This window comes from Hymenobacter sp. UYP22 (genome assembly GCF_040547285.1).
Taxonomy (GTDB): domain Bacteria; phylum Bacteroidota; class Bacteroidia; order Cytophagales; family Hymenobacteraceae; genus Hymenobacter.
Genome location: NZ_JBEPPK010000003.1, coordinates 1 through 461,373 on the forward strand (window position 1 = coordinate 1; position 461,373 = coordinate 461,373).

At 59.8% G+C, this 461,373-nt stretch carries 398 protein-coding genes, 4 tRNA genes and 2 pseudogenes (1 of these 404 only partly in view); 230 read left to right on the plus strand and 174 right to left on the minus strand.

Annotated elements, in window-relative coordinates; all coding sequences use genetic code 11:
• The first annotated feature begins 197 nt into the window (after positions 1-197).
• A complete protein-coding gene (locus tag ABIB60_RS06185; RefSeq protein WP_354578489.1) occupies positions 198-1,037 on the plus strand; it encodes an aminotransferase class IV in 840 nt (279 codons plus the stop codon).
• Between the two features lie 37 nt (positions 1,038-1,074).
• Here ABIB60_RS06185 and ABIB60_RS06190 read toward each other — a convergent pair whose 3' ends face one another.
• The 3 genes from ABIB60_RS06190 to ABIB60_RS06200 form a co-directional block, all read right to left on the minus strand.
• Positions 1,075-1,263 (minus strand): hypothetical protein, encoded by a 189-nt coding sequence (locus ABIB60_RS06190; RefSeq protein WP_354578491.1) that lies wholly within the window; start codon positions 1,261-1,263, stop codon positions 1,075-1,077.
• A gap of 106 nt (positions 1,264-1,369) precedes the next feature.
• On the minus strand, positions 1,370-1,564 hold the full coding sequence (locus ABIB60_RS06195) for a hypothetical protein (RefSeq protein WP_354578493.1): 195 nt from the start codon (positions 1,562-1,564) through the stop codon (positions 1,370-1,372).
• 231 nt (positions 1,565-1,795) lie between these two features.
• Entirely contained in the window at positions 1,796-2,590 is a 795-nt protein-coding gene (locus tag ABIB60_RS06200) for a thymidylate synthase (protein ID WP_354578495.1), read from the minus strand.
• 104 nt (positions 2,591-2,694) lie between these two features.
• Between ABIB60_RS06200 and ABIB60_RS06205 the strand changes: the two genes are divergently transcribed.
• Positions 2,695-3,360, plus strand: a complete 666-nt coding sequence (locus ABIB60_RS06205; protein ID WP_354578497.1) for a hypothetical protein — start codon at positions 2,695-2,697, stop codon at positions 3,358-3,360.
• A 61-nt stretch (positions 3,361-3,421) separates the two neighbouring features.
• On the opposite strand, the gene ABIB60_RS06210 is transcribed toward ABIB60_RS06205, so the two are convergent.
• Positions 3,422-4,609, minus strand: coding sequence for a carboxylesterase family protein (locus ABIB60_RS06210; protein WP_354578498.1), 1,188 nt, complete (start codon positions 4,607-4,609; stop codon positions 3,422-3,424).
• 164 nt (positions 4,610-4,773) lie between these two features.
• Positions 4,774-5,001: a hypothetical protein gene (locus ABIB60_RS06215; protein WP_354578500.1), complete on the minus strand. Its 228-nt coding sequence runs from the start codon at positions 4,999-5,001 to the stop codon at positions 4,774-4,776.
• A 183-nt stretch (positions 5,002-5,184) separates the two neighbouring features.
• On the opposite strand from ABIB60_RS06215, the gene ABIB60_RS06220 reads away from it, so the two are divergent.
• From ABIB60_RS06220 to ABIB60_RS06315, 20 genes are all read left to right on the plus strand, one after another.
• The gene (locus ABIB60_RS06220; RefSeq protein WP_354578501.1) at positions 5,185-7,485 is read left to right on the plus strand and encodes an efflux RND transporter permease subunit; all 2,301 of its coding nucleotides are present in this window, start codon (positions 5,185-5,187) and stop codon (positions 7,483-7,485) included.
• A gap of 106 nt (positions 7,486-7,591) precedes the next feature.
• The gene (locus ABIB60_RS06225) at positions 7,592-8,167 is read left to right on the plus strand and encodes a hypothetical protein (RefSeq protein WP_354578502.1); all 576 of its coding nucleotides are present in this window, start codon (positions 7,592-7,594) and stop codon (positions 8,165-8,167) included.
• A 200-nt stretch (positions 8,168-8,367) separates the two neighbouring features.
• Positions 8,368-8,718, plus strand: a complete 351-nt coding sequence (locus ABIB60_RS06230) for a zinc ribbon domain-containing protein (RefSeq protein WP_354578503.1) — start codon at positions 8,368-8,370, stop codon at positions 8,716-8,718.
• Positions 8,719-8,775: 57 nt separating this feature from the next.
• On the plus strand, positions 8,776-10,179 hold the full coding sequence (locus ABIB60_RS06235; RefSeq protein ID WP_354578505.1) for an SWIM zinc finger family protein: 1,404 nt from the start codon (positions 8,776-8,778) through the stop codon (positions 10,177-10,179).
• Positions 10,180-10,182: 3 nt separating this feature from the next.
• Positions 10,183-11,772, plus strand: coding sequence for a DUF5691 domain-containing protein (locus tag ABIB60_RS06240; protein ID WP_354578507.1), 1,590 nt, complete (start codon positions 10,183-10,185; stop codon positions 11,770-11,772).
• A 285-nt stretch (positions 11,773-12,057) separates the two neighbouring features.
• Positions 12,058-13,158 (plus strand): ATP-binding protein, encoded by a 1,101-nt coding sequence (locus ABIB60_RS06245; RefSeq protein WP_354578509.1) that lies wholly within the window; start codon positions 12,058-12,060, stop codon positions 13,156-13,158.
• 43 nt (positions 13,159-13,201) lie between these two features.
• Complete coding sequence (locus ABIB60_RS06250) at positions 13,202-14,014, plus strand: hypothetical protein (RefSeq protein ID WP_354578510.1); 813 nt, start codon at positions 13,202-13,204, stop codon at positions 14,012-14,014.
• 12 nt (positions 14,015-14,026) lie between these two features.
• The gene (locus tag ABIB60_RS06255; RefSeq protein WP_354578512.1) at positions 14,027-16,321 is read left to right on the plus strand and encodes a DUF5682 family protein; all 2,295 of its coding nucleotides are present in this window, start codon (positions 14,027-14,029) and stop codon (positions 16,319-16,321) included.
• A gap of 22 nt (positions 16,322-16,343) precedes the next feature.
• A complete protein-coding gene (locus ABIB60_RS06260; protein WP_354578513.1) occupies positions 16,344-16,910 on the plus strand; it encodes a hypothetical protein in 567 nt (188 codons plus the stop codon).
• A 105-nt stretch (positions 16,911-17,015) separates the two neighbouring features.
• On the plus strand, positions 17,016-17,705 hold the full coding sequence (locus ABIB60_RS06265) for a 2'-5' RNA ligase family protein (RefSeq protein WP_354578515.1): 690 nt from the start codon (positions 17,016-17,018) through the stop codon (positions 17,703-17,705).
• Positions 17,706-17,738: 33 nt separating this feature from the next.
• Positions 17,739-18,098, plus strand: coding sequence for an Imm51 family immunity protein (locus tag ABIB60_RS06270; RefSeq protein WP_354578517.1), 360 nt, complete (start codon positions 17,739-17,741; stop codon positions 18,096-18,098).
• 64 nt (positions 18,099-18,162) lie between these two features.
• On the plus strand, positions 18,163-19,173 hold the full coding sequence (locus ABIB60_RS06275) for a PDDEXK nuclease domain-containing protein (RefSeq protein WP_354578519.1): 1,011 nt from the start codon (positions 18,163-18,165) through the stop codon (positions 19,171-19,173).
• 8 nt (positions 19,174-19,181) lie between these two features.
• Complete coding sequence (locus ABIB60_RS06280; RefSeq protein WP_354578521.1) at positions 19,182-20,294, plus strand: VWA domain-containing protein; 1,113 nt, start codon at positions 19,182-19,184, stop codon at positions 20,292-20,294.
• Positions 20,295-20,539: 245 nt separating this feature from the next.
• Positions 20,540-21,217: a response regulator gene (locus ABIB60_RS06285; protein WP_354578523.1), complete on the plus strand. Its 678-nt coding sequence runs from the start codon at positions 20,540-20,542 to the stop codon at positions 21,215-21,217.
• A gap of 265 nt (positions 21,218-21,482) precedes the next feature.
• Entirely contained in the window at positions 21,483-22,850 is a 1,368-nt protein-coding gene (locus ABIB60_RS06290) for an ATP-binding protein (RefSeq protein ID WP_354578525.1), read from the plus strand.
• 245 nt (positions 22,851-23,095) lie between these two features.
• Positions 23,096-23,371 carry a hypothetical protein gene (locus ABIB60_RS06295; RefSeq protein ID WP_354578526.1) on the plus strand — a complete coding sequence of 92 codons (276 nt, stop codon included), beginning with the start codon at positions 23,096-23,098 and terminating at the stop codon, positions 23,369-23,371.
• Between the two features lie 51 nt (positions 23,372-23,422).
• Positions 23,423-23,752, plus strand: coding sequence for a four-helix bundle copper-binding protein (locus ABIB60_RS06300; protein ID WP_354578527.1), 330 nt, complete (start codon positions 23,423-23,425; stop codon positions 23,750-23,752).
• Positions 23,753-23,854: 102 nt separating this feature from the next.
• Positions 23,855-25,003, plus strand: coding sequence for an efflux RND transporter periplasmic adaptor subunit (locus ABIB60_RS06305; RefSeq protein WP_354578529.1), 1,149 nt, complete (start codon positions 23,855-23,857; stop codon positions 25,001-25,003).
• A gap of 222 nt (positions 25,004-25,225) precedes the next feature.
• Positions 25,226-28,393, plus strand: coding sequence for an efflux RND transporter permease subunit (locus ABIB60_RS06310; RefSeq protein WP_354578530.1), 3,168 nt, complete (start codon positions 25,226-25,228; stop codon positions 28,391-28,393).
• Between the two features lie 62 nt (positions 28,394-28,455).
• The gene (locus tag ABIB60_RS06315) at positions 28,456-29,946 is read left to right on the plus strand and encodes an efflux transporter outer membrane subunit (RefSeq protein WP_354578532.1); all 1,491 of its coding nucleotides are present in this window, start codon (positions 28,456-28,458) and stop codon (positions 29,944-29,946) included.
• Positions 29,947-30,155: 209 nt separating this feature from the next.
• Here the strand turns inward: ABIB60_RS06315 and ABIB60_RS06320 are convergent, their stop codons facing one another.
• A complete protein-coding gene (locus ABIB60_RS06320; RefSeq protein ID WP_354578534.1) occupies positions 30,156-32,588 on the minus strand; it encodes a zinc-dependent metalloprotease in 2,433 nt (810 codons plus the stop codon).
• A 404-nt stretch (positions 32,589-32,992) separates the two neighbouring features.
• Between ABIB60_RS06320 and ABIB60_RS06325 the strand changes: the two genes are divergently transcribed.
• The 3 genes from ABIB60_RS06325 to ABIB60_RS06335 all read left to right on the plus strand — a co-directional run bounded on the left by ABIB60_RS06325 (position 32,993) and on the right by ABIB60_RS06335 (position 36,359).
• On the plus strand, positions 32,993-34,783 hold the full coding sequence (locus ABIB60_RS06325; RefSeq protein ID WP_354578535.1) for a S41 family peptidase: 1,791 nt from the start codon (positions 32,993-32,995) through the stop codon (positions 34,781-34,783).
• Between the two features lie 121 nt (positions 34,784-34,904).
• On the plus strand, positions 34,905-35,768 hold the full coding sequence (locus ABIB60_RS06330; RefSeq protein ID WP_354578537.1) for an aldo/keto reductase: 864 nt from the start codon (positions 34,905-34,907) through the stop codon (positions 35,766-35,768).
• 159 nt (positions 35,769-35,927) lie between these two features.
• Positions 35,928-36,359: a DUF1810 domain-containing protein gene (locus ABIB60_RS06335; protein WP_354578539.1), complete on the plus strand. Its 432-nt coding sequence runs from the start codon at positions 35,928-35,930 to the stop codon at positions 36,357-36,359.
• Positions 36,360-36,463: 104 nt separating this feature from the next.
• On the opposite strand, the gene mgrA is transcribed toward ABIB60_RS06335, so the two are convergent.
• Positions 36,464-37,456, minus strand: coding sequence for an L-glyceraldehyde 3-phosphate reductase (gene mgrA, locus ABIB60_RS06340; RefSeq protein ID WP_354578540.1), 993 nt, complete (start codon positions 37,454-37,456; stop codon positions 36,464-36,466).
• Positions 37,457-37,600: 144 nt separating this feature from the next.
• Here mgrA and ABIB60_RS06345 point away from each other — a divergent pair, with 144 nt between their 5' ends.
• Positions 37,601-37,972: a VOC family protein gene (locus ABIB60_RS06345; RefSeq protein ID WP_354578542.1), complete on the plus strand. Its 372-nt coding sequence runs from the start codon at positions 37,601-37,603 to the stop codon at positions 37,970-37,972.
• A 169-nt stretch (positions 37,973-38,141) separates the two neighbouring features.
• Positions 38,142-38,630, plus strand: coding sequence for a cupin domain-containing protein (locus ABIB60_RS06350; RefSeq protein ID WP_354578544.1), 489 nt, complete (start codon positions 38,142-38,144; stop codon positions 38,628-38,630).
• Positions 38,631-38,979: 349 nt separating this feature from the next.
• Here the strand turns inward: ABIB60_RS06350 and ABIB60_RS06355 are convergent, their stop codons facing one another.
• From ABIB60_RS06355 to ABIB60_RS06365, 3 genes are all read right to left on the minus strand, one after another.
• Entirely contained in the window at positions 38,980-41,337 is a 2,358-nt protein-coding gene (locus ABIB60_RS06355; RefSeq protein ID WP_354578546.1) for an ABC transporter permease, read from the minus strand.
• A gap of 22 nt (positions 41,338-41,359) precedes the next feature.
• Positions 41,360-42,043 (minus strand): ABC transporter ATP-binding protein, encoded by a 684-nt coding sequence (locus ABIB60_RS06360; protein ID WP_354578548.1) that lies wholly within the window; start codon positions 42,041-42,043, stop codon positions 41,360-41,362.
• Between the two features lie 194 nt (positions 42,044-42,237).
• Positions 42,238-43,497 (minus strand): efflux RND transporter periplasmic adaptor subunit, encoded by a 1,260-nt coding sequence (locus ABIB60_RS06365; RefSeq protein ID WP_354578549.1) that lies wholly within the window; start codon positions 43,495-43,497, stop codon positions 42,238-42,240.
• 305 nt (positions 43,498-43,802) lie between these two features.
• On the opposite strand from ABIB60_RS06365, the gene ABIB60_RS06370 reads away from it, so the two are divergent.
• The 5 genes and pseudogenes from ABIB60_RS06370 to ABIB60_RS06385 all read left to right on the plus strand — a co-directional run bounded on the left by ABIB60_RS06370 (position 43,803) and on the right by ABIB60_RS06385 (position 49,435).
• On the plus strand, positions 43,803-45,176 hold the full coding sequence (locus ABIB60_RS06370; RefSeq protein ID WP_354578551.1) for a sigma-54-dependent transcriptional regulator: 1,374 nt from the start codon (positions 43,803-43,805) through the stop codon (positions 45,174-45,176).
• A complete protein-coding gene (locus tag ABIB60_RS06375) occupies positions 45,166-46,521 on the plus strand; it encodes a sensor histidine kinase (protein WP_354578552.1) in 1,356 nt (451 codons plus the stop codon). The genes ABIB60_RS06370 and ABIB60_RS06375 overlap by 11 nt, the downstream gene beginning before the upstream one ends.
• A 317-nt stretch (positions 46,522-46,838) precedes the next feature.
• Positions 46,839-47,111 (plus strand): annotated as a pseudogene (locus ABIB60_RS22415) (DUF7710 domain-containing protein).
• Positions 47,092-47,361, plus strand: a complete 270-nt coding sequence (locus tag ABIB60_RS06380; RefSeq protein WP_354578554.1) for a hypothetical protein — start codon at positions 47,092-47,094, stop codon at positions 47,359-47,361. The pseudogene ABIB60_RS22415 and the gene ABIB60_RS06380 overlap by 20 nt, the downstream one beginning before the upstream one ends.
• A gap of 91 nt (positions 47,362-47,452) precedes the next feature.
• Positions 47,453-49,435 carry an AAA domain-containing protein gene (locus ABIB60_RS06385; RefSeq protein ID WP_354578555.1) on the plus strand — a complete coding sequence of 661 codons (1,983 nt, stop codon included), beginning with the start codon at positions 47,453-47,455 and terminating at the stop codon, positions 49,433-49,435.
• Positions 49,436-49,566: 131 nt separating this feature from the next.
• Here ABIB60_RS06385 and ABIB60_RS06390 read toward each other — a convergent pair whose 3' ends face one another.
• Positions 49,567-50,328 (minus strand): hypothetical protein, encoded by a 762-nt coding sequence (locus ABIB60_RS06390; protein WP_354578557.1) that lies wholly within the window; start codon positions 50,326-50,328, stop codon positions 49,567-49,569.
• Between the two features lie 42 nt (positions 50,329-50,370).
• Entirely contained in the window at positions 50,371-51,831 is a 1,461-nt protein-coding gene (locus ABIB60_RS06395) for an ArnT family glycosyltransferase (protein WP_354578558.1), read from the minus strand.
• Positions 51,832-52,201: 370 nt separating this feature from the next.
• On the opposite strand from ABIB60_RS06395, the gene ABIB60_RS06400 reads away from it, so the two are divergent.
• On the plus strand, positions 52,202-52,717 hold the full coding sequence (locus ABIB60_RS06400) for an FKBP-type peptidyl-prolyl cis-trans isomerase (RefSeq protein WP_354578560.1): 516 nt from the start codon (positions 52,202-52,204) through the stop codon (positions 52,715-52,717).
• Between the two features lie 166 nt (positions 52,718-52,883).
• Here the strand turns inward: ABIB60_RS06400 and ABIB60_RS06405 are convergent, their stop codons facing one another.
• The 3 genes from ABIB60_RS06405 to ABIB60_RS06415 form a co-directional block, all read right to left on the minus strand.
• Positions 52,884-53,945 (minus strand): aldo/keto reductase, encoded by a 1,062-nt coding sequence (locus ABIB60_RS06405; RefSeq protein ID WP_354578561.1) that lies wholly within the window; start codon positions 53,943-53,945, stop codon positions 52,884-52,886.
• Positions 53,946-54,072: 127 nt separating this feature from the next.
• On the minus strand, positions 54,073-54,984 hold the full coding sequence (locus ABIB60_RS06410; protein WP_354578563.1) for a helix-turn-helix domain-containing protein: 912 nt from the start codon (positions 54,982-54,984) through the stop codon (positions 54,073-54,075).
• Between the two features lie 328 nt (positions 54,985-55,312).
• Positions 55,313-56,308, minus strand: coding sequence for an aldo/keto reductase (locus ABIB60_RS06415; protein WP_354578564.1), 996 nt, complete (start codon positions 56,306-56,308; stop codon positions 55,313-55,315).
• 187 nt (positions 56,309-56,495) lie between these two features.
• On the opposite strand from ABIB60_RS06415, the gene ABIB60_RS06420 reads away from it, so the two are divergent.
• Together ABIB60_RS06420 and ABIB60_RS06425 are read left to right on the plus strand one after the other, a co-directional pair.
• A complete protein-coding gene (locus tag ABIB60_RS06420) occupies positions 56,496-56,930 on the plus strand; it encodes a lipocalin-like domain-containing protein (RefSeq protein ID WP_354578565.1) in 435 nt (144 codons plus the stop codon).
• 43 nt (positions 56,931-56,973) lie between these two features.
• Positions 56,974-57,330: a hypothetical protein gene (locus ABIB60_RS06425; RefSeq protein ID WP_354578567.1), complete on the plus strand. Its 357-nt coding sequence runs from the start codon at positions 56,974-56,976 to the stop codon at positions 57,328-57,330.
• 5 nt (positions 57,331-57,335) lie between these two features.
• Here ABIB60_RS06425 and ABIB60_RS06430 read toward each other — a convergent pair whose 3' ends face one another.
• Complete coding sequence (locus ABIB60_RS06430; RefSeq protein WP_354578568.1) at positions 57,336-57,938, minus strand: acyl carrier protein phosphodiesterase; 603 nt, start codon at positions 57,936-57,938, stop codon at positions 57,336-57,338.
• A 150-nt stretch (positions 57,939-58,088) separates the two neighbouring features.
• Here ABIB60_RS06430 and ABIB60_RS06435 point away from each other — a divergent pair, with 150 nt between their 5' ends.
• The 3 genes from ABIB60_RS06435 (at position 58,089) to ABIB60_RS06445 (ending at position 62,509) form a co-directional block, all read left to right on the plus strand.
• A complete protein-coding gene (locus ABIB60_RS06435) occupies positions 58,089-58,601 on the plus strand; it encodes a pyridoxamine 5'-phosphate oxidase family protein (protein ID WP_315996300.1) in 513 nt (170 codons plus the stop codon).
• 81 nt (positions 58,602-58,682) lie between these two features.
• Positions 58,683-59,375 (plus strand): spheroidene monooxygenase, encoded by a 693-nt coding sequence (locus ABIB60_RS06440; protein WP_354578570.1) that lies wholly within the window; start codon positions 58,683-58,685, stop codon positions 59,373-59,375.
• A gap of 170 nt (positions 59,376-59,545) precedes the next feature.
• Positions 59,546-62,509, plus strand: a complete 2,964-nt coding sequence (locus ABIB60_RS06445) for a leucine--tRNA ligase (RefSeq protein WP_354578572.1) — start codon at positions 59,546-59,548, stop codon at positions 62,507-62,509.
• Positions 62,510-62,634: 125 nt separating this feature from the next.
• Here the strand turns inward: ABIB60_RS06445 and ABIB60_RS06450 are convergent, their stop codons facing one another.
• From ABIB60_RS06450 to ABIB60_RS06465, 4 genes are all read right to left on the minus strand, one after another.
• The gene (locus tag ABIB60_RS06450) at positions 62,635-63,372 is read right to left on the minus strand and encodes an SDR family oxidoreductase (protein WP_354578573.1); all 738 of its coding nucleotides are present in this window, start codon (positions 63,370-63,372) and stop codon (positions 62,635-62,637) included.
• Positions 63,373-63,449: 77 nt separating this feature from the next.
• Entirely contained in the window at positions 63,450-64,340 is an 891-nt protein-coding gene (locus tag ABIB60_RS06455; protein WP_354578575.1) for an AraC family transcriptional regulator, read from the minus strand.
• 149 nt (positions 64,341-64,489) lie between these two features.
• Positions 64,490-64,849, minus strand: coding sequence for an MmcQ/YjbR family DNA-binding protein (locus ABIB60_RS06460; protein WP_354578576.1), 360 nt, complete (start codon positions 64,847-64,849; stop codon positions 64,490-64,492).
• An 86-nt stretch (positions 64,850-64,935) separates the two neighbouring features.
• Positions 64,936-65,109 carry a DUF6728 family protein gene (locus tag ABIB60_RS06465; RefSeq protein ID WP_354578577.1) on the minus strand — a complete coding sequence of 58 codons (174 nt, stop codon included), beginning with the start codon at positions 65,107-65,109 and terminating at the stop codon, positions 64,936-64,938.
• Positions 65,110-65,252: 143 nt separating this feature from the next.
• On the opposite strand from ABIB60_RS06465, the gene ABIB60_RS06470 reads away from it, so the two are divergent.
• On the plus strand, positions 65,253-65,714 hold the full coding sequence (locus ABIB60_RS06470; RefSeq protein WP_354578579.1) for a nuclear transport factor 2 family protein: 462 nt from the start codon (positions 65,253-65,255) through the stop codon (positions 65,712-65,714).
• A gap of 79 nt (positions 65,715-65,793) precedes the next feature.
• Here ABIB60_RS06470 and ABIB60_RS06475 read toward each other — a convergent pair whose 3' ends face one another.
• The 6 genes from ABIB60_RS06475 to ABIB60_RS06500 form a co-directional block, all read right to left on the minus strand.
• Positions 65,794-66,831, minus strand: coding sequence for a hemin-degrading factor (locus tag ABIB60_RS06475; RefSeq protein WP_354578580.1), 1,038 nt, complete (start codon positions 66,829-66,831; stop codon positions 65,794-65,796).
• A gap of 49 nt (positions 66,832-66,880) precedes the next feature.
• The gene (locus tag ABIB60_RS06480; protein ID WP_354578582.1) at positions 66,881-67,666 is read right to left on the minus strand and encodes a heme ABC transporter ATP-binding protein; all 786 of its coding nucleotides are present in this window, start codon (positions 67,664-67,666) and stop codon (positions 66,881-66,883) included.
• A gap of 58 nt (positions 67,667-67,724) precedes the next feature.
• Positions 67,725-68,870, minus strand: a complete 1,146-nt coding sequence (locus tag ABIB60_RS06485) for a FecCD family ABC transporter permease (RefSeq protein WP_354578583.1) — start codon at positions 68,868-68,870, stop codon at positions 67,725-67,727.
• An 11-nt stretch (positions 68,871-68,881) separates the two neighbouring features.
• Positions 68,882-69,715 (minus strand): heme/hemin ABC transporter substrate-binding protein, encoded by an 834-nt coding sequence (locus tag ABIB60_RS06490; RefSeq protein ID WP_354578584.1) that lies wholly within the window; start codon positions 69,713-69,715, stop codon positions 68,882-68,884.
• Between the two features lie 215 nt (positions 69,716-69,930).
• The gene (locus ABIB60_RS06495) at positions 69,931-70,569 is read right to left on the minus strand and encodes an HmuY family protein (RefSeq protein WP_354578586.1); all 639 of its coding nucleotides are present in this window, start codon (positions 70,567-70,569) and stop codon (positions 69,931-69,933) included.
• 48 nt (positions 70,570-70,617) lie between these two features.
• Positions 70,618-72,762 (minus strand): TonB-dependent receptor plug domain-containing protein, encoded by a 2,145-nt coding sequence (locus tag ABIB60_RS06500; RefSeq protein WP_354578587.1) that lies wholly within the window; start codon positions 72,760-72,762, stop codon positions 70,618-70,620.
• Positions 72,763-72,987: 225 nt separating this feature from the next.
• Between ABIB60_RS06500 and ABIB60_RS06505 the strand changes: the two genes are divergently transcribed.
• Positions 72,988-73,515 (plus strand): hypothetical protein, encoded by a 528-nt coding sequence (locus ABIB60_RS06505; RefSeq protein ID WP_354578588.1) that lies wholly within the window; start codon positions 72,988-72,990, stop codon positions 73,513-73,515.
• Positions 73,516-73,532: 17 nt separating this feature from the next.
• Here ABIB60_RS06505 and ABIB60_RS06510 read toward each other — a convergent pair whose 3' ends face one another.
• From ABIB60_RS06510 to ispG, 4 genes are all read right to left on the minus strand, one after another.
• Positions 73,533-74,195 (minus strand): Rossmann-fold NAD(P)-binding domain-containing protein, encoded by a 663-nt coding sequence (locus ABIB60_RS06510; RefSeq protein WP_354578590.1) that lies wholly within the window; start codon positions 74,193-74,195, stop codon positions 73,533-73,535.
• Between the two features lie 598 nt (positions 74,196-74,793).
• The gene (locus ABIB60_RS06515) at positions 74,794-75,093 is read right to left on the minus strand and encodes a hypothetical protein (protein ID WP_354578591.1); all 300 of its coding nucleotides are present in this window, start codon (positions 75,091-75,093) and stop codon (positions 74,794-74,796) included.
• 4 nt (positions 75,094-75,097) lie between these two features.
• Positions 75,098-75,538, minus strand: coding sequence for a WapI family immunity protein (locus ABIB60_RS06520; protein WP_354578592.1), 441 nt, complete (start codon positions 75,536-75,538; stop codon positions 75,098-75,100).
• A gap of 12 nt (positions 75,539-75,550) precedes the next feature.
• Positions 75,551-77,617: a (E)-4-hydroxy-3-methylbut-2-enyl-diphosphate synthase gene (gene ispG / locus ABIB60_RS06525; RefSeq protein ID WP_354578593.1), complete on the minus strand. Its 2,067-nt coding sequence runs from the start codon at positions 77,615-77,617 to the stop codon at positions 75,551-75,553.
• 142 nt (positions 77,618-77,759) lie between these two features.
• Here ispG and ABIB60_RS06530 point away from each other — a divergent pair, with 142 nt between their 5' ends.
• Positions 77,760-78,248: a TlpA disulfide reductase family protein gene (locus tag ABIB60_RS06530; RefSeq protein ID WP_354578595.1), complete on the plus strand. Its 489-nt coding sequence runs from the start codon at positions 77,760-77,762 to the stop codon at positions 78,246-78,248.
• A gap of 120 nt (positions 78,249-78,368) precedes the next feature.
• On the plus strand, positions 78,369-78,995 hold the full coding sequence (locus ABIB60_RS06535) for a thioredoxin family protein (protein WP_354578597.1): 627 nt from the start codon (positions 78,369-78,371) through the stop codon (positions 78,993-78,995).
• Between the two features lie 79 nt (positions 78,996-79,074).
• Here ABIB60_RS06535 and ABIB60_RS06540 read toward each other — a convergent pair whose 3' ends face one another.
• Entirely contained in the window at positions 79,075-79,728 is a 654-nt protein-coding gene (locus tag ABIB60_RS06540; RefSeq protein ID WP_354578599.1) for an NAD(P)H-binding protein, read from the minus strand.
• A 176-nt stretch (positions 79,729-79,904) separates the two neighbouring features.
• On the minus strand, positions 79,905-80,879 hold the full coding sequence (locus tag ABIB60_RS06545) for an NAD(P)H-quinone oxidoreductase (protein WP_354578600.1): 975 nt from the start codon (positions 80,877-80,879) through the stop codon (positions 79,905-79,907).
• A gap of 114 nt (positions 80,880-80,993) precedes the next feature.
• On the opposite strand from ABIB60_RS06545, the gene ABIB60_RS06550 reads away from it, so the two are divergent.
• The 4 genes from ABIB60_RS06550 to ABIB60_RS06565 all read left to right on the plus strand — a co-directional run bounded on the left by ABIB60_RS06550 (position 80,994) and on the right by ABIB60_RS06565 (position 85,338).
• A complete protein-coding gene (locus tag ABIB60_RS06550) occupies positions 80,994-81,494 on the plus strand; it encodes a hypothetical protein (RefSeq protein ID WP_354578601.1) in 501 nt (166 codons plus the stop codon).
• 119 nt (positions 81,495-81,613) lie between these two features.
• Positions 81,614-81,976 (plus strand): hypothetical protein, encoded by a 363-nt coding sequence (locus tag ABIB60_RS06555; RefSeq protein ID WP_354578602.1) that lies wholly within the window; start codon positions 81,614-81,616, stop codon positions 81,974-81,976.
• Positions 81,977-82,106: 130 nt separating this feature from the next.
• Positions 82,107-82,670, plus strand: coding sequence for a hypothetical protein (locus ABIB60_RS06560; protein WP_354578603.1), 564 nt, complete (start codon positions 82,107-82,109; stop codon positions 82,668-82,670).
• 139 nt (positions 82,671-82,809) lie between these two features.
• Positions 82,810-85,338, plus strand: a complete 2,529-nt coding sequence (locus tag ABIB60_RS06565; RefSeq protein WP_354578604.1) for a PAS domain-containing sensor histidine kinase — start codon at positions 82,810-82,812, stop codon at positions 85,336-85,338.
• A gap of 224 nt (positions 85,339-85,562) precedes the next feature.
• On the opposite strand, the gene ABIB60_RS06570 is transcribed toward ABIB60_RS06565, so the two are convergent.
• Positions 85,563-86,654, minus strand: a complete 1,092-nt coding sequence (locus tag ABIB60_RS06570; protein WP_354578606.1) for a LacI family DNA-binding transcriptional regulator — start codon at positions 86,652-86,654, stop codon at positions 85,563-85,565.
• Positions 86,655-87,044: 390 nt separating this feature from the next.
• Between ABIB60_RS06570 and ABIB60_RS06575 the strand changes: the two genes are divergently transcribed.
• A complete protein-coding gene (locus ABIB60_RS06575) occupies positions 87,045-89,144 on the plus strand; it encodes an alpha-L-arabinofuranosidase family protein (protein ID WP_354578607.1) in 2,100 nt (699 codons plus the stop codon).
• A 14-nt stretch (positions 89,145-89,158) separates the two neighbouring features.
• Positions 89,159-90,133, plus strand: coding sequence for a glycoside hydrolase family 43 protein (locus tag ABIB60_RS06580; protein ID WP_354578608.1), 975 nt, complete (start codon positions 89,159-89,161; stop codon positions 90,131-90,133).
• Positions 90,134-90,243: 110 nt separating this feature from the next.
• Here the strand turns inward: ABIB60_RS06580 and ABIB60_RS06585 are convergent, their stop codons facing one another.
• On the minus strand, positions 90,244-91,113 hold the full coding sequence (locus ABIB60_RS06585) for an RICIN domain-containing protein (protein WP_354578610.1): 870 nt from the start codon (positions 91,111-91,113) through the stop codon (positions 90,244-90,246).
• Positions 91,114-91,394: 281 nt separating this feature from the next.
• Here ABIB60_RS06585 and ABIB60_RS06590 point away from each other — a divergent pair, with 281 nt between their 5' ends.
• The 4 genes from ABIB60_RS06590 to ABIB60_RS06605 all read left to right on the plus strand — a co-directional run bounded on the left by ABIB60_RS06590 (position 91,395) and on the right by ABIB60_RS06605 (position 96,843).
• The gene (locus ABIB60_RS06590; RefSeq protein ID WP_354578612.1) at positions 91,395-92,378 is read left to right on the plus strand and encodes an arabinan endo-1,5-alpha-L-arabinosidase; all 984 of its coding nucleotides are present in this window, start codon (positions 91,395-91,397) and stop codon (positions 92,376-92,378) included.
• A gap of 205 nt (positions 92,379-92,583) precedes the next feature.
• The gene (gene tkt, locus ABIB60_RS06595; protein ID WP_354578613.1) at positions 92,584-94,644 is read left to right on the plus strand and encodes a transketolase; all 2,061 of its coding nucleotides are present in this window, start codon (positions 92,584-92,586) and stop codon (positions 94,642-94,644) included.
• A gap of 151 nt (positions 94,645-94,795) precedes the next feature.
• On the plus strand, positions 94,796-95,932 hold the full coding sequence (gene tal, locus ABIB60_RS06600) for a transaldolase (protein ID WP_354578614.1): 1,137 nt from the start codon (positions 94,796-94,798) through the stop codon (positions 95,930-95,932).
• 260 nt (positions 95,933-96,192) lie between these two features.
• Positions 96,193-96,843, plus strand: a complete 651-nt coding sequence (locus ABIB60_RS06605) for an HAD family hydrolase (protein ID WP_354578615.1) — start codon at positions 96,193-96,195, stop codon at positions 96,841-96,843.
• 97 nt (positions 96,844-96,940) lie between these two features.
• Here the strand turns inward: ABIB60_RS06605 and ABIB60_RS06610 are convergent, their stop codons facing one another.
• From ABIB60_RS06610 to ABIB60_RS06665, 12 genes are all read right to left on the minus strand, one after another.
• Positions 96,941-98,992: a glycoside hydrolase family 127 protein gene (locus tag ABIB60_RS06610; protein WP_354578617.1), complete on the minus strand. Its 2,052-nt coding sequence runs from the start codon at positions 98,990-98,992 to the stop codon at positions 96,941-96,943.
• Between the two features lie 33 nt (positions 98,993-99,025).
• Entirely contained in the window at positions 99,026-100,009 is a 984-nt protein-coding gene (locus tag ABIB60_RS06615; RefSeq protein ID WP_354578618.1) for a glycoside hydrolase family 43 protein, read from the minus strand.
• A 41-nt stretch (positions 100,010-100,050) separates the two neighbouring features.
• Positions 100,051-101,919 carry an NPCBM/NEW2 domain-containing protein gene (locus ABIB60_RS06620; RefSeq protein ID WP_354578620.1) on the minus strand — a complete coding sequence of 623 codons (1,869 nt, stop codon included), beginning with the start codon at positions 101,917-101,919 and terminating at the stop codon, positions 100,051-100,053.
• Between the two features lie 92 nt (positions 101,920-102,011).
• Complete coding sequence (locus tag ABIB60_RS06625; RefSeq protein WP_354578622.1) at positions 102,012-103,763, minus strand: family 43 glycosylhydrolase; 1,752 nt, start codon at positions 103,761-103,763, stop codon at positions 102,012-102,014.
• A 177-nt stretch (positions 103,764-103,940) separates the two neighbouring features.
• Complete coding sequence (locus ABIB60_RS06630; RefSeq protein ID WP_354578623.1) at positions 103,941-105,641, minus strand: sodium:solute symporter family transporter; 1,701 nt, start codon at positions 105,639-105,641, stop codon at positions 103,941-103,943.
• A gap of 262 nt (positions 105,642-105,903) precedes the next feature.
• On the minus strand, positions 105,904-107,394 hold the full coding sequence (gene araA / locus ABIB60_RS06635; RefSeq protein ID WP_354578625.1) for an L-arabinose isomerase: 1,491 nt from the start codon (positions 107,392-107,394) through the stop codon (positions 105,904-105,906).
• Positions 107,395-107,531: 137 nt separating this feature from the next.
• On the minus strand, positions 107,532-108,233 hold the full coding sequence (locus ABIB60_RS06640; RefSeq protein ID WP_354578626.1) for an L-ribulose-5-phosphate 4-epimerase: 702 nt from the start codon (positions 108,231-108,233) through the stop codon (positions 107,532-107,534).
• Positions 108,230-109,930, minus strand: a complete 1,701-nt coding sequence (locus tag ABIB60_RS06645; protein ID WP_354578628.1) for a ribulokinase — start codon at positions 109,928-109,930, stop codon at positions 108,230-108,232. The genes ABIB60_RS06640 and ABIB60_RS06645 overlap by 4 nt, the downstream gene beginning before the upstream one ends.
• 102 nt (positions 109,931-110,032) lie before the next feature.
• Positions 110,033-111,121 (minus strand): aldose epimerase family protein, encoded by a 1,089-nt coding sequence (locus ABIB60_RS06650; protein ID WP_354579162.1) that lies wholly within the window; start codon positions 111,119-111,121, stop codon positions 110,033-110,035.
• A gap of 587 nt (positions 111,122-111,708) precedes the next feature.
• Positions 111,709-113,199, minus strand: coding sequence for an arabinan endo-1,5-alpha-L-arabinosidase (locus ABIB60_RS06655; RefSeq protein ID WP_354578629.1), 1,491 nt, complete (start codon positions 113,197-113,199; stop codon positions 111,709-111,711).
• Positions 113,200-113,297: 98 nt separating this feature from the next.
• Positions 113,298-114,788, minus strand: a complete 1,491-nt coding sequence (locus ABIB60_RS06660; protein ID WP_354578630.1) for a RagB/SusD family nutrient uptake outer membrane protein — start codon at positions 114,786-114,788, stop codon at positions 113,298-113,300.
• A gap of 33 nt (positions 114,789-114,821) precedes the next feature.
• Positions 114,822-117,932 carry a SusC/RagA family TonB-linked outer membrane protein gene (locus tag ABIB60_RS06665; protein WP_354578632.1) on the minus strand — a complete coding sequence of 1,037 codons (3,111 nt, stop codon included), beginning with the start codon at positions 117,930-117,932 and terminating at the stop codon, positions 114,822-114,824.
• 849 nt (positions 117,933-118,781) lie between these two features.
• Here ABIB60_RS06665 and ABIB60_RS06670 point away from each other — a divergent pair.
• Together ABIB60_RS06670 and ABIB60_RS06675 are read left to right on the plus strand one after the other, a co-directional pair.
• Positions 118,782-119,201 (plus strand): STAS/SEC14 domain-containing protein, encoded by a 420-nt coding sequence (locus ABIB60_RS06670; RefSeq protein ID WP_354578633.1) that lies wholly within the window; start codon positions 118,782-118,784, stop codon positions 119,199-119,201.
• A gap of 1 nt (position 119,202) precedes the next feature.
• A complete protein-coding gene (locus ABIB60_RS06675; RefSeq protein WP_354578634.1) occupies positions 119,203-119,703 on the plus strand; it encodes a hypothetical protein in 501 nt (166 codons plus the stop codon).
• Positions 119,704-120,174: 471 nt separating this feature from the next.
• Here the strand turns inward: ABIB60_RS06675 and ABIB60_RS06680 are convergent, their stop codons facing one another.
• The 3 genes from ABIB60_RS06680 to ABIB60_RS06690 are packed head-to-tail and all read right to left on the minus strand — an operon-like array spanning position 120,175 to position 121,779.
• The gene (locus tag ABIB60_RS06680; RefSeq protein WP_354578635.1) at positions 120,175-120,483 is read right to left on the minus strand and encodes a hypothetical protein; all 309 of its coding nucleotides are present in this window, start codon (positions 120,481-120,483) and stop codon (positions 120,175-120,177) included.
• Positions 120,483-120,845: a superinfection immunity protein gene (locus tag ABIB60_RS06685; RefSeq protein ID WP_354578636.1), complete on the minus strand. Its 363-nt coding sequence runs from the start codon at positions 120,843-120,845 to the stop codon at positions 120,483-120,485. The genes ABIB60_RS06680 and ABIB60_RS06685 overlap by 1 nt, the downstream gene beginning before the upstream one ends.
• A gap of 46 nt (positions 120,846-120,891) precedes the next feature.
• The gene (locus ABIB60_RS06690) at positions 120,892-121,779 is read right to left on the minus strand and encodes an XRE family transcriptional regulator (protein ID WP_354578637.1); all 888 of its coding nucleotides are present in this window, start codon (positions 121,777-121,779) and stop codon (positions 120,892-120,894) included.
• Between the two features lie 141 nt (positions 121,780-121,920).
• Here ABIB60_RS06690 and ABIB60_RS06695 point away from each other — a divergent pair, with 141 nt between their 5' ends.
• From ABIB60_RS06695 to ABIB60_RS06795, 21 genes are all read left to right on the plus strand, one after another.
• The gene (locus tag ABIB60_RS06695; RefSeq protein WP_354578639.1) at positions 121,921-122,556 is read left to right on the plus strand and encodes an HNH endonuclease signature motif containing protein; all 636 of its coding nucleotides are present in this window, start codon (positions 121,921-121,923) and stop codon (positions 122,554-122,556) included.
• Positions 122,557-122,634: 78 nt separating this feature from the next.
• Positions 122,635-123,012, plus strand: coding sequence for a hypothetical protein (locus ABIB60_RS06700; RefSeq protein WP_354578640.1), 378 nt, complete (start codon positions 122,635-122,637; stop codon positions 123,010-123,012).
• Between the two features lies 1 nt (position 123,013).
• Entirely contained in the window at positions 123,014-123,301 is a 288-nt protein-coding gene (locus ABIB60_RS06705; RefSeq protein ID WP_354578642.1) for a hypothetical protein, read from the plus strand.
• A gap of 58 nt (positions 123,302-123,359) precedes the next feature.
• Entirely contained in the window at positions 123,360-123,506 is a 147-nt protein-coding gene (locus tag ABIB60_RS06710; protein ID WP_354578644.1) for a hypothetical protein, read from the plus strand.
• Positions 123,507-123,590: 84 nt separating this feature from the next.
• On the plus strand, positions 123,591-124,256 hold the full coding sequence (locus ABIB60_RS06715; RefSeq protein ID WP_354578645.1) for a hypothetical protein: 666 nt from the start codon (positions 123,591-123,593) through the stop codon (positions 124,254-124,256).
• A 3-nt stretch (positions 124,257-124,259) separates the two neighbouring features.
• Entirely contained in the window at positions 124,260-124,643 is a 384-nt protein-coding gene (locus tag ABIB60_RS06720; RefSeq protein ID WP_354578646.1) for a helix-turn-helix domain-containing protein, read from the plus strand.
• On the plus strand, positions 124,640-124,885 hold the full coding sequence (locus ABIB60_RS06725) for a hypothetical protein (RefSeq protein ID WP_354578647.1): 246 nt from the start codon (positions 124,640-124,642) through the stop codon (positions 124,883-124,885). Before ABIB60_RS06720 ends, ABIB60_RS06725 begins: the two co-directional genes overlap by 4 nt.
• 10 nt (positions 124,886-124,895) lie before the next feature.
• On the plus strand, positions 124,896-126,044 hold the full coding sequence (gene dnaN, locus ABIB60_RS06730; RefSeq protein ID WP_354578648.1) for a DNA polymerase III subunit beta: 1,149 nt from the start codon (positions 124,896-124,898) through the stop codon (positions 126,042-126,044).
• 27 nt (positions 126,045-126,071) lie between these two features.
• Positions 126,072-126,512, plus strand: a complete 441-nt coding sequence (locus ABIB60_RS06735; protein WP_354578649.1) for a hypothetical protein — start codon at positions 126,072-126,074, stop codon at positions 126,510-126,512.
• 43 nt (positions 126,513-126,555) lie between these two features.
• Positions 126,556-128,808: a DNA methyltransferase gene (locus ABIB60_RS06740; RefSeq protein WP_354578650.1), complete on the plus strand. Its 2,253-nt coding sequence runs from the start codon at positions 126,556-126,558 to the stop codon at positions 128,806-128,808.
• Positions 128,808-130,412 carry a DNA cytosine methyltransferase gene (locus tag ABIB60_RS06745; RefSeq protein WP_354578651.1) on the plus strand — a complete coding sequence of 535 codons (1,605 nt, stop codon included), beginning with the start codon at positions 128,808-128,810 and terminating at the stop codon, positions 130,410-130,412. Before ABIB60_RS06740 ends, ABIB60_RS06745 begins: the two co-directional genes overlap by 1 nt.
• Complete coding sequence (locus ABIB60_RS06750) at positions 130,412-131,464, plus strand: hypothetical protein (RefSeq protein ID WP_354578652.1); 1,053 nt, start codon at positions 130,412-130,414, stop codon at positions 131,462-131,464. Before ABIB60_RS06745 ends, ABIB60_RS06750 begins: the two co-directional genes overlap by 1 nt.
• On the plus strand, positions 131,415-132,263 hold the full coding sequence (locus tag ABIB60_RS06755) for a hypothetical protein (protein WP_354578653.1): 849 nt from the start codon (positions 131,415-131,417) through the stop codon (positions 132,261-132,263). Before ABIB60_RS06750 ends, ABIB60_RS06755 begins: the two co-directional genes overlap by 50 nt.
• Positions 132,264-132,267: 4 nt before the next feature.
• A complete protein-coding gene (locus tag ABIB60_RS06760; protein ID WP_354578655.1) occupies positions 132,268-132,447 on the plus strand; it encodes a hypothetical protein in 180 nt (59 codons plus the stop codon).
• Entirely contained in the window at positions 132,444-132,716 is a 273-nt protein-coding gene (locus ABIB60_RS06765) for a hypothetical protein (RefSeq protein ID WP_354578656.1), read from the plus strand. Before ABIB60_RS06760 ends, ABIB60_RS06765 begins: the two co-directional genes overlap by 4 nt.
• Before the next feature lie 10 nt (positions 132,717-132,726).
• Entirely contained in the window at positions 132,727-133,116 is a 390-nt protein-coding gene (locus ABIB60_RS06770; protein ID WP_354578657.1) for a hypothetical protein, read from the plus strand.
• Positions 133,116-133,604 (plus strand): VRR-NUC domain-containing protein, encoded by a 489-nt coding sequence (locus ABIB60_RS06775; protein ID WP_354578658.1) that lies wholly within the window; start codon positions 133,116-133,118, stop codon positions 133,602-133,604. The genes ABIB60_RS06770 and ABIB60_RS06775 overlap by 1 nt, the downstream gene beginning before the upstream one ends.
• 3 nt (positions 133,605-133,607) lie before the next feature.
• A complete protein-coding gene (locus tag ABIB60_RS06780; RefSeq protein ID WP_354578659.1) occupies positions 133,608-133,925 on the plus strand; it encodes a hypothetical protein in 318 nt (105 codons plus the stop codon).
• A gap of 6 nt (positions 133,926-133,931) precedes the next feature.
• The gene (locus ABIB60_RS06785; protein WP_354578660.1) at positions 133,932-134,360 is read left to right on the plus strand and encodes an HNH endonuclease; all 429 of its coding nucleotides are present in this window, start codon (positions 133,932-133,934) and stop codon (positions 134,358-134,360) included.
• Positions 134,361-134,443: 83 nt separating this feature from the next.
• Positions 134,444-135,223 (plus strand): hypothetical protein, encoded by a 780-nt coding sequence (locus tag ABIB60_RS06790; RefSeq protein ID WP_354578661.1) that lies wholly within the window; start codon positions 134,444-134,446, stop codon positions 135,221-135,223.
• 174 nt (positions 135,224-135,397) lie between these two features.
• Positions 135,398-136,918 (plus strand): terminase large subunit domain-containing protein, encoded by a 1,521-nt coding sequence (locus ABIB60_RS06795; protein WP_354578662.1) that lies wholly within the window; start codon positions 135,398-135,400, stop codon positions 136,916-136,918.
• On the opposite strand, the gene ABIB60_RS06800 is transcribed toward ABIB60_RS06795, so the two are convergent.
• Positions 136,915-137,232 (minus strand): hypothetical protein, encoded by a 318-nt coding sequence (locus ABIB60_RS06800; RefSeq protein ID WP_354578664.1) that lies wholly within the window; start codon positions 137,230-137,232, stop codon positions 136,915-136,917. The genes ABIB60_RS06795 and ABIB60_RS06800 overlap by 4 nt on opposite strands.
• Positions 137,233-137,362: 130 nt before the next feature.
• On the opposite strand from ABIB60_RS06800, the gene ABIB60_RS06805 reads away from it, so the two are divergent.
• From ABIB60_RS06805 to ABIB60_RS06865, 13 genes are all read left to right on the plus strand, one after another.
• A complete protein-coding gene (locus ABIB60_RS06805) occupies positions 137,363-138,010 on the plus strand; it encodes a hypothetical protein (RefSeq protein ID WP_354578666.1) in 648 nt (215 codons plus the stop codon).
• A gap of 183 nt (positions 138,011-138,193) precedes the next feature.
• Positions 138,194-140,167: a hypothetical protein gene (locus ABIB60_RS06810; protein ID WP_354578668.1), complete on the plus strand. Its 1,974-nt coding sequence runs from the start codon at positions 138,194-138,196 to the stop codon at positions 140,165-140,167.
• Positions 140,168-140,284: 117 nt separating this feature from the next.
• Positions 140,285-140,830: a hypothetical protein gene (locus ABIB60_RS06815; RefSeq protein WP_354578670.1), complete on the plus strand. Its 546-nt coding sequence runs from the start codon at positions 140,285-140,287 to the stop codon at positions 140,828-140,830.
• 101 nt (positions 140,831-140,931) lie between these two features.
• Positions 140,932-141,570: a hypothetical protein gene (locus ABIB60_RS06820; RefSeq protein WP_354578672.1), complete on the plus strand. Its 639-nt coding sequence runs from the start codon at positions 140,932-140,934 to the stop codon at positions 141,568-141,570.
• A gap of 35 nt (positions 141,571-141,605) precedes the next feature.
• Positions 141,606-142,499, plus strand: coding sequence for a hypothetical protein (locus tag ABIB60_RS06825; protein ID WP_354578674.1), 894 nt, complete (start codon positions 141,606-141,608; stop codon positions 142,497-142,499).
• A gap of 135 nt (positions 142,500-142,634) precedes the next feature.
• Positions 142,635-143,714, plus strand: coding sequence for a hypothetical protein (locus ABIB60_RS06830; RefSeq protein WP_354578676.1), 1,080 nt, complete (start codon positions 142,635-142,637; stop codon positions 143,712-143,714).
• A gap of 88 nt (positions 143,715-143,802) precedes the next feature.
• Positions 143,803-144,921, plus strand: a complete 1,119-nt coding sequence (locus ABIB60_RS06835; protein ID WP_354578678.1) for a hypothetical protein — start codon at positions 143,803-143,805, stop codon at positions 144,919-144,921.
• Position 144,922: 1 nt separating this feature from the next.
• Positions 144,923-145,288, plus strand: a complete 366-nt coding sequence (locus tag ABIB60_RS06840; protein WP_354578680.1) for a ubiquitination-like system serine protease family protein — start codon at positions 144,923-144,925, stop codon at positions 145,286-145,288.
• Positions 145,285-145,725, plus strand: a complete 441-nt coding sequence (locus ABIB60_RS06845) for a hypothetical protein (RefSeq protein ID WP_354578682.1) — start codon at positions 145,285-145,287, stop codon at positions 145,723-145,725. The genes ABIB60_RS06840 and ABIB60_RS06845 overlap by 4 nt, the downstream gene beginning before the upstream one ends.
• Positions 145,722-146,039 carry a hypothetical protein gene (locus ABIB60_RS06850; RefSeq protein ID WP_354578684.1) on the plus strand — a complete coding sequence of 106 codons (318 nt, stop codon included), beginning with the start codon at positions 145,722-145,724 and terminating at the stop codon, positions 146,037-146,039. The genes ABIB60_RS06845 and ABIB60_RS06850 overlap by 4 nt, the downstream gene beginning before the upstream one ends.
• The gene (locus tag ABIB60_RS06855; RefSeq protein ID WP_354578686.1) at positions 146,039-146,605 is read left to right on the plus strand and encodes a hypothetical protein; all 567 of its coding nucleotides are present in this window, start codon (positions 146,039-146,041) and stop codon (positions 146,603-146,605) included. The genes ABIB60_RS06850 and ABIB60_RS06855 overlap by 1 nt, the downstream gene beginning before the upstream one ends.
• A 561-nt stretch (positions 146,606-147,166) precedes the next feature.
• Positions 147,167-147,240, plus strand: a tRNA-Glu gene (locus tag ABIB60_RS06860).
• A 98-nt stretch (positions 147,241-147,338) separates the two neighbouring features.
• Positions 147,339-147,452: transfer RNA gene (locus tag ABIB60_RS06865), tRNA-OTHER, on the plus strand.
• 538 nt (positions 147,453-147,990) lie between these two features.
• On the opposite strand, the gene ABIB60_RS06870 is transcribed toward ABIB60_RS06865, so the two are convergent.
• The gene (locus ABIB60_RS06870; protein ID WP_354578688.1) at positions 147,991-148,113 is read right to left on the minus strand and encodes a hypothetical protein; all 123 of its coding nucleotides are present in this window, start codon (positions 148,111-148,113) and stop codon (positions 147,991-147,993) included.
• 78 nt (positions 148,114-148,191) lie between these two features.
• Here ABIB60_RS06870 and ABIB60_RS06875 point away from each other — a divergent pair, with 78 nt between their 5' ends.
• The 22 genes from ABIB60_RS06875 (at position 148,192) to ABIB60_RS06980 (ending at position 168,226) form a co-directional block, all read left to right on the plus strand.
• Positions 148,192-152,676, plus strand: coding sequence for a phage tail tape measure protein (locus tag ABIB60_RS06875; protein ID WP_354578690.1), 4,485 nt, complete (start codon positions 148,192-148,194; stop codon positions 152,674-152,676).
• A complete protein-coding gene (locus ABIB60_RS06880) occupies positions 152,676-153,029 on the plus strand; it encodes a GNAT family N-acetyltransferase (protein WP_354578692.1) in 354 nt (117 codons plus the stop codon). The genes ABIB60_RS06875 and ABIB60_RS06880 overlap by 1 nt, the downstream gene beginning before the upstream one ends.
• Positions 153,030-153,455 carry a hypothetical protein gene (locus ABIB60_RS06885; RefSeq protein WP_354578694.1) on the plus strand — a complete coding sequence of 142 codons (426 nt, stop codon included), beginning with the start codon at positions 153,030-153,032 and terminating at the stop codon, positions 153,453-153,455.
• A 44-nt stretch (positions 153,456-153,499) separates the two neighbouring features.
• Complete coding sequence (locus tag ABIB60_RS06890) at positions 153,500-153,799, plus strand: hypothetical protein (protein WP_354578696.1); 300 nt, start codon at positions 153,500-153,502, stop codon at positions 153,797-153,799.
• A gap of 12 nt (positions 153,800-153,811) precedes the next feature.
• Positions 153,812-154,246, plus strand: a complete 435-nt coding sequence (locus ABIB60_RS06895; protein ID WP_354578698.1) for a hypothetical protein — start codon at positions 153,812-153,814, stop codon at positions 154,244-154,246.
• Positions 154,247-154,407: 161 nt separating this feature from the next.
• Positions 154,408-154,818 carry an HNH endonuclease gene (locus ABIB60_RS06900; RefSeq protein WP_354578699.1) on the plus strand — a complete coding sequence of 137 codons (411 nt, stop codon included), beginning with the start codon at positions 154,408-154,410 and terminating at the stop codon, positions 154,816-154,818.
• 57 nt (positions 154,819-154,875) lie between these two features.
• The gene (locus ABIB60_RS06905) at positions 154,876-155,334 is read left to right on the plus strand and encodes a hypothetical protein (RefSeq protein ID WP_354578700.1); all 459 of its coding nucleotides are present in this window, start codon (positions 154,876-154,878) and stop codon (positions 155,332-155,334) included.
• Between the two features lie 55 nt (positions 155,335-155,389).
• The gene (locus ABIB60_RS06910; protein WP_354578701.1) at positions 155,390-156,160 is read left to right on the plus strand and encodes a hypothetical protein; all 771 of its coding nucleotides are present in this window, start codon (positions 155,390-155,392) and stop codon (positions 156,158-156,160) included.
• Positions 156,161-156,173: 13 nt separating this feature from the next.
• Entirely contained in the window at positions 156,174-156,446 is a 273-nt protein-coding gene (locus tag ABIB60_RS06915) for a hypothetical protein (protein ID WP_354578702.1), read from the plus strand.
• The gene (locus ABIB60_RS06920; RefSeq protein ID WP_354578704.1) at positions 156,436-156,753 is read left to right on the plus strand and encodes a hypothetical protein; all 318 of its coding nucleotides are present in this window, start codon (positions 156,436-156,438) and stop codon (positions 156,751-156,753) included. The genes ABIB60_RS06915 and ABIB60_RS06920 overlap by 11 nt, the downstream gene beginning before the upstream one ends.
• Positions 156,754-156,825: 72 nt before the next feature.
• Positions 156,826-159,024, plus strand: a complete 2,199-nt coding sequence (locus tag ABIB60_RS06925) for a hypothetical protein (protein WP_354578706.1) — start codon at positions 156,826-156,828, stop codon at positions 159,022-159,024.
• Positions 159,024-160,826 carry a hypothetical protein gene (locus tag ABIB60_RS06930; protein ID WP_354578708.1) on the plus strand — a complete coding sequence of 601 codons (1,803 nt, stop codon included), beginning with the start codon at positions 159,024-159,026 and terminating at the stop codon, positions 160,824-160,826. The genes ABIB60_RS06925 and ABIB60_RS06930 overlap by 1 nt, the downstream gene beginning before the upstream one ends.
• Before the next feature lie 172 nt (positions 160,827-160,998).
• Entirely contained in the window at positions 160,999-161,664 is a 666-nt protein-coding gene (locus ABIB60_RS06935; protein ID WP_354578709.1) for a hypothetical protein, read from the plus strand.
• A 2-nt stretch (positions 161,665-161,666) separates the two neighbouring features.
• Positions 161,667-164,039, plus strand: coding sequence for a hypothetical protein (locus ABIB60_RS06940; RefSeq protein WP_354578711.1), 2,373 nt, complete (start codon positions 161,667-161,669; stop codon positions 164,037-164,039).
• A gap of 101 nt (positions 164,040-164,140) precedes the next feature.
• Complete coding sequence (locus tag ABIB60_RS06945) at positions 164,141-164,314, plus strand: hypothetical protein (RefSeq protein WP_354578712.1); 174 nt, start codon at positions 164,141-164,143, stop codon at positions 164,312-164,314.
• 99 nt (positions 164,315-164,413) lie between these two features.
• Complete coding sequence (locus tag ABIB60_RS06950) at positions 164,414-165,337, plus strand: glycosyltransferase (RefSeq protein WP_354578714.1); 924 nt, start codon at positions 164,414-164,416, stop codon at positions 165,335-165,337.
• A 103-nt stretch (positions 165,338-165,440) separates the two neighbouring features.
• Entirely contained in the window at positions 165,441-165,758 is a 318-nt protein-coding gene (locus tag ABIB60_RS06955; protein ID WP_354578715.1) for a hypothetical protein, read from the plus strand.
• Positions 165,759-165,775: 17 nt separating this feature from the next.
• Positions 165,776-166,474 carry a hypothetical protein gene (locus tag ABIB60_RS06960; protein WP_354578717.1) on the plus strand — a complete coding sequence of 233 codons (699 nt, stop codon included), beginning with the start codon at positions 165,776-165,778 and terminating at the stop codon, positions 166,472-166,474.
• Positions 166,471-166,878 (plus strand): hypothetical protein, encoded by a 408-nt coding sequence (locus ABIB60_RS06965; protein ID WP_354578719.1) that lies wholly within the window; start codon positions 166,471-166,473, stop codon positions 166,876-166,878. The genes ABIB60_RS06960 and ABIB60_RS06965 overlap by 4 nt, the downstream gene beginning before the upstream one ends.
• Positions 166,875-167,456, plus strand: coding sequence for a glycoside hydrolase family 19 protein (locus tag ABIB60_RS06970; RefSeq protein WP_354578720.1), 582 nt, complete (start codon positions 166,875-166,877; stop codon positions 167,454-167,456). The genes ABIB60_RS06965 and ABIB60_RS06970 overlap by 4 nt, the downstream gene beginning before the upstream one ends.
• Before the next feature lie 12 nt (positions 167,457-167,468).
• Positions 167,469-167,672 (plus strand): hypothetical protein, encoded by a 204-nt coding sequence (locus ABIB60_RS06975; RefSeq protein WP_354578722.1) that lies wholly within the window; start codon positions 167,469-167,471, stop codon positions 167,670-167,672.
• Entirely contained in the window at positions 167,669-168,226 is a 558-nt protein-coding gene (locus ABIB60_RS06980; RefSeq protein ID WP_354578723.1) for a hypothetical protein, read from the plus strand. The genes ABIB60_RS06975 and ABIB60_RS06980 overlap by 4 nt, the downstream gene beginning before the upstream one ends.
• A gap of 78 nt (positions 168,227-168,304) precedes the next feature.
• Here ABIB60_RS06980 and ABIB60_RS06985 read toward each other — a convergent pair whose 3' ends face one another.
• Entirely contained in the window at positions 168,305-169,711 is a 1,407-nt protein-coding gene (locus ABIB60_RS06985) for a site-specific integrase (RefSeq protein WP_354578725.1), read from the minus strand.
• 212 nt (positions 169,712-169,923) lie between these two features.
• Positions 169,924-172,113 carry a glutamine synthetase III family protein gene (locus tag ABIB60_RS06990; protein ID WP_354578727.1) on the minus strand — a complete coding sequence of 730 codons (2,190 nt, stop codon included), beginning with the start codon at positions 172,111-172,113 and terminating at the stop codon, positions 169,924-169,926.
• 424 nt (positions 172,114-172,537) lie between these two features.
• On the opposite strand from ABIB60_RS06990, the gene ABIB60_RS06995 reads away from it, so the two are divergent.
• Positions 172,538-174,394, plus strand: a complete 1,857-nt coding sequence (locus tag ABIB60_RS06995) for an LTA synthase family protein (RefSeq protein ID WP_354578729.1) — start codon at positions 172,538-172,540, stop codon at positions 174,392-174,394.
• A 662-nt stretch (positions 174,395-175,056) separates the two neighbouring features.
• Positions 175,057-176,403, plus strand: coding sequence for a tRNA (N(6)-L-threonylcarbamoyladenosine(37)-C(2))-methylthiotransferase MtaB (mtaB, locus tag ABIB60_RS07000; protein ID WP_354578730.1), 1,347 nt, complete (start codon positions 175,057-175,059; stop codon positions 176,401-176,403).
• A 105-nt stretch (positions 176,404-176,508) separates the two neighbouring features.
• Here the strand turns inward: mtaB and ABIB60_RS07005 are convergent, their stop codons facing one another.
• The 3 genes from ABIB60_RS07005 to ABIB60_RS07015 form a co-directional block, all read right to left on the minus strand.
• Complete coding sequence (locus ABIB60_RS07005; protein ID WP_354578732.1) at positions 176,509-176,865, minus strand: hypothetical protein; 357 nt, start codon at positions 176,863-176,865, stop codon at positions 176,509-176,511.
• A gap of 929 nt (positions 176,866-177,794) precedes the next feature.
• A complete protein-coding gene (locus ABIB60_RS07010; protein ID WP_354578733.1) occupies positions 177,795-178,238 on the minus strand; it encodes a hypothetical protein in 444 nt (147 codons plus the stop codon).
• Between the two features lie 79 nt (positions 178,239-178,317).
• Positions 178,318-179,556, minus strand: coding sequence for an ABC transporter permease (locus ABIB60_RS07015; RefSeq protein ID WP_354578734.1), 1,239 nt, complete (start codon positions 179,554-179,556; stop codon positions 178,318-178,320).
• A 243-nt stretch (positions 179,557-179,799) separates the two neighbouring features.
• On the opposite strand from ABIB60_RS07015, the gene ABIB60_RS07020 reads away from it, so the two are divergent.
• Together ABIB60_RS07020 and ABIB60_RS07025 are read left to right on the plus strand one after the other, a co-directional pair.
• Positions 179,800-181,077, plus strand: coding sequence for an asparagine synthetase B (locus ABIB60_RS07020; protein WP_354578736.1), 1,278 nt, complete (start codon positions 179,800-179,802; stop codon positions 181,075-181,077).
• Between the two features lie 136 nt (positions 181,078-181,213).
• On the plus strand, positions 181,214-183,064 hold the full coding sequence (locus ABIB60_RS07025) for a glycoside hydrolase family 2 protein (RefSeq protein ID WP_354578738.1): 1,851 nt from the start codon (positions 181,214-181,216) through the stop codon (positions 183,062-183,064).
• A 5-nt stretch (positions 183,065-183,069) separates the two neighbouring features.
• On the opposite strand, the gene ABIB60_RS07030 is transcribed toward ABIB60_RS07025, so the two are convergent.
• From ABIB60_RS07030 to lpxK, 4 genes are all read right to left on the minus strand, one after another.
• Entirely contained in the window at positions 183,070-183,552 is a 483-nt protein-coding gene (locus ABIB60_RS07030; protein ID WP_354578740.1) for a hypothetical protein, read from the minus strand.
• Positions 183,553-183,648: 96 nt separating this feature from the next.
• The gene (locus ABIB60_RS07035) at positions 183,649-184,245 is read right to left on the minus strand and encodes a MiaE family protein (protein ID WP_354578742.1); all 597 of its coding nucleotides are present in this window, start codon (positions 184,243-184,245) and stop codon (positions 183,649-183,651) included.
• Between the two features lie 101 nt (positions 184,246-184,346).
• Entirely contained in the window at positions 184,347-186,404 is a 2,058-nt protein-coding gene (locus tag ABIB60_RS07040; protein ID WP_354578744.1) for a putative porin, read from the minus strand.
• The gene (lpxK, locus tag ABIB60_RS07045; protein ID WP_354578746.1) at positions 186,397-187,461 is read right to left on the minus strand and encodes a tetraacyldisaccharide 4'-kinase; all 1,065 of its coding nucleotides are present in this window, start codon (positions 187,459-187,461) and stop codon (positions 186,397-186,399) included. Before lpxK ends, ABIB60_RS07040 begins: the two co-directional genes overlap by 8 nt.
• A 163-nt stretch (positions 187,462-187,624) precedes the next feature.
• Here lpxK and ABIB60_RS07050 point away from each other — a divergent pair, with 163 nt between their 5' ends.
• The 14 genes from ABIB60_RS07050 to groL all read left to right on the plus strand — a co-directional run bounded on the left by ABIB60_RS07050 (position 187,625) and on the right by groL (position 201,495).
• Positions 187,625-188,311 carry a uracil-DNA glycosylase family protein gene (locus tag ABIB60_RS07050; protein ID WP_354578747.1) on the plus strand — a complete coding sequence of 229 codons (687 nt, stop codon included), beginning with the start codon at positions 187,625-187,627 and terminating at the stop codon, positions 188,309-188,311.
• 67 nt (positions 188,312-188,378) lie between these two features.
• Entirely contained in the window at positions 188,379-189,479 is a 1,101-nt protein-coding gene (locus ABIB60_RS07055; protein ID WP_354578748.1) for a Nif3-like dinuclear metal center hexameric protein, read from the plus strand.
• The gene (locus tag ABIB60_RS07060; RefSeq protein ID WP_354578750.1) at positions 189,469-190,218 is read left to right on the plus strand and encodes a zinc ribbon domain-containing protein; all 750 of its coding nucleotides are present in this window, start codon (positions 189,469-189,471) and stop codon (positions 190,216-190,218) included. Before ABIB60_RS07055 ends, ABIB60_RS07060 begins: the two co-directional genes overlap by 11 nt.
• A 131-nt stretch (positions 190,219-190,349) precedes the next feature.
• Positions 190,350-191,771 carry a tetratricopeptide repeat protein gene (locus ABIB60_RS07065; RefSeq protein WP_354578752.1) on the plus strand — a complete coding sequence of 474 codons (1,422 nt, stop codon included), beginning with the start codon at positions 190,350-190,352 and terminating at the stop codon, positions 191,769-191,771.
• A gap of 58 nt (positions 191,772-191,829) precedes the next feature.
• Positions 191,830-193,104, plus strand: coding sequence for an aminodeoxychorismate synthase component I (gene pabB, locus ABIB60_RS07070; RefSeq protein ID WP_354578754.1), 1,275 nt, complete (start codon positions 191,830-191,832; stop codon positions 193,102-193,104).
• A 295-nt stretch (positions 193,105-193,399) separates the two neighbouring features.
• Entirely contained in the window at positions 193,400-194,860 is a 1,461-nt protein-coding gene (gene miaB, locus ABIB60_RS07075) for a tRNA (N6-isopentenyl adenosine(37)-C2)-methylthiotransferase MiaB (RefSeq protein ID WP_354578755.1), read from the plus strand.
• A gap of 38 nt (positions 194,861-194,898) precedes the next feature.
• Positions 194,899-195,222 carry a type II toxin-antitoxin system HicA family toxin gene (locus tag ABIB60_RS07080; protein ID WP_354578757.1) on the plus strand — a complete coding sequence of 108 codons (324 nt, stop codon included), beginning with the start codon at positions 194,899-194,901 and terminating at the stop codon, positions 195,220-195,222.
• 1 nt (position 195,223) lies between these two features.
• Positions 195,224-195,442: a type II toxin-antitoxin system HicB family antitoxin gene (locus tag ABIB60_RS07085; protein WP_354578758.1), complete on the plus strand. Its 219-nt coding sequence runs from the start codon at positions 195,224-195,226 to the stop codon at positions 195,440-195,442.
• Between the two features lie 49 nt (positions 195,443-195,491).
• Positions 195,492-196,814 carry a sigma-54 interaction domain-containing protein gene (locus tag ABIB60_RS07090; protein WP_354578759.1) on the plus strand — a complete coding sequence of 441 codons (1,323 nt, stop codon included), beginning with the start codon at positions 195,492-195,494 and terminating at the stop codon, positions 196,812-196,814.
• Positions 196,795-197,328: an LptE family protein gene (locus ABIB60_RS07095; RefSeq protein ID WP_354578761.1), complete on the plus strand. Its 534-nt coding sequence runs from the start codon at positions 196,795-196,797 to the stop codon at positions 197,326-197,328. The genes ABIB60_RS07090 and ABIB60_RS07095 overlap by 20 nt, the downstream gene beginning before the upstream one ends.
• A 146-nt stretch (positions 197,329-197,474) precedes the next feature.
• Positions 197,475-198,815 (plus strand): DUF8458 domain-containing protein, encoded by a 1,341-nt coding sequence (locus tag ABIB60_RS07100; protein ID WP_354578763.1) that lies wholly within the window; start codon positions 197,475-197,477, stop codon positions 198,813-198,815.
• The gene (secG, locus tag ABIB60_RS07105) at positions 198,816-199,223 is read left to right on the plus strand and encodes a preprotein translocase subunit SecG (RefSeq protein WP_354578765.1); all 408 of its coding nucleotides are present in this window, start codon (positions 198,816-198,818) and stop codon (positions 199,221-199,223) included.
• Positions 199,224-199,515: 292 nt separating this feature from the next.
• A complete protein-coding gene (gene groES / locus ABIB60_RS07110) occupies positions 199,516-199,806 on the plus strand; it encodes a co-chaperone GroES (protein WP_315996365.1) in 291 nt (96 codons plus the stop codon).
• A 48-nt stretch (positions 199,807-199,854) separates the two neighbouring features.
• On the plus strand, positions 199,855-201,495 hold the full coding sequence (gene groL, locus ABIB60_RS07115; RefSeq protein ID WP_354578767.1) for a chaperonin GroEL: 1,641 nt from the start codon (positions 199,855-199,857) through the stop codon (positions 201,493-201,495).
• 533 nt (positions 201,496-202,028) lie between these two features.
• On the opposite strand, the gene ABIB60_RS07120 is transcribed toward groL, so the two are convergent.
• Entirely contained in the window at positions 202,029-203,453 is a 1,425-nt protein-coding gene (locus ABIB60_RS07120) for a peptide MFS transporter (protein ID WP_354578769.1), read from the minus strand.
• Positions 203,454-203,719: 266 nt separating this feature from the next.
• Here ABIB60_RS07120 and pckA point away from each other — a divergent pair, with 266 nt between their 5' ends.
• The gene (gene pckA, locus ABIB60_RS07125) at positions 203,720-205,333 is read left to right on the plus strand and encodes a phosphoenolpyruvate carboxykinase (ATP) (protein WP_354578771.1); all 1,614 of its coding nucleotides are present in this window, start codon (positions 203,720-203,722) and stop codon (positions 205,331-205,333) included.
• A gap of 77 nt (positions 205,334-205,410) precedes the next feature.
• Here the strand turns inward: pckA and ABIB60_RS07130 are convergent, their stop codons facing one another.
• Positions 205,411-205,788: a hypothetical protein gene (locus ABIB60_RS07130; protein ID WP_354578772.1), complete on the minus strand. Its 378-nt coding sequence runs from the start codon at positions 205,786-205,788 to the stop codon at positions 205,411-205,413.
• A gap of 82 nt (positions 205,789-205,870) precedes the next feature.
• Here ABIB60_RS07130 and ABIB60_RS07135 point away from each other — a divergent pair, with 82 nt between their 5' ends.
• Positions 205,871-206,653: a S1/P1 nuclease gene (locus ABIB60_RS07135; RefSeq protein WP_354578773.1), complete on the plus strand. Its 783-nt coding sequence runs from the start codon at positions 205,871-205,873 to the stop codon at positions 206,651-206,653.
• 92 nt (positions 206,654-206,745) lie between these two features.
• Here ABIB60_RS07135 and ABIB60_RS07140 read toward each other — a convergent pair whose 3' ends face one another.
• The gene (locus tag ABIB60_RS07140; RefSeq protein WP_354578774.1) at positions 206,746-207,816 is read right to left on the minus strand and encodes an SDR family oxidoreductase; all 1,071 of its coding nucleotides are present in this window, start codon (positions 207,814-207,816) and stop codon (positions 206,746-206,748) included.
• Between the two features lie 113 nt (positions 207,817-207,929).
• On the opposite strand from ABIB60_RS07140, the gene ABIB60_RS07145 reads away from it, so the two are divergent.
• Positions 207,930-208,649 carry a 16S rRNA (uracil(1498)-N(3))-methyltransferase gene (locus ABIB60_RS07145; protein WP_354578776.1) on the plus strand — a complete coding sequence of 240 codons (720 nt, stop codon included), beginning with the start codon at positions 207,930-207,932 and terminating at the stop codon, positions 208,647-208,649.
• A gap of 6 nt (positions 208,650-208,655) precedes the next feature.
• Here ABIB60_RS07145 and ABIB60_RS07150 read toward each other — a convergent pair whose 3' ends face one another.
• On the minus strand, positions 208,656-209,324 hold the full coding sequence (locus ABIB60_RS07150) for a DUF8737 domain-containing protein (RefSeq protein WP_354578777.1): 669 nt from the start codon (positions 209,322-209,324) through the stop codon (positions 208,656-208,658).
• Between the two features lie 127 nt (positions 209,325-209,451).
• Positions 209,452-210,030 (minus strand): Crp/Fnr family transcriptional regulator, encoded by a 579-nt coding sequence (locus ABIB60_RS07155; RefSeq protein WP_354578778.1) that lies wholly within the window; start codon positions 210,028-210,030, stop codon positions 209,452-209,454.
• A gap of 157 nt (positions 210,031-210,187) precedes the next feature.
• On the opposite strand from ABIB60_RS07155, the gene ABIB60_RS07160 reads away from it, so the two are divergent.
• On the plus strand, positions 210,188-210,859 hold the full coding sequence (locus ABIB60_RS07160) for a DUF4159 domain-containing protein (RefSeq protein ID WP_354578780.1): 672 nt from the start codon (positions 210,188-210,190) through the stop codon (positions 210,857-210,859).
• 219 nt (positions 210,860-211,078) lie between these two features.
• Here the strand turns inward: ABIB60_RS07160 and ABIB60_RS07165 are convergent, their stop codons facing one another.
• From ABIB60_RS07165 to ABIB60_RS07185, 5 genes are all read right to left on the minus strand, one after another.
• A complete protein-coding gene (locus tag ABIB60_RS07165) occupies positions 211,079-211,609 on the minus strand; it encodes a hypothetical protein (RefSeq protein ID WP_354578781.1) in 531 nt (176 codons plus the stop codon).
• A gap of 122 nt (positions 211,610-211,731) precedes the next feature.
• Entirely contained in the window at positions 211,732-212,301 is a 570-nt protein-coding gene (locus tag ABIB60_RS07170) for a 1-acyl-sn-glycerol-3-phosphate acyltransferase (RefSeq protein WP_354578783.1), read from the minus strand.
• Between the two features lie 80 nt (positions 212,302-212,381).
• Entirely contained in the window at positions 212,382-213,224 is an 843-nt protein-coding gene (locus ABIB60_RS07175) for a patatin-like phospholipase family protein (protein ID WP_354578785.1), read from the minus strand.
• 80 nt (positions 213,225-213,304) lie between these two features.
• Complete coding sequence (locus ABIB60_RS07180) at positions 213,305-214,147, minus strand: MBL fold metallo-hydrolase (protein WP_354578786.1); 843 nt, start codon at positions 214,145-214,147, stop codon at positions 213,305-213,307.
• 150 nt (positions 214,148-214,297) lie between these two features.
• Positions 214,298-215,251, minus strand: a complete 954-nt coding sequence (locus ABIB60_RS07185; protein ID WP_354579163.1) for an acetyl-CoA carboxylase carboxyltransferase subunit alpha — start codon at positions 215,249-215,251, stop codon at positions 214,298-214,300.
• 251 nt (positions 215,252-215,502) lie between these two features.
• On the opposite strand from ABIB60_RS07185, the gene ABIB60_RS07190 reads away from it, so the two are divergent.
• The 6 genes from ABIB60_RS07190 to ABIB60_RS07215 all read left to right on the plus strand — a co-directional run bounded on the left by ABIB60_RS07190 (position 215,503) and on the right by ABIB60_RS07215 (position 223,380).
• Positions 215,503-215,576, plus strand: a tRNA-Asp gene (locus ABIB60_RS07190).
• A 196-nt stretch (positions 215,577-215,772) separates the two neighbouring features.
• On the plus strand, positions 215,773-217,398 hold the full coding sequence (susR, locus tag ABIB60_RS07195) for a SusR family glycan utilization regulator (RefSeq protein ID WP_354578787.1): 1,626 nt from the start codon (positions 215,773-215,775) through the stop codon (positions 217,396-217,398).
• A 435-nt stretch (positions 217,399-217,833) separates the two neighbouring features.
• Entirely contained in the window at positions 217,834-219,039 is a 1,206-nt protein-coding gene (locus ABIB60_RS07200; RefSeq protein ID WP_354578789.1) for a T9SS type A sorting domain-containing protein, read from the plus strand.
• Between the two features lie 368 nt (positions 219,040-219,407).
• Positions 219,408-221,522, plus strand: coding sequence for a glycoside hydrolase family 97 protein (locus ABIB60_RS07205; protein ID WP_354578790.1), 2,115 nt, complete (start codon positions 219,408-219,410; stop codon positions 221,520-221,522).
• A 143-nt stretch (positions 221,523-221,665) separates the two neighbouring features.
• A complete protein-coding gene (locus ABIB60_RS07210; protein ID WP_354578791.1) occupies positions 221,666-223,078 on the plus strand; it encodes an alpha-amylase family glycosyl hydrolase in 1,413 nt (470 codons plus the stop codon).
• Positions 223,079-223,306: 228 nt separating this feature from the next.
• A tRNA-Asp gene (locus ABIB60_RS07215) sits at positions 223,307-223,380 on the plus strand.
• A gap of 42 nt (positions 223,381-223,422) precedes the next feature.
• Here ABIB60_RS07215 and ABIB60_RS07220 read toward each other — a convergent pair.
• Both ABIB60_RS07220 and ABIB60_RS07225 read right to left on the minus strand, forming a co-directional pair.
• A complete protein-coding gene (locus ABIB60_RS07220) occupies positions 223,423-224,376 on the minus strand; it encodes an ADP-ribosylglycohydrolase family protein (protein ID WP_354578792.1) in 954 nt (317 codons plus the stop codon).
• Between the two features lie 251 nt (positions 224,377-224,627).
• Positions 224,628-230,798: a carboxypeptidase-like regulatory domain-containing protein gene (locus ABIB60_RS07225; protein WP_354578794.1), complete on the minus strand. Its 6,171-nt coding sequence runs from the start codon at positions 230,796-230,798 to the stop codon at positions 224,628-224,630.
• A gap of 159 nt (positions 230,799-230,957) precedes the next feature.
• Between ABIB60_RS07225 and ABIB60_RS07230 the strand changes: the two genes are divergently transcribed.
• Both ABIB60_RS07230 and ABIB60_RS07235 read left to right on the plus strand, forming a co-directional pair.
• Positions 230,958-231,236, plus strand: coding sequence for a hypothetical protein (locus tag ABIB60_RS07230; RefSeq protein WP_315996382.1), 279 nt, complete (start codon positions 230,958-230,960; stop codon positions 231,234-231,236).
• 173 nt (positions 231,237-231,409) lie between these two features.
• Complete coding sequence (locus ABIB60_RS07235; RefSeq protein WP_354578796.1) at positions 231,410-231,655, plus strand: hypothetical protein; 246 nt, start codon at positions 231,410-231,412, stop codon at positions 231,653-231,655.
• Positions 231,656-231,790: 135 nt separating this feature from the next.
• Here the strand turns inward: ABIB60_RS07235 and ABIB60_RS07240 are convergent, their stop codons facing one another.
• A complete protein-coding gene (locus ABIB60_RS07240; RefSeq protein ID WP_354578798.1) occupies positions 231,791-232,870 on the minus strand; it encodes a DNA polymerase beta superfamily protein in 1,080 nt (359 codons plus the stop codon).
• A gap of 35 nt (positions 232,871-232,905) precedes the next feature.
• Between ABIB60_RS07240 and ABIB60_RS07245 the strand changes: the two genes are divergently transcribed.
• On the plus strand, positions 232,906-233,385 hold the full coding sequence (locus ABIB60_RS07245) for a GNAT family N-acetyltransferase (RefSeq protein ID WP_354578799.1): 480 nt from the start codon (positions 232,906-232,908) through the stop codon (positions 233,383-233,385).
• Positions 233,386-233,501: 116 nt separating this feature from the next.
• On the opposite strand, the gene ABIB60_RS07250 is transcribed toward ABIB60_RS07245, so the two are convergent.
• Positions 233,502-234,257 (minus strand): nucleotidyltransferase domain-containing protein, encoded by a 756-nt coding sequence (locus ABIB60_RS07250; protein ID WP_354578801.1) that lies wholly within the window; start codon positions 234,255-234,257, stop codon positions 233,502-233,504.
• A gap of 122 nt (positions 234,258-234,379) precedes the next feature.
• Between ABIB60_RS07250 and ABIB60_RS07255 the strand changes: the two genes are divergently transcribed.
• Complete coding sequence (locus ABIB60_RS07255) at positions 234,380-236,086, plus strand: M28 family metallopeptidase (protein WP_354578803.1); 1,707 nt, start codon at positions 234,380-234,382, stop codon at positions 236,084-236,086.
• A 33-nt stretch (positions 236,087-236,119) separates the two neighbouring features.
• On the opposite strand, the gene ABIB60_RS07260 is transcribed toward ABIB60_RS07255, so the two are convergent.
• Both ABIB60_RS07260 and ABIB60_RS07265 read right to left on the minus strand, forming a co-directional pair.
• Positions 236,120-237,313: a hypothetical protein gene (locus ABIB60_RS07260; RefSeq protein ID WP_354578805.1), complete on the minus strand. Its 1,194-nt coding sequence runs from the start codon at positions 237,311-237,313 to the stop codon at positions 236,120-236,122.
• 25 nt (positions 237,314-237,338) lie between these two features.
• Positions 237,339-239,963 (minus strand): polynucleotide kinase-phosphatase, encoded by a 2,625-nt coding sequence (locus ABIB60_RS07265; RefSeq protein ID WP_354578806.1) that lies wholly within the window; start codon positions 239,961-239,963, stop codon positions 237,339-237,341.
• 552 nt (positions 239,964-240,515) lie between these two features.
• On the opposite strand from ABIB60_RS07265, the gene ABIB60_RS07270 reads away from it, so the two are divergent.
• The gene (locus tag ABIB60_RS07270) at positions 240,516-240,959 is read left to right on the plus strand and encodes an SMI1/KNR4 family protein (RefSeq protein ID WP_354578807.1); all 444 of its coding nucleotides are present in this window, start codon (positions 240,516-240,518) and stop codon (positions 240,957-240,959) included.
• A 17-nt stretch (positions 240,960-240,976) separates the two neighbouring features.
• Here the strand turns inward: ABIB60_RS07270 and ABIB60_RS07275 are convergent, their stop codons facing one another.
• A complete protein-coding gene (locus ABIB60_RS07275) occupies positions 240,977-241,414 on the minus strand; it encodes a DUF5991 domain-containing protein (protein ID WP_354578809.1) in 438 nt (145 codons plus the stop codon).
• A 333-nt stretch (positions 241,415-241,747) separates the two neighbouring features.
• Here ABIB60_RS07275 and ABIB60_RS07280 point away from each other — a divergent pair, with 333 nt between their 5' ends.
• The gene (locus ABIB60_RS07280) at positions 241,748-242,698 is read left to right on the plus strand and encodes a hypothetical protein (RefSeq protein WP_354578811.1); all 951 of its coding nucleotides are present in this window, start codon (positions 241,748-241,750) and stop codon (positions 242,696-242,698) included.
• A gap of 2 nt (positions 242,699-242,700) precedes the next feature.
• Here the strand turns inward: ABIB60_RS07280 and ABIB60_RS07285 are convergent, their stop codons facing one another.
• The 9 genes from ABIB60_RS07285 to ABIB60_RS07325 all read right to left on the minus strand — a co-directional run bounded on the left by ABIB60_RS07285 (position 242,701) and on the right by ABIB60_RS07325 (position 257,336).
• Entirely contained in the window at positions 242,701-244,704 is a 2,004-nt protein-coding gene (locus ABIB60_RS07285; RefSeq protein WP_354578813.1) for an OmpA family protein, read from the minus strand.
• 139 nt (positions 244,705-244,843) lie between these two features.
• The gene (locus tag ABIB60_RS07290) at positions 244,844-246,274 is read right to left on the minus strand and encodes a 3' terminal RNA ribose 2'-O-methyltransferase Hen1 (RefSeq protein ID WP_354578815.1); all 1,431 of its coding nucleotides are present in this window, start codon (positions 246,272-246,274) and stop codon (positions 244,844-244,846) included.
• 190 nt (positions 246,275-246,464) lie between these two features.
• Positions 246,465-248,369 carry a cytochrome-c peroxidase gene (locus ABIB60_RS07295; protein WP_354578817.1) on the minus strand — a complete coding sequence of 635 codons (1,905 nt, stop codon included), beginning with the start codon at positions 248,367-248,369 and terminating at the stop codon, positions 246,465-246,467.
• Positions 248,370-248,670: 301 nt separating this feature from the next.
• Positions 248,671-250,146 (minus strand): PhoX family protein, encoded by a 1,476-nt coding sequence (locus tag ABIB60_RS07300; protein ID WP_354578819.1) that lies wholly within the window; start codon positions 250,144-250,146, stop codon positions 248,671-248,673.
• Positions 250,147-250,603: 457 nt separating this feature from the next.
• On the minus strand, positions 250,604-253,345 hold the full coding sequence (locus ABIB60_RS07305) for a choice-of-anchor I family protein (protein WP_354578820.1): 2,742 nt from the start codon (positions 253,343-253,345) through the stop codon (positions 250,604-250,606).
• A gap of 59 nt (positions 253,346-253,404) precedes the next feature.
• A complete protein-coding gene (locus tag ABIB60_RS07310) occupies positions 253,405-254,835 on the minus strand; it encodes a GH1 family beta-glucosidase (protein WP_354578822.1) in 1,431 nt (476 codons plus the stop codon).
• A gap of 310 nt (positions 254,836-255,145) precedes the next feature.
• The gene (locus ABIB60_RS07315) at positions 255,146-256,186 is read right to left on the minus strand and encodes a glycosyltransferase family protein (protein ID WP_354578824.1); all 1,041 of its coding nucleotides are present in this window, start codon (positions 256,184-256,186) and stop codon (positions 255,146-255,148) included.
• A gap of 26 nt (positions 256,187-256,212) precedes the next feature.
• A complete protein-coding gene (locus ABIB60_RS07320) occupies positions 256,213-257,112 on the minus strand; it encodes a UDP-2,3-diacylglucosamine diphosphatase (RefSeq protein ID WP_354578826.1) in 900 nt (299 codons plus the stop codon).
• Positions 257,109-257,336, minus strand: coding sequence for a hypothetical protein (locus ABIB60_RS07325; RefSeq protein WP_354578828.1), 228 nt, complete (start codon positions 257,334-257,336; stop codon positions 257,109-257,111). Before ABIB60_RS07325 ends, ABIB60_RS07320 begins: the two co-directional genes overlap by 4 nt.
• Positions 257,337-257,584: 248 nt before the next feature.
• Between ABIB60_RS07325 and ABIB60_RS07330 the strand changes: the two genes are divergently transcribed.
• On the plus strand, positions 257,585-258,145 hold the full coding sequence (locus ABIB60_RS07330; RefSeq protein WP_354578829.1) for a hypothetical protein: 561 nt from the start codon (positions 257,585-257,587) through the stop codon (positions 258,143-258,145).
• 156 nt (positions 258,146-258,301) lie between these two features.
• On the opposite strand, the gene ABIB60_RS07335 is transcribed toward ABIB60_RS07330, so the two are convergent.
• Positions 258,302-258,937 (minus strand): NUDIX domain-containing protein, encoded by a 636-nt coding sequence (locus tag ABIB60_RS07335; protein WP_354578831.1) that lies wholly within the window; start codon positions 258,935-258,937, stop codon positions 258,302-258,304.
• A 78-nt stretch (positions 258,938-259,015) separates the two neighbouring features.
• On the opposite strand from ABIB60_RS07335, the gene ABIB60_RS07340 reads away from it, so the two are divergent.
• Both ABIB60_RS07340 and ABIB60_RS07345 read left to right on the plus strand, forming a co-directional pair.
• A complete protein-coding gene (locus ABIB60_RS07340) occupies positions 259,016-260,443 on the plus strand; it encodes a DEAD/DEAH box helicase (RefSeq protein WP_354578832.1) in 1,428 nt (475 codons plus the stop codon).
• Positions 260,444-260,601: 158 nt separating this feature from the next.
• A complete protein-coding gene (locus tag ABIB60_RS07345) occupies positions 260,602-261,075 on the plus strand; it encodes a hypothetical protein (protein ID WP_354578833.1) in 474 nt (157 codons plus the stop codon).
• A gap of 93 nt (positions 261,076-261,168) precedes the next feature.
• On the opposite strand, the gene ABIB60_RS07350 is transcribed toward ABIB60_RS07345, so the two are convergent.
• From ABIB60_RS07350 to ABIB60_RS07360, 3 genes are all read right to left on the minus strand, one after another.
• Entirely contained in the window at positions 261,169-261,339 is a 171-nt protein-coding gene (locus tag ABIB60_RS07350) for a hypothetical protein (protein ID WP_315996410.1), read from the minus strand.
• Positions 261,340-262,049: 710 nt separating this feature from the next.
• On the minus strand, positions 262,050-262,712 hold the full coding sequence (locus tag ABIB60_RS07355; protein ID WP_354578835.1) for a helix-turn-helix domain-containing protein: 663 nt from the start codon (positions 262,710-262,712) through the stop codon (positions 262,050-262,052).
• Positions 262,713-263,099: 387 nt separating this feature from the next.
• Positions 263,100-264,872, minus strand: a complete 1,773-nt coding sequence (locus ABIB60_RS07360) for a L,D-transpeptidase family protein (protein WP_354578836.1) — start codon at positions 264,870-264,872, stop codon at positions 263,100-263,102.
• A gap of 263 nt (positions 264,873-265,135) precedes the next feature.
• Here ABIB60_RS07360 and ABIB60_RS07365 point away from each other — a divergent pair, with 263 nt between their 5' ends.
• Positions 265,136-266,962 (plus strand): M1 family metallopeptidase, encoded by a 1,827-nt coding sequence (locus ABIB60_RS07365; protein ID WP_354578837.1) that lies wholly within the window; start codon positions 265,136-265,138, stop codon positions 266,960-266,962.
• A 192-nt stretch (positions 266,963-267,154) separates the two neighbouring features.
• A complete protein-coding gene (locus ABIB60_RS07370; RefSeq protein WP_354578839.1) occupies positions 267,155-268,093 on the plus strand; it encodes a cyanophycinase in 939 nt (312 codons plus the stop codon).
• A 172-nt stretch (positions 268,094-268,265) separates the two neighbouring features.
• Here ABIB60_RS07370 and ABIB60_RS07375 read toward each other — a convergent pair whose 3' ends face one another.
• Entirely contained in the window at positions 268,266-269,270 is a 1,005-nt protein-coding gene (locus tag ABIB60_RS07375; RefSeq protein ID WP_354578840.1) for an isoaspartyl peptidase/L-asparaginase family protein, read from the minus strand.
• Positions 269,271-269,419: 149 nt separating this feature from the next.
• Between ABIB60_RS07375 and ABIB60_RS07380 the strand changes: the two genes are divergently transcribed.
• From ABIB60_RS07380 to ABIB60_RS07395, 4 genes are all read left to right on the plus strand, one after another.
• Positions 269,420-269,839: a DUF3127 domain-containing protein gene (locus tag ABIB60_RS07380; protein WP_315996415.1), complete on the plus strand. Its 420-nt coding sequence runs from the start codon at positions 269,420-269,422 to the stop codon at positions 269,837-269,839.
• Between the two features lie 110 nt (positions 269,840-269,949).
• On the plus strand, positions 269,950-271,275 hold the full coding sequence (locus ABIB60_RS07385) for a leucine-rich repeat-containing protein kinase family protein (RefSeq protein ID WP_354578841.1): 1,326 nt from the start codon (positions 269,950-269,952) through the stop codon (positions 271,273-271,275).
• Between the two features lie 107 nt (positions 271,276-271,382).
• On the plus strand, positions 271,383-272,258 hold the full coding sequence (locus tag ABIB60_RS07390) for an SDR family oxidoreductase (RefSeq protein WP_354578842.1): 876 nt from the start codon (positions 271,383-271,385) through the stop codon (positions 272,256-272,258).
• A gap of 106 nt (positions 272,259-272,364) precedes the next feature.
• Positions 272,365-272,994 (plus strand): AlbA family DNA-binding domain-containing protein, encoded by a 630-nt coding sequence (locus ABIB60_RS07395; protein ID WP_354578843.1) that lies wholly within the window; start codon positions 272,365-272,367, stop codon positions 272,992-272,994.
• Here ABIB60_RS07395 and ABIB60_RS07400 read toward each other — a convergent pair.
• Positions 272,982-273,380, minus strand: a complete 399-nt coding sequence (locus ABIB60_RS07400; RefSeq protein WP_354578844.1) for a VOC family protein — start codon at positions 273,378-273,380, stop codon at positions 272,982-272,984. The two genes, ABIB60_RS07395 and ABIB60_RS07400, sit on opposite strands and share 13 nt — an antisense overlap.
• Positions 273,381-273,634: 254 nt before the next feature.
• On the minus strand, positions 273,635-274,165 hold the full coding sequence (locus tag ABIB60_RS07405) for a DinB family protein (protein WP_354578846.1): 531 nt from the start codon (positions 274,163-274,165) through the stop codon (positions 273,635-273,637).
• 99 nt (positions 274,166-274,264) lie between these two features.
• Here ABIB60_RS07405 and ABIB60_RS07410 point away from each other — a divergent pair, with 99 nt between their 5' ends.
• The 5 genes and pseudogenes from ABIB60_RS07410 to ABIB60_RS07430 all read left to right on the plus strand — a co-directional run bounded on the left by ABIB60_RS07410 (position 274,265) and on the right by ABIB60_RS07430 (position 278,897).
• Positions 274,265-274,591 (plus strand): hypothetical protein, encoded by a 327-nt coding sequence (locus tag ABIB60_RS07410; protein ID WP_354578847.1) that lies wholly within the window; start codon positions 274,265-274,267, stop codon positions 274,589-274,591.
• On the plus strand, positions 274,592-275,155 hold the full coding sequence (locus ABIB60_RS07415; protein ID WP_354578849.1) for a YdcF family protein: 564 nt from the start codon (positions 274,592-274,594) through the stop codon (positions 275,153-275,155).
• Between the two features lie 318 nt (positions 275,156-275,473).
• Positions 275,474-275,572 (plus strand): annotated as a pseudogene (locus tag ABIB60_RS22420) (YkvA family protein); the annotation flags it as partial.
• Between the two features lie 382 nt (positions 275,573-275,954).
• Complete coding sequence (locus ABIB60_RS07425) at positions 275,955-278,210, plus strand: S46 family peptidase (protein WP_354578853.1); 2,256 nt, start codon at positions 275,955-275,957, stop codon at positions 278,208-278,210.
• A gap of 72 nt (positions 278,211-278,282) precedes the next feature.
• On the plus strand, positions 278,283-278,897 hold the full coding sequence (locus tag ABIB60_RS07430) for a hypothetical protein (protein WP_354578854.1): 615 nt from the start codon (positions 278,283-278,285) through the stop codon (positions 278,895-278,897).
• Between the two features lie 68 nt (positions 278,898-278,965).
• Here ABIB60_RS07430 and ABIB60_RS07435 read toward each other — a convergent pair whose 3' ends face one another.
• Positions 278,966-281,113 carry a catalase gene (locus ABIB60_RS07435; protein WP_354578855.1) on the minus strand — a complete coding sequence of 716 codons (2,148 nt, stop codon included), beginning with the start codon at positions 281,111-281,113 and terminating at the stop codon, positions 278,966-278,968.
• A gap of 249 nt (positions 281,114-281,362) precedes the next feature.
• On the opposite strand from ABIB60_RS07435, the gene ABIB60_RS07440 reads away from it, so the two are divergent.
• Complete coding sequence (locus tag ABIB60_RS07440; RefSeq protein ID WP_354579164.1) at positions 281,363-282,646, plus strand: metal-dependent hydrolase family protein; 1,284 nt, start codon at positions 281,363-281,365, stop codon at positions 282,644-282,646.
• 99 nt (positions 282,647-282,745) lie between these two features.
• Here ABIB60_RS07440 and ABIB60_RS07445 read toward each other — a convergent pair whose 3' ends face one another.
• Entirely contained in the window at positions 282,746-283,504 is a 759-nt protein-coding gene (locus tag ABIB60_RS07445) for a glycosyltransferase family 2 protein (RefSeq protein WP_354578856.1), read from the minus strand.
• Between the two features lie 99 nt (positions 283,505-283,603).
• Between ABIB60_RS07445 and ABIB60_RS07450 the strand changes: the two genes are divergently transcribed.
• The 3 genes from ABIB60_RS07450 to ABIB60_RS07460 all read left to right on the plus strand — a co-directional run bounded on the left by ABIB60_RS07450 (position 283,604) and on the right by ABIB60_RS07460 (position 285,362).
• The gene (locus ABIB60_RS07450; RefSeq protein WP_354578857.1) at positions 283,604-283,903 is read left to right on the plus strand and encodes a hypothetical protein; all 300 of its coding nucleotides are present in this window, start codon (positions 283,604-283,606) and stop codon (positions 283,901-283,903) included.
• Between the two features lie 126 nt (positions 283,904-284,029).
• Positions 284,030-284,878: a DUF1571 domain-containing protein gene (locus ABIB60_RS07455; RefSeq protein WP_354578858.1), complete on the plus strand. Its 849-nt coding sequence runs from the start codon at positions 284,030-284,032 to the stop codon at positions 284,876-284,878.
• Positions 284,879-284,981: 103 nt separating this feature from the next.
• Entirely contained in the window at positions 284,982-285,362 is a 381-nt protein-coding gene (locus ABIB60_RS07460; RefSeq protein WP_354578859.1) for a GxxExxY protein, read from the plus strand.
• 162 nt (positions 285,363-285,524) lie between these two features.
• Here the strand turns inward: ABIB60_RS07460 and ABIB60_RS07465 are convergent, their stop codons facing one another.
• Complete coding sequence (locus ABIB60_RS07465; protein WP_354578860.1) at positions 285,525-286,406, minus strand: SDR family oxidoreductase; 882 nt, start codon at positions 286,404-286,406, stop codon at positions 285,525-285,527.
• Positions 286,407-286,446: 40 nt separating this feature from the next.
• On the minus strand, positions 286,447-286,842 hold the full coding sequence (locus tag ABIB60_RS07470; protein ID WP_354578861.1) for a hypothetical protein: 396 nt from the start codon (positions 286,840-286,842) through the stop codon (positions 286,447-286,449).
• Positions 286,843-286,945: 103 nt separating this feature from the next.
• On the opposite strand from ABIB60_RS07470, the gene ABIB60_RS07475 reads away from it, so the two are divergent.
• The 3 genes from ABIB60_RS07475 (at position 286,946) to ABIB60_RS07485 (ending at position 289,848) form a co-directional block, all read left to right on the plus strand.
• Positions 286,946-287,791, plus strand: coding sequence for an SDR family oxidoreductase (locus tag ABIB60_RS07475; RefSeq protein ID WP_354578862.1), 846 nt, complete (start codon positions 286,946-286,948; stop codon positions 287,789-287,791).
• Positions 287,792-287,860: 69 nt separating this feature from the next.
• Positions 287,861-289,108: a BaiN/RdsA family NAD(P)/FAD-dependent oxidoreductase gene (locus ABIB60_RS07480; RefSeq protein ID WP_354578863.1), complete on the plus strand. Its 1,248-nt coding sequence runs from the start codon at positions 287,861-287,863 to the stop codon at positions 289,106-289,108.
• A 290-nt stretch (positions 289,109-289,398) separates the two neighbouring features.
• A complete protein-coding gene (locus ABIB60_RS07485) occupies positions 289,399-289,848 on the plus strand; it encodes a PA2169 family four-helix-bundle protein (protein WP_315996433.1) in 450 nt (149 codons plus the stop codon).
• 243 nt (positions 289,849-290,091) lie between these two features.
• On the opposite strand, the gene ABIB60_RS07490 is transcribed toward ABIB60_RS07485, so the two are convergent.
• Together ABIB60_RS07490 and ABIB60_RS07495 are read right to left on the minus strand one after the other, a co-directional pair.
• Positions 290,092-291,999: a DEAD/DEAH box helicase gene (locus tag ABIB60_RS07490; protein ID WP_354578865.1), complete on the minus strand. Its 1,908-nt coding sequence runs from the start codon at positions 291,997-291,999 to the stop codon at positions 290,092-290,094.
• 515 nt (positions 292,000-292,514) lie between these two features.
• Positions 292,515-292,706, minus strand: coding sequence for a cold-shock protein (locus ABIB60_RS07495; protein ID WP_110980085.1), 192 nt, complete (start codon positions 292,704-292,706; stop codon positions 292,515-292,517).
• A 221-nt stretch (positions 292,707-292,927) separates the two neighbouring features.
• Here ABIB60_RS07495 and ABIB60_RS07500 point away from each other — a divergent pair, with 221 nt between their 5' ends.
• The 3 genes from ABIB60_RS07500 to ABIB60_RS07510 all read left to right on the plus strand — a co-directional run bounded on the left by ABIB60_RS07500 (position 292,928) and on the right by ABIB60_RS07510 (position 297,440).
• Positions 292,928-293,347, plus strand: coding sequence for an acyl-CoA thioesterase (locus ABIB60_RS07500; protein WP_354578866.1), 420 nt, complete (start codon positions 292,928-292,930; stop codon positions 293,345-293,347).
• A 24-nt stretch (positions 293,348-293,371) separates the two neighbouring features.
• The gene (locus ABIB60_RS07505) at positions 293,372-293,902 is read left to right on the plus strand and encodes a HEAT repeat domain-containing protein (RefSeq protein ID WP_354578867.1); all 531 of its coding nucleotides are present in this window, start codon (positions 293,372-293,374) and stop codon (positions 293,900-293,902) included.
• 79 nt (positions 293,903-293,981) lie between these two features.
• Positions 293,982-297,440 (plus strand): UvrD-helicase domain-containing protein, encoded by a 3,459-nt coding sequence (locus ABIB60_RS07510; protein ID WP_354578868.1) that lies wholly within the window; start codon positions 293,982-293,984, stop codon positions 297,438-297,440.
• Positions 297,441-297,513: 73 nt separating this feature from the next.
• On the opposite strand, the gene ABIB60_RS07515 is transcribed toward ABIB60_RS07510, so the two are convergent.
• The gene (locus ABIB60_RS07515) at positions 297,514-298,203 is read right to left on the minus strand and encodes a zinc ribbon domain-containing protein (protein ID WP_354578869.1); all 690 of its coding nucleotides are present in this window, start codon (positions 298,201-298,203) and stop codon (positions 297,514-297,516) included.
• 141 nt (positions 298,204-298,344) lie between these two features.
• Here ABIB60_RS07515 and ABIB60_RS07520 point away from each other — a divergent pair, with 141 nt between their 5' ends.
• Positions 298,345-299,613, plus strand: a complete 1,269-nt coding sequence (locus ABIB60_RS07520; RefSeq protein WP_354578871.1) for a TCR/Tet family MFS transporter — start codon at positions 298,345-298,347, stop codon at positions 299,611-299,613.
• A 332-nt stretch (positions 299,614-299,945) separates the two neighbouring features.
• Here the strand turns inward: ABIB60_RS07520 and ABIB60_RS07525 are convergent, their stop codons facing one another.
• On the minus strand, positions 299,946-300,389 hold the full coding sequence (locus ABIB60_RS07525) for a hypothetical protein (RefSeq protein WP_354578873.1): 444 nt from the start codon (positions 300,387-300,389) through the stop codon (positions 299,946-299,948).
• A 146-nt stretch (positions 300,390-300,535) separates the two neighbouring features.
• On the opposite strand from ABIB60_RS07525, the gene ABIB60_RS07530 reads away from it, so the two are divergent.
• Positions 300,536-303,553 carry a PD-(D/E)XK nuclease family protein gene (locus tag ABIB60_RS07530; protein WP_354578874.1) on the plus strand — a complete coding sequence of 1,006 codons (3,018 nt, stop codon included), beginning with the start codon at positions 300,536-300,538 and terminating at the stop codon, positions 303,551-303,553.
• A gap of 143 nt (positions 303,554-303,696) precedes the next feature.
• Here ABIB60_RS07530 and ABIB60_RS07535 read toward each other — a convergent pair whose 3' ends face one another.
• On the minus strand, positions 303,697-304,227 hold the full coding sequence (locus tag ABIB60_RS07535) for a hypothetical protein (RefSeq protein WP_354578875.1): 531 nt from the start codon (positions 304,225-304,227) through the stop codon (positions 303,697-303,699).
• A 63-nt stretch (positions 304,228-304,290) separates the two neighbouring features.
• Here ABIB60_RS07535 and ABIB60_RS07540 point away from each other — a divergent pair, with 63 nt between their 5' ends.
• From ABIB60_RS07540 to ABIB60_RS07570, 7 genes are all read left to right on the plus strand, one after another.
• On the plus strand, positions 304,291-304,725 hold the full coding sequence (locus ABIB60_RS07540) for a nucleoside deaminase (protein WP_354578877.1): 435 nt from the start codon (positions 304,291-304,293) through the stop codon (positions 304,723-304,725).
• Between the two features lie 197 nt (positions 304,726-304,922).
• Entirely contained in the window at positions 304,923-305,213 is a 291-nt protein-coding gene (locus tag ABIB60_RS07545) for a hypothetical protein (RefSeq protein ID WP_354578879.1), read from the plus strand.
• Positions 305,186-305,584, plus strand: a complete 399-nt coding sequence (locus ABIB60_RS07550; protein WP_354578880.1) for a hypothetical protein — start codon at positions 305,186-305,188, stop codon at positions 305,582-305,584. The genes ABIB60_RS07545 and ABIB60_RS07550 overlap by 28 nt, the downstream gene beginning before the upstream one ends.
• A gap of 135 nt (positions 305,585-305,719) precedes the next feature.
• Positions 305,720-306,544, plus strand: a complete 825-nt coding sequence (locus ABIB60_RS07555; RefSeq protein ID WP_354578881.1) for a mechanosensitive ion channel family protein — start codon at positions 305,720-305,722, stop codon at positions 306,542-306,544.
• Between the two features lie 136 nt (positions 306,545-306,680).
• Positions 306,681-308,462 (plus strand): chloride channel protein, encoded by a 1,782-nt coding sequence (locus ABIB60_RS07560; protein WP_354578883.1) that lies wholly within the window; start codon positions 306,681-306,683, stop codon positions 308,460-308,462.
• Positions 308,463-308,612: 150 nt separating this feature from the next.
• On the plus strand, positions 308,613-309,080 hold the full coding sequence (gene rnhA / locus ABIB60_RS07565) for a ribonuclease HI (protein ID WP_315996445.1): 468 nt from the start codon (positions 308,613-308,615) through the stop codon (positions 309,078-309,080).
• An 11-nt stretch (positions 309,081-309,091) separates the two neighbouring features.
• On the plus strand, positions 309,092-309,814 hold the full coding sequence (locus tag ABIB60_RS07570; RefSeq protein WP_354578884.1) for a tRNA1(Val) (adenine(37)-N6)-methyltransferase: 723 nt from the start codon (positions 309,092-309,094) through the stop codon (positions 309,812-309,814).
• Positions 309,815-309,830: 16 nt separating this feature from the next.
• On the opposite strand, the gene ABIB60_RS07575 is transcribed toward ABIB60_RS07570, so the two are convergent.
• From ABIB60_RS07575 to ABIB60_RS07590, 4 genes are all read right to left on the minus strand, one after another.
• Complete coding sequence (locus ABIB60_RS07575) at positions 309,831-310,535, minus strand: ATP-binding cassette domain-containing protein (RefSeq protein WP_354578886.1); 705 nt, start codon at positions 310,533-310,535, stop codon at positions 309,831-309,833.
• A gap of 245 nt (positions 310,536-310,780) precedes the next feature.
• Complete coding sequence (locus ABIB60_RS07580; protein WP_354578888.1) at positions 310,781-311,635, minus strand: hypothetical protein; 855 nt, start codon at positions 311,633-311,635, stop codon at positions 310,781-310,783.
• On the minus strand, positions 311,616-311,747 hold the full coding sequence (locus tag ABIB60_RS07585) for a hypothetical protein (RefSeq protein WP_354578890.1): 132 nt from the start codon (positions 311,745-311,747) through the stop codon (positions 311,616-311,618). The genes ABIB60_RS07580 and ABIB60_RS07585 overlap by 20 nt, the downstream gene beginning before the upstream one ends.
• Before the next feature lie 27 nt (positions 311,748-311,774).
• Entirely contained in the window at positions 311,775-313,145 is a 1,371-nt protein-coding gene (locus tag ABIB60_RS07590; RefSeq protein WP_354578891.1) for a saccharopine dehydrogenase C-terminal domain-containing protein, read from the minus strand.
• A 202-nt stretch (positions 313,146-313,347) separates the two neighbouring features.
• Here ABIB60_RS07590 and cdd point away from each other — a divergent pair, with 202 nt between their 5' ends.
• Positions 313,348-313,842 carry a cytidine deaminase gene (gene cdd / locus ABIB60_RS07595; protein WP_354578892.1) on the plus strand — a complete coding sequence of 165 codons (495 nt, stop codon included), beginning with the start codon at positions 313,348-313,350 and terminating at the stop codon, positions 313,840-313,842.
• A gap of 2 nt (positions 313,843-313,844) precedes the next feature.
• Entirely contained in the window at positions 313,845-314,507 is a 663-nt protein-coding gene (locus ABIB60_RS07600; RefSeq protein ID WP_354578894.1) for an alpha/beta hydrolase, read from the plus strand.
• A gap of 57 nt (positions 314,508-314,564) precedes the next feature.
• On the opposite strand, the gene ABIB60_RS07605 is transcribed toward ABIB60_RS07600, so the two are convergent.
• The 4 genes from ABIB60_RS07605 to ABIB60_RS07620 all read right to left on the minus strand — a co-directional run bounded on the left by ABIB60_RS07605 (position 314,565) and on the right by ABIB60_RS07620 (position 319,411).
• Entirely contained in the window at positions 314,565-315,311 is a 747-nt protein-coding gene (locus tag ABIB60_RS07605) for an SDR family NAD(P)-dependent oxidoreductase (RefSeq protein WP_354578896.1), read from the minus strand.
• 180 nt (positions 315,312-315,491) lie between these two features.
• Positions 315,492-316,337 (minus strand): type IX secretion/gliding motility protein PorT/SprT, encoded by an 846-nt coding sequence (gene porT, locus ABIB60_RS07610; protein WP_354578897.1) that lies wholly within the window; start codon positions 316,335-316,337, stop codon positions 315,492-315,494.
• Complete coding sequence (ubiE, locus tag ABIB60_RS07615; protein ID WP_315996454.1) at positions 316,286-317,014, minus strand: bifunctional demethylmenaquinone methyltransferase/2-methoxy-6-polyprenyl-1,4-benzoquinol methylase UbiE; 729 nt, start codon at positions 317,012-317,014, stop codon at positions 316,286-316,288. Before ubiE ends, porT begins: the two co-directional genes overlap by 52 nt.
• Positions 317,015-317,143: 129 nt before the next feature.
• Positions 317,144-319,411 carry an OmpA family protein gene (locus tag ABIB60_RS07620; protein WP_354578898.1) on the minus strand — a complete coding sequence of 756 codons (2,268 nt, stop codon included), beginning with the start codon at positions 319,409-319,411 and terminating at the stop codon, positions 317,144-317,146.
• 451 nt (positions 319,412-319,862) lie between these two features.
• Between ABIB60_RS07620 and yihA the strand changes: the two genes are divergently transcribed.
• From yihA to ABIB60_RS07635, 3 genes are all read left to right on the plus strand, one after another.
• A complete protein-coding gene (gene yihA, locus ABIB60_RS07625) occupies positions 319,863-320,480 on the plus strand; it encodes a ribosome biogenesis GTP-binding protein YihA/YsxC (protein WP_354578899.1) in 618 nt (205 codons plus the stop codon).
• Between the two features lie 75 nt (positions 320,481-320,555).
• Positions 320,556-321,038 carry an energy transducer TonB gene (locus ABIB60_RS07630; protein WP_354578901.1) on the plus strand — a complete coding sequence of 161 codons (483 nt, stop codon included), beginning with the start codon at positions 320,556-320,558 and terminating at the stop codon, positions 321,036-321,038.
• Between the two features lie 30 nt (positions 321,039-321,068).
• Complete coding sequence (locus tag ABIB60_RS07635) at positions 321,069-321,680, plus strand: DUF5606 family protein (RefSeq protein ID WP_354578903.1); 612 nt, start codon at positions 321,069-321,071, stop codon at positions 321,678-321,680.
• A gap of 134 nt (positions 321,681-321,814) precedes the next feature.
• Here the strand turns inward: ABIB60_RS07635 and fbp are convergent, their stop codons facing one another.
• Entirely contained in the window at positions 321,815-322,843 is a 1,029-nt protein-coding gene (gene fbp / locus ABIB60_RS07640; protein WP_354578905.1) for a class 1 fructose-bisphosphatase, read from the minus strand.
• A 117-nt stretch (positions 322,844-322,960) separates the two neighbouring features.
• On the opposite strand from fbp, the gene ABIB60_RS07645 reads away from it, so the two are divergent.
• The 7 genes from ABIB60_RS07645 to ABIB60_RS07675 all read left to right on the plus strand — a co-directional run bounded on the left by ABIB60_RS07645 (position 322,961) and on the right by ABIB60_RS07675 (position 329,546).
• Positions 322,961-324,277, plus strand: a complete 1,317-nt coding sequence (locus ABIB60_RS07645) for an aspartate kinase (RefSeq protein ID WP_354578906.1) — start codon at positions 322,961-322,963, stop codon at positions 324,275-324,277.
• Positions 324,278-324,434: 157 nt separating this feature from the next.
• Positions 324,435-324,893 (plus strand): Fur family transcriptional regulator, encoded by a 459-nt coding sequence (locus ABIB60_RS07650; RefSeq protein ID WP_354578908.1) that lies wholly within the window; start codon positions 324,435-324,437, stop codon positions 324,891-324,893.
• Positions 324,894-324,976: 83 nt separating this feature from the next.
• The gene (locus ABIB60_RS07655) at positions 324,977-325,615 is read left to right on the plus strand and encodes a peroxiredoxin (protein WP_354578910.1); all 639 of its coding nucleotides are present in this window, start codon (positions 324,977-324,979) and stop codon (positions 325,613-325,615) included.
• Between the two features lie 132 nt (positions 325,616-325,747).
• The gene (locus ABIB60_RS07660) at positions 325,748-326,242 is read left to right on the plus strand and encodes a GNAT family N-acetyltransferase (protein WP_354578911.1); all 495 of its coding nucleotides are present in this window, start codon (positions 325,748-325,750) and stop codon (positions 326,240-326,242) included.
• 6 nt (positions 326,243-326,248) lie between these two features.
• Positions 326,249-327,499, plus strand: a complete 1,251-nt coding sequence (locus ABIB60_RS07665) for a 3-deoxy-D-manno-octulosonic acid transferase (protein WP_354578913.1) — start codon at positions 326,249-326,251, stop codon at positions 327,497-327,499.
• Between the two features lie 93 nt (positions 327,500-327,592).
• Positions 327,593-328,516: a ribosome small subunit-dependent GTPase A gene (rsgA, locus tag ABIB60_RS07670; protein WP_354578914.1), complete on the plus strand. Its 924-nt coding sequence runs from the start codon at positions 327,593-327,595 to the stop codon at positions 328,514-328,516.
• A 145-nt stretch (positions 328,517-328,661) separates the two neighbouring features.
• A complete protein-coding gene (locus ABIB60_RS07675) occupies positions 328,662-329,546 on the plus strand; it encodes an NAD(P)-dependent oxidoreductase (protein WP_354578915.1) in 885 nt (294 codons plus the stop codon).
• A gap of 260 nt (positions 329,547-329,806) precedes the next feature.
• Here the strand turns inward: ABIB60_RS07675 and ABIB60_RS07680 are convergent, their stop codons facing one another.
• Positions 329,807-330,448 carry a fasciclin domain-containing protein gene (locus ABIB60_RS07680; RefSeq protein WP_354578917.1) on the minus strand — a complete coding sequence of 214 codons (642 nt, stop codon included), beginning with the start codon at positions 330,446-330,448 and terminating at the stop codon, positions 329,807-329,809.
• A gap of 195 nt (positions 330,449-330,643) precedes the next feature.
• Between ABIB60_RS07680 and ABIB60_RS07685 the strand changes: the two genes are divergently transcribed.
• Positions 330,644-331,102 carry a peptidylprolyl isomerase gene (locus ABIB60_RS07685; RefSeq protein WP_354578918.1) on the plus strand — a complete coding sequence of 153 codons (459 nt, stop codon included), beginning with the start codon at positions 330,644-330,646 and terminating at the stop codon, positions 331,100-331,102.
• A gap of 230 nt (positions 331,103-331,332) precedes the next feature.
• On the opposite strand, the gene ABIB60_RS07690 is transcribed toward ABIB60_RS07685, so the two are convergent.
• The 4 genes from ABIB60_RS07690 to ABIB60_RS07705 form a co-directional block, all read right to left on the minus strand.
• Positions 331,333-331,512 carry a hypothetical protein gene (locus ABIB60_RS07690; RefSeq protein WP_315996468.1) on the minus strand — a complete coding sequence of 60 codons (180 nt, stop codon included), beginning with the start codon at positions 331,510-331,512 and terminating at the stop codon, positions 331,333-331,335.
• A gap of 280 nt (positions 331,513-331,792) precedes the next feature.
• A complete protein-coding gene (locus tag ABIB60_RS07695) occupies positions 331,793-333,322 on the minus strand; it encodes a sigma 54-interacting transcriptional regulator (RefSeq protein WP_354578919.1) in 1,530 nt (509 codons plus the stop codon).
• 146 nt (positions 333,323-333,468) lie between these two features.
• Positions 333,469-334,941 (minus strand): TlpA family protein disulfide reductase, encoded by a 1,473-nt coding sequence (locus tag ABIB60_RS07700; protein WP_354578921.1) that lies wholly within the window; start codon positions 334,939-334,941, stop codon positions 333,469-333,471.
• A 91-nt stretch (positions 334,942-335,032) separates the two neighbouring features.
• Positions 335,033-336,139: a vWA domain-containing protein gene (locus ABIB60_RS07705; RefSeq protein WP_354578923.1), complete on the minus strand. Its 1,107-nt coding sequence runs from the start codon at positions 336,137-336,139 to the stop codon at positions 335,033-335,035.
• A gap of 157 nt (positions 336,140-336,296) precedes the next feature.
• Between ABIB60_RS07705 and ABIB60_RS07710 the strand changes: the two genes are divergently transcribed.
• Positions 336,297-336,590: a DUF427 domain-containing protein gene (locus ABIB60_RS07710; RefSeq protein ID WP_502915114.1), complete on the plus strand. Its 294-nt coding sequence runs from the start codon at positions 336,297-336,299 to the stop codon at positions 336,588-336,590.
• A 223-nt stretch (positions 336,591-336,813) separates the two neighbouring features.
• Positions 336,814-337,425, plus strand: coding sequence for a hypothetical protein (locus tag ABIB60_RS07715; RefSeq protein ID WP_354578925.1), 612 nt, complete (start codon positions 336,814-336,816; stop codon positions 337,423-337,425).
• Positions 337,426-337,557: 132 nt separating this feature from the next.
• On the opposite strand, the gene ABIB60_RS07720 is transcribed toward ABIB60_RS07715, so the two are convergent.
• Together ABIB60_RS07720 and ABIB60_RS07725 are read right to left on the minus strand one after the other, a co-directional pair.
• On the minus strand, positions 337,558-338,538 hold the full coding sequence (locus ABIB60_RS07720; RefSeq protein ID WP_354578926.1) for an acyl-ACP desaturase: 981 nt from the start codon (positions 338,536-338,538) through the stop codon (positions 337,558-337,560).
• A gap of 82 nt (positions 338,539-338,620) precedes the next feature.
• Positions 338,621-340,294 carry a hypothetical protein gene (locus tag ABIB60_RS07725; RefSeq protein ID WP_354578928.1) on the minus strand — a complete coding sequence of 558 codons (1,674 nt, stop codon included), beginning with the start codon at positions 340,292-340,294 and terminating at the stop codon, positions 338,621-338,623.
• 223 nt (positions 340,295-340,517) lie between these two features.
• Here ABIB60_RS07725 and ABIB60_RS07730 point away from each other — a divergent pair, with 223 nt between their 5' ends.
• Positions 340,518-342,185, plus strand: coding sequence for an ArnT family glycosyltransferase (locus tag ABIB60_RS07730; protein ID WP_354578929.1), 1,668 nt, complete (start codon positions 340,518-340,520; stop codon positions 342,183-342,185).
• 108 nt (positions 342,186-342,293) lie between these two features.
• On the opposite strand, the gene ABIB60_RS07735 is transcribed toward ABIB60_RS07730, so the two are convergent.
• The 3 genes from ABIB60_RS07735 to ABIB60_RS07745 form a co-directional block, all read right to left on the minus strand.
• Positions 342,294-343,214, minus strand: coding sequence for a glycosyltransferase (locus tag ABIB60_RS07735; RefSeq protein WP_354578930.1), 921 nt, complete (start codon positions 343,212-343,214; stop codon positions 342,294-342,296).
• A 36-nt stretch (positions 343,215-343,250) separates the two neighbouring features.
• On the minus strand, positions 343,251-344,537 hold the full coding sequence (locus ABIB60_RS07740) for an MATE family efflux transporter (RefSeq protein WP_354578932.1): 1,287 nt from the start codon (positions 344,535-344,537) through the stop codon (positions 343,251-343,253).
• Between the two features lie 230 nt (positions 344,538-344,767).
• Positions 344,768-345,778 carry a hypothetical protein gene (locus tag ABIB60_RS07745; RefSeq protein WP_354578934.1) on the minus strand — a complete coding sequence of 337 codons (1,011 nt, stop codon included), beginning with the start codon at positions 345,776-345,778 and terminating at the stop codon, positions 344,768-344,770.
• A 154-nt stretch (positions 345,779-345,932) separates the two neighbouring features.
• Between ABIB60_RS07745 and corA the strand changes: the two genes are divergently transcribed.
• The gene (gene corA, locus ABIB60_RS07750; RefSeq protein WP_354578935.1) at positions 345,933-347,141 is read left to right on the plus strand and encodes a magnesium/cobalt transporter CorA; all 1,209 of its coding nucleotides are present in this window, start codon (positions 345,933-345,935) and stop codon (positions 347,139-347,141) included.
• Between the two features lie 165 nt (positions 347,142-347,306).
• Here corA and ABIB60_RS07755 read toward each other — a convergent pair whose 3' ends face one another.
• Complete coding sequence (locus tag ABIB60_RS07755; protein WP_354578937.1) at positions 347,307-350,033, minus strand: hypothetical protein; 2,727 nt, start codon at positions 350,031-350,033, stop codon at positions 347,307-347,309.
• 138 nt (positions 350,034-350,171) lie between these two features.
• On the opposite strand from ABIB60_RS07755, the gene ABIB60_RS07760 reads away from it, so the two are divergent.
• Positions 350,172-351,659 (plus strand): APC family permease, encoded by a 1,488-nt coding sequence (locus tag ABIB60_RS07760; RefSeq protein ID WP_354578939.1) that lies wholly within the window; start codon positions 350,172-350,174, stop codon positions 351,657-351,659.
• Between the two features lie 98 nt (positions 351,660-351,757).
• Here the strand turns inward: ABIB60_RS07760 and ABIB60_RS07765 are convergent, their stop codons facing one another.
• Positions 351,758-352,444: a carboxypeptidase-like regulatory domain-containing protein gene (locus ABIB60_RS07765; protein ID WP_354578941.1), complete on the minus strand. Its 687-nt coding sequence runs from the start codon at positions 352,442-352,444 to the stop codon at positions 351,758-351,760.
• A gap of 270 nt (positions 352,445-352,714) precedes the next feature.
• Positions 352,715-353,104: a hypothetical protein gene (locus ABIB60_RS07770; RefSeq protein ID WP_354578942.1), complete on the minus strand. Its 390-nt coding sequence runs from the start codon at positions 353,102-353,104 to the stop codon at positions 352,715-352,717.
• 265 nt (positions 353,105-353,369) lie between these two features.
• On the opposite strand from ABIB60_RS07770, the gene ABIB60_RS07775 reads away from it, so the two are divergent.
• Positions 353,370-353,600, plus strand: coding sequence for a hypothetical protein (locus ABIB60_RS07775; protein WP_354578943.1), 231 nt, complete (start codon positions 353,370-353,372; stop codon positions 353,598-353,600).
• A 10-nt stretch (positions 353,601-353,610) separates the two neighbouring features.
• On the opposite strand, the gene ABIB60_RS07780 is transcribed toward ABIB60_RS07775, so the two are convergent.
• The 6 genes from ABIB60_RS07780 to ABIB60_RS07805 form a co-directional block, all read right to left on the minus strand.
• On the minus strand, positions 353,611-354,621 hold the full coding sequence (locus tag ABIB60_RS07780) for an alpha/beta fold hydrolase (protein WP_354578944.1): 1,011 nt from the start codon (positions 354,619-354,621) through the stop codon (positions 353,611-353,613).
• A gap of 66 nt (positions 354,622-354,687) precedes the next feature.
• Positions 354,688-355,197 (minus strand): hypothetical protein, encoded by a 510-nt coding sequence (locus ABIB60_RS07785; RefSeq protein WP_354578945.1) that lies wholly within the window; start codon positions 355,195-355,197, stop codon positions 354,688-354,690.
• A 99-nt stretch (positions 355,198-355,296) separates the two neighbouring features.
• Entirely contained in the window at positions 355,297-356,094 is a 798-nt protein-coding gene (locus tag ABIB60_RS07790; RefSeq protein ID WP_354578946.1) for a hypothetical protein, read from the minus strand.
• Positions 356,095-356,330: 236 nt separating this feature from the next.
• Positions 356,331-356,876, minus strand: coding sequence for a heme NO-binding domain-containing protein (locus ABIB60_RS07795; RefSeq protein ID WP_354578947.1), 546 nt, complete (start codon positions 356,874-356,876; stop codon positions 356,331-356,333).
• Between the two features lie 129 nt (positions 356,877-357,005).
• Positions 357,006-357,902, minus strand: a complete 897-nt coding sequence (locus ABIB60_RS07800; protein WP_354578948.1) for an anti-sigma factor — start codon at positions 357,900-357,902, stop codon at positions 357,006-357,008.
• 2 nt (positions 357,903-357,904) lie between these two features.
• The gene (locus ABIB60_RS07805; RefSeq protein WP_315996492.1) at positions 357,905-358,462 is read right to left on the minus strand and encodes an RNA polymerase sigma factor; all 558 of its coding nucleotides are present in this window, start codon (positions 358,460-358,462) and stop codon (positions 357,905-357,907) included.
• Positions 358,463-358,715: 253 nt separating this feature from the next.
• Here ABIB60_RS07805 and ABIB60_RS07810 point away from each other — a divergent pair, with 253 nt between their 5' ends.
• Positions 358,716-360,116, plus strand: a complete 1,401-nt coding sequence (locus tag ABIB60_RS07810) for an NAD-dependent succinate-semialdehyde dehydrogenase (protein WP_354578950.1) — start codon at positions 358,716-358,718, stop codon at positions 360,114-360,116.
• A 43-nt stretch (positions 360,117-360,159) separates the two neighbouring features.
• On the opposite strand, the gene ABIB60_RS07815 is transcribed toward ABIB60_RS07810, so the two are convergent.
• Positions 360,160-360,561 carry a ribosomal maturation YjgA family protein gene (locus tag ABIB60_RS07815; RefSeq protein ID WP_354578951.1) on the minus strand — a complete coding sequence of 134 codons (402 nt, stop codon included), beginning with the start codon at positions 360,559-360,561 and terminating at the stop codon, positions 360,160-360,162.
• A gap of 235 nt (positions 360,562-360,796) precedes the next feature.
• Between ABIB60_RS07815 and ABIB60_RS07820 the strand changes: the two genes are divergently transcribed.
• The gene (locus ABIB60_RS07820; RefSeq protein ID WP_354578953.1) at positions 360,797-361,573 is read left to right on the plus strand and encodes an oxygenase MpaB family protein; all 777 of its coding nucleotides are present in this window, start codon (positions 360,797-360,799) and stop codon (positions 361,571-361,573) included.
• Between the two features lie 22 nt (positions 361,574-361,595).
• Here the strand turns inward: ABIB60_RS07820 and ABIB60_RS07825 are convergent, their stop codons facing one another.
• From ABIB60_RS07825 to ABIB60_RS07835, 3 genes are all read right to left on the minus strand, one after another.
• A complete protein-coding gene (locus tag ABIB60_RS07825) occupies positions 361,596-362,366 on the minus strand; it encodes a YdcF family protein (protein WP_354578954.1) in 771 nt (256 codons plus the stop codon).
• Between the two features lie 75 nt (positions 362,367-362,441).
• A complete protein-coding gene (locus tag ABIB60_RS07830) occupies positions 362,442-362,789 on the minus strand; it encodes a thioredoxin family protein (protein WP_354578955.1) in 348 nt (115 codons plus the stop codon).
• Between the two features lie 129 nt (positions 362,790-362,918).
• A complete protein-coding gene (locus ABIB60_RS07835; RefSeq protein ID WP_354578956.1) occupies positions 362,919-364,703 on the minus strand; it encodes a DUF885 domain-containing protein in 1,785 nt (594 codons plus the stop codon).
• A gap of 268 nt (positions 364,704-364,971) precedes the next feature.
• On the opposite strand from ABIB60_RS07835, the gene ABIB60_RS07840 reads away from it, so the two are divergent.
• From ABIB60_RS07840 to ABIB60_RS07855, 4 genes are all read left to right on the plus strand, one after another.
• Complete coding sequence (locus ABIB60_RS07840) at positions 364,972-366,165, plus strand: lactonase family protein (RefSeq protein WP_354578957.1); 1,194 nt, start codon at positions 364,972-364,974, stop codon at positions 366,163-366,165.
• A 95-nt stretch (positions 366,166-366,260) separates the two neighbouring features.
• Positions 366,261-366,803 (plus strand): hypothetical protein, encoded by a 543-nt coding sequence (locus ABIB60_RS07845; protein WP_354578958.1) that lies wholly within the window; start codon positions 366,261-366,263, stop codon positions 366,801-366,803.
• Positions 366,804-367,101: 298 nt separating this feature from the next.
• Positions 367,102-368,586: a DNA/RNA non-specific endonuclease gene (locus ABIB60_RS07850; RefSeq protein WP_354578960.1), complete on the plus strand. Its 1,485-nt coding sequence runs from the start codon at positions 367,102-367,104 to the stop codon at positions 368,584-368,586.
• A 161-nt stretch (positions 368,587-368,747) separates the two neighbouring features.
• The gene (locus ABIB60_RS07855; RefSeq protein WP_354578962.1) at positions 368,748-369,911 is read left to right on the plus strand and encodes an MFS transporter; all 1,164 of its coding nucleotides are present in this window, start codon (positions 368,748-368,750) and stop codon (positions 369,909-369,911) included.
• Positions 369,912-370,190: 279 nt separating this feature from the next.
• On the opposite strand, the gene ABIB60_RS07860 is transcribed toward ABIB60_RS07855, so the two are convergent.
• The 6 genes from ABIB60_RS07860 to rsmA form a co-directional block, all read right to left on the minus strand.
• Complete coding sequence (locus ABIB60_RS07860; protein ID WP_354578964.1) at positions 370,191-370,766, minus strand: hypothetical protein; 576 nt, start codon at positions 370,764-370,766, stop codon at positions 370,191-370,193.
• A 100-nt stretch (positions 370,767-370,866) separates the two neighbouring features.
• On the minus strand, positions 370,867-371,772 hold the full coding sequence (locus tag ABIB60_RS07865; protein ID WP_354578965.1) for a nuclease A inhibitor family protein: 906 nt from the start codon (positions 371,770-371,772) through the stop codon (positions 370,867-370,869).
• Positions 371,773-371,930: 158 nt separating this feature from the next.
• Entirely contained in the window at positions 371,931-372,404 is a 474-nt protein-coding gene (greA, locus tag ABIB60_RS07870) for a transcription elongation factor GreA (protein WP_125419012.1), read from the minus strand.
• Between the two features lie 361 nt (positions 372,405-372,765).
• On the minus strand, positions 372,766-373,710 hold the full coding sequence (locus ABIB60_RS07875) for an NAD(P)-dependent oxidoreductase (protein WP_354578967.1): 945 nt from the start codon (positions 373,708-373,710) through the stop codon (positions 372,766-372,768).
• Positions 373,711-373,731: 21 nt separating this feature from the next.
• On the minus strand, positions 373,732-374,118 hold the full coding sequence (locus ABIB60_RS07880; protein WP_354578968.1) for a hypothetical protein: 387 nt from the start codon (positions 374,116-374,118) through the stop codon (positions 373,732-373,734).
• Between the two features lie 34 nt (positions 374,119-374,152).
• On the minus strand, positions 374,153-374,941 hold the full coding sequence (gene rsmA / locus ABIB60_RS07885; protein ID WP_354578970.1) for a 16S rRNA (adenine(1518)-N(6)/adenine(1519)-N(6))-dimethyltransferase RsmA: 789 nt from the start codon (positions 374,939-374,941) through the stop codon (positions 374,153-374,155).
• A 226-nt stretch (positions 374,942-375,167) separates the two neighbouring features.
• On the opposite strand from rsmA, the gene ABIB60_RS07890 reads away from it, so the two are divergent.
• The 11 genes from ABIB60_RS07890 (at position 375,168) to ABIB60_RS07940 (ending at position 385,020) form a co-directional block, all read left to right on the plus strand.
• Positions 375,168-376,619 (plus strand): leucyl aminopeptidase family protein, encoded by a 1,452-nt coding sequence (locus ABIB60_RS07890; RefSeq protein WP_354578971.1) that lies wholly within the window; start codon positions 375,168-375,170, stop codon positions 376,617-376,619.
• 227 nt (positions 376,620-376,846) lie between these two features.
• Complete coding sequence (pdxA, locus tag ABIB60_RS07895; RefSeq protein ID WP_354578972.1) at positions 376,847-377,905, plus strand: 4-hydroxythreonine-4-phosphate dehydrogenase PdxA; 1,059 nt, start codon at positions 376,847-376,849, stop codon at positions 377,903-377,905.
• Positions 377,906-378,153: 248 nt separating this feature from the next.
• Entirely contained in the window at positions 378,154-378,522 is a 369-nt protein-coding gene (locus ABIB60_RS07900; protein ID WP_354578974.1) for a helix-turn-helix domain-containing protein, read from the plus strand.
• A 69-nt stretch (positions 378,523-378,591) separates the two neighbouring features.
• The gene (locus ABIB60_RS07905) at positions 378,592-379,128 is read left to right on the plus strand and encodes a YceD family protein (protein ID WP_354578975.1); all 537 of its coding nucleotides are present in this window, start codon (positions 378,592-378,594) and stop codon (positions 379,126-379,128) included.
• Positions 379,129-379,184: 56 nt separating this feature from the next.
• On the plus strand, positions 379,185-379,409 hold the full coding sequence (gene rpmF / locus ABIB60_RS07910; RefSeq protein WP_125419020.1) for a 50S ribosomal protein L32: 225 nt from the start codon (positions 379,185-379,187) through the stop codon (positions 379,407-379,409).
• 144 nt (positions 379,410-379,553) lie between these two features.
• Positions 379,554-380,495: a phosphate acyltransferase PlsX gene (gene plsX / locus ABIB60_RS07915; RefSeq protein ID WP_354578977.1), complete on the plus strand. Its 942-nt coding sequence runs from the start codon at positions 379,554-379,556 to the stop codon at positions 380,493-380,495.
• Between the two features lie 69 nt (positions 380,496-380,564).
• A complete protein-coding gene (locus ABIB60_RS07920) occupies positions 380,565-381,578 on the plus strand; it encodes a beta-ketoacyl-ACP synthase III (RefSeq protein WP_354578979.1) in 1,014 nt (337 codons plus the stop codon).
• 175 nt (positions 381,579-381,753) lie between these two features.
• On the plus strand, positions 381,754-382,317 hold the full coding sequence (gene efp, locus ABIB60_RS07925; RefSeq protein WP_044017917.1) for an elongation factor P: 564 nt from the start codon (positions 381,754-381,756) through the stop codon (positions 382,315-382,317).
• Positions 382,318-382,345: 28 nt separating this feature from the next.
• Positions 382,346-382,840 carry an acetyl-CoA carboxylase biotin carboxyl carrier protein gene (gene accB / locus ABIB60_RS07930; protein ID WP_354578981.1) on the plus strand — a complete coding sequence of 165 codons (495 nt, stop codon included), beginning with the start codon at positions 382,346-382,348 and terminating at the stop codon, positions 382,838-382,840.
• A 108-nt stretch (positions 382,841-382,948) separates the two neighbouring features.
• On the plus strand, positions 382,949-384,295 hold the full coding sequence (accC, locus tag ABIB60_RS07935; RefSeq protein ID WP_354578982.1) for an acetyl-CoA carboxylase biotin carboxylase subunit: 1,347 nt from the start codon (positions 382,949-382,951) through the stop codon (positions 384,293-384,295).
• A gap of 74 nt (positions 384,296-384,369) precedes the next feature.
• Positions 384,370-385,020, plus strand: coding sequence for a hypothetical protein (locus tag ABIB60_RS07940; protein WP_354578984.1), 651 nt, complete (start codon positions 384,370-384,372; stop codon positions 385,018-385,020).
• 112 nt (positions 385,021-385,132) lie between these two features.
• Here the strand turns inward: ABIB60_RS07940 and ABIB60_RS07945 are convergent, their stop codons facing one another.
• Positions 385,133-385,708 carry a DUF3109 family protein gene (locus ABIB60_RS07945; protein WP_354578985.1) on the minus strand — a complete coding sequence of 192 codons (576 nt, stop codon included), beginning with the start codon at positions 385,706-385,708 and terminating at the stop codon, positions 385,133-385,135.
• A 112-nt stretch (positions 385,709-385,820) separates the two neighbouring features.
• Positions 385,821-386,975, minus strand: a complete 1,155-nt coding sequence (locus tag ABIB60_RS07950) for a glycosyltransferase family 4 protein (RefSeq protein ID WP_354578986.1) — start codon at positions 386,973-386,975, stop codon at positions 385,821-385,823.
• A gap of 249 nt (positions 386,976-387,224) precedes the next feature.
• Here ABIB60_RS07950 and ABIB60_RS07955 point away from each other — a divergent pair, with 249 nt between their 5' ends.
• The 4 genes from ABIB60_RS07955 to ABIB60_RS07970 all read left to right on the plus strand — a co-directional run bounded on the left by ABIB60_RS07955 (position 387,225) and on the right by ABIB60_RS07970 (position 393,013).
• Entirely contained in the window at positions 387,225-389,486 is a 2,262-nt protein-coding gene (locus ABIB60_RS07955) for an ATP-dependent helicase (protein WP_354578987.1), read from the plus strand.
• Between the two features lie 180 nt (positions 389,487-389,666).
• Positions 389,667-390,401, plus strand: coding sequence for a DUF4290 domain-containing protein (locus tag ABIB60_RS07960; RefSeq protein ID WP_354578989.1), 735 nt, complete (start codon positions 389,667-389,669; stop codon positions 390,399-390,401).
• 139 nt (positions 390,402-390,540) lie between these two features.
• The gene (gene murA, locus ABIB60_RS07965; RefSeq protein ID WP_354578991.1) at positions 390,541-391,845 is read left to right on the plus strand and encodes a UDP-N-acetylglucosamine 1-carboxyvinyltransferase; all 1,305 of its coding nucleotides are present in this window, start codon (positions 390,541-390,543) and stop codon (positions 391,843-391,845) included.
• A 400-nt stretch (positions 391,846-392,245) separates the two neighbouring features.
• Positions 392,246-393,013: a DUF4349 domain-containing protein gene (locus tag ABIB60_RS07970; RefSeq protein WP_354578993.1), complete on the plus strand. Its 768-nt coding sequence runs from the start codon at positions 392,246-392,248 to the stop codon at positions 393,011-393,013.
• Here the strand turns inward: ABIB60_RS07970 and ABIB60_RS07975 are convergent.
• Complete coding sequence (locus ABIB60_RS07975) at positions 392,966-393,547, minus strand: GAF domain-containing protein (protein ID WP_354578995.1); 582 nt, start codon at positions 393,545-393,547, stop codon at positions 392,966-392,968. The two genes, ABIB60_RS07970 and ABIB60_RS07975, sit on opposite strands and share 48 nt — an antisense overlap.
• 151 nt (positions 393,548-393,698) lie before the next feature.
• On the opposite strand from ABIB60_RS07975, the gene ABIB60_RS07980 reads away from it, so the two are divergent.
• Positions 393,699-394,403 carry a DUF4349 domain-containing protein gene (locus ABIB60_RS07980; protein ID WP_354578997.1) on the plus strand — a complete coding sequence of 235 codons (705 nt, stop codon included), beginning with the start codon at positions 393,699-393,701 and terminating at the stop codon, positions 394,401-394,403.
• Positions 394,404-394,483: 80 nt separating this feature from the next.
• On the opposite strand, the gene ABIB60_RS07985 is transcribed toward ABIB60_RS07980, so the two are convergent.
• The 8 genes from ABIB60_RS07985 to ABIB60_RS08020 all read right to left on the minus strand — a co-directional run bounded on the left by ABIB60_RS07985 (position 394,484) and on the right by ABIB60_RS08020 (position 405,067).
• On the minus strand, positions 394,484-394,819 hold the full coding sequence (locus tag ABIB60_RS07985) for a phage holin family protein (RefSeq protein WP_315996527.1): 336 nt from the start codon (positions 394,817-394,819) through the stop codon (positions 394,484-394,486).
• 155 nt (positions 394,820-394,974) lie between these two features.
• On the minus strand, positions 394,975-396,063 hold the full coding sequence (locus tag ABIB60_RS07990) for an agmatinase family protein (protein ID WP_354578998.1): 1,089 nt from the start codon (positions 396,061-396,063) through the stop codon (positions 394,975-394,977).
• Positions 396,064-396,210: 147 nt separating this feature from the next.
• Positions 396,211-396,870 carry a chemotaxis protein CheC gene (locus ABIB60_RS07995; RefSeq protein ID WP_354578999.1) on the minus strand — a complete coding sequence of 220 codons (660 nt, stop codon included), beginning with the start codon at positions 396,868-396,870 and terminating at the stop codon, positions 396,211-396,213.
• A gap of 39 nt (positions 396,871-396,909) precedes the next feature.
• Positions 396,910-398,544: a chemotaxis protein CheA gene (locus tag ABIB60_RS08000; protein ID WP_354579000.1), complete on the minus strand. Its 1,635-nt coding sequence runs from the start codon at positions 398,542-398,544 to the stop codon at positions 396,910-396,912.
• Complete coding sequence (locus ABIB60_RS08005) at positions 398,541-399,599, minus strand: chemotaxis protein CheB (protein WP_354579002.1); 1,059 nt, start codon at positions 399,597-399,599, stop codon at positions 398,541-398,543. Before ABIB60_RS08005 ends, ABIB60_RS08000 begins: the two co-directional genes overlap by 4 nt.
• Positions 399,600-399,683: 84 nt before the next feature.
• Entirely contained in the window at positions 399,684-400,067 is a 384-nt protein-coding gene (locus ABIB60_RS08010; RefSeq protein ID WP_315996532.1) for a response regulator, read from the minus strand.
• 51 nt (positions 400,068-400,118) lie between these two features.
• Positions 400,119-400,646, minus strand: coding sequence for a chemotaxis protein CheW (locus tag ABIB60_RS08015; RefSeq protein WP_354579004.1), 528 nt, complete (start codon positions 400,644-400,646; stop codon positions 400,119-400,121).
• Between the two features lie 68 nt (positions 400,647-400,714).
• Positions 400,715-405,067 (minus strand): methyl-accepting chemotaxis protein, encoded by a 4,353-nt coding sequence (locus ABIB60_RS08020; RefSeq protein ID WP_354579006.1) that lies wholly within the window; start codon positions 405,065-405,067, stop codon positions 400,715-400,717.
• 333 nt (positions 405,068-405,400) lie between these two features.
• Between ABIB60_RS08020 and topA the strand changes: the two genes are divergently transcribed.
• The 7 genes from topA to ABIB60_RS08055 all read left to right on the plus strand — a co-directional run bounded on the left by topA (position 405,401) and on the right by ABIB60_RS08055 (position 415,473).
• Complete coding sequence (topA, locus tag ABIB60_RS08025) at positions 405,401-407,896, plus strand: type I DNA topoisomerase (RefSeq protein ID WP_354579008.1); 2,496 nt, start codon at positions 405,401-405,403, stop codon at positions 407,894-407,896.
• A 153-nt stretch (positions 407,897-408,049) separates the two neighbouring features.
• Positions 408,050-408,955, plus strand: a complete 906-nt coding sequence (locus tag ABIB60_RS08030; protein WP_354579010.1) for a DUF4846 domain-containing protein — start codon at positions 408,050-408,052, stop codon at positions 408,953-408,955.
• A 48-nt stretch (positions 408,956-409,003) separates the two neighbouring features.
• Positions 409,004-409,696 (plus strand): SIR2 family NAD-dependent protein deacylase, encoded by a 693-nt coding sequence (locus tag ABIB60_RS08035; RefSeq protein ID WP_354579012.1) that lies wholly within the window; start codon positions 409,004-409,006, stop codon positions 409,694-409,696.
• Between the two features lie 5 nt (positions 409,697-409,701).
• Positions 409,702-409,947 carry a hypothetical protein gene (locus tag ABIB60_RS08040; protein WP_354579013.1) on the plus strand — a complete coding sequence of 82 codons (246 nt, stop codon included), beginning with the start codon at positions 409,702-409,704 and terminating at the stop codon, positions 409,945-409,947.
• Positions 409,948-409,989: 42 nt separating this feature from the next.
• A complete protein-coding gene (locus ABIB60_RS08045; protein ID WP_354579015.1) occupies positions 409,990-410,529 on the plus strand; it encodes a metal-dependent hydrolase in 540 nt (179 codons plus the stop codon).
• Positions 410,530-410,608: 79 nt separating this feature from the next.
• Positions 410,609-414,334 (plus strand): hypothetical protein, encoded by a 3,726-nt coding sequence (locus tag ABIB60_RS08050; protein WP_354579017.1) that lies wholly within the window; start codon positions 410,609-410,611, stop codon positions 414,332-414,334.
• A gap of 134 nt (positions 414,335-414,468) precedes the next feature.
• A complete protein-coding gene (locus tag ABIB60_RS08055; protein ID WP_315996540.1) occupies positions 414,469-415,473 on the plus strand; it encodes a Ppx/GppA phosphatase family protein in 1,005 nt (334 codons plus the stop codon).
• 104 nt (positions 415,474-415,577) lie between these two features.
• On the opposite strand, the gene ppk1 is transcribed toward ABIB60_RS08055, so the two are convergent.
• The 6 genes from ppk1 to ABIB60_RS08085 form a co-directional block, all read right to left on the minus strand.
• The gene (gene ppk1, locus ABIB60_RS08060; protein WP_354579019.1) at positions 415,578-417,866 is read right to left on the minus strand and encodes a polyphosphate kinase 1; all 2,289 of its coding nucleotides are present in this window, start codon (positions 417,864-417,866) and stop codon (positions 415,578-415,580) included.
• A 54-nt stretch (positions 417,867-417,920) separates the two neighbouring features.
• Positions 417,921-418,301: a RidA family protein gene (locus ABIB60_RS08065; protein ID WP_354579021.1), complete on the minus strand. Its 381-nt coding sequence runs from the start codon at positions 418,299-418,301 to the stop codon at positions 417,921-417,923.
• Between the two features lie 59 nt (positions 418,302-418,360).
• On the minus strand, positions 418,361-420,343 hold the full coding sequence (gene gyrB, locus ABIB60_RS08070) for a DNA topoisomerase (ATP-hydrolyzing) subunit B (RefSeq protein WP_354579022.1): 1,983 nt from the start codon (positions 420,341-420,343) through the stop codon (positions 418,361-418,363).
• A 159-nt stretch (positions 420,344-420,502) separates the two neighbouring features.
• The gene (locus ABIB60_RS08075) at positions 420,503-421,873 is read right to left on the minus strand and encodes a VPS10 domain-containing protein (protein WP_354579023.1); all 1,371 of its coding nucleotides are present in this window, start codon (positions 421,871-421,873) and stop codon (positions 420,503-420,505) included.
• 172 nt (positions 421,874-422,045) lie between these two features.
• On the minus strand, positions 422,046-423,950 hold the full coding sequence (locus tag ABIB60_RS08080; RefSeq protein WP_354579024.1) for a DUF294 nucleotidyltransferase-like domain-containing protein: 1,905 nt from the start codon (positions 423,948-423,950) through the stop codon (positions 422,046-422,048).
• A gap of 8 nt (positions 423,951-423,958) precedes the next feature.
• The gene (locus ABIB60_RS08085; protein WP_354579025.1) at positions 423,959-424,651 is read right to left on the minus strand and encodes a 3'-5' exonuclease; all 693 of its coding nucleotides are present in this window, start codon (positions 424,649-424,651) and stop codon (positions 423,959-423,961) included.
• Positions 424,652-425,008: 357 nt separating this feature from the next.
• On the opposite strand from ABIB60_RS08085, the gene ABIB60_RS08090 reads away from it, so the two are divergent.
• Positions 425,009-425,602 carry a glutathione peroxidase gene (locus tag ABIB60_RS08090; RefSeq protein ID WP_354579026.1) on the plus strand — a complete coding sequence of 198 codons (594 nt, stop codon included), beginning with the start codon at positions 425,009-425,011 and terminating at the stop codon, positions 425,600-425,602.
• Positions 425,603-425,675: 73 nt separating this feature from the next.
• On the opposite strand, the gene galB is transcribed toward ABIB60_RS08090, so the two are convergent.
• The 3 genes from galB to ABIB60_RS08105 form a co-directional block, all read right to left on the minus strand.
• Positions 425,676-428,147 carry a beta-galactosidase GalB gene (gene galB / locus ABIB60_RS08095; protein ID WP_354579028.1) on the minus strand — a complete coding sequence of 824 codons (2,472 nt, stop codon included), beginning with the start codon at positions 428,145-428,147 and terminating at the stop codon, positions 425,676-425,678.
• Positions 428,148-428,204: 57 nt separating this feature from the next.
• Positions 428,205-430,136 carry a glycoside hydrolase family 97 N-terminal domain-containing protein gene (locus ABIB60_RS08100; RefSeq protein WP_354579030.1) on the minus strand — a complete coding sequence of 644 codons (1,932 nt, stop codon included), beginning with the start codon at positions 430,134-430,136 and terminating at the stop codon, positions 428,205-428,207.
• A gap of 96 nt (positions 430,137-430,232) precedes the next feature.
• Positions 430,233-431,840: an alpha-N-arabinofuranosidase gene (locus ABIB60_RS08105; protein WP_354579032.1), complete on the minus strand. Its 1,608-nt coding sequence runs from the start codon at positions 431,838-431,840 to the stop codon at positions 430,233-430,235.
• Positions 431,841-432,315: 475 nt separating this feature from the next.
• Between ABIB60_RS08105 and kduD the strand changes: the two genes are divergently transcribed.
• From kduD to galK, 3 genes are all read left to right on the plus strand, one after another.
• Complete coding sequence (gene kduD / locus ABIB60_RS08110; RefSeq protein WP_354579034.1) at positions 432,316-433,080, plus strand: 2-dehydro-3-deoxy-D-gluconate 5-dehydrogenase KduD; 765 nt, start codon at positions 432,316-432,318, stop codon at positions 433,078-433,080.
• 96 nt (positions 433,081-433,176) lie between these two features.
• A complete protein-coding gene (gene kduI / locus ABIB60_RS08115; protein WP_354579035.1) occupies positions 433,177-433,995 on the plus strand; it encodes a 5-dehydro-4-deoxy-D-glucuronate isomerase in 819 nt (272 codons plus the stop codon).
• 138 nt (positions 433,996-434,133) lie between these two features.
• The gene (galK, locus tag ABIB60_RS08120) at positions 434,134-435,297 is read left to right on the plus strand and encodes a galactokinase (RefSeq protein WP_354579037.1); all 1,164 of its coding nucleotides are present in this window, start codon (positions 434,134-434,136) and stop codon (positions 435,295-435,297) included.
• Positions 435,298-435,485: 188 nt separating this feature from the next.
• Here the strand turns inward: galK and ABIB60_RS08125 are convergent, their stop codons facing one another.
• From ABIB60_RS08125 to uxuA, 13 genes are all read right to left on the minus strand, one after another.
• A complete protein-coding gene (locus ABIB60_RS08125; protein WP_502915112.1) occupies positions 435,486-437,180 on the minus strand; it encodes a glycoside hydrolase family 43 protein in 1,695 nt (564 codons plus the stop codon).
• Positions 437,181-437,393: 213 nt separating this feature from the next.
• Positions 437,394-439,949 carry a glycosyl hydrolase 115 family protein gene (locus tag ABIB60_RS08130; RefSeq protein WP_354579038.1) on the minus strand — a complete coding sequence of 852 codons (2,556 nt, stop codon included), beginning with the start codon at positions 439,947-439,949 and terminating at the stop codon, positions 437,394-437,396.
• 136 nt (positions 439,950-440,085) lie between these two features.
• The gene (locus ABIB60_RS08135) at positions 440,086-441,183 is read right to left on the minus strand and encodes an endo-1,4-beta-xylanase (RefSeq protein WP_502915113.1); all 1,098 of its coding nucleotides are present in this window, start codon (positions 441,181-441,183) and stop codon (positions 440,086-440,088) included.
• A 43-nt stretch (positions 441,184-441,226) separates the two neighbouring features.
• Positions 441,227-442,915: a sodium/sugar symporter gene (locus ABIB60_RS08140; protein ID WP_354579040.1), complete on the minus strand. Its 1,689-nt coding sequence runs from the start codon at positions 442,913-442,915 to the stop codon at positions 441,227-441,229.
• Positions 442,916-443,188: 273 nt separating this feature from the next.
• Complete coding sequence (gene xylA / locus ABIB60_RS08145) at positions 443,189-444,520, minus strand: xylose isomerase (protein WP_354579041.1); 1,332 nt, start codon at positions 444,518-444,520, stop codon at positions 443,189-443,191.
• The gene (locus ABIB60_RS08150) at positions 444,498-446,036 is read right to left on the minus strand and encodes a xylulokinase (RefSeq protein WP_354579043.1); all 1,539 of its coding nucleotides are present in this window, start codon (positions 446,034-446,036) and stop codon (positions 444,498-444,500) included. The genes xylA and ABIB60_RS08150 overlap by 23 nt, the downstream gene beginning before the upstream one ends.
• 37 nt (positions 446,037-446,073) lie before the next feature.
• Positions 446,074-448,086 carry a sialate O-acetylesterase gene (locus tag ABIB60_RS08155; RefSeq protein WP_354579044.1) on the minus strand — a complete coding sequence of 671 codons (2,013 nt, stop codon included), beginning with the start codon at positions 448,084-448,086 and terminating at the stop codon, positions 446,074-446,076.
• A 9-nt stretch (positions 448,087-448,095) separates the two neighbouring features.
• Complete coding sequence (locus ABIB60_RS08160; RefSeq protein ID WP_354579045.1) at positions 448,096-449,745, minus strand: GH35 family beta-galactosidase; 1,650 nt, start codon at positions 449,743-449,745, stop codon at positions 448,096-448,098.
• Between the two features lie 63 nt (positions 449,746-449,808).
• Entirely contained in the window at positions 449,809-451,572 is a 1,764-nt protein-coding gene (locus tag ABIB60_RS08165; protein ID WP_354579047.1) for a RagB/SusD family nutrient uptake outer membrane protein, read from the minus strand.
• Between the two features lie 57 nt (positions 451,573-451,629).
• The gene (locus tag ABIB60_RS08170) at positions 451,630-454,767 is read right to left on the minus strand and encodes a SusC/RagA family TonB-linked outer membrane protein (protein WP_354579048.1); all 3,138 of its coding nucleotides are present in this window, start codon (positions 454,765-454,767) and stop codon (positions 451,630-451,632) included.
• Between the two features lie 55 nt (positions 454,768-454,822).
• On the minus strand, positions 454,823-455,635 hold the full coding sequence (locus tag ABIB60_RS08175; protein ID WP_354579050.1) for an SDR family NAD(P)-dependent oxidoreductase: 813 nt from the start codon (positions 455,633-455,635) through the stop codon (positions 454,823-454,825).
• A 28-nt stretch (positions 455,636-455,663) separates the two neighbouring features.
• Positions 455,664-457,766, minus strand: coding sequence for an alpha-glucuronidase family glycosyl hydrolase (locus ABIB60_RS08180; protein WP_354579051.1), 2,103 nt, complete (start codon positions 457,764-457,766; stop codon positions 455,664-455,666).
• Positions 457,767-457,793: 27 nt separating this feature from the next.
• Positions 457,794-459,044 (minus strand): mannonate dehydratase, encoded by a 1,251-nt coding sequence (gene uxuA, locus ABIB60_RS08185; protein WP_354579053.1) that lies wholly within the window; start codon positions 459,042-459,044, stop codon positions 457,794-457,796.
• Positions 459,045-459,382: 338 nt separating this feature from the next.
• On the opposite strand from uxuA, the gene ABIB60_RS08190 reads away from it, so the two are divergent.
• Entirely contained in the window at positions 459,383-460,576 is a 1,194-nt protein-coding gene (locus tag ABIB60_RS08190) for a substrate-binding domain-containing protein (RefSeq protein ID WP_354579055.1), read from the plus strand.
• 188 nt (positions 460,577-460,764) lie between these two features.
• Here the strand turns inward: ABIB60_RS08190 and ABIB60_RS08195 are convergent, their stop codons facing one another.
• Positions 460,765-461,373 carry the 3' portion of a glycoside hydrolase family 43 protein gene (locus tag ABIB60_RS08195; RefSeq protein WP_354579056.1) on the minus strand. The gene runs 501 nt beyond the window's last position, so the window shows 609 of its 1,110 coding nt (coding positions 502-1,110); its start codon lies off the right edge, out of view — the gene reads right to left on this strand; it ends in the stop codon at positions 460,765-460,767.

The following is a 461,373-nucleotide window of genomic DNA, read 5'->3' on the forward strand; positions in this document are numbered from 1 at the left end:
ACGTGTCTGGAAAATTGGCTCGCCCTACACTGGCTCGCATTTACGGCGCTCCTGTTGCGTAAAATCGCCCGAAAACCCACTTCCTAAACAGCTTCGCTATTCTCCTTGTAGTAATGCTCATCCTTAAAAAGTAAGATTGGCAAAAGCCGACTCACTATCCGTTCTTAGTTCTGCCCAGGCCTGCTTTCTTTGCGGACATGATGCTTCTCTACAACGGCCACTTACTGCCTGAAGCCGGATTTTCGCTGCCCATGCCCAACCGAGGGCTGTTTTTTAATGACGGCTTCTTTGAAACCATGGTGTGGACCAATGAGCAGGTACAGTATGCCCGCTTCCATCTGGCCCGAATGCACCGGGCTGCTGCGGCTCTGAAGTTGGAGGTGCCCGCTGCGCTGGCTACCACCGCTGCGCTGCAGGCTACGGTACGCCATTTGGTAGCGGCCAGTGCGCCCAGTACTACCGGTCACCGCGTGCGGTTGCAGCTGTGGCGAAGCGGCGGCGGCCTGTATACGCCTACTACCACGGCCGCCGAGTGGCTGATGACGCAACAGCCGTTTCAAGTGATGGAAGCTCCTGTACGCCACTGCGGTATTGCCCAAAGTGTGCACACCCAGCCTTCCCCCATTTCCTTCTGCAAGGGCCCCAACGCGTTAACCTACGTGCTGGCGGCCCAGGAGCGGCAGCAGCGCGGCCTGGATGAGTTGGTCATCGTATCGCCGGATGATTTCGTGGCCGAAACAGTAGCGGCCTCTATTGCCTGGATTAAAGGAAACACCGTGTACTCCCCCGCTGAATCAACGGGCTGCGTAGCTGGCTCCCGGCTGGCCCATTTGCGGGCGGCAGTCGGGCCGGTAGGCCTCAACTGGGAGTTGGGAAATTTCAGGCCTGAGGAAATGTTACAGGCCGAAGCGGTATTTACGGCAAATATTGCGGGTATCCGGGCAGTTGCTCAGATAGAGGGGGTTGATTTTCTCCCGGAGCCGCATCCCGTACTACAGCAACTTCGGGCACTAGACAATAGAAGCAAGCTTGCCTAACTAAGGCTTAGTTCGCACAATATGAGAGAGTTTCCTCTCAGAGTGCTATAACGGTACACCGGCAACGGAACTGAAACCAGCTCTCGAAAAACTCGGCCAAATCGGCCTCGGTCACGTTGTTCTGCTCAAGCACCGTCGTCCGTTCTTGGTGCGTGGAATCCAGGGAGTATAAGGCTATCCAGGTGCGGTGCTGGCGGTTTAATAGAGTGGGTACGGCTGTGGACATAAGCGTAGCGTATGGGTAGTATCATACCTCAGCTACGAGACTCCGTTAATTATTGGATTTTATGTAGTCAGCTAGAATTTTCAGTTTCCCAAACTGACAAACTTCCCTACTCCTCCAGCATATTTCGGCGCACTTGCATCTTGAACCAGCTTTCCTGGTATTCTGTCAAATCCGATTCTGTAATATTATTCTGCTCTAATACCTCATTGCGCTTGCTGGAAGCTATTTGCAAGGAGTACAGGGCAATCCAGGCCCGGTGTTGGCGTGAGAGGCTGGAACTGGTAGAAACGGCGGTAGACATGGCAACATTGGTTTTCTGCAGTTATCTACGGCATACGTCCAATTCGCGGATTTAGGTTTTCTCAAATTGGGCCTGATTATTTTTCAACTCAGGAACTTTTTTTGCAGTTGAACTATGCCAATCCGTTCATTTAGAATCAGCTAGCTACCCTTCTACCAAGTCAGGTCGGCGGGATAAAACCCAAGTCATTAAACCTTAACCTATGGCCTAGCTCACTGCTCAGCAGGTTACCTACACCGCTACTGGCGCTTTAATAGCCGGCCAGGGATTGTAGTTTTCCAAGCGAAAATCTTCGTATTGGAAACTGAAGATGTCCGTTACCTCCGGGTTTAAGTGCATCTGGGGCAACGGGCGCGGCTCCCGGGTGAGCTGCAGGCGGGCTTGCTCCAGGTGGTTGCTGTAGAGGTGGGTGTCGCCGCCGGTCCAGATGAACTCGCCGGGTTCCAGGCTGGTTACCTGCGCCATCATCAGCGTGAGCAAAGCGTAACTGGCAATGTTGAAGGGCACCCCCAGAAACACGTCGGCGGAGCGCTGATAGAGCTGGCAACTGAGTTTGCCGTCGGCCACGTAGAACTGGAATAGCGCATGGCAGGGCGTCAGGCGCATCAGCGGCAGCTCGGCCACGTTCCACGCCGATACCACCATGCGCCGCGAATCGGGCTGGGTCCGCAACAGGTGCACCATCTGTGCAATCTGGTCGATGCTCTGGCTGTCGGGCGTGGTCCAGCTGCGCCATTGCTTGCCGTAGATGGGGCCCAGCTGGCCGTGCTCATCGGCCCACTCCCGCCAGATGGTCACGCCCACCTCTTCCAAGGACTGGTTGCTGGTGTCGCCGCGCAGAAACCACAGCAACTCGTGGATGATGCTTTTCAGGTGCACCTTCTTGGTAGTCACCAGCGGGAAGCCCTGCTGCAGGTCAAAGCGCATCTGATACCCGAACACCGACAGCGTGCCGGTGCCGGTCCGGTCAGTTTTTTGGGTGCCGTGGTCGAGGATGTGCTGAAGCAGGGTGTGGTACTGGTGCATAGCAGATGAAATAAGGGGCAGCAAAAGTACGAGTTGTAATTAGCAGAACATCTTTCGTATGGATAACCGCTGTATATTACACTATCATCACCAAGCATAATTGTATGCCGGCGCAGAATTTAGGTATTGACGACGAGGAGCTTATGTTTTGTATCCTTCCGGCTATCAAGAAATCATTCGGTATTGCCTTCGAGAATTCGGAATTGAAAGAACTCCTGACTTTTGGCCAGCTTTGTGCGGTTGTGAAGGCCGAGCTGCCAAGTCAGAGTTCGGAAGATTGCACAACCCAACAGGCATTTTACAAAGCACGCCGAGCCTTTCGACTACATATTCCGGGCGCTGTCATTGAGCCTAATACTAAGCTTGACACCTTTCTTCCAACTGGCTCTCAGCGCCGTGTAGTGGTGGCTGCAATAGAGCAAGAACTGGGCATCTCGCCTTCTTTGCTAAAAATTGATTCTCTAGCTCTGACGTTTGGCTGTCTGCTTCTGGTAGCTTCTGGCATCGGTCTGTTTTTTGATGCTGCTTATGGCTTCCTAGGTATTACAGTGGCCATACTTTGCCTGCAGGTGGGAGCCCAGCACAGTTTTTCTCTACGGTTCGACACGATGCGTGACCTAGCCGAACACATGAGCAGCCACTATTACCGGGCGTCCCGCCGCAACCCGGCAACGGTGAATCACCACGAAATCACGGAACAACTGCAACAGCTTTTTGTGCAGAGCTTTGGCTTCAAAAAACAGGAACTAACCGCCGACGCGGAGCTATAAAGTCCAGGTAATTATTTGTTTGCAGACGATTGGTTGGGATTTAGACAATCTGCACGTCTCTTCATTTTGACCAAGCTCCAGCCATCATCTGCCGCAACAGCGCCAGCAAGGCTTGGTCGCCGTCCGGGCCGTACAGGAAGGCGTGGCCGCCGGTGGGTCGGGATGCAAAGTGCCACTGCAGGGTCTGGGCTTTGTACCTGTCGTGAATGGCCGCTACCTCCCGGAAGGGAAACACGTCGTCGTCCTCCGCATTCAAAGAGTACAGCGGTGCGCCCTGCCGGAGCGTCTGGAAGCGCAAAGGCCCCAGCTTGCTAACGGGCGTGGCCGATAAGGCATAGAAACCGGCGAAGCCCTGGGGCTGCTGGCAGGCGTACCAGAAGGCGGCGGTGCCGCCGTTCGACATGCCACCCAGGTACACGCGCCGGGCGTCCACGCGGTAGCGCGTCTGCACCTGGGTTACCATACGGCGCACGGCGGCCAGCGCGGCCTCGTGCTCCAGCCACCCAAACGATTTGCGTCCGTACGGGTACAGCACGAGGGTGCCCTGCTGCTCGGCCGCCCGGAAAATTGGCTCCTGAGCCACGCCGGGGTCTTGTACCTGAAACTGCGTGGCGCTGGCCACGCCCCCGTGCAGGTACACCAGCAGCGGCGCGGCAGTGGCCGGGTTGTAGCTCTTGGGCACGTACATCAGGTAGGGAGCCTGTACGGTATCGGCGGGCAACGTGTAGCGCGCAAAACCGGAGGCAGCCTGTGCATAGGACTTCCGGCGAGTCGGCTCAGGGAGGGCATTTTGCCTGGTATGGGTGAGCCACTGTTGAACCGCCAGCTGGGTTGCGGCTTCGCGCCGGGTGACGTGGGCCTGCAGCTGCACCAGGAAGTATGACCACTGGGGCGTATCCCGGAGGCTGCGCAGGCCTTCCTCCTGGGCTATGTTGCGCACGTCCTGGGCCGTGACGGGCAGCTCGGCGAAGCGCGGAATCCGCAGCAGCCACCGCAGCGCCTGGGTGCGCTGCGTCGGGCAATTGGCAGCGGCAATGGTGCCCGCAAATACGTCAAATGGTCCGGCCTTGGTGCTATCGGCAAAGGCAGCCTGGAAATCCGGCACGGCCCCGCAGAAATCCTGCTGCCCTATTTTGGTGGAAGCCCGCTGCAAAAGCTGGTCGTAGGTCTGATTCTGGGCTTGGGCGGATATGTCTCCTAAAGCCGCGCACAAACTGAACACTAACGTTACTCGATAAATAGATTTCATAGAGCAGATTTCACTAATGGTTGGTTCAAATGTAATGGCTTTACCTTGTAATACAAGGTACCTTTTAAAACTTATCACAAGCCATTCTGTCAATAAACAAGAAGGGTAACTAATACAAAAAGCCGCTCAGTATAAGCGGCTTTTTGTATTAGTTGCGGTACGTTCTACAGCGACTTCACGGCCGGCGCGGGCGTCACGGCGGCCGTTTTAGCGCCCTTCTTCATGCAGCAGGAGGGCGTGCCGACGGTGGCACCGGTTTTGGTGCACTTGGCGGCCATTTCGGTGGAGCAGGCTTCCTTCGACTTGCCTTTTTTGGCGGCTTTATCGCCCTCATGGGCAACGGCGGTGCCGACGAAGGCGAATAGGCAGAGGGCGAGCAGGGCGTTTTTCATGGGCGAAGACTTGGTAAACGAGGAAACAAAAGCCCGAAAGCCGGGGTTGGCTTCTGGTTGTCGTAAAGTAGTGCGGATTCGGCAGAAACCCGCGTTGCGGCGGCCGTACTTTTGCGGGGGCTGCCCCGCGGCCCCTTTCCGTTCAATGATGCGCGCAGCCCCGGCGGCGCGGTACTGGTTTCTATGCCCCTTCGCAAACTTGCGCACCTCACGTTGCTGGCCCTCGGGCTGCTCACGGCCCTGGCGGTGTTTTTCGTGGCTCAGCTGCGGTTCAACTACAATTTCAACGACTTCTACCCCGCCGGCGACCCGGACCTGGACTACTACGAGCAGTATTCCGGCCGCTTCGGCAACGACAACGACTACGTGCTGCTGGGCCTGGAAGCCCCGGCCGGTCAGACGGTATTCGAGCCCCGGTTCCTCACCAAAGTCGATTCGCTCACGCGCTTTATCCGGGCGCGGCGGCACGTGACGCAGGTATCGTCGCCGACGACGGCCAGCAACCCGGTGGTGGAAGGGCTGGGCGTGTTCAACGTGCCCTACCTGCACCCACAGGAGCCCGCGCGGCGCGCCCAGGACTCGGCGCTGGTGTACCGCACGCCGGGCCTCATCGGCAACCTGATTTCGCGGGATGCGCGGGCCGTGACCATCCTGCTGCAGACCTCGCCCAACCTCAGCAAGCCGCCCGGCGACTCGCTATTGGCGGCCGTGCGTACGGAGCTGGCCCGCCAGGGCATCCCCGAAAACGAGTACCACCTGGCCGGCAAGATGGTGGCCCAGTCGGTGTTCGTGGACCGGCTGCAGCTGGAGCTGATGGTGTTCATGAGCCTCTCGGTGGTGCTGGTGACGGGGCTGCTGTGGCTCACGTTCCGGACGTGGTGGGGCGTGGTGCTGCCGCTGGTGGTGGTGCTGGGCTCTATTCTGTGGGGGCTAGGCGTGATGTCGGCGTTTGGGGTAAGCATTGACTTGATGACGGCTTTGCTGCCGGTGATGCTGTTCGTGGTGGGCATGTCGGATACCATTCACATCATCACGCGCTACGTCACGGAGCTGGGCTACGGGGCCAACAAGCGGGATTCGCTGCTGATTGCCCTGAAAGAATCGGGCTTCGGCTCGGGGCTGTCGGCGCTGACTACCAGCATCGGATTTTTCACGCTGATGACCAGCACCATCCGGCCGATTTACAATTTCGGGCTGTTTACGGGCATTGCCGTGCTGCTCACGTTTACCCTCAGCTTCACGCTGCTGCCGGCCATGCTGGTGCTGCTGCGCAAGCCTCAGCTGCGGGTTCCGCGCGAAACCGGCCACAGCTGGGACGGCGTGCTGGGCCGGATGTTCCGGACGGTGCTGGCCCGCCGGCACTGGGTGGTGGCCATCAGCTCGGTGGTGCTGGTGCTGTCAGTGGCCTCGGCCTCGCGCATCCGCATCAACTCCGCCCTGCTCGATGACCTGTCGAAAAACGACCCGGTGAAGCTGGATTTCAAGTTTTTCGAGCGGCAGTTTGCCGGCGTGCGCCCCTTCGAGCTGGACCTCAAGCCCGGCCCCGGCCGCACGATGTACGATTTGCAGGTGCTGCGCCAGACCGAGCAGATTGAGAACTACCTGCAACGCGACTACGGCCTGAACTTCGTGGCCTCGCCCGTGACCCTCATTAAATCGGTGCGCAAAGCCCTGAACGGCGGCTTGCTGGAAGAGTACCGCCTGCCCGACTCGGAGGCTGAACTGCAGCGCCTCACGCGCAAGGTGAAGCTGTTTCGCAAGAAGCCGGAGTTCCGGGCGCTGGCGTTGCCCGATGGCTCGGAGGGCCGCCTCACCGGCCGCATGCCCGACGTGGGCAGCATCCGGGCCGATGCGCTGAATGCCGATTTGCGCCGCTTCCTGCGCACGTCCGTGGATAGCACCGTGCTGCAAACCCGCCTCACCGGCTCGGCCAACCTCATCGACAAGAACAACGAAAACCTCACGCTCAACATGATTACGGGCATGAGCATCGACATTGTGATGGTGACGCTGATTGTGCTGCTGCTGTTCCGCTCGGTGCGCATGACGGTGGTGGTGCTCATTCCCAACCTGGTGCCCATCCTGATTGTGGCCGGCGTGATGGGCGCGGCCGGCGTGAGCATGAAGGTGAGCACCAGCATCATTTTCACCATTGCCTTCGGTATTGCCGTGGATGACACCATCCACTTCATCTCGAAGCTGAAACTGGTGCTGCTCCAGGAGCCCAGCCTGTTCAAAGCCGTGCGCAAAACTTACCTAATGGCTGGCAAAGCCGTCATCGTCACCTCCCTGATTCTGGTGGGCGGCTTCTCGACGCTGATATTTTCCTCCTTCGATGGCACGTTTTACGTGGGTTTGCTCATCGGCCTCACGCTGCTGTTCGGGGTGGTAGCTGAGCTGACGTTGCTGCCGATTCTGATTTTGTGGTTCTACCGGCACAAGCCCAAGGAAATACGGGAGCAGATACCGGCGCTGGGAGGGTAATTTTTTAGCTCGCAGAGGACGCAGAGGTGTACGCAGAAGAACGACCTCCGCGGCCTCTGCGTACACCTCTGCGGGCTAAATTCGTATGCTCCATCTTTGCCACCTTATGACGAAACGCCTCCTGCCCCTCCTGTTTGCCCTCACCAGCACCGCCGCCCTCGCCCAAGCGCCAACTCCCGACGACCCATTGCCCCGCCTGATTCAGGAGCGCCAGCAGCTAGTGCAGGAATATGAGGCCGCCAATGGGCAGCGCAACGCTTTTCTGGCTAATAAGCCCAGCAAAAAAGACCTGCAGGAAGTGGTGGACGCTTTGAAAGGCATCATCCGCAAAGACACCGAAATTGTGCGCGCCGTGCAGGCTGGCACCCTGCGCAAAACCGCCGCCGTAGTGGCCGAAAATCAGCAGGTGAAGCAACTGGCCACCGTGGCCCAAACTGACCAAAGCAGCACCCGGGAGCGGTTCCACGATTTGGAAAACCAGATTGCCAACCTGCAGGAACGGGACCGACAGCGCGAAAAGAAGCTGCAGGACCTGCAAGCCACCGCCGACGAAGCCACCGCCGCCCGCACCAGCCGCGAGCTGCTAGCCGCCACCCTGGCCGTGTTGAGCGTGGGCTTGTTATTGTACGTGCTCAAACTGCGCGGCCAGCGTAGCGTAGCGCCGGCGAAACGGCGGAAGTAAAACAGAACGTCATTCCGAGCAGCGCGAGGAATCTCGCGTGCTGACGTTGCCAGGTCAAGCGCCCCGAAAACAGTCATGCTGAGCTTGCCGAAGCATCTCTACCTCTGACGAATCAACTGGCATTACCTAACGAAGCGGTAGAGATGCTTCGGCAAGCTCAGCATGACGTTCTTTTATTTAACGCTGCTTCCTCTCACTCCATGCTCACCCCTGCCGCCCAGTTCCTGACCTACACCGAGGCGGTGACGCTGTATAATCTACTCAAAGAAGCCGAGGTGGATGCGCTGGTAAAAACCTGCGGGCCGCCTTCGTTTCCCTTCGGGGACGGGATGTACTATCAGCTGCTGATTGAGGAAGCCGACGTGCCGCTGGCGCAGGAAACAGTGGAAGCGTTTGAGTTGCAGCGGGCCACCCCGAAAGCCGTGCGCTGCCCGCGCTGCCGGGCGGAGGGAGCCGAGCCGCTGACGCGGGTGCCGTGGTGGAAAAAACTGCTGTATGCGGGCACCACGCTGCTCAAATGCCCGAAATGTAACGCGGTATTTCCAGTCTGAACCCCTACTTTGCCCCGGTAACCGGCTTGCTCCGGCAGACCTAACCGTGACACCGTTTTGACCTGGACCGAAGAACAGGCCCGCGCCCTCATCACCGACCCTGGCACCCTGAAACGGGGCCAGGAGCTGGCCGCTCCCGCCAAGTGGGGCAACCTGGGCCGCACCGAAACCGCCGCCTGGGGCGAGTGCAAAGGCAGCGGCAGCAAACCCTACCAAACCGGCATCGACCTCACGGCCCCGGCCTTCAAGTGCAGCTGCCCCAGCCGCGTATTTCCGTGCAAGCACGGCGCGGGCCTGCTGCTGCTGCTGGCCCGCCAACCCCAGCTGCTCAGCGGCACCACCCCGCCCGAGTGGCTGCAGGAGTGGCTGGACAAGCGTCAGCAAACCCAGGAAAAACAGGTAGCCAAAGCCGTTGAAACGGCGGCGGTGTCTGCCGCCGACCAGGAGGCTGCCGAAGCTGCTGCCGCAGCCGCGCGCCAAAAGCGCGAGGCCCAGCGCCAGACACGCATGCAGCGCGGCGCGCAGGAGCTGGAAACTTGGCTGGTGGACATCGTGCGGGCCGGCCTGGTCGCCACCGACCAACAACCCCGCAACTTCTGGGAAAACCAAGCCGCCCGCCTCGTCGATAACCAGTTGCCCGGCCTGGCCACCGTGGTGCGCGAGCTACCTACCTTCCGCCACCAGGGCGCCGACTGGCCTACCCGGATGCTGGCCCGATTGGGAGAATTATCCCTGCTGGTGCGGGCTTTTCAGCGCCTGCCTGAGCTGGCGGAAGACGCCCGCCAGGAAGTGTTACAGCAAGTGGGAGTCACCCTCAAGAAAGAAGATGTACTGGCCACCCAGCCGGCTGTTTCTGATGCATGGCGGGTGCTTGATTTGACGACGACCGAAGAAGACCGCCTGACGGTGCGCCGCGCCTGGCTGCGAGGCCGGCAAACCGGCCGGATGGCGCTGGTAGTGGAGTTTTCCTTTGGCGGTCAGCCCTTCGCCACGCCGCTAGTTCCCGACGGCTCCTACACCGGCGAACTGACGTTTTACCCTGGATTGCAGCCCTTGCGGGCCCTGCCGGGCACGTTCACCTTCCAAGGTGTTGAGCCCGGCAACCCAGTGCCCACTGGCGGCATCGGGCCCGGACAGTTGTTGGAAGAATACGCCGCGGCCCTGGCCAGCCAGCCCTGGCTGCGCGAGTGGCCGGCCCTGCTCAGCGGCGGTGTGCCCACCCCTGCTGCCGAAGGCTGGGTGCTGCGGTTTCCGCCGGCAGCCGCAGCGCCGGGTGTAGCCGACGTTAGTTCAACGGATAGCACCTACACCGAACTCCGCCTGCTCTGCGACGACCAGTTTGGCTGGGAGTTGCGGGCCATCAGCGGGGGCTTCCCACTCACGATTTTCGGCGAATGGACCGGCCAGGGGTTGCGCCCGTTGGTGGGCTGGGACACCGTGGCTGAACTAGAAACTGCCTAGCCGATGTCTGAAAATCACCTCACCCCGAAAACCGCCCTGCACCCCGCCGCCGACTGGCAGCGCCTGCAACGCGTGGCCCTACTCGGCACCCGCCAAAGCCCCGACGAGCTGCCCGCCGTACCCGGCTTCAACCTCCCCACCGACGCGCCCGACCACCGCGAAAAGCAGACGTTGCTTACAGCCGGCGTACTCAGTACCATCCGCAAAGCCGGCTACCAGCCCCCGGTTGCGGCTACGCTGCCCACAGCCCCCGCTGCCCCCGAAACGCAGGATGCCTTAGGAGCCAGCGGGGCACAGCTACTGCAACAACTCCTTGATGGCCAGTACCCGGAGTTGCTACCGGAGTTCCTCGGGGCCCTGGCCGACAACCAACGCCGGGTGCCGCACCAGTTGCTGGTGATGCTCCTGGAACACGCCCGCACCCGCTCCCAGCTGCACCGGCTCGCGGCCGCCGTGCTGGGACAGCGCGGGGCTTGGTTGGCTGCCCAAAACCCGGCCTGGCAAACGTTACTGGCGGCTTCAGAGCAGGCTACCGATGAAACCGCCTGGGAAACCGGCACCATCGGGCAGCGCACTATCTACCTGGAAAATCTGCGCCGCCGGGAGCCTGCTCACGCCCGGGAGCTGCTGGCGGCCGTGCTGCCCCAGGAGCCCGCCAAACACCAGGCCCAGCTGCTGGCAACTTTGCAGGAAGGGCTTTCTGCTGATGATGCGCCCTTGCTGACGCAGTACCTCGCCGCCAAAAGCAAGGAAGTGCGCCAAACGGTGCTGCCGCTGCTGGTGCGTTTGCCGGCCAGTCCGGTATTGCAACGGCTCTGGCAGCGCACCGAGCCACTGGTGCAGCTCAAGCGCAACCTGCTCAGCAAGAAGCTGCTGGTGGAGCTGCCCGCCACCGACTGGGACAAAAACTGGCTCCTCGACGGCATCGAGCAGAAAGACAACCGCTTCCCCGGCGAAAAGGCCGCTTTACTCGGCCAGCTACTCGCCCTGATTCCACCCCAGCGCTGGACTGACCACTGGAACCTCTCCTCTACCAAAATTATCGACCTGACCGCCGATACCGAGTGGGCGGAGCTGCTGCTCGCGGCTTGGTCGGAGGCGGCGGTGCTGCACCAGGATGCTGCTTGGGCCCGCGCCTTGCTGGAATGGCTGCACGCCCAGCCGCGCAAGAAGGCGCCCAATCTGCCTGTTGCTCGCCTGGCGACCGTGCTGCCGCCTCCCCAACTCATCGAGCTGGTACTGCCACTGCTTAACGCTACCCCGCACTTCTCCACCGATGCACCCTGGCAGCATCTGTTGCAGCTGGTGCCCGCGCCCTGGCCCGAAACCCTCACGCGCCGGGTGGTGGAGCTGCTGCGCCGGGCCCTTCGCCAGCCTACTGAGCTCTACCGCATTCAATACGCGGCTTCCCAGCTACTGGAGCACATGGTCCGCGTAGTACCCGCCACCCAGTACAGCCTTTGCGCCGAGCCCCTACAGCCCTTGCTCCAAGACGTGCCTTACCTCCACAACAGCCTCGCCCGCCTGCTCAACACCCTACACTTCCGCCAGCAGCTGCAGGAAGCCCTCCACGAGCCTCCCGCTCCCGGTTAAGCGCAATTGAACATAACTCCCCTCTTTAGATAAGGAGGGGTTGGGGGTGGTTGACCAATCGTTGAACAACCGCTCTAGTCAATAAAAGAACGTCATGCTGAGCGCAGCCGAAGCATCTCTACCTCTGACTACCTCAATCGTGCAAATGAAGTGGTAGAGATGCTTCGGCTGCGCTCAGCATGACGAACTACTAATCGTTCCATCCCGCATCAACCATCCCTAACCCCTCCTCAGCTGAAGAGGGGAACTAGCTCTAGCCTCTAACTTCTAACTCTCCTTTTCCATATGTCCACCACTCCCGCTACCACCGTTCTGCGCCCACACGCCGAGGATGTATACGCCGAAGAGCTGGCCGCTTTGCGCGCCGCCGACCACGACCGGCCCAAGCCCCCAAACTGGCACCTCTCACCCTGGGCTACCGTCACGTACCTACTGGGCGGCAAGCTGGATAACGGCTTTGAAATCGAGCCCAAGTACATCGGGCAGCGGCGGCTGATGGAAATTGCGGTGGCCACCTTGGCTACCGACCGGGCCCTGCTGCTGCTGGGCGTACCGGGCACGGCCAAAAGCTGGGTTTCCGAGCACCTGACGGCGGCCATCAGCGGCCGGTCGGATTTGCTGGTGCAGGGCACGGCGGGCACCTCCGAGGACGCCATTCGCTATTCCTGGAACTACGCCCGCCTGATTGCCGAAGGGCCTTCTCTGGGCGCGCTGGTGCCCTCGCCACTGTTCAAGGGCATGAAGGAAGGCCGCCTAGTGCGCCTCGAAGAACTCACCCGCATCCCCTCCGACGTGCAGGACACGCTCATCACCATGCTCTCGGAAAAAGTGCTGCCCATCCCGGAGCTGTCCACGGAAGTGCAGGCCACCAGTGGCTTCAACGTCATTGCCACCGCCAACGACCGGGACAAGGGGGTGAACGAACTAAGTAGCGCCCTGCGCCGCCGCTTCAACACCGTGGTGTTGCCCCTGCCCAATTCGGCCGAGGAGGAAGTGCGCATCGTGCAGACGCGGGTGGAAAAGCAGGGCAAGGCCTTACAACTGCCCGCCGAAGCCCCGGCCCTGGAGCAAATCGGCCGCCTCGTCACCATCTTCCGGGAGCTGCGCTCGGGCGTGACGGAGAACGGCAAAACCAAGCTCAAGAGCCCCAGCGGCACCCTCAGCACCGGCGAGGCCATTTCGGTGATGAACAGCGGCCTGGCCCTGGCCGCCTATTTCGGCGACGGCAGCCTGCGCGCCCACGACCTGGCCGCCGGCCTCACCGGCGCCGTGGTGAAAGACCCCGTGCAGGACCGCACCATCTGGCTCGAATACCTCGAAACCGTAGTGAAAGAGCGCGACGGCTGGAAAGACCTGTACCGCGCCTGCCGGGAGGTGGTGGAGTAGTTTACACTTCGAATAAGTTGGCTTTATAATTCCCGTTTGCCTTATGACTAACTGGCTCAAATTAATTACGCTATGCTTGATGCTGTGTTTATCCGCAGCTCAACAACCTTCTGAAATTAATCCTAGTTGGGTACGGGCTGACTACAATCTAATTGAAACCCTTATCAAAGCTATGCAGGAAGGTCCAAATCAGGTGGAGCAGTATTATAGAAAAAGGACTGCCTTTAATAGTGTAGAAAATTTAGGATTTGGCTGGACGTACCGTGAGGCGCAAATTGGAGCTGGGTTCATTTCCATCAAAGGATTTTTCTATTATAAGAACAGCAAATTAGTAAGCTATGCAATTCATCCGCAGCTTCCGCACGAACAATCTTTAGTTGCTAAATACAGGTCATGGTATGCCAAAAGCTTTACAGTTACCCAAACTGGTGTGGCACCTTTTTCTTTTAACGAGGAAGCGTTACAGAGGCCCGTCTCTACAATAAGCTCTTTGTCAAAAGCCAGTATACCTGTCCGCATCGGACTATATATGTCGCCTGCATCCGGCGTGGAATACGGTCATTCGGGAGGCTTTGCAAGCGCGCTGCTAGATAATCGAAAGAGCTTTTTAGCTATTCGTGGACAACTGAAACCGCAGGACGTTCTATTTATCATGCACGCTGTAAACCCCGCTAGCCGTCTAACGGCAATTGAATACTATTGGCAGAATAAGAATCTATTTAATAACCGTGAGGATATTGACAAATGGGTTGAACAGGTATTTAAGGAGTTGCCCCAAGTGAAAACTATGTTTGGATGCACACTGGTGTCTCATGGCGCTAAGGAACTTGTCGGCAAATACTCACAAAAGAATTAGCTAGGATAACCCATGCCTTCCGACCTCCGCCTTTTCGGTATCCGCCACCACGGGCCCGGCAGCGCCGCCAGCCTCGTGCACGCCCTCGACGCTTACCAGCCCGACATCGTGCTGCTAGAGTGCCCCGCCGATGCCGAAGCGGCGCTGGCGGCCGCCACCCACCCCGGGATGCAGCCGCCAGTAGCCCTGCTCGTGTACAACCCCAAGCAGCACCAGCAGGCCTCTTTTCTGCCCTTCGCCGAGTTTTCGCCGGAGTGGCAGGCCATCCAATGGTGCCACCGCCACGGTGCCCACCTGCGCTGCTTTGATTTGCCAGCGAGCATGCGCTTTGCCCAGGAGCAAGCTGCAGAAACACCGGCAGCAGCCCCCAGTGAGTCCTCCACAGCGGAAGTTCCTCATGAAGCCCAGCCGTCGGAGCCCGAAGCCGAGTCGCTCGATACCCCAGAACCGGCCGAACAGCCTCTAGCCTCGCCCAAAGCCGACCCCATTTCCTACCTCGCCGAGCTGGACGGGTACGCCGACGGGGAGCGGTGGTGGGAGCTGCGCCTGGAACACGCCCCCGGCCACGCCGACACCTTTGCGGTGGTGCTGGACATGATGACGGCTTTGCGGGAGGAGCTAGACTTGCCCGAAACCGAGGAAACTCTACTCCGCGAGGCCTTTATGCGCGAAACGCTGCGTGCCACCTTGCAGCAGGGCTACCAGCGCGTGGCCGTGGTGTGCGGGGCCTGGCATGCGCCGGTGCTGCGACCTGAGCTGCTCAAAAAGGAAGATAAAGCCCGCCTTAAGGGCCTCAAGAAAGTCGTCACCGCCGCTACCTGGATTCCCTGGACGTTTGAGCGGCTGTCCTACGCCTCGGGTTACGGGGCGGGCATCTTGTCGCCGGCCTGGTACGAGCTGCTGTTTACCACGCCCCGCGCCGAGGTAGTCACGCACTGGATGGTGCGCGCCGCCCGCCTGCTGCGTACCCGCGACCTGGACGCCTCCGCCGCCCACGCCATTGAGGGCGTGCGCCTGGCCGAAACCCTGGCCGTGGTGCGCGGCCGGGAGCTGCCCGGCATTGAGGAGCTGCAGGAAGCCGCCGTGGCTATTCTGGGAGGAGGCTACGCCGAGGCGTTGGACTTGGTGCAGCGGGAGTTGGTGATTGGGGAGCGGCTGGGTGCAGTGCCGCCCGAGCAGCCCGCCACGCCCCTGCAACAGGATTTGCAGCTCCAGCAGAAAGCCACCCGCCTCAAGCCCGAAGCCACCGCCAAAACCCTCGACCTGGATTTGCGCAAGGAGCTGGACCTGAGCCGCAGCCACCTGCTGCACCGCCTGCGCCTGCTGGATATCCGCTGGGGTGAGCCGCGCCGGGCGCAGGGCAAGGCCGGCACCTTCCACGAGCTCTGGGAGCTGCAATGGCAGCCCGAATACGCCCTCAACGTGCTGGATGCCGGCCGCCTGGGCAATACCGTACTAGCCGCGGCGGCCGCCAAAGCCGCCGCCCGCGCCGCCGAAGCCCCCGACCTGGAAGCCGTGAGCCACCTGCTGGAAGAAGCACTGCAAGCCGACCTCGGCCCGGCCATCGGGGCGCTGGTGGCGCGGCTGGAAACCCTTTCGGCTGGCACCCGCGACGTGACGCACCTGCTGGCGGCCCTGCCCCCGCTGGTAAACGTGCTGCGCTACGGCAACGTGCGCCGCACCGAAACCGCCCAGGTAGCCACCGTGGTGCACCACCTGGTGCCGCGCCTGTGCATCGGGCTGCCCCAGGCTTGCACCGGCCTCGACTACGACGCGGCCCGCCAGCTGCTGCCCCGCATCGAAGGAACCCACCAGGCCATTCGGCTGCTGCAGGATGAAGCGCAGGAAGCGGATTGGTACGCGGCCCTGGCCGTGGTGCTGCGCAATCCGGCGTCCTCGGGGTTGCTGGCCGGGGCCGCCGGGCGGTTGCTGTTCGATGCCCACCAGCTGGCTCCGGACGAAGCCGCCACGGCCCTCGGCCTGGCCCTGGCCCCCGCCCAGCCCACCGACTACGCCACCGCCTGGATTGAGGGTTTCCTCAGCGGCAGCGGGTTGCTCCTGCTCCATCACCGTCCCCTGTTCGACCTACTCAACGACTGGATCGGGGAGCTGCCCGAAGACACGTTCCGCGAAATCGTGCCCCTGCTGCGCCGCGCCTTCACCGATTTCAGCCTCCCCGAACGTCGCCAGCTCCTGGACCTTTCCAAGCAAGGCCATCAACCGGCAGTGGCAGCCGTGGAGGAAGATTTCGACCTGGAACGCGGCCTACTGGTGCTGCCGGGGCTGCGGGAGCTGCTGGGATTTTAATCAGCTGGACTTAAGGCACCAAATGCTGAACTTCATTAGAAACGTCTTTGCTTTTCTGCACCCAACACTTCTTCAGCAACTGGAAGATCATCTCAAAGGCGTGTCCATTACAGGCCGGATGGCCTACTGCATATCTTGCCTGGAAAGCGCCTTGGCTAGTGAACAATTGCACGGACCAGAGCTTGAGAATCTTCTGGCGCATCTTTGGGAGTTCACCAGCAGCACTGATTTGGGTGATTGGGAAGAGAGAATCATGGATTTTCTGCCGGAAGTCATCTTAGATAGCTCACAGAAGCAACCCGCTTTCCTGACTGTTGAAGCAGCAAAACAGCTGAAGAAAATCTATTCAGTATTATCACCAAGCCTGCTCCAATGCATTGATGACATTATCGAAGTAGGCCGAGGCAATCTGTACGCGGGAACCGTCGGGCACAGCCAGAATACCCTTGCTCCAACAATGTCAGTAGTTCGATACATGGTGGCCAAAGGGTACGCACTACCTGCCATTGACAAATTTCTTCGTTCGCCTTTCTCGGAGCAAGACAGTCACGGCTGGGGCAAACGCCTTGATAGAAGATTCTTTCAGTAGGCCAATATCAAGACGATTATAGTAGCTAGTTGCCACGACTGTTTGCTCAGAAGAAAAGGCCTTGTTTGATAGGATATTAAATTCTTCCACCACCAAATCTCCCTCATGAACCTGCAAGAACACTACACGGCCATGCGGGAGGCGACGGTGCACCGGCTGTTGCACGAAGGCGCAGACCCGGACCTGCTGCTCCACTCCCAGCAGGATACCCGCCGCGGCATCACGCTGCTGGCCCGGCCGCCGGCGGCCACAACGGCCGCTATAGAGGATATTCTGGCGGATTTCCGGCGCATAGACCCGGCGCAGTATTATTATCCGGCCTCTGATATTCACCTCACTATTCTCTCCATCATTTCCTGCTACGCCGGTTTCACGCCCGACCAGATTGACCCGGCCGCTTACTGCCGTGCCGTGCGAGATATTGCGCGGCAGGCCCGGCCATTTTCCATCCGCTTGGAGGGCCTCACGGCTTCGCCAGGCGGTATTATGGTGCAGGGCTTTCCGGAAGATGACGGCCTGGAGCATCTGCGTGACGCCGTCCGGACGTATTTCCGCCATTCCAGCCTGCAGCAGTCCATTGATACGCGCTATAGTATTCATACGGCTCATTCCACCGTCATTCGTTTCACGCAGCCGCTGACCGATGCGCCGGCGCTGATAGCCCGGCTGGCCCAGTACCAGGAGCAGTACATCGGCACGTTTGAGGTGAGGGAGGTGGAGCTGGTGTACAATGACTGGTACCAGCGGGCCCGTAACACGATGCTGTTGGAGAAGTACGTCCTCGGCCGTAGCTAACTACCTTGCCGGCTCATTCTGCTCGTTTTGCTTATGTCTATTACCTACCCTTTCCACGTTGCCGATTTAGCGGAGAAGGCCGAACCGGGCCGCCAGGAGCGTATTCTGGTCAACCTCACCAACTTAGAGGAGTACTACAACGTGTTCGAGAAGTACGGCTTCAGCGGCAGCGGGGCCAGCTGGGCCGAGCACATCGAAACTATTCTGGAAGAGCACGCCCCGGCCCTACTGGACCACATGGAGCTGGCCGGCCAGGGCGACATCTTTCTGGCTTTCACCGACGGCCCCGCCGCCACTGAACAGTTCCTGGCCCTGATTCACCCCATTTTCGGCGACTTGGGCAGCCTCAACAAGTACCTCAGCCAAGCCGACCCCGGGGATTTTTTCGAGTGATGCAGCGTCAGGCGGTGCTTGCTCCTGGCGTGTTGTATCTTCCCTGCTCTTAGACCGTTTTCCTATGCTGCCCGCTGATTATCCTGATTTTTTATCCCGGCTGAAAACCCAGATTCGCGAAACGCAGGTGCGGGCGGCGCTGGCGGTGAATGCTGAGCTGGTACAGTTGTACTGGCGCATCGGGCGGGGCATTCTGCAGCAACAGCAGCAGCAGGGCTGGGGCGCCCGCATCATCGACCAACTGGCCCAGGACCTGCGGCAGGCTTTTCCGGACCTGAAAGGGTTTTCGCCCCGCAACCTGAAATACATGCGCGCCTTCGCCGAGGCTTGGCCCGATGCCGAATTTGTGCAACAGGTTGTTGCACAAATTCCGTGGGGACATAATGTCCGGTTATTGGATTACGTGAACGATGCCACCGAGCGGGAGTGGTACGTGCGGCAGACCATTGCCAACGGCTGGAGCCGGAACGTGCTGGCGGCGCAGGTGGAGAGTGGCTTGTACCAGCGCCAGGGCCGGGCCGTCACCAATTTCGACCGGACACTGCCCGCTCCCCAGTCGGAACTGGCACAGCAGGTACTGAAAGACCCCTATACCTTCGATTTTCTCTCGCTGGGCGCTGAAGCGCTGGAGCGTGACCTGGAGCGGGGGTTGCTCGACCACGTGCGGGCATTTCTGTTGGAGCTGGGTAAAGGCTTTGCGCTAGTGGGCAGCCAGTACCACCTGGTAGTGGGCGGCCAGGATTACTACCTCGATTTGGTGTTCTACCACCTGCAGCTGCGTTGCTTCGTGATTATCGACCTGAAAATGGGCGACTTCAAACCCGAAGACAGCGGCAAGATGAACTTCTATCTGGCGGCCGTGGACGACCTGCTCCGCCACCCCACCGACCAGCCCAGCATTGGCCTGATTCTGTGCAAAACCCACAACCGCGTAGTGTCGGAGTACGCGCTGCGCAACCTGCGCCAACCCATTGGCGTGGCGGAGTGGCAACTCACCCGGGCCTTGCCCGCCGAGTTGCGCCGGGCCCTGCCTACCACCGATGAACTGGATGCCGCCCTCGGCACGCCCCAATAACTGCCCTTATGAAACCCGCCACCGACAACGCTACCCGCTGGAAGCTGGTGCTTGGCTCCGAGGCCGATGCCCAGAACCAGATTGCCTTTGATGCCGACTACAAAGGCATGGACGACGTGCTGACCTCGCTCTACGACCAGGCGGAGCGCAAGGCGGGGCTGGGCGGCTCTGCCCCGCGCGTGAGCCGCTGGCTGGGCGACATCCGCACCTATTTCCCCTCCGAAGTGGTGGCCGTAATGCAGCGCGACGCCATGGACCGCCTAGGGTTGCAGCAGTTGCTGATGGAGCCCGAAATTCTGCGCACGGTGCAGGCCGATGTGCACTTGGTGGGCACGCTGATGTCGCTGAGCCGGGTGATGCCGCAGAAGGTGAAGCACACGGCCCGGGAGGTGGTAGGCAAGGTGGTAAAGGAGCTGGAGCAGAAACTCTCGAACCCGTTGCGGCAGGCGGTGCAGGGCGCCCTGAGCCGGGCCGTGCGCAACCCCCGCCCCCGCTACCGGGAAATCGACTGGGCCGCCACCATCCGGGCTAATCTCAAGCACTACCAGCCCGAGCAGCGCACCATTATTCCGGAGCGGCTGGTGGGCTTTGGGCGGCGCGGACAGGCCCTCAAGGAAATTGTGCTGTGCGTAGACCAAAGCGGTTCTATGGCCTCCTCGGTGGTATACGCGGGTGTATTCGGGGCGGTGCTGGCGTCCATCAAAGCCGTGAAAACGCACATGGTGGTGTTTGATACCAGCGTGGTGAATTTGAGTGAGGATCTGCAGGACCCGGTAGACTTGCTGTTTGGCGTACAGCTGGGAGGCGGCACCGATATCAACCTGGCCCTGGGCTACTGCCAGCAGCTCATCACCCGCCCCACCGACACCATTCTGGTGCTCATCAGCGACCTGTACGAGGGCGGCAACGAGCGGGAAATGCTCAAGAAAGCCGCCGCTCTGCGCGCCGCGGGCGTTACAGTCGTAGCCCTGCTGGCCCTGGCCGACGATGGCGCCCCCAGCTTCGATAGGCGCGTGGCCGAGCAGTTTGCGGCGTTGGATATTCCTTCCTTCGCCTGTACGCCGGGCCAGTTTCCGGGGCTGATGGCGGCGGCCATTCAGGGACAGAAGCTGCAGGTGTAGGCCGCATATCATTCCGAGCGGCGCGAGTAATCTAGGAACGTGTTTTGAAAATACAGAAGAACGTCATGCTGAGCGAAGCCGAAGCATCTCTACCGCTTCGGTGAACGGCTTTGACGAATCGGTAGAGATGCTTCGACTTCGTTCAGCATGACGTGCGGGGACCGTTTTAGACGGCTCGGCATGACAACCACAGCTCACTGGCGTCATGGGCCCGTATACGCCAACTGCGTTACCTTGCCACTTGCATGAAAATACTCTTGGTGGAAGACGAGCCTAAGCTGGCGTCTTTCGTAAAAAAAGGCTTCGAGAACGAGGGCTACGACATCGAAATAGCCTACGACGGCCGCGTGGGCCAGTCGCTGATTCAGCAGAACCGCTACGATTTGGTGATTCTGGACGTGAACCTGCCCTACGTGAACGGCTTCGAGCTGTGCCGGCTGGTGCGCCAGCAGGACGCCCACGTGCCCGTGCTGCTGCTCACGGCCCTCGATAGCCTCGATGACAAGGTAACCGGTTTCGAAGCTGGCACCGACGACTACCTGGTGAAGCCCTTTGAGTTTAAGGAGTTGCTGCTGCGGGCCCGGGTGCTCACGCGCCGCCACACCGAGGCTGCCACCGTCAAGCAAGCTCTGTGCATTGCCGACCTGGAGCTGAACCTCGACGCCAAAACTGTCACCCGCGCCGGGCAGCGCATCGACCTCACTACCAAGGAATACGCCCTGCTGGAATACCTGCTACTCAACCGGGGCAAAGTTATTTCCCGGGTGGATATTGCCGAGAAGGTCTGGGAGCTGAATTTCGATACCAACACCAACGTCATCGACGTGTACGTGAGCTACCTGCGCAAAAAGCTGGATAAGGGCTACGCCGTGAAGCTCATTCACACGGTGGTAGGCATGGGCTACGTGCTGCGGGAAGGCTAGGCAGAGATGAAGTTGCGAAGTGGTGAAATTGTGAAGTTATGCGCGGTAGCGTAGACCGTTGTCATGCTGAGCTTGTCGAAGCATCTCTCCCGCTTCCTTGCAGTAGTAATCCAACGAAGCAGGAGAGATGCTTCGACAAGCTCAGCATGACGTTCTTTTTCTTTTCTGTCCAGATAGCCTAATGTGACAACGTCCTTCGCTCAACTCAGGATGACAGTCCCTTTCCTTCCCTGATTCACAACTTCACAATTTCACCACCTCCCCCATGCTCATCCGCAACAAGCTGGTTTTGCGCTTTACCCTGCTGGTGGTGGGTATTCAGCTGTGCTTTTCCATCTTTATCTACTATTTCCAGGCCACCAACCGGGAGCAGCGGTTCATCAACCGCCTGGCCGGCAAGGCCACCATGACGGCCCGGGTGCTGGTGCGCCACGACAGCCTCAACCACGAGCTGCTGCGCACCATGCACCGCCGCGACCTGTTCACGGTGCCGGGCGAGCAAATCAGCATCTACGGCCCCGGCCAGCACCTCATCTACACCAGCGCCGACGACCTTAGCCAGAGGCTGAACTCCCGCTATCTGGGGCAGATTCGGCCCAACCGGCCGGTGCAGTTTACCGATGGGCCGCTGGAATCCATTGGGCTGTATTATGAGCGCAACGGCCAGCCCTACTGGATATTTGCGGCCGGCCACGACGACTTTGGGCACCGGCAAATGGAAAAGCTGGGCCTGATTCTGCTGGCCGCCAACCTGGGGGCGCTGGTGCTCATTATTCTGGCCGGCTGGTATTTCGCGGAGGAGTCGCTGAAGCCAATTTCGCGGGTTATCAGCCAGGTGGAGCGCATTACGGCCTCCCGCCTGAACGCCCGGGTGGATGAGGGCAACGGCACCGACGAAATTGCCCAGCTGGCCCGCACCTTCAACCACATGCTGGGCGGCGTGGAGCAGGCCTTTGAGTCGCAGAAAAGCTTTCTGAGCAACGCCAGCCACGAGCTGCGCACACCCCTGGCCTCAGTGCTGGGCACGCTGGAAACCGCCTATGCCTACGACACCGACCTGGCGGAAGCCAAACGCAGTATTAGCTCGGCCACCGAGGAAATCAAGAAGCTCATTGAGCTGACCAACGGCCTGCTGAGTCTGGCCAAAGTAACCGATGCCTCCCCCCGCCGCGACCTGGTGCGGCTGGATGAGTGCCTGACCCAGGCCATTGACTCCTGCCAGGCCCGCTACCGCGGCCGCCTGGTGCAGCTGCAGTTTGGCCTGCTGCCGCCCGAGGTGGAGGATATGTTTATGGTGCGCGGCAACGCCCAACTGCTCACCACGGCCCTGCTCAACCTGCTGGATAACGCCTGCAAATACTCCCGGGAAACCGTGCAGGCCGAGCTGGGCTACCTCTCCCCGGAAACCGTGCAGGTGCGCGTGACCGACCAGGGCATTGGCATGGAACCCCACGAGCTGGCCCGCATCTACGAGCCGCTGTACCGGGCTGGCACCGATACCAGCGCACCCGGCTACGGCATCGGCCTGCCCATGACGCGCAAAATCGTGCTCCTGCACGGTGGCTGTATCGAGCTGACCTCCGCGCTGGGCCGCGGCACCACCGCCACTGTGCAGCTCCCGGCGGCGGAGTAGTGGTGATGGGGAAGCTATTTAACCCAAGTTGCGGACCAGGCTCCGGTCCGGCGGCGGTACGCCGTCGGGCCGGTTGTAGGGCGCACGAGGCAGCCAGGTGCGAAACAATGGGCGGTAGGCGCTTTCGACAACCGGCCCGACGGCGTACCGCCGCCGGATCGGAACCTATTCCGCAACTTGGGTTAGTTAACATCTTCTAATTTCCTTCTCATACGGTTTTAATGTCGGCGGGCGTGTTTTGCGCCATGGCTGGACAACCAACCGTATCTGCTACTGCTTCGCGCAACCGGCTTCTGCTTGGATTGCTGCTGGCTACGCTGCTGCTGTCCACGGCCCTGAACCTGTATTTACTGTTCCGCGGGCCGGAGTACGCCACCGACTACGACCTGGACACGCAACTGCCCGAGCTGGTTACAGAAGTGGAGTTGCAGCAGGTGCGCCGTGCCCTGGCCGAGTGCCAGGCTGGCCATCCCGTTACGCCCGACACCCTCACTACCGCCACCGTTTCTCGCCACCCCTGACCGGGGCGGCCTTGCCGCTGCCAAGCGGCTTTTTTGTTTTCTCCCTTCCCCATGCTCCCTCGCCAACAACACGTTCTGAATGCCCTGGCCAGCTGTGCGGCCGCCTGCGACAACTGCGCCGCGCTGGGCCTGCCTACCCTTGCCTCTACTCCCACCCAACTCCGCAGCCTGCAGCTCAGCCGCGACTGCGCCGACCTGTGCCGGCTGGCCGCCGCCTTTGTGGCCCGTGAAGCCGAGCACGCTGTGCACATTCTGCGCGAGTGCGCCGAGCTCTGCCGGGCCTGCGCCAACGAGTGCACGCAGTTTGCCACCGACCACCACCGGGTATGCACCGAAGCCTGCCGCCGGGGCGAAGACGCCTGCCGCACAGCTTTCGTGTAGGCCGGTTTTAATGTTTTCTAATGTGAGCCTCACGCGGCTCTAATCCCGACAGCGGACTTTTACCGCACTAGCTTTTCTTCCGCGTCTTCCCCTTCGCATCGTATGCCCGCTCCTATTCTGAAATCCTTCCGCTGGCTCCTGCTGCCGCTGGCCTCGGCTACCCTGGCCGGCTGCGGGGCCAACTCCCAGGCCGAAACCACCAAGGCTGAAGCCCCGCCCACGCTGCCCACCACCCAGCTCACGGCCCGCGACACCATCCTGACTCACGACTACGTGGCCGATATTCAGGCGGTGCAGAACGTGGAAATCCGAGCCCGGCTGGAGGGTTTTCTGGAGCAGATTTACGTGGATGAAGGTCAGGCTGTGCGCAAAGGGCAGCCGCTGTTCCGCATCAATGACACCGAGTACAAAAGCCGGCTGAGTCGGGCGCAGGCGGCTTTGAGCAGTGCCCAAGCCGCCGCCCGCGTGGCTCGCCTGGAGTTGGAACGCGTGCAGCTGCTGACTAGCAAGGACATCATTTCCAAAACCGAGCTGGAGGTAGCCCAGGCCAAGTACCACGCCGCCCAGGCCGATATTCAGCAGGCCCGCTCCACGGCCGCCAACGCGGCCCTCATGCTGTCTTACACGATGGTAAAGGCCCCGTTTGATGGCGTCATCAACCGGATTCCGCTGAAAATGGGCAGCGTGATTGAGGACGGCACCCTGCTCACTACCGTGTCGGATATCAACGATGTGTTTGCCTACTTCAACGTGTCGGAGGCCGAGTACTTAGAGTACGTGAAGAAAAGTAAGCGCGACTCGGCCCGCAGTACCAACGTGGCCCACCTGCTGCTGGCTGATGGCTCCACGTACTCCGTGAAGGGCAAGGTGGAAACCGTGGAAAGCCAATTCCAGGCCAACACCGGCTCCATTGCCTTCCGGGCCCGCTTCGATAACCCCCAGGGCCTGTTGCGCCACGGTGCCAGCGGCAAGGTGCGCCTGAGCAACACGGTGGAAGATGCCGTGCTGGTGCCCCAGAAATCAGTATTCGAGATTCAGGATAAGAACTACGTGTTTCTGGTGGATAAGCAGGGGCGGGTGAAGCAGCACGCTTTCCAGCCCCAAACCCGCCTCTCCGATTTCTACGTGGTGAAAACCGGCCTCAAAAGCGGCGACAACATTGTGTATGAAGGCGTGCAGGACCTGCGCGACGGCGCTACCATCCGGCCCCAGCCCGTGGCCATGAATGAGTTGATTGAGGACGCGCGGTAGAAACTGCGCCCCTCTCCGCTTCAGCAAGGCGGGAGTAGGAATGATTAACGGCACCAGCAGCTTGCTGGCCCTGGTTTTTGCACGCTAAGCTGAGGGGACTGGCAGGCAACCAACCAGCGGAGAGCCCACCGTTCAACATGCCGGTTAACCACCCTATTCCCCCTTGTTCGGGCGCTATGCTTCTCCAGCCCACTTCCGACCCTCCCCCATACCCTGCACCCTATGCTCGCACTCTTTATTCGCCGGCCGGTTCTCTCGCTGGTGATTTCCTTGTTTATCACGTTTCTAGGTGGGCTGGCCTTGTTCTCGCTGCCAATCACCCAGTTCCCGGATATCGTGCCGCCCTCCGTGACGGTAACGGCCCGCTACACCGGTGCCAACGCCGAGGTGTGCGCCAAGGCCGTAGCTACGCCGCTGGAGCGGGCCATCAACGGGGTGCCGGGCATGACTTACATGTCGTCGGTGAGCAGCAACAGCGGCCTGACGGTGATAACCGTGTTTTTCCAGGTGGGTACCGACCCTGACCTGGCCGCCGTGAACGTGCAGAACCGGGTGCAAACCATCATCGATGAGCTGCCCGAGGAAGTAATTCGGGCGGGGGTGAGCACCGAGAAGGAAGTGAACAGCATGCTGCTCTACCTCAACGTGATGAGCGAAGACCCCAAGGTGAACGAGAAGTTCATCTACAACTTTGCCGATATCAACGTGCTGCAGGAGCTCAAGCGCATTGATGGCGTGGGCTTTGCCGAAATTATGGGCCAGCGCGAGTACTCCATGCGCGTGTGGCTGCAACCCGACCGCATGGTGGCCTACAACGTGTCGGCCGAGGAAGTGGTGGAAGCCATCCGGGCTCAGAACGTGGAAGCCGCCCCCGGTAAATCGGGGGAAAGCTCGGGCCAGGACGCCCAGATGCTGCAATACGTGCTGCGCTACACCGGCAAGCTCTTCGAGCCCAAGCAGTACGAGGACATTGTACTGCGCGCCAACCCCGACGGCTCGGTGCTGCGCCTCAAGGACGTGGCCCAGGTGAAGTTCGACGTGCTCAGCTACGGCATGGTGTCCAAGATTGACGGCAAGCCCTCGGCGGCCATTATGCTCAAGCAGCGCCCCGGTTCCAACGCTTCGGATGTGATTAAGCAGGTGAAGGAGCGCATGGCCGAGCTCAAGCAAACGTCCTTCCCCCCCGGCATGACCTACAACGTGGCCTACGACGTGTCGCGCTTCCTCGACGCCTCGATTCACGAAGTGCTGCGCACCCTGGTAGAAGCGTTTTTGCTGGTATTCGTGGTGGTGTACCTGTTTTTGCAAGACTGGCGCTCCACGCTGATTCCGGCGCTGGCGGTGCCAGTGGCCCTGGTGGGCACGCTGTTTTTCATGCAGCTGCTGGGCTTCAGCATCAACCTGCTCACGCTGTTTGCGCTGGTGCTGGCCATTGGTATTGTGGTTGATAACGCCATTGTGGTGGTGGAAGCCGTGCACGCCAAAATGCACGAGAAGCACCTCTCGGCTATGGATGCCACGCTGGAAGCCATGTCGGAAATTGGGGGGGCTATTGTAGCTATTACTTTGGTGATGTCGGCGGTGTTTGTGCCGGTGTCGTTCATGGAAGGCCCGGTGGGCGTGTTCTACCGGCAGTTCTCGCTTACGCTGGCTATATCCATCGTCATTTCGGGGGTGAATGCCCTGACGCTCACGCCGGCGTTGTGCGCGCTGATGCTCAAGCCCGTAGCGCACCAGGAAGGTAAGAAGCTGGGGCTGATGGACCGGTTTTTTGCCGGCTTCAACCGCCACTACGAGGCCCTGGCTACCCGCTACCAGTGGCTGGTGCGCACCGTGGCCAGTCGCCGCCTCATTACCATTGGCCTGCTCGTGGGCTTTTGCCTGGCAACCTGGGGCGTAAACTCCGTGCTGCCCAGCGGCTTTATCCCCACCGAGGACCAGGGCATGGTGTACGTGAACGTAACAACCCCGCCCGGCGCCACCGTGGAGCGCACCGAAAAAGTGCTCGACGAAATTCAGAAGGTTGCCGCCAAGCTGGGCCCGGTAGAATCGGTGTCGACGCTGGCCGGCTACAGCCTGATGAACGAGGTGGCCGGGGCCTCCTACGGTATGGGCATGATCAACCTCAAAACCTGGGACGACCGCCAGGAATCGGTAACCGACCTGATTGCCCAGCTCAACGAGCAAACCAAGCACATCCACGACGCCGACATTCAGTTCTTCCCCCCGCCCACGGTGCCGGGCTTCGGTAACTCCAGCGGCTTCGAGCTGCGCCTCCTAGACAAAACCGGGCGCGGCGACCTGCCCGCCACGGCTCAGGTAGCCAACAAGTTCATCACGGCCCTTACCAACACGCCGGCCGTGGGCGGGGCCTTCACCGGCTTCGATGCCAGCTTCCCCCAGTACCTCATCCACGTTGACCAGGACCAGGCCGCCAAGAAGGGCGTGACGGTGGACAAGGCCATGAGCACCCTACAAACCCTGATGGGTTCGTTCTACGCCTCCAACTTTATCCGCTTCGGGCAGATGTACAAGGTGATGGTGCAGGCCGCCCCCGGCTACCGCACCAGCCCCGAGGACGTGCTGAAGATGTACGTGAAAAACGACCGGAATGAGATGGTACCCTACTCCAGCTTTGTGCGCCTGGAGCGGGTGTACGGCCCCGAGCAGCTCACCCGCTATAACATGTACACCTCGGCCATGCTCAACGGCGACGCAGCCCCGGGTTTCAGTTCCGGCGACGTAATTAAGACCATTGAAGAAGTGGCCGCCAAGGAGCTGCCCCGGGGCTACAGCTACGAGTGGAGCGGCATGACCCGGGAGCAAATCCTGAGCGGTAACCAGGCCATCTACGTATTTGCGGTGGTATTGCTGTTCGTGTACCTGCTGCTGGCGGCCCAGTACGAGAGCTTCCTGCTGCCGCTGCCGGTTATCCTAAGCCTGCCCACCGGCATCTTCGGGGCCTTCCTGTTCCTGAAGCTGCTGGGCCTGGAAAACAACATCTACGCCCAGGTTTCCCTGGTAATGCTCATCGGCCTCTTGGGCAAGAACGCCATCCTCATCATTGAGTTTGCGGTGCTCAAGCGCAAAGAGGGCCTCTCGGCGCTAGAAGCGGCGGTGCAGGGCGGGTACTCCCGCCTCCGCCCCATCCTAATGACGAGCTTCGCCTTCATTGCCGGCCTGATTCCGTTGACCATTGCCTCCGGGGCCGGTGCCCTGGGCAACCGCTCCATTGGCACGGCGGCGGCCGGCGGCATGTTTATCGGCACCCTGTTCGGCGTCATCCTGATTCCAGGCCTCTACGTGCTGTTTTCGCGCCGGAGCAAGCAGGAGAAGAAGCGTAAGCAGCTCGCCGAGCCCACCGAAACCTTGGAACCCGCCCACGCCTAATTGCACGTGGCTCCCCTCCTCGTCAGCTAAGGAGGGGAAACAACTCTAGCCTCGCTAGCCCCATGACCTTATCAACCTCAATACGCCCCCTCACCCACCGCCTGCTACCCGCTTTGGCCGCGCTAACCCTGGCGGCCAGCTGCCGGATAGCCCAGCCTACCGTGCAGCCGGCGGCGGCTACCATGCCGGCAGCCTTTCTGGCTACGGCGGCTACCACTGATTCCTCTTCCATCGCCAACCAACCCTGGCGGCAGTTTTTCGGGGACCGGAACCTGGTGGGCCTGATTGATACGGCCCTACAGGCCAACCCCGATCTGCGCACGGCCATTCAGCGCATCGAAATTGCGCGGGCTACTTTGCAGGTACAGCGCGGGGCCCTGCTGCCCACCGTAAACGGGGTAGCCAGCGCCGGCGTGGAGAAGTTTGGCGACTACACCCTTAATGGCATTGGCAACTACGACACCAACCTCTCGCCCAATATCGAAGGCCGACAGCGCATTCCCAACCCCACTCCCGACTTCTTCCTGGGGTTGCGCAGCTCCTGGGAAATTGACCTCTGGGGCAAGCTGCGCCAGCGTCGGCAGGCCGCGTACCTACGGGTGCTGGCCTCGGAAAAGGGCCGGCATCTGGTGGAAACGTCGTTGGTAGCCGAAGTAGCCCGGCTGTATTTCAACCTGCTGGGGCTGGACAACGAGCTGGCGGTGCTCAACAAAAACCAGCGCCTGCAGGAGCGGGCCCTGGATATTGTGCGGGTGCAGAAGCAGGCCGGGCGCGCCAACGAGCTGGCTGTGCAGCAGTTTACCGCCCAGCTCCTACGCACCCGCAGCCTGGAAGCCGAAACTCAGCAGCGCATTGCCGCCTCCGAAAACGCCCTAAACCGCCTCCTGGGCCGCTACCCCCAACACATTGCCCGGGGCCTGCCCATTCTGCAGCAGCCCCTGCCCACCCAAATACAAGCCGGCCTGCCCGCCTCCATGCTCCTGCGCCGCCCCGATGTGCAGCAAGCCGAGTTGGAGTTGGTGGCTGCCCGTGCCGATGTAGCGGCCGCCCGCGCTGCCTTCCTGCCCACGCTCACGCTCACGCCGTTTGTGGGCGTGAATGCCTACCGGGCCTCGGTGCTGTTTAACACGCCCGGCTCCCTAGCCTACGGGCTGCTCTCGGGCCTGAGCGCGCCCCTGCTCAACCGCAACGGCCTCAAAGCCGACCTGCGCCGCTCGGCCGCCGAGCAGCAGATTGCCTACAACGACTACCAGAAGGCCGTGCAAACCGGTTTCGAGGAAGTGAGTACCAGCCTGCGCGGCATCGGCAACTACCAACGCATGTTTGAGTTGCAACAGCAGGAAGTGGCCGCCCTCAACAAAGCCGTGAGTGTGTCCGACGACCTGTACAAGGCCAACTACGCTTCCTACCTGGAAGTAGTAACCGCCCAGCGCAGCGTGCTGGAAGCCGAGCTCAACCTGACTCAAACCCGCCGCCAGCAGTTCCTGCTCCTCATCGACCTCTACCGCGGCCTGGGCGGCGGCTGGACGCCGGCAGCATCGGTTGAGAAGTAAGCATTTGCAGTAAACAGCGAAGCGGAATCACCGTATTGGTGGCTCCGCTTTGCTGTTTATACGTCCCGGTCCGGCGGGCGCAGTCCGTCGGACCGGTTGCCGCGTGCTGAAGTTGTTACGTCGTCGTTCCATCGTTGTCGTCCGGATGTCAGCATACTTCAACCGGTCCGACGGGCTGCGCCCGCCGGACCGGGGGCCACTTCTGCACACTACCACGTCCCGCAGTCATCCGAGCCGATGGGGGCACCGTCGGGCATGGGGAGGGCGGGCGCGGGCTGGAATTTCTCGGGGTTATCCTCGAACTGCCGGATGGTGCGCAGGGCAGCCAGGGCAGTGGCGCGGCGGCTTTCCTCTTTGGCCTTTTGATCCTTCTGAAGCTGTTTTTTCAGGTCTTCGACTTTCAGGGCGGCCAGGGCTTTCACGCCTACCGGGGCTTGCGGGGCGGCGGCCAGGGCCAGTAGCTTTTGCAGCGTCAGCATCTGCACGAGGCGCTGCAGCTCCCCGGGGTAGCCGGCTTCGGGCCGGGACTGCCAGGTAGCGGCCAGCAGCTTATCCAGTACCGCCCCGAGGCCGGGCTGCTCGGCGTGGCGGGCGTGGTACTCCTCCAAACGCGCCGCCCGCTGGGGGTTCAGCAGAAACTCCAGCGTAGTAGCCGCCGCTGATTCGGCCGCACCCAGCGGGTCGAAGGTGAGGCCGGTGCGGGCGGGGAAGGTTTCGCGGCTGCGGCCGTAGTTCACGGGCCGGGGCGGAATCTTCGTCAGCAGCTCCTCCGACAGGGCCAGCTCCCGGGGCGAAATTGTGCGCAGCAGCGCGTCCAGAGCCTTCCACTGCTCGGCGGGTTCCAGCAGTTTGGTGGTAGTCTGGCCGTCGCCTTTCACGGCGTAGGTGTAGTAAAGGCCACCCAGTTCCTTGGAAACGGCCTCCACCTGGTAGCGCTGCAGCAGATACATGGGCACCAGCACCTCCTCCAGCATGGCCATGGGCTGACCGGGGGCCAGGGCTTTTTCGGAGAAGCGGGCCAGCAACTGGCGGCGCACGTCCATCAGGCGGTTCAGCTCGTCGGCAGCGTTGGGGCCGTCGTCCCAGAGGTGGGCCGTGGGGTGGGCTCCGCCGGCGGCCCGGGCATCGGCATCGGCCATGAATACGTAGCCCTCGGCCAGGGTTCGCTTCATGATGGCGTCCAAAGCGGCTTTTTCATCGGCCCGGGAGCCGAAATCCTGGTAGCCGTAGAGGATGGCGCGCTTGTCCCAGCTGCCGATGCCGGTGGCATAGGCCTCGCTCAAATCAATGCTGCCATCGGCGCGAGTTTTGATACGGGGCATGGGGTAGTCCATCACCGACGACCGTTCCTTGGTGCTGGCCGAGTAGTTGTGGTAGAGGCCCAGGGTGTGGCCCACCTCGTGGGCGGCTAGCTGGCGCAGGCGGGCCACGCCCATTTGCAGCATTTCGGGGCTGGTGGGCTTGCCCTCCTCATAAGGCTGCAGCAGGCCCTCGGCAATCAGAAAATCCTGGCGCACCCGCAAGGAGCCCAACGATACCTGCCCCTTGATGATTTCGCCGGTGCGCGGGTCTGTAATGCTCGCCCCGTACGACCAGCCCCGGGTAGAGCGGTGCACCCACTGAATGAGGTTGTAACGAATGTCCATGGGGTCGGCGTCCTCGGGCAGCAGCTTCACCTGAAACGCGTTGCGGTAACCGGCTGCCTCAAACGCCTGATTCCACCACGCGGCCCCTTCCATGAGGGCGGAACGCACGGGCTCGGGCGCCCCTCTGTCCAGGTAGTACACAATGGGCTCCACGGCCTCGCTCTGGGCCGCCGTGGGGTCTTTTTTGGTGAGGCGGTGCCGCACCAGTTGCCGCTTCAGAATGGGTTGGTCGATGGGCGTGGCGTAGTCCATGTACTCATTGGCGAAGAAGCCGGCCCGGGGGTCGAAGGCCCGGGGCTTGTAACCAGCATCGGGCAATTGCACGAAGGAGTGGTGCATGTGCACCGTCACGGCGTTCGGGTCGGGGGTAACCGACTGAATTTCGCGGCCTTTGGCTTTACCGGTGAGAGTGATAATGGCCTCAAACTCCGAGTTCTGCGGGAAGCCCTTGGTATTAGGCAGAAACACCGCCGAGCGGCTTTCCTCAGCCTTAAAACTGCCCTGTTTGAGGTCTTCCAATTTGTCGCCAATCTGGTGGGAGTCGCGCAGCAGGAAGGGCGTGAGGTCGATGAGCACTCTGTTACCTTCCTGCGCCTCAGCCTTGAAACCCCAGATAACCGACTGGGCAAACGCCTGCTCCACCGATTTGCGCTCCTCGGGGTTTGGGCTTACGGCCCGGTAGTCGTAATTGGGCTGGAGCAGCAGAATCTTGGGGCCGCTTTTCACGAACTTCACAATGCGCGTCTGCCCGATCTGGCCCCGGTCGAGGCCCAAATCGTTGGAGCCTACGCCCTGGGGCAGGCTGCTCACGTACAGAATTTCCTGGTCGAGCTTGTCGATTTCCAGCAGGATGCGGCCGCCTTTCTCGTCCCAGTAAAACGGGAAATAACCCGAAAATTTCTGAAGGCCTTTCGTCTTTTCGGCCAGGGTTTGGGCCGAGGCCAGCGGCGCACTCAGCAGGAAGCCGCCAAGCAGCAGGGAGTAGATTTTTTTCACGCAGAAAAGGAGAATAGTCGGGAGCTGTAAGGTAAAGCCGGAAGTTGGTAGTTGGGCGCAGGCCGGATGGGTTTTATCTGACTTTACAGCGGCTTGTGGGTATAGTTAATCAGACTGTCATTCCGAGCGAAGTCGAGGAATCTTGCGTGCTGAGGTTGTGATGGTAATCCAACGAAGCGGTAGAGCTGCTTCGACAAGCGGACGCCAGATAAAGCATGACGTTATTCTAGCAACAACATCAGCACGCGGGATTCCTCGCGCTGCTCGGAATGACGTCCAAACAACGCGGTGGAAATACCCCGGCTTTGCTCTGCCTGGTCGGCTGGTATGACGGGCGCGTTAGCAGGATGCAACGCGCAACCGGAGACGGGTATCTTACGGCTTGATTCCCCTACTCTATTCCTGTGCATTTTCTACACTCTGCCCTGCTACTGGCAGCTTTGCCCCTGGCCACGTTGGCCGCATCCAAGCCCCTCACCGCCCGCGAAACCCGTAACCTCTCGGCCCTCACCAAGCTGGTGGGCGACGTGAAATATTTCTACCCTAACCGCCACACGGCCCGCCTGAGCTGGGAAACGGTGCTGGTGCGCAGCATCCCAGCCGTGCGCCGAGCCCGCACCGATGCCACCCTGGCCCGCACTCTCGACAGCCTGCTACGGCCTTTGGCCCCGGAAATTCGGTTCACCATAGGCACATTGGCAGCGGCGCCGAACAGTTTTGCATCGTTAGGAGCAAGGCCCTATCACTTCTGGGAGCACCACAGTCTGGGTCAGGATAAAACCGGGCTGCCGGTGGCCCGGCTGATGTTGAAACTGGCGGGCATTCCCTACGCTAGCACCATCCGAGTGGCTTCGGGGGCGGTAGCCGACAGCCTGTTTCCGAGTGGGCAGCGCCAGTATACCACCGCCCTGACCGACTCCGTGCAGCTGGAACTACCACTAGTGCTTACGGAGGCGCAGTACCGGCAGCGGCTTTCGTACCGGTTGAGGCGGCGGGTGCGGCGGTTATCAGCCACCACGTCGGAGCAGCGGCTGGCAACGGTTATGCTCACTTGGAATATTCTGCAGCACTTTTATCCTTACCGCGCAGTGCTGGAGCAGGCTCAGTGGGAGGTAGCCCTTCCAGCGGCCCTGCAGCAAGCGGCTCAAGCCTCCACCGAAGCGGAGCTACTGGCCGCCTGCCGCACCCTGCTGGCCCACCTACCCGACCGACACGTGGCCATCGGCCCTAAAACCCGTACCGGCCTGCGCATCGTGGACCCGCCCTGGGCCTTGCAGCTGGCGTTAGTTGAAGGTCAGGTAGTGCTGCGGCAGGTCCCTGCGGCGCTGCGACCAACAGCAACCCGGGGCACCGTGCTTACCCACGTAAATGGCCAGCCGGTGGGTGGTCTGCTCGACACACTGCAAACCAGAATACCAGCCACTTCCCCAGCCGTAGCGCGCCAACTGGCCTCCGAGCAGCTCCTTACCAGCCTCGCCACTAAAGCCCCGGCGGCCACCTTCACTCTCCGCGACTCGCTGGGCCGCAGCACCACTGCCCACTGGACATTCCGGCAGCTGCGGGGTAGCCTGTACAACCAGGCACCGCCAGTCCAGGAGCTGGCGCCGGGGCTGGTGTACGTGGATGCTACCCGCCTGCGCTATTCGGATTTTGAGCGAGACCTGCCGCAGTTGCAGGCCGCCCAAGGCGTGGTTATCGACCTGCGCCAGCGCCCCCATTATGACCTGCTGCGCATCCTGCCTCACTTCACCGAGCAGCCGCTGCTCACGGACAGCCTGGCAATGCCGGTGCTACGCCAACCAGGCTTTGAACACCCCACTTATTTGGGAGATAAGCCCGCCCGGAAGCTGCCGCAGCTGCCGTTTATTGCTGCGCCCAAAGTGTTTCTGGTGGGCCCGCACACTTACAGCTACGGCGAAACCATTACCGAGCTGGTACGGCGCCACCGGCTCGGCGTGCTATTGGGCCAAACTACCGGCGGCACCAATGGGGAAATGAATTTTGCGGCCATCGGGCGGGCGTACCTGCTGAGCTGGACCGGACGGCGGGTGGTGAGTCGCGGCAGCTCGTACCAAGGTGAGGGTATTGCGCCGGACGAAGTGGTTACGCCCACGCTCCGCCAGGTAGCCGCCGGGCAGGATGCGGAGGTAGAGCGGGCCGTAGAGCTGCTGCAGAAAAACCAGCGTCCCAACTGAGGTTTTGTGGGTGGCCGGTGCGGGCCTGCAATAGAGGAGCTTAAGACTTTTGCCGGCTCTGGCGGTTATCTACCACGGCTATTTTCACCAGCCCGTGCGTACCTCATCCATACTCCCTTCAATGGCTACGAACACCACCTCTCCCGCCAAAACCTTCACGCTGGGCGGCGACCTGACTGTTAACCGCATAGGCTACGGCGCAATGCGCATCACCGGCGACGGTATCTGGGGTCCACCCCAGGACCACGCCGAATCCATCCGGGTGCTCCGGCGCGCCGTGGAGCTGGGCATCAATTTCATCGATACCGCCGACAGCTACGGCCCCAATGTATCCGAGGAGCTGATTGCCGAGGCCCTGCACCCTTACCCGGCCGGCCTGGTCATCGGCACCAAAGGCGGGCTGCTGCGCACCGGCCCCAACCAGTGGCCCATTGATGCCAGCCCCAAGCACCTGCGCGAAGCCCTGGAAGGCAGCCTAAAACGCCTGAAACTGGAGCAAATCGACCTTTACCAGCTCCACCGCATCGACCCGAATGTGCCGTTTGAGCAGACGCTGGAGTTTCTGCAGCAAGCCCAACAGCAAGGCAAAATTAAGCACATCGGCCTCTCCGAAGTAACCGTGGAGCAGATTCAGCAAGCTCAGCAGGCGGTACCAGTGGTGTCGGTACAGAACATGTACAGCGTGGACAACCGCAAGTGGGAAGACGAGTTGACGTACTGTGAGCAGAACGGCCTGGCCTTCATTCCGTGGTACCCACTGGCCGGCGGCAACCAAGAGGCCCTGAGCAAACTCACCGAAATTGGGCAGCGCCACAACGCCAGCACCCAGCAAGTAGCCCTAGCCTGGCTACTGCACCGCTCCCCCAACATCCTCCTGATTCCGGGCACCTCTAAAGTGAAGCACTTGGAAGAAAACGTGCAAGCCGCTGCTATTCAACTTTCTGCTGAAGATATGGACACCCTAAATAAGCTCGGTGACGAGTAATTTGTCCTGTTCTGTCTAATAAACAGTCATTCCGAGCGAAGTCGAGGAATCTCGCGTGCTGACGTTGCAGTAGTAATCAGACATCAGCACGCGAGATGCTTCGGCCTCCGGCCTCTGCATGACGTTCAGGTCTTGTTCTGACGTTACTTCCTCTCCACTATGCCCCAACCATCTAATCTGCAACGCTTCCTCGACGCCCAGCAACGCGACTACGCCACGGCCCTAGCCGAAATCCGAGGCGGGCGTAAGCGCAGCCATTGGATGTGGTATATCTTCCCGCAAGTGCAGGGCCTTGGCTACAGTGAAACGGCCCGGTTTTACGCCATCCAGAGTCAGCAGGAAGCCGAAGCCTATCTGCAGCACCCGGTGCTGGGTCCGCGCCTGATAGAAATCAGTGAGGCCCTAGCTAGGCTGGAAAGCAACGATGCTACCCGTATCATGGGCAGCCCGGATGATGTGAAGTTGAAGTCGTCGATGACGCTGTTTGCCGCACTGAAAGGTACCAGCCCGGTTTTTCAACGCGTATTAGATAAATTCTTCAGCGGCGTGTCGGACGAGAAAACCCTGCAAATCCTGCGGCATAATCCGTAGCAGCCAACGCCACAATACTACTTGTCATTCCGAACGAAGGGAGGAATCTGAGTTAGCCTGCAAACGGTCAACCCAGATTCCTCCCTTCGTTCGGAATGACTGGTTCAGGGCTTCAGCACCGCCTCAATCTGGGCCAGTTCATCTGCACTGAACTGCAGGTTTTGCAGGCAGCGAAGTGAGTCAGTGAGCTGCTCGGGTTTGCTGGCGCCGATGAGCACGGAGGTGATTCGCTCGTCGCGCAGAATCCAGCTGAGGGCCATTTGGGCCAGGCTTTGACCGCGCTGCTGGGCCAGCTCATTGAGCTGCTGCACTTGGCGCAGACGCTCGGGGGTGAGCTGGGTTTCGGTCAGGAAGCCCACACCTTTGGCAACCCGCGAATCTTCCGGGATGCCGTGCAGGTACTTGTTGGTGAGTAGGCCTTGGGCCAGGGGCGAAAACGGAATGCAGCCCACGCCTTCCTCTTCCAATAAATTGAGCAAGCCATTTTCCACCCAACGCTCAAACATGGAGTATTTGGGTTGGTGAATCAGGCAGGGCGTGCCCAGCTCCCGCAGAATGCGAATAGCCTCGGCTGCTTCCGCGGGCTGGTAGTTACTGATGCCCACGTACAGGGCCTTGCCCTGCCGCACCACATGGTCGAGGGCCGACATGGTTTCCTCCAGGGGAGTATCCGGGTCGGGGCGGTGGGAGTAGAAAATATCCACGTAGTCCAGCTTCATGCGCTTGAGGCTCTGGTCGAGGCTGGAAATAAGATATTTGCGGGAGCCCCACTCGCCGTAGGGTCCTTCCCACATGTGGTAGCCAGCCTTGGTGGAAATAACCAGTTCATCGCGGTAGCCTCGGAAATCCTCTTTCAGGATGCGGCCGAAGTTGGTTTCGGCCGAGCCGGGCGGAGGGCCGTAATTGTTGGCCAAATCGAAGTGCGTAACGCCACTATCGAAGGCCCGGTGTAGGATGGCCCGGAAGTTCTGGAGCACGTCCACGTCGCCGAAGTTGTGCCAGAGGCCCAGCGACACGGCGGGCAGTTTCAGGCCGCTACGGCCGCAGCGGCGGTAAGGCATATCGGCGTAGCGGCCGGGATTGGGTTGATAAGGCATGTTGGGGAGGAAGTTGAATTGGGGCCGTAAGTACGCAGAACCCGCGGAAAGCAAGCTGAGCGGCAGCCAATTTTTACGCTCAGCCCCACTATCTTTCCTCGCCTGACTTTTCCGAACAGTGCATTTCAATATCTGCTTTATCCGATGCCTACCCCACAAATTCGCTCCCTCCGCCCCTTTATCGGCGCAAAAGAATTCGCCACGTCTCGTAGCTTCTACCAGGCCTTTGGTTTCACCGAAACGGCCCTGTCGCCGGCCATGTCCCTGTTTACGCTCGAAGGGGTGAGTTTTTACCTGCAGAATTACTACGCGCCTGAGTGGGTAGATAACACCATGCTGTTTCTGGAAGTGGAAAATGTGGAGCAGTACTGGCAGCAGCTGACGGCGCTGGATCTGCCCGGGCAATTTGCCGACGTGAAAGTGCTGCCCATCCGACACGAGGACTGGGGCAAAGAATGCTTCGTACACGACCCCGCCGGCGTACTCTGGCACATCGGCGAGTTCAACAAAGGGTAGGTAGCTTCTGAACGAATACACCAGAACAGTCATGCAGAGTACAGCGAAGCATCTGGCGTGCTAACGTTGCTATGCTATTCAAACGTCAGCACGCCAGATGCTTCGCTGCGCTCTGCATGACGTTATACCATTTTCTGAACAGCTTTACTACCCGGTTTACCCCGCCCCTATGCCTGCCCAGAACATCATCCGTGACCTGCAACTGCTGCCCCATCCCGAGGGCGGCTACTACCGGGAGACCTACCGCTCCGCTCACCCGCTAACCACCGCCGAGGGCCAGTCCCGCAGCGTCAGCACAGCCATCTACTACCTGCTCGAAAACGAGGATAAGTCGCACTTCCACCGCATTAAGTCCGATGAGTTATGGTTTTTTCACCAGGGGCAGGCGCTGGAAATCATCCTGCTCACTCCCGGCCAGCCCACCCGCCTCACCCTCGGCCCCGACTTTGCCGCTGGCGAGCTGCCCCAGGCCGTTATTCCGGCGGGCGTGTGGTTTGCGGCCCAGGTAAAGCACCGCCCCGGCTACGGCCTCGTCAGCTGCACCGTAGCCCCCGGCTTCGATTTCGCCGATTTTGAGCTGGCCGAACGAGCTGCGTTGCTGCGGGAGTTTCCGCAGGCGGCGGACGTAGTGGAGCAGTTTACGAAGGCCGTTTTGTAGTACAGTGTCATGCTGAGCTTGCCGAATCCTCTCCGCTGCTACAAGTGCATTGCTGGGTGCACTTGTAGCAGCCAATGAGTAAATCACTTCCCGGTTGAATCTTCTATCTGACTAAACTGAGGTAGAAGAAAGGGGGTAGTTGCTCCGGGCTGGTGCCGGCGTGGTAGTGCCCGTAGCAGACGGCCTGCTCGTCACGTAGAAATTCCACCGGCATCGGAGGGCTTATGCATGTCGTGGGAAGTCAACTGTGCAAAACAAGAGGGCTGGGCGCACACCCCGTCGGTATACAACAGCCGTGAGGTTGGAGGCCTGCCTTTTAGCAGTTCAGAGCGCCCATCTTATTTGCTCATCACTCGGCCCGCAAACTCAGCACAGGGTTGCGGCGGGCGGCCCGCCAGGCCTGCACGCTTACGGTGAGCCAGGCCACGAGCAGAGCCCCCAGGCCCGCGGCGGCGAAGTACCACCACTGCCACGCCACGCGGTAGGCGAAGCCTTCCAGCCACCGCTGCATCAGCAGGTAGCTCAGGGGCAACGCCAGTACGATGGCCACGACGACCAGCCAGGTCAGGCTGCCGGTCAACAGCCACACAATACCCAGCTCACTCGCGCCCAGGGCCTTGCGGATACCAATTTCCTTGCGCCGCCGCTCGGCCGTGAAGGCGGCCAGCCCTAGCAGGCCCAAGGCGGAAATGAGAATGGCCAGCCCGGCAAAGTAGCGGGCGAGCACCGCCACCCGCCGCTCGGCCACGTACTGGGCCTGGTAGTCGGCATCCAGAAACGTGTAGTCGAGCGGAAAGCCGGGGTTGTAGGCGGCGTACAGCTGCTGAAGCCGCGCAATGGTGGCCTGCTCCGCGCCCGGCTGGAGCTTCACCAGCACCGTGTTAATCTGAGGGTCGAGCCGGAGCAGCAGGGGCTTAATTTTTTCGTGCAAGGACTCGTAGTGGAAGTCGCGGACCACGCCCACGATGCGGCGCCCGTCGAGTTGCTGGCCCACGGGGTCCGGCATCCCTAGGCCGGCCACCAGAGTTTGGTTGACGAGGATGGCGGCGGTGTCGGCGCGAAACTGTGGCGCGAAGCTGCGGCCGGCTACCAGGTGCATGCCCATTGTTTCTACCAGGTCGTAGTTGACCAGCATCGTCGCAACGGGCAGGCGCTTCCCCCGCCAGCTCATCTCCTCGATGTGACGCTCCCCTAGAAAGCCGCCTAAAACGCTGGATGCCTGCACGACTCCGGGCAACTTCCTCACCTCGGCCAGAAAGGTCGCCTGCTGGCGCGCCGCCTTGCCGCCCGTATCAAAGCGGAGCACGTGCGCCTTGTCGTAGCCCAGCGGCTGGTGCTGCACAAACGCCAGCTGCGCGTTGACGACTACCACGGCCACGATGAACAGCACCGAAAGCGTGAATTGCAGCACCACCAAGCCCTGCCGCGTCCACACGTCGCCGGCCTTGGTCGGCAGCTTGCCTTTCAGCACAATTGCCGGCTGAAAACCCGACAGGTAGAACGCGGGGTAGCTACCCGCCAGCAGCCCCGTACCCAGCGCCAGGGCCAGGCCGGCCCCCACCAGCGGCCACTCCCAGCGCAGGGCCAGCGGCTTGCCCGTCAGCTCGCTGAACTGCGGCAGTACGAGCTGCACCAGCCCCACGGCTACTACCAGGGCCAGCAAGGCCATCACCACCGACTCGGTCAGGTACTGCCCCACCAGCGCGGCGCGGCTCGCCCCCAGGGCCTTGCGAATGCCCACTTCCTTGACCCGCCGCGAGGCTTTGGCCGTGAACAGATTCATGAAATTGATGCTGGCAATCACCAGAATGAGCCCGGCAATCAGGGCGAACAACCGCACGTACGTAATGCGCCCCCCGGTGGCGACGCCGTTTTCGTAGGTGCCGTGCAGGTACCCGTCTGCGAACGGCCGCACGAATAGGGTGCGCCCTTGGGCCTGGGCCTGCGCGCTTTTGGTTTTCAGCAAGCCCGCCAGCTTCGCTTGAAACTGCGCGGGGTCGGCCCCCTCCTTCAGGGCCAGGTAGGTGTTGAAGGGGCCGTCGTCGTCCCACTTGATGGTCTCGCTCATCTGCATCAGGTCCTTGAAGGCGGCAAACGGCAGCACACAGTCAAACTGCTCGGACGAGTTGCGAGGCACCCCGGCAAATACCCCGGCCACCAGGCAGGTCTGTTTTTTGTCGGCCATTTGCCATTGCACGGCTTTGCCCAAGCTGTTCAGCGGCGACCCGAAAAGCTTAGTTGCCAGGGCTTCGGAGAGGACCACGGCGTTTTTATCCCGCAGCACCGTAGCGGGAGTGCCTACCAGCAGGGGGTAGGAAAACAGCTGGAAGAAGGCCGGGTCTGCGTACTTGGGGACGGCATTCAGGTGCTGGCCGCCCGCCGCCAGCGTGAACCCGGGGAAGAACGGGACCGGCGTGGTGGTGGCCACCAGTTCAATCTCCGGCATTTCCCGCCGCAGGGCCTCGGCCAGCAGCGGCATGGTGCCGGTCTGCGTCTCGATGCCGGCGGCCGTGCGGCGGTTTTCCATCACTTGATATAGCCGGCCATCCAGAGCATGGTACCGGTCAAAGCTGTACTCGTCGCTACTCCACAGGTAGATGAGTAGCGCGCTGGCCAAGCCGGTCGAGAGGCCAATCAGGTTGATGAAGAACGTGCTTTTGAACCGCTTAAAGTTGCGGTAAATGAGCAGCAGGGAGTAAGGCAGCATGGCCAAAATGGGGAGGAAACGGTTAGAATTGGCTGCGGCTGTTTTCGAGCACCACCTGCCCGTCGAGCAGGCGGATGACGCGCCGGGCGTACCGGGCGTCGTGCTCGGAGTGCGTGACCATGAGCACGGTGGTGCCCGCTTCGTTCAGCTCCGTCAGCAGGCCTAGCACGTCGTGGCCGCTGGCCGAGTCGAGGTTGCCGGTGGGCTCGTCGGCCAGCAGTAGCGGCGGGGCGTTCACCACGGCGCGGGCCACGGCCACGCGCTGCTGCTGCCCACCCGAGAGTTGCAGCGGAAAATGGTTGCGCCGGTGCAGCAGCTGCATTTTCTCCAGCACCTGTTCTACTCGCTGCCGCCGCTCGGCGCTTCCCACCCCTAGGTAGCGCAGGGGCAGCTCCACGTTCTCAAACACCGTCAGCTCGTCAATCAGGTTGAAGCTCTGAAACACGAAGCCCAGGCTGCGCTTGCGCAGCTCCGCCCGCTGGCGCTCGGAGTAGCGGCTGGTTTCGGTGCCCAGCAGTTGCAGGCTGCCGCCGTCGGGCTCGTCGAGCAGGCCTAGCAGGTTGAGCAGCGTCGATTTGCCGCAGCCCGAGGGGCCCATAATGGCCACAAACTCCCCCTGCTCCACCGTCAGCGAGACGTGGTTCAGCGCCTTGGTTTGCACCTCCTCGGTGCGGTACACCTTTTCCAGGTTTTCGGTCTTAATCATACGAGTTACCTTTTTGTGGTCAAGTAGAAGTTGTTTATAAAGTTGTTCAAAGGTCATGCTGAGCTTGTCGAAGCATCTCTACTGCTTCGGCAGGGCCTTGCAATGAAGCGGTAGAGATGCTTCGACAAGCTCAGCATGACGTTCAAGAGTTAAATTTTTAGACTTCCTGAACAGCTTCGTAATTACTGGGATACCTATGGCCGGCCGCTATCCAGCACCAGCTCCTGCTGGTCGGCATAGCCTTCGTAGCTAGAAGTCACGACTTGGTCGCCGGGTTGCAGGCCCGCCAGCACTTCGTAGTAGTCGGGGTTCTGCCGCCCTAGCCGGATGGCTACCCGCTGGGCCCGGGTACCGTCGGACGTCAGCTTGAACGCCCAGTTGCCCACGGTTTGCTGGTAAAAGCCGCCTTTGGGCAGCAGCACCGCCGGAGCCTTGGCGCTCAATGCTAGCCGAATGGGCAGGGTCTGGCCCCGCCGCAGGCCCGGTGGCGCGGGGCCGGTAAAGGCCAAGTCGATTTGCAGGCCTTTGGCCACTTGGGCGAAGATTTTGGTTACGCGCAAAGCATACGCCTGGCCATCCACCACCACTTCCCCCACCTGACCGGCCGCAATGCGGGCAATGTAAAACTCGTCCACGGCGGCGTGGAGCTTCACGCCCGTCAGCGCGTCAATCTGCCCTAGCCGCTGGCCCCGGGTTTTGGCCTCGCCCACTTCCGCGGCCAGCGAGCTAAGCCGCCCGCCGACCGGGGCCCGCAGCAGCAGGTCGTCCATCTTGCGCCGCATCAGGGCCAGGTTGCTGGTCATGCGCTGCACCGATTCCTGCATGGTGCCCAGCTGCTGCTGCATAGCCACCGAATCCTGGCGCAAGGTCTGCTGCGTGAGCTGCCGCCGGCGCTGCTGGTAACGGTAGGCGTTCTGGCTTTGCAGGTATTCCTGCTGCGCAATTGCCTTCAGGTCGTAGAGTACTCGGTTCGTTTCAAATACCCGCCCGGCCTCGGCCAGTTGAAAGTCGATGTCGGCTAGCTGGTTTTGGCGCAAAATGCGGTTTTGTAGCAATTGGTTGCGGGTGTTGCGCAGATTGTTCATCAGGTCGTACACGGCCGTTTCGCGGTTTACCATCTCCAGTTGCAGGTCGGGGTTAGCCAGCCGCAGCAACGGCTGGCCCGCCGTTAGGGTCGCGCCTTCTTCCACTAGTACTTGCTGCACCGTGCCGGCCTCGGCCGCGTCCAGGTACACGGTGTGCAGGGGCTGCACTACCCCGTCGATGGCCGTAAATTCCTGAAAGTTACCCCGGGTGACGGGACTGATAGTCAGCCGGCTGGCCGCCACGTGAAGCCGCTGGCCCGGCCTAGGCCAGTAGAGGGCGGCTGCGCCCGTGCCCGCTAGCAGCAGGGCCCCCAGCCACCACCAGCGGGTAATAACCGACCATTTTTTCTTCGGTATCAGGACATCCATTTGATTTGGCGCAGGCACTAGCCGCATATAACCAGTTACCAACGGTGCCAAAAAAGGTGCCTGGCTTGCAAGTACCTGCCAATCAACTGCATGCTTTAAAACTGCCGTAACCAATCCTTGCTAACCGTTCGGACTTGATACAGTTGATCGTCCGGTTCCGATACACTCCAAGCAAGCCGCTGGGCCGAAGAACGACCTGGGGGATTGAAAACCAGTGTTTTCCAAGGCCTGCACGGTTTATGGGGCCTGACTTGGTACGGATACCTGTTATCCCCGACTTTTACGTTTTACCAAGCCGCTTTTTCATGAATCTGAAGCACGCACGCATCCTGGTGGTGGACGATGAGCCCGATGTGCTGTTCGCCCTCAGGCTGCTACTCAAAACGGAGGTGCGGGAAGTGGTGACGGAGAAAAACCCGGAACGGCTGCTTTCCCTGCTCCGCCAGCAACATTTCGATGCCGTGCTGCTCGATATGAACTACCGTAGCGGGCAGGCGACCGGTAACGAGGGCTTCTACTGGCTAAGCCGCATCCGGGAGCAGAGCCCCTCCACGGCCGTACTCCTGCTCACGGCCTACGGCGACGTGCGCACGGCGGTACGCGCCCTGAAAGCCGGCGCTACCGATTTCCTGCTCAAACCCTGGCACAACGTGCAACTGCTGCAAACACTTAGCGCGGCCCTCCAACCCACCCCCGGCAGCAAAAGCGGGGGCAGCCCGAAAAAACAAGCCGCGCCAGCCGCGGCTACCGCTCTCCTGGGGGAATCAGCCCCTATGCAGGAAGTGCGCGCCATCATTGAAAGGGTCGCCCCAACGGAGGCTAACGTGCTGCTATTGGGCGAGAATGGCACGGGCAAGGAGCTGGTAGCCAAGTGCCTGCACGAGCAGTCCCGCCGCGCTGCCCGGCCTTTCGTGGCCGCCGATGTGGCCGCCCTTAGCGAGGGAGTATTTGAAAGCGAGCTGTTCGGACACACCAAAGGCGCGTTTACGGATGCCCAGACCAGCCGCGTGGGCCGATTTGAGGCGGCCAGCGGGGGCACGTTGTTTCTGGATGAGATTGGCAACATCGGCCTGCCCCAGCAAGCCAAGCTGCTCACGGCCCTGCAAAACCGCCAGGTGGTGCCCGTGGGGAGCAATACCTCGGTGCCAGTGGATATCCGGCTGGTGTCGGCCACCAATGCGCCGCTGCACGCCCTGGTAGCCCGCGGGGCTTTCCGCCAGGATTTGATGTACCGCCTTAACACCGTCGAAATCACGCTGCCGCCCCTACGCGAGCGGGCCGACGATGTGGAACTGCTGGCCCGGCACTTCGCCCAGGTATACGCCACCCGCAACCGGCAACCCGTGCCGGAGTTCAGTGCTGCGGCCCTGCGCAAGCTCCGGGAGCACGCTTGGCCCGGCAACGTGCGGGAACTGCAGCACGCCGTGGAGCGGGCCGTTATCCTGGGGAATGGTGCCACGCTGCTGCCGGCTGATTTCTCATTTCGGAACCCCGAACCGCTGGCTACTTCTGCACCTAGTTCGTCCGTAACCGAGAATCCGCTGCCGTTGCTGGAAGTGGAGAAAAACGCCATCCAACAGGCTATTGAGCGCCATCAGGGCAACCTCACCAAAGCAGCCAAGGAACTAGGCCTTACCCGCACCGCCCTATACCGCCGGCTCGACAAGCATGATATTTGATAGCCTGGATGTCCGACTGCTGGGAAGATTAGCACTATTGGTAGCCGTGCTGGCCGGATGCGGATACACGGCGCTGCAGCATGCCTACGGGCTGGCTTTGGGGGCCCTGGGGCTGCTGACAGGACTGCTCCTGGAGCTGACCCGCTACTTAACGCGCGGTCAGCAGGCCCTAACCGATTTTACGCTGGCCCTGAAGTACCGGGATTTTTCGCGGCAGTACCCGGCGCAGTCTGGTCCGGCGACGCTGCGGGCCCTGCACGAGGCCTTCAACCAAGCTAATGCCACGTTTCGGGAGTTGCGGGCCGCGCAGGAAGGACAGTTTCACTACCTGCAAACCATCCTGGCGCTGCTTGATACCGGTATTGTTTCCTACGACGCGACGGGCACCGTGGCCTGGGTGAACGAGGCATTTAAGCAGACGCTGCACCTACCCTACCTGAAAAATATCCGGACCCTGCAGTCCCGGCAGCCGGTTCTCTACGCGGCAATCTGCCGGGCCGTGCCCGGTCAGCCCGAGGTGGTGAAACTGACGGTGGACCGCCAGACGGTGCAGCTGCTGGTATCCGCTACCCAGTTTACGCTCCGGGGTGAAGCGTGTACCCTGCTGGCTTTTAAGAATGTGAGCCAAGCCCTGGCCGATACCGAAACGGCCGCCTGGCAACAACTACTACGGGTCATGACGCACGAAATCATGAACTCAGTGGCTCCCATTGCCTCGCTGGCGGATTCACTGGGCCGCCACGTGCAGAGTGCCCGGCAGCACGCGGCTTCTGATGAGCTACTCGACGACGTGGGCACTGGTATTGGTATTATCCAGCAGCGCAGCGAAGGGCTGCTGCGCTTCGCCCAGGTGTACCGGAACTTTAGCACCCTGGCCCAGCCCCAGCGCACCACCCTCAGCGTGCAGGAATTGCTCCAAACCACCCGGCAACTCCTGGCGCAGCAGCTGGCAGCACAAGGCATTGACGTTACCCTCAGCGTCCGGCCCACCCACCTCACCCTGCACGCCGACGGCCACTTACTGGAGCAGGTGCTCATCAATCTGGTGCTCAATGCGGCGCAGGCGCTTGGGCAAACGCCTTCCCCGCGCATTAGCCTGCGGGCCTGGCCCGATGAACAGGAACGGGTGGTTATCGAGGTAAGTGACAACGGGAGCGGTATTGCGGCCGACGTGCTGGACAACATCTTCATTCCTTTTTTCACTACTCGCCCTCACGGCTCCGGCATTGGCTTGAGCCTGGCCAAGCAAATCATGCAGCTGCACCAGGGCAGCATTCAGGTTCATTCGGTACCAGGGGCGGGCAGTACGTTTCAGCTACGGTTTCCCCCCTCAGGTACATTCTAGGGCAAGAGCATTACCCATTAGGCCACTTCATAGACGACAGACCCGTCAAAGCAAAACCTCCCAACCTTCGGCCACCTTTTCCTAATTTCACTACTCAAAACTCATTCAAATGTATCTCCCGGCTTCGATTTCACCGATTTTGAGCTGGCTGAGCGAGCCGCGCTGCTACGGGAGTTTCCGCAGGCGGCGGAGGTGGTGGAGCAGTTTACGAGGTCTGCGCCGTTGGGCAATTAAAACGTCATGCTGAGCTTGCCGAAGCATCTCTCCTACTTCGCTGGTTTCTACACACTATTAACTTACACTACATCTTCTTCCACATGGGCGAAGTTTGGGTATTTCACGGAGCCGGCAGTCGTTTCACCAGCGGCGTATTCACTTCCCGGCAACAGGCTGAAGAGTATATTCAGCAGTATCAGCTAAGTGGCATCCTGACCAAATACCCGTTGGGAATCAGCGTGTAGGATTGGGCGCAACAGGCAGGAATTTTTCAGCCAACCAAGCCGGAGCAGCACACCACGGGCTTTATCCAGCGCTTCACATCTGCCAGCCAGGAACACTACCACTATGAGGATGGAAAATGTGATGCATGAGCAATCCAAAAAGCGCTATTACTTACTCATTTGCGAAGCAGCTACTGGCATTGTATTGATGCAGGACTGCGTAACGCGCTTCCAGAATCACGGTGGCATGACCGCAATACCTTACATCGAACTTGAAGTCGAGGATGAGAAAGCAGCCCGGCGGCGGGCTATAGGCATCCTGATTATGTATCCGAAAGCAGAAGTGACCATCTACGATGAGCATATGCAGTACATAACAACATTGCCAACCGCTGGCTGATCAACGGCTTCATTCCCAAAATCCTCCCGACCTTCGGCCACCTTTTCCCCGTTTTCGTTGTTACCAACGATTCGCACAAGAACCCCACACGTTGGCTGAACAACCTACCTATACCGACCCGTACGCGCTGGAAAAAGAGCTGCGTAAGGTGCAGGCCCTCATGAAGCTCGAGCAGCAGGAGGACCTTGAACAATTCAAAATCAAGAGCGCCCAGGCCACCATTGCCGAGCGCCAGAAGCGGGGCCTCACCTGGTACCCGGTCAAAATAACTTCGGAAGATATTGGCTTCGGCGGCAAGCTCGTGCTGGAGCTGGAACGCCCTGTGGGCGCGGGCGGGCTGCACCTGTTTCAGGTGGGTAAAAACGCCGCGCTGTTCGGCAACATTCCCGGCCGTAGCGGCTCCGACCGGCCCACCCTCTCGGGGGTGATTACCAGCGTGAAGCGCAACAAAATCACGCTGGCTACCACCAAGGAAGACCTGCCCGACTGGGTAGACGAAGGCAAGCTGGGCGTAGACCTGACCTTTGACGAGGTAAGCTACCGCGAGATGGAGTACGCCCTGGGCAAGGTAATGGGCGCTTTTGGTACCCGTTTGGCCGAGCTGCGCGACGTGCTGCTGGGCGCCAAGCCCGCCCGCTACAAGCCGGAGTCGGAAGCCACCTTGTACTATCCCTCACCCCTCAACGACTCGCAGCTGGCGGCCGTGCGCCACGTGCTGGCGGCCCAGGATGTGGCCATCATTCACGGCCCGCCCGGCACCGGCAAAACTACCACGCTGGTGCAGGCCATTCTGGAAACCATCCGGCGGGAGCGGCGGGTGCTGGTGTGCGCCCCCAGCAACACGGCCGTGGACTTGCTCACCGAAAAGCTGGCCGAGCGGGGTGTGAACGTCATCCGGATGGGCAACCCTTCCCGGGTTTCTGACCTGCTGCTGCAGCATACGCTGGACGCGCAGATTATGGCCCACAAAAGCTACGCCGAGCTGCGCAGCATGCGCCAGACGGCCGAGCAGTACCGCGAGGAGGCTGGCAAGTTCAAGCGCCACTTCGGCTGGGAAGAGCGGGAGCAGCGCCGCCAGCTCAAGCAGCAGGCCCACGATTTGCTGCAGGAATCCGACCAGTTGGAGCGCTACATCACCGAGGATTTGCTGGAGCAGGTGCAGGTGATTACCTGCACGCTGGTGGGGGCCAGCAACCGCGCCATCCGCCACCTCACCTACGAAACCGTGTTCATTGATGAGGCCGCCCAGGCCCTGGAGCCGGGCTGCTGGATTCCTATCAGCAAGGCCAACCGCGTGGTGCTGGCCGGCGACCATCAGCAGCTGCCGCCCACCGTGAAAAGCGAGAAGGCCGCCGCTCAGGGTTTGCGCGAAACGCTGTTCGAGAAGTGCATCAAGCGTCAGCCCGACACGGCCCGCATGCTGGAAGTGCAGTACCGCATGCACGAGCAGATTATGGAGTTCAGCTCGGAGCAGTTCTACGAGGGCCGCCTGCAAGCCGCGCCCACCGTGGCCCACGCCGACTTGCCCGCCTACGACCTGCGCTTTGCGCCCGATATGGCCGTGGAGTTTCTGGATACAGCCGGCTTCGGCTTCCAGGAAATCACCATCGAGGAAAGCCGCTCCACAGCCAACCCCGAAGAAGCCGACCTGCTGCTGAAACGCCTGGCCCAGCTGCTGGAGCCCTACGACCAGGCCGACCACACCGACGACCTGCTCACCATCGGCGTAATTGCCCCTTACCGCGCCCAAATCAACTACCTCAAAGACGCCGTGGAGGACAACGACGAGCTGGTGGGCCTACTGGAGCACCGCATGCTCAGCATCGGCACCGTCGATTCTTTTCAGGGCCAGGAGCGGGATATTATTGCCATCAGCCTCACTCGCAGCAACCCCCAGGGCGACATTGGCTTCCTCTCCGACATCCGCCGCATGAACGTGGGCATGACGCGGGCCCGCCGCAAGCTCCTCCTCGTGGGCGACTCCAGCACCCTGGGCGGCCACCCCTTCTACAAAGCCTTCCTCGACTACGTGGAAAGTATTGGGGCCTACCGCACCGCCTGGGAGCTGCAGTAAGCCTTTTTCAGCCCCGGAAAGCGCCCGGAAATTTTAAGTCCCGCGCCCGCCCCCTCGGATAGAAGGGACGGGGGCGGGACTTTTTGCGGGGTAGCCAGCGGCTCCTGAGTGTCGTTTGTCACCGCGCAAGGCTACCGCAACATGGCGTAGCGTAGCGCTTTCAGCACGTTCTGGGCGTGCTCGGCCAAGCGTTGGGCTTCGGTCTGGGTCGGCGGCTTAGCGGTAGTGGGCGCAGTAGCCGGCGTAGCCGGAGCGGGTTTGTAGCCGGGCAGCCAGACCGCGTAGAGCGTTTCCACGGGCAGGCTCGGTGGCAGCTGTGCCAATGCAGGATCGGGCTTTGGCCGGGCGCCCGTCGTAGCCAGAAGCCGGTCCATTTCCTGCTTTGCAGTGGTAGTACGCTGGTACAAGTCCGTGACAGTGAGATACGCTAACCCTGGCTCGAAACGCGCCCGGAGCGTGAAGTGCACGAGGTTAAACGGCGGCAGATGCTCCAGGACCTCAGGCGGAGTAACGCCGGCCACGAACACCGCCTGCTCGCCAGGCTTAAACATGGTGATGGTCCCCAGCGTCACGGTTTCGCCGGGTGCGGCGGGCTCCCGGGGCTGCATGGACGCAACCGGACCAGAAGCAGTAGCTATGTAGTCAGTAAAGGCAAAGTTGCGGAAGAAGGCGTCGTACAGCGCGCTTCGCAGCCGTTCGGCAGAAGCACCCGGTACCCGCACCGTGTCACGGAACACCACCCGCCGCGTAAGGGGCGAGATGGGCAGCGCATAGGACCTCTTGTTTGGGGCACTGGGCTTAGGCGTGGCACGCTGCGCCAGTACCCCATCGGGCCACGTGCTCAAACCAAGCAGCACCGCTCCTACCACCTCCATTTTCCTGATCCGGCCCATATATCAAATAGCATTCGTACATAGCAGGCGGCGGCGTTCGGCCTACTTACGCTGCTGTATTTCCACGGTAATACAGGCATTGTCCTGCACCAACACCGACGTGACGAACCGCTCGGCTATGGCCGCTTTGTCCCGGTCGCCGCAGAGCATTACCACATCCCCCACTTGTAGCTCGTTGAGTTGATTACCCAGCTTGGTAGCTACCGTGTGCTTGTACTCCCGGTGCGCGGCCAGCGCGTAATAAAACATGGAAGGGTTGTACGTCTCGCCCGAGAACATGGTGTAGGTAGTAGCCATGGGCAGCTGCGTGGCCGTGGCCTGGGCCTGGAACCCGAAAGACAACGCCGGGTCGCCGTGCCGCCAGCCGTAGATGCCCATGTTTTTGCGCAGGGTGTGCAGGAAGGGCTGGGTTACGGTAGCCAGCAGAAGCACCAGGCCCAGCAGAGTGGAAAGCCCTACCCCGCGCTGCCCATCCGGCAAGTGTAGGCTCGGCTGAGTTAGCCGGCCCAGGCTAGTGCCCACCAGCAAAGACGCCAGCGGATAAACGGGCATATCGTACCAGGCTAGCTTGGTGCTGGCCGTGCTGATTATCAGCAGGTGCACCACCACCACCGAGCCCACCAGCACCGCAAAGCGGCTCTGCACGCGCACGGCCGGATAGCGCCACAGCAGCCCAAAGCTGAAGGGAAATACCACTAGCCAGGGCATGAATTTCTCCTCGTACATGGCCTCCAGAAACCAGTTCCAGGGATGCTGATGCTCATTCAACACGCCCAGCATCCTGCCGCCCAGCTCATTGTCGTACACGGCCTGCAGGTAGCCCGGGTTGTACTGCTCCCGGGCCAGATAGTAGCCTCCTACTACCAGCACCGTGACCAGCGCGCCCGCATATACCTCCGGGCGGCGCAGCAGCCACAGCAGCTTTTTCTGGCTGAGGGCATAGAGCACAAAAGCCGGCCCCCAAAATAGCCCCGCTACCCCTTTGGTGAGGGCGGCCACCATCAGAGCCACGGTTACCCACACGAAATACACCCGTTTCTGCTCCTCCAAATACCGAAAAAAGGCTAGTGCGGCCACCGTCAGGCACAAAGTCAGCAGCGTATCATAGTCGCCGGTACGGGCCCGATGGTGCTCGTTGTAGCCAATAGCGGTAATGAGGATAAGTACCGCGGCCGCGGCTCCCAGCAACGTGTGCAGATGACGATACCCGAACCGGTACACAACCCCGGCCGTGGCCACAGAGGCCAGCATGGTAGGCAGTCGGAAAGCTGTTTCTGAGTAGCCGAACAGGCGCAGGGAAAGCACTTCCAGCCAAATAATAAACGGCGGCTTGGTATTCCACATATCCGGCGCCCCCCCGAAGTAGGTTACCAGCCAGTTGCCATTGTGCTCCATTTCGGCGGCATTCACGGCCAGGCGGCCCTCATCCCATACCAGAATTGGGTACGAGCCTATCTGGTGCACCAGAAACAGATACACCAGCGGCAGCAGGGCAACCCCCACGGCGTAGGGCAACCATCGTAACCTGGGGGGCTGATTCTCCTCAGAATCGGGCCTGACGCTGCTGCTGGTAGGGGGTTGCTGTACTGCTGTGCTCATATTACCTCACGCTCAAATACTGGCTGGCCCCGCGAGAACTCCGCTTCTGGGCCACTATTGCGTTCAAATATCCGGTAACGGCGTGTGTCGTCCAAGCTTTGCCCAGCAGGTGGCGCCTACTTTAGCGGCGGCCACACAATTCCGGCATCCGTAAACACTCTCCTACTTGAAAGAGTATGCTACCACGGAGCGGCCGGAATTACGGGCCATTTCCGTAACTAGCCGTCCAATTCATTTCCCAACCCAGCCCGGACCAGCTGCGTCCATCCCGCGTATGAGCCAAATCAGCGAAAACAAAGTCGTTACTATCACCTACGATCTGAGCGTAACGGACGAAAACCAAGAGAAAGTCCTCGTGGAATCGGCGGAGGAAGATGCGCCGATGGTGTTTCTATATGGTATGAGCGGCCTGCCCGACGAGTTTGAGCGCCAGCTCAGCGGCAAGCAAGCCGGCGACTCGTTCACCTTCTCCCTCACTCCCGAGCAAGCCTACGGCGACTACGACGAGCAGGCCATAGTGGAGATTCCGAAAAACGTATTCGAAATCGACGGCCAGATTGACGAGGAAATGCTGCAGGTCGGCAACTTCCTGCCCATGGCCGACAACCAGGGCCACCACATGCAGGGCAAAGTGGTTGAAATCGGCGACTCGGCCGTGAAAATGGACTTCAACCACCCCCTGGCCGGCATGGTGATGCACTTCGATGGTAAAGTAGAAGCCGTGCGCGACGCCACCCGCGAGGAGCTCGACCACGGCCACGTCCACGGCGAAGGCGGCCACCACCACTAAGCCGATACAGCGCTTCAACAAAAACCCGCAGCTTGCACAAGCTGCGGGTTTTTGTTTTCAGGAGATAGTTGAGAGCCTAATATGAACATCATTCCGAGCGAAATCAAGCAATGATGTTTAGTAGTTTGAAGCCGACAGACCAAGCCGTTTTGGCTACGCCCCGGCCTTACTGCCAGCCCTGCACCGATGTTCCACCAAAAATACCCTTGCGGATAGCTGGGGTAAAGATACCGTAGGGAAAAATGGCCGCGGGGGCGCTGGCTGCGTTGAGTTGCTGCAGGTGCGCGGGTGTCAGGTGCAGGTTGAGGGCGGCGAGGTTGTCCTGCAGCTGGGTGAGTTTGCTGGCACCCAGGATAACGGAGCTGATACCGGGTTGGGCCAGCACCCAAGCTAAGGCTACCTGCGCGGCGGTGCGGTTTAACTCCCGGGCCTCCTCCTCTACCACCGCCAGCACCCGCCAGTTGTGCTCCGTAAACTTGCTGTCCTGGAACGGGTTGGGGCCAGAAAGGCGGCCTTCGCCGCTGGCTTTGGCCTCGGAGCCACTAGCGCGCTGATATTTGCCGGCCAGAAAGCCCGCCGCCAGCGGGCTCCAGGGCGTAATGCCCAGCCCACACTCCCGGGCAGCGGGCACGTGCTCGTGCTCAATGTTGCGCTCCACCAAGGAGTATTCCAGCTGCAAAGCAATGGGGCCCGGAATACTGTGGGCGGTGGCCAGCGTAGCGGCTTTGGCGGCGTACCAAGCCGGAATATCGGAGAAGGCGAAGTAGCGGATCTTGCCCGCCCGCACTAAGTCGCCGAGGGTCTGGATTACCTCTTCCACGGGTGTTACCATATCCCAGACGTGCAGCCAGTACAGGTCCACGTAGTCGGTCTGGAGGCGGCGCAAAGAGGCTTCGAGGGCCTGATGGATGTTTTTGCGGCCGTTGCCGCCCCCATGCGGGTTGCCCGGCTGCCCGCTATGAAACCCCGATTTGGTGGCTAGCACCAGCTGGTCGCGCAGCTTGGCCTCGGCCACGTAGCGGCCCACCAGCTCCTCGCTCCGGCCCTGCGCGTACACGTTGGCCGTATCGATAAAATTGCCACCAGCTTCTACATAGCCCCGAAAAATGGCTTCCGATTCTTCATCCGATGAGCCCCAGCGCGGGGTACCGAACGTCATAGTGCCCAAGGCCAGCGGGCTCACCACCAATCCAGAGCGGCCCAGGGTGCGAAAATCAATCAATTGCATAGGAAGTGGAAAGTGGAGCCAGTGGCGCAGCAGTAGCGCAGTAGTAGCGCGAACTTTGCAGTTCGCGTCCCCGCACCGTTCGGACGGTTCTATCGGCGCGGGGGCGCGAACTGCAAAGTTCGCGCTACTACTGCGCAGATAGGCGGAAAGCGGCCGGAGTGAAGCCGGTTTTGCTCTTGAACAGGCGGGTGAAATACTGCGGATACTCGAAGCCCAGCTGGTAGGCCGTTTCGTTGATTGAGAGCGAAGTGCCGAGCAGCAGCAGCTTGGCTTTCTCAATGAGGGCCTGGTGGATGTGCTGCTGGGTGTTCTGGCCGGTGAGAGTGCGCAGCATGTCGCTGAGGTAGGCAGGCGACACGTGCAGGGCATCGGCGAAGTGTTGCACAGTGGGCAGGGGTTGCTCCTTTTCCTGCCGGAAGTATCCCTGCAACAACTCTTCGAAACGGGTAAGCAGGTCGTGCTCGGCGGTACGGCGCGTGAGAAACTGGCGGTGGTAGAAGCGGTTGGCGTAGCTCAGCAGCACGTCGAGTTGGGCCACCAGCACATCCTGGCTGAAGGTGTCAATGGGCTGCTCGTGCTCCGCCCGCATGGTGTGCACCAGTCCCTCCAGAAGCTGCTCCTCACGGGCCGAGAGGTGCAGGGCCTCGTGTACCTGGTAGGAAAAAAAGCCGTAGCCGCCAATTTTCCGGCCCAGCGGGTACTTGTGCAGCAAATCGGGGTGGAATACCAGCATCCAGCCACTCAGCTCCGATACGTCGACGGACTCGTTGTTTTCGCAGAGCTGCCCCGGCGCGTAAAACGCCAGCACGCCCTCATTGAAGTCGTAGGCGCGGTGGCCGTACTGAATCCGGCCCTGCAGGTTTTTCTTCAGCGCAATAATATACAGCTGGCGTAAGGCCGGCCCCACCACCGGTGGGTGGCGGTGCTGCGCCAGGTCGATGACAGTGAGCAGCGGGTGCACCGGCGCGGGAAATCCAAAGTGCTCGGTAAAGTCGCTTACCGAGGCAAGCAGGCGGAAAGGCGGGGCGGCTGGTTTCATCACAGTAGAACAAGGAAAGGACAAGATAAGCCGGCCGGGGCAGTGTAGAGACGCGTATTCGCGTTTCGTCGTTGGACGGGCGGCAATGAGTCAGCTGAGACAACGTACCTGCAGTAAGCCCCAAAGCCCGTCATGCAGAGCATGTGGCGCCTTGAGCCAGGGACGAAGCATCTCGCGTGCTGACGTTGTCGCAGTAACTCTGATGTCAGCACGCGAGATGCTTCGCCTCCGGCTCTGCATGACGGGCTTTGGGGCTTCGGCCCACTCCCTACTCAGCTTCAATGTCAGCGACGATGAGACGCGAGTACGCGTCTCATCTACACCCGCCCTAGAAGCCTTCCGGGTACGCCGCGCCTACCGGACCACCCACGGGCACAATGGCATCCAGTTCGGCTAGCTCCTCGGGGTTCAGGGTGAGGCTGGCGGCGGCCACGTTTTGCTCTAGGTACTTGCGGCGCTTGGTACCCGGAATGACCACCACGCCCTGGGCCAGCACCCAGGCCAGCGCCAACTGCGCCGACGTTACGCCTTTGGCCGCAGCCAGAGCCTCCAGCTTCTGCACCAGCTCCAGATTCTTGTAGAAATTCTCGCCTTGGTAGCGCGGGAAGAACCGGCGTGAGTCATTGGCCTCAAAATCATCCGGACTCTTGATATCCCCCGACAGAAAGCCCCGGCCCAGCGGCGAGTAGGCCACAAAGCCAATGCCCAGCTCCCGCGCCGCCTGCAAGGCTCCGGTTTCCTCCACGCCCCTGTCAAACAGTGAATACTCGGTTTGCAGCGCGGTAATGGGGTGCACGGCGTGGGCCCGACGCAGCGCTTCGGCCGGCGTTTCCGAAACTCCCAGGTAGCGCACTTTGCCTTCCTCCACGAAGCGGCTCATCTCCCCAATGCTGTCTTCGATGGGCACCTGGGGGTCCTGGCGGTGCAGGTAGTAGAGGTCCACGTACTCGGTGCGGAGGTTGCGCAGGGAGCGTTCCAGGCACTTACGGGCGTAGGCAGGGTGGCCGTTGAGCTGGCTGGTGAAGGTGCCGCTTTCATCCACTTCAAAGCCGAATTTGGTAGCCAGGATAACCTCCGGGCGGCGGCCGGCAATGGCCCGGCCCACTAGTTGCTCGTTCAGCAAGGGGCCATACAGGTCGGCCGTGTCCAGCAGGTTTACGCCCAGCTCCAGAGCCCGGTGCAGGGTGGCCAGGCTTTCCTGCTCGTCGGCCTCGCCGTACACGCTCATGCCGCCTACGCCGCTGGTCATGCCCATGCAGCCCAGGCCTTCTACTGGTACTTCCAGGCCCTGGCTGCCCAGGGGTACTCGTTTGAGGTTGCTCATCGTAACGAAGGGTTAAAAGGATGACGTATTTTCCGTTACAAAGGTCCGCCGCCGCCGCCCCACCGGAGCTACACAAACCCGCGCATCTGCAATACAAACCGCAGCCTGGGGGCTGGAAGTACGCTGCAAAAACGCCTATATTTCCTGGGTTTTCGCCTTTCTTTGCTGCCGCATCCTTCCTCCTGCTATGGCCCTTTCTCCTTCGCTTATCCGCCCGGCTACCTGCGCCGTTTTCCTGTCTATGAGTACGCTTATGGGTTGTAAGAAGGAAAAGACGGAACCCGCAACCCTACCCGGCCGCTGGCAGTTGGTGCTTGAACACAGCATTAACACCGACGCCAGCACGGGCCAGACCATCACCGAGCGGCACCAGCCCGGCACCACCGGCGACTACCTGGAAATATCGGCCAGCACTTTCCAGGAGTACCGGGGCAATCAGCTCTATTTCACGGCCCCGTACACCTACGCCGGCTCTACTATCAGCATGCAAAGTCTCAACCCCCGCACCGATTTGTCGCGGGAAGTGCGGGAGCTGACCAGCCAAAAGCTGGTGCTGCACTATAAACTCCCGGCTATTGTCAATAACCAACAGGTCACCATCGACGCCACGTATTCGCGGTAGCTTCTGTGCGGTCGATAATGTGCGTTCAACTCTGAGCTATTGCATGGAAGAGTCTTTCAGCAAGGAGTTTTGCGAGTTTCTGGAGTACCATCTAACCAACACTTTTGCACACAACCCAGACGCCCGGACTAAAGGATTGTGGTGCGATGGAGTACTGCCACCGGTTATAGATAGCCACCTCACTAAGAAGCACGTCAACGACACCCGGCGCATTGTCACCACCGCTTTTGTTGGCCACCACGAAACCCAGCCTTATGACCTGACAATTCTGCTGGGCCGCTACTCGTTGCGCAGATACAGCCGGGGCCATTCCTTACAGGATTGCGTGCCCGATGAAACAGCTTCGGACTGGTACACCCTGGATATAGATAACCGGCGGCTGGAAGTACGCCTGCTATAAAACCGCTACCGAATTTCATCCACTGCCGCCCGCAACTCCGGCCAGAACTCCGCGAAATCTGCTTCATAGGCGGGCAGCTCCTTCAGAAACGCGGCGGCTCCGTTAGCTAGCACCCCGGCGGCGGGTACGCGGCGGCTCAGGCCCAGCAGAGCCCGGTGCAGGCCTTCGGGGTGAGCGTAGCCGGTTAGCCAGTCGTGCTGGCGCATGTAGTGCAGCATTTCCTGCAGCCGCTCCGGCAACTCATAGCGGCGCTGGTGCAGTAGCTGGTACTGGCGCTGGGCAAAGTCGGGCAGCGGCTCCTGAGGATGGTAACGGGCGAAGTCGCGGGCCAGCAGGTGGTCGAAGCCCACATCCGACACCACGCCGGCCCACTTGCCCAGGCCCGCCTCCCGCAGCCGGGCGGTGGTCCGGCGCACAGCCGGGTGCGCATCCGTAAATGAATCAATGAAGCGGTGCAGGCGGATGCCGCGCTGCACGGGCTCGGGGTAGGCCAGCAGGCCGGCGCGGCCCCGTACGGCTTCGGCCGCGAAGTTGCCGACTACCACATCGGCGTAATAGGGTGTATTGGCTGGGGAGCCGGAAAGCAGCAGGTGGGCAAGGAAGTTCATGCGGGGCGGAAGGTCGGTAAAATGCGGGCAATGCGGGGCCGAAGCTCAACCCCACACCCTACACAACCGTATTTGGAGCAAGTTGGCCCGGCTACTTCGTGTTTGCCGCCGCCGCTTTTCCCCGATTCTTTTCTACTCATCCCTACCCTCATGGCTGACCAAACGCCCGTAACCAACGACCTCGCCAAGCTGATCGATAAAATCAAGGATGTGCGCATTGCCATGCTCACCACCTCCGACGAGGAGCACCACCTGCGCAGCCGCCCTATGGGCACCATCAAGCCCGATACCAGCGGCAGCCTCTACTTCTTCACCGATAAAGATTCGGCCAAAGTATACGAGGTGAAGAAAGACCAGCAGGTAAATCTGGCCTATTCCAATACCGACGACAGCATCTACGTGTCGGTATCGGGCTCGGCCAAAGCCTACCGCGACCAGAACAAAATCAACGAGCTGTGGAGTGAGCCCATGCGCGCCTGGTTTCCGAAAGGCAAAGAGGACGAGAGCATCTACATCCTCGAAGTAAGTATTGAAAAAGGCGAATACTGGGAGTCGCCGGGCAACATCATCACGCAGGCCTACGCCTACGTACGCGCCCTGGCCACCGGCGAGCGGACCAAAACCGACGACGTAAACTCCCACGCTAAAGTGGAAGTGAAGTAATTTTGTCTTGCTGAACTCAGAAAAGGGCCGGAAGCAGTTCCGGCCCTTTTTTGTTGTCCTGAAGCCTTAGCAACTCTTATTGTGCCACTGACCACCCTCTCCATCCTGACCCTCCTCCCCGACCAGCGGCGCTGGGCATTTGCCCAGATGGGCACCGCCCAGCGGCCGTTGCAGCGCGTGCCGGGCCTACGGTTCCAGAAGCTGCTGGGCAGCGGTGCGGGCGGCTTCGGGGCGCTGCCCAACCTGCGGCGCTACGGGTTTATGGCCGTGTGGGAATCAGAAGAGGCAGCCCAGGAATTTTTCAGCCGCCACCCGCTATGGCAGCAGTACCGGCAGCGCACCTCCGAAATCTGGACGGCCCGGCTGGCCCCGCTCAAGTCGCACGGACTGTGGGACGGGGTGAATCCGTTTGCCTACGAAACCGAGGCTAGCACTACGGACGGGCCGATGATGGTGCTTACCCGGGCTTCCATCCGCTTGCAGAAAACGCCCCGGTTCTGGCGCTATGTGGCCCCGGTAAGCGCCACCGTGGCCGAGGCCCCCGGCGTGCGAGCCGCCATTGGGCTGGGTGAGCTGCCCGTGGTGCGCCAGGCCACCGTCAGCCTCTGGGAATCCCAACAAGCCATGCAGGACTACGCCTACCGTAGCCCCAAACACAAGGAGGTTATCCGGCTGACGCGCCAGGAAAACTGGTATGGCGAGGAGCTGTTTGCCCGCTTTCGGGTAGTAAGCGCGGAAGGCACCTGGGACGGCCACAATCCGCTGGCCTTCTGAACAGCTCTGCGCCTTCTGCGCTACCCACTGCGCCCTCTGCGGGAACCGGCGCCTGCACACTAGAAAGCTCTTCACTTCACTCAGCATGACAGCCGTTTAGAAAAACCATCCTACCCGCCCCCGTTTTTCCGTAATTTCGCCCGTTCCGATTAACTGTACCCCGACTGCCCATGCCCGGCTACCAACCCCAGGATATTGAGAAGAAGTGGCAAGCCCACTGGAAAGAGCACAATACCTTCAAGGCTGAAAATCAGTCCGACAAGCCCAAGTACTACGTGCTGGATATGTTCCCGTACCCCAGCGGGGCGGGCCTGCACGTAGGGCACCCGCTGGGCTACATTGCCTCCGATATTGTGGCCCGCTACAAGCGCCTGCAGGGCTACAACGTGCTGCATCCCATGGGTTTCGACTCGTTTGGTTTGCCCGCCGAGCAGTACGCCATCCAGACCGGGCAGCACCCGGCCCTGACTACGGAGCAGAACATCAGCACCTACATCAAGCAGCTTTCCTCCCTGGGGTTCAGCTACGACTGGAGCCGGGAAGTGCGCACCTCCGACCCCGCCTACTACAAGTGGACGCAGTGGATTTTCCTGAAGCTGTTCAACTCCTGGTACAACCTCGATACCGACCGGGCCGAGCCGCTCAAAACCCTGCTGGAGAAGTTCGAGCAGAACGGCAGCGAGGGTATCCGCGCGGCCGGGGATGAGGAGGAGCGCCACAGCTTCACGGCCGGCCAGTGGAAGATGTTCACGGAAAAGCAAAAGCTGCAGGCCGTGCACCCCTACCGCCTGGCCTACCAGCAGGATACCTACGTGAACTGGTGCCCCGGCCTGGGCACGGTGTTGAGCAACGATGAGGTGAAAGACGGCCTCTCGGAGCGGGGCGGCTTCCCCGTGGAGCGCCGCCTGATGCCCCAGTGGAATCTGCGCATCACCGCCTACGCCGACCGCCTCCTCCAGGGCCTCGACACCATCGACTGGCCCGACGCGGTGAAGGAAATGCAGCGCAACTGGATTGGCAAAAGCATCGGCGCGGAAGTGACCTTCCAGGTGCAGGGCCACGAGCAAGCACAAATCAAGGTGTATACTACTCGCGTGGACACCATTTACGGCGCTACCTTCCTGGTGCTGGCCCCCGAGCACGAGCTGGTGAAGGAGCTGACCACGCCCGGGCAGCAGCAGGCCGTGCAGGACTACGTGGACGCCACCAAGCGCCGCTCGGAACGCGACCGGATGGCCGATACCAAAACCGTGTCGGGCGCTTTCACCGGGGCGTATGCGGTCAACCCTTTCACCAACGAGCCCATCCAGATTTGGATTGCCGATTACGTGCTGGCCGGCTACGGCACCGGCGCTGTGATGGCCGTACCCTCGGGCGACCAGCGCGACTACGTGTTTGCCAAGCATTTCAACTTGCCCATTGTGCAGGTGGTGGACCAGCAGCAGATTGACGAGCAGGCCGACCCCACCAAGGAAGGCCTCTACCTGCACGGCCTCATTCAGGGCCAGAACTACAAGCAGGCCACTCAGACGCTAATTCAGGAGCTGGAGCAGCGCGGCATCGGCAAGGGCAAAACCAACTTCCGCATCCGCGACGCCATCTTCGGCCGCCAGCGCTACTGGGGTGAGCCCATCCCTATTTACTACAAGGATGGCGTAGCCTACGGCGTGGCCGAAGCCGACCTGCCCCTGGTGCTCCCGGAAATCGACGAGTACAAGCCCACCGAAACCGGCGAGCCGCCCCTGGGCCGCGCCAAGGACTGGAAGTACAAGGGCCAGTACGATTACGAATTGAGCACCATGCCCGGCTGGGCCGGCTCCAGTTGGTACTACCTCCGCTACATGGACCCGCACAACGCCGAGCGTTTTGTGGGCGAAGAAGCCGAGCAGTACTGGCGGAACGTAGATTTATATCTCGGTGGTGCAGAGCATGCTACGGGCCACCTGCTCTACTCCCGCTTCTGGCACCTATTCCTGAAAGACCTAGGCTTGGTAACGGCCAATGAGCCCTTCCAGAAGCTCATCAACCAGGGCATGATTCTGGGCCGCTCGAACTTCGTGTACCGTGCGAATCTGTCCTACACTTACACATCAAATCCAGGTCACAACCTTACAATTGATCCGAAGGACTTCCCAACGCTCTATGTTTCAAATAGCATAGCTAAGGCAATTCTATCAGGTGATGCTTCTGAAAAAAGTAAAGCAATAGATAAAATTTTCTCCCTTTATAGCTCACGTATCGAAAAGCTCCTTCTTGGTTATAGATACGTATCATTCCACGTTACTACTCCTGAGGACTTCTCTATCACTCCTCTTCACGTGGACGTGAACATCGTGGAGAATGATGTGCTCGACGTGGAAGCCTTCAAGAACTGGCGCGAGGAGTATGCCAACGCCGAGTTCATCCTCGAAGACAACGGCACCTACGTGGTGGGCGTAGAAGTCGAGAAGATGTCGAAGTCGAAGTACAACGTGGTGAACCCCGACACGCTCATTGAGAAGTTTGGAGCCGATGCGCTGCGTTTATACGAAATGTTCCTAGGGCCGCTGGAGCAGTTTAAGCCCTGGAATACCAACGGCATGAGCGGCGTGGCGGGCTTCCTCAAGAAGCTCTGGCGCCTCTACCACCCCCAGGATGGCGACTTCGCCGTGACCGAAGAAGCGGCCAAACCCGCCGAGCTGAAGGCCCTGCACAAGGCCATCCGCAAGGTGGAGGAGGACATCGAGAAGTTCTCCTTCAACACCACCGTCAGCGCCCTGATGATTACGGTGAACGAGCTGACGGCCCTGGATACGCACAAGCGCGCCATTCTGGAGCCGCTGGTGGTGCTCCTGTCGCCCTACGCCCCGCACCTCTCGGAGGAGTTGTGGCAGAAGCTCGGCCACGCTCCCGGTTCCATCAGCCAGGCCGCCTACCCCGAGTTCCGGGAGGAGTACCTGGTGGAAGACACCGTGAACTACCCCGTAGCCATCAACGGCAAGGTGCGCGAGCAGCTGCAGTTCCCGGCCACCGCCACCGCCCCGGAAATCGAGGCCGCCGTGCGGGCCACCGACATCCTGGCCCGCTTCGCCGAAGGCAAGGAAGCCAAGAAGGTGATTGTGGTGCCCGGCCGCATGGTGAACATCGTGGTGTAACTTTCTTAAGCTGTTAGCTGCTGGCTAGTAGCTGTTAGCGAAAAGGCCCGCCGGATGCATCCGGCGGGCCTTTTTTATTTACTTGTTTCTCACAAGCGGCGCTTGTGCGGTATGGCGCGTTGGGTTTACCAGGGGCTGATGCCGGTTTCTGGGGCGTTATCGTCGCTGAAAAACTGGCTGGTGGGGCCATTGGGGCCCAGCAGGGCGGCTTTCACTACGCGGGCGGCAGCATCCTGCACGGAGCCGGGGCCGCTGTGGTGGTTGAAGTCGGTGGCGGTGTAGCCGGGGTCCACGGCGTTTACCTTGAAGGGCGTGTCGCGCAATTCGTAGGCCAGCATGATGGTATAGGCGTTCAGAGCCGCTTTGGAGGGCTGGTAGGCGGCACCCTTCACCGGGTAGTATTTCCAGGAAGGGTCGTTGTGCAGCGTAAGGGAGCCCAGGCCGGAGGTGACGTTCACAATCCGAGGCTCAGCGGACTGCCGCAGCAGGTCAATAAACGCTTGCGTTACCTCAATTACGCCGAATAAGTTGGTATCGAACACCTCCCGAATGGTGCTGAGACTGGTGCCCAGCGGGGGCTGCGACATACTACCCAGAATGCCAGCGTTATTGATGAGCACGTCCAGCACCGGCGTTTTCTGGCCCAGGGCCTGGCGGGCGGCGGCAATGGAGGCGCTGTCGGTTACGTCAATCTGCAGGGGCTCCACGTTGGGCAGGCCCTCGGCGCGCAGCTGCTCGGCGGCCTCCTGGCCCTTATGCAGGTCGCGGCTGCCCAAGTACACGTAGTAGCCGTTTTGCAGCAGCTGGCGGGCGGTTTCGAAGCCAATGCTTTTGTTGGCGCCGGTAATAAGTGCGGTTTTCATGGTCAAGAATGAGCCGGTGAATGAATAGCACAAAACTACCGGGGCCCTTCCGGGCCGCTGGCACCCATTCCGCGGTATTACTGGTACATTTTCCGGATGGTGGTGCGATAGTCGGCCGGCGTTACGCCGGTTTCGCGCTTGAAAAACCGGTTGAAGTAGGACGCATCGGCAAACCCCAGGTCGAAGGCAATTTCCTTGAGCGAGTGATGCGAGTAAAACAACAGCCGCCGCGCCTCCAGCACCCGCCGCTCGTGGATATGCTTGATGGCCGATTTGCCGCTCTGCGCCTTCACTACCTCGCTCAGGTGGCCCGCCGAAATGTTCAGCAAGGCGGCGTACGCGCCCACCTCGTGCAGCTCCCGGTAGTTTTCCTCGATTCTGGCCTGGTACGCTTTCAGCAGAAACCGGTCAACGGAAGCCTCACTGGCCGCAAACTGCGCGGTGTACAGGCGGCTCAGGTAGGTCAGCAATACCGCCAGATGGGCGCTGAGCATGCGGTGCTGCCACTCGCCGGGGCTGGCATACTCGGCTTCCATCTTACGCAGGGTTTCCTCTACAAAGGCCGCATCCGTTGGGTTTAGCCGCAGCTCGTGTCCGTTGTGCGGGTTCTGGATGAGCGGCAGCTCCGTGAGGGCCGCGTTTTGCTGCAGGGCCAGAAACTCGGGGGTAAACGAGAAATGGGTGCCCCAGAATGGCGAGGGGTCTTCCTTTACCAGCACCTGCTCAGGCGTGCTGAAGTAAAAGGTGTTGGACGCGTGCTCGTAGGGAATCGTATCAACCCAGTGCCGGCCTACGTTGTGCTTCACGAATACCAGCAGGTAGAAATCCTTGCGGTGCGGCTGCAGTAAATCCGCCTCGTACACAATGCCTCCCTCGGAGCGCGTGAGGCTGAAAAACTTATTGCCGGGCTTGGCTTCGCGCTCAAACGAGTGAACTGAAACAGCCGGCGCATTTTGGAGCGTGTACATGGCCCAAAATTACCGTTTTCAGAGCACAGCCTAACAGCCGGCCAACTGCACCACCCGAAATTACGATGCAGCGAATCCTACGTGACCAGCCGCTCAGCGGGGTTGCGTTGAACAATACGCAACCTGCCTTCACTGCTTGCCAGAGGGCATTATTGTTCCGCTTCGGCTAGCTCCTCGCGCAGCTTTTTGGGCAAGGAGACACGCACCAGGTCGTAGGAATGGTCGATTAGCTCCCGCAGTTGGCCGTTGGGCACGCCAGTACCGATGAGCACCGTGTTCCAGTGCTTCTTGTTCATGTGGTAGCCGGGCAGTACGTAGTCGTGCTGCTCGCGCAGCTCTTGGGCCCGCTCCGGGTCGCACTTGAGGTTGATGCTACGAAAGGTTTCGATATCGGTGAGGGCAAATACCTTACCGCCTACCTTGAACACCAGCGTGCTAGGCCCAAAAGGCGTTTCTTCGGTTACGCCGGCCTTCAACAGGCAGTAGTCACGGAAGTCTTCAATATTCATAGCCAAGGCAGGCAGTTGGAGGCGTGGAATTTTTCTCTAGTAACTAAAAAGCCGTCGGCACAAAGCCAGCAGCCAACCAGATGCTACTACCGGATAAACCAGCGGTAGAGCAGCACCACCAGGGCAACCAGGAACATAGCCATGCTCAGCTTATTGATGAAGTGCATGGTGCGCAGGTTGAAGTTGGTATGGCGCGCGGGGTCGTTTTTGCGGAAGAAATAGCCGAGGGCCGGACCGAAGTTAAACAGGTCTTTACGCATGATGCAAAATGGCTTGAGGATACGTAAAAGTAACACTAATGAAGGCAGAATGATTTACTCGTAACGCTATTTACCTTAGTACCGCAACCCTGGCTTCCGGCATTTGTCCCTTACACTCCTACCCGCTTCCCCTACCGATTTCTATGCTGAAACCCTACTCCTTGCTAGCGGCCACGCTGCTCTCCGCCGCCACGCAGGCCCAAACGCCCACTGCCGAAACAACCGCCGTGCAGCAAACCATCCGCACGTTTTTTGACGGGATGCGCAAGGGCGACAGCACGCTGGTGCGCTCCACCCTGGCACCTGGGGCAGTATTTCACGTTATTGCCGCCCGCCCGGGCCAGCCTACACGGCTACTCGCCGAAAGTCCGGCGGCCTTTCTGAAAGCCGTGGGCACGCCGCACAAAGAGGTCTGGGATGAGCGCATCACCTTCGAGAAAGTGCTCATCGATGCTAACTTGGCTAGTGTATGGACGCCCTACGAGTTTTACCTGGGCAGCACCTTTAGCCACTGCGGCTATAACTCGTTTCAGCTGGTAAAACTGGCTGAGGGCTGGCGCATTGCCCACATCATAGACACCCGCCGTAAGGATAAATGCAAGTAAACAGTCATTGAAAATCAGAAAGCCCCAACGCCTTACAGCATTGGGGCTTTCTGATTTTCAACGACTGCCTTTCTGCGGTTTACAGTGCTGCAACCAGCTCCCCCCAGGCTTCCTGCTCCGGAATGCCGGGCTTGCGCTTGCCAAATAGCAGCAGCAGGTTGTTACCGGCTGCGTCGAACAGTTCCACGGAGGTGACGATGCCATCGGCAGTGGGCTTTTGCACGGCCCAGGCCTGGGCCACGTCGCCGAGCTTGAGGTGGAGGTTGAAATCCGGGTCGAGGACGTTGAGCCAGGGGCCGGTGGGCACAATGCGCTCCGTGAGGCCCGTGTGAATCTGGATGCAGCCCCGGCTGGCCACGAACAGCATCACGGGCAGCTGCTGGGCGGAAGCTGCGCGCAACGCCCGGCTGATGGCGGCCGTATCCAGCTGGCGCAGCAACTCCGGCGGGCCCAGGCGCAGGGCCTGGGTGCGGCTCACCCCAAACTGGCGCAGCAGCCCAAAGAACTCGTGGGTATCCTGCAAGCCACGCCAGGCCGCCCGGAAACCTTCCCCGTCAATAGCGGCATCAGCGGCTTCTGCTTCGGGCGCAGGCGTGGCTTGGGTGCTGAGGCTGTTGGGCTGAGACTCGGCGCGGAACTGAACTACCAGAGCCTCATAGGCCGCCGCGTTGCTTTCTTCCAGCAGGTAGATTTTGTGCACGGCTTCCCCATCAGCGGCGAAAAACTGCAGGCTGCGGCGGCCGTTTTCATCCACGGCAAAGCCAAACTGCCAGTGGCTGATGAACAGGCGCAGGTCAATGTCCTTGCCCAGCACCAGACCCACATGCCCATTAAACGACACCTTTTCGTACTGGCCTTTGCGCTCGTGCACCACGCTGTCGTTGCGGGTAAGGGCCAGGACGCGGCCCAGTGTGGGCACCTGCTTGAGCAACTCGCGGAAGTCGCCGCTCAGGAAAGTAACGGGCGAGTTGGACTGGCCGGTACAGCGGGTAGCCAGCAACTCGGCCTCGCTAACGCCCAGGGCCCGGGCCGCGTCGCGGATGCGGCTTTGGGGGTTTTCCTGCTGGTAAGTGTGCCAGCGTTCAGCCAAAGGCAAGGATTCAGTGAAAGTTTCCATAGGTCAGAAAGGCAAGTAGTAGGCTTAGAGAAAGAAAGGTGAGCCGGTCCTAGAGCCGCACGCGCGGGCAGGGCACGATGAGCGGGCAGTTGAGGCTGGGGTGCGGTAGCAGCTGCACTTCCAGCTGAAAAGCCCGGTGAATATTCTCACAGGTGAGCACCTGCTCGGGTGAGCCGTAGGCCACGGGCTGGCTCTGGTGCAGCAGCAGCAGGCGGTCGGCGTACTGGGCGGCCAAGTTCAGGTCGTGCAGCACGGCAATTACGCCGAACCCGCGCGCCGTCAGGCCCCGAGCAATATCCAGGGTGTGGTGCTGGTGGTGCAGGTCGAGGCCGGTGAGGGGCTCATCCAGCAGCAGAAACCCATCCGGCGCCTCCCACACTTGGGCCAGCACCCGGGCCAGCTGGGCCCGCTGCTGCTCCCCGCCCGAGAGCGTGGGGTAACTGCGGGCAGCCAGGGCCGCGAGGCCCACGGTACTCAGGGCCGCCTCCACAATCCAGTGGTCGAGGGCTGTGGGCTGGCCCCGGAAGTGGGGGTAGCGGCCCATCATCACCAACTCGGCCACCGGAAACGCCAACGACAAGGTGTGCTGCTGGGTGAGAATGGCCCGGCGGCGGGCCAGCTCAGCGGCCGGAATATCGGCCAGAGGCTGCCCGTCCAACTGCACATGGCCGCTGGTGGGTTGCAGGTCACCGCTGAGCAGGCGCAGCAGCGTGGATTTGCCCGCCCCGTTGGCCCCCACCACGGCCAATAGCTCACCCGGGCGGGCCCGAAAGGAAACCTGTTGCAGCAGGGTTTTCCGCCCGGTTTGATAGGTCAGATTCTCAACAGCAAACATAGGAAAGTCGATTTGTAAGCCTGAAAACAGGTGGCCCTGACGGGTACCAACCCAGCCTTTACCCCTGCCGGAAACGGCGCTGGCGCAGCAGAATCCAGAGGAAAACGGGGGCCCCGAGCAGGGCCGTGAGAATGCCGATGGGCAGCTCGGCCGGGGCTACCACGGTGCGGGCCAGCGTATCGGCCAGCACCAGCACCGCCGCCCCGCCCAAGGCTGAGGCCGGCAGCACCCGGCGGTTATCGGGCCCGGCCACCAGCCGGATCAGGTGAGGCACTATCAGCCCTAGGAAGCCGATAGCGCCCACCACCGCCACGCTGGCGCCCACCGCCAGCGTGGCCAGCCCGATGAGCTGGCGCTTGAGGCTACTCACTGGCAACCCCAGATGCGTGGCCTGCTCCTCGCCCAGCGCCAGCAAATTCAGGGGCTTGCCCAGGCGTGGCAGCCAGAGCAAAGGCAGCACCAGGAACGGCAGCAGCCGCAGTACCGTAGGCCAGGAGGCCCCGCCCAGGCTGCCCAGCCCCCAAAACGTAATGCTGCGCAGCTGCTCATCGGTGGCGACGTAGGTGAGCAGGCCGGTGAAAGCGCCGGTAAGGGCGTTGATGGCAATGCCCACCAGCAGCATAGTAGCCACCACGGTGCGCCCGCCCTCCCGGGAAATGCGGTACACCAGAAACGTGGTGGCGCAGGCCCCGGCAAAGGCCACCGTAGGCAGCAAGTAAAACCCCAGGGCCTCGCGCACTGCAGCAAACCCGGCAAACAGGGTTACCAATTTCACCTCCAGCACAATGGTAGCCACGGCCGCCAATGAGGCCCCTGAGGAAATACCAATCAGGCCGACGTCGGCCAGGGGGTTGCGGAACAGGCCCTGCATGCTGGCCCCAGCCAGCCCTAAAGCCGCTCCCACCAGCACGCCCAGGCATACCCGGGGCAACCGAATAGCCCAGAGCACGGCCTCCTGCTGGGGCTCAAATGCCAGCCCGGAGCTCAGGCCCAGCTTGTGCAGCAGAATACCCAGTAGCGCCGGCACCGGAATCTGCACAGCCCCTGCCCCCGCGCCCACTACCACGGCCCCTATCAGCAAAGCCAGCAAGGCGGGCAGCAGCAGGCGCTGGCGCTTGGGTAAGCGGGCCGCTTTGCGTGCCGGATTGGCGGGCGGCACGGCCAGCGTGGAGGCAACGGGCAGAGTGTGGGTGAGTGTGGTCATGTATAGAAGCGTTATTTCAGCTTGCCCGCCAGCTCGGCGGTGGCCTGACCCAGGCGGGGGCCAAAACCGGTGAGCAGCTGCCCGTCCATTTCAATGACCCGCCCGGTGCGGCCCGCCGTGGTTTGGGCCACGCCCGGAATCTGGAGCAGGCCGGTTTTGCCGCCTAGGCTCGCCAGACCACTATCGAAGAGCAGCAGCACATCGGGGTTGGCGGCTACCAGGGCCTCGGCAGTCAGGGGTTTGAAGTCGGTGAAGCCCACGGCGGCGTTGCGGGCCCCGGCCAGCTGCAGCATCTTCTCCACCGAGGTGCCCTGGCCCGCCACCATCATGGTGCCCGCGCCCCGGGCGTAGATAAACAGCACTTTGGGGGAGGTAGCGGGCTTCTTTACTTTTGCCAGCTCAGCATCCAGCCGGGCCGTTACGGCGGGCACCTGGGCTGTGGCTCCAAAAGTGGCGGCTACCTCCTTGATTAGCTGCCTGGTGCCGGCCGCCGAGTAGTCCTGCTTGAACAAATGCACCGGAATACCAGCCGCTTTCAGCTGGGTGGCCACTTCCGGCTTTAATGACTCGGTAGTACCTACCACCAGCGTGGGACTCAGGGCCAGTACGCCCTCGGCAGAAATGTTGCGGTTGTGGCCCACTTTGGGCAGTTTGGTGAGAGCCTCCGGGTAGGTGCTGGTCACGTCCACGCCCACCAGCTGAGACTGACGGCCCAGGGCGCAGATAATTTCGCTGATGGTGCCGTTGAGCGACACGATGCGCGGAGTAGCCGCCACGGCCGACCGGCTCAGCAGGAGCGTCAGCAGCAACAGGCCAGTAATCAGAGAGAAACGCGAATAGTGCATGGAAAGGAAGGCCGTTAGTTGTTGGTTGTTAGTTGCTGGTTGTCAGGAGTGGGTTGCATGGACGAAAACCAGTGCTTGCTCAGCAGGCTTCCCTTTGTGCATTGCACTAGCAACTGACAACCAGCAACTAACAACTCATGAAGTAGTACCGACAGCAAACGGCCCGGTGGGTAACAAGCCCCCGCTACCCGGTGTCCGGGCCGTTTGCGCCGGACTTATTTCAGGTTGGTAGAGCCGTCGGGCTGGTACACGTAGCGGAAGGTGTAGTAGCCGCTGGGCTCAGTGCCGCCCGGGCTGGCGGGCGCATCCTTGTAGTAGCTCACCACTTCCAGCTTGGCGTACTTGCCGGTAGCCGTCCGAATCAGCAGTACCCGGCCCGGAATCGGGGACACGACGTGGGTGGTGGAGTTGTAGTTGTACCAGCCCTTGCCCGAGCCCGTGGTGATGGCCGGGGCCGAGCGGGCGTCCACCTTATAGTCGGTGGTGGGTGCGGTGGTCTGCTCCGCAAACAGGCCCTCCTTCACAATAGCGCCGCCCTGGCCAGGGCCGCTGCTGCCCCCGTTGATGAGGATGGTGGTACCGCGCACGGCAATATCCCATTTGGTCGTCGCGGAGTCAGTGTAGGGCACTTCGCTATTGGTAACCAGGCTGTAGAAGGCGAAGTGGCGGGGTTGGCTCGGCTGGCCGGTGGGGTTGGCGGTGCCCGGTGCGGGGGCCAGGTTTTTCGCGGTTTCAGTTTGCAGAGCCACTACGGGCTGTACCTGGTCGTCCGTGTCGTCGTTGGAGCAGGCACTGAAACTGAGGGCGGCGCTGGTCAACGTGAGGAGCGTGAAGCGAGGAAAAAGCTGATTCATAGCAGAGGAGAAAAAGAGTGAAGAAAATGGTGCGAATGGAAAGCCGGGTTATTTTGGGCCCAGGGCCACCGTGAGGCTGGCATAGTACAAGCGGCCGGGCACGGTGCTCAGGTAGGCCGGGTCGGTGTAGCCCAGCACGTTGTCGAGGCCGGCTTGCAGGGTGTAGCGCTGGCGCAGGGTTTTGGCGGCGGCCACGTTCCAGAGCCAGTAGCCCGCCACGTACTCGTTGGGCGCGTCCAGAATCTGGTTGCCGTTGCGGTCCTGGAAGCCGTAGCGCCCCCGGTACACGCCCCGCACGCTCCCCGACCAGCCCCGGGCCGCATCGTCATAAAACAGCTTCACGTTGGCCGTGTGGCGGGAGCGGTTGAACAGCCCCCCGTAGTCGGCGGTGGAGAGGCGCACGGTTTCCAGCGTTTCTGGGTCGCGGCGGTAGAGGGTGCCGGCTTTGAGCTGGGCCAGCACGTTGCGGTCCTGGGCCCGCAGGTACTGGTAGCCCCCACTCAGCGTGAGGTTGGGCCGCAGCAGGTAGCGGGCCTCGGCCTCCAGGCCCTGGGTGGTGGCCCGGCTCACGTTGCGGTAAGAAAACACCGACTGCCCGTTGGTTTTCTGGGCCACGGCGGCCGTTTCAATCAGGTCGCGCAGGTCGTTGTGGAAGAAGTTGGCCGTGATACGCAGCTTGCTGGTGGGGTCGAGCTGCAGGCCGGCGTTGTAGGCCCGGGAGCTTTCCGCAGTAAGGCTGCTGGCCTGCTCCAGCAAGGCAGCATTGATGAGGGGCTGACCGGTGGCCGGGTCCAGGGCCAGTTGCCCCTGGGCGGCCAACTGGGCCACTTTCTCCCGCACCTGGTGGGTCCCGAACACGCTGTAGCCCACGGCCGGGTTGGAGAAGTTAAGGTAGAGTTGGCGGAAATCCGGGGCCCGGAAACCGCGCCCGGCCGTGGCCCGCACCGCCAACCAGGGCCGCAGCTGGTAGCGCCCCGAGAGCTTAGGGCTGAGCTGCCCCCGGTACTGGCTGTGCCCATCGAAGCGGGCGCCGGCCACCAGGTTCAGGCCGGGCAGCGGCGTCCAGTCGTCCTGCACGTAGCCGTAGCCGGAGCGCAGCTGCTGGCGCTGTTCGTAGCGGGTAGCCTCCACGGCTTCCCAGAGGTAGCCCCCGCCCACCGTGAGCGTGTGCTGGGGGTGCAGGCGCCAATCAAGCTGGGCCTCGGGGCGGGTGAAGGTCTGGTGAAAGTAGCTGGCATCGTAGGGCCGGCCGTCGGTGGTGTAGGTGTAGTCCTCCTGGGTGCGGTAGCCGGCGTGGTAGAAGCGCAACGTCCCGAACAGCTTATCGGAAAAGGTGCGGGTAATGGAAGGGTTCAGGCTGAAATCCTGCTGCCGGCTTTGCAGGCGCACCTGGGCCGCCCGGCCATCTTCGCCGGTAATAGCCAGATTGCTGGCCTGGTTCTCGATGAAATACCGCCCCGATACGCTGAGCACGGTTTTTTCATCCAACTGGTAGGATACCCGGCTCTGGCCGGTGTAGCTGGCGAAGGGCGGCACGGTGGCCTGGCCGCTGGCCGGCTGCAGGGTATAGCCCGCCGAGCTGTAGCGGTTACCAAAAACTGTGAGGCCCAACCGGTTGCGCTTGTAGTTGAAGCTACCGCCCACATCGGCGGTGCGGTTGCTACCGTAGCGCAGGCGCACCTCGCCCCGGGTACCGGGCTGCGGCTTTTGGGTGATGATGTTGACCACGCCCGCTAGTGCCTCCGAGCCCCAGAGCGCCGAGGCTGGGCCCTTCACTACCTCTACCCGCTCAATGTTGCCCACCGCCACCCGGGAGAGTTCCAGGGTGCCGGCCGTGCGCCCAATCAGCGGCTCCCCGTCCACCAGAATTAGGGTGTACTCGGGGTTGAGGCCCTGCATCTGCACGCCGCGGCCGTGGTCGGCTACGATGTTGAGGCCGGTTTGCTCGCCCAGCACGTCGGTCAGGCGCACGGCCCCCATCGTCCGGATTTGTGCCTTACTCACCACCGTTACTGGAATAGGCACTTCTGTCAGGGCCTTCTCGGTGCGGGTGGCCGTTACCACTACTTCGCGCAACTGCAGGTGGCGGGCACTGCTGTCAGGCACTGCCTGCTGGGCCTGGCTCAGCGCGGGGCAACTCAGCAGAGCAAGACCAAGAACAGAAGCGGAGGAGGCGTGCATTTGCTGGAGCATTGGCACCACTGGAAAAGTTAGCAGTGGTGCTTAATTGTTTAGAAATATTCTAAACAGCAGCAAATGTAGTAGTCTGACCTTGGCCCGCAACGTCTATTTAGAATAATTTTAAATAAACTTGTTTTTGCCGGTTTTCCTCGCCTACCTTCGTCCTATTCCTACCCCTATAAAAGCTGATTTGGGATTCACGAATCACGAATTACAGCCTTCAAACCCCGTTTTTGCATGCGTAAGCACAGCGGCATGCGGCCCCAGGATGTGGTGGTACTGCTCAAGATTTTGACGCTTAATTCTGCCTCCTGGCAGGGCAAAGACCTGGCCACCGCCCTCTTTATCAGTCCCGCCGAAATTTCTGATGCCCTGCGACGCTGCCAGTACGCCCGCCTGCTCCTGGCCGATGGGCGCACCGTGCAGCGACAAGCCTTTCTGCGGTTTTTGCGCCACGGGCTGCCCTACGTGTTTCCGGCGCATCCGGGCGGCCCTGCGCAGGGTATTGTCACAGCTTGGAGTGCCTGGCCGGGGCTGGAACCCGCTCCTGCCCGCGGGGAATTGGGCCACGTGTGGGCCGACCCCGCGGGCAGTGCCTGGGGCTTAGCAGTGCCGCCCTTGTATACAACCCTCCCAAGCTCTGCGCATAACAGCACTGCGTGGCATCAGCTGCTTGCCCTACTAGATGTGCTGCGCCTGGACGCTGCCCCGCAGCGCAACGACGCTTATGAGTTGCTTTGCCAACTCCTGCCCCAAACCCTCTAGCAACTTACTTACCCGCGTCACTTCGCCGCGGCCACAATGTGCGGCACTTCCAATATGGGCTTGGCATAGCCCCGTTGGGCCACGTGCAGCATCGCCTGGCCTAGCTCCGTTAAGGTAGAAGCAAATTTGGGCGCCACGCCCCGTAGCACCGGGTACAGCCACCCAAAATACTTGTAATACGACAGCACGTGCCGCTGGCCCGGAGTAGCACGCAGAAAGCCCGGCCGGAACATAAAAGCCTGCCGGAAGCCCAGTTCTAGCAGGTCGTTTTCGGTCTGGCCCTTCACCCGGGCCCACATCTGCCGGCTTTGCAGCGTGCCATCCGTACCCGCCCCCGACACGTAGCAGAACGTGAGGTCGGGCCCGTTGTGGGCTAGCAGGGTCTGGGCGAAGTGCAGCGTCAGGTCGTGGGTGAGGCGGCGATACTCCGGCTCCGGCATCCCCACCGACGATACGCCCAGGCAGAAAAAGCAGGCGTTGTAACCCGTAAGCTGGTTGGCAATGGGTGCGAGGTTCTGGAAATCCTCGTGCAGCAGCTCCCGCAGCTTGGGGTGCTGGTGCCCGCTGGCCCGGCGGCTAATGCTGAGCACCTGCTCCACCTCGGAGTTTTGCAAACACTCCAGCAACACCCCTTCCCCCACCATACCGGTCGTGCCGGTGAGTATCACGCGTAGTTTCATGCTGGGGAGGACGGATGAGCGGCTCGGATGTTTTAGACGTTAGAAAATAGCCTGTTCAGTTGCCGTTTAGCCCTTCTCGTGTTGATTGCACTAAGGAGCGCTGGGTCAGAGAGAAGTTAAACTGGAAAACCTACCTATAGAGGTGTAAGAGTACATTTCCGACACTCTATCGTTACAGGAGCCAAGTGGTCGATGGACAGATTGACTGTGAATCCGGAGCTACCATAGATAGTTGACTGGTTCCTAAACTGAAACTCATCTACTCGGAAGCTCAAGCTTTGGCGCTTGTCCTTGCGAAGTATAGAATCTATTGTAGTCTGTACTTTTTGCAGCGCCTGCACGCTGCCGCCTGCAATACCAGAAACCACGAGTTTCCCCCACGCTATATTTCCACCTTCCGATTTTCGCCAAATAGTTACTTCCAGACGGCACCTTGAGGTATCAAACATGAAACTATCCACGACGGCATCATGCAGGGAGCCAGGCCAATCAACAACAGTACTGCTATTCATCTAGCGCAGGTATAATTAACAGCATACGTCCCACCTTTCAAATCCATAAATATTGTGAAAGAGGCCGTATGAAGGTAATCTGAGAGTCAATCACCCTCCGCCAGCAAGCCGCAGTGCGCCTGCGCTGCCTGTTGGAGAAGCGCCGTAAATGCAGCATGTGTACCTGGGTGCACGGCAGCTATGGGCAACTGGCGCATCTGCTGTTGTTTGCGGATAACCAATTTGTTGCCCCAGCGGAATTTACCGTAGTAATCAAGCCACGATTCAATAATTCCAGCGGCCTGCAGTTCGACAAACGCCTCGTATTCAATACCGCCAATACGCTCCAGCGTTAAGCCTTTGCTCGAGAGATTCTGGATATCGGAAATCAGGTAGAAATCCAGCATAGCTTTATGTGACGCCCTCCATACCACCGTATTTCTGAACAATCTTCTGCATCTCCGCCAACGTGCTCTGAATATAGCTTTGGTCAGTGTGCATGTGAAACGTTAGCTCATTGTTCGAGTCAGAGAATTCTGAAAAAACTCCTTCGATAAGGATTTGTCCAGCGGGTGTGTAATGAGCCGTAAAGTTTAGCTGGTGTTCGTATGACTCAAAACGCACTGTTCCTTTCACAGACTCATTACAAATTCGGAACTGTTGGTACAATTCAAATAGCTCACCTGTAGAAGTCCACAAAGTTGAGTCTACGGAGAAACCGCCCACTTTCACATGGATGGCGGCACGGGTATCATAGCCACCCCAGTGCGACGTGTTATCTGGAAAGCCATACACCTCTACTAGCCTTATCGTGAGGCAAGAATCTCTCCCACTGATGGTAAACTCTTCCATATCTCCGGATTCTTACCCCACCACCGGCTCTTCCAGCAGCACGGGTTCAATCCAGCGGCCATCTTCGCGCATGAGTTCGATGAGCTGGTCCACGGCTTGTTCTTCGGGTACGGATTTCTTGATGACTTCCTGGCCGCGGTAAAGAGCAATTTTGCCTTTGCCCACGCCCACATAGCCGTAGTCGGCGTCGGCCATTTCGCCGGGGCCGTTCACGATGCAGCCCATGATGCCGATTTTCACGCCCTTCAGGTGGTCGGTGCGCTTGCGGATCATGGCGGTGGTTTCCTGCAGGTCAAACAGGGTACGGCCGCAGCTGGGGCAACTGATGTACTCGGTTTTGGACATGCGCGTGCGGGCCGCCTGCAGAATGCCGAAACTGAGCTGGTTGAGTTGATCCAAAGTTGTCAGCCAAGCCTCCTTCGGGCGCTCGGACAGCAGCTCGGTGCTCAGCACTACCCCGTCGCCGAGGCCGTCGAGGAGCAGGCCGCCCACGTCGGTGGCGGCGTAAAGCTGGGTTTGCTCGGGCGTGAGTTCGGGGTACTGGCGGTTGATGATGACCGGGTTGGGCACGCCGTTGTTGAGCAGCTCGAAAAACGCCCGCCGGATTTCGGGCATGGCGTGGGCATTATCGGTGTAGAGGATGATAACGGCCGTGAGGTCCTCGCGTAGCTGGGCCAGCATGGGCGGCGTGAGCGACGCCAGGTTCTGGAACACGAAGTTCAGCTCCGGGTGACGAGGGCCAGCCGTGGCGTACTCCGTTTGGGTGAGTACGGGGTAATGGTCGGGGCGCTGGCCGGCATCCAGCCAAGCGGTGTAGTCCAGCACTTCCTTGAGGCCATTGGGCAGCATGAACGGCACCGGCCGCTGACTGCTGTAGATGTAGTCGGCGCCCAGGTCGTTCATCTGGAACTTGTCCAGAAAGGCCGAATACAAATGGCCCACGGCGCGCAAATCGGCATACTCCACCGACGACACGCGCGACAGGTCCACCAGCACCCGGGGCACGTTCTGCCCGCCCAGGTTCAGCACCTCCCGCGTTGCGCGGCGGTGATACTGGAAGGGGTCGATAGGGATGCTGGTTGCTGATTGTTGGTTGTTGATTGTTAGCTCGTTCTGCTGGCTGCCTTCTTCACGAACAACTGTCAACTGAGAACTATCAACTAACTCCTTAATAGGCTTGGCCTCCTGGGCGCGGTGGGTGTACCGGTCAATGAGGGCTTTGGCGACGGGGGCTTCGGCTTCGGGGGCTTCGGTGAGGGATACGCGCACGGTGTCGCCGAGGCCGTCTTCGAGCAGCGTACCGATGCCCACGGCCGACTTGATGCGGCCGTCCTCGGCCTCGCCGGCTTCCGTTACACCCAGGTGCAGGGGGTAAGGCTGCAGGCCTTCGGCGTCGAGTTTTTGTACCAGCAGGCGGTAGGCCTGCACCATCACCTGGGTGTTGCTGGCCTTCATGCTCAGCACCACATCGTAGTAGTTTTCCTCCTCGCAGAGGCGCAGAAACTCCAGCGCCGACTCTACCATACCCAGCGGCGTGTCGCCGTAGCGGCTCAGAATTCGGTCGGACAGGGACCCGTGGTTGGTGCCGATGCGCATGGCCGTGCCGTACTGCTTGCAGATTTGCACCAGCGGCCGGAACCGCTCCCGGATGCGCTCCACCTCGGCGGCGTAGCTGCTGTCGGTGTACTCGATAACGTCGAACTTCTTTTTATCGGCGTAGTTGCCGGGGTTCACGCGCACTTTCTCCACGATGCGGGCGGCCAGCTCGGCGGCGTTGGGCGTGAAGTGGATGTCGGCAATGAGCGGCACCGTGCAGCCGCGCTTGCGCAGTTCCTTCTTAATTTCCAGCAGGTTCTGGGCCTCCTTCACGCTGGGGGCCGTGATGCGCACGTACTCGCAGCCGGCTTCCACCATGCGCAGCGTCTGCTCCACCGAGCCCATGGTGTCCATGGTGTCCACGGTGGTCATGCTCTGCACCCGGATGGGGTTAAGCCCGCCCAGGGGCAGGTCGCCGATGTTGACTTCCCGGCTGAGGCGGCGCTTGTATTCGGTGAGGCTGGGGCAATACGTCTTATTCATAACCCGATAGGGAGGCATTTTTCAGAGGAATAACAAAGGTACGGAAGGTTTGTGCTCCGCGGTTGAGCAGAACGATGCGCGTACTTCGCAACTTCTGGCCCGCTTTGGCTGTCTATGCTGCAACCACCTCCCCTGTTTACCCATGAACCGACTGAAACTCATTGCCCTGCTGGCCGGGCTGCTGCTCACTACCGCCGCCCAAGCTCAACAGGTACAAGTAATTAAGCTGCCCGAGCTGCAGAAGCGCCTCGCCCGCCCCTCCGACACTACCTACGTAGTGAATTTCTGGGCCACCTGGTGCGGACCCTGCGTGAAGGAGCTGCCCCACTTCGATAAGCTCACGACCACCTACAAAAATCAGAAGGTGAAGGTGCTGCTGGTGAGCATGGACTACGCCTCCCAGCTGGACAAAAAGGTGAAGCCTTTTGTGACGAAAAACGCGCTGAAGTCGGAAGTGGTTCTGCTCAACGAAACCGACCCCAACCTGTATTTGGCCAAGATTGACCCCAAGTGGACCGGCTCTTTGCCCTTCACACTGCTGCTCAACAACGCCCGCCACAAGCGCCAAACCTTCGAGCAGGAATTCACGCCGGAGGAGCTGCAGAAGCAGCTGCAGGCGTTTATGCAGTAAGTCTTTAATCATCTGTCATTCCGAGCAAAGCGAGGAATCTGAGTTAGCCACCTGATGAGTAACCCAGATTCCTCGCTTTGCTCGGAATGACAAAATATCCACTTCATTCCCTTCAATCCCATGAAAAAGCTTCTTCCCCTGCTGGCCGCCTGCCTGGTACTGGCCCTCAGCAGCTTCGTATTCCTGCGCCCCACGGCCGAGGCCGGCTATCAGGTAGGCGACAAAGCCGCCGACTTCAAGCTGAAAAACGTGGATGGCAAACTGGTGTCCCTGGCTGATAACAAGGCCGCCAAGGGCTATATCGTGGTGTTTACCTGCAACACCTGCCCCTTTGCCCAGGACTACGAGCAGCGCGTTATTGATCTGAATACCAAGTACGCCTCCCAGGGCTACCCGGTAGTGGCCATCAACCCCAACGACGCGACCACCGTGCCCGGCGACTCCTTTGCCGAGATGCAGAAGCGGGCCAAGGACAAGAAGTACGCCTTCCCCTACCTGCACGACGAAACCCAGCAGGTAGCCCGCCAGTTCGGCGCCACCCGCACCCCTCACCTCTACGTGCTTACGCGTCAGGGCACCAGCTTCGTGGTAAGCTACATTGGGGCTATTGACGACAACTCGGAGGATGCCAAGCTGGTAAAAACCAAGTACCTGGAAAACGCCATGACCGATATTATGGCCGGCAAGCCTGCCGCAGTCAGCTCCACCAAAGCCATTGGCTGCACCATTAAGTGGAAGAAAGCCTAAGGCACTTTTCGAGTATCATCAACACATAAAAAGCCGGCTGCGACAGCCGGCTTTTTATGTGTTGATGGGTAGCTGAAACCTATTCTCCGGCGCGGGTGAATACGCCTTCCAGGGTATCGGTCTGTACGCCGGGCGTTTCGTCCAGGGCGGCATTAATCATGGCTTGGGCCACCGTACGGCCGTGAACGGGGCGGTACTGGTGGAGCATGGGCAAGGCGCCGGCGGCCGTAGCCAACAGTACCCCCAGCTTCTCACCCAGGCGGGGCTCCTGCCGGCTGCCAGCCAGAATACCGGGCTGCAGAATCCGGATGCGCTGGAAAGGCAGCCGCTTGGCGTCGCGCTCCAACTCGCCCTTCATGCGGCTGTAGAACACCAGGGCATCGGGGTCAGCATTGGCGGAGGAAACCAGCACGTAGGTCTGCACACCGTTTTCGGCGGCGGCTTTGGCGGCATCCAGCTGGTAAGTATAATCGACGCGGTATTGGGCGCGCTGGCTGCCCGCCTGCCGCAGGGTAGTACCCAGGGATGAAAACAGCACGTCGCCCTGGAGCAGGTGGCCCCAGTCGCGGGGCTGGTCGAAGTCGACTACGTGTTCTTCCAGCTTGGCATTCTGGTAGCCGGTGGGGCGACGAGTAAAGACTTTCAAGTGCGTAAACCGGTCGTCGAGCAGCAACTGGCCCAGGAGGTAGTTGCCTACCAGGCCGGTAGCGCCCACGAGGAGAGCAGTATTCATAGAGCTAAGGTGTCGGGGAAAGTAAGCAGAACAGGGCCGGCCGAGGAGTCTTGCCGCTGCGTCCACTCCTTGGCCTGCCCTGTATAACTCATTTCAGCTTCTTTCGTTGGCAAACCTGCCTTTTTGCCTGTAAAAAAGGCATTACCGCAGCTCAACACGAGCCCAGTAGTTCACTATTAATCCATTACCAGCACTACCTTGCCAATGTGGGCGCTGCTTTCCAGGAGTTGGTGGGCCTGCTGGGCCTGGGCCAGCGGCAGCGTGGCGTGCAGCACCGGGCGCACGGCTCCGCTGGCTAGCAAGGGCCACACGTGCTGCTCTACTGCCTGGGCCAGGGCCGCCTTAAACTCGGCGGAACGGGGCCGGAGGGTACTGCCCGTAATAGTCAGGCGGCGGCTCATCAGGTCCAGGGCATTGAAGTTGGCGGCGGCTCCCTGCATGGCATTGATGAATACCAGCCGGCCATCGGGGCGGAGCAAGCGCAGGTTTTTGGCCGTGTACTCGCCGCCCACCATATCCAGTATCACATCTACCCCACCGCTAGCTTGCAGTACAGCCTCAAAGTCGGCTTCACGGTAGTTGATAACTGGGTCGGCTCCCAAAGCCTGCACGGCGGCGGCTTTTTCGGCAGAGCCCACGGTGGTGGCTACTGGACTGCCCAGGGCCCGGGCCAGCTGCACGGCCAGCACCCCAATGCCGCTGCTGCCGCCATGCACCAGCAGCCGCTCACCGGGCCGCAGCTGCCCCCGCTGAAACACGTTGTGCCACACCGTAAAGGCCGTTTCGGGCAGGCTGGCGGCCTCGGGCATGGTTAGGCCGGGCGGCACAGGCAGGCAGTGGCGGGCATCCACGGCCACGTACTGAGCGTAGCCGCCCTGGGCTAGCAGCGCGCACACCTGGTCTCCGGGTTGCCAGCGGCTTACGCCGCTGCCGCACCGCACCACTGTACCAGCCACCTCCAGGCCCGGAATCAGGCCGGTTACGTCGCCGCTGCCCTGGTATTTGCCCTGGCGCAGCAGCACATCGGGACGATTGATGCCGGCGGCGGCTACCCGGATCAGGATTTCGTGGGCGGCGGGCTCCGGTGGGGCTACTTCTCGCAGCTCCAACACCTCAGGGCCGCCGGGCTGGCGGATGGTAATGGCGTGCATCAAAAAACTAAAAGTGAGCGGTAACACGGTTGAGCTATTCCCGTAAAGGGGATACTCCTTACGAGTGCGCCACCCGCGAGGATACCACTTTGCTCAGGCGCCTCCCGCTAGGTTATGAAATCCCTCCCGCGTCTACCTCAATTTTTGCGTGCTGCCGGCCAGCTAACGGGCCTGGCAGCCTGGCAAACTGGCCGTTTGTTTCGGCGGGCTACCCGCGCGGCCCTGGAGGCGGTGCAGGAGGTGCTGCGCGCTGAAGTGGAAAAGGGAAACCTGCAGCAGGTCCGGGAGTTTCTGGCCGGTAAAGCGCTGCCTGCGGTGCGGGCCCTGCTGCTGGAGCGCATGGCCACCCGCTTGCTGGTGCGCCTGGGCTTGCGCGGGGCGCTGGCCAGCAACGTGGTGGGTTGGGTGCTGCCCTTCGTGGTGGAGCAGTTGCTGAAGGTGGCCCAGAAAACCGGGGTGTTTGAGAAAGTGCGGGACCATACCACCGTGCAAGAGGCGCTGCGCCGCTTGGAGGAGCTCAAGCAAGCCGCCTGGAAACGCCTAGCTCCCGACCACGGCACCGGGGCCGAGCTGCTGCCGGATGGCACACCCTTGCCCCCGCAGCTTTCGGCCTAAAAGGGCCTTAAACCCGCATTTTTGGCAAATAATTCCCGTATCACTTTTTAGTTTTTTTTCTTCATTTTGGAGCTTTTTCACGCAATCCGCCGGTTGAATGGCACCCGTACATGGGCCCAATGAAACCACACCCCGAGCTGCCAGCAGGAGAAAAAACGTCTTTTCCGCCGGCCCGCACTGCCCTGCGTGATTTGTACCGCACAGTCCGACATCTGCCTTCCACTGACCCATATGCGCCCGCCCGCTTGGCTCGCATTGCCGACCAGGCCGAGTACTTTCTGCAAGCGTGGCCCCTGCAGGAATGGCCGGCTGCGCTACATTCCAGCCAGGCGCTGCCCGCCCGCCAAGTGCTGCTAGCCTGGGTAAGCACCGCCAAGCGCGAAATCAGGCAGTTGGGAGTTACGCCCACCGTTACCTGGACCTACACCTCTTGGCACCGCGTGTCTACATTGTTGCTGGCGGCCCTGGTACATTTTGCGTAGGCAGCCTCTTTTTCCAACTTCCACTGCCCGGCCCGCCAGTCCGGGCAGTGTTTTTTTGGCCCCTGGGTGCACGGCATCCCGCCCGGCCTGGTCCACGTACTGCTACTTCACCCTCCTTCGGAACCTGCTGATGTATGCCCCCCGCCCCGATGCCCGTGCCCTAGCCCAGCAGCGCCGGGAGGCCGAGTATGCCCGCATGGAGCGCATGGCCCACAAAGCCCGCTGGGTTAACTGGGCGGCCGTTGTGTTCTGCCTGGTTGTGAGCCTGGACTGGGCCCTGCCCATGCAGCAGTTTTCGGGCGAGCCAATGCTGGAAAAACGGCTGGTATCCGTAGGTTCCTACCTTTCCAACCCGCAGATGGCCTACCGAATTCGGACGCCGCACACGCGGTTTAAACTGCGCACCAGCCAGGCGTACCGCATTCGGGAGGCTACCCACCTCACGGTGTGGCGGACGCCGTTGCTGCGGGTAGTGCAGCTAATAAAGGCCCCAAGCGTAGCGGCCGGCCGGGAGCCGTTTGTTCCCTACCGGGGCAGCATTTACAACTCCCTGACGGTCCTTTTTCCGGTGGCACTGCTGCTCACGGCCGGGGTGGGCCTACTGCTTCCTTTCGAGCCCGAAACCCGCCTGAATACCGCCATTGTAAGCGGCCTGCTCTGGCTGGTGACGCTGGCCATTATGGTTCTGTTTTAACTCCTCCCGCCCCCAGGTACTACTGAGTAGACGCACGCCGTTGTGCGCCTTCGACCCCGGCTCCTGCTATATTCTGGCCACCTAGCACCAGCTGAACAGTACAAAGTGGTTACCTTGGCTGCCGCTACCAGCTCCTCCTATGCCCGCCTTCTCCGCCGCCGATGCTCTGTTCGAGGCTTTTTTCGACCTCTCTCTCACCGGTGGCATCCTTTGCCGCCCGTTGTTGCATACCACAGGTGAGGTAGTGGATTTTTCCTTCGAGCGCCTCAATCCGGTAGCTCAGCGTCTGCTCAAACTCCAGGTCCAGCCCACCCGCACACTCCGGCAGCACTTTCCCGGGGAGCAAGCCACCCAACTTCTGGCCTTTCTGCAGGAAGCCTATCAGAGCCCCGAGGCCCGGGAACTGGTTACCCCTCATCTGCCAGCGGACATGCTGCCTTTTTCCCGGGTGGCTGCCCGGCGGGTTGGGGAGTACCTGGTAATGAGCTGGGCCGCTGCAACACCCGGGAGCCAACACGAGCCTGCATTGCCAGAGTACGCCCGGCAACCGCCACCTGCGCCTTCCGCCTCCCACCCCCTGCCCGGCCCGGCGGGGCAGCTACCGCAGCTCAGCCACTTATTGGAGCAGGTGCCCGCTGCCATTGCCACCCTCAGTGGTCCTGACCACCGCTATACCTTCGCCAGCGCCGGGTATCACCGGCTGGTGGGCCAGCCAACCCTGCTTGGCCGGACGGTAGCGCAGGCTTTGCCGGAGCTTGCGGAGCAAGGGCTGACCCAGCTGCTGGACCAGGTGCGGGCCAGCGGGGAACCGTATGCGGGGCAAGAAAAACGGGTGCTGCTGCGAAACTCAGTTACCGGCGCTCTGCAGCCGCACTACCTGAACTTCATGTACCAGCCACTACGGGAAACACCGGATCAAACGCCGGACATTCTGGTGTTTGTGGTGGATGTAACCGAGCAGGTAGAGGCCCGGCAGCGGGTTGAGCAGCTCAACCAGGAGCTGGAAACCCGAGTGCAGGAGCGCACCCATGCAGCGCAACGTGCCCAGCAGGAAGCGGAGCGCCAGCGCAAAGAGCTGTGGCGGGTGTTTGAGCAGGCTCCCATTGCCATTGCCGTATACCGGGGGCCCAGCTACACCATTGAGCTGGCCAACCCCACAGTGGCCCGGCTATGGGGCCGTACCCAGGAGGAGCTGGTGGGCAAGGGCCTGTTTGAAGCTCTTCCTGAGGTAGCCGGCATGGGCTACGAGGAGCTGCTTGATGGGGTAATGGCCACCGGCGTGCCCCACGTGGCCCACGCCATGGAGGCCCAGCACGACCGTAACGGCCACCGCGAAACCGTGTACTGGGACTTCGTGTACGTGCCCATGTACCAGGCCGATGGCAGTATTTACGGGGCCATGGTGGTAGCCACCGAAGTAACCGAGCAGGTAACAGCCCGCCGGGAAGTGGAGCAGCTCAACCAGAAGCTGGAAACCCGGGTGCGGGAGCGCACTCAGCAGTTGGCCGAGCAGCAGCACCTGCTGCGCCAGATTCTGCGGCACGTACCGGCCGCCATTGCCACGCTGGGCGGCCCGGAGCACCGCTACACGTTCTTCAATGAGCCTTACCACCACCTCTCAACCGGCCGCGCCGCCTTGGGCGAAACGGTGGCGGAAGTGTTTCCGGAGGTAGTGGAACAGGGCTTTACTGATTTGCTGGACCAGGTGTACGCCACCGGGGAGCCATTTATTGGTACTGATGCCTCCATGCAGCTTTTCAATACCGCTTCCAACCAACCCGAGCAGCGCTACATTGATTTTATCTACCAGCCCTTGTTTGATGACCAGGGGCGCACCCAGGGCATTCTGGCCTTTATTCTGGATGTAACCGATAAGGTATGGGCCCTTCAGCAGGTGCAGCACCTCAACCAGGAGCTAGCCCTCATCAACCAGGAACTGCAGGCTACCAACGAGGAGCTTAATATCTCCAATACTCGCCTCTCGCGCACCAATGCCGACTTAGACACCTTTGTATACACGGCCTCCCACGACCTTAAAGCCCCCATTGCTAATATTGAAGGCCTGCTGGAAACGCTGCGCGAATACCTCCCGGTTCCGAACCCAGAGCCTATGGTACCGCGCCTGCTGGATATGATGCAGAGTGCGGTGGCCCGCTTTCAGCAGACGGTAGGGCACCTCACCGACGTGTCGCGGCTGCAGCAGAGCCAGACTCAGCCGGCCGAGGCCGTGTTCCTGGCTACGGTGGTGGAAGATGTGCTGCTGGACCTAGCTCCTCTGGTGAAAGCCACCAATGCCCAGCTGGCACTCAGTCTCTCCGAGTGCCCTGTCGTGTACTTCTCCGCGAAAGACCTGCGCAGCATTGTATACAACCTGCTCAGCAATGCCCTCAAGTACCATAATCCGCAGAGGCAGCCAGTGGTGCAACTACGGGCCTACTGCTCAGACACCCAGATTTTCCTGGAAGTTGAGGACAATGGGCTGGGACTGAGTGAGCAGCAGCAGGCCAAGCTATTCACTCTGTTTCATCGGTTGCACAATCACGTCGAGGGTTCGGGCGTGGGCTTATTCATGATAAAGCGCATCGTTGAAAATGCCGGTGGCAGCATCACCGTGCGCAGTCAGCCGGAGCTGGGCTCCACATTTCTGGTTGCCCTCCCCCGCATCTGATGCCGTTACCACTGCCCGTTTTTCCCGAAAAGCGCTAGGGTAGCTTCTGCTATTGTGCCCTGAGGGGTTCGTAGCGCGTCGTAGCCCTCTGAAAAGGGGGCCGGTACACCAGTTCAGTACAAGCCGTTGAAATCAAGCAGCCGCCGGCCCCCCTCTCCCGCTCCGGGCGGGCACTGCTGGCGGCGGGGTAGCCCGGCGCGGCCGATACGCGCAGCCAGCGGCACTTACCTCTTCTTGGTGCGAGTATTGACTGGCTCCGCTACTTGCCCCAGGGAAGACTCCCGCACCAGCAGCTCGGGGCGCAGCACAATCTGCCGGGCCGCAAAGGTGCTGCCATCCGCCTCAATCAGCTCCAGTAGCAGGCGCACTGTGGCCTGGCCCATTTCTTCGCAGCGCTGATCAACGGTGGTGATGGTCGGCTTGGTGATGGTGGTGAAAGCCTCATTACTGAATCCGGAAATGGCAACATCATCGGGCACTCTGAATCCCAGGCGCTCCGCTTCCTGCATGGCTCCCAGGGCACAGTAGTCGCCCGCCGAGAATACGGCATCGGGCGGATTGGGTGAGGTCAGCCAGGCATGCATGGCCGCGGCACCTTCCGGCTGCGTCATGTCAGTGTAGGTAATCAGCTCTTCCTCCACGGGCAAGCCCGCTTCCCGCAGCGCCTCCACGTAGCCCCGACACCGGTTTTTGTAAATGCTCAGGTGCTGGGGCCCCGCCAGATGGGCAATGCGGCGGCAGCCCTGGGCCAGCAAGTGGCGGGTAGAAAGCAGCGCCCCTTCCTGGTCATCTAGTACCACCGCGTGCACGTCCTCACCCTCCATGCTCCGGTCGAAGAATACCAGGGGCAACCCCCGACTCTGCACTTTTTCCAGGTGCGTAAACTGGGTAGTCGTGCGCGCCAACGATACCATGATACCGGCAACCTGCGCACTGAGCAACGCTTCCACGTTCTGCCGCTCCTGGGCCACATCCTCGTGCGACTGGCAGATAATAACGTTGTAGCCGGCTTTGCGGGCGGCCGTCTCGATACCGTGCACCACCGAGGGGAAGAACCGGCCTTCAATGTAGGGCACAATAATGCCCAGCAGCTTGCTTTTGCCCTTGCGCAATGCCGAAGCCAGGCGGTTGGGCTGGTAATTGTACTTTTTGGCCAGCTTCAGCACTTTCGACTTCATTTCCGGCCCGATGCTGTAATGGTCGCTCAGGGCGCGGGAAATGGTGGTCATGGACACACCCAACTCCCGGGCCAGGTCGGCCATGGAAACGGGGGTAGTGACGGCGGGCGGAGTTTCTGACTTCTTACGAGGAGACATGCAAAAAAGCGTTACACAATGCTTTGTGTAAAGATAAGGTTAACCCAGAATACCCAATATGCTTCTGCGAGGAGCAAACAAACACCCAGGAATGGGCTGTATGCGGCAGCCGCTCACTTGAAAGTGCATACTGGTGAATAGAAAGATATAGCCTTTATAACCCGGCAAAGACCTTTTCAATGGGTTTGAGCCAGTAAAATACGGGGAATATTTTTGATACAAGCTGTGCAGCTGTACTTCTATCGGCAGTAATGTAGGGGGAGAAGAACAAATAGTTATCCTTAACACAATCGTTTGTGCAAATAAGTTATTAATATTGGGACTACCAATGCCTGCCTAATTGCCGGGACCCTGGTTCTGGCTCGTGCTCCGTTTATTTTCCTACATCCCATGCTAAAATTCCTGCCCGCCCGCACTCTTCCCTTTGCCGCCGGCCTTGGCCTGAGTGGCTCCTTACTAACCTCACTGCCGACCCTGGCTCAAACGGCTCCCGCTACCCTCACCGTGCAGGTGAACAAGCCCGGCGCGCCCATTGCCAAAACCATGTACGGCCTGTTTTTCGAGGATATCAACTTCGCCGCCGATGGTGGGCTGTACCCCGAGCTGGTCAAGAACAAGTCGTTTGAGCTGGATGAGCACCTGCTGGGCTGGCGCGGCATCCGGGGGGCAGCGGCCCTGTCTACCTACACCGTTTCCAGCCAGCAGCCCATCAGCGCCACCAACAACCATTTCCTGCGCATGACGGCCGCCACGGCCAGCCCCGATGCCGGCTTCATCAACGAAGGCTTCCGGGGTATGGGTGTGAAGCAGGGCGGCGAGTACACGTTTTCGGTGTATCTGCGCAAGGGCGCGGGCGGCGTGAGCGGCCTGAACGTGACGCTGGAGGAAGGCGGCCCCGGGGCTGGGCCTGAAGCCGGGCCCTCGGGCAAAACCCTGGCCCAGACCCGCATTACCGGCCTCACCACCGAGTGGAAGAAATACAGCGTAGTACTGAAATCGACGAGTACAGCCGAAAAGGCGCGCCTGAAGCTGACGCTGGAAGGCGCCGGCACCCTGGACCTGGATGTAGTTTCGCTGTTCCCCAAGGACACTTATAAAAACCGGGAAAACGGCCTGCGCACCGATCTGGTGCAGCTGCTCAAGGACATGCAGCCCGGCTTCCTGCGCTTTCCCGGCGGCTGCATCGTGGAGGGCCGCAACCTTACCGAGCGGTATCAGTGGAAGGAAACCATTGGGGACGTGGCCTCCCGGGTGCCGCTGGTGAACCGCTGGAACATGGAGTTCAAGCACCGCTCCACCCCCGATTATTACCAGTCGTTCGGGTTGGGCTTCTATGAGTATTTCCAGCTGTCGGAGGACATTGGGGCCGAGCCCGTGCCGATTCTGAACGTGGGCATGGCCTGCCAGTTCAACTCGGCCGAAATGGCCCCGGTAGGTGGCACCGCCGCGGCCGGCCCCAATGCCGGCTCGCCCCACAACCACGAGGATGACGACCCCACGCTGGAAACCTTCATTCAGGACGCCCTGGATTTGATTGAGTTTGCCAACGGCCCAGCCAGCAGCCCCTGGGGCGCCAAGCGCGTAGCCATGGGCCATGCCGCCCCCTTCAACCTCAAGTTTATCGGCATCGGTAACGAGCAGTGGGGCCCGCAGTACCTGGAGCGCTACGAGCCCTTTATGAAGGCGGTGAAGGCCAAATACCCCACTATGAACATTGTGTCCAGCGCCGGGCCCAGCCCCGACGGGGAGCTGTTCGACAAAGCCACCCAGCGCCTGCGGGAGCTGAAGGCCGAGGTGATTGACGAGCACTACTACGCCAAGCCCGAGTGGTTCCGCCAGAACGTGGGCCGCTACGACAACTACCCCACCACCGGCACCAAAATTTTCGCTGGGGAGTACGCCGCCCAGAGTGTGGCCATCGGCAGCCCCGACAACAAGAACAGCTGGGACTGCGCCATCTCGGAAGCAGCCTTTATGACCGGCCTGGAGCGCAACGCCGACAAGGTGATTATGGCCTCCTACGCCCCGCTGTTTGCTCACGTGGATGCCTGGCAGTGGACGCCGGACATGATCTGGTTTGACAACCTGAAGGCCTACGGCACGCCCAACTACTACGTGCAGAAGATGTACTCCACCAACCCCGGCACCACCATGCTGCCCGTACAGCGGGCCGGCAACGCCAAAAACGGCCAGGACAACCTGTTCAGCAGCGCTACGGCCGACGATAAAACCGGCGAAATCATTGTGAAGCTGGTGAACTACTCGCCCCAGGCCCGGCCCGTTACCATTGCTTTGCAGGGCGTGAAGAAGCTGGGCAAAGCCGGCCGCGCCACCGTGCTGGCCAGCGCCGACCTGAACGCCGTGAACAGCCTGGAGCAGCCTCAGAACGTGGCTCCCAAGGAAGAGCCGTTCAAGGTTTCCTCCCCGAACGTAACCTACACCCTGGCCCCGAACTCCTTCACGGTGCTGCGGATTCCGGGCAAGCGCTAAGCTGTATCTGAGCCATGAAAAACTCTCTATTTCACGCCGTATGCGGCGGGCTTCTGCTCACCGCTCCTGCACTGGCCCTGGGCCAGGCGGCTCCGGTGCCGGTGGCCGGCAACCCCATCATCAAAGACAAGTACACCGCCGACCCCGCCGCCCTGGTGCACAAGGGCACCGTGTACCTCTACGCCGGCCACGATGAGGCCCCCGCCCCCGAGCAGCGCTACGTGATGAACGAGTGGCTGTGCTACTCCTCCCAGGATATGGTTACCTGGCAAGAGCATCCTTCGCCCCTGAATGTGAAGGCCTTTGCCTGGGCCAAGGCCGACGCCTGGGCCTCGCAGGTGGTGGAGCGCAACGGCAAGTTTTACTGGTACGCGGCCGTGGAGCACGGTTCTATTCCGGGTAAAAGCATTGGCGTGGCCGTGGCCGACAGCCCCACGGGTCCGTTCAAGGACGCCCGGGGCTCGGCCTTGATTACCAACAACATGACCGAGAGCAAAATCAGCTGGGACGATATTGACCCCACGGTTATTGTTGATGATAAAGGGCAGGCCTACCTGTACTGGGGGAACACCAACTGCTACTGGGCCAAGCTGAAGCCCAACATGACGGAGCTGGACGGCCCCATCAATAAGGTGACGACTCTTCCCAACTTCACGGAGGCGCCCTGGGTGCACAAGCGCAACGGGTGGTACTACCTCAGCTACGCCTACCAGTTCCCGGAGAAGCTGGCCTACGCCATGAGCCGCAGCCCGGAAGGCCCCTGGGAGTTCAAGGGCCTGCTGAATGAGGTGGCCGGCAACTCCAATACCAATCACCAGGCCATCATCGAGTTCAAGGGTAAATCGTACTTCATCTACCACAACGGCAGCCTGCCCACCGACGGTGGCAGCTTCCGCCGCTCCGTCTGCATCGACTACCTGACCTACAACCAGGATGGTACCATCAAGCGGGTGCAAATGACCACGGAAGGCGTGCAGAAGGCCAAATAGCGGCCGGGCGTTCTGTCGCCCCACGCGGCCCAATGCTTTATCAGCCCATAAAAAAGGCGGCCGCTCCTGGGAGCCGCCGCCTTTTTTGATGACACTAAGGTAATCCTACCTTATTGCTGCACCACGCGGGTTTGCTGCACAAAGCCATCCTGCACGAGGCGAATGGTATAGAGGCCGGCGGCCAGGGGGGCATTGCTTAGGCTGATGGGGTTACCACCCACTACCAGGTTGGCGCTCTGGCTGTGCACGCGGCGGCCCATGCCGTCGAGAATTTCCACGGAGGCCGTGCCCCGACGCTTGGCTTCTACCCGCAGGTTGAGGCGCTGGCTGGCCCCGGCCGGGTTAGGATAGGCCTGAATCCAGATGGCTTCATCGACACTGTTTTTAGTAGACAGAACCGTGCGGGAAAGCGTCCACCGCTGGGCCGGCTCGAAGCCGTTGTCGTCGAACAGGTTGACTGGGGCGCCCGGGGCGGCACTGGCGAAACCAACTTCCAGCACCTGCGACACGCCGGCCGCATTGGCTGAATTTTTCAGCGTGAACTTGTAGCGGCCATTGTTATTGGGGTCGGTGATAATCCAGCGCTGGGCATCGTCGTTGGTGGTTACCAGCACGTTCTGCTCAATGCGGGTATTCACGGCTTTACTCAGCCCCACCGGCTGCAGGTACATGGTGGTGCCGCGGTGGCGCAGTTTGTAGGAGCCATCAGTTTGCAGCTCAAAAATGAAACGCTGCGCATCAAGGCCATTATCACCCCACTGCCCCACGGTGGCCCCGGCGGCTGAGGAGTTCAGGTTCACATCCAGGCAGAGCGGCGTACCGGCGGGCACACCAAAGGCTTCGGCCGAGGCATCAGCTACCACGCCGTAATGCGTCAGTTTATACACGCCACCGTTAACAATGGCGGCCGTTTGGGCCTGAGCAGTCAGGCCCAGCAAAGAGCCGGCAGTTAAGGCGGCCAGGAGTACAGGTTTTTTCATGGGAATTGAGGGTTGTATAAAAGTGGGAAAACTCGAACCGCTGGCTGGCGCGCCCTACTCCTTTCGGGTAGGCAAGACCCAACCGCACCAGCTAATTCAGAAGTAAGAGTAAAATTTATTTCGCTTAACACAAACGATTGTGTTAACTTTATTTTATTAACCGCCTTCCCGCACTGTTCAGGTCGGTTATAAATCGTGCGCCCAGTTGCTCAGCGCGGGCCTATGTCCTGGGTTTTGGTGACCATCCACTCACTTGCTTTTCCTCCTTCCACTCCCTCCATATGAGATACTGTTTCTTGCTTATCCTGCTAACCTGGCGAGGTGCGGCGGGCCTGGCCCAGTCCACGCCCGCCCGCATTCCGGCCCACGACCCGGTGATGGCCCGGCACAATGACACCTACTATATGTTCTGCACCGGCAACGGCATTGCAGTATGGTCGTCGAAGGATCGGAAGAACTGGAAGCCGGAGCCGCCCGTATTTGCCACTGCGCCGGCTTGGGCCACACAGGCCATTCCGGGCTTCAAAAACCACATTTGGGCCCCCGATATTTCCTACCACAACGGCCAGTACGCGCTGTTTTACTCGGTTTCGGCCTTTGGCAAAAACACTTCCGCCATCGGCCTGGCCACCAACAAAACCCTCGACCCCGCTTCCAAGGACTTCCGCTGGGTTGACCACGGCCGGGTGCTGCAGTCGGTGCCGGGGCGCGACATGTGGAACGCCATCGACCCCAACCTGATCCGCGACGAAGCCGGTCGCCCCTGGTTGTCGTTCGGCTCGTTCTGGGAAGGCATCAAGCTGGTGCAGCTCCGCCCCGACCTGACCGGGCCGGCCCAGCCGGAGCAGTGGCGCACCCTGGCCCGCCGGCCCCGCAACCCCCAGCTCAACGACTCTTTGCCCGGTGACGGCGCGATTGAAGCCCCCTTCATCTTTCGCAAAAACGGCTACTACTACCTGTTTACTTCGTTCGATTATTGCTGCCGGGGGCCGCAGAGCACCTACAAAATAATGGTGGGCCGCGCCAAAAACGTAGCCGGCCCCTACCTCGACCAGGCCGGTAAACCGCTGGAGCAGGGCGGCGGCACTCAGCTACTGGCTGGTGACCAGAACTGGTTTGGCCTCGGTCACAACTCAGTATACACGTTCGATAACACCGATTACCTGGTGTTTCACGGCTACGATGCTGCCGACAAAGGCCGGCCTAAGCTGCGCATCGAGCCCCTCACCTGGGATGCCGCCGGCTGGCCGGTAGTACAACCCTAGTCCTATTCCGCTGACTTATGGCACAATCGTTTGTGCTGAACGTACTATTCAAGCTGCATTCTGGGGTTTTAGCTACCCACTAGCTACCGGTACCGATTACGGTATCGTTACCGGTCTTTTTTCTGCTGAACAACCGCTTTTTGAGCGGTTTAGCGGCTGCTATCCGTCGTAAATTCGCTCAAGTCTCCCATCATTTTTCTTTGCCGTGACCAAAACTCCAACCTCACCCGCCGACCTCGCCGAACAAAGCGTCAACACCATCCGCCTGCTGTCGGTAGATATGGTGCAGGCGGCCAACTCCGGCCACCCCGGCCTGCCCCTGGGCGCAGCCCCCATGGCCTACGTGCTGTTTTCCCGCGTACTTCGCTTCAATCCCCAGGACCCCAAGTGGCCCAACCGGGACCGGTTTGTGCTATCGGCGGGCCACGGCTCGGCGCTGCTGTACAGCCTGCTGCATTTGTATGGTTATGATTTGTCGCTGGATGATTTGCGGGCCTTCCGCCAGCTACACTCCAAAACGCCCGGCCACCCCGAGTCGAATATGACGCCGGGCGTGGAGGTGACGACGGGCCCGCTGGGCCAGGGCTTCGCCAACGGCGTGGGCATGGCCATGGCCGAAGCCCACCTGGCCGCCGTGTACAACCGCCCGGGCCACGCGCTCCAGGACCACTTCACCTACGCCATTGTGAGCGACGGGGACCTGATGGAAGGCGTGGCCGCCGAGGCCGCCTCCCTGGCCGGCCACCTCAAGCTGGGCAAGCTCATCTACCTCTACGACGACAACGACATCTGCCTCGACGGGCCCACCAACCTCTCCTATACCGAGGATGCGCTGGCCCGCTTCGAGGCCTACGGCTGGCACACCCAGCGCGTGACGGACGGCAACGACCTGGACGCCATTGAGGCCGCCATCAAAGCCGCCCAGCAGGAAACCGGGCGGCCCTCCCTGATTTCCGTCAAGACGATTATCGGCTACGGCAGCCCCCAGGAAGGCACCAGCAAAGTACACGGTTCGCCCCTGGGCCCGGAAAACCTGAAGAAAGCCAAGGAGTTCTTCGGCTTCGACCCCGAGGCCACGTTTGTAGTGCCCGAGGAAGTGCGGGCCCACCTGGCCGAAGCGGGCCAGCGGGGCGCGGAACTGCAGGCGCAATGGGAGCAGCAAACCGAGGCGTACCAGCAGGAGTTTGCAGCGGGGTGGGACCTGTTTCGGACTTCGTTTGCGGGCGAGCTGCCCGCAGGCTGGGACGCCGCCCTGCCCGTTTTCACCGCCGCCGACGGCGCCCTGGCCACCCGCCAGGCCTCCGGCAAAGCTCTGAATGCGCTGAAAAAGAGCGTGCCCTACCTGTTTGGGGGCTCCGCCGACTTGGCCAGCTCCAACGAAATGCCTACCAGCGAAGCCGTGAGCTTCCAGCCGGGCAGCTACGAGCACAATAACGTGTGGTTTGGGGTGCGGGAGCACGCCATGGGCGGAGCCATGAACGGCATGGCCCACCACGGCGGCGTGCGGCCCTACGGCGGCACCTTCCTCACCTTCTCCGACTACATGCGCGGGGCCATCCGCCTCACCGCCCTGGCCGAATCCAGCGCCACTTTCGTGTTTACCCACGACAGCATTGGGCTGGGTGAGGACGGCCCTACCCACCAGCCGGTGGAGCAGGTAGCCGCCCTGCGCACCATTCCCAACATCATCGTGCTGCGCCCCGCCGACGCCAACGAAACCGTGGAAGCCTGGCGCGTGGCCCTCACCAAGCCCAAGAGCCCGGTGGTGCTCATCCTCTCCCGCCAGAAATTGCCGGTCCTCGACCAGAGCCAGTTCAACTCGGCCCGGGAGGGCGTAGCGAAAGGCGCTTACATCCTGCGCGAAGCCGAAGGCGGGCAGCCGGAGCTGCTGCTCTTGGCCACCGGCTCGGAAGTTTCGCTAGCGCTGCAGGCCCAGGAGGCGCTGCAGCAGCAGGGCGTGGCGGCCCGGGTGGTGAGCATGCCCAGCTGGGAGCTGTTTGAGCAGCAGCCCAAGGCCTACCAGCACCAAGTACTGCCGCCCGCCGTGCGCAAGCGCGTGGCCATTGAGGCCGGCTCGCCCTTGGGCTGGCACAAGTACGCCACCGACGAAGGCACCGTCATTGCCATGAACCGCTTCGGCGAATCGGGCCCCGGCGAGGCCGTGATGGAGCTGTTCGGCTTCTCGGTGGAAAACGTGGTGAAGCAGGCCCAGTGGGTGCTGGCCGGCCAGCCCGAGGAAACGGAACCCAAGGAAATTCTGTCGTAAGTAGCGGCGGTTGCGCAGTGGTTAGTAGCGCGAACTGCACAGTTCGCGCTACTGCCGCACTGATGTTGCCGAAGAAAGGCCGTCATGCCTGATCTGGCGTCTACTCAGCATGACAGCTTTCATTGATTCACCGAACCATACCACTCACCATATGAACCCATTAGTTGCCATTCACGGCTTCGGCCAGAGCATTTGGCTGGATTACATCCGCCGCAATATTTTGCAGAATGGGGAGCTGCAGCGCCTACTCACGGAGGACGGCGTGCGGGGCGTGACGTCCAACCCGGCTATCTTCGAGAAGGCCATTGCCGGCTCCGACGACTACGCCGATGATATCCGCCGCTTTGCCCAGGAGGGGTTGTCAGCCGAGGAGATTTACGCCCGCCTGGCCGTGGCCGACGTGCAAGCCGCCTGCGACCTGCTCCGCCCCCTCTACGACCACCCCGAAAACGGTGGCGACGGGTACGTGAGCCTGGAAGTTTCGCCCAACCTGATTCACGACACCGAAGGTACCGTGGCCGAGGGCCTGCACTTCTGGCAGGCAGTGAACCGCCCGAACGTAATGATCAAAGTGCCCGCCACCCGCGCCGGCCTGCCTGCCATCCGTCAGCTGATTGCGGCCGGTGTAAACGTGAATGTGACGCTGATTTTCAGCGTGGAGCGCTACCGTCTAGTAGCCGAAGCCTACCTTGCCGGCCTGGAAGACCGGGTAAAGGCTGGGGGCTCCATCGAGCGACTGGACTCGGTGGCCAGCTTCTTCCTCTCGCGCATTGATGTGCTCATTGATCCGCAGTTGGAAAAACTGGCCGCCGCGGGTGGTGAGCAGGGCCAGCTAGCCGAAAGCCTGGTGGGTCAGGTGGCCATTGCCAGCGCCAAACAGGCCTATACGGTGTACCAGGAACTGTTTGCTGGGCCGCGCTGGGAGGCGCTGCGGGCGCAGGGTGCCCAGCCCCAGCGCCTGCTCTGGGCCAGCACCGGCAACAAGAACCCCAAGTACGACAACCTCAAGTACGTGGAGGCTCTCATCGGCCCGAACACGGTGAACACCATTCCGGTGGAAACGCTGGACCTGTACCGCACCGGCGGCCAGCCCGCCGACCGCCTCGCCGAGCCGGTGGCCGTGGACGTGCTGGGCAGCCTGCCCCAACTCGGCCTCAACCTGGAAGCCCTCACCGACCAGCTGGAGCAGGAAGGCGAGCAGAAGTTCACTGAGCCCTTCGGCAAGCTGCTGGCCGTGCTGGAACAGAAACGCCAGGAAGCCCTGGCCGAAAGTCCGGCTGCCAACTAACCAGAAACCCGAGCGGGGAGCCAGCAAACGGCTCCCCGTTTTGTTTACCCCCTACTTTTTTCGCAACGGCCGCTTCTGGACCGGCCACCTAAATCAACATTGGCAGGTTAGCTGAAAGCCGTCTAGGAAGTAGCGCGAACTTTGCAGTTCGCGTCCCCGCACCATTCAAACTAATCTAACGGCACGGGGCCGCGAACTACACAGTTCGCGCTACTACTCGCCTGACGCCAACCTACCAAAGTAGAGCTAATTACAACTGCATGAAAGCATTCATTTTCGACCTCAACGGCACCATGATTCACGACATGGACTACCACACCCAAGCCTGGCAGCAGCTGCTGAACGAGGACCTGGGCGGGCAGTTTACCCGGGAGCAGGTAAAGCCCCAGATGTACGGCAAAAACCAGGAAGTGCTGGTGCGCATGTTCGGCCCCGACCGGTTTACGGAGGAGGAAATGACCCGCCTGGCCGTGGAAAAGGAGAAACGCTACCAGGAAGCGTACCGCCCGCACCTGCGGCTGCTGCCGGGGCTGCCGGAATTCCTGGCGCGGGCCCACCAGCGGGGCATTCCCATGGCCATCGGCTCGGCGGCCATTCCGTTCAACATTGATTTTGTGCTCGATACGCTGGATATCCGGCACTACTTCGCGGCCATCGTCTCGGCCGACGACGTGACCATCAGCAAGCCCCACCCCGAAACCTTCCTCAAAGCCGCCGCCCAGCTCGGCGTAGCCCCCACCGACTGCTTGGTGTTCGAGGACGTGCCCAAAGGGGCCGAGGCCGCCCTGAATGCCGATATGAAAGCCGTTGTCCTCACCACCACCCACGAGCCTGAGGAATTCGCGCACTTGCCTAATATCCTCCACTTCTCTCCTGACTATACCGATGAGTTCATGCTGGGCTTGGTGTAGAAACGGGTAGTAGCGCGAACTGTGTAGTTCGCGTCCCCGTGCCGTTAGATTCGCTAGAACGGTGCAGGGACGCGAACTACACAGTTCGCGCTACTATTTATTTCCCTACCGTCGCCTCCTTGGGCTGGCGGGAAATTAGGTCTACGTCGGTGAGTTGCTGGGGAAACCAGACGGTCATTTCGCCCTTACCGCGGTTGGCCCAGGCGTAGTAGGGAATGGCCGTGAGGGTTTGGCGGGTGGTGCTGATGGAAGTGTTGGCAGCGTCAATCTGCACGGCGGGCACGGTGGCCTGCAGCTGCATCACACCATTGAGCAGATCGGGCTGGTAACGGGTGGTGAACGAGGTAGCAGCGGGTACGAGCAGGTTGGTGGCGCGGCCGTTGTTATCCGTCCACTCGGCGCAGTACACCACGGGGCCGCGCTGCAGGGCCACTTTGCCCAGGTCGTCCTGCACCTTGGAGTTGGCCACCACCTGGCGCACTTCCATGGGCAGCGCCACTTTCACCACATCGTTTTTGCGCCACTTGCGGGCCAGCACCGCGTAGCCCTTGCGGGTAGTGTACTGCACCGGCTGACCGTTGATGGTGATGGTAATTTTCTCGGTAGAAGGTGTGGCGAAGCGGTACAAATCGGAGGGCATGGCCTCATTGCGGGCCCAGCCGGGCAGGCGCACCAGCAGATTGAAGTCGGTAGTAGCGGCGGGATTTACAGTAAACTGCAAGTCACCCTGCCAGGGATAGTTGTTTTGCTGGGTAATGCGCACGGACTGGTTGTTCACCTTCAGGTCAGTAGTGCCGCTAATGAACAGGTTGGCGTACACGTCGCGGCCGTTTTGGGCATACACGTAGCCGGGCAGGGAAGGCATCAGGCGGGCCATGTTGGTGGGGCAGCAGGAGCAGTCGAACCAGCCGGCGCGCTGGGGCTCGGTTTGGGGAAAGCTCGCGCTGTTCTTCACCTGCATGGCATTGCTGTAGAAGAACGATTTACCATCTAAGCCCACCCCCGAAATCAGCCCGTTGTACAGCACCTTCTCCATGATATCCACGTATTTGGCCTCGCCGTGGAGCTGAAACATGCGCTGATTCCAGTACACGTTGGCTACCGAGGCGCAGGTTTCGTTGTAGGCCGTGGTGTTGGGTAGTTCGTAGTTGCCCCCAAACCGCTCCCCGCCCGGCACGGCGCCGGTGCCGCCCGTCACGTAGAGCTTGCGGGTCACCATGTTCTGCCAGATAGAATCCACGGCCGCCAGCAGCTGTTGGTCGCCGGTAAGGGCGGCCACGTCGGCCATGGCGGAGTATAGGTATTCGGCGCGCACGGCGTGGCCCTCGGCCTCTTTCTGGTCGATGACGGGCTTGTGGTCCTGCCAGTAGGAGCCGTTGCGCCAGGCGTCGGGGCTTTTGGGGTCGTAGCCCGCATACCGGCCGCGCTGGTCGAGGAAGAATTTAGCCGTGCTCAAATACTCCGGTTTGCCGGTGACGCGGTAGAGTTTCACCAGGCCCATTTCCACGATTTCGTGGCCCGGAGCCACGGCCCGCTTGCCGGGGCCGAAGGTGGCGCATACCAAATCGGCGTTTTTCAGGGCAATATTCAGCAGGTTTTTCTTGCCGGTAGCCTCGTAGTGGGCCACAGCGGCTTCGTAGAGGTGGCCCGAGTTATACAGCTCGTGGCTCAGCTCCCGCTCCTTCACCCACCGCTCCGGCCCGGCCCAGTCGTGGGGGTGCTGGGGGTCGATGGTGCGGGCCGTGTAGAGGTAGCCGTCGGGCTCCTGGGCGGCGGCTACTTTCTTAATCAGCGCATCCATGTACTCGTCCAGCTTCTCATCGGGGTAGAGCGTGAGCGAGTACGAGGCACCTTCGATGGTTTTGTAGATGTCGGTGTCATCGAAGGGAAAAATGGTGGCAAACTTGCCCTGGCGGGCCGCCGCCATTTCAAAGTTTTTCACCCGATTAGTGGCCTCGCAGCGCTGAAAGGACGCCGGGATGGTCACGTCGGTGTTGGTTTTGAGCCGGGGCAGCCAGAAGTTGTCGGCCAGCTTCACCCGGGTAAACGACACGGCCTGAATGGGGTAGTCGGAGCGCTTGACGGTTTGGGCCGGGGCCGAAGTACTGAGCAGGCCCAGCAGGGCCAGGGAAGGAAGGATACGATTCATACGGAGCAGGTAAAGGAATCAAAAAAGCCCGGCCTACTGCGCCGGACTCACGCCCAGCGTGGTCATGTTCACGGTTTGCAGGGTGCTGTCGGCATTGTAGGTGAGGTAATCCACGCACACGGAGCGGCGGAAGCTGCCGCCGGTGGGCAGGCTGCCGTTGTGGTACACAAAGTAGTCTTTGCCCTTGAAGGTGATGATGGCCTGGTGGCTGGTGTTGGAGTTGGTCGGGAAATCGGTGAGCAGGCCTTTGGGCTGCCAAGGCCCGTTGGGGCGGCGGCTCATGGCGTAGGAAATCCGCTCCGGAAAGCCAGAGGCGTAGCTCAGGTAGTACCATTTGCCGCGCTTGTGCACCCAGGGCGCCTCCGTAAATTCAGGCAAACTCACGGTCTGGATGGGGCCATCCAGCTCCGTCATGTTGGACTTTAGCTTGGCGTAGTAGCAGGCCGTGTTGCCCCAGTACAGCCAAGCCTGGCCCGCGTCGTCGATGATAACCGTGGGGTCAATGTCATCGAAAAAGCTGTTGACAGCCGTGGTCATGTTATTGGTAATCAGGGCGGAGCCCCGGGCATCCTTGAACGGACCGGTGGGGCTGTCGGCCATGGCCACGCCAATGGCCTTGCCCGGCACTGTGCGGTGGTCGGTGGTGATGTACCAGTAGAACTTGCCGTTGCGCTCCACCACCTGCGAGGCCCAGGCATCGGCGCGGGCCCAGGCAAAGGCCTGCACGTTCAGGGGTGCGGGGTGCTCCTGCCAGGTCACCATATCTGCGGAGGAATAGCACAGCCACTCGTTCATGATGTACTGATTCTGCCCCGCGGCGGCCTCGTCGCGGCCGGCGTACACGTACACCCGGCCGTTGTGCACCAAAGCGGCGGGGTCGGCCGAGAACTTGGTGGTGATGATGGGGTTGCGAAACACCGGGGCCGGCGGCACCACAAACGGGTCGGCTTCTTCTTTTTCCTGACACGCGGCCACACTCAGCAGCGCGGCAGCCAGCAGTATTGACGAATATTTCATGGTAGAATGGAGTAAAGCAGCTGGAAAAAAGAGCCGGCCGCCTACGGCCGCCGGGTGGCCGGGCGGGCCGCGGCCTGCGGGCTAATGCGGTAGAGCCGAGCCCCGTGGCGGCGTACATAGGGCGCAAACTCCCCGGCTACGCCGCGGGCGGTGCGGCCGGTCCACAGGTCGCGCACGGTGCAGGGGCCGCGCAGGCCTAGTTGGGCCAGCGTTACCGGCACCCGCACCGAGTCGGCGGGCATGGGACGGAAGGGGTTTTGGGTGAACACCAGGAATTGCAGGGTGCCACCGGTGTTCTGGGCGGCGCCGGCCGCATCCAGCCCGGCCGTGGCCCGAAAACGGGTGAAGCCGGCCGGCAAATCATAGGCAATCATGGAGTTGGAGTGGGTGCCGATGCCGCTGGCGTATGGCTGCCCGCCCACCCGCAGCTCCGCCCCCGACACGCTCTTGCCGGCCGTAACCTGCCCCCAACCGGCCGTGGCCATTTTCCAGGGCAGGGTGCTGAGCGCCACGGTTTCGCGGCCGTTGCTGAGCACCGGGTTCAGCCAGTCGGCGTGGTCCCAGGCAATGTCATCGCCCCCATCGCGCACGTTGAGGTAGAGTTGGGTGGCCCCGCTGATGTCCACATCCACAGTTTGGCTCTGGCCGGGCGTCTGGCGCGTTATCACGGAACTGGCCCAAGCCGCCTCCCTGGCGGGGGCCAGTTCCTGGTCCTGGGCGTTGAAGAGGGCCAGAAACTTGTCGCCGGTGGCGGGGTCGTCGGCCTTCCAGGCAATCAGGTCGTTCTGGCGAAACAGCTGGCGGTTTTGAGTGCTGCGCCGGTTTACGGCCAGTACTTCTTTGTTGGTCAGCAACGATAAAGTAAAGGCGTCGTTGCTGGGCAGGTCGCCGCCGAACATAAGCGGGGAGCGGAAGATGCTCCACAGGCTCATTAGGGTGTATTGCTCGTCGTGGGTGAAGCGGCTCATCCGGTCGTCGCCCCGCTCGGCCCGAATACCCAGGCGGCCCAGGGGCAGCATATCGGCATCTGGAAACGCGCCCACCCCGATGTAGGGCGCCCAGCGGCTGCACACCTCAAAGTGCTCCTTGAGCTGCTCCCAGGAGTCCCAGAAGTCGCCCACGGTGCGCCACATGTTGGCGTGGGCCGCCACATGCCGGGCCTGGGCAATGGGGGTTTCGCCGGGCGAGGTGCTGAGCACAATCCGGCGGCCCGTGCGGTCAATGGCCCGCCGAATCATCTCCACCTCCGGCTGGTGGTAGGGCGACGACAAATCATCCACCTTCACAAAATCGACGCCCCAACTGGCGTAGAGCTGAAACAGGGAATTGTAGTACTCCTGCGCCCCCGGCCGGCCGGCCACCACCGTGTACATGTCACGGAGCCAGCCCGCCTGCCCTTCCGGGGAATAGATATCGGACGCCGTAGCCTGGCTGCCCAGAATGGGCAGCTTGCGCTGCACCGCCACCACGGGCACCCCGCGCATAATGTGAATACCGAATTTCAGCCCCCGGGCGTGCATGTAGTCGGCCAGGGGCTTAAAGCCCTTCCCGCCGGCCGCCGAGGGAAACCGGTTGGGCGCGGGCACGAACCGGCCGTAGGGGTCGATATTCCAGGCGGGGTCCTTCTCGTTGTAGCCGTGGGCCGTGTCGTTGCCCACATACCAGCGAATGTCCACCACCACGTACTCCCAGCCGCTGCTTTTCAGGTTTTGGGCCATGTAGTCGGCGTTGGCTTTCACCTCGGCTTCCGTCACGGTGGGGCCGTAGCAGTCCCAACTGTTCCAGCCCATTGGGGGCGTGGGGGCCCATTGGTGGAAGTCGGGTGTGGACACAGCTTTTTGAGCCGTGGCCGGCAACGCGGCGGTAGCCAGCGCAGCCCCGGTCAGCAGGTGAAAGAGGGAAGGACGCATCAGGAATATGGCTGGTAGCTGACCAAAGCGAGGCAAAAGTCTGTCGGCTTTTGCCTCGCTTTGGCAGTAGGTTATTTACTGAGTGGGACAATCTATTGCACCACTACTTTCTGGGCGTAAGCTCCCGCCGCGCTGCTCACTTGCAACAGGTAGAGCCCGGCTGGCACATCGGCGGCCACGGGCACGGTAGCCTGGCCCACGCTGGAGCGGCTGAGCACCAAGCGGCCGCGCACGTCGGTCAGGGTAACCGTTACCGGGCCGGCGCTGAGCTTGGCCCCGAGCGCCACCGTGAAGCGGCCCCGCTCACTGGGGTTGGGGTACACGCTGAACTGCGCAGCCGGATCCGAGGCAGCTGCTGCCAGTACCCGGGCGGCCGTGGCGGGCGCAATGGCCCATTTCTGGCAGTTATTGCCCAGGTAGTCGTAGAGGGCAAGCTGCACGCCGGCCGTGGCGGAGCAGGCGGGTACTTCCACCACCCGGTTGCCATTCACGGAAGCCAGCACGTAGGTACCGCCGCTGGCTCGCTCAATTTTGAAGCGCTGGTTGGCCGCCCCGCTGTAGGGGTACAGGTTGAGCTTGGCCCCGTTGGCAGAGCTGTTGCCGGCCACATCGGCGGCCAGCCCCGCTCCTACCGTTGAGGTAATTTTGTATTCGCCGTTGCCCACGGGCGTCAGGTTCCACTGCTGGCAGTTGAGGCCGGCCGGAGTGCCCTGGGCAATGATCTGGCCCTGGGCCCCGGTGCAGCCCCAAGCGTCCCACACTTTGCCGCTGTTCTGGTTGGTGAGGGTGTAGCGGCCGGCGGCCACCCAGTCGCGGGTGATGAAGGGCCAAGCAGCCCCATCCCAGCCCATATTACCCACGCTCAGGCGGGCCCGGCCGTTCTGGTTGCTGTCGTAGTAGTGGTGGGTGAGGTAGTTGGCCCCGCCCTCCTGAAACAGGCCCACGTGGCCCGGCCCCACGTAGTTGCCGCTGGTGGCGATGAGTGTGGTACCGCCGTTCCGGTTCAGGTCCACTCCGTTCTTATCCAGATACGGCCCGGTGATGCTGGTGGAGCGGCCTACTTGAATATAGTAGGTACTATTGGAGCCCTGGCAGCAGGCCCCTTTGTTGATGAATAGGTAGTAATAGCTGCCGTTGCGCACAATGTAGGGCGCTTCGCTGCCGCTGTTGTTGCGCGTTACCCCGTCGGCGGCCACGTTGCCGGCCAGCCAGTAGAAGCTGGTGCCGGAGCGTTTGCCGGTGCTGCCGTCCAGCTTAATCAGCCCAATGCCTTTGAAAAACGAGCCGTAGCTCATCCACAGCCCCCCGCTGGCATCGACGGTAATAGCGGGGTCAATGGCGTTGCTGGCACTGCTGCTCGTGGTGGAAACCACCTCACCCTGGTCTACCCACTGGTAGTTAGGGCTGGCGGGGTCCAGGGTTACGTTGGTAGCCAGCCCGATGGTAGACACGTTGGAGCCGAAGGTCGAAACCGAGTAATACAGGTAAAACTTGCCGTTGCGGTACACGCACTCCGGGGCCCAAAAGTCGCCGGAAAAGCCGGGTACTTTGCTTTTGATCCAGCTGGGGTATTCCGTGCTATTGAACACCGGCCGGCTGCCCGACTGCCAGGTCACCAAATCGGTGGAGTACATGCCGTAAATGCCGGTGCCGGTGGTAAACACCCAGTACCGGCTGCCGTCCTTCACAATGCTGGAGGGGTCGTGGCAGTTGTCGTTGCCTTGCAGGGCCTGGGCCGGAAAGCTGAGGCTATTCAACAGAATCAGCACCAGGGCCAGCAGATGGAAAACGCGGGGGCGGCGGGCCCGGGTGGGGGCCGCCTGGGGGGTAAGGATTATGTTCATGGTTGTGGGAATTGGGTAGGAGAAACACGAGAGCGAGTACTAAGGGGAAGCAAAACGGGGACGTGAAGTAGTATCACGCCCCCGTTTTGGTGGAACCGGCCGGAACCCAAAGTCCACCGGCACCAACTGCTTTTCAGCAGCGCAGGAAGAAGTAACGGCCCGAAAGCCGGCTAATGGCTACCAGAACTTCACGTACAGGGCCGTGAGCAGCAGCATGGTCACCACAATCAGCGACATGGTCTGGGTGCTCACCCGGAACATACCGGCGTCCAGTTGAATGGCGCGGGGGTTTACCACCGGCCCGGCCAGGCTCACGCCCACCATCAGCACCATGGTAATGGCAAATGACCAACCCATGCAAATCAGGAAGGGAATTTCGTAGATACCCTGAGCATTGGGGAAGGCCGTGTACAGGATGGTTTCAGGGCCCAGCACCGCCGGAGCGTAGTTATTGAAGAACACCGACAGAGCGAAGCCGGCCAGAATGCCCACAATACCGGCCGTAGCCGTGGTGCGCTTCCAGAACATGCCCAGCAGGAACACGGCCAGAATACCGGGCGAAATGAAGCCCGTATACTTCTGGATGAACTGGAAACCACCCTCGCCCCCAATGCCCAACAGGTCTTTCCAGGTCATGGCCACGCTCAGCACTACCGCCGCCAGAATGGTGAGGCGGCCCACCCACACCTGCTTCTGCTCGGTGGCGTCCTTGTTCAGATACCGCTTGTAGATGTCGAGGGTGAAGATGGTGGAAATGGAGTTGACCTTGCCGGCCAGCGAGGCCACAATGGCCGCCGTGAGGGCCGCCATGCTCAAGCCCTTCAGGCCGTTGGGCAGGAAAGTAAGAATGGCGGAGTAGGCGTTGTCGGAGTTGAAAGCCCCCGTCGAGGACATTTCAGCCTGCAGGGAGCCGTTTTTGTACAGCACGTAGGCCGCAATGCCGGGCAGCATCACAATCACCGGCATCATGAGCTTAAGCAGGCCGGCAAACAGAATACCGGTGCGGGCCGTGTGCAGATCAGCCCCCAGGGCGCGCTGGGTAATGTACTGGTTGCAGCCCCAGTAGTTGAGGTTCACGATCCACTGACCGGCAAAGTACATGGCAATGCCGGGCAGGGCCAGATACTTGTCGATTTCCACCTGGGGCGCACCCTGGCTGGGCTTGTCGAAAATCATCTGGAAGTGGTCGGGGGCCTTGTCCATCAGGGCCGAGAAGCCGGAGAAAGCGCCGCCGCCCAGGCCAAACTTAGTGCTCACCAGGGAAAGGGCAATGTAGGTCGTTACCAGCCCGCCAATCACCAGCACCACCACTTGCACCACGTCGGTGTAGCCCACTACCTTCATACCACCCAAAGAAATCAGCAGGGAGAACAAAGCCAGCAGCACGATGATAACGTGGAAACTGTCGCCGCCCACCAGGTTGCTCAGGGCCAGGGCACCGAGGTAGAGGATGGACGTGAGGTTGACCAGCACGTACAGGAACAGCCAGAAAATGCTCATAATCAGGCTGAGCGTGGAGTTGTAGCGCTGCTCCAGAAACTGCGGCATCGTGAAGATTTTGTTCTTCAGATACACCGGCATGAAGAACACGGCCACGATGATGAGCACCACGGCCGCCACCCACTCGTAGGCCGCCACCGCCACGCCCACCTTAAACCCGCTCCCGCTCATGCCAATGAACTGCTCGGCCGAGATGTTGGAGGCAATCATACTCGCCCCGATGGCCCACCACGTGAGCGAGCCTTCGGCCAGAAAGTAGTCTTTGGTGCTTTGCTCGGCTTTCTGCTTGCTTTTATAGATGTAGAACCCGTAGGCCGAAACCCCGATCAGGTACACGAAAAAGACAATCAGATCAAGCGTAGTAAGGTTATTACGCATGGGAAATGGTGGGAATGCAGGCTGTTGTAATGTGGGAATTGGGAGGGTACCGGTGGCTCCTGAACGTCATGCTCAGCGAAGCCGAAGTATCTCTACCGCTTTGTCTGAGCGTCATTCCGAGCCCCGCGAGGAATCTCGCGTGCTGAGGTTGTTCTGATAACCGCTCCATAGCCCAGGGTTTAAACCCTGGGCTAGTGAATCGTTCAACGCAGCGGTGGAGGTACTTCGGCTGCGCTCAGCATGAGGTTCTAGGTAGAGTGGCCTAGCGCTGGCTGAAGGCCACGTCGTTGTAGCGCAGTTCGTTTTTGAAGGTGCGCAGCTTGGTTTCGTCGTCGATGATGAGGTACTCGATGCCGGCCATTTCAGCAAAGTCCTCGAGGTACTCACTCGTCAGGTTCTGGCTGTAGCCAGTATGGTGGGCGCCGCCGGCGTGAATCCAGGCGGCTACGCCGGTTTTCAGGTCGGGCTTCACCTGCCAGAGCACGCGGGCTACGGGCAGCTTGGGCAGATCCTGCTCGGGCGCTACGGCTTCTACCTCGTTCACAATCATGCGGAAGCGGTGGCCCAGGTCCACGATGGTGGCGTTGAGGGCGGGGCCAGCGGGGCAGTTGAACACCAGGCGGGCCGGATCGGCCTTGCCGCCGATGCCCAACGGGTGCACCTCTACCTTCACTTTGCCCTCCGCAATGGTGGGGCAGATTTCCAGCATGTGGGAGCCCAGCACCAGCTCATTGCCGGGCTGGAAGTGGTAGGTGTAGTCCTCCATGAAGGAGTTGCCGCCGGGCAGGCCCGCGCCCATCACCTTCATGGCGCGCACCAGGGCCGAGGTTTTCCAGTCGCCCTCCCCGCCGAAGCCGTAGCCCTCGGCCATCAGGCGCTGGGTGGCAATACCGGGCAGCTGCACCATGCCGTGCAAATCCTCGAAGGTATCGGTGAAGCCAATGGCCTTTTTATCCTGCAGAAACTTGCGCATACCGGCCTCAATCCGGGCCGCGTCGCGCAGGCCGTCGCGCTGGCTACCACCGTCCCGCAGCGTTTCGCCCAGCTCGTATTCCTGCTCGTAGGTAGCCAGCAGCGCGTCTACCTGCTCGTCAGTCACCTCGTTAATCACGGCCACCAGGTCGCCGATGCCATAGGTGTTTACCTCGTAGCCAAACTTGAGCTCGGCCTCCACCTTGTCGCCCTCCGTTACGGCCACGTAGCGCATGTTGTCACCGAAGCGCACGATGCGGCCGCCCTGCCAATCGGCCCAGGCGCAGGCCGCGCGGGCCCAGATGCTGAGACGCTCCTGCGCGTCGGCGCTCTGCCAGTGGCCCACCACCACCTTGCGCTTTACCCGCATGCGGGAAGTGATGAAGCCAAACTCCCGGTCGCCGTGCGCCGATTGGTTGGTGTTCATGAAGTCCATATCGATATCCGACCACGGAATGTCGCGGTTGAACTGCGTGTGCAGGTGGGCCAGCGGCTTCTGCAGAATCTTCAGGCCGTTGATCCACATTTTGGCCGGCGAGAAAGTGTGCATCCAGGCAATCAGGCCCACGCAGTTGGGAGTGGTATTGGCTTCCTGAATCAGCTTATAAATTTCGGCCGGACCCGTCAGTACGGGTTTGTACACCACTTTAATGGGCAGGGCCGAGCCCAGGGCTTCGGCAATCTGCTGGGAGTGTTGGGCCACTTCCTCCAGGGTTTCGGGGCCGTAGAGGTGTTGGCTGCCGGTAATAAACCAGGCTTCGTAGTGGGAAATGTCAATCATGCGTGAAAGGGGCCAACCTTAGGCAACACAAACGATAATGTTTATGGTACAACAGTCGGGCAGGGTGGTAAGCGTGGAAGAATGTTTCGGAGAAAAGTGGCGCAGCAGCCCGTTGCAGCAGGCCGCCGCGGCCGGGGTTAGCTTTGGCCGTAGTAGGAATGCGCGCCGTGTTTCCGCTCGTAGTGCTTCTGAATCAGGGCCTCTTTCAGCCGGGGCACATCGGGGCGCAGGGTGCAGCTGAGGTAGGCCATGCGGGCTACTTCTTCCAGCACGGCGCTGTGATACACGGCTTTTTCCACGGTTTTGCCCCAGGTAAAAGGCGCGTGGTTGCTGAGCAGCACCATTTCCACCTCCTCCGGCGAAAGGCCGCGGCGCTGAAACTCGTTGATGATCTGCCAGCCGGTCTGGTGCTCATAGTCGCCGGCAATCATCTGGTCATTCATGGGCGGGGCGCAGGGAATGTCCACGGTGAGGTGGTCGGCGTGGGTAGTACCCAAAATGGGGATGTCCAGCTGGGCCTGGGCCCAGGCCGTGGCGTAGGTGCTGTGCGTGTGCACAATACCCCCAATATGCTCCCAGTGGCTGTAGAGCACCGCGTGGGTTTTGGTATCCGAAGAGGGCCGCTTGCTGCCTTCCACCACGGTATTGGCAAAGTCCAGCACCACTATATCCTCGGGTCGGAGCGTGGCGTAGGGCACGCCGCTGGGCTTGATGGCAAACACTCCTCGCTCCCGGTCTACCACGCTAGCGTTGCCGAAGGTGAAGAGCACCAGCCCCAGGGCCGGCAGCTGCATATTGGCCTCGTAGCAGGCCTGCTTCAGTTCCTGATACTGGCTCATGCGTGCTGGGCGGTTTCAGGTTCGGCAACTTCGCTGGTCATGGCCGGCGTGCTCTGCTCCACAAACTGCCCGAAGGCCTGGTACTGCTCGTAGCGGCGCTGGTAGTCGGCCACGCGGGCCGGGTTAGGGGTGTAGGTTTCGGCGAAACCGTTGCCCATGGCCTTTTGGGCCGTTACCACATCGGGGTGGATGCCGGCGGCCACGGCCGCGTACATAGCTGAACCCAGCGCCGGAGCCTGGTCCGACTCGGCCACTTTGATGGGGCGGTTGAGCACGTCGGCCAGGGTTTGCATCATAAAGCCCGATTTCTTAGCCACGCCACCCAGGCCAATCACCTGCTTGATAGGAATACCCTCCTGCTCGAAGCGCTCCACAATTTGCTTGGAGCCGTAGCAGATGGATTCCACCAGGGCCCGGAAAATCTGGGGGGCGGAGGTGCCCATGGTCAGGTTCATTAGCGCGCCTTTCAGGGCCTGGTTGGCGTCGGGCGTGCGGCGGCCGTTCACCCAGTCCAGGGCCAGCACCTGCGAGTCGTCGGGGTGCACGGCGGCGGCGGCTTTATTCAGCTCGGCCATCATTTTGTCGCTCAGCTCCTCGCGCAAAGCCTCCTGTTGCTCCGGGCTCAACGTGGCCGACTGCGGCAGCAAGGTGCGCAACGGCCACTCAATTACACCCCGGAACCAGGCCAGCAAGTCACCCACGGCCGACTGGCCGGCTTCCAGCCCCAGCATGCCAGGAATTACGGAGCCATCTACCTGCCCGCAGATGCCGGGTACCAGCTTCCCGCCCACTTCGTGCATGGGGGCCACCACAATGTCGCAGGTGCTGGTACCCATTACTTTCACCATGGAATACGCTTCGATTTCGCCCGCTACGGCCCCGGCGTGAGCATCAAACGAGCCCACGGCTACTACCGTGTTGGTGGTCAGGCCCAGGCGCTGCGCCCACTCCTCCGACAGGTGGCCGGCTACTTCGTCGGCGGTGTAGGTTTCCTGAAACAGCCGTTCACGCAGGCCGCCCAGCTTGGGCTCCAGCAGGGTCAAAAACTCCTCGGAGGGCAGGCCGCCCCAGCTTTCGTGCCACATGGCTTTGTGACCGGCTGCGCAGCGGCTGCGCTTGAACGTGCTTAGCTCGCCGCCGGTCAGCAACAGCGTCAGCCAGTCACAGTGCTCCATCCAGGAGTAGGCGGCTTGGGCTACAGCCTCGTCCTCGCGCACCACGTGGGCAATTTTGGCCCAGAACCACTCGGAGGAATAGATGCCACCCTCAAATTGGGTAAAATCTTCCCCACCCCAGGTTTTGGCCAGGTGGTTGATTTCGGCGGCTTCGGGCAGGGCCGTATGGTCCTTCCAGAGCACAAACATGGCGTTCGGGTTGTCCTCGAAGCCGGGTTTGAGGGCCAAGGCCACGCCGTGCTCGTCTACGGGGCCGGGCGTGGAGCCGGTGGTATCCACGGCCAGGCCCACAATTTGCTCGGCGGGCACGTGCTGAGCCACGCGGCGTACGGTGGCTTCCAGCCCTTCCATGTGGTCGAGCGGGTGCTGGCGGAACTGGTTTTTGGTGGCGTTGCAGTAGCGCTGCTCTTTCCAGCGGGCATACGGATGTACCGCCTGGGCTATTTCCTGGCCGGTATGGGCATTTACCAGCACGGCCCGCACGGAGTCGGAGCCGTAGTCGATACCAATGACGTATTGCATCAAGGGTGAAATTGAAAAGTTGTGAAGTTGTGAAATCGTGCTTTTGTGACGCGGCGAGCCTCGGATCCGGCTTTTCGCAACTTCACAAACTCACAACTTCACCTAATGGCGCACGCCGAACTTGTAGATGGTGCTGGATTGCAGCGTCTGGCCGGGCTGGAGAATGGTGCTCGGGAACTTGGGCTGGTTGGGCGAGTCGGGGAAGTGCTGGGTTTCCATGCAGAAGCCCGCGTGCTTGCCGTACACCTGGCCGTTGGCGCCTTTCAGGGTGCCATCCAGGAAATTGCCGGTATAAAACTGCAGGCCGGGCTCGGTGGTGGTCACCTCCATAGTACGGCCGGTAGTGGGCTCGTACACGGTAGCGGCCGGGTGCAGGCCGGTAGTTTGGTTGAGCAGCCAGTTATGGTCGTAGCCGCCGGGTACCTGCGCAATTCGCTCCCCAATGGCGTGGGGCGTAGTAAAGTCGAAGGGAGTGCCTTTCACGGGGCGCAGCTCCCCGGTCGGAATCAGGCCGGCATCCACCACGTTGTAACGGTCGGCGGCAATAGTTACCTCGTGGGCCAGCACATCTTTGCCCCCGCTGAGGTTGAAATAGGCGTGGTTGGTAAGGTTGACGGGCGTGGCCTTGTCAGTAGTGGCCGAGTAGTCAATTTTCAGGGCGTCGTCGGCGGTGAGGGTGTATACCACCGTCACGGTGAGGTTGCCGGGGTAACCCTCTTCCCCATCCTTGCTCAGGTAGGTCAGCTTCAGGGTCTGGCCCTCAGCGGAAGTACCGGGCTCAGCCTGCCACACCACCTTATCAAAGCCCTTTTTGCCACCGTGCAGGGTGTTTTCGCCGTTGTTTTTAGCCAGCGTGTACTCCTTCCCATCGAGGGTGAATTTGCCCTTGGCAATCCGGTTGCCGTAACGTCCAATCAAGGCCCCAAAGTAGGGACCCGACTTCAGAAACTCCGGGCTCTGGTAGCCGCTCACGCTACTGAAGCCCAGCACCACCTCACCTGGCTTACCTGTTTTATCGGGTACCAGCAGGCTGGTAATGGTGCCGCCGTAGTTGGTGATGCTCACTTTCAGGCCGTGGGTATTGGTAAGCGTATAGAGTTGCACTTCGGTACCATCGGTGGTTTTGCCGAAGGAAGTAGCGGCCGGCGCCGCAACGGTGCCGGTGGCGGTAGTTTGGGCAGAGTCAGTCATGGAAGAAGAGGAGTTGCCGGTAGCCTGCCCGGCGGGCTGATTTTGGTTGCAGGCGCTGAGCAACAAACCCGCAGCCAGGCTACTGGCAATACAACTGGAAATTTTCATCGGGAGGAACGGAAATGGTGGAGTTTTCACAGGATCAGCAATAGCAACAGGTCAACAATGCACGTCACCACTACTACATAAAGGCTTTTAATCCGTCAGGCTGATGGATATGCGCCCTTCCGAGACGGGAAATACGCGTTTTTATTTCACTTACACAATCGTTTGTGTAAAAACATTGTATCTATGCTCCTAAAAGAGAATGTAATTTTTCATCCAAGCAACTGACACACTCTCCATAAAAACCTTATAATCAATACAATACATTGAAGTCACAAACCCCGCCTGTTCCTGTCAAGCGCTAAGTTTACTTGTGTGCTTCCACCCTGTTTTGACCTGCTATTCGCACCAATAAAAAGCCTCCTTCCCTCCTACCCAAAGGGTAGAGAAGAAGGAGGCTTTACCTGGCAGCAAACCGCGGCTATTTGTTGACTCCGTGGGTGACCGGCCAGTGGCTGGATGCTACTTTAGTGATGAACCACTTACTTTTTCTTGCCCCACACGGCTATTCCAGCATTATCAAGGCCGCTGAAGATGATGGTCGACTTCTTGTTTTCCCAGTCGCGGCCCTTTTGCACGAATACCTTGGCCGAGGTACCAGTAGCCCAGCGTAGCTCCAGGTAAGGCGCGGCGTAGGTCCAGGTGTTGCTGGCGTTGCCGTTGAATGTGCCGTTGGCGGCCAGCTGCAGCGGAATCGATGTCTGAAAATCAGGCGTATTCTGCTCTACTTCGTAGCCCGGCACCACGCGGTAATTCAGCGTAATTTGCTCCCAGTCGCCGGCCAAATCGGCGGCGGCTACCTGGGCATTGTCTTCACCAGCGTACCGCTCCGGCGACACTACCGGCCAGCCCGAGGGAGTCCAGAAAATCTTGCGCACGTGCAGGTTCATAAAGTAGGGGTCGATGCCCGGGCGCCCCTGGTGCGCCATGTAGTACTGGCCGTTATCCTGGAACACGCCGCAGTGGGCCGTACCCTGCCAGCCGCTGTGGCCGGCAAACTGGTACGGGGCCAGAATCATGGGGCCGTGGTCCTGGGCAATGTTAATATCCTGGCCGTTGAAGTCCAGGAAGGGGCCGTCGGGCGAGTCGGCGCGGCCCACGCGCACGTTGTACTTGGTCAGCAGCCAGTCGTAGGAGATGAACAGGTAGTACTTGCGCTGCTCGGCATTGTAGATGATTTCGGGAGCCTCAATGTTGCCGTTGATGCGGTTGCCGGTGTAGCCCCGCTCTGCCACGCGGCGGCCCTTGTCGCCGGTTGTTTCGGCAAAGCCAGTGGCCGGGTTCAGCTTCAGCATGTAAATACCGTTGAACGCCGAGCCGTAATACATGCGGTGCTGCCCCTGCGGGTCCACCAGAATGGTGGGGTCAATGGCGTTGGTCATGGGCGTGGTGGTGTTGCGGGAGCTGACCACTACGCCTTTTTCCGTCCAGGGGCCGGTGGGCGAGCTGGAGGTAGCCAGGCCAATCACGCTCAGCTTGAACACGTTGGAGGCCAGAGAGTAGTACAGGCGGTACTCGCTGCCCACCTTCACCACGTAGGGCGCCCACAGCAGCTTATTAGGCGTGCCCCCGTTCTGGCGAATGAAGTCGGCCCCCATAGCGGGCAGGCCGTTGAACACCCAGCCCACAAAGTCCCACTTAATCAGGTCTTTGGAGCGGCGCACCTGCAACCCCGATGTCAGCGTAGCGTCCGAAATTCCGTAGCCTACGTCGGTGCTGTAGCAGTAGTAATAGTCATCGGCCTTGATGATGGCCGGGTCGTGTACGTTGTAAGGGCCCCAGAGTGAGGCGCTACTCAGCGGGGCCACGTTGGCGTAGGTATCCGCAATGGAGTTGATATCGAACCCGGTGCCCGTCGTATCAGGGTCGGTAGGCTTGAAATCCGGCACGTCGTCGTTCTGGCACGCGCTCAACAGCACGCCCAGGCCCAACAGCAAACCCCGGAACGGCGACAGGAAGGCAATATTTTTCATACAGAGGAAAAGTAGGAAGAAGGCAAGCAGCAGTAAATGGCAACAGCCGTTCAGGCCAAAAAGGTTGAACGGCTGCGCCGAAAAGTACCGGCCGGCGGTTAATAACCGGGGTTCTGCCGCAGGTTGCGGTCAATGTCAATGTCGGTTTGCGGAATGGGCAGCAGCTTATTGCGAGGCGCTACAAAATTGTTGAAATCCGCGTCGCGGGCACGCAGTTCGGCCAGGCCGGCCGCCGAGTCAAACAGCCCGTAGCGGGCCAGGTCGCTCCAGCGCATGCCCTCCCCCGACAGTTCGGTAATTCGCTCGTGGCGGAGTTGGGTGCGCATAGTTTCGCGGGTGAAGCCACTGGTAGCAATGGGCGTGAGGCCCACCCGGGCCCGCACCTGGTTTACCAGAGCCGCCGCCGCTGCCGGCTGATTCTGCTCGTTGAGAGCTTCGGCCTGCATCAGCAGCACATCGGCGTAGCGAATCAGGCGGATGTTGATACCGGAGAAGAAATTTTCGGTACCCTTGGTGCGGTCGTTCTGGTACTTGCGCCAGAAGATACGGCTGGCATCGGCGAAGGGGCGGCCGTAGTAGCCGCCAGTGCCGGCCGCGCTGAACATGGTAGCGTCGCGGCGGGGGTCAACGCCCCCGGCCGTGGTCCGGTCGGTAAACTCGGCAAACACCCAGGGCCGTATTTCCACATCGGTGAAGCCGATACCGGGAGGACCAAAAAACTGGGCCCGCTCGTTGCCTTCCGAAGCCCCCGGGAAGTCCTGCCCAAATACCTGGTTTGCCCCCGAAAACTGCACCTCGTAAATGGATTCGCTGTTGTTCTCGTTACCTTCCGTGAAGTTGTCCACGTAGTTTGGTACCAGGGAGTACTGGTTGGAGCTGATGACCTCGGCAAACTGGGCGGAGGCTTCCGCCCACTTCTGCTGCTGCAGGTAGGCTTTGCCCATGAGGGCTGCGGCCGCGCCCCGGGTAGCCCGGCCCTTGTTGGCGGCGTCGTAAGTTAGTGGCAGGTCGGCCTTGGCAATGGCCAGGTCGGCAATAACCTGGGCATAAGCTTCGGCCTGCGTTACCTGGGGCACGCGGGTGTTGGCATCGGCCAGGCTGGTCACCAGCGGAATATTACCGAACAGCAGAGCCAGATCATAGTACGCCAAGGAGCGCATGAACAGGGCCTCGGCCAGAATCCGCTTTTTCAGCGCCTCGTTCATGTTGATGCCGGGCACGTTGGTGAGCACCTGATTGCAGCGGAAAATCATCCGGTACATATCGTTCCAGAAGAAAGCCGAGCGGCCGTCGGTGGTGCTGGCCTGGCGGAACACCAGGTACTGGTTCAGGCCGGGGTCGGGGGTGCGGGTAAACGACTCATCGGTGCGGCCGGTGGTGGCAAAATGCCAGTAGAGGCTGTACGTGGAGAAAATCTGCTGGCCCGAGTACACGGCCGTCATGGCGCGTACGGCGTCGCTTTCCGTTTTCCAGAACAGTTCCTTGTTCGGTTGATTGGGGTCCACCTGGTCCAGCAAATCTTTGTCGCAGCCGGTGCTCAGGGTAAGCAGACCCAGCAGAGCCAGGGCAGAAAGTGAATATCGTTTCATGGGAAAAAAGGCAAAAGAATAGAAAGACCCCGCTTAGAAATTCACCTGCAGCCCGCCGGTAAACGTGCGCACGTTGGGGTAGGTACCGTCGTCAACGCCCCGGCCAAATACGCCCAAACCGGGCGTTTCGGGGTCGAAACCGGTGTATTTAGTGAGGGTGAAGATGTTGCGGCCCGTTACGTAGAACCGCACGCTGCCCAGGCCTTCGAGCCGGCCCGTGAGGGAAGTGGGCAGGGTGTAGCCCAGCTGCACGTTTTTGAGGCGCAGGTAGCTGCCATCTTCTACCCAGCGGGTGCTGGCCCGCTCAAAGTTTTTCACTGCTTCAGCCCCGCCCCCGTACACCAGGCGCGGCGTGGTATTCGAGCCATTTTCCGCCGTCCAGGGCTGCAGGTCGCGGCGGAAGTTGCCGCCCCCGTCCAGCACATCCAGGGAGGCGCGGGTGGAGTTGAGTACGTCGTTGCCGGTTACGCCCTGCCAGAACATGCTCAGGTCGAAGCCTTTGTAGGCGCCCGTCAGGTTCAGGCCAAACTGCAGCGTGGGAAACGGGTTGCCGGTAAATTTCCGGTCCCCGTTGAAGGTAATCTGACCGTCGCCGTCCACGTCCTCGTACTTCACGTCGCCGGGGCGGGCCAGGGGCTGAATCACGCGGCCATCGGCGGAGCGGTAGTTGCGGATTTCATCCTCACTCTGGAAAATACCCACCATCTGCATCAGGTACAACCGGCTGACGGGTTCCCCCACAGAAGTGCGCGTAACGTTCAGGGCACCGGGAATATTGGGCTGCAACTCCGAGAGCTTCAGCACTTTGTTGCGCACGGTAGCCAGCGTCAGGTCGGCGCCGTAGGTGAAGGCATTTCGGTTTTCGTGGTAGCCCAAAGCCACTTCCAGGCCTTTGTTTTGAATCTCACCCAGGTTGGTAAAGGGCTGCAGGAAGCCGGCCGTGCCCACGTAGCCCGGCAGCGGTGGGCTAACCAGCGCATCCTTGGTGGTCGAAATGTAGTAGTCGGCCGCCAGCGTCAGGCGGTTATCCAACACGCCCAGATCGAAGCCAAAGTTGGTGGTGTAGCGCGACTCCCAGCGGATGTCTTTGCTTTCCAGGCCCAGCTGAATACCCCCGTTCACAATCACCTGCCCCGTACCCAGCGGGTAGTTTACGTTCTGGTTGATAACGGGCTGGTAGAGGTAGGAACCAGGCAGCAGGTCGTTGCCGTTTACCCCGTAGCTGGCCCGTAGCTTGAGGTTATTTACGGCTGGCAGCGCATCCCGGAAAAAGTCTTCCTCACTCACGCGCCAGCCCACCGAGGCCGCCCCGAAGTTGCCGTAGTTACGACTCCGGTCGAAGCGCGACGAACCGTCGCGGCGGAAGCTGCCGGTGAGCAGGTAGCGGCCCTTGTAGTCGTAGTTGGCCTGCGTGAAGTAAGAGCGTTTGGTGTAGGTATCGATACCGCCCCCTACCAGAGGTGGCAATGAGGCATTGGTACCCCCAATCTGGGTGTTGGTACCCGAACCAAGCACGAAGTAGTACTGCGGCTGTGAGAAATAGCCATTGGCGCGGGCCGTGGCGTTGTTGCCCGTGGCCTTCTGCTCTGAGTAGCCAACGATGGCGTTGAGGTTATGGTCACCAAACTGCTTGTTGAAGGCCAGCGTGTTTTCAATAATGGTGGCTATCTGGGTGCCCCGGTTCTCAAACAAATAGCTGGTGTTGGTCGTGTCCGACTCGCCCAGGCGGATAAAGCCGTTGCGGCGGGCGTCCTTGTCGTTGTAGTCGTGCACTTCCAGGCCCACGTTGAGCCGGTAGGCGAGGAAGTCGAATATGGAGTATTCCGCATTCACGCTCCCCTGCAGGCGGTTGTTCTTCTGGGTCCGGTTCAGAATTTCCTGGGCCCCGATAGGGTTGACCGAGTAGTTGAACAGATTGGCACTGCCGTAGCCGTAGCCCCCAAAGTTGCGGGGGTTGTACACCGGAATACCGGGCAGCTCCGTCAACACATCCACGAAGGGCACGTTGTTGAGCAGGGTAGTCTGGATGCGGGTAAGTAATGCACTCTGCCCTACTTTGAGTTTGCCGCGCGTCAGGCCCGAGTTGAGACGCACACTGTAGCGCTCAAATTTGGGCCCTTTTACGATACCCTGTTGGTTGAAGTAACCGCCCGAAATAAGAAAGTTAGTGGAGCTTTTGCCGGTGCTGCCGCCGCCCGAGAAGCTCAGGTTGTAATCCTCCACCCGGCCAGTGCGAAAAAACTCTTCCTGCCAGTCGGTATCAATGGCATCCGAGTACGCAGGGGTACCCTTTACGGCGCCCGGCATCTGCACGGCCGGGTTCAGGCCGGCGTTGCGGTAGGCCACCACGGCGCGGTCGGCCCACTCGCTGTGGTTGGTGAGATTGTACTGCCGGTAAATGCTTTCCACGCCCCGGTAGCCGTTGAAGCTGATTTTCGGCTCCCCGGCCTGCCCACGCTTGGTAGTAATCAGAATTACACCGTTGGCCCCACGGGAGCCATACACGGCCGTCGAAGAAGCATCTTTCAGAATGGTGGTCGACTCTACATCGTTGGGGTTCAGGTCGCGGATGTTGTCCGTCCAGAGGCCATCAATTACGTACAGCGGATTGCTGCCCGAGCCCACCGTACCCACACCCCGAATGAGCACGTTGGGTACGGCCCCGGGGTTGCCGGCGCTTTCTACCTGCACGCCGGCCACGCGGCCCTGCAGGCCCTGCACCAGCGTGGGCACCGGCGTTTTGGCCGTTTCCTTTACATCCAGGCTGCTAACGGCGCTGGTCAGGTTCTGGCGGTCCTGGGCCAGGTAGCCCACTACCACTACTTCCGACAGCGCCCGGTCATCCGGCACCAGAGAAATACTGAGGCTGGTGCGCCCGCTAACTGGTACCTCCTGGGTAGTATACCCAACAAAGGACAGCAGCAACACCGCGTTGTCGGGGGCCGTGAGCGTGAACCGGCCCTCGGCATCCGTTTGCACGCCGGTAGTAGTGCCTTTTACAATTACGTTGACCCCGGGCAGGCCACTACCCTTTTCGTCAAGGACGCGTCCGGTAACGGTAATATCGGCCTGGGTGGCGTTTGTGACAGTAAGGGGTGGCGCGGGCGCAATGGTAGCCGAAGCCAAAGCAGTATGAAGGGGCATACTGCAGAGAAGAGCCGGAAGAGTTAGCCGGCGCAATCCGGGTACTGGCTGTTTCATAAGGGTAATATGTGGGAATTGATGGGGGTTTGCACAAACGATTGTGTTTTATGACCTACACAATCGTTTGTGTATACTGAATGCCGGATACGCTTACAGGCAGCTAATGACTATTTAGGACACAAACTTGCTGAACGGGAAGAGCATATCGGCGAAAAGGGGCCAGTAAGGTTGTTATAATTATGGAAAGTAACAAGTCACTCACCACAAAAATGATTTTTATCAGGCCATACCACCACGTGCGGGGAAGCAGATTTAGCACACTGTAACGTAGCCTCATATGCAGGTCGAATCATTCGAATCATAGCAAAATAGTTCTAAAATTACCTATTATATCAACAAAAAACACCTCTATAACATATAAATTTTGTATTCTTAAACATGGCCGTTCAAGTGCCTAAGCATTACTGCTAGCCACTGATTTATAGAACACAATCGATTAAGCTTGATCGTAGTACAGTTAAGAAAAGATGATTACGATATCTTTCAAAGGTTTGTCAACTGGCAGTTTTAGTCTTGAGAATGTTGCTAAGCTGCCAAGCCCAGCTTACAAGGATTACTGAGCCTGGACGACTAACCTGCTCCCTATTATCTCTCCTACCAGGAACTGCTTTCCTTCTGTTTCGGAGTACCTTTAGCCGCCACGCCAGCGGCAAGGTACTTCGTCGAGCAAATCAGTTAGCCTAGCTCTATGCAGCCTTGCTTGGCGTTGCATTCTTTCTCCTCCGATACCAACCCACGCGTCGCGCTACGGAGAGCCACCACCACCTGAACTGAATTTGTACTACTACCATGCCCCTTGAACTTACCAACGGCTTTGGCAAAGTCTACCTGACCATCAAATACGACCCGGCTAATCACTGGGTATACAACAACTGGATGGGATATCAGACCTACACTGGCATTGTGGCTGGTGCCAATGCCTGCCTGCCCAGCATCCAGGAAAACACCTGCCCGTATCTGCTCAACGATAACCGCCAAGTATTGGGCCCCTGGGACCACGCCGTGGAGTGGATTGTCACGAACTGGGCACCACATGCCATCGAAGCTGGCCTTACGCATTTTGCTCACATCGTGAGCCCCGAGTCGCTGGCCGCCCAGTCGGCCAAGTCCATGCTGCTAGGCTTTGAGGGACAGTTGCAGATGCATATGTTCGACAACCTGCCCGAAGCGCAACAGTGGCTGCGGGCCGCGCAACAGGCGGCTCCCTGACATGGCTGTACTGTACAAGTTACCTGGGCACGTTTGGCTGCTGGCGACTGCCTTGCTGCTGGGCACAGCGGTTTGTGCCCGTGCCCAGGAAGCGGCCGTCTCGGTAGGTGGGGAGTTGTTGGATGCAGAAAATGGCCTGGGAGCCTACCAGTTTGGTAAAGGCATTACAGCGTTTCCCCACCTACCGGTCTTGTTTGATGATGGCGCTACGGTAACCTACGTGGAACCACAGAAGAACCTGCAGTTTGAGGGAGTTCCCCTGACCAAGGTGCTCTATACCTTCACCAATAAGCAGCTGGGTGGCATCAGCCTGGACACCGACGGCCCTCGTAACAGCGCCCGGCTCTACTGGGCACTCGTGGCCCGCTACGGTCCAGACCAGAAGATACCTGTGCCTTTGCCTTGCTCGCAGTGGCAAGGGCGCAAGGTTCTATTAAGTTTCAGTCCGGCTTCAAGAAATAACCCTACTGCGCAAGTATTGCTCATGCGCCTGCCAGACTGACGCTCTATACGGACTTATTACACGCACTTCAGCGCCTGGTCTCCTAAGCAGCAGCTGGCGCAAATCCTCTGTCACCACGCGCTTCTACCAAGGCATACCGCGCAGCCAAGTGATGCTGGCCACCGGCCATAAGACCAAGAGGAGTTTCCTGAGCTACCTGGGAGTGGATGAGAAGGAGCTGATTGAAATGGATGAGCGCACGGCCCGGATGGTTGCCTGATGTATGTGGCAAACTGTGTGTCATTTTATATGGCACCGGCATGGATAACGCTGCACGACGCTGCATGATGCACAAAGTAAAAAGGTCCTATTCGCACTAAATAGGGCCTTTCTATTATTCTCTACCAGCAAGGACGCAAAAAAAAGCCGCCCCACCCGGAATAGCACTTTCAAACCTAACTACTTGACTATCAATTAAATTATAATAGACAATCGGTAATTGGGTATGGTTTTGGGTATGGGTTGCTCGTTTTATCGCTCCCGAACCGGTCGGCCCCGCTCCCGCTTTGGTGCGGCCGTCGGCTCCGGCCGGCCGGTGCGAGCCTGGCCAAACAGCACCCATTCTACATCGGCCTGCGCGTGACAACGAGCCAGTTGATAGAGCAGCTTGGCGTTGCAGTGGTAGCGGCCTTTCTCGATTTCGCGGAAGATGGCTGGCTGCTGCTGGAGCTGCTCAGCCAGTTTACGGTACGTGCTGACCGCGCCTATTTCCAGCAGGCGGGCAGCCTCGGCCAGAAAGCGCAAATCCATCTGGGCTTCGGAAAATTCAGGCAGGTGCATTAGGCGGGCTGGTTAAGCAGCCGCTGGCGCTGCTGTTGATACTCTGTTTCGCTAAGCGTGCCGTTTTCGCGCAACGCCTGCAGCTTGGTCAATTCATCGGCGACGGAAACGGGGGTATGAACTACCGGCTTTACTACCACCTGGGGCGTGTCGGAGGACATAGCCCAGATCAGGGCCCCGATCCAGCCCAGCACGGTCCAGCCCAGCAGCAGGTTGAGGGCAAAAATGGACATGGCCTGTCGCTTTTTGCGGCCAATGATGGAGGGTAGAAAGTAGATACCGCCCATCAATACGATGGTCAGAAAGCCGCCAATCAGCTTCCCTAACGTGTATCCCGCCTCGTAAGTGTCTAACAGGACCATAAGTAGAACTATAAAGGGATGAGGCTATATAAAAGCCGAATGAGTACTACTGTCCAGTATAATTTTTCCAGAGTATTTCCAGGCGGTTGCGCATTTCCTCCAACTCAAAGCTGTAAAGTTGTTTTGTTGGGTTCTTGCGCGGTGCCGGCATCTGAAAGTTGAGGGAGGCTACTACGCACCAGAGTTCCTGCACGTCCCGCATGTTGACAGGATAAGAGGTAAACTCCTTGTTATCTGACCGTAATGTGAGCGTACTACTAGCATCGACATTGGTAATAACCCGCTTAGTCACAATGCCTTCGTGGGTTACCACGACGTGCACGTATGTGGACTTAATCTTGTCCATTTCCAAGTCCACGAAGCGGCACAATACGACTGAGCCATCATGTAGGGTCGGGCTCATCGAATGGCCCTCCACCCTGAATGCCCGGTAGGTGCCGTTACGAAACTCAGGCAGTGGTAGCCGCATTGCTGGTAGCTGGCCGATGTATTCAGGCTCCAGGTGATGGGAAATGTAGCCGGCCTTAGCCGGCGAGTCTACCAGCATGATGGTGTCATTCCCATCCATATCCACTGCTACTGTTAGCGGAGGCAGGTTTTTGCGCCCTTCGGGCTTTAGCAGCTCATCCAGTTCCTGTTGTAAGGATGGCTGATGATTTATAAAATCAGTGTGCGTCATCCCAGCCGTCTCAGCAGGGTCGCGGAGCATGGGCGTCTTTCCAAATAGCAGCCATTCTGGCTGCACATTTGGCAGCGCAGTCAGAATATTCTGAAGAACCTGGAAGCTGGGCCCCCCTTTCGTGCCTTTTAACAGGTCGCCAACACCCTGAGCAGTAATGCCTATTCGTCGAGCGAATGCTGCTTTGGTGCCACCAGCATACATAGCGACAAGTATTACAAGTCGCTCAGCAATAGTTGTTTCGGCATCTGGCATCAGAAAATTCTGGTAAATACATAAGCTTATTCTTGTTATTATCAGAATAAGCTTACATCTTTGAGAAGAAGAACAAGAAGAACAGCCAAATATAACCATCTCTTTAAGATGCCTTTTCACGCTGCCCATACTACTAAAGCCATGCACCTGCTTTCTGAGAAAATTCAGATGGTTGGCGAGTGCTGGATTTGGATGGGTTCGGTGACTAAACTGGGGTACGGCCAATTCAAAATTGGTGATGTGAGCTATTCGGCACATAGAGCTGCTTATCAACTCCATAAAGGTGAAATACCAAGCGGAGCGAGTGTGTGCCACACCTGTGATAACAGGGCCTGCATTAATCCTCAACACTTATTCACTGCTTCCAATCAGCTCAACATGCGCGACTGTGCAGAAAAGGGCCGATCCAGAAATGGCGCAACTGGGCGTGGGGTATGCATGCGTGGACATCTTCTTCCCACTGCTTCTGTCACCTGCGCACACTGCAGTTCGGATGACCTGATGCGCGCACAACAGAAAAATCTTACACCACCTTTTTTGCCCCAACAATTGCCTATGGAGACGCCCCCCACCCCGACGATGCGCGAGCTGATGCCAGCCGGCTTTATTAAGGAGCTGGCCCGTCGCACCGGATGCAAGTCCGCTTCCATGCTCAGCGGGGTTATCTCACTGGAAAACACGGGTTCCCGTCTCTGGCCAGCCGTTGAAAAGCTCGCCGAGGAAACCAACCCTGACGGATTTGCCGCCTGGCAAACCGCCCACGCCCAAGCTGCCTAATCAATGCTCTCGGCAGGGCGCCAAACCTGCCGAGGGCTTTTTCCAAGAAAACTCCCTTTTCTAATCCACAACCCTCTTATGAAAGTCGTTACCAGTGAACCCCTCTACACGCTCCGCACCCCGGAAGGTCCGCGTAGTATTTCTCAGCCGGTAGCCGGCGACTCGCTTGCCGTGCTGGAAGAGTCCGGCCGTTACACCATGCCCCAGGCCATCATCGGCTGGGCCCGGGGCATGGATGGTGAGTTGTCAGTGTATACCGCCGGGCCGGATAGCAGCCTGTTCCGCCTCGCGCTGGAAGATGGCTGCGAGGATGAGCAGTTCTTCGGCGGTCGGGTACCTGATACCCTGCGCGAGTACCGCCTGGATGAGTACGCCGCCGGGGCCCTGCTCTACTTCCCCGTGCCGGTGGCTACGCCCGCGCTGATGAGTGTGTCCCACCTCTCTATTGCGGCGTAGGATGGGACACCGCATCAACCCCCGCAATATCCTCGGTACTGCAGACTATGCAGGTGGCCGCACCTACCGCGCAGAGCAACGCGCCGCGCAACGCCAGGCTAAGGCCGAACAGGCCGCTTACGATGCCCTACCAGAGCAGATTTTCTATGTCAGTTACTTCGATGAAGATGATAACCTATGGGGCAACTGGTTCACCGCTAAAACCGCAAAAGACGCAATTGAGCGGGCTTCGGAACAACTCGGCTTGAATATCGACATCCTCAGCGCAGAGATTGATAATCCCGAATAATGCGTCGCAAGCCCAAACGCTCCCCTGGTTTTCCACCTCCCATTCAACCCACTGATCTATGAACTACCGAGATAAGGCCGTGCCCGGTGCCGATCCGCCCAACCCCTGCTGGCTACAGGAATTCCGCCCTGCCCGTGGGCCCTGGTACTACGAAGCACTGGCCGGACTGACCGTGCTGACGATGGCTGTACTAGCCCTGCTCTAAAACAGAGGGGCCCGTAGCGCGCCAACGCTACAGGCCCATTCTAATCCATCAACCCCTTGCGAAGGCCGATTGTAGGCCAAAGATATGAAAGAAAATCAAGTCATATATCCGCTTCCGGAGCAAGTGCGCTGCTTGCGGCGCGAGGTCACGATGCGCTACGCCGTGTACCCCGGCCGGGTAGCTGCCCAGAAGATAACCCAGGCCGACATGGACCGGGAAATAGGCACGATGGAAGCCGCTGCCGACACCATTGAGAAGATGGCAAAAAACGGCCTGTTCCGCGAAACGTGGAACACCTTGGCTGCCGCCCGTACCCGCACGCATGCGGAGTTGACGCAGGATATTGCCGACTCCCAGGTCCGGGCTAATCAACTAACGAAGGACGGTAATCTGGCATCCGCGCAGGCGGAATGCGTGAAGCTGGCCGGCCTGACGTTGCGATTATCCGAACTCATTGCCGAGCTGCTGGAAAAGCCCCAAGCCAGCGCACCCGGGGCCAGCGCGCCGGCTTTGGCAGTCCCGGTTCCCTCCGCTATTGCCGCCGCAAGGCCGCTTGAATATGCGTCGGTAGAGCAGCGCGAGAATATTATCCGGCTGCTGAACCACCCGGCTATTACGCGGCAGAAGAAAACGAATGTGCTGCTCAATATCAATAAATACACCCCTGAGATGGCCGATATCCATCTCAATCAACTGCAGGGCCTGATTGATGAGCACGAAGGTCCGGTAACGTTCCGCAAAGCCAGCTAAGCCATGCAGATCATTGATATCAACCAGGAAGGTATTAAGGCCTTGCTACTGGAAGCCTTCACGGCTCAGGCCCGCGCCTATTTCCACACGCTACCAGCACCCGATCCTCAATACACCGCAGACGAAGTTTCGGAGCTGCTGTGCATAGATGTGGCTACCGTGCGCAGCTACCTGAAGCTGCCCGCTACCCACCCCCGTCATCTGCCTGCAGTGCGCTGCACTGATACTGCCTGGGGCTACCGGATTGTGCTTTCGGACATACGGGCTTGGCAGCAGCGCAATAAGCAGCCGGAAGAAACTACTGCCCAGGAGCCGGAAGCCCTGCTGCGCATCTCTCACCGCCGGGCCAACCGGCGTAACCGCGCCACCGGTCGCGAAGCCGCATGAAACAGGCCACGCTCACCCGCACTGAAAGCGCTGCCCTGCTGGAGCTACGCCGGCTTAATGCGCTACTGGCCCGCTCCCGCCGCCGGATGATGCACCGGCCCGACCTGGTATTCTACGTCCGCCGCTTCCTGCACGTCGCCCGCGAAGTAGCGGCCCTGGAAGCACTGCTACTGCTCGGCATCCCCTCCGCTCATGATGAGGCCGTCTACGCGCTGTCGCGGCCCGCTTCTGCCACTTTCTAAGTCATATTGTATGCCTGCCATTTCTCTTAATTCCAGCGCCCTGCTCGCGGCCGTGAAGCTGCTGATGCCCCTGGTACCCAACAATCCGGTAGTACCCATTCTGGAAAACCTGCGGCTGCTGGCCGTAGGCACTACTCTCCAGCTCGCGGCCTCCAACCTGGAAGCCGACCTCGCTACCGAAACCGACCTGAGCGACGCCACCGCCGACTTCGACATCTGCCTACCGGCTAAGCTGCTGCTGACGACGCTGCAGAACCTCCCTTCCCAGGCCATTACCCTGCACTTGGACAGCGACACCAATGCGGTAACGCTGCGTGCAGGGAAAGGCCGTTACCGCCTGCCTGGTGAAAACCCGGTAAGCTGGCCCACTCCTGCTACCAGTAAACCGGTTGTGCATCTGCATGTACCGGGCGCTACCCTTTCCCAGGTGCTGAAAAACACCGCACCGTTTGCCGTAAACGACCCGATCCGGCAGTCCATGATGTCGGTTCTATTCGATATTCGCAGCAATGTTGTGCGCACGGTGGCCACGGATTCCCACCGCCTCAGCTGGACGGAACTGAGCCGCAACCTGGCCCAAGTAGAGGGCCCCGAGCGCCAGTTCATTCTTCCCGTAGGCCCCGCCCGGCTGCTGGCGACCCTAACGGAAAAAACCGGCCCGATCACCTTGCAATTGGGTGAATGGCTACAAGTGGTAGGGGTTGGCTGGCAGTTACGCTGCCGCCTGCTGGATGATCGGTATCCAGCTTATGAAAATGTGATTCCTCTCCATCAGCCCTACACGCTGCAGGTAGATAAGCAGCAGCTGATGGGCTGCATCCGTCGGGTGCTGGCCTATGCCGCCGAAAAAACCCAGCAGGTAGGCCTGCGCCTGCAGGATACGGGCACGCTGCGGCTCTGGTCTGAATCCATTGAAGTAGGCACCGAGGCCACCGAGGAAATGGAGGCCTCCTACGACGGAGAGGACTTCGAAATGGGCTTCAACGGCAAATACCTGCTGGAATCCCTGCAGGTTATGCCCGATGGCCTGGTTGATTTCCAGATTTCCACCCCCAACCGGGCGGCCATCCTGGTGCCCTCCGCACCCGAGCCGGAGCAGCCACAGCAAAGCATGCTGCTGATGCCCGTGTTGCTGTCGAGCCTGGCCCCGGCAGCCTAGTGTTTCACCTTCATTTCGACTTGTACCATGAGTATTCTAACTGCCGAATTACTGCTGAACATTCGGACTGCCGCGCAGGCTTCCGAACAAAAGGCAGCCCCCTTCACCATCAACCCCGCCCACCTGCTGGCCATTCTGGACCGGCTGAAGGATGCGGAAGAGGAAGATGAGAAAAACGAATCCTTCGATGATATGTCGTCATCGGATCAGTTTCAAACCGTTGTTGATTGGCTTCGGACAGCAAAGCCGCATGAGACGGAAGCCATTGCCGAATTGGTAGTACCCGACGGCCTTATCCAGTTGGGGGTAAAGTCCCTAGGCCACGCATCCGACCTCATTGCCGCCGATAAGCTGGAAGAATGGCTGAATACGATGGGCCTGGATTCGGCTGCCCAACAGCTGGGACTGGTCAGCTGCACCAGCGGCGCGGGCACCAACCAGCTTTACCTCTACCTCAACGCTGCCTAAATCCCGAGCCGGCTGCCCTGCCGGGCAGCCGGACGCTTTTTCTATGGATAATTACACTGATTTTCTCGCCTCTAAAACGCAGCTGACGCCTGCCGTAGGCATGCCTACCAGCAAGTTGTCGTTCAATCCTGGCCTGAAAAGTTTCCAGCAGTTTATTGTGGAAACTGCCCTGCAAAAGGGCTGTTACGCTCTGTTTGAGGATTGCGGCCTGGGCAAGACGTTCCAGCAGCTGGAATGGGCCCGCCATGTAGTGGCTTATACAGGGAAACCCGTACTAGTGCTGACTCCGCTGGCCGTAGCCGCACAGACCATCGAAGAGGGCCGAAAGTTTGGTATCGAGGTGCTGCGTCTCAATCCGGACTACTCGGTTGTTGCTGCCCTGCACCCGGCTATCTACGTGACCAATTATGAACAGGTAGAAAATCTGGACCCGACCGTTTTCGGCGGTGTAGTGCTCGACGAAAGCAGCATCCTGAAGAACTTCACCGGCCATACCAAGCGGCTGCTGCTGCAATATTTCTGCGAAACCCCGTTCCGGCTGGCCTGCACCGCTACGCCCTCGCCCAACGACCCGATGGAGCTGGGCAACCACGCCGAATTTCTGGGCGTAATGACGCGCCAGACTATGCTGGCTACCTACTTCACCCACGATGGAGGGGATACCAGCAAATGGCGCCTTAAAGGCCACGCGGAGGCCACGTTCTGGCAGTGGGTAGCTACCTGGGCCGCCTGCCTGAGCAGCCCGGACAACCTGGGCTTTGATGCCACCGGCTACGTCCTGCCGGAACTGCGGCTGGAAGAGCGGCAGGTGACTGTTGTTGCGAAGGAAGATTCAGGCCTGTTGTTTGGCCCTACCAGCACGAATGCCACCGGCTTCAACGCCGAGCTGCGCGACACGATGGAGCCCCGCATGCAGGCGGCCGCGGCTATTGTAGGCGAGCTGCCCACGAACGAACCTGTCATTATCTGGATCAACCAGGATGCCGAGGGCGACCGGCTGCGCGAGCTGCTGCCGGAAGCTATAGAGGTACGCGGCTCCGATAAACCCGCCGTGAAGGAAGCCCGCCTGATGGGCTTTGGCCGCGGCGAATTCCGCATCCTCATTACCAAGAAGAAAATTGCCCAGTTCGGTCTGAACTACCAGCACTGCGCCCACCAGGTGTTTGCCGCGCTGGATTTCAGCTTCGAAGGCTTCTACCAGGCCCTGCGCCGCTCCTACCGTTTCGGCCAGACCCGTCCGGTTACGGCTTACCTGATTACCACGCCCACCATGGGCAACGTGCGGGCTGCCATTCGCCAGAAGCAGGCCGCCCATGAGCAGATGCACCAGCAGCTGGCCGCCGCCATTTCCCACCTCCAGGACCCGATTCAGCGCACTATGTCCCAGACACCCGCCCCCGTCGTTCACCGCGGCAATCAATTCGAATTCTACTTGGGCGACTGCTGCGAGCAGATCCGCCACGTAGCCGACGAAAGTATTCATTTCAGCATCTTCTCGCCTCCGTTTGCCGAGCTGTATGTGTACTCCGGGCTGACGGCCGATATGGGTAACAGCGCCAACTACGAGCAGTTTCGCACTCATTTCCGCTTCCTAGTGCCTGAGCTGAACCGGGTGCTGCTGCCGGGCCGGCTGGTGGCCGTGCACTGCATGGATTTGCCGATTCAGAAAGGCAAAGAGGGCTTTATCGGGCTGCGCGACTTCTCCGGCACCATCCGCGAAGAGTTTGAGGCCGCTGGCTTCATCTACCATGACCGTATTACCATCTGGAAAGATCCGGTGGTGGAAATGCAGCGCACCAAGTCGCTGGGCCTGCTGCATAAGCAGCTGAAAAAGGATTCGGCTATGTCGCGCACCGGCATTCCGGATTACCTGCTGGTATTCCGCAAGCGGGGCGACAACCCGCTACCCATTCGGCAGACGGTGGCCGTGGATACCTGGCAGAAGTGGGCCTCGCCGGTGTGGTTTGACATCAACTACTCCAAGACGCTCCAGCGCGAGCCTGCCCGTGAGCAGCAGGATGAAAAGCACATCTGCCCCCTGCAGCTCGAAACCATCGAGCGGGCCATTGCCCTGTGGAGCAACCCAGGCGAAACGGTGCTGACGCCATTCGGCGGTATCGGCTCGGAGGGGTACCAGGCCCTGAAGATGAACCGGCGGGCCGTGCTGATCGAGTTGAAGGAAAGCTACTGGCGCGTAGGAGTACGCAACTGCCAAGCTGCCGAGGATGACAAGCGCCAGATGACTATCTGGGATTTGATGGAAGGGGCTGATGAGGCCAGAAAGGAGGCTGCGTAATGGAAATTGTAAAAGACATCGAAGCCGTTGACCTGCTATGCGGGGGCGGCGGGGCTAGTGAGGGTATGAAGCAGGCTGGCTGGAAAGTGGTGGCCTGTTTGAACCATAGTGAGGTGGCCATTGACTCGCATCAGGTGAATTTCCCGCAAGCATTGCACCTGCGGGCCGATTTGCGGGCCGCCTGGCATAAGTCAAATCCAAAGGCGGATATCGTATGGATTTCGCCGGCCTGTACCTTCCATAGCATTGCCAACGGCGGCGACGCTACCGATGAGCAGAGCCGCGCCCACGCCGAAGAGGCCATGCGCTACGGTGTAGAAACCAATGCGAGCTGCATTCTGGTAGAAAATGTGAAGGAATTTCCGCAGTGGGGTCCAACTGAAGATAAGTTGGACCGCCATGGCAAACCGGTGTACAAGCGAAACAAGGAAACCGGTGAGTTGGAGCGGGTACGGGTGGCTATTAAAAAACGGAAGGGCGAGTATTACAATCAGTGGCTGAAAGCCATGAAGGATACTGGCTACGTCAATTATGAGTGCAAGCTGCTGGACGCTGCCGACTATGGTGTACCGCAGCGACGCATACGCTATTTCGGCATTTTTACCCGTCTTGGTGTGCCTATCCGGTGGCCTCAACCTACCCATGGCAAGGACGGTGTACATGGCCTGCTACCATGGCGGCCGGTGCGCGAGTGTCTGGACCTGAGCAAAAAGGGCCGTAGCGTATTCAACCGCACGAAAACCAGCAAGAAAGGCACCCGGCCTGATCCTCTGTCAGATAAAACGTTGCGGCGTATCATTGCTGGTCTTCGCAAGTTCGTATTCGGCCAGCAATTCCTGACGCACTACTACTCTGGTGGTGGCCAACTCAGCAGCCTCGATACGGTACTACCTACGCTTACCACCAATCCGCATGCCCGGTTGATTACCCCGGAGCCCATGCACTTTCTGCATAAGCGTACCAGCAACCCGCCCAGCGGCAAGCCAGGTAAGGGAGCTGATATTGACCTGCCGGCGCCTACTCTGGCCACCTGCTTTCAACCTGATCTGGTAACGGTGCAGCCGTTTGTGCACACCTACTACGGAAACGGCAGCGTGCGAACCTTGAACGAGCCATGCCCCACTATTCCCACTAAGGACCGAGTGGGCCTATGCCAGCCGGAAGGATTCTTGTTCAGCCACGTACACACGAACGAACCCTGGAGCCTGGAACAGCCGACCCGTACGATTGTCGCTTCACGGCGGCATCAGTACGTGGTACAGATTCTGCGTGGCTGCCCGCAGTTGCAGCCCCAGCCCGGCGACTCCATAACCATGCGCCTGCTGAAGGCCTTGTGCCGCCGCTTCGGCATTGCCGACATCTTTATGCGGATGCTTTATGTACCCGAACTGAAGCTGATTATGGGCTTTCGGAGTGACTACCATCTGGGCGGCTCCGCGACAGAACAGAAAGAGATGCTGGGCAATGCTGTCTGTCCCGCTGTGGCCCGAGCCTTGGCCGTGGCTATGACACCAAGTGTTTTGAAAGCCCGCAAACTCCCTCTGCCAGCTTTGCGGATTTCTTCTGTGGTGCGCTGGGAACAGGGGAATTTATTCGCTGCATAATGAAACTGCCCGCCATTCAATTCTATCCGGGCGACTGGCATAAAGATCAAGGCGTGCAAAGCCTTGATCTTATTCAGCGCGGGGCGTGGTTCGAGCTGCTGCTGATGATGCACGACTCGGATGAGCGCGGCGTACTTCTGGTTAATGGCCAGCCGATGCCCGATGCGGTCATTGCCCGCCGCCTTGGTTTGGATAACCAAACTACCAACCAAATCCTAACCACCCTGCTAACCTACGGGGTAGCCAGCCGCCGCGAGTCGGATAACGCGCTGTTCTGCCGGCGCATGGTGAAGGACGAACGGTTGCGGCAAGTACGTACCGAAGCTGGTAAAAAGGGAGGGAATCCGCGTTTGCTTAACCAAACTCCTAACCAAAAGCCAACCACCGGGGATAAGCAAATTCCAACCCCTTCATTTTCATCTTCAACTTCAATTACATCTTCAACACATACACCCCCTACCCCCGCAACCGAGGTGTGCGTGTTGGCTGAAGGCTCAAAAAAAAATGAGGGGCCAGTCGAAGGTGAAGAATTACCCGCTGAAGGCTCGCTCGCGTCGGCTTCGCACACTGGGGGGGCGGCGGCTGGTGTCACGACATCGGTTGAATTCCGGCCCGATCCGGAGTGGGCCCCGCAGATGCGGCTGGTAGCCGAGCAAATGGCGGAATACTTCGGCCTCTCCCACCTCCAGCAGGATGCCCGCATGCGCCTGACGCGCTTCTGCCGCATCCAGTTCGAGCAAGGCCAGGGCCAACTGCTTACCAAGCAGTTCGCTGACTACCGAGCCTACAAAAAGCTCAAAGATGAGCGCCTGCACGGCTGGAAAACTTATATCGGCACCGAGGCCCAGCGCTTCGCCGACGGGGCCTGGAATGAAAAAGATTGGGGTACCGCACTGACGGAGGCCCGCAAACTCACCACAGCAACTGGAAATGGAAACGTCGCTGCAAACAGCCTTACAAGCCGCAACCGCTACTCTACCCCGGCCCGCCGCGACTTCAGCAATGATCGACGCGACAACGCTGGAGCTGACCGGAGCGCTGCCGCGGCCTGAAGTCAACTTCACCGCCAATCACGAGCGGGAACTCCCGCTCACCAAAGAGGAACAAGAACAGTGCATTGCCCGCGCCCTGCAAGCCGGCCGGCAGCACAAGTATCAAATGGCTTACACCCGCTGGTATTCCGCTAAAATGATGGGCCCTACTTTCCCAATTCAGCTCAATGCTGAGCAATACCTGATCCTATTCCGCCGTCGGGCCGATGAGTTGGCCCGTCAGGAAGGCCGCAAAGAGTTTGTGATTGATGCCCATAACGAGGGTCCGATCTGGCTGTTGTGCCTCTACTTTGCCCGGGATGAGCGGTTTGAAACGGAGTTCGGCTACAACCTGAAAAAAAATCTGATGCTGCGCGGCAACGTGGGCTGCGGGAAGAGTACCATCCTGAGCATGTTCTGCAGCAACCACTTTCAGAGCTTTACCCTGGTGCCCTGCCGGGATGTATCGGACAGCTTTGAGGAAAAGGGCAAGCCCCTGCTTAAGCACTACTACGGCACGCTTACCAGTGCGGATGTTGCCCAGACCTGGGGGCATAAGGATATCGGCATTGCCTTCGACGATCTGGGTACCGAGAACTTTCAAGCCCAGTTCATGGGCAATTATTCTAACCCGATGGCCGAGGTGCTGAGCCAGCGCTACGATAAGGCACATACGCTCCCGGCCGGGGCGACGCACCTGACCACGAACCTGATGCATGATGAAATCGACAGCATCTACCATGGCCGGGTAGGCTCGCGCATCCGGGACATGTTCAACGACATCATTTTCGACAGCGGCTCCCCCGACCGCCGCGGCTAAGCATATGACCGCCCTGGAACGCGCCCTGTTCAATGAGTTGGTAGCGGCTGAATTCTGGCAGCAGGTAGGCGAGCCGCACCGCATCGACTGGGTTGAAATTCAGCACCTGAGTTACCGCCTGCATTATCGGGCCCAAACCGGCCGGGCCCGCACCATCCGCAAACCTTCCCGCCTCAACCCATGAACGCAGCCGACGCCCTGGCCAGCCTGGGCATTACCCCTGACCACCCTGGCCCCTTCACTTACAATGAGTTGCTGAGTGCCGCCGAAGCGGCCTTGGCACTGCCAGTAGAGCAATACTCAGACGAGTTCATTACCCGCGAGCAGCTCAAAGGCCACGCCTTTCTGATGGCTCCCGCCTACACGACTCCCACTCAGATGGAGGATGAGCCCGCAACCACCTGGCCTCTTTTTATCAACCGCAACTCCAGTGAGGGGTACCCACCTTTTTAGCGTTTTACCCATGCCACTCTACCAGTATCAGCGCGCCGACGGCCGCACCTCTGAGAAAGAATTCAGCACCGATGCTACCGCCCTGCGCTTCCTGCAGGAACTAGGTGAAAAATGGCACTTGCTCACTCCAATAAGCGAGGTGTTGCCCTTACCGGCTCCGCTCGCCCACGTCGAGCCCACCGAACAGATGCGCGAAGCCGCCCTGTGGGTGCAGGGCGGTCTGGATCTGATGGATGCCGGCTCCCTGTATGCGGCCAAAGAGTCGTTTCGCGTAGCCATCGGCCGCCTGACTGGCACCGAGCCCGCCCGCGAGCCTACCCCCGTTGGCATCATCTTCAGCGCCCCGGCCTGCGGCGGGTGTAGCAACGGTAACTGCTTGACGAATAAGCCGGCCGCCTGATGGGCAAGTTCACTCTTCCCCCGCACCTGCAGAAGCGCATCATCAACGATACCAGCCCTGCCACGCGTGCACCTCCAGCCGACCAACCACCCACGCCATCTACCGATACGCCCGCCAAGGCCCGGAAAACGCGCAATACGTCGGCTACCAATAACCTTACCTCCGCCATCCGTGACCTTCTGGGTATGCTCGGTTGCTATATATGGCGCCACAACAACGCCGGAGTATACGATCCGCATATCGGTGCTTACCGATCAGGTAGTAGCAAGCGTGGCCTACCGGATACGCTGGGCTTTTACCAGCGGACCGGCCACATTATCGCCGTGGAGGTGAAGTATGGTAAGGATACGCTCACTGATGAGCAGCGCGAGTTTCTGGACGAGGTCCGGGCCGCCGGGGGCTTTGCGTGTGAGGGCCGCTCGCTGGAACAGGTACGGCGCGAGTTCAACCAGTGGAAACAATCACTTCACTTTAATCAAGCAGCATAACCCATGAACCAAGAACAAGCAAACCAGATGATTGCTGACGGTAAAATACAACCTCGCAAGTCTTACACTTACGCCGACCTGCTTGCCCAGCTGCAGGCACTGAGCCCCGAACAACTGCAACAGCAGGTATGGGGCTGGGATGAGAACGGCATGTATGATCAATTAAAGCTGGATGTGCTGGAGGAAGATTATGTGCGAGATGACTACCACTACGGTCCTGAGAGTGACTACACGGTAGATGCCACCCCTGAGGAGCTGGAAGATATAGCCACCTGGGACCGGCTGCCAAAAGGCACGGTGGTATTTCAGGTAAGCGAGTGAGCTGCTATGAAAAAGATCCGCCACATAGCCCGCGCCATCGACCCGGAAACCGGCGACGTGCGCCACTTCAACATGGGCCACGCCTCGCGCTACAATGCTACCGGCAACTTTGCCCCGCCTCGTAAGTCTGGCAAGGAGCGCCGGGCCCGTAAGCGTCGGGAAAAGAAAGAGAAGTACGCTGGCTGCCACCCTCGCCCCCTATTCCATACGCCCACCGAGGATATCAGCCCCCGGGAGCGTATCCTGCTCAAAGCGCGGGTACTGCGGGAAGCAGGCTACCAGTGCCAGCAATGCGGCAGCCGGTTCCGGCTTACCCTGGACCACATCATCCCGCGCAGTCGGGGCGGTGGCTGGCACCGCTCGAACCTGCAATGCCTGTGCAAACCGTGCAATGAAGAAAAGGCGGATAGGATGCCGTATGAGCGGGCCGCCTGATTTGAATGGTTTATTTGCCAATAATGTATGTACTTTACATACATTATTGGCATTACCTTTTATTACCGATTTCCATTTTCGCTATGGCCACGGGACAGCCTGACGAAACCACTCCATCTTCATCCAAGCCGCTCACCAAGCTGCAGGCAGGCTTTGCGCACCATTTCGCCCGGCTGTGGAAAGCCGCGCCCGCCTACCGTTTGGCCGGTGGTGCGGAGAACGGGGCCAAGCAGAACGGCCAGAACCTGCTGAAGGATGAGCGTATCCAGGCAGCCATCAAAGCCGAGTCCGCTGCACTGGGTATGACGGTCGAAGAATCCACCGTCCGCATGTCGGAGTGGGGCCGCGTCACCATTGACGATGTGATGACGAAAGAAGTCATTGAGCACACGCCCCGCATCAAGAAGCGGTTTGCGGACATCGTAGAAGAATTTCGGCAGGAAATAGACTTTGAACAACGTGTTGCCATTGCCACCGAAGCTCTATTGTCGGGCAAGGCCCAGACCAAATACCGCAAGCAACAGGCGGCGGCCCACCAGAACCGCAAAATCAGGCTGTTGCGCATGGAAATGGAGTTGGAACGCAATCCAAAGGCTACTCGCTGGGTAGACGGCCCGACTGTTGAGAAGGAAGTCGTGCAACTGGACTTGGTGAAAGTGCACGACCTCAAAGCTGGCCACATGATCAAGAAGGTGACGCCCACCCGCTACGGTACCGCCGTGGAGCTGCATGACGCGAAGGACGCGGTAAACACCATGCTCAAGATTCACGGGGCCTTTGCCCCCGTCAAGGTGGACCACACCACCAACGGCAACGATATGCCCGGTTCCAACATTATGATGCCCGACAATGGAAGAGACTAAGAAAGTTGACTATTTCGGCGAGCCAAATGATCCAAACGATCCAGCCCAAGCTATTGACATTGATGGGACCTGGATGGAATGCTGTGAAGGTTGTGGCACCCTTACACCCTTAGTTTATCTAGACGATAACGATGGGGTATGCGATTCTTGCCACCGTTTCGGTCCGAAATACAAATGACAGCCGTAGCCACCGAAGCACGTATCATCACTCCGCAGCCCGGCTTCCAGATGGCGGCCCTGAGCACCCCGGCCGACATTGCCATCATCGGTGGTGGGGCCGGCGGCGGTAAGACGTATGCTCTGCTGATTGAGGCATCCCGGCACCGATTCAACAAAGACTTCGGGGCTGTCATATTCCGCCGCACCTATGCCATGGTCACCAACGAGGGCGGCCTCTGGGATACCAGCAAAGATCTATACCCGATGGTAGGCGCCAAGCAGGGCGACCTGGAATGGAAGTTTCCCAGTGGGGCCCGTGTGTCGTTTGCCCACATGCAGCATGAGAAAAACATGTTCGACTGGCAGGGCACCCAGATACCGCTTATCATCTTTGACGAGCTTACCCACTTCACCAAAAGCCAGTTCTGGTACATGCTCACGCGTAACCGCAGCATGTGTGGGGTAAAGCCCTACATCCGGGCCAGCTGCAATCCGGACCCTGATTCGTGGGTTACCGAGCTGATTGAGTGGTGGATTGGAGAGGATGGCTTCCCGATTCCAGAGAGAGCTGGTAAGCTGCGCTACCTAACCCGCGACGGAGAAATATATGTGTGGGGTGATACACCCGAAGAGGTTAAACGGAAGGCTCCCCACCTGTTTGAAGGTGCCCTGGCCAACACCCAGCCCAAAAGCGTGACGTTCATCCCTGGCAGCATCTATGAGAACAAGAAGCTGCTGGCTGTCAACCCCGACTATTTGGGCAACCTCATGGCCCAGGATCAGGAAACCCGGGCGCAGCTACTGGAAGGTAACTGGAAGGTGAAGATAGACGGCCTGGCCTTGTTTGAGCCGACCCGTATCAACGACCTCTGGACCAACTACCCCATGGTAGAGGCTCAGCCGCGGCGCTGCATTACCTGCGACGCTGCTGGCTACGGCCAGGATAAGTGCGTGATCAAAGTGTGGATAGGCTGGACGGTGGTAGCCATTACTGTTATCAGCAAAACAGGCTCACGCGACATCATGAATGCCATTGAGCCGTTGCGTAGGCGCTACAACGTAGCCCAGTCCGATACGCTTATCGACCAGGATGGCGTAGGCGGTGGTGCGGTGGCCCTGGGTGGATACCAGGGCTTCAGCGGTGGAGCCCCTGCCCTGCCCGATCCGGAAACCGACACGAAAGAGGCCTACAAGAACCTCAAAACGCAGTGCTACTACCGCATGGCCGGCCGGGTGAACCGGGGTGAGGTGCGGATTGAAGTCACTACCGACAGCTGCCTGATTGATGATGTCCGCACCACCAAGATGAAGGTAGGCGGCGTAGTCGTTGATATCCGTGACGTTATCAAGCAGGATCTGAAAGCCATCAAACGAGGCAAGGATACTGCCGAGGGTAAGAAAACGATCAACGATAAAGAAGAGCAGAAGATACTGCTGGGCGGCCGTAGCCCCGACTTTGCTGACACCTTCAGCTTCCGGGAGTGGTTCGAGCTGCGGCCGGTTTTCCAGAAAGGATTTATGAAGCGGAAGAACTAACCTTCCTCAGTAGGTGCAGGCGCAGGTGTATTGGCCTTCACCAGGTCAATGACACTGCCCACCTGAAATAGCTCGCTCCGGTTCAGCCCCGCTTCCCGCTGCGCAATCGGATGAAGCTCGGCAATGGCGTTGTACGCATCCTCACTGATGACCAGGTAGGCTACCTCGCCTGTCGTGCCCTGGCCCCGGTCACCGTCGATGCAGATCAGGTGGTCGTACTGGTTGAGTGGCTTGTACTTGAAGATGCGGATGAATGCCCGGTTGCTGGCGTAGGCGTTCAGATCATCCGGGGTACTCAGCTTTTTCGAACTCATAGGGGTGTAGGTTGGGGCCACAAAGATAGGCTGCCCAAGCTCCCATTATTTTATCAACGCACGCATTGTTGCAGTTCTGGAAATATTGTATGTATTTTACATACATTAACCACGTAACCCAACAGTTGCCATGGCCACTTGCCAACGACCCGCTTCTCTTACCGCTCCCGCTAAAGTGGACTGTGCCGTGCATTTCGGCCAGACCGTGCGCTTGGCCATTGGCCGCCGCGGCGCCTTTGCTGCCGCTTTCGCTACTGCAGCAGCGCTGGCTACTCAAGCAGCCTGGAACGCGGCCATTACCGCTGATGGGGAGGATAAGATCATCCTGACGCCCATCTATACCAACCCGCAGATTCCCCAGTCGGAAGCGCAGTTCATCGGTGAAAACGATAACACCAGCGTGAATGGCAAGGGCATCCTGACCGGCTACAACGCGGTGAAGTACACCGCCGACTTCATCGGCCTGCCCAGCGCTATCAAAAAGCAGCTGGAGCTGATTGAGGAAGAAAGCCGTGCTGAGTTGGGCGTAGACCCGGTAGAAATGGTGCTGATCACTCCCGACAGCCGCATCTTCTACAATGAGATTGGCGGCAAACCTGCTGGCATTCCCTTCTCCAATTTCTACCTGCAGTCAGTAGGTTCTACCGGCTTCAAGGGCCTCAATACAAACAGCTTCGGCCTGTCGCTGGATGGTAAGTGGGACCGGAACGTAGCAGCCGCTCAGGCCGCCTTCGACCTGCTGAACCTGTATCCAACAACTGAACCGGAAGTGGGCTAATGGCTGCCACCTCGACCGGAGCGCAGCCGGACACGGTGTGGTTGCGCTCCGAGTCGCTAGGTGATGAGCGGCCCTTCACCCGGGCCCACGCCGAGCGACTCCTGGCCTTGGAGAAAACACAAGGCCGCTCCGATTGGCACCCAGTGCCCGACCCCAACGCCACCACCGCGCCCAAAACGGCCGATGATCCTCCAGCCCCAAGACGTACGCGCTCTACTCGAAAACCCCGCCAACGGCCTGGCCATAGCGGAGTGTCTGCGGCATGAGCAGCGGCTACGGCTGCACGCTATTCCGCACGTTGATACCAGCCGCCGGCCCGCCGGTTGGCTGTATCTGCGCGACTGGGCCAAAGGCATGCTGCCGGCTGACCGCTTCGCCAAGTGGGAAGCCTGCGTACCAGCTCCGCTGCCCACCACGGATATCGTGGAGGATATTTTCACCGGTCTGAAGCGGGTGTTTGAGGCTCAGGACGGCATTATTAGCTGCGAGCTGGCCACGCCCGAACTGGAAACCGACTTTGAGCAGTTCCGCACTGCCCAGCGCGAAGGTGACTTCTGGGAAACCACGGCGTTTCGAGCCATTGGCAGCCGCCCCCACTCCCTGCTGGTGGTGGACATGCCGGCTGAGCAGCGCACCCGCTACCCGGAGCCTTACACCCTACTGGTACACCTGGAAGATATCTTCGATGTGCGGCTCAAGCAGGATGGTACCTGCGAGTATGTGATGTTCACCCAGCCGTCCTATAAAGATGCGCTGGGTCGCACCATTGAGCGCCTGCACATCTACGATGATGCGGCCTACGCCATCTGGGAAAAACCCGAAAGTGAGCAGCAGTGGTACGAGGTAGTGAGCAATGCGCACACGCTGGGCACCTGCCCGGCCCGGCTACTGTGGTCGGAGCCGTTGGACCAAGCCACCGACTTACCCCGCCGGGCACCGCTAACGGCCGTACTCGGCAACCTGGACCGCTTCGTGTGGTGGGATGCTGCTATTGAGTATTACCGCCAATACGGCACCTTCCCTATTATCTGGGGTTTCGAGTCGGGCTGTGATTACCAGGCCCCCGATGGCCAGCAGTGCCAGGGTGGCATGGTGAACAAAGTGTACACGGTGGATACGCTGCCGAGCGGTGAGCAAGTCCCCCGTTATCAAACCTACAAGTGCCCGGCCTGCGCAGCGAAAGAGTTGTTGGGCCCCGGCGTGTATGTAGAGGTACCAGCTCCATCCAAGGATATGCCCGACACCCGCGACCCCATCGGCATGGTGTCGCCGGATGTTGACGTACTGGAGCATGTAGAACTGATGCAGCAGCGCCGCCGGCAGCAGCTGCTACGCTCGGTACTTGGTGGTGGTGGCGAGCCGGAAAACGAGCAGGCTAAGAACACCAAGCAGGTACAGTCCGGCTTTGAAATCAAGCAGGATGTACTGGTGGAGTTCAAAAAGCCGCTGGAGCAGGCCCGCGCCTGGGAACTCACCACCAAAGGCCGCCTGCGCTACGGCAGCCTCTACCGTGGCACCATCGTCAACATGGGCGAGCGGTTCTACCTCAAAACGCCGGAGCAACTGGCCATTGAAGAGGCTGAGGCCCGCAAAGCCGGCCGGCCCGTGTATGAGCTGAGTCAGCAGCGCGAGTTCCGCTACCAGACCGAGTACCGGCATAACCCGTCTCAACTCGATCGGATGCGGATTCTGTCCGACCTGGAGCCTTACCCTGAATACTCGGTGGAGCAGATCCTGCTGATGCTGGCCACCGCCGGCACTTCGCCGATGGTAACCGGCCTCTTCGACGAGCGGCTGATGCGGCTGAAGGTGGATTTCGGCCGCTACCTCACCCGCTTCGAATCGGAGCAGCTGGATGTGCGGCGCTTCGCCTCGCTTCAGCCTTACCACACCAAACTGGCCCTCATCACCCAAATCCTTTTGTCGTATGTCCCGGCTGTAACAGCTCAATCAGGACAGGCATTTGCCGTGGGCGACACCGTGATGATAAAAGCGGGCATGGCCCATATGCCAGAGCATGAAGGCCTGACCATGACGATTGCTCAAGTTCAGGGCAACACCTACGCGGTTCGGTTGCCAGATGGCAGCGTGCATAAATGGTACACCGCGGATGAGCTTATGAGCATGAGTAAAACCCCAGTACCGATGTCGATGTGAGGTATGAAAAAAATGCCCAAAGGCATGAAAATGCCCAAGCGAAAACCGGCAAAAAAGGCGGCCGCTAAACGCCCTAAATCGTCCACTTCCCGCAAACGCGGCTAATTCTTTTGTCGTATGTCCCAGACAACCAAACCCAAGGCAGCGGCCTCCAAAACGGCCAAAACCCAGAAACTCGACCTGCGCGAACTGCAGGCCAAGCAGCTTAACGGCGAAGAAATTGAACAGGCAACTGGTAACCAGGATAGCTCTTACAGCTTCGCCGCCCACGAAGCCGACCGCATCCACCTCAAGCTCACCAGCAAGGACAACGACCCGGTGAAGAAGGAATATGTGGAGCGCAGCAAAATCGTAAAACTGGTGCCAACTCAGTACGAGCGGATGGAGCGCAACAACGCGTTTGCTGAGTACGACTCGCAAACCATCCTGCACGATCCGCGCCCTGCCGCCGCTAAAAAAGAAGCTGAGGCCCCGGCTGAAGCTGGCGACGCCAACAAAGCGCCGATGCAGCCCAAAAATGAGCTACCCTCTCTGCAGGATGCTCAGATGCGCTTCCAGGAACTGTATCCGGAAGAGAAAGAACTGACGGCTTCCAAGAACTACGATGAGCTCGTGGAGCTGATCCGGGTCAAGGATGCCGATTTCGGGAAGGTCGCTGAATAAGTGACCAGGGCCGGTCCTACGCGGGTGGGATCAACGGGGCCGGCCCTTCCCTATCCCACCCGCATTGTAGGTTTTCATTCACCGCCATTTTCCCCACTCGCATGGCAACCCCCATCAACTTCCCCGAAGCAAACGCAGTGCTCCAAAAGCCGGCCAGCATGACCGATGAAGAGTGCTGCCCACTTCCCATTCTTCGCACCGATGACGGCCAGTGCATCAGCCAGTGGCAGCTAGGGCCCGAAGAATTGATCAGTATCAACCAGACCCACTGCGTTACCATCGGCATCCTCTCTGGCCGCACGCAACCCCCGATGTGGGTGCAGGGCAGCGCGCCAGCATTAGAGCAGCAGAACGAAAGCAACCTTGTTCTGCATGCCCGTGCTGAAATGAAAGCTGCGGGCCTGTGGAACGAGGATGCTGATTATGGTGGGGAAGTTGCCAATGCTGTACTGCAGCTGGTGCAGGTGCTATCCTACCAGGGCCATTCCGGCGGCTCACATGCCCAGACCCTGGCTTTGTTTGAGAAGCTGGCCCGCTTCCAGCCCCTCGGCCCACTCACCAACGACCCTGCTGAGTGGATGGAGGTAGTAGGCCAAGTGGGTGGCACACAACTGCTGTGGCAAAATCGCCGGCAACCGGACGCATTCAGCACCGACGGCGGCAAAACGTTCTACACGCTCGATGGTCCCGAAGGCCGCGACTTCATTCATACGGCGGCTGACTTTAAAGCGGCTGCTTAATTATCCCACCATCACCACTTCTACGAGACTGAAGCATGGCCATCACCGACAACACCTTTACCCCCGAAGAACTGACCGCGGCTGTAGCCGCCAACCCCGCCTTGCGCGAGCATCTGGTAGGCGCGGTGAAAACCGGGGGGCACATCGTCCGCACCGCTGACGAAGAAACCAACTTTATCGGCACCAAAACCAAGGAAATCTACGATGGCCTCGATAAGGACATTTTTGATACTTCTGGTATTGCCCGCAACCCGACGGAACGCACCTACGACTACGCCAAGCGTGTTATCGGCGGGTATAAAACCGACCTGACCGACCGGCAGCAGAAGATTGCCGATCTGGAAAAATCTATTGCCGATGGCAACGGCGACGCTACGATGAAAGCGCAGCTGGAAAAGCTCCAGCAGCAGGAAACCGAGTGGAAAGGCAAGGAAGAAACCTATGCCAAACAGCTGTTCGAAAAGGATGTGAAGCTCGACATCCGCGACGGTGTGCGCGGCATCAAGTTCGATCCATCGGTGAAAGAGTCGGTGGTGAAGGTGTTGGTAGATAATGCTACCCAATCCATCATCAGCATGGCCAAAGAGCAGAAAAACGCCGATGGTTCTACTTCCGTGGTGTATGTCAAGGACGGCAAAACGGTGCTCAACGATAAGAGCCTCCCAGCTGATGCCGCTTATATCCTGGCTGACATCCTGAAGGACGTAGTAGACGCTGGCCACCAGGGCGCCGGTGGCGGTGCTGGTGGGCAAGGTGGTGCTGGTGCCCAGGGTGGCCGCAAACCTACTGCCCTCCCCGCAACGCTACCTGCCACTGTAAAAACCCAAGGTCAGTTGATGGACTGGCTGATGGAATACGGTCTGACTGACGGTTCCAAAGAGTTCGATGACGCTTACGACAAATTCGGCGCTGGTCTTCCCCTGCGCTAAGTGATTACCCAGGCCGGTCAACATGGGACGTTGGCCGGCCTGTAAATACCGATTACGCTTACCCTCTTCTGCTGTGGTTACGGGACGACCTGGCAGGCCTTGTTTCATTTTCTTCACCTTACCCCTTCTACGACGATGCCCTCCATCGCTCAAACCCTCAAACAGGCCGTCCGCACCCGTTACCGCCGGCGTGCCAATGGCGGCCTCGATAACCTGGAACTGCGCGGCTCCAATTACGGCGCCCTGCAGCTCTACCGCAAGCAAACGGCTTCGCCCACTGGCATCATGACGCCCGAACTGCGCCAGGCGCTACAGAACTCGTTTGGCAACACCGTGCAGGCCCCAGTTATCGACTACGAGAACCCCACCCTGTCCAACGTGCGGACCTGCGCCGTGCAGGTGGGCGGCCTCAACAGCAAGCTGGTAGTGTTCACCTTCGCTACCATTGCCTTCGGCTTCCCGATGATTCCCTCGCAGCATATCAACAACGATATCAGCTACGAGGATACGTTCTATCGTCTCTTTGAAGCCCGTCGCCTGAAAACGATGGAGTTCCTGGATACGCAGTGCATAGACCACTTGGAGCTGGCCAAAAACCAGTATTACCCCGCCGCCATTACCGCTTACTACCCCGAGGTGGCTGATGCGCTGCAGGTGCCCGATTCGGAGCGCAAGGAGTTCTACAACTACATAGAATCTATCCTGGAAACGATGGATTTGGGCGGCACCCCCGACGTGCTCACGAACCCCATGGCCATGGCCGATGTGCGCGCTATTGAGGGTGCAGGCACGACCGACGACGGCGACCTGAGCTACGTGCTGGACGGTGTGGGCCAGTTCTTCCGTTCCAACCGCATCCTGCCCGGCACCGGCAACCGCGCTACCATGTACTTGGTAGCCGATGGCGCAGTAGGTCTGGAAACCCGCGTTGATCCGGACTGCGCCCGCGGCGTGGTACACGGTGGCGCCGACAACCCGGTGCGCGAGTGGACTACTCAGGATGTGCCCGGCCTGGGCACCATGGGCCTGTTCTACCGGGCGGATTGCTCGGACCAGTCGGCTCCCCTGGCTGGCCAGAACCTGCAGGCCCTCACGCGTACCGCCGTGGAGTCCTATGAGTGGAGCTTTGATGTGTGCTTCGTGAAAGCCTACAACTCTGACGAGGCCGGCCGCTACTTCCCCATCGTGAAGGTGGAGCAGAAAGCCGCTGCCTAAGCGCATCTAGAAAAAGGCAAAAGGCCCGTCCCACGTCGGGACGGGCCTTTTCTTTTCGGTTTCTTTTTCTAGCCTTTCTTTTTTGACCATGTTCAATACCCTCACATTGGCCGCCCTGCTCGCCGCTACCATCGGCTACCGGCCCGTGGCGGGCTCACCGGATGAGCCCACCGACCTACCTGACAAGCTGCTGGCTAAAGAAGGCGAGTTGTCGGTGCAGGATGTGCATCCGCTGCTGACCCTGCGCAACATTCAGCAGGCGGCCCCGCAGATGTCGAATGCGGCATTTATGGAGTACCTGGAAACGGCCCGCGTATCAGCTGCTACGAAAGTGCTGCAAGCCTTCCGCGAAACCAAGCAGCTCACTGGTACCGGCAAGCGCCTGCTCCAGGACTTGCCCCTCACCGAGGCCAGCGGCGCGTATCGGGACAAGATCATTCGGCAGGGCCGCTTCGTGGGCCTCGCGCTCCGGATGCGGCCGGGCATGCAGGATATCGGCGTACGCGTAACGGCCTTGGGTACCCAGTTCACCGAGCGGGAACCCGGCTTCAAGCTGGTGGTGGTGCATAGCTCCGATATGGCCGCTCCCGTAGCCGAAGTGCCCCTGCCCCGTACTGACCGGGTGTATTTCGAGTGGAGCAACCTGGCCGAACCGATTGATCTAGCCAGCAAGCCCGGCGGCACCTGGTACATCGGCTACTACGAAAACGACCTGACCGGTCAGGCTATCCGGCTGGATCAGAACCTGCAACAGCGGCCGGGCCAGTGCTGCGGTAATGCCTACATGCAGTTCGATAAGTGGAGCCCCTATGTGCAGGTGCTGCCGTTTTCCCAGGCTTCTGGAGCCGACGAAATAGCTTTCCAGAGCAACACCAACTGGGGCCTGAACCTGCGCCTGGAAGCGAGTTGCGACCTAACGCAGCGGCTTGCCGGCCAGGTGCCCAGCTTTGCGGCGGCCGTGCGTCAGCAGCTCGCAGTAGACCTGCTCAACCTGATAGCCTACTCCACCCGCGACAACGGCCTGACCGATAAAACGAAGGCCCTGGCCCTAATGGAGCTTAACAACCGCACCGATGGGCAGCCGGGCCTGCTCACACAACTGAGCCGCACGTTGAAGGCGTTGGACGTGGATATATCGGGTGTATCCGCTACCTGCCTGCCGTGCGCGCCCAAGCCCGGGGCTATCAAATTTAAATCCATCGGATAAGATGAACGATCCTGTAATCCTGCCTATTTCGAATACGCCTGGGTACCATCTATTTTATTGCCCTGGCTGTAAGGAAAGCCACCGAATCAATACGAATCCAGCTAATCCTGGGGCATGCTGGACCCTAACCGGCCCGCCTGAAAGGCCAACAATCCGAGCCTCAGTATTGGTGCGTAGTGGGCATTATGTGCCCGGTGGCACAGCAAAAGATGGCCGTTGCTGGTGTGACTACCACCGCGAAAATCCCGGTAGCGGAGCGCCCGCGTGTACGGTATGCCACAGCTTCGTCACAGATGGACAGATTCAATACCTGTCTGACTGCACGCATCATCTAGCCGGGCAAACGGTACCCATGACTGCGCTATGAGTGCCCGGCTCGACTTCCTGGCCCGGGCGTTTCAGCGTCTGCCGCAGGCGCTGGATCAGCAGGTAGAAGCGACCGTGCGCGACAACACCGCCTTCCTGGAAGATGCCAACACCGACCAGCTGGCCCAGGGCAAGGACGCTACCGGTGCCGACATTACGCCCGAATACGCCGACCTCACTATTGCACTGAAGCAGATCAAAGGCCAGCCTACAGATAAAGTGACGTTGCGCGACTCTGGCGACTTCTATACCAGCATCATTGCTCAATTATCTGGCAAGCAGGTGCAGCTGGTTGGAACGGACCAGAAAACGGCCGAGTTGGAAGAGAAGTATGGGCCCGACATCATTGGCGTGCCCGACCCCGCGCTGGATGAGTTCAGGGCTGATTACATCAAGCCCGATTTACAGCAGAAAACCCGCGACACCCTCGGCTTATGAACAATACTTCTCCCCTCTTCAAAGAGCTGGACGGCAACACGCTTTTCACTGCTCAGCAATTCTGGGAATACACAGTGGATACTACAGGTGAAAAGCAACTGCGCGAATGTGTCGGGGCGTGGGCATGGGAAAATGTCTGGAGCGTACAGACAATGAGTGAGCAGAGTTGCCCAGAGGTAGAGGGACCACGATGCGCAGTACACCACTTGGGAGAGTGGCTCTGGATTCGTGCTGAGTACCAAACGGTGCTAACATCCTGGCGCAACTACCGCAAGCGCTATCAAAACCGATTTCAATTCACAACTCCCAGCTAATGGTTTCCTACTCTACTCCCCAAGCTCCCACCCTGCCCAACCCGGTAGGTATAGACGCTGAAATCCAACGCGTGCAGTTACTGCTGGCCCAGCGGCTCACCTGGTTGCAAATCAGCTACGGCAAGGCCTTCCGCTACAGTGAGAAGCGCGACGGTAAAACCGTGTACCTGCCCAAAGTGTACGACCTCGCCGGCGAGTACCGCGACGTGCTGCCCAACGACAACGTGCAGGCCCAAGGCTTTTTCCTGCCCCGCGACCCGGCCGTGACCGACCTGCGCGAGCCTACCTATGGTACGCTGCCGATGTCGCAGGTTATCGACTGGATATTCTGGGGCAACCTACAGCGCATCGACGACACCCGGACCGACCGCTTTGAAGCGGAGCTGCTGCGCGAGGCACTGCGGGTGCTGGCCAGCGCGGGCGTGTTGGTGCAGCGGGTGTACACCTCGCCAGATGAGGTGTTCAAAGGTTTCACCACTGAGCTGGTGAAAGGCCCAGTGCTCCAGCATCCATACGCGGGCTTCCGAATTCAACTGGAACTGCATACGCCCAACGTGCTATGCTAAGCGAGTTGCTTTCGCTGGTGGTGCTGGTGGCCCTCACCGCAGCCTGCCTGCTGGTCTGCTTTGAAAAGTGGGGGTGGTTGCGGGCCTGGGAGGTCTGGGGCCCGCGCTGGTTTCCCCGGTGTGACTTCTGCGCGGGGTTCTGGATATCTGTCATCCTGAGCGCAACGACAGTTGGCAGATTAGATTTACCCTTGTGGTGGGTAGCTGGGGCGTTACCATCGGCGGCCCTGTGCCGGTTTGTAACGAGCAGGTCGTAAAAAGTAAAACCCCGGACTGTTAGCGCAGCCGGGGTTTTTTTAATCCCCTGGCAGTTTGAACCCTAGCCAGGGCGAAGCAGGTAGGGAAAACACCTGATTCTTCTCGCGATGAAGAGGAAGGCAAATATACATAGCGGTAAATAAAAAATCTTATCAGAACATATTCACCAATTATTGTATGTATTTTAAATACATTGTTATATTTGCCCTGCAACACGTAGGGCGGGCCTAGGAAACCGAAGCAACGTGCCGCCGCTCCCTTCAACATGGGTTAAGCTAAGAGGGATTCGGCTAACCTCAAACCGGAGCGTTCGAATAGCGGTCTACTTCGCTACCCTTTCACGGTAGATATCACGGGTTCGAATCCCGTACGCTTCACGAAAACTTGGCAAACGGCCATGTTAGCGACCTGCCACCGCCCATGCGGTGAAGCTCAGGCCGCGCCAAAGTCCTCGGTTTCTTAACCGGGGCAACCTGATAGGGTAGCTCAGATGGTAGAGCGTTAGCAGGGGAGTCGTAAACCCTTACAAACCTGATGTAATAAGCAGGCAGTATGCTAAAGGTCGGACGTTCGAGTCGTTCACTTATCTCAATGAAAGAGCGGGGTGTGTTAACGTGAATGCCGCAGTCTATTGCAGCATACCCCACTTGGTAAAGAGCTGGCGCAAGCTCAAAGTAGGTTCAAATCCTCACCTCTTTCACTACACCAACCCCGGAAAAGGGGGCCGGGCCTGCTTTCCGGAAAGCGTTACGCCAGCCCCCGCAGCTATTGAGACGGTAAACGGCCGTTTCATCCATAAGAAGAGAGGTTCATACTCTGAGAGCTCCGCACTTTTGTCCGGTTTGACTAAGTGGAGATGAAATAGGGCCGAAGTCGTTAGCAGCCGAAAGGCACGTCAAGACTTCGGGTTGAAAGTGGCCTTGAGCCGCCCGACCAGTGCTAAACCGACAACCTCTCTTCCCCTTATTGCTTTAGTGGCGTGACGGGCCACACAAAACGTGCACAGAACGTCCTGGCAGCCTAATAGATTGTGGCAAGGTCATTAAAGAGAAGGGCACGGCGAAGGAAAGTCGATAACTAAACCAGAAAAACCCAGGGCCGGCCGGATACCTGGGTTTTTTGTTGCCCTACTCCCCAAACGCCCATACCCAGATACCACGTGCCACCACGGCCACCAGTAGCAGTATACCGTACCACTTCATCTTGTTGCGGCTCCAGCCACCACCGTAGTATTCGTCATCGTCGTACATAGCTGGTAATATACAAATGCCGCATCAGCTCTGATGGGGCATTTGTCATTGCGGCAATAATGTATGTATTTTACATACATGAGTGGACCGGTTCTGTATTCCGATTTATTTGACGGCTTGGGCCTTGGCTCCCAGGAACTGCTGGACTTCACCAAGTCGGTACAGGGCCTGAACCGCAACTACAAAGCATTCGCCAAGAACCTGGATGGCGACGCTCAGCGCATCAACACGGGCTTGGCTACCATTCGCGAGGCCCTGGCCGGCGTACGGGAGGCCCTCAACACCACTGGCGTCGGTAACTCCCAGCAGCGTAAGCAGATCAGCGACCTGACCGCCGAGGTCGGCAAGCTGGCCAAAGAGCAAAACAGCTACAAAGCTGCGTTGCAGGGACAGACCCAGGTGCGCAAGGTGACCAAGCAGGCCACCGACGAGCTGACTAAGAGCTTGCGCGAGCAGCAGGATGCGCTGCGCAAAGCCTACGCCGACCGCAATATCGAAGGTGCCCAGAAAGCTGCCCTGAACATCCTGAGCCTGAAACGGCAAACGGATGAGCTCAGCAAAACCCTGCGTGGGGCCAATTCTGACCTGACGGCCGTATCCGGTTCTTACAACCGGCTGTCATTGGACACCAAACGGCTGGGAGAACAGCTGCGGGCGTTGCCCGGCGGTTTCGATGCCACCGACTCGGCCGCTCAGGCGCTGAAAAAGCAGTTCTACGAAAACACCCAGCGGCTTAAGGATTTTGACCGGGAACTGAATCAGAATTTCCGGGAAGTTGGCTCCTACGCCAAAGGCATTATTGAGGCAGTTACTGCCCTCAACTCGCAGAAAGGCGCGTTACAGGATAACCTGTTTGCGTTGCAGCAGCAGCGGCGGGCTACCAGCCTCACCGCCGAGCAGCAGGATAAGCTGCAAGCGGAAATCCGCGAAACTGAGGATGAGCTTGAGAAGGTTAATAAGTCATTAGAAACTTATGGCGTCCGAATTAATCGAGCTAAACCACCAACACTAGACTTCCAAAACGCATTATCATCTCTTATCCCCGCACTTGCTGGAGCCTATTATGGTATAGAAGGGCTTGTTAACGGCTTACAGGAGATATTCGAGCGCAACGTGGCCTACTCTGATCAGGCCGCCGACGTGCGCAAAGCCACCGGGCAGAGTGCTGAGGAATTTGAGCAGCTTGCCGAGGCTCTGAAAAAAGTAGATACCCGCACAACGCTGGCGGGGCAGCTGGATATTGCCAAAGTAGGCGGGCAGTTAGGCAAAACCAAGGCCGAAATCGAGGGCTTTACCAAAGCCATCGATATTGCCGTGCAGGCGCTGGAAGATGATTTCGGTGGCGGCGCGGAGCAGATTGCCACCGAGCTAGGCAAGATTGAGCTGGTTTTCCGCAAGACGCTGGGCCCGGATCAGAATCAGAACCTCATCAACATTGGTTCGGCCATCAACCAGCTGGGCGCGGAAGGCGCGGCCACGGCCCCGTTTCTGGCAGAGGTAGCGTTGCGCGTGGGCGCATCGGCCGCCAATGCCCGGCTGGGCCTGAAAGACGTGCTGGCCTACGCCACGGTGCTGCAGGAAACCGGCTCAACGGCGGAAGTCAGTGGCACTGCCCTGAACCGCCTGTTTTCCACGCTCAGCACCCGCACGAAAGAAAGCTTCAAGATTGCCCGCCTGGCTGATGCCAACCTGACGCTGAAGCAGTTCAAAAACCTGGTCAACAACGATTTTCAGGGGGCCCTCAGCCTGTTTTTGCGCGGCCTCAACACCGGCGGCACGTCTACCACGAAGTTCAATTCCCTGCTGGCCACCCTCAAGCTGCAAAGCGGCGAGGCCAAAAATGCTATTACCACGCTGGCCAAAAACACCGAGTTGTTGGCCCAGAAGCAACAGACCGCCAATGAGCAGCTGCGCGAGGGCACGTCCCTAGCCGCCGAGGCAGCCATCAAAAACGACAACCTGGCCGGATCCTGGCAGAAGCTGAAAAAGGATGTAGGCGACTTCTTCACCAGCGGCACCGCTAACACCGCGCTGAAGTGGCTGGTAGACTCTACCCGGGCTGCTCTCAACTTTAAAGATGGGTTCGGGGCCTTATTCGACGGCCGTATCCTGGGCCTGGCCAAAAAGCAGGTGGATGATTACGGCAAGGCCCTGGCTGATTCAGCGTTGCAGCAGCGCAAGTTTGCGGATGGTACCGACTCGTTACTGGCTCGCTTTACCCGCCTTTCCCAGGTGCAGAACCCCACCATAAAACAGCAGCAGGAACTGCGTAGTACCGTGCTGGCTTTAAAAGACCGGCTCGGGGAAACCGCCGTGGTGCTCAACAAGCAGACCGGGCTATACGACCTGAATACAGCCGCCGTAGCGCGCAATACAGCCGCTGCCCGCGGCAAGTACCTGACCGATGCCACGAACCTGGCCAAGCGCCTGGAACAGCTCGATAAGGAGGCCACTGCGTCCCAGGCTACGGCTACCGCTATTCAGGAAGAGGCCACCGCCCGCGAGCGGTTGGTGAAAGCCAACGTCAATATACCCAAGGGGCAGGATTTCGATGAGGTGATGCGCTACAACGTGCGCCAGCGCGAGCGGAATCCGGAGCGTTACGACTCCTACCAGGGCCAAGGTGCCATTAAGCCCGAAATCCTGAAAGCCTATACTGAGTACGTCACCCTCACCCGTAATGCCCAGCAGGCGCAAATTCGCGCTACGTTGGCTGAACAGGGCCGGGCGAAGGTGTTGGAGCAGCTCAAACGGCTCGGCTACGATGCGGTTACCGCGTACGACCTGCTTACCAAGGCCACCGATGATGGCAGCACGGCCACCGATAACAGCATCGACAAGGACAAAGAAAAGAAAAAGGCCATTGCCGATGTTGCCAAAGCCGAATACGACCTGGCTAAGCAGCGGCTGGAAGAGAAGCTGGCCGACTTTCAGCGGCAGCAGGAAAACCCGGCCAACACCGAGGAAATCCGGCTACGTGCGGCCCAAAAAGCGGCCGGGGTGCGGCGTGAACTGGCTAAACTGGAACGGGATGAGCTGATCCGGGAAGCAGCCCAGACCTATAAGGACCAGGTGAACGGCCAACGGGCATTGGGCGTAGCCCGCGTGCGCCTGCAGGAATCCTTCAGTGCCCAGTTGCTGGCTATTGACCGCGACCTGAGCAAAGAGGAACTGGCCATCCGCAATGCGTTGCTGGACAAGCTCGGGGAAATCGACCAGCTGCAACTGGAGCAGGAAATTGAGACGCTGGACCTGATTGCGCAGGATGAAAGTCGCTCGTACCAGGAGCGGCAGCAGGCCGCGCTGGACGCCGCCGCCCGCCGGCTGGAAATTATTGAACTGGAAGGCCAGGCCCAGGTACGGGCGACCCAAGGCAACGCCGCGCAGCTGGAAAAAATCCAGCGCGACCTGGAGAAAAAACGGGCTGATGTGTTACGGCAGCCCAAACCGTTCAATGCCGATTTCGCCAACGAAGATGCGCTAAAAGGCTACGAGCGGCAGCAGCTTGCCTTGGAGCGTCGTCGGGCCCAGGGCCTAGTAGGCGAGCGGGGGTACCAGAAAGAGTTAATACGGCTGGAAAACGAGTACCTGGATACCAAGCTCGGCAACCTGCAGAAGGACGTTACCAAACAGCGCGAGGCCGCGCAGCTGGAACTAGACATTGCCCGCCGCAAAAACCAGCAGAAGCTGGATGATGAGCGTGAACACCAGCGGCTACGCAGTGAGTTGATTCAGGAAGGCTTGCAGAATGTGCAGCAGTTGTCCGACTCGTTCTTTGAAATCGGGGCCAACCGCCGGCAGCAGGAGCTGCAGGACGTGACCATGAAAAAGGACGCGGAACTGCGGGTGGCTGGCGAGAATGAGGAACTCAAAGCTCAGATTGAGGAAAATTACCGGAAGCGCGAGTTGGCTATTCGACAGAAGCAGGCCAAAGCCGACCGTAACCAAGCCTTGTTCAACATTGCACTGAACACCGGTATGGCGGTTACATCGGTACTGAGTACCGGCGGCGGCACCCGCTATGCGGATTTTGGTATTTCGGCCGGCATCCTGACTGCGTTAGTTATTGGCCAGGGCCTGGCCCAGGCGGCGGCCGTGCTGTCCCGCCCCCTGCCCCAGTACGCCAAAGGCCGCACCGGTGGCCCGGCCGAATGGGCGCTGGTAGGTGAGCGGGGCCCGGAGCTGGTAAGTGGTCGTAGTGGGGGGGCGCAGCTGTTCAGCGGCCCCACCATTACCTACCTGCCCCAGGGTGCTGACGTGCATACCGCTGCCCAGACCCGCGACATTCTGCGCGACAACCGCTTTGTAGAAAACCGCCTCATCACCCGCCGGTACGAGGATGAATTGTACCAGCGCAACCGAGCCGTAGAGCGCCCCGGCCGGCCCGGGCCCGACCCGGCCACCCGCCTTGCGGAGGCCAACCGCCGCGAAACCGACCGATTGATTTCCGCCTGGCACGAACGGCCCGAACAGCGCCTGACCGAACGGGGCCTGGAAACCTTCACCCGCCGCGGCAGCCATACTACCCGTCACACCACTAAGCGCTACCGGCGCAACGGATAATGAAGCCTGTTATTTCCCTTTTTTGGTCTCAGATCGATGTTGACAAGCCAAACACGGTCTATATCCAAGCCCGGTTTCCGGGCGGTGCGACGGTGGCGCAGCTATGCTTGGATGTAGAAGATTCGGCTGGGTGGATACGGGCTGTGTATGTGCAGGAAGCTTATCAGGGCCGGGGGCTGGGCTCTCTGCTGCTGGGACGGGCGTTTGCTGTGTGCCGGGCCCTGCATTTTGAAAGCGTGGGCCTGACGGTGCATCACGAAAACCGGAAAGCGCGCACGCTCTACCAGCGGCTGGGCTTTATGCGCTTTCTGGATGGCCACGAAAACTATCAGCAGTACATCAAACCTCTGTAAATGCGTAACATTCTTCTCTCCGGCGGTCACCACATCGACCTGTACGAAACCGTGCACGAACTGCCCGCCCGCCGCCACCTGCACTTCAACGCCTACCTGGTGCAGGGCGCCGGCATCGGCAACACCCCGCAGGACATTAATGAGCGGTTTGCCCGGGTCGGGCAACTGATAGCGGCCGACAAAACCCAGGACGCGGTAACCGAACTGGAAAACCTGCACTACGCCTTTCACTTCGCCCTGGAACAGTTCTCTCCTACCCAGCTGGCTTTCGGGGTGCTGATAGCGGCCGTGAACGGCCAACCCCAGACCGACTTTTCCGAAGCGGCACTTACTAAGCTGGTAGGCCAACTCAGTGAGTGGGGCCTGACAGCTCAGCTGGTAGAGGCGGAAGTCTCCGACGTAAAAAAAAACTGTCGTCGGAATTAGCCGGCCTGTTTCCGGAGCGCGGGCATGAGGGGGAAGAACTGGCCATGGCCAGCCAGCAAAAGCGCCGGGCCCTGGCGCTGGTAGACCACCTGCTCACTGAGGATGCCGCTCACTTGCGCACGGTAGATGAGGTGGATAAGTGGCTGTTGGAGTTGGTTCGGCCCGATCAGTTTACCGATGGCGACCCGGATAATGTGCTGACCCACCTGCACCGCAGCTTCGAAAACCTATGCGCCGTGCTGGCTGAACATGGCACCCCAGACGCGGGTAGCCTGCCACTCTTCCAGTTTCACGCCCGCCTGGGCTGGTTGCAGAAGAAACTGGAGCGGGAAAACGCCACTTAACCTCTACCCGATATGTTTAGCTACCCAACCCCCGAAGGCATAGCCCGCACCGAGCAGCTAGGCCCACACTTTGCCAAAGTGTTTTTGCCGGAAACGCCCCATCCGCTCCACATTTTTACTCAGCCCGACACTGGCGACTACCATGACCACCCGTTCAGTTTCGTCTCGCACGTCCTGCTCGAGGGCTACGTAGAACAGGTCGTTACTCTGCTGCCCGACGGAGGCCACCGCGTAGATGTCGTCCACCGTTTTCCTGGCACTTCGCACCGGGTAGAGGCCCACACCATTCACCGCATTATCGAGTTGCCCGCCGGCTACTGCGTTACCCGTGTAGAGGCCGGGCCTGTGGAACAAACCAGCGGCTTTTGGCGGTTTGATGAACTTGGTAACTGGCATCGGTACTGGAACGAAACCGAATGGAGCCTCCAGCGCCGGGTAGCCGCGTAAATGCCCGAATTTTGTATATGCTTAAAAACCCCGTTTTCTGACTGGAAACGGGGTTTTTTATGTACACCTCATACATTAATTAATTATTTATTGTCAATGTATTGCCAGTTTAAAATTAGTTTGTATCTTTGGTACAGTTAAACGCTACAACGCCTACCGCCATGTGCCAGTCTACTACCGCCGCCCCCGCCAAACGCACCCAAGGAATGAACTGGATTTCCCAGCACAAGCGCCTGGCCATCTACCTGCGCGACGGCCTGGCCTGCACCTACTGCGGTGCGTCGGTCGAGGAAGGCACCAAGCTGACGCTGGACCACCTGACCCCCTACTCGCTGGGCGGCTCCAACAAAGAAACCAACCTGGTTACCTGCTGCCTGAGCTGCAACTCGGCCCGTGGCAACCGGGACGTGAAAACCTTCGCTGCCGGCGTGGCCGCTTACAAAGGCACCGATGCTAAAGACATCCTGGCTGGCATCCGCAACCGCATCCGCCGCGTGTTGCCCCTGGCCGAAGCCAAGCAGATGGTAGCCCGCCGCGGATCGTGCGCCAAGGCCCTGGCCGAACTCAACTAATACAACTCAATCGGACCCGCTTCGGGAATACCTTCCAACCACTTCACTCTTACCACTATGAAATTTTCCGCTGAAAATCCCCGCTACATTGCCTACACCAACAGCGCCTACGGCTACGTAGAAGTAGGTACCGCCAACCGCAAAGCCGAGGCTTGGAAGCTGGCTGACGATGCTGTTAAGCAAGCCAACATTGATAACGTGTTTGCCTCGCACGCTGAAATCTATGACAAGGCGGCCAATAACGGGCAGGGCGGCATGAGCTTCCGGGTGAACATGCCCAAAAAGCAGCCCGCCAAACCCGAATTTATTCTCGTGTACGTGAATCAAGGCAGCGAATACGATGCGCCTTCGTTCACTTCGCGCAAAGCTGCGCAGGCTTACAAAGAGGAGCAGGTAGTAGATCGGGGCGTGGAAATCATGACGCGCAAGCAGTGGGACGCCTTCAAGGACGGTGCGCAGACCTGCGACACGCAGGATGAACAGGATGCTCTGCTGGACAAAACACTGAACCGCTAGAAGCACCAAGCCCCGCCTGCTGACACATGCGGGGCTATTTTCCACTTGAGTACGATTGAACGAACACGATACGATGAGCAAACCAATTCCCCCGAACTGGACACACTTACACGCCTGGTGGGCTGAAAACAAGAAGCTGTACAATGTGCCGGAAATTGCGGCCCGCGCCGGCTTGTATAAGGGCCGGGTATACGCCGCACTCGACCCCGGCAGTCAGGGCGGCAGCACTGCCCGGTATACAGATGAACTGTACGAAAAGCTGACCGCCGTGCTGCGCACTGCTTACCGTCCCTTCGCCGTGCCAGTGAATATTTCGGAAGAGAAAATTCGAGAATTGTACGATGAACAAGGGTTGGGCCTGGATGCCACGGCGGAAAAATTAGGCATTACTATGCCCAGCCTGCGCAAATACATGAATACGCTGGGCATAGAACGCCGGCCGGTTGGAGCACCTGAAAAAATCATTTCGTTTACGGTAGAACAGCTGCGGCATTTCGTGCACCGCAATATGTCCCAGGACGCGGCGGCGGTAGCAGTTGGCCTGAGCAAACCCGCGTTTCTCTCCCGCGTGGGAGAAGTAGGGTTTGACTGGAAAGAGGAAGTGGTTTCCTGGAAACAGCTGCTCTGGGAAGATATTTTGCAATGGGCAGCGGGCCGCCAAAAGGCCAAACTGCAGATGCGCGGGTTTTTCCTGACCAAAATAGCGATGAATATTGCGGTGGAGCAGAGGCTAGCCCCTGCGAAGCCCACTCTGCTACGAATGGCAGAAGTATTCGCTGCTGATGGGTTTTCCAGCCCCTACTATATCCTTGAATCCGCCACCTAAACAGCAAGTTGACATGTACCAAATTCGTAGCACTTACGATGAGTGGGCCCCTGAATACGATACGTATCCAGATGGCCGCCAGTGGCCGGGCCACTACGAAACGTATGCCGGAGCGTGGGCAGCCGTGCGTGACTACCTGTTTTCGCAGCGGTGGGCAATTCAACCGAGTCAGGAAGCACCGGATGGCCTGGGCCTGGCGCCCTATGGTCACGAACAGGCGACTACCTGGCCCGGTCAACACACCATTCAAAACGATGCCGAAACCATTGAAATCCATGCCGTCTGAGCCCGCTTCAGGTCGTGCTGGCCGCCCCAAAGGCACCAAGGATGCCCAGCCGCGTACCCGGGCCACTGTGCAGCCTGACGTAGAAACCAGCGCCTTTCTGCTGCGCTGGCAGGTATTCCCCGCCAGCGCCCGCCCCACGGCCGTTGCCCTGGCCGAGGCCGTTGGCCTGCCGGTGCGCACGTTGCACCGCCGGCTGAGTGCAGCCGGCCGCTTCACGCCCGAGCAGCTGCGCCAGGCCAACGAACTGCTGGATCAGCATACGCCCGCCGGTTGGATAGGCCCCCGACAGCCGGACCATCTGGATTAGCCCCCGCCCCGACCAGCAACTGGTCGGGGCTTTTGCTTTCCTCAACTTATTGTATGTATTTTACATACAATAATGCTCGACCAAAACCAGCCCCTTCTGCGCTTTACGCTTTTGAGCGAACTGTTCGGCCCGCAACGGCAGAGCGTAGACCCACTCGGGTGGGAAGGGATGGGTGTGACCTTGCACCGAGATGGCAAATACCATGGCCTCACCACCGAGTATACGGTAGAGCTAGGCTTCGTAAAAGAAGGTAGGGCTTACCTGGCACAGGCGCTGGATGTGGCGGGTGTAGAGGCTGAAATTGGGCTGTTGGTGGAAGTGTATGACCCCAACACGTTTACATGGGAAGTATACTACCAGGGCCGCCTGGACTTGAGCGGAGCTACTCAGACCGCTACAGAGTTCCGGTGCGCCGCCGAAAAAACCGGCTTCACGCAGAAATTTCTCAACCGAGAAGATGCCAACGTAGACCTGCTGGGACGTGAATCGGTAGGCGGCACGGCCCTGGCGGCAGTTACGCCGGCTACAGTAGAACTGCACAGCAAGGCTATCCGCCAGCGCTACGAAGCGGTAACCCCGACCAACCCGCTGCCCGCTTTCCCAGATTATGTGACGGACGGGGAGAGCCGGTTCAAGTCCATGTATTTCGGCTTCGGCACGGCCATAGTCGATGAATTCGGGGTGCAGGAAACCAACGCGGGTACCGTTACCATTGCAACTGACGACAACAGCCCAGAGGTGCCTATCTACACCACGAAGGAAGGTGGCCTGTTCAATATTGATTTCAGCATCCTGGCCCTGTTGCGCATTCAGCGGCAGAATGGCAAAGGCGACTTCGATAAGGCAGATGGGGAAATCTACTTTCGCATCAATGATGAGCAGCCCGTCACGCTGTTCGAATTTAAGGCATCGGGCATTGCCGGGGAGTTCCGCAGGCAGCTGACAGCTGGGTACCGCCTTACCCGCGAATTGGAAATCGGTGACCGGATTTACCTCTATGGCCGCCTGCATGTCTACGACATCAGCGGCCCGGCCATCGGCCCTTACCAGTTTACTACCCTGCTGGAAATGCAGGAGGGTTCCTACTTCCGGATGAGTGCCGACACGCAGACCCAGCCCACCCCTGCGGCTGGGCTGTTGCTCTATGAAGCCCTGAACCGGCTCGCGCAAGCCCTGACCGATCAGGCGGTGGCGTTTCGCTCAGCGTACTTTGGCCGCACCGACACCCTGCCCACCTACCCGGTAGATGGTCCTGGCGCCCTGACGATGGTGACCAGTGGCTTTCAGGTGCGTGGGTTTCCGCTTGCGCTCAAGTCATTATTCGCGAGCTGGAAAGACCTGTTTGATTCGTTGAACGCGGCCTACTGGCTGGGCTACGGTATAGAGCGCACCCACCCCGGCGGGCCTGAAGTAGTGCGCGTGGAGCCCGCCGGCTACTTCTACTCCGATGAAGTGGTACTGACGCTCGAAGCCCCGGTGCACGATGAACTGCCGGACGCCGACGGCACCCTCCTGAGTAATCTGCAACTCAAGGAGCTACCGGACCGCACGTACATTCAGGCCAAAGCCGGTTGGCAGAAGTGGCAAACCCAGAGCCTGAACGGCCTGGATGAATTCAATGCCAGCCGGGAATGGCACCTCCCCCTGGTGCACCCCCAGGCCACCTATGATGCCGTGGGCGGTTACATCACCGCCGGCTTCTACCTGGAAAACACCCGCCGGCAACGTTACGACGCCACTTCTACCACCGACGGGGGCAGCGACAACGACAACTTTCTGATCTGCCTGCTACGCGACTCACTTGGCGGGTTTCAGACCGAACGTAACCAGCTGTTTGCTGACGTGTCGGGCTTGTACTCCCCGGATACCGTGTACAACCTGCGCCTCTCCCCCGCCCGCATGCTGCGGCGGCACGGACCCGCGCTAGCTGCCGGGCTGCGCTATCAGACCGGCCGGCGGCTGCGCTTTGGCTTCGGAGAAGGCAACAACCAGCTCAGCACGCGGCTGCCGGGTGAAACGCCCGTGGTGGAGGGAGGCGACATTCCGGTTTCAGAATTGGATGCACCGTTGTGGCGGCCCCAGTCCTGGGAGTTCACAGCCCCCTGTAGCCGACTGCAAGCAGCGGCCGTGCTGCAGAATCCCCGGGGCCGCATCCGCTTTCAGGATGAGCGCGGCGCCTGGCAGGAAGGCTGGATTCTGGATTTCAAACATACCCTCAGTCAGCAGCAGGCCGATTTTACCCTGCTGCGCTGTCATACTCTTTCCGCCTGATGGCCTACATTCGCTATAAAGAGGTATACACGTATGCCGGCTCAGGTGCACAGCCATCGGATGATTCACCTCAGGTGGAGCGCTACTACGTCGCGACCTGGGACTTTGATACGGTAACGCGCACCAGCGTGGTGCGTCCTGCCCCGAAAAACCCGGTTTTCCTGCAATACCCCGGCGACCCTGCCCCCCAGGACGATGAAATTATCGGGGAAGTGCACGCTGAATGCATCGGTACTACCCGCCGGGCTTATATACACAGTGGCAGTGGGAAAATTGTGCCGCTGGATACGCCCAACGCCACCGAGTGCGGCTTTGGGGAACTGAAGTGGGAACGGGTACAACCATTCGCCGCGGAGCATGGCCAAGCCACCGGCCGGGTGCAGTTGGATACGGTTGGGGGGCTGGCCCCCATCAACTACGTCATCAACGGCCCTGGAGGGCTGGTAAAATCCGGTCAGCTCGACATCAATGGCTGGGCAGAGGTAGGCGGGTTGGCCGCGGCCACCTACGAGGCGCTGGTTACTGATTCCAGCCAGCCAGCCCAGCGGCTTTCCCAGGAATTTACCATACTGGCCCCGCTGGCGGCCGGCTGCACCGACCGCGCAGCCGAAAATTTCAACCCAACCGCCCGCTACGAGGATGGTTCCTGCACCTATACCCCACCGGTGCGGACGCCCGTTTTTCGGGTGCCGCACCTAAACCCGCTCCGCTTCGTGCTGGAACAGGCCACGAATAACTGTAGCGTGTTTGAAGGGCTGGACAACACCTTATTCTGCCAGCAACACCGGCCTGGCCAGCAGATGCGGCCGTTGTACCGGCAGAAGGTGCAGTTCTGCGACGTGCTGCGCCTGCAGGTGCACACCGACTTTACCAGCGTGCAAGCCGAAATCTACCAGCACCAAACCGGGCAGTTGGTACGCACCCAGCCGTTGGCCCTGGTACAACGGCTCACCGGCCTGTCCGATCCGTTGCCGGTTTCTCTTCGCGAGTACCCCGGTGGGCTGAGCGCAGTGGTAGCAGAAGCCGGTGGCCTCCCTTCCTCCCTGCGTCGGGCCGCCCGGCTTACGCTGGCTGGCGGGGCGGCGGGTACCTACCGGGTGCGGGAAGTAGCCTGGCTGGAAGGGGAACAAGTATTGGTGTTAACCCGGCCATGGAAGCCCGCGCCCGGCGACACCACCGCCCGCTGGCAGCTGGACATTGTAAACTTCAACGTCTGGGAAGTGGCGCTGAATCTGGCGGGCCTGGTTGCCGGCGACTACCAGGTGAAGCTGCGCGGTACCGATACTGCTGAGGCCGATGTCGTCGCGGTTTCAGAGCCGCTGCACCTGGCCAGTGAGCATGTGAATACGGTAGTAGTGGAGTATCGTAACCGCGACAACGCCTATGGTATGGTCTGGACAACCGGGGCGCAGGGGCGGCTGCGGCTGCCGGGCACGTTCTTCCGCCGCAAGCCTGCAGCAGAATCCACCGTGCACCGGTCCAGCAGCGGCACGCCTACCCTGTTGTCCTCTACCGTGCGCCGGCAAATAGTGCTGGAAACAGCTGGCTTACCGGATTGGCTTCATGAGCAACTCACAGTCATATTCCGGCTTGACGATGTGCGCGTGCAGGGCCGGCGCGTGCTGGCTCCAGACGGATACGAGGCCGCCGAAGTACGCAACTACCCGCTCAGCGCGGGCACGGTAACCCTGGAGTTGCTCAACGGATTTGGCACGGGCAATGGCACCGACAGTGGCGCACTGCCGGCTACAAACGACAACTTATTGGAGCTACGCGCCGGCGGGTTCCTCAAACTGCACTAGCCCTATGGCCAATTCCTATCTTGACACGCTCGACCCCTGGCCGCTCGGCACTCCCTTGCCCGCTGATGCTCTTTTTTTGATCGGCATTCCCTCACTGGGTAAGGAATTTCGCATTGAGCAGTCCCAGTTACCTGGCGACGGCGGTTCTGGGGTATCAACCGGGCAAGTCGCTATGTCGCGCACTGATCTGCAGGCAGCAGCCACGGCCGGTAAGCTCCAACCCGGTATCTCTTATCTGGTCACTGGCCGGGGCCAAGGCAAGCTGCCAGTAGTCATTACAGCTGCGAGCCGCACGCAATTAGCGGCCTTTGGTAGCCGCCTGGAATCGGATGGCGAAGTATCGGCCATTACCTACAATCTGGCCACAGACACTGATACGCTGCTAATTGGTAGTGGAGAAGCGTTAACTGCGCAGGTGCTGAGCACCCTTACGCAACAAGGTACGGGCATCACACTGGCAGTGGTAGATGGTAAACTACTGATTTCGGCCACCTCCCAACAAGCTCCTGAAGCCCCGCGCAATCCGCAGACGGATGATGTAAGCAACATCTTCTCGCACGCACTGGTGACAGGATTCCCATCAGCGGCCGATTATGAGCTGGAAAAATCAGCGGAAGCCGCAGGCTACTCCGTGCGAGCCGATGCCTACGTGCAAAACGGCCGGGTGTACTTCCCTGGCATCACCGGCCCGCATACGGTCGGCACCGTGCGCAGCCGTGTGGTCGCCAGTGGCAGCCGGCCGGCTGGTGCCCCAGTGAGTAATACTATGGCCTTCACTGGTCCAGTAGTTCCGGTCAATGCCGCCTTCCCTTATACGTTCGATTTCCCCTTGGAGTAGCCATGCCCATTGTCTTTTCGCTTCTGCCCAATAAAGCCGTCGGCTCCAGCTTCAGCCCCGACGAGTTCAATACCCTCATTTCCACCCTAACGGCTCTCGTGGCCGCCTACCCTATGGCCAATATCCCGACCCCTGCCAGCCTGGGACTATTTCCGAATAAGGCCTCCGGTCAGAAAATGACTGCGGCAGAGTTCAATAACATGGTCAACCTGCTGGGCCAGCTGGTAACAGCCGCCAACGGTGGCGGCACGACCACCCCCACCGCACTCGTTGCGGGGTTAACTACCTCTGCTGCTTCCATTGCCACCGGCACGGCGCTGACCTTCACGGCCTCGGCCAGCGGGGGCACAGGCCCCTACACCTACCTGACGCAGGCCACCAACACGGCCACGGGTGGCGTCATCAATCTGGGTAGCGCCGCTTCGGGCAGCTGGACGCCGCAGGCTGCTGGCACGTTCGACATCACCACCACCGTCACCGACGCGGCCGGTGCGGTGAAAAACTCCCCGGTGCGGCAGGTAACGGTAACAGCCGCCGTGCTACCGGTGCCGGCGCCGCCTACGTGGTCATTCAACACGCAGACGCGCATTCTCTCACTGGCCGGGCCGAGTGGCTACGAGTCAGCTACGCTGGAGTACTCGGTGAGCGGCGGGGCGTATCAGAACTACACGGCGGGCCTGAGCATCGACAGCGCCGCGCACGTTGCCGGCAAGTGGCAGGGCCGCGTGAAAGCCACGAGCACCAATCAGGCGGGAACGCCGGCCGGCAGCCCGCAGATTTCGGCCGTGGTGTCGACGGGCAACCGCTCACTGGCTGTCTGGTCAATGGGGCAATCCAACAAATCCAAGTTGGTGCCGCAAAGCTCGATGCCAGAAGGCCAGCTTGCCGAGTTTCCCGGTATAGCTGGCCCTTACTCCCGTTCTGAGATTGCTATTGTCAATGGCGGCATGATGGCAATTCAAATGGGGGTCAATGATAGAGGCTACTATCCACTACAAGCGGGCAACCCAGCACTTCAGCAGGTGGGCGGCGTCACCCCGCTGGCCTGGGAACTGGAGCGACGTAGCTCCGGCCATTTCGGCTTTGCTCACTCCTATGCAGACGGTCAGCCCAGCGAAGCATTCCTACCCACAGCGGGAAACTCTGATCAGAATAACGTTCTAAATATTCTTAAAAGGTGCCTGGTGACGTTGAAGGCCGACTTCACGACGCGAGGCATTTCGTGGAATAAGGATACTGTTTTCGGCACTATTGCTCAGGGCGAGACAGACGGCAACTTAGCCAGCTTCAAAGCAAACTGGATAACTATCCTGGACTCGCTGATCGATGGGGGCTACATTCCAGCGGACTCCGTTGTAGCGTTTCGCCTCATGGCCTCGCAAACCGTGGCCGGCGCTGATCTGGCCGTAGCGCGGGCCAACGTGCTCTCGCTGGCTAGCAGCTATACGCGGCTGAAAATAGGGACGTATGACGCGCTAAATTATAACCGCTACGATCCGCACCATGACGATTTTTACTCGGCGATGGTCGAGGCAAAGCAGATTGTGCAAATCTGGTTTGGGGAGCCGGTGCAAGTCGCTTATGTATCACCGCCACAGGAGGCCGTTTGCGGTGGGAAATTCAGACAGGCCTATTCCTTTGTGAGCATGGCGGACGCAATTCAAAAGGCCGAAACGGCAGCAGATGCCTTGTGTACTACTGGCGGCGGCGGGGGTACTACGCCACCAGTAGTTTCCAATGCCGACCCAGATTATCCGTACCTGACACTGCGCAAGCAGGAGTTTACGCAGACTTCCGGCATTACGGTGTCGAACACCAACACGCTCACGGCCACGGGTGGGCTGGATGATGTGGCCCGTTTCGCCAAAGCCCGCTATGCCATCGGCAACGATACCACACGGGCCGTAATTGGTTACTTCCGCTGGAAGCTGGTGGACGTGGCCGAGGTAACGGAAGCCGCCTTGAATGGGTCGAAGGCCAACGGCGGTATCAACAATTACATCTTCGGCGGCCGGGCCAATGTGCCGAACTACGACAACGAGTTAACTGACGTGCATTTCGGTAGCTACGTCAAGACCAGCACCGGCACGAATGGTCAGACAAACTTCGGCGCCAACCTGTACAGCCCGAACGATAACCCACCCTTCGACACCCGCGCCCTCACCGGCAAGTACCTGAGGCTGGTGTTTGAGCAAACGCGCACCATCCTGGTGCTCGAAGGTTCCACGCGGGCACAGGACATCATCCTGAGCACTGAGCGGTACCGCGCCGAGCAGGCCACCATTTACCAGTCGCTGGCGTGGTTCTGGCGCGGGGCCCGGATTGAAGATATCTGGATTGCCGCTGCCAATCCGGTGGATTTGTCGGCACAGTAGGAATTCAGCACTTCATGCATCTTATTTTTAGAACGAGATGCGTGAAGTGCTGTCTGGTTAGCTAATTTTGCTCTTCACCAATACATTTTACTATTGTAGAAATGACTACTGAGCATTTACAGATTGACGGTATCACAGTATCGTTGGAGTACAAAGACGAAGCCCACAAAGAACAACTGGTGAAGGAGGCCAGGGAAAAGATCCAGGCTGGCCACACCTGGTGGGATAACCAGGATGGTGACGGAGGATTCGCCTACGACACACAGAAAGCATAAAAAAAGGCCTCACCAATGTGGTGAGGCCTTTTTTATGCGGTACTAGACTTTAAGCGAATTTTCCCACACTTTCGTGGCCGTATCAGCTTAGGTTTTGGAATGTGTGAAGTAAGTGTATGCTGTATTACGTACAATCAAGAGGCGTTCTTAGCACAGGCCATAGAGTCAGTATTGCTACAACAGACCGCGTTTGATGTAGAACTCATCATTGGCGAGGACTACTCTACTGATAATACCCTCCAGATTGCGCTGGATTATCAGATGCGCTACCCAGACCGGATTCGGGTGTTACTTCCTGAGCATAACCAGGGGGTGATGAAAAACCTGATGGCCACCATGGATGCCTGTAGCGGCACATACATTGCTTTTTTGGAAGGTGATGATTATTGGACTGATCCACACAAACTGCAACGTCAGGTAGAAGCTTTGCGGGCGCATCCTGAATGCACCCTTTGTGCGCACGACGCCCAGGTGTTGTCAGAGGATGGGACAAGTCACAACTACTTATTCAGTAACCAGTTTCGGCATGTGCTGCCATTGACCGAGGGCATCATTACCCAGGACAAGTTAGTAGCGCACCACTGGTTTATTCCCAGCGCTTCCATGCTGTTCGTTAGAGCAGCCTTGACGCTGCCTCTACCTGCTTGGTTTGCAGGGGTACACAGTGGGGATTACACGCTGCAGCTACTAGCAACACGAACCGGCAGTATTTATTACATACCCCATGCGATGTCCGTTTATCGTCGGCACGCTACAAGCCTGACGCATTCAACGCATCGGTCGCTAACACAAAACCAAAATCGCATTTTCGAAAATCAGCAGCACCAGGCAATGATGCCCAAACGCTACTCCCGATTCTTTGAGTCGTACTTAGAGCACCTCTATTTTGAAAAAAGCGAGCTAAAAGGAGCCGAGGGAAATACGCTGGCGCAGCTTTACTACTATGCTAGAGCGGTTTCTGTTAATAGGGAGCGTTTGGGATTCCATGTCAGCAGGTTGATCAATCGTTTTCTGAAGAAATAGCCTCTACCAGCCCCGCCCACCCGGCGGGGCTTTTTTGCTTTCCTCAACTTATTGTATGTATTTTACATACAATATTATCAGCTTGTACCGCCGCCGTCCTTCCATGCCCGCTGAACAAAAAACCTCTTTCCCGCCGTGGATCATGCCGCTGTTGAGTCTGGTAGCCGGCATCATAGGCTCTCTGGTCACTTTCTCCTATAAGTATGGCACGATGGAAGGCAAGGTGAGCACCAATGCCGATAAGATTGAAACGCTGCGCTCAGACTTGAACGCGTTGCGCACCGACTATCAGACCGACAAAACTAAGCGGGACGCAGAAGCCGCCGCCCGGCTCGCCTCCTACGAGGCAGCACGGGCCGCCAAAATGGGCGAGTTGGAGCAAGCCCTGAACCGCTTGGAGAAAATACCTAGCCCCCGCTAACCCTACCAACACCTGCCATGCAACGACTCGTTTACTTCCTCGCTTTCCTGCTGCTGGTTAGCAGCTGCTCGCCCCAGACGCGCCGGCTGCGCCAGTGGAACAAATACCTAAAGGACTTAAAAAAAGAACCCGCCGTAGCTCCGGATACAGCGACCGGCCGTTACGCCCCAAATGTGGAGTTGGACCTACTCGATCAGCTTCAGCGCAAGTACCCAGGCCAAGCGGTAACGCGGACCATCACCCGCACCGAAACCAAAGAGTTGCCCGGAAAGATGGTGTATGTAGAGGTTCCGGTGAAAGCGGACACAGCCCGCAACCGGGTGGAGCGCGACTCCCTTCTGCAGGCGTTGCAACTGCTGGTGCAGTCAGAGAAGGCCGATAGTGAGCTGCGGGCAGAAGTGGCCCGGCTCCGGACAAAAGTATTGGTGGCCTTCAATGCCCGGGCCTGCCTACCCGATACGCTGGTGCGGTTTCCCAGGTACGGTATCACCTTCAAAATCGAGCGGGGCAGCGCGGGTAAGTACGGCTTTTCCATTGTGGAAGCCCCACAGAAAGTGGAGTATCCCTCGCACGTCACCGAGACTCGGCAGGAGCGAGTAGTCTACCTCGATAGCAAATTCTGGCAGTTCTGGCAGTTCTGGCTGGCCGTGTTGGTAGCATCCCGCGCCCTGCTCTGGAAAGGCATTCTGGCCCTGATTAACCTGGTATTTCCGTGAAAATTACGCTGCCCCCTCTTCCCGAGTCCATGTTGACGGCCGCCGGGTGGCTTGCCCTGGCTTTGCTACTCTGGCTCTGGCTGCGCAAGGAGCTGACACCAACCAAGATTATCAGCATCTGGGAAACCGATGGCTGCTTGTCCGCCCGGCAGATACTGGCCTGGGTAGTGGTGCTGTACGGCCTGTTTATGCGGGCCGCCGGCCGCATTGATAATGCGGCTCTGGAAAGCTGCTTTGAGTGCGGCTTCATCCTGTTCGGCATCGGCGGGGCCGTGAAGCTGGCCGAGCGCATTAAGCCGGTTACCACCACCGTCAACAGCAAGAAAACCGATATCAAAACCGAGGCGGTGAAGGTGGAAAACGATTCGCCCCGGGAAGAATACAACATCGACGCCAAGCCATGATTGTACGCGCCAACTTCTTCGCTTCTGTTCGCGCCACGCTGTTTGGCGGCACCCTGTCTCAGGAGCACGTCACCAACATCGAAGGCATCCTGGATTGCGCACTGGAGCAGAATGTCCCAGTGCAACAGATAGCCTATATCCTGGCTACCACCTACCACGAAACCGCCCACACCATGCGCCCTCTAAAGGAATATGGCCTAGGCAAAAACTACGATTACGGCAAGATGCTGGACATGGGCAAAGGCCCGGGCCGGCGGGTCGCCTACACGCAGCCGCCTCAGCTCTATTATGGGCGGGGCTACGTGCAGCTGACCTGGCTGACAAACTATCTGGGTGCGGGCAAGCGGCTCGGGATTGATCTGGCCGGCAACCCCGACGAGGCCCTGAAACCGGATGTGGCTGCTAAAATCTTAGTGCATGGCATGGTGCAGGGGTGGTTCACCGGGCGCAAACTCAGCAGCTATTTCAATCCGCTTACCGCCAACCCAGTCGAAGCCCGCCGCATCGTGAACGGCACTGACAAGGCTGCTTTGATTGCCGGCTACCACGCCAAATTCCTGTTTGCTCTTACCTGTTAACCCCTTTCTACAATGGCTAAAGAATCCGCCTCCGTCATTACCAAACACACCCTTTTCGCTGGCATTGTGCTGGTAGGCTTCGCTCTGTTCTGGGCCGTGGTGCTGCCTGCCCAAACCAAGGCATGGCAGTGGCCCAACTCCTACTGGCCCGGCGTGTTTGCCCTCTGGGCACTGGTAGCCGCCTGTTTTTGGCTGGGCAACAAGTTCAGCAAATGATCTGGTTGCTACTCACCCACCCGCTGGCCTGGTTGCTGACGTGGTGGCACCCGCGCATATGGGTCAAGCTCGACGTGCGCCGGTTCGTAAAAGCCGGGGCAAAGGATACGCTGCTGCGCACCTTCCACCGCCAACGCGCTACCCTGCGGGGCATCATCATGGTGCTGATTGCGGTGCTGGCCAGCACCCCCGCCTGGGGCCACTGGCTACCGTTTGGGCTAAGCATAGCCGGGCTGTTGATCCTACAGGCGGCTTTCTGGTTGTACGACTTCAACCCTCGCCTGAACGTGGCCCGGAACCTACCCTACGTTGGCAAGTACCACGTCAGCTGGAACCCACAGGCTGCGTACTTCCCCGACCGCTACGTGTGGCGCCGGGCCTGGGAGCAGGTGAAGGCACCGGGCGAAGTTGCCCCGCCCGCTTTCGAGGACCGATACATTATCAATATAGCCGGGCCGTTGCTGCGTGAACTGCTGAAAAACCTATGGGTGAATGGCTGCGTGGCCTATGCCCTGCTAATAACCGGCATCGGCGTATGGGCGTGGTTAAGCTAAAGCGCCGCGCCCGCCCCGGCTGGTACCGAATTCGGAAATAACAAAGCCCCGGCATCTGCCGGGGCTTTGTTCGTATACCTACGTAGCGTTACCTGCTTTCTTTCGCTTGGTCTGGTACTCTTTGGCCCGTTCTGGGCCACCGTCTGCGGCATCAATCCATCCGGACGGACGCGCATCGTAGTAGGGCCCAAGAATAGCTTTCCAGGCCTCCATCAATGGTCCGGCTACCCTCCGGGCCTTATCCTTGGCATAAATGTCTGTAGTAGAACTTTGGGCATGCCCTAGTAAAAAGGAGGATAGTGACTTGTCACCTTTGCTGAACTCTAATAACAGCGAGCCAGCCGTATGGCGGGCTGTGTGCGTGGAAATGAGATGCCACATCGGCCGGTAGTCATTCTGGGCTTTCCCATTGACAATTTTGGCATCGTTAAACAGGCGCTCCAGGCCTGCCAACTGCGCTATTTCCTTCAGCCGTTGATTGCGGGTACCCCGGGCCCGCTCGGGTAATTGCCACTGCCACCGCTCGCCAATGCGCACGGCCAACGGGGGCAGCGGGAGCAACACCTCGGCACCTGTCTTATCCTGGTAGTGGCGAAGTGCAGCCACTACTTCTCCCTCTTCCGTGCGCAGGGTCGTTAACTGCATGGTGGTTAACGTGCGCAAGTCACCATCCCGGCGGCCGGTCAGACACTGCAACAGCCACCGGTCCCGCTCTTCTGCCAGTCGAGGATCTTCCAGGCGCACCGTTAGTAATGCCTGCATCTCTTCGCGGTGTAAGTCTGGCTGCACTGCATACACTGCTTTATACCGTAGATACGGTGCCTTGGGGTTGGCCCCGATGCGAGTAGCCAGCATGCGAAAGAATTTGTAATGCTCCGCAATCGTACCGTCGGTGATGCCTTGGGCAACCAGCATCTTCCTCCACTCCAACAATACCTTCTCCGTTAACTCACCCGCTTTTAGCCCTGGCTTCCACGCCTCCAGCTGTTCTACAATGGCTTTGTAATGGTTAAGGTGAGATTCGGAGTACAGCCCGGTATTCTCTTGCTTCCACTCAGCATAATGGGTGGTGATAGGCAGCTCAGCTGGTGGAACCGGAGCCGGTGCCGGTGTCTGCTCCGGTTCGGTAGCAGCGGGGAAGATTGCCTGCTCCATCATTTCCCGGGTTACTTGCACCGTGCCCGTGGGGCCGGCCAGTGAGCGAAACGCATCCCGTAATTTCTTTTCCCATATACCGAGCTGCTCATTGATATCCTCAGCTTCCGGATGGTCGGCTAGTACCCGCCCCGTTTTGGGTTCGAACAGTTCCTGCACCTTCCGCCCTTTCTGCTGCTTGGCCAGAATGCGAATGCCTGGTGAAACAGAAAAATCGGTCCCGTGGAAATAGCACACAATCCGCACCCGGTACCACCCATCAGGCGTCGGCCGGCGCAGATAGATATGTAGGGAAAACTTATTGTAGAATAGAAAACGGGAACGAGCCATGGGCACGATATGGGTATGGTTTGGGTATGGTTTAAGCTCAAATCCTACTCGGAGCTGCCAGATACATCGGGCAAAATAGGCCCATACAAGCCGCAATAGCCCTATACTTCTGGAAGCCACAAAAAAAAGCCGCCCCACCCGGAACGGCTTTTTCTGAAATCGTGGCGCGGAGAAAATTCCCACCCAACTCCGGCCCGATTCTGACTCTGGACTTAGTGCCGGAACAACAGTTCGCGGTACTTTACCAGGGGCCAGTCCTCATCGGCCACCATCAGCTCCAGTTTGTCAACTGAGCGGCGAATGGTGTCGAAATGTGCTTTCACGGTGTCGCAGTAGGCAATGGCCCGCTCGCGCATATCGTCGATTTTGTTGGCCACTTTGCGGGCTTTCACCATCTCGTCCACTTGGGTTTTGATGGTGGTAATGTGCCGCGAAATAGCTTTGATGGTGTCCAGAGTCACTTGCGTGTTCTCGTCGTCGAGGCCCAACTCGCGCAGCCCGCGTACGTTGGCTACGAGCTTGGTTTGATAAGCAACTGCCGTAGGAATGATATGGTTCACGGCCAAGTCACCCATTACGCGGCTCTCAATCTGGATTTTCTTCATGTAGTCCTCCAACAGAATCTCGTGGCGGGCATGTAGCTCTACGTGCGAGAAAATGCGGTGGCGCTCGAACAGTGCAGCAGATTCCTCCGTCACCATGGCGTCCAGCGACTGGGGCGTGGTGGGGATGTTGCTCAGGCCCCGGGCCGCGGCTTCATCCTTCCACTCATCGGAGTATCCGTTGCCTTCGAAGCGGATGGTTTTCGAGCTGATGACGTATTCCCGCAGCACGTCCACAATGGCTACTTCCTTCTTTTTGCCCTGCTCAATGAGCTTGTCTACTGACTTCTTGAACTCAATGAGTTGCTCGGCCACAATGGCGTTGAGCGTGGTCATAGCCGAGGAGCAGTTGGCGGAGGAGCCCACGGCCCGGAACTCGAACTTGTTGCCGGTGAAGGCGAAAGGCGAGGTCCGGTTGCGGTCGGTGTTATCGAGCAGGATGGCCGGAATCTTATCGATGCCGAGCTTCAGGTAGATGTTGTCGCCTTTATCCAGGGGCACTTTGGCGGTGCGCTCCAGCTCATCCAGCACCGAGTCCAGCATCGAGCCTACGAATACCGACATAATGGCCGGCGGGGCTTCGTTGGCACCTAGGCGGTGGTCGTTGCTAGCCGAGGCGATGCTGGCGCGCAGCAAGTCGGCGTAGCGGTGCACGGCCTTGATGGTGGTAATGAAGAAGGTCAGGAATTGCAGGTTTTCCTTCGGGCGACGACCGGGAGCCAGCAGGTTCACGCCGGTATCGGTGCTCATGGCCCAGTTGTTATGCTTGCCCGAGCCGTTGACGCCCGCAAAGGGCTTCTCGTGCAGCAGCACCTTGAAGTTGTGCTTGTCGGCCACGCGCTCCATGATGTCCATGAGCAGCTGGTTGTGGTCGACGGCCAGGTTGGCGTCCTCGAAGGTAGGGGCACATTCAAACTGGTGGGGCGCTACCTCGTTGTGGCGGGTACGCAGTGGAATACCCAGCTTATTGGCTTCTTCCTCGTACTCCAGCATGTAGGCGTGCACCCGGGCCGGAATGGAGCCAAAGTAGTGGTCATCGAGCTGCTGACCTTTGGCCGGCGCGTGGCCGAACAGGGTACGGCCAGTCATTACCAGGTCGGGGCGGGCATTGTAGAGGGCGCGGTCAACCAGAAAGTACTCCTGCTCGATGCCGAGCGTGGTGTGCACGCGCTGCACGTCCTTATCAAAATACTGGCACACATCCACGGCGGCCTTTTCCAGGGTGGCCAGCGACTTCAGCAGCGGGGCTTTGTAGTCGAGGGCCTCGCCGGTGTACGCAACGAAGATGGTGGGAATGCACAAGGTTTTAGCCCCGGCAGTTTCGAGAATAAACGCTGGTGAGGTGGGGTCCCAGGCAGTGTAGCCGCGGGCCTCGAAGGTGTTGCGGATGCCGCCGTTCGGGAACGAGGACGCATCGGGCTCCTGCTGCACCAGCGCCGAGCCTTTAAAGTTCTCAATTGGCCGACCGTCGGAATTCAGGTCGAAAAAGGAGTCGTGTTTTTCGGCGGTGGCACCAGTGAGGGGCTGGAACCAGTGGGTATAGTGCGTAGCACCCTTGGCCATGGCCCATGTTTTCATGGCCGAAGCCACGGCATCAGCCACGCTGCGCTCTACCGGCGAGCCTTGCTTGATGGCCGCTTGCAGCTTCTTGAAGTATTCGCCGGGCATGGTGGCCCGCATGGCATCGAGGTTGAACACGTTCTTACCGAACGTTTCGGAGCGACGCTCACCAGCGACGGTGACGGCCAACGGCTGGCGCTGGTCAACTAGTTCGAGAGCTTTAAAGCGAAGAATTGCCATGCTAGAGTTAGGCGTGAGAGGTAATCAGGGGTTACTGCCTCAAAGGTACACGCAAGAAATAGGCTTTTACAATAACCCCTCACTTTTTTCAGCTGTTTTTTCAATTAACTTTCTGTTTCCACCTCCTTCCCTACCTTTTTTTGCACTCACTTTCCCTAAAACAGCTCGTAGTTGACTACTTGCACCTTAAATTTAAAGGAGGCTGTACCAGTAGACACCCGACCAGCACACCCAGCGGGATGTTGTTCAGCTAAGCTTCAACTAGGCGGCCTAGAGTATTATGGGGCGGAGACAGGTATACGATTTGGGGATTTAATCAACCAATGCCAGAATACTTGGCGCGGCCTGGTCTATCTGGTTGCGGGCAGTAGCATTAGCAGCGTTGCTATACTCTCCGTGAAATGGCAACGCCTACCTTTGCAGGGTGAAAAACCGCTTCGCGTTTCAGCCCCGCTACTTCATCTTCTGGCTGGCGTACTTTGTGGCGGCTAAGGCCGTCTTCCTGCTATACCATGTGGCACACACCCGTACCCTGCCCGTTGGTACTATAGGCCGGGTGTTTGGCTACGGCCTCCGGCTGGATACCTCGGCGGCAGCGTATCTGTGCGTGGTACCGTTTCTGGTGTTTAGTGTGGGCAGCCTGTTGGGGAAACGGTTTCCGCTGGAGCGGCTGCTGCGCTTCTTCACGGCCGTGGCGGGCGTTGTGCTGGCCGCCCTTACTACCGCCGACCTGGAGCTGTACCGGGCCTGGGGCTTCCGGCTTGATGCCACCCCCCTGCAATACCTGAGTACGCCCCAGGAAGCCGCCGCCTCGGCAGGCAGCGCGCCGGTAGCATTATTGCTGGGGTTGTTTGCGGGCTTGCTGGGCCTGGGCTGGTTCTTCTATAAAGGAATTGTAGGCCGCCTGCCCGAGCTGCCGGCAGGTTTCGGCCGGGGCCGGGCGGCTCTGGCGGGGCTGCTGTATCTGCTGCTGTTAGTAGTGCCGTTGCGGGGCGGCCTGCAGCAGATTCCGGTAAACCAGAGCGACGTGTACTTTTCCAGCGTGCCGTTTGCCAACCACGCTGCCGTAAACGTGCCCTGGAATGTGGCAAATTCCTTGTTTCTGCAGAACGCGGGACCCAGCCCCTACCAGTTCATGCCCGACTCGGCGGCTCAGCGGTTGGTACGGCCTCTCTACCAGCCCACCTCCGATACTACTACGCTGCTGCGCACCCTGCGGCCCAATGTGCTGTTTATCATTCTGGAAAGCTTCACGGGCAAGCTGGTCGGCCACTTGGGCGGCGAACAAGGTGTAACGCCCACTCTGGACAGCCTGGCCCGCGCCGGTATAGCCTTCCAAAACCTGTATGCCGCCGGCGACCGAAGCCAGAAAGGGCTGGTGGCATTGCTCTCGGGCTACCCCAACCAACCAGCTACCTCCATCATTAAGTACCCGCGCAAAACCGAGCGGCTGCCCCACCTGGCCCAGGTGCTGCGCGGGCAGGGCTACAGCACGGCCTACTACCACGGCGGCGAATTGGCCTTCGCCAACATGAAAAGCTACCTGGTAACGGCCGGTTACGAGAAGCTAACGGAACGCGCCGACTTTGCGCGCCAGGATCAGAACTCCAAATGGGGGGCCCACGACCACGTGCTGTTTGCCCGCATGCTGCGGGAGCTGCCCCGGCAGCGGCCCCCGTTCTTCGTAACGGCCTTCACGCTTAGCTCGCACGAGCCCTTTGATGTGCCCATGCGCCCCCGCTTCCCGGGCACCGATGAAGCCGGCCGCTTCCGCAACTCCGTGTATTACACTGACCACGTGCTGGGCCAGTTCCTGGCCCAGGCCCGCCGCCAGCCATGGTGGGCCAACACGCTGGTGGTACTGGTGGCCGACCACGGCCACCCCCAGCCCGGCGACACCCCCAACCACGCCCCCGCCAAGTTCCGGGTGCCGCTGCTCCTTACTGGCGGGGCGCTGCGCCCGGCAACGGCGGGCCGCAGCATCAGCACCTACGGCAGCCAGACCGATGTGGCCGCCACCCTCCTGCGCCAGCTGCAGCTACCCGCCACCGATTTCCGCTGGAGCCGCGACCTGCTGGCCCCCGCCCCGGCCGGCTGGGCCGGCAGCGTAGCCTTCTACTGCTTCACCGATGGATTCGGAGTAGCTTCGCCGGCCGGCACCGTGACCTACGATAATGTGGCCCGGCAAGTAATTGAGCGCGACGCCGGCGTACCGGACGCCCAGCTGCGGTTTGGGCAGGCGTATGAGCAGCTGTCGTTTTCGGATTTTCTGCGGAAATGAGGAAGCGGCTTGAATGGGGGGATGTCCATATCCATCTTCGGCTAGTCTCCTTACTTAAGCCATCCTATTCTTGAACTGAGGTATTCCTTTGCCTGTTTGATCTTTTGCGAATCAGGGTGTAATAATCTTTATAAAAGCTATAGTCCTTTGTAGAGTTCTCCTTAGAGTAGAAGTATAAGGTATCTTTCTGTAACCGGTAAGACTTTTGATAAGGACTTTGTCTTCTTGGTAATCTGACCACGTGAGTGCTTCCTAGTATTTTAAGTCGAACTCTCCTCTTGCCCCACTTTGCATGAGTATTTAGTACTAAAAGACGGCCTGTCTTGTGCCAAGTACCTGTCTCTTTATCTGCTTTCCGCGAGAAGTGGTACCAACTCAACTTGGTAAAGGTTGAGTCTTTGAATAAATGTAGGGCAACATAGGAATAGCGGGGTCTTCCGCCTTCATAGGTCTCGATAGGCGTTTGTTTAGAGAATACCCAAGCCAGCATCAATAGAATAAACAGTCTCATAGCTATAGCAAGATAAAACCCAACCGTGCGGAGTCGTAAGCTTATCCACCGGTAAGCCAGTCAAAGATATACATTCCGCCACCCGTCCTTCAAGTCTACCGTCACGCTGCCGGAATCCTGCAACTTCCGCCGTATCTTTGCGGCCTTGTTTATGAAAATGGAAACCAGAAAAGTTGCCTTTTACACCTTGGGCTGCAAGCTCAACTTCTCCGAAACGTCGGCCATTGGGCGGCAGTTTGAGGAACACGGCTTTGTAAAAGCCGCCTTCGAGGACGCGGCCGATATCTACGTTATCAATACCTGCTCCGTCACGGACCACGCCGACCGCAAGTGCCGGAAGGTGGTGAAGGAGGCCCTCAAGCACAACCCCGAGGCCTTCGTGGCCATTGTGGGCTGCTACGCCCAGCTCAAGCCCCAGGAAATTGCCGAAATTCCCGGCGTACACGCTGTGTTGGGTGCGGCCGAGAAGTTTCAGCTGGTAGAAACGCTGGCGGGCTTTCAGAAGCCGGCGGCGGGCCAGCCTGGTCAGGTATTCGCCTCCCCAATTTCTGAGGCCACCGAGTTTCACGCGGCCCACAGCTACGGCGACCGGACTCGCACTTTCCTGAAGGTGCAAGATGGTTGCGACTATTCCTGCTCATTCTGCACCATTCCGCTGGCCCGGGGCAAAAGCCGCTCCGGCTCGGTACAGAGCGTGGTGGAGCGGGTGCAAAAGCTGGCGGCAACTGGCGTGAAGGAAATTGTGCTGACGGGGGTGAACCTCGGCGACTTTGGCCTGCAGGGCCCTGAGCGGGAGCGGCGGGAAGATTTTTTTGACCTGGTACGGGCCCTGGATGAGGTAGACGGCATCGAGCGGTTCCGCATCAGCAGCTGCGAGCCAAATTTGCTGTCCGACGAGATTATCCGGTTTGTAGCCCGCTCCAAGCGGTTTATGCCCCACTTCCACATTCCGCTGCAGTCGGGCTCCAATAAGATTCTGGGGCTGATGCGCCGCCGCTACCGCCGGGAACTGTACGTGGAGCGGGTGCGCCTTATCAAGGAAGTAATGCCCCACGCCTGCATCGGCGTGGACGTCATCGTAGGCTTTCCCGGCGAAACGGAGGCCGATTTCCTGGAAACCTACCAGTTCCTGAACGAGTTGGACGTGAGCTACCTGCACGTATTCCCGTACTCGGAGCGCGAAAACACGCTGGCGCCCACCCTGCCCGGCCGCGTGCAGGACCGCCACCGCCACGAGCGTACTACCCAGCTCCGCAGCCTTTCCGAAAAGAAAAAGCGCCATTTCTACGAGCAGCACACGGGCCTGGAAACGGCCGTACTTTTCGAGGATGACGTGACCAACGGCCAGATGGAAGGGTTCACGCCCAATTACATTCGGGTGGTGGCCAAATACGACCCTTTGCTGGTGGGCGAGTTGAAACGCCTGCGCCTCACCGCTGTGAACCCGCAGAACCTGATGGAAGCCGAAGAAGTGGGCATAGAAGTATTTCAGCACTAATACTAGCCCAGCTACACAGTCACCCCATAAAAACACCCTTGATTCCGATTGGCGTCAAGGGTGTTTCTTTTAGGTAAGCGTGCAAGAGCTACCGACTGATGGCAGCTACATCATCTTGCGTTGCATCAAATCCATCATCTGCTGCATCAGGCGCTGCTGATCCTGCAGGTGCTGGTTGCGCATTTCAGCCAAGGCTAGTTGGTGGGCCATCTGCTGGGTGTACAGGGCAGTCTGCCAGGCTCCCGCATCGGGAGCAGCCGGGGCCGCTGCTACGGCTGGGGCTGCTGGTGCGGATGCGGGCGGCAGCGCCACAACGGGTTCTGGAGTAACGGAGGCCACGGGAGCTACGGGCTCGGGGGCTGGGGCAGTTATGGGCTCAGCCGGAGCGGGAGTAGTAGCAACTGGAGCGGGTTCCGCAACCGGCAAGGCAGCCGCTTCTGCGGATACAGCTTCTGTGGGCATAGTGGGAGCCGCAGAAACTTCAGCGGCCCTGCGCGCCGGCTGTATTGCCGGCTTTTCTCGGTCCGGAGTTTCATCGGAAGTAGTCAGCATTGGGCCAGTACCCTGCAAAAGCCAATCCTTTGATACATTTGGATAAACTTCAAATACCTTGCAGATAAGGTCAAATCCAGGTTTATTGCGCTCCTCTACCAGGTGCTGAATAACCGTTGCTGTCTTGTCTAGTGATATAGCAAAGGCATTTTTAGATATACCCAAATGATTTATCAGCTGCGTGAAGCGTTGGCCTACCGAAGTATTTTCCATATTATTCATTTGTTTATTCTTTACAAACATATGAATAATATGCGTAATCTTTCTTCATCCGCTTATCCCTTCGCAAATAGCTGGCCGAAAATTGAGTTGCGCCTCTGCTTGTGAGACATACTGGTGATAGGACAAGGCCTTTGCCTGTTCTTTGAGGCTAGTACGACAGCTTCACTGGCTCAAGCATATGCGGGAGTATTGAAGAGGTTGCTGCAGCGGTTTGATACCGGGGCAGAGCCGAGTACTCTCCTCATCGAATGATAAGTCGAACGAGAATTGGTAGGGCGGCGTGGACGACAAGCTGCAACTAACAGCACCCCTGCATTCCCCCCGTACACCGTTTGCTACTTCGCTGTGCTGTGCCCTATCAGTCGTATAATTTCGCAAACTGCCTGCTGACCGGGTCAATTCGCCTACAGCTGCCAGCCCAGAGAATCCTGCAAGCGCCTAATACTTTTGGTAGTATCCGGCAAATTGATTGATGCTAATCAGTGCATAACATTCTCCTTACAGCCTGCTGTTCGCACAGTTCGGCACGACTTCGGGGTTTACCCACGCAATCTAATTTGTCCCTAGCCTCCCTCCTGCCCGCTTCATAGGCAGACAAGGCTGCTGCTGCTCAATGGCTATAAGAGGGCCGCTTGGTTTGCTTGGTTGGGTTCAGATTGCTGCCACGCTTCAAACGCCAGGGTCAGCGTATCCGCTGGTTCGGGCGGGCGCACTTCCCGACCAAACCATAGGTACACCTCCTGCTGAAGCAAAGCAAGCCGCCGCCCGGGCGTAGTCGCTTTGGGCAGTTGATAGAGCAGCGTGCGAGCTAGTTCCGGGTATAGGGGAGAGTCCGGAGCATCCGGCCCCAGCCCGGCGGGGTCGTGGCGCACCAACAATTGATGCAGCGAATCGAAGCGCGGACCAAAGGCGTAGCGGGCTGTATCCAGGTTGGGAATTTGGGCGTGCAGCAGCTGGCGACGCTGGTGCGCTACCAGCTCCCGACGCAGCTGGTTGTCGTCGGCCCGGTTGCGCTGCTGGCGCGAAACCAGGGCGAGTAGCAAACCCAATCCAGGAATCATAGTGCACTTGAAAGCGGTGGAAACTAGCCCGCAACTGGCAGCGCGAAAGGCCTGGCCAGTGGGCTTCTGCCCCTGGTTTCTACTCGAACCGCAACGACTCAATGGGGTCGAGGCCGGCAGCTTTGCTGGCCGGGTAATAGCCCGAGGCCAGGCCCACGGTTACGCAGATTACCAGGCCAATCAGCATCCAGAGCCAGGGCACCACGAAGCCGGCGCTGCCCACAAACAGCGAGACGCCGTTGCCCATGGCCACGCCCAGCAGGATGCCCAGCGTGCCGCCCAGCACGCAAATCACAATGGCCTCAATGAGGAACTGCTGGCGAATTTGCACGGAGGTAGCGCCCAGGGCTTTTCGAATGCCTATTTCCCGCGTCCGCTCCGTCACCGACACCATCATGATGTTCATGAGGGCAATACTGGCGCCCAGCAGCGTGATGAAGCCTACTAGGAAGCCGCCCATCTTGAGGTTGCCCGACAGCGAATCCAGCTTGCCGGCCAGGGAGTCGGAACGCTCCAACTCGAAGCTGTCTTCCTGGCCCAGTTGGTCGTGGCGAACGGCGCGCATCACGCGGGTGGCCTCGCCGGTGAGGTAGGTGAGCTGCACGGGGTCGAGGGTGGCGGTTTTTACGTCGTAGGTGAGGGCGCGCTGACGGGGCAGCTGGTTGCCAGTTTCCAGCGGAATCAGCAGCATCCGGTCGGCCCCGCTGCCGCCCATGCTGCTACCGCTCTTTTCCAGCTCCCCAATCACCAGAAAGCGGCGGCCCAGCATGTACACGTATTTTTCGAGCGGGCTTTGGCTTGGAAACAGCTTCTCCCTGAGCTCGGCCCCCACAATTACTACGTTGGCGCCGTTATCCAGCTCGGCGGGCGAGAAGGTACGGCCCCCGCTCAGGTTGTAGTTCTGAATCATCAGGTAGTTCTCGTCGCCGGCCACCACGCGCATGTTGGGGTTGGTTTTGATGCCGTTGGCCTTCACCTCCACGGCCCCCGCAATCTGGGCCGATACGCCCACCTTACCCTCCTCGCCAATCTGGTTTTTGTACTGCCGGGCCTGCAGATACGTTAACGCGGGGTAGGTTTTCTCCTGCACCCCGCCCCGCCGCACCCGGTTGGAGTAGCCCTTAGCTTTGATTTCAAAGGAGTTGGCTCCCAGGCTGGCAAACGTGGAGTTCAGCGAAGCCTTCATGGCATCAATGGCCGTGAGGATTCCTACTAGCGACATAATGCCGATGCTCACAATCAGGGCCGTTAGCACGGTGCGCAGCAGGTTGCTGTGAATGGAACGAAACGCCTCTTTGATGTTTTCCAGTAAGTGCATAGCGCGGTAGTCGACACGAAGGTGGACGAGGCCCGCCAAAACGACTGCAAACCCGTGGGCGGGCGCGCAGCCCTGGGTGGCCGGTCCGGCAAGGTAGCGGGTTTTCCACGAAACTACCACCCGGATTTGCTACCTTGAATCACGGATTTAGCCGGGTTTCTCGAATTTTACGGATTCCGGCGCTGTAGCTTCTTTTCCATCTGGCTTGGCTCGCCAACTTCGCATTTTGGCCTTTCCCTGCGTATGAATTTTCCTCGTCTTCTTGCGTTGCTGCTGGTTTTGGCCGCCGGCCTAGCCCGGCCCCTGGCGGGTTGGGCCAACCACCTCCTCATCCCAATGGACAACACCCAGAAGGAGCACCTGAAAGCCTACGGCGCAGCCTACTGGCTGCTGGGTAAGCAGGTGGAGGTGGATTGGCTGCTGAACTACCGGGGCGGGGCCTTTGCCTGCGACGTGGTAGCCGGGGCCGAAAATGAGCTGGCCGTGCGCGGCGTCAGCTACCAGGTAATTTCCGAGGCCCAGTACACCGGCATCCTCTCCGAAATAGCCGACCCCAACGCCAATATGGACGTGATGAAGCTGGAGAAGGTGCCCAAAATTGCGGTGTACACGCCCAAGGGCAAGCAGCCCTGGGATGACGCCGTAACTATGGTGCTGGCCTACGCCGAAATTCCCTACACCCAAATTTACGACGACGAAGTGTTGCGTGGCGACCTGCCCAAGTACGACTGGCTGCACCTGCACCATGAAGATTTTACGGGCCAGTACGGAAAGTTTTACGCCAATTACCGCAGCCGCCCCTGGTACCAGCAGCAGCAGCGCGATGCTGAGGCGGCCGCCAAGCGTAACGGCTTTGCCAAAGTCAGCCAGATGAAAGGGGCCGTAACGGTGAAAATGCAGGAGTTCATTGCCGGCGGGGGGTTCCTGTTTGCCATGTGCTCGGCCACTGACTCCTACGACATTGCCCTGGCCGGCCTGGGGGTGGATATGGTGGAGAGCATGTACGATGGCGACCCCGCCGACCAGCAGGCCCAGTCCAAGCTCAACTTTAACCGCACGCTGGCCTTCCAGAACTTCCAGCTGCGCATGAACCCCTACGAGTACGAGTACAGCAACATCGACATGGACCCGCGCGAACGGGGCGTGTACGAGGACAATGACTTTTTTCAGCTGTTCAACTTCTCGGCCAAGTACGACCCCGTGCCCACCATGCTCACCCAAAACCACGAGCGCACCGTGAAAGGCTTCATGGGCCAGACCACCGCTTTCCGCAAGCCCTTGGTGAAGCCTGATGTGGTAGTAATGGGCGAAAACAAGGCCTCCGGTGAGGTACGCTACATGCACGGCACCCTGGGCAAGGGTACCTGGACGTTTTATGGCGGCCACGACCCCGAAGACTACCAGCACATGGTGGAGGAAGAGCCCACCGACTTGGCCCTGCACCCCAACTCGCCCGGCTACCGCCTGATTCTCAACAATATCCTGTTTCCGGCGGCTAAAAAGAAGAAGCAGAAAACCTAAAACCGGCACCGAAGCGCGAGCTGCCAGGGAATGCCCGGCGGCGCCTGCTGTCTGGGCGCCGCCGGGTTTTTATTATTAGCCAAGCATCCGTAACGGGTCTGGGCACGTTGTTATAGCGCACATCCGCCCTCTCGCTATGTCTGCTCCTACCAACTCCAACTACGGCTTCTCTACCAATCCGCTCGATATCCGAGCGGCCAACCCCCTGCCCCGGGCCGTACTGCGCACTAATAACTACCTGCTGCTGGACGGGGAATGGAATTTTGCCTTGGATGCGGAGGATGTGGGCCTGCGTGACCTGTGGTACCTCTCGCATAATTACCGTAGCCAAGCCAGCTGGCCGGGCTCGGTGGAAGCACACTTGCAGCTGGCTCAGCCCGATGCGCCCAGCTGGCGTGACAAAGTAGTAGTATGGTACGAGCGGCAGTTTGCCCTGCCCGAACGGGCCGAAGACGATACGCACTCCCTATTCCAGCTCACCTTTGGGGCCTGCGGCTACGAAACCCGAGTATGGCTTAACGGTTTTCAACTCTCCACTATTGAGGGCGAGGATGTACACTATGGGGAGTATACGTCCTTCTCGTTTGAACTGCGCGAGGAGCACCTGCGGCCCATTAATCGACTTACCGTGCGCATCGTGGATACCATGGATGCCGAAACGCCCCGGGGCAAGCAGGAGTCGCACGTGTACAAGCGGGGCGGTATCTGGTACCAGACTTACACTGGGGCCGTGCGTAGCGTGTGGCTGGAGATGGTGGAGCGCAACCGCCTCCGCTCCCGGGTAGGCGTAGATAGCGTGATTGAAGACCAAATGGTGCGTTTTAACCTCACCACCCGCATCCACAACCCCGGCGCTTATACTATTCGCCTCCAGGTATTTGACCCGACGGCCACTGACGGCCAGGCCTTGGCCACCGCTGATTTTCCCTTGCGCCTGGAAGTTGGGCAGCGTCAGCAGCGCGTGGTGATGGAACTGGCTGGGGCCCGCCTCTGGGCACCGGGCGCTCCTAACTTGTACCGGCTAGTAGCCCAGCTGCTCGATGAAGAAGGCTATTCCGCCCAAATTGAGACGCACTTCGGACTCCGCAAAATAGAATCCAGGGGTACCTACGTGTACCTTAACAACAAGCCTACGTATCTGGACGGCATTCTGTATCAGCCCGGTACGGCAACGTACGAGGAAATGCACCGCCATATGCACGCCATGCAGGCCCTGGGCTGCAACCTGGTGCGCGTACACATTGCCGGCGTTGATCCGCGCATCTACAACCTGGCCGATGAACTGGGCTTAATGTTATGGGTAGAAGTACCCAGCCCCCACTCCAGCACCCCCCGCAGCCGGGAAAACCACCGCGCCGAACTACTCCGGATGCTGGCCCTGATTGAGTCGCACCCCTCCGTGGTTATCTGGAGCCTGTACAACGAGGACTGGGGCGCCCAGGATATTGCTACCAACCCCGAAACCCGCCGCTACATCGTGGAGATGTATCATTACTTGCACATTAACTACCCCCAGTTTTTGGTGGTGGATAACGACGGGTGGCAACACATTTCCCAGGAAGGGCGCCTGAAATCTGATTTACTGACGGCTCACATCTACACTCCCGAAGTAGCCCGCTGGGCCGAGGTACTGGACCACATGGTGCAGGGCGACCTGAATAACGTGGCCGTGCTGCCCTTGGTGATTGGTGACCCGTTCTTCTATGGCCGCCAGAAGCCCCTGGTTGTCAGTGAGTGGGGCGGGTTTGGCTTTGCTGACTATGGTGGACCACAAAGCGCCGGGGAGCGCGCCGACCGAATCCGCCAATTCAAGCAGGAACTGCGCAAGCGCCCCATAGCCGGTGATGTGTACACCCAAGCTACCAACATTGAGGATGAGCGCAACGGATTACTGGACCCGCACACTGGTGAGCTTTCGGTACCTGCGGGCTTACTTGCCTCCCACGCCCCACAGCCCAACACCCCGGCACCTGAGGCTACAGCCTAGCCCACCTACTTTGGTAGGCGAATTATCTTTTGCACTGTGGCGGGCAGGTCTGCAGTTTTTTCCGGATCAATGGGCAGAGTGATGTCCAGTAGTACGGGCTGGCCTTTGGCATTGCCGTATACTATTAGCTGATAAGCCATACCGCCGGCCTCCGTAGGATAGCTCAGCCGGACGCCCTGCGCTGGTGGACCATCCAGAATAACGCACTCAAAAGGTTGCTTCTCAGTACCCTTGTGCTTTTTCTCTGCCTGCTTGATAAACTGCGCCGGGTATGTTTTCATCATACTGAAATCCAGGTACATCCAGGTCAGCTGATAGTCACCACAGGCCATTTGGTATTTGGATTCGGAAGTGCAGCCGCTTTCCAGGGGCAATTCAACTCCGCAAAAATTCAGCGTGACCGGAGCCACCTCGGCCGGGGCCTGAGCCCAGCAGGTACCGAATGCGGTGAGCCAGAAGGCAACAAGGAGTAGTACAGGTAGTTTCATAGATAGTGGAAATGGGCAGCAACGACCAAACTATGAAATTGCGCGGACATACCACTTAACATCTACAAAACACTATATTAATCTTGCCTTCTTATGTTAGTGCATCCGGTCGTCCCGCACGGGTAGGTTGGTCACAATTTCCCCTTCAATTTTGAGTAGTTCCTGCAGGCGCGTGTCTACCTCCTCGGGGCTGCAGTACTCCTTGGCCAAATCCACGTAGCTTACAAAGTGGCCGGCCTCAGAGGCCATCAGCTCGTAGTAAAACTGGCTAAGCTCGGGGTCGGGAATGTGCTTCCACAACAGCTTGAATCTTTCGCAGCTACGGGCCTCTATCAGAGCGCTTACCAGCAGCTGATCCATGAGCTGCCGCTCCCGGGCACCGCCCTTGCGTACGTGGCTCATCAGCTGCACCACGTACTCGTCGCGGCGCGGACGGCCCAGCTCATGGCCCCGCTTGCGCAGCTCCTGCAACACCCGCGCAAAATGCTCCCACTCCTCCGCTACCAGGGCCGTAAGCTCCTCCACTAGGCGGGTTTTTTCCGGGTATTTTACAATCAGGGAAATACCAGTGCTGGCCGCCTTCTGCTCGCAATAGGCATGGTCTACCAGAATATCCTCGATGTTTTTGCTGGCAATATCCACCCACCGGGGGTCGGTGTTCAGCTTCAGCTTCAGAATGGTTTTTTCTTTCATGAACGCAGGGGTGAACTTGTGAAGGGTGAAGTTGTGAAAAGGAGCGGGTAAGCTACCGGCTGTTCCTCACTTCACAAGTTCACCCTTCACCACTTCACAAATTAGTTGAAGAACTGCCAGCGGATGCCAAACTGGAAGCGCCGGGGCAGGGCCGCGTAATAGGGCGAGGCAAAGTAGCCCGACTGGGGCAGAAACTGGTTGATGTAGGCCATCTTCAGGAAAATGCCTACCGTGCGAATATCGGCGCTCAGAAAAGCATCCACCACGGGCGTATTGCGAAGGGTGAAATGGTCCTGCACGTAAAATTGCTGGGTACTGGGGCTGTAGTCGTAGGCTTTCCAGCGCGACTGGAAGTACGTTTGCAACCCTACCTGGCCCAGCAAGGCTTTCTTGAACAGGTAGCCTTGGTAATATACCCGCGACTCGCCCACCAGAGCCGGAATTCGCAGGCCGGGGTTGTCCTCATCCGCACCTACGGTATAGGTAGCCTGGTTATCGGCCACAAATTTGCCCCAGGTGAGGCGGTAGCGGGCCATTATCGTGGTCAGCTGCCGGGCTGAGCCCAGCTGCTGGGGGGAGCCGAACTGCCCGTTGGCGGCGTTGGCCGTGTAGTACACCAGGTTTTGGATGTTGGCCAGCGTACCCACGGCTTCCAGGTAGTGGATACCAAGTTGCCGGGCCGCCCGCACGCGCACTTGCTGCACCTGCGTATTCTCAAAGGGGTCGGTGCTGTTCAGGGTATGGTCCCAGCTGTAGTGGTTGCCCTCAAAGCGCAGCTGCGTGAGCGTGGGCGAGTAGCTAGTCAGCAGCACCTCCCCGCTTAGCGGCCCCAGCCGGGCATTGCCGCGCAGCCAGTACTCCGTGCTGGCCAGCTCCGAGAACTTGGCCGTGGGGCGCACTTCTCCCGAGGTTTCAATGGCAAACTGCCGGTACTGGAACGAGGCCGCGCCGCCCACGAACAGTTGGGTAGTATCTACGGGTTGCAGCCGTTTGAGGGCCGGGCCGGGTTCGTCCGAGCGGCTCCAGGTGTCCAGGCCGGCGTTGCGGAGGCGGGCGTACAGGCGGTACTCCACGGCGCGGGTGTTACCCAAAAAGCCCACGGTATTTTCCAGCTGCCGGAACTCGGCCCGATCATCCGTCAGCACGGTGCTGCGCCGGATGAGGGGGTAGAAGCGCGCTACGCCGTTGGTACTCACCGGAGCCTCATCAATGTACTTGTTGAATTGGCGACGGTAATCGATAACGTGGTAGGCCGTGAGGCCCCGGCCCAGCAGGCGGTAGGTATGCGCCAGCCGCAGCTCGTCCCGGTCCTCATAATTGGTAGCCTTGGTGAGGTTAACTACTTCCCGTTGATAGTCAAATAACTGCGAGAGAATAACACTCCCGTCCTCCCTAAAGTCACTGGGAGCTTCCGGGTTGTTTGTCACCAGTTGGGGCTCGATACCCCCCTGCTCCACGGCGCGGTGGCGGGCCGTGTTGATGTTGGCCATGGCGTGGTAGCGGCCCTCGGGCGAGTCGTAGCGCACGAAGAACAGGAAGTTGCTGTGCTCCACCTGGCCTTCCCGGTTGCTTCGTACCGCCACCGCCTTGTTAGCCCCGAACCGCTCGTAGGCGAAACCGGCGTTGAAGTGCTTTTTGAGGCTGCGGGCGTACGAAAGCTCAAAGATCTGCTCGTAGGGGTTGCCCTGGTGAAAGCGGAAGAAGGTATAGGGCGAGCGGGTATCGTAGTACGGAATGTCGGCCCCGTTGCGGGCGTATTTATCGAATACATTGCGCCCGAGCCGTACGCCCAGCTCCAGGTTGGGCTCCCAAAGCAAGCGGCGCGAGGCCGTTCCGAAGTTGCCCAAATCCTGCTGGAATGTGGTATCGTGGGCCCAGTAGCGCTGCTGGGGCAGGCGCGTGAGCGTGGTGTCGATTACCTGGCCCAGGGTGTCTTCGCGCAGCAGATCCCGCTCCTTCAGAATAAAAGTAGTGTGGGCCCCGTAGCGCACTTTCGTGGAATCGTCGAGCACCTGGGCCTGGCTTAGGCCGGGCAACAGGCCCGCGCTTAGCAGCGCGGCAGCGGGCCACACCCGGGGCAGGCGGCAGCGCACCGGCAAGCCAGCGGATAAAGAAAGCGGCGCAGCAGAAGGCAACGAAGTCAGCAGGGAATCAGACAACAGCGTGGGGCGGAAAGTAGGGAGTGAGCAGGGCCGCCAGCCGGGCCGCACCATCGGCCAGGAAGCGCACTTCAATCGGGATGTAAAATACGGGCAATTTAGCCACACTTGCAGCCAAAGCGGGCTCCAGCAGGCGGGCAGCATCCTTCTGGGTGGTCAGAACGCACTGGCCCGGCTGTAATTGCGCGGCCAGCCCACTGATTTCCTCCGCAGAAAAGGCGTGGTGGTCGGCAAACCGGGCGTGCTGGCTGATGTGGTAGCCAGCCCCCGCCAAATATTGCCGCAGGGGCTCGGGCTGGGCAATGCCGGTCAGTAGCAATACTTCCGGCCCCGGCTGGCCCACCGCGCTGGTACCCGGCACGGCTACCGGGGCGCCGTAGTCGTAGCAAGAAAAGAGCACGGGTACCTCGGGCTGGGCGTAGCGCCGCACGCGCCGGGTAATCTGCGCCTGCGCTTGCGGGCTCAGGTGGGGCGGGCATTTGGTGACGACTACCACATCGGCCCGGGCAGCCCCGCCGCGACTTTCGCGCAAGCGGCCGGTGGGCAGCACGAAATCCTCATAGAATGGCCGCTGCTGCTCCGTAAGCAAGATATTGAAGGCGGGCTGTACGCGGCGGTGCTGGTAGGCATCATCCAGCACCACGGCCGTGAGGGTGGGCTTCTCCTGACGCAACTGCTGGATGCCGACCACCCGGTTTTCGCTCACGGCCACCGGTACCTGCCCCCGGAAGTACTGAAACTGCTGCAGGGGCTCGTCGCCGATGGTTAGGGCCGTATCGGTGGGCTGGGCCAGGCGGTAGCCCTGGGTACGGCGGCCGTAGCCCCGGCTCAGCAGGGCCGGCTGCTGCCCTTGCTGCCGTAGCCATTCCACCAGCCAGGCTACGTGGGGAGTTTTGCCGGTACCGCCCACCCGCAGGTTGCCGACACTCAGCACTGGCACCTCGGCAAACGCTACGCTTTGCTTCCAACCCCGGTTATACAGCCAGTTGCGCCCGGCCATTACGCCCGCATATAGCCAGCTTAGGGGCAGCAGCAGATAAGACAACCAACGGGTCATAGCGCGAAACTGGGAAAACGGAGGCGTAAAAGTAGGGGGTTCGGGCGGGGTCACGCGCAGGCCGGCGGATTTTTCGGAACCTACTGGACTACCTTCAGGACTACCGCTGGAGCCGCTTTTCCGCGCGGCTGCGTATGCATCCTTTTCCACCCTCGCGCGTGTCATGTCCTTCGCCAACCGCCTGCTTCGCTTTCTGACTGAATTCCCACTGCCGCCGGCCCTGCCCGAGGGCGTGGAGGCGTTCAGCCCCTACCAGGAACCGGGCCCGCAAGAGCTGCTCACCCAGTTTGCCCACCGCTATTATAGCGGTAATCAGCCTCGGGTGGCCCTGTTAGGCATCAACCCCGGCCGCCTGGGCAACGGCCGCACAGGCGTGGCCTTCACCGACCCTACGGCGCTGGCGGCCTGGGGCATCCCCAACGAGTTGCCCCGCCGCCGGGAGCCCTCCAGCGAGTTCATGCAGGCCGTTATTGAGGCGCTGGGCGGACCGGCGGAGTTTTACCAGCGGTTTTTCCTGGGCTCCCTCTACCCGCTGGTTTTGCTGAAAGACGGACGCAACTACAATTTTTACGATTCGCCGGCCGTCACGGCAGCGCTGTGGCCCACTATCCAGGAAGCGGTGTGGCGGCAGGCAACGGAGGTAGGGCTAGTCCGGCACGCGGCCGTGTGCCTGGGCCGCCGCAATGGGCTGTACTTCCAGCGCCTGAACGAGGAGCTACAACTCTTCGATCAGCTCCACATCCTTGACCATCCGCGGTTTTTGATGCAGTATAAGCGGAAGGATTTAGCGGCCAACGTAGCGCAATACGTGGACGTGCTGGAGAGAATAAGTAAAAAGCCGCAGGTGTAAGCCTGCTGGTTTCTCTGCCGACGTACTCCTTTTACTTTTGATTTTTCACCTTTGATCTTCCCTCAAAATGCCCAAGCTACTTGACCTGATGCGCGTACTGGAGCAGGCCGCTCCCCTGGCCTACCAGGAAAGCTACGATAACGCCGGCCTGCAGTGCGGCGACCCGCAGATGGAAGTGCGCGGCGTGCTCATTGCCCTCGACTGCACCCCGGCCGTGGTGGAAGAAGCCATCCGGCGGGGCTGCAACGTGGTGGTGGCCCACCACCCGCTCATTTTCAAGCCCCTCAAGCGCCTTACCGGCGCCAACGAGGTGGAGCAGACCCTCCTGCTGGCCATTCGCCACGATATAGCCCTGTACGCCGCCCACACCAACCTCGATAACGTGGCGCACGGCGTGAACCGCAAGCTGGCCGACAAGCTGGGCCTGCAGAACGTGCGCATCCTCGACCCCAAACCCGGCCTGCTGGCCAAGCTCATCACCTACGTGCCCGCCTCCCACACGCAGGCTGTGCTAGAGGCGCTATACGCGGCCGGGGCCGGGCAAATCGGGCAGTACTCCGGGTGCAGCTTCCGCTCCGAGGGCACATTCACCTTCACGCCCGGCCCGGATACCTCCCCCTTCAGCGGGCAGCCCGGCCAGCCCCACACCGGCCCCGAGGACCGAGTGGAGGTGCTGCTGCCTCTGCACCTACAGGCAGCAGCTTTGCGGGCGCTGCGCCAGGCACACCCCTACGAGGAAGTGGCCTACGAGGTACTAAAGCTGGAAAACACCCACCAGGAAGTAGGCTCCGGCATGGTGGGCGAACTACCCGAGCCCCTCACGCCGGCCGAGTTCCGGCAGCGGCTGCGCGCAGCCCTGGGCGTGCCCGTGGTCAAGCACACAGATTTCGGCCGGCCTATCAACACAGTGGCGCTGTGCGGGGGCGCGGGCAGTTTCCTGATTGGCAAAGCCCGCGCCGCCGGGGCCCAGGCCTACGTTACCGGCGACCTGAAATACCACGAATACTTCCTGTCTGAAGGCCGCTTGATGCTCTGCGACGTAGGGCATTTTGAGAGCGAACAGTTCACCGGCGAAATCTTCCGGGATTTGCTTATGGGCAACTTTGGAAGTACTTTTGCGCTCTTCATTGCAGAGACCCTCACCAACCCTGTCCGTTATGATTTCTAATCCGTCCGCGGAAACCCCCGTTGCCAGTAAGCTCGAAGCTCTCCTGAACCTGCAGCGCATCGACTCGCAGCTCGACGAAATCCGGCGTGTGCGTGGCGACTTGCCCGAAGAAGTGCAGGACCTGGAGGACGAAATTGCGGGCTACGAGGTACGTGTCAGCAAGTTCGACGAGGAAATTTCCGGCCTCAACGACCAGATCAAGCAGCGCAAGCAGAACGGCAAGGACGCCGATGGCCTGATCAAGCGCTACGAAGACCAGCAAACCAACGTGCGCAACAACCGCGAGTACGAGGCCATTGCCAAGGAAATCGAGTTGCAGAAATTGGAAATTCAGATTTCCGAGAAGAAAATCAAGGAAGCGCAGTACCAGATTGAGCTGAAAAACAACGAAATCAGCGGTACCAAGCAGAAGCTCGACGAGCGGAAAAAAGACCTCGACAACAAAAAGTCGGAGCTGGAAACTATCGTGGGGGAAAGCGAAGCCGATGAGCAAAAGCTCATGAACGAGCGCGCCGACGCCGTGAAGCCCGTGGAAGACCGTTTGCTGATGGCCTACACCCGCATCCGGGGCAACGTGCGCAACGGTCTGGCCGTGGTAACGGTAAAGCGTGACGCCTGCGGCGGCTGCTTCAACACCGTACCGCCCCAGCGCCAGGCCGATATCATTGCCCACAAGAAAATCATCGTGTGTGAACACTGTGGCCGTGTTCTGGCCGATGTGGAAGCCCGCACCGCTTAATTAAGTGCTGATTGTATAGAAGAGAACGGCCTTTTTCGGGGCCGTTCTTTTTTTGTCCTATGAGTTTTCTCGCAGTGGTTTGCGGTGGGTTTCGCAGGGGGGCGCAGTGGCTGTTTTGGCTGCTGTTGCACTTGGCTGCAACTCCTAGTATATGCCGCGGCGAATCACCGCGCGAAGTCCTCACGCCTGCGCAAGCCAGAGCCTACGCCGAGGTGCTGAACATGCGGCCGGCCCGTGCCAGCCTTGCCGGTACGGATGCCGGTGCGCTACTGGTGCAGGACTGCCTGAGCATTACGGAGCTGTTGGTCAGCCAGGATGCCCGCCGTTACGAGGCCACAGTAGCTGCCCAGGACGCCCGCCTGAAGCTGCTGGACAAGCAGCCGGCCGGCCCGCTGCAGGCCTACACCGCTGCTGAAATCCGCCTGCACCAGGCGGCGGCGCAGGTGGTGTTTGGCCACGAGGTGCAGGGAGCCTGGAGTTTGCGCCAGAGCTATCAGCAGATGCAGCAGGTGGTACGGCGCTACCCGCAGTTTCTGCCGGCCCGCAAAACGCTGGGCATGCTCCAGTTCTTCATCGGGTCGTTGCCGGAGTCGTACCGCTGGTTTCTGAAGCTGCTGGGGCTGCCGGGCTCCGTGGAAGCGGGCCTGCACAACCTGCGCCGGGCCGCTACTCAGCCCAACGATTTTCAGCTGGAAGCCCGCCTGATTCTGGCCCTGCTGGAAGAAACCTACTACAAAAAGCCCGAGGCGGCCCTGGCCCTCGTGCAGACCCTGCAGCGCCAGCAGCCCCAGAGTCTGCTGTTGAGCTACCTGCTCATTAGCCAGCTTAAAAAGCAGCACCGCACCGATGCTGCCCTGGCTGCCTACCGTGCCCGCCCCACCGGTCCCGACTACCTGCCGCTGCCCTACCTGCACCACATGGCCGCCGATTTACTACTCTATCAGGGTCAGTACGCGGCTTCCCAACGCGAAAACCTGCAGTTTCTTCAGCAGTATCAGGGCCAGCACTACCGCAAGGATGCCTACTTCAAGCTCTACCTGGCTGCCTGGCTGAGCGGAGCGGCCCCGGCCGCCGAGCAGTACCGCCGCCGCATTGGCGGCGGGGGCCGCACGGTGCTGGAGGAAGACACTTACGCCCAACGGTTTTTGGAGGACAAGCAGCCCCTTAACGCTCAACTCACCCGTGCCCGCCTCCAGATTGACGGGGGCTACTACCGCGAGGCGCTGACCACCCTCGACGGTTTTCAGGCCACGGATACTACTCCCCTGCGCGACCGGCTGGAGGAACCCTACCGCCGGGCCCGGGCCCTGCACTTGCTGGGCCGCCCCGATTCGGCTAGGCCATTTTATGCCCGCACTATTGCTCTGGCGGGCAGTGCGCCCTACTATTTTGCCCCGCAGTCAGCCCTGCAGCTTGGGTACTTGTACCAGGTGGAAGGACACAAAGCCACCGCCCGCGCGTATTTTCAGAAGGCGTTGAGCTACTCCCGCCACGAGTACAAGAACAGCACGGATACCAAAGCCAAACTGGCGCTGAAGGAGTTAGGCGAGTAAGCGCCCAACCACCCGTTTCCGGCCCGGGGCCGCGTACCTTTGCCCCGTGTCCTCCGCCATGCTTTCTATTCCCCTTTCCGAGTTACCTGCCGATTTCCGGGCTCGCGCGCTGCGCTGGGCGGCCGGTTTCCCTTACTGCGCGTATTTTGAACCGAACGGTCTGCAGTACCCGAATGGCCCTTTTGACCACCTGCTGGGCGTGGCCGATGAGGCCCCCGACGCACCTGGTACCCTGGAAGAGTTACGGTCCTGGCTAACCCAGTTTGCTACGGCTGGCCCTCACTTTGGATTTCTGAGCTACGAGGTCAAAAACGAAATCGAAGACCTGCACAGCCGTAATGTTTCCGGCCTCAACTGGGCGCATTTGCACTTTTTCCGGCCCCATACCTGGCTGCGCTGGGAGGCTGATGTGGTAGAGTTCCACGGCCGGACTGAGAACGTGCTGGCCGCCATTCTGGCAACGGCTGCGCCCGCACCCGCAGCCATCCAGGTTCCGGCCCTTACGCCCCGCATGCCCAAAGCCGAGTACCTGGCGGCTGTGGAAGCCGTGCGGGAGGATATTCTGAACGGGGAGGTATACGAGTTGAACTTGTGCCAGGAGTTTTACGCCGAAAACGTCAGCCTGAACCCAGTAGATGTATTTCTACGGCTGAATGAGGCCTCGCCGGCTCCGTTTGCCGGCTTCGTGCGCCACCACGACCATTTCCTGCTGTGCGCCTCACCGGAACGGTTTCTCTCCCACCACGCACCGGTTATCGTTTCCCAGCCCATTAAAGGTACCATCCGGCGCGGAGCCTCGCCCGCCGAGGATGAGCGGCAACGTGCCACGCTTCTGCACGACGAAAAGGAGCGGGCCGAAAACCTGATGATAGTGGATTTGGTGCGTAATGACTTGGCCCGCGTGGCCCAAATCGGCACCGTGCAAGTGCCCGAACTATTCGGCCTCTACCCCTTCCGCCACGTCTGGCAGATGATTTCCACGGTTACCGCCAAGCTGCGCCCCGGGGTGGATATAGTAGATATACTGCGCGCTACTTTCCCGATGGGCTCGATGACCGGCGCGCCCAAAATCAGGGCCATGCAGCTGATTGAGCACTATGAGCGTACCCGCCGGGGCCTGTACAGCGGCAGCATCGGCTACGTGTGGCCCAACGGCAACTTCGAGTTCAACGTAGTCATCCGCAGCCTGCAGTACCGCCAGGATACCGGCTACCTCAGCTTCCAGGTCGGTTCGGCCATCACTTACGACTCAGTGCCGGAGCTAGAGTACGAGGAATGCCTGCTCAAGGCCCGCGCCATGCTGGAGGTGTTGGGCACCACGGTGAATGAGTGACCCGACTGTCATTGCGAGGAGGTACAAGGACCCAATCCTTGCTTCTAGCCGCTCCAAATGCTGAAGCCATAAAAGGGCCCTGACGTTTAGTATTGGCGTCAAGGTCTTTTGGGCAGGTCGAAATTTTGCGCGCTGAATAGGACGGGCTGCCGCGTCGTGCCGCCTTGCAATGGCAACTCACCGTTTCACAATTTCACTACTTCACCGTTCTGCCATTCTGTCATTTTCAGGCTAAAAGACTTACCTTTGCCGTTCTCTGAATTGTGAAGCTGCTGCCTGCTGCAGGCCTTTTCCTATGTCGCAACCGCTCCTGACCCTCGATTTTCTCGATACGCCCACCCTGCCCACGCCCGCCGTGGACGCCGCCACGCACGCCCACGAGCCCTCGGGCCAAGTGCGCGTGCAGGCCGCTACCCGTACGGGCAAAAGCCGCAAGCTCTACATTGAGAGCTACGGCTGTCAGATGAATTTCTCCGACTCGGAAATCGTGTCGAGCATTCTATTTGAGCAGGGCTTTGATACGACCGACCAGCTCGATGGCGCCGATTTGGTGCTGCTCAACACCTGCTCCATCCGCGAAAAAGCCGAGCAAACCGTGCGCATGCGCCTTTCCCAGATCAACAGCCATAAAAAGCGCAACCCCGGCCTACTGGTGGGTGTGTTGGGCTGCATGGCCGAGCGCCTGAAAAGCAAGTTTCTGGAAGAAGAGAAGCTGGTGGACCTGGTAGTGGGCCCCGATGCCTACCGGGACCTACCCCAGCTGATTCAGCAGGTAGATGGCGGCCAGAAAGCCGTAAACGTGCTGCTGAGCCGGGAGGAAACCTACGCCGACATCACGCCGGTACGCCTCAACAGCAACGGCATCACGGCCTTCATCAGCATCATGCGGGGATGCGACAATATGTGCTCCTTCTGCGTGGTACCCTTCACCCGGGGCCGGGAACGTAGCCGCGACGCGCACAGCATCGTGCAGGAAGCCCGCGATCTGGTAGCCGCTGGCTACAAGGAAGTTACTTTGCTGGGCCAGAACGTGGACAGCTACAAGTGGGCCTCGGAAGACGGTACCGAATCGGTGAACTTTGCCCAGCTCTTGGAGCGGGTGGCCCTCATCAGCCCGCTGTTACGGGTGCGCTTCTCCACCTCCCATCCCAAGGACATCACTGATGAGGTGCTGCACACGATGGCCCGGTACGACAACATCTGCAAGTACATCCATCTGCCCGCCCAGAGCGGTAATTCCCGAGTATTGGCCCTCATGAACCGTACCTACGACCGGCCCTGGTACGAGGAGCGGGTGCGGGCCATCCGCCGCATTATGGGCGAGGACTGTGCCATCAGCACCGACATGATTGCCGGCTTCTGCTCCGAAACCGAGGAAGAACATCAGGACACGCTTAGCCTGATTGACTTCGTGCAGTACGATATGGGCTATAACTTCTTCTACTCGGAGCGCCCCGGCACCCTGGCCGCCCGCAAGCTGGAAGACGACATTCCGCTGGAGGTGAAGAAGCGCCGCCTGCAGGAAGTTATTGACCGTCAGCAACTGCATGCCCGGGCCCGCTATGCTCGCATGGTCGGCCGCGTGCACCAGGTACTGGTAGAAGGCCGTTCCAAGCGCTCGGAAGAGCAGCTCAGCGGCCGCAACAGCCAGAACCAAGTGGTCATCTTCCCCCGCGGCACTGCTCAGAAAGGCGACTACGTGAACGTGCTGGTAACCAGCACCACCGGCGCTGCGCTAATCGGGGAGATTGTATAGTTGATTCGTGTAATCAAGTTGCTCCACTTGTAGCCGGAATGAGTAAGCTAGAAAAATTTGTCGCAACGCTATTGAGCGGTTATAGCGACAAAACGCTCGATTTTACTGCGTTATGCGGCCTGCTTTTGAAAATTGGATTTTCACAGCGTATCAGAGGTAGTCATCACATTTTTACGAAGGAGGGAGTAGAAGAAATTATCAATCTACAACCTACTTCTGGAGGCGTAGCAAAACCATACCAAGTAAAGCAGGTCCGGGAGTTATTGCAGAAGTATGACTTTACGTTAACTCCAGCACCGGGCCTGCGGGTCATTTCACAGACATTACCAACAGTTATTATTCCTCTCAAACCGAAGAAATAATATGGATGCTGCTCAACAATACGCCATTGTGATTTCCTGGAGTGAGGATGATCAAGCTTTCTTAGCGGAAGTTCCCGACTTGCCCGGCTGCATGGCCGATGGCTCTACTCAGGCAGAAGCTCTGACTAACGCGGCCGTAATTATTACAGAATGGCTGGAAACAGCCCGTGAGCTTAATCGGCCTATTCCAGCTCCGCGCCCCCGGTTGCGGTACGCATAAAATAATCCGTCCTGTTTTTCGTCTTTCTTTCCGAAAACCACCTTCTGACTTGACTCCTTCCGAAATACAATCAATCAAACAGCGCTTCGGCATCATCGGGAATGCGCCCACGCTGAATTACGCCATTCAGGTGGCGGCGCAGGTGGCCCCGACGGATATGACGGTGCTGATAACGGGCGAGAGTGGTTCCGGCAAGGAGTCGTTTTCCAAGATTATCCATGCCCTCTCGCCCCGCAAGCACGGGCAGTTCATTGCCATCAACTGCGGGGCCATTCCTGAGGGCACCATTGACTCGGAACTGTTTGGGCACGAGAAAGGCTCGTTTACCGGCGCGCAGGAAGCCCGCAAAGGCTACTTCGAGGTAACCAACGGCGGCACTATTTTCCTCGACGAAATTGGGGAAATGCCTTTGGGTACTCAGGCCCGGCTGCTGCGAGTGCTGGAAAACGGCGAGTTTATTCGCGTCGGCTCCAGCAAGGTGCAGAAGACCGATGTGCGCGTGGTGGCCGCTACCAACGTGAATTTGCTGGACGCCGTGCGCGAAGGTCGCTTCCGCGAAGACCTGTATTACCGCCTCAACACGGTGCCCATTACCGTTCCACCCCTGCGTGAACGGGGAGATGATATCTACCTACTGTTCAGAAAGTTCGCTACGGATTTTGCCGACCGTTACCGGGTGAAGCCCATCAGCCTCACCACTGACGCGGTGCAGGAGCTCCAACGCTTCCGCTTCCCCGGCAACATCCGCCAGCTTAAGAACGTGGCCGAGCAGATATCGGTGCTGGAAACCGACCGGGAGATTGATTCCCGCGGCCTGCGCCGCTACCTACCCCAGGAGCAAACCTCCCAACTGCCCATGCTGGTCAGCGCCGCCGGTGGCGCTACGGATGGAGCCGGCAATGCCTACTCGGAGCGGGACTTGCTCTACAAGGTACTGTTTGACATGCGCCGCGACATGACTGACCTCAAAAAGCTGGTGCTGGACCTGGCCGGCGGGCAGCGCCCCCACGAGGCCCAGGAGCTGCTGCGCCAAAACAGTCACCTCTTCACCAGCGTGCAGGTTTCGCCCTACGATGGCCCTACGGCCCGGCCCTTGCGCCCCGAGGTGGGGGCATCGGATTTCATCCTGAACCCGCGCGACTTGGCCGTGGAGGACGCCACTGACTACGAGGACGAGGACGCACAGCGGGTAGAAGACATTTCCCACGAAACCGAGGAGGAAACCCTGAGTTTGGAGGCCAAGGAGAAGGAAATGATTATCAAAGCCCTGAAAAAGCACAACAACAAGCGCAAATACGCCGCGCATGATTTGGGTATTTCCGAGCGCACTCTCTACCGCAAGCTCAAGCAATATGATCTGGAACAAGCGTAACTGGGCTTTCGGGCTGTGTGTATTGCTACTGCTGCCTCTGTTCAGCGGCTGCATGTATTCGTTCAGCGGTACTAGTGTTGACTATAATACCACTAAGACGATTTCCATTGCCACCTTCGCCAACAATGCTAACAACGGGCCGTCGTTTTTGTCGCCGCGGTTTACGGAGGATTTCAAGGACTACTTCCAGCGCAATACTTCGCTGAAACTGGTACCCCGGGACGGTGATTTACAGTTTGAGGGCCAGATTATTGCCTATGATTTCGCCCCGGCCGCCATCCAGCAAGCCAACGGGCAGGACCAGGCTGGGGCCAACCAGCTTACCATTCAGGTGCGGGTGAAATTCACCAATACCAAAGACCCCAAGCAGGACTTCGAACAGACGCTGCAAACTACCCGGCCCTTCCCCGCTAACCAGGACATTACCAGCATCAACAACGACCCCACGGCCCTGCGGGAGCTGTTCCGCAACCTCATTACTGATGCCTTCAACAAATCAGTAGCCAACTGGTAGCCTGAGCACTGCCCAGGTTTAATGCCTAAATTGGCGTATTGTTGCGGCCCCACCCCCATTTTCGGTGGTTCTGGCTTCCTTCCTCTTTTCCCCGCGCAGCGGCCTCATTCCCTTGTGAATGAGTGCACTGCCCTAGTCTTTACCGAATGACCCGCGCGTCGCTCTTGCACATTCTGGACCATGTCAATGGAATTTCGGACGTCGAAATCCGGGAGCTGGAGCAATTGGCGGCTGCTTTTCCGTACTGCCAAACGGCGCATGTGCTACTGGCCAAAGCCGCCCACGACCGGGGCAGCATGCTGGCGGGCCAGCGCCTACGCCGGGCCGCTACCTACGCCGCCAACCGGGACCTGCTGCGGCAGCTACTGGAGTCAGCGGCCACGGTTGCCCCGCCCGCTGCTGAGCAACCCGTTGCACCCCTCATAGCACCTGAGCCGGCTCTGCTTCCCTCAGTTGATGAGGCATCCGCTCCAAACCAGGAGCTAGCGGATGTTTCCGAAACACTGCCAGCCGATCCGGAAATAGAGACTTCGGCACTTGCGCCAGCAGCGGAAGAGCTTCAACCGGCGGCAGAAGCAACGGAAGCCCTGTTTCTCGTTGCGCTACCTTCTGAACCTGCCACCCCCGAAATTGCGCCGGAGGCAGCTGAACATATTTCACCGCTTCCGGAGCCAAGCTCTACCACGCCAGAACCTGCTTCTTCAGAGCCACAAAGTAAGCTGCCGGCAGCATCCGAAGCCGAGGCTACGCCTCTGAAAGCCGAAGATACCAGTGCAGAGGCCGCCGTAGCGGAGTTGCCCGATACTATGGCAGAAGATGCAGTAGCCGACCCCGGTGCTGCTCCCGATGACCAGCTACCGGCCGTAGCGCCGCCCATTCGGCCGCCAGCTGATGCGGGTATTTCCCGCTTCGAGTTTGGCTTGAGCCGGCCCGAGCTGCCTGCTCCCACTGCCTACCAGTTGCCCGGGCTTGAGGAAGAAGAGGAAGAACTGCCCACACTGAGCACCTTGCCTCTCTCTCCGCCGCCCGTAGTCACGGCCCCCTTCCGCGCCGATGCCGACCTGGGCTATGCACTGGGAGCCGGCAGCCGCTTGGGCTACGACCTGCAGGCCCACGACGGCTACACGCTGGACTTGCCTCTGGATGCTTTTTTCGAGCCCGACGCGCTGCTGTTGGCCCATTTGAAAGCGCATAAACCAAAGCCGTCGGCCTCTTCCTTCGATTTGATTAACCGTTTTTTGAAAGCGCAGCCGCGCATTAAAACCCCCACGGGAGTGCCTCTGCCCGCCGAGGAGCAACCCGATCTGTCAGTGCGCAGCCTCAATACGGCTCCGGCAATAGCCTCCGAAAGTCTGGCCAAAATCATGGTGCGCCAGGGCAAGAAGGATAAGGCCATTGAAATATATGAGCGCCTGATGGAACGCCAGCCCGAAAAAAAGGCGTATTTTGCCGAGCAAATCCAACAACTGCAACAACCTTCGGAGTAGATGTACTACGTTCTTATTGCCCTGATTCTTCTTGTGTGCTTCCTGCTGGCCGTAGTGGTGCTGGCGCAAAACCCCAAAGGCGGCGGAATTTCCAGCCAGTTTGGTGCCGGCGGCGCCGCCCAGCTTATGGGCGTTAAGCGCACCGGCGACCTGCTCGAAAAACTGACCTGGGGCTTTGCCATCGGGCTGATGATTTTGAGCCTGGGTACCCACGTCATTGAGGACGCCCCCGCCAACGGTCCGGTGCGCAGCATCAACCAGCAAAAAGCCCTGGAATCCCGCCCGGCCCCCGCGCCCAGTGCTCCGGTACCTGCTGCCCCCGGCGCTACGGCTCCCAGCACGGCTCCAACTACCGCACCGGCTGCAGCCCCCGCTCAACCAACTCCGGCTCCGGCTACTGGCAACTAACTCAACTGGCTTGCTACTCATTCTTAACCGGTGGTTCCTTCCCCAAGGAGCCACCGGTTTTTGTTTGGGCTCATAGCTCAGCCGGATTATGCACGAACTTCTGCCGTTTGGGGGCGTACAGGGACGGGCCTGCTGGCTATTTTTTCTGCCAAGTCTGCCACTCGCTTGCGGGTAGTAGCTGCCAAAATTCCCGTGGGCGTTCATTCTGTCAGGTTTTGCGGGGCTGGCACAGGAAGTGTAGCAAGCCAGGCACCACTCGTTTTAAGTAAACCTTTCAACCAAAACGTACAATATGTCGCTTAGCATCAAACCGCTGGCTGACCGCGTAATTATCGCGCCTGCTGCCGCCGAGGAAAAAACCAAATCGGGCATCATCATCCCCGATACGGCCAAAGAAAAGCCCCAGCGTGGCGAAGTAGTAGCTGTAGGTGAAGGCAAAGTGGCCGATAATGGCACTACCCTCAAGCCCCAGGTAAGCGTGGGTGACCAGGTGCTCTACGGCAAGTACGCCGGCACTGAAATCACCATTGATGGCCAGGACTACCTCATCATGAAGGAGTCGGACATTTTTGCCGTACTGTAAGGGCTTCTTTCTCTCATTCCTCTCTGATTTCAAACATCCGAATAACTGATGGCTAAGAACATCCAATTCGATACCGAAGGCCGCGACAAACTGAAGCGCGGCGTTGATAAACTGGCTAACGCCGTGAAAGTAACCCTAGGGCCCAAAGGCCGCAACGTGGTTATCGACAAGAAATTCGGGGCTCCCAGCATCACCAAAGATGGTGTGACGGTTGCCAAAGAAATTGAACTGAGTGACCCGGTTGAGAACATGGGTGCCCAGCTGGTGAAGGAAGTAGCCAGCAAAACCGCCGACCAGGCTGGTGACGGCACTACTACGGCTACTGTACTGGCCCAGGCCATCTACGCGGCCGGCTCCAAGAACGTAGCCGCCGGTGCCAACCCCATGGACCTGAAGCGCGGCATCGACAAGGCTGTTGTAGCCGTGGTTGCTAACCTGAAGTCCCAGTCCAAGAAAATTGAAAACTCCTCGGAAATTGCCCAGGTAGGCGCTATTTCGGCCAACAACGACATGGAAATCGGCAAAATGATTGCCGACGCCATGGACAAGGTTGGTAAAGAAGGCGTGATTACCGTAGAAGAAGCCCGCGGCACCGAAACCGAGGTAAAAACGGTGGAGGGTATGCAGTTCGACCGTGGTTACCTCTCCCCCTACTTCGTGACCAACCCGGAGAAAATGGAGGCTGAGTTTGACAACCCTTACATCCTCATCTACGACAAGAAGGTGAGCACCATGAAGGAGTTGCTGCCTGTGCTGGAGCAAGTTGTTCAGACCGGTAAGCCCCTGGTTATCATCTCCGAGGACGTGGACGGTGAGGCTCTGGCCACGCTGGTAGTAAACAAGCTGCGCGGCTCGCTGAAAATTGCCGCCGTGAAAGCCCCTGGCTTCGGTGACCGTCGTAAGGCCATGCTGGAAGACATTGCTGTACTGACGGGTGGTACCGTTATTTCGGAGGAGCGCGGCTATAAGCTGGACTCGGCTACCTTGGAGTACCTCGGTCAGGCTGAGAAAGTTATCATCGACAAAGACAACACGACCATCGTGAATGGCCGTGGTGATAAGGATGGTATCACCGGCCGCGTAAACGAAATCAAGTCGCAAATCGGTACTACTACTTCCGATTACGACAAGGAGAAACTGCAGGAGCGTCTGGCCAAGTTGTCGGGCGGTGTAGCTATTCTCTATATCGGTGCTTCTACGGAGGTAGAAATGAAGGAGAAGAAGGACCGCGTGGACGATGCTTTGCACGCTACCCGCGCTGCCGTTGAGGAAGGCGTGGTACCCGGCGGTGGTGTAGCCCTGGTGCGTGCTCTGGATGCGCTGGAGTCGGTTGACACCCTGAACGGTGACGAGCGGACTGGCGTGAACATCATCCGCACGGCCATCGAAGCTCCCCTGCGTACCATCGTGGCCAACGCCGGTGGCGAAGGCTCGGTAGTAGTACAGAAGGTGCGCGAAGGCTCGGCCGATTACGGCTACAATGCCCGCGAAGACCGGTACGAAAACCTGATGGCCGCTGGTATCCTCGATCCTACCAAAGTAACGCGTCTGGCCTTGGAAAATGCCGCTTCTATTGCCGGCCTGCTCCTGACCACCGAGTGCGTAATTTCGGATGAGCCCGAGGATGATAAAGGTGGTGCCGGTGCCGGCGCTGCTGGAGGCATGGGCGGCATGGGCGGCATGATGTAATCACGGATTTAGACGGATTCACCGGATTCCGTTCTGATTTGTAAAAAGGCCCCGTTGGCATTGCCAGCGGGGCCTTTTTGCGTTGGCCGGACAAATAGCGAGCTACTTTTTACGGATGAGTTGGTTGCTGAAGCCGATAAGCGCCAACAGCAGAACTCCGACACCAACAGTCGTCCGTTTATCGAACTGGTAGTCGGCGCAGAGGTTACGGCCAGTTATTACTGAAAGACATGGGTCGTGGTGCGTTTCATACCGTATGCTTACCTGTACTGTACGCTCACGATTCCGAGGCCGTCTTACAGTAGCAACAGGCTTACGGCCACCACCAGCCACGTGTGCATTTTATCAGACATACAGCAGATACATTACAGAAGAAGCAAAAACATCTATAGTCAGACAGCCAGATTGTAGTTAGCTGGTTAGATTGTACTACTCTCCATAAAAAAAGCCCCGCCGAATCAACGTCCGGCGGGGCTTTCTCTGTATGAAGAACGGAATCCGTGTAATCCTCAACATCCGTCTAAATCCGTGATTTAGCCGCGGCCGTGCATCATATAGAACAGCTTCTTGGCAATGGCAATCAGGATAACCCCGGCCAGAATAACAAAGCCGGCAATCAGCCCAAATACCTTCAGTGCGCCGAGTTCCTCAACGTAAGAGGCAATGTAGCCACCCGCAATTTGGGCAACGAAAGGCGCCAGGAACCACACCCCCATGAGCATGGAAGTGAGCGTGGGCGGCGACAGGCGCGACACCATCGACAGGCCAACCGGCGAGAGGCATAACTCCCCAACGGTATGGAAGAAGTAGGTAGCCAACAACCACAGGATGCTGGCCTTCACGGTCTGGTCGGCTACATCACCACCGCGCTCCAACACGGCACCCACCATGAACAGGAAGCCCACACCCAGCAAGACCATGCCCAGACCCATTTTCACGGGAATGCTCAGGTCCTTGCCCTTGCGGCCTAAGTTGATCCAGAGAGCTGCTACCGGCGCGCCCAACAGCACAATGAAGCCCGCATTTACCGATTGAAACCAGGAAGTCGGAATCAGGAACCCCAGCACTTCCCGGTTGATGTATTTATCGGTGTAGAGTGTGAGGGAAGACCCTGCCTGCTCAAAGCCAGCCCAAAAGAATACGACAAACAGCGTAATAATGAAGATAACGGCCATACGGTCAGTTTCTTCCTTGGTGAGCGGCGTTTTGGCTACTGTTTTGTCTTCGCTGTTCCCCTCAGGGTACATGCCTACGTCGCCGAGGTAGCGCTTACCCAGTAGGTTGAAGCCCAACTGCCCCAGCAGCATACCAATACCAGCGGCCAGGAAGCCGTAGCGGAAGCCGTAGCTAGCCACCTGCTCCACGCCGTCCACCATGGTTTTGGTAGCAAACAAATCCTCGGCGAGGTAGCCGCACACCAGCGGGGCCAGGAAAGCGCCCGTGTTGATGCCCATGTAGAAGATAGTAAACGCGGCATCGCGCCGGGGGTCGCCCTGCTGGTAGAGCTTGCCTACAATCGTCGAAATATTGGGTTTGAAGAAACCGTTACCCGTTATCAGCAGCAGCAAACCTACCACCGTAGGCCAGGGTAGCCCGAAAAAGGCCGCCTCCCGCGACAGTTCCGGCTGCATAAACAGGAAGAACTGCCCAATGGCCATCGTAATCCCGCCGATGAGAATGGCCCGGCGCTGCCCGATGTACTTATCGGCCAGCCAGCCCCCCAGAATAGGAGTCAGGTACACAAACCCGGTGAAGTACCCGTAAATCAGCGAGGCGCTGGCCGCTGGAATACCCAAGCCGCCCTGCAGGGCTGTTTTCGACAGGTAGAGCATAAGCAGGCCCCGCATGCCGTAGTAGCTGAACCGCTCCCACATCTCGGTGAAGAACAGCAGATAAAGCCCGGGCGGATGACCTTGCTGGGTATTGGATTGCTCCTGAACAACGGAGGTTGTTTGCATGAAAAACAGAAAAGTGAAGTGAACAAAACCCCGCAGCTGCAACAACAGGGCAGGTTGGTAAAGCTACAAAAGTTTCTTAACCCAATCGAAAGGCCCTTTATAAAGCCTTGGTCAACTGACAAACGTTCGTAATTCGAAAGAAACAGGAGCGAAAATTCGCTCTTTTTTCCTGGTTCACCGTAGAGGGCTCGGGTTTTTGTCTATTTTTGTTCTCAAATTCCCCCATTTTCCCACCCAACCCCCAACCCGTTTTCGGCCCTTTTTTTATGATGGATTCCGCCGCCAACGCTCGCCTTGCACCCTTGGGCATCTCCCACACTGCTCAGGTGCACCTCAACCTCACCCCCGCCGAGCTGGTAGAGCACGCCCTGCGCCGGGGCGAAGGCACCCTCACCGACACCGGAGCCCTAATGGCCGATACCGGCCAGTTTACCGGCCGCTCCCCCAAAGACCGGTTCGTAGTGAAAGATGCTGATACCACTGAGTCAGTGTGGTGGGGCGACATCAACATTCCCTTCGACGCCGACAAGTTCGACCAACTGCACCAGAAGATGGTACAGTACCTGGAAGACAAGGAAGTGTACGTGCGTGACGCGTACGCCGGGGCCAACCCCGACTACGAGCTGAAGCTGCGCGTAGTGAACGAGCTGGCCTGGCACAATTTGTTCTGCTACAACATGTTCCTGCGCCCGGCCGAAGGAACTGACACGAGCTGGACGCCTGATTTCAGCATCATCTGCGCCCCCGGTTTTGAGGCCGACCCGGCCGTGGATGGTACTCGTCAGAAGAATTTCGCCATTCTGAACTTCTCTAAGAAGATGATTCTGATTGGGGGCACAGGCTACGCTGGCGAGATGAAGAAGGGCATTTTCGGGGTACTGAACTACCTGCTGCCCCACAAGCACGATACCCTGAGCATGCACTGCTCGGCCAACGTGGGCAAGGATGGTGATACGGCCATCTTCTTCGGCCTCTCGGGCACGGGCAAAACCACCCTCTCCGCCGACCCCAACCGCGGCCTGATTGGGGATGATGAGCATGGCTGGACCCCCGATGCCGGCATCTTCAACTTTGAAGGCGGCTGCTACGCCAAGGTGATTGACCTAAGCGCCGAAAAGGAGCCCGAAATCTGGAATGCCATCAAGTTTGGCTCCATTGTAGAAAACACGCGCTTCGTGCCCGGCACTCACACGGTAGACTACGCCAACAAATCGGTGACGGAGAATACCCGCACGGCCTACCCCATCAACTACATTCCGAACGCCATTGAGCCCTCCGTGGCCGGTGCTCCTAAGAATATCTTCTTCCTGACAGCTGATGCGTTTGGAGTGCTGCCTCCCATTAGCAAGCTGGATAAGTGCCACGCCATGTACCACTTCATGAGCGGCTATACGGCTAAGGTAGCTGGCACAGAAATGGGCGTTACGGAGCCCCAGACCACTTTCTCGGCCTGTTTTGGCCAGGTATTCCTGCCCCTGCACCCCACCAAATACGCCGAAATGCTGGGCCAGAAGATGGAGGAAAACGACGTAAATGTATGGCTGGTGAACACCGGCTGGACGGGCGGTTCCTACGGCGTGGGCTCCCGCATGAAGCTGAGCTACACCCGGGCCATGATTACGGCCGCCCTCAACGGGGAACTGGACAACGTAGAGTTCCACAAGCACCCGGTGTTCGGCGTAGAAATGCCTACCACGGTGCCCGGCGTACCTACCGAAATTCTGGACCCGCGCAACACCTGGGCCGACAAGGAAGCCTACGACCGCACGGCCGCTGAACTGGCCGAGAAATTCGTTGCCAACTTCCGCAAGTACGCTGACTACGCCAATGAGGATATTCTCGCTGGTGCGCCGAAAGTAGCCGTAGCGGCAGGCGTATAACGCGTTGCCCTTGTACTTTCAGGCCTGTAAAAGCCCCGCCAGTTGCAGCTGGCGGGGCTTTTCGTTTGAGTTTTGGGCTAGGGGAAACTGGTTTGCAGCCGTTTTGTAGCAGCTTGTTTTCCCGTGATGCCTTTAACGAGCAAACCCGCTCCGAACAGTAGTACCCCCAGGTATAGCACGTAGCTTCCACCCAGAAACAGCAGGCTTAGTAAGGTAAGGGCTGTGCCACCCGCCAGAAACACTGCCCCTATCGTTACCAGCATCTGAGAGGCTTTCAGCTGTTTCCGGGCATCTTCTGTAGCCAAAAGCCGCTGCATTTTCAGGTACTTGAGGGCTAGCGGCTCGGCTTGCTCGGGAGGCGCGCCTTCTTCCAGCAACATAGGCAGCACTTCCTGCGAGCGACCAGTAGTATAAAGGTGCAGGGCGCGGCTCTGCGCGTATTTTTCTCGGTACATGATAACCAAATGGATACAGTGGAGTGGCGGTAAAACTAGTAAGTTTGTCTTCTCACTTCACTTCCTTCTCTCCATTACCTGTATGCGTAAGCGCCTGTTGCCGCTGCTGTTGGCCCTGCTGTCACCCCTGAGCCTGTGGGCCTGGGGCGCTGAGGGGCACCGCGCCGTTGGAAAAATTGCCGAAAATCACCTCTCCCGCAGCACCCGGCGTGAGGTAAAAAAGCTGCTGGGTACCGAAACCCTCACGCTGGTGAGCACCTGGCCGGATGAAATTCGCTACTACCCGGAATTCAAGGATACGGCCCCCTGGCACTATGTAAACACACCCTCCGGCCTTGCCCACGATGCCTACGTGCAGGCCGTTAAAACTCAGACCAACGCCAATGCTTACTCGGCGCTGGAAACGCAGCTGCGCATCCTCGGCGACGAGAGCAAGCCCACTGCCGAGCGGGCGGCAGCCCTGAAATTTGTGGTGCACTTGGTGGGCGACATTCACCAGCCCATGCACACCGGCCACGCCGAGGACAAGGGCGGCAACGACATCAAGCTAAAATATCGGGGCAAAGACACCAACCTGCACAGCCTCTGGGACAGTGGTTTGATTGACTACCAGGGCTTGAGCTACACGGAAATGGCCCACCAGTACGACCAAAAGCTGGGCCGCCGCCAAATCAAACAGCTGCAGGCCGCCGCGCCCGAGCAGTGGCTCTGGGAATCTTATAGCGCCAGCGAGAAGCTGTACCAGGAAACGCCTTCGGGCACTGACGTCGACTACAAGTACTACCCTGCTCACGCCGAGCTGATGAAGCAGCGCATGGTGGAAGCCGGTGTCCGGCTGGCTGGCCTGCTGAACGACGTGCTGTAACCACGCATTTTTGACGCTAATTTGCGCAAAAGCGCCCCGCTACCTCTTGGCAGCGGGGCGCTTTTAAGTTTTAGAGGACTGGTAACGGATTTCTAATTGTCGTGGAAAGCCGCCGCCTTGATTTCCTCCTGCTCATCGTGGCTGCTGCCCAGCTTGCTCTTGTTGCCCAACCAAGCAGCCAGGGCTACACCAGCCCCTAAAAGCAAAGCAGTGCGCAAGCCGGAGCTGCCCGCCGTAATGGCCTCAGTATAGTAGCTGGTTTCGCGGGTGTGGCCCGGGTAGTTGCCCCGCTCTTCCAAAGCACCCATGGGTTTGTCGAGGGCGTTCTGGTGCAGGGGGCGAGGTGCGTAATCGGCCTTTTCCTGCTTGGAAAATGCCTTTTCCATGAATTTATCTAGCAGCGCGGGCGTCCAGTGCTCCATGCTGATGAAAGCTTTGCCCCCGCCGCCAACCACTACGGCCCGCTCCGGCGTGACGCAGCAGTGCAGAATGGCCCGCGCCACAGTCTCCGGGGCGTAGGCCGGGGGCGCGTGCTTGGCTTCGCGCTCCATGTAGTTTTTGGCGTGCACCGGGTAAGGCGTATCAATGGCCGAGGGCTGAATAAGCGTAACGGCTACCGGGGCCCCGTCCATTTCCAGCTCCATCCGCAGCCCGTCGGTAAAGCCCTTCACCGCGTGCTTGCTGGCCGAGTAAATTGACTGCAGAATAGCGGTAATATCCGAGAGAATACTGCCAACGTTAATGATGGCGCCGCCTTGCTGCTTGAGGTGTTTGGCAGCTTCCAGGGAGCCGTTTACCAGGCCCCAGAAATTCACCTCGAACAACTGCCGCATATCCTCCACCGGAATTTCCTCCAGCTTGCCATAAATAGAAACGCCTGCGTTGTTGATCCAGGTATCAAAACGGCCGAATTTACTAATGGCCTCCCGGGCCAGGCGCTGCACTTCCTCGGGCTTGCTTACATCTGTGCGTACGTAAATGGCCGTGCCACCCGCCTGGGTAATTTCTTCCGTGAGTTGCTGCAGCGCATCTTCGCTGCGGGCGGCCAGCACCAGCTTGGCCCCTTTGGCGGCGGCCATCCGGGCCGTTACCAGCCCGATGCCGGACGAAGCGCCCGTAATTACAATAACCTGATCTTTAAGTTTTTTTAGGGTAGTAGCCATGGATGTCGGGTACAGAGGATGAGTAGGTAAGGCCGCTGACAGGCCCGCCTTGCTGTACGCGCTGTGCCGGTGGTAGTTACTCTGGAGCGGGGCAATTCTTCTACCTTTACCGCATGCCGCATACTTTTTACGCTCCCGACCTTACCGCTGCCACCGCCACCTACACCCTGCCCGAAGACGAAAGCAAGCACGCCGTGCGGGTATTGCGCCTGGGCCAGGGCGACACCGTGGAACTGGTAAACGGCCGGGGCGGAGTATTTTCGGCCGAGGTAGCTGACGCCAACCCCAAGCGGTGCCAGCTCCGGGTGGTGCAGGTGCAGCAGATACTGCCCCGCTCCTACCAGATTCACTTAGCAGTGGCCCCTACCAAGAACCTGGACCGCATGGAGTGGCTGGTAGAAAAGGCTACCGAAGTGGGCGTGGATACTATTACGTTTCTGCGCTGTGCCCGCTCCGAGCGGCGGGAGCTGAAGCTGGACCGGCTGGAGAAAATTGCCGTCAGCGCCCTGAAGCAGTCGGGCCAGGCGTGGCTGCCGCAGCTTACCGAACTGACGGATTTCAACCGTTTTCTGCCGACCGTAGCCCCGGCAACCACTTTTATTGCCCACTTGGAGGAAGGCGAACGGACTGCGTTGGCCCGCGTGGCGGCTAACGGGGCGGCGTGCTGCATTCTGATTGGCCCGGAAGGCGACTTTACCCCCCAGGAAATAGAGGCGGCTTTTACTTTGGGCATCCGGCCGGTAACGCTGGGAGCTTCCCGCCTGCGCACCGAAACAGCCGCGCTGGCGGCCGTGCACACGGTGCACGTGGCGCGGGAGCTGGCTGCCGAATAACCTACGCTATCCGGCGCGGGCAGGCTCCTTCACAGGCGTCAGTAGCTGTTGCAAGGCTGCTAGATGAGCCACAAGGGCCAGTGGTACTACGCAGCCCGGGAGCCACACAAACGGAAAATATAGCACAGCTACGTTGGGTTGCTCGAAAGCCAGTTTCTGCAGGGGCGAGGGCACGGCCAACACCGCGTGAGCTACAATATTCAGCAGGAGCACCAGCCCCGCTATGTTCCAGACTAACAGCCCCCACCGCCCCAGCTGCTGGCGACTGAACACGACGTAGTAGACCACCGGCGCCGTCAGCCCGGTCACTATATCCCAGTTTCGGCCCTCGAAAGTCATTAGTGTTGGTACTGCCCGGTGATACGCTAACCCGAGCAATACCAGTTCTACCGGTACTCTCACAACATGGAAAAGCGTTAGGGCCTCGGGGCGAAGCTGGGCCAGAAAACACCGGCCGCGGGCCGTAGCTACCAGCAGCACCACCCCTAACAACGGTGGCCCTATAGCCAGCAGCAGCCGGGGCGGCAGGGTGTGCGTGTGGGCATAAAAGAAGCCGCTCAAAGCCAAAGCACCTAGCCCCAGCAGCCACAAAGCAAGCACGGCCGCCACCCTCCCACGTTGGGGTACGGCCCAGCAAAACACCCCCGCCGCCAGGGCAGTGGTAAGCACAAACATACTTGAAAGCAGGCCGGGTACAGGGTGCATAGGGTGCGGCATTGGCACAGGTGAGTTGAGTAGTAAAGAAACTGCTTCAACCGGCCAGACTGCTTGCCATTTGGCAAGTAATCCTCCCTCCGCTTACTTAATGTCCCGGCCCCTTCCGAATCCGGCTCAGGGAGGAATTCGTGATACCCAGGTAAGAGGCAATGTGTTTGAGGGGAGCGTGCTGTACCACTTCTGGCCTGGTACGTACAAGCTGCTCGTAGCGCACCGCAGCGGGTTGGGTTATTGTGGATAGCATCCGGGCTTTGAGGGCGGCGAAGCCCCGAACCAGAACAGCCCGACCAAACTCCCGAAACTCATTTCGTGTGTGGAATAGCGCGTTCATTTGGCTGTGGGGCAGCCGCCAGCCCGCGCAAGCCGTCAGCGCCTGCATATTCTCCTGGGAAGGCTGACGCGAAAAAAACGACGACACTTCCAGCGCCACTTGGCCCTGCCCGAAGAAGCCCGTGGTGATGTCGCGCCCATCAGTATCGTGGGCAAACGCCCGCACCAGCCCGGCCGTTAGTAGCAGGTAGTCGTGGCTTATCTGGCCGGCCCGCAGCAGAAACTCCTGTGGCTGCAGCGTAGTAAAGTGAAAGTGCGGTGCTATTTCCTCAGCCTGGGCCGGACTAATGGAGCCCGTGCTTTGCAGGAAGTGAAGCAGTTGTTGCTGGGGCATCTTTTTGCGGATTGCAGTGTAGTAGATGGGAACAGCGGAGAGGCCCGATAGAACGAGGTAATCGGTACCTTGCTGATCCGTGACGCGCGGCCCCGTCAGCGGTAAAATAGCTACCGTTTGCCGCTCAGATGTACAATCTTACTATTCCCTGCGGATAATGACCCGATACCTGTTTCCCGCTCTGCTCCTCCTGCTGTTACTTACCACGGCCGCTGTCCGGCCCGTAGCGCCCAGCTTCCGGATTGCCAAGCTGCACTACGGCGGCGGGGGCGACTGGTACGCCAACAAAACCAGCCTGCCCAACCTGATCCGCTACTGCAACCAGGCCCTGCGCACCAACATCGACCCCGAAGAAGCCACCGTGGAACTGGATTCGCCGGAGCTGCTTACCTATCCCTTCGTGCACATGACCGGCCACGGCAATGTCACCTTCACCGACGCCGAAGCCCGTAACCTGCGCCGCTACCTTGTAGGGGGCGGTTTTCTGCACATCGATGATAACTACGGCCTCGACAAATTCATCCGGCCCGAAATGAAGAAGGTATTTCCGGAACTGGATTTTGTGGAGCTGCCGTTTACGCACCCCGTTTACCACCAGAAGTTTCAGTTTCCGCAGGGCCTGCCCAAAGTGCATGAGCACGACGGCAAGCGCCCTCAGGGCTTCGGACTGCTGTACAAAGGGCGGCTGGTGTGCTTCTACAGCTTTGAGTGCGACCTGGGCAACGGCTGGGAAGACCTGGGCACCTACCCCGAGGATACCCCCGCAACCCACGAGGCGGCCCTGAAAATGGGCGCCAACCTGGTCACGTATGCCCTCACCCAGGACTAGCACTATGGTGGCAGGAACCACTGCGCCTTTGCTTACTTACCCACTATACCATACCCAAGCGGCGCCGGAGTGCGCATTCGGGCGTTGGCATGCGCGGCGGCCTTGTGTAGTGGGCAGCTACACTAACGCTTGGCAGAAGCTCAGCAAACAGCAGAACTACGCAGCAGGTCAAACAGCCCGGATGCACTGCTGAAAGCAGCTTTTCATTTGCTTAACGGCCTAAAAACGGCGCTGCAGAATCTCGCCCAGCACAAAAGCGGCGCGCACATCGGCGGGATTTCGCAGCATGTCGGCTACGGTGCGGCGGGTTTCTTGCGGGTGAGTTGGCCGCGGCTGCCGGCTCCAATAATCCTCTTGGCCGTGCCGGGTATTGGTGCGGGGCAGCGAGGATGCCAGCCGGGCTTCGCGGCGCGGCGCTTCCAGAGAGCGGGCGGTAGTGGGCCGCTCCAAGGAGCGAGCGGCCGTTTCGGTGCGCTCCATGCTGCGGGCCGGCAGTGTGATTTCCCGGGATAACGGCCGGCCGGCCGGAGCAACCGGGGCGGGGGTTGGCGTCGGAGCCGGGCGGTTTTGGGCCTGCATCTGCTTGAGGAGCTCTTCAAAACTGCTCACTGGCAGCGGCGGCACCTTTCCAGTGGTGCCAGGCCGTTCGCGCTGCTCCTGTTGCGTGGTAGCACGCGCTTTTTGCACCATGCGCCAGATGAAAACACCCAGGCCAATCAACAGCCAGACCAGAGTTTGCAGCTTTTCCATGAGGCGGCCGCACGCGGAAATACAGCGTGGGGCAGGCAATATAGCAGGAAGCGTTGGAAAATAGCCGGCCCGCCGGTTGCTTTCCAACGCCTCTGTTATGCTCCTTATAAGTGCCCCACCGCTTAGCGCACGCCCTTTTCCGGGAAGCGGCCCTGCTTGGTGCGGTAAAAGGCCTTGATTTCCTCTAGGTCCTTCTCGTAGTCGCCGGTGGGCCAGAAGGCGGGGCCAACGCCAGCTTCCTTGTTCTTATAATCGAGGTAGCCGAGCAGAATAGGCACGCCGGCACCCAGGGCCGCGTGGTAAAAGCCCTTACGCCACTTGGGCTGGTACTTACGGGTGCCTTCGGGGGTGATGAGAATCACCAACTCATCCCGCTCATTAAAGAGCTGCACCATGCCGTCCACGAGGCTGTTGTTTTTGCTCCGGTCTACGGCCAGGCCGCCCAGGCTGCGCACCAGCGCGCCCAGCACCGGAATGGTGGTCCACTCCTTCTTGATGGTCAGTTTCACATCCACATCCATCAGAAAGAAGGCGGCCCGCGCAAACATAAAATCCCAGTTGCTGGTGTGCGGGGCGGCAATCATCATGCTCTTTTTGATGTTTGGCGGCACCTGCGGACCCAATTTCCAGCCCGTCAGCCAGAACCAGAATTTGGAAAAAAGATACCAGAAAGTAGATGTCTTGCGGGCCATAAACCAGAAAAGCAGTAGCTGGGTGGGAGTAAAAAAGTGCTACCGTATCCCAAAGCTAGAGAAATGCGGCGGAAGCCATTCTATCCGTCCGTTAATAACGCCCGCAACTCCTGAGCGCGGCTCAGCGTGTACTGGTAGCCAATAGCAAACAGTTCGGGGGCGCGGCGGAAGCTCATGGTGCGGTACTGCCGCAGCGCCGGCGGCTCCAGCAGCAGGTGGCACAATTGCCGGCTTTGCACGGTATTGCCCCCAATGGCCAGGTTAAATGTGCGCTCCACCAGGGCCCGAAAGTTGGTAACCTGAGCCGCTGGGTTGGGCGGGTTGCAGTGTACACCCACAACGCGCCGCGCCGGCTGCAGCGGGTCAACCAGCGCTTCCACGGGCAAATTGTTGAGCAAGCCCCCATCTACCAGCTGCCGCCCCTGGTACTCCACTGGCCGGTACAGGATGGGCACGGCGGCCGAGGCCAGCAACGGCGGTAATAGGGGGCCGCTGGAAAACCGAACGGAAGTGCCCGCCAGTAAATCCGTAGCCACCAGCGTTAGGGGCAGTTGGAGCTGCTCAAAAGTGCAGCCTGCGCCCAAGTGTTGCTCCAGCAGTGTCCCCACTGCATCCAGCCGCAACAGGCCGTAGCTACTCAGCGCCACGCGGGTAATCCGGATGATAGACAGCTCCTGTAACAGCCGCAGCACCTCCCGCGGCGGCATACCCGCCGCGTACAGGGCCGCCACAATCCCCCCCGACGAAACGCCCGCCAACTGGGCCACGGGCAGTTGCAACTCATCCAGTGCGGCCAGCACGCCGAGGTGCGCAATACCCCGGGCTCCCCCGCCAGATAAAGCCAGGGCCAGTTGAGTGGCTGCTGGCGGGTGGATGCTTGGGGAAGGCTGGCCGGGAAAGGTGGCGGAAGGTGGTGTCTGCATTACGAGACTCGCGGGGCTATGATAGACTGAGAATCAGCAACGAAAAACCAGCAACGCCACGCCAATAATCAACACGCGCGCTACAACTCACTTAGCTGGAAACGCTCGGCTACCCGAATGCCTTTTTCAGTGTTCTGCACCGTGATGCATTCCGTTTGGGCATCGTGCTCCAGCACCAGCACCCAATTTTCGGCGGCGGCCCGCTGCAACAGGCTCTCTTTTTCCTGCATCGTCATCAAGGGGCGCATATCGTAGCCCATCACATACGGCAGCGGGACGTGCGCGGCACTCGGAATCAGGTCGGCCACGAAAGCCAGCGTCCGGCCTTTGTACGGCAGTACGGGCAGCATCATTTTCTCAGTGTGACCATCCACCAGCACTATTTCCTGAAAACCCGGCAGACCGGCCGGCACGCCCCCATCCACAAACTGCAAGTGGCCGCTTTCCTGAATGGGCCGGATATTTTCCTGCAAGAAACTGGCCTTCTCGCGCGGGTTGGGCGCAGTGGCCCAGTCCCAATGGGCTTGGTTGCTCCAGTAAGTGGCCCTGGGAAAGGCCAGTTGCAGCTTATCATCGGGGGTGCGTACCACGGCCCCGCCCACGTGGTCGAAGTGCAAATGCGTCAGAAATACGTCGGTGACATCTGCGGAGGTAAAACCGCGTTGCCGCAGGGAATTTTCCAGCGTATCGGCACCGTGCAGGTAAAAGTGGCCCCGGAACTTCTCGTCCTGCTTGCTGCCAATGCCCGTGTCCACCAGCGTGAGCCGGTTACCATCCTCTATTAACAGGCAACGCAAAGCCCAGGTGCACATGTTGTTGTCGTCGGCGGGCACCAGCTTCTGCCACATGCTTTTGGGCACCACACCAAACATGGCACCACCATCCAGTTTAAACAGGCCGGTATCGAGAGTATGAACGGTCATAACGAAGGAATGAGATTGAGACGGTAAAGGAATAAAAAAATGTCATCCTGAGCGGAGCGCAGAACCTTATCACAACTGAACGAATCGTTACAATGTGAAAAGGTCCTGCGCCCCGCTCAGGATGACACGGAGTTGTTCGGCCGCTTGCCGTTATTCCAGCACCACGCCCATGTTCGAAAACTTGTCGATGCGCTGGCTGATGCGCTCCTCGTGGGGTAGCGCTTCCAACTCGTCCAAGGTATCGAGAATGGTCTTTTTGAGGGTTTTAATCATGGCGGCGGCGTCGGTGTGAGCTCCGCCCAGGGGCTCTTTCACGATGCCATCCACCAGCTTATTGCCCAGCATATCAGCCGCCGTGAGCTTCATAGCCTCCGCCGCCTGCTCCTTATAATCCCAGCTGCGCCACAAGATAGTAGAGCAGTTTTCCGGCGAAATTACCGAGTACCAGGTATTCTCCAGCATCAGCACCCGGTCGCCGATAGCAATGCCCAGGGCCCCACCCGAGGCGCCTTCCCCAATCACAATGCAGATAACCGGCACCTTGAGCAGGAACATTTCCTTGAGGTTGCGGGCAATGGCCTCGCCCTGCCCCCGCTCCTCGGCCTCCAGGCCCGGAAATGCGCCGGGCGTGTCAATTAGCGTGATAATGGGCTTACCAAACTTCTCGGCCAGCTTCATCAGGCGCAGGGCCTTGCGGTAGCCTTCGGGGTTGGGCATACCGAAGTTGCGAAACTGCCGCTGCTTGGTATTGCGGCCCTTCTGCTGACCAATAAACATCACCGAGCGACCGTCAATTTCACCAAAGCCGCCTACCATAGCTTTGTCATCCGCCACCGTCCGGTCGCCGTGCAGCTCAATGAACTTCTCGCTCATGCCCTCAATGTAATCAAGGGTATAGGGCCGGTCGGGGTGGCGGGAGAGCTGCACCCGCTGCCAGCGCGTGAGGTTCTGGTAGGTTTCCTTTTTAAGGGATTTTATCTTGGCTTCCAGGGCCGTTACCGCGTCCGATACATCTACCTGGCTGTCGAGGGCCAGTTGTTGCATTTCGCGGAGCTTGCCTTCGAGAGCGGCAATTGGTTGTTCGAAATCGAGGAGCTGAGCCACGGCAGGGTGCGTCGTTTGAGGGTGCGAGGGGTAGGATTGAGAAGAAAGCAAAGGTAAGCGAAGGGCCGGATACCGCACACTGCCCACCCCGCCCGATTTTTTCAGAAAATTTTCTCCCTGAATGCCAGTGCAAAACAATCCGGCCGTCTTCTTTTTTTATCTTTTTTTAGGCGCGGGGTTGCACAGTCCAAACCAGCCTTCTACTTTTGCACCACTTCAACACCTCGCCACAAGCGGGTAGCGAGGTAAACGGTTCGGTAGTTCAGTTGGTTAGAATGCCGCCCTGTCACGGCGGAGGTCGCGGGTTCGAGTCCCGTCCGGACCGCAAAAAGCCCCAGTATCCTTGGATGCTGGGGCTTTTTCGGCTTTACACCTCCAGGCTGCAGCGGGGGCAGCTTCGCCGTTAAGCTGGCAATGGTTTAGCCGTTTTGAAATGGAAATCCTGGGCGAGTGTGCTTCTGCTGCCGCCTGAATTGCTAGTTTTGGTATTCCTGCCGCGGGCCGACACGCATCTTTGAGTGGTGAAATTCTTTCTATTTATCTGTTTTTTCCTGCTGAGCGCCGGCCCTATTCTGGCCGGAGCAGGTACGAGTGAGCAGTTGCTGAACGATTTACAGGCGGCGCTGGCCCACAAGCAGGACTACGATGCCCAGCGCTGGAACCGCATTTCGGTGCTCACTGACGCGTTCAATTCCAGCAAGCGTAACGATGAGGCCAAGTTTGATTTGGGCCTGCGCATTTACGAGGAGTACAAGGCCTTCAAATACGATTCGGCATTTGTATACAGCCAGAAAATCACACGCATAGCCCGGCAGCTGAATAGCCCCGAGAAAACGGAAGTAGCCAAGCTGAAGCTGGCTTTTATCCTGCTGTCCTCGGGTATGTTCAAGGAAACGTTTGATGAGCTGAACAGCATCCGGCCCAGCTACTTGAGCCAGGCCGACAAGCTGGACTTCTATTTCCTGCAAGCCCGCGCCTACAGTGACCTGGGCAATTTCAATCAGGACCAGGCATACCGGCCGGCCTACAACACGAAAGCGCTGGCCTACGCCGATACAGCCCTCCGGTTCAGTCAACCCGGCTCCTACGAGCAGCTGGCCGTGCAGCAGTTCAAGGCAGTGAAGAGCGGCAACCTGCCGGAAGGAGTGGCTTTGTACCAGCGCATCCGGCGGCTGCCGCAGCTCTCGGTGCACCAGCTGGCCGTAAGTGCCAGCACCACGGCCTACATCTACTCCCAGCTCAGCCAGGAGGATAAAGCCTTTGAACTGCTGCTGGTATCCGCCATTGCCGATGTGCAGTCGGCTACCAAGGAAACGGTGGCCATTTTTCAGCTCTCCGACTACTGCTACCGGCGCGGCGACCTGGAAAACGCCTACGCCTTTATTAAAGAGGCGCGGGAGCAGGCGGCATTCTACAAAGCCCGGCAGCGGCAGATTGAAATCAGCCACATTTCCTCCATCATCGAGGGGCAGAAAATCACCATCATTGAGAATCAGCGCAAGTCGTTGAAGGTGTACGCCGTGGCCGTAACGCTGCTGGCTTTATTTGTAGTGGGCTTTATTGCCATCATCTTCAAGCAGTTGCGCAAGCTGCAAAAGGCCGGCCGGCTGATTTCCATCACCAACCAGGAACTGCAGGCTCGCAACGAGGACCTGCGCCGACTAAACACGGGTCTGAACGAGGCCAACAAGATCAAGGAGGAGTACATTGGCTACTACTTCCACAACAACTCCCAACTGATTGACCGGCTGGAGGCGCTCAAAAAGGCCTTGGATACCCAGCTCAGCAGCAAACAGTACGGGGCCGTGCAGAAGCTGGTGAATGGCATCCAGATAAAGCAGCAGCGCCAGGAACTGTTCAAGGGCTTCGACTCGGTGTTTCTGCGGCTGTTCCCGCAGTTTATCACCCAGTTCAACGCCTTGTTCCGGCCCGAAGATCAGTTTATCCTGCCCGAAGACCAGTTGCTGACAACGGAGCTGCGCATTTTCGCCCTGATTCGGCTGGGGATTCAGGACAGTGAGCAGATCAGCCGGATGCTGGGCTACTCCATCAACACCATTTACACCTACAAAACGCGGGTGAAGAACCGCTCCATCGTGCCAAACGAGGAGTTTGAGGCCCGGGTTCAGGCCATAGAAGCGGTATAAACAGCAGGGCCCGGGCCAGTTCTTTCGGGACGGGACTTTTCTGAAAACCGGATAATCTTCTGCAAAAAGTACGCTGCGCTCCGCAGTAACTAACTAGGCTGGTTGGGTGCCTAAGTGAGTAGTCACCTAGGGATGCAAAGTCACCAAGGTAGGGCTGACAGCAGGCAAGCAGACCGGTGCAATTTGCCCTATTGCCTGTCATATTGGGTTGATATTCTAGGCAGCAAATAAATCCTCAAATCATTAATTATTAGCTTATTAACTAGTCATACCATCTATATTTTCTAGATCGGGTTTTGACAAGTTTTGGTTGAGGCCGGGAGGGTATTCTTTTGCTTTATTCTCGGTAGTTGAGAGGATACCGATGTACATCGGTATCCTGCTGCCGCTGGGAATTGCTCTTGAATACCCATCATTCCCACCATTCCTTTTCCTATGCTGTTTTCCTTTACTCCTTTGAAAGCCCGGCGCCTGACTGGCCTGGCTGCTGTGCTAGTTGGTTTGAGCGCCACGGCTTCGGCCCAGACCCGCGTGCTGTTCGTGGGCAACAGCTTCACCCACGGCCAGTACGCGCCGGCCCTCAACTACAACGCCGCGGCCATTACTGATGTGAACTTCGGCCTGCCCTCCACCAATCCTCGGGCCCACGATGCAGGCATGCAGGATGCCTTCGGGGGCGTACCCGGCATTTTTAAGAAGTTTACTACCCAGGCCGGGCTCAACTACGAGGTGACCATTGAGGCCGTAAGCGGCAAGTCGTTGGAGTTCCATCATACCAGCGCGCTGTCGGTTATTGCGCAGCCGGGTTGGGACAAAGTGGTGCTGCAGGAGCAAAGCACCCGGCCTACGCCCACCAACCGCGGGGGCAACCGCCAGCTGTTCTACACCTACTCTACCCTGCTGGAGCAGGCCATTCACGGGGCCAGCCCCGCCGCGCAGGTCTACCTTTACGGCACCTGGGCCCGCCCCGATTTCACCTACCCGGCCGGCAGCCGCTACGCCGGCCTGCCTATCGACTCGATGGCCCAGGACCTGCAAAAAAGCTTCAAACAAGCCTTTGTTACCAACGGCCGCTACGCGGCGGTGGCCCCGGTGGGCGACGCCTGGATGCGCGCCATTACGGCCGGCGTGGCCATCCGCAACCCTTACACCCCCGACGCCAGCAAAATCAACCTGTGGGCCTCCGACCAGGTGCACGCCAGCAAATGGGGCAGCTACCTCAGCGCCCTGGTGCTGTTTCAGCAACTCACCAACGTAGACCCCCGCACTCTGGGTGCCAACGAGCAGGCGGCCGCCGACCTGGGCATTACTCCCACCGATGCCGTGACCCTGCAGCAGATAGCCTACCAGCAGGTTACCTCGCCCACCACGGCTACTGCCAAGCCAGCTGCCGCGCCCGAGGTAGCTGTATTCCCTAACCCCGCTACCAACCAGCTGACGGTGCAGTTGGGCGGGCTGGCTGGTCCGGTTGGCACGGTGCGCGCTACCCTTCTCAACATGCTGGGCCAGGTAGTAACCGAGCAGCGCGGCTCGGGCAGCACGCTTAAGGTGGGGCTGGCTGGTGTGGCCCCGGGTGTGTATCTGCTCCGTCTGCAAACGGCCGTCGGCGTGAGCAGCAGCCGGGTAGAGGTGAAGCAGTAGTCTTTGGTCTTCGGAGTGCTGGCCCTGACTACCCCTGGCTGGCGCTCCGCAGGTCAATACTGAAAGCAATAATCTGAAATTCACTCCCCCTTTAACTACCGTACCGCTCCGGGCCATTTACCAGCTCTGGCGGCAAACGCCTCGGAAAACCTGCGGCCCCTGGTGAACCTTCGCGCCGGGCCGGGGAGTTACCCGGTGCCAGCCGTGCTGAACGGCTCAACCTCACCACAGGCCCCGGCTGGCCAAGCAGCGCCGGGGCAGGGTGCCAGGTAGCGGCGCCCCTACTCACTGCCTGATTCTGCCAACTCAACTCGGGGAACTTACCCGCTTCTCACCCCTAGCAGTATTTCTCCCCGCTACTTACCCGAATGAAGAACACTTTCCTGGTTGCGCTATTGCTGACGGCCGGCCTACCCGCCACCGCCCAGAACGCCGCCCCACTTACCGCCCGCCTCGATAAAGTCAGCCTGACGTTTGCTCTCTCGCCGGAGGGGCGGCCTACCTACGCCGTGCAGTTCGGCTCCAAACCTGTACTCAATACCTCCCGCCTGGGCCTGGAGTTGGCTGATGGCAAGGGCTTTGAGGGGCCGCTGGAAGTAACCGGCTCCGATACCAAGAGCGTGGATGAAAGCTGGAACCCGGTGTGGGGCGAGGTGAAAACTATCCGTAACCACTACCAGCAGCTTACGGTGCACCTGCGCCAGCCCCAAGCCCCCGGCCGTCGCCTCGACGTGGTGTTTCGGGTGTTTGCCGATGGCGTGGGCTTCCGCTACGAGGTACCCCGGCAGCCCGGCCTGAGCTACTTCACGGTGCAGCAGGAGCTGACCGAGTTCAACCTGCCCGCCAACCACAAGGCCTTCTGGATTCCGGGCGACTACGACTCCAACGAGTACAGCTACACCACGTCCCGCCTGAGCGAGGTGGACACTACGCCCATTGAGGCCATTCAGCAGAAGTCGGCTCCGAACCGGATTCAGACGCCGCTGATGCTGAAATCGGACGACGGGCTGTACGTGAACATCCACGAGGCGGCGCTGGTGAACTACCCGGCCATGTTCCTGAACGTGGACACCAAAACCTACGGCCTGCGCAGCCAGCTGGTGCCCGGCGCTACCGGCGCGGCCGCCTTTTTGCAAGCCCCTGAGCACACGCCCTGGCGCACCATTGTGGTGTCGGACAAAGCGCCCGAGGTGCTGACCAGCAAGCTGATTCTGAACCTGAACGAGCCCACCAAATTCCCGACTACCGATTGGATCAAGCCCCAGAAATTTGTGGGTGTGTGGTGGGAAATGCACGTGAATAAAGCCAGCTGGAACTACGCCGACACCAGCAACATCAAGCTGGCCAGCACCGACTGGAACCGCCTAAAGCCCAACGGCCGCCACGGGGCCAACACGGCCAACGTGAAGCGCTACATTGATTTTGCCGCTAAGCACGGTCTGCAAAGCGTGCTAGTGGAAGGCTGGAACGTAGGCTGGGAGGATTGGGCCAACAACTGGAAGGAAGAGGTGTTCGACTTCGTGACCCCCTACCCCGATTTCAACGTGACCGAGCTGCAGCAGTACGCCGCCAGCAAGGGCGTGCAGCTGATGATGCACCACGAAACCTCCGGCTCCGTGACCAACTACGAGCGGCGCCAGGATGCCGCTTACCGCTTCATGAAGGAGCACGGCTACGCGGCCGTGAAAACCGGCTATGTGGGCCGCATCATCCCGCGCGGGGAACACCACGATGGGCAGTGGATGGTGAACCACTTCAACCACACCGCCGCCCTGCTGGGCCAAAACCAGCTGATGGTGGACATGCACGAATCGGTGCGGCCTACGGGCCTGCACCGCACCTACCCCAACTGGCTGGCCAGTGAGGCGGCCCGGGGTAACGAGTTCAACGCCTGGAGCACCGGTAACCTGCCCGAGCACGAAACCATTCTGCCCTTTACCCGCCTCATGGGCGGCCCCATGGACTACACGCCCGGCATCTTCCAGATCAAGCTGGAAAGTTGGAATCCCGCCCAGAACAAGGGCCGGCAGGTGCACACCACCCTAGCCAAGCAGCTGGCCCTCTACGTGACCATGTACAGCCCCGTGCAGATGGCCGCCGACCTACCCGAAGCCTACGAGCAGCACCTCGATGCCTTTCAGTTCATTAAGGACATGGCCGTGGACTGGGACGACACCCGCGTGCTGCTGGCTGAGCCCGGCGAGTATATCACCACCGCCCGCAAAGCCAAGGGCCGCGAGGACTGGTACGTGGGCAGCATCACCGACGAAAATCCGCGCCAACAAACCGTCAAGCTCGATTTCCTGACGCCCGGCCAGCAGTACGAGGCCATTATTTACGCCGACGGCAAAGGTGCCAGCTGGGACAAGAACCCGCAGGCCTACCAAATCCGCCGGCAGAAGGTCAACAGCAAATCCACGCTTAAGCTACAGCTGGCTTCCGGCGGCGGCGCGGCTATCAGCCTCAAACCCATTGGCCGCTAAGCAGTAGCGCGCACTGAGTAGTTCGCAGCCCCGCGCCGTTATAACCATTCCAGCGGCGCAAGGGCGCGAACTACACAGTTCGCGCTACTCCCAACGACCCGGCTATTTCCCTCACGCATAAATCCCCACCATTTTTCTCGCATATGTCTTTGTTTACCAGCGCATACTGCACCAGTCTGACCCTTGTACTGTCCGCCAGTCTGCTGGGGGCCTGCAAATCGTCCGGCACGGATACCCCGGCGCCTACCCCGCCCACTCCCCCTACTACCCCAGCGCCTACGCAGTACGGTACCCCTTTCAAGGGCGTGCCCGACCGCCAGGATGCCGTGATGTACCAAGTGAACATGCGCGCCTTTAGCCAGGGCGGCAATTTTGCCGGCGTTACGGCCCGCCTTGATTCTATCCGGGATTTGGGCGTGAATGTGCTCTACCTGATGCCGATTTACCCCATCGGCACCGACAGCAAATCGGTAAATTCGCCCTACGCCGTGAAGGATTACCGCGCGGTAAACGCCGAGTTTGGCTCCCTCACCGACCTGCGGGCGTTGGTGGATGGTGCCCACCAGCGCAATATGGCCGTGATGCTCGACTGGGTGGCCAACCACACCAGCTGGGACAACCCCTGGATAACGCAGCACTCAGACTGGTACAAAAAAGGCGCGGCCGGCAACATTCTGCCCGTGTCCAACAACGGCACTACCTACAACGACGTGGCCCAGCTGGATTTCAGCAACACGGCCATGCGCCTGGAAATGATTTCGGCCCTGAAATCGTGGGTGTACACGGCCAACGTCGACGGTTTCCGCTTCGACTACGCTGACTACCAGCCCAACGACTTCTGGAAGCAGGCCATTGACACGCTGCGCAATGTAAAGTCGCACAAGCTGCTGCTCCTGGCCGAAAGCAGTCGCTCCTCCAACTTCGCCTCCGGTTTTGATTACAACTTCGGCTTCAATTTTTACGGCGGCATCTACCAGGTGTACAAAAACGGCAACGCCGCCACCGCCTTTGATGCGCTCAACAACACCGAATACAGCGGGGCCACCGGCAGCCAGCAAGTAGTGCGCTACTCCACCAACCACGACGTGAACGGCTCCGACGGCACCCCGGTGGAACTGTTCGGTGGAAAGGCGGGGGCCATGTCGGCCTTTGTGGTAGCCGCCTTATACAGAGGCGTGCCCATGATATACAATGGGCAGGAAGCGGGTATGAGTCAGCGAATTCCCTTCCCCTTCACCGGCGTGAAAGTGCGCTGGGGCGTAAACCCCGATGTGAAGCGGGCCTACAAGCAGCTGCTTACGGCCCGCGCCAATAGCGCAGCCCTGCGCATTGGGGCACCCACGCCTTATAGCACCGCCAACGTGTGCGCCTTCACCAAAACCGCCGGCTCCGAGCAGGCCTTTGTACTGGCCAACGTGCGCAACTCGGCCCAAACGTACACGCTGCCCACCAACCTGGCCAACACCACCTGGACCGATGCTCTGACTGGCAGTTCCCTCAAGCTGGGCACGGAAGTCGTGCTGCCCGCCTACGGCTACGTAGTGCTGAAGAAGTAAGGTACCGGGGCGCTGCGGATACGTATCCGCAGCGCCCTGAATAGCCGGCCGAAAAAAATATTTCGGATTATTTTTTTGAATCTATTGCCTTTACTAGCAGAGCAATACCTCCCCGAAAACGCCTACTATGTGCAGCTAAAGCAGTTTTTTGTTTGCACAGTCAAAACCGGTCTTCTATATTTGCATCATCAAAACGGAAGGACGCACGGTCTGACCCAATGATGAAACGGTTCGGTAGTTCAGTTGGTTAGAATGCCGCCCTGTCACGGCGGAGGTCGCGGGTTCGAGTCCCGTCCGGACCGCAAAAAGCCCCAGTATCCTTGGATGCTGGGGCTTTTTCGGCTTTAGGCCGTAGCGTTGGCGAATTGCCGGGCCAATTGCTCAATGTCGGCGCGGCGGGCCAGCACTTGCCGCCACTCGGGCGGAATAGCTGCTTCGCCGTAGTAGAGCCCGGCCAGGCCGCCAGCTACGGCCCCGGTGGTGTCGGTATCATCCCCCAGGTTAACGGCTGCCAGCACAGTTTCGGCGTAGGTTTCGTGGCGCAGCAGGCACCAGAGGCTAGCCTCCAGCGTGTGCATCACGTAGCCCCCACTGTCAATAGCCGTAATGGCCACGTCGGGCAGGCGGCCGCTGAAGATGCGCTCAAACTTGTCGGCCTCGTGGGCAGGGATATTCAGGGCCGAAAGCTGGGCTGGAGCCTGGCGGCGCAGCTCGGTGTAGGCCTGAGCGGGCTTCAGGCCGGCGCGCAAGTGCCGGGCCACTTCCAGGTACAACAGGCACGCCACGGCGGAGCGAATGTGCCCGTGCGTAACGGCTGATACCTGCTGGATCAATTCAAACCGCTCAGCTAGCGGAGCATCTTCCTGGTAGAAAGCCAGGGGCAGAATCCGCATCAGGGCGCCATTGCCGTTGCTGTACTCATCGGTATTACCGGCCCGGATCAGGTTGGGGTTGGACTGCAGGCGGCTCAGGGCCTCGCGGGTAGTAATGCCGATATCGAATACCCGGCCGTGAGGTGTCCAGAGGTTTTCGTAGTACCAGCGGCGGCTGTATTCGGCCACTTTCCCTATACTGAACCCATCGGCAATGGCCTGAGCCAGGCAGAAAGTGAGCGAAGCATCATCCGACCAGGTTCCGGCGGGCTGGTGGTGGGTGCCGTATTCGCGCATGTGCACCACGGGGTCTTGGCGGCGGGCGGCACGGCTTTGAAATTCCACGGGTACACCCAGGGCGTCGCCCACGGCCAAGCCCAGCAAGGCCGCCCGAACTTGTGCCTCACGGGCAAAATCAGTAGTCATAGTAAAAGGATAGAATGATGCAGGGCAAGGTACAGATGTGACGGCGAAGCACGGCGGGTGTTATATGGCAACCGCAATACTTCTTAGGGAATCATTGAAGCTGTTTAGGAAGTTGTTAGGCTAATCTGGACGTCATGCAGAGGCCGGAGGCCGAAGCATCTCGCGTGCTGATGTTGGAATTGGTAACTCAACGTCAGCACGCGAGATGCTCCGGCCTCTGCATGACTGTTCCTTTTACCTCATCACCCCTATTATTTAATAACCGCCTGCTTGCTGGCGGAGCGACCGAAGCGGGTGGGGAAATACATGAGTTCCGCTTTGGCGGGGTTAAGGGTGTAGCGGCCCCGGTAGCGGGGCTGCAGGGCTACGCGGAACGTGTGGCGGCCGACTGGCAGCACATCCATAAAGATGCCCACCTGCTGGCGCAGATACTCGCGGTGCACCTCAAAGCTGTTGCCGCGCGCAGGCTCCCCGTAGGAGCAGCCGGCCGGAATGGGCACCTCCAGCAGCACGTAACGGGCCTCGGCGGGCACATCCACGGTTACTTCCAATTCCACCGGCTGGCCCGCCGCTAATTGCACCCGCCCGCCCTCCTGCCCGGCCAGCCGGGTGCGTACCGTGAAGGGAGTAGCCACGGCGGCCGGTGCGGGGTTCCAGAAGGTTTGATAAGCCGTGGCGTACACCGGCATCCCGCCCTGCTTGCGCATGGTAATAGCGCCGCCCGAAGCCGGTACCGTAGCCTCAAACGGAAACTTGCCAACTTCCTGCGTTAGCCCCCCACTCAGCTGGGCCCGGGCCATGAGCCCGCCACTGGCGGGCACTACCAAGTCGGGGCCGATGGTAGCCAGCACCTGGGCCGACTCATAGGTACTGGCCCAGTGGCCCTGCTGGCGGCGCTGTTGCAGCAGGTAGGTCCGGAGGCGCAGCAGCTCCCGCTCCTGCCCGCCCTGGGCCCGCAGCAGGCGATACGCCAGCAGGGTGTTGCCCAGACGGTCGGTTAGCAAATAGCGGTAGAAGGTGCCAGTGCGCAGGGTATCGGCGTAGAAGGCGCCGCCCAGCTCGGTGCGCAGGCGGTAACGGCGCAGGGTATCCAGTTGGTACGGCAGGCCCAGCTCATGGCGCAGCAGCGTGAGGGCCAGGTAGCGGTCCAGGGGCTGGCGGCCGCGTTGTTCCTGCTCCAGGCGCTTCACCAGGGTCGGGAAATCGGGCTGGGCACCGAGGCGGTGCAGCAGCTGCAGGAGCCGGATCCGGTCGTCGGCGGAGGTGAAGTAGGCGGGGCCCGGCTGACTGGCGGCCAAGCTGCGGCGCACGGCGGCATCGGCAAAAGCTTCATCTAGCTGGCGCAGCAGATACAGCCGCAGCGGAGCCTTGTCGAGGGGCACCTTATGGCCCTGCTGCTCGGCAGCCAGCAGGGCTTCCAGGACGTGCAGCGTAGCCCAGGGGTTCACCGGGGAAGTGGCCCAGGTGCCCCAGAGGCCCTCGGGCTGGTGGCGGCCCCTGAGTAAATGTCGAATCAGGCGCTCCACGTTGCGCTGGCCGGTAAATGGCTGCTGCATACTTTGCCGGATGCGCTGCTCCAGCAACAGGCCCTGGAGCTTGGAGGCGGCCTGCTCGTTGCAGAGGTAGGCGTACACCTGCAAATGCCGGATTTCCTCCAGCAGTACGGGCAGAGGGTCACTTTCCAGGCGCACCGTTACGGGGCCCAGCTCCGGCCGCACAGGCAGCGTCAGGGTGGTGTCGGCGGCGGTGAGAATGGCGAAGGTACCCACCCGCTCCCGGGTACCGGCGGGCAGCACCGGCAGGTGGCGCAACTCTCCGTCCTGGTAGCCGTTGGGCTGGCTCAGGCTGAAGCTCACGGCCACGGAATCGGCATCAGCGGGAGCCGTGAAGGTGAGCGTATCCAGTACGGAGGTGGTTACGCGGTGCAGCTGACTGCGGGCCGGGCCCTCGCCCACCCGGAAACTGGTGGTTACCTGGGCCGTATCGGGCAGGTAGTTGAGGGTTTTGCCCAGCACTTGGGGCCGGTCGCCCTGAATCAGGAAACGCGGGGCCGCCAACTCCCCCATCAGCGCCTTAAAGGAGCGCAGCTTCTGGGTGAAAGAGCCCGTGCGGGCGTGGTTGTCGGAGGCCAGCACGAAGGTATCCCAGCCGGTAATGTCGTCGGGGATAATAACCTCGGTGCGGGCTTGGCCCTGATTATCGGTGAGGAGCGTGGGCCGCCACCAGCCCACATCCGAAAACCGCTGCCGCAGGGACAGGCGCAGGTCGCGGCCGGCCGTGAGGGGCAGGCCATCGGGCCCCAGGGCGGCCGGGCCATCCTGCAGGCCGGCTGTCCGCCGAGCGGTAACGCCGTTTTTGGTGGTGATGATGATGACTCCATTGGCCGCCCGGGAGCCGTACATGGCCACCGCCGACTCGGCTTTGAGTACCTGTGCGTTGGCAATGTCTGCGGGGTTTAGCTTGCTCAGGTCACCAGTATAAGGCAGCCCATCCACAATGATGAGCGGTTGACCACCGCCGCTGGTGCTACTGACGCCCCGAATCCGGACGGTGGCACCGCCGCCGGGCGCAGTCTGGATAACCACGCCCGCCACCTTGCCCTGAAGCGCCGATTCTACCGGCACGCTCTCCACGGACGCAGCTTTGAATTTCCCTCCGGCTATGCCGTAACCGGTAACCACTACCTCGCTGAGCATCTGCGTACTGGCCGCCAGGGCTTCCTGAATATCCTGGCTGTCGATCTGCCGCTCCTTGGTAACGTAGCCAATCGAGTTGATAACCAGCACGCCACCATCCGGGGGCGTGGCCAGGGAAAAACTACCATCCGAGTTGGTGCTTACGCCGTGGGTAGTGCCTTTAAGCAGCACCGTCACGCCGGGCAGGCCCTCGCCGGTGCTCCGGTCAGTGATGCGGCCACGCACCACAATCCAGCCGGGTTGCGGCACCACTACTACCGGAGCCGCTGGCTGAGCCAGCGGCAAGGGCCGAGCCGCCGAAGCAGAAGCCCGGGCATGACGGTTGATTTCACGCTGGATCCGCTGCAAAACTGCCTGCCGGGCAGGGCCAGTCCGGAGTTGGTCCAGGGAGTCGAGCTGCACGTAGGTGGTGCCGCCCGCCTGCACCCGAATATTAACCGCTGGAGCCAGTACGGAGCTGTCGGCCAGCAGCAGGGCCAGGCGGTAACGGCCGGGCGCCAGGCCCTGCACGGGCGCGGGCAAGTAGCGCAGTAACCGCCGAAACAAGGGTTTGCTGGGCTGAGTGAGCAAGGTAAACTGCACTGCCGGCCACTGCTGACTAGCCAGCTTACCCCGGGGCGCGGGCAGGCGCACGGCCAGCCGGCCCTGCCCCACCGCGGTACGGCTGGAGTCGGGCAGCAGGGGCACGCGCACCGGCGGCTGGTAGTAATGGGTGGTCGGCTGCGGCCGCAAGTCAGCTTCCGTGTAGGCAAAATCAGTGAAGGGCAGCCGGGGGAAGGAGGCCGCTACGTCCAGGTTATCGGCCGCATCATAGGTAGTGGGCAGACTGCGCATTTTGAGCAGGCCCGGGGTGAAGGTGTAGCGGTAATTCGGCTCCCGCAGGAATTTTAGGCGCAGCCCGTCGGAGCGGCGGAGCAGCACCGAATCGGGCCGGAAAGGCCCCCCGAGCAGGGTGGTTTGGTCATCGGCGTACCAGCGCGGAACGGTGGGGCGGTTGGGCAGATAGGGCCGACCCGCACCCAAAGGCTGCAGGCGGTTGCCCTGGCGCAGTAGCAAACGCTCCTGGTAGCTGTTGCGGTCAACAACCAGCAGAAACCGCCGCAGCTCGGCTTGTTCGGCGGGCGTAACCGGACCCGGCTTTTCTACCGTCAGGCCGGCGCAGGGCTGGTTGGGGTCGATGCTGAGCGTGAGCTTGTGCAGGTGGCGCAGGCGCACATCGTGCAGGGTAATGCGCCGGTTGGGCGTGCGGATGGTAATGGAATGGCGGCCACTGTCGGCTACCAGGGCAAAAGGCTCCTCGGCATTCACCCGCGCCACGTACACCGGCAGGCCATCCACGAACACCGCCACCGTAGGCTGCACCCGGCCCGAATCGACCACGAAGGGGGCCACCTGGGTGATACCGCCCGGCGCGGGCCGGTACTCGTAAAACGCCCCATACTCGGGGTAGAGAAACTGGTAAAACCGCAGGGAATCGAGGCCCAGCCGCTGCCGCCACGCTCCCCAGGGCAGGAGTTGGCGGGCAGGCTGATCGGGCGTGTTTTCAAAGCCCGCTCCCAGCCCAAACCGCCGCCGCGACACCCGCCCCACTACCGCCGGCTCAAAGTTGGGCAGCTCGGGCGCGGCGGGCTTTTCAAACTTACTGGTATAGGCGTAGGCGGTGAGGTCGGCGCGAGGCACGGGGCGGCCGGCCCCGTCGCGCACGGTGTAGCGCAACTGCACTTTCTGACCCGGGTACACCACCTCGGGCTGCTCGGCTTCCACCAGCAACTGGTGCTGGGGCAGCGGCACGTTGTACTCCACCGACTGCAGCTGCCCGCCCCAGAAATAATGCAGGGAGGCAAACCAGGTTTCGGGGCCCGGGGCCGGCAGGTGGCGCATTAACTCGGTAGCCAAGCCGCGCTCCACCAGCGTGTTGCCCCGATACAGGTAGTACCAGAACGGCAGGCGGCGCGGGTTGTCCACGGTCAGCGTCAGCGAACCGGGGGTGCGACTGGAGCGGAGCAGCACACCGGCGTTGGCGGCCGTGAGCTCCAGCTCATCCGTGCTGCCCTGGGCATCCAGCAGCTGGTAGCGGGTGGCGCGGGGGTTGACGGGCCGGGCCAGGGGCAGCAACACGGTTTCCCGGGTGGTTTTTTCGAGCTGGCCGGGGTCCAGGACCGTGGTCAGCAGGGTGGCGGGCCGGGGCGGGCCTGGCGCCGCGGGCTGGTAACGGGCCACTACCGAGTCCTGGCGCAACTCCAACTGAAGCTCCCGGGGCTGCTGGGCGTAGCGCACGGTGGCCTGCTGCTGGCGTCGCTCATTATCCCCGTTCAGAAACACGGCCTGTACCTGGTAGGTGAGGTTGGCGGCCGGCAACACCGAATCGGGCATGTTCAGGCGGGTTTCGCCGGTGGCGTCCAGGGGCTGGCTGCGGGTCCAGAGCGTATCGGGCACAAACACCTGCCGGCCGGCAAACCGCTCCACGCTGGTGGGCGTCACGCTCAGCCGCACGCGGGCGTCCAGCAGGTTCAACTCGTTGGCATCCTGGCCCCGCAGAAACAGGGCCTGGGGCGTGCCGGCCCGGTGGGTTTCCTGCCCGGCCCGGAGCGTGTAGCGGGTAGTTTTCAGCTCGTAGTCTTCCAGCCGAAACTGCTGCGAGGCCAGCGTTTTGCCATTGTCCCCGGGCTGCTCCAGCGTGAGGCGCACAAACTGGTCGGCGCGCAGGCCCAGGGTATCCAGCAGCGGCAGCACGTATTCGTAGGAGCCGGGCTGTACCGGCCGCAGTATGGCCAGGCGCCGGGGTCGGTGGTCCTGGTCGGGGGTGAGGTAAAGCTCCAGGGGGCGGCGGTAGGGCCGGCCGTGGCGGTGCAGCACGCGGGCCTTCAGGCGCAGGGTATCGGCCTGGGGACGGTAGCGGGGCTTGCTGAGTATCAGGTACGCCTGCCACCGGGCCCCGCGCCGGTTTGCCCGCTGCTGCTGGCGCTGCTCCCGCACATCCTCACTGAAAGGGGAACGAAGCAGGCCCAGCAGGCCGGTATGCACGTAGGAAACGTGCCGCAGCTGCCCTACCAGGTTGCGCACGGGCCGGGTGAGGTAGCCCAGCGGAAACCCGAACACGGCCCGTTGGTACACCCGCCGCCAACTCAGCGGCCCGGGCCCGCGGCGCGGCCGGAACGGAAATGTTTGGGAGAGGCTATGAAACGTGGTACGCCCGCCCTGCTCCACGGCCAGCAGCCCCGGTCGGGCCCGCCCCCCCGCCAGCCGGTAGGTTTGGGTAGCCGCATCGAAGGGCACACTCCGCCTCCGGGGCAGCCGGAGTTGGGCATCGGGCAGCAGGCGGCCCAGGGAGTCGCGCACCAGCAGCGTCAGGTCTACCTGGTTCTCCAGCACCGTTACCTGCCGGTTGGTGCGGGCGTGCAGCCAGAACACCAGTTGGGGCCCGTCGGCGTGGGCTACCAGGTAGTAGCCCAGCGGCAGGGCCGCCAGCCGCTGCCGGCCCAGGCTGTCGGGAGCATCGGTGGGGAAGGAATCAACGGGTTGGGTGAAGAACTCGGGCCGGGCGGCCGACAATTCCCGCTCAAACAAATAGCGCGTTTGGGCGTCGGTGAGGCGGAATACTTTGGTTAAGTAGCTTTGCTGGCGGGCAGCGGCCAGGCGCGCCTGGGCCAGCCCCGGCACCGCACTCCGCAGGCAAAGCAGCACCCCTATAACCATACACCAAAACGGACGTAACACTTGCTTCATAGAAGTAGGCGAAATAGGATTTCTGCCTGTCAGATGCGCTTCTTTGCCGGTTTCCACAATCCGTTCAGTATTTTTTTTGCGTATTCCTGGTATTCTGGCCGAATACTTGCCGCTAAGCGCCTTAACTTCGCCACCCGTTTGCGGCTTACCCCTTCCTCTATGCCCCGACTTTTTTTACTTCTCTGGCTGATGCTCATGGTCTTGGTAGACGTGGGCCCAGCATTGGGCCAGGCCGGCCCGGCGGCGCGCGCCAAGATGCGCGGTAAAGTGTACGTACACCGTCCCAATTACCGCACCTATAAAGGTCGGAGCAGCAAAATCCGCCGTAAGCGCACGGTGCGCTACCGCCAGAAATGGTACCAGTTCTGGCGCCGTCGGAAGAAAGCCAATACGCCTACTCCGCAACGCTCCCGTAACCAGACGATTGGCGGGCAATAAGGCGTAAACAAGCAGACTGAAACCGGCCTTTCCTTTCGTAGCAGAGAGGGAAGGCCGGTTTTTCGTGTTCCTGAATTTTCTTCTGTTCAGCTTGCTACCGGGCCATCCTCCAAGCAGTACAATTTTTATTCAACCGGGGAGTTATCTGGCTACACGCTAACCCATTTTGGCCTATGACCCGCGTCCTGATTCTGGTTTTTGCCCTGCTGATGCTAAGCGGCGGCCCTATTTCCACGGCCGAAGCCAGCCGGCCTACCCGCTACGCCCGGGCCAAAATGCGCGGCCGCAGCTACACCCACCGGCCATTTTACAAACTGTACAAAGGCCGTAAATCAAGCAAGAAGCGGTTGGGACTATTCAGGCAGAAGACGCGCCCTGCCAAGTCGTCCTACAAAGTAGGCCGCCACTCCACGCGCTAGCCAGCAGGCAGTTATCCTATAACGTGTCATTCCGAGCGGGGCGAGGAATCTGGGTTCAGCAATGCCATGACTCAGATTCCTCGCTCCGCTCGGAATGACACGTTCCTTTTTTAGTGCCTTTTCCTGGGTTGGCGGTTATTTCTGCCCTGCGTACCAGGCCCGCCGCACCTGCACCAATAGCGCCTCGGCGGCTTGGCGGGCGGGAGTTTCGGGCAGCGCTGAGGTGGCAAAGGCGGCTTCTACCTGCTCAACCAGCGCGTCGGCTTCCGTTACCAGTTGCTCGTACTCAAACTCACCCCGGCGGATTTGCAGCAGGAACTCCCGGTCGGGGCGGCGGACGTGCAGGCGGCCGGTGCGGGCAATTTCCTCGGCCATGCGCAGCAGCCGGAACACGTGCAGCATGTTCTTGGCGTCGTAGTTTTTGCCGTGCTGCACGGTGTTCTGATACCGTTCGGAGTTACGCTTCTGCTCCCACTCCTTGTACTCCCGAAACACGCGGCAGTAGGTGCTGTAGCCGTTGCGGTTGAAACTCAGGTAGGCGACAGGAACCTCTCCCTTCGGCACCGCCGAGAGCAGCACATCCTGGGAGGTTTCCGCGTCGCGCACCAGGCCCCGGTAGCCGTGGCGCTGCTCGGGCGTTTCGTCCACGAACACGGCGTACAAGTCGGTGAGGTGATTCACGTTGGCCAGGCCGCACTGCGCGGCCGCGTAGCCCCGCCGCTCCAGCCAGGTGGCTACTGGCTGCGCGCCCGCGCCTACCGTCACGTAGCAAAAGTCCAGCACCGATTTGCGGGCGGGTGGTTCGGGGTGGTTGATTTTCTTGTTCAGCCCCCGCGCCTTCCGGATCTGGGCCACGGCGTACTCGGCGAAGCTTTGCCGGCACAGTTTGGAGAGGAAATCCTCGGCCCGAAATGCGGCAAATAGCGGGTGCCGGTACACCACGCAATCCTCCGGGGTGCCCAGCAGCTCCAGTACCGTGGGGTTGTTTTTAAGCAGCAGCTCCACGAAACGGCGCAGCTCATAAAACACCTCGTCGTTGGTGTCATTGGCTACCTGGGGCACGTAAGCAAGGCCGTAGAACTCGGTTTCGGGCAGGATGAAGACGCCCTTGAGGTCGGTATCGGAGTGGGGCAGGTTGGTGCCGTAGGCGCGGCTGCCGCTGATGGCTTCAAACAGAATGAGGCCGCGCTGGCGCAGGTCAGGAATTGTCAGCATATTCAATGTTTCGAGCGTATAGCCATAGGTTCAGGATGCAGCATAGCCACGTACAGCTTCGGTCCACTGAGGAAGCCGATTTAGCACAGTTGTTTCGCTTTCAACTGGATGAAGAAGCCTGCCACTTGGCGGCCTTCATGGCACCGGACCACGCCGACTGGCCGACCTACCTCGCCAAATACCGCCGCTTCCTGCTCGACCCCACTATCCACATGCAAAGCATCGTGGTAGATGGGGAGTTGGCCGGCAGTATCGCCAAATTTGAAATCGAAGGCGAGGCCGAAATTACATATTGGATTGACAGGCGCTACTGGGGCCGGGGTGTAGCCACCGCCGCGCTGCGTAGCTTCTTGGTGCTGGAGCCTGCCCGGCCCCTGCGTGGCCGGGTGGCCTTTGATAACTTCGGCTCACAGAAAGTACTGGAGAAGTGCGAGTTTGAGCAAGTCGGCACCGATACCGGCTTCGCTCACACCCGACAGACGGAAATCGAGGAATTCATTTACCAGCTCGTGTAGGCGCAGGTAGCAAGTCAAAAGCCCGTCATGCAGAGCGCCGCGAAGCATGACGTTCTGGTGATTTTCCTGACGATTTACGAAAGCATGCCGCCTTACTTAAGACGTAGTTTGGCAGCCTACAGCCACGCCCGAAACACGGCGTCCAGTGCCGGCGTCGGCTCAGGATGGCGCGGTACGGGCAAGGTGGCGCGGGCAGCCTGGCCGGCGGCGTATTCCTGCTGCAGAAACGTTACCAGCGCGGCCGGGCGCGGCACGGTGGTTTTCTCGTCGGCGGTGGCTTTTTGAGTTAGCAGCCCATTGACTACCTCATTCAACTCCAACGGCAGCAGCTTTAGCAGCGCGGCAAACTCCATGGGCGGCACTTGGTCGGGATGACGCTGAATCCAGCGGGCGGCCAGGGCGGAGCGCAGGGCGTAGCACAGCCGCTTCAGGCGCACCTGTTCGCCGGTCAGGTCCTCCTCCACCCCGCGGCGCAGCTGGCCCAGGTAGTGGTGCAGGCTGGCGCGCGGGTTCCAGCAGGCGGGCAGCAGCGGCTGCAGCGCCGCCCGAAACCCGGCTGCCTCCCGGTACACCACCGGCGACTGGATCCACTCGAAGAGCGCGGCGTTGGAGCTACGCAGCAGCTTCAGGGCCTTGCGCAGCTCCCAGCCGGCCAAGTCTAGCTCCTCATCCACGGGGAAATTGAGCGTGTCAGGGCCTTCGTCCAGGGTCAGGTACCAGTCGGCCGGGTGGCAGTAGATGAAGCGCACATCGTAGTCGGAATCCGGCGAGGGGAAGCCCCAGGCCCGGCTGCCCGACTCGCAGGCGTACAGGATGCGGATGCGGTGCGTGGCTTCGAGTTGGGTGAGGGCGGTTTGGATGCGGGCGTGCATGGGCAAGCGAAAAGAAGGCGGTAACGACAGGATTCGTACCCGAATATCTAGTACTATTGGGAAACCGCCGCCGTTCGGTCCAGCCAGTGGCCGGTTTATGCCAGCTCTTTGCCCCACACGTTATGCCATTCTCCACTCGCTACCCAGCTCACCTGCTCCCGGCCACCCTCCTGTTCGGCCTGCTTCTAGCTGGCTGCCAATCCAAGCCCGCCGCCACCGAAACGGCGGCCACTGCGGCCCCGGCCGCCGCGCCGGATACCGCTGCCGCCATCAGTGGGGCCAGCATCAGCAAGTACCTGCGGGCGGTTTCCTCGGATGAGATGCTGGGCCGCAAGCCGTTCACGGGGGGCGAGCAGCGCAGCACCCAATACCTGGCCGACGAATTCAAGCGCCTCGGGTTGCAGCCGGGGCCCGATGGCAGCTACTTTCAACCGGTGCCGCTGGTGGAAATTACGGGTACTCCGAGTGCTACGCTGCAAATCAAGGGCAACGGCCAGCCGCTGAGCTTTCAGTACAAAACGGACTTCGTGGCCTTCACCCAGCGTGAGCAGGCCGAGGTGAAGGTGGCCAACTCGCCGCTGGTGTTTGCCGGCTACGGGGTGGTAGCCCCCGAGTACGGCTGGGACGATTACGCCGGACTCGATGTGAAGGGCAAAACCGTGGTGGTGCTGGTGAATGACCCCGGCAACGCGGGCCAGGACTCTACCCTGTTCCGGGGCCGGGCCATGACCTATTACGGGCGCTGGACTTATAAATACGAAGAAGCCGCCCGCCACGGCGCCGCCGGCATCCTCATCGTGCACGATACCAAGCCGGCCGCTTACCCCTGGAGCGTAGTACTGAGCGGGGCCATCAGCCCCAAGCTGCGTGCCCAAACCGCCAACAAAGGGGCTGATAAATGCGCCCTGGAAGGCTGGCTGACCCTGGATGCGGCCAAACAGCTTTTCCAGGCCGCCGGCCAGAACTACGACCAACTGTACGCCGCGGCCAACACCAAGGGCTTCAAGCCGCGGGCATTGGGTGGGCTTACGCTCACGGGCAGCATCCAGAACAAGCTGCGCCGCCAAACCTCCCGCAACGTGCTGGCCGTGTTGTCCGGCTCCACCCGCCCCGGCGAGTACATCATCTACTCGGCCCACTGGGACCATTTTGGCATCGGCAAAGCCATTGCCGGCGACTCCATCTACAACGGAGCCGTGGACGATGGTACCGGCCTGGCCGCCCTGCTCAGCATTACCGAGGCCTTCCAGAAAGCGCCGAAGAAGCCGGAGCGCAGCATCGTGTTTCTGGCCGTAACGGCCGAGGAGCAGGGCCTGCTGGGTTCGGCCTACTACGCCCAGCACCCGCCCTTCCCGCTCAACAAAACCGTGGCCGACCTGAACGTGGATATGCTCTGGCCCTACGGCCCAATGAAGGACCTCACGGTTATCGGCTACGGCCAGTCGGAACTGGAGGACTACGCCCGCGCGGCGGCCAAGGAGCAGGACCGCTACATGCTGCCTGACCAAACGCCCGAAACCGGCATGTTCTACCGCTCCGACCACTTCAACTTCGCCCACGTGGGTGTGCCCTCCCTCTACGCTTCGGGCGGCTTCGAGAGCCGCAGCGGCGGCAAGGCCAGCATTGCCCAGCAGCGCCAGAACTACACTGCCAATATGTACCACAAGCCCGCCGACCAGTTCGACCCCAGCTGGGACCTGACCGGCATTGCCCAGGACGCCCAGCTCTACTTCCGCGTGGGCCAGCGCCTGGCCTCGGAAACCACCTTCCCGCAGTGGCGCGAGGGTTCGGAGTTCAAGGGCGCGCGGGATAAGAGTATGGAGAGATAACCCTACTTGTAGGGCAAATAGAATAACGGATAGCTAAAAGTTTGCGTCACGCTTTTTGCCCCAGTCAATTCGCACAATCTGATTTCCAGCAAGGAGCATACAGCTTACTTCTTTCTCGCGTGCTAGCCCGTAAAAATCCATATTCATCAGGCTTAGGTTGGGACCGTAACTAGTTGTTACTGGCTGGTGCGTATACAGACTACGATTGAATAATGGATCGACAATAGTAATAGTGTGGTTTTTAACCGTAGCCAGGAAGGTTCGGTCAGTCCAGCGCACCACAAACAGCTGTTGATCTTTATGAAGAAAACTACCAAACATCTGTATGCCGTAGTAGTAGAACAGGGTCTGATTTTCAACTCGTAGCGCCACCTCTTTCTGTCGATGCTCTGGCAGTACTAAGTCTGCCGGAGAAGGCTTAGCTCTTGGCGGCATGCGGGTCAGTTTTGCTGGAGCATTAATTATCTGCAAACGGGAACTACCTCCTCCATGACCTAGCGACGCGAGTACTTGATACTGTCCGTTGCGTTTAATAATGGAGTTTGGACATGTAGCACCCGTCAAATAATATTGACCAGTCTGCTTATTGTAAAAGTACACTTCACCACCAAACTCTCCATTACAGGTTGGAAATGACAGGTAGTGTTCATCTTCAAATAGCTTTGGCTGCTTGCTCAAAAATGGAACAGGCTTGGTATAAGGCACCCAAGTGCCCACAGATGACTGGACCCAATATTGACCACCAGAGAGTCCTACTAACTGGTTACCAAGTAGCCAATGGTATTGAAACTTCCGCTTGTTGAGCTGCTTCTCCAGCAATTGGTTTCGTGCCAGGGTTTTGATGTTATAGCACGCGAAATTTCCTGGCTCAAATAGGGTTACTAAATGGGCTTGGTAAATGATAGAGTAAGACAACGGGAACGAAGAAGCCGCAAAAGGATTCTTCAGCACCATCTCACGCTTTAATAAGCCGAGAGGTTTATCTCCCATTACTATCTTAAAATTCATCCCAACACGCGTGTTGTCTTCTGCAAATAACAGAGGCAACACCAACGGCTTATCTTCATTTTGATATAGTACTCGCCGTTCCTGAAAAAACTTCAGCAAAGGAGCTAATTCTGACGGAACCGAGTAAGGTGTCGCTACCTTGACTTGCGCATGAACAGATTGAGCATCAATCAATAAAAGACAAAGAGCGATAATAGTGCTTAGTTGTAGTAAACGCATATCAGAAACAGCTAACTAGAATTATCTACAACCGCGGGTCCACGGCTTCGCTTTCCAGGGCCAGCACACCGAACACGCACTGGTGTACTTCCCGCAGCGGGGCGCCGGCCACAAACCGTTCGAGGCCTTCCACGCCGAGGGTGAATTCGCGGAGGGCGAGGTTGCGCTTGGATTTTACGTTTCGCTCGCGCAGGCGCTCCAGGTTGCCGGGCAGCAGGTAGTCAGGGCCGTAGATGATGCGCAGGTACTCCCGGCCCCGGCACTTGAGGGCGGGCTGCACCAGGGTTTTCTGGCCTGTCGGGATGAAGTCGTAGGGCTTGACCACCATGCCTTCGCCCCCGGCCGCGGTGAGGTCAGTCCACCATTGGGTGGCGGCTTCCACGTCGGCTAGGTCGCGCAGGTGCACCACGCGGTAGGGCGTGGCCCGGAGCAGGCCTTCGTCCTGGAGGCAGATGGCGCGCAGGGTTTCCATGTGCCAGGCGTGGTCCTTGTCGAAGTATGTGCGGCCCTCGGTGGCGAGCAGGTGGAAGGGTGCCAGGCGCAGATCCTCCACGCTGTCCACTGGCCAGCAGTAGCGGCGGTAGGCCTCGGCGTAGTGCTGGGCAGCAGTTTGGCGGGCGCTGGTACGAGCCAGCAGGGCCTCTACCCCATCCAGGCCCCGGCCGGCGGCCTGGGTTAGCGCGGCCACGGCTTCGGGTAGGGCGGCGGTAGCAGCGGCGGCCACGGCGGCGTACTGGTCTTTGATGAGCTGCTGAGCCTTGGCCGACCACGGCAGCAGCTCGGCATCCAGGCACACCCACTCGGTGCTGAACCGCTCCCAGAAGTTGCTGGCCGTGAGGGCCTCCTGCAGGCGGGTAAGGAAAGCGGCTTCCAGGTTGGAGTCGGTGAAGAAGTTGCGGCCGGTGCGGGTATATACCTTGCCCGGCCCCTCGCCCACCACCCCGAAGCGGCGGCGCGCGGCATCCTCGTCCTTGGCCAACACCAGTACCACACGGCTGCCCATGTGCTTTTCCTGGCACACCACCCGCTCCTGCCCTTGGCGGCGGAAGTAGTCGAAGGCTTCGGCCGGGTGCTCCAGCATGTCGGGCAGGGCTGAGGTTTCGGAGGGGCTCATGGTGGGCGGCAAGTACAGCAGCCACTTCGGGTTGAGCGCAAACCGGCTCATCACCTCCAGCGCCGCCACCGCGTTTTCCTCCCGAATCGTCACGGAGGGCAACAGGCGCGTTTTGATGATCTGCTTACCCGTCACGTCCCGGATATCGAGCAGGTCGTCGTGGGCTTGCTGGGCCGAGAGTTGGTGGTTGGTTTCTGATTTCTCGTTGGTGGCTTCGGCTAGGCGGCGCAGGTAGTCGAGCGGGCGCACTGGCTCTGAGTATACGTGCTGGGCGGGTACCGAAACCAGCTCCCGCTCGGGGTAGCGCAGGGCGGTGAGGCGGCCGCCGAACACGCAGCCGGTATCTATGTCGATGGTGTTGTTGAGCCATTCGGGGTCGGGCACGGGCGTGTGGCCGTACACCACGGTAGCCCGGCCGCGGTACTCCGATGCCCAGTTGTAGCGCACCGGCAGGCCAAACTCGTCGATTTCGCCGGTGGTTTCGCCGAACAGCGCGAAGGCCCGCACGGCACCCGAGCCACGGCCCTGCATTTCCTCCCGCATGCCCGCGTGGGCTACCACCAGCTTGCCCCCATCCAGCACGTAGTGGCTCACCAGCCCATCCAGAAACTGCCGCACTTGGCTTTTGAACGTATCGGATTCTGAGGCTAGCTGCTGCACCGTCTCGGCAAAGCCGTGCTGCTCGTTTACTTGTTTGCCGTTGAGGTAGCGCAGAAGCTTGATGTCGTGGTTGCCGGGTACGCACAATGCTTGGCCGCCCTGTACCATGCTCATCACTAGCCGCAACACCTGCGGCGAGGCCGGGCCCCGGTCCACCAAATCACCCAGGAACAAGGCGCGGCGGCCGGCCGGCGCTGTTACGCGCACGCCCAGGTCGCGCACATCGGTTATGGGCTGTTCTTCCACCGCGTAGCTCAGCTCCGTGAGCAACTGCACCAACTCCTGGTAGCAGCCGTGCACATCACCGATGATGTCGAAGGGGCCGTTATCCTGCTTACGGTTGCTATAGAGCGGGTCGCGGACGATGGTTTGCACGGCGTCCACTTCCTCGGGGCCGCGCAGGTGGTAGATGTGGCGGAAGCCCTCCTGCTTGAGCGTTTTGAGGCTGCGGCGCAACTGCTGGCGCTGCTGGGGCACCACGTGGCGGCCCAGGTGCTGGCGCTCGGCCCGCTGACGGTTGCGGTCCTCGGCCAGGCGGTCGGGCACGTCGAGGATGATGGCAGTGGGCAGCACGTGGTAGTCGCGGGCCAGCTGCACGAGGGTTTTGCGGGCTTCGGGCTGCACGTTGGTAGCGTCCACCACCGTCAGCAGGCCGCGCTTCAGGCGCAGGCCTACCAGGTAGTGCAGCAGCGCAAACGCATCGGTAGTGGCGGCCTGGTCGTTTTCATCATCCGCCACCAGGGCCCGGCACTGGTCCGACGACACGATTTCGGTAGCCGAAAACAGCCGCCGCGCAAACGTGGACTTACCGGCCCCGGAGGTACCGATGAGCAGGACGAGGGAGAGTTCGGGGAGCTTGAGGGTATCTTGGGGCATTATAGCAACTAGTAATTTCGTCGAATGATAAAGCTTTACTTAGACATAGATGGAGTTTTGTTAACCACGAGACACACACAGGCTGCACCAGGAGTTGACGCATTTGTTGATTTCGTAACCTCGTACTTTGAATGTTACTGGCTGACAACTCATTGCAAAGGAGACAGTACACCGGCACTCCGCTACCTTTCCCGTTTTCTCCAACCCACTACACTTGACAAGCTTAAGCGCGCTATTCAACCAACTAACTGGGACACACTAAAAACAGAAGCCATTGCCGTACGCTCAGATTTTTATTGGCTCGACGATCAACCGTTTCAAGCTGAAATAGCTTATCTGCACGCTTATAGCGTTGCGAATCGACTTATTACAGTGCAGCTAAGCCGTCCGAACGAGTTAAATACCATTCAAATTAACTTACAGAATCTAATTAAGAAGTCAGTGAAGTAGCACATTGGCCTTTCTGCTGCCCACTTGCACTGATATTCACCCCTATTGCCATCAACCCGAGCTGACGGGGTAGGCTCGTCATCTACTAAAAAACGCTACTTCATGGATATTTACGAGGTTCTATCAACGCTCAAAGCCAACCTGAACCAAACAGATATTACGCTGTATCCGGGGGCAAGTGAGCAGCTAATTCAGCAGTTTGAACAGGAAATGAACTTAGTTCTCCCTACTGATTTCAAGGTATTCTACTCGTTTTGCAACGGATTTGAGTCGGAAGAAGATATGTTTCGGATGATTCCGCTAGAGGAGATACTAGAACGGAAACAGGAATTTGAGCCTAGGCAGTTTTACATAGCGGAATACCTGATTTACTGTGACATGTGGGAAGTTGAGCTAACCACTAACCCTTCTATTTATCGGATTCACAGCGGTGTTACACTAACTGATTCGCTTGTAGTCTTTCTCAACCGGTTTCTGCAAGGGGGCGTGTTTGAAGCAACCGGGCTGTATAATTGGCGTGAGGAAGTAAGGTCGCTCCATAAATAAAGCTCATAAGACTCCTCCTACTTCCGCATGAAATTCACCTGCCCATCCTTGTACGTTTCCGAGAGGCGTGGCTGGAGCTTGCCCCAGTAGGTTCGAGTGACGCCTTTGGGGTCTTTGTGGAGGCGAAACAGTACGTCGCCGGGCTTGAACTGCTGGTAGTCGTTGCCATCCACTAGCTGCAAGTAGGTAATCCGCAGGTCTTGGGCGTTACCCGCGGCCCGCACTTTCAGCTTCATCGAGGTTTGCTGGCCTTCTATGCTGAGCAGCCCAGCTAGGGCTTGGTTATCCTGGGGTTGCAGATTCAACTTCCATAGCATGCCCATGCTGTAGCCAGCTAGGGTCTTAACGGGGTTTTCCTCGTACTGGTAAGAGCCCACCCAGTTGCGTAAGCCTGTGGCAGCGGGAAACGTAAATGCCAGAGCGGACCAGAGCAGGGGGCGCAGCAGTGTTAGCATGAGCATAGGGCAAAATGGCAAAACACGCACCTACAACGGGAAGTACACAACCGGGGTTGAGCCGAGCTAAGCTTGCACGCACCCAATGCCCCAGGCAGCGGATTGCTCAGGCCCGGACCAGAGACAGAGTTGGAGTGAAAATTGTACGTTTGGTGCAGTAGCTCTACTCCGCATTACCCCGGCCCGCGGACCGATTACCCCTACCCGCTATCTACTATGCGTTTTTCACTATTAGCTTTTGCCTTGGGCATACACAGCCTATGGTTCTGCAGTGCCAGCCGAGCACAGGCGACGGATGAGCTGCCTAGCCTTATCTCCCTTTCTCCGGACTCCGTGACCCGCAACTTATACCAGCGTACCCGGGTGCGCACTGTGGTAAAAGTTCGCTTGGATGAGGAGGGGGCCATCCGGGATACTGTGTCCTACCGGGAGATAGACAGGGCCGGCCGCTTTCTTTGGCTGTTCGATTATACGTTTCCGCAGGCGCAGCAGCAATGGAGCTACGACGAGCAGGGCCATTGTACGGCTCTGGTGCTTCACCCGACTCCGGGCAAGGCTAACACGGACATCCTGGCCCATAATCCCAGGCTTGGCCGTAGCTCACACCAACTACTTAAGCCCCATGGGCAGCTGCTTACCATCAGCGAAACTACCCTACTGAAACAGGCAGATACGTTGCTGAGTGAAACGCATATTCTGCGCACTCTTACCGGGGATGCGGTACTAGGTACAGCTACCCACAAGCGGGCATGGCGCTACAGCCCCCACCCCGATACAGTACTCTTGCTGCACGCTCAGTATAGCCACACTGGTAATCTACTGGCTACAAAGGTATTATACCGCTTGAGCCGCCAGGGTATCCCGCACGAAGACGGGGAGTTGAACCTCGCCAAAATAGTGCGGCTTGGAAAACTCCCTGTCTCCGCAACTTCGGCAAGCCGGCAGCCCACTTACCGCCAGCTGGTGCAGGCCTTGCGCCACACGCAAGGCCTTGTTCCGCGGCAGTGGTGGCGCTACGATGCTCAAAACCGCTTGGTGCAGTATACCAGCCGGCAGCGAATAGGCCAAACCAATCAGTTCTCGACTGTTACCACGAGCTACGTGTATAATCGGGAGGATCAGTTGATTGGGCGAGAGCACGCCACCGTATCCAGGCACAGCTCAACCCGTACCGCCTACGCCGTTTACTCCTACTTGCCCTCGGGCCTGCTTCTGGGCGAAACCTCGCATATCCATAGCACCAGGCCTACCTTTTACCGCTACCTGTACCAGTATTACGATTAGGCTCATCGCCCGCCCGTGATGCGAAATTCCACGCGACGGTTGAGGCGGCGAGTGGCTTCCTGGTCGTTGGAGGCGCGGGGCTCGGTGCCGCCCAGGCCCCGGCCGGTAATCCGCCCGGGGGCTACACCCTGGCTGACCAGGTAGTCCTTCACCACCGATACGCGCTGTTCACTGAGTACCACGTTTTTCTGGGCGTCACCCTGGTTATCGGTGTGGCCGAGGAGCTCAATGGTCAGCTGTGGATTGGCAGTGAGCAGGACCAGCAAACGGTTCAGGTCGGGAACGGACGTGGGTAAAAGAACGGCTTTGCCCTGCTCAAACTGCACGTTATCCAGGCGGAGGGTGGTACCGGTACGCAGAGGCCGCAGCACGATATCCTGGCCCGACTGCCCGGCGGGCAGGCCGTAGGTGGTATCGGTGGGGAAGTAGCCGGCTAGCTGGGCCTGCACTTGATAAAGCTGGCCGGCTTGCCCTGCCAGCAGAAACTCACCGGCGGCAGTGAGGGTGCGGGGCCCAGCGGGTGCCCCCATTCCCTGAAACCGGAGCTGGGCCTGGGGCAACGGCCGCAGGGTTTCCGCATCGAGTACCCGCCCCAGCCACACGGCCCGGCCCGGGGTGGCAGAAGCCGCGGGTGCCGGGGAGCCGGCCGACCGAAACAGGCTGCAGCCAGCCAAATCAGTGTACACACCGCGGCGCACCCGCGTGGCCTGGCGGCGCGCCAGGTCTACCTCGAAAATGGATTTGGGCCCGGCCAGCAGCAACCGGCGGCGGCCCTCGTTGTCCTGCTCCAGCAGCACGTCGCTGTAGCCGCCCTGCTCCGGGAGGCCGTCCAGGGGGAACAGTTCGGGGGCGGGGCGCAGCGTCCGTAGGTCTACCTTCAGCAAGGCCCCATCGGTGCTGTATACTTCATAGAGGGTACCAGTTTCATCAAGGCCGAAGTTGGCATGGGTACCGGCTTTGGCAAACCCAATGGCCGGGTAGTACGCCGCTTTTCGCAAAGGATCAGCCTCCCAAACCACTACTACGGAATCGGTGGCCGGGCTTGCGCGCACCAGCAAGTGGGCGTCGCTGGTCTGGAAATACAAGTCGCCGCGCCGGTCAGTAGCCGCCGAAATCCAGACGTTGCCGGGGCCCTGGGCAGGCAACTCCCAGGCCGTGTAGCGGCCCTTGCGGGTGGCGGGGTCGTAGCGGTACACCCGCTCGGGCTGGTCGGTGGGAGATTTGGTAACGGAGTACAGGCAGTTATCAAACCCCTTGGCCAAGGCGTAGGACTGAAACGGCAGGGCATTGCGGTGTACTCTGGGCGCGGCAGCCAGACTGGCACTACCAGCCCACTCATGAATGGTGCGGCAGTCATCTTCCCAGGTGCCGTCGTGGGCCCGCAGGGCAGCAATGCCGTACACTTTGTCGTCGCAGAGCTGGTCGGCGTAGCGGCGGCTGGACAAGCCCGGCCCGGCAAAGGCGAAGGAAGCCAGCAGCTGCCGGCCCGCTGCCAGATACTGCGCATCCTGCACGGTAGCGGCCCGGTATTCTAGCTGAAGCGCATACCCACCCCGCCACAGCCGCCGGCCCAGCACCCGGGCACGCCCCCCCGAATCGGCGCAGGTGTATTCGTAGCGCACCTCCTGAAATGCCCCGGCCTCCTGCTGCTCCAGGCGCACTACCTGGGACTGGGGCAGGGCCGTGAGAGCCTGCCAGAGAGAATCGAGGTGGCCCAGGGCCAGCGGGGGCAGATTGACGCGGTTGGCGGGCAGCGGCTGCACCGTGAAGCGGACAGTTACCGGCGTAGTTGCCCATGCGCTACCAACGTAAAAGCTCACGCCGGGTGCCTCATCCTCGTGTACCTGCCACCCGTGCGGATACGTGAGCTGGTAGCCAGTGCGCGCGTCAGTAAAGGTCTGCCAATCAGCAGGCACCTGCGACCAAGCCAATGGGCCGGCCAGTAGTAGCCAGAACAGCAACGACAGGAAACAGAGCCACTTGAGCCGCTCAGCAGTAGGTACCATTCGGCAAAAATACGGAGGCGGCGGGCAACTTTCGCCCCACTACCAGCGGCGGGCTCCGTCGGCACCTTGCGTATCCGGGGTCAATTGATAGAATCCGGCCAGCATTGCAGCGGCAGCCTACCAGGTGAGGGCTGGCCTGCTACACCTCAAACACGGCGAGCTGCGAGGGGGCACCCACTTCCGCGTACTCGGGGCCCAGGGGCTCGATGCGTACCCGGTAGCCGTGGCGCTCGGCCACGCCGGCGGCCCAGGCAGCAAACTGCTCCCGCGTCCACTCGAAGCGGTGGTCGGAGTGGCGGAACTCGCCGGCTGAAAGGGTTTCGTAACGCTGGTTATAGTCGGCGTTGGGCGTGGTGACGAGCACGGCCCCGGGGCGGGCGCGGGCAAATACCACCTGCTCGAAGGCAGCCAGCCGGCTTTCATCCAGGTGCTCAATAACTTCCACCACGGCAGCGGCATCGTAGCCAGCCAGGCGCGGGTCGTGGTAGAGCAGGGAGCCTTGGGTGAGAGTGAGCCGTTCGCGCTGGCGCGGCGGCATCTCGGCAACGTGCAGGCGCTGCCGGGCCCGCTCCAGCTCCCGCCACGATACATCCATACCCAGCACATGCTCCACCTGCGGCAGCTTCAGCAGCCGGCGCAGCAGCTTGCCTTCCCCGCAACCCAAATCCAGCACCCGCTGGGCCCCCAGTCGCCGGATTTCCTCCGCCACGCGGTCCAGGCGCAGGTCGTGCAGGTTTTGCGACGGCGTGACGGGTTGTTGGCTGCTGGCTGCCCACTCGGTTTCACTGCCTTCCGCCGCCGCAATCAGCGGCTCGTCGTCGGAGGCCTCGGCATCTGCGGCCAGCAGGCGCTCCAGCATGGGATTCACAAACTCGGCGAAGCGCAGGTAGCGGCGCGTGATAAACTCCCGGTCGGGGTGCTGGGGTAGCCAGGCCCCACCCCGGCGCAGCAGTTTTTCGGCTTCCTCCTGCGTTATCCAATAGTGCTTGTCGCCGCGGTCCAGCACCGGGATGAGCACGTAGAGGTGGCTAAGTAAATCCTGCAGGCGCAGGGCCGGGTGGCGCAGGCGCAGCGTGTGGTAGCGGCTGGGGCCCCAGTCGGGCACGGTGGGGTCCAGGGGGTGCGCTTCCAGGCTGATTTCGTAGCCCAGGGGCGCAAACAGGCGGTACAGTTGCTCGGGGCTGGCGGCGGGCAGGGCGGCCACGGTGGCTTCCAGGGGCAGCAACACCGCGGGCAGTTCGGGGCGGTCCTTGCAGGTGCCGTTCAGGGCCGTATTGAAGGTTTTGGCCAGGGCCGTACTCAGGAAGGATGAGGCCGCGTAGGGTCGGTCATTTACGTATTGCTCCAGGGCAAACCCCTCCCCGGCCGGCCCCCGGTGGTTGCGCACCAGCCCAATGGGGTCAATATCCAGCAGCAGAGCGGCCGTGCAACGCTCCGCCGTGGCCTCGGGGTAGAACACGTGGGCCTGACCGTAGGCAATATCCACGGACTGCAGACGGGCCGGGTTCTTATGTAACAGGTAGCCCAGGTCGGTAGCGGGCTGGTGGGTAGTGGAAATGGTTAAGAGCATGGATACACTTGGGCTGATAGAACACGGCACCGCCGAAAACGCGGGCAATAGGCAATATACGGGGTTTGAGCCGCGCCTAGCGGAATTGCCATACACTGCACGTCATGCTGAGCCTGTCGAAGCATCTCTACTGAACGACGCAACGAAGCGGTAGAGATGCTTCGACGGGCTCAGCATGACACGTTCTTTATTATCTCCTGTACTGCTCAGGTGCGCTCATTGGGCCAGAAGTCGTATCGGTGAGGGCCAGCAGGAAGGCTTTGAGGGCGCGTTGGTCAGCAGCGGAGAGGTGGAGTTTGTCGGCGGGCAGGGTTTGGTTGGGCACGTGGAGGCCCAGGCCGCTGCCTCCACCTTCGTTGTAGAACTCAATAACCTGCTCCAGGGTGCGGTAGGCCCCGTTGTGCATGTAGGGCGCGGTAAGGGCCGCGTTGCGCACCGTCGGAATCTTGAAGGAATGGCGCAGCTGCGGCAGCTGCACCTGGGCGTAGCGGCCCTGGTCGGCATCGAGGCGGCGGCTACCGGGCGCGGCCGGCACGCCCAGCACTTCCGATTCGGCCTCGGTGAAGCCGGGCGGCACCGTGCCGTTGAACAGGGGCGCGAAGTGGCAGGTACCGCACTTGCCCGCGCCCATAAACACGTTGAAACCCCGGATTTCCTCCTTGCTTAATACCTCCCGCTGGCCCCGTACGTACTGGTCGAAACGGGAATTGAGGCGAATAAGGCTCCGCTCATAGGCCGCCAGGGCGGTTTGAATCTGCACGGGCGTGATGCGGGGCTCCACTCCTACTTCACTGCCGGGAAACGCCCGCCGGAACTGGCGCACGTACTCGGGACGGCCCTGGAGGCGGCGGGCGGCCGTTTCCAGGGAGCCGTGCATTTCGTCGGGGTTGCCCACCACGTCCACGGCCTGGTTTTCGAGGGTGGTGGAGCGCAAATCGTAGAACTGCCCGGCCTGCAGGGCGGCGTTGAGGATGGTGGGCGTATTGCGACGCACGAGGCCGCCGGGTGTGAGGGTGGCATTTTTGGCGAGGCCATCGGTGAAGGCCTTCTCGGGCTGGTGGCAGCTGGCGCAGGAGCGGCCTCCGGGGCCCGAAAGCACGGGGTCCTGGAACAGCTGACGGCCCAGGGCTATGCGGACTTCGGTGCGGTAATGCCGGGTGGTAGGCGCGTAAAAATCGGGGTTGAAAGCCGCCGAATCAAAGAGCGTGGCCGCATCCGGGCGCAACGCCCGCACTTCCTCAAACGGCCGAATCCCAAGCTGCACCTGGCAGGCCAGCAGCGCCCGGCCCAGCGGATTAGCGTGGGCGGTGAGGAAAGCCAGCCGGTCGAAGTTGTTGAAATCCGGGTGCTGACGGGCGTACTGGGCGGCCCGGGCAAGCTGCCGCTGCGCGGCTCCGTAGGCCTGGCGCACCGAATCGGGGGCGGAGCCGGCGGGCTCGTAGTGGGCCAGCAGTGGCTGCAAGGCCGCCAGCGCGGCGGCCGTTTCGGGGAAGGTGGCCGTGGGGCTCAGGGGCGTATCGAACCCGGTAATGCCCAACGATACCACCCGGAACACCTGCAGGCGCAGCACATCAAACACGTGGGCATCCGACAGCTCCTGCACCTGCCAGCGGGTGCGGGCATTGCTGATTTCGCGGTGCAGGGCCCGTACTTCCCGCTCCAGCTCGGCGCGGTTGGCGGGGTCGTATTCGGGGTACAGCAGGCTCTCAATTACTTGCAGGCCGCCGGGCTCAAAATCCTTGTTTTCGGCTACTTCTACCTCCCCTACGGGCGGACCGTTGAGCAAGCGGGCCGTGCCGGGCATGTAGTATTCCGTGAACGGTTCCACCCGCTTGTACAGCAGCCGAGCTTGCCGAAAGCTACGCCGGAGGGAGTCGGGAGAGGCGCCGCGCCGGGCTTGGGGTAGCAATTGTTGCTGCACTTGGTGCTGCAGGCGTGCTAACTCCTGGGCTACGTGCTGCTGCACGCGCTGGGCGGGGGTGCTGGCGGAGGCTGCCGGGCTGCCCGGACGGGAGCAGGCACCAGCCAGGGCCAAAAGGGCCGCCAACAGCAGCGGGGCGCAAGATCGGCAAGCGATAAGCAGGGAGCGAAGCATGGGCAAGCAGGTGAGCGGAAGTCGAAAGGGCAGATACCAGCAGCCCCCCGCTGCATAAGGGCGGAGGGCTGGATAATAAATAAGGCAATATGATTGACTATTGATGGAACGTCATTCCGAGGGAAGCGAGGAATCTCGCATGCTGACGTTGCAATGCTACCCGTCATGCTGAGCGAAGCGGAGCGTAGTCGAAGCATCTCTACCGCTTCGTTGGATTACTAGCACAACGTCAGCCCGCGAGATTCCTCGCCTTCGCTCGGAATGACGGTCTGGTGCTCAGCGCGAAATCCTCAAAATCCCCTTACCGCTGCACGCCGCGCACGATGACTACCTGGCCGCCTTCCTTATTCTTGTTGCGGGTTTCACTGGAGCCGTCGGCATTCAGGTACTTGTCGTCCTGCCAGGTGTGGGGGTGCAGGTTGAGCAGAAAGGTATTGGGCACGCCCACCATATCAGAAATATCCTGCATGGCACCGTACTCCCAGGTGCTCAGGCGCTGGTCGTTGCTTTTGTTGTACTTGGCGTTGAAGGTGGCATCGGTGCGGCGGTGGTTCATTTCCAGCATGGGCTTCAGCTGCTTGCTGCTCATGCCATATTGCCACACGCGGCCGTCGTGCTTGTTGTTGGCGTAAAACGAGTCACCGTCTTCCTGGATGTATACGAAGTCGTTGGTCACGCACAGGTTGTCGGGGTTCACGATGCTGTTGCCGGGGTCGGTGGCGCCATCCACGGCTATTTCCAGCTTGCCCTTCAACACGTTATCGGCCTGCATAGTAAGCTTGTACACGCGGCCCCACATGGTAAAGCCGGTTACGGGCGTTACCTTATCCGACTGGCTCACGCCGGTGGCGGTGAAGTACACCTCCCGGCCCGCGCCGTTGCCGCCCTTGCGGTAGTCCACGTCCTCTACCCGGGCAAACTGAATGGCGTTTTTGGCAATGGATTGCGCCGCAATCTGGGCGCCGGTGGAGGTTTTGGCGTTGTCCACTTCCACAAACTCCACGTCGTACTGCTGGCCGGCCACCATGTTGGTTTCCACCGGGTCAGCGGTGGTGCGCTTGAGCATGTAGAGTTTGCCGTTGTCCAGGTCGCCCACGGTGTTGCTCACATAGGCAATCAGCTGGCCGTTGCCGCTGTCTTCCCCAATGAGGATGACGGTTTTGCCGGGGAAGGCGTCTTTGGGCAGCGGCACGGCGTTTTCCATGGAGGCGTGGCCCAGGGCCGGCTTCATGCGGCTGCGGTCCTTTTTGTTGGCCGGGCCCAGCGGGTCGAGGGCGTGCACCATGCTTTCCCCGTCGGTTTCGCCGGCCGTCAGAAACATGGGGCCGAAACCGTGCTCCTCGGGCGTGGCCAGCGTGGCCGAGCACAGGCGGAAGTTGCCCCCGTCCCCGTCCAGAATGTACTCGCCCTTCACCGGCTTGAAGGTTTTATCCAGGTACACCCGCGACACCGAGAACATGATTTCGTGGTTGTTGAGCAGGATGTAGCCTTCCCCGTTCGGGTTTTTCAGGATACCCGAGCCGTCGGGCTGGGCGCCGAAAATGAAGCCGGGCGACTCCGGCAGCACGTCGTCGGAGCTGATCAGGGGCAGAATTTCCAGGTTCTCAAAGCCGCTGAGTGACTTTACCAGCGCCGGATTCACCGAGTGGGCTTTCAGCTGCACCTCCGAGGTGGGCGTCGAGTTGTTGGTAGAGTCCGAGTCGTTGCAGGCGCCCAGTAAGCCCAGCAGCAGCAGAGCCGGCAGTTTGGGCGCGAGAGAATAACGGTTGAAATACATTACGGGAGAGGTTGGTGAAATGATGCCGCAAAGGACTTCTGGGGGCATTATTTCAGCATTACCGACCTGTTACTGTAGTGCTACTTTCTGCCACTTAATTCTTTGATTTCAATAACAATAACATAACACTACTCTCCTGTTCGCCAGAAAATAACTATTACCCAAATAGCAAAACGCCCCGACTGCTGCCAGCCGGGGCGTTTTGTCCTTTTGTAAACACATTAATTCAAAACCGACGGACTGCTCTCATGCTAGAGAATGTAGAATCCTTCAATATGGAACGTCATGCAGAGGCGCAGCCGAAGCATCTCGCGTGCTGACGTTGTGCTAGTAATCCAACGAAGCGGTAGAGATGCTTCGACTTCGCTCAGCATGACAGATAGCATTGCAATGTCAGCACGCGAGATGCTTCGGCTGCGCCTCTGCATGACGTTCCCAAGGCTCCAAGCCATGCCCTCTACCGTACCACCAGCCGGGAGCTGGCCCCGTCCTCGGCCCGCAGCACGTACACGCCCGGCGCGAGGCCGGTGGTTTCCAGCTGGGTGGCTTTACGCAGCGTGCGTACGGGGCGGCCCAGCGCATCATGCAAGGTGCCCGACACGGGGCGGCTCAGCTGCACCCGGCCCTGGGTGGGGTTGGGGTAGAGCTGCAACGGAGCGGCGGTACGGGCCGAGGCCGTAGCCGTAACGGGGCCGCGCGTCTGGATGCCGTACACCGACACCGTGCTGCTGACCTCGTTGGCGAGTAGCAACAGGGGCTGGCCGGTGGGGCTGTTGGAACCGGAGATGAACACGATGCCCTCGGGCCCCTGGTCGCCGGTGCCGCTGGTGAGGCTGCGGTTGTTCACGTATTGCACCAGCCTGGGCTGGGCGGGGTCGTTCACGTTGAACACGGCCACGCCCCCAATGCGCTCCAAAGAAACGAAGGCATACACCGTGTCGCGCACTATGCCCGTGGCTACACCCTCAGGCTCGGGGCCTTTGTCGTCGGAGCGGTTTTTGCGGCTGGGGTTGCCGGTGGAGTTGCTGGCGTTGAAAATGGCTCCGTAGGCGGCATCGGTGCTGGTGAGGCGCTCCAGCAGGTCGCCGCTGTCGTGCACCAGCGCGCCGGAAGTAGCGTTGAAGATGCTGAACGAGCGGCCCCCAAAGGCGTAGATTTCGTCAAAGTCCCCGTCGCCATCCGTGTCGCCGAGCTTGTTGGTGACGTTGAGGCGGCCCAGAGCCTGCATGTTTTTCAGCAGAGCAGCATTGGGGAAGCGGGTGGCATCCAGCGGGTAAGCCGCGTCGCCGAGGCGCACGGCTTCCGTCAGGGCCGTGTACTCACGGGCGTCGCCCTCATTGGCCGTGAGCAAATAGCGCTGCCCGGCCACTTCAAAGGCGGCAATGGCATCGGGCTGGCGCATGCCTTTGATGGACCAGTTAGCCAGCAGCACCTCCGGGGTCTGGTCGGAGGCATCCAGCGCGAAACCGGCCTGGGCGTGGTCCTGGTAGCCCACCGGGCGCAGGGCGGTGAACTGTTTGGTAGTGAGGTCCAGCGTGGCAATGGCGTTGTTTTCCTGGATGGTTACGTAGGCCGTGCGCGAGTCGCTGGACAACGCCACGTACTCCGGCTCCAGGTCCTGGGCCACGGTACTGGGCGCGGCCGCGGTACCGCCGTAAATTCGGATGCCCAGCTGGCGTAGCGCGGCCGCCTGGCTATTGTAGCCCGTGAAGCCCACCGTAGTTACGCTAGCCTGGGTGAGGCCGGCCACTCCCCCACTGAAATCAATCACCGACACCGAGCCCTCGGGGTCCAGGGAGTAGTCCGACTTCGGCTCGCCCTCGTTGGCCGTAAGGATCAGCTGGCCGTTGGGCGAGAAGGTAATCATATCGGGCATGGCCCCTACAGTTACCTGCTTCAGAAAGGTGCCGTTCTGGTCAAAGAACACCACCGAGCCATTCTGCTGCGAGTCGGCGTTTTCAATGGCGCAGGCCACTACCCCGCCGCGTACGGCCACGGAGTTGATGTTACCGTAGGGCTTAATGTCAATGGACGCCACCGCCACGGGCACCCCCGAAGTCGGCAAACTCAGAATATCCAGCTTGCTCCCCACCGAGTTAGCCACATACAGGCGTTGGGTGCTGGGGTCGTGAGCCACAATTTCGGCCGAGTTGGTGCCGGCCGTGCCGTTCTGGTACGAGGCCAGCCGGTTGAACGAGAGGTTGCCGGTCCGCGCTGGAGCGGCATTCTCGTTGTCCTTGATGTACACCAGCACTTCCGTTGCGCCAGTGGCCAGGGTGGCATTGGTGGGGTTTTGCAGCTTCAGGGTAAAATACTCCGCCCCTTCGGCCAGCGCGTCATCCGTAATCGGGATGGTAAGCGTCTGGGCAGTATTGGCAATTGCCGGGAAGGTCAGCGTCTGAGTAGTAGCGTAAGTGAAATCCTGGCCGGCCGTAGCAGTACCCAGGCCCGGCACCAGCGCCACCTCCACGGTAGAGGCCACAGTAGCCGACGGGTTGGTGATGCTCACCGGAATGCTCACGGTACCCGCGTTTTCATTCACCACGGCCGTGGCGGTAGCCAGGCGCAACGAGGGCACCACGGCGGTGGTAGAGCGGCCCAGCTCCACTTCGTCCCAGGCGGCCCAGTCGTCGTTGCCGTTCTGCTTGGCGGCCAGGCGCAGGCGCACGTGGGTGGCCGAGGCGGGCACGGCAACGGTTACCGTCTGGTAGGCGCGGGTGTCTTTATTCAGTTGGGTGTAGGTTTTGGTAGCGGGCCAGGCGGTGCCGTTGTCAAATACTACCGTGTACGCCAGCGAATCGGCGCTGCTGCCGCTGTCGAAGCCGTTGCTAAAAAACCGGAACGACACTTGATTAGCCGCTGCGCTACCGCTCTGGATAGCCACTGGTGCGAAATCCAGGTAGTGCCAAGTAGGCTGGTCGTTGTTCGTGGGGTTTTGCAAATCCTGCATGGCCCAGAGCAGAGCCCCGGCCGCCGGCACGGCCTGTACCCCGCTGCTGCCGGTGGTGCCCACGCTGGCCACGGGGGCCCAAATATCCGAGAGGCTGGGGAAGTTATAGGTGGCCGGGGTAGCCGTGAAGCTCCAGGTATCGGCGGCGGTGTTTTCGAAGCCCTGGCGAAGCGTTTGGGCCAGGGCCGGGCCGTTCAGTAAAAGGCCCAGCAGCGAGAGGCTCGCCCATTTGGGTAGAGGTTGGTGCATTCCGGGAAAGAGTTGGTGAAGGAATGCGCCAAAGCTACCGGGGCACTGTTAGGCCAACTTTACGAGGCAGTTACCGAATCGTGAAGCCCCGATTCCAGCCCTACCGCCTCTCCCGCCAGAAACCGCCCGTACCAGTGGCCCGAATCTTTGATGGTGCGCCGCTGGGTTTCATAATCTACGTGCACGAGCCCAAAACGCGGCCCGTAGCCCTCGGCCCACTCAAAGTTGTCAGTAAACGACCAGGCAAAGTAGCCCTCCACTGGCACGCCCTCCCGCCGGGCCCGCAGCACCTGCCCAATGCAGGCCTGCAGGTAGGCCTGCCGGGCCACGTCGGGCACCCGGCCCATAAGGTTGGGTTGGTCGGGGAAGGCCGCCCCGTTTTCGGTGACCAGCAGGCGGGGCGCGTTGGGGTAGGCCGCAAACTGCCGCAGCATGTGGTAGAGGCTTTCGGGGTACACCTCCCAGCCCATGTCCGTAAACGGCACGCCCCGGGCCGCCGCGCCCACCAGCCGGGCCCAGAGCAGCGGCACGTAGGGCGCGTGCTGCACTACTTCGCGGGTGTAGTTCTGCACACCCAGAAAATCAAAGGCAAACGGCAGCCGAGCCTCGTCGCCGGGTTGATGGTAGCGGTCCAGCCAGCTCAGCACCGGCAAATCGGCCACGGGGTAGCCCAGGCCCAGGGCGGGCTCCACAAACAGGCGGTTGAGTAGGGCATCGGCGCGGCGGGTGGCGCGCTCATCCCGGACCAGGCCGGGCCGGCTAGGCGTTACGTAGGAGCAGGAAAACGTGGTGCCAATTTGGGCCGAAGCCGGCAGCGCGGCCCGCAGGGCCCGCCCGCCTTCGGCCTGTGCCAAGGCCGCGTGGTGGGTAGCGGCTAGAAACGCGCCCAGACTGCGCCGACCCGGCGCGTGCACACCCAGCAGGTGGCCGGCTCCGGTGAATACCATGGGCTCATTCAACACCATCCAGTGGTGCACCCGGTCACCGAAGCGAGCGGCCAGCAGCTCCACGTAATCCGTAAACCAGCCCACCACGCTGCGGTTGGTCCAGCCGCCTAGGCGCTGCAGGGCCAGCGGTAAGTCCCAGTGGTAGGCCGTCAGCCAGGGCGTGATGCCGCGCTCCAAACAGCCGTCGATCAGCCGGTTGTAAAATCCTATTCCCTTTTGGTTAATACTTCTTTTACCAGCTGGCATAATCCGCGCCCAAGCCACTGAAAAGCGGAAATTTTCTATATCCATTTGGTTTAACAATTGGATATCATCGGGCCAGCGGTGGTAGAAGTCAGTAGCCACATCGGCCGTTTCGCCTCGCTTGATGCGGCCCCGGCGGCGCACGAAATCATCCCAGATGCTGGGGCCTTTGCCATCCTGATTCCAGGCTCCCTCCGTCTGGTACGCCGCCGCCGATACTCCCCAGCGGAAGTTCGTCCCGAAATCGGCCCGAGTGAAGATGGGCGGGCTGGAAGCCGGATGAAACGCGGGAGGAAGCATGAGGAAGGATGAGGTGGTTGCAGTTTTTTTAGAGGGAGTTGATATTGTCAGAACGTCATTCCGAGCATGTAGCAGCTTCGCGAACGGTGTAGAGACGCGTATTCGCGTCTCATTGTTGAACGACAATCGTTGTTCCGGCTCCCACGATTGAGACGCAAGTATGCGTCTCTACACCGTTCGTAAAGCTCCTATAGTAATCCAACGAAGCGGTAGAGATGCTTCGCCTCCGGCTCTGCATGACATTCCTGCTAACTTCGGAGCGGCTTCGTTCCGATAACGCTGGAAAATGGCATTCCTGAACAGTTCCGCATCATACGCCCAGCCGCAGAATTTCGCTCTTCACAATTTCACCTTTAAATCCCCTTCCCGCTTCCAGCAGCAGCTTATTCAGCACGGCGGCGGTTTCATCGGGATAGTCCACGGGCACGGGGAGGCCGTATTGGAGCCAGTGGTCCACTACGGCCAGAGACTTATCCTTGAGATTTTTGACGACGGTCACGCCCATATCGGCCAGGGCGGCGGCGTTGCAGGCCTGCTCATACTGCTGCTTCATGGGCAGCACCAGCAGCTTCTTGCCCAGGTACAGGGCCTCTGCAGGCGTTTCGAAGCCAGCTCCGCAGAGCACACCGGCGCTTCGGGCCAGGCTGTCGGTGAAGGCCGACCCGCTCACGGGCCACACCTGCACGTTACCATGCTGGGCGGGCTGCGGGCTGTGCTTGCTGAAGACGTGCCACTGCACCGTGCGGCTCAGGTAGCGCAGGCGGCGCACCAGCGTTTCCTCATCAAACGCCGGCAGATACACCGTGTAGTGGCCCTCGTTGGAGGGCACCAGCTCCCGCACCTGCCGCCGGATAACGGGCGTGCTGATGTGGGGCTCGTAGCGCTGGAAGTGGAAGCCGTAGTGGCGCGTGGCGGGCGCGTAATGGCGCAGCACCGCCCGCCCCACCGGGTCGAAGGAAGCCGGCTGGGGCGCGTATTCGCTGAGCACGGCCGACTGGTGACTCAGGGCCACGCAGGGCACGCCCCGCTGCTGACAGGCCCAGGCCGAAACCGGCTCAAAGTCGCTAATTACCAAATCATACTCCTCCACGGGTAGCTGCCGGATTTCGCGCAGAAAGGCCTTGGAGTTAATCTGCACGAAGGTTTTGACGAAGTTGATACCGCCCTTCCGACCAAAGATAAATCCCAGCCCGTGGCAGCGGTAGCGCACCGGAAACGGCAGCGGAATATCGGCCGGCGGCCCGCTTACCAGCACATCTACTTCTCCCCGTTGCTGCAGCAGCGGTACTATATCCAGGGCCCGGCTCAGGTGCCCGTTGCCGGTGCCCTGAATGGCGTACAAAATGCGCATGAAGCGAGAATAACAACAAGAAATGACTACCCCACCCCCATTTCGCGCAGCAGGCCGGCTAGCAGCGCGGCGGCGGGCGCATCGGCCGCGGCTTCCGCTTCGTCGGGCTCGGCGGGGTGCGCAGGGGCGGGTTGCTGCATGCGGGGGTCGAGGTGGTAATGGTAGAGCTGCCAGCCAGTTTCGGCGGTGTACTCCAGGGCCGTGAGGTTTTCCACCCAGTCGCCGGAGTTCAGGTAGCCGACTTCGCCCTGGGCGGTGGGCAGGGGCTTGATTTCGGGGCAGTGAATGTGGCCGCAGGCTACGTAGCGGTAGCCTTTGTCGGCGGCAATGGCGGCGGCGGTCTGCTCAAAGTCGCTGACCAGGCTCACGGCACTTTTCACCCGGTCCTTCACGGCCTTCGACAACGCCACCCGGGGCCGCCCCAGCCGCACCAGGCCCCAGTTCACGAGGCGGTTCAAGAGAATCAGCACGTCGTAGCCGTGGCCGCCCAGGCGGGCCAGCCAGCGCGAGTGGCGCATGGTTACGTCGAATACGTCGCCGTGAAACAGCCAGGTTTTGCCGTGGGGCAGGTCCAGCACCAGCTTGTTGTCGATGCGCAGCCCCCCCAGCCGGGTGCCGGCAAACTTGCGCAGCAGCTCATCGTGGTTGCCGGTGAGGTAGTAGATGCGGGTGCCCTTGGCCGCCAGCCCGGCCAGGTAGCGCACCACCCGCATGTGGGCCGGGGGCCAGTAGTTTTTGCTAAACTGCCAGATATCTACAATGTCGCCGTTGAGCACCAGGGTGCGGGGCCGCACGCTTTTCAGGTAGCGCAGCAGCTCGGGGGCGTGGCAGCCGTAGGTGCCCAGGTGCACATCGGAAATGACGCACACCTCCAGGCGCCGCCGGGCCGGCTTACGCGGGGTATTAGTGGTTAGGGAGTTGCTCATAGAGCCGGGCGGGCCGTGAGGCCGGGGCGGGGCCGGGTGCGCCGCCCGGGGCGAGGGGCTGTTACCGGGCCGTCCTCATCGGCGGCGTGGCTGAAGTGCCAGGGCAGCCGCACAGCGCCCACGGAGCGGAGGGCGTAGGCCAGCACCAGGGCCAGCTGAAACACGCAATAGGCCGCCGCGCGCACCAGCCGGCGCAGCAACGATAGGGCAATGGGAGTCCGCATGCTTTCTACCCGGTTGATCTACTGCAAAAATCGGTGGGACAGATGATGCCGGCATTACCGCCGAGTTACGGTTTCATCACGTTTGGCCTGAGCAACAGCGGCCTGCCGCCCGCTTGATCGGGTAGTAGTTGCTTTCCGCCGAATTCCGGGAGGTGGTAGCCGAAACCTGCGGCGGCGGGCCGGGCATTCTGTATCTTTGTATCCTCCAAAATTTGCCGTTGTCATAATTCGCCTTTTCACCTTCTCAGATGAAGAAACTTCTCCTCCTCGCCATTCTGGTGCTGAGCACACTGGCTGCCTCGGCCCAGTACATGCCCGGCAAGCCCCGTAAAAAATACACTTTCCCCAAAAAGGATGAGGAAAGCCCCTACGTGCTCAACGTTACCAAAAACACGGATGAGGATGCCGAGGTAGATGCCTGCGTAACCCGCGTGGCCTACCGCCCCTACAGCATGCTGCTCACGGAAATCAACGAGCTGAAGCGCATGAACAGCTGGGCCGACACCACTTACCAGCGCCGCTTTGCGCAGTTGCCCGCCGGGGGCCAGCTCACCGTAACCATGTACCGCCGGGGCGCCCCCAACGCCGACCCGGCCTACCTGAGTCTGGTAGCCAAGGATAAGGAGGGCAAGGAAGTGCTGAACGTACCGGGCCTAACGGCCGGCAATGGCCGCTTCTGGAACCGGGACCTATACATGAGCAAACGCACTATACCATTTGTTAAAGTCGAAGCCCCCCAAGATATTACCCTGGTTATCAATGACGCTAAAACCAAGCAAAACTTCGAATATATCATCAAAGCGGAGTAGACAACCAGTATAACCAAATGTAAAAACGCCTTGGATTCCGTGGAAACCAAGGCGTTTTCTTTGTGCGTGGGGTAAGGTCAGGCATCATCTGCCCAGCCTGCCTACCAGTACGAGCTATACTCTACTCCGGAGTCACGGCTCCTGCTGAATGGGAGCTTATTGCGGGGCTTCCCGCAGGCGGGCCCACTGCACGGCAATGATGGTTTTGGCATCCTCGAAGGCCGCTTGCCACAGCTCCTCGGCCCGGAACAGCACAGCCTCAATTTTCTCGTTTTCCTCGGCTAAGCCTCCCCCTTGCCCCGACTGCTGGCTGACCTCGGCGTAGAACACGGTAATGACTTCGGCGCTGGTGCCGGGCGAGGGCAGCATGCGGGTGATGAGTTCCAGCCGGTCTACTTCATAGCCCAGCTCCTCGTGAATTTCGCGGCGGATGGCGGCCTGGGGCTCCTCGTCTCCGTCAATCATGCCAGCGGCCAGCTCCACAATTTCATCCTCGGGCCCAATGCGGTACTGGCGAGTGAGAACGTACTGCTGGGTGCCGGTGTGATACACCAGTGCGGCCACGGCCTTGCCCGGCTCAAACCGCTCCCGTCGGAGCACATTGGGGCCATCCTGCACTTGCAGCTGGCTGAGTTTGTAATGCCCATGGTAGGCTATTTGGCGGTCGATAACGTGCATAATGCGGCAGTAAGTAGGAGAAGAAGCGAAAGGTAGGGAGTTGCCGTATACGGCAGCCAGCAGCAGCCCGCTTTTCTGCGGGAACAGTTTTTCGCCCCGGAAAGCGGCTTCCAATTAAAAACCCGACCTTTGCGGGCTCTTCTATAGCAGTATCATCTCCGCGGCCCGAGCGGCCCGGCTTTTTCCCCCTCGATGTCGTTCGACGAACTCAACCTGATTGAGCCCATCCTGAGTGCTTTGCACGAGGAAGGCTACGTTACCCCCACGCCTATTCAGCAGCAGGCCATTCCGCAAGTGCTGGAAGGCCACGATTTGCTGGGCATTGCCCAAACCGGCACCGGCAAAACGGCCGCCTTTACGGTTCCCATTCTTCAGATTCTGCACCAGACGGCTCAGGTAGAGCGCCACGCGCCCGGCCGCATCCGTTGCCTGGTGCTCACGCCTACCCGCGAGCTGGCCATTCAAATTGGTGAAAGTTTCCGGGCTTACGGCCGTCACCTGCCCAAGCTACGCTCCACCGTTATTTTCGGGGGCGTAGGCCAGCACCCGCAGGTGCAGGCCCTCAAGCGCGGCGTGGAAGTGCTCATTGCCACGCCCGGCCGCCTGCTCGACCTCATGAACCAGGGCTTCATCGACCTGCGCAATATTGAGGTGTTTGTGCTGGATGAAGCCGACCGCATGCTGGACATGGGCTTCATCCACGATATCAAGCGGATTCTGCCCAAGCTGCCCAAGCAGCGCCAGACGCTGTTTTTCTCGGCTACCATGCCCGGCCAAATACAGGAGCTGGCCAACAGCATCCTGCGCCCCAACCCGGTGAAAGTGACGGTTACGCCCGTGTCAAGCACGGCCGATACCGTAACCCAGGCCGTGTATATGGTGGAGAAAAACGACAAGCCCGACCTGCTGGAGCACGTACTTAAGGACAAAGCCATCCGGCGGGTGCTGGTATTCACGCGTACTAAGCACGGGGCCGATAAAGTGGTCCGGACCCTGGAAAAAGCCAACATCAAGGCCGAAGCCATCCACGGCAATAAGTCGCAGAACCACCGGCAGCGCGCCCTGAGCAACTTCAAGGCGGGCGCTACCCGCGTACTGGTGGCTACCGATATTGCCGCCCGGGGCATTGACGTGGACGAGCTGACCCACGTGGTGAACTACGAAATTCCCAACGAGCCCGAAACCTACGTGCACCGCATTGGCCGCACCGGCCGCGCCGGCGCCGATGGTACGGCCCTGTCCTTCTGCGAGGACGAGGAACGGGCTTACCTGCAGGATATCCAGAAGCTGATTCGGCGGCAGATACCCGTCATTGAGGACCACCCCTACTTCTCTGCCGCCGTGGCACCGGTACCTCTTTCTGGTGGCCCCGCCATCAAGCGTCCCAAGGGCCCGGCAGGTCGTCCGGCCCGCCCCGGCCGGGGGCAACAAGGTGGCGGCGAGGGTGGCCGCCGCGAGGCGGGCGGGCAAGCCCGCTCCTCTGAACGCTCCGCAGCTTCCGGTGGCCGGGAAGGCCAGCGCAATAATTCAGCAGGCGGTCAGGCGGGCGGAGGACGCCCGGCGGCCGGCAACGATGCTACTGGCCGAAGCGGCCGGCGGTCCTTCCGGGGTAACCGGTAGGCCCTGGCTCTTATTTTTCTTTCTCCAACGCGGCGCAGCTACTTATATAGCTGCGCCGCATTGGTGTAACGGAGGTAGGCGTAGTAGGCTGGCGTTGAAACAAAAGCCGTGGTTTGTGGCTTTATGAGAGGTAAGTGACACCCATTATTTCCTCTTCTATGGCCCACTCCACTCTTCCCGTCATTCAGGCCCTGCGTACCACGGCGCAACGGCTAGCCACGGAAGCCCCGTACGAATGGGGCCACATGGGCAGCTGCAACTGCGGGCACCTGGCCCAAACCGTTACGGCCCTGCCCAAGGGCGAAATCCATGCCCGCGCCATGCAGCGCTACGGCGACTGGGACCAGCAGTTGCGCGACTACTGCCCTACCAGCGGCCTGCCCATTGATGAAACTATTGATGCCATGCTGGCCCTGGGGTTCAGCCGCCAAGACCTGGCACACCTAGAGCGACTCTCCGACCCCGTTATTCGGGCGGCCATCCCGTTTGAGCGCCGCAATGCGCTACGCCATAACCAGCGCGACGACGTGGTGCTCTACCTGCGGACGTGGGCCTCTTTGCTCGAAGCGGAGTTGATAGATAAGCTCCCCCTGCCTGACTTCACCCCGGCCCGGCTGGTTGAGGCGGTGTAGAGGCCAGTTGAAAATAGCAGCACGCACAAAAGCCCCGTCGGTTTGCACCGGCGGGGCTTTTTAGTATGGTAACTTTTACGAGAAGCTAGTAACCTAGTAGTTCACATCGCTGCGCTGCGCTTCCCGGTACCCCTCGGGGCGGTGGCTGCGCTTATAGGCGGCATCAGCGTTGGGGTCTTTCTCCGCGTCGGGAGCTTGCGAGCAGGACGACAGAAACAACGAGGCGCCAGCGGCGAACAGAAAGAGCAGACGGAAATTTTTCATGGCCCAAAGGTACGCACCGCCTCCAAACGGGGCAAGCCTTTCCGGCGGGCTTATCCTCACCAACCATACTGCCGGAAAATAACATTTGTGTCACATAGTTAAACTAGCCATTGGCTGCCCGCGCCTATTTACAATTATGCACCCCACCTCTCCACTGCGGAAGACTCCTAGTACGCTCTTGAGGAGAATTGCATCTGTAAACAGGCTACACATAGCCCGCTATGCTTCGTATTTCTGCTGTCTTGCCCTTGGCACGTGTAAGCCCTGCGCCTTTTACCTACAACGCAATAATCACTACGCAGAGAGCACCGGAGGACTTATAGCTTTTCAATGATACCTGCGCGTCAAAATATTTAGCATAGCAAACGGGTTTAAGGCTCTAGTTTTCGGTAGATATATTGCTTTTGATAAATATAATCTAACGCATACGACACAACAGTTTGGCCAACTACATAATCATTCACCAACGCTTGATATCCAATTCAATTACTTACTGACTTACAGTTAATTATAAACATATTCAAAGCGATACTAACAATTGGCTTAGCATTGCCTGCATTAGTATAAATACCACTAATAGCACCTTAAATTAACAGATATAAGCAAGCAATAGGCAGGGCGCTCAGGCTTACCCAAAACTCGCAGATTTAGGACCTGACAAATTGCACTCCGCAGCCAAATACTAGCTTACAGTGGGACTTTTTTGCTGCCTATTCCGGCTGATAGTCTGAAAAAGTGCCGTCTTGGTAGAAGATGACGATACGCCGAATGCGCTTGCCTGGCTCAGCCAGGCTTTGGGCAAGCAAAGCGTCAGGAGACGGAACTGCAGCCTTTCCTGCATGACTGGCCTCCGTAACGGCGCGGGAGAAAGGACCACCCACTGATTCCGCTGCTACTGGTGCCGCAGGGGGGGCTATTGCAGGCTGCGGTAACTCTGCCTGCACGGGCAGTTCCACCGGTAATTGCTCCGAGCCCCTTACTGAAGGTTCTGGAGTCTCTGCAAGAGCCAATTTAGCGGGCTCAGGAGCTTCCACAGCTACAGGTGAGGCAGGAAGTGAGGGCACAGCTTCACGCTTGGCAGGAATAGCGGCTTTAGTAATGGACTCCGCCTTCCGCATTCCTCCAGTCCCGGTGAGCAGCCAAGTGGTCGATAGGTCTGGAAAGGCTGACAGAATTTTCTGCACCACCTCCAGGCTAGGCTTATTGCGCCCACTGAGGATATGGCTTATAACTGGCCGTGATACGCCAATAACATCTGCAAATTGGGTAGAAGACAGATGTTGCTCTGACAACAGCAACCGTATCCGGTCAAGCATGGGGAATAGAAATGTATTTACAAATGTAGGAATAATAGTGAGGTCGTAGGCTACCATTATTCGTGGTTAACAAATGGCATCAGCAGTTTACATAGATTACATATGTATCATCTGGCAAATACTGTTTACACATGTTAATACATATGTAAACTAGTCGGCGGCCTATGCTACTTCCTTTAAGTATACAGTACCAGAGGTTCTCAGGGCTTGGTAGATACCATATCAACAGCCGTCGTACTTTCTACCTAGCTCACTAGCCTGACTCATTGGCTCCTCTCCCAGCTTCCCATCGTGTTTGCGGCAAAGACCCAAGCTCAAGTATCGAATACAAGTACGTATTTGAGGCGGAACGTATATCTGATATGGGCACATAAAAAACCGCCCCCACCAACCGGAAAAACCGGGGCGGGGGCGGCTCTAATACAACGGTTGGCCGTTAGCTACCTAGTTGAAATACTCTTTAGCCAGCGCTTTGTCGTGTCCATAGATGTCGTCGCGGAAGTGTACTTTGCCCGCGTCGTCTACCCAGGTGGTGAAGTATACCAAGTACACGGGTAGCTTCTCGGGTAAGGTCACGTACTTCTCCCGGCGTCCCGCAATGGTATCCATAATAGCGGTTCGGTCCCAGCCTAGCTTATCACGCAGCAGGTATTCGGCCAGCTTAATGGGCTCAGCTACCCGCACGCAACCATGGCTGAAGCCGCGCTTGGTTTGGCTGAACAGCTCGTCGTGGGGAGTGTCGTGCAGGTAAATATCATTGGAATTCGGGAAGATAAACTTCACGTCGCCCAGGTCATTTTTGGGACCGGGCCGGCGGCGCAAGGTGTACTTCCAGGTCTTGGGGGTCAGGTTGGCCCAGTCAACCGAGGATGGATCGATGGGCGTGGCCTTGGCACCCCACCCCTTCACAACTTCCATATCCAGGCGGTCGAGGGTGGCCTGGGGGTTGGCGGCCAGCTTCGGCCGGAGCTCTTTGTCGATGATGCTGTAGGGCACATTCCAATAGGGAGCCAGCACCACGAACTCCATTTTGTCGCTGAAAACCGGCGTTGCGTTCAGCGTTTTCCCCACAATTACGGGCATCGTGAAGGCCTCTTTATTGTCTTCCACCACGTGCAGCGTGTACTCCGGAATGTTCACCAGCAGGTAGCTGGCCTCAAACTTTTTCGGAATCCAGCGCCAGCGCTCCATGTTCAGCATGATCTGGTCGATGCGCTGATTAACCGGAATATTGAGTAGGCGCAGGGTTTCGCCCGCTACAATACCGTCGGGCTTCAGGCCATTTTCAGTTTGAAATTCCTTTACTGCTGCTACCAGCTCGGAGTCATATTTTACGGCTGCCGGGGCAACGGTGGCGGGCTGGCCAGGCTTGTTGGATACGGCTACAGTCGGAGTAGCGGTGGCGGCCGTAGCTGCTGGAGCCGCTGCATCCTGGCCTAACAAGCGGGCCCGCAGAGCAGCCACAGCCGGCGAAGCATCCCCTGGTTTCAGGCGGGTACCGGCCGGCAGCGTCGCCCATCCCCCATTGCGCTGAATGGTTCGGTAGTCTGACAGCGCCTTGCGCAGGCGGTCATACTCTGGATGCAGGGGTTCAAAATCGTAGTAGCCGTAGGTGCTTTCCCGCTCCTTGAGAATGGTCATGAGCGCCTTGTGCAGCTTGATTTTGTTGCGCTTGATGTTCCAGTCGATGGCCTTCACCGCGCGCGGATCAACCGTACCTCGGTAAAAATCAGAGGCATAGTTGAAGTACGTGCCCGATAAAGCCACGTCAATCTCCTTTTCCAGGGTATTACGGCGGGTTGAGTCGCCTTGGGCAGCCTCCAGGTCACTGAAGAGCTTATCGAAGTCCTTGGTTTTGTATTCTTTCGGATCTAGTCCTTCGTCGGCGGCTTTGTTGATGACGCCGAGCAGGGTGCGGGCCTGGGGCACCAGCTCGTGGTTACGGAACCAGCCAAGACGGAAGTCTCGCTCCCGGTAAAATTTCTTGGCCCACTCCGTCTGGTCTTTGAACTTGGGCTCGGCGGCCATGTACTTTACAATGTACACGCTGTCAAGCTTAGGCTGCGCGCCGCCGGCTTTGGTGAGGCCGTCGGGCAGGGCGTCTTTCAGCTGCGCCTTCTGATCCTGACTGCAGGACACCGCCGAGGTGCACAGCAGCAGGCCCAGCAGCCAGCAGCAGAAGGTGGTAAAAAAAGTAGGACGGTGGAGTGCGTGCATGAGAGAGAAAAGGCAGGAATGTAACATCAGTACGCTAACTGCCGGTTCCGGAGGAGTTACGGCAGTCAGGGCGTTGTACTGAATTCGGTAGTGCGGAGTTGTCGCGCTGCCTCTTCCGGCCAAAGGGCGCAAGTTAGAGCTTTTGCCTTCACCTTTGTTTATCTGCCAGCTCTACTTTTCCCGTATTGCTAGCAGTGCTCCGAGCAGCCCCCTTTCTACGCTTGGGCGGGGGCAGGCTGTTTTCCTCCTCCTTCCAATCCCTAATGCCTCATCCCCCACTTCCTACCGACCCGCACAGTTACGCTCAGCCCCAAGAGGTCAGCGTGCATCATCTGGCTCTGGAGCTGACCGTAGACTTCGCAGCCCGCGTGCTGCGGGGCACGGCTACCTGGCAGCTCACCCACTCAGCCCCTACTGCCACCGAACTGGTACTCGACACCCGGGGCCTGCATGTTGAGCGGGTAACGGTGAATGACTCCCCGGACGGCGTAGCGTTTACGCTCGGCCCCGAGGACCCAGTTTTGGGCCGGGCATTGTGCATTCCGCTCAGTCCCGCCGCCACTGCCGTCAGCATCCATTACCAGACGGCGCCCGCGGCGGCAGCATTGCAATGGCTCAGCCCCGAGCAAACGGCCGGCCGCCAGCATCCTTTTCTCTTCACCCAGTCCCAAGCCATTCTGGCCCGCACCTGGCTGCCCTGCCAAGACTCGCCTGGGGTACGCTTCACCTATGAGGCCCAGGTACAGGTGCCCGCCCATTTGCTGGCGTTGATGAGTGCCGAGAATCCGCAGGAGCGTGATGCTAATGGCCGTTACCATTTCCGCATGCAGCAGCCCATACCGGCCTACCTCATGGCCCTGGCCGTGGGCGACGTCCAGTTTCAGGCGCTCAGCCCTCGCACGGGCGTGTACGCCGAGCCGGCCACCCTGCTCGTGGCGGCTACTGAGTTTGAAGACCTGGAAAATATGGTGGCCGCCGCCGAGGAACTGTACGGCCCTTACCGCTGGGGGCGCTACGACTTATTGGTGCTACCCCCCTCCTTCCCGTTCGGCGGGATGGAAAATCCCCGGTTAACTTTTGTAACTCCCACTATTCTGGCCGGTGATAAAAGTCTGACCAGCTTAGTTGCCCACGAGCTGGCTCATTCCTGGAGCGGCAACCTGGTTACCAATGCCACCTGGAACGACTTCTGGCTGAATGAGGGATTCACGGTGTACTTTGAGCGACGCATCATGGAGCGCCTTTACGGCCGCCCCTACGCCGATATGCTGCAGGTGCTCGGTCATACGTCTCTGCACCACACTTTACAGGAGCTGGGTTCTGAAAGCCCCGATACCCACCTGCACCTCAACCTGGCCGGCCGCGACCCGGATGAGGGCCTCAACGACATTGCCTACGAAAAGGGGGACTACCTGCTTCTAACTTTGGAGCACCTGGTGGGCCGTCAGGTCCTCGACACTTTTATAAAGGAGTATTTCGCGCGGCACAGCTTCCGGAGCATGGATACCGCCGCGTTTGTGCAGTATCTGCGCCAGGAGTTGCTCAGCCATTACCCGGGCCTGGAGGAAAAGCTGCAACTGGATGCCTGGATATACGGGCCCGGTATTCCGGCCATAGCTCCACCGGTTTCGTCGGAGCGGTTTGCGGCGGTAGACGCGGCAGTGCACAGCTGGCAAGGGGGCACTCCGGCGGCGGAGTTGACTACTCCCGGCTGGAGCAGCCACGAGTGGGTGCACTTCCTGCACGGGCTACCGGCCAGGTTACCGAAGGCACGGCTGGCCGAGTTGGATGCCGCCTTCGGGTTTACTAATTCCGGCAACTCCGAAATTCTGGCGGCGTGGTTTCCGCACACCATCACCGCCGGCTACACTCCCGCCAACGAGGCCCTGCACCACTTTCTGACGCGGGTGGGCCGGCGCAAATTTCTGACCCCACTCTACCGGGCCCTGCTGGCCACACCTGGCGGACCGGAGCGGGCCCAGTCTATTTATGCCCAGGCCCGCCCAAATTACCACGCCGTTGCCTCCGTTACCTTTGATGCTCTGTTGGGCCACCCAGCCGAACAGGCTGGTGTAACCAGGAGCCAGTAGCATACTTTTATGGCTCTGCTGCTTCCCTGAGCTACTGTTGTGCTTGCGGCGGCTGGCCTCTAATCGTTCATTTTTTACGTTCACAAGAAATAGGCGTGGCCCGAAGCTTGCTCCTACCATCCGATTGTACGCCATCGGCCCTGGCACCCCAACTGGGCCACCGCGTTTCTTGTGTCTAAGTTTATTTTCGCCTTGAAAAATCAAAAACCGCTCGGTAAGCTCATTGCTATTGGAGGCAACGAGGACAAGGGCACCTACCCAAACCCCCGCACCAAAAAGAAGTACTATCTCAATTTTTTTGAGCTGGGCATTCTGAAGCGTGTCATTCTGGAATCGGGCAAGGAGGACCCGCAGATTGAGGTGATTACCACGGCCTCTATGATTCCGGAGGAAGTAGCGCGCATTTATCTGTCTTCGTTTACCATGCTTAACTGCAATAATGTGAACATTATGGATATCCGCACCCGCGAAGATGCCCTGCAGCCTCAGTACGTGGAGCGCTTGCGCCGCGCCGATATTGTGATGTTTTCGGGGGGAAATCAGTCCCGCCTCACCGATATGTTCGGCAACACCGAGTTTTTGGCTACGCTCACCCGGCGCTACCACGAAACGCCCAACTTTATTATTGCCGGCACTTCAGCCGGAGCCGTAGCCATGTCCAAAACCATGGTGAAGGGCGGCAGCGTACCGGATGCGCTGATGAAAGGAGCCGTGAAGATGGGCACCGGGCTGGGCTTCCTCGACAACGTAGTCATCGACTCCCACTTCGTGAAGCGGGGCCGCTTTGGTCGCCTGCTGGAAGCGGTGGCCCTGCACCCCAAGCTTATCGGCATTGGACTGGGCGAAGATACGGGTGTGCTTATCACCGAGGGCAATCAGCTGGAGGCCATTGGCTCCAACCTGGTCATCATCATGGACGGGCACAAGCTGGAGCACAACAATGCCGCCGCCGCCAAAAAGGGCGAGGCCATATCCATTGAAAACATGCTGCTGCATGTGCTGGTAAAGGGCAACCTCTACGACGTGACCCAGCGGGAGTTCTACCCGGATTTTAAGCTGCGCCAGCAGGCCGCCGAGTCGGAGCGCCTCACGGCGGGCAAGAGTGCTAACGCCCCGGCACCAGCAGGATAGCCGACTTTAACCAAATGTAAAAAAGCCCTTATTCTAGCTGAATAAGGGCTTTTATAGTTTATCCAAATGCTGCAGGACTGGCTAAAAATGCCTTCATCAATTTGCTGCGCCTACTCCTTATATATACAGCTACCAAAACTGCAGATACTACCCCAAGCTCCACGCTCAGGTTTTAGCCTTTATAAATGGCTACCCAAGGGCTGTTGTCAGCGGAAGTTTGCCAGGCCCGGTACATGCCCTCGGAGTTGAAGGGCAGGGCCACATTGCCGGCGGCATCTACGGCTACCAGGCCCCCCTCCCCGCCTATCGGAGCCAGCTTATCGTGCACCACTATGCGGCAGGCTTCGGCCAGGCTCAGCCCCCGGTATTCCATCAGGCAGCTGATATCATGGGCTACCATGGCCCGCAGGAAAAACTCGCCGTGCCCGGTGCAGCTAATAGCGCAGGTGCGGTTATCGGCAAATGTGCCGCTGCCAATAATAGGCGAGTCGCCGATGCGGGAGAACTGCTTGTTGGTCATGCCGCCGGTGCTGGTGGCGGCGGCCAGGTTGCCTTGCTGGTCGAGGGCCACGGCCCCTACCGTGCCCATTTTCTTTTTAGGGTCTTCGTGCGTAGGGTTGGGGAAGGCGGCAGGCTCAGCTACGGGCGCGGCCGTTTCGGGGTGCAGAGTTTCGGAGTGGTCGAGGCGCATGCGTCCTTCCTGCAGGGCCTCCTGCAGCTGGTCGTAGCGCTGCTGGGTGAAAAAGTACTCCTGGGGATGGGTGGGCAAACCGTGCAGGCGGGCCAACTCATCGGCCCCGGGCCAGGCCAGCAGCACATGCTCGGTTTTCTCCATCACCAAGCGGGCGGCCCGAATAGGGTTCTGCACGGTGCGGGCTCCGGCCACGGCTCCGGCCGCCCGATTGCGGCCATCCATAATGGCGGCGTCCATTTCGTGGTGGCCATCGTGGGTGAACACTGCGCCCCGACCGGCATTAAACAACGGGCAGTCTTCGAGGCTGCGCACGGCCTGCTCCACGGCATCCAGCGCGGCCCCACCCTGCCGGAGCACGCCGTAGCCAGTTTCCAGCGCCGCTTGCAGCGCCTGACGGTACGCGTGTTCTTTTTCGGGGGTCATGAGGGCGGGCGAGATGGTGCCGGCCCCGCCGTGCAGGGCCAGAGCGAAGGGAGCAGTCATGGGCAAAAAAAAGTTGGTGGGTGGGCAAAAACGCAAGGTAAAGGTAGTCAGGCAACGGGCTGGAAATGGCCTAACCCGACAGGAACGAACCGCGTTTTTTTTCGTAGGTTTGGTTTACTGTTTTCAACTCCCCAACATATTTCATTCTTATGGCTTACGAAGCTACCGGCCGCCTGCACGAAATTTTCGACGAACAGCAGGTGAGCGAAAAATTCCGCAAGCGCGAGTTCGTGCTGGAGGTCGTAGACGGCCAGTATCCCGAGCATATCAAGTTCCAGCTGGTGCAGGACAAGACGGCCCTCATCGACTCCTACAAAATTGGCGACGAGGTAAAAATTTCCTTTAATCTGCGGGGCCGTGGGTTCAACAAAAACGGCCAGATGCTGTACTTCACCAACCTGGAGGCCTGGCGCATTGAGTCGGCCGCGGGCGGGGCTTCGGCTCCCCAAGGTGGTGGCTTCCAGCAGCAGGCTCCCCGGGCCGCTGCTCCCGCTCAGAACTCCAACCCCAACCTGCGCGCTTCGGCCGCTCCCATTGCTTCGGACGACGACAACGACCTGCCCTTCTAAGGCGGAACCTAGCCGGCCTTCGGCTACTTAATTCGTTTTTAAAAAAGCCGCTTCTGAAATTCAGAAGCGGCTTTTTACTGCGTTGCTTTTTCAACGCACTCAACCTACTTATGTACACGCTGCAACAACTCCGCGCCGGCGAACTAGCCGGGACTACCCGCCTGGACCTGCGAGAAGGCCTGACTGAGTTTCCCCGGGAAATTTTCGAGCTGGCTGATACGCTGGAAATTCTTAACCTCACGGGTAACGCCCTGCGGGCGCTGCCGGCTGATTTGCCCCGCCTGCGTAAGCTGCGGATTCTGTTCTGCTCCGACAATCAATTTACGGAAGTCCCGTCCGTGCTGGGCCAATGCCCGGAGTTGAGCATGGTAGGTTTTAAGGCCAACCAGATTCACACCCTACCCGGCGAGGCACTGCCGCCCCGGCTCCGCTGGCTGATTCTGACGGATAACCAGCTGACGGCGCTTCCTCCGGAAATTGGCCGCTGCCGGGAACTGCAGAAGCTGATGCTGGCCGGCAACCAACTGCGGGAGTTGCCGCCGGAGCTGGGCCACTGCCACCACTTAGAACTGCTGCGCCTGGCGGCCAATCAGCTTACTGCCCTGCCTGCCTGGCTGCTGCAGCTGCCCCGCCTGAGCTGGCTGGCCTACGCTGGCAACCCGTTCGCGGTGGCGTTTGAAGAAGCCGCATTGGCCCTCTCTCCCATCCGGGAGATTAGCTGGGATGAAATTGAACTGCAGCACGTGCTGGGCGAAGGCGCTTCGGGCGTAATTTCCCAGGCCTCCTGGCAAAACATGCCGGTAGCGGTGAAGCTGTTTAAAGGTGCCGTAACCAGCGACGGTTTGCCGCACAGCGAAATGGTAGCCTGCATTCGGGCCGGCACTCACCCCCACCTGATTCCGGTATTGGGCAAAGTGGTGCGGCATCCGGCTAATGCCGAGGGTTTGGTACTGGAGCTCATCAGCCCGGAGTTTGGCAACCTGGCCGGGCCGCCCAGCTTAAGCACCTGCACCCGCGACGTGTACGGGGCGGACACCACTTTTAGCTTGGCCACCGTAGTACGTATTGCCCAAGGTATTGCCGCAGCTACGGCCCATTTGCACAGCCAGGGCCTTTTGCACGGCGACTTGTACGCGCACAATATCCTGGTTGCCGCGGATGGTACCAGCTTGCTGGGTGACTTTGGGGCCGCGGGTTTCTTTAACCCAGATTCGTCAGCGGCGGCAATGCTGCAGCGCCTGGAAGTGCGGGCCTTTGGCTGCCTGCTGGAGGAGTTGTTGAATCTGTGTTCAGAGGCCACATCCGACAACCCAACTGCTCAGTACTTGCGGTTGTGGCAGCAGCACTGTTTGCAGCCCTTACCAGAAGCGCGGCCGCTGTTTTCGGACATCAACCGGGCGCTGCAAGCCCTGCCGCTCCGGAGCAGCAATGGCTAGCTAACCTTCCGGGGCGGTGCTACGTCTGTATAGGCCGTAGTATATGGCCGGTGTAGTGGTACTTTACCGCTGCTTCCCCTTTCCTTTTTGCCAAACCCATTTTCTGTATGACAACCGTTTCTGTGCTGCCGCTGGCCGGAAAAACTGCCTTGATAACGGGAGCCACCAGCGGCATTGGGCTGGTAACGGCGCGGGAGCTGGCCCGGCGCGGGGCCCGGGTAGTGCTGGTGGGCCGCGACGCCGACAAAGCCGCCCGGGCTCAACAGGCTATTCAGCTGGCGGCCGGCTCCGAGGCGCTGGTGCACGTGAAGTGCTTTGACTTGTCGTTGCTGCGGAACGTGCACCGCCTTGCCGGCGAGATGCACCAGGAATTTGAGAAGCTGGATATCCTGATCAACAACGCCGGCATCATGCCCGGGCATTTCGCCCTTACTGATGAAGGCCACGAGTTGTGCTGGGCTACCAACCACCTAGCTCCGTATGCCCTCACCAACTTGCTGCTGCCCTTGCTGGATGCGGCCGGCCGGGCTCGGGTGGTTACGGTATCCTCGGTGGCCCACTGGGTAGGCGAGATTGAGCCTGACCGGAACGTGCGCAACTCGCCCGATAACTACAGCTGGCTCACTGCCTACGCCGATTCCAAGCTGGCGAATATCTTGTTTACCAGGGAGTTGGCTCACCGTCTCGACCTTACGGGCATTACCGCCAACTGCCTGCACCCCGGCCTGGTGGATACCGGCCTGATGCGCCCCGACACTTCCACCGTAATGAAGGCCCTCTGGTGGTTGGCCCGCCCCGCCATGACGTCTCCGGAACTGGGCGCGCAAACTACTCTGCACCTGGCCACTGCTCCCGAAGTAGCCAGCCAGAGTGGGCGGTATTTTGCCAGTTGTAAGCCCGCGCGCTGCTCTGGCCGGGCCAGCAGTGCCCAGGAGGCCAGCCGCCTCTGGCGTATTTCAGCCGAGGAAACCGGGGTGGAATGAAAGAAAAAGTCAAGGAGCAAAAGTAAAAACAACCCGCGCTTACGTAGGTCCATTGGGTGGCGTATCTGCTTTGACTTGTAACTTTTTCTCCTTGACTTTACTACCCATGACCGAACTGCTGGAACTGATTAAACAGGGGGAAGGAGAGCGGCTGGAGTTCAAGCAGCGCACCACCCACCCTACTCGCATTGCCCGCACGCTGTCGTCGCTGGCCAATACGCACGGAGGACGGGTGCTGGTGGGCGTGGACGACAACGGCCGCGTGGTAGGAGTGCGCGACGTGGAGGAGGAATTGTTTCAGCTCCGCCAGGCGGCCCAACACTACATCGACCCACCTATCCGGCTCCGGTTTCAGGAGGTGGAGGCCGACGATGGCCGGGTCGTACTCATCGTAACCGTGCCGGAAAGCCCCGACAAACCCCACCGCGCCCAAATTGCCGACGGCCAGTGGCAGGCCTATGTGCGGGTGCGCGACGAAAGTGTACTGGCCAGCTCCCTCACCGAGAAGGTGCTAAAGCACCAGGAGCCAACGCCCCAGTTTGAGCGCATCCCATTAAACCGGGAGGAGCTAGCGGTGCTGGAGTACCTGCAGAAGAATCCGCGTATCACGCTAGCGCAGTACATGAAGCTGCTCAACATTGGGCAGCGCCGGGCCTACCGTACCCTCATCAAGCTCACGCTCCACGGCTACATCAAGCACCACGATAAACAGAAGGAAGTGTACTATACGCTCTGAGCTGGCTCCAGCAAATCCCAGAGGTTGCCGTATAAATCGGCGAATACCAACACGGTACCGTAGGGCTCTACCACCGGCGGACGCACAATTCGCACTTCCTGCGCCAACAGACGGGCATAATCCCGGGCGAGGTTATCTGTATAGAGAAACAGGGCCACACGGCCGCCGGTCTGATTGCCGACTACCGCTTGTTGGGCCAGTGTAGCAGCTTTAGCCAGCAACAATTCTGCTCCGCTAGTACCCGGCGGAGCCACCCGCACCCAGCGCTTCTCCGGGCTCAGCAGTGTATCCTCCAGCAGCAAAAACCCCAGCTTTTCCGTGTAGAAGCGGATGGCCTCATCATAGTCGGCCACTACCAGGGTAATAAGGGCTATGCGTTGATGCATTGCAGATATCCTCTAACAAACAAGAGGTTCGCCTGGGGCAGACGAACCTCTCTGGAAACTAGTCCTGCTGACGAGCCTTCGTGGCTTTCTTTTCCTCTTTAGCTGCTTTTTTCTCTTTGGCAGACTTAGCAGGCTCTTTCTTTTTCTCTTTACGGGCGTCTTGTGCTTTTGCCATGATGGGTAGTGGGGGCTGAAGGGTGAATCGGAAGAAATTTAACGTGCCGCTGGTGCTGGGTGTTGTGCCGCGCCCTGGATTATTGCAGGGCCGGCAGGTACCGCTCCCGTAGCAGATTCAGGTGATGGGCCTCGTGGCCGGGCAGGATGTAGGCCAGGGCCCGCACGCTTACCGGCTGCCCGCTGGCTGTACCCTGCCGGGCCACGGCTTCGGCCGTAAACGACTCCAGCAGGCTCAGCGTGGCGGCCCGCACCGCGTCATACTCCGCCAGAATATTGGCAAACGAGCGGGCATCGGCTCCGGAAACGGGTACGTAGTCGTCCTGCTCGAAACCGGGCAACGGCGTGGTGTCGCCCCGGCCGATGCGCAGGGCCCGATAGGCGAAGATGCGCTCTGTATCCAGCATGTGCACCAGGTTTTCCTTAATGCTCCACTTGCCCGGAGCGTACCGGAACGTACCCTGCTCCTCCGTGAGGCCGCCCAGCAGCTGACGCAGCTCCCGGGGCTGGCGGCGCAAGGCGGCTAGCGGGTCTTCGGCAATCAGCTTCACGTAGGTGTGGTAATATGGGGCGTACTCGGTAGCGGCGGGCGAAGTGAAAAAGGTGCTCATAACGGCGAATGTAGCGGAATCCGGGTAATTTCGGGGACGAGGCCGTGCGGAGTTATTACTTCCTTCTAGCCTGCTCGACTCCTTCTATATGTACTCCCTATGATTCCAGCCTTGCTGACGAAGTGCGCTCCAAACTGGTTGTTGTGGCTGCTGTTTCTGGCAGTACCGCTCAATTTGTTTGCCTACTTCAATTTGGAAGTGAGCTACAAGTACCAAGTAGATATTGCGCAAACTATGGTGGAAATCAGCCCGCCATCGGCAACATCTAAAACCGAGGCTTTTACAAGGATTGCGCAGCGAGGCCAGGAAATTCGCTGGGCTCAACGCCGGAGCCTGCTTTATGCTGCTCTGGCTGCGGTGGCAGCTAGTGGCCTGGGCTTGCGCAACAGCCGCCTTAATACTATCCCAAAATCTACCACCAACTAAATGCGCCTTTCCATTTGGCGTCGAGTGGCTGGTGGCCTGCTCCTGCTACTGATCTTCCACGCAGCCGGCATTATCCTTGACGCCCTTACCGACCATGCCCGCCCGGCCGACTGCCTGGTAGTACCCGGCAACACAGTAAACCCGGACGGTAGCCTTTCGTTGCGCTTGCGGGCCCGTCTGGATGAAGCACTGCGGCTGTACCGGGCCGGGGTCAGCTCCCGCATTTTTGTGAGTGGAGGCTTGGGCAAAGAGGGTCACTACGAGGGCAGCGCCATGCGCCATTACCTGCTGGCGCATGGCGTACCCGCAACGGCCATTTACACCGACAACGCCGGCATTACTACCCTGGCTACTGCCCAGAATTTTGCCCGCCTGGCCCAAGCGCAACGGTGGCAGTCGGCCGTGGTAGTGTCACAGTTTTTCCACCTGAGCCGCACCAAGCTGCTGTTGCGCCAGCAGGGGGTTACCAGCGTTTCCGGGTCGGCGGCGCGGTATGTGGAAGCGCGCGACGCCTACGCCCTGCTACGAGAGGTGCCCGCCCTGTACGTGGCCTGGCTGCGCTGAGTAAAGACAACGCCGGCCCCAGCCCCCCCGTACACGCTCCACACCCAACCTCAACCCTACCGTATGTCTTCTTTAGTCGAAAAAGGTCTTTCGATTTCTAAAAACGCGCTGTTCAGCGTCTTTCTCAACCGCGCCGGCAAGCTGCTGGGCCGCCCCTTTAAGGTGGTAATGGTGCTCAATGAAGTAGCCAACAAGCTGGCCAGCAAGGACAGCGGCGACAACAAGTTCAAGCAGGTATTTGACGTGGGCCGTACGCTGGTGCGGCTGGTGCGTAACTATATCAGCGGCGACTACCGCCAAGTGGATACCGGCACTGTCGTTTCGGCCCTGGGCGTGCTGCTCTACACCCTTTCCCCCGTTGATCTGGTACCCGATTTTATCCCGGTTGTGGGCTTTTTAGATGACCTAGCGCTTATCAGCTGGTTTATCGAGAAGTTCCAAGGTGAAATCACCCGCTTCCGGGAGTGGGAAGCTACTCACGCCGCCCAGGAAACCGACGATATTCCGGCCGCTTCCAAAACGCCCAAAGCCTCCAACACCAACACCCAAAACACGCCCGCCGTGGCCGAGCTGGGCCACTCCTGACCACTGATTCCACGGATGTTGAGCGGATTTCACGGATTTTGTGGATGATTCCGTTTGCAGCGCCCGGCCCATTGATGGTCGGGCGTTTTGCGTTGAACAGCCCTGCAAAACACTGCGCCTTACCCTGCGAAACACTGCAGGAAGTCAGGTTTACAAGCAGCCGAAGCCGTACTTTTGCGTCTTTCCGACTATCTCCACCCCTTTCATCTTCAGAATGACGATTCGTACCCGGCTGGCGCTGCTGGCTTTCACCCTGCTTTCGGCCCTGCCCGCGGCCCGCGCCGATGAGGGCATGTGGCTGCCGCTGCTGCTCAAGCAGCTCAACGAGGCCGACATGCAGAAAAAAGGCCTCAAGCTTACCGCTGAGCAGATTTACTCCATCAACCAGGGCAGCTTGAAAGATGCCATCGTGCAGTTTGGCGGCGGCTGTACCGGCGAGATTATCTCCGACCAGGGCCTACTGCTGACCAACCACCACTGCGGCTACGGCCAGATTCAGAGCCATTCCTCGGTGGAGAAGGACTACCTGACGAAAGGCTACTGGGCCATGGACCGCAGCCAGGAGCTGCCTAACCCCGGCCTCACCGCCACCTTTATTGTGCGCATGGAGGACGTGACTAGCCAGGTGCTGGCTGGCGTGCCCACCAAAGGCATTGCGGAGGCCGACCGGGAGAAACTGGTGCAGACTAATGTGCAGCGCGTGGCCCAGGCTTCGGTGCAGGGCACCGGCTACCAGGCCTTCGTGCGGCCCATGTTCAACGGCAACGAGTACTACCTGTTCGTAACCGAAGTATTCCAGGATATCCGGCTGGTGGGCGCGCCCCCGAGCAGCATCGGCAAATTCGGCGGCGACACCGATAACTGGGCCTGGCCCCGCCACACCGGCGACTTCAGCATCTTCCGCATCTACGCCGGCCCCGATAACAAGCCCGCCCCCTACTCCCCCGACAACAAGCCCTTCAAGCCCCGTCACCACCTGCCCATTTCCCTGGGTGGCGTGCAGCCCGGCGACTTCACCATGGTGTTCGGCTTCCCCGGCCGCACCAACGAGTACCTCACCAGCTGGGGCGTGGAAGAAACCTATGCCCTCTCCGACCCGGCCAAAATCCGTGTTCGGGAAGCCAAGCTGAAGGTGCTGGACGCCGACATGAAGGCCTCCGATAAAGTGCGGATTCAGTACGCGGCCAAGTACGCCAGCATTGCCAACTACTGGAAAAAGTGGATTGGTGAGGTACGCGGGCTGAAAAAGCTGGACGCCGTGCGCGTGAAGCAGCAGCAGGAAGTGCAGTTTCAGAAGTGGGCGGAAAGCGGCGACGAAGCCCGCCGGGCCACCTTCGCCACCCTGCTGCCCGATTTGCAGCGCAACTACGCCACCGCCCGCGACTACACCCTGGCCCGCGACTACGTAACCGAAGCCGCCCTGGGCGTGGAGCTGATGACGTACGCCAACAGCCTGCTACCCTTGCTGGAAATGGTAGATAAAAAAGCTCCCGCTGCTGAGTTGGCTGCTGCCGTAGAGAAAGCCAAGAAGGGCACCCCCGGCTTCTTCCGCAACTACAACGCCCCCACCGACCAGAAGGTGGCCGCCCAGCTGTTGCCCCTGTACGCCACCGGCACCCCGGCCCGCCTGCTGCCGGCTTACGTGAACAACCTGCAGAAGCAGTACGCGGCCCAGGGCGGCTGGAATGCTTATGCCGCCCAGCTATTCAGTAAATCTCGCTTGACTTCGGAAGCTTCAGCGCTGGCGGTGCTGGACGAGGTGGCCCAGGGCAAGGCCGATGCGCTGCGCCAGGACCCCGCCGCCCAATTGGCCTCGGCCATTATCAATAACTACCGCACGGCCATCCTGCCCACCTACACCGCCGCCACCGACCAGATTGCCCTGCTCCAGCGCACCTACGTGGCCGGCCTGCGCCTGCAGCAGCCGGAGCGCAAATTCTACCCCGATGCCAACTCCACCCTGCGCCTCGCCTACGGCCAGGTAGCCGGCTACCAGCCCGCCGACGGCACCAAGTATGACTTCTACACCACCCTCGACGGCATCATGGAAAAGGCCGACCCGACTAACCCGGAGTTTGAAGTACCGGCCCGCCTCGCCGAGCTGTACCGTACCAAGGATTTTGGACCCTACGCCTACAAAGGCACGGTGCCAGTGGCCTTCATTGCCACCAACCACACCACTGGCGGCAACAGCGGCTCGCCCGTCATCAACGGCCGCGGGGAGCTGATTGGCACCAACTTCGACCGGAACTGGGAAGGCACCATGTCCGACATCATGTTCGACCCCGACCGGGTGCGCAATATCACCCTGGACGTGCGCTACATGCTGTTCGTGGTGGATAAATTCGCCGGTGCTGGCCACTTGGTAAAGGAAATGACGCTGGTAGGCAGCTCCAATGATACCACCCCGGCCGGCAAGAAGCCGGAGAAAATCAAGGTGAAGCGCAAGCCTGCCAAGGAAAAAGCCTAGCCAACGCTGCCTAGACTTATATAGAGAAACGCCCGTCGGAAATGTATCTTCCGGCGGGCGTTTCTGCTTTGTATGGATTTGACACCGCTATTTCCTGATCTGCAGGCCATCAGTGCAAGTTTGCGTCACTCTGGCACCCGGTTGAGGCTCCAATACTCAACAACCACCATTCGGCTGAAGCGGCCGGAAGAAACCACCGGACATATACTTTTCGCCGTTCTGTTTTGGGTGATGGTCGTTGGGGTCTTTGTGCTTCCTCCTTTTATTCAGGAGGATTACGGGTTTGGAATACTACTCATAGTGGTCGGATTGGGTGTAGCTTGGCACGCATACCGAAAGCGTAACCGCTTTCCTGCTATAGAGGAAATTCGCTTGCAGAATAACGTACTGATTGATACGCTGGCTCAATCTATTGTGGTAGAGCATCTGCATCCTTATTTCCGGCAGCAAATAGCCAAAGCCAGTACGGTGGCTTTTGGCGAAGTGCGAGAAGTAAGATTTCACAAAAGCACCATTCAGCCTGTTGATGAGGACTACGGCGAAGTGTATCTGCTACTGACCAATAACACCCGCTTATACTTAGCCGAGGTTGAAACGATGGATACCACCCGTAGCCTAGCCCGCATGCTGCAGCAGGTACTGGGGTTACCCGTAGACCCGGAGCCCAAAGCGTGGTGGCAATTCTAAGGTGTGTCATATGCAAAAAGCCTCGCAGCGTATATGCTGCGAGGCTTTTTTTACAGGATTGAAGCAGACTACACCTTTGGCTCCGAGCTAAGCTCCCGCTCCCAGAAGCGGCCGGTGGTGAGGTCCTGAATGAATTGCTCGGTGCTGCCCACGCTCACGCCGGGGCCGCCAGGCAAAGCCTCAGCCCCAGCATAGGCAGCGGCTTTCAGCAATGCGTCTGCCCCTGAGGCGGCCCCAACGGGCTTGCAATGGCGGTAAGCCTCGTTGAGGAAATGGATGGCATCGGGCTGCTGACGTAGGGCCTGCACGCTTTTTTCGCCTCCGGCCACGTACACGCCGTCAAACAGCACGGACGCGGTGGTTTGCAGGCTGAAATCAATACGCAACGGGTTGCCACCGCTTACCTGCAGTTGGCCCAGGTGCGGCGCTACCAGCTTGGCGGTGGCACCACCGGCCTCCAACGCCTGCTGCAGAGCGGTAATGCTACTGGCATCAGCGCCATCGGCGGCCAGAATGGCAACCTGTTTGGTATTGATGTCTTTCTGCTTGTTCACCGGGCTGAACTCAATGCTCAACGCGGCTGATTTACCCTCCTTACCCGAGGCGGGCTTGGACTGATGCGCAGCCACGTCGGCATCGGCACCTACAATGTAGTTCAGCTGCACACCCTCAGCCGAAGGCACCTCCAGTCCCAGGCCTGTTGCCACGCGCTGAGCCAGTTCATCGGCCACCAGGCTCAGGTGAATCAGCATCCGCTTCCGCACCGATTCCTCTTCCACTTTGCCCAACTCAAAGCGCAGGGCTTTCACAATATGGGCTTTTTCCCAGTCGGCCTGGCTGTTCCAGAACAGGCGGGCCTGCGAGTAGTGGTCGATGAAACTCTTGCTGCGGGCCCGCACTTTACGGCCTTCCACCCGCTCCTGGTGGCTGGCAAATCCTCCCTCGCTCTGCCGGGCCTGCTTGGGCGTATTATTGTTGAGCAGGTTGGGGGAGTAGCTGGTTTTGCCCACGTTAATCTGTTGGCGCATATGCCCGTCGCGCTGGTTGTTGTGGATGGGCGCCACCGAGCGGTTGATGGGAATTTCGTGGAAATTGGGCCCACCCAAGCGTGTCAGCTGGGTATCGGTGTAGGAAAACAGGCGCCCTTGCAGCAGCGGATCGTTGGTGAAGTCGATGCCGGGCACCACGTGGCCAGGGTGAAAAGCCACCTGCTCGGTTTCGGCGAAGTAGTTATCGGGGTTGCGGTCCAGCACCATTTTACCAATGATGGTGACGGGCACTAGCTCCTCCGGAATAATTTTGGTAGCGTCGAGCAGGTCAAAGTCAAACTTGTGCTCATCCGCTTCCTCTACTACCTGAATGCCTAGCTCCCACTCCGGGAAGTTGCCCTGCTCAATGTTGTCCCATAAGTCGCGGCGGTGAAAATCGGGGTCCTTGCCTGAAATCTGCAGTGCCTCGTCCCACATTACCGACTTAATACCTTGCTTAGGCTTCCAGTGAAACTTCACGAACCGGGAAGTGCCTTCGGCATCAATCAGCCGCCAGGTATGAATATTGAAGCCCTCCATGGCACGCAGGCTGCGCGGAATGGCCCGGTCCGACATTACCCACATAATCATGTGCATGGCCTCGGGGTTCACGGAAATGAAGTCCCAGAAGGTGTTGTGCGCCGAAGCTGCCTGCGGAATTTCGTTGTGCGGCTCAGGCTTCACGGCATGAATCAGGTCCGGGAACTTGATGGCATCCTGAATAAAGAATACCGGAATGTTATTGCCCACAAAGTCGTACACCCCTTCCTGGGTATAGAATTTCACGGCAAAGCCACGCACGTCGCGGGCCAGGTCGGTGGAGCCACGGGAGCCGGCTACCGTGCTAAAGCGGGTGAAAATGGGCGTACGTACTCCTGTTTGTAAAAAAGCCGCCTTTGAGTACTTGCTGGCATTGTCATAAGCCTCGAAGTAGCCATGCGCTGCCACACCGCGGGCATGCACCACCCGCTCCGGAATCCGCTCATGGTCGAAGTGCGTAATTTTTTCGCGCAGCAGGAAGTCCTCCAGCAGTGTGGGACCCCGCTCTCCGGCCTTCTCCGAGTTTTGGTCATCGTTGATGCGTACTCCCTGGTTGGAGGTCAGGAACTGGCCGGTGCCATACTCCCGGTTTTGTTCCAGGTCCTCGGATTTGGCATCGGGTTTAGTGGCGTTGGATTTCTTGCTCATGCGGCTCTGGTGTTGATAAAGCGGTGGCGTTGATTAATGAGTAGTAAGCTCAGCCGTATGCTGTTTGCAGTACGGGAGCTCGGCCATGGTACGCAACCCTGCCGCTAACAGCCGGAAAAACGCCCGGTAAAATTTGGCTCAACCCAAGCAAAACCGGCCTTTTTTGGTGGTTTTGCAGTAGTATGCAGCTACATTCTTGCTTACTACGCGGGGGCACGGTGCCACCGCTCCTACCTGTTTTTTTTCGTGCTGCGTCCTTTTCTTCTGGTCAGCTTGCTATGGGCAGGCTCCGTTACGGTAGTAGCTCAGTCCTCGGCTCCGGTTGCTCCATCGTCTCTGCTGCTCCGCCCGGCTGCTGTGTTTGATGGCGAAACCCTGCACACCGGCTGGGCGGTACTCACGGAAGGCAATACAATAAAAGCCGTGGGTCCAGTTACCCAGCTCCAGGCCCCGGCCGGTACCCGTACCCTGGAGCTACCGGGCCTTACGCTGCTGCCGGGCCTCATTGAGGGCCACAGCCATCTGCTGCTGCACCCCTACAACGAAACCTCCTGGAACGACCAGGTGCTGCTGGAATCCGAAGCGCTGCGGGTGGCTCGGGCCACGGTGCACGCCCGCCAAACGCTGGAAGCCGGTTTCACTACCGCCCGCGACCTGGGTACGGAAGGCGCGGGCTACGCCGATGTGGGCCTCAAGCAAGCCATTGACCAGGGCCTGATTCCGGGCCCGCGCCTGCTGGTGGCTACCCGCGCACTGGTAGCCACGGGCAGCTACGGCCCCAAGCTCTCCGTAGATGTGGATGTACCTCAAGGGGCGCAGGAAGCCGATGGTACCGACGGCATCATTCGGGCCGTGCGGGAGCAAATTGGCAAGGGTGCCGATATTATCAAGGTGTACGCCGACTACCGCTGGGGGCCCAACGAGCCCAGCCGCCCCACCTTCACCCAGGAGGAGCTGAACCTGATTGTGCAAACCGCCCGCAGCGCCGGCCGGCCCGTGGTGGCCCACGCCAGCACGCCCGAAGGCATGCGCCGTGCCACGCTGGCCGGCGTGCAAACCATTGAACACGGCGACGCCGGCACGCTGGACGTATTCCGGCTGATGAAGCAGCGCGGCGTGGCCCTCTGCCCCACCGTAGCCGCCGGCGACGCCATTTCCCGCTACCGGGGCTGGCAGCCCGGCACCGCGCCCGAGCCGGAGCGCATCCGCCAGAAGCGAGAAAGTATGCGCCTGGCCTTGCAAAGCGGCGTGGAGTTGGCCGTGGGCGGCGACGTAGGCGTATTCCAGCACGGCGACAACCTCCGCGAAGCCGAGCAACTGGTGCAGAACTACCACCTCAGCCCGTTGCAGGTACTGCGCGGCCTCACCGCCACCAACGCCCGCCTTTTCCAGCTCCCCGACCGGGGCCGCCTCCAGCCGGGCCTCCTCGCCGACCTCATTGCCGTGCCCGGCAACCCCACCCAGGACATCAAAGCCTTACGGCAAGTGCGGCTGGTAGTGAAGGGGGGTGTAATCGTGAAAGAAAAGCCGTAAAACGCGTCATTCCGAGCAAAATGGGGAATCTGGGTCACTCTTCGGAAGCCAACCTAGATTCCTCGCTTTGCTCGGAATGACATGTTTTTAATGGCTGATTTACGGCCGCTCAATCCCCAGCTGCAGCAGCTGCTCGGCGTAGTTGTCGTAGATGATGCGCAGGTCCTGGGCGTGGTGGTCGGCGTCGACGCCGATGCTCACGTTGCTGGTGTGGAAGCGGTGCAGGTGGCTGATGTGGGGGCAGATAACGGGCAGGTGGCCGGCCAGCAAAAACCGCACGTACAGGTCCAGGTCCTCCGCCATTTTGATGTTCTCATCATAGCCCCCTACTGCGTCAAACAGCTCCCGGCTGTAGCACACGTTGCCCTGAATAAAGTGCTCAGCCCGGAAAATGGCCTGCAGCATAGCCCGCGGCGAGTCGAACTGCCAGGCGTAGTAATCCTCGTTTGGCAGATAGCGCCGGTCTTGGTCTACGCGCAGGAAATCAGCCACCAGCCAGGGGCGGCCGGGGTGGCGCTGAATCTGGTCGGCGTAGTGAAACAGGGCGCGCTGCAGCAGCAGGTCGTCGTCGTCGAGGGGGACAATCCAGGTATCGGCGGGAGCGTCTTCCCGAATGAGCAGATTGCGCGCCGGGCCGGCTTTTAGCAGTGTTGGTTGGGTGCGCACGCGCAAAGTTGGACCAGCTTCCGGAGCAGCTTCGCGCAGCCACTGGGCCGTGTCATCGGTGCTGGCGTTTTCGCAGATCAGGTGCTCAAAGGAGAAATCCAGGGGGGCCGAAACGCTGGCCCGCACGCTGGCTACGGCCTCGGGTAAATAGTCGCGGCGGTTGTGGGTTGGGGTAATAACGGTAAAATGCATAGTCACTATTCTGGTAGTAGTCTGAAAAAGTTACGGCCGAGCTTGCCCCTCAACCCTACGGCGGCCCCACCCGTTAGTGGCAGGGAAGCCGCTGCACCTATGGCCAAATTTGTAGTAACCCTGCGCCTCCCCGAGGTATTTGATGATGCATTTATGGCGCTCATTCCGCGTCACCGCGCTTTTATCAACCGCCTTATTGAGGAGGATGTAATTGAGGCCTATGCCATTAGTGCCGACCGTACTAGGGGCTGGGTAACCATGAACGGGCAGAATGCCGAAGCTGTCCGGACGGTGGTAGAGCAGTTCCCGCTGTTTCGCTTCCTGCTTGGCATTGAGGTAGACGAATTATTTGTATTCGACAGCAGGGCCAACCGCTTCCCGGCCATTAGCCTGAATTAATCGGGCACGATAGTAGCGTAGCATATTCTAACCTGTGCACTTCAGCCCTGCCCGGCTTTGTGCAGTTGTGCCGGCTTTGCACTTTGCCGTATCTTCCGGAATATAACCCACTTGTTTACCCGCTACATGATTCGCTATTACCGGCTTCTGGCCGCTACTACCCTGGGCCTCACCACACTGGCGGCCACCTCCCCCGAGCCGAAACTTACTACCGACCAGCTCATTACCCGGCTGAGCACTGCCATCCAGGGGCTGAAAACCCTGCGCTGCAACGTGCGTGCCCAGGAGCGCATTGAAGGAAGCTACCAGCAGGCCCGCACGCTCATGAAAATCAGCTTCAGCCCCTATAAGGTGTACATGCGCAACCAGAAGGGCATTGAGGTACTGTACGTTACGGGTCAGAACAACGGCGACGCCTGGGTGTACCCCAACAGCTTCCCCTACGTGACGCTCAGCCTGGCTCCCAACGGCTCGGTAATGCGCAAAAACCAGCACCACAGTACCCTCGATGCCGGGTATGGTACCATTGCCGAAATGCTGCATGGCTCCAGCCAGCGCCTCGACCGGAGCTTCGAGAAAACCTTCCGCTACGCCGGCGACACCACCATGCAGGGCCGCCCCGCCTACGTGCTCCGCGCCGATTACCCGCAATTTCGCTACGTGAGCTACAAGCCCACCAAGAACGAAAGCGTCAGTACCATCTCTGATAAATTCGGGTGCGGGGAGTACCGCATTCTGGAGCGCAACGATTTGTCGCCGGGGGCGGTGGTGCCGGCCGGTAAAGCGGTGCAGGTACCCAACGGCTACGGCCGCCGCATCATCATGTGCGTGGATCAGAAGCTGTTTTTGCCCTTGGTCGTGCAGGTCAATGATGATAAAGGTCTGTTCGAAAAGTTTGAGTTTTCCGACGTGGTAGCCAACCAGCCCATTCCCGCCCAGGAGTTCACCAAGGACTTCAAGGGGTACAAACTTTAATCACGGATTTAGACGGATTTTTCGGATTGCACGGATTCGTTCTGGTAGTTATTTTGCCGAACGGCGTTTTCATATAGCATGTAGTATCATTCGGCTTTATCTTATGCTGCTAGACAATAGATATGCGCCTTTAACAAAGGCAATTATTGGGTGCGCAATGAGGGTGCATACGGCACTTGGAAATGGCTTTCCAGAGATTATCTATCAGCGCAGTCTGGCGGTAGAGTTTGCTCAACATGGGCTTCCCTTCGAACAGGAATTGCATTTGCCGGTGTATTACCTGAACAAGGAGGTAGGCTCTCGTCGAGTAGACTTTCTGGTTGACAAGGCTGTTTTGGTCGAGCTGAAAGCCCTTACAGAAATAACCCCGCTTCATTACGCCCAAACAATTAATTACCTGAAAGCATACCAACTAGAAGTAGGCCTACTGCTGAATTTTGGAGAAGCTAGCCTGAAGTACAAACGCTTCCTACGTTCTGCCTAAGCATTATCCATTCGTCCAAGAGTTCAAAAACCAAAAAACAAAATGAACGAGGCCGCACTGCTGATGCGGCCTCGTTCATTTTCCTTTAGATACAATAATTCCGTCTGTCCTAGCCGTCAGAACGAATCCGTGCAATCCGAAAAATCCGTCTAAATCCGTGATTTAGCGGCGCATGGTCTTTTCGATTTGGTCCCACATTTCCGGCGTGAGCAGCTCCAGCTTGTTGAACTCGCCGGCTCCGTTCAGCCACTCGCCCCCGTCCAGCGTTACCACTTCCCCGTTCATATACCCCGAGAAATCGGACACCATGTAGGCGGCCAGGTTGGCCAGCTCCTGGTGGTTGCCCACGCGCTTGAGCGGTACCGAGGCGGCCGGGTCCAGCTTGGAAGCCAGGGGCTCGGGAAACAGGCGACTCCAGGCACCTTCTGTTGGGAATGGGCCCGGGGCAATGGCATTGGAGCGAATACCGTATTTGGCCCACTCCACGGCCAGGGAGCGGGTCATGGCCAGCACGCCGGCTTTGGCCGCAGCCGAGGGCACCACAAATGCCGAGCCTACGGAAGCATAGGTAGTGACAATGTTCAAGATGGTACCGGGGCGCTTATCGGCAATCCAGCGCTTCCCGAAGGCCAGGGTGCAGTTGTAGGAGCCCTTCAGCACAATATCCACAATCACATCAAACGCCTTGTGGCTTAGGCGCTCCGTAGGACTAATGAAGTTACCGGCAGCGTTGTTGAGCAGCACATCCACGCCGCCGTAGGTATCAATGGTTTGCTGGAGCAGCTTCTCCACCTCGTCATACTTACGCACGTCACACTGCACGGCCAGCACGTTCTGGTTGCCGGTTTGCTGGCGCAGTTCCTGCGCCGTTTTTTCCAGCACCTCCAGCTTGCGGGAACTGATGACCACGTTGGCGCCGAGTTGCAGAAAGTACGTGGTCATGGCCCGGCCCAGACCAGTGCCGCCGCCCGTAACTACAATGGTTTTGCCCTGCAGGGCATTGTCGCGGAGCATGGGCTGGGCGTAAGGATGAGTGGATGACATAGGGTGAGAAAGTTGAAGTGGGAAAAGTAAATCTGAGAAATCAGGAGCGAGGTGAGGCCTCAACTAAACCAAGTATGCGGGTAACGGTACCTTCCGCCACTATTCGGCTGCCCTCACAATAATAAAAGCTGGTACCGGCCCGAATCCGCGCCTGGTGGAAAGGCCGCATGTGTTCCGAAACTACGCTTACCCGCACGTGCAGCCACTCATCCACCGGCACCGGCAGTTCCCGCCACGAGTCACCGGTAATGGGGTCGAAGAAATCCGGATACAGCATCATATGAAGCTGCCTGGTCTTAACTACAGCGTAGCTAAAATCCCAAAGGATACCATTGCGGGGTGGTTGCTGCCGCCCGCCCTCATCGGCCCGCAGGATTCGCACGCGCGCTTCAAAGTCGATGGGGTACTCAGGATACAGGCGGTCCGGCTCGGTCATAAATAGTATGCTTGCATACTTGTTAGGGGCGCAAGGTAACAGTTTGCCGATTCCCGGCGGCGTACCTTGCCCAGGAAAGATTTTTTGCCACCTTTACCCCCGCATGACTGACTCCTCGCCATCCGTCGCCCTCCCTACTGTAGCCGTGCTGGGCTGCGGCTGGCTGGGTCTGCCCCTGGCCCGCGCGCTGGTAGCGGCCGGCTACCCAGTGCACGGCTCTACTACCACGCCCGGGCAGTTGCTCACCCTCCGCGACGCGGGCATCCGGCCATTTTTGCTGCGGCTTTCCTCCACTCTTTCTCCCACCGATGCCGATACCCTGCACGCTCTGTTGCACGGGGCCGAAGTGCTGGTATTGAATGTACCTCCTTCCCGGGCAGCTGGTAGCGCCGAGGCTTACCCGGCCCTGCTCAGCCAAGTTACGGAGGCCGCCGAAAAAGCAGGTATTCAGCATATTCTGTTGGTCAGCTCCACCGGCGTGTACCCCGATGCGCCACGGCTGATGCGGGAGCCGGATGCCGTAGCCGACGACCTGGCTCCGCAGCCGTTGCTGCGGGCAGAAGCCCTGGTTCAATCGGCCCGGCACACGGTAGTGCGGCTGGCCGGATTGATGGGGCCGGGCCGCTCTCCGGGCCGGTTTCTGGCGGGCCGCACCGGCGTAGCTCACGGCGAAGCTCCGGTAAACATGATTCATTTGCAGGACTGTGTGGGCCTACTGCAGTGCGTGCTGGAGCGGCAGCTTTGGGGCTACACCTTTAATGCCTGTGCCGCTACCCATCCTTCTCGCCGTACGTTCTATACTGAGGCAGCCAACCGCATAGGACTCAAACCGCCCACTTTTCAGGAGGAAGACGCAGGCGGCAAACAAATCGACTCCTCCCTGATTCGGGCATTGACGGACTACCGATTTCGCCACGATGATGTAGTGGCGGCCCTGGCCTTCTGCTAAGTTGGTTTTCTGGCTCAGTGCCTGGCTGCTGACTTCCGCTGCGGTTTTTCGGGGCGTATCTTTACGGCCGTGAATGATAATCAACCAACCGTAGTAGTGCTGGGCGGGGGGGCGGCCGGCTTCTTCGGGGCCATTGCCTGCGCCGAGGCTAACCCAGCCCTGCGGGTGCTGCTGGTAGAGAAAACCGGGAAGCTGCTGAGCAAAGTCCGGATTTCGGGCGGGGGCCGCTGCAACGTAACCCACGCCGCCGATACGCCCGCCCAGCTGGTGCAACACTACCCCCGCGGGGCCCGCCAGCTCAAGGAGCCCTTCAAGCAGTTTGGTGCCCTGGATACTGTGCGCTGGTTTGAAAAGCGGGGCGTACGGCTGAAAACGGAAGCCGATGGCCGCATGTTTCCCGTTACCGATTCGTCGGAAACCATTGCCCAGTGCCTGCTGGAGGCGGCCCGCCGCGCTGGGGTTACCATCCTCACCCACACCACGGCCGAAATTATTTCCCCCCAGCCCTCGGGCGGTTTCCAGATTACCCTTACCGGCACCCATGCCCAGCAACTGCAAGCGGCGCGGGTGCTCATTGCCACGGGCGGAGCGCCCAAACTGGAGCAGTACGCGTGGTTGCGGCAACTGGGGCACACGGTGCAAGAGCCGGTACCCAGCCTGTTTACCTTCAACGTTCCCAACTCGCCCCTGCAGGAGCTGCCGGGGGTGAGCGTGCCCCGGGCCCGGGTGCGGGTGGCCGGCGAAAAGCTGGAGTACGAGGGGCCGGTACTGGTAACGCACTGGGGACTGAGCGGGCCGGCCGTGCTCAAGCTCTCGGCCTGGGGAGCCCGCCGCCTACACGAGCTACAGTACCGGAGTACTGCCCTTATCAACTGGATTCCGGAGTTTACTGAGGATACTTTACGCCAGCACCTGCTGGGCTACCGGGAGCAGCACGGCAAGAAGCTAGTCATCAGCAACCCCCTGTTTGGCTTACCCCAGCGTTTGTGGCGCACGTTGGCCGAGCAGGCCGGTATTACCCCTGAAACCCGATGGCAGGAGCTTCCGCTCAAGCAACAGAACCGGCTGATAGAGGCTCTGTTGCGCACGTCCTTGCTGGTGCAGGGCAAAACCACCTACAAGGATGAGTTCGTAACCTGTGGCGGTATTTCGCTCAGCGAAATCAACATGCAGACGCTGGAAAGCCGCCTGGTGCCCGGCCTGCATTTCGCCGGCGAGGTGCTGGATATTGATGGTATTACCGGGGGCTTCAACTTTCAGGCCGCCTGGACTACCGGCTACTTGGCCGGCCGCGCCATGAGCCAAGCGGGTCAATAGAAAAGCCCCATTAGCTACGTAGCAGGGCTTTTCTTCGGGACAACGGACTACGCGCTCCAGCAATTTACCTTCTGGTAAGCTGGTCAATATGTGTGCTACTCCTGGGGTTGAAGTGGGGATTACACGCAGTCCTGCGTACGTGGCAAAAAGCTGCACTGTCCTATGTTCATTCTTATCAACATCCAGTTCCTTCTTTTTCCGATTCTATGCGTCGGCCATAACCCTTTGTCGAGTTTTGCAGTAAATACGCTCATATCCTCTTTCCATAATCACCCAAACCACCTCTCCTCATGGAAGCTAAAGCACTGCAAGCCGGCCTGAACGAACTGCTCGAAACGCTGAAAGACGGCCAGAAAGGCTACGCCGAAGCCCTCACCGACGTCGAAGATGCCGACTTGAAAGAAACCTTCAAGAAATACGCCGCTCAGCGTTCCTCCTATATCACCGAGTTGGAAGACCAGATGCACAAGCTCAACCTGCATCCTGAAGAAGAGTCATCCATCACGGGCACCATTCACCGCGCTTTTATCAACCTCAAAGGCCTGGTAACCAGCAAAGACCGTTACAGCATTCTAGCGGAGTGCGAGCGGGGCGAAGATTACGCCAAAGCCGCCTACGAGAAAGCCCAAAAAATTCAGGACGTGCCTGCTGCCATCAAAACCATCATTGAGAAGCAAGCTGCCGGTATCAAGCAAGGCCACGACGAAATTCGTAACCTGCGCGACGCTGCCAAGAAATAACAGCACAGATTTTGCAAATTGGTGTGATTTCGCAGATTTCACCTTAACCTGTACAGAAAAGCCGCTCCTATGGGGAGCGGCTTTTCTATTTTTAGACAGTTTTGTGCAAACGCTGCATAAAGCAACTCGGTACTAATCCCGTAAACGCCAAAAAGCCACCTCAATTGAGGTGGCTTTTTGGCGTTTACGGGATTAGGTTGAAATCTGCGAAATCACACCAATCTGCAAAATCTGTGATATGATTTAGTCGTCGTTGCGCTTGCCTTTGTAGCCGCCGCCATAGCTGCTGCCACCCTCGCGGCGGTTGCCGCCGCCGTAGGAACCACCGCCCCGGTTACCACCGTAGCCGCCTTCCCGACGGTCGCCGCCGTAAGAGCCGCCGCCACGGTTGCCGCCGTAGCTGCCGCCCCCGTAGGAGCCACCACCCCGACGGTCGCCACCGAAGCCACCTTCGCGACGGTCACCACCGAAGCCGCCAGTGCGGCGCGGACGCTCACCACCGAAGCCACCACGGTTACCACCTTCCTGCTGGGCATCACCCTCCTGACGAGGAGTGGCAATGTTGAAGGCTACTGGCCGGCCCTGAATGGAGCTGCGGCCGAGTTGGCTTACCACTTCTTCCACAAACTCATTCGGCACTTCTACAAAGCTGAACTTGTCGTAGAGGGCAATATCACCCACTTTACCGGCCGTGAGGCTGGTATTTTCGGCAATTAGGTCCACAATGTCGCGGGGGTGCAAGCGGTCCTTCTTGCCCATGGTTACGAACAGGCGGGTGAAGCCGGGGCGGGCAGCACCTTGCGTGCGGCTGGCATCGAGGCTTTCCTGAGCGCGCTTGTCTTCCTTCATCGTCATCTTCAGCAGGGCGGCGGCCACGTCCAGCGACGTAACGGCTTCTTCCTGCTCCTGATCGATGAGGCGCTGCACGCGGGCAATGTACTTATCCAAGTTACCCTTCACAATCACCTCCTTAATGGAGTTGAGCATGAGGGTAGTTTTCACCTCCGACACATCCTCGAAGCTGGGCACGCGCTCCTGCTTGATGGTGGCTTTGGTGAAACGCATAATGTCGCGCAGCTTGTAAATGTCACGGCCACTCACGAAGGTGAAGGCTTTGCCCTGCTTGCCGGCGCGGCCGGTGCGGCCGATGCGGTGCACGTAGTATTCCTCGTCGGCGGGCAGGTCGTAGTTTACCACTACTTCCACGTTGTCCACGTCGATGCCGCGGGCGGCTACGTCGGTAGCTACCAGAATTTCGAGGGTGCCTTTGCGGAATTTATCGAGGGTATTCTGGCGCTGCTGCTGGCCCATGTCGCCGTGCAGGCCTTCGGCGAAGTAGCCTTTGGCTTGCAAATCGCCCACAATCTCGTCCACCATGCGCTTCGTGTTGGCGAAGACGATGCCCGACTTGATGTTGTACATGTCGATGAGGCGGGTCAGCACGTCCTTCTTCTGGGGCCCACGCACCTCGAAGTAGCTCTGCTCGATGTTAGTAACCGTCATTTCCTGATGGTTTACCTTCACGATTTGCGGCTCCTTCTGGTAGCGCTTGGTCATCTCCATGATGGGCTTGCTCATGGTAGCCGAGAAGAATACCGTCTGGCGGTCTTCGGGCATTTTCTTGAGCACCGTCTCGATGTCGTCGCGGAAGCCCATGTCGAGCATTTCGTCGGCTTCATCCAAGATGATCATTTTGCAGGCATCCAGCTTCAGGGTGCCACGCTCAATGTGGTCCATTACGCGGCCGGGCGTACCAATTACAATCTGCACACCGCGCTCCAGGGCGCGGAACTGCCGGTCGTAGCTGGAGCCCCCGTAAATCGGCACTACGGCCAGGCCACGCTTGTACTTGCCCAGCTTCTGGATTTCGCCGGAAACCTGCACGGCCAACTCGCGGGTGGGGCAGAGCACAATAGCTTGTACCTCGCGAGAGTCGGTGTCGATGCGCTCAATGGCGGGGATGGAGAAGGCGGCCGTTTTGCCGGTACCCGTCTGGGCCTGGCCAATTACGTCGCGGCCTTGCAGCAGCACGGGAATAGCGTTGGCCTGAATCGGGGAGGCTTCTTCGTAGCCAACCTCACTGATGGCGCGCTGCATTTCTTCAGAGAGGGTCAGCTCGCTGAATTTGGTCTTACCAGTTTCGTTTTCCATGTCAAGTGAATGGAGTGGAGTGAATAGCTCTGAAAACAGCGGATTCAGCGACGCTCTTCTCTCCCACTCAACACAACGACAAGTGACGGAAGACAAAGCCGGCCCAACAAGTTTCTTTTAAGGCAGCTCACAAGCTGCGCGGAACGTGGCCGTTCTCAAATGCGGGTGCAAAGGTACAGATTTATTATGAAAAAGCACAAATTGAATTACGACTTGTCCGTAATGCACTGCTCGTCATTTCGTACCGATGGCCCTTACAATACCTAAGGGATTAAAATAATTCCAACTCTATATAAATATCTATCTGCCTATTCCTACCACCACGCATGAATCTGACAGCAATGCTTTTCCCAATGCATCCAGAACGATGTCTTGCGCCAACACCGAGCTGGGGCAGCGCTCCAGCAAAAAATGCTCGTTTCGGCTGTAAGTAGATGTTTTACTCACAAGCAATGCATAAAAAAAGCAGGTCCCAGATGGAGACCTGCTTTTTCGTTGCTATCGGCAATCAGGCACTAGGCCAGCTTTACTTTCACAGCGTTGGGGCCTTTGCGGCCTTGGGCAATTTCGAATTCCACTTTGTCTTTGTCGCGGATTTCGTCGATGCACTCGGTTACGTGAACGAAAACGTCTTCGCCGGTTTCGTCAACTTTGATAAAGCCGAAACCTTTGGTTTCGTTGAAGAATTTTACAGTTCCTGTCTGCATGGTACTTGTGATGATGGATGATTCTGTAAGGAAGGCAGTACTCAACTCTGCTTTCCCCTCCTCACGGACGTACTCAACAGGCGGTGAAACCGCATTTCTTATCTTGCCCAAAGATACAGGGATATTTTAAATATGGAAGAAGATCCATGAAATGATGCTATAGTTTTCTGGCTTTCATTGCCCGTCGGCACGCATCCTGGCAGGGCGTATCTTTGCCCGTAATGGAAAACGTGCCCCTCCCTGCCTTCCGCTTCTCCCGCCTGCTCACGGTGCAGCCTGATGATATTGACGAGCTGAACCACGTAAATAATGTGCGCTACGTGCAGTGGGTGCAGGATACGGCCGCCGCGCACTGGCAGGCAGCGGCCCCGCCCGAGGCCCAGCAGCATTACGTGTGGGTCGTGCGGGAGCACCATATCCGCTACTTGCAGCCGGCTTTGCTGGGCCAGCAGGTACGCTGCATTACGTGGGTGAGCAGCATGGAAGGCGTAACCTCCCACCGCCACGTACGCATTGAGCGGGCCGAGGACAACAAGCTGCTCTGTGAGGCTGAAACCCACTGGATTCTGCTGGACCCTAGTTCTATGCGCCCCCAGCGCATTCCGCCGGAAATGGCCCGGTGGGTGCAGGAGGCGGTGTAGTGCTCTTACTTTTTATCTATTGCTATGCCCCTTATAAGACACCGCTTGGTTATACTTCTACTATTGTTAGGCGCAGGACAAGGGACTTTTGCCCAGGGTAAAAATCAGGCAGCTTTCATCAAGCGCGTTACCGATACCATTGCTTATATAGGAGTGTTGAAATGTGAAGCCGTCAGCCGTATTGGCTATACTCCACGTCAGTATACCCGTTTCGATTCATTGCGCAGTTACTGCAGTTCCGAAGAGTTGCAGGCGTTGCTGAAGCACAAGTCGCCGGCCGTGCGCGGCTACGCCTTTTGGGCTTTATCGGAACGACCGGAGGTAGATTTGTATCCCTTGCTGATGAAGCACCGACGAGATACTGGAAAATATGCGCAGTTGTGTGGCAGCATCGGTTCTATACAAAACGTGATAGATGCTGCGTTTTTCGACTACAGCCAGACCAGTCGCTTTACTAGTGATACACTAATCATCGAACGTAAAAGCGGTATAGCAAAACTAGAACGAGCTGACAGGCGATGGTTTCACCGACGCACCGACGAGAACGGCACATGACGTGGGCTCAGCGACGCCGGATGTTCCGCCGGAATGACAAGCTGCGCGCCCACGACCACGACGACTTTTAATTCCCCCAATGCCTCCCTCCTTTCGCATTTACTCCTCCTCGGCCGGCTCCGGCAAAACCTACCAGCTCACCAAGGAATACTTGAAGCTGGCCCTGGCTACTGAGGATGCGGCCTACTTCAAAACCATTCTAGCCATTACGTTTACCAACGATGCGGCCGGGGAAATGAAGGAGCGGATTTTGGGGGCGCTGCGGCGGTTTGCCCGCTTGCCCGAAGGCGCCACTGATAATCTGCTAACCGAAATTGCCGAGGAGCTGACTCAGGAAGGGCCGCTGGCTTACTTGGAAACGGCGGAGGAACGGCAGCGGGTGTTGCAGCAGCGGGCCGCGGCTACGTTTCGGCTGGCGCTCTACCACTACGCCGATTTTGCCGTGAGCACCATCGACTCGTTTGTGCAGCGCATTGTGACGGCTTTCACGCGGGAGTTGGGGCTGCCGGCCACATTTGAGGTGGAGCTGGACAGCGCCACCGTCCTGCAGAGTGCCGTGGCCCTGCTGCTGGACAAGGTAAACCGGGACCCGAACGCGGCGCTGCTGTCCAAAACCATTTCCGACTTCGCCTTGAACAAGGCCGAGGAAGGCCGCAGCTGGAACAACCTGCCCGAAGAGCTGGTGCAGTTTGGGCAGTTTCTGCTGAGTGAGCCGGTGCACGAGGCCGTAGAGCAGCTGCAGCAGCTGAGCCTGCAGGACTACCGCCGCCTCTACGATAACCTGCGCCTGCGCAAACAGGAAATAGAAACGCTGGTGGAGCAAACCGCTGCCGTGGCCCTGGAAACGCTAGAAGCGCACGGCCTGGAAGCCGAGCACCTGAACGGGGGCGGAAACGGCGTATATGGCCACTTCAGCAACTGGCGGCGCTGGCTGGAGCTGCCGGCGGCCGGGGGGCAGTTTCCCACAGCCACGGCCCTGAAACCACTGGAGTCGGGTGACTGGAGCAGCGCTAAATCCAAGAAGGGGCCGCTGCGGGAAGCCGTGGATGCGGCCGCGCCGGTGCTGGAGCAGGTGTTCCGGCAGCTGCAGGCGCAACGCGAAAAGCTTCTCTCCGACTACTTGCTGGCGGCGGGCATGCTGCCGTACGTGTTTCAGGTGAGCCTCTTGAGCGAGTTGAGCAAGGCCGTGGATCAGCTTAGCCGGGACCGGGGCGTGGTGCTCATTGCCGAGTTTAACCGCCGCATTGCCCAGATTGTGCTGCGCGAGCCGGTGCCGTTCCTGTACGAGCGACTGGGTGACCGGTACCAGCATTTGCTGATTGACGAGTTTCAGGATACCTCAGTGCTACAGTGGAACAACCTGCTGCCGCTGGTAGAAAACGCCCTGGGCCAGGGCAACCTAAGTCTGGCCGTGGGCGACGCCAAGCAGTCGATTTACCGCTGGCGAGGCGGGGAAATGGAGCAGATTCTGCGCCTCTACCAGAACCAGACTGAGCACCTGTATCAGCGCGTGGCCGACCAGGAGCTACGCCAGATTCTGACGGAGCGGTACCGCACTATTGATGGGGCGCTGGAAGCCCGCAACCTGAGCACCAACTACCGCTCGGGCGCGGCCATTATCCAGTTCAATAATGAGCTGTTCCGGTTTATCAGCAGCACACACGCTGCATTGCCGCTGGTGCAGGGCATTTATGACGCTGACTTTGTGCAGCAGGCTCCGGCCAGTGCCCCGGCAGCGGCCCACGTGGAGCTGCTGTTCACGGAAAACGATGCGCCGGCCTGCCGCTACGATGCCGCCCTGGGTACCTACACGCCCGAAACCTTGCCCGGCTACCTGGTGGGCCAGACGCTGGACTACGACGAAAGCACCTTGTACCTGACGCTGCAGCTGGTAGAAAAAGCCGTAGCCGATGGCTTCGCCCTGCAGGACGTGGCCGTACTCTGCCGCACCCGCCAAACCAGCCGGCGTACGGCCAAATTCCTGAAGGAGCGGGGCTACGACATTATTTCGGCCGATTCGTTGTCGTTGGAGTTTGCGGAAGTGGTGAACCTGCTGGTGGTGCTATTCCGGGTGCTTAACCAACCCGCCGACACCCTGGCCCGGGCCGAGGCCCTGCTGCTGGTGGACCGGGTGGTGCGGGGCCTAGACCCCGCGCCCGAGCGGGCCCGCCACCACGCCGGCTTGGCCAACGCCGAAAGCGTGCAGCCGTTCTGGGATGAGTTGCGGGCCCTGGGCTACGATGTGCAGGAGCGGGAAACCGGCAACCTGGGCCTGTATGAGCTGACCGAACGGCTGGTAGGCCTGTTTGGGCTGTTGAACCGGGTGGCGGAGCGGGAGTATCTGTTTCGGTTTCTGGACCTGACGCTGGAATACAGCCTGCGCTTCGGCAACAACCTCAACAACTTTCTGGCTTACTGGGACCAGAAGAAAAGCACGCTCAGCATCAACGCCCCGGCCGGCCGCAACGCCATTACCATCACCACGGTGCATAAAGCCAAGGGCCTGGCCTACGGGGTGGTAATTGTGCCGTTTGCCGACTGGACGCTCCGGCCCCACCTGAATACGCTGCTCTGGGGTCGCCTGCCTGAGGTAACCGACCGGCCCGTGGCGGAAATGCCCGGCGTGGCGGTAGTCAGCCAAAAGCAGGATTTATTGCACACGCCCCTGGCGGAGCAGTACACCGAGGAGGTCGAGAAAACCTTTCTGGAAGGCTTGAATACGCTGTACGTAGCCCTCACCCGGCCCCGCTACCGCCTCTACCTCATCAGCCGCCAGCCCAAGCCTACCAAGAGCAGCAAGGACGACGCGGCCCCCTCCGACAAACCCGCCGCTAGCGTGGCCGAACTGCTGCACCGCTTTTTGGTGAGTACTGGGCAGTGGCAGCAGGAGCAGATGGCCTACGTGCTGGCGGATGCTCAGGGCCAGTTGCCATTTGAGCAGCCGGCCGCTGCCACCCAGGCAACCGAACCCGCGGGCCAACTCCCCACCACCCTGCCGCTGCACAACCTTACCAGCACACCCTGGGAGCAGCGCCTGCGCCTGAAGCAGCACGCCAACGCGGTGTTTGATTTCGATGACCAGCAGGAGCAACGCGAGTGGAACCGCCGCCTGCACTACGCCCTGCGCCGCGTGAAGCAGGCTGATGACGTGGACCGCGTGGCCGGGCAGCTGGTGGCCGAAGGCTTGATTAGCACCCGGGAGCGGGCGGGACTAGTGGAGCGCTTGCATGAGGTGGTAGAAAACCCGCGTATGGCGCACTATTTCAGCCCCCAGGTGGCGGCCGAGGCCGAGCGGGAAATTCTGGTGGGGGGCACCCGCAAGCAGGACTACAAGCCCGACCGGATTGTGTTTGAGGGCCTGCCCAGCGGCCAAGGCCGGCGCGTTACGCTCATCGATTTCAAGCTGCCCCCGCCCCACCCCGGCCACCGCCAAGCGTTGCAGCGCTACGCCGTGCTGTTTCGGCAGTTACGGTTTGAGCAGGTATGCTGCGTACTTTATTACTTCGAAACCCAGGAAGTGCAGGAATGGGAGGCGTAAGCAGTGCCCTGTTTTAAGGCAAGCCCGGGCCGCCCCAGGTGGCTGGGCTTGCCGGCTGCCTGCTCGTGGCCCGCTACTCTGAGAGGATAAGCGGCCGGAACATGCCTTGCCCCTGCACCAGAAAATGCCACATCTTGCGCGGGTAGCGGCCTTTTTCGGAGCCAGGGGGAACGGAGTCGCGCAGGGCCGCCGTGACGCTGGCGGCCGTTGGTTTACTGCGCAGCATGCTGGTTACCTTGTAGAACACCGTGTCGTTGGTGAGGCGGGTGACTTCCATGAGCGCATACGCCGAGCCAGCGGCCGTACTTTTCATCTTGTAGCGGGCTCCGGGCGTAACGTCGGCATCGTTGGCATCATTATCCTGGGTAGCCAGGCTAGCCGCAGTAGCGGGGTTCTCAGGGGCAGCCGCGCGCTTTTTTCCGGGAGCCAGTTGGGTTAGCACGAATACCAGCACGATACCCGCTCCCAACAGCAGCAGCAGGGCATAGTTGGTGAGGGGTGTGGAAGCCTGCTGCTGTACCGTTTGCACGGGCAGTCGGTAGGTTTCGGGCAGCGGCTCCTTGGAGGTGAGTGTCTGTTTGCAGTGCTCACACACGGTAACGCTGACTTTGCCGATGGGGAAAACCGGAATCCAGAACACACTGAAATAGCGCGAGAAAACCGTCACGCTGAGCTTGCCCTGAACGCCGCAGTAGGTGCAGGCAACCGTTGGAAGCGGGAAAGTTAGGAGCCGGGACGTGCCGGTGCCGAAAAGGAAAATCATAGGCTTCGATAAGGAGGATAAAGGAAACTACTTCCGGGTATTGCAGGCATGAAAAAACGAAATATTTCCGAAACGGCGGGGCCCATTTGGCGGGTGCGGAACCCAAAACCGTAGCTTTACACCTCGCATTGATGTTCCGCTATGGGTGCTTCCTCTCCTCCCCGCAAAGCCGCGCTGGGCTTTATTTTCTTCACGCTGCTGCTAGACGTGACGGGTATCGGCATCATTATACCGGTGATTCCCACCCTTATCCGCCACCTCACGGGCGGCACCGTGAGCGACGCAGCTCGGGTGGGCGGCTGGTTGGTGTTTGCCTTTGCCGTGATGCAGTTCCTGTTTTCGCCGGTGATGGGCAACCTCTCCGACCGGTACGGGCGGCGGCCGGTGCTGCTGCTGTCGTTACTGGGCTTCACCCTGGATTACGTGCTGCTGGCCTTTGCCCCCACCATTGGGTGGCTGTTTGTGGGCCGACTGATTGCGGGCGTGATGGGGGCCAGCTTCACCACGGCCTCGGCCTACATTGCCGACATTAGCACCCCCGAAACCCGGGCCCAGAACTTCGGTATGATTGGCGCCGCCTTCGGACTGGGCTTCATTATTGGGCCACTGCTGGGCAGCCAGCTGGTAGGGTTTGGGCCGAAAGTTCCCTTTCTGGCGGCGGCGGGCCTGACGCTGCTAAATTTGCTGTACGGGTTCTTCGTTCTGCCGGAGTCGTTGCCCGAGGAGCGGCGGCGGGCCTTTGAGTGGAAGCGGGCCAACCCCATCGGCTCCCTGAAGCTGCTGCAGCGCTACCCCGTAATTACGGGGCTGGTGTCGTCACTGCTGTGCATCTACATTGCCGCCCACGCCACCCAAAGCAACTGGACTTACTACGTGCTCGAGAAGTTTCACTGGAGCAATGATGAGGTAGGCTATTCCCTGGCGGCCATCGGGCTGCTGGTAGCCATTGTGCAGGGCGTGCTCATCCGGCGCATCAACCCGGCGCTGGGGGCCAAACGCTCGGTATTTGTGGGCATGGCGCTGTACGCGCTGGGTTTCCTGCTGTTTGCCTTTGCCACTAAGGGCTGGATGATGTACGTATTTCTGCTGCCTTACTGCCTGGCCGGTATTTCGGGCCCCGCGTTGCAGGGCATTATATCGGGGCAGGTGCCGGCCAACCAGCAGGGCGAGTTGCAGGGCGCCCTCACCAGCCTGATGAGCCTTACCTCCATTGTGGGCCCGCCTTTGATGACCAACCTGTTCTCCTACTTCACCGGCCCCAAAGCACCCGTGTACTTTCCCGGCGCGCCCTTCCTGCTTGGCACCGTGCTGATTTTGGTAAGCCTGCTGCTGGCCATTCGCTCCTTATCCAGCTACGTGGAGCCCGCTACCACCGGCGCGCCGGCCGAAACGGCGGTGTTGGGGCATTAGACTCGGCTGCCCGGTCCGGCGGGCGCAGCCCGTCGGGCCGGTTTACGCAAGCTGACACCCGAACGACGTCCGCCCGACGACGCCACAACGGGTGTTACCTTCAACCGGCCCGACGGCTTCCAGCCGGCCGCCCGGTCCGGTCCGGCGGGCGCAGCCCGTCAGGCCGGTTGTCGTTAGCTGACGCCCGAACGATGACGTAACAACCTCAGCAGCCTTCAACCGGCCCGACGGCTTCCAGCCGCCGGACCGGGGCTGTTCTTTACCCACCGTTTATGTGAACTGTTGCCGTAGTGCTCCGTGTCGAAATACGCGTTTGGTATCACCATACCCGCTCACTGACCGGCTTTCCAATGCGCGCGGCAGTTGACGAAAAAATCCCTCACCTGCTCATGCTCCCCGCCCACATACACCCGGAACTGGGTGCTGTCTTTACGTGTGACCAGCAAGTACGGAATCACAAAATCGCCGGGCGGGTTATAGTCCATGGTGAGCCGCGCAATGTCCTGGTAGGTAGCCGACGTTGTTTCCAGGTCGCGCTCGGAGCGCCAGTAGTGGCCGATGCGCTTACTCGTGTAGTAATTACCAGCCCCTTCGACCCCGCCGTTATTCGAGTAGAATTGGTAAATCTGCTCGTCGGCGCTCAAGTGGGCCAGCGCTTTGATTCGGGCGGTTTCACTGGGGGAAAGCTCGTCACCTTGGTATATTTTCGCGCAACTGCTCAGCCCAACGGCCACAACGGCCCCTATCAAGAGCCTGTTTAGAAATGAGCGAGGCATAAAGAAAAGTTAAGGAGACCGTTGGCTGCTGAGCTGCCAACATGCGGCCAATAGAGGCCACAAGGTAGTAAGCCCAACGGAGGGTAAATAATAGGCTCCTTAAACTGAATTGCCGCGTTTAGGCCACCACCTTATCTTTACACGCTATGCTACCCGTCCCTACTACTGCCAACCCGCTTTCCCCCGTTCTACCCCAACCCGATGCCACGCCTTTCCTGCGGCGCATGGCCCGGGAATTGGTGGCCCGGTATGGGGCGTCGGATGAGCTGTCGGAGGTGGTGGTGGTGGTGCCCACGCGGCGGGCGGTAGTGTATTTGCAGAACGAGCTGAGCCTGGCCGCCGAGGCCGGGCAGGCCCTGTGGAGCCCGCGCATTGCGGCCATGGAAGACTACATGGTGGAGCTGGCGGGCGTACAGGTGGAGGAACCCATTGCCCTGCAACTGCTGCTGTTCGAAATCATGCGGGGCATTGACGCCCGCCTGGAGTTCGACCAGTTTGTGGGCTGGTCGGCACTGCTCTTGCAGGACTTTTCCAGCCTCGACCAGAACCTGGCCTCGCCCCGCAAGGTGTTTGAGTACCTGAGTCAGGCCAAAGCGCTGGAGCGCTGGGATTTGGGCGCTGAATTTTCGCCCCAGAGCACCACCACAGCTTATTTTCGCTTCTGGGACGACCTGGAGAAAGTGTATTACCGCCTGCAAAAGCGCATGCGCCAAGACCGCCTGGCCTACCCCGGCCTCGCCTACCGCCTGGCCCAGCGCCGGGTGCGGGAGCGGCTGGAAGCCGGCGAGACTCTGCCCCAGCACGTGTTTATCGGGTTAGGATTCCTTTCAAAAGCGGAGGAGCGCCTAATCCGGCGGCTGCGCAAGGCCGGCCGGGCGGAGGTGTACTTCGATGGGGACGCGTTTTACCTGGAAAAAGGCTCACCCAACCGCGCCGGCCAGCACCTACGGCAGTACCAGGACCGGCTGGATCTGCCCTGGGACAACTTCGGGGGCCCGGCCGAGCTACTGCGCCAGCTGCCCCGCACGGTGCGGCTGGTGGGCATGGCCAACTCCTCCATGCAGGGCAAAATGGCGGGGCAGCTGCTGGCCGAGGCCCGCCGCCATAACCCTACCGGCACCGTGGCCGTGGTACTCCCCGATGAAACCCTGCTGCTGCCCGTGCTCCATGGCCTGCCGCCCCGGGAGGTGCCCGAGTACAACGTGACGATGGGCCTCAATTTCCAGAGTACGCCCCTGTTCAACCTGGTAGATCTGCTGTTTGAGGTACACCTCACGGGCGTGCGGGAAGGCTCCCAGGAAACCGGCTACGGCGTGCCCCGCTACCACCACCTGGCCGTGAGCAAGCTGCTGCAGCACCCCTTTTTGCGCCGCTACCAGCAGTGGCTGGACAAGCAGCCCGATACGGAGCACCCCGGCCTGCTCGACCAAGTGTGCCGCACCATCATCAAGCGCCACGCGGTGCTGCTCACGGCCGAGGAGCTGGTGGCCATTGGCCAGGAGCACCCGCTGCTGACGGCGCTGTTTGCCACCTGGAACAACTGCGACGATATTATCCGGGCCTGCTACACCGTTATTGAGCTGCTCAAAAAGGCGTACCAGGACCAGCATTCGGCTATTGAGGCGGAGTACCTCTACCTGTTTTTCACGCTGGTGAAGCGGCTGGAATCGGTGTTCGACTGCCGGGAGCAGCGGCTGTCGGTGCGCTCCTTCCGGCGGTTTCTCTACGAGCAGATGAAGAATACCCGCCTGCCCTTCAGCGGGGAGCCCATTGCTGAGGTGCAGGTGATGGGCCTGCTGGAAACCCGGGCCCTGGATTTTGACCACGTCATCATTCTGAGCTGCAACGAGAACGTGCTGCCAGCCCCTAAGCGCCACAGCTCCCTGTTCCCCTACGACGTGCTCACCACCTTCGGCCTGCCCACCTACGCCGACCACGAAGCCGCCACCGCCCACCAGTTCTGGCGGCTGCTGCAGCGCGCCCGGCAGGTAGATTTGCTGCACATTCTGCCCGGGGCGGAGGGCGTGCGCACCGGGGAGCGGAGCCGCTTTCTGCTGCAGATTGAAAATGACCTGGCCCTGCAGAACCCGGCCCTAACGCTACTGGATTTGACGGTCGTTTCAGCTGATAGCTCGGTGGTAGGGGAAGCCAGTGGCCAGCAGTCCGTTGCTAACAGCCAGAAAGAAGCCACTGACCTAGTGCTGGAGAAAGACACCGGCATGCTGCTGGCGCTCCGGGGCTTGCTAGACCGGGGCCTCTCGCCTACGGCCCTCAACCAATACCTGGGCTGCTCCCTGCAGTTCTACTTTCAGCGGGTGGCGCGGTTCCGGGAAAACGAGGAAGTGGAGGAAGCTCTGGGCCCTGATGGCTTCGGGACGGTGGTGCACGAGGCGCTGGAGGAGCTATTTATGCCGTTTTCCCAGCACAAAACGCCCCAGGCCCCGCCGCTTACCGCCGCCGATATTCCGGGCCTGCTCAAGCTGGCCCCTATTATGGTGGCCAAAGCCCTGCGCAAGGAAGAAGCCGGCCGCCACGCCCGCGCCGATGAAGGCCTGAACCACGTGCTGGGCCAGGTGGCTGGGCAGCTGGTGCGCCGCTACCTGGAAAGCCTGCTGGAACAGCCCGGGGCGCTGCCGTTGACCATCCAGAGCCAGGAAGAAGAGCTGCACGCCACCGTATTTGTGCCCTTGCCCGAAACCGGCGAGAAGCTGCCAGTGCGCCTGCTGGGCAAGGCCGACCGGGTGGACCAGCTGCCGGATGGCCGTTTGCGGGTGGTAGACTACAAGACTGGCATGGTGGAAAAGGCGCACTTGCAGCTGCTGAAGCGCGGGGAATCGGCGGCGGAGGCCGTAGAGCGCCTGCTGACTGATGCCACCTCTGCCGCCGATAAAGTGCGGCAGCTCTGGCTCTACCGCTTCCTGCTGGCCCAACAGGGCCGCCCTGCCGCCGATGCCGCCATTATTTCCCTGCGCAACCTGGGGGCTGGGGCCATGTCGGCGGATATGGGCTTTCTGACGGCCGATGGGCAGGATTTTGTGCAGTACAGCGAGGAGCTACTGGGCCAGTTGGTGCGCCGCATGCTGGACCCAGAGGAGCCCATCCGCAAAACCGACGACCTGGACAAGTGCCAGTACTGCCCCTACCGCGGCATCTGCGCCCGGTAAAGGGCTATCTTACCGGCCCCGGTCCGGCGGGCGCAGCCCGTCGGACCGGTTGAAGCAAGCTGACACCCGCCCGATGACGTAACAACCTCAGCAACCTTCAACCGGCCCGACGGCTTGCAGCCGCCGGACCGGACCACGGGCGGTCAACCAGGTTTTGGGTAGCGGCGGTGCCATTCCAGCCAGAATGCTTCGTACCCGGCTGCATCTTCAGGGTCAGCGGGTAGCTGTTTGGGCCTACTGCTCTGGTAGAAAGCATACACCTCATCCGCGAATCGTACTACGGCCCGTTGGTACTCCTCCGTAGATAATAAGGCCGTTTCGCCCGAAGAAGCTGTTAGCTGTACCCCGGCTGTTATATGTTCTACTGACCAGTCAACGCCATTCGGGCAACCCAGAATCAGCACGTCATCGGACGTGACGTCGGGCCACAGGTTAAAGCCACAACAAGGCAACAGTTGGTCCCCAACAGGGGTGGTCGGCGTGTGGTTTTGGGTGAGGGTGCGTAATAAAAACAAGGCTGCCGCGCTTACCGTCCACTTGTCGTTCTGCTCGTCTGATAAAAGTGTTTCCCCGATGCGGGCCAGCACGTGCCCATGTGCGCAACGGTCCTCTTCCTCAGGCAGATTTTCCATCCAGCCGATGGTCAGTAACTTTAATTCAAACTGATTTTTCATAAGTAGTCTCTCATCCACCATAGCAAAGATACCTTTGCTACTCACTCTTATTCCCTCCCTCTTATGGACGAATTCATGCAGGCCGCCATTGATGAAGCACGGCAAGGGCGCCAGGAAGGCGGTATCCCGATTGGCTCGGTGCTGGTGCGCGACGGCAAGCTGGTGGCCCGGGGCCGCAACAAGCGCGTGCAGGAGGACAACCCCATCAAGCACGGCGAAATGGACTGCCTCTTCAACGCCGGCCGCCAGCGTAGCTACCGCGACACGGTACTCTACACTACCCTGATGCCCTGCTACATGTGCGCCGGCACCATCGTGCAGTTCAAAATTCCGAAGGTGATGGTGGGCGAGTCGCGCACGTTTGGTGAGTCAAGGGCCTTCCTGGAAAGCCACGGCGTGGAAGTAGTGGACCTGAACCTGGACGAATGCGTGCAGATGATGGAAGAATTTATTGCAGCCGAGCCCACGCTCTGGAACGAGGATATTATGGAACTGTAAGCCAGATGTGAAGTTGTAAAGGGCGAAATTGTGAAGCGGCCAGCCGGCATTCAGCCGTTACCTTGAGCTTGCGACAAATCTTATTCGTGCTGCTACGAGTTGTTTTGCGAGGAATATGGTCCTTCGCAAGTTCAGGATAACAGGCGCTCTGTTGGTCCTCCTCCCTTCTCAACTTCACCTTTCACCACTTCACCACTTTGGAAGCCACGAAGAAATGTCCGGCCTGCGGCTACTGGAGCACCTGGCAGCAGGTGCCCACCGACCGGTGCGAGCGGTGCGGGCAGCTGCTGGACCCGCAGCGCCTGCGCAGTGAGCAGGAACGGGAGCGGCTGGCCCAGGAGCCAGTTTCCCCCATCATGCTCATCGAAATCAAGCCCGATGACAAGCCGCTTATTCGGTTTCTAAAGCACATTATTCGGGGTGGGCAGCTGGCATTTGGTGCACTCATGGCCTTTATTTTATGGCTGATAACCTTGTTGGCCGGTTGAGGCTGCCCGCCGAGCTGCGCCACCCCTTATTCTGGATTTGCGCGCTGCTCTACCTCTTTTCCTGCGTAAACCGCTACTGGGCCAACTGGCATCTGCCAGCCTCCATCAACTCGCACCTGGGCGACCTGCTCAACCTACCCCTGGAGTTGACGCTGGTGCTCTGGGTGATGCGGCGGTTCTACTTCCGCCAGCCCTCATTTGTGCTGCCGGTATCCTGGATAGTAGCTACTTGGCTAGTGGATGCACTGTGGTTTGAACTGCTGATGCCCTACTTCAAGCCGAGCATGACCGCCGACTGGCTGGACGTGGTGGCCTACGCCCTTGGGGGCCTGGTATTCTGGCGCTGGATGAACCGCCCCGCCCGGACCTGATGCGCCCGAGCCAACCCGCCGCCGCTATTTTCGCGTATAGCTACCTACCCTGGCCCCGCTGGCACATGCCCGCGGGGCTTTGCTTTGGCCGGTTTGCCGGGTAGCTGGCCGCTTTTCCGCCCTATTCCTACGCCTATGATTCAGGACTTGCACCGCGTACTTGCTACTTACTGGCAGCAGTTTCTTTATATACTTCCCAAGTTGCTGGTAGCGCTGGTGCTGCTGGTGGTGGCGGTTTTCGTGGCCAACCGCGTCAGTGCCCTGCTGGGCGGGCGCCTGCGCCGCCGCTCCGCCGACCCTTTGCTGGCCGATTTTCTGGCTAGCATTGGCAAGTGGGTGCTGGTGGGCCTGGGGCTGATGCTGGCGCTCAATATCTTGGGGTTTTCGGGCATTGTGGGCAGCTTGGTGGGGGCGGCGGGCGTATCGGCCTTCATTGTGGGCTTTGCCTTCAAGGATATTGCCGAGAATTTCCTGGCCGGCGTCATTCTGGCTTTCAACCGGCCCTTTCACATCAACGACACCGTGGAAATTAAGGGTTTAATTGGGCATGTGGAGGCTTTGAACCTACGCATTACGCTTATTCGCACCTTCGATGGCAAGCATATCTACCTGCCTAACTCTTTGGTGCTCAAGGAACCCCTCATCAACTACACCCGCGACGGTAACCTGCGCCAGGATTTTCAGGTGAGCGTGGACCTGGGCGAAAATGCCACGCCCGATGTGGCTACTGGCGTTATCCTCAACTACCTGCGCACCGTGGCCGAGGTGCAGCAAACCCCGCGGGCGCCTTACGTGAACCTGGAAAAAGCCACCGCCACCACCGCCGACCTGCGCGTGTATTTCTGGGCCGATTCGGAGGACTACCGCCGGGGCGTACTGCAGCTCAAAAGCCACCTGATGCAGGAAGTGAAGCAGGAGCTGCTCGGAGCCGGCCTGGGCGTACCCGCGCTGGCGGGGTAAGTTGTTGATTGCTGGTTGTCAGTTGCTGGTTGTCAGACCTACACTGACAACCAGCAACCAGTAGCCAGCAATTCAACGAAGTTTTCGTTAGGTTAGCAGCTTCACCCGTTGGCTGCCACCCACCCCTTGCGCGCCTATGCCCCAGAATACCATTCACCGGCTGCTTCGTCCGTTGCTTGTATGGCGTGCGCGCCACCTCAGCGACCGGGTGTACCTGATTCTGGTGAGCTGCTTGGTGGGGCTGCTGGCGGGGCTGGCGGCGGTAGTGCTCAAAACCCTAGTGCACGACTCGCAGAAGGCATTGAACGCCTGGGTACCCGACCAGTACCGGGTATTTACCAGCTCGTTCTACCCTATCATCGGTATTGCCCTTACGGTACTGTTTACCCGGTATTTTCTGGATGGGAACCTGGGGCGGGGCATTGGGCCCATCATCTATAACATTGCCCGCCAGAGTAGCACCGTCCCGCGCAGCAAGCTGTACTCCCAGCTAGTATCGTCGTTTCTGACGGTTACGTTTGGCGGGTCGGCGGGCTTGGAGGCACCTATTTCCGTAACGGGCTCCGCCATCGGCTCCAACACGGCCCGTATCCTGCGCATTGGCCGCCGTGAGCGGCGCCTGCTCACGGGCTGCGGGGCGGCGGCGGGCGTAGCGGCCATTTTCAACTCCCCTATTGCGGGGGTACTGTTTGCCGTAGAAGTCATTTTATCGGAGCTGTCGGCGGCGTACTTCGTGCCGTTGCTCATTGCCTCGGCCACGGCCACGGTGGTTTCCAAGGCCCTGTACGCCGGGCAGCCCTTCGTGCTCATTACCACCTCCTGGCCCGTGGATGCAGTGCCCTTGTACCTGATGCTGGCCGTGTTTACAGCCATGCTCTCGGTGTACATGATCCGGGTGTACTTCTGGGCCGATGCGTATTTCGAGCAGTTGCCGGGCACTTTTCGCAAGGTGTTACTGGGCGGTTTGGCTTTGGGGGGGCTGGTGTTCCTGTTTCCACCGCTGTACGGGGAAGGCTACAACATTGTGCAGCTGCTGCTGGGCGGCCATGCCAACCAATTGGTAGACGGCTCTTTATTTGATGTGTTTCACGATGAAAGCATTTGGCTGGTACTGCTGGTGGCGGCGGGCAGTATGCTGCTGAAGGTGGTGGCCACCACTATTACCATTGGCTCGGGCGGCAACGGGGGCATGTTTGGCTCCTCATTGTTTGCGGGCGCGCTGTGCGGCTTCGTTTTCGCCCGTCTGATTAACATGAGCGGGCTGTACCCTATTTCGGAGGTGCATTTTGTGGTGCTGGGCATGGCGGGCACCCTAGCCGGTGTGGTGCATGCCCCGCTTACCGGCATCTTCCTTATTGCCGAAATAACCGGCGGCTACGCCCTGTTTGTGCCCCTAATGGTGGTTACCTCCGGCTCCTACCTTATCACCCGCTACTTTGAGCCCTACTCGGTGTACACCCGCAAGCTGGTGCAAAAGGGCGTGTACGTAAACCAGGACCGGGACCGGGGCCTGCTGGCCCAACTGGATGTGCGCAGCCTGCTCCAAACGGATTTCGTGCCAGTACAACCCGATGATACGCTGGGCGAGTTGGTGACGGTGTTCCGCCACGCTTCCCGCAACCTGTTTCCGGTGGTCGATAGTGGGGGTCACCTGCACGGGGTAGTGAGTCTGGATACGGTGCGGGATGCCCTCTTCGATGATGAGCACTACAACACCACCCGCGTGCGGGACCTGATGACCGACCCGCCCGCTATTGTGCGCCCCGATGACACCCTGCTGGACACGCTGCGCTGCATGGAGCAGCTGGGTGCCTGGGCCCTCCCCGTTCTGGATTTACAGGACCACTACCTCGGCTTCTTGCTGAAATCCACCATTCTGGCCAACTACCGCCGCCAGCTGATCAAGGAAAGCGAGTAAGATTACTCATCATCTAGAGCGGAGCTAAGAACGACCAAACGGCAAGTTCATGCGTGGTAAGGTTCTTCGCTTCGCTCTACGTGACCATCCAAAAGCTCACTCACCACTTCGTACCTTGCGGCTGCATTTTTTGGCTTTACCGCTTTCCGCTTGATTTACTTGTATACCGACGGCTCCTCCCGGGGCAACCCAGGCCCTGGCGGCTACGGCGCTATTCTGCGCTTTGGCCAGCACGAAAAAGAGCTGACCCAGGGCTTCCGCCTCACCACCAATAACCGCATGGAGCTGCTGGCCGTGATAGTAGGCCTGGAAGCCATCAACCGCCCCGAGCTGCCCATTACCGTGGTTACTGACTCCAAATACGTGGTGGACTCGGTGGAGAAAAAATGGGTGTTCGGCTGGCTCACCAAGCCCGATTTCGGCAAGAAAGCCAATGAGGACCTGTGGCGGCGCTTTGTGAAAGTGTACAAGCAGCGCACGGTGCAGTTCCGCTGGGTACGCGGCCACAACGGCCACCCCGAAAACGAGCGGTGCGACCAGCTAGCCGTGCGCAGCGCCACGCAGGGGCCCTTGCTGACGGACGAAGGCTACGAGCTGATAGAGGCCCGGCGCGGCTAACCTACCCGGCCGTGGCTAACTCGTATTTTCAGTTCAAGCAGTTTCGGGTGGAGCAGGCTGCCTGCGCCATGAAGGTGTGCACCGATGCCTGCGTGCTGGGTGCTGTGGCCCCCGTTGCGACGGCGCATCGCCTCTTGGATATTGGCACGGGCACCGGCCTACTGGCCCTTATGGCGGCGCAGCGCAACCCTACGGCCCAGGTTGAGGCGGTGGAGCTGGATGCAGCGGCGGCCCAACAGGCGGCGGCCAATTTTGCTGCCTCGCCCTGGGCCAGCCGGCTGCACCTGCACGCTCTGCCGCTGGCCCGCTTCGCCACCGGGCAGCCCGCCCCCTTCGACCATATTCTGTGCAATCCGCCATTTTTCCGCAACTCCCTCCGCTCCCCCAGCCCCCAGCGCACCACCGCCCGCCACACCGCCGAGGATACCCTCACATTTACCGAGCTGGCGAACTTTGCCGCCCGCTTCCTCACCGCCGCCGGCCAGCTCACGGTGCTGCTGCCCCCACCCGAAATGCGGGAGTTTGAGCAGAAAGCCGCCGCCGCGGGCCTTTTCCCCCTGACCCGGAACGTTCTGCACCACCGGCCCGGCAGTAAAGCCCTGCGCCACATCACCACCTTCGGCCGGCAACAAGGCGCCGTAACGCAGCAGGAACTACCGCTGCACGAAGCCGATTCGGAAGCGTACTCGAGTTGGTTTCGGGAGGTGATGGGGCCGTTTTACTTGGCTCTTTAGGCTGTGGCCCTGCGCCTCATACCGGCTGAGGTAGCAGCCCGGCCAGGGCCGCCAGCTTTTGCTGGTGCAGGGAATCCAGTAAGTCACTGGATAATTGCGCAAACTCAGCGGCCGGATACTGGCGAAGCACCTGTCCGTCGGCCAGCACCGTTATGTCGTCGCAGAGTTCGGTGAGGGAGCCCAGCAGGTGGGAGGTCAGCAGAATACCCACGCCTTGCTCCCGCAGGCGGCGCAGCAGGGCCAGCAGCAGCAGGTTGGTGCTCAAATCGAGGCCGTTGAAGGGCTCATCCAGGATGAGGTAGCGGAAATTCTGCACTAATAGAGCCAGCAGAGCCAGCTTTTTCTTCATGCCGGCGGAATAATCCTCCGCGTAGCGGTTTAGCGGCAGCTCCAGCACCTCGCTCCACCCGCCCAAATCGGGTACGGAGCGGTGGCGGGCCTGCAGACAGAACTCAATATACTCCCGGCCCGTGATGCGCGGGTAGAAATAGGGCTCGTAGGGCAGCAGGCCGGCCAGCTCCCGGATGGGCCGCCCGGATGTTTCCCGGATGCTGCCCGCATCGGGCGGGTGCAGGCCGTAGAGGCAGTGCAGCAAGGTAGTCTTTCCGGCCCCGTTGGCCCCCACCAGCCCATGCAGCGTGCCCGGCTGAATGGTCAGATCAACGTGGCGCAGTACCGGCTGCCCGGCAAAAGCTTTACTCAGATTGCGAATTTCAAGCATAGAAATCGGATAAGACAGGTATTAGAGGTCCGTGGCTCAGGCCGTATCTGCCCTGTAGCTAAGAGCGTGTTTGGGAATTCATGAAAACGCCTTTTCCGTCATGCTGAGCCTGTCGAAGCATCTCTACCGCTTCGTTGAAAAAGCCCTACACGAAGCGGTAGAGATGCTTCGACAGGCTCAGCATGACGTTCTTTTCAAATTCCCAAACACGCTCTTAGCATGGGCCGGCTCAACCCGGCACCTTATCATTCGCCCTTAATTACTTCCTCATTCACGGGAAGCAGGTATGCCAAACGCCGCCTGCTTTTTAGCAGCAACCCCAGCAAGCAGGCCACCAGCAGCGCCATGTAGGCCGGGTTGCTGCCCAGGATGGATACGGCCACCGCCACCGCGCCGGCCTGGGTGAGCCGGGACAGCGTGGCGTGGGGATAAAAGGCGTATTTGGCCAGTATCAGCATGGCCACTACTACCGCGCACCACACCAGCAGCCCCAGCGTACCGCCGGTACCAGCCGGCCCCCACAGCATTACGAAAGCCAGTGGGGCCGTGGTAAGGCCAAAATACAGCCAAGCCCACCCAATCCGGTTCCGCAACCACGCGCCGGGTTGGCCCAATGCGGGCAGCAGCCACAGCAGCGGTTCGGCGGGGCCGTACGTTTCCAGCAGCAAAAACAGCCAGCCCACTATAGCCAGCGCCGGCCCGGTAGCCGTGTGGTGCGTGGCGACGGCCACGGCCAACAAGGCCGCCCAGCCCACACCCAGCCACCAGCGCCGTCCTACGCTCACCCACTCAAACGCCACGCTTCGAAATAGGCTGCGCCCTGGCTTCCGCTCAGTGCTGGCAGCCACTACCGGAGCCAGCGCCACCGTGGCCGCTAGCAGTGGCGTCAGCAGGGCCGGTAGCACCCGGCCGCGCCCCAGCAGCACTAACGCCACCGGCCAACTCAGTAGCGCGTATTCCACCGCCAGCCAGCTTCGGAACCGGGGAGCCGACAGCTGCAGAAACCCAATATCGGCGCGGTGGCGGTGCAGGCTCAGAACCAGTGCCCCAACGGCCAGCGGTACCAGCCACACCAGCTGCTTACTGGCGGCGGCCAGCAACAGAGCCCAGCACCAGCAGCAACATGGTACTCAGCAGGAGCAGCCGCCACCAGCCCACCTCCCGCAACAGCCGAACCAGCAAACGAAACCGCAAACGTAGGTAGTGACGCATGGCTGCCTCAACGCCGGACCAAGCCGGTTATTTTGCGCTGGTACTGGCAGCCAATACGGCCGGCTCCTGGCTTTCCTCCACAAACCGGATACCGTAGTCCTGCTCCAACTCCGCCAGAATGGGCTCGTACAGCGCCGGCTGCGTGGGAATAACCACGCCGCGCTGCGTCAGGTGGCCCTGCGCCAGCTGCCGCACAGCCATGCCCACGGGCAGGCCCACAGTTTTGGCCATGGCCGTGTGCACGGCATCATCGCCCAGCACTACCAGGGAGGACGTGTGCCCATACCGTTCACCTTGCAGCTCGTATTCAAACTGGTGCTGCATCACAATCATGTCCCGGTCATGGGGCTGTAAGGCCCATTTTTCGGTAAGCAGCTTTTCTAGTAGCTGCGCCGGCGTGGCGTTGGCCAAGCCCACAGGACGGGCCGTGAAGAGCTCCAGCCATTCCAGACGCTGCATCACGCTTCCCTGCGGTTCCAGGCCCAGGTAAGCGGCCACGCGGGCGGCCAGGTTACCAGCGCCAGTGGGCAAATAAGCCTCCACCAGTTCCCTCCACGTCAGGGTAGCAGCGTTGTCGAGGTGCACGGCGTCATCGGTGAGGCCCAGGCGCACCAGCGCGTGCCAGGCGGCGCAGTAGCCCGACCGGCGCAGGGTACCGCGTAGCATCGTCGGAATATTTTCCAGGCCGTAGGGCGCGCGGTAGCTCAGCGAGTCGCGGTTGGCGTAGCCCTCAAACTCCCCGAAGCCAGGTACCGCCAGCGTTTCGGTGCGCGCAAACAGGTGCTGGTACGGGATGAAGCGCAAGTGGCCTTTGTCTAGAAACTTAGCCGTACTCTGGCCCGCCAGCACCACGTTGCGCGGGTTCCAGGTAAACTTATACTTCCACGGATTATCCCCCTCAGCCTCCGGGGCCAGCAGCCCCCCGCAGTACGATTTAAACGAAGTCAGCTGCCCGCCCCGCGCCCGGATATCCGTTAGCACGCGCATGGCCGACATGTGGTCGAGGCCGGGGTCGAGGCCGCATTCCATCAGCAGGGTAATGCCGGCCTCTTGGGCGGCCGCATCCAGAGCCCGTATTTCCTCACTCACGTAGCTGGCCGTAGCTAGGTGCCGCCGGTGGCGCACGCAGGCCCGCGCCACCGCCCCGTGAAACAGGGCCGGCAGCATGGAAATAACCACATCGGCCTGGGGCACCAGCTCCTCCAGCCGGGCCTCATCGTGCACGTCGAACGGTACGGCGCGGGCGTATTCGGAGTGGGCCGCCAGTACGGGAACCAGGTGGGCCGGCTGCACATCGGCCACGGTCAGGTACCAGCCCTCGGTGGGGGCGTGCAGCAACAAGTACTGAATCAGGGAAGAAGCCGAGCGGCCGGCGCCTAGCAGCAGAATACGGGTCATAGAAGGGTGGAATGGCGGGCGGGAACTTGGCTGCCAATATCGGGGAAATGATTGAGCCCCGCCCAGCAGGCGGGCCCGTCCTTACCCAAAGCCAGTATTATTTGCGTGGGCTTACCGGAACCGGCAGAAAAGTTGTACTTTCGCCGCCCCCTTTTTCACTACCCGGGGCCGCCAGCCGGTGCCGGGCCGTTCTTTGCCTCCCATGGCCCACCCCCTTCATCTGACCATCACCGTTGACGTGGTGGCTTCCGAAGCCGACCTCACCGCCGCCGAAGCCACTACCTGGCAGGCAGCCCGCGCGGCTACCGACCACGCCTACGCACCCTACTCCCACTTTCACGTCGGTACGGCCCTCCTGCTCGATGATGGCTCCATCTTCCGGGGAACCAACCAGGAAAACGCGGCCTTTCCCTCAGGCCTTTGCGCCGAGCGCACGGCCCTGTTCGGGTTGGCTGCCACCCAGCCGGAGCGGCGTATTGTGGGCATGGCCGTGGCCGCCCGCCCCGCCAATGGGGAGTTTGTGCCGGTTACCTCCTGCGGGGCCTGCCGGCAGGTAATGGCTGAATACGAGCACCGCCAGAAGCAGGCAATTCCGCTGCTGCTGCCCGGCCCCGACGGCAGTATTTACCGGTTCCGCTCCCTCTCCGATTTGCTGCCCTTCGGCTTTACCCCCGATGACCTGCCGCCCGTGCAATAAGTATGGCCGCGCAGGAACAGCACATACACGTCACCCGAACCGCGCGCTACTACCAGTTGGGTGAGCTGTCGGGGGCTACGCGGCGGGTGTGGTTTGTGGTGCACGGCTACGGCCAGCTGGCGGCGTACTTTATCCGCCACTTTGCCCACCTCGCCGCCGCCGACCCAGAGTTAGTAATCGTGGCACCCGAGGCATTATCGCGCTTCTACCTCCAGGGCACTTCCGGCCGGGTAGGCGCCACCTGGATGACCAGGGATGACCGCCTGACGGAAATTGCCGACTACGTGGCCTACCTCAATCAGCTGGCGGAGCAGTTGCTCCCGCAGGCTTCCGCTACGGTAGAAATTACGGTACTAGGCTTTTCGCAGGGGGCCGCCACCGTCAGCCGCTGGCTGGCTCAGGCTGTCTTCCGGCCCAGCCACCTGGTACTTTGGGCCGGCGGTTTCCCGCCCGATATGGAACTGCCCACTGCCACGCAGCTGCTCCGCCAGGTACCCGTTACGCTGGTGTGCGGCACCGATGATGAGTTTGTATCGGAGGCCAGTCTCAACCAGCAGCAGCATTTCCTGGAACAGCTAGGGGCCAAACCCCACCTTATCCGTTTCCCGGGGGGCCATGCGCTGCATGCGCCTACGCTGGCGCAATTAGCCGGTCTTCCAATCTAAAAAGAGCTCCACTCGCCTAGCGGGTGGAGCTCTTTTTAGGTTACGCACATGACTACGTTAATTACGCCGGATGGTGGTGGCCGCCCCTTGCGCAGCAGGTAACAATAGTACCTCGGCCACGTTCACGTGGGGCGGGCGCGTTACCATAAACCGGATAACGTCGGCCACGTCTTCCGCTTTCAACGGCTCGAACCCATCGTACACCTTCGCGGCCCGGGCCGCATCACCCTTGAAGCGCACCTCCGAGAATTCTGTTTCTACAGCCCCGGGGTTTACTTCCGCCACCCGAATGTTGTGGGGTAGCAGGTCCAGCCGCATGCCTTTGGTAAGGGAGGCCACGGCGGCTTTGGAGGCGCAGTACACGTTTCCGTTGGCATAGGCCTCATGCCCCGCAATGGAGCCGATGTTGACGATATGCCCCACGTTGCGCCGCATCATGGCCGGCAGCACCGCGCGGCTCACGTACAGCAGCCCCTTCACGTTGCCGTCCAGCATATCGTCCCAGTCCTGGGGGTTGCCTTCCTGGACGGGCGCCAAGCCGTGGGCGTTGCCAGCGTTGTTAATCAGCACATCCACGTCCTGAAATTCGGTGGGCAGACTACTCACGGCAGCCTCCACGGCGGCCCGGTCGCGCACGTCAAATGTGAGCAGGTGGGTGGACGTACCCGCTAGCTCCGTGGCTAACTCCTCCAGCCGCTCCCGGCGGCGGCCCGCCAGCACCAGCCGGAAGCCAGCCTCCGCCAGCGCCACGGCCGTAGCCCGCCCAATTCCCGACGAAGCGCCGGTAACAAATGCAGTTTTCATAACGAGTAAATGAACGGGCTACAAGTTTTCGGCCACCAGCAGCAAGCTGATTATTCATCATGGCCTTGCCGCTAAAAACGAACTAAGGTCTGTGGACAGTAACTCCAAAAGGCATTTTGATGCTGTTTAGCCCGTCATGCTTACTGTCCACACAGCCTGGTAAGCATGTAGCCCAAAAATCTACCTACCCGACCAGATGTTCAGGTAGAGGGTTACAGTATTGCTTTTCATGCTTTGCAAACTGCGGCTGTACACATCATTGTTGCCGGCTACATACAGGTTGGTGAGTCCGTGAGAGAAGCGCAGTTCGGGCGAGAACTTGAAGAAGGGATAGAACAGGTCCATTCCTACGCCGTACTCCAAGGCTACATCTGAGCGGCTAGCCTCCAGTAAGGTCAGGTCAGCATCCTTTTTGCGCCCCCCAATGGTAAAGCTGGGCTTCACCCCCCCGATGATATACACCCGGGAATTGCGCCGCCGCTCCGATTTCAGCTTGAACAGCACCGGAAAATCAACCTGCGTAGTACCTATTTCCTGATCCTCAATCTCCTTTGGGTCGTTGGCACCAGGCTGGTACCCTGTTTGTTGTTTAAACTCAATCCGCCGCGTCAGGAAGCTTACCCCGGGGGCTAGGTTCAGCGCACCATAATTCCCAATCCGCAAATCGGCCAGAAAGCCCACTGATCCGCCCGGACTTACCACGGAGTTAGCCGATACACCAGTACCAGGTACATCTTGGCCGTTTACAACGCGGGGGTAAGCGGCCGCCGACTGCTCAATCTTATAGCGCGAGAAATTGGGCGCTACGTACATACCCAAGTGCAGCCACCGGTCATCGTAGCCGGGCAGGTTATTAACCGTCACCGATTTAACCCGCCCGCTTTTGCTTCGACTAGCCCCCGTGAGGCTTTTTTTCTGGGCTTGCGCGCTAACCGATACGGCCCCGCAGGCCAGCAGCAGCAAAGCCGCCCGCACTATTTTTGCGCTGTGTAAATGGAGCTGATACCGAACGTGAGGGGTTGCCATGCAGGAGTAGTAAAGCCGACTTTACGCAGGATTGCCAGAAATTCCTGACCATCCGGGAATGCCTGCACCGATTCGGGCAGGTACGTGTAAGCGGCGCGGTCTTTGGAAATTAACTTACCGAATACCGGCAGAATGTTCTTGAAGTAAAAGTTGTAGGCCTGCTTCATCGGGAAAGCCGTAGGCTTGCTGAACTCCAGCACTACCATTTTGCCACCCGGCCGCAGCACCCGGTACATCTCCGAGAGGCCCTTCTCCAGGTTCTCAAAGTTGCGCACCCCAAAAGAGGCCGTTACTGCGTCAAAATGGTTATCGGGAAAGGGTAGTGCTTCCGAATCACCTAGCTCCAGCCGGATGCGGTGACCCAGTCCCTTCTGCTGCAACTTGCGCCGCCCCACTTCCAGCATGCCTTCCGAAATATCCACACCCGTAATTTGCGCGTCGGGCGTGGCTGCCCGCAGCGTCTCAATGGCAAAGTCAGCGGTGCCGGTGGCAATGTCCAGCACCCGGGCCGGCCGGAGCTGTTTCAGCTCGTTCACGGCCTTACGGCGCCAGTAGATATCCGTGCCCACGCTCAGGAAGTGGTTCAGGAAGTCATACTTACCGGCGATGCTGTTAAACATCTGGGCCACCTGTGACTTTTTGCCGGCGGCGTCATCTTTGTAGGGTACTACGGACATACTTCTCAGGGCGAAGAACGAGAAAACTCAGGCGAAATTGCCCAATTACAACGGCCCGTCCAGCATTATGTTAAAAAAAAACGGGTCGGGCTGCTGGCCCGACCCGTTTGCTCTATTCAAAACCAGTGCTTAGTCGTTGTCCGTCTTCACTTTGGTTTTTGCACCGTCAGCATCTTTAGCTTTCGAGTCGATGGTACCGTCTTTGGTTACGGTCTTGCTCTTCTCGTCGTTAGCGCCTTTGGTTTTCACCTTCACTTTGTCGCTGTCCTCATCCACTTTAGTTTTCACCTTGGTGCCATCGGGCAATTTAGCTTTGCTCTTGCCAGGCTGCAGGGGAGCAGTGGTAGTCGTGCTGGTACCGGTTGAAGAGGAACCGGTAGAGTTAGCACCCGAAGTTGGTCTTGGGTTCGACAGCACCGGAGCAGCATCACCTTCCTTGGTAATCACGCGGAAATCGGTGCGGCGGTTCAGTTGCATGTTCTCCGGCGAATCGTTCGGGGCTGCCGGACGACGCTCACCGTAGCTTACCGTTACCATACGGGTTTCGGCCACACCCTGCTTCTTCAGGTAGTTGTAGGCTACGTCAGCACGGTTCTGGCCGAGTACCATGTTGTACTCGTCGGTGTTGCGCGAGTCGCAATTACCTTCAATCGAAATGTTGATACCGGGGTTGGCCTTCAGCACTTCGCTGATGCGGTTCAGCTCCGTAATCGACTCCGGCCGCAACTTGTACTTGTCGGTATCGAAGTAAATCGGATTAAGCTTGGCATAAGTAGGGCTCAGCGTATCAATGTATGGTACGTAGAAGTCCTTAGTAATCGTGGTGGAGTCGTTGGTCGAAATCGGAACGGCAAACTCCTGCGTTTCGATGTTCTTTCCGTCTTTCGATACGGCTACCTGATAGGTACGACCCGAAAGCACGTTTACTTGGTAGTCACCGGTTACGGGCTTAGTGATGTCGCGGTAGCTCAGAGCCGTTTTATCGGCCTGGGTTCCGCTGAACACCAGCTCCACGCCCGGAATTATCGTGCTGTCACGCTGGCTCAACACCCGGCCCCGGATGATGGCGTTCTTGATGTAGTTGATGGTGTAAATATCCTTCTCACCGTAGCCCCCGATGCGGTACGACGACAGATAGGCGTAAGAACCATCCGGCGACAAACGGTAGTAGGTATCATCATCCGGCGTGTTCACGGGGTAGCCCATGTTCTCAGGCCGGCCCCACTTGCGGCCCACCGAATCCCAATCTGACTTGAAGATATCGTAGCCACCCATGGTGTTGTGGCCCCGCGAAGAGAAGTACAATGTTTTGCCGTCGCGACTCAGGAAGGGGCTATCATCATCATAGGCCGTGTTAATGGCCGTACCGATAGTTTTAGCCGCTCCCCAGTCCCCACCGGGCTGGCGGGTAGCGTAGTAAATATCCAGCGTGTTGTCTTCCGAGTACTTGCTGGTGGAGAAGTAGATGGTTAAGCCATCGGGCGTAATGTAAGCATCCGACTCATAGCTCTTCGAGTTGATGTTGTTGTTCAGCTTCTTGGGCTCCGTCCAGTCAGCACCGCTCTTCTCCGAATAGAAGATGTCACCATCTTCATCGTTGCGGTACATGAGCAGCTTGGTATCGTTGTCGAATACCTGAATGGAAGCATCGTGGCCCTTGGCATTCAGTACCGAGCTCAACGAGCGAGGCTTCTCCCAGTTCTCATCGTCGATGCGCTTGGCTTCGTAGATGTTCTCGTAGTACTGGCCATCGGCGGCAATCTTACCCTTGCCCTTTTTCTTGCCCTGCATATCCTCCGTCACGGGCGCATTGCTCATGTTGTCGGAGCGCGAGGTAAAGAGCAGTACCTTATCATCGGTGGAAATAACCGGGCTATGCTCCGACCATTGCGTATTGATGGTAGGACCCAGGTTCTTTACAAAGATGTCCTTGGGGCTGTTAAACTGCACCTTGGCATTCTTGCTGTGCTGAATCAGCTGCGCCAGTTCCTTTTTACGCGTGTCCTTGCTTTTCAGGGTCGCGTTGTAGGCCTGGAAGTGGGTAATAGCCTCGTCAAAGTTGTAGTTCAGGTGGTCAACCCGGCCCAGCCAGTACTCCACGTCTTTCGACACGTTCTTCTTCAGCCGCTGCGCTTTGTAGATATAGTCGCTGGCTTTTTCCTTGTCGAACGTCATGTAGGAAATACCGGCCCGGAACAAAGCTTGCGCATTGTTGGGCTCTTTTGCCAGTACCTGCTCATAGTACGGCAGGGCAGCCCGGTAATTCTCTTGCGCAAAAAGTTTGTTAGCCGTCTTCAGTTGCGTACGGGTGCTCTGAGCCAGGGCAGGCTGGGCCACAGCAGCCGTAAGCGCGAAGGCGCACGAGGCTTTTAATAACCTTCTGACTAAGTTGTCCATTTTGGAGGGTGTTAAGGAAATAAGGAGTTGCAAAGGGAGTGATAACCCGGCACGCCGACTGCGCGCGGAGCGGGTTTTCAAGAGTTGCCTCTTATACTGAAAACCTGCTTCAGGGTTGAGAAGACCTTGGGAAAAAAGTCAGGCTACAGGCAAAATAAGCCAGTGTCCATTCCTGTTTATCCCACCTGACCATCCCCATACCCGGGGAATTGGCGGTCAAAGATAGAACTTTTATTATACAGCCTTGACCGTATCTAATTCTATAAAATAGCTGACGCTGAAGCAGAAAAGAATGGGTGTTTTCACTCGCAAAACTGTTTATACATCCATTGCTGGACGCACAAATATAGGCTGACTACTTAAACTACAATGTTTTTCTCCAAAAAATTATGCAACTCCCCACCCATTTCCGAATGCGTACCTTTGTGGCCTGTATCCAGTAGCTGACCTGATGAATATCCAGAGCACAAAATTTCTGATGAGCAATTCTCGCGTAGAGGGCTGCCCAGCTCCCACCCTACCAGAGTACGCCTTCATCGGGCGCTCCAACGTGGGTAAATCGTCGTTGATTAACATGCTGACGAATCATAAGGGGCTGGCAAAAACGTCTTCTTTACCGGGTAAAACTCAGCTAATCAACCATTTTATTATTAATGACACGTGGTATCTGGTTGATTTACCGGGTTACGGCTACGCGCGAGTAAGCAAAGATTCGCGCGAGAAATGGGGCCGGATGATTAATTTTTATTTGCGCCGCCGCGAAAATCTGATGTGCGTTTTTGTACTGATTGATTCCCGGCACAGCGCGCAGGCAGTTGATCTGGAATTTATTGAGCAGCTGGGCACCGAAGGAATTCCATTCGTATTGGCATTTACCAAGGCGGATAAACAATCGGGTAGTCGCACGCACCAAAACGTAACGGAATACATGCAAAAACTAGCCGAAAGCTGGGACGAGCTGCCCCGCCATTTTATTACATCAGCCGAGGAAAAAACCGGCCGCGAAGAGATACTGAAGTTTATTGGGGAGGTAAACCGGCAGTTCGCAGAAACGGCCGATAATGCGTAGATTGGCCTCGTAATTGCGTGGCTCCGGCGGGAGCTCTCCCACCGTATTTTACCGCCTTTCTCCGCTTCACTATACATGAAAAAACTTGCTTTTTCGCTGGGCATCGGGCTGTTGGCCTGCTCGGCTCCGGCCTTGGCTCAGAAAACCAAAATAAAGGTCAAGACTGACGGCCCTACTCTGGAAACCGGTGCGCAAAAAACGCCGGAGAATTCTGAGGAATCGGAAACAAAGTCTGCCACTCCTAAGGCCATACCCGTGGCGGAGTACTACGAGGGTGGACAGGAGGCCATGTATGACTTCATTAAGAAGGAAACGCGCTACCCCATCATGGCCCGCCGCAACCGGATCCAGGGTGTTTGCATTGTGAGCTTTACGCTGAACACGGATGGCACCATGTCGGGCATCAAGCTGGTGAAAAACATTGGTGGCGGCTGCGGCGAGGAAGCGCTGCGGGTGGTGCGCCTGCTCAAGTTCAACAAGCCTGACTATGCGGTGCTGACCAGCATCCCCATCACCTTCAAGCTGCCTGCCCCCGGCCAAGCCGCCCCCACTGAGTAACTTTGCACTTTCAACAACCGCTTACTTTTTATGCCCTACGACCTGAAGGAAATTGCCGCCATCAGCGGAATGCCCGGTCTGTACCGTCTGGTGAAGCCTACCCGCGCCGGCGTTATCATTGAAGCTCTTGATGCCAAAGGCACCCGTTCCGTAGCTTCGGCCCGCAACAAGGTGTCGCTGCTCCAGGAAATCTCCATGTACACCCAAGACTACGACCAAACGGTGCCGCTGTCGGAGGTGTTTGACCGGATCTACCAGAAGCACGGTACGGGCCTTGCCCTCACCAACAAATCGGACGACCGGGACCTGTCGGAGTTTATGTCGGGCATCATGCCTGACTACGACCGGGAGCGGGTGTACATGTCGGACATTAAGAAGCTGGTGCAGTGGTACCACGTGGTGAGCAAGAACCTGGAATATCAGGCTCCAGCTGCCGATGAGGACACCGCTGAGGAGGCTACTGCCTCAGAAGAAAAGCCCAAGGCCAAAAAGAAAGCCACCAAGAAAGACGAAGCCGGTGCCGATGAGGCCCTGAGCACGGCCGGTATCATTCCGGCGGCCGAGGAGACCAACGCGGCCGGCAACCCCGAGGCTGGAGAAGCTAAGCCAGCCAAGAAAACAGCAAAGAAAAAGGCTGAATAACGCTGCTTTCTTCCGTGAACTAACAAAAAAGGCTACCCATAATCGGGTAGCCTTTTTTTGTGCGGCTGCACCTGAAAACCGATCTGGCAGAACGCTCCGCATCTATTCACGGCGCAACTAACGGCCGTTGGCGGCTACTCCTTCAGCACGGCATCATAGGCAAACTCGGGCGCCAGAAACTCCTCCACTTTCTTCACCAAGTCAGGAGAGCCAATGAACAGGGGGCACCGCTCGTGCAGGTCGTGGGGCTCCAGCTCCAGGGTGCGGCGGCGGCCATTGCTGGAGCGGCCACCGGCCTGCTCCACAATGAAAGCCAGGGGGTTGCACTCATACATGAGGCGAAGCTTACCGTTGGGAGCTTTTTTGGAGGTTGGATACAGATAGATACCGCCCTTCAGCAAATTGCGGTGGAAGTCGGCCACCAGGGAGCCAATGTAGCGGGCCGAGTAGTTCTGCTCTTTGCAATGGGCCACAAAGGCCTTCATGCCCGCCGAAAACGACTCCGAAACGCCCTCGTTGATAGAGTATACCGTGCCGGTTTGGGGCGTTTGGATGTTGGGGTGGGACAGGAAAAACTCACCCAGGCTGGGCTCGTAGGTGAAGCCGTTAACGCCGTTGCCGGTAGTGTACACGAGCATGGTGCTGGAACCGTAAATCACGTAGCCAGCCGCAACCTGGTGCGTACCCGTCTGCAGGCAGTCCTGGGTGGTGCCTTCGATACCGGTGGGCGATACGCGGCGGTAAATGCTGAAAATAGTGCCGATGCTGACGTTTACATCAATGTTGCTGGAGCCATCGAGGGGGTCGATGGCTACCACGTACTTGCCCTGCAGGTTACCGGTCTGAATCATCTCGTCGTCTTCCTCCGAAATGATGGTGCAGACCTCACCTCCGTTGCGCAAAGCCCGGATAAAGCGGATGTTGGCAATTACGTCCAGTTTCTGCTGATCCTCGCCCTGCACGTTGCGGTTGCCATACGCCCCGGCAATATCAATCAGGCCAGAGCGGTTGATTTCCCGGTTCACGATTTTGGCCGCCAGGGCAATATCGCGCAGCAGCTGGCTTAGCTCGCCGGTGGCATAGGGAAAATCTTCCTGCTTGCGCATAATAAAGCGGTCCAGGGTAGTGCCTACGGGCAGGGCCAGCTTGTCGTGGTTGGTCATGAGGTGAGAGAAAAGCGGGTGGGAAAAGTCAAAATTAACCAATTTACCGGACAGGTAGCGAAATTTCGCTGCCTAGTTACCCAGGAGAGTTTTGCGCGCCCGCTCCGCTTTCACAGGGTGCAACCCGCCGCTACGCGCTACATTTGGGCCATGCAGGAAGCGGTTCAACTCCGGATTTTTAAGTTTGGCGGCGCATCGGTAAAGGATGCGGCCGCTATTCGCAACTTACGCGACATTGTGCAAACGCACGGCCAGCCCGGACCTTTGCTGGTAGTGGTTTCGGCCATGGGTAAAACCACCAATGCCCTGGAAGAGCTGTTTCAGCTGGCCCACACCGGCCAAGACTACGCGACGCCGCTGGCCCGCCTGCGCGACTTTCATCTGCAGGTGGCCACCGAGTTGGGAGTAGATGATGCCCACGCTGGCAGCCCGGCGCTGATGGAGCTACTGGAGCAGTTGCAGGACCGCCTTTCCACGGTGCAGCCCGGGGATTTTGACAAGCAATACGACCAGATTGTGAGCTTTGGGGAGCTGCTGGCTACCCGCATTGTGGCCCGGGCCCTGCAAGCCCAGTGGCTCGACTGCCGCACCCTGATCCGTACCGACCATACTTGGCGGGAAGGCCGCGTGGCCTGGCCCGCTACTGAGCGGCTGTTGCAGGCCGGGGTGGCGGCCCAGCTTGCGCACGGCCCAGTGGTGACGCAGGGTTTTTTGGGCGGCACCTCCAGCGGGCAAACCACCACCCTGGGGCGGGAGGGCTCCGACTATACGGCCGCTATTCTGGCTTACTGCTTAGGCGCGCAGTCAGTGACCATCTGGAAGGATGTGGCGGGCTTGCTGAATGCCGACCCCAAGATTTTTGCCGATACAGTGCGCTACCCGGAAATCAGTTACCAGGAAACCATTGAAATGGCCTACTATGGGGCCAGCGTTATTCATCCTAAGACGATCAAACCATTGGCCGTGAAGCATATTCCGCTGCTGGTGAAGTCGTTTGTGGATCCGGCCGCGGAAGGCACCATCATCCACGACTGCCGCCACGGGCTGCTGGTGCCCGCCCTGATTCGGAAGACGGGACAGTGCCTGATTTCCTTTGAGTCCAAGGACCTTACCTTTATTTCGGAGGAGAACCTGGAGGTTATTTTCGGGGCCCTGGCCCAGGTCCGGCTCAAGATTCATCTGATGCAGAATTCGGCCATCAGCTTTTCAGTATGCACTGATTTTTCGGCCTTCCGCCTGGATAAGCTGCTGGGTTTGCTGCGTGACCAGTTCACGATTCACTACAACACGGGCCTGGAGCTGTATACCATCAAGAATTACGATACAGCCAGCATCAAACGCCTGACGGAGGGCCGCGAATTACTGCTGGAACAGCGCAGCCGCCAAACCTTCCAATTCATTTGTCGGGGCGGGGAGAACGAGGCTCTGAAGTAGTCAGTAGGGCCGGCGTGGCGAGTAAAAACTGGGTTATGCAGGGCTTCGCGAAGGCCACCCAAGCTTCCTCTCATCATCTCTCTGGCCGAGCCGGAATGAAACATTTTTGCCAGCACGCTGCTTATAGCTCTATCTTTGCGGAGAATTATTCTTAGCTGTGAGCCTTTCCACCGACACTTTACGCCCCTCTTCGGCACCCGGTTTTTTGCGGGAGCGGCTGCTGGCTGTGGGGCTCCGGGCCACGCAGCAACGCCTCCTGATTCTGGAATGCCTACTGGTGTTGCCGGGCCACCCTACCGCCGAGCAGGTGCACCGCCAAGCAGTGGAACAGGCTCCCTCCCTCTCGCTGGGTACGGTGTATAAAACGCTGGACTCGTTTGTGGCGGTGGGCCTCACCAAGCGGGTGGCATCTGCCGAAGGCGGCTCCCGCCGCTACGACGCGGACTGCACCGAGCACCACCATTTGTTTTGCACCAACACGCAGGAAATCATTGATTACTGTGACCCACAGCTTGATGCGCTGATTCGGGACTTTTTCGCCGCTAAAGGGCTGAGTGACTTTCAGCCCCACTCCTTTTCTCTGCATATCACCGGCAATAAGGTGCTGAAGGAGTAAGGCTTGGTTGCTAGCCGGCCCGGTTTTCTTGTAGCTCTACCCGGTTTTCCTCTGGTTCCTTTTTTCACCTTTTTCAATTACTCATGGCAGTTCTCGTAGGTAAACGTGCTCCTTCTTTTAAAGCTACCGCCGTTATTGATGGCGAGTTTGAGGAGGATTTCTCTCTCGACCGATACTTGGGCAAGAAGCACGTCATCTTCTACTTCTACCCCGCCGACTTCACGTTCGTGTGCCCCACTGAAATCATTGCGTTCCAGGATCGTCTGGCCGATTTCGAGGCCAAGGGCGTAGCCATTGTGGGTTGCTCCACCGATACGCACTTCTCCCACTTTGCCTGGCTGCAAACCCCACGCGACAACGGCGGCATCGAGGGCGTGAAATACCCGCTGGTAGCTGACGCAACCAAAACCATTGCCTCTAACTACGACGTGCTGGGCGGCCATTACGACTACAACGAAGCTGGCGAAATGACTTTCGTAGGCTCGCCCCTGGCTTATCGGGGCCTGTTCCTGATTGACAAAGACGGCATTGTACGCCACCAAGTGGTAAACGACGGCCCCCTGGGCCGCAGCATCGACGAAGCCATGCGCATGGTGGACGCGTTGCAGTACTTCGAGGTGAAGGGCGAAGTGTGCCCCGCTAACTGGGAAGAAGGCAAAGAAGCCATGACGGCTACCCGTGAGGGCGTAGCTAACTACCTGGGCAAGCAAGCCACGCACTAGCTTAGAGCTTAGAGCTTAGAGCTTAGAGCTTAGAGCTTAGAGCTTAGAGCTTAGAGTGTATGTAAAAAGTCCCGCCGTGGTTACGGCGGGGCTTTTTTGTTGAGAATGAGCGGAAGGCTGTACTTTTGTCGTATGCTACTCCGCCGGGCCACGGCTGCCGATGCTCCGCGCATCGGCCAGTTGTTTTATGACACCATCACGCAGGTAAATTGCGCCGACTACACTGCGGCGCAGATGGCCGCGTGGCGGGGCGGCTGGCAGAACTTGCCAGGCTGGGAAGCAAAAATTGGCAGCCAACACTTTCTGGTAGCCGAGGATGAAGCGACCCGAACGCTGAGCGGCTTTGCCTCCCTGGCCACCGATGGCTACCTGGATTTTTTGTTTGTGAGTACCCGGCACCAGCGGCGCGGTATTGCGGGCCAACTGTTGCTAGCCTTAGTGGCCCACGCTACCTGCCTGGGCCTAACCAGTCTCTACACGGACGCCAGTGTAACGGCCCGGCCGTTTTTCGCCCATTATGGTTTTACAGTGGAGCGGGAGCAACAGGTGGTAGTGCGTGGTGTGGAACTGCCTAATTATCGTATGGTGCGCTCTGTTCCTTTGTTTCCGGCCTCTAGCTCTAAGTAACCCTCCTTGCACCTCCTTTATTCCCTCGGCCTTCACCTGTATGCGCTGCTGCTGCGGCTGGTGGCACCTTTTGTGCCCAAAGCAGCCCAATGGACGGCTGGCCGCCAGGGGCTGCTGGCTCACATCCGGGTAACGCTGCGGGAGGAAACGGCCCCGTTGGTGTGGTTTCATTGCGCCTCCCTGGGTGAGTTTGAGCAGGGCCGCCCGCTCATGGAGGCTTACGCGGCCAACCACCCTGGCCATAAAATTGTGCTGACGTTTTTCTCGCCTTCCGGCTACGAGGTACGCAAGAACTGGCCCGGTGCAGCCTACATCTTCTACCTGCCCCTGGACACGGCCGCCAACGCCCGGGCGTTTCTGGACGCGGTACGGCCCCGGTTGGCGGTGTTTGTGAAGTATGAGTTCTGGTATTTCTTCCTCACGGAGCTGCAGCGCCGCCAGGTTCCGGTTATCTGCGTATCGGCCATCTTCCGGCCCGAACAGGCTTTTTTCAAGCCCTGGGGCGGTTTCTTTCGCCGTATACTGAGCCGCTTCACCCACATCTTCACCCAAAACCAGGCCTCCGTGGAACTGCTGCGGGCCGCTGGCATCACCCAAACCAGCGTGGCCGGCGACACCCGTTTCGATACGGTGGTGCGCACGGCCACGGCCCCGCCCCGCTCCTTACCGCTGGTAGATGCCTTCACCGACGACTGGGCCCCCGTGCTGATTGTCGGCAGCAGCTGGCCCGAGGATATTGCCGTACTCACGCCCCTGCTGCGGCAGTATCAGCAGGAGCTGCGCTTCATTGTGGCCCCCCACGAAATCGAGGAAAGCACGTTGCGGCAGGTAGAGGCCACGTTGCCCGGCCTGGTAGTGCGCTACTCCCAGGCCGATGCCGCCACCGTGGCCCAGGCCCGGGTGCTGCTCATGGATAATGTGGGCCTGCTGAGCCAGCTCTACCGCTTTGGGCATTTTGCCTACGTGGGCGGAGCTTTTGGGAAGGGGCTGCACAACACGCTGGAAGCCGCGGCCTTTGGGCTACCGCTGTTCTTTGGCCCCAGCTACTACAAGTTTCAGGAAGCCCGCGACTTGGTGGAACGGGGCTGCGCCTTTCCCATTGCCTCGGCCGATGAGCTGCTGACTGCCTTTGGTCCCCTCTACCACCGCGAGGAAGCCCGCCTCCACGTGCAGGATATTAGCCTGGACTACGTGCACGACCACAGCGGTGCCACCCGAAAAATCATGCACTGGATTGGTGAGGTGGTAAAATTGTGAAATGGTGAGTTTGATGTTCTGTTGGCGCTACCTGCGCGCATTGCACATCGAACTCACCACTTCACCACCTCACAATTTCACCATTTCACCTCTATGACTGGAATCATCGTTAAATCAACCGGCTCCTGGTACGTGGTGCGCGAAGCAACTGGGCAGCTGCACCGCTGCCGGCTGCGGGGCAAGTTCAAGCACAAGGGCCTGAAGGTGAGCAACCCCCTGGCCGTGGGCGACCAGGTGGAGTTTACCGTGGAAGAGCAAACGGAAGGTGCCGGCGTTATTCACCACATCGAGCCCCGGCGCAACTACATCATCCGCCGTTCGGTGCACAAGAGTGAGCACGCCCACATTGTGGCCGCCAACCTCGACCAGGCGTTGCTGGTGGTGACGCTGGCGTCGCCGGCCACCTCGTTCGGGTTTATTGACCGGTTTCTGGTGACGGCCGAGGCATACAGCATTCCGGTTACGCTCCTGTTCAACAAAACCGACCTGTACGACGAAGATTTGGCCGATTACCAAGACCAGATTCTGAAAATGTACGCCCGCGTGGGCTACCCCGGCTTGCGGTGCTCGGCCCACACCGGCGAGGGTGTGGCCGATATCGACGCCCTGCTCGACGGCAAAGTATCCCTGCTCTCGGGGCACTCGGGAGTGGGTAAAAGCACGCTCATCAATGCCTTGGTGCCCGACCTGGACCTGAAAACGGCCGAAATCAGTGAGTTTTCCGATAAGGGCGTGCACACCACCACCTTCGCCGAAATGCTGGAAGTGCGCCCAGGCACCTACCTCATTGATACGCCAGGCATCAAAGAGCTAGGGCTGGTGGATATGAAGCCGGGCGAACTCGCGCACTACTTCCCCGAAATGCGCGCCTTGCTCAACCAGTGCCGCTACCACAACTGCCAGCACCTGCACGAGCCGGGCTGCGCCGTACGCGAGGCCGTGGATAAAGGCCGCATTGCCCTACCCCGCTACGACAGCTACGTGAGCATGCAGCAAGCCGATGACAACCGGAAGTAGATGGTGAAGTTGTGAAATGGTGAAGTTGTGAGATAGTAAAGTTGCGAAATAGACCATATAAGCGCTGCTTTCCGTAGTGTAGGAGGCGGCGCTTGCGGGTTGACCGCACCCGTCTTTCACAACTTCACCCTTCACAACTTCACCCTTGACACAGCATAACGTAGCCTTCCTCGGCCTGGGGAACATGGGCGAGGCCATGGCCGAAAATCTGCTCAAAGCCGGCCACCGCCTCACCGTATATAACCGCACCGCCAGCAAAGCCGCCGCCCTCCAAAAGCTGGGTGCCACCGTGGCCGCCACGCCCGCCGAGGCCGTAGCCGGGGCCAGTTTCGCCTTTACGATGGTGACGGACGACGCCGCTTTGGAGGAGCTGTGCCTAGGGCCCGATGGGCTGCTGCCGGCCCTGCCCGCCGGAGCCGTGCACGCCTCCTGCAGCACCGTAGCCCCCGCTACCAACCGCCGCCTGGCCGAAGCCCACGCCCGCCACGGTAGCGCTTTGGTAGCCACGCCCGTGTTCGGCAAGCCCGATGTGGCCGCCGCCGGCAAGCTGTGGCTGGCCATTTCCGGCGAGGCCAGTGCCCGGCGCAAAGTCACGCCCCTGCTCGGTGCTCTGGGACAAGGCACCCACGATTTTGGCGACGATGCCGGGGCTGCCAGCACCGTTAAGCTCTGCGGCAACTTCATGCTGGGCGCGGCCATTGAAGCCATGGCCGAAGCCTTCACCCTGGCTCAGAAAAGCGGACTGGAGCGGCAGCAGGTGTACGAGTTCTTCACCTCTACCCTCTTCAACACGCCCATTTATAAAGGCTACGGCAAGCTAGTGGCCGAGCGACATTACCAGCCAGTGGGTGCGGCCCCGGCCATCATCCGCAAGGATATGCGCCTGGTGTTGGACGAGTCGCGCACCCACCTGGTGCCCATGCCCTTCGCCAATATTCTCCACGACCACCTCTCCACCACCGTGGCCAAAAAGGAAAAAGGTGACTGGGCCGGTTTTGCCGAGCGCATCACCGACGGCGCCGGCTTGTAGCAGCCCCGAACGTTACACAAAGCGGAGCCGAAGTATTTCGCAGGCAATAAGTGCATACGACGTAGCACGTCATGCTGAGCGCAGCGAAGCATCTCGCGTGCTGACGTCTGAATAGCACCACAACATCAGCACGCGAGATGCTTCGCTGCGCTCAGCATGACGTTATATTTCGGCACCTTCCTCTGCATCTGTCCTGATGCCACAAAAAAGGCCCGGCTGAAACAGCCGGGCTTTTCTATCAATCAGGAAATTTGGGTACGTTACTTGGCCAGCGGCAGCACCACGCCGTCGATTACGTGGGTAACACCATTGCTGGAAATTACGTCGGGCGTAAGGATATTCACGGGGGCATCGGTGCCATTGCCAATCATGATTTTGCCCTCCTTCACGGATACTTTCAGCTTCTCCCCGTTCATGGTAGTTAGCTCCTGCCCGTCTTTAAGGTCCTGAGCTACCAGACGACCCTGGATAACGTGGTAGGTGAGCACACCTTTTAGCTTTTCCTTGCTTTCGGGCTTCAGCAGGCCAGCCAGTGCGCCGTTAGGCAGCTTGTCGAAGGCGGCGTTGGTGGGGGCGAATACCGTGAAGGGGCCGGGGCCACTGAGGGCGCCATCGAGGCCGGCGGCCTGCACGGCTTTCACCAGGGTAGTTACGCTGGGGGCCATTACGGCGTTCTGCACAATGGTTTTATCGGGCGTCATGGCCACGCCGTCCACCATTACACCGTCGGTTTTTCCCATGCGGGCCGAGTCGGCGAGCATGGCCGTGGAGTCAACGGTAGTTTCCATGGAGCCGGTGGGAGCAGTGGCGGTTTCGGCGGGCTTATTGTCGCCGCAGCTGCTGAGGCCCAGCAGGGCAGCGGAAAACAGAGCGAAAGTGGCGAAGCGCTGCGTGTGGTTCATACGAAAGCGAAAGAGAGGGTTGGTTGGAGAGAAAAGAAGAGCGAATCCCTTACGGGCCAGCTTAGAGAATCTGCTTACGAGCCCGACCGTTGCTTGGATGTTTTGCGGCGGGCATTTTGGCTACCTTTGTGCCCGGCGGCACCCGCCGGTGGCCTTGTATACGTATACGGGCCATTCCACCCACGTTTCATTTCCATGAAAACTGCCGAAATCCACACCAACAAAGGCGTGATGAAAGTTGAGTTCTACGAGCAAGACGCGCCCAACACCGTTAAAAACTTCACCGACCTGGCTCAGAAGGGCTACTACGACGGCCTGAAGTTTCACCGCGTGCTGCCAAACTTCGTGATTCAGGGCGGCTGCCCCAACACCCGCGCGGGGGCCAGCGGCACGCCCGGCACCGGCGGCCCCGGCTACAAAATCGACTGCGAACTGAACGGCGGCAACCAGTACCACGACCGTGGCGTGCTGAGCATGGCCCACGCCGGCCGCAACACCGGAGGCTCCCAGTTCTTCATCTGCCACTCCCGCGACAATACCGCCCACCTCGACCGCAACCACACCTGCTTCGGCAAAGTGGTAGAAGGCCAGGACGTTATCGACCAGATTAAGGCGAATGACACCATCGACAAGATTGTAGTAAACGAGGCGTAAGCTTCGGCTTCGTTTCAACGAAGTTATTCAGGAAGTTGCCTTAGCGAAAGCCAGTTGTTATCCTGAGCGAAGCGAAGGACCTTATCCCATCCCAACAAGTCGTTGGGATGGGATAAGGTCCTTCGCTTCGCTCAGGATAATACCTTTTGAGCAGCTACGACAGCAAAAGGCCCCGCTTACCACTTGGTAGACGGGGCCTTTTATCTGCCGGGAGCTTGGCTCCAGGCAGCCTAGCGCTTCTGGAAAATCCAGCGGCAGCCGGGCTGGTATTTCTTGTACACGGGGCGGTGCATACCGCCTTTGTAATAACGAGCCGGGCCATTGTTACCCGCCGAAGCAGGGATGCTGGGAGCCAGCAAAGCAAGAACCAAGGCGAGGCAGGCGAAACGGGCGGCGAGAACAGCTTTCATATGACCGGTGTAGGTAGGAGTGTTGAAGAGAGATGCGGCGGGGCTTGCCTGCCGGGAACACTACAAAGGAACAGCACGCCTCCGCCACTTTGCAGGCTCATTAGCCAGGCTGGACCTCTTTCTCTCCAAACACAGAGTATTTCTGTGCGAAGCCGGGAACTTGAGGGCCCAGTCTGGTGCCAGCCGTATCATTCGGCCACCAGCAATTAGCAAGATGGCCCGCTTCCAGCCAGTTTGGCGGAAAGCGGGCCATCTTGCTAATTGCTGGTGGTTTGCCTACCTACCGGCGCTTGCGCTTTTTGGAGGATTGGTATTCCTCGTCGTCGTCATCGTCGTCGCCGAAGTTGGGCATGGTGAACATGCTGCTGAGCAAATCCTTGAACTGGGAGCCAGCCGTGAGGCGGTTGCGCGAAATCAGGCTGTGCTCGGCCATCCCGTGCAGGGCAAACTCCATCCAGAAGTGCAGGTTTTCCTTGCTCAACTCGGCGGGCACGCTTTGCTGCACTACGTCTTTTAGGCCCGGCACCACCTCCAGCATCTTGCGGTAGTCCTCGTCGGAGGCGTCGTGCAGCAAATCAATAGTCCGGGAGCCGAACCAGTCCTGCACGGGCTTGTAGGGGTTGGGCTTGTCCTTTTGCTTCTTGGTTTTCTCGGGGTCGGGGAAGTATTGCAGAAACTGGGTGCGCAAAGCCTTGCCCATCAGCTTCTCCGCCACAATGCCCGCGCCTTCCTGCTCACCCTCGTACACCAGCTCCACCTTGCCCGTTACGGCCGGCACAGCCCCCAGGAAGTCGGCAATCCGCACGTAGGTGTGGTTTTCGCCGTTGATGAGGGCCCGGCGCTCAGCCGCCGCAATTACCTGCTCGTAGGCCGAAATAGTGAGGCGGGCCGATACGCCCGACTTGGCATCCACGAACTCGGAGCCCCGGGCCTCAATGGCTACCTGCTCCACCAGGTCGTGCACCACGTCGTTGGTGGTTACCAGGCCGCGCTGCTCCTCCCGGATGCGGGCCTCTTGCTTGGTAATGCGCTTACCGATTTCAATGGATTTCGGGTAGTGCGTAATGATCTGGGCGTCAATACGGTCCTTGAGCGGAGTGACAATGGAACCCCGGTTAGTGTAATCCTCAGGGTTAGCCGTGAACACAAACTGCAGATCCAGCGGCAGCCGCACCTTGAAGCCCCGAATCTGAATGTCGCCTTCCTGCAGAATATTGAATAGCGACACCTGAATACGGGCCTGCAAGTCGGGCAGCTCGTTAATCACAAAAATACCGCGGTGCGCCCGCGGAATCAGCCCGAAGTGAATCACCCGCTCGTCGGAGTACGGCAGCTTGAGCGTAGCCGCTTTGATGGGGTCGGCGTCGCCGATGAGGTCGGCCACTGACACGTCGGGGGTGGCCAGCTTCTCGGTGTACCGCTCGTCGCGGTGCAACCAGGCCACGGGCGTGTCGTCGCCTTTCTCAGCTACGAGGTTCTTGGCATACACGCTCAACGGCTGCAAAGGGTCGTCGTTCAATTCGGAGCCGGCCACCACAGGCACGTACTCGTCCAGCAGCCCCACCAGCAGGCGGGCAATGCGGGTTTTGGCTTGGCCGCGCAAGCCCAGCAGGTTGATGTGGTGCCCGGCCAGCACGGCGCGCTGCAGCTCCGGAATAACGGTTTCCTCGTAGCCGTAAATACCAGGAAATACGTCCTGTTTATTTTTTAATCGTTGAATCAGGTTGTCACGCAACTCCTGTTTTACGGAGCGGGGCTGGTAGCCAGACTGCTTCAAGGCACCCAAGGTGCGGATGTCGGGTTGAGTCATAGAAGGGGGGTGGATAATCCGCAGCCACAGCACGTGGCGCGGCAGAAAAGGCCGGACCCGGCTTCGGGACGGATGTTACTATAACCAGCAAGCCGGGCGGTTGGTTCGGCCTGAATTTCGGCGAGAAGCGTAAAAAATTACGGCTCCTACTTTGGCTTTGATCCTAGCGCCTGTTCCAGCAAAGCAACAATTTCCGCTCCAGCCGAGGGTCTCGGGGCCGCAGAGCGCCAGACGCGGCCGTCGCGGCCGATGATCCAGTAATTGGGGTAGACACTCACACCGTAAGCTGACGCGGCTTGCATGGCAGCAGGGTCAAGCAGGTGCACACTACTTGCACCACCCAAGTTGAATTTGGTAACAGCGCGCTGCCATTCCTCAGCTTTACGATCCACCGACACGTAGAGAAATACCACGTCGCGGCCCTGAAACTGCTTTTTTAATCGGGCACCTGCCGGCGCTTCAGCCAGACAGGGCGTGCAGCTGCTATACCAGAAATCAAGATAGACCACCTTCCCCCGGAAATTGTGTAAGGACACTGACTTGCCAGCAAGGTCATGTAAGGTAAAATCCGGGGCAGAACTGCCGGCTTGCAGCCCCGCCGTAGTACGCCAAGCATACCGCAGGTTCCGGGCCGTTGCTGAATCGTGGTTGTGAGCCCGGAAAACCGGTAGAAACGCCTGTACGGCCGGCCGGCTGGTTTCTGAGAAGTCGAACAACTGATTCGCTAACAACGCGCCAATTATCTGGTCGCGGAGCACATTATCCCCCACATCAGCTGTTGTGCGTGCGTGCAACTGCGGGGCAGCATCGGGAGCAGCCGACAGCTGGCCGGCCGGATTCACCAGAAAGAAGTAGCGGTATGCTCCATTTAAGGATGCTACCGTTTGCAATAAGGCGGGCCGGCAGGCATCAACACCTTCAGCGGGCCACGGCAATTTTCCTAGAAAATGGAAGTAACCAGCCGGCAATTCCGGTTCGTGCTTGGTAGCGGCCTTTAGATTATCGGCGTAGCGCAGCAACGATAGTCCGCGTTGCAAATCCAGCACCTGCCGCCGCAGCTGTACCAGATCAGCGGGCAGAGGCTGGCGGAAGTGCCAGGCAGCCAGCGTATCCAGCTGCCGCTGGTGGTAGGCATCCACCAAACCCACAAACTCGGCGGGGTTGGCCGTGGCGTGCTGCTTCTCCGGTAATCCGGCAAAGTCGAAATCAAACTGGCGCTGCGCCTGCACCAGATAATTATTGGCATGAGCCCCACGTCCCCTAAACTGCAGCGTTTCGTTGAAATTCCGTCGGTCGGCGGCGAGTTCCAGCGAGTCGCCAGGAGATAGGTACACGATGAGGCCATGCGTGAGTTGAGCATCAAACCCGGCGGTTACGTCTGGCAACCGGAGCAGAAACGAGCCGTCTGGGGCCACGGCCACGGCGTGTTTAGTGCGGTGGTTGTATTGGGGCAGTTTCCGCCAGAGCCACACACTGTCGCCGGTTTGGGCGTGGCGGATGGTGCCCCGCAATACCACCACCGAGGATGGCACCGGGGTTTCAACAGGAGTGATGGATGCTGTTTGCAGGGTGACGCAGGCACTCAATGCACCCAATAAAGCCAGTAATAAATATTTCATTATGATATACAGTTAAGAGCGAAAGCCGCCGAAGTAACGAAACTTCGGCGGCTTAGCTTATAGATAGCTCGTTGATTGAGCCGTTTGGCCCCTACAGCGACTTGCGCCGGTTTTGCTTATAATCCTCAAAAATCAGGTGACCCAGGCCCTTCAGGGAGCTGTAATAGGCTTTACCCTGATTTACCTCCGTGAACTCCTGCACGAAGCTGCGCAGGTAGGGGTCGTCGGCAATCATGAAGGTGGTGATGGGCACTTTCAGGCGGCGGGCGGCGGCGGCCAGGTTCAGGGTGCGGTTCACCACTTTGCGGTCCAGGCCGAAGGAGTTTTTGTAGTAGCCACCGGGTTCTTTTAGGCAGGTGGGCTTACCGTCAGTAATCATGAAAATCTGCTTGTTGGCCGTTTTGCGCTTGCGCAGCAGGTCCAGGGCCAGCTCCAGGCCGGCCACCGTGTTGGTGTGGTAAGGGCCTACCTGCAAGTAGGGCAGCTCCTTCACCTCAATCTGCCAGGCATCATTCCCGAACACAATCACGTCGAGGAAGTCCTTGGGGTACTTCTGCTTCACCAGTTCGGCCAGGGCCATGGCCACCTTTTTGGCGGGCGTAATGCGGTCCTCCCCGTACAGAATCATGGAGTGCGAAATATCAATCATGAGCACAGTGCTGGTCTGGCTTTTGTGCTCATTCTCGCGCACTTCCAGGTCGCCCTCGGTCAGCATGAAGTTGTCGTCATCCATGCCGTGGTTGAGCTGGGCATTGCGAATGGACTCGGTCATCTGAATCTGCTCCAGGGAGTCGCCGAAGCGGAACTCCCGCATATCGGTGCTCATTTCGTCGCCCTGGCCGGTGTGGGGCGTGCGGTGGTTGCCGGTGCCCGATTTCTTGAGCTTGCCGAAGATTTCCTCCAGAGCCGAGCGGCGGATGTTCTGCTCACTCTTGGCCGTGATGTTGAACGCGCCCGGCTCCTGCGGATTCTCATCGATGTACCCTTTTTTCTTCAGGTCCTCGATAAAGTCGCCCATGCCGTACTCGTCGTTGGTAAGGCCGTACTGCTTATCCAGCTCATTGAGCCACTGCAGGGCCTCACTCACGTCGCCGCTGGTGATGGTAACCAGCTGCATAAATATCTTGAAAAGAGAGTCGAAGCCAGGATTACCGGACTCCTCGGGCGTAAAATCCCGGAAACGAAAGCCTGCGGACATAGTAGATGGGGAGTGAGCCAGTAGAACAACGCGGCGGCCGAGTTGGTTTACGGTTGCCTGATTTTGGTTCTGGCTGGATATTTCCGGCTGCCCGCCTTTTCGCGCCACTCAGCAAAAGCCTACGGGCAGCCGAGTGTAAACAGCCATTCATCATCCAATTCCTTCCCCTATGAAAGCCATCTGGAAAGACACCGTTGTTGCCGAAAGCAACGACACCATTGTTATCGAAAACAACCATTACTTCCCCGCAGATGCCATTAAGCAGGAGTTTTTCGAGGACAGTATCGCCCACACCTCCTGCCCCTGGAAAGGTCGGGCCAGCTACTACTCCCTGCGCGTTGCGGGGGAGCTAAATAAAGATGCAGCCTGGTACTACCCGGAGCCCAAAGAGGCCGCCGCAGCCATCAAGAACCGGGTGGCTTTTTGGAAAGGGGTGCAAGTAGTAGCCTGAACCCACTCTCGTTTTTCAGGACCCGCAATGCGGCAATACTGCAGGTGTATAAATTATTTTATATATAGATGAACCCTGTTAACGTAATGCTCAGATAATAGAAAAAATACAACTTAATCTGGCTACATTGCGTTAATTACTGCCAAACTCTCCCCCGATGAACTTCTGCTTTGGTGAGTACCGAAGCAATTTGCTGCATCTTCCCTAATCTTCATTTTTACCCATGCGTACCTCCTCCCTATCTTGTCTGCTGCTGGCTACCGGCGTGGTGGCCGCCACGCTCACTGCCTGCGACTCTACGCGCCAGGTAGCCAGTGAATCTTCTTCGGACACGTTGCCCTCTACTCCCACCGTTGACGAAAGCGACGTAAGCTTCAACCGGGAAGTAACCCAAGGCGACTACCGCTTTACGGTGAAAACGTTTGGCTCCCAGGAGCCCCGCGTAGTGAGTGTCCGCTCGTACCGGGGTTCGGCCCAAACCATTGATCCGCTGCGGATGGAAGTTACTGGAGCAGTAACCAATGTAGCCGCCGCTGACCTTAACGGTAACGGCAAGCCCGAGCTCTACATCATGACCGATAACAGGAAAGCCAATGGAGGCTTGTACGCCTATGAGTTTGCTGAGCGGGGCTACACGCCCATCAGCTTCCCCGGCACCCCGGGTGGGCAGGCAGGTATGGGGTATTCCGGCCAGGACATGTACCAAATCAGTGGCAACAAGCTGGTGCGCACATTCCCGGTAACCTCGACTGACTCAACGAAAACCGCCGGCAACCGCACCGTAGAGTACACTCTCGACCCCAGCGGCAAGCTGGTAATGGGCACCCAACGCTAGCTTTTAGCGCTTGATGCATACGAAAGAGGCCCCGCCGGATTACGGCGGGGCCTCTTTTTGTGTCGATGGTTTCTGTTGTTGCCTTGCGGCTAGCCACTGCTAGCCAAACTCTAATAATTAAGCACCAATTGGCTACTCAATCCACTTGAACTTGTACTCCAGCTTGGGCACCGGCATACGGTCGGCCACGCGGCGCAAACGGTTAGGCAGCGCCATAATGTACTCCCGGGCTTTTTCGGCGGGGCCGGTGAGGCCGGTAATCTGTTCGACTTTCCAGTCGGCAATAAGCGTGTCCAGAATGTCGGTGTAGTCGTGGCTGGTGTACACGCCCAGTCGCTGGGCCGCATCGGTGAAGTGGCCGAAGGTTTTACCCATTTCCACGCCCATCTCGCGCATGTAGTGTGCGGGCATTACAATCTTCTTGCGCATCATATCTTCAAAGGCCAGCATCATTTCGGAGGGGTCAACCTCAAAAATCTTCTCCACGAAGGTTTTGTACACGCGGGCGTGCCGGTTCTCGTCACCGGCAATCATGCCGCAGATTTTGGACAGGCCATCGTCGCCAACTTTGCGGGCTAGCTGGCCCACGCGGCGGTGCGAGAGATTGGTGGCCGTTTCCTGGTAGCTGGTGTACACAAAGGCGCGGTACGGGTCGTGGGCCGTACCCAGGTCGAACCCATCGGCAATCAGGTACTGGGTGCTCACCTCAAACTCGCGCATATTCACGCGGCCCGAGAGGTAGAGGTAGCGGTTGAGCAGGTCGCCGTGGCGGTTTTCCTCCGCCGTCCAGCCTCTGATCCACTGGGCCCAGCCGTTGTCAGGGTCCCGGTTCAGGTCATCAAGCTGGTGAAACCAGGCCTCGTAGTTGGGCAGCGCTTCTTCCGTGATAGTGTCGCCGATGAGTACGGCCAGCAGGTCGTAGCTCAACTCCTTGGCCCGCTCGCGCAACAGCTTTACCTCATCAAAAAAAGTATCAAGCCGGGAATCAGGCAGGTAGTCGGAGGGCTGCCAGCTGGTTTCCACACTTTTCAGAAAAGTGCCCAGGTTGTCTTTCAGGAAGCCTTCCATGTGTTGGAGTACTTCCCCGCGGGAGGTCATGTTGGCGGTAATCATGGGGATTGGGAGCAAAAGGTACTAGCAACTTCAAAGGTACAGTTCCCCCACACCTGCATAGCTGGAATAAGTCCAGGGTGAACTACAAAATTTTGGCTTTCGAAGATGAATGCTGGAATTTTGCACGAAAAAGGTATGCATGCATAGCATTTTTCTGGGTTCGGTAGTTGGGCTGAGCAGGTACCAGCTGCATCAGCGGCTGCCCGGGTTGCCGGCGTAAGGCCAGGTGGCGGTTGAGCAGGGCCGCGCCTTCCGGGGAAAGCAGCCAAGCTACGTTCGGGAGCCGCCCCAGCCGCCGCAGAGCCGCCGTGAAGTTGCGGGAGCCGGTGAGCTGCTGCCGGAGCGCAGGCTGCGAAGGGTGCAGGGTCTGCCAGCCCAGCAGGGAAAGGTACTTGCGGGGTTTGACGATTCGGGAAGCATAAATTCCCGGCGGGTGTCCTTCCGTGAGGGGGCTTTGCGACTTGTAGGTTTCCTCCCACAAATCGGACACTACAACATCGGCGCGGCCTGCCAGCTTGTACAGATTCTTCCGCCGCTGGTAGTTGCGCTGCTCCTCCTGCGCCAGTACCTGGCTGCGGTGCCAGATTTTGTACCCGTAGGGCACCGAGGCCAGCGCCAGTACGGCCACCAGCACTGGCACTGCCCGGCGCGGCAACGACTGGCGGCCCAATACGAAAATCAGGTTTCCAATCACCCAGAAATCCAGCAGAGGCAGGGCCAGCCGGGGCGGCAGTTTCAGCACTATTCCCAGGCCCAGCAGCAGCCCCACGTAACCAATTTGCACCAGCCAAAACCAGCGGCTGCGGGGCTGCCCCCACAGCAGCGCCCCGGTAACGGCCACTATCAGGAGCAGCGGGAAATAGTCGCGGGGAAGCTGGCGAAACAGCATCAGTAGCTTGACAGGAGCCGTTTTCGTTAAAAAATACTCCAGCCGAAACGGGGCCGCGCGGGCAAACATGGGCTCATTCACCAGCGTAGAATCTGCCAGCATCCAGTTGCGGGCGGCGGCTAGTCCCAGGCTGTCGGAGGGGGAAAGTGGCAGTACTGGCGGCGCGTTTAGCTGAAAGTCGTTGAGGTTGGACTTGAGTACATCGAGGCGGCGAAACGTGGCGGCGGCGGGGCTCCAGGTAAGGTTAAGCCAAAGCGCCCCCATTACGGCCCAAGCCATTGCCCCGGCCAGCACCGGCAGGCTGCGCCGGCCCCCCAGCCACCACGCGCCGGGCGCAGCGGCGGCGGCACCCAGTATGGCCGCGCTGGGCCGAATCAGCCAGCTTATGCCAAACGCCAGCATACCTACCGCCAGCGCCCACCGCACCGGTGCGCGTTGGGCGGCAAACAGCACCCCGGCTCCGGCCAGCAGCAGCGGGACCCGCATGTAGTTGAACCAGAGGCTATGCTCCAACCACGCTACGCTCCAGAACAACACCAGCACCGCCAGCGCTGCCCGGGGGTCGGCGTGGGGCCGCAGCACCCGCCACAGCACCGCACATATCAGCACCGTGGCCACGTACAGCAGCCCGTATAGCGTGAGGCCGTACCAGGGTACAGCAGGGTGAGCGGCGTATAACTGGCTCCAGGCCCAGGCAAATCCGTGGAAGTAGAGGTAGAGGTCGGTGACTGGGGTGGCGGCCGTTTCGCCCCGAAGCAGGGCCACAATGGTCAGGTCATCGTTGGTTTCAAAGTAGCAGCCCAACCCTGCCCCGCTTAACAGCAAGAGCAACAACGGCAGCAACAGAAGCAAGAGACGACGCGACATGGGCCGCAAGATATGGGAAGGGGCTGAGAGGCGAGAGAGGGGCACCTTATTCCGGGCGGAGGAACCTCGCGCGCCGATGGGAGCAGGACCAGGGCAGCATCTGCCCCCACGGTTCCGCGCAGGCGCGGAGACGGGCGGTTGATTTGCTGCCTATCCCTCACCGGTCAACCGGTACGCGGTGTGCTTTACCCAGCACCTTTCAGGCCTTCACTATCTTGCCCCGGTGAACCGAACTATACCCCGTTTGCCGGACTGGACGCTGCTGTTTGTAGTGACCCTCACCCTGGCTTATTTCTTCCTGACCCACGAAGGCCTCTATGCCCTCGATGACTACTATTATTCCCGCTACGCCCACCAGCTTTTGGAGGGTACCTTCCGGCTGACCCCCGACCCACAGGGCCTGCTACACGACCCGTTGAAGGAGCGTTACCTGATTTTTGGGCCGGTAGCCGTATTTTTCAAGCTGTTCGGGCTCAACATCATCAGCGCCACCCTGTGGCCTTTGCTGACCACGCTGGGCTGCGCGGGGCTAATCTGGAGGCTGTACCGCCGCCGGGAGCCAGTGGTGGCCGCTGGCGCCATGCTACTACTGGGACTGCACTATTTCACCCTCAACCTCACCAACTACCTCTACCCCGATAATGTACTGATGTTCTGGTGCCTGGGCAGCGCGGCCGTGCTGCTACGGGGCCGGGAACCGGGTCGCCGGGCCGGGTGGTGGGGTGCCGGATTTGCCCTACTCAACCTGGCCGCGCTGCTCAGCAAGGAAACCATTGTGTACTACCTGCCTTTTTATCTGGGCTTGATGGGGCTGGATGCCTGGCACCGCCGCAATGGGCGGTTCTGGTTGGTGGCGGTGGGCACTGGCGGGCTGCTGCTGCTGGGGTACCTGGGCCTGTACCAGCACCACACCGGCGACGCGCTGTACCGCATCCATCTTATTGAGCATACCAACGAATTTTTAAAGGAAGGTAACTACCTCGTGGGCAACCGGGCGGCGCTGCTGGCCCGTGTTACCTGGCAGCCGCTGGCCTTTTTTGTAGGCGCGGGCCTGGGGCTGATGCTGGTGCTGGCGGCGGTGGCCGTGGGCCGGGAACGAACTGCCAGCCCTGCCGCAGACCGGCCATTCTGGCTACTGCTGGCGGGCTGCACGCTGCTATTGTACTGGGTGGGCAGCACTTCCCTCAGCAGCTACAACCCCATCACCCTGCTACCCCGCATGACGACTCCGCTCCTGCCCCCACTGGCCCTAGCAGCGGGGTTTGGGCTGCGGCGGGTGGTGCAGGAAGGTGGCTGGCGGCTATGGGCAACTGGCCTGTTGTTGTTGCTGCTGGTGGTTTGGCTGCACAATGCGGTAGCCGTGCTGTATGCGTTGCCAGGGCTGTGGCTGCTGGCGGTAACCGTGGGCAGCCGCTTGCGGCAGTGGCCCCGCTGGCTGCTGCCCGGCGCGCCGGCCCTGGCGGGCGCTACCGTGGTAGTACTGGCCCTGGCCCTGGCTATCCGGCCAGTGTATTTTATGCGGAAGCCGTCGGTTTCAGAGCATTTTGCGCAGGCCCGCTTACTTCGGCAACACCTGCAGGGGCCAGCCCGCGGCACGGTACTGGTTGATGATTACCTGATTGGCAACTACGATTTTATGTATGGTTTCCGGGTGCCGGCCGGGCTGCAGTACCGCCGCTACTGGGCCCGCGACTCGGTGCGCCTGGCACCCACGGAACACGCCTGGCTGCTGCTCAACCGCGCCACTCTCAGCAACGACGAGCTGACCCGCAAGCTCATCCGCTACTCCCCCGATTCGGTGCTGAGCTGGTACCCCCGGCGGCGCCTGCTGGCCCAGGATGGCCGCGTAGAGCTATACGAGGTGGAATTAGGCGTGAGAAGTGAGAAGTGAGAAGTGAGAAGTGAGAAGTGAGAAGTGAGAAGTGAGAAGTGAGAAGTGAGAAGTGAGAAGTGGCAACGCCATTCCGTAACCTTTGGTCTAGCGTCGGACACATTGTTATCAACTTTTCCACTTCGCGGCTTGTCCCAGCAGCCAATCTAATGGGCGCACGGCGCGGAGTTCCCGTAATAACTGGTAGAGGTCCTGGGCTTCAGGAAAATTTTGGTGGCGCACGGCCTGGCGCAGCTCCCAGCGCACCCGCACGGCCAGGGCCGCCCGCTCGGCGGGGGTACGGCACAGGACCTGGGCTTTGCGGCACACTGCAATGGTGGAGCGCAGGTAGGGGTCGTGGGGGCGGTAGCCTTTGCTGGACATAGACTGCGGGTGCAGCCGCTTCCGGGTGGTTACGGCATCCAGGAAGTAGAACTCCCAGTGGCGGCTGGCCCGCACCCAGAAGTCAAAATCCTCGTAGGCCAGGGTTTCATCGTAGCCGCCCAGCTGCAGCAGCGTGGCCCGGCGCATAAGCATGGTGGGTGTACTGATGAAGTAGCGGGCCAGTACGTCGGCGAAAACCGGACCGCTGGCCGGACGCGGGTGCAAGCCCCCGTTGGCGTCGCGGCGGAAATGGGGGCGCACAAACTGGCCGGCTTCGTCAATCAGCTCAGCATCAGAATATACCATGCCGCAATGGGGGCCGGCCGCCGCAAAGGCTGCTACCTGTTGGGCTACTCGCTCGGGCAGCAACACATCATCCGTGGCAAAGTCAATAATGAACTCCCCCGCCGACTCCCGGAAAGCGGAGTTGAACGCCTGGCAGTTGCCCACGTTGGCGGGCAGCAGCCGCAGGTGCCAGCCGGGGTGGGCGGCGGCATAGCGGCGGAGTATTTCCGGGCTAGCATCGGTGCTGGCATCGTCTACCAGAAATACCTCCAGGTTCGGGTACGTTTGGGCCACAATGGAATCGAGGGCCGTTTCCAGAAACCGGGCGTGGTTGTAGCACAGCGCTACAATAGTGACGAGGGGCTGTTCAGCTGCGGGCATTGGGGGCAAGATACGCACGGCCGGCCCGTTAGCACCTCAGGCCGGCCGGATGGCGCGCCGGAAGTACCAGAGGCACCAGCCCAGCAGCAAACCATAGCGCAGGGCCTGAGCCAGGGGCGCACCCAGCAGCCCGAAGCGCGGCAGCAACCCCGCCAGCAACCCCGCCAGCAGCACCGCCGAGGCGGCCTGTACCGCTACGTAGCGGCCCACCCGGGCCTGGGCCGTGAGCAGAAACAGCAGAATCCAGGTCAGGAACTTCAGCCAATCGGCCAGCAGCTGGGGGCCCAGCAGATAGGCAGCGGCGGCAAAGCGCGGCTCAAACAGCAGGGGCAAAAGCCAGCCTCGCAGCAGCCACAGCAAGACCAGCCCCAGGGCCAGCACCGGGGCCAGCCCCGCCAGTACGGTACGCACCAGCCGGGCCCGCTCCTGGGGGCGGGCACTCAGGGCCGCCAGCCGGGGATAATACACGCTGCTCATCAAAGCCGAAAAAACCATGGTATAGTTGTCGGAGAGTTTGGCTACGGCCTGCCACAAATCGGTGGCTGCCAACCCAAACTGCCGGATAAGCACCTCCCGCAGGCTGAAATCCACGGCTTTGGAGAACAGCAGCACACTCAGGGCCATCAGCAGAAACCGGCCCAGGCCGCGCAGCGCGGGGCGGCTGAAGGCCCCGTGCAGCCGGGGCAGCAGCCCGGCCCGCCGGGCCACGGCGGCGGCCGGCAGCAGCGTACCACCCTGGGCCAGCAAGTAGGCTAACAGCGCATGGGGCACCGCGCCACCCGCGTACAGCACCGCCGCTACTGCCACCGGCCCACTTACACTGAGCAGCACCGTAAGCCCCACGTAGGCCCCCAACCGCCCGGCGGCCAGCAGCACCGTCACCACAAACGCGTGCCCAACCAGCAGCGTCAGCCCCAGGCAAAACAGCAGCGTCCAGCCCCAGCCGGTGCCGAATACCCCCACCAGCGGCCCCGGCCACAGCAGCAGCAACCCGGCGCTTAGCAGCAGGGCCAGTGCATTCAGCCCCAGACCGGCACCCAGCCAAGCCCGGTAGCGCCCCGAGCCGGCCCGTAGCGGAGCCAGGTATTTCACCGTGCCCACATGCACCCCGTCGTTGGGCAGGGTGGTGAACAGAGCCATGAGGTTTTGAAAGTGCGCTAGCAGCGTGAGGCCACCCGGGCCACCATACACGGCCAGCAACTTATTGAGCACCAGCGCCCCGGCTGTGCGGGCAGCCACGGCCACCCCGGAGCCCACCGAGCCGCGCAGCAACCGGGCAAGTACGGCGGCGCGGGGTTCGGGCTGGGCAGGGGGCGTAGGCATAAGCGGGAAAAAGCCAGCAAGACTCAGGGCAAGACGGCGGGGTAAGGGGTAAAGATAAGGGGTTGTGGTGCCCTTGGAGCTCACGCACTATTGCTCCCCCAGCCCGTTACTCCTGGCGCGGCTACGCTTTTGCGAGGAGCAAGAGTGCAAGGTATTCCTTATGCTACTTAGCAAAACTGCTTCACCTGCTTTGGCTATAACCTGGCCCGCCTCACCCCGAAGCTACTCGGCTAGTGCAGGGCTTTTTCCAGTGTCAGCTTAAGGCCCGGGACGCCGCCCAGGTGGCGCTTGAACTGCAGCAAGGAACGGTTGAGGCCCTCCGGCAGCGTGGACGTGCCCAGGTCGAGCAGGCGCATGCCACTGGCCTGGCCGAAGGCGTGTAAGCCGGCGTTTAGCAGCACTACCGGGCTAAACGTATTGTAAGCCAATGGACTAGCCGGGTAAAAGTTGTACAGCACATCCTTACCCACCCGAATGGCAACGGTAAGGGCGGCCCACTCCCCGGCCGGGTTCCGTACCGAGAACAGGAATACCTGCTGCGGCAGGGCCCGAAACAGCGTTTGTAACTGCTCCAATGTCATGGAAAGCTCTTGCCCTTTTTCTAGGCGGCAGCGGCGCAGAAACTCGTAGGCCAAGGGCAGCAGCAGTGGTGGCTCCTGCTCAAACTGCAGGCCGTGCCGCGCACACTTAAGCAGGCGGCGCCGCTCCGAGGGATGCAGCCCCGCCCGAAAGCTCTGGTGCAGCGGCAGGTGATGGTTGATTTCGGCCAGTTTCACCGCGTACCCCCGCTGCCGCAGCACCTCAGCTAAACGGGCCGTAGTGGTGGGCTCGTACGCAAAGGCCGGCAGGCGCATGGTGAGGTGGCGGACGCCCCGCTCCCGCAAGGCCGTTTCCGCTGCAGTTAGCAAAGCGTGCAGGGCAGCGGCCGGTAAGTCTGGGGCGAGCTGCACTGCCCCGAATGGTGCCTGCCAGGGGCTGCGGGCGGCCGCCCCATCGGCGCTCAGAAACACGGCTAGCTGGGCTACAGTACGGTTTTCGGCGGGTTCTTCCAGAAAAAAATGCAGCCGCTCCCCAGGGCTTGGCTGCAGGGCCAGGTGCTCGGGCTGCTGGTAAAGCCAGGGCTCATAGGCCGGCGGCAACACGGGCTGCGCCACCCATCCGCTCACCAGCCGCAGGGCATACTGCTCCCACTGGGCCGGCAAGGGCAACGAATACGCCGAAGGGGGGGAGGACGGGAGCAAGGGCAACGGAGAAGAGGGCGCGAAAGTACGAGGTTTTCTGGCCTGCAGGTGTACGGAGTGCCGGTTTGTGCTGTTTCCAGGGGTAACGCCCCCTTCGGTTGAGCTTTTCCGCCAAATCCTCGTAGACTATCTGCCCCAATGCTTCTTACCCCGCATGAGCTCTTCTGCTACCGCCACTCCCCTGCCGCCGCTGCCCGCTACACCTACTCCGCCCGAGGAAGAGGATGAGGGCCCTCACACCTCCATCACCGCCGACCGGGCCGCAACGCGCCAGGCCCGGCTGCAACGGGTGGGGCAGCGGCCAGGCACACTCAACATCCGGGAGGGGGCACTTACGCCCCGCCTCTTTCTGATTTCCTACGATGACACCTTTTTTCAGGAGCAGGAATACCAGAGCTATGAGGAACTCCTGGCCTATTTTCGGCAGCACTCCGAGCTAAAACACTGGCTCGATATCCGAGGCTACAATGATTTGGCCTTGATGCAGCGCCTGCAGGAGGATTTTCGCATTCATCCGCTGCAGATGGAGGACGTGCTGAATGACTACCAGCGGGCCAAGGTGGAGGAAACCGAGGACGGGCTGTTCCTGGTGTCCCGCATGACGGAGTTCACGCGGCTGCTCGATATCGACGACGACCAGCTGTCCATTTTTACGGGCCCCAACTACGTGCTCACGTTCCAGGATGATTATGAGGACTGCCTGGAAACCGTGCGCCTGCGCCTGCGCACCGGCCGCAGCAACATCCGGCGCCGCTCTCCTCTGTACCTGGCCTACGCCCTCACCGATGTAGTGCTCGACCACTACTACCCTACCATGGCGGCCATCGGCGACTACCTGGAAACGCTGGAGGAGCGCATTTTCCAGGGCCGGCCCGACCGCCGGGTGCTCAACCGCATTCTGCACATCAAGAAGGATATAGTGCGCTTCCGGCGGCTGGTGTACCCCGAGCGGGAGAAAATTGCCGAGTTGCTGCGCATGCCCGAAGAGCAGATGCCGGACGAAATCAAGGTATTTTTCAAGGACTGCTACGACCACGCCATTCAGGCCCTGGACCTGGCCGAAAGCTACCGCGAAACCGTGAGCAGCCTGGTAGAGCTGTATATGTCGGACCAGGCCAACCGGGCCAACGAGGTAATGAAGGTGCTGACTATCATCAGCAGCATTTTCATTCCCCTGAGCTTCGTGGTGGGCCTCTACGGCATGAACTTCCAGCGGGAAGGGCCCGATGGCCGCATCAACTACCTCAACATGCCGGAGCTATACAGTCCCTGGGGCTACCCCGTACTGCTGATGATTTTGGGGCTGATTGTCATTTTCCAACTCGCCTATTTCTACCGCAAAGGCTGGCTGACGGATAAGTGAAGCAGTGAAATGGTGCAGGAATGCTGTTATTCTGTCTGCAGTGAAGGCACTTGCCACGCGTGAACAAACCGCTCGTACAGGCGTCGTTCTGCGGTTGTAAGGTTCGTCGGTCGGCGCAGGATGACAGCACTATTTCCCGTCTTCCATCCTGCCCATCTCACTGTTTCACAACTTCACATCGGTGCGGCGCAGCTCGGAGCCTACTACCCGGAACAGGTGGTAAATATCGGTGGCGGGGTCGAAGGTGAGGGCGGCCTGGGGGGCGGTGTTGCGGAAGGGTTGCCCGCTTACCAGCCGGGCTTTGGCATCGTAGAGGAAAAGGTTGCCAGGACCGGTTTCGGTAAGGGCATACAGCTGCCGGCCCGGACCAAAGTTGAAATACTGCACGGAGCGCGGGGCCGACGTAACGAACTGCTGACTGAGCAGTTGTCGGCCCGAGGCATCAAACAAGGCACTCCGGCCGCCTTCTTCCCGCGCCACCACAAAGCTGCGCTGGGCCTGGTCGGGAATGAGCTGGAAGCGGCTGCTGCGGCTCCAGGTAGCCACGCGCCGCCGGCTCACAATGTCCCCGCTCAGGTTGAAGCTCACTAACTCCCCGTGCTGGTTTACCACCGTCAGGCGGCTGCGGCTGAGCGTAGCACCGGTTTCGGCCAGGCCGCTGCCCGCCAAGCGTCCGCCCATGCTAATGGGGAAGCCTGGGTAAGTGCCACCGGCCTCGTCGAAGGCATATACGTAGCCGTTTTCGAGTAGAACCACCAGCACATCACGGCCGGCTACGGTGAGGTAATGCGGGGGGCCGGCCAGCCGGAACTCCAGCTGCTTGGGCTGCCACCCCGGAAACGTGCGCCCCTGGGTATCATACAGAAACAGGTTGCCGCTGGCCCCGGCCACTAGCAGGCGACGTACCCCGCCCTCCCCCGGCGATACGCTCAGGGACGTGGCCCGCACGGTATCGGGGAGGTTAAGCGGGAAGTTGGGCTGCACCTGCCCCCGATTGTTGTACTGGAACAGTTGGCCAGGGGTAGCCAGCAGGAAGCCCAAGGTACCTGGCAGCCGGAATGTAGGCCCCACCAGCGGCCCCGGCAGCGTATCGGACCAAGCCACCACGTTATCGGGGGTGATGTAATGCAGCACATGGGCAGTATCCTGCACCAGTACGCCGGGCAGCTTGGCGCCGGTGATGAGCACGGCTTCCGGGGAGCTGCTCAGCGGCGTTTTGAAGGCCAGCACGCTGCCCGTACCACTCTGGTTCTGGGGGCGGGCTTCGGCGGGCCCCACCACGGGGTGGCGCAGCACAAACTGGGTGAAGTACTGGGCCCCGGCCTCCTGCTCATTGGCGGCGGGCACCCACTGCAGGCACACCTGCGGAAAGCGTTTGAATAAGGTTTCGTTGCGCAGCAGGCCGGCCCGCCGCTCTTCCTGCAGCCCGCGCAGCAACAGGTTCCAGCAGTTACGGGTATCCAGCAGCACCCGCAGGCGGGCCAGGGGCTGCGTTTCCTGCAAAAAGGCCACCTGCGTGGGGGAACGGCTCCATACCTGCCCGGCCGCCACATCCGTTAGCCACTGCTGCAGGGCGGCCTCATCGTCGCCGAAAGCTACGTAGTTACCTACCTGGGCCACTACCGGCGCCGCGAATCCCTGAAATACGGACCCCATAAGCCGGCGAGGCAGCTCGGGCACGCCGGTTTGATAAAGCTGATAAGGACCTACCCGCCCAAAGGCCGGGCTGGCCCCCGCCGCCCGCCGCAGCTGGCCCAGCAGCAGACTTACCTTCCCAGGGTTAACCGTGTAGGCCAGGGCTAGCTTGCCGGGCCGGGCGCGGGCCGAAGGCGTACCTAAATAGCACAGAGCCGCTTCCTGGCTGAGTTGAGCCGTGAGGCTATCCAGTAGCCCACCCGTTTTGGCCGCTACCGAATCGGGGGTGGCGGGGCGCTGGTTGCCCCGCAATACGGCAAGCTGCCCCAGCCCCAGATGCACTACCAGAGCAGCCCGCAGCGGCAGCACTTCGGCCATGCGCAGGCGCTGGGCCGGCTGGCCCAGTAGCCGCTGGTGCAGGCCGTCGTGGGTGGTTTCGGGGTTGGCAAAGCCGGTGAAGGCGACCTTGTTGCCGGCCAGCTTCATCTCCGTCATGCAGTTGCGGGCCAGGCTGGCCACAGTAGCCATTTCGGGGGTCAGCTCCTGGCGGAAGAACACAGCCAGCAGCTGGGGCAGGCGGCGCTGGTTGAGCAGCAGGGTCGCGTCCACGTCGCGCAGCTGGAAGTAATCGGTGCTCTGGAAGTCGGCGGCTACGGTGGGGGCCTCGGGGTTTTGGAGGCGGCGGGCCACGGCCTCTACCAGGCCCGGGCTGGCGCTCAGCAGCAGATGGTTGCGGTAGTTCAGCAGCGTGAGACCCTCCTGGCTCCCTTTGGGGCGCACCTCCGTCAGCAGCTGGTCTTCATATTCCCGGTCGGTTACCTCGAAACGAGGGTCCCGGCCCAGGCCTTCCAGCAGGCTGCGCACCTGCCGGTACTCCCGCACGCTGCTGATGGGTATCTGAAACAGGACGTCGAACCGGCCCGGGCCCGTCACGTGCAGGGAGGTCAGCACCCGCTTGCGGCCTAGAAACCGCAGCACCACGTTGCGCCCCCCGGTCAGGCTGTCGGCCAGGGTGAGCTGGTCCTCCACCTGCTGAAAATAGCGCACGGCCGAGAGGTTGTCCCAGAGTTGGGTTTCCTTGAGGTGGCGCACCAGCGTGGGGTGGTCGCGCGTGACGGCCACCAGCACGGCATCCTCGGGTACCAGGGCCCAGGGGTCTACCGGTACGCGGGCCACGGTGCGGCGGTAGTACACGTAGGAGCCCAGCGCCGTGAGCAGCAGCAAACCCGTCAAGAAAACCAGTACTCGTTGCGACATGCAGGAAAACCCGGGAGGTGGGAAGGGCAAAAATAGCTATTCGGCGCGGAGTGCGCTGTTGCTACGGCCGGGCCGGGTGCGGGGTTTGCAGGGCAGTTTTCTATCTTCCGCCCCGAAACACTTCCTACTCTCCTACCTATGTCCGAAAAACAAGGCCATTTTCAGCGGGCCATTACGCTGTTTGACGCCGTCATGATTGTGACCGGCAGCATGATTGGCTCCGGCATTTTCATTGTCAGCACCGATATCAGCCGCAAAGTAGGCTCCAGCGGCTGGCTGCTGGTGGTGTGGCTGCTGACGGGCGTGATTACCCTGGCCGGGGCCGTGAGCTACGGCGAGCTTTCCTCCATGTTCCCGAAAGTGGGTGGGCAGTACGTGTACCTGCGCGAGGCCTACAACAAGCTGGTGGCGTTTCTCTACGGCTGGACGCTGTTTCTGGTGATTCAAACCGGGGTAATTGCGGCCGTAGCCGTGGCCTTTGCCCGCTTCACGGGCGTACTGCTGCCCTGGTTTTCCGAAACCAACGTGCTGTTTCAGCTGGAAGGCGTGCCGCTGCTGGGCACTTTTAAGTTTACTACGGTGCAGTTGCTGGCCATTCTGCTGCTGGTGTTTCTCACCTTCATCAACTCCCGCGGGGTGCGCTCCGGCAAGCTGATTTCCAATATCTTCGGCAGCACCAAGCTCGTGGCATTGGGCCTCTTGATTCTGTTTGGGCTGCTGCTGGGCGTGAATGATCAGGCCGTCAGCCAGAACTTCGAGAATGTGTGGCAGGCCATGAGCTTTGATGCGGCCGGGCAGGGCACGCCCCTCACGGTAACGGCCCTGGTTTCAGCCATTGGCCTGGCCATGACGGGCTCCTTGTTCAGCTCCGACGCCTGGAACAACATCGGTTTCTCGGGCGACGAAATTGTGCGGCCCGAGCGCACCATCGTACTCAGCATGGCCCTGGGCACCGGCATCGTCACGGCCCTGTACATTCTCATCAACGTGGTGTACCTGCTGGTGCTGCCCCTGCACGGCGACCCTACCGCCACCGATGTAATGGGCCGGGGCATTATGTACGCCGCCAACGAGCGGGTGGGCACTGCCGCCGCCGAAAGCATTATGGGCGCGCCCGGCGCCTACATCATGGCTGTACTCATTATGATTAGCACCTTCAGCGCCGATAACAGCATTCTGCTGTCGGGGGCGCGGGCCTACTATGCCATGGCCAAGGATGGGGTGTTTTTTCCCGGTATGGCCAAGCTCAACAAGGCCGGTGTGCCCAGCGTGGCCTTGTGGGGCCAGTGCCTCTGGGCTTGCCTGCTCTGTCTGTCGGGCTCCTATGGCGAGCTGCTGAACTACGTGATGTTCTCGGTAATTCTGTTTTACGTTATTACCATCATTGGCATTTTTGTGTTGCGCCGCACCCGCCCCGATGCTCCCCGTCCCTACCGGGCCTGGGGGTACCCAGTGGTGCCGCTGCTGTACGTGGTGCTGGCCTCGGCCTTCTGCTTTATCCTGCTCACCGACCCAGCCAACTCCAAGTTTGCCCAGCGTGGGTTGCTGCTGGTAGCTGTGGGCGTGCCGGTGTACTTCCTGTTCGGCAAGCAGTTTGCCGGCAAAAGCGAGCGAGTTGACTCCTGATAAGGGTAGTCTTTCGGTCAAGAGAAAGCCCTACCCGGTTCTACCGGGTGGGGCTTTCTCTTGGCTACTTGTTTGGTTGCTTGACTGCTAGTTGGCTGCTAGCGACGTTTGCGGCGGGCACCTTCTTTGGGCAGCAGCGTTACGTTTTGGGGCTGGCTGCTGCGGGTGCGCACTTCCTGGTCTTCGTAGCCCCCGTAGCCGTATACCAGGGTGTTTTCGCCAGCGGGTACTTCAATGGAGTAGTTGCCATTGGCATCGGTACCAGCCACCTTCTTCAGGCCGCGCACCATTACGGTAGCGCCGGCCATGGGCCGGCCGTTTTCATCCAGAATGCGGCCCGTCATGGTTACGTTAGCGGGGGCCGCCTCGGCCGCGGCGGGAGCCACGGCGGCGGGTACTGGCTCCACTGCTACGGGCTCATCGGCGGGAGCGGCTTCCGGGGCTACAGCCACGGCAGCGGCGGCGGTAGGTTTAGCGGCCGTTGGTTTGGCCGCTGCCGTGGCGGGCTTAGCGGCAGCCTCATCCTCGGCAGATTTTTCCTCTTCAGCGGCGGCTTCCTGGGGGCGGGAGGCCGTCACTGTGGCCTCTCCCAGCTCCATTACGGGCATGGCATTGGCAATCCGGCGGGTGGCCTGGGCCGGCAACAGCACGTAACCCAACACCAGTACTGCTACTATGGCACCCACTATAATGGCCAGCCGACGGTTGCCCGATGACAGATCTTCCTCTTCGAGGTTGAGGTCCGAAGGAACTTCTTCAGGTTGAGTAGAAGTGTTTACATCCATAAATCAGGGCAAGAATAAAGTGGGAAGTGAGTGTGAGTCAGAGAAGGTAAAGGAGCCTGTACGAGTAAGTGGGCACTTACCCCCGCATGAACGGCCGCTAAAGATAAATCTTTCCCGAGTGCTCCTCCTAACACTATTTCCAATATCTGGATTTATTTCCCGGCTTGGTTGCAATGAATGCCCTCGTTTTATATCAGTATGTAAAAAATAAGGAGGCCCGCTCTCTGCTGGCAGAAAGCGGGCCTCCTTATCACGTACTAGCGGCTATGGCTAGTCGTGGGCTGGTTTGGCCGGGCCACTTGGCGCCTTTTCGCCAAAATCCTGATCCTGGGTACGGATGTCGTTGCCCATTTGGTAGCTGCCCTCAACCCCAAAGCCGGGGCCACTGGCCTGCTCGCCGGCATCGTGGTGCTCGTTGCCGCCTTGTGGCTGCCCTTCGCCCCCGCCAATGTGCAGGTTTTCCAGTTGGTCCTTTTGGTCGGAGCGTTGGGTGTAGCCGCCAGCGCCCATGTTGCGGTGGGCCGAGGGGTCGTCGGCCGACTTACCGTTGCTCATGTCCTCTTTAAATTCTTTCTCCTTTTCCAGCTGCTCGTTTTCGGGAATAGCCTGCTGGCTGTTATGAACGATGTCTTTGTTGGAAGTTTCGTTGGAAGTAGCCATACTGAAGGGTCTGATGGGTGGGTTTGGTACTACCCGGCTGTACGCGTGGCCGGGCGCCAGGGTTGATGATAGTTGTCTGCCAACTGCTGCTTTTTGCCATCCTGATAGTAGGTCCGGGTGGGTAGTGTTGGGCCTACCTCCGCGCTGCTATTCTCGTACGTACTTTTGCCGAGGCGTTTCAGCTTGCTTTTGGCAAAGGCCTTTGTTTTACTTTCAGCGGGAACCCGTTTTTCGGCGCCCTCTACTTCTCAGTGTTGCCCTTCTCATGGATTTTTCAAAACTATACCGCCCCAGCGCCCTCAACAGCTTCCAGTACATTGCCGTTGTAGGAGCCATTATGAGTGGGGGCGCGCAACTCATCATCCGGTGGCTGGGCCAAACCCAGCCCGAAGGCTACAATTACCTCTACCTGTGCTGGCTGGGCCTGTACGTAGCCGGAACCTTGCTGAACCTATTCGGCAAGCCCGATAGTGGGCACCACCATCACCACCACTAAGAGCTGAACCTTACTTTTTCAAAAATGCCAGCAGCTCCCGGTGGAAGGCTTCCCGGGCTTCCAGGTGCGGGATGTGGCCTACTCCTCTCAAAGAAACCAGCCGACTACCCTTAATTTGAGCGGCCGTGCGCTGGCCCAGGGCGGGGTACTGCCCCATGCGCGCCAGCACGGCCGGGTCCTTAATGAGCCCTTTGCCTACCACCGTCCGGTCATCCTGGCCGATAACGAGCAGCGTAGGCACGGTTATCCGGCTGAACTCGTAGCACACCGGCTGCTGATAAATCATCTCGAAGGTGAGGGCGTTGGCCCGGGCTACCCGCGGAAAATCGGGGTGGCGGGTTTGGGCCACGAGGGGCAGCAGCCATTCGTCGTGGGCCGTAGGGTAGCCGTGGGGGTAATAGGTGGCGTGGTATTTCCGCAGGCTGGCCTCGGTGGTTTTCAGTTCGCCGGCTTCCACCTGGGCCAGGGGCTGAAACGGCACACCTACGCGGTAATCTTCCAGCCCAATGGGGTTTTCCAGCACCAGCCGCTCAGTTTGCTGCGGATACAGCAGGGCAAACCGGGTAGCCAGCATGCCGCCCATGCTGTGCCCCACCACTACGGCCTTACGCACGCCCAACGTATCGAGCAGGCGGTGCGTGTTGGCGGCCAGTTGGTGAAAGGAATAGTGGATATCGGGCTTGTCCGATTTGCCGAACCCTATCTGATCGGGCACCACTACCCGGTAGCCGCTACCCGTCAGAAACCGGATAGTTTCGCGCCAGTAGGCCCCGAAGAAGTTTTTACCGTGCAGCAGCACAATGGTGCGGCCGTTGCCGGCACCGCTGGCCGGCACATCCATGTAGGCCATACGCACGGCCTGGCCTTCCAGCTGCAACGGCAGGTAGCGCACCGGATACGGGTAGTCCAGCCCATCGAGGGTGGCATTGAGTTGGGTGGGGGCAGCTGGTTGGGCCAGGGCGCCGGTTAGTAGTAGCCAGCAGCCCAGCACCGTGCAAAGGCAAAAACGCAGTATACGCATACGGGTAGAGTCAGAAAATCTACCTCGTAAACTGCCCGCCCGACCGTTAGGTTATGCCCGTGTTTGCTAGGCTCCCTGGGGGCCACGCTGCTTTAGGCGCAGCTCCAGCACGCGCGTATCCTCGTTGCTCCAGATGAAATTGCGGATGTCCTCTACCCGAAACACGACCAGCCCATCGGCCGCTCCGTACTCGGTGAAGCACTCCATAAGCACCTGCTCCGGCGTAAGTTGACGCACGTAGCCGAAGTAATCCATGCCCAGATGGGTGTACACGTTTACCAGTTGGCCCAGCTGGTGCGCCCGCTCCAGCAGCAACGGCACCGACACGTACTCCTGCTCCAGAAACTGGGGCGACTTTAGCCCGGCGTACACCTTATCCAAGTTATCGGCTTTAAACTCAACGTGGCGGATGTACTGGTCATCGAAGTCCAGCTGAAACACCTCCTGCATGTTAAACGACTGGATGGCCGTGGGCATTCCGTCGCGGTTGATGATGCGCAGCACCAACACTTCATCGGAAAAGCTAAGCACGTAGCCCACCGAAAAACGGCCTGGCTCGCTTTGGCTGGTACGCACACCCAGCAAGCGTTTTTCTTGCCGCGCCCTGTTTAAAATTTCCTGGAATAACCCCTCCATACCCTGGTTTCAGACGATTAGAAGCGTGAAGCTACGCATTTAGCCCTTCACTACTGTCGCGCTTGTGGAAGGGGCGCTTACCGAGTCGTGGGCGGCTGGAGTGGAGCCAGGCTGAGTGGCGCGGCGGCTTACCTGTTTCAGCCACAGGGTACGGCCATCCCAGGTAGTACTGCGCAGCAGCACATTGGGGTAGGCCTTGGCAAACCAATACTGGTTCTGGCGGGCGTCCGTCAGGGTTACGCGCACGCGCCAGGCGGGTTCGGGCGTGTCGGTGGGGGCCCCCTCTTCTACCCGCACCTGAGCCTGGTACAGGGTGGGCCTGCTGGCCTGGTTAGTTAGCTGCAACTCATATACAGCTGCCGGGAAGGAGGGTCGGCGGGCAAAATCCAGACTGCGCAGGGTGTAGGGCAGGGCATCCTCGAAGAGCACGTTGTGGCGCAGCACACGCTGCCCGCTACCCTGCCCATCGTGGTAGGCGGTGTAGGCTTGCTGGTACTGCAGCCCATCATCCACTATTGTCTTGAACACGCTGCCCGCCCACTCCTGCACCGAGGCGGTGAGTTTGTGCAGCACCACTGGCTGGTCGCGGCGGAAAAACAACGTAGCCTGGGCGTGGTGCGGATAGGCGGTACCCGGCAGGCTGTACAGCTGCGTGAGGCGCATCACCGGAAAAATATCCTTGCGTTCCAACGAATCGGTGCGGACGTTGTACTGCTGGTTGAATTCCTCCTTGACCGTTGCCTGCGTGTACACAAAGCGGCGGATTTCGCCGTCCACTTTCTGCTCGGCCTCGTACACGGCCACTTCTTCCTGCCCATCCTCCCATAGGGGGTTCATTGCCCAGGCCATCAGGAACGGGCTTCCTTGCTGCGTCAGGGGGTTGCCGTGCGGGGCCGCTTCCGTTTTTACAGGCTTCCTGCCGCCTGATTCGGAAGAGCAGGACAGCAGGCTGGTGCCCACGCACAAGCAAACGACTGAAAGGAAAGTACGCGGCATATCGGGAGGAGAAACAAACTCAGGAGTAGGCTCTACTACGCGCAAACCCAGGACGAATGTTCGTGTACCCGCCGGATTTACTTGCGCACGCGCCGCACCCGAATCCGTACTTTCTCCCCGTTTTCGGAGGTAACTGGCTCTACTTCTATCTGGTCGGCCTCATCGTAGTAGGCGGCTACTCCCCGCACAATGCCCACCGCCAGCCCGCCCATACGCCGCTTCGATACGTAGTCAATCAGGAGCTCGTCGGGCGAGACCCGAGTGACGTTCAGCACGGGTGGGGCATTGTCGGCGTGTTCCTGCCGCACCTGCCGGTGCATGGTATTCTCGGTGTGCTCCAGCATATCCAGGGTGTTCCACTGGGGCTGGAGCAGGCGTTGGTACATGTACATCAGGTCGGGCACCAGGTACTCCCCAAACTTCTCGTGCAATTCATCAGCCGATAGGCCCGTCATAGTGGCGGCCTCCCCCACCAGCCGGTACATGTGCTCATCAGGGTACACGTGCTTGTGGTCGAAGTCGGCCGCAGTCAGCCCCGACACTTCCAGTAGCCGCACCCAGGTGCTGTGGTCGTACTGGGTTTGCACGTAGCGTTTCAGGAGGGTAAAGATGGTTCCGTGCACAGACAAAGACAAGTAAACTACCAGGAAAGGCCGTAAGGCAAACCGGCTTTCCTGGCAGTGAATGAACATAAAAAAGCAGGGAGCCGACTGCCGTAGCAATCAACTCCCTGCTTTAACTACTGTCCAGCCTTATAGGTTACCGATTACCGTCATGGTGCTCAGCGTGGGCGAGGCTACTCCCCCAACATCTTCCACCGTCATGGCAAAGGCCTGGGCACTGGCAATGTCCTTCATCTGCTGGATGCTGTCGCCGGCAGCAGTGGCGGTAGCCAACACACCGGCATCCACTGGCTTGCCATTGTCGAGGGCCCAGAGCTGGTACTGCTTGCCGGAAGGCGGAGCAGGCAAATTGCGCACATCCACGTACACGGCCTTAGTGGTGGGGTTGTAGTAAACCCGGGCTTGGGCTTCGGGAGCTTTGGGCGTGCCTTTCAATTCCACCGAGCGGAAATCGGCGCTACGGAGCACGGCCAGTTCCTGGTCACGCTCTTTCAGGGCGGCCTGCTGCGTGGCCGCATAGCGCGACTGCTCGGTCTGGGCCACTTCTAGGTTGGCTTCGGTTTCCTGAAGACGGTTGTACAGCAAGTAGTTACCTAAGCCACTAAGCATTAGCAGCGCTACGGATGCGGCAATCAGCCACTTTAACCGGCTGGGTGCTGGCTCGGCGGGGGGTAGCTGCCGAACCACGCCGTTTTCCTGCGGCGGGGCGGGCACTGCTACCGGCTCCGGTGCCGAAGAGGCTACCATGCGGGGCGCGGTAACAGGCGGTACCTGGCTTTGCTGTTCCCCAGAGTTCCGAATGGCCTCCTGCCAGCCCCGCAGCACCCGCTCCCGCATATCGTCGGGGGGCGTTACGGCGTGGGCCTCAGCGTAGGCATCCAGGCTGTGCTGAACCTGGAGCAGCTCCCGGGCAACTTCCGGGTGCTCCTCTGCAACACGCTCTACTTCAGAGCGCTCCACCTCGCTTAGCACGCCCAGGGCGTACTCTTCGAGAATACCGGATTCGATATATTCCTGAATGTTCACGATTACCGAATCAGTTTAGAAAGTACTTTGATAGCCGCCCGGGCGCGGGTTTTCACCGTGCCGAGGGGAAGGTTCAGTTCTTCTGCCACTTCGCTTTGCGTAAATCCGCCGAAATAAAGCAGGTCCACGATTTGCCGCTGCTCCGGATTCAGCTGGCGCGTCATTTCCTGCAAGCCAATGTGCTCAGGCCGGAACGAAGGTTCGGCGGCCTGGCGCAGCGCTGCACTTTCCTCTATCGGCTGCGTACGACTACCTACGCGGTACTGTCGAGAGCGGATTTTGTCAATGGCTAAATTTCGGCACACGTTCATCACCCAGGTAAACAAACGCCCTTTCGCGGCATCGTAGGAGGGAAATGAGTGCCAGATTTTCACCATCGCCTCCTGCAGCACGTCCTCGGCCAGCTCTTCTTTTTTTACAATCCGCAGAATAACGCCATACAGAGCTGCGGAGTACTTGTCATAGAAAATAGTCATGGCCCCTTCGTCCCGGTCGCGCAGGCGTTGCACGAGCAGGTTTTCCGTTTCCAGGGTAACTGACTCAGGTGTAGTAGCAGACACGGGCAGCAACTAAGAGTGACAGGGCGGCGTAGCAAAGCCGGCCCCGCAGATGAAACGAATGTACACGATAAACGCACAATGTGGGCGAAACAGCGCGCGGAATGCCAACTGTTCCTGCCAAACTCCGGTGCTACGGCCAGCGGCCAACAGATGTTATGGCCGCAAATAACCCAAGGGCAGCCGGTTTGTTGCCTTACTTACCGTCCTGAAGCCCTGCGGCGGTATTCTCCATTTACTTTCTGAGCCTGCTTATATGCCTATTGAGTCTTTAAACCCCTACTCCGGCCGCGTGGAGCGCCGCTTCCGGGCCTTTGGCCAGGCCAAAACGGCGCGCATCGTAGCCCAGGCCCACCGGGCCTTTGCCCAGTGGCGCACTACCAGTTTTAACCACCGGGCCTGCCTGATGCGCCGCGCCGCTGAGCTGCTGCGGGAACGGCAGCAGGAGCTGGCCGAGCTAATGGCCCGGGAAATGGGCAAGCCCGTTACCGATGGCCGCGCCGAAGCCGTGAAGTGCGCCCTCTGCTGCGACTATTACGCCGACCACGCCGAGCAGTTTCTGGCCGATGAGGAAATCAAAACGGAAGCCCAGCATAGCTTCATTGCCCACGAGCCCATTGGCATTGTGCTGGCCGTCATGCCCTGGAACTTCCCGTTCTGGCAGGTAGTGCGCTTTGCGGCCCCGGCCCTGATGGCGGGCAACGTAGGACTGCTCAAGCACGCCTCCAACGTGCCGCAGTGCGCCCTGGCCCTGGAAAAAATTTTTCATGATGCCGGCTTCCCGCCCGCCACGTTCCGCACGCTGCTGGTGGGCTCAGAAGTGGTAGAAAAGCTGATTGAGGACGACCGGGTGCGGGCCGTAACGCTAACTGGCTCGGAGCCGGCCGGCGCGGCCGTGGCCGCTGCGGCGGGCCGCCAGATCAAAAAAACCGTGCTCGAGCTGGGCGGCTCCGATGCCTTTATTGTGCTGGCCGATGCCGACGTGGCCCTGGCGGCCAAAACCGCCGCCCAGGCCCGCATGATTAACGCCGGGCAGAGCTGCATTGCCGCCAAGCGCTTTATCATAGAGAAGCCGGTGCTCAAGGAGTTTATCAGCCAGATGAAAACTCATCTGCTGGCCTTCCGTTCCGGCGACCCGCTGGACCCGGCCACCCAGTACGGCCCCCTGGCCCGCGCCGATTTGGCCGATGAGCTTACCCAGCAGGTAGAAGATTCCGTGCAGCAGGGCGCGAAGGTGGAACTGTATGGCGGCCAGGGCCAGCCCGGTACCGCTCTATTCCGGCCCGTGATGCTAAGTCAGGTGCGCCCCGGCCAACGGGCCTACTCCGAGGAGTTCTTCGGGCCCGTAGCCATCATTCTGGAAGCCAAAGACGCCGATGATGCCATCCGGCTGGCCAACGACTCCCGCTTTGGGCTGGGCGGCTCCATCTGGACCCGCGACGCGGCCCGGGGCCAGGCGTTGGCCCGGCGCGTGGAAGCCGGCGCGGTCTTCGTGAACAGCCTGGTGAAATCGTCGCCGGAAATGCCGTTTGGGGGGGTGAAGAAATCGGGTTACGGCCGGGAGTTGTCCCACCTGGGCATCCGGGAATTCGTCAACCAGAAGTCCATTTGGGTAGCGCCCAACGCCAAGCCCGAGGAAAAGAAGAAGGTAGAATAACGGCTACGCACCAGCCCAAGGCCCCTGGTTTTCGCGCTAACGCTCAAAAGCCAGGGGCCTTGCCGCGTCCCGCCCACAGCTGCTCCAACTTAGTCCCTACTGCCACCCCAAGGGTGTAGCAGAGTAAGTCGCTCCACAGAAAGCCCCGCCCCAGCACCAGGCCGCCCAGGGTAGTGTAGCGGAGCGCATCCAGCCAGGGCGGGTGAAAAAGCTGGCTGAACTCCACCCCAAATGCCAGTAGTAGCGCCCAATTGGCTACCCAGCGGCCGGGCTGCCGGGGCCGGCACCAGCCAAGCAGCCAGAACACCAGCAGCGCCCAGAGTACGTCGCCGGCGTAAGCGGCCACCCAACCGGGCAGCCCGGCCCCGTACCGCCGCGAGGCAAGCCCGAGCACTACGGTCAGCAAGGATAACAACGCGTAGAAAATTCGGCTGCGGGCCGGCACGTGGGCGGTATTTAAGTAAATGGAGCACGTTGGGGCTGCTGATACCATTGTGTTATAGCTAAAGTGGCTGAACAGCCCACGTGGGCACCTTTCAGGGCGCTACCGGGCAAACAGCACAGCCAGAAACTGAGGCAATTTCTCTATTTACTTTGCAACACAAAGTAATTTGAATTATTATTGTATCAACAAGTACATATTCCTGCCTTCTGGTCAGGCGGGATTATTGCAGAGCTGTATGGAATATTTTGTTGCTCAGGACTCAGTGGTGCGCACTATTTGGGGCAAGGCCGACACTGTGCTGTTCATTTTTGCCGGTGCTGCTGCCGAGTTTGCCGTTAATAAAGCCGTGGACTGGCTGTACTTCACGGGCCGGCTGCCCGCCGACCCGCTGGGCCGGCTGTTCTCGACGGTGGAATACGCGCGCCGGATTGTATTTGCCGACTCCCGGGGCGCGGAGCAGGCCATTGACACCATTGCGGCCATTCATGGCGCCGTAGAGGCCAAGCGGGGCCAGCAGATTCCGGCCTGGGCCTACCGCGACGTGCTTTATATGCTCATGGATTACTCTATTCGGGCGTTTGAGCTGCTGGAACGGCCCCTCGCGGAAGCAGAGCGGGCCGAGGTGTTCGACGTGTTCTGCCGGGTGGGCCAACGCATGGGTATTTCGGATTTGCCAGCTACGTACGCGGCCTGGCTCCCAGACCGCCAGCGCCACCTGGCGCAGGACCTCGTACACAGCGCCTGTACCACCGACTTATACCGCCAGTACCGCCGCCACCTGGGCCCGGTGCGCTACCGCCTGCTGCTGCAGGGCCAGCGCCTGGTAGTGCCCGCGCTGGTAAGCCAGCTGCTGGGCTTCGGCCGCCGCTCCTGGCTGCAGCCGGTGGTGCCACTTTACCGCGCCACCAAGCACCTGCGCCTCAGCCAATGGGTGAAAACCAGCTTACTCCCCCTCGACTACCGGGCCCAGATTGCCGCGCTGGATGTAGCGCCTGCCCCCGCTTTTCAGTAGGCCACTCAAACAGCAAGGCGCTTTAGCTAGCGTAGCCCAGCACCCGATACACGGCGTACCCGGCCATTTCGTGCAGCAGAATGCTCCAGAGCGCCAGGGGCTGGTCGCCGGGAACCAGCCAGTAGGCTAGCGTAGGTTTGTGGTCGGAGGAGTAGTAGCCGGCCGGAAACGGGGCCGGGTGCAGACCCACTTTCGCGAAGCAGCCAATGGCCCGGCGCTGGTGAAAGGCCGAAGTTATCAGGACTGTTGACTTGATTTCCGGGTGCTGAGCCAGGAGCTGCTTGGTGAACAGGGCATTTTCGCGGGTGTTGCGGCTGCGGGTTTCCAGCAGAATAGCCTGCTTGGGTACGCCAGCCAACCGCAGCAGAATCTGCAGCTCCTTGGCCTCACTGTGGCCCTGCGCCCCACCAACCGCCCCGGAGCCACCCGTGATGATGATGCGCCGGATACGGCCGGCCCGGTACAGCCACAGCGTGTGCAGCAGCCGGTCGGCGCCCTGGCTCACGTACACCCGGTCGTGGGGCGACTTTTTGCCCTCCGTAATACCCGTGAGCAGAATACCTGCATCGTGGTGGCCTAGTTGGCGCAGGGTAACGGGCGGTATTTCCCAGGCTAGCATGGCGGCATTGAGCAGAGCAGGGTTGGTGAACAGTACCAGCCCGATAGCCGCGGCCCACAGCAGCCGCTTTTGCCAGCGGGCGTTGCGCACCAGCAGGGCCAGCACCACCAGCGCTACCAGCCACACGGCCGGCGACAACACAAAATCCAGAAGCTTGGAGAGGATAAAAAACATGGCCGCGAAGCTACGGCAGGAAATGCTGCCAGTGCTTCGCGGCCATCGGCTTTTACGCTGTTGGGGGTTAGGAGGCTACGCCGGCTGCGGGGCTACATCGGTGCAGCGCTGCAGGTTTTGCAGCATTTCCAGTACCTCATCTTTTTCCCGGAGCGTGTCGCACTCTACCAGCTTGCCCCGGCAGTAGGAGGCAAAGAAAGGGGCCACCTTGGTATCCATCATTTTGCGGGCTACCGGGTTTTCGGCGGCATCCAGGCGCAGGAATGCCGTGTTGCGAAACTGCTCATCCAGGGAAAACTGCTCAAAAGGCGGGGCCAGCAGGTCACAGATAGCACAGTCCTTGGAGGTGAACTTGGCAATTACCCGGGGGTAGTCGTGGATGAGGGTGCGCAGACCCTCGTCGTTGGTATCAATTATTTTCATGCCGTAAGCTGATGGGTAGAAGCCCGCCGGCAGACTGACCGACGTGAACTTCTCGCAGACAAAAAAACCGCGCCGGAAAATTCCTTCCCGAAGCGGTTTTTTGTCTCCTAAAACGGGAAATCAATTCAGCTAGTTGCCTTTCAGCATCATCTGCCGAATATATTTCACCGGGGCGCTACCGTAGCTCAAAAACTGCTCATGAAACTCCTTGAGGTCAAACTTGCGGGCCGGCTGCCGCTTGAGCTCCTCGCGCAGGTCGTAGATTTCGGTGTAGCCGGTGAAGTAGCTGCTGAGCTGCACCTGGCTGAGCGTGGCGCGCAGCCACTTGTTGCGGGCCTCGGCCTCTTCCTGAAATCCGTCGCGGCGCAGCATGGCCACGGTTTGGGCTTCGGTGATAGTGCCGGCCTGCACCTCATGGTCGAGGATGGCGTTGAGGGTCACGCGCATGTTCCACTTGTCCCACATCAGCCAGATTTCATCGGTGTTGCCCCCGTAGCCGCTTTCCAGCATCATACGCTCGGCGTACACGGCCCAGCCCTCAATCATGGCCCCGTTGCCGAAGATGGATTTGATGAGGGAAGGGCTCCGGTTGGCGTACACCAGCTGGGTATAGTGGCCCGGAATGGCCTCGTGAATGTTGAGGATTTGCAGGGTGTATTGGTTGTACTCGCGCAGGTAGCTTTCGGCGCGGGCGGCGGGCTGCCCGGTGAGCGGCTCCACGTTGTAGTAGGTGTTGGCGGCCTTGTCGTAGGGGCCGGGGGCTGAGATGCTGGCCCCCGCCCCACTCCCCCGCATATAGAGCGGCGTTTCGCGCACTACCAGCGGCTTGGTAGGGTCCTGAGTAAGCAATTTGTGGTCATCTACCCACTTTACCAGGGTGGGCATCTGGTCTTTCACAGCCTGCACGAAGCCCGTGGGCGTAGCGTGCTGCTGCGAAAGGCGGCTGATAACCTGCTGCACCACGGCCAGGGAATCGGCGGGTTGGGGTTGGCCCGGGAAATACTTGGGATACAGCCGCGCCGCCCGCTTTTTCATGTCGTGCAGCAGTTCCTGCTTGTGCGCCAGGGCCTTGCGGTACACTTCCTCAGCCGAGTAGGTAGACTGAATATCCAGCGCGAATTTGCGGGCGAAGAGGTTTTTGCCGATGCGGAAGGAGCGGAATTGCCCGGCCGGTAGCACCTCCTGCTGCAAGAACCGCACGTAGCCCTCCATACTCAGGCGGGTAGTAGCCACGCGGCTCAACAAATCCTGCTTTTCCCGGGCCGTCAAACCCGATTTTGCCACTGAATCCTGCAGAGCCTTCCCGAACACCTCCAGCCCGCCCTGGTTCTGGCGAATGGCCAGGTCAGTATGCTCCCGGGTGGGCTGTTTGATGTTTTGTTTGGCGGCCTCGTAGTAGTCTACGGCCCGGCTGAGCTTGCTGCTGATAGCGCGCAGGCGGCGGTCTAGGGGCCAGTAGCGCCCGTTCAGGATTTCGGCCACAGAGCCGCCCAGGTTATAGTTAGCCGGATTCCACTGCCAGTCGCGCAGGGTATCGGCGTAGAAGCGGGCCGACTGCAGGTAGTTCTCCATCAGGCGGAAGTCGGTCTGGTTATTCACCGATAGGTCTCCCAGCTTAATCGTTTTCATCTCCGCGCGGCGGCGGGCCAGGGCAGCGGCTTCCGTTTGGCGGCGGCCGGCGTTGGGCACTACCAGCAGGGAGTCGTAGCGGTGGTAGCCAGCCCCACTGGCCCACTCGGGGTTATAATACCACAGGGAGTCGATAAAGCGGCTTTTATACCGTTCAAAGGCCGCATCGGGCTGGGCATCGGCGTCGGCTACTCGGCGGTCGTCGGACTGGGAGCCGCAGCTGGCCAGCCCGGCTGTTAGGGCCGCCGCAGCCAGCAGGGTGTTGGCAGAGAAAAAAGAGGACATAGAAAGAGGCTAGGGAACCAGGGATGCAAGGTAGCGCCGAAAGGACGCAGGTTGTTGCCCGGCGTTGCGGCAGTACGGTTCAGTTTTGTACCCGCGCCCCGGTAAGCTTCCCGATGGGCAGCCTTTGCCCCGCACGAGCCAACGAATTCCTGCCCATGCCGTGCCCTGCCACCTACTCGCCTGCAGCTCATCCCCTGAAGCAGAACAGCGCGCTACCCGGCAGCTACGCACTACATTTGGTTGTTCTCCACCTGTACTCCCCCGCTCTATGTCGCATCAGTTTTCCCGCCGCCGCTTCCTGTACACCCTGAGCCTGGGCGCGGCTGGCACCGCCCTGCTGCCTGCTTGCCTGCGAGCCGGCTCCGCTACTGATGCCAGCTCCTATCTGGTGTACGTGGGCAGCTACGGCCCCGCCGAGCAGGATAATATTTGGCTGTACCGCCTCAACCCCAGTACCGGCGCGCTGACCCGGGTGGCCGGGGCCCGGGGCGGGGCGGCCCCCTCCTTTCTCACCGTGGATGCCCGCCACCGCCGCCTCTACGCCGTGAATGAGGTAGACAACTACCAGAGCACCCCCAACGGGGGCGTCAGCGCCTTTGCCATTGATGCCACCACCGGGGGCCTTACGCTGCTTAACCAGCAGGCTTCGGGCGGCACCATTCCCTGCTACATCAGCCTCGATAAAGCGGGCCAGCATGCCTTCGTGGCTAACTATGGCAACGGCACCGTGGCCGCCCTGCCCCTCACGGTCGAGGGCCAGCTGCAGCCCGCCACCTCCGTAGACCAGCACACGGGCAAGGGCCCGCACAAAAACCAGGGCAATGCCCGCGCCCACTGCATCCTGCCAGACCCCGCCGGCAAGTTCTTCTTCGCCGTGGATTTGGGCACCGATACCGTGTATGGCTACACCCTGGAAAACGGGGGCCGCCTGGTGCGCCGCGCGGCGCCGGCTTTCCAGGCCAAGCCGGGGGCCGGGCCGCGCATCCTCACCTTTCACCCTACCCGTCCCCTGGCCTTTCTCATCAACGAACTGGACTCCACCCTGACTTCCCTGGCCTACGATGCCCGCCAGGGTACTTTGCGCGAAATCCAGACGGTACCCTGCCTGCCGGCTGGCTTTACGGGCTGGAATGCCTGCGCCGATGTGCACGTGTCGCCCAATGGCCGCTTCGTGGTGGGCTCCAACCGGGGCCACGACAGCCTGGTAGTGTTTGCGTTGGACGAAGCCAGTGGCCGCCTTACCCTGACAGAACATGTGCAGCTGCCCGGCAAAACCCCGCGCAGCTTTGCCTTCGACCCCAGCGGGCGGGTGGTGCTGGTAGCCCACCAGCAGAGCAACACCATCGTAACCTATCTGGCCGATGCCCGCACCGGCCGCCTTACCCCTACCGGCACCAGTGTAGAGGTAGCCGCCCCCGTGTGCCTACAGGTCTACCCCGATTTTCTGACCGGCAAAGGCTAACCGAAAAAGTGGCGGGTTTGCCCATCTTCCGGACACGTTTTTACCCGGTTCCGCGTTGGCTGCCTCAACGGGCCCATAACCCGCCCCTACCGCGTATGCGCTTCTTTTTATCCCAGATTTCCCGGTTGAAAGCTACCCGGCTTCTACCGCTCCTTTTCCTGCTGCCACTGGCCCTGCGTGCCCAGCAGCCGGCCTCCGTCCGCCGCCTCGATGAGAGCAACGGCTTCCGGGGTCTGCGCTTCGGTACCCCGCTCACGGAAAGCCTCCACCTCAAGCTGCTCCAGGACAAGGGCGACGAGAAGATTTATGAGCGCACCGATGAGGATCTGCGCGTGGGCCGGTTTTCGGCGGCCCGCATCCATTACAAGTTCTTCAAGGACCAATTTGCCACCGTCACCATCATCGTAAGGGGCCCTGAGCACGCCGGCCAGGTGCTGCCCATGTTCGAGGGCCTCTACGGCCCCGGCCGCCCCGATGGGTTCAGCTACAAGTGGCAGGGCAGCTTAGTGGCCCTCTCCTACGCCTCCCTGCCCAACGACCAGGTGATTCTGGCCATGAGCAGCCTGCCCCTGGCCGCGCAGATGCAACAAGCCAAGGCCCCCGTTAACACCACCAAGCTCAAAATCAAGCGTAAGTAAGCCCCCGAAATGCCAGTAGTTGCGAAACCAAAGGCCGCCGGCCCGTCATTTCGGGCGCAGCGGAGCAAAGCCGGGAAATCTCGCGTGCTGACTTTGCCAGAGTAATCAAATGACTAATGAGCGAGGTCCTTCAGTCCCTGGCTTAAGGCGCCACATGCTCTACTGACGGACTGCAGAGGCCATACCTGTTCTCCTTCCTACACTCCTGGTTTCATTAGGCCGAAGCCGTGGAAAACCGGCCATGCCACCCGAAACCAACGCTTCGCGCTACATTCGCTGGATAAACTGCTTTCCTGCCATGCGCCGCTTTTCCTCTCTTCTGCTTTCCGGCCTGCTGCTCAGCCTCTCGGCACCGGCCTGCTCACCCAACCCGCCCGAAACGACCCGTACGGCCGCCCCCGCAGCTGGGGGGCCGCCGGCCATTCCAACGGAACCTGCTCCGGTAGTGGCGCAGGCACCCGGCCGCTTCCCCGAAACCTTCGAGCAGGGCGGCAAAGGCGCTTACTCGGAAGGCGACGAGCAGCTGGCCTCGGGTAGCTGGCACTTTACGGAGGCCCTCATCGGCTCCTCCGACCAAGACCATAAGCGTGGGCAGCACGCCGCCCGCCTGCGCGCCCGGGGCCGCCTGCGCATGAACTTTGACGCGCCCAGCGGGGTACGCACCATCCGCATCAGCTCGGCAGCCTACGGGCAGGATGTGGCCAGCACCTGGGAGTTGTGGGGTAGTGTGGATGGGGGCCGCAGCTTTCGGCGCATTGGCAACCCGGTGCAGGCCAAGGGCCCGCGGCTGCTTACTACCACGTTTCAGGGTACCACGCCCGGCCCCTTGCGCCTGGAAATCCGCAAGACTGACGGGGGCTCCGGCCGCCTGAACATCGACGACATTGAGCTGGAAACCGGCAGCGGCTCAGCCGTAGCGGGTGGCGTGGCTTCAGTGCCTGCAGTACCACAAGCACCCGCCCGGTCCTCGTCTCAACCAACCAGCCAGATCCCGAAGTCCCCAAGTTCCCAAGTCCCCTCCCTCGATAACGACAACCTGGATCTGGGCAACCCCAGCGGGGCCACGGCCAACGTGAGCATGCCCACTAACTACCTGCTGGTAAAGCCGCAGTTCGCCATCGGCTACAATGCTCTGCGCGGCACTCCTACCTGGGTGAGCTGGCACCTGAGTCGCACCGACATGGGTTCGGCCCCGCGCCAGGATGATTTCCGGCCCGACCCGGCTCTGCCCCGGGAGTTTTACCAGGTTACGCGCAACTCCTACTCGGGCTCCGGTTTCGATAAGGGCCATAACTGCCCCAGCGCCGACCGCACCCGGGAGCTGGATGATAACTCGGCCACTTTCCTGATGACCAACATGATTCCGCAGGCCGGCAACAACAACCAGCGCACCTGGAGTAGCCTGGAGGAATGGACGCGCGGGCAGGTGCAGCGGGGGCAGGAAGTGTACGTGATAATGGGCAGCTACGGCAAGGGGGGCACCGGTACCAACGGCTTCAAAACTACACTTGATAACGGCCACGTAACCGTACCGGCCCGGGTGTGGAAGGTACTGGTCATCCTGCCCGAGGGCTCCAACGACCTGCAGCGCATTGCCGCCGGCCAGGCCCGCCTGCTGGCCGTGGATACGCCCAACGACCAAGCCGTCAGCCCCAATTGGAGCCAGTACCGCACCAGCATTGATGCCATCGAAGTTGCCACTGGCCTTGATTTGCTGAGCAGACTTCCGCTGGTGGCCCAGGAGAAGCTGGAGGCACAGGTAGACACCGCCCCGGTCCGGTAGGCTACGGGAGGCAGCTCGTCCGAACGATTCCGCTGCCGGCCGCGTACCTTTACACTGGCGCGCCCCACCGCGTTATCGTTTTTCCCTTGAAGTATCCCACCCATTCTGTCCTGTTGCGGGGCGGAATGGGTCTTTTTTTGAGCTGCCAGCTACTTCCCCTTATGCTTACGCAAACCGTTTCCTCTCCCCCGGCCCGGCCCCGGCGCACCTACCGCTTGGCCGTAGGTAGCACGTTTTTGCTGCAGGGCTTGTGCTTTTCTACCTGGGCGGCCCGCATCCCCACGGTGCAGCAGCAAATGGGCCTTTCTGATACCGAACTGGGCGGGGTGCTGCTGGCCGTACCCGTGGGGCTGGTTACCTCGCTGCCGCTGACTGGCTGGCTGGTGGCCCGGTTTGGAAGCCGGCCCATGGCCGTGCTGGGCGTAATGCTCTACGCGCTGGGGCTGCCGCTGCTGGGGCTGGCGGCTACGGTGCCGCAGCTACTGGCGGGGCTGGTGCTGTTTGGGCTGGCCAGCAACATGGCCAACATCAGCGTGAATACGCAGGCCGTGGGCGTGGAAAGCCTGTACGGCCGCTCCATTATGGCCAAGTTTCACGGCGTCTGGAGTTTGGCGGGTTTTGCTGGGGCCTCTATTGGCTCTTTCATGATTGCCCACCACGTAGCCCCCCTGCCCCACTTCCTGCTCATCTCCGGCCTGGTGCTGCTGGGCCTGCTGGTGGCGCGTCCCTTCCTGCTGCCCCAGGATGCCCCCCGCGAAGCCGATGCTCCCATCTTTGTGTTGCCTGATAAGTCCTTGCTGCTGTTGGGGGTGCTGGCGTTCTGCTCCCTACTCTGCGAGGGCACCATGTTTGATTGGAGCGGGGTGTATTTCCGCAAAGTAGTTGAAGCTCCTGCCTCCCAAGTGGGCGTGGGCTTTGCCGCCTTTATGAGCACTATGGCCGCCGGGCGCTTTATTGCCGACTGGTTTACGGACCGCTTCGGGCGTACCCGTACTCTGGTGCTAAGTGGGCTGCTGGAAGCGGCCGGTCTGCTGTTGGCGGTAGCCTGGCCCAGCCTCGTCACGGCTACTATCGGGTTTATGCTGGTGGGCCTGGGCGTGTCGTCGGTGGTGCCGCTGGTGTACGGGGCGGCCGGGCGCTCCAAAACCATGTCGGCGGGGGTGGCACTGGCGGCGGTTTCTACGGTGGGTTTCGCCGGTTTCTTGCTGGGCCCGCCGGTCATTGGCCTGGTGGCCGGCGCTACCAGCCTGCGCGTATCGTTTTCCCTGATTGCGGTGATGGGCCTGCTGGTAGCCCTGCTGGCCCGACGCGTGCGGGAAGAGTAATCTACATTCGGAAGAAGCAATAGAACGTTATTCCGGGACTGGAGCCATTACTCTTCCCCTTCTTCATCATACTCATCACCGTATTCAAGAGCAAAAACCGCCGACGACGCACCCGCCTGGGCCACGCGCTGCTACCTCCCGATGCCAAAGACATCGTAACGGCCGATTAACTGCCCGCAGGTACCTAGGTAGAAGTTGAGTACTCTTTCAAACTCAGTGGCAGTGTTGGAACGGCCTATCGGTGCGCATTAAAAGAGAACCACCGACAACTTAGGCTCATCAACGGGTAAATTTCCAGCCCGCCGGAACAGGCTGTTTGCCTCGGGCATCGTACGACCAGAAGCTCTTTTTCAGACTCTTATTATCCTTATAATAATCGTGTTGCACAAATGCGGTATCCTGAGGATTATCCAATTTGAAATACACTACCCTCTCCTCGCGTGAGTCGCCCTGCAACACTGCAGGCACCCGATATATCACAACATCAGGTGCGCCGTTTGGGTGATAGGCGCGGGCAATAGTCTCCTGGCCTATCCCAGTATATTCCCATGTACCGAAGATGCGACCGTCAGCTTTCGTCTGCTGCCAAATACCGAAGGGCGTAAAGCGCAACTTGCCGTCAGGTAACTGCTCGACTCGTAACGGGCCTTCATAGTGATGCTTTCCCCAGATATCTGAGGACGCTCGATGCGTTTTCGTGACGGTTTGCCCGGCGCGCAACTGTGCTTTCTCTTCATTGGTCAAATGCCGCCGATATACCCCGTCCCTGTTGTTTGAGGCCGGTAGCAGTTGCAATAACAAAACAACAGCGCCACCGGCTAGGCCTCCAATCAGACCTGCCATCCAATCGTCCATCGTTAACTAAGGTTTTATATGAAAGAGAGTCAATCCTACAAAAGAAGTCGCAGCAACCTTACAGTAACACCAAGCTTCCTCAATTATTAAGCAGAATACTTTAGGTTTCCGTCAGCACGGTTTTGAAACCTTGCAGCTTACCACCTTCGGCCTCGCCTAGTACCAGCACCGGCACCTGCGGGCCCGTACCGAAACGGTACACCTGCGTGCCGCTGAGCTCCTGCTTCAGATACATCTGCAAGGCTTTGAAGCGGTTGGCCAGCTCGGGGTTGCCCAGCACGCCGTCGTCGGCGGTGTGGTTACGCAGGAAGTACGTGAGCTCCTGCTTTTCCACTTTGGTATCGGCGGGCAGGCCGGCCAGTTGGGCCAGGGCCGCATCGGTGAGCCCACCGGCCGGGGACGCGAAGCTCACCGACTCTAGGGGCGCCTCGCCCTCACTCATGTACACGAGGCCTTTGGTCAGCTCCTGCAGTTGGGCCAGCGCGGGGTCATTGGGGGCAGAAGCGGCCGGCTTGCCGTGCTTGGCCTGGGGCTCCGATGCCTCCACGGTTTCGCGGCCACCTTTAGTGTCGCGCGGGTCGGCGGGGAAAGCGGACGTGCCCGTTACCTCAGCCGGCACCTGGGCCCCGATGGCGGCGGCCAACTGGTTCTGGCGCTGCTCGGGCACCTTGATTTTGGGGTTGGCAAAATTCATATCCGACACCTGGTTCATCGGTATCAGGTGAATATGCGCGTGGGGCACTTCCAGCCCGATGACGGCCACGCCCACCCGCTTGCAGGGCACGGCGGCTTTCACGCCCTTAGCCACCCGCTGGGCAAACAGGTGCAACGCCGCCAGCTCGGCCGGGGGCAGGTCAAAAATGTAATCGACTTCGCGCTTCGGAATAACCAGCGTGTGGCCTTCTACCAAGGGCGTAATATCCAGAAAGGCCAAATGATACTCGTCCTCGGCCACCTTGAAAGCGGGCAGCTCACCGGACACAATACGGGAGAAAATGGAAGGCATGCGGGGAGATGGTGAAGTTGTGAAATGGTGAAGTTGTGAACAACTACGGGCAGGGTTCAGCCAAAGTACGGGGCAAAATGCAAAAGGGCGAAGCCGCTGGCTTCGCCCTTTTCTGGAGCTGGCGAATTTCACAAATTCACCACTTCACAAATTTACCGCTAGCGGCTGATTTCCAGAATCTGAAACTGCAGCTTGCCAGCGGGCACGGTAATTTCGGCGGTATCCCCGGCCGACTTGCCCAGCAGGCCTTTGCCGATGGGCGACTTCACGGATATTTTGCCGGCGGCCAGGTTAGCCTCTTCCTCGGCAACCAGCGTGTAGTCGAGCACCATGTTATTTTTCAGGTTTTTCAGCTTCACCTTGCTCATGATGAGCACCTTGGTCAGGTCCAGGTTCGTCTCATCGAGCAGGCGGGCGTTGCCAACCACTTCTTCCAGCTTGGAAATCTTCAGCTCTAGCAGGCCCTGGGCTTCTTTGGCCGCGTCGTACTCGGCGTTTTCGCTCAGGTCGCCTTTATCACGGGCTTCACGCAGGTCGTCGGCCGCCTTGGCCCGGCCGCGGATTTTGAGGTCCTGGAGCTCATCTTTTAGCTTCTGAAGACCTTCGGGAGTATAATAGTTGATGGTAGCCATGGTGGGGTGATGTAAGCTCAAAAAACAAGGAGAACGGCCAGCGCGGCTGGCCGTTCTCCCCGGAACAGGTTTAGGCAAATATACGAAACGTTGGGGAAAGAGGTGACGGGTGTTGGGTGAGCGGCGACAGGTAACAGGTAAAAGCGACATGTTGGAATGTCATTCCGAGCGAGGCGAGGAATCTCGTGTGCTGACATTGCCATGGTAACCGTCATGCTGAGCATGTGGCGCATCAAGCCAGCGACCGAAGCATCTCTACCGCTTCGTTGGGATTACTACTCCACCGTCAGCACGCGAGATGATTCGGCTGCCCCTCTGCATGACGTTCCACTCTGCCACCATTCACCTATCAACCAACACATCATCCCAAAAACAGCCGCAGCTTATCGGCCAGCACCCGGTTGATGCGCTCATAGCTCTGGAAGCTCCACCCGCCCACGTGGGGCGAAAGCACCACGTTTGGGGCCGTGCGCAGATACTCGAACCGGCTTTGCTGCTCGAGGCTTAGTGTAGTCAGCTTTTCGTTTTCGAGCACATCCAGGGCCGCGCCGCGCACTTGGCCGGTTTGCAGGCGCTGGACCACGGCGGCGTGGTCCAGCACTTCGCCCCGGGCCGTGTTCAGTAGCCATAGTGGGTTACGAAAACCGGCCAGGAAGTCCTCATTCACGAAATGATGGTTAGCCACCGAGTACGGAATATGCAGGCTCAGCACTTCGGCCCGCTCCTGCAATTCGGCCAGCGGTACCAGCGTGGCGTGGTGACTGGTTTCTACGCGCGGATCGTGGTCATAAGCCAGCACGGTGCAGTCGAAAGCTTGCAGGCGCTTGGCGAAGGCCTTGCCCATGTGGCCGTAGCCCAGCAGCCCGATGGTTTTGCCCCCGATTTCCTCGCCCCGGTTGGCTTCCCGCCGCCACTGACCCTGGCGCACCTCCTGGTCGGCGCGGACAATATTGCGGAACAGGGCCAGCAGCAGGCCCATGGCATACTCGCCCACCGCGTCCCGGTTGCCCTCGGGAGCATTGAGCAGGGTTACGCCGGCTTCAGCGAGGGCCTCTTCGTCAATGTTATCCACCCCAGCCCCGGCCCGGCACACGTAGCGCAGGTACGGGCCGTGGGCCAGCAGCTCCCGCGTTACGCGCAGTTTGGACCGCACCACGAGGCCGTCGTAGGGGTGCGCGGCTAGCGCGGCGGGTACTTCGGCCGCCTTCAAATCGGGGCGGTAGTGCAGCGTCACGCCCAGCGGCTCCAGGTACTCGGGGAGGCTGGGGTGCATTTCGTCGATGACGAGGCAGAGGGAGACTTTCAATTAAAAATTGAGAATTAGAAATTAAAAATTGTCCGTTTGCCGCAACGTAGTGTCACCTGTTAAGCGCAGCAACGCTTGCATCAATTCCTTTCGCTCGAAGGGCCCTTGTCTTTTCTCATTGGCTTCCTCTAATGACTGCACCTGCACAGGATACACTACATAGAAATCTGTACCAGCTCGCGCTACGAGGTAGTTTCCACACAGTTGGAGGTTGTATACTGCTTCCAGCAGAGGCTCAGTACCGTAGTGATACTCATCCTGATACCAGTGAAGGGCCGTACCATTTTCATCCATAACAGCTGTGTAATACTGCCCGACTACGTGCGTGATTTTATCCTCATCAGGAATCAAGCTCAGGGCCCATTTACAGCCGCTGAACGCAAATACGCCTAACAGCAAAAGCCACACTACCGCAAATTTACCTAGTGGCATCTCGCACACCTTAATCCACCTTATGCTTCTCCACCCGCTGCGTCAGGCCCACGAAATCGGCCACGCTGAGCTGCTCGGCGCGCTTGTCGAAGATGGGGTCAGTGGTGGTTTCCGGCGGCATGCCGAAGGGCTTGAGGGCGTTGCGCAGGGTTTTGCGGCGGGTGGCAAAGGCCTGCTTCACTACTTTGAAGAACAGCTTTTCGTCGCAGGCCAGGTGCTCGGTTTTGTTGCGGGTGAGGCGGATAACGGCCGACTGCACCTTGGGCGGGGGGCTGAACACGTGCGGGGGCACCGTGAACAGATACTCAATATCGTAGAATGCCTGCAGCAGCACACTCAGGATGCCGTAGGTTTTCGAGCCCGGACCCTCGGCCAGGCGGTCGGCTACTTCCTTCTGAATCATGCCCACGCACTCGCGCACCTGCTGGCGGTGGGCCAGCACTTGGAAGTAAATCTGGGAGCTGATATTGTAGGGGAAGTTGCCGATGATAGTCAGCGGCTGACCGTTGTAGAGCTTGGCCAGGTCCATTTTCAGGAAGTCCTGGGAGTAGATGCGTCCCTCCAGCACTGGGTAGTGCCGGCCCAGGTACTCCACCGATTCCCGGTCAATTTCCACCACCGAGGTGCGGTACTCCGGGTGCTGGAGCAGGGTTTGGGTGAGCACGCCCATGCCGGGGCCAATTTCCAGCACTTCCTTCACCCCATCGGGCAGGCGCAGGGCCTCCACAATGTTGCGGGCAATGTTGGGGTCGTTGAGGAAGTGCTGCCCGAGGTGCTTTTTGGCTTTAACGGAATCCATGCTGTGCGCTGAAATGAGTGCGGGGAGGAAAGTGGGGGTTCTGCGTGAACCTCGGCCGGAAGCAAATCCGAAACATACCTGTTAGAACTAGGTCTAACTTCTGGCTGCTCTGTATTCACTTCTATAAATCGGCTACCTTCACGGCCAAAGATACGCCAGTAACCGCCGTTTCTTCCTGCCCCGGGTCGGAGGAGCGCCCTGGCTTCCTCCTTATTTGCCTCCACTCATGCCCCTAGCCCTCGCCTACTCCGCCGATTTTCCCGCCATTGCCGATACCGTGTTCATTCTGCCGGCCGGCACCCGGGAGCTGCCCGTAACCGCCGCCGCCGACCTGCCCGAGCCTGCCCGCCAGTACGTGGCCGCCCGCCTCCAGGCCGAGGACAAGCTCATCAGCGTGAACCAGTACACCCACCACCACTACTACGTGGTGGCCGAGGACAAGAAAACGCCCGACCTCAGCACGGAAGCTTTGCGCAAAGCCGGCCACAAGTTGCACGCTCAGCTCAAGGCCGATGAAGTGGCCGAGCTGTACATCTGCAACCTCACTGCCCCCGGCGGAGCTCTGGCGTTGGCCGAAGGTCTGGCCCTAACGGCCTACCAATTCGAAGGCTACAAAACCGACGAGAAATCGAAGAAGCCCGCCGTGCTCCAGCAGCTCACGCTGGTCGGCCCCGCCCTCTCCGCCGAGCAGGTGCGGGAGCTGGACGGCGTGCTGCAGGGCGTGTACCTGGCCCGCGACCTAGTGAACATGCCCTACTCTCACCTCAACGCCACCCAACTGGCCCAGCAGTTTGAGCAGGCCGGCGAAGCAGCTGGCTTCCATGTAGAGGTGCTGGATTTGGTGCGGATTGAGGCCCTGCGCATGGGTGGCCTGCTGGCCGTGAACCAGGGTAGCCCCGAGCCGCCTACCTTCACCATTATGGAGTACAAGCCTGAAGGCGCCACCAACGCCAAGCCCATCGTGCTGGTGGGCAAGGGCGTCGTGTATGATACCGGCGGACTCAGCCTCAAGCCCACGCCCAACAGCATGGATTTGATGAAGTGCGATATGGCCGGCTCAGCCGTGGTAGTGGGTGTCCTCACGGCCCTGGCCAAGAACAAAGTACCCCTGCACGTCATCGGCTTGGTACCCGCCACTGATAACCGCCCTGGCGGCCCTGCCCTGGCCCCCGGCGACGTGATTACCATGTACAGCGGCCTCACGGTGGAGGTGATGAACACCGACGCCGAAGGCCGCCTCATCCTGGCCGATGCCCTGGCCTTCGCCAAGAAATACGACCCGCAACTGGTGATGAACTACGCCACGCTCACCGGCTCGGCCGTGCGCGCCATCGGCATCGAAGGCGCCGTGTATATGGGCACCGCCGACGAGGACACCATGCTGGCCCTCAGAAAAGCCGGTAACGCCACCCACGAGCGGCTGGTGGAGTTTCCCCTCTGGGATGAGTACGCCGACCACATCAAGAGCCCCATTGCCGACATAAGCAATTTGGGTAAAGCCGAAGCCGGCGCTATTTCGGCCGGTAAGTTCCTGGAGCGCTTCACCGAGGGCTACCCCTGGGTACACTTCGATATTGCCGGCCCCGCCTTCCTCACCGCCCCCGATTCCTACCGCGGTAAAGGCGGCACCGGCACCGCTATACGCTCCACGTATGCGTTTTTGAAGGGGTTGGTTTAAGTAGTAAGAACGTCATTCCGAGCATGTGGCGCATCAAGCCAGTGTCCGAGGAATCTCGCGTGCTGATGTTGTGGAAGTAACTGTCATGCTGAGCTTGTCGAAGCATCTCTACCTCTGGCTAACTCAATCATGCAGATGAAGCGGTAGAGATGCTTCGACAAGCTCAGCATGACGTTCTTCCTGTTACCATTTACCTCATTACCCCATCACCTCATTACTCTCCCAGAATGCTTCCACGCATCGGTATTTCCGTCGGCGACCTGGCCGGCATTGGCCCGGAAATCATCTATAAAACGTTCCTTGATAAGCGCCTGCTCAAGTTCTGCACGCCGGTAGTGTATGGCACCGCCGCCGTACTCTTCGACGACTTTCCCCAGGATGCCGACCACGAGCCCCTCACCTTCCGCCAAGTGCGGGAGGCGGCCGATATTGCCCCCGGCAAGCACAACGCCGTCACCTGCTGGGAAGAGGACTACCACCTCACGCCCGGTCAGCCCAGCCAGGCCAGCGGCACCGCCGCCCGCCTGAGCCTGCAGGCCGCCGCCCGCGACCTGAAAGCTGGTCTGCTCGATGCCCTCGTAACGGCTCCTATTAGCAAGGAAAACACCCAGGCCGACGACTTCCGCTTCCCCGGCCACACCGAGTTTCTGACCAGCTTCTTCGAGGCCAAGGAAAGCCTGATGCTGCTCACCGACGAAGCCGCCGGTCTACGCGTGGCCACCGTCACGGGCCACATTCCGCTCAAGGACGTACCCGCCCGCCTCACCAAGGAGTTGTTGACCACTAAGCTGCGCATTCTGCTGAACTCGCTCAAAAACGACTTCGGCATTGCCAAGCCCCGCGTGGCCGTGCTCGGCCTCAACCCCCACGCCGGCGAAAACGGCCTGCTGGGCACCGAAGAAGCCGCCGTAGTAACACCCGTACTTCAGCAACTCCAAGCCGAAGGCCACCTCGCCTACGGGCCCTTCCCGGCCGATGGCTACTTCGGTACCGGCCAGTTCCGGCAATTCGACGCCACTCTCTCGCTTTACCACGACCAAGGCCTGATTCCGTTTAAAACCCTGGCCTTCGAGCGGGGCGTGAACTTCACGGCTGGCCTATCAGTGGTGCGCACCTCCCCCGACCATGGCACTGCCTACGGTCTGGCCGGCAAGTTTCAGGCCGACGCCACCTCCTTCCGCGAAGCCCTGTACCTGGCCTGCCAGTTGGTGCGCTACCGCAAGGGCGAGGCTGAAATCAAGCCGATTACGCCCGGCCCGCCCCTGCGGAGTGCCCGCCACGACTAGAGAGCGTAACGTAGTAAAAAGACCGTCATGCTTCGCGGGGCTCAGCATGACGGTCTTTATGCATTTTTGCAGATGCAGCCTAAAAACGCGTGCTCGAAGCCAATATTTTCGGGCACGCATTTTTTCTACTGAAACGAAATAATCTTTTCAAAAACGAAATTTACTTTGCGGTTTTAAAATACTGCTGTAAGTTTGCAGCCGTAATCAGCGGAGCCGGTACGGTTCCGTTTTGCTTTTCACTTGTTTCGATGACGCTGAATACCCCGACTGACTACCGTACTGCCCTGCGCCGCCTTGATGCGCTGGTAGCCGCGGGCGTGGAGGGCAACGCAACGCTGGAAACAGAATTTCGCGAGCTGATTACGGCGCTGGATGCCTACGAAAGCAAGCTGGGCCTGCTGCCCATTCCCAATCTGCCGACCTCCCTGGCCGAAATGATTGAGCTGAAGCGCCAGCAGATGCGCCTAAAACAAAAGGAGTTAGCTGAACTTTTGGAAGTACCGGCCGGCCGCCTCTCCCAGATTCTGAGTGGTAAACGGCGCGTAACGCTGGACCTGGCCAAACGGCTGTATGAGCGGCTGGGCATTCCGTCGGACTTTATCCTCAAGAACGCCTAGCTCAACTCAATCACCGCTTTTACGAAACGGGCAAAACTTATTACTTTTGCCCCTTGCTAAAAAATCACCGTGAAGAAGGATTCGCCATACGACATCAACATTGCCCGGCTGGCCGATAAAACGCACCATTTCGCGTTTGACCTAGACCGCTCCTTTTTCGAGCAGTTCGACCAGGAGCTGATTCCAGATGGCAACGTGCACGCCGACGTGACGCTGACCAAAACCGAACGCCTCATTACCGTAGATTTTGATCTGCACGGCACCGTGCGCCAGACCTGCGACCGGAGCCTGGATGAGTACGACCAGGAAATTGACGCTCAAGAGCAGCTGCTGGTGCGCTTCGGCGACCAAGCTCAGGAGCTGGACGACAACGTGCTGCAAATCACGCCCGACACCCAAACCCTCCCGCTGGCCCAGCACCTGTTCGACTACATCGGGCTGGCCCTGCCGATGAAGAAGCTGCACCCGCGCTTCCAGAACGAAACCGACGAAAATCCCGACGCTGACGCCAAACTCATCTTCACCACCCGCCAGGAAGGCGACGATGACTCGGATGACGACGATGATATTGACCCGCGCTGGAGTGCGCTCAAAAACCTGAATTAGGCTACTTCCGGCGTAATTCTCAACTTTTAATTTTTCATTTTTAATTCTTTTCAGAAATGGCACATCCTAAGCGCCGGACCTCCTCCGCTACCCGTGATAAGCGTCGTAGCCACTACAAACTGACTCCCAAAGCCGTTACCGTGTGCTCGAACACTGGCGAGCTGCACCTGCGCCACAAAGCCTACGTAGTTGACGGCGACCTGTACCTGAACGGTAAAGTAGCCATCAAAGACTACGCGCCCGTAGCCGCTCCGGCCGCTACCGACAACGACGAAGAATAGTCGCACGTTAGCCGCATATTGCCTCGCGGCTCGCAACGCACACTACCGCCCGGTTTTTTCGTAGCGCCGCAAATCGGCCGTGAAAAACCGGGCGGCTTGCGGCGGCCCGAGGTTTCTCTCCCGGACCTCTTTGATTCTCCTTTCATGAAGATAGCCCTGGACGCCATGGGGGGCGATTTTGCTCCGCAGGCCGCCGTCGATGGGGCCGTGCTGGCCGCGCAAGCGTTGGCTGGTAAGGCCCAGATAGTGCTCATTGGCCAGGAAGATGCCGTGCGCCCGCTGCTGGAGCAGCATGGCGGGGCCGCCGCCGACCTCACGCTTGTTCCCGCCTCCCAGATTATTGAGATGGGTGAGCATCCGGCTAAAGCGTATCAGCAAAAACAGGACTCCAGTATCGCCGTAGGGTATAAAATGTTGGCTACCGGTGAGGTAGAGGCGTTTTGCTCGGCCGGTAATACCGGAGCTATGCTGGTAGGTGCCATGTTCAGCGTGAAAGCCGTACCCGGCGTACTGCGCCCAGCCATTGCCAACTTCGTTCCGAAGCTGGATGGGGGCGTGGGCATTATGCTGGACGTAGGTGCCAACGCGGAGTGCAAGCCCGAAATGCTGGAGCAGTTTGGCGAGTTGGGTTCCTTGTACGCACAGTACGTGCTGGGTATCAATAAGCCAAAAGTAGGCCTCATGAACCTGGGCGAGGAAGAAGGCAAGGGAACTGCTACTACCCAGGCCGCGCACCAATTGCTAAAGGTGAATCCTCATATTCACTTCATCGGCAATATTGAGGGCCGCGACCTGTTCAATGCCAAAGCCGACGTAATTGTGTGCGACGGTTTTACGGGCAACGTGGTACTGAAAATGGCGGAGTCGGTGTACGATGTCATTGCCGAGAAGAACATTCACGACCCCTTCCTGGATCAATTCAACTACGAGGCTGTGGGAGGTTCGCCCATCCTAGGCATCAACGACAACGCCATCATCGGCCACGGCGTGAGCACGCCCACTGCCATCTGCAACATGCTGCTGCAAGGCTACCAAATGGCCAGCTCCGGCATTGCCGACCAGATAAAAAATACCTTTAAGTCCTAAGAGCGACTGTAAGTCCGGCCGCCGCGCCGGACTTTTCCTTTGCCGCATCTGCTGTTTCCCAATTCGCTGATGAAGATTACCGCTGCCATTACCGGAGTTGGCGCCTACGTGCCCGACTACGTGCTGACCAATCAAGAGCTCGAAACCCTGGTGGATACCACCGACGAGTGGATTATGAGCCGAACCGGAATTAAGGAGCGTCACATCCTCAAGGGCGAGAATCAGGGCACCTCCGTAATGGGCATTAAGGCCGTGGAGCAGTTGCTGGCTAAAACTGGCAATAAGGCCGAGGACATCGACCTGCTCATCTGCGCTACTACTACCCCCGACTTAGTATTTCCAGCCACGGCCAACATCATTTCGGCGGCCGTGGGAGCTACCAAGGCGTTCAGCTTCGATATGCAGGCGGCCTGCTCGGGCTTTATGTATGCGCTGGCTACTGGCTCTCAATTTATTGCCAGCGGTACGTACAAAAAGGTAATTGTAGTAGGTGCCGATAAGATGTCGAGCATTATTGACTACACGGACCGCTCCACCTGCATCATTTTTGGGGATGGAGCCGGCGCCGTACTGCTGGAGCCGAACACCGAGGGCTTTGGCCTGCTCGACCAGGAGCTCCACTCCGATGGCAACGGGGAACAGTACCTGCACCAGAAAGCCGGGGGCTCGCGCCGCCCGCCGTCTGCTGAAACCGTGGCTCATCGGGAGCATTACGTGTACCAGGAAGGCTCGGCAGTGTTCAAGTTTGCCGTGAAAAACATGGCCGACGTGGCGGCCCAGGTAGCGGAGCGCAACGGCCTCAACGCCGATACCATTGACTGGCTGGTGCCCCACCAGGCCAACAAGCGCATCATTGATGCTACGGCCAACCGCGTGGGCATCGGCCCGGAGAAGGTGATGCTCAACATTCATAAGTACGGCAACACCACCAACGGCACTATTCCCCTCTGCCTCTCCGACTACGAGCAGCAGCTCCGCAAAGGCGACAACCTCATTATTGCGGCCTTTGGCGGGGGCTTTACCTGGGGCTCTCTATACCTGAAATGGGCCTACGACCCCACTCCCGACCCTTCAGCAGTATAGGCTGAAGCGGCGCGAAAACGGAAAACCTCCTATACTTGCACTCCCGACGTGCCGCCCCGCTAGTTTTCCGGGACGGCACGTTGCGTTTCCACCCTAGTTACTCATCTTCTGCTTGTTAAAGCTGCCGGCTACCCTATCGGGTTTCCGGGGCTACTTTCTCTCAATTCCCTCCTTCATGGCCACCACTGCAGATTTCCGCAACGGGCTCGTTCTGAATTACAACGGCGAGTTACACGTTATTACCGAATTTCAACACGTGAAACCCGGCAAAGGCCCGGCTTTCGTGCGTACCAAGCTGCGCAACATCAAAACCGGCCGCGTTATCGACAACACCTTCAACGCTGGGGTGAAAGTGGAAACTGCCCGCGTGGAGCAGCGCCCTCACCAGTACCTCTACAAGGACGACTACGGCTATACCTTCATGGATAACGAGTCGTTTGAGCAGGTGGTGTTGCCCGAGGCCATGGTACCTTTCGCCGATATCATGAAGGAAGGCCAGGTAGCTACCATCCTGTTCCACGCTGAAACTGAGCAGCCCCTCACGGCCGAGCTGCCTACTACGGTGGAGCTGGTGGTAACCTACACCGAGCCCGGTCTGAAGGGCGACACTGCCACCAATACCCTCAAGCCGGCCATCGTGGAAACGGGTGCCCGCATTCAGGTGCCGCTGTTCATTGATACCGACACCAAAATCCGCATCAAGACCAGCGACTACTCCTATGTCGAAAGAGTCAAATAAGCAGCCCACCAAGCCCTCTCCCGCACCCATGAAAGCCAAAGAACTGCAGGACCTAATCGACTTCATTGCCAAATCGGGTCTGAACAAAGTCAACATTGAAACCGAAGAGTTTAAGATTTCGGTTCAGCGTGAGCCCAGCACCAAAGTAGTTTCCTCCGGCGTTGCTCTGCAGGCCGCTGCGCCAGCCCCGGTGGCCGCTGCTGCCGCGCCCGCAACCCCTTCAGCTGCGCCTGCTCCGGCAGCAGCACCCGCCGCGCCCGCCGCTGAAGCCGCCAGTGCCAGCCACGTAGCCCTGAAGTCGCCTATGATTGGCACCTTCTACCGCAGCAGCAGCCCCGACTCGCCGGTTTTCGTGCAGGTGGGTGATTTGGTGGAAAAAGGCCAGGTTATCTGCATCATCGAGGCCATGAAGCTCTTCAACGAAATTGAAGCTGAGCAGAGCGGCCGCGTGGTGAAAGCCATGGTGGAAAACGCCTCCCCCGTGGAATACGACCAGCCCCTGTTCCTGATTGAGCCAATGTAATTTTAGAGCTTAGAGTTGAGAGCTTAGAACTTAGCAGCCGTGAGCCGCCCAGCGCCGCCGTGGTTCTGAGTTCTAAGCTCTCAGTTCTCACATCTAACCCTGAGAACTGTGTTCAAGAAAATACTGATTGCCAACCGGGGCGAAATTGCGCTGCGCGTGATTCGGACCTGCAAGGAAATGGGCATCAAGACGGTAGCCGTATATTCCACGGCCGATAAGGAAAGCCTGCACGTGCGCTTCGCCGATGAGGCCGTGTGCATCGGGCCGGCCCCGTCGCGGGAGAGCTACCTGAGCATCCCGACGCTGATTGCCGCCGCCGAAATCACCAACGCCGACGCCATTCACCCGGGCTACGGCTTCCTGAGCGAAAACGCCGAATTTTCGCGCGTGTGCCAGGAAAACGGCATCAAATTCATTGGCGCCACACCCGACATGATTAACCGCATGGGCGACAAGGCGTCGGCCAAGGCTACCATGATTGAGGCCGGTGTACCCTGCATCCCGGGGTCGGTGGGCTTGCTGGATTCGGTGGAGCAGGGCAAGAAGATTGCCGCCGAAATCAAGTACCCGGTTATTCTGAAGGCTACGGCCGGGGGCGGGGGGCGCGGCATGCGCATCATCAACGCCGAGGACGAGTTCGAGAAAGCCTGGAACGATGCCCGCACCGAGTCGAAAGCCGCTTTCGGCAACGACGGCATGTACTTGGAGAAATTTGTGGTAGAGCCCCGCCACATTGAAATTCAGGTGTGTGGCGACCAGTTCGGCCACGTGTGCCACCTCTCGGAGCGGGACTGCTCCATCCAGCGCCGCCACCAGAAACTGGTAGAGGAAGCCCCTTCGCCATTCATGACGGAGGAGTTGCGGGAGCGGATGGGCGCGGCGGCCATTGCCGGCGCCTCGGCTATCGGCTACGAGGGCGTGGGTACCATCGAATTCCTCGTAGACAAAGACCGGAACTTCTACTTCATGGAGATGAACACCCGCATTCAGGTGGAGCATCCCGTGACGGAAGAAGTTATCAACTACGACCTGATTAAGGAGCAGATCAAGGTGGCGGCCGGCATTCCGATTTCGGGCAACAACTACTCGCCCAAGATGCACGCCATGGAGTGCCGCATCAACGCCGAGGACCCCTCTAAGGAGTTCCGCCCCTCGCCGGGCAAGATTACGGTACTGCACATTCCGGGTGGCCACGGCGTACGGGTAGATACCCACGTGTATGCGGGCTACCAGATTCCGCCTAACTACGACTCCATGATTGCCAAGCTCATTACCGTGGCCCAAACCCGGGAGGAGTGCATCGTGAAAATGAAGCGCGCCCTGAGCGAGTTCGTGGTGGAAGGCGTGAATACGACCATCCCGTTTCACCTGAAGCTGATGGACAACCCGGACTTCAAAGCCGGCAACTTCACCACGAAGTTCCTAGAATCGTCCTTCGACTTTTCCGATTTGTAAGCTATCTTCCGCACCAAACAAAAAGCCTCACCTTTAAGCAAGAGTGAGGCTTTTTATTGGATTAGCTTTATTAAATGACGTCAATTATGAATAGCAACAGTAAGATTTCCTCATTGCTACTAGTTGGCTCCCTGATACTAAATATAGGAGGCCACTACTTGCTGGTATATTTTCAGCAGCCAATATACTCAGGTGGTAGATTACTTTTTAACATACTATCGTCTATCGTTCTATTTGCCTCTTACTTATGGTGGATGTATTTAAGGCGTAACCTACGCTCCTGGCTTGCTCCATTTATTTTACTTGGATGCGCGTTACTTACTACGCTTGCAAATACAATTGTATATCAAAGGGCTGAAGCTATTTGCTATACCCGCGACCAGGGAATGATAAGTGAAGCCGAGGGCTTGAGTAATTTTTTCTATACTCCTGAATATGCCGGAGAAGACACACCGTTAGTCTTACTTATTATCAGTCCATTGGCAGGATTTATACTCTTACTATTTTTTTCAATCAGGGGCCAGCGTGGCGCACAATTATTACAATATATATTATTACTGTTTTTTATTTACCCCTTGACAGGTCTTTTTTTGTTAAACTCATGCGACAGTAAACCTCATTATTACGCAGATTCAAAATTACCTCCTGACCTTGCAAAACTCGATTCTATCAGCCGAGCCAAAGGAGAATATCCCTATAGATTATGCCTGCCAAACGCTGACTAATTGTTAATAATATCGAGTAATCTGAATATTTTTTCACTGCAATATTATAAGGCAGGGGCATAGTAATATGTAGCAACCGGCTAGAAATAGAATCTTTCCCTATAATACCAGCCTACTTAACCTGCTCGCCTCCCTCAATTTCCATCACCAACTCCTGGTACCAGGCCTCGCCGTATTTGCGGATGAGCGGGTCTTTCAGGAATTGATACACGCGCACGCCCAAGTTGGCCCCGAAGGAACAGGCGGGCGAACAGATGCTCCACCGGTCGTAGTTCAAAGCTTCAAAGCCATCGTACTTGGTGATGCGGATGGGATACAGGTGGCAGCTGATGGGCTTTTTGAAGGAGGTAGCCCCAGCCCGCCAGGCATCCTCGATGCCGCATTTTAAAATACCCTTTTCGTCGTAGAGGGCGTAGGCGCACTCCCGGTCATTAATGGTGGTGGTGCTGTAGTCGCCTTCCCAGTCTTTGATGTAGAGACCCTGCTGCTCGATGGCCTGACGGCCGGCTTCGGTCAGGAAAGGTTTGATGGCTTCGTACTCGTTCTGCAGAATCTGCAGCTCCTCTTCCTCCAATGGGGCGCCCAGGTCGCCTTCCACGCAGCAGGCGCCTTTGCAGGCTTCGAGGTTACAGACAAAGAAATTCTCCCGAACGTCGTCGGAAATGAGGGTGTGCTGGATCTGAATCATGGTGTTTTCTCTCGCAGTGTCTCGGGGTGGGGTACGCAGGGTTTCGCGGTGGCCGTTCACTGCGAACCCCTGCGCCTTCCACTGCGCGAAACCCAACTGCAAAGATACCGAATTACCCCGCTACGGCCCGCAGCACTTGCTCCGTCAATTCACACTGGCGCTGGTGGGAGTACGTGGCCAGAGCCTCCTGTTGCCCCGCATCTCCGAGCCGTGCGGCCAGACCGGGCTCGGTGAGCAGCCGCCCGATGCAGGTGTCAAAGGAATCCAAGTTGCGCAGCTTGAACAGCAGGCCGGTGCGGTTGTCATCCAGCAACTCCCGGGTGCCACCAGCTGCCGCCCCCACTACCGGCCGGCCGGCCGCCATGGCCTCAATGGTGACCATGCCGTAAGTTTCGTTCACGGAAGCAGTTACCGAAATATCGAGGGCGCGGTAGGCTACTTCGGGGCGGGGCGTGAAGCCGCGCAGGTGTACGGTATCCGTCAAGCCCAGCTCCCGAATGCGGGTCAGCAGCGCATTGTAATAGGCACTGCCCTCATTGCGGGTAGGCTCCCCGACCAGCAGCAAGTGCAGTTGCGGAAACTGAGGCCGCAGCTGGGCCAAGGCCTCCACTGCAAAATCCTGGCCCTTGCCCTCATCAAACCGCCCAATAACGCCCAGCAACATGGCTCCGGCAGGTAGCTCCAACTGGAGTTGGTGGCGGGCTTCAGCGGTGGTCAGACGCTCATCCGTGAACTTCTCCAGTTCCACGCCTAGGGGCACCACGTGCAGCTTTTCGGGGCTCAACCGGGTTTTCTCCAGCACCTGCCGGGCCAGGCCGGGCAGCGGAGACAGCCAGGCCGCCAGGGCATTGTAGCGTAGCGTGTGCACCAGTCCGCGCTTGGCCAGGCCCAGTTGCATATGCTGCTGATACACCAGCGGCATAGCGGGACTGAATAACCGCTTGCCCAGCACGGCCACGCCCAAATCGGCATTGCGGGTGATGAGGACGGCGCGGGTCCTAGATTGCGTCCACGCCCGCGCCAGCCGGCGGGCAGCAGGTACGTCCAGGGCTTTCCAGCGGTTTTCGAAGGGCACCAGCGGCAAGCCCATTTCCCCGGCCCGAGCGGTCAGTGGGGAGTTGGGCCGCACTACTAGCTGCACCGGCCAGCCCCGCGCCTGCATCCACCCCGCAAATCGGGCCGTGTTCAATTCCAGCCCACCCCAGCTATCCGAAAGGCAGAGAATGGACAGCGGGAACGTAGCGGCGGGCGGGGTGGTTGGGTTCATGGCGCGAAGATACGGGCGGGGTTCCGTCGGACCGGGCCCTTACCGGCCCAAAACCATTTGGTTTGGGGCGGGTGCTATTTCCTGAATGGACAAAAACGATGGTTTCGGAGCAGGTGGGCGGTGGTAGCGCGAACTATGCAGTTCGCGCTACTGGCAGCTCTACCACCACTCCACATTTCCTTCCCCCGCCCCAAAGCTGTACCTTTGCTAACAAGCCAACAAGCTTAGTTTCCGATTCTGACTGACTGCATGGGACTCGATTATAATTCGCTCTTGAACCCCTCGCAGGCGGCGGCCGTGCTCCACACGGAAGGCCCCTGCATGATTATAGCCGGCGCGGGCTCGGGCAAAACCCGGGTGCTCACCTACCGCATTGCCAATTTGCTGGAAAAACAGGTCAACCCCTTCAATATCCTGGCCCTCACCTTTACCAACAAAGCGGCCAAGGAGATGCGCGCCCGAATTGAGAAGGTAGTCGGGCCCGAGGCCAAAAACCTGTGGATGGGCACGTTTCACAGCATTTTCGCCCGGATTCTGCGCTCCGAGGCCGATAAAATCGGCTACCCCCGCTCCTTTACTATCTACGACACTCAGGACTCCAAAACCCTCATTGGGCAGATTCTCAAGGAACTGGAGCTGGATGATAAGCTCTACAAGCCCAACATGGTGCTGGGGCGGATTTCCTCGGCCAAGAACAAGCTGATTTCGGTGCAGCAGTACCTTCACGACCCGGTTATCCGCCAGGACGATGAGGCGGCGCTGCGGCCCAAGCTGGGCGTGATTTACCAGCAGTACGCCAACCGCTGCTTTAAGGCCGGGGCCATGGACTTCGACGACCTCCTTTACCAGACCAACGTGCTGTTCAAGGACCACCCCGACGTACTGAACAAGTACCAGAACATGTTTCGCTACGTGATGGTGGACGAGTACCAGGATACCAACTACTCCCAGTACCTGATTGCCCGCAAGCTGGCCGCCAAGGAGCGTAACATTTGCGTGGTGGGCGACGATGCGCAGAGCATTTACGCCTTCCGGGGCGCCGATATTCAGAACATCCTCAACTTCGAGAAGGACTACCCCGAGCTGCAGGTGTTCAAGCTGGAGCAGAACTACCGCTCCACCAAAAACATCGTGTGGGCGGCTAATTCGGTTATCAAAAACAACCAGGCCCAGCTGCGCAAGGACGTTTTCTCGGATAACGAGGAAGGCCCGCTAATTGAGGTATTGAAAGCCGCTTCTGATAACGAGGAAGGCAAGCTGGTAGCCAACAGCATCTACGAGGACAAGATGAACCAGCATCTGTCGTACGATGATTTTGCCATCCTCTACCGCACCAATGCCCAGAGCCGGGCCATGGAGGAGTCGTTGCGCAAGCTCAATATCAAGTACAAGATTGTCGGCGGCCTGAGCTTCTACCAGCGCAAGGAAATCAAGGATTTGGTGGCCTACCTGCGTCTCACGGTAAACCCCAACGACGAGCAGGCCCTGCGCCGCGTAATCAACTACCCCAAGCGCGGCATCGGCGACACGACCCTGGGCAAACTCATTTCCTCGGCTGAGGAAACCAACCACACCATCTGGGAGGTGGTCAGCAACGCCGACAAGTTTCTGCCTACCCGCACGGCCAACCCCATTGTGGACTTCGCCGAGAAAATCAAGGCCTACACCGCCGTGGCGGCCAAGGAAGATGCCTTCGAAGCGGCCAAGTTCATTGCCAAGAATTCGGGTATGATTGAGGAGCTCTACGCCGATAAAAGCATCGAGGGCCTGAGCCGCTACGAGAACATTCAGGAACTGCTCAACGGCATCAAGGCCTTTGTGGAAGACCCCGAGCGGGACGAAAAGAGCCTGGGCGCCTTCCTGCAGGACATTGCCCTGGTGACGGACGCTGATACCAAGGACGCCCAGGCCGAGGGCGAACAGGTGACCATGATGACGATTCACTCGGCCAAGGGCCTGGAGTTTCGCAACGTCTACATCGTGGGTATGGAGGAAAACCTGTTTCCGAGCCAGATGATGATTACCTCCCGGGCCGATTTGGAGGAGGAGCGCCGCCTGTTCTACGTGGCCATCACCCGGGCCGAGAAGAAGCTGACCTTGAGCTATGCTACCTCCCGCTACCAGTGGGGCAACCTGCGCAGCTGCGAGAAAAGCCGCTTCCTCGACGAAATTGACCCGAAGTTTGTGGACTTCAAATACTCGGCCGGCCCCGGGCCCGACCGCGCCGGCCCGGGCGAGTCGCCGTTCGGGCACGTGTTTGAGCGTCGTAGCAACCTGGTGCCCCCGGCCCCGCGCAAAACGGCCGCCACCAAGTACGTAGCCCCCTCCGACTTCAAACCCTCCGACACCAGCAACCTGCGGGAAGGCCAGCGCGTGGAGCATCCCAAGTTTGGGTTTGGTACCGTGAGCAAGCTCGAAACCGTGCAGGGCTCCACCAAGGCCATTATTCTGTTTGAGGAAGTGGGCGAAAAAACCCTGCTCCTGAGTTTTGCCAAACTGCGCGTACATTAAGCCGTAGACGCTAAGCGCCCGCCCCGGCTCGTGCTTTTCCCTTACTTTTAGAAGGGCAGCGGCCTTTGGCTTAGCGCCCTGTTTTTTTCTTCCGAACCTTGCCCGGCTGGGTCTTGTCCAAAACAAGATGCTAACGGGGCAAGGTTTGGCGTATATTTGACCCTCCGAATACCATTCCTGATGACCTTACCCTCTCTTCATAAACACGAGCTGCTCCAGCGCGAATACGGGCAGAGCACCTTCCAGCTGGTGCAGCAGTTGCGCGAGGTGGAAGACCGCGCCGAGCGCACCCGCCGCGCCCAGCTGATTGTGCAGATGATTTTCCGCATTCAGCCCACCCTGCGCGACCAGCCCGACGGCCAGCAGAAAGTGTGGAACCACCTCTACGAAATGGCCGATGGCGAGCTGGACGTGGACGCTCCCTTTCCCTTGGTAGCCCAGGCCAATATGAAGGCCCCCGCCCGCGTGGCCTACCCCAGCAAGGGCCCCAGGTTCCGGGCCTACGGCCGGGCCGTGGAGCAGCTGGTGGAGCAGGCTCTCACCCTGGAAGACCCCGCGGAGCGGGAGCAGGCCACCATCGTTATTGGGCGCACCATGAAGTTTCTGTACCGCTCCCACAATAAGGAAAACGCCAAGGACGTCACCATCCTCAAGCACCTGAAGGAGCTTTCGGGCGGGCAGCTCACGCTGGACCCCGCCCAGGTAGATGCTCAGGGCTTGTTCGAGTTTTCAACCCAGCCGGCTACCAACACCGGCAGCCGGACCGCCGCCTTCATCGTGCCCCAGCCCCGGCAGGAGCGCGAAAGCCGCTCGGACCGGAGCGGCTCAGAGCGCCGGGGCAACAACAACCGCCGCGACAAGCAGCGCCGGGGCGGTAAGAAAAACCGCCAGGAGCCTCAGCAGCCACCTCAGTAGTGGTTTTGGGCTGTTAGCTGATGGCTGCTAGCTGTTGGCTTTCCGCCCCAGACAGTCAGGAATTCAGTGCTCTTGACTTTTTTTTTTTAGAACATAAAAGCTAATAGCTAACAGCCATTAGCTAACAGCTACTCAACAAATGGCCTCTTTTGAAGTGATTGGCGGCAAGCCGCTGAAAGGTGAAATTGTACCTCAGGGCGCAAAGAACGAAGCACTGCAGATTTTGTGCGCGGTTTTGCTGACCGAGGAGCCCGTTACGATTTCCAATATCCCGGACATCCGCGACGTGAACAAGCTCATCGAGCTGCTGCGCGACATGGGCGTGAAAGTGGGCAAGCTGGCTTCCGATACCTACCGCTTCCAGGCCGACGCCGTCAACCTTGACTACCTCGACACGCCCGAGTTTGTGGCTCAAGCCGGTGCTTTGCGGGGTTCGGTGATGATTCTGGGCCCCATGCTGGCCCGCTTCGGCAAGTGCCAGCTTCCCAAGCCCGGGGGTGACAAAATTGGCCGCCGGCCCATGGATACTCACTTTCTGGGTCTGGAAAAGCTAGGCGGTAAGCTCACCCTGGAAGGCACCGACTTCTACCGCATCAAGGCTGAAAACGGCCTGACGGGTGCCTATATGATGCTGGACGAGGCCTCGGTAACGGGCACGGCCAATATTGTAATGGCCGCCGTGCTGGCCAAGGGCACCACCACCATTTACAACGCCGCCTGTGAGCCCTACTTACAACAGCTCTGCAAAATGCTGGTGCGCATGGGCGCTGTTATTAACGGCATCGGCTCCAACCTGCTCACCGTAGAAGGTGTGGAGCGCCTGGGTGGCACCGAGCACCGCATGCTGCCCGATATGATTGAAATCGGCTCGTTTATTGGCCTGGCGGCCATGACGGGCTCGGAAATTACCATCAAGGACTGTCAGATTCCGGAGCTGGGCATTATTCCCGACACGTTCCGCAAGCTGGGTATTCAGATGGAGTTCCGGGGCGACGATATTCATATTCCGGCCCAGGAGCACTACGAAATTGCCACCTACCTCGATGGTTCCATCCTCACCATCTCTGACCATACCTGGCCCGGCTTCACGCCTGATCTGCTGAGTATTGTGCTGGTGGTGGCTACGCAGGCCAAAGGCACGGTACTAATTCACCAGAAGATGTTTGAGTCGCGCCTGTTCTTCGTGGACAAGCTCATTGACATGGGCGCGCAGGTGATTCTCTGTGACCCGCACCGCGCCACCGTTATCGGCCTCGACCACCAGAAGCGCCTGCACGGCATCACCATGACCTCGCCCGACATCCGGGCTGGCGTGGCCCTGCTCATTGCGGCCCTCTCGGCCGATGGCCGCAGCGTGATTGAAAACGTGGAGCAGATTGACCGAGGCTACCAGAACATTGATAAGCGTCTGCAAGCCCTGGGGGCCCAGCTCCGCCGCCTGTAATACCCTTGTGCCACGTGCCCGAACGGCCCGGTTGTCTTGCTGACGACTGGGCCGTTGTTTTTGTAGCTGGAATACCATAGTATCGAAGTCAGAACCAACATCAGGTCAGCGTACACTTAGTTAGCGTACACTTGATTCGGTTATTTGACTAGGCTGTGTGAAGAACAGTAAGTAAGCCTACATAACGCCACGTCATGCAGAGCGCAGCGAAGCATGACGTTCCGGTTGGTAGTGAGAAGCGTTGCTGTCCACACAGCCTAGTTGTTTATCCAGTCCACACATGCGTATCCCGTTAGCTTTTCCGTTGCTTGCCCTTGTTGGATTGTTAGCCTGCAGCCAGTCAGAGCCTAAATTCTCTACGCAGGGGAAAGTAGAATCAGCCGCTGAGGAGCTAACCGTTATGAACTACGAGGCCGACTCGCCCCCGCCGCCGGAAGCTCCAGGTCCGCCGCCCGCCTCAGCGGCTACACAAACCTCCGAAGAAGTTCAGCCACCGGCCGCCCGTAAGCTCATCTACCACGCCGAGGTGAAGGTGAAAGTTACCGATGTACCCCGGGCCAATCAGCACATGGACAGCCTCATACGGGCTTTTGGGGCCTACGCGGAGGAAGTTTCGGAAACCCGGGAAGCGGACGAGTGGCAGCACCAAATGAAAATCAGGGTGATGCCGGGCCGCTTTCAGGCACTCCTGAACGGCCTGGGCGGTTTGGGAACAGTTGAGCACAAGGAACTGAGCACCGAGGATGTAACGGCCCAACACGCCGATGTTTCGGCGCGGTTACGGTCTAAGCGCGCCCTGGAACAGCGTTACATTGCCCTTCTAAGCCAAGCCCGCAAAGTATCTGATATCCTCGAAATTGAGGAAAGCATGGGTAAGATTCGGGAAGACATTGAGGCCACCGAAAGCCGCCTGCGCGCCCTCAACAACGAAGTAGCCTATTCCACTATCACACTCCTGTATTACCAGCCGCTTTCTTTGCCTACACCCGACCGGCCGGTACTCTCGTTCGGGAGCCGGCTGTTGGAGGCTGTGTATACTGGGTGGCAATTATTGATTGAGTTACTGCTTGGGCTGGTAAGCATCTGGCCGCTGCTGCTGGGCCTCGTGGCTGGTGGCGGGCTACTGCGCTGGTGGTGGCGCCGTCGTAGAGCCCGCCGCGCCAGCTGATGCCAGTTGCCCAGCCCCCGCACGCATGTAGTGCTTGATAACAGGCACCAGCGCCGGAAGTACGCTTTCCACTGCCGCCTGCTCGGCGGACGTCCAGTGCCGGGGCTGCCCAAACAGGCAAGGCTGCAGGATACCCCAAAGCTGACTGTTTTCAGTAATGTGGGCATGAATAAGCGCCCGGTGCCCAAATGTTTCGTGCTCAAAGGTGCGGTTGAGCACAGTGGGTGGCGCGGTTTCCACGTCCTCCACGTACACCGAGGGCCGGGCTGCCAATGCGGCCCGAAACAGCGGGTCTTGCTGCGGCAGGCAGGTAGTATCATCCTGCCAGTCATGAATGGGGTTGGCAATGGCCTCCGTGAGGCGCCAGCAGAAGGCAATGCGTCCTCGCCCTACAGCAGGGTCACGCACGTACAAAAAACACCGGTCGGCGTGCAAGTACTCGCCTACCAGCCGCAGCACAGCAGAAATGCCCGCCTCATCGGACAAGGCTTGAGCCAACGCAGCCGGCACAGCCGGCAGTAAGGGAGTAGTCATGGATAGAGGGGTGAATTAAAGCAGCGGCCATTGCTTGTACGCGCTAATGACGGCGCAGTTGGCTTGATTCTGGGTTACGTTTGCCAGCAAGCTTGTATAAACAGCCGGAAGCTGCGCAGCTTTTTCATCTACCCTTTTTCCTTGTTCACCGATGAAAAAACTACGGCAACTGCTCCCACTACTGGGGCTGTTGCTGGGTGGCTGCGCCCAGCAACAAGAAGAAGCATCCGCAACTGAAACGGCCCCGCAAACGGTGGTCCTGCCATCGGCCCCCGCTTTGCCGGATATTCCGCTGGGCCGTTTGTGGCAGAGCCGCCGTCCGGTTGTTTACCAGGGTAGCATGCACATGCAGGTTATCGACTTCGAGGCGGCTACCAAGCGCCTGGACACCCTGCTGTATGCGCACGGGGCCTACTTGGCCGAAGCACATGAAGTAACTGAGGATGGCCGGCACACACAAAATCTGAATATCCGGGTGCCGTCGGCTACGTTTTTGCCGCTCACCTTTGCTCTGAGCCATTTGGGCTACGTTGAGCGCAAGGACATTACCTCTCACGATTTGGCTAGTGAGCAGTTAAAGGTACGCACGCAGGATACTGCTGCCTCCGTGTTATCTGCTCACGATGCGCTTTTGGCCGAAGAGGCTACGATGGGCACCTTGAGCCTTTCCTACTATCAGCCCATTCCGGCCGAAATGGCCCCGCAGCCGCCTTTCGCTCCGCGGCTGCAAGCGGGGCTGCGGTTCGGCTGGCACTTGCTGGGGGAATTTGTAGTGGCCCTGGCCTACCTCTGGCCCCTCTCCTTGCTGGTAGCAGCGTGGCTGCTTTACCGCTACTGGCGAAGATTAACCACCTAGTAGCGGCGGTTTATTCAACGCAAAAGGCCCCTGAATTTCTCGTGTCAGGGGCCTTTTGCGTTGTTTAGCTGAGCAGCTACCTAATCCACAATCATATCAACCACCGAGGTTACCAACGACAGTACAATACTGAATATCAAGGCGGAGAAGAAGCCATCCACCTCAAAGCCGGAGAGCAGGTAGCTGGCCAGCATTACAATCAGCGCGTTGATAACGAACAGAAACAGGCCCAGCGTAAGAACGGTGATGGGGAAGCCAATGATTTTCAGAATGGGCTTTACTACCGCATTCAGTACGGCCAGTACAACGACCAGAATGATGGCGTCGCCGAAACCGCCGATTTGCGAACCAGGCAGGAATTTAGCCAGCACATAGGTGATGATGGCCGACAAGAGAAACTTGAGAATAAAGCCCATACCGAGGGGAAAAGGTTAGGTGAGAAAAGTACAGTATTCGGGGAATTTGATGCTGTACGTAGCCTAGGCGAAAAAGTAACAGCCCCCAGATAAGCTGAACCGTATTTGTTCAGGCTTATCTGGGGGCTGCTAGCCACTTTTAGGTCGGGCAGAGCTTACTTTTCCAGCGGCCGCGCCTTGAGCCGCCCTTGGGAAACGCCCATCCAGTTGGCCATATGGAACAGCAGGCGGGCACCCACAATAGCATTCCACTCCGTGTCACCGGGAGCTACCTCGTTCAAATCACAGCCGATGATAGTGCGGCCCGAGCGTGCCACCATTCGAATAAGGTACAGGGCCTGCTCGAACTCCAGGCCGCCGGGCACGGGCGTACCGGTGCCGGGGCACAGCTTGGGGTCCAGCCCATCAATATCAAAGCTCAGGTATACCTTCTGGGGCAGCTGCGCCACTATCTTCTTGCACTCCTTTTTCCACGACTTACCGCCCAGCATCTCGCTCTGCAGAAACCGGTCGGTGAACATGGTAACGCGCCCGTTGCTTTGGGCGGCGTACTCGGCCTCCTGCTGGCAATAGTCCCGAATACCTACCTGCACCAGCTTCTTCACCTGGGGCAGTTTGAGGGCATTGTACATAATGGAGGCGTGCGAAAACTCGAAGCCTTCGTACGCGGGGCGCAGGTCGCAGTGGGCGTCAATCTGCAGAATCCCGAACTCCTCGTGGCGTTCAGCCAGCGCGTGCAGATAGCCCAGCGGAGTGCTATGGTCGCCGCCCAATACCACTACGCCTTTGCCGGCATCCAGCAAAGCGCCGGTCTTTTTCTTGAGCCACTCTAGCAGCGCCTGCCCGCGCTGGTTGATGCGGGTGGGCACATCCACAAAGGAAGCATGCGTTTCCTCGGGCTCCCCATCCTCCAGCCAGCCAATGTACTCCTCCGCCAAGGGGCGCAGGCTGTGGCTTTCGGCGGCAATTTTCTCATCGGGCTCCTCCATGGCCAAACCCATTCGCCAGGCTTCGGGCAGGTCCGGGTCGTAGAGGTCTACTTGCAAGGAGGCTTGGCGGATAGCCTCTGGGCCCGCCGCTGTACCGGCGCGGTAGGATACGGTTACTTCCCAAGGCACGGGCACTACCACTACCTGAGCCTCTTCAGAGGTAAAGGGCAGGCCATAGAGGCCGCCAGCCGTATCGCCAAGGGCATTGGGGTCGAAGCTGGCCAGTTTGCGTTCCAGCGCAGAAGAATCAGCCATAAGAGGAAAATAAAGAAGTGAGAAAGACGTGAGTACACGCGGCAGTGGCCCCCGCTGTGCTGGTTACGCAGCCATTCCAGGCGTCATACCCAGCGGCGGGGGCCACTGCCTACAAGAGTAAAATCAACCCAGCCAAAGGCCGCACACTTATGAGCCGGCTTGGTGTCCGCCCATGAAGTCGTAGGTACGGATGATTTCCAGAATCTTCTCGAACGTGTCCCGGTCAAAGAAAATCATCAGGGGCAGTTCCACCGAGTTTTCTTTATCCGAGAACTGCGTCACCACCGAAAAAATCAACGGCTGTACCATTGGGCGGTCAACCAGTAGGCTGCGCAGGGCGGCGGCCATGTCGCCGTGGGGATGCGCGGGCGGGGCACCGTAGATGTGGGCCTTCAGAATATTAGCCAGTTGAGTAACCAGCGCACCCGTAATGATATTGCTGATTTCCAGCAGCAATGACTCCTGCATCTCGTCAATCTGGACGGAATCGGAAGTATTCATGCGCAGGCACACCCGCGAGAGGCGCTGCACATGCTGACCGGAGAAGAACATCAGGGTAGTGCCGTTGAAATCCCCCCGAATGTCGGACTGGATAACGACGTGGCTAGCCTGCAGGTCGCCTACCTTTTCCAGTACGCTTTTACCGGAAACGATATCCAGATTGGGCACTTCCAGCAGCACCTTCTCCTGGGCGATAACCGCGAATGAATCGGCGGCGCGAGCCAGTCCGATATTCAGGATTTCGCGGATAATGTCCCGCTCCAGTTCCGTCATGTGCAAATCCATAGGAGTCAGTTGAAAAGGCATTCGGCCGAAACCGGTTACCAGAGGCTGCAATTACGAGAATTATGGTCGTTTGGCTAAAAACAGTCGAGTTAATGCGGGCACATCCAGTACCAAGCACACCTGCCCGCTCCCCAAGAGGGTAACGCCGCCAAACAAGTCAATGGTATCCAGCGGTTTACTCATGGGTTTCACCACGATATCCTGCTGGCGTAAAAACCGGTCGACGATCAGGCCGAGCCGGCGGTTGTTGTAGTTTACAATGATGATATCCTGACGGCCCAGCACATCGGCTTTCACCGCGGGCGGCAACGGGCCGTCGCCGTTGTGCAGCAGCCGCCGCAGCGACACCACTGGCACGTTTTCGTCCTGGATACGCGTAATCAGCACCCCGCCCACCACATTAAAGCTGTCGGGCAGCAACGACACGACCGAGTCGGTGTGCATGAGCGGAATGGCGTAATTGCGCTGATCAAGCTGGAAAAGCAGGGCGCCTTTCACGGCAATGGAAGTAGGCAGTACCAGGGTAAAGGTGGTTCCCTGGCCCAGCACCGAATCAACGCGCAGTTGGCCGCCCAAGGAGTCAATGGCCAGCTTCACTACATCCAGGCCCACGCCCCGGCCCGAAATTTCGGTTACTTCCTTGGCCATGGAGAAGCCGGGCTCAAACAGGAAGGCCCGCACTGCGCCGTCGTCCAGCGTGGCGGCCACGTTGGCAGCCACCAGGCCCCGCTCCACAGCCTTACGCCGCACGCTTTCCACATTAATGCCCCGCCCGTCGTCCTGCACCTGAATCAGCACATCATCCCGCTCGGTTTGGGCCGAGAGCGTAAGATGGCCCTGGGCTGGCTTGCCGGCGGCTACCCGCTCAGCGGCCGTTTCCAGGCCGTGACCGATGGCGTTGCGCACCAGGTGCAGCAGGGAGTCGGTGATAATCTGCAGGATGTTGCGGTCAATCTGAATATCCTCCCCCAGCATGGTCAGCTCCACGTCCTTTTTCTCGGTGGCAGCCACGTCGCGTACCACCCGTGGAAATTTGCTGAACAAAGAGCCTACCCCTACCAACCGGGCGTCCATCACGCTGTACTGCAGCTCATCGGCAATACGTGAGAGGTGGGCGGCAGCGGCCAGCAGTGCGGGGTTACCAATTTCCTGGCCCAGCGTAAGCACCCGGTCCCGATCAATAATTAGCTCCCCCACCAAGTTCATCAGATGGTCAAGCTTTTTGATCTGGATGTAGACGAGGTCGGATAGCTCCAGCTTACGGTTGGCGTCTTCATCGGCATCCTCCTCTTCCTCCTCCAATACGGGTTCTTCGCCGCGTACCAGTCGGTCCAGGTTATCCATGAGGCGCTCCACGGTGGGCATGTCCTCGTTGGCGCCCACTGCCCGAATCATTTCCCCGATGGTATCAACCCCGTTGAACAGCACTGGCACCACTGAACCAGTGAAAGACTTCTCCTTGCTGCGAATCAGCCCGAAGATAGTCTCCATGTGGTGGGCCAGCTCGCCGATGGAGTTGTACCCCATCGCCCGGGAGTTGGACTTAAGGTTGTGCATGAGCCGAAACAGCTCGTTGAGGGCCGGCTCATCGGAGGGGTTGCGCTCCAGCTCACTGATGTGGCGGCTCATGGCGTCGTAATACTCCAACGCCTCCGCCATGAAAATTTCCCGGTATTCCTGCTCCCGTGACTTCATTGGGCCGTAACAGCTTGAGGGCGGGAGAAAGAACGGGATGCACTGCCGCCCGAGCGAGTGGGCACGTACCGGGTGAGTACGGCCGCCATGCTGGCCAGTGGCTGCACCTCAGTGGCCAAACCGGCTTGAATTACAGATTTTGGCATGGCGAATACGGCCGAAGAGGCCTCATCCTGAACAATGACGGTACCGCCCGCACGGCGAATAGCCTGCGCGCCCAGCGTTCCATCGTGACCGAGGCCAGTAAGTACTACCCCCACCACGTTGCGGCCAGCCAAGCGGGCTGCCGACTGCATGAGCAGATCTACGGACGGTACATCGAGGCTGGCTTCACTGGTAAACTCGGTTTCCCAGCCTAACCATGGGCTACCGGTTACGGGCTGCACCAGTAGGTTGCGGCCCCCGGGGGCTACCAGCACCCGGCCAGCTTCCAGGCGGGAGCCACTGCCAGCAGCGGCCACCGGCAACTGGCTAGCCCGGCGCAGGCGCTCCACCAGAGTATCCGTAAAGTGTACTGGCAAATGCACCGCTACCACCACCGCCCAAGGAAAGTCAACCGGTAGGGTGCGTAGCAAAACTTCGGTAGCCGGAGCCCCTCCCGTAGAGCCGCCAATGACCACGATACCCTGCGGAGGCAACGGCATCACCCGAACCCGCGGAACCAGTATCTTGGGCGGCCCCATCTGCAGGGGGCGGGGGCGCACGGCAAGTAGTTTGCGCCGCAGCTGCCGGCCCCACTCAATAAGTTCTGCTGCCGCCGTTGGGGCCGGTGTAATGTAATCGTACACTCCCAAACGCGCTGCCTCACGTAGCATTCCCGGCAATGGAGCCCGGGCGCTGTAGAGCAACACCGGAACCGGGAATTGCTGCTGCAGGCGCTCCAGCCCCGAAAGCTGGTCCTCCGTTACCACTACTACCCCTGGCCGCAAACGGCGGGCAAGCGTAGGCAGCTCGTCAGCAGACGCAGCGTTACCCACTACGGCCAGCTCGGGAGCAGCGCGCAGCAACCTGGTCAGCACCGTTTGTACGGAGGAGGACAGGTTTCCTAGCAGCAAAGTAAAAGGCGGAAGTATAGCGGACACTAAGGCAGACGAACGAACTTGAGGGTGCTCCGGGACAACCGGGCTAGCGCACAATGGTTAGGCTTGGTCGGAACCCGCTTCCTGCAGGGCGCTGCCCACAATTTCCAGTACCTTCTCTTCGGAGAAAGGCTTCACGATGTAAGCGGTGGCACCACTTTCCAGGGCCTCGTTCACAATTACTTCCTGCCCTACGGCGGAGCACATGACCACTTTCACTTCGGGCTGCTCCTGCCGGATGCCTTTCAGCACATCCAGGCCAGTGTTGTCGGGCAGAATTACGTCCAGGGTAATCAGGTCGGGCTTGGTATCGGAAGCCATTTCCAGGGCTTGCTGGCCGTTGGCGGCCTCGCCTACTACCTCATAGCCAGCGTCGGTGAGCATGTTCTTGAGCATCGTGCGCATGTAGAAAGAGTCGTCGACGATGAGGATGCGGTTTTTCATGAGAAGTGCAAAAAGCAGAATGAGGGAAATAAGCTTAGCCGTTCAGGTAAACTAGGCCTTTGTACGGCTGCCGGAACCGGAAGATTCCGCTTTCGGCTGCAGCTGCATAATTTCAGAGGGAGTCAGCAGCTTGAGCATGTCAAGTACCACAATAATGCGGTCCTCGATTTTGGCAATGCCCTCAATGTATTTGTCGTGAATGTTAATGTCCTGGATGAACTCTGGTGCCTTCTCGATAACCGACTGCTGGATGGACAACGGCTGCGGCACCTCCCGCACCATAATGCCGATGGTGTACTCCTTGGCTTCGATGGCCATGGTATAGGATACGGCCGGCATTTCCTGCCCCGCAGCGCGCAGCCGAAAGCGTTCCTCCAAATCAATTACCGCAATGATGTCGCCGCGCAGGTTGGCAATACCCTTCACAAAGGGTGGAGTTTTGGGCATCCGCGCAATTTCCGGGGTAATGGTTACCTCCTTCACCTGCTCAATGCGAATCCCATACTCCTCCTCACCCAACCGAAACACGATGAGCTGGATGATGGGGTCTTGTTTGACGGTTTTTTCAGAATCAGGCATGCCTGAGGGTATAGCGCCCTGCAGAACCGCCATAATAGGCAGCTCTGCAGGACGAAGGAAACATTAGCTTATTTGGCTTTGCGCTTGGAAGCCCGGGGCTTGGTAGCGGGCGTTTCGGAGGGAGCCTCCGTGGCCGGAGCGGCCTTGGCAGTCCGCCGTGTACCAGCCTTGCGGGTAGTAGTCGGGGCCTCGGTGGAAGAAGATTCCTCCGGGGCCGATACTGCCGCCGCACGGCGGTTCGCCCGCTTCGGTTCGGGCGTGGCTGGTGCTTCGGCAGTAGCAGCGGCAGCCCGTCGGCGCGGCGCGGGGGCCGGGGGCGTGGCGGCCGGTTTGCTGGCTTGCGTACCAATTCGGCGTAGCACCGACCGGCGGATGGGCTCGGGTTCTGGCTCGGGTTCCGGTTCCATGTCTTCCATCAGCTGGAAGGCAGAGAGGCCCAGTTGCAGGTCGTCGGCAATGTCGGTCAGGTTCTGACTGCTGGTCGTCAGCTCCTGCATGCTCGTGGAGAGCTGCTTGGCGGTGCTGGCTACCTGCTGCGTGCCCGAAGCCGTTTGCTCGGCAATGGCTACTACTTCTTCCACGTACTTTACTACGTCGCCAATCGAGGTTTTCTGAATCTCGGTAGCCGTCAGAATGTCGCGGGAAGTGCGCAGGGTTTCGCCCGAGGAAGTGGCAATGTTCTTAAAGGCCGAGCTGGCCTCGAAGGTGGCATTCTTGCCTTTCAGTACCCGGCCTTCCATGGTGCTGATAGCGGAGGCGGCGGAGGTAGTATCCTTCTTTACGTCCTCTACCAGCGTGGCAATTTCCCCGGCCGATTTGCGGGAGCCTTCGGCCAGCTTGCGGATTTCTTCGGCTACTACGGCGAAACCACGGCCGGCTTCGCCGGCGCGGGCGGCTTCGATGGCAGCGTTCAGGGCCAGCAGGTTGGTTTGGGCGGCAATGTCGGTAATCACGCCCAGCGACTTGCTGATTTCCCCAGACCGGGTGCTCAGTACTTCAATGGTTTTGGAGGTTTGGGCAGCAGCGTTGCTGATTTCCTCCATGTTTTTCACCACCTCGGCCACAGTCTTCAAACCCAGCTGAGAGGTTTGCTCCCCCAGGATAGCCGCCTTGATACCCACATCGGCTTTACCGGCGGTTTCCTTGGTGGCCTGCATGATTTCTTCAATCAGCTTAAAGGCCTGGTCGGTTTTAAGAGCCTGGTTCTGCGCGCCTTCGGCCATCTGCTGCATGGCCAGGGCCACGTCAACGGTTACCCGGCTCATCTCCTGCCCTTTCACTACCATTTCTTCCGAGGACTCCCCTACAATCTGCGAGGACTCGTTGATTTCCCCGAGCAGCTCGTTGAGGTTGTCCACGGCCAAGTTCAGGGCATCGGCCATGGCGCGGATGTCGCCAGTGGTTTCAATTTCTACCTGCTGCTGCAGGTCGCCTTCCGAAATGGCCCGCACCACGCGTGATACTTCCAGTACCGGGGAGGCAATGGATTCAATCAGGGCGTTAAGCGTATCCACCAGTTCTTTCCAGGAGCCCGATACGTCAGTTACCGTGGCGCGTTCCGTCAGCTTGCCTTCGCCCCCGGCTACGCGGGCCACGCGGCTTACTTCCGAGGCCAGACGGTTCAAGTCGTCCACCATGCGGTTGATGGTATCGGCCAGGTCGGCTACTTCGCCTTTGGCTTCCAGGGTGAGCTTCTGGGTAAGGTCACCTTTCGATACGGCCGTTACTACCTTCACAATGCCCCGTACCTGGGTGGTGAGGTTGGCGGCCATCGTGTTTACGTTGTCCGTCAGGTCCTTCCACACCCCGCTTACGTTGGGCACGTTGGCCTGGCCGCCGAGGCGGCCTTCGGTACCTACTTCGAGGGCCACGCGGGTTACCTCACCGGCAAACACGTTGAGCGAGTCCACCATCTGGTTGATGTTGTCCTTCAGGTCGAGCAGCTCGCCTTTTACATCAACGGATACTTTCTGGCTCAGGTCGCCGCGGGCTACGGCGGAGGTTACGTTGGCAATGTCGCGTACCTGGCTGGTGAGCGAGGCAGCCATGAAGTTTACGTTGTCCGTGAGGTCCTTCCAGGTTCCGCGCACGTTGGGCACTACGGCCTGACCGCCGAGGCGGCCTTCGGTGCCCACTTCGCGGGCCACGCGGGTTACTTCGTCGCCGAACGTGTTCAGCGAGTCCACCATCTGGTTAAGGTTTTCCTTGAGCTGCAACAGCTCGCCGCGCACGTTTACCGTCACCTTCTGGCTCAAGTCGCCGCGGGCTACGGCGGTGGCCACGTTGGCAATGTCCCGTACCTGCGAGGTCAGGTTCGAGGCCATCGTGTTCACGTTGTCGGTCAGGTCTTTCCAAGTACCCGACACGCTGGGCACGTTGGCCTGGCCACCCAGAATACCTTCCGTACCTACTTCGCGAGCTACGCGGGTTACTTCGCCGGCAAAGATGTTGAGCGAGTCCACCATCTGATTCAGGATGTTTTTCAGGTCGAGAATCTCGCCTTTTACATCCACCGTCATCTTCTGCGTCAGGTCACCCTTAGCTACGGCCGTGGCCACATTGGCAATGTCGCGCACCTGAAGTGTCAGGTTCGAGGCCATCGTGTTTACGTTGTCCGTCAGCTCCTTCCAAGTGCCACCTACGCGCGGCACTGAGGCCTGGCCGCCGAGGCGACCTTCCGTGCCTACTTCGCGGGCTACACGGGTTACTTCGTCACCGAAGATGTTGAGCGAGTCCACCATCTGATTGAGGATGTTCTTCAGCTCCAGGATTTCTCCTTTCACATCCACGGTCATCTTCTGCGACAAGTCGCCGCGGGCTACAGCCGTGGCCACATTGGCAATGTCTCGTACCTGCAAAGTCAGGTTCGAGGCCATGTTATTTACGTTGTCGGTCAGCTCTTTCCATACCCCGGCCACGTTGGGCACGCTAGCCTGGCCGCCAAGTTTACCATCCGTACCCACCTCCAAGGCCACGCGGGTTACTTCGCCAGCGAACAGGTTCAGCGAGTCCACCATCTGGTTCAGGTTCTGCTTGAGTTGCAGCAGTTCGCCCTTCACGTCCACCGTAATCTTCTGGCTCAAGTCACCTTTGGCTACGGCCGTGGCTACGTTGGCAATGTCGCGCACCTGAAGCGTCAGGTTCGAGGCCATGTAGTTTACGTTGTCGGTGAGTTCTTTCCACACGCCGGCCACATTCGGTACAATGGCCTGACCACCAAGGCGACCTTCCGTACCTACTTCCTGGGCCACGCGGGTTACCTCGCCAGCGAACAGGTTGAGCGAGTCCACCATCTGGTTCAGGTTCTGCTTGAGTTGCAGCAGCTCCCCTTTCACGTCCACCGTAATCTTCTGCGTCAGGTCGCCTTTGGCTACGGCCGTGGCCACGTTGGCAATGTCCCGCACCTGAAGCGTCAGGTTCGAGGCCATTGTGTTTACGTTGTCGGTCAACTGCTTCCATACGCCCCCTACATTCGGTACCGAAGCCTGGCCGCCTAGTTTACCCTCCGTACCCACTTCCTGGGCCACGCGGGTTACCTCACCGGCAAACAGGTTCAGCGAGTCCACCATCTGGTTCAGGTTCTGCTTCAACTGTAGCAGTTCGCCCTTCACGTCCACGGTAATCTTCTGCGTCAGGTCGCCTTTGGCTACGGCCGTGGCCACGTTGGCAATGTCCCGTACCTGAGAGGTCAGGTTCGAGGCCATGTAGTTTACGTTGTCCGTAAGGTCTTTCCAGATACCGCCCACGTTAGGCACGCTGGCCTGACCGCCGAGTTTCCCTTCGGTACCTACTTCCTGGGCCACGCGGGTTACTTCGCCGGCGAACAGGTTGAGGTTATCGATGGTTTTGTTGATGGTTTCGGCCATCACCTTGAAGTCGCCCGACACCGGAATCTGGAATGTTTCGTCCAGGTTGCCTTTGCTGATGTTCTTGAGCACTTTGCCCACCTCCAACACCGGCACGGCAATGCTATCGACCAAGCCGTTGATGTTGTTGATCATGTCGCGCCAGAAGCCCGCCGCGTTTTCGCCGGAAGCGCGGGCCTTCAGGTTGCCTTCCACCCCGGCCACCTTGGAAATGCGCGACACCTCCCCGCCTACCCCGCCAATCATCTCCACCATGGAGTTGTAGGCTTCGGCTATTTCGGCGAAGATGTCGTCATTCTGCTTGGTTAGCCGCACCGACACGTCGCCCTTCTTAAAGGCATCGAGGGCGTACAGCACCCGGTTCAACTGGTCGTTGATGTAGTCCGGGTCCTGGGCTTCGAATTTGCCGGTAGCCTCACCCCGTTTGCGGGTATGGTTGCCGTTGGAGCGGGGAGTAGTTTCCGCCTTGCCGTTGACAACGGCAGTGGCGGTGGCAGGAGTTGCCGGGGCAGCCGAAGCTGAGGGGGTGGGTTTGGGCGTCTTAGCGGATGCCATACTGATGGAAGGGCGGCGGAGCCAGCGAAAAAGAAGGCGGGGCACAAATGGAACCACCGGGCATAGGGTTCCAGAACGAACAAAGGTAGCAGATAAGCCCAGTTCGACGCAATCCTGAGCAAAATCTTGCCGGTAATTGGTAACTGCCGGGAAATGAGTGGCTTGCTGCTCACTGTTTCAACGCCCACTCCTATATATAGGCAGAGGGCTACTCCGATATTTGGCCCCACCCGCGCCAGGGCCGGATTATTCCAGCATCTTTGCGGCAAAATTCAACTTTTACACTGCGCGCGTCGTTTCCTACCGAAACCGCTCAGTGTTCCCCCACCCCGTATGGTCAAAAATCTAGTCATCGTCGAATCCCCGGCCAAGGCCAAAACCATTGAAGGCTACCTCGGCAAGGACTTCGTGGTGAAGTCGTCGTTCGGGCACGTACGCGACCTGCCCAAGGATAACAACGCTATTGATATTGCCAATGGCTTCAAGCCTACTTATGTAGTATCGGCCGATAAGCGCGAAATTATCAGTCAACTAAAGAAGCTGGCCAAGGAAGCGGAAGTAGTATGGCTGGCCAGTGACGATGACCGGGAAGGCGAAGCCATTAGCTGGCACCTGGCGGAAACGCTAAACCTGAACGACCAGAAGACGCGGCGTATTGTGTTCCGCGAAATCACCAAGAATGCCATCCTCAACGCCATTGACAATCCCCGGGAAATTGACCTGAACCTGGTGAATGCCCAGCAGGCCCGGCGGGTGCTCGACCGGCTGGTAGGCTTTGAGTTGAGTCCTGTGCTGTGGAAAAAGGTAAAAGCAGGCCTTTCGGCGGGGCGCGTACAGAGCGTGGCCGTGCGCCTGGTGGTGGAGCGGGAACGGGAAATCAGCCAGTTTAAAACTTCTTCGGCGTACCGCGTGGTGGCGCGCTTTGATGCGGGCCGGGGCGCAGTATTGGAAGCCGAGTTGCCTACCCGCTTCAAAACCCGGGAGGAAGCCGAGGCCTTCCTAACCGGGTGCGTGGGCGCAGCCTACCGCATCGAAAACCTGGAGAAAAAACCCGGTAAGCGCAGCCCCGCACCACCCTTCACCACCTCCACCTTGCAGCAGGAAGCTTCGCGCAAGCTGGGTTTCTCGGTGGCCCAAACAATGAGCGTGGCCCAGAAGCTGTATGAGGCCGGTAAGATTTCCTACATGCGAACTGACTCGGTGAACCTCTCGCAGGATGCTCTGACGGCGGCGCAGGAGGAAATCAGCCGGGCATACGGCCCCGAGTACGCTCAAACGCGGGTGTACAAAACTAAGTCGGCGTCGGCGCAGGAAGCCCACGAAGCTATTCGCCCTACCGATTTTGCCCTGCTCAAAGCGGGTTCTGATTCCCAGGAGCAGCGCCTCTATGATTTAATTCGGAAGCGGGCCATGGCCTCGCAGATGGCCGACGCGGTGATTGAGCGGACTGTCGCATCCATCAGCATCAGCACCCAGCCGGGCACCTTACTTACGGCTACTGGCGAGGTTATTTCCTTTGAGGGTTTCCTGAAGGCCTACGCCGAGAGCAAGGATGAGGAAGAGCAGGATGAAACCGCTGAATCGTCGTTTTCGCGGGGGCTGCCGCCCCTGAACGTGGGCCAGAATTTACCCTTGCAGCAGTTGCGCGCCACCGAGCGGTACGCCTCCCCCCCGGCCCGCTACACGGAAGCTTCCCTGGTTAAAAAACTGGAGGAAATGGGCATCGGCCGGCCTTCAACGTACGCGCCAACCATCAGCACCATTCAGAAGCGGGGCTACGTGGAGAAGGACACCCGGGAAGGCAAGGAGCGCAAATTCCATGTGCTGACCCTGGACGGCGAAGCAGTCAAAACTGAGGTAAAAACCGAAACCTACGGGGCCGACAAAGCCAAGATGTTCCCCACTGATACCGCCATGGTAGTCAATGACTTCCTGGTAGAGCACTTCCCCGTCATTGTGGATTACCAGTTCACGGCCAAGGTGGAAGACGAATTTGACCGCATTGCCGACGGGCAGGAGCAGTGGACCGACATGCTGGCGGGCTTCTACGGTACTTTTCACGAAACCGTGGAGCGGGGTCAGAACATTGAGCGCAATACGCTGGGCAGCAACCGGGAAATTGGCCTTCACCCCGAAACCGGCCAGAAGCTAACGGCCCGCTTGGGCCGGTTTGGGCCCTATGTGCAAATTGAGCCGCTGGAGGGCGCGCCCGAGGGCGAAAAAGCCGTGTATGCCAGTCTGCGCAAAGGCCAGTTTATCGAGAACATCACGCTGGAGGAGGCCCTGGACCTGTTCAAGCTGCCGCGCATCGTGGGTTCCTTCGAGGATAAGGACATGACGGCGGCCCTGGGTCGCTTCGGCCCCTACATCCGCCACGACAGCAAGTTCTACTCCCTCACCAAGGAGCAGGATCCGCATACCATTACAGCCCAGGAGGCAGTTGATTTGATTGAAGCCAAGCGCAAAGCCGATTCGGAACGCTTGATCAAGTCCTTCCCCGAAAACCCGGAGGTGCAGGTGCTCAACGGGCGCTTCGGCCCCTACATTGTGGCGGGCAAGAAGAATGTGAAGATTCCGAAGGGGGAAGAGCCCACCGACCTCACCCTGGAGCGCTGCCTGGAGCTGGCCGAGGCCACCCCGGACAAACCCGCCAAGGGAGGCCGCTTCGGTAAAAAGGCCGCTCCAGCCACTGATAAAGCGGAAAAAGCCGACACCCCGGCCAAGAAGCCGGCCGCCAAAAAAGCGGCCGCCAAGAAGCCCGCCGCGAAAAAGGCCGCTGGTACCACGACCAAGAAAGCTGCGCCTAAAGCGGCCCCAAAGTCCAAGTAAACTCGCCAGCTCAAGTCTTCGAGCCAAATTCCTGTGCCTGCTAACCCCAAAAGCCTCTCCTACCTGGAGAGGCTTTTCTTGTGGCGGCTGAGTAAAATACAGCGCCTGAAAAACTCGTTATTGCGGCTCTATCCGGTTTTGCTTATTCCATTTATGAAACGTGCCTCTCTGGCTTTGGCGGTCGGGCTGCTCAGTTGCTCTCCCGCCCCCACCGACTCCACTGAAACACCCGCTATACCTCAGCCCAACGCCCTGGCCCCGGCCGAAACACCCGGCCGCGCCACGGACTATAAATGGCTGCGGGCCGGCCGCTACAACCCGCACCAAACAGTAGCAGCTCGGTTTACGGCTCCTCAGGGCTACCAGCGCGTAGTTGTACAGCCGGGTTCGTTTGGGCATTGGCTGCGCTACTTGCCTCTGCTGCCCGCTGGTACGCCGGTACAACTTCACAACGGCCAGCCCAAAGACCGGCAGGATGTGCACGCCGCTGTGCTGGACATTGACGTGGGCCCGCGCGACCTGCAGCAATGCGCTGATGCTGTCATCCGGCTGCGGGCCGAGTACCAGTTTAGCCAGCGCCCCAACGATATTCATTTCCACCTGACCAGCGGCGACGATATCCGGTTTCAGGACTGGTATTCCGGTGCGGGTTTCCGGGTGCAGGGCAACACTGTGCAGGCGGCTCCGCGCCCCGCCGAAGCTCCCACCCATGCCAGCCTGCGCCGCTACCTCGACCAGATTTTCACCTACGCCGGCACATTGTCGCTCAGCAAAGAGCTGCGGCCCGTACCGCTGGGCCAGGTGCAGCCCGGCGACGTGCTCATCCGGGGCGGCTCACCGGGGCACGCTGTGTTGGTGCTGGATGTGGCCGTGCAGCCCGTTACCGGCCAACGCGTGGCCTTGCTGGCCCAGAGCTACATGCCGGCCCAGCAGATCCACATTCTGAAAGCCTCACCCCGACCGGGCGCCGGTGCGTGGCTTCTGCTGGACCCCACAGTGGAGCAGGTGCATACGCCGGAATGGACGTTTGCGCGGGAAGAGTTGGGAAGGTTTGAGTAAGTTAGGACCGGTCGAAAACCCCTCAGCGCACTATTGTACCCTTTTGCTATGAAGAAGAAACTAGTGGCCCTGACCGGGGCCGGAATTTCGGCGGAAAGCGGCCTGGCTACCTTCCGGGCGTCTGATGGGCTCTGGGAAAATCACCGCATAGAGGAAGTAGCCACGCCCGAAGGCTGGGCTAAAAACCCCGAATTGGTGCTTGAGTTCTATAACCAGCGCCGGGCCGCGGCCCGCGCCGCCCAACCCAATGCGGGCCACCTAACCCTGGCAGAGCTGGAGCAGGATTTTGAGGTGGTGATTGTGACTCAGAACGTGGACGACCTGCACGAGCGGGCTGGTTCTTCGCGCGTTATCCACCTGCACGGGCAGCTATTCGAGGCCCGCAGCTCCCACTTCGACCACTTGGTGTACCCCATGGCGTCGGATCGGATTGAGTTGGGAGAGTTATGCGAGCAAGGTCATCAATTGCGGCCCAACATTGTGTGGTTTGGGGAAGCCGTGCCTTTGTTGGAACTGGCCGCTCAGGAAGCCGCCACCGCCGATGTGTTTCTGGTGGTGGGGACTTCCCTGCAAGTGTATCCGGCCGCCGGCCTCGTAGACTACGTGCGGCGCGGCACGCCTATCTACATCATCGACCCTACCCGCCCGCCGGTCAGCAGCCGCCCGAATCTGCAGTTTATCACTGAGCCAGCCTCCGTGGGTGTTTCGCAAGTGGCGGAGCAACTGAGGCAGCAAGGGTAACGCATATGCCCAACCTGTTTTCACTGCGGCCCCTGCTGCTACTCGGTGATATTACCGGCCTTTTGTGGTTTGGCGGCCTTGTGCTGCTGGCTGTATTTCTGGGTTTCGTAGCGGTACTTATCCGGGCCGGCAAGCGGAACTTTGTGGCCCGCGCAGGTACGCCTGCCGGACAGGAACGGCGGCTTACTCTACTTTGGCTGCTGGCGCCGGTGATGGCGCTTTTTCTGCTCTACGCTTTACTAGTAGGCTAACAAAGAAGTTTATATCCATAAAATCACTCACTTACTCACTCCTTGGCTTCTATTGTTGGGCACTGCGCTCTGGGTGCTACGCTGGGTAAACTGCTGCTGCCGGAGCGGCGCTACTGGCCCTACTGGGTGCTGGCCGCCGCGTGTGCGTTTCTGCCCGATGCCGACGTTATCGGCTTTAAATTTCATGTGGCCTACGCCAGCTTGTGGGGCCATCGGGGGCTGAGTCACTCGCTGCTGGCCGCCGTGCTGGTCGCTACGGTGTTTACCGCCTTCAGCCGCTGGCGTTGGCCGGCCGGGCCGCCGCTGGGCCGCTTATGGCTGCTGCTGTTTCTGGCCACGGCCTCGCACGGTGTGCTGGATGCCATGACGACTGGGGGCGAAGGCGTGGCTTTCTTCAGTCCTTTTGATACGAAACGGTACTTTCTGGGGCTGCGGCCCATTGCCGTGTCGCCGATTGGGGTGAAAAACTTTGTGGGCGCCTGGGCCACCCGGGTACTGCGTAGTGAGGCCCAATGGGTATTGCTGCCCTGCGCCCTGCTGCTGCTAGGGCAGCGCATATTTCGGGCCCGCCATATCGTTTAGCTTCCGCGAGGAGTTGAAATTAATATTTCGTTAATCTGATCAGCAGATTTTGCGTAGAAGGTGCTTCACGCTCCCTTCTATGCCCCTTCGTTACTCATACGCGCTGCTGACCGGCTTAGGTGTAGCGGCTGCCGTTCCTGGTTTTGCCCAGTCGCCGGCCCCGGCGCACACTGTTTTTTTACTGGGCAATACCGCTACTACCGAGCTGCCCGCCAGCCACCTGCAGGCCCTACGCCGCACCCTGGAGCAGCAAACCGGCGCTTTCACCGTTGTGCATCTGGGTGATATTGTGGGCAATGAGGGCCTGGGCAGCAAGCAGGACTCGGCCCAAGCCGGCCAGACGGCCCGCGCCGATGCCCTTATTGCCCTGGTAAAAGGCCTGCCCAACGGCAAAATCTACTTTCTACCCGGTGATAAGGACTGGGCCAACTCCGGCCCCGATGGCCTGAAGCGGGTGCGCCGCCTGGAAAAGTACATCGAAGACAAGCTACCCGGCCAGAATGCCTTTCTGCCCACCAACGGTTGCCCCGGCCCCGAGGTGGTAGACGTGGCCCCGCTGGTGCGCTTGGTAGCCATCAACTCGCCTTGGTGGACGCACCCCTACGACCGCCCCGAAGCCCCCGATACCGACTGCAAAACCATGACGGTGGAGGAGTTTCGGGAGCAACTGCAGGATGTGCTGGATGAAACCAAGGGCCGTAACGTGCTGCTGGTGGGCCATCAGCCGGTGCTCAGCAACGGTGTGTATGGGGGCCACATGCCCCTGAGCCGCCACCTACTGCCCCCGGTGGCCGGCACCGTGTACGCCGCTTACCGCCAGAATGTAGGCTCCCCCCGCGACCTAGCTAACCCCGCTTATCAGCAGTTTCAGAAGGAAATGCTGAATACCCTGCGCGACCACCCCGGGGCCGTGTACGCCGCCGCCCACGACCACAGCCTGCAGCTGACGGAGCAGCAGGGCAGCTACCACTTGGTTTCGGGCTCCTTTGCCCAGAAGCAGCACGTGGGGGCCAACGCGAAGTCGCAATTCAATGAGGCGCAAGAAGGCTTCTCCCGCCTCGATTACTACTCCGATGGCACCGTTAAAACCACGTTCTACACGTTCGATGGTGGTGGCAGCACGGCCAAGGAGACGTACGCCGCTACCCTGTTCCGTTCGGCCTGCGGACCGGAGCAGGCGGGTGTACCAGTCAATTCCTTTATTCCCGAGTGTCCTTCGGCCCCAAAGGGGGTAGCCCAGGTGAAACCGGATGCACCCTTTGAAGCCACTCAGACCCTGGCCGCAGGCAAGCAGTACGCCGGTACCGGCGGCTCCCGGTTCTGGCTTGGCAAAGCATACCGCACTTCCTGGACACAGCCGGTTCAGGCCAAAACGTTAAACCTGGCTACCGAGAAAGGCGGTTTGCGGCCCTTTGGGCCCGGTGGGGGCCGCCAGACAACTTCCCTCAAGCTCATTGCTGCCGACTCCTCGGAGTACGTGTTCCGCTCAGTAGACAAGGACGTGACCCGGATTCTGCCGCCGGAGCTGCGCCAGTCGGTGGCGGCCAATGTGCTACGCGACATAACCCCCACGGCTCACCCGTATTCGGCTCTGGTAACCGGCTCTTTGCTGGATAAAACCGACATTCTGCACGCCCGGCCCCGGCTGTTTGTGCTGCCCGATAACAACCAGCTGGGCCCCTACCGCCAGGAGTACGCCGGCCTATTTGGCACCCTGGAAGACCGCCCCGTCGACCCCAAGCCCAACCTGCCCGGTTTTGGGGGAGCTGATGATGTGCGCCGCTCCTTTAGCTTCTTCCGCCAACTCTACAAAGACAACGACAACCGCATTGATGCCGTGGCCCTGGGCCGCGCCCGGGCGTTTGATATGCTGGTGGCCGACTTTGGCAAGCACGAGGACAACTGGAAATGGGCCGGCTACAAGCAGGGCAAAAAAACCGTATACAAGCCCATTCCGCGCGACCGGGACCAGTCGTTTACGCTCTGGAACGGGGCCCTCACCTACTTGGCCAACCGGGAGTGGGCCGTGCCCAGCATTGAGGATTTCCAGGCGGAATTCGGGGATATGAAAAGCCTGAACTGGCCCGCCCGCCACTTGGATAGGTTTCTGCTGCAAAGCCTGAATCGGGAGCAGTGGCAGGATATTGCCCGCTACCTGCAGGCGCGCATTACGCCCGCCGCCATCGACGAGGCCACCGGTACGCTACCGCCCGAGCTGAAAGACCTATCAACCACCGAGCTAAACCGCAAGTTAAAGGCCCGTATTCAGGAGCTGCCCCAGGCCCTCGACGAGTACTACCGGCTGCTGGCCAAGCGGGTGGATGTGGTGGGCTCCAACAAGGCCGAGGTGTTCCGGGTAGAGCGCCAGGCCGATGGCCACGTGCGGGTGCAGATGTTCGACAAGGCCAAGGAAGGCACCGAGCCCAATGGCCCGGCCCTGTTTGACCGTACATTCTCGCCCAAGGAAACCGAGGAAGTAAGCCTCTACGGCCTCGATGGCAAAGACGTATTCACCGTAACCGGCTCGGCCAGCCGTAGCGTGCTGGTGCGCATTGTTGGGGGTGATGGGAAAGACCAGATTACCGACGACTCCTGTGTGAGCGGCCTGCGCACCCTCACCAAGGTGTACGATGTGCCCGACACCAGCCTGAAACTGGGTCCGGAAGCTGATAACCGCACCTCCACCCGGCCCGATGTGAACCGCTACGACCGGGAGCAGTTCGAATTCAACACCTATAAACCCCGCGCTACCGTCATCGTGAATGCCAACGACGGTCTGGGGGTAGGCGCGGGTGTGGATTTCGTGCGCCAGGGGTTCCGGAAGCCCGGCTTCAAAAACCTATATTCCTTTGACGTGCGCGGCTCCAGCGGCGGCAACTTCCAGGTATCCTTAGCCTCGCGCTACCGCTATGCCTTTGGCCGCTGGGATGTAGGTACCCGCGCCGAATACGGCAACTTCTTTCCCTTCTACAACTTCTTCGGCCTGGGTAATAACACCCAGAAAGACCAGGGCCTCTACGACGATAAATACTACAAAGCCCGCTACAAGGGCTTTACCCTGAACACCTTTGCCGAACGAGTGTTCTGGCAGCGCAGCTTGTTCCGCATTGGGCCCAGCTATGAGCACTACACCTCCAGCTATGCCGCTGGCAGCTACCTGGGCCAGTTGGAACGAGGCCAGATTCCGGTGTCCGACGACCGAATTCCGAACACCGACTTCCAGCGTCTTATTGGCCTGAATGCCTTGCTGGATGTGGATTTACGGGACCGGCAGAGCTTTGCCCGGCGTGGGGTGCGCCTGCGCGCTCAGCATGACACCTACCACCAGCTCAACGGCAACAAGGGCAACTTCGGCCTTACCCAGGGCTTTGCCGAATACTACGGCACAGCCCGCCTGGGCATTCCGGTAACGCTGGTGGTAAAGGGCGGCGGGGCCCGCAACTACGGCAACGACGACGATATTCCCTTCTACAAATTCGCCCAGCTGGGTCTGCGGGAAGGCCTGCGGGGCTATTACCGCACCCGCTTCACCGGCGACGCCAGCCTGTATTTGAACACGGAGCTGCGCCTGGCACTGGGCCGCGTACAAACCTCTTTTCTGCCTTTCTCCTACGGCGTATTTGGCTTCTACGACCGGGGCCGGGTGTATTTCAAAGGCTCTTCGCCCGGTGGGTGGCACGAGGGCTACGGGGCTGGCTTCTACATTGCGCCCGTTTCCGACCAACTGGCTCTATCGGTATCCTACCAGAAATCAGTGGAAAATGGCCTGATTCAGTTTGGCTTAGGTTTCCGCATTGATAACTGATAACCAACTTTCGCTGGCTGCTCTGTTCCAGAGTAAATGGCCTGATTTCGGGCTGTCTTGGCCTGCTATGTGGTTCTGAGCCGCCCCGAACTCCTATATTTGCTCAGCTCTTTTCCTCACTTACTCCGCTTTGCATGGAATACCCGCTCCTGAAACTGGCTGCCATCGACATTGGATCCAACGCGGTGCGCTGCCAGATTTCGGCGGTGTTGCACTACGGCGACCGGTACCGGCTCAAGCGGGTGGAATACGTGCGCTACCCCTTGCGCCTGGGTGAGGACGTGTTTGCCTCCGGCCGCATTTCGGAGAAGAAGCAGGCGAAGTTTATTAAGTTTCTGCACGCGCTGAAGCTGCTGATGGAAGTGCACGATGTGGCCCCTAACCACTTTCTTATTTGTGCCACCTCTGCCATGCGCACCGCCGAAAACGGCCCAGAAGTAGCCGCCCGCATTCAGCAGGAACTGGGCATGACGGTGCAGGTGATTGATGGGCAGGATGAAGCTGCCTACATCAACCGGGTTATCGAAAATCTGCTCGAAGACAAGAAACACTACCTGCACATTGATGTAGGTGGGGGCAGCACCGAGTTCAATATCTATCATAACCGCCGCAAGGTGGCCTCCCAGTCGTTTGAGGTGGGCAGCATCCGGCGGATGCAGCAGGAAGAGGCCGGCATGAGCACCGAGGCCATGCGCGAAACCTGGCAGCGCATGGAAGAGTGGGTAAGCGAAAACGCCCGCCGCTACCACGTTTCGCGCGCTATTGGCACGGGCGGCAACATCAACAAGCTGTACAGCATGGCCCAGACGGCCCCCGATAAGGCTGCCGACAAAGCCGTAACCCGTCGGCGCATTGCCGCCATCCTCGACCAGCTCACGGGCATGACGATGGAACAGCGCGTGAACGTGGCCCTGCTCAACCCCGACCGCGCCGACGTTATCGTACCGGCCGGCCATATCTACCTTTCGGCCATGGAATGGGCCAACGTGCACCAGATGCTGGTACCGGATGTGGGCCTCAAGGATGGTATGTTACAGGCACTGTTTGAAGACCATTTCGAAGACTTCCGGGCCTCCGATGACCACCAGCTTGGCCGTCCGAAACCCACTCAACAGCCTCGTCCCACGGAGGTGGAGTAAGCAAGTCGGCAAGCAAGGGAAAAAACAAAAGCCCCTCTGTCATCCTGAGCATGTCGCCTGATGCGCAATATGCTCAGGATGACAGAGGGGCTTTTGACTTCTTTTTACGCTAGGTCTGCCTCAGTTTCCGGATTTTCTTCCACTACTTCGACGGCCACGCTTTCGGCCTCCGTTTCCGGGGCGTTGGGCTGGTCGTCGACGGGTACGGATGGGGCAGCTTCGGCAACATCGGCGGAGGCCTCGTTGCGGATGGCGGCGCAGGATAGCCATTCCTCATACAGGGCATTCTCAACTACCATGCTGAAGTTCTTGTTGTAGAACTCCTTGTGCACATTGAATACGGGTTCATCGGCGGCCGGCTGGCGGTGAATGTATGCCCCGTCCTCGCGCATCACATAGGTATTCTGATTGTCCTTGAGGTTGAAATACAGCACGTTAATGGCCTCTCGCTTGAGCGGCGGATTCACAATCAGGAACAGAGCCTCAATGCGCCTATCGAAGCTGCGCACCATCAGGTCGGCGGAGCCAGCGTACACTTTGGGGTTGCCCGCCTGGTGGAAGTAGAACAAGCGGGAGTGCTCCAGGTAGTCGCCCACAATGCTGCGTACCTCGATGTTCTCGCTCAGCCCCGGCCGGCCCGGACGCAGGCAGCAAATACCCCGTACGATAAACCGGATGGGCACCCCGGCCTTGCTGGCTTTATAAAACTCGTCTATCATCTCCTTGTCTTCCAAGGAGTTCATCTTCATGACGATGCCACTGGGTAGGCCCTTTTTGGCGTTGCGCACCTCCTCCCGAATCAGGGAAATCAGCTGCTGGCGCATGTCTTTGGGGGCCGTAATCAGGTACTCGTAGTCGTCGGGTTGGGAGTGGCCGGTAATTACGTTGAAGAATTCCGACACGTCATGGCCGTACACGTCGTTGGTGGTGAGCAGGCTCACATCGGTGTAGATGCGGGAGGTTTGTTCGTTGTAGTTGCCTGAGCCGATGTGCACGTAGCGCGTCACCTTCTCCCCTTCCTTGCGGATAATCATCATCATTTTGGTGTGCGTCTTGTACTTGCTCACCCCGTAAATGACGAAACAGCCCGCTTTTTCCAGCTTGGCCCCCTCCCGAATGTTGCGCTCCTCATCAAAGCGCGCCTTCACCTCAAACAGCACCGATACGTGCTTGCCGTTTTCGGCGGCTTTCAGCAGCGCGGCCGATACCCGCGAGTCGTCGGCCAGGCGGTAAATGGTTTGCTTGATGCCCAGTACGTGCGGATCTTCGGCCGCCTGCTCCAGCAGCCGCACCACCGGGTCAATGTTGTTGTAGGGGTGGTGCAGCAGCACATCGTGGTGCTTGAGGTACTCAAACAGGTTGTCCTCAGCTCCATCGGGCAGGCTCAGGGGTGTAATGGCGGCCGGTTGCTTAAAGCCCTTGCCCCGGAAGTTCGGGTGCTTCAGAATTTGCAGCAGGCCCTTCATGTCAATCAGGGAGCTGATGACGAACACGTTGCCATTGTCGATGTTCCACCGCTCCTTGAGCACGTTCATCAGCAGCTGCGAGGCGTTGGGCTCTACTTCCAAACGCACTACGCGACCCTTCTTGCGGGTTTTCAGGCCCAGCTGAATTTCCTTGATGAAGTCCACGTCAATATCGTCCGACTCCTCCAGGGTGAAGTCGCCATTACGAGTAATGCGGAACATATCGGCCGACACGATTTCGACGTTGCGAAACAGCTTGGGCAGGTTTTCGCGCACGATTTCCTCAATGGGCACGAAAATGACTTTGTCTTTGCGGGTGAGCTCAAAGAAGCGCGACAGGTTCTGCGGAATCTGCACGAAGGTGAGGCGCTCCTGGCCCCGCTCGGCCTCGGCATCCAGCCCGCCCCCGGCCCGCGTGACCACCCCAAAGATGAGCATCTGGTTCATCATCAGCGGGAAGCCGTGGTAGCTGTCGTACACCATGGGCGTAAGCAGCGGGAAGATGGTGTTCTTGAAGTAGCCGTCGGCCTTTTTCAGCTCCAGCTCCGTGAGTTCCTCCATCTTCAGCACGTTGAAGCCGTTTTTCTCAAACAGCGGCTTCAAATCGTTGAGGTAGGTCAGGGACTGGTCGTTGACGAAGCGGTGGGCAAAGTCCAGTAGCTTGCGCCGGAAGGGCATTTCGCGCAGCCCCGAGTAGTCGATACGCTCCTTACCGTAATCCAGATAGTTGTACAGGGAGCCCACCCGAATCATGAAGAACTCATCGAGGTTGCTGCTGGTAATGGCCATAAACCGCAGCCGGTCGAAGAGGGAACGGCTGACGTCACGGGCCTGATCGAGCACGCGGTAATTGAACCGCAGCCAACTCAGGTCGCGGCTGATGTACTTGCTTTTGCGGATGAGGTCGGCAGATTTGAAGAGTTTCATGCGGTAATGAGGAAAGGCCGGACAAAATACGAGCAAACGCCCGCAGTAGTATAGCTAGGCCGGGATAATAGCAGTGGCTTCAATTTCTACCAGCAACCGGGCGTCAATCAAGCTGCTCACTGCCAGCATAGTGGAGGCCGGCCGAATGGTACCGAATACTTCACCGTGCGCTTTCCCAACGGCGGGCCAATCGGCAATGTTCACCAGGTAAATACGCGTACGAACTACGTGTTCCGGTATGGCGCCAGCTTCGGCCAACGCTTGCTGTATTTTCTCCAGTACGCGTTTTGCCTGAGTGTAGGCATCAGCTCCCGTGATGGTATCGCCATCCTGAGCAGTGGTACCGGCTACCTCCACCACATTGCCTACCCGCACGGCACGCGAGTACCCCACGGTAGCTTCCCAGGGAGCCCCAGAGGAAATATTATGACGCATAGTTGACACGGAAGCAAGTACAAAAAAGGCCCGCTTTGCAGCGGGCCCTTTTGCAACAGTTACACGTCGAGTTTCGCGTATTTGGCGTTTTTCTCGATGAAATCACGGCGGGGCGCTACTTCGTCACCCATGAGCATGGAGAATAGGTGGTCGGCCTCGGCGGCCGAGTCAACGGTTACCTGTTTGAGGGAGCGGGTAGCGGGCTGCATGGTGGTTTCCCAGAGCTGCTCGGCGTTCATCTCGCCCAGCCCTTTGTAGCGCTGCACGTTCACCGTTTCGGGCTTGCCGCGGCCAAGCTCCTCCTGGGCCTGGGAGCGTTCCTCCTCGGTCCAGCAGTAGCGTTCCTCCTTGCCCCGCTTCACTAAGTACAGCGGCGGCAGGGCAATGTAGATGTAGCCCTTATCCACCAACTCGCGCATATAGCGGAAGAAGAAGGTCAGAATCAGGGTCCGGATGTGGGAGCCGTCGATGTCGGCGTCGGTCATGATGATGACCTTGTGGTAGCGCAGCTTGGCCGTATTGAGGGCTTTGGCGTCGGCTTCAATGCCATTCTCCGGGTCGGCGGGCATCCCAAAGGTGACACCCAAAGCCGTAATCATGTTCCGGATTTCCTCGTTTTCGAGGATGCGGTGCTCCTGGGCCTTCTCTACGTTCAGGATTTTACCCCGCAACGGCAGAATGGCCTGGAAGGCGCGGTTTCGGCCCTGCTTGGCCGTGCCACCGGCCGAATCACCTTCTACCAGATAAATCTCGCAGATTTCCGGGTCCGATTCGGAGCAGTCGGCCAGCTTACCGGGCAGGGAGTTGGAGCCCAGCACGGTTTTGCGCTGCACCATCTCACGGGCCTTTTTGGCGGCAATACGGGCTTTGGCCGCCAGAATCACCTTGTCGATGATAACGCGGGCCTCCTTGGGGTTTTCTTCCAGGTACTGGTTCAGGATTTCGCCTACTACGGCGTTTACTGCGCCGTTTACCTCGGAGTTGCCCAATTTGCCTTTGGTCTGGCCCTCAAACTTGGGCTCGGCCACCTTCACCGAAATAACGGCCGTGAGGCCCTCGCGGAAGTCGTCGCCCTGGATTTCCACCTTGGCTTTGGCTACCTCCCCCGATTTCTCGGCGTAGGCTTTCAGCACCCGCGTAATGGCGGCCCGGAAGCCGGATACGTGGGTACCGCCTTCGTGGGTGTTGATGTTGTTAACGTAGGAATAGATGTGCTCCTGGAACGAGTCGTTGTACTGGAAGGCCACTTCTACCGGAATACCGCGCTCCGTCGCCACGTACACCGGCTTGTGCATGAGCACCGTGCGGCTGTTATCGAGGTACTGCACGTATTCGGCCACACCGCCTTCCGAGTAAAACTCGTTCTGCTGGGGCTCGCCTCCATCTTCCGGCGTGCGCAGGTCGGTGAGGATGATGCGGATGCCCCGGTTGAGGTAGGAAAGCTCCCGCAGGCGGGTAGCAATCCGCTCGTAGGAGTAGATGAGGGTTTCGTCGAAGATGGTCCCATCGGGCTGAAACCATACCTGGGTGCCGCGCTCCGTGGTGTCGCCAATCTGGCGCACGTCGTACTGGGGCACGCCAATGGTGTACTCCTGCTCGTAAATGTGGCCGTCACGCTTCACGGTTACGTGGGTGTGGGTGCTGAGTGCATTCACGCAGCTCACGCCCACGCCGTGCAGGCCACCGGAGGTTTTGTAGCTGTTCTTATCAAATTTGCCGCCGGCGTGCAGCACCGTAAGGGCAATTTCCAGGGCCGACTTACCGAACTTCTGGTTGATGCCCACGGGGATGCCGCGGCCATTATCCTGCACCGAAATGGCGTTGCCGGGGTGAATGGTTACTTCTATTCGGTCGCACTGACCGGCCAGGGCTTCATCAATGGAGTTATCGACTACCTCCCACACCAAATGGTGCAATCCTTTCGCGCCGGTGTCGCCGATGTACATGGAGGGCCGCTTGCGTACCGCTTCGAGCCCTTCGAGCACCTGAATGCTATCCGCGGAGTAGTCCGAGGTTCCGATTATCTCTTGTGTTTCACTCATGAGAGGCAGTTAATTCAACCCTGATTGGGCATCTACAAAGATACCGAAAAAATCCGGTTTTTGCTAGCTCCAAGGCCGATTTACCCCTGCCATCCGCCCATAAAAAAGCCGTTGCTCCGGGACAGGGGCAACGGCTTTTTATGGGGCTGGAGTACGGTACTACAGCACCTGGGCGCGGAAGCGGCTTACGCCGGCTGCCGAGGTCAGGGTAACCTGGTACACCCCGGCTTTTTCACTGCTCAGATCCAGGCTCAGCTCATTGGCGCGGGCAGCCTCCAGGCTCCGGCGCTGCACTTCCCGGCCCAGAGCATCGGCTACCGTTACGGTGATAGTACCGGTGTGCGCAGCGGCGGGCCATTGCACCCGGAACTGGCCGCTGGCGCTGGGGTTAGGAGCCACGCTGGCTCCGAGCACGGCCGTAGCCGCGCGGGTGGGCAACACGGTGCTGGTGAGGCGGGCGGCACCTATACCAAAGGGCTTGCCAGCTGCATCGGCATCAATGGCCCCGGTCCAGACGGCCGTGGGGCCGGCGGCGTCCACGTTGAAGTGGTTGATGTTGGTTTCGATGCTGGTCCAGGTCTGGCCATTGTCGCGGCTGTAGGAGGAGCCCGCGTCACTTTTGGTAAAATTGCTAAAGTTGATGCCGACTGAAATGTAGTTGCTGGTACCGGGGATATTATCGAGGGCAAACCCGCGCAGGGGGCCGGTGTAGCTGAGCCGGCTCCAGGTTACGCCCCCATCAGTGGTGCGGAAGAGCGTGTGGTTGGTGGCATCGTCGGAAATCAGGGCAAGTCCGTTCTGCTCGTCGCGGAAAGCCAGGGCCTCGATTTCGCGGGAACCAACGCCCCGAGTAACGGCCCAGGTAACGCCCTTGTCGGTGGAGCGGAAGATGTCACCCTCATCATTAGTAAACCAGATGGAATTGCCCGCTACTGCTGGCAGCGTCAGGGTGCCAAACTCATTAGCCGTGCCGATGGGAACGTTGGCTGAACGCGTCCAGGTGGTGCCACCATTTGAGGTGTAGTAGATTTCCATAGCTTCGTTGCGTGCAGTCGGTTCGTTACGCACTGCCGGGTCACCAATTACCACCCCGTCGTTGGCATTGAAGAAGTGGATGGCGTTGGGCCAACTCCGTGGCCCGCTGAACATGGCCGACGTGCTTTGCACCGTCCAGGTACTGCCGCCGTTGGTGGTTTTGAGTACCCGTCCGCCGTTATCGCCCAGAGTAGCTATCCAGGCGGTAGCGGCGCTTACGGCCGACAGTGCCTCAATGCCTTCTTCGTTGGTATTTACCTGAGCCACGGTAAGCACGGTCCAGTTTTGGCCGCCGTCGAAGGTGCGGGCTACCTGGTTGGTGTATTCGCGGGAAAAGTATCCATCGGACAGGGCCCAGGCGGTGTTGGCATCCACCGCATCCAGCAGGGCCAGGTTGTCGGCGGGGGCAAAGGAAAAGGGCTGCAGCACCCATTGGGCCTGAGCCGAAAGACCGAAAGCCAGGCAGCCGGCCAAGGATAGTAACAGTTTTTTCATCTTCGGAAAGGCGTGAAGGGGCTGAAAAGGAACTAGCAAGATACGCGTAGCGGTGGGAAGAAAAAGTAGATTCCACTATTTATCATTCCAGCTAATCAGTAGCCCTAGCTAGCGCGCATAACCAGGGTTCGGGCCCGGGTACAAACTCAATAGCGCGAACAGGGCGAAGGAGTTACAGCGTTTTGGCGAAACTCACCTTGATTTTCAATTGGAAGTCACCGATGATTTTGAAAATCTCCTTGAGCGTTACTTGCTCTACCTGTGTGAGGGTGTGGGGGTCCAGGTAGTTAGTGGGCGCGGTATGGTCCTGGATAATCTGGCGGGCCTGTTTCTGCAGGCGCATACCCATCAGGTAATAGTAGGCCTGCAGCAGCTCCTGCGCTTCCTTGTCCTTGAACACGCCCAGCTCCCGCAGGCGGGCCAGCCGCTCCCCGGTGTTGGTCTGGAAAATCTGGTGGCGCAGGGCGTACACGCGTACCAAATCCACGATGGGCGCCATGGCCTTCTTCAAATCGAACACCTGCTGGCCGGCCTGCTCAAAGGTGCGGATGTTGCGGAAGAACGTGAGGGGCGGCTCGTACTGCAGGGCATTTTTGGCCATGTAGAACAGAAACCGGTCGAGGGGTTGGGCCAGCTCCTGGTGCAGAAACCCCTGCAACTCCTGCATCAGGCTTTCCTCGCCGTAGAGGTAGCGGCAGTCGAAGAAGGTGGCGAACTGCATCACCGTTTCGGGGTTCGACTCGCTCATCCACTGCTGGTAATTGCGCTTCCAGTGCGAGAGGGAGTGGGTCCACTTAGGGTTTTTGGCCATAAAGCCGCCGGTGCAGAAGTGCAGGCCAATGTGGTTGAGCTCGTCGGATACGGCGGTGGCAAAGCGCAGGAAATAGGCCCGCACCAGCTCCCGCTGCTCGTTGGCCTTGTCCTCGTAGATGATGGCATTGTCCTGGTCGGTGAGCAGAGTTTGCTCCTGCCGGCCCTCACTGCCCAGCACCATAAACACGAACCGGGCCGGGGGCTCCCCTATCTCGGCCAGCACATTTTCAATGACTTTGCGGGCCACGGTATCAGCCACGGTGGTGATGACCTGGTTTACGATGTCGGCCTTCACGCCCCGGCTCAGCAGCTGGTTCACGATGTCGGGCACCATTTCCCAGCGCCGCTTCAGCTCCCGGGTGCTCTGGGCCAGCTTCACGGCCTGAATGAACATGAATGGTGACTGGGCCAAATCGGAGAGCAGCTTGTTGCGGCTCAGAAACCCCAGGTAGCGGCCGTTTTCCTCCACCAGCAGGTAGCGGGTTTTGGTCTGGAACATGCGCAGGATGGCCTCATACACAAAGGCGCCGCGGTTAATGGACACCAACGGCGTGGCCACCACCTCGGCCACGGGGCGGCGGGCATCCAGGCACTGGGCCACCACGGTGTCGCGCAGGGTGATGTCGGTGCAGTAGCCGATAATTTCTTCCGTGTGCTCATCCGTCAGGAACAGGCAGCTAACCTTGGCGGCGGCCATGCGCCGGGCCGCCTCAAAAATGGGCAGCTGGGCCGGGCAGGTAACCAACTCCCGCACCTCAATGGTGTTGATGCGGCGGGAAAACAGCTGGTCGGCCACCAGGAAGTTCTGCTCGGGCGGGGCCACGGCCTTCACAAAGTTGGCGTACTCCTCGTTGAGCATCCGCTCCCCGTAGCGGGCCGTGAAGTAGTGAAAGAACGGCTCGTAGGCCAGGCACAGCGCCCGAAAATCACGGCGGGGCAGCTGCAGCACGCGGGTACCCTTGCGCACTACCACCGTGCGCAACGACCGTTTGCGGTTGAGCAGAATGGACATGCCCCCGTAGCAGGTGCCGGGCCCGTACTCCTCGGGCAGGCGTTTGAGTTGCTGGCTGTCGAGAAAGAACGTTTCGTAGGCCCCTTCCACCACAATATCGAGGTGGCGGAGCTTGGTGGCATCCTGCTGGTACAGGAGTTGCTCGCGGGGATGCTGCACTTCCACCAGCAGGCCCGTGAGGCCGCTGAGCACCTCGGGAGGCAGCAAATTGAACGGGGCCACGCGGCGCAGGATAGCAAGTCGGTCTTCCATGAAATCAGTCAGTTACAGCCAGTAAGTACACTTAACGTACCCAACAGGGTCTGGAGCAGCCGGCCCCAGCCGGTGAGCGGCCCGGAGCCAGTGGGCTCAGTAAGCGGGGCCTGGCCGGCTAGCACCGCATCGGAAATGATACCCTGGCGGCGCAGCTCAAAAAAACAACGGGCCGTGGCCGCCGCGTCCGTGCTGGCATCGTGCAGGCGCGGCATAGCTTCCTGGAACAGAAGCGCGTACAGCTCGGCCAGGCGTAGGGCGCGGTTAGCGGGCCTGAAGGGCAGCAGCCGGGTGCTTTGCATAGTGCAGAACTGCGGCAGGCCGGGCAAGGGGTTGGGTAGCCCAGCCCGCCAGAAGGCCGCGCCCAGCATATGGAAATCCAGCTGCAGAAAGTGGCCCACCAGTCGGGGCCGGTACTGCTGCACATCGGCCAGAAAGCGGCGCAGTACCTGCTCAGCAGGCTGACCCTGGGCGGCCAGAAAATCAGGGCTGAGGCCGTGAATGGCCTGGGAGGCGGCAGTCATGCTGCCGGCCGGTACCGACAGATAAGCCTCTTCGGATTTTACCAGCTCCCCCGCTTCGGTGTAGAGCTGCCAGGCCAGCTGGGCAATGTGGGGCCAGTTCTGCTCAACGGAATAGGGCTGCTGCCAGCGCCGGGGCAGGCCGGTAGTTTCCGTATCCACAAACAGAAGGTAATTCACCCGGTACCAGTTAAAATGCCTGAATTGTAAAGGTAACAGCCGGCTGCCACGGGCCAAGCGGAACATGCAGGCCACCGGGCACCCAGGCAGCGGTTAGGCCCGTTTTAGGGGCTTCACAACAACCCAGGAGGCTACAGACTGAGGCGCCGGAGCACCTTATGGCAACATCCGGCAGTTTCAGGAAATTTTCCGGCTGTTCCGGGCTGCTCGGCGCGGCATCTAGGCAGGGCTTCTGTCGTCGCTATGTACCCTACCGTACTACTTTTGCACCGCAGCGCCCGGCAAAACATTTCGGGGCCGAATTAGGTATTTGGGGCCCTCACCTACCTTGGTTGTCACCTCCATTTTTGTTTGCATATGGCTTCATTCCGCCAGAAAATCATGGGCGCGTTGTACCCGCTCATCATGCGCCTGTCCAAATCCAGCAGCAAGGGCCGAGTGCTGAAGGCCCAGCACGCCACGCCCCCGCCCGCCTCGTTTTACGAGCTGACCGGCACTCTCAACACCGGGCAGGCGCTGCCGTTTGAGGAGCTGCAGGGCAAGCAGGTGCTGCTGGTGAATACGGCTTCCAACTGCGGCTACACCAACCAATACCAAGAGCTGCAGCAACTGCAGGAGCAGTACGCCGGACAGCTGGTGGTGGTGGGCTTTCCGGCCAACGACTTCAAGGAGCAGGAAAAGGATGATGACCACACCATCAGCCAGTTTTGCCAGGTCAACTTTGGGGTTTCTTTTCCGCTGATGAAGAAGAGCGTGGTAGTGAAGCAGCCCCAGCAGCATCCCGTGTACCAGTGGCTCACGGATGCCCGCCGCAACGGCTGGAACGACCAGGCCCCCGATTGGAACTTCTCCAAGTACCTCATCAGCGCCGATGGCCGCCTGCTCAGCTACTTTGGCCCGGCCGTTTCCCCCCTTGCCCCTGAGGTAACGAGCCAGTTGGCCGGCAAGTAGCTTTTGAGATTTTCACGAACAAGAAAGGGCTTCCTGGTAGCAGGAAGCCCTTTTCAGGTATGTAAGCCGCTGGCTATTTTACCAACTTGGCCTGAGTGGTCAGTTGCACGGTGGCGCTCTTCAGGCCTTTGCTTGCGGCTGTGAGCTGTAAGGCGCCGGGCTTGTCGGTGGCCTGTACGGTGGCAACCAGCAGGCCCCGGAAGGCGTGCATTTGGGGCTGATGAAACGGCTCCAGACTGGTGGCGTCGCCGTTGGCCACGGCCCGGAACTTGCCCGCGCCTTTTACCTTGAACTGCAGCTGATTGGTGGCCTCGGGGCAGAGGTTGCCCTGGGCATCTTCCACACGGGCCGTCACGTAGGCCAGGTCCTGGCCGTCGGCCGTGAGGATGGGGTGGTCGGGCAGCAGGCGGATGTGGTGGGGCTTGCCGGCGGTGTGCACTTCCTCCTCGGCCACGGCCTTGCCAGCGGCATCGTAGGCTACTACTTTGATGCTGCCAGGCTGGTATTTCACCTCGTTCCACATAAGACGGTAGCGCGTTTGAGGCTGGCTGGAAGGGCCTTTGGTCTGGCGGCCTTGGCTGACCCCGTTCACAAACAGCTCAGCCGAGGGGTAGTTGGTGTAGCAGAACACCGGCGTGGTCTGGCCTTCGCGGCCGGGCCAGGTCCAGTGGGGCAGCAAGTGCAGGGTGGGCTGGGTGGGGTTCCAGCGGGCCCGGTAGAGGTAGAACCGGTCTTTGGGCAGCCCGGCCAGGTCCAAAATCCCGAAGTAGGAGCTGTGCGAAGGCCAGCTTTCATCGTAGGGCCAGGGCTCCCCCAAATAGTCGAACCCGGTCCACACAAACTCGCCCAGGGTATAAGCCAGCTCATCCTGGGCGGCAAATTCCTCATCGGGGGTCTGCGACCAGTTGCTGGCTTCCAGGTCGTAGGAGCTGGATTGGTTATCGGGGTAGCGCTTGTCCTTGGCCTTTTCTACCGGAAACTTGTACACCCCGCGGCTGCTCACCGTGGAAGCGGTTTCGGAGCCCAGCAGAAAGCCCTGGGGTAGCTTGGTTTGAGCCTCCGGGTAGCGGTGGGGCTTGTAGTTGAAACCGGGCACATCCAGCACCGCCGCAAATCCATTGTTTACGGCGGCATCAAACTGGTCCATGCCGGCCGTTACGGGGCGGGTGGGGTCTTCGCGGTGCACAATATCCTGCAGGCGCTTGGCCAGCTTGCTGCCGCCCGGCGCCCATTGGTCGGGCACCTCGTTACCGATGCTCCACATGATGACGGACGGGTGGTTCCGGTCGCGGTGCACCATGTTCACCAGGTCCTTTTCGGCCCAGGCATCAAAGAGGCGGCTGTAGCCGTTCTTGACTTTGGGCGTTTTCCACTCATCAAATGACTCCACCATCAGCAGAAAGCCCATTTCGTCGCAGAGTTGCACCAGCTCCGGGGCGGGCATGTTGTGCGAGGTGCGAATGGCGTCGCAGCCCAGGTCTTTGAGTAGGGTGAGCTGGCGACGCAGGGCCGCTACGTTGATGGCCGCTCCCAGCGGGCCCAGGTCGTGGTGGTTGCACACACCCTTGAACTTGCGCGGCTCCCCGTTCAGCACGAAGCCCTTGCCCGCCTCTATGCTGAAGGAGCGGATACCGAAAGGCGTCGTAAACTCATCCTTGAGCACGTCACCAGCATACAGCCGCGACGTGGCCGCGTACAGCACCGGCGTTTCCGGCGACCAAAGCCGGGGCTGGGGCACCACTAGGTTCTGCTCGAACTCCTGCCCATCGGTAGCGGTGAGGGGCGTAGACACGGTGGCCAGCACCTTGCCGCCGGCGTCCCGAATGTCGGTTTCCAGGCGCAGGGGCTGGAAGGCGTTGCCGGGCGTGGCCACTTTGGTGCGCAGCTTTACCTTGGCGTACTCCGGCGTAATGGTGGGCGTAGTCAGGTAAGTACCCCACACCGGAATGTGCACCTCATTGGTCACGATGAGGTGCACGTTGCGGTAGAGGCCCGCGCCGGGGTACCAGCGCGACTGTTCCGGCAGGTTTTGCAGCCGCACGGCCAGCACGTTGTCGCCGGTGGGCTTCACTGCCTCGGTAATGTCCACGGCAAAGGAGTTGTAGCCGTAGGGCCAGGCGCCCATTTCGCGGCCGTTCACGAACACATGCGCGTCGCTCATGGCCCCATCAAACACCAGCACAGCCCGCTGCCCGGCCCCGAAGCCCGGCACCTGCAACTGCCGCCGGTACCAGCCCGTGCCAATGAAGGGCAGCCCACCGGTACGACCCGCTTTGGTTTTGGCTTCCTTTTCGTTGTTCTGCTCAATCTTCACCGTCTGCAGGTCGTTCTGGGGGCTGAACGGCCCGTAAATGGCCCAATCGTGCGGCACACTCACGGTCTGCCACTTAGCATCGTTGAAGCCGGGGTTGGCAGCATCGGCCACCTCGCCCTTGGTAAATTTCCAGTTAGTGGTCAGCAGATATTCGTGGCGGGCCTGGGCGGCGGCGGGCAGGTAGCCAGCCGTGAGCAGGGCCGCGCCCAAAAAGGAGCGTACTAGGTTCATGTGGAAAGGAAGTAGAAAGAATACACGTTGCAGCCGCAGTTGAGCACGCCAGGCACACTACCGGGGCTGCACAACAAAGCCACCCCAGGCCGGCAGGGTCAGGCTCACCACCTGCTCCGTTACGGCCCGGGTGTCAAAGCTACGGTTAGTGGCGCCATCCAAAATCAGGGTACCGCCTTTGCCCCCCAGCTTCCTCAAGTCTACCCGGATGGTTTTGGGCTGGTCGGTGGCATTGATGCCGGCTACGTACCAGCTGCCATTGGGGGACTGGCGGGCCAGCACGGCGTACTGCCCGGGAAAACCCTCCAGAAAGCGTACATCAGCCCAGCGTGGGGGCAGGTTTTTCACGAAGTCCTGCACAAAGGCGGGCTGCCGGGCCATGCCCTCGTCGGTTTCGGCGTAGTGCTGAATGCCCGACTGAAACAGCACCGACAGGGCCAACTCAAACGCGTTGGAAGTGCGGCGCTGCTTGCCCGGAATTTCCGAAAAGCACATGGGCGTGAAATCCATGGGCCCCACGGCGTTGCGGGTGAAGGGCAGCACAGCGCAGTGGGTGGGCTCCTGGTCGGTATTGGCCTGGTCGAAGGTGAGGAATTCAAAGCCGCGGACGGCCTCCACGGTCATCAGGTTGGGGAAGGTGCGGTTCCAGCCCCGCGGAATGGTGGTGCCGTGGAAGTTGACCAGCAGGCCGGCGGCCGTAGCATCGGTCAGCAGGTCGTGGTAGTAGTTCATAAACGACTGCCCATCGCCGCCGAAGAAGTCGATTTTGACGCCGGCAATGCCCATTTTGCGGATGCGGGCAAATTCCTGCCGCCGCCGTTCCGCCTCGAACAGAATATTGTTGGCCGGGGTTTGAGGTGCCTGATTCCAGCTGCCGTTGGAGTTGTACCACACCAGTAGCTCCACGCTTTTACTGCGGGCATACTGGGCCAGCTCGGCCATTTTATCGTAGCCAATTTGCTTGTCCCAGAGGGCATCAACCAGGCAGTAGCGCCAGCCCATGCGGGCCGCGTACTCAATAAAGCGGCGCTGCACCTCGTAGGTGGTGTTATTGTCGCCGAGCAGCACCCAGGACCAGGACGCCTTGCCCGGCCCGGCCACCGACACCGGCGTTTGGGCCGGGGCACTCAGGTCGGTGGTCAGCGTCGACTCCACGATGGGGGCCAGCGTGCTGCCTACCACGATAACGCGCCAGGGCGTGCGCCAGGGCAGCGTACTTTCGGGCAGTATGGGGGCCGTGGCGGTGGTGCGCTCGGCGGGTTGGGGAAAGGCAACGGTGTACTCCCCTTCCGGCGACTGGTGGGCCAGGTGGCTACCGCAGTAGGTGCGGCCCAGGCCGGCCTCGGTAAGCAGTAGCCAGTTGTTGCCCGCCCGGAACAGGGCCGGAAACGACCACCCCTCTCCTAGTGGCGAAGCGGTACCGGCCGCAATGCCCTGCTGGTAATACTCCTCGTAGGAAGGCTGGGTGTTGGCCCAGCCCGTCTGGGCTTTGGCCTGCGGATGCAGCCAGCCCTGAGCCCCGGCCGGCAGCCGGAAGGAGGTGTGCTCGGCCGTAAGGCGCTCCACCTGTGGGCCGGAGCCTTCCAGCAAATACTGAAACGCCACACCATCGTTGGAAACCTGAAATATCACGCTCAGCCGGGGCCCGCTCCCACCCCGAAACCGGATAACGCGCCGGTTGGCCCGGTAGCGGCACTGAGCACGCTTATCGGTGCTGAGCACGTAGCTATCCGTTACGGTTTCCACCTTTCCGGCTTTATCCAGCTGCAGCCCCCGCGACAAATCAGCCGTAGCCAGGGTGAGGCCCAGGCGGGAGGGGCGCAGCACTTCCGTACCACCGTTCTGCACGGCGTAGGTGGGCTGGCCCTGCGCATCCAGGGCCACGGTAACCTGGATGACCCCGTTGGGGCTACCTACCCGAACAGGCTCGGCGGCGTGGGCGGTAGTACTCAGCAACAGCAGGGCAATAAAAACGGGCAGGCAACGCATGCAGGGGTAGGCAACGGGTGAATGAGCAGGATGGACCAAGAAGTAACCGAATGCCGCCGGCCAGCCCCGCCCCGCGCGGTGGCCGGCGGCATTCGGTTACTTCAGCTCCAGCACCACCACCGATTTGGGCGGCAGCATCAGGGCCAGGTTGTCGCCTTTTTTGCGGGCTCCCTTGAAGTCGGCCAGCTGCACGGCGTTGGGCTTGTCGAAGGTGTTGTAGTCGCTGACGCTGGCGGAGGTGAGAATGCGCCCGGACACTTTTTTCCAGCTTACACCTGGCAGGGCCGTTTCCAGCGCCAAGGCTTTGTGGGGGTCGAGGTTGACCAGGGAAATGTGCACGGCACCACTCTTATCCCGGGAGGCCGAGGCATTCAGGGCCGGAATTTTCTCGGCACCCAGCACGTACTCGGGGCTTTGGAACTGCAGGGGCAGGTACTGCGCATCCTGGTGCACCTGATACAGGTCGAATACGTGGTAGGTGGGCGTGAGCAGCATCTTTTCCTTCTCGGTGAGGATAACGGCCTGCAGCACGTTCACGGCCTGGGCCAGGTTGGCGCCCCGCACCCGGTCGCAGTGGTTGTTGAAGATGTTGAGCGTGGTGCCGGCCAGCAGGGCGTCGCGCAGGGTGTTTTGCTGGTACAGGAAGCCCGGGTTGGTACCCGCCTCCACATCCGTCCAGATGCCCCACTCATCTACCAGCAGCGCCACCTTTTTCTCGGGGTCGTACTTGTCCATGATGGCCGCGTGCTTGGCCACAATGGGCTCCATGCGCAGGCCGTTGCGCAGGGTGTTGAAGTAGTCCTGCTCCCCAAAACCGGTGGCCTTGCCTTTGCTGCCGGTCCAGCTGCCGGTGGGCAGGGTGTACTGGTGCAGGGTTAGGCCCCACATCATGTTCAGCGGAATGTTTTTCATGCACGTTTCCGTCCAGTGGGCGTCGTCGCCGTTGGCCCCGCTCACAATGCGCTTGAGCTGGGTGCCGGGGTAGTCGTGGGCGAAGGTGGCGTAGCGCTTGTACACGTCGGTGTAGTACTCGGCCGTCATGTTGCCGCCGCAGCCCCAGCTTTCGTTGCCGATTCCCCACCACGACACTTTGTAGGGCTCGGGGTGGCCGTTTTTGCGGCGCTCCAGTACCATGGGCGTATCCTCGTTGGCGTTTAAATATTCCATCCAGTTGGCCATTTCCTGCACCGTGCCGCTGCCCACGTTGGCGGCCAGGTAGGGCTCCGTGCCCAGCAGCTGGCACAGCTCCAGAAACTCGTGCGTACCGAAGGAGTTGTCCTCCACCACATTGCCCCACCACAGGTTCAGCATTTTGGGCCGCTGGGCCGTGGGGCCCACTCCGTCGCGCCAGTGGTAGGTATCGGCGAAGCAGCCGCCGGGCCAGCGCATATTGGGCACCTTGATTTTTTGCAGGGCCTGCACCACATCCATCCGAATCCGGCCCTGCTTGGGCACGTTCAGGGCGGGGTCCACCCAGAATCCATCGTAGATGCAGCGGCCCAGGTGTTCGGCAAACTGCCCCTGTATGTGCTTGCTGACGAGCAGCTTGGAGTTGCCGGGCTGCACGGTCATTTGCACGGTTTGGCTTACGCCTCCCTTCGACTGGGCCGGAGCCAGTTGGGGCAAGCTACTAATGCCGGCTAACAGGGTCAGATGTTGCGCCCAGGTGCGCAGGCAAGGAGAAACTCGGGAACAAAAGGGCATAGCGTGGTGGGAATTAGCGGAAGCGGCCGGGCCAGACAGCAGCCAGACCCCAGTTTTCCAAAGCTACAGGGAAGATACCGATTACGCAATCGTTTGTGTAAAACCAAAATCTTCTGTTACTGTCTCATTCCAGCTTTTAAACCCACGATGACTGATTAGCTCCTTGACCTATCACGAATATTTCTGGCCCAATCTCCCCTATGCACTTGCCATCTATCATTTTTGGCATACTGACTGACATGCTACTACTAGCGTGTACATGGCCGACGGTGGTAAGTAGTGCATCTACAAAATCAACTCGGCAGGCCTGGTAACTAAGCCGGCTGGGCAAATTACTCTGGGATAAAAATTTACCGGCGTCTTCAATCGATTGTGTAGCACCTTTGCCCAGGCGCGCCGCCTGCTAAGCGCTACCTTTCTGCTTCCGACCGGGCGGGGTTGCCCGACGGCTTTTCATCTTCTAGCTTCCTTTCCCGTGACTTCACTCTTTGATTTGACTGGTAAAATTGCCCTGGTAACGGGCTGCAACAAAGGCATTGGCCAGGGTATGGCCCTGGGTCTGGCCGAAGCCGGGGCCGACATTATCGGCGTTTCGGCCACCATGGCGCTGAGCGGCTCCGAAACCGAGCAGAAAGTGCAGGCCCTGGGCCGGAAGTTTACCGCCTACCAGGCCGATTTCAGCCAGCGCGTAAAGGTGGATGCCTTTGTAGCGCAGGTATTGGCCGACTTTCCGCGCATTGACATTCTGGTAAACAATGCCGGTACTATCAAGCGGGCCCCCGCGGCCGAGCACTCCGACGAGCTGTGGGACGAGGTGCTGAACATCAACCTGGATGCGCCCTTCCGGGTGGCCCGGGCCATTGGGGGCCGCATGCTGACGCAGGGCGGGGGCAAAATAATTTTTACCGCCTCTTTGCTCACGTTTCAGGGTGGCATCAATGTGCCGGGCTACGCCGCCAGCAAGGGCGCTATTGGCAGCGTAGTGAAGGCCCTGGCTAACGAGTGGGGTGGCCGCGGCGTAAACGTAAACGCCATTGCTCCCGGCTACATAGCCACCGACAACACCGAGGCCCTGCGCAATGACCCCGACCGGAGCCAGAGCATTCTGGGCCGTATTCCGGCCAGCCGCTGGGGAACCCCCGATGATTTCAAGGGCCCTACCGTGTTCCTCGCTTCGGAAGCCAGTAGCTACGTACACGGCACCATCCTCACCGTAGACGGCGGCTGGATGGGACGGTAGGTGAGTGAGCGACTTAGTGATTAAGTGAGTTTTATCTCACAATCACTTCGACTTGCCTCTATTCACTCACTAAATCACTTAATCACCACATCACCTATGGAACAACGCTTTGCTGTGAGCCCCCGTGAAACGGCGGCCATGACGACTGCCGAACGGCGGGAACATTTTTTGATTGACCACCTCTTTGTGGCCGGTGAAATCACGCTGGTATACACCCACTATGACCGCATGATTGTGGGCGGCGTGCAGCCCGGCGCAACTCCGGTGCTGCTGCCCTGCCCCGAGGAGCTAAAGGCCAGCTATTTTCTGGAGCGCCGCGAGTTGGGCATTCTCAATATTGGGCAGCCCGGGCAGGTAACCGTGGATGGCACCGTGTACGAGCTGGGCCACCAGGACTGCCTGTACGTGGGCAAGGGCGCCCAGCGCGTGGAGTTCGGGGGCGAGGCAGCCAAGTACTACGTGCTATCGGCGCCGGCACACCACCCCTACCCCACCACGCGCAAAACTCAGGCCGAGGCCACGCCGGTGGAAATGGGCACCCTGGAAACTGCCAACCAACGCACCATTTACAAGTACATCTACTCCGAGGGGATTCAAAGCTGCCAGCTGGTAATGGGTCTCACCCAGCTCAAGCCCGGCTCGGTGTGGAACACCATGCCCTCCCACACGCACACGCGACGCATGGAGGCCTACCTCTACTTCAACCTGCCCGAAAACCAGCGCGTGCTGCACCTGATGGGCGAGCCGAGCGAAACCCGCCCGCTGTGGGTCAGCAACGAGCAAGCTATTCTGTCGCCGCCGTGGTCTATTCATACTGGCTGCGGCACTGCGGCCTACGCCTTCATCTGGGGCATGGCCGGCGAAAATCTGGAGTACACCGACATGGACGCAGTGGGCATTTACGACCTGCGGTAAGCGGGGTATTTGCCGCCATTTCTCTCTGGCAAAGCCTGGCTAATCCGGGCTTTGCCAGCCGAATTCCGCCCCCCGGTGCGCCTTTTGCCCTGACCTCTGCCTCTGCCCTACCTTATCCCACCCATTTTTGACTTTCTCATGCAACCTCTTGTTCAAGCCATTGCCGGCGCGTTTCAGGATGCGTTCGGCCGGGAGCCGGCGCTGCTGGTGCGGGCTCCCGGCCGCGTGAACCTCATTGGCGAGCACACCGACTATAACCAGGGCTTTGTGCTGCCGGCCGCCATCAACAAGGAAATCTACTTTGCAGTGGCTCCCAATGGACTCAACCGTCTCCGCCTGCTGGCCTTCGACAAGCAGGAGCGGCACGAAGTGGAGCTGACGGCTGCGCCCTTGCAGCCGGGGCAGGTGCAGTGGGCCAACTACCTGATGGGGGTGGCGGCGCAATTTCAGCAGCGCGGCTTGCCCGTAGCGGGCTTCGACTGCGTGTTTGGCGGTACTATTCCCATGGGTGCGGGGCTATCCTCGTCGGCGGCGGTAGAGTGCGGGCTGGCGTACGCGCTGAACAAGCTGCACGGCTATGGGTTGCCACCCCTTGAGCTGGCCCAACTGGCCCAAAAGGCGGAGCACGAATTTGCGGGAGTTCTGTGCGGACTCATGGACCAGTTTGCCAGCATCATGAGCCAAGCCGACCACGTGGTGCGCCTGGATTGCCGCTCCCTGGAGTACGTGTATTTCCCCTTCGACACCCAGGCAGCGCAGGTAGTGCTTTGTAACTCCGGCGTCAAGCACAACCTGGCTGATTCGGAGTACAATGTGCGCCGCCGCCAGTGTGAGCAGGGCGTGGCCGTGCTCCGGGGGCACTACCCGGGCATCGGAAGCCTGCGCGACGTGACCCTGGAGCAATTGCACGCGCACCAGGCTGAGCTGGATGAGGTTACCTACCGGCGCTGCCGCTACGTGCTGGAGGAAAACCAACGGGTACTGGCGGCCTGCAGCTTCCTTACGGCCGGTAACCTGTCAGCCTTCGGGCAGCAGATGCTGGCCTCTCACGCCGGCCTCCGCGACGACTACGAGGTAAGCTGCCCCGAGCTGGACGCCCTGGTGGAGGCGGCTACCGGTCTGCCGGGGGTGTTTGGCTCCCGCATGATGGGGGGCGGCTTCGGCGGCTGCACCATCAACCTGGTAGCGCCCGAGCAGGTAGAAAACTTCCTGGCGGAAGTGTCGCGGCGCTTTACGGCCCGGTACGGCCGGCCGCTGGAGACTTACCAGGCACACATTGTGGCGGGTGTGAGTGCGGCCTAGGGTGGTTCCCGCGCTGGTATTGGGCGGGCAGTTCTCGGCCCCACGTACCTCGCCCACACTACCCGGGGCCCGTGCCAACCACCGGAAACGCCCTGTAAACAGGCGGCGCCACGGCCGCCTTGCTATTAAGCCTACGCACAAGGCCCGCTACCAGTCTGTAGCAGGCCTTGTGCGTGGAAAGAAACGTACTACTTGGCCGGAGCGTACACCGGGTCATTACCGGCATATTTCAGCCACTGGAAGGCGGCCGTACTGGTGGTAGGCGCGCCTGAGGAAGTGGCGTACATCCCGATCAGACAGCCGATGAAGCCGCCGGCTGTTTGGGTACTTAGGAAGCGCGCATCAACCTTCTCCTTCAGGGAAGTCCAGGTTTTGGCGTTTTCCGAGAACTGGAAGCCGTAGGTATCGGCGGCGGCCGTGATGCGGAGCTGCACCTTGCCGGCGGCAGATTTCAGGGGTGCCTGGGCCAGCAGCTCCGGCTCCGCCGCATCGGGGCGGCTCTTGAGCAGCTGCAGCACCGGCTTGCCATCGGCCAGCGTTTTGCAGAGGTAATAGAAGTGTTTCTCGTCCTGAAATACCACCAAACCCGCCTTCTCCTTGGCTGATTTCGCCGTGAAATTCAGCTCGGTTTCGGTGGTACAGTACATGTGCTGCTGCCGCTTCCCAATGAAGGCCGGATTGCCCGGTTCGGCGCAGGTTTCGGGCTTGAGCCTGAGAGTAAGGCCCGCGGCTTTGCTCAGGGAAAACATAGTGCTATCGTACGTGCGCAGGAACAGCAAGGCGGGGTCCAGCTGCCGCTCGAAGGTGAGCGTGTACCGGAAATTGCCGCTCTGGGCCCGGGCCCCGGACTGCTTTACCTCCGGGTATTTGGCCGCGTAGGAATACGCGACGCCCTGGGGGCCGGTATTCACAATGGGCCAGTCGTTCTGCCAGGTAACGGGCGCAATAAAGGTTTCGCGGCCGGTGTTGTAGTGGTTGCCCTCGTAGGGGCGCACGGCCAGGAAAATGGCGTAGGTCTGCCCGTCGGGGCCTTCCACGAACTGCGCGTGCCCGGCCGAGGTGATGGGATTCGGGCGGTTTGGGGGCAGGGTGCGCTGGGTGAGAATGGGGTTGTTCTCGTAGGGCACAAACGGCCCTAGCACCGACTTGCTACGGAACACCACTTCGGTGTGGTTCACGGAGGTCCCGCCCTCGGCCGCGTACAGGTAGTACCAGCCGTTGCGCTTCATAATGTGGGGCCCTTCAATCCAAACCGGCTTTTTGCTTAGGTCCACACCCCCATTCACCAGGATTTTGGCCTCCCCAATAGTTTGCAATTTTGCCGGGTCCAGCTCCATGATTTTGATGGAGCGGTGGCCATCGTAGAGCGGTTTGTTGTCGGGTGGGTCACTGTTGTAGATAACGTAGACCTTGTCATTGTCGAAGAACAGCGAAGGGTCGATGCCCTTAACTTCCGGCAGCCAGATGGGGTCACTCCAGGGGCCAGCGGGGTTTTTGGCCGTCACCACGAAGTTGCCTTTGTGGTCGATGAGGGTGCAGGTGAGGTAGTAGGTACCGTTGTGGTAGTCGATGGCCGGCGCAAACAGCCCCCGCGTCATCCGGTCACCCAGGAAGTTCATCTGGGAAGGCCGGCTGATGACGTTGCCCACCTGCTGCCAGTTCTTGAGGTCCCGGCTGTGGAACACCGGAATACCCGGGAAGTAAGAAAACGTGGAATTGACCAGATAGTAGTCCGGCCCTACTTTCACCACGCTGGGGTCGGGGTAGAAGCCGCTCAGAATGGGATTGGTGAGGGTAATTGACTGAGCCAAGGCCGCCGGAGCGCTAAGCAGCGACCCAACCAAAGCGGCCGCCAGCAACAGGCTGCGTTTCGTGTTTTTCACCTTCGTTCGGATTTCAGATGGATGGACGATTCAGGGAGTAGGGCCGACGCAGCGCCGGCCAGGGTTATGAGAATGTCTGTCGAGTTTATCCAGCACGTCATGCAGCGCGCAGCGCAGCATCTCGCGGACTGACGTTGCGGTGGTAGTATACATCAGCATGCGAGATGCTGCGCTGCGCTTTGCGTGACGTTCCGCTTGTTCACCATCAACTCATTACCGCTTGCCGGCAGCTTTACCGGTGGGCGGCGGGCCGAGGTAGGTAGCGGGCAGCGGCCCGGTGCTGACCACCAGTTTCTCCAGCACCACACCGGGGTCAATGCGCCAGAATTTGAGCGTGTGCGTACCTGCCGCGGCCACGTTGTGCTGGGAGGTTTTGAGAATGATGTTACTGGCCACCACCTTCTCCCATATCTGGTTATGTTCGCCGGGCTTCATGCCGGTGTGCAGGTTGATAATCTGGGGCACTTCCTCATCCAGGGACACGGCGTAGCGCAGGCCGGTGGTGTTGGTAAAGTCCAGCGTGGGCGCAAAGTAGGCCTGCACCGCTACCGGGCCGGCCTGATTGAGCGTGATGCGGTACTCCAGATGCGGGCTGTTGCCGCCCGGAGCCATAGTCGGCGCGGCCGTGGTCGGAAAGCTGCTTACCGCGCCCAGCGTGCGGCCCAGGTCGGGCAGGCGCTGCCAGGTAACGGGGCCAGCGCCAACGGCCTGGGTGTAGTGCTCCGCCTCCAACGACACGTACGTACCGCTGGCTGGCGGGGCCGGGGCGGCAACCGGCATCGGTACGGCCCCGGCGGGCAGCGTAACCACGGCGGGCATCAGGTCCCGGGGCTCATCGTGCCAGGAGTTGTAGCCGATGTGCATCTGGTCCATCATGTGGTTCCACTTGCCGCCGGCCAGGGCGTGGTAGCGGTTTTTGATTTCGGCGTCCTTGGCAAATAGGGCCCGGGCTTTCTCGGCCAGGGCGTTGGTGTTCGGCTGGTTGGTTTTGGCGGCTTCCTGGTTGAGGGCTACGGTGTAATACAGCTCGTTCAGGTTGGCGCAGGCCTGCACCGGGTGCAGCACCAGCTGGTAATAGGCCTCGTGGTGAGAAGCGGGCAGCTGCTGGCCAATGGCTTCGGCGCGGGTCCGCAGTTGGGTGTACTCGGCTACCACGGTGGCCCACTCGCCGGTAGCCAGGCTGTAGGTGCTGGCATCGAGCAGCTCGGGCTTGCGGCGGGCATTGTACTTGGCATACTTGGCCAGGATGTCGGCAATATCCGGGGCGTGTTTCGGCCCGAACTGCTGGGCGGCCCAGCGCTGCGTATACGCGGCCACCTGGTCGGCCTTGATGGTAGCTGGGTTCCAGGCGTAGTCCAGGAAGAAGCTGATGGGCAGCTCCATCGGCTTCAGGTCGCCCACGTTCACAATCCAGATCTGGTTGACGCCGTGTTCGTAGGCTAGGTGCATCTGCTCCCGCACCCGGGGCAGCGGGTTGGTATTCAGCCAGCGGTAGCTGCGCGGCCCGCCCACGTAATCAAAGTGATAGTAGATGCCGTAGCCGCCGGCGCGGGGGGCGTCGCCGGGTTTGGGCAGCTTGCGCAGGTTGCCCCAGTTGTCGTCGCAGAGCAGCAGGGTCATGTCGTCGGGTACGCGCATGCCCTTGTCATAGTAGTCCTGCACCTCCTTATAGAGCGCCCACAATTGCGGGGTTTGCGCGGCGGGTTTGCCGGTTTCCTCGGCCAGAATCCGGCGCTGATCGGCTACAATCTTCTCCAGCAGGGCAATGTTGCTGTCCTCGCTCATTGGCTCGTCGCCGTCGCCGCGCATGGCCATGGTCACGATGCTCTCGTGGGTGCCCATGTTGCGGATGCCCTGGCGCCAGAAATCTTGTAATGCTTTTTCGTTGGTTTGGTAATTCCAGGGGCCTTTGCCGTAGCGTTTCCATTCCTGTTGGGCCCGCTGCATGGGCTCGTGGTGAGAAGTACCCATCACAATGCCGTATTCGTCGGCCAGCACGGGGCTTTGCTTGTCGTCGTCGTTGAAGGCGTTGCCCCACATGGCGGGCCAGAGGTAGTTCCCCTTGAGCCGCAAAATCAGCTCAAACACGTGCACGTACATTTTGGAGTTGATGCCCCCAAACTTCTCCTTGGCCCAGCCAGTAAGGGCCGGGGCTTCGTCGTTGAGGAAAATGCCCCGGTACTTCACCTTCGGCTCGCCCTGGGTGTGGCGGCCAGCTGCTACGTACAGCGCCTGTTGGGGCTGGGTCGGCACATCGGCCCACCAGTACCAGGGCGATACGCCCATCTGCTGCGACAAATCGTAGATGCCGAAAATAGTGCCGCGCTTGTCACTACCGGCAATAACCAAGGCCCGCTCCACGCCCGGCAGCGGCTTTTCCACCACTTGCAGCACAAAAGCTTCCCACTTGCCGGCCACGCCCACTACGTCCAGCTTGCCAGCTTGCACCAGCCCGTCAATCAGGGGGCTTTTGCCAATGGTGCCGATGAGCACGGCCTCCTTCCCGCTGGGTTTTTCGGTGGTAAAAGCCGGGGTGCGCTTGGTTACGCGGTTGATGTCGGCCTGCAGGTCGCGGGCGGCCCGCAGCACACCGGGCCAGTCTTGGGCGCTGGCGTAGAGGGGGGCCGCTTTGCCGGAAACGGCCAGCGGAAAGCTGCCGCTGGATTTCTTGGCGGAAACGTAGACGGCGGGCTGGGCAGCGGCGGAACCAGCCAGCAGCCATAGCAGCAATAGACTCAGCAGCGCGGAACGACGGAAACGAATGAGCATGGGGCGGGTGGGTTCAATCTGTCATCCTGAGCGGAGTGAAGGACCTTATCACGTTGGAACGAGCCGTTCTAATGACTATCGTTCAATTGCCATAAGGTTCTTCGCTCCGCTCAGGATGACAGGTGGGAAATCAGCTCTAGAACTGCACGACTTCCCAGAAAGCCTTTTTGGGCTGCTGGTTCTGGTCGAAGAGCAGGGGATAGTTTTTGCGCCCGGCCACGGGGTAGGTATCCAGCCAGGAGTACTTATCCGACACGTTCCAGAAGGTGACGCCGGTCAGCACGTTTTTGTAGTCGCGGAACACCCGGAAAAACATCTTATACTGGGCCGCCTGCTGCCGTTCCAATTCCGGCGTGTAGGCATCCGACTCGCCGGGGCGCTTCTCGCGGCGCTCCTTTTCCCAGGGGTAGATGGACACGTCCAGCTCGGTAATCTGCACTTTCAGGCCCAGGGAGGCATACTGGTCCAGGGCGGCGCGCAGCTCCGGCTCGGTGGGCTCCTGCAACGACCAGTGGCCCTGCAAGCCTACGCCATCAATCGGCACCTTGGCGTCCTTGAGTTGCTTGAGCAGCTTGTACACCCGCTCCCGCTTTTCGGGCCGCTCGGTGTTGTAGTCGTTGTAGAATAGTTGGGCTTTGGGGTCGGCCTCGTGGGCGTACTCGAAGGCCTTGGCAATGAACTCGTCGCCGCAGATCTGGTACCACTCCGAGTTGCGCAGGAACTCCTGGGGGTTGTCGGCAATGGCTTCGTTTACCACGTCCCAGGCGTAAATTTTGCCCTTGTAGCGCTTCACCACCGCAAAAATGTGGTCGTGCAGACGCTTGAGCAGTACTTCTTTACTCACGCGGGAGCCGTCGGCATTCTTGAACAGCCACTTGGGCGTTTGCTCATGCCAAAGCAGGTTGTGGCCCCGCACGCGCAGCTTGTTGGCCTGCGCAAAGTTGACAATGGCATCAGCATCAGTCCAGAAGTAGCGGTTCTCTTCCGGATGAATCGGGCCCATTTTCATGGCGTTTTCCGGCGTAATGCTGTTGAACTGCTGCTTGATGAGCTCGGTCTCGAGGCCCTGCAGCTGGGCTCGGCCCACGGCCACGCCCACCGGAAAATAGGCTTCGTAGTAGTCCTTGAGGCCTTTTTCGGGCGCAGGGGTTTGCTGACTACTGAGCACAGCAAAGCCCGCCAGCAGCAGACTGGCCGTAGCCAGTCTGCGCCGGAAAGCAAAGAGAGTTTTCACGTGGGTAGGGTTAGGTAACCCTGCGGGCTTGGCCCGTAACTGGCTACCAGTAGATGGTGTACAGCACGGTGAGCAGAACCATGATGGTCATGGCCCCGATGGCAAAGCCGCGGGTAGTTTTGAACATGCTCCGGTCTACTTCCAGCCCGTTGGTTTTCACGCCCCGGCTGGTTTCGAACAGACTAATCAGCACCATCGCCACAATACAGATGACGAACACGAAGCCCATCCGGTCAAGGAAGGGAATTTCGTACACACCGGCCGCATTAGGCACGGCAAATCCGAAGGGCGCCAGGAAGGAGAGGTCGGTGAAGGTGGGCAGGAATTTGAACAGCACCGACAGCAGGAAGCCGCCAATGGTGGCGAACAAGGCCGCCGTGGAAGTCGTTTTCTTCCAGAAGAAGCCCAGGATAAACATGGCAAAGATGCCCGGCGACACGAAGCCGGTGTACTCCTGAATGTACTGGAAACCGCCTTTCTTGTCGATGCCCAAGTGGGGCGCAATCAGTACTCCGAGTATCATGGCCACCACCACGGCAATTTTGCCCACCGTCACTAGCTTCTTTTCCGAAGCCTCGGGGTTAAGCACTTTCTTGTAGATATCCAGGGTGAAGATGGTGGCAATAGAGTTGGCCTTACCAGCCAGCGAGGCCACCACGGCCGCCGTGAGGGCGGCAAACGACAAGCCTTTCAGGCCCACCGGCAGAATGTTGAGCAGCACGGGGTAGGCCCGGTCGGGGTTCAGGTCGGCACCCTGGCCGAACTCAGCAGCCCCAAATACATCAGCTTTGAAGAGCACGAAGGCCGCAATGCCGGGCAGTACTACGATAATGGGCATCAGCAGCTTGAGGAAAGCGGCAAACAGCAGCCCGCCGCGGGCGGTGGGCAAATCGGCCCCCAGGGCGCGCTGGGTAATGTACTGGTTACAGCCCCAGTAGTTCAGGTTCACAATCCACATGCCACCCAGCAGCACCGTGAGGCCGGGCAGATCCATGTAGTTCTCGTTGTCGCGCTTGAAAATCATCTGGAAATGGTCACCGGCCTGCTCCGTCATCAGGTTGAAGCCCGCCAGCACGCCCGATTGGCCGTAGTGGTCAGCCACCAGGTTCAGGGCCAGGTAGGTAGTTGCTAAACCGCCCAGAATCAGGAAGAATACCTGAATCACGTCGGTGAAGCCGATTACCTTCATGCCGCCCAGGGTGATAATCACCGCAAAGAAAGCCAGCGCATACAGACAAAATTCCAGGTTGAGGCCGGCAATGCTGCTAATGGCAATGGCCCCCAGGTAGAGAATGGAGGTCAGGTTCACCACCACGTACAGGGCCAGCCAGAAGATGGCCATAATCATGGCCACGGTGCCATTATAGCGCTGGTGCAGAAACTGGGGCATCGTGAAGATTTTATTCTTCAGGTACACCGGTATAAAGAACACCGCCACAATGATGAGCGTGAGGGCGGCCATCCACTCGTAGGTAGCAATGGCCAGGCCCATCTTGAAGCCGGAACCCGACATGCCCACGAACTGCTCGGCCGAGATGTTGGAGGCAATCAGCGAGGAGCCAATGGCCCACCACGTCAGGGAGCCTTCGGCCAGGAAGTAATCCTTGGAATCACCATCCATGCTGCCGTCGTGGCCGGTTTTGCGCCGGTAAATCCAGATACCGTAGCCCGATACAATCAGGAAGTAGATGAAAAAAACGACGTAGTCGAGAGTCGCGAGTTGGTGTTGCATGAACGATGAACAGACGGGCCGGAAGGCCGCAAACTAGGAAACAGGGAAAAAGCTGCCCTCAAGGTACCGCAATGCTGGTATTCCGGCAACGTCACCCGCAAAACATTCCCGGCCGGCCTTCCCCCTCAGGGTTCCCACACCCTTTTGTAAAAGGCCAGCCGGGTTTGTTTAGTATTTGGTTGGTAGTTGCTGGTTGTCAGTTGTTAGTTCAGCCCAATACACACAATCAGCACCTGAAAACTAACAACCAACAATCAGCAACTCGCAACTGAACTAGATGTACTGATTGATGATGGCCTCCAGCCACTCCTGCTTGCCGCTGCGCATGGTCGGCTCGCCGGCCTCGTGGGCCAGGCGGCGCAGGTCTTCCAGGGTGAGCTGGCCTTTCTCGAAGGCGGCACCGGCACCGGCATCAAAGGAGGCATAACGCTCCGTGCGGAACTTGCGGTAGCTGGACTTCTCCAGGATGTTGTCGGCCGTTACCAGGGCGCGGGCGAAGGTGTCCATGCCGGCAATGTGGGCAATGAAGATATCCTCCAGGTCGGTGGAGTTGCGGCGGGTTTTGGCGTCGAAGTTGATGCCGCCGGGCTGGATGCCACCGTGCTCCAGAATGATGAGCATGGACTCGGTCAGCTCGTTTAGGTTGTTGGGGAATTGGTCGGTGTCCCAGCCGTTCTGGTAGTCGCCGCGGTTGGCGTCCATGGAGCCCAGCATGCCTGCGTCAGCGGCTACCTGCAGCTCGTGCTGGAAGGTGTGACCGGCCAGGGTGGCGTGGTTTACTTCCAGGTTTAGCATGAAATCGTCCTGCAGGCCGTACTCTTTCAGGAAGCCGATAACGGTGGCCGCATCGAAATCGTACTGGTGCTTGGTGGGCTCGGCGGGCTTGGGCTCGATGAAGAACTTACCCGTGAAGCCCTGCTTGCGGGCATAGTCGCGGGCCATGGTCAGGAAGCGGCCCATGTGCTCCAGCTCCCGCTTCATGTTGGTGTTTAGCAGGGTCATGTAACCTTCCCGGCCGCCCCAGAACACGTAGTTTTCGCCCCCGAGGGCAATAGTCGCGTCAATGGCGTTGAGCACCTGCGTACCGGCGTGGGCCACCACCTGAAAATCGGGGTTGGTGCTGGCGCCGTTCATATAGCGCGGGTTCGAAAACACGTTGGCTGTGCCCCAGAGCAGCTTCACGCCGCTTTCCCGCTGGTGCTGCTTGGCGTACTCTACAATGGACTGCAGGTTACGCTCGTACTCGCTCAGGGAGTTGCCTTCGTCTACCAAGTCGATATCGTGGAAGCAGTAGTAAGGCGTACCCAGCTTGGTAAAGAACTCGAAAGCCGCGTCCATCTTGTCCTGGGCACGGCCCAGAATGTCGCCCTGCGCATCCCAGGCAAACTGCTTGGTGCCGGGGCCAAATGGGTCGCCGCCGGTGCCGGTGAACGTGTGCCAGTACGACACGGCGAAGCGCAGATGCTCCTCCATGGTTTTGCCCGCCACCACGCGGTTCTTGTCGTACCACTTAAACGCCAGCGGGTTGTCCGATTCGCGCCCTTCGTACTGAATGGGGTTGATACCGGTGAAGAATTCGGTTTTAGAAAGCGTGTTGCGTGACATAAGTCGGGATGCTTGAGGGTGAAGTAGATGATGCTTTGAGTTGATGCTGAAGCGCCTGCTGCCAGCGGGCATAGGCGGCCTCGTACTGGGGCTGCAAAGCCGGGTCGGGCATTTCGGTGAGCAGGCACTCCAGGCCCCCGAAAGCCTCGGCGGCCGAGGCGTAAATGCCCGCGCCCACGCCGGCCCCGCGGGCGGCGCCCTGGGCCGCGTCGGTGTTGTAGAGCTCCAGGGTGAGGTTACCGGTGTTCACAAAGGCCTCGCGAAACACGGGGCTCAGGAACATATTGGCATTGCCGGCCCGCACCGTGTGCACCGCCACGCCCATGTCGCGCATGATGCCCAGGCCGTACATGAGGGCAAACACGATGCCCTCCTGGGCGGCGCGCAGCAGGTGGGCACGGGAGTGTACGTTCAGGTTGAGGCCCAGCAGGGCGGCCTCGGCGGGCTGGTTGGCCAGAATCCGCTCGGCCCCGTTGCCAAAGGGCAGAAACACCAGCCCCTCCGCCCCTACCGGCGCTTCGGCTGCCAGCCTATTCATTTCGTCGTAGGGCAGCTCACCTACCATGCGGCGCAGCCAGCTGTTGAGGATGCCGGTGCCGTTCATGCACATGAGTACGCCGTTGCGGGGCTGCTGCTCGGTGCTGTTTACGTGCACAAAGGCATTCACCCGCGACTGAGCATCGGAAGCTGGGGCCTCGGTGATGCCGTAGATAACGCCCGAGGTACCAGCCGTGGCGGCTATTTCGCCGGGCTGCAGCACGTTCAGGGAGAAGGCATTGTTGGGCTGGTCGCCGGCCCGGTAGCTCACGGGCGTACCGGCTGCCAAACCCAGCGTGCGGGCCGCGTCCTCACTCAGGCGGCCCTGCACCGAAAACGTATCCACCACTTCGGGCAGCAGCTCCGGGCTGATGCCGTAGTAATCGAGCAGCTCCTGGGCCAGAGTTTGGTTTTTGAAGTCCCAGAACACGCCCTCCGACAGCCCCGACACGGTAGTTTGCAGCTCACCGGTCAGCTTGAAGGCAATGTAGTCGCCGGGCAGCTGGATTTTGTGGATTTGGGCGTACACCGCCGGCTCGTTATCCTTTACCCACTTGAGTTTGGAGGCCGTGAAGTTGCCGGGCGAGTTCAGGAAATGTTCCAAGCAGTGCGCTTCACCCAAGTCAGCAAAGGCCTGGTTGCCCAACTCCACGGCCCGACTGTCGCACCAGATAATGGCGGGGCGCAGCACCTGGCCCTGGGCATCTATAAGCACCAAACCGTGCATCTGATAAGTGATGCCGATGGCGGCCACCTGCGCCCCCTCAAAGCCGTAGGTATCCTGGAGTTGACGGGTGGCGTTGATGATTTCCTGCCACCACCGCTCGGGGCGCTGCTCAGCCCAGCCCGGCTGGGGCACGTCCATGCCCATTTCGGTGGTGGGCGTGGTGGCCGCCGCTACGCAGCGGCCGGTGGCCGCATCGAGCAGGGAGGCTTTGATGGAAGAGCTACCGATGTCGTAGCCGAGAAGGTATTTCATGTTCAGGGAAAGTAGCAGTTGCGAAACGGGAGCGGGCTTACAGGCGGCCGGTAGCCCCGGTCGTTGGGTCGGGCTCGGTGGAGAAGGGGGAAGCGGGCAGGCCTTCCTGGTTGTAGAGGTTGGCGCCCTCCGGGTTATCGGCCCAGGCATAGCGCACCACGGCGGGCACGGGCACCTTGTCACTCCACACCACCACTTTCTTGCCCTCAATGCGAGCCTGGGCCCACACAAACTTCTTGTCGGGCCCAGCCACGGCAAAACCCTGCAGCGGGCCCCCACCCTTGGCCACCAAACCGCTCCCGATGCTGTTGAAGCTGAGCGTAGCCCTGTTGCCGGTTACCTGCATGCCCTGGTACAGAGGCCCCGAGGAAACCACTTTGGCGTCGCCGTAGGCTACTTTTTGGGCGGCCAGGGCCAGACGGTGACCGGGCGTCTGCTTGTCCAGGGGGTGAATGTCGTTCCACTCGCCGGCGTCGGTAATAACGGCCATGCCGGTGTGGGGTACGGCCAAAGTGCGGCGCTGGGCGTCGCGCACGGCGGCCCACCCACTTTCGCCGGGCTCCGACTTTGTGGCCATGAAGTTGGCCAGCTGCACGTAGAGGAAGGGCAGCGCGGGCTGCTGAAACTGCTTGCGCCAGTCCTGAATCAGGCTGGTCATCAGGGCTTGGTAGTCCTGGGCCCGGCCGGTGTTCGATTCGCCCTGGTACCACAGCACGCCCTTAATGGCGTAAGGCAGCACGGGCGCAATCATGCCGTTGTAGAGCCCCCCGGGCTGATACTGGAAGGTGGTGGTACCCGGCGTGGGTGGCATGGTAGCGCCCAGCTTGTACTGCCAAGGCCCGCGCAAATCCAGGGTCTGCCCCCCGGCCGTAAGCTGGTAGTTCTTATCCAAAGTAAAGCCCCCGCGTCCGCCATTGTTGATCAGGCGCACCGTAATAACGTTCTTTCCAGCTTTCAGCACGCCGGGCTTCACCTCGTACTTGCGGGGCGGATACTGGTAACCTGTAGTGCCCACCAACTGCCCGTTGATGTAGGTGGAGTCGGCATCGACCAACGTGCCCAGCTCCAGGCGGGCGGGCTGCCCTACCATCCCGGCCGGCACCTCTATTTCCTTGCGAAACCACACCACCCCATTCACGGGGCCGAGGGGCGTTTGGCTGGCCCAGTAACCGGGCACGTTCATGGTAGCCCAGGCGCTGGCATCATAGCCAGGGGCCGACCATTTTTGCTGGCCCCGGGCTTCGCCCTGGTCGGTTTGGTAGAGTTGCTTGTACCAGTCGGCCACGGCGGCACTTTCGCGCTGCCTGGTATTGGCTACCAGCAGGCTGTCTTTGTACTTGGCTCCCTGCTGCTCGTAGGCAGGGAATTGGCGCAGGGCTTCCGCGCTCAGCCAGGCTTCGGCCGGAGAGCCGCCCACGGCGTCCTTGATCAGGCCCACCGGCACCTGGTATTTGGCGTTGATTTCCTTGGCGAAGAAGTAGCCCACCCCCGAGAACTGCAGCACCGTTTGCGGGTCGGCGGCAATCCACTTGCCGCCCGTTACGTCGGTGCGAGGCTTCTGGAAGGCGTAGCTCATGGGCACTTCAAACTGCCGGATGCGCGGGTTGGCGGCCTGGGCAATAACGTCCGGATACTTGTCGCGCAGGCGGCTCATAGGCGTTTCCATGTTCGACTGGCCCGAGAGCAGCCACACGTCCCCCACCAGAATATCCTTCACGCTCAGCGCGTTGCTGGCCTTTATATCTAACTGGTAGGGCCCACCCGCTTTCATGGCCGGCAGCGTCACGCGCCACTGCCCGTCTGGGCCGGTGGTAGCCTGGTAGGTTTTGCCCCGGAAGGCAATACTTACCTTCTCCCCTTTCGCGGCCCAGCCCCAGATGCGCACCGGCTGCTCGCGCTGGAGCACCATGCCGTTGCTTACCAACCGGGGCAGGTGCACCTGGGCCGTGGCACTGGCGGCCGCCAGCAGCCCGGCCGCCAGCAACCAGCCGCGCCGGCCCAAACGGGCGGGCGGTATTGGCCGGGTATCAACTGAAAATTGGCTAGACATGCGGGGTGGTTAATAAGAGTAGAGTTTCACGCGCTGAATCAGGTATTCGTTGCCGGGCACGCGCACGTGGCGGCCCTGGTGGTTCTGGTCGCCGTTCATGCGCAGACCGGGCACCCACTTATCCCCTTCGAAATGGCCTTCATCTACGCTCAAATAGCCGGCGCGCTTGCCTGTGGCGGTCGGTTCCCAGGTAAGCACCAGGCCAGTACCTACCACGTAGAACTCATCGGGGGCCACGGCAATGATGAGGCCGCCGCCGGGGTTCCAAGTGGGCTTTTTCGCGCCCAACGACCAGCCCAAGGTGTACTCGTGTTTGGCCGTGAAGCGGTAGTCGCCGAGGGTACCGGTGCGGGCCGCTGAGTCCTTCTGGAGCAGGAAGCCGCGCACTTGGCCGGCGGGCTGGTACTTGCTGAGTAAGGGCGTAACCTGGCGCAGCAGGTCGTAGGCCCGGCCAATGGGTGCCCCTTTAAGCGTATCACTGCCCTCAATGGCGAAAGGTGAAAACGCCAGGCAGTTGTAGTTACCAAAAGCGAAGAATGCCTTAGCATCTACCCCGTCCTCAAAGCGGTGTTCTGGGATGAACAGCGGGTTGCCGCCCCGGGTGTACAGGTCGCACCAATGCTGAAAATCGGGGTTATAGAAGTCGGGGGCGAGAATATCGATGCTGGGGGCGCCGGCTAGCCACACGTCCATCACATGGGGCAGCGGGCCGGCACTGGGGTACTTGCCCGGGGGCACGCCCGGCCTGTTCAGGGCCGCATTGACGTACATGGGCAGCGGGTACACGGCTTTACCGGCGGCGGCCACGGCGTTGGTGAAGGTGGCGAAGTGCCAGGCCATGAAGATTTCATCGGTAGCCAGACTTTTGCCAAACACCTCTTCCCAGGTACCCTTGGTTTTGTTGCCCTGCTGTTGCCAGCGGGCCGCAAACTCGGGCTTTAGGTTTTTCTTTTCTTTCTGCAGATAGGTCAGCAATGCGGCCGGTACCGGCTGCCGGAAAGCGGCATTGGCGCGGCTGTCGTAGCTGCGGGCGGTGGGCAGCATTCCAATTTCGTTTTCCACCTGCACCGTTATTACGGTGTGCTGCTGGTCCACTTCCCGTAGGTGCTGCAGCAGCCGCACAAAGGCTTTTTTGTCGGCTTCCAGGTTGCGGGGCTCGAAGGGCGTCAGGATTTCCTCGGGCACGCCCTGGTCACTTTCCACCCTCGGGAAGCGCTTGGTGTCGGTTTTCACCCACTGGGGGGCGTAGCACGACATACTATTCTTCCAGGCCCCAAACCACAGTACTACCAGTTTCATCTGGTGCTTGCGGGCGTCGCGGAGCAGGTCATCAACCAGCGTGAAATTGAACTGGCCTTCCTGGGGTTCCAGCAGCTCCCAATACACCGGCGCAATAACCGTGTTCAGGTGCATGGCTTGCAGGCGGGGCCACACGGGCTGCATGGCGGCCGTGCTGGAAGCCGTGGAATTGCCCAGCTCGCCGCCCAAAATCAGGAAGGGCTTGCCCTCCACCAGCAGCTGGGTGCTTGGGCCCACTTTCACCAGCCGGGGCAGCGGGCCGCCAGCCGGGGTTTGGGCCCAGGTAGTGCCAGCGGAGGCCAGCAGGCACACCAGAAATACAACAAGGCGACAGAACAAAGCAGGACGGTTGGGAAGCATCAGAAAGGACGAGAAACAAAACCGGGCCCCATTCCCGCAGAAGCGAGGCCCAGGTCTGCAACCTTAGTACCCAGGGTTCTGGGTGATTTTGCCGCTGGTGCGGTCAATTTCGGTCTGCGGAACGGGCCGCAGCACATGGAAGTCTTTGATGTTGACGGCGGCGTTGGAGCCGTACACTCCCCCACCCTGGTTGCGCAGGGCCGGCGTAATGCTGGTGTTGCGGATGCGCGTGAGCAGTTGGCTGGCGCCGCTGGTGGTGGTAGTGCGCTTGAGATCATACCAACGGGTAAACTCTCCGCACAACTCACGGGCCCGCTCATCCAGGATGAAATCAATGGTTACCTGGCTGGTAGTAATTTCCATCTGGGTGGTTTTGCCGGCGGCGGCGGCGCGGCGGCGCACCACGTTAATGTAGTCGCGGGCCTGGGTCAGGTTGTTTAGGTAGAAGTTGGCCTCCGCGGCAATCAGGTAGGTTTCCGCTAAGCGGTACACAATGTTGGGCCGCGTCGAGAAGCCATTGACCGAAGTACGGTTGCGGCTATCAAACTTGTTGAGCGTGGGGAAACGCTCGGTGGTGTACTGGCTGGGCTGGATAACCACGTAGGGGGCGGGCTGGCGGGCGGCAATCTGGGCCAGTTTGGCGGCCGACAGTTGGCGGCCCGGGTACCAGACAGCTGTATCCCCCACAACGGCCCGGCTGCTGCCGGAGTTAGCGCCCGGCGAGTTCACGCGATATACCGTGGTAAACCACTTGCTGTAGCGGGTATCGGTAGTGCGTAGCGTGCCTTCCGATTCCAACGCGTTGCCGCTGGCGTCGCGCAGGATGTAGGAATTCTCCAGGAAGTACGTGGGTACGTGGCGGGCAAACGGGCGGCCATTGTTGATGTCGCGGGCCATGTTGGGCAGCTGGTCGTAGCGGCTGCGGAAGTTGAAGGCGGCAATGTTTTCACCCCCGTAGTTGAAACCATCAAGCCGCGAGAAGGTAGCGTCGCCGTTGAATTGGGCATTGAAGATAACCTCCTTGCCGTTTTCGTTGCCCTCCGCAAATACGGCGGCCGGGTCGGCTTCCAGGGCCAGGCCGTAGCGGCTCTGGTTGTCAATCAGCTCCTTGGCGTACTGCGCGGCCATGGCATAATCATTAGCCTGCTTGGCGGAGGAAGTGGCGCGGGTCAGGTACACCTTGGACAGTAGGTGCAGGGCCGTGGCCCGGGTTACGCGGCCGGGCTGGGCGGGCTTGTCAGCAATTACGGCCATGGACTCCGTCAGATCCTTGATAATCTGCGTGTACACATCTGCCATGGGGGCACGCACGATGTCCTTGGTCGGAGCATCCACGAAGGAGAGCATCAGGGGCACGTCGCCGAAATCCTGCACCAATACAAAGTAGTATTGGGCGCGTAGCAGCTTCACCTGGGCCAGCAGTTGCTCCAGCCGGGCCGGGGCAATACCCTGGGCCTCGGGACCAAACTGCAGCACGCCGTTGGCGTTGTTGATCTGGGTGTAGCACACCGTCCAGATAAACGAGTGTGAGCCGTCGTTGACTGGGGTCAGGTCGTTGTTGTTGTAGTCGCTCAGGCCGCTGCTGGCCGAAATGCCGGTGGTCCAGAGGTCGGTGCCGGCTTCGGTGGTGAAAAAGGCCGCGTCGTTGCCGTAAATCTGGCGCAGGCCCGAGTATACGCCCGTGGTACCGGCCTCCACGCCCTGCTGGGTGCGTAGGAAAGCCGGCGTCAGTACCGATTGGGGTTCTTCTTCCAGGAAATCTTTCTGGCAGCTGCTGGCCGTCAGCATCAGGGCAGTGCCCAACGTAGCCAATAGTATCTTGTTCATATTTAGGAGCGCCGTGCGCTGAAAAGTTGTGATGAAGAAATCTGCTTCCGGATTAGCTTAGAACCCAATGTTTACCCCCACAATGAAGGCGCGGGTAACGGGGTAGTTGCTGCCACCCTGGAACTCGATGTTGGCGGCCGTAACGCCGGCGCTGGTATTAAAGCGGCTGGAGTACGACAGGGCATCGGGGTCAATGGCCTTGTTGCGCTGGAAGTACTTATCCTTGGCCCAGATGTAGGGGTTCTGCACCTGCACGTAAATGCGGGCCGAGCTCATAAGAGCCGACTGCGCCCAGGCAGCAGGCAGGGTGTAGCCCAAATCAATGCTGCGCACCTTGATGAAGGTGCCGCTGTGGTAACCCAGGGTAGAGCCATAGGTGGGCCACTCGTTGGCACGCACGCTCTGGTCGGGCTGCGGATACTCGTTAGTAGGGTTGGTGGGCGTCCAGTAGTCGAAGTTCAGCTGGTTGCGGCGGCCGGTGTTGGTGGCGTAGTAGCTGGGCCCGAACGAATACGGATCCACCACGGTAGCGCCCACGCGGGTCAGCGCCACCACCGTCAGGTCGAAGCCTTTGAGACGAAAACGGTTGGTGAGGCCAGCCTCAAACTTGGGCTGACGGGAACCGACTACTACCCGGTCGTTGGCATTAATAACGCCGTTATTGTCCACGTCCTGCACCTTAATCTGGCCGGGCTTGGTGTTGAACTTCTTGGCCTCATCAGCTTCCGAAGTCTGCCAGATGCCAACTTTGCGGTAGTCGTAAATCACGTACAGCGGCTGGCCGATAAAACGCTGGTTACCAATATCGTCGCGGGGGTTGCCGGCGGCATCGTACAGGTTCAGGTCCAGCACTTTCTCCCGGTTCACGGTGAAGTTCCAGTCGGTGCTCCACTCAAAGCCGCCCGGATTGGCCGAGCGTAAGTTGTCGGTAGTCAGGGTGAGTTCCAAGCCGCGGTTCTGGGTTTCGCCGGCGTTGCGCACGAAGGAGCCGTAGCCGCTGGCCGTGGGCAGCGCGTCGGGCAGCAGCAGGTCGCTGGTGCGCTGCTGGTACACCTCTACGCTACCCGCAATGCGGTTCTGCAGGAAGCCGAAATCCAGACCAAAGTTGGTGGTGGTGGTGTACTCCCAGCCCAGGTTGGGGTTGGGGATGTTGGCCGGCACCACGCCCACCGCGCCGGTAGCGCCGTAGTTGTAGTAGCCCGCGCCCAGGCCCGCCGATAAGGAGCCCTGCGTCTGATAGGGGTTCACGGCGGTGCTGCCCACCCGGCCCAGGCTGGCCCGCAGCTTTAGGGTGCTCAGGGCGCTCATATCCTGCAGGAAACCTTCATTGGCAATATTCCAGGCTACAGCCGCCGAGGGGAAGGCCTTGAACTTGTTGCCGGGAGCCAGGCGGGAAGAGCCGTCGTAGCGTACCGTGAGAGTAGCCGAGTAGCGGTTGGCAAAGGCGTAGTTCACGCGGCCCATAAACGACTCCAGCTGCCAATCAATGGGCTGGGTGGTATTGTTTACGCGGGTGGGCGTACCGGCACCCAGGTTGGTATTGAGCTGGTAGTTGGCCAGCGTGCCTTGCACGGCTCCACCAAACCCATCGGCGTGGTAGGTCTGGCGGCTGTAGAGGGCCGTCACGTTCACATCATGCTTCTCGGCAAAGTTGCGGTTGTAGGTCAGGATGTTTTCCGCCAGCAGGTTGTAGGCAATGCTGGAGGCGCTGCTGGCCGTGTTCAAACCGCCGCCGTTTTGGGGAGTAATGGAGGCGTAGAAGGCGTCATCGGCCTGAGTACGACCATCGAGGCCCACGTTGAGGCGGTAATCCAGCCCTTTCAGGATGTTTACCTGTCCGTACAGGCTGTTGAAACTGCGCAGGCGGCGGCGGCGGTCCAGGTGAGCATCGGGCACGTACAGCGTCAGCGGGTTGGAGCCAGCATTGTCCCCGTTCGGGTAGAGCACCAGCTGTCCATCGGGGCCGTAGGCCGAGGCCAGGGGGCTGGTGGTCACAATCTGGTTGAGCACGTTTACGTTCGGGTCATTCTCGTTGGAGAAGGTGTTCAGCGAGTTCACACCCACCTTCACCCGCTTGCCAATCTGCTGATCCAGGGTGCCGCGCACCGAGTAGCGGCGGAAGCGCTGCACCGGCACAATGCCGGTTTCATCGTAGTAGCCCACCGAGGCCGAGTACTGGGTCAGGTCGGTGCCACCGCTCAGGCCCAGGGAGTGGTTCTGGATGTGGCCGTTCTGCAGCAGCTCATCCTGGTAATCGGTGGTGCGGCCGGCGGCGTAGTTGGCCCGCTCATCAGCCGTCAGGAAAGTAGTGGAGGTATTCGGGTCGAAGTTGGGGTTCTGGGCCCGGAAGGCCTCCAGGCGGTAGTTGTAGAACTCCTGCCCGTTCTGAATATCGAAGCGGCCGTAGGGGTTTTTCGAGCCGTAGTAGCCGCTATACGTGGCCCGGGCCGCGCCGCTTTTGCCCCGGCGGGTAGTAATCAGAATAACGCCGTTGGCACCCCGCGCCCCGTAAATGGCCGTGGAGCTGGCGTCCTTCAGCACTTCCAGGGAAGTAATGTCGTCGGGGTTCAGGTCGTTCACGCTGCCATCGTAGGGCACGCCGTCCACTACCAGCAGCGGGTCGTTGGAGCCCGAAAACGAGCGGTTACCCCGAATCCGGATGGTGGGCGTCTGGCCGGGGGCGGTGCCGTTGCTGGCAATGGTAATACCCGCCGCCCGGCCTTGCAGGGCCTGGGCCACGTTGGCCACCGGCACGTCGCGCAGGGCCTGCTCATTCACCGAGGAAATGGCCCCGGTTACCTGGCTTTTCTTCTGCACCCCGTAACCCACCACCTGTACCTCGTTCAGGGCGGTAGTGTTGGTGCTCAGACGCGCGTTGAGGGTGCTGCCCGTCACCGTCAGCTCCTGGCTGTTAAAGCCAATGGCGCTAATTACCAGCACGCTGCCCTGGGGTGCGGTCAGCGTAAAGCCACCGTCAGCCCCCGTCGAAACGCCGTTGGTAGTGCCCTTCTGCACAATCGTCACGCCCGGCAGTCCTTCCCCGGATTCCTGGCTGGTAATCTTACCGGAAACGGTTTGCCCCGTTTGGGCAAACGCACTGCCTGCCGGCAGCACCGACGTGGCAAGGGGGAATCCTACGGCCGCAAGCAGCGGCCAGCTCAGGCCCAGGGCCGTTTTGCGTAGTGGTGTGTACATGGACTGTGGGAATTAAACTGTGGGAAGTATGCAGGTAGCCCGGTTAGAGCGGGCACTAAAAACCAATAGAATTGCCACCGTCCACGGGCAGGGAGGCCCCGGTGATGTAGCGGGCCGCGTCGGAGGCCAGGAACACGGCGGCGTGGCCGATATCCTGGGGCTGGCCGAACTTGCCCATGGGCGTGCGGCGCATGGCCCGGTCGCGGCGCTCGGGGTCGGAGTTCATGGCGGTGCGGCTCATCTCCGTTTCAATGAAGCCGGGAGCAATGGCATTGATGCGCACGTTATCCTTGGAAAACTCCGAGGCCAGCACCTTCACCATTCCCTCCACCGCCGACTTGGAAGCCGCGTAGGCCACCACCCGATCAATGCCGTAGTAGGCGGCCATGGAGGAAATCATCAGAATCACGCCGCTCTTGCGGGCTACCATGCGCCGGGCGCAGGCCCGGGTAAGGGCAAACACGGCGTTCAGGTTGGTGTGCAGGATGCGGTTGAAGTCCTCATCCGTCACTTCCAGCGCCGGCTTCTTCATGTTGATACCGGCATTGTTCACCAGAATATCCAGCGGCCCGAAGGTGGTTTCAATGTGGGCCACCAGCTCTTCCAGCCCGGCCAGGTCGCCCACGTCGTTAGTGAGATAATGCACCGATTTACCGAGGTCGGCCACGGCTTCCTGCAGCACAGCCTCACGGCGGCCGGTGATAACCACCGTGGCGCCGGCAACACTCAGGCAACGGGCAATTTCGAGGCCGATGCCGGTGCCCCCGCCCGTTACCAGAGCCAGCTTACCGGCCAGGGAAAACGGGTTGGCCGAAGCCGGAGCAGTCTGCGGGTGAGCGGCGGCAAGAAGCGTATCGGGAGAAGCCATGCGGGAAAACGGGAAAAGCGGCGAGGAATTAGCGGAGCTGGTAGATGTCCACCAGAGTTTTAATTTCGGGGAGGGTGCGGGTGGGCGGGGCCAGACCGGGCGGCAACGGGCGCTGGGCAAACGTCTGGAAGTAGAGCACGCAGGCATCACGCCACCAGAGGGCCTCGTGGTGCTGAATGCGCAGGCGGGCGGCCACGTCGGCGTGCAGAGCGGGGTCGAGGGCCGGCTTGGCCTGCTCCCACTGCCGCTGCATCCACTGCACCGAGTCGGTGCCGGTGTAGTAGCGGGTGGTCAGCTCATCCCAGAGGGTGCGGCCGGTACTCAGCTGCTGCCCCCAGCCCACATGATGAAACCAGAGCAGGTAGTCGGGCGGGCAGGTGGCGGGGTTGGCCCAGCGTTGCCGCGCGCCGGGCGCGTACAGCGCCAAGGCATCGGAGCCGGCGGCGGTGCGGTCGAAACCCAGGCCGGCGGCATCGGCTTTGTGGTAATACACGGCCGTCCAGTCGGGGCGGGCGCTGCGGGCCAGCCAGGGTTCCGGTCCGTAGTGAATATCCTGGCCCATGATGTGGTGCAAGCCCAGCGGCGTGGTGTAGCGCACGTAAATGCTGCGCGACTGATTAAGCACCGGCAGTACGGCGGCCAGGGCGGCGGGCTCCCGGGTCAGGGTCATGCGGGCCCACTCCTGGGCAATGTCTTCAGAGCGCAGGGTGTGGTCCCAGGCCAGCCGCCCGAAGGCGTACCAGTTGGCCTGCCCCACCAAGTGGCCGGTCCAGTTGCGGTCGGAACCGATGTTGGCCACGCCGGCAATGCCACTGATATTATGCTTTTCCAGGGAACCATCCACCACTTTGGCCACCGTGGAGCCGGGGCCCTGGCTGTGCGTGTCGGCTTCCAGGCACTCCTTAATGAGCGGGCCGAGGTACACGAGGTGGGTGGCGAAGCCCAGGTACTCCTGGGTGAGCTGCACTTCCAGCACCAGCGGCGTGCGTGGCATGGCCCCAAACAGCGGGTGAAACGGCTCCCGGGCCTGGAAGTCAATCGGGCCGTTTTTTACCTGCACCAGCACTTTGTCGGCAAACTTGCCATCCAGCGGCTGGAACTCCTCATAGGCCTGCCGGAACCGGTCACCGCTGCCGGCTTTGTACACGAAGGCGCGCCACATCACAATGCCGTCGTGCTGACCGAGGGCCTGGGCCAACATATTAGCACCGTCGGCGTGGTTGCGGCCGTAGTCCTGGGGGCCAGGCTCTCCCTCGGAGTTAGCCTTCACCAGAAAGCCACCAAAATCGGGGATGGCCTTGTAGATTTCGTCGGTGCGGGCCTGCCACCAGGCTTTTACCTGGGGGTCGAGCGGGTCGGAGGTTTTCAGGCCCCCAATCACCTTGGGCGCGGCCCACAGCACCGAGAGGTACACCCGCTGGCCGTACGGCCGGAGCACACCGGCCACGGCCGCTACTTTGCGCAGGTACTCGGGCGTGAGGTAACGGGCCGAGGCATTCACGTTATTCAGCACCACCCCGTTGAGGCCGATGGAGGCGTTGGCGCGGGCGTAATCCTGATAGCGGGGGTCAATACGCTCGGGCAGCTCCAGCCACTTCCAGATGCTGGAACCGGCGTAGCCGCGCTCCACGGTGCCATTGGGGTTGTCCCAGTGGTTGAGCATGCGGTACTGAATGCGGGGCTGGCTGCTGAGGTTGAGCTGCTCGGGCAGCTGGCCGGTTTGCACCTGCCGCAGCAGCGCAAAGCAGCCGTAGAGCACGCCTACCTCGGTAGCGGCGGTAATTTCCAGCCCGTTGTTCTGGCTGCTGATGCGGTAGCCTTCCCGGCCCAGCCCGGGAGCGGCGGCCACCCGCAGCCGGATGGAACCCTTGCCGCCCGGTGCCGCCCCTAACGGCACCGGGCGTCCCAGCAAACCGTGCAGACCGAGTTGCAGCTCCTGGACGGCGGTTTGCAGGGTGGGTCCCCCATTTTTATCAACATGGATACTCTTGGCCCGTGCTAGCCAGGCTTTGCGCAGTCCGGCTTCCGGCAGCTGGTCATACTTCAGCCACAGGCGGTAGCCGTCATCGGCCCGCGCCCCGGTTTGGAGCCCGATAACCAATAGGAGCAGAAGAAAAGACCGGAGCAGCATGGGTGGGAAAGGCAGAAAGCGGAGCGGTTAAACGAAGCGGGTGACGGTCATATCCCGGTAGTCGGCGGCAATGGCAGGCGTTTCGGCCAGAGCCCGGCTGATACCCAGCTCCAGGCCCCGCAGCTCGGCCAGCCCCCGTAGCCGCCCAATGGCGGAGTAGCCGGGGTAGGTGCGCTTTTCCAGGTCGTCGAGCATCTGATGGCCGTGGTCGGGGCGCATGGGCAGGCTGGCGTTACCGTCGCCGCTGGCCGTGCGGCGCAGCTCTTCCTGCACCAGGGCTTTCACCACGGCGTACATGTCCACGTCGCCGGTCAGGTGGTCGGCCTCGTGGAAGTTGCGCGGGTTTTCCTCGCGCTTAGTAGCGCGCAGATGCACAAAATGAATGCGGTGGCCAAGGCGCTCCACAATACCTGGCAGGTCGTTGTCGGGGCGCACCCCCAAGGAGCCGGTGCAGTACGTGAGGCCGTTGGCGGGCGAGTCGTAGGCCTGCAGCAAACCCAGCAGGTCGGCCTCGGTGCTCACAACGCGGGGCAGGCCCAGCAGCGGAAATGGCGGGTCGTCGGGGTGAATGCACAGGTTCACGCCCACTTCCTCGGCCACCGGCCCTACTTCCCGCAGGAAGTGGTACAGGTTTTCGCGCAGCGCGGCGGCGTCCACGGTAGCGTACTCATCCAGCACCCGCTGAAAATCAGCCAGCTGGAAGGTCTCTTCCGAGCCGGGCAGCCCCAGCAGCACGTTGTTGGTGAGGCCGGCTACTTCTTCCGCCGACATAGCGGCGAACTGGGCGCGGGCGGCGGCGGTTACTTCGGCGTGGTAGTCGGCCTCCGCACCGGGGCGGCGCAGGATGCACAAGTCAAATACCGCGAAATCCTGCCACACGAAGCGCAGAGCCTTGGAGCCGTCGGGCATCTGGTAGCTCAGGTTGGTGCGCGACCAGTCCAGCACCGGCATAAAGTTGTAGCACACCGTATGAATGCCGCAGGCGGCCAAATTGCGCACCGACTCCTTGTAGTTGGCAATGTGCTGCGCCCGGGCGGGCAAGCCCTTCTTGATGTCCTCGTGCACTGGCAGGCTTTCTACCACGGCCCAGTGCAAGGGCGAGTACCGTGCGTTGTCGGCCTCAATCAGCTCCTGCCGCGCCCGGATGTCCGCCTGGGGCCATACTGCACCTACGGGCAGTTGGTGCAAAGCCGTTACAATGCCCGTGCAGCCAGCCTGGCGAATGGAGTGAAGCGAAACCGGGTCGTGGGGCCCGAACCAGCGCATGGTGTGCAGCATGGTATACGCAGGAGTTTTGGTTGGAAAAATTCAATTAATCAGCCAGCTCTACCAGCTAGCTAGCAAGTTGCCCGATGTAGCACCTACTGGCAGTTAGCAAGTACTTACTCTCGAAGATAGCATACCGAAATGGATAGGTAAAGCTTTAAAAACGCCTCCAAATCACTCTATTACAACAAAAAATACCGAAAACGTTTTCGAAAACGTTTTCGGTAGGTAACATTATTCTATGCGTTAGCAAAATATTTTCCATAGATTATCCAGTAAGACGAAAAACCCTGCTGACTTTGGGTTTTAGCGAGGATGTACTCACCTTTGGAATAATTCAATTCCTGGTTATGATCAAATGTACCAAGTGCTACTTAGCCGATTCGGTGATGCGAGCTGGCTTCATCCGGGGGCGGCAGCGCTACCACTGTAAGGCCTGCAACTACCATTTCACCGACGATAAGGGCGTAACAGTGCCGGAGAAAAAGCGCCGGCAAACTACTATTAGCGACGTAGCCCGGGAACTGGGCGTGGCACCCTCCACGGTATCAAGGGCACTCAACGGCCATTCCGACATCAACATCAATACCCGCCGGGCTATTATGGAAGTGGCCCGCCAGCTTGATTATCAGCCTAACCTTCTGGCCCAGAGCCTGAAAAGCAGCGAAACCAAAACCATTGGAGTAGTAATTCCGGATATCGAGCGGCCGTTTTTTGCCACCGCCGTCAGCGGGATTCAGCAGGTGGTGGGCGAGGCCGGCTACCGCGTTATGATCTGCCAGTCAAAAGAATCCTACGACATCGAAGTCAGCAACGTGCAGGCCCTGATCGGGAGCCGCGTGGATGGGCTGCTCATCTGCCACTCGCGCGAAACTGAGAAGTTCGACCACGTAAAACCGGCCGCCACGCGCGGCATTCCCATTGTGCACTTCGACCGGGTATGCAACGAAGTGGATTCGGCCAAGGTGATTCTCGATGACTGGAACGGGGCCTTCAATGTAACCGAGCACCTCATTGAGCAGGGCGCGCGCCACATTGCCATTCTGGCGGGCCCCGAAGGGCTGCTAATCAGCCAGAACCGGTTGGCGGGCTACCGCAGTGCCCTGCTCAAGCACAGCTTGCCGCTACGCAATGAGCTGCGGGCCCACATCAACTTCCGGCCCGAGTCGGCGGTGGAAGCCCTGGATGCCTGGTTGGCTTTGCCGGAGCCGCCCGACGCTATTTTTGCCGTCAATTACACCAATGCCTTCGACCTGTTGGTGGCTCTAAAGGCCCGCCATATCCGGGTGCCCGAGGATGTAGCAGTGGTAGGCTTTGGCGACGAGTTTATGGCCTCCATGATTGAGCCTGGCCTGACCACTGTGAACCTCCACCCCTACCGCATTGGGCAGCAGGCGGCCCGGTTGTTCCTGGAGCAGGTGCAGCTAAAGGAAGCTTTTCAGCCCCGTACCTTTGTCATCACCTGCGACTTAGTTATTCGCCAGTCCTCCCTGAAAGCCAAAAGCGAGAAACAAAAATCCGAGTTTTTCAAGCTGGATATCTGACCTTTTGGCTAGCACAACGGCCTATTTAATAGCACACTAACCTGGCGGCAAGCTGTCGGTCTGGTGGCCGTAAGCTGATGGTGTGGTAGCATTGCGCGGACGCTCCAAACGACAACCGGTCCGACGACTTACAGCCGCCGGACCGGAAGACCCGCTTCTTTGGTTAAGAAGAAAGTATAGCCTCTCCCCTACGGATTGATGGTTTCGATACGGCCGTCGGGGGTGCGCTTGAGTTCGGTTACCTTCACGTTGCGCAGCCAGGTTTTGCCCGACAGTTGGGTATCGTGGTAGAAGATGTACCACTTGCCCCCCACCTCCACAATGGAGTGGTGAGTAGTCCAGCCCTCCACCGGATTCATGATAACGCCTTGGTAAGTGAACGGGCCGTAGGGGGAAGTGCCGGTGGCGTACACCAGCAGGTGGGTATCGCCGGTGGAGTAGGAGAAGTAGTACTTCCCGTTGTATTTGTGCAGCCAGCCGCCCTCGAAGAAGCGGTGGGTATTATCACCGGAGAGAAAGGGCTTGCCATCCTGCCCCAGAATCTGCACTTCCTTCACGGGCTCCGCAAAGCTCAGCATATTGTCGCTGAGGCGGGCCATTTTGGGCCCCAGGGCCGTTTCCTTGGGTCCGGGTTCCTGCAGTTTGGGGTTGCTGGCGTCGTATGTACCGGTGCGCCACCGCTGTAGCTGCCCGCCCCAGATGCCGCCCATATACATGTAGGTTTTGCCGTCAGTGTCGGTAAACACGGCCGGGTCGATGCTCAGGCTACCCGCCATGGGTTGAGGCTGGGCCTTGAA

Bases quoted from the DNA above. Each gene is read 5' to 3' on its own strand.
- ABIB60_RS07305 (WP_354578820.1), bottom strand. From the start codon at position 253,345: ATGCACCAACCTCTACCCAAATGGGCGAGCCTCTCGCTGCTGGGCCTT.
- ABIB60_RS06475 (WP_354578580.1), bottom strand. From the start codon at position 66,831: ATGGAAACTTTCACTGAATCCTTGCCTTTGGCTGAACGCTGGCACACT.
- ABIB60_RS06615 (WP_354578618.1), bottom strand. From the start codon at position 100,009: ATGAAATATTCGTCAATACTGCTGGCTGCCGCGCTGCTGAGTGTGGCC.
- ABIB60_RS07630 (WP_354578901.1), top strand. From the start codon at position 320,556: ATGAAAAAACTTGCTTTTTCGCTGGGCATCGGGCTGTTGGCCTGCTCG.
- ABIB60_RS07315 (WP_354578824.1), bottom strand. From the start codon at position 256,186: ATGCGCATTTTGTACGCCATTCAGGGCACCGGCAACGGGCACCTGAGC.
- ABIB60_RS06425 (WP_354578567.1), top strand. From the start codon at position 56,974: ATGGAAGAGTCTTTCAGCAAGGAGTTTTGCGAGTTTCTGGAGTACCAT.
- ABIB60_RS06220 (WP_354578501.1), top strand. From the start codon at position 5,185: ATGCCCCTTCGCAAACTTGCGCACCTCACGTTGCTGGCCCTCGGGCTG.
- ABIB60_RS06240 (WP_354578507.1), top strand. From the start codon at position 10,183: ATGTCTGAAAATCACCTCACCCCGAAAACCGCCCTGCACCCCGCCGCC.
- ABIB60_RS07140 (WP_354578774.1), bottom strand. From the start codon at position 207,816: ATGGCTACTACCCTAAAAAAACTTAAAGATCAGGTTATTGTAATTACG.
- ABIB60_RS07350 (WP_315996410.1), bottom strand. From the start codon at position 261,339: ATGAAAAATTTCCGTCTGCTCTTTCTGTTCGCCGCTGGCGCCTCGTTG.
- rsgA (WP_354578914.1), top strand. From the start codon at position 327,593: ATGACTGGAATCATCGTTAAATCAACCGGCTCCTGGTACGTGGTGCGC.
- ABIB60_RS07840 (WP_354578957.1), top strand. From the start codon at position 364,972: ATGTCGCATCAGTTTTCCCGCCGCCGCTTCCTGTACACCCTGAGCCTG.
- ABIB60_RS08100 (WP_354579030.1), bottom strand. From the start codon at position 430,136: ATGCGTTGCCTGCCCGTTTTTATTGCCCTGCTGTTGCTGAGTACTACC.
- ABIB60_RS06265 (WP_354578515.1), top strand. From the start codon at position 17,016: ATGAACCTGCAAGAACACTACACGGCCATGCGGGAGGCGACGGTGCAC.
- ABIB60_RS06905 (WP_354578700.1), top strand. From the start codon at position 154,876: ATGAAATTTTCCGCTGAAAATCCCCGCTACATTGCCTACACCAACAGC.
- galB (WP_354579028.1), bottom strand. From the start codon at position 428,147: ATGAACCTAGTACGCTCCTTTTTGGGCGCGGCCCTGCTCACGGCTGGC.
- ABIB60_RS07810 (WP_354578950.1), top strand. From the start codon at position 358,716: ATGCCTATTGAGTCTTTAAACCCCTACTCCGGCCGCGTGGAGCGCCGC.
- ABIB60_RS06805 (WP_354578666.1), top strand. From the start codon at position 137,363: ATGGCCACTTGCCAACGACCCGCTTCTCTTACCGCTCCCGCTAAAGTG.
- ABIB60_RS07475 (WP_354578862.1), top strand. From the start codon at position 286,946: ATGACTGACTCCTCGCCATCCGTCGCCCTCCCTACTGTAGCCGTGCTG.
- plsX (WP_354578977.1), top strand. From the start codon at position 379,554: ATGAAGATAGCCCTGGACGCCATGGGGGGCGATTTTGCTCCGCAGGCC.
- ABIB60_RS07620 (WP_354578898.1), bottom strand. From the start codon at position 319,411: ATGGACAACTTAGTCAGAAGGTTATTAAAAGCCTCGTGCGCCTTCGCG.
- ABIB60_RS06230 (WP_354578503.1), top strand. From the start codon at position 8,368: ATGCTCACCCCTGCCGCCCAGTTCCTGACCTACACCGAGGCGGTGACG.
- ABIB60_RS07865 (WP_354578965.1), bottom strand. From the start codon at position 371,772: ATGCCTTCCATTTTCTCCCGTATTGTGTCCGGTGAGCTGCCCGCTTTC.
- ABIB60_RS07725 (WP_354578928.1), bottom strand. From the start codon at position 340,294: ATGTCGCGTCGTCTCTTGCTTCTGTTGCTGCCGTTGTTGCTCTTGCTG.
- ABIB60_RS07380 (WP_315996415.1), top strand. From the start codon at position 269,420: ATGGCTTACGAAGCTACCGGCCGCCTGCACGAAATTTTCGACGAACAG.
- ABIB60_RS06740 (WP_354578650.1), top strand. From the start codon at position 126,556: ATGGATAATTACACTGATTTTCTCGCCTCTAAAACGCAGCTGACGCCT.
- rpmF (WP_125419020.1), top strand. From the start codon at position 379,185: ATGGCACATCCTAAGCGCCGGACCTCCTCCGCTACCCGTGATAAGCGT.
- ABIB60_RS07705 (WP_354578923.1), bottom strand. From the start codon at position 336,139: ATGTCCGCAGGCTTTCGTTTCCGGGATTTTACGCCCGAGGAGTCCGGT.
- ABIB60_RS07950 (WP_354578986.1), bottom strand. From the start codon at position 386,975: ATGAACCCAACCACCCCGCCCGCCGCTACGTTCCCGCTGTCCATTCTC.
- ABIB60_RS07955 (WP_354578987.1), top strand. From the start codon at position 387,225: ATGGGACTCGATTATAATTCGCTCTTGAACCCCTCGCAGGCGGCGGCC.
- ABIB60_RS07245 (WP_354578799.1), top strand. From the start codon at position 232,906: ATGCAGCATAGCCACGTACAGCTTCGGTCCACTGAGGAAGCCGATTTA.
- ABIB60_RS08035 (WP_354579012.1), top strand. From the start codon at position 409,004: ATGAAGAAGAAACTAGTGGCCCTGACCGGGGCCGGAATTTCGGCGGAA.
- ABIB60_RS07135 (WP_354578773.1), top strand. From the start codon at position 205,871: ATGCGTAAGCGCCTGTTGCCGCTGCTGTTGGCCCTGCTGTCACCCCTG.
- ABIB60_RS08160 (WP_354579045.1), bottom strand. From the start codon at position 449,745: ATGCTTCCCAACCGTCCTGCTTTGTTCTGTCGCCTTGTTGTATTTCTG.
- ABIB60_RS06855 (WP_354578686.1), top strand. From the start codon at position 146,039: ATGGTTTCCTACTCTACTCCCCAAGCTCCCACCCTGCCCAACCCGGTA.
- ABIB60_RS06245 (WP_354578509.1), top strand. From the start codon at position 12,058: ATGTCCACCACTCCCGCTACCACCGTTCTGCGCCCACACGCCGAGGAT.
- ABIB60_RS06820 (WP_354578672.1), top strand. From the start codon at position 140,932: ATGGCAACCCCCATCAACTTCCCCGAAGCAAACGCAGTGCTCCAAAAG.
- ABIB60_RS07695 (WP_354578919.1), bottom strand. From the start codon at position 333,322: ATGACTCAACCCGACATCCGCACCTTGGGTGCCTTGAAGCAGTCTGGC.
- ABIB60_RS07355 (WP_354578835.1), bottom strand. From the start codon at position 262,712: ATGGTAGCCTACGACCTCACTATTATTCCTACATTTGTAAATACATTT.
- ABIB60_RS07150 (WP_354578777.1), bottom strand. From the start codon at position 209,324: ATGTTTGTGCTTACCACTGCCCTGGCGGCGGGGGTGTTTTGCTGGGCC.
- ABIB60_RS06480 (WP_354578582.1), bottom strand. From the start codon at position 67,666: ATGTTTGCTGTTGAGAATCTGACCTATCAAACCGGGCGGAAAACCCTG.
- ABIB60_RS06330 (WP_354578537.1), top strand. From the start codon at position 34,905: ATGGCTACGAACACCACCTCTCCCGCCAAAACCTTCACGCTGGGCGGC.
- ABIB60_RS07415 (WP_354578849.1), top strand. From the start codon at position 274,592: ATGCGCCTTTCCATTTGGCGTCGAGTGGCTGGTGGCCTGCTCCTGCTA.
- ABIB60_RS06210 (WP_354578498.1), bottom strand. From the start codon at position 4,609: ATGAAATCTATTTATCGAGTAACGTTAGTGTTCAGTTTGTGCGCGGCT.
- ABIB60_RS07395 (WP_354578843.1), top strand. From the start codon at position 272,365: ATGACCGAACTGCTGGAACTGATTAAACAGGGGGAAGGAGAGCGGCTG.
- ABIB60_RS07720 (WP_354578926.1), bottom strand. From the start codon at position 338,538: ATGATTACCGCCAACATGACCTCCCGCGGGGAAGTACTCCAACACATG.
- ABIB60_RS06755 (WP_354578653.1), top strand. From the start codon at position 131,415: ATGATCGACGCGACAACGCTGGAGCTGACCGGAGCGCTGCCGCGGCCT.
- ABIB60_RS07735 (WP_354578930.1), bottom strand. From the start codon at position 343,214: ATGCCCGCAGCTGAACAGCCCCTCGTCACTATTGTAGCGCTGTGCTAC.
- ABIB60_RS07230 (WP_315996382.1), top strand. From the start codon at position 230,958: ATGCCCCGACTTTTTTTACTTCTCTGGCTGATGCTCATGGTCTTGGTA.
- ABIB60_RS06315 (WP_354578532.1), top strand. From the start codon at position 28,456: ATGACCTTATCAACCTCAATACGCCCCCTCACCCACCGCCTGCTACCC.
- ABIB60_RS06520 (WP_354578592.1), bottom strand. From the start codon at position 75,538: ATGGAAGAGTTTACCATCAGTGGGAGAGATTCTTGCCTCACGATAAGG.
- ABIB60_RS06605 (WP_354578615.1), top strand. From the start codon at position 96,193: ATGAAAGCATTCATTTTCGACCTCAACGGCACCATGATTCACGACATG.
- ABIB60_RS06185 (WP_354578489.1), top strand. From the start codon at position 198: ATGATGCTTCTCTACAACGGCCACTTACTGCCTGAAGCCGGATTTTCG.
- ABIB60_RS06975 (WP_354578722.1), top strand. From the start codon at position 167,469: ATGGCTAAAGAATCCGCCTCCGTCATTACCAAACACACCCTTTTCGCT.
- corA (WP_354578935.1), top strand. From the start codon at position 345,933: ATGAGCTCTTCTGCTACCGCCACTCCCCTGCCGCCGCTGCCCGCTACA.
- ABIB60_RS06550 (WP_354578601.1), top strand. From the start codon at position 80,994: ATGAAATCCCTCCCGCGTCTACCTCAATTTTTGCGTGCTGCCGGCCAG.
- pckA (WP_354578771.1), top strand. From the start codon at position 203,720: ATGATGGATTCCGCCGCCAACGCTCGCCTTGCACCCTTGGGCATCTCC.
- ABIB60_RS07680 (WP_354578917.1), bottom strand. From the start codon at position 330,448: ATGAACCACACGCAGCGCTTCGCCACTTTCGCTCTGTTTTCCGCTGCC.
- ABIB60_RS06825 (WP_354578674.1), top strand. From the start codon at position 141,606: ATGGCCATCACCGACAACACCTTTACCCCCGAAGAACTGACCGCGGCT.
- ABIB60_RS06780 (WP_354578659.1), top strand. From the start codon at position 133,608: ATGAACCAAGAACAAGCAAACCAGATGATTGCTGACGGTAAAATACAA.
- ubiE (WP_315996454.1), bottom strand. From the start codon at position 317,014: ATGTCCGTAGTACCCTACAAAGATGACGCCGCCGGCAAAAAGTCACAG.
- ABIB60_RS06700 (WP_354578640.1), top strand. From the start codon at position 122,635: ATGAAAGTCGTTACCAGTGAACCCCTCTACACGCTCCGCACCCCGGAA.
- ABIB60_RS06390 (WP_354578557.1), bottom strand. From the start codon at position 50,328: ATGGGCCGGATCAGGAAAATGGAGGTGGTAGGAGCGGTGCTGCTTGGT.
- ABIB60_RS07295 (WP_354578817.1), bottom strand. From the start codon at position 248,369: ATGCTTCGCTCCCTGCTTATCGCTTGCCGATCTTGCGCCCCGCTGCTG.
- ABIB60_RS07200 (WP_354578789.1), top strand. From the start codon at position 217,834: ATGCTGTTTTCCTTTACTCCTTTGAAAGCCCGGCGCCTGACTGGCCTG.
- pabB (WP_354578754.1), top strand. From the start codon at position 191,830: ATGCTTTCTATTCCCCTTTCCGAGTTACCTGCCGATTTCCGGGCTCGC.
- ABIB60_RS06935 (WP_354578709.1), top strand. From the start codon at position 160,999: ATGTCGCGCACTGATCTGCAGGCAGCAGCCACGGCCGGTAAGCTCCAA.
- ABIB60_RS06745 (WP_354578651.1), top strand. From the start codon at position 128,808: ATGGAAATTGTAAAAGACATCGAAGCCGTTGACCTGCTATGCGGGGGC.
- ABIB60_RS07760 (WP_354578939.1), top strand. From the start codon at position 350,172: ATGTCCGAAAAACAAGGCCATTTTCAGCGGGCCATTACGCTGTTTGAC.
- ABIB60_RS06335 (WP_354578539.1), top strand. From the start codon at position 35,928: ATGCCCCAACCATCTAATCTGCAACGCTTCCTCGACGCCCAGCAACGC.
- ABIB60_RS07845 (WP_354578958.1), top strand. From the start codon at position 366,261: ATGCGCTTCTTTTTATCCCAGATTTCCCGGTTGAAAGCTACCCGGCTT.
- ABIB60_RS07025 (WP_354578738.1), top strand. From the start codon at position 181,214: ATGTCTGCTCCTACCAACTCCAACTACGGCTTCTCTACCAATCCGCTC.
- ABIB60_RS07275 (WP_354578809.1), bottom strand. From the start codon at position 241,414: ATGCTAACACTGCTGCGCCCCCTGCTCTGGTCCGCTCTGGCATTTACG.
- ABIB60_RS06345 (WP_354578542.1), top strand. From the start codon at position 37,601: ATGCCTACCCCACAAATTCGCTCCCTCCGCCCCTTTATCGGCGCAAAA.
- lpxK (WP_354578746.1), bottom strand. From the start codon at position 187,461: ATGACCCGTTGGTTGTCTTATCTGCTGCTGCCCCTAAGCTGGCTATAT.
- ABIB60_RS07790 (WP_354578946.1), bottom strand. From the start codon at position 356,094: ATGAACCCCCTATGGGAGGATGGGCAGGAAGAAGTGGCCGTGTACGAG.
- ABIB60_RS07390 (WP_354578842.1), top strand. From the start codon at position 271,383: ATGACAACCGTTTCTGTGCTGCCGCTGGCCGGAAAAACTGCCTTGATA.
- ABIB60_RS08040 (WP_354579013.1), top strand. From the start codon at position 409,702: ATGCCCAACCTGTTTTCACTGCGGCCCCTGCTGCTACTCGGTGATATT.
- ABIB60_RS07495 (WP_110980085.1), bottom strand. From the start codon at position 292,706: ATGCAGACAGGAACTGTAAAATTCTTCAACGAAACCAAAGGTTTCGGC.
- ABIB60_RS06940 (WP_354578711.1), top strand. From the start codon at position 161,667: ATGCCCATTGTCTTTTCGCTTCTGCCCAATAAAGCCGTCGGCTCCAGC.
- ABIB60_RS06870 (WP_354578688.1), bottom strand. From the start codon at position 148,113: ATGTACGACGATGACGAATACTACGGTGGTGGCTGGAGCCGCAACAAG.
- ABIB60_RS06360 (WP_354578548.1), bottom strand. From the start codon at position 42,043: ATGATTAAGACCGAAAACCTGGAAAAGGTGTACCGCACCGAGGAGGTG.
- ABIB60_RS06370 (WP_354578551.1), top strand. From the start codon at position 43,803: ATGAATCTGAAGCACGCACGCATCCTGGTGGTGGACGATGAGCCCGAT.
- ABIB60_RS07060 (WP_354578750.1), top strand. From the start codon at position 189,469: ATGATTTCTAATCCGTCCGCGGAAACCCCCGTTGCCAGTAAGCTCGAA.
- ABIB60_RS07535 (WP_354578875.1), bottom strand. From the start codon at position 304,227: ATGAAAAATCAGTTTGAATTAAAGTTACTGACCATCGGCTGGATGGAA.
- topA (WP_354579008.1), top strand. From the start codon at position 405,401: ATGGTCAAAAATCTAGTCATCGTCGAATCCCCGGCCAAGGCCAAAACC.
- ABIB60_RS06890 (WP_354578696.1), top strand. From the start codon at position 153,500: ATGGCCAGCCAGCAAAAGCGCCGGGCCCTGGCGCTGGTAGACCACCTG.
- ABIB60_RS06410 (WP_354578563.1), bottom strand. From the start codon at position 54,984: ATGAAACCAGCCGCCCCGCCTTTCCGCCTGCTTGCCTCGGTAAGCGAC.
- ABIB60_RS06990 (WP_354578727.1), bottom strand. From the start codon at position 172,113: ATGGCAATTCTTCGCTTTAAAGCTCTCGAACTAGTTGACCAGCGCCAG.
- accB (WP_354578981.1), top strand. From the start codon at position 382,346: ATGAAAGCCAAAGAACTGCAGGACCTAATCGACTTCATTGCCAAATCG.
- ABIB60_RS07360 (WP_354578836.1), bottom strand. From the start codon at position 264,872: ATGCACGCACTCCACCGTCCTACTTTTTTTACCACCTTCTGCTGCTGG.
- ABIB60_RS07320 (WP_354578826.1), bottom strand. From the start codon at position 257,112: ATGAGCAACTCCCTAACCACTAATACCCCGCGTAAGCCGGCCCGGCGG.
- cdd (WP_354578892.1), top strand. From the start codon at position 313,348: ATGGCCCACCCCCTTCATCTGACCATCACCGTTGACGTGGTGGCTTCC.
- ABIB60_RS08050 (WP_354579017.1), top strand. From the start codon at position 410,609: ATGCCCCTTCGTTACTCATACGCGCTGCTGACCGGCTTAGGTGTAGCG.
- ABIB60_RS07085 (WP_354578758.1), top strand. From the start codon at position 195,224: ATGGATGCTGCTCAACAATACGCCATTGTGATTTCCTGGAGTGAGGAT.
- ABIB60_RS06490 (WP_354578584.1), bottom strand. From the start codon at position 69,715: ATGCACTATTCGCGTTTCTCTCTGATTACTGGCCTGTTGCTGCTGACG.
- ABIB60_RS06815 (WP_354578670.1), top strand. From the start codon at position 140,285: ATGTCCCAGACAACCAAACCCAAGGCAGCGGCCTCCAAAACGGCCAAA.
- ABIB60_RS07300 (WP_354578819.1), bottom strand. From the start codon at position 250,146: ATGTATTTCAACCGTTATTCTCTCGCGCCCAAACTGCCGGCTCTGCTG.
- ABIB60_RS07405 (WP_354578846.1), bottom strand. From the start codon at position 274,165: ATGAGCACCTTTTTCACTTCGCCCGCCGCTACCGAGTACGCCCCATAT.
- ABIB60_RS06565 (WP_354578604.1), top strand. From the start codon at position 82,810: ATGCCCGCCTTCTCCGCCGCCGATGCTCTGTTCGAGGCTTTTTTCGAC.
- ABIB60_RS06650 (WP_354579162.1), bottom strand. From the start codon at position 111,121: ATGACTGACTCTGCCCAAACTACCGCCACCGGCACCGTTGCGGCGCCG.
- ABIB60_RS06540 (WP_354578599.1), bottom strand. From the start codon at position 79,728: ATGAATACTGCTCTCCTCGTGGGCGCTACCGGCCTGGTAGGCAACTAC.
- ABIB60_RS07180 (WP_354578786.1), bottom strand. From the start codon at position 214,147: ATGACCGTTCATACTCTCGATACCGGCCTGTTTAAACTGGATGGTGGT.
- ABIB60_RS06295 (WP_354578526.1), top strand. From the start codon at position 23,096: ATGGCTGGACAACCAACCGTATCTGCTACTGCTTCGCGCAACCGGCTT.
- ABIB60_RS06725 (WP_354578647.1), top strand. From the start codon at position 124,640: ATGAAACAGGCCACGCTCACCCGCACTGAAAGCGCTGCCCTGCTGGAG.
- ABIB60_RS07080 (WP_354578757.1), top strand. From the start codon at position 194,899: ATGAGTAAGCTAGAAAAATTTGTCGCAACGCTATTGAGCGGTTATAGC.
- ABIB60_RS06920 (WP_354578704.1), top strand. From the start codon at position 156,436: ATGCCGTCTGAGCCCGCTTCAGGTCGTGCTGGCCGCCCCAAAGGCACC.
- ABIB60_RS07860 (WP_354578964.1), bottom strand. From the start codon at position 370,766: ATGGACGATTGGATGGCAGGTCTGATTGGAGGCCTAGCCGGTGGCGCT.
- ABIB60_RS07330 (WP_354578829.1), top strand. From the start codon at position 257,585: ATGAAGAAACTTCTCCTCCTCGCCATTCTGGTGCTGAGCACACTGGCT.
- ABIB60_RS07340 (WP_354578832.1), top strand. From the start codon at position 259,016: ATGTCGTTCGACGAACTCAACCTGATTGAGCCCATCCTGAGTGCTTTG.
- ABIB60_RS07825 (WP_354578954.1), bottom strand. From the start codon at position 362,366: ATGTTTTTTATCCTCTCCAAGCTTCTGGATTTTGTGTTGTCGCCGGCC.
- dnaN (WP_354578648.1), top strand. From the start codon at position 124,896: ATGCCTGCCATTTCTCTTAATTCCAGCGCCCTGCTCGCGGCCGTGAAG.
- ABIB60_RS07585 (WP_354578890.1), bottom strand. From the start codon at position 311,747: ATGCGTCACTACCTACGTTTGCGGTTTCGTTTGCTGGTTCGGCTGTTG.
- ABIB60_RS07605 (WP_354578896.1), bottom strand. From the start codon at position 315,311: ATGAAAACTGCATTTGTTACCGGCGCTTCGTCGGGAATTGGGCGGGCT.
- ABIB60_RS07375 (WP_354578840.1), bottom strand. From the start codon at position 269,270: ATGACTGCTCCCTTCGCTCTGGCCCTGCACGGCGGGGCCGGCACCATC.
- ABIB60_RS06505 (WP_354578588.1), top strand. From the start codon at position 72,988: ATGCGTAAGCACAGCGGCATGCGGCCCCAGGATGTGGTGGTACTGCTC.
- ABIB60_RS07205 (WP_354578790.1), top strand. From the start codon at position 219,408: ATGAAGAACACTTTCCTGGTTGCGCTATTGCTGACGGCCGGCCTACCC.
- ABIB60_RS07400 (WP_354578844.1), bottom strand. From the start codon at position 273,380: ATGCATCAACGCATAGCCCTTATTACCCTGGTAGTGGCCGACTATGAT.
- ABIB60_RS06625 (WP_354578622.1), bottom strand. From the start codon at position 103,763: ATGAACATAATCCTTACCCCCCAGGCGGCCCCCACCCGGGCCCGCCGC.
- ABIB60_RS07050 (WP_354578747.1), top strand. From the start codon at position 187,625: ATGTCCTTCGCCAACCGCCTGCTTCGCTTTCTGACTGAATTCCCACTG.
- ABIB60_RS06405 (WP_354578561.1), bottom strand. From the start codon at position 53,945: ATGCAATTGATTGATTTTCGCACCCTGGGCCGCTCTGGATTGGTGGTG.
- ABIB60_RS07540 (WP_354578877.1), top strand. From the start codon at position 304,291: ATGGACGAATTCATGCAGGCCGCCATTGATGAAGCACGGCAAGGGCGC.
- gyrB (WP_354579022.1), bottom strand. From the start codon at position 420,343: ATGAGTGAAACACAAGAGATAATCGGAACCTCGGACTACTCCGCGGAT.
- pdxA (WP_354578972.1), top strand. From the start codon at position 376,847: ATGCTTCCACGCATCGGTATTTCCGTCGGCGACCTGGCCGGCATTGGC.
- ABIB60_RS06875 (WP_354578690.1), top strand. From the start codon at position 148,192: ATGAGTGGACCGGTTCTGTATTCCGATTTATTTGACGGCTTGGGCCTT.
- ppk1 (WP_354579019.1), bottom strand. From the start codon at position 417,866: ATGAAACTCTTCAAATCTGCCGACCTCATCCGCAAAAGCAAGTACATC.
- ABIB60_RS06250 (WP_354578510.1), top strand. From the start codon at position 13,202: ATGACTAACTGGCTCAAATTAATTACGCTATGCTTGATGCTGTGTTTA.
- ABIB60_RS07550 (WP_354578880.1), top strand. From the start codon at position 305,186: ATGGCTGATAACCTTGTTGGCCGGTTGAGGCTGCCCGCCGAGCTGCGC.
- ABIB60_RS07290 (WP_354578815.1), bottom strand. From the start codon at position 246,274: ATGCTCTTAACCATTTCCACTACCCACCAGCCCGCTACCGACCTGGGC.
- ABIB60_RS07470 (WP_354578861.1), bottom strand. From the start codon at position 286,842: ATGACCGAGCCGGACCGCCTGTATCCTGAGTACCCCATCGACTTTGAA.
- ABIB60_RS07010 (WP_354578733.1), bottom strand. From the start codon at position 178,238: ATGATTCCTGGATTGGGTTTGCTACTCGCCCTGGTTTCGCGCCAGCAG.
- ABIB60_RS07715 (WP_354578925.1), top strand. From the start codon at position 336,814: ATGCGTACCTCCTCCCTATCTTGTCTGCTGCTGGCTACCGGCGTGGTG.
- ABIB60_RS06380 (WP_354578554.1), top strand. From the start codon at position 47,092: ATGGAAAATGTGATGCATGAGCAATCCAAAAAGCGCTATTACTTACTC.
- efp (WP_044017917.1), top strand. From the start codon at position 381,754: ATGGCCACCACTGCAGATTTCCGCAACGGGCTCGTTCTGAATTACAAC.
- ABIB60_RS06640 (WP_354578626.1), bottom strand. From the start codon at position 108,233: ATGAGCCAGTATCAGGAACTGAAGCAGGCCTGCTACGAGGCCAATATG.
- ABIB60_RS08175 (WP_354579050.1), bottom strand. From the start codon at position 455,635: ATGGCTTCTCCCGATACGCTTCTTGCCGCCGCTCACCCGCAGACTGCT.
- ABIB60_RS07995 (WP_354578999.1), bottom strand. From the start codon at position 396,870: ATGCCTTTTCAACTGACTCCTATGGATTTGCACATGACGGAACTGGAG.
- ABIB60_RS07055 (WP_354578748.1), top strand. From the start codon at position 188,379: ATGCCCAAGCTACTTGACCTGATGCGCGTACTGGAGCAGGCCGCTCCC.
- ABIB60_RS06840 (WP_354578680.1), top strand. From the start codon at position 144,923: ATGAACGATCCTGTAATCCTGCCTATTTCGAATACGCCTGGGTACCAT.
- ABIB60_RS08180 (WP_354579051.1), bottom strand. From the start codon at position 457,766: ATGCTGCTCCGGTCTTTTCTTCTGCTCCTATTGGTTATCGGGCTCCAA.
- ABIB60_RS07940 (WP_354578984.1), top strand. From the start codon at position 384,370: ATGACGTCAATTATGAATAGCAACAGTAAGATTTCCTCATTGCTACTA.
- ABIB60_RS06685 (WP_354578636.1), bottom strand. From the start codon at position 120,845: ATGGTCCTGTTAGACACTTACGAGGCGGGATACACGTTAGGGAAGCTG.
- ABIB60_RS07005 (WP_354578732.1), bottom strand. From the start codon at position 176,865: ATGCCCACAGAAGCTGTATCCGCAGAAGCGGCTGCCTTGCCGGTTGCG.
- ABIB60_RS06655 (WP_354578629.1), bottom strand. From the start codon at position 113,199: ATGAAAAATATTGCCTTCCTGTCGCCGTTCCGGGGTTTGCTGTTGGGC.
- ABIB60_RS06880 (WP_354578692.1), top strand. From the start codon at position 152,676: ATGAAGCCTGTTATTTCCCTTTTTTGGTCTCAGATCGATGTTGACAAG.
- ABIB60_RS07410 (WP_354578847.1), top strand. From the start codon at position 274,265: ATGATTCCAGCCTTGCTGACGAAGTGCGCTCCAAACTGGTTGTTGTGG.
- ABIB60_RS07660 (WP_354578911.1), top strand. From the start codon at position 325,748: ATGCTACTCCGCCGGGCCACGGCTGCCGATGCTCCGCGCATCGGCCAG.
- ABIB60_RS07460 (WP_354578859.1), top strand. From the start codon at position 284,982: ATGCTGCTAGACAATAGATATGCGCCTTTAACAAAGGCAATTATTGGG.
- ABIB60_RS06675 (WP_354578634.1), top strand. From the start codon at position 119,203: ATGGCTGTACTGTACAAGTTACCTGGGCACGTTTGGCTGCTGGCGACT.
- ABIB60_RS07560 (WP_354578883.1), top strand. From the start codon at position 306,681: ATGCCCCAGAATACCATTCACCGGCTGCTTCGTCCGTTGCTTGTATGG.
- ABIB60_RS06560 (WP_354578603.1), top strand. From the start codon at position 82,107: ATGTATGCCCCCCGCCCCGATGCCCGTGCCCTAGCCCAGCAGCGCCGG.
- ABIB60_RS06310 (WP_354578530.1), top strand. From the start codon at position 25,226: ATGCTCGCACTCTTTATTCGCCGGCCGGTTCTCTCGCTGGTGATTTCC.
- ABIB60_RS08015 (WP_354579004.1), bottom strand. From the start codon at position 400,646: ATGCCTGATTCTGAAAAAACCGTCAAACAAGACCCCATCATCCAGCTC.
- ABIB60_RS06470 (WP_354578579.1), top strand. From the start codon at position 65,253: ATGCTGAAACCCTACTCCTTGCTAGCGGCCACGCTGCTCTCCGCCGCC.
- ABIB60_RS06620 (WP_354578620.1), bottom strand. From the start codon at position 101,919: ATGCGTCCTTCCCTCTTTCACCTGCTGACCGGGGCTGCGCTGGCTACC.
- ABIB60_RS06690 (WP_354578637.1), bottom strand. From the start codon at position 121,779: ATGCCAGATGCCGAAACAACTATTGCTGAGCGACTTGTAATACTTGTC.
- ABIB60_RS06785 (WP_354578660.1), top strand. From the start codon at position 133,932: ATGAAAAAGATCCGCCACATAGCCCGCGCCATCGACCCGGAAACCGGC.
- ABIB60_RS07095 (WP_354578761.1), top strand. From the start codon at position 196,795: ATGATCTGGAACAAGCGTAACTGGGCTTTCGGGCTGTGTGTATTGCTA.
- ABIB60_RS07250 (WP_354578801.1), bottom strand. From the start codon at position 234,257: ATGCACGCCCGCATCCAAACCGCCCTCACCCAACTCGAAGCCACGCAC.
- ispG (WP_354578593.1), bottom strand. From the start codon at position 77,617: ATGAATAAGACGTATTGCCCCAGCCTCACCGAATACAAGCGCCGCCTC.
- ABIB60_RS07960 (WP_354578989.1), top strand. From the start codon at position 389,667: ATGACCTTACCCTCTCTTCATAAACACGAGCTGCTCCAGCGCGAATAC.
- ABIB60_RS06830 (WP_354578676.1), top strand. From the start codon at position 142,635: ATGCCCTCCATCGCTCAAACCCTCAAACAGGCCGTCCGCACCCGTTAC.
- ABIB60_RS08140 (WP_354579040.1), bottom strand. From the start codon at position 442,915: ATGCAACACCAACTCGCGACTCTCGACTACGTCGTTTTTTTCATCTAC.
- ABIB60_RS06765 (WP_354578656.1), top strand. From the start codon at position 132,444: ATGAACGCAGCCGACGCCCTGGCCAGCCTGGGCATTACCCCTGACCAC.
- ABIB60_RS06925 (WP_354578706.1), top strand. From the start codon at position 156,826: ATGCTCGACCAAAACCAGCCCCTTCTGCGCTTTACGCTTTTGAGCGAA.
- ABIB60_RS06435 (WP_315996300.1), top strand. From the start codon at position 58,089: ATGGCTGACCAAACGCCCGTAACCAACGACCTCGCCAAGCTGATCGAT.
- ABIB60_RS07260 (WP_354578805.1), bottom strand. From the start codon at position 237,313: ATGCGTTTACTACAACTAAGCACTATTATCGCTCTTTGTCTTTTATTG.
- ABIB60_RS07515 (WP_354578869.1), bottom strand. From the start codon at position 298,203: ATGATTTTCCTTTTCGGCACCGGCACGTCCCGGCTCCTAACTTTCCCG.
- greA (WP_125419012.1), bottom strand. From the start codon at position 372,404: ATGGCTACCATCAACTATTATACTCCCGAAGGTCTTCAGAAGCTAAAA.
- ABIB60_RS06300 (WP_354578527.1), top strand. From the start codon at position 23,423: ATGCTCCCTCGCCAACAACACGTTCTGAATGCCCTGGCCAGCTGTGCG.
- ABIB60_RS08150 (WP_354579043.1), bottom strand. From the start codon at position 446,036: ATGAAATACCTTCTCGGCTACGACATCGGTAGCTCTTCCATCAAAGCC.
- ABIB60_RS07900 (WP_354578974.1), top strand. From the start codon at position 378,154: ATGACGCTGAATACCCCGACTGACTACCGTACTGCCCTGCGCCGCCTT.
- ABIB60_RS06270 (WP_354578517.1), top strand. From the start codon at position 17,739: ATGTCTATTACCTACCCTTTCCACGTTGCCGATTTAGCGGAGAAGGCC.
- ABIB60_RS06950 (WP_354578714.1), top strand. From the start codon at position 164,414: ATGTGTGAAGTAAGTGTATGCTGTATTACGTACAATCAAGAGGCGTTC.
- ABIB60_RS06845 (WP_354578682.1), top strand. From the start codon at position 145,285: ATGAGTGCCCGGCTCGACTTCCTGGCCCGGGCGTTTCAGCGTCTGCCG.
- ABIB60_RS06915 (WP_354578702.1), top strand. From the start codon at position 156,174: ATGTACCAAATTCGTAGCACTTACGATGAGTGGGCCCCTGAATACGAT.
- ABIB60_RS06720 (WP_354578646.1), top strand. From the start codon at position 124,260: ATGCAGATCATTGATATCAACCAGGAAGGTATTAAGGCCTTGCTACTG.
- ABIB60_RS06350 (WP_354578544.1), top strand. From the start codon at position 38,142: ATGCCTGCCCAGAACATCATCCGTGACCTGCAACTGCTGCCCCATCCC.
- ABIB60_RS07435 (WP_354578855.1), bottom strand. From the start codon at position 281,113: ATGAGCAAGAAATCCAACGCCACTAAACCCGATGCCAAATCCGAGGAC.
- ABIB60_RS06255 (WP_354578512.1), top strand. From the start codon at position 14,027: ATGCCTTCCGACCTCCGCCTTTTCGGTATCCGCCACCACGGGCCCGGC.
- ABIB60_RS06985 (WP_354578725.1), bottom strand. From the start codon at position 169,711: ATGGCTCGTTCCCGTTTTCTATTCTACAATAAGTTTTCCCTACATATC.
- ABIB60_RS07685 (WP_354578918.1), top strand. From the start codon at position 330,644: ATGAAAACTGCCGAAATCCACACCAACAAAGGCGTGATGAAAGTTGAG.
- ABIB60_RS07155 (WP_354578778.1), bottom strand. From the start codon at position 210,030: ATGCCCCAGCAACAACTGCTTCACTTCCTGCAAAGCACGGGCTCCATT.
- ABIB60_RS07485 (WP_315996433.1), top strand. From the start codon at position 289,399: ATGGAAGCTAAAGCACTGCAAGCCGGCCTGAACGAACTGCTCGAAACG.
- ABIB60_RS07325 (WP_354578828.1), bottom strand. From the start codon at position 257,336: ATGCGGACTCCCATTGCCCTATCGTTGCTGCGCCGGCTGGTGCGCGCG.
- ABIB60_RS07985 (WP_315996527.1), bottom strand. From the start codon at position 394,819: ATGGGCTTTATTCTCAAGTTTCTCTTGTCGGCCATCATCACCTATGTG.
- ABIB60_RS07450 (WP_354578857.1), top strand. From the start codon at position 283,604: ATGGCCAAATTTGTAGTAACCCTGCGCCTCCCCGAGGTATTTGATGAT.
- ABIB60_RS07830 (WP_354578955.1), bottom strand. From the start codon at position 362,789: ATGAAAATAATTGATACCAACGACGAGGGTCTGCGCACCCTCATCCAC.
- ABIB60_RS06495 (WP_354578586.1), bottom strand. From the start codon at position 70,569: ATGAATCAGCTTTTTCCTCGCTTCACGCTCCTCACGTTGACCAGCGCC.
- ABIB60_RS06305 (WP_354578529.1), top strand. From the start codon at position 23,855: ATGCCCGCTCCTATTCTGAAATCCTTCCGCTGGCTCCTGCTGCCGCTG.
- ABIB60_RS07285 (WP_354578813.1), bottom strand. From the start codon at position 244,704: ATGGTACCTACTGCTGAGCGGCTCAAGTGGCTCTGTTTCCTGTCGTTG.
- ABIB60_RS06460 (WP_354578576.1), bottom strand. From the start codon at position 64,849: ATGAATATTGAAGACTTCCGTGACTACTGCCTGTTGAAGGCCGGCGTA.
- ABIB60_RS07820 (WP_354578953.1), top strand. From the start codon at position 360,797: ATGGAATATTTTGTTGCTCAGGACTCAGTGGTGCGCACTATTTGGGGC.
- ABIB60_RS08030 (WP_354579010.1), top strand. From the start codon at position 408,050: ATGAAACGTGCCTCTCTGGCTTTGGCGGTCGGGCTGCTCAGTTGCTCT.
- ABIB60_RS07160 (WP_354578780.1), top strand. From the start codon at position 210,188: ATGACCCGATACCTGTTTCCCGCTCTGCTCCTCCTGCTGTTACTTACC.
- ABIB60_RS06420 (WP_354578565.1), top strand. From the start codon at position 56,496: ATGGCCCTTTCTCCTTCGCTTATCCGCCCGGCTACCTGCGCCGTTTTC.
- mtaB (WP_354578730.1), top strand. From the start codon at position 175,057: ATGAAAATGGAAACCAGAAAAGTTGCCTTTTACACCTTGGGCTGCAAG.
- ABIB60_RS06430 (WP_354578568.1), bottom strand. From the start codon at position 57,938: ATGAACTTCCTTGCCCACCTGCTGCTTTCCGGCTCCCCAGCCAATACA.
- uxuA (WP_354579053.1), bottom strand. From the start codon at position 459,044: ATGCTGCACACCATGCGCTGGTTCGGGCCCCACGACCCGGTTTCGCTT.
- ABIB60_RS06585 (WP_354578610.1), bottom strand. From the start codon at position 91,113: ATGAAAAAACCTGTACTCCTGGCCGCCTTAACTGCCGGCTCTTTGCTG.
- ABIB60_RS07505 (WP_354578867.1), top strand. From the start codon at position 293,372: ATGCCCCTTATAAGACACCGCTTGGTTATACTTCTACTATTGTTAGGC.
- groL (WP_354578767.1), top strand. From the start codon at position 199,855: ATGGCTAAGAACATCCAATTCGATACCGAAGGCCGCGACAAACTGAAG.
- ABIB60_RS06895 (WP_354578698.1), top strand. From the start codon at position 153,812: ATGTTTAGCTACCCAACCCCCGAAGGCATAGCCCGCACCGAGCAGCTA.
- ABIB60_RS06555 (WP_354578602.1), top strand. From the start codon at position 81,614: ATGAAACCACACCCCGAGCTGCCAGCAGGAGAAAAAACGTCTTTTCCG.
- porT (WP_354578897.1), bottom strand. From the start codon at position 316,337: ATGGCAACCCCTCACGTTCGGTATCAGCTCCATTTACACAGCGCAAAA.
- ABIB60_RS06530 (WP_354578595.1), top strand. From the start codon at position 77,760: ATGAACCGACTGAAACTCATTGCCCTGCTGGCCGGGCTGCTGCTCACT.
- ABIB60_RS07690 (WP_315996468.1), bottom strand. From the start codon at position 331,512: ATGAAAGCTGTTCTCGCCGCCCGTTTCGCCTGCCTCGCCTTGGTTCTT.
- ABIB60_RS06750 (WP_354578652.1), top strand. From the start codon at position 130,412: ATGAAACTGCCCGCCATTCAATTCTATCCGGGCGACTGGCATAAAGAT.
- ABIB60_RS07555 (WP_354578881.1), top strand. From the start codon at position 305,720: ATGATTCAGGACTTGCACCGCGTACTTGCTACTTACTGGCAGCAGTTT.
- ABIB60_RS07210 (WP_354578791.1), top strand. From the start codon at position 221,666: ATGTCTTTGTTTACCAGCGCATACTGCACCAGTCTGACCCTTGTACTG.
- ABIB60_RS07835 (WP_354578956.1), bottom strand. From the start codon at position 364,703: ATGTCCTCTTTTTTCTCTGCCAACACCCTGCTGGCTGCGGCGGCCCTA.
- ABIB60_RS07430 (WP_354578854.1), top strand. From the start codon at position 278,283: ATGGATTTGACACCGCTATTTCCTGATCTGCAGGCCATCAGTGCAAGT.
- ABIB60_RS06260 (WP_354578513.1), top strand. From the start codon at position 16,344: ATGCTGAACTTCATTAGAAACGTCTTTGCTTTTCTGCACCCAACACTT.
- ABIB60_RS07945 (WP_354578985.1), bottom strand. From the start codon at position 385,708: ATGATTCAGATCCAGCACACCCTCATTTCCGACGACGTTCGGGAGAAT.
- ABIB60_RS07525 (WP_354578873.1), bottom strand. From the start codon at position 300,389: ATGCCTCGCTCATTTCTAAACAGGCTCTTGATAGGGGCCGTTGTGGCC.
- ABIB60_RS06465 (WP_354578577.1), bottom strand. From the start codon at position 65,109: ATGCGTAAAGACCTGTTTAACTTCGGTCCGGCCCTCGGCTATTTCTTC.
- miaB (WP_354578755.1), top strand. From the start codon at position 193,400: ATGTCGCAACCGCTCCTGACCCTCGATTTTCTCGATACGCCCACCCTG.
- ABIB60_RS06770 (WP_354578657.1), top strand. From the start codon at position 132,727: ATGCCACTCTACCAGTATCAGCGCGCCGACGGCCGCACCTCTGAGAAA.
- ABIB60_RS07780 (WP_354578944.1), bottom strand. From the start codon at position 354,621: ATGCGTATACTGCGTTTTTGCCTTTGCACGGTGCTGGGCTGCTGGCTA.
- ABIB60_RS07575 (WP_354578886.1), bottom strand. From the start codon at position 310,535: ATGCTTGAAATTCGCAATCTGAGTAAAGCTTTTGCCGGGCAGCCGGTA.
- ABIB60_RS07520 (WP_354578871.1), top strand. From the start codon at position 298,345: ATGGGTGCTTCCTCTCCTCCCCGCAAAGCCGCGCTGGGCTTTATTTTC.
- ABIB60_RS07655 (WP_354578910.1), top strand. From the start codon at position 324,977: ATGGCAGTTCTCGTAGGTAAACGTGCTCCTTCTTTTAAAGCTACCGCC.
- ABIB60_RS06885 (WP_354578694.1), top strand. From the start codon at position 153,030: ATGCGTAACATTCTTCTCTCCGGCGGTCACCACATCGACCTGTACGAA.
- ABIB60_RS06660 (WP_354578630.1), bottom strand. From the start codon at position 114,788: ATGAAACGATATTCACTTTCTGCCCTGGCTCTGCTGGGTCTGCTTACC.
- ABIB60_RS07770 (WP_354578942.1), bottom strand. From the start codon at position 353,104: ATGGCTACTTCCAACGAAACTTCCAACAAAGACATCGTTCATAACAGC.
- ABIB60_RS06670 (WP_354578633.1), top strand. From the start codon at position 118,782: ATGCCCCTTGAACTTACCAACGGCTTTGGCAAAGTCTACCTGACCATC.
- ABIB60_RS07990 (WP_354578998.1), bottom strand. From the start codon at position 396,063: ATGGCTGATTCTTCTGCGCTGGAACGCAAACTGGCCAGCTTCGACCCC.
- ABIB60_RS06275 (WP_354578519.1), top strand. From the start codon at position 18,163: ATGCTGCCCGCTGATTATCCTGATTTTTTATCCCGGCTGAAAACCCAG.
- ABIB60_RS07165 (WP_354578781.1), bottom strand. From the start codon at position 211,609: ATGGAAAAGCTGCAAACTCTGGTCTGGCTGTTGATTGGCCTGGGTGTT.
- ABIB60_RS06365 (WP_354578549.1), bottom strand. From the start codon at position 43,497: ATGGATGTCCTGATACCGAAGAAAAAATGGTCGGTTATTACCCGCTGG.
- ABIB60_RS08020 (WP_354579006.1), bottom strand. From the start codon at position 405,067: ATGGCATCCGCTAAGACGCCCAAACCCACCCCCTCAGCTTCGGCTGCC.
- ABIB60_RS06195 (WP_354578493.1), bottom strand. From the start codon at position 1,564: ATGTCTACCGCCGTTTCTACCAGTTCCAGCCTCTCACGCCAACACCGG.
- ABIB60_RS06570 (WP_354578606.1), bottom strand. From the start codon at position 86,654: ATGTCTCCTCGTAAGAAGTCAGAAACTCCGCCCGCCGTCACTACCCCC.
- ABIB60_RS07455 (WP_354578858.1), top strand. From the start codon at position 284,030: ATGATTCGCTATTACCGGCTTCTGGCCGCTACTACCCTGGGCCTCACC.
- yihA (WP_354578899.1), top strand. From the start codon at position 319,863: ATGAATATCCAGAGCACAAAATTTCTGATGAGCAATTCTCGCGTAGAG.
- ABIB60_RS08165 (WP_354579047.1), bottom strand. From the start codon at position 451,572: ATGAACAAGATACTATTGGCTACGTTGGGCACTGCCCTGATGCTGACG.
- murA (WP_354578991.1), top strand. From the start codon at position 390,541: ATGGCCTCTTTTGAAGTGATTGGCGGCAAGCCGCTGAAAGGTGAAATT.
- araA (WP_354578625.1), bottom strand. From the start codon at position 107,394: ATGATTGACATTTCCCACTACGAAGCCTGGTTTATTACCGGCAGCCAA.
- ABIB60_RS07015 (WP_354578734.1), bottom strand. From the start codon at position 179,556: ATGCACTTACTGGAAAACATCAAAGAGGCGTTTCGTTCCATTCACAGC.
- ABIB60_RS07920 (WP_354578979.1), top strand. From the start codon at position 380,565: ATGAAGATTACCGCTGCCATTACCGGAGTTGGCGCCTACGTGCCCGAC.
- ABIB60_RS07510 (WP_354578868.1), top strand. From the start codon at position 293,982: ATGCCTCCCTCCTTTCGCATTTACTCCTCCTCGGCCGGCTCCGGCAAA.
- ABIB60_RS06790 (WP_354578661.1), top strand. From the start codon at position 134,444: ATGGCCACGGGACAGCCTGACGAAACCACTCCATCTTCATCCAAGCCG.
- ABIB60_RS07490 (WP_354578865.1), bottom strand. From the start codon at position 291,999: ATGGAAAACGAAACTGGTAAGACCAAATTCAGCGAGCTGACCCTCTCT.
- ABIB60_RS06735 (WP_354578649.1), top strand. From the start codon at position 126,072: ATGAGTATTCTAACTGCCGAATTACTGCTGAACATTCGGACTGCCGCG.
- ABIB60_RS07255 (WP_354578803.1), top strand. From the start codon at position 234,380: ATGCCATTCTCCACTCGCTACCCAGCTCACCTGCTCCCGGCCACCCTC.
- ABIB60_RS07385 (WP_354578841.1), top strand. From the start codon at position 269,950: ATGTACACGCTGCAACAACTCCGCGCCGGCGAACTAGCCGGGACTACC.
- ABIB60_RS07345 (WP_354578833.1), top strand. From the start codon at position 260,602: ATGGCCCACTCCACTCTTCCCGTCATTCAGGCCCTGCGTACCACGGCG.
- ABIB60_RS07240 (WP_354578798.1), bottom strand. From the start codon at position 232,870: ATGCTGACAATTCCTGACCTGCGCCAGCGCGGCCTCATTCTGTTTGAA.
- ABIB60_RS06200 (WP_354578495.1), bottom strand. From the start codon at position 2,590: ATGCACCAGTACCACACCCTGCTTCAGCACATCCTCGACCACGGCACC.
- ABIB60_RS07365 (WP_354578837.1), top strand. From the start codon at position 265,136: ATGCCTCATCCCCCACTTCCTACCGACCCGCACAGTTACGCTCAGCCC.
- ABIB60_RS06810 (WP_354578668.1), top strand. From the start codon at position 138,194: ATGATCCTCCAGCCCCAAGACGTACGCGCTCTACTCGAAAACCCCGCC.
- ABIB60_RS07700 (WP_354578921.1), bottom strand. From the start codon at position 334,941: ATGAAATATTTATTACTGGCTTTATTGGGTGCATTGAGTGCCTGCGTC.
- ABIB60_RS07635 (WP_354578903.1), top strand. From the start codon at position 321,069: ATGCCCTACGACCTGAAGGAAATTGCCGCCATCAGCGGAATGCCCGGT.
- ABIB60_RS07740 (WP_354578932.1), bottom strand. From the start codon at position 344,537: ATGCCTACGCCCCCTGCCCAGCCCGAACCCCGCGCCGCCGTACTTGCC.
- ABIB60_RS08090 (WP_354579026.1), top strand. From the start codon at position 425,009: ATGGCTTCATTCCGCCAGAAAATCATGGGCGCGTTGTACCCGCTCATC.
- secG (WP_354578765.1), top strand. From the start codon at position 198,816: ATGTACTACGTTCTTATTGCCCTGATTCTTCTTGTGTGCTTCCTGCTG.
- ABIB60_RS06445 (WP_354578572.1), top strand. From the start codon at position 59,546: ATGCCCGGCTACCAACCCCAGGATATTGAGAAGAAGTGGCAAGCCCAC.
- ABIB60_RS06705 (WP_354578642.1), top strand. From the start codon at position 123,014: ATGGGACACCGCATCAACCCCCGCAATATCCTCGGTACTGCAGACTAT.
- rsmA (WP_354578970.1), bottom strand. From the start codon at position 374,941: ATGGATTCCGTTAAAGCCAAAAAGCACCTCGGGCAGCACTTCCTCAAC.
- ABIB60_RS07975 (WP_354578995.1), bottom strand. From the start codon at position 393,547: ATGACTACTCCCTTACTGCCGGCTGTGCCGGCTGCGTTGGCTCAAGCC.
- ABIB60_RS06590 (WP_354578612.1), top strand. From the start codon at position 91,395: ATGAGATACTGTTTCTTGCTTATCCTGCTAACCTGGCGAGGTGCGGCG.
- ABIB60_RS06630 (WP_354578623.1), bottom strand. From the start codon at position 105,641: ATGCGTAATAACCTTACTACGCTTGATCTGATTGTCTTTTTCGTGTAC.
- ABIB60_RS07270 (WP_354578807.1), top strand. From the start codon at position 240,516: ATGGATATTTACGAGGTTCTATCAACGCTCAAAGCCAACCTGAACCAA.
- ABIB60_RS06695 (WP_354578639.1), top strand. From the start codon at position 121,921: ATGCACCTGCTTTCTGAGAAAATTCAGATGGTTGGCGAGTGCTGGATT.
- ABIB60_RS06375 (WP_354578552.1), top strand. From the start codon at position 45,166: ATGATATTTGATAGCCTGGATGTCCGACTGCTGGGAAGATTAGCACTA.
- ABIB60_RS07890 (WP_354578971.1), top strand. From the start codon at position 375,168: ATGCCCCTAGCCCTCGCCTACTCCGCCGATTTTCCCGCCATTGCCGAT.
- ABIB60_RS06355 (WP_354578546.1), bottom strand. From the start codon at position 41,337: ATGCTGCCTTACTCCCTGCTGCTCATTTACCGCAACTTTAAGCGGTTC.
- ABIB60_RS06680 (WP_354578635.1), bottom strand. From the start codon at position 120,483: ATGCACCTGCCTGAATTTTCCGAAGCCCAGATGGATTTGCGCTTTCTG.
- ABIB60_RS07235 (WP_354578796.1), top strand. From the start codon at position 231,410: ATGACCCGCGTCCTGATTCTGGTTTTTGCCCTGCTGATGCTAAGCGGC.
- ABIB60_RS06760 (WP_354578655.1), top strand. From the start codon at position 132,268: ATGACCGCCCTGGAACGCGCCCTGTTCAATGAGTTGGTAGCGGCTGAA.
- ABIB60_RS08170 (WP_354579048.1), bottom strand. From the start codon at position 454,767: ATGTACACACCACTACGCAAAACGGCCCTGGGCCTGAGCTGGCCGCTG.
- ABIB60_RS08065 (WP_354579021.1), bottom strand. From the start codon at position 418,301: ATGCGTCATAATATTTCCTCTGGGGCTCCCTGGGAAGCTACCGTGGGG.
- ABIB60_RS06215 (WP_354578500.1), bottom strand. From the start codon at position 5,001: ATGAAAAACGCCCTGCTCGCCCTCTGCCTATTCGCCTTCGTCGGCACC.
- ABIB60_RS07465 (WP_354578860.1), bottom strand. From the start codon at position 286,406: ATGTCATCCACTCATCCTTACGCCCAGCCCATGCTCCGCGACAATGCC.
- ABIB60_RS06710 (WP_354578644.1), top strand. From the start codon at position 123,360: ATGAACTACCGAGATAAGGCCGTGCCCGGTGCCGATCCGCCCAACCCC.
- ABIB60_RS07855 (WP_354578962.1), top strand. From the start codon at position 368,748: ATGCTTACGCAAACCGTTTCCTCTCCCCCGGCCCGGCCCCGGCGCACC.
- ABIB60_RS06795 (WP_354578662.1), top strand. From the start codon at position 135,398: ATGACAGCCGTAGCCACCGAAGCACGTATCATCACTCCGCAGCCCGGC.
- ABIB60_RS07850 (WP_354578960.1), top strand. From the start codon at position 367,102: ATGCGCCGCTTTTCCTCTCTTCTGCTTTCCGGCCTGCTGCTCAGCCTC.
- ABIB60_RS08130 (WP_354579038.1), bottom strand. From the start codon at position 439,949: ATGCTCATTCGTTTCCGTCGTTCCGCGCTGCTGAGTCTATTGCTGCTA.
- ABIB60_RS06945 (WP_354578712.1), top strand. From the start codon at position 164,141: ATGACTACTGAGCATTTACAGATTGACGGTATCACAGTATCGTTGGAG.
- tal (WP_354578614.1), top strand. From the start codon at position 94,796: ATGAACCCATTAGTTGCCATTCACGGCTTCGGCCAGAGCATTTGGCTG.
- ABIB60_RS07170 (WP_354578783.1), bottom strand. From the start codon at position 212,301: ATGGCCCGCAAGACATCTACTTTCTGGTATCTTTTTTCCAAATTCTGG.
- ABIB60_RS07765 (WP_354578941.1), bottom strand. From the start codon at position 352,444: ATGGATGTAAACACTTCTACTCAACCTGAAGAAGTTCCTTCGGACCTC.
- ABIB60_RS06190 (WP_354578491.1), bottom strand. From the start codon at position 1,263: ATGTCCACAGCCGTACCCACTCTATTAAACCGCCAGCACCGCACCTGG.
- ABIB60_RS07145 (WP_354578776.1), top strand. From the start codon at position 207,930: ATGCCGCATACTTTTTACGCTCCCGACCTTACCGCTGCCACCGCCACC.
- ABIB60_RS07590 (WP_354578891.1), bottom strand. From the start codon at position 313,145: ATGACCCGTATTCTGCTGCTAGGCGCCGGCCGCTCGGCTTCTTCCCTG.
- kduI (WP_354579035.1), top strand. From the start codon at position 433,177: ATGGAACAACGCTTTGCTGTGAGCCCCCGTGAAACGGCGGCCATGACG.
- ABIB60_RS07600 (WP_354578894.1), top strand. From the start codon at position 313,845: ATGGCCGCGCAGGAACAGCACATACACGTCACCCGAACCGCGCGCTAC.
- ABIB60_RS06450 (WP_354578573.1), bottom strand. From the start codon at position 63,372: ATGAAAACCGCACTTATTACCGGCGCCAACAAAAGCATTGGCTTCGAA.
- ABIB60_RS08010 (WP_315996532.1), bottom strand. From the start codon at position 400,067: ATGAAAAACCGCATCCTCATCGTCGACGACTCTTTCTACATGCGCACG.
- ABIB60_RS06400 (WP_354578560.1), top strand. From the start codon at position 52,202: ATGAGCCAAATCAGCGAAAACAAAGTCGTTACTATCACCTACGATCTG.
- ABIB60_RS07020 (WP_354578736.1), top strand. From the start codon at position 179,800: ATGAATTTTCCTCGTCTTCTTGCGTTGCTGCTGGTTTTGGCCGCCGGC.
- ABIB60_RS06455 (WP_354578575.1), bottom strand. From the start codon at position 64,340: ATGTACACGCTCCAAAATGCGCCGGCTGTTTCAGTTCACTCGTTTGAG.
- ABIB60_RS06955 (WP_354578715.1), top strand. From the start codon at position 165,441: ATGCCCGCTGAACAAAAAACCTCTTTCCCGCCGTGGATCATGCCGCTG.
- groES (WP_315996365.1), top strand. From the start codon at position 199,516: ATGTCGCTTAGCATCAAACCGCTGGCTGACCGCGTAATTATCGCGCCT.
- ABIB60_RS07425 (WP_354578853.1), top strand. From the start codon at position 275,955: ATGACGATTCGTACCCGGCTGGCGCTGCTGGCTTTCACCCTGCTTTCG.
- ABIB60_RS07755 (WP_354578937.1), bottom strand. From the start codon at position 350,033: ATGTCGCAACGAGTACTGGTTTTCTTGACGGGTTTGCTGCTGCTCACG.
- ABIB60_RS06285 (WP_354578523.1), top strand. From the start codon at position 20,540: ATGAAAATACTCTTGGTGGAAGACGAGCCTAAGCTGGCGTCTTTCGTA.
- ABIB60_RS07120 (WP_354578769.1), bottom strand. From the start codon at position 203,453: ATGCAAACAACCTCCGTTGTTCAGGAGCAATCCAATACCCAGCAAGGT.
- ABIB60_RS06775 (WP_354578658.1), top strand. From the start codon at position 133,116: ATGGGCAAGTTCACTCTTCCCCCGCACCTGCAGAAGCGCATCATCAAC.
- ABIB60_RS08155 (WP_354579044.1), bottom strand. From the start codon at position 448,086: ATGTCTAGCCAATTTTCAGTTGATACCCGGCCAATACCGCCCGCCCGT.
- ABIB60_RS06575 (WP_354578607.1), top strand. From the start codon at position 87,045: ATGCTAAAATTCCTGCCCGCCCGCACTCTTCCCTTTGCCGCCGGCCTT.
- ABIB60_RS06510 (WP_354578590.1), bottom strand. From the start codon at position 74,195: ATGAAACTACGCGTGATACTCACCGGCACGACCGGTATGGTGGGGGAA.
- ABIB60_RS07265 (WP_354578806.1), bottom strand. From the start codon at position 239,963: ATGCCCCAAGATACCCTCAAGCTCCCCGAACTCTCCCTCGTCCTGCTC.
- ABIB60_RS06545 (WP_354578600.1), bottom strand. From the start codon at position 80,879: ATGCACGCCATTACCATCCGCCAGCCCGGCGGCCCTGAGGTGTTGGAG.
- ABIB60_RS06205 (WP_354578497.1), top strand. From the start codon at position 2,695: ATGCCGGCGCAGAATTTAGGTATTGACGACGAGGAGCTTATGTTTTGT.
- ABIB60_RS07175 (WP_354578785.1), bottom strand. From the start codon at position 213,224: ATGCAGACACCACCTTCCGCCACCTTTCCCGGCCAGCCTTCCCCAAGC.
- ABIB60_RS07445 (WP_354578856.1), bottom strand. From the start codon at position 283,504: ATGCATTTTACCGTTATTACCCCAACCCACAACCGCCGCGACTATTTA.
- ABIB60_RS06835 (WP_354578678.1), top strand. From the start codon at position 143,803: ATGTTCAATACCCTCACATTGGCCGCCCTGCTCGCCGCTACCATCGGC.
- ABIB60_RS07970 (WP_354578993.1), top strand. From the start codon at position 392,246: ATGAACTACGAGGCCGACTCGCCCCCGCCGCCGGAAGCTCCAGGTCCG.
- ABIB60_RS06960 (WP_354578717.1), top strand. From the start codon at position 165,776: ATGCAACGACTCGTTTACTTCCTCGCTTTCCTGCTGCTGGTTAGCAGC.
- ABIB60_RS06970 (WP_354578720.1), top strand. From the start codon at position 166,875: ATGATTGTACGCGCCAACTTCTTCGCTTCTGTTCGCGCCACGCTGTTT.
- ABIB60_RS07775 (WP_354578943.1), top strand. From the start codon at position 353,370: ATGGATTTTTCAAAACTATACCGCCCCAGCGCCCTCAACAGCTTCCAG.
- ABIB60_RS06280 (WP_354578521.1), top strand. From the start codon at position 19,182: ATGAAACCCGCCACCGACAACGCTACCCGCTGGAAGCTGGTGCTTGGC.
- ABIB60_RS06980 (WP_354578723.1), top strand. From the start codon at position 167,669: ATGATCTGGTTGCTACTCACCCACCCGCTGGCCTGGTTGCTGACGTGG.
- ABIB60_RS08190 (WP_354579055.1), top strand. From the start codon at position 459,383: ATGATCAAATGTACCAAGTGCTACTTAGCCGATTCGGTGATGCGAGCT.
- ABIB60_RS06515 (WP_354578591.1), bottom strand. From the start codon at position 75,093: ATGCTGGATTTCTACCTGATTTCCGATATCCAGAATCTCTCGAGCAAA.
- ABIB60_RS08000 (WP_354579000.1), bottom strand. From the start codon at position 398,544: ATGAAGTCACGGGAGCAGGAATACCGGGAAATTTTCATGGCGGAGGCG.
- ABIB60_RS06930 (WP_354578708.1), top strand. From the start codon at position 159,024: ATGGCCTACATTCGCTATAAAGAGGTATACACGTATGCCGGCTCAGGT.
- ABIB60_RS06850 (WP_354578684.1), top strand. From the start codon at position 145,722: ATGAACAATACTTCTCCCCTCTTCAAAGAGCTGGACGGCAACACGCTT.
- ABIB60_RS06900 (WP_354578699.1), top strand. From the start codon at position 154,408: ATGTGCCAGTCTACTACCGCCGCCCCCGCCAAACGCACCCAAGGAATG.
- ABIB60_RS06800 (WP_354578664.1), bottom strand. From the start codon at position 137,232: ATGAGTTCGAAAAAGCTGAGTACCCCGGATGATCTGAACGCCTACGCC.
- ABIB60_RS06500 (WP_354578587.1), bottom strand. From the start codon at position 72,762: ATGCTCCAGCAAATGCACGCCTCCTCCGCTTCTGTTCTTGGTCTTGCT.
- ABIB60_RS06610 (WP_354578617.1), bottom strand. From the start codon at position 98,992: ATGAATCGTATCCTTCCTTCCCTGGCCCTGCTGGGCCTGCTCAGTACT.
- xylA (WP_354579041.1), bottom strand. From the start codon at position 444,520: ATGTCACGCAACACGCTTTCTAAAACCGAATTCTTCACCGGTATCAAC.
- ABIB60_RS06225 (WP_354578502.1), top strand. From the start codon at position 7,592: ATGACGAAACGCCTCCTGCCCCTCCTGTTTGCCCTCACCAGCACCGCC.
- ABIB60_RS06485 (WP_354578583.1), bottom strand. From the start codon at position 68,870: ATGACCACACTCACCCACACTCTGCCCGTTGCCTCCACGCTGGCCGTG.
- ABIB60_RS06580 (WP_354578608.1), top strand. From the start codon at position 89,159: ATGAAAAACTCTCTATTTCACGCCGTATGCGGCGGGCTTCTGCTCACC.
- ABIB60_RS07225 (WP_354578794.1), bottom strand. From the start codon at position 230,798: ATGAAGCAAGTGTTACGTCCGTTTTGGTGTATGGTTATAGGGGTGCTG.
- ABIB60_RS07500 (WP_354578866.1), top strand. From the start codon at position 292,928: ATGGAAAACGTGCCCCTCCCTGCCTTCCGCTTCTCCCGCCTGCTCACG.
- ABIB60_RS07220 (WP_354578792.1), bottom strand. From the start codon at position 224,376: ATGACTACTGATTTTGCCCGTGAGGCACAAGTTCGGGCGGCCTTGCTG.
- ABIB60_RS07130 (WP_354578772.1), bottom strand. From the start codon at position 205,788: ATGTACCGAGAAAAATACGCGCAGAGCCGCGCCCTGCACCTTTATACT.
- galK (WP_354579037.1), top strand. From the start codon at position 434,134: ATGCAACCTCTTGTTCAAGCCATTGCCGGCGCGTTTCAGGATGCGTTC.
- ABIB60_RS07310 (WP_354578822.1), bottom strand. From the start codon at position 254,835: ATGCTTCCTCCCGCGTTTCATCCGGCTTCCAGCCCGCCCATCTTCACT.
- ABIB60_RS08075 (WP_354579023.1), bottom strand. From the start codon at position 421,873: ATGAAAAAACTGTTACTATCCTTGGCCGGCTGCCTGGCTTTCGGTCTT.
- ABIB60_RS06290 (WP_354578525.1), top strand. From the start codon at position 21,483: ATGCTCATCCGCAACAAGCTGGTTTTGCGCTTTACCCTGCTGGTGGTG.
- ABIB60_RS07030 (WP_354578740.1), bottom strand. From the start codon at position 183,552: ATGAAACTACCTGTACTACTCCTTGTTGCCTTCTGGCTCACCGCATTC.
- ABIB60_RS07100 (WP_354578763.1), top strand. From the start codon at position 197,475: ATGACCCGCGCGTCGCTCTTGCACATTCTGGACCATGTCAATGGAATT.
- ABIB60_RS06415 (WP_354578564.1), bottom strand. From the start codon at position 56,308: ATGAGCAACCTCAAACGAGTACCCCTGGGCAGCCAGGGCCTGGAAGTA.
- ABIB60_RS06715 (WP_354578645.1), top strand. From the start codon at position 123,591: ATGAAAGAAAATCAAGTCATATATCCGCTTCCGGAGCAAGTGCGCTGC.
- ABIB60_RS07530 (WP_354578874.1), top strand. From the start codon at position 300,536: ATGCTACCCGTCCCTACTACTGCCAACCCGCTTTCCCCCGTTCTACCC.
- ABIB60_RS07980 (WP_354578997.1), top strand. From the start codon at position 393,699: ATGAAAAAACTACGGCAACTGCTCCCACTACTGGGGCTGTTGCTGGGT.
- ABIB60_RS07035 (WP_354578742.1), bottom strand. From the start codon at position 184,245: ATGAAAGAAAAAACCATTCTGAAGCTGAAGCTGAACACCGACCCCCGG.
- ABIB60_RS08055 (WP_315996540.1), top strand. From the start codon at position 414,469: ATGGAATACCCGCTCCTGAAACTGGCTGCCATCGACATTGGATCCAAC.
- ABIB60_RS08080 (WP_354579024.1), bottom strand. From the start codon at position 423,950: ATGGAAGACCGACTTGCTATCCTGCGCCGCGTGGCCCCGTTCAATTTG.
- ABIB60_RS06645 (WP_354578628.1), bottom strand. From the start codon at position 109,930: ATGCAATACGTCATTGGTATCGACTACGGCTCCGACTCCGTGCGGGCC.
- fbp (WP_354578905.1), bottom strand. From the start codon at position 322,843: ATGACCAACCACGACAAGCTGGCCCTGCCCGTAGGCACTACCCTGGAC.
- ABIB60_RS06535 (WP_354578597.1), top strand. From the start codon at position 78,369: ATGAAAAAGCTTCTTCCCCTGCTGGCCGCCTGCCTGGTACTGGCCCTC.
- ABIB60_RS06665 (WP_354578632.1), bottom strand. From the start codon at position 117,932: ATGCCCCTTCATACTGCTTTGGCTTCGGCTACCATTGCGCCCGCGCCA.
- ABIB60_RS08105 (WP_354579032.1), bottom strand. From the start codon at position 431,840: ATGCCCTTTTGTTCCCGAGTTTCTCCTTGCCTGCGCACCTGGGCGCAA.
- mgrA (WP_354578540.1), bottom strand. From the start codon at position 37,456: ATGCCTTATCAACCCAATCCCGGCCGCTACGCCGATATGCCTTACCGC.